The following is a 461373-nucleotide window of genomic DNA, read 5'->3' on the forward strand; positions in this document are numbered from 1 at the left end:
GCCTCCAGGGCGACGCGGTGGACAGGGCGGCGGCGCAGCTGGAGGAGGAGCGGATCGCGGCGGCCGAGCAGCGGATCGAACTGGAGCTGCGGCTGGGCCGGCACCGGGCGTTGGTGCACGAGCTGACCGGCCTGGTGGGCGAGCATCCGCTGAACGAGCGGCTGAGCGGCTACCTGATGACGGCGCTGTACCGGTCGGGCCGGCAGGCGGAGGCGCTGGCGTCCTACCAACGGGCCCGCCACCACCTCGCGGCGGAACTGGGCCTGGAGCCGGGGCGGGAGTTACGTGCTCTGGAGCGGGCGATCCTGCGCCAGGACGACACGCCTGTCCTGTAAAGGCCTTTATTTGTACGGCGGTTGAGGGGCGGCCCGGTCGGTGCCGGGCCGCCCTCTCGCTGCCTAGGCCGCGGCCACCGCCAGTACCGCGTTCTGGCCGCCGAAGCCGATGGAGTTGCTGAGCGCCAGGCCGAGGCGGCGGCGGGTGGGGGCGGTGGCGAGGTCGAGGTCGATGCGGGGGTCGGGCCGGTCCAGGTTGGCGGTCGGCGGCACCATGCCGTGTTCGACCGCGAGCACGGTGTAGGCGGCCTCCACCGCCCCGGCCGCGCCGATCAGGTGCCCGGTGACGCCCTTGGTCGAGGTCACCAGCGGGCCGCCCGGCAGGACTCGGCGCACCACCTCGGCCTCGGTGAGGTCGTTCATGGGTGTCGACGTGCCGTGGGCGTTGACGTGCGCGACCGCGTCCGGGGACGCGTCCGCGTCGGCGAGCGCGTCCCGCATCGCGGCCTCGATCCCCCGGCCTTCGGGGTGCGGCGCGGTGATGTGGTGGGCGTCGGCGGAGCCGCCGTACCCGACGATGCGGGCGCGCACGCGCGCTCCGCGGGCCCGTGCGTGTGCGGGGCGCTCCAGTACCAGCAGCCCGGCCCCCTCCCCCGCCACGAAGCCGTCGCGGTCCGCGTCGAACGGGCGGGAGGCACCCGCCGGGTCGTGATGGCGCCGCGAAAGGGCGCCCATCTGCGCGAATCCGGCGATGGTGAGCGGAGTGACGGGTGCCTCGGCGCCGCCGGTCAGCACGATGTCGCAGCGGCCGAGCGCGAGCAGGTCCCTGGCCACGCCGATCGCGGCGGTGCCCGAGGTGCAGGCGGTGCTCACCACGAGGTTGGGGCCGCGGGCGCCGCACTCGATCGCCACCTGGCCCGCGAGCATGCCGACCGGGTGCATCGCCATCAGGAGCGGCGAGACCCATTGCGCGCCCTCCTCGCGCAGCACTTGGTGTGCGCGCTCCGCGGTGGCGGGCCCGCCCAGCCCGCTCCCGAGGACGACGCCGACCCGGGTGCCGTCCCACTCGGCGGGGTCCAGGCCCGCGTCGGCGAGCGCCTCGCGCACGGCCACCAGCGCGAACTGTGCCGCGCGGTCCAGGCGGTGGGCGCGCCGCGCCCCCAGGAGCGCGGCCGCATCGAAGTCCGGTACGCGGCAGGAGAGCCGTACCGGTATGCCGTCCAGCTCCGCGTCCAGGGCCGCGGCGGGCTTCGGGGCGCACACCGTTTCCCAGTTCGCCCCGGTCCCGATGCCCGCCGGCGTCACCAGTCCGATGCCGGTGACGGCCGCTTCGGCGACCGGCATCAGAGGGCCACCCCCCGCTCCTCCATCAGCCGGACGATGTCGCCGACGGTGCGGGCCTCGGCCAGCGTGTCGTCGCTGATCTTGATGCCGAGTTCCTTGTCCAGGACGAGGGAGAGTTCGACGGTGGCCAAGGAGTCCAGCTCGATGGCCTCGGGGGTGGCCTCCATGGTGATCAGTTCGGCCGGCACCTGGAGCTTGCCGGCGAGGATTTCCTTGAGCTGCTCGAACATGGTGCTCCTCGGGGTCGTGTACGGATGGGGGGCGGCGGTGCCGTCAGCGTCCGGGCCGCACGTCCGGCCATACGAGCGTGGTCGCGCCCCAGGTGAGGCCGCCGCCGAACGCGGTCAGCAGGAGCCGGTCGCCGGGCCGGAGCCGGCCGTCCGCGCCGGCCTCGGCCAGTACCAGCGGGACGGAGGCGGCGCTGGTGTTGCCGGTGTGCGCGATGTTGGTCAGCTGCCGCTCGGCGGGGATGTCGAGTTCGGCGCCGAGCGCGGCCAGGATGCGGGCGTTGGCCTGGTGCGCCACGAGGTGGTCGACATCGCCGGACTTCCAGTCGGCGGCCTCCAGCGCGCTGCGCGAGGACTCCGTCATCCGCTCCACCGCCTGCCGGAAGATCTCCCGGCCCTGCATGCGCAGGTACTCCCCGCCCGGTGCGGGCGGCCGGCCGCTCTGCCGCTCCCGGGAGCCGCCGCCGGCGATCCGCAGCAGCTCGCCGCGGGTCCCGTCGCTGCCGAGGACGACCCGGCCGAGCGCGCCCGGTTCGTCGGGTGTGCCGGCCCGCAGGACCACCGCGCCGGCGCCGTCGGCCAAGAGCACCGCCAGGGCGCGGTCGCTCGGGTCGACGACGGTGGTGAGCACTTCGGCGCCGATGACCAGGACGTGCTCGGCGGCGCGTCCGGCGATCAGTCCGGCGGCGACGCCGAGCCCGTAGACGAAGCCCGCGCACATCGCGGTGATGTCGAAGGCCGCGACGTTCCCGAGGCCGAGGCGGGTGGCGACCTCCGGCGCGGTGGCCGGTGACGGGTGGTCGGGGGTCATGGTGGCGAGCAGTACGGCGTCGATGGCGGGTGAGCCGGCCGAGCGCAGGGCCTGCCGCCCGGCCGCGACGGCGAGGTCCGAGGTGGCCGTGCCGCGCGGCGCGACGTGTCGCTCGGCGATCCCGGTGCGGGAGCGGATCCAGGCGTCGGAGGTGTCCAGGCGGGCGCTGAGGTCGTCGTTGGTCACCACATCGGGCGGCAGGTATCCGCCCACTCCGGCCAGCACCGCGGCGGGGACCGCGGGACCGCCCGTCACCGCGCCCCCTCGCCCTGGTCCTGGCCCTCCTCGTCGCCGAGTATCGCGATGGCCTCCGGCAGGCCCATCTGGGCCAGGCGGACCCGGGCCATCTCGTCCGTCCAGCGTTCCGCCGTGGCGTACCGCTCCTCGGGGGTGGTGTCGAGCAGCCGGCGGCCCGGCCAGACCTCGTAGTCGCCGATCAGGTCCGCGTGCTGCCGCATGCCCTCCTGGAAGAGCTCTTCGCGGGCGAGCACGAACTCGCTGTCGGGCACCTCGTCCCACAGCTTCCGGCCGTCGCGCAGGATGTCCAGGAGGCGCGGCCGGTACTCGGGGTGGGCGGCCAGGTGGTCGCGGAGAATCGAACTGCCGACGGCCAGGTGGCGGATCTCGTCGATCGCCGCGCCGCGGGAGATCTCCCCGGCGGCCGGGTCGAGCCGGTCCCACTTGCGCTCGCTGAGCTCGGCGGCGGGCGCGAGGACGCCCTCGATGATGATCGTGAAGACGGCGACGCCGCCCGCGAAGTCGGCGCGGTCGCGGACGACTTCCAGGCAGAACCGCTCGATCGGGTCGAGCACGCGAGCGCGGTAGTCACCGGCCGCTTGCCGGATGTCGCGCACCAACGTGTCGGCGGGCAGGCCGAGTTCCACGAGGTGCCGGCGGAACACCCGGGCGTGCCGCGCCTCGTCCAGCAGCTGCGTGGCGTAGAACTCCAGCTCGGCGATGCCGGGGGCGTGGGCGACGTAGTACCCGAGCGCGCGGGTGGCCATCTCCTCGGCCACGGAGCGGAAGCCGAGTTCGAGGATGAGGGCCTCGCGGAGCGGGCCGGGCTCCTTCATGTACGGGGGTACCGGCGCCTGCTCGGCGTGTCCGGTGACGGCGCGGCCGCGCAGGGTGCCCTGGGCGACGTGGCGGAGCCAGTACGCGAGGTCACACTGCTCGGCGGTGAGGTCGAGGGTCTTGGCGCCGTCGAGGAGTCCGGGGGCCGTGTCCCAGTCCGCTGCGTTGATGGGGGCGTCAGTCATCGCTGAGTGTCCTCCTGTGGTGGGTGCGGAGCGCCCCGCCGGCCGGCGCCGGCACGGCTGCCGGGGCCGGCACCCGGGCTGCCGCGCTCCGGGTCCGCAGGGCGTCGGCCAGTCGCCGGTACAGCGGTTCGGGTACGGGCTCGAAGGGCAGGGCGAAGGGCTTGAGGAAGTTGCCGAACAGGCCGCGGTCGCCGAACAGATGGAGCGGCAGCGCCAGCAGAGCCCATTCGGGGCGCACCAGCCAGCACCACAGTGCCGCGACGGCACCGGCGGTGAGCAGGCTGTGCATGGTGTTGTAGAGGACGTAGTAGACCTTGGAGATGCGCTTGTCGGGGCTGCGGCGGTAGGCGAGGGCGCCGGGCAGATAGCCGATGACGTCGATGTACGCGAACAGCAGGAGCGCCGGGAGCCAGCGGATCTCGTCGAAGTGCAGGACGATCAGGACGATGGTGACGGCGAGTCCGGCCAAGTACTCGGCGCGGTGCAGCCGGAAGGTGGTGCGGGTCTCGAAGGGGTTGGCCTGGTCCACCGGTCACTCCCCCGCGCCGAGCCGCTGGGCCGCCTGCTCCTGCGGCTTCCCGTCCGGGGCCCCGGTGCCGAGCCGGACGCCCGGGAACATCCCGTTGACCGCCCAGGCGACGGTCTCCTCGATGACGCGGGCGGCGATCGGGTCGAGGATGCCCGCCATGCTGGGGATGCCGAAGTCGAAGTCGGCGTCGAAGCGCAGGGCGCAGTCCGCGCCGGTCTGCCGCAGGTCCCAGGTGCCGGACAGCTCGTCGAAGTCGCCGTCGGTCTGCCGGAAGGCGATGTACAGCCGCTCCCGGTCGTAGGTCTCGCGCTCCGTCCAGCGCAGCAGTCCGCTGCGGAAGTACAGCTCCCAGCTGGAGCTGCCACTTGGGTGCGGCGGTCCGGTGTGCACCACGGTGGAGCGCACGTGCGGGGTCAGTTCCGGATAGCGCTCGAACCGCAGGACGGCGTCGAAGACGTCCTCCGCGGAGACATCGGGAATCAGTGCTTCCACGATCACGTGCCGCATGTCGGCTACCGCCTTTCCGGCATCCGGGCAGCGTGCTCGACCAGGTCGCGGGTGGCCGCGTCGAAGGCGGCCAGGAGGTGTTCCACGTCCGCGTCGGTGAGCACGGCGGGCGGGGTGAACCGCACCACGCTGCTGCCGTTCATCGAGTGGTTGGCCACCACTCCGTGGTTGAAGAGTTCGATCAGCAGCTCGCCCGCGAGGCCGGCCTCGGCCAGCTCCACGCCGATGAGCAGGCCGCGGCCGCGCACCGCGGTGACGAGCCCGGGGACGTTGCGGGTGGCGATTTCGGCGATCCGCGGCAGCAGCCGGGCACCGAGCGCGGCGGCGCGCGGGACGAGGTCGTCCTCCCGTACGGCCCGGATCGCACCCTGTACGGCGGCCATGAGGAGCGGGGCGCCGGAGAACGTCCCGGTGTGCAGGTAGGGGTCCTTGTCGAACGGCCGGAACGCCTCGCGGGTGGCGAGCGTGGCGGAGACCGGGACGACGCCGCCGCCCAGCGCCTTGCCCGCGAGCAGCACGTCCGGCACCACCCCGGCGGCGTCGGCGCCCCACCAGGCGCCGAGCCGGCCGAGGCCGGTCTGCACCTCGTCCAGGACGAAGAACCCGCCGTACTGGCGGCACAGTTCGCCGACCCGGCGGAGGTAACCGTCCGGCGGGATGATCACGCCGCCCTCGCCCTGCACCGGTTCGACGATCACGCAGACCTCGCCGGGGCTGTCGGCCAGCTCCTTCTCCAGGAGGTCGGCGTCCCCGTACGGGATGTGGGTGACGCCGGACAGCAGGGGCCGGAACGGCCGCTGATAGACGTCCTTGCCGGAGACCGACAGGGCGCCGAGCGTCTTGCCGTGGTAGCCCAGGTGCGTGGCGACGACCTTGCGCCTGCCGTTCGCGCGGGCCAGCTTCAGCGCGGTCTCGACCGCCTCGGTGCCGGAGAGCGAGAAGTGCACCCGGTCCAGGCCCGGCGGGGCCACCGCGGTCAGTGCCTCGGCGGCGCGCGCCGCGGCCGGCTCCAGCAGGATGCGGGTGGCGACGGGGTGCACGTCGAGCTGGCGGCGCACCTCCTCCATGACGACGGGGTGCCGGGCGCCCATGAGGAACACGCCGTAGCCGCCGCAGTTGAGGTACCGCTCGCCGTCGCTGGTGGTCAGCCAGGCGCCGGAGGAGGCCACCTCCATCCGGCCGCCGAAGAGTTCGGCCACGGTCGCGCGGCCCTTGCTCAGGTGGGCCCGGTACAGGCGGAGGATCTCCGCATCCGTACCGGTACAGGGTTCCGCCGGGGCGTTCACGGGCGTTGTTCCTCCAGGTCGTCGGCCGGATCGGGATGCAGGGCCGCTTCGGTCCACGCGCGCAGTTCGGCCGCGCCCATCTTCGGCAGCCGGGGCAGTGCGTCGGCGACGTGCTGCGGCCCGCCGAGCGCGCGGAACTTGCCGCGTACGAGGTCGGCGTGGTGGGTGCGGGTGTGCGGGCCCGCCGCGCCGTACGGGATCAGCAGCTCGCGCACGGCGGTGCGGCCGTCGGTGAGGCGGACGGTCACCCGCGCGCCGGTGGCCTTGGCGGCGGGGGTGAAGTCCTGGGCGGGCGGGGCCGGTTCGCCCGCGAGCCGGACGAGGTCGTCGCCACCGAATTCCCGCAGCCATGCCGTGCCCGCGGGGCCCGCCTGCCGCAGCGCCTCACCGAACGGCGCCTCGGATGCGAGGAGTTGGCGCGTCAGCGCGGGGTCGTGCCGGAGCCGTACCTTTGCAGCCGCTCCCCGGCGCACGGGGTCGTCGGCGGCCGGCGGTTCCAGGTCGGCGACGGTCAGCCGCCCGGTGAGCAGCGCGGTGGCCACCGGGTGGCCGATGTCCAGTACCAGGGCGCCGAGCGGCCTACCGGGCCCGTCGAGGTAGCGGCGCGCCCGCTGCCCGGCGAGGACCGTGTAGAGGGACGCCTCCACGAGCACGTCGTCGAGTACCGCGGCGAGTTCTTCCTCGTCCGGGGCGCCCAGGTCGTGGTGGAGGTCCAGCGCGCAGTCCACGGCCGCGTCGATGCCGGGCCCGCCGGGGTGCAGCTTGTACGAGAACGTCTCGGTGTGCCAGCGCGTCCCGAGCCCCGCGGTGACCGCCTCGGGCAGCGGCACGGTCGCGAACCGGGCGAGGAAGCCGTCCGGGTGCTCCAGCAGGTCGGGGGCGCCGCTGAGCCCGGCGGCGGCCGCGTCGCAGGCGTCCATGCCGGTACGGACCGGGCCGAAGGCGTGCAGGAGGCGGGCATCGCTGGCGAGGAACGCCCGCATCAGGGGCCAGGGCGGCTGTGCGTACGCCAGGCCGAGCGCGTCGGTCCAGCGGTCGGGCGGTGCGCCTTCGCAGTGCAGCCGGCCGGCGACCGCGCCCGCGAGGTGGGAGTGGAGCGCGGTCTGGCCGCGGAGCGGGCCCAGGGTCGCCGCCGCGGTGATCCGGGCGGCGCATTCGTTGGCCGCGACCACGGCGGTGAGCAGCGCGGGGCCGTCGAGCCGCCGGGCACGGGCGTAGGCGAGCGGCACGGCGACGGTGGAGCTGGACAGGTGGCCCGCGTACGCCGTGTCGTCGAGGTTGAGGAAGGAGCCGAGGGCGGCCAGCACGCTCGCCGCCTGCCGCGGATCGCTCTGCAGCGGCGGCCCGAAGGCGGCGGTCAGGCGCCGGCCGAGCGGATGTGCGGCGCCCGCGCGGACGGCGCCGAGCTGGGACAGCACCTGGCTCGCCGCGCGGCGCAGCACGCGCTCCGGTATCGCGTCGGGGGTGAGCCGCGCCGCCCAGGCGCCGAGTTCGGACAGGAGAGTCATCGTCACCCCTTCCGCTGTGCGCGGGGCGCGGCCCAGACCGGCAGCGCGCCCGGCAGCACGTCGAAGGTGGCGGTGGTCCCGATGCGGTCGCGCAGCTCGCCGTCGTGCTCCAGGACGAGCCGTTCGCCGTCCAGCCGTTCCAGGACGATGCGCCGCCCGCGGCCGTAGGCCGTGCCGGGCAGGTCCAGGTGGCTGCCGTCCCGGGTGAGTTCGGGGATGCGGGCCGGGTCGGTCCGGCCGCCGACGACGCAGACGTCCAGCAGGCCGTCGTCCGGCTCGGAGCGGGGCAGCAGGAGGTACTGGCCTGCGCGGTAGCGCCCGCCGCCGACGCCGGCCAGGACGGTGGGGCCCTCGGCCAGTACGGTGCCGTCGACGGTGACCCGGCCCGGGTAGGGGCGGTAGCGGGCGGCGGCCTCGGCCAGCAGGCGTGCGTAGCGGGCCCGGCCGCTGCCGGGCGCCGCGCCGGCCGCCGAGAGGATCTCGGCGCCCAGTCCCGTGCAGGAGCCGAGGAACACATGGGTGCCGGTCTCGGCGAGCCGGGCGAGGTCGATCCGGCGCACCTCGCCGTTGCCTTCCAGCACCATGTCCAGCGCGTCCTGCCACGGGCGGTCCTGCCAGTACATCCGGTACCCGGAGTTGGCGCTGCCCGCGGGGATCATGAGCAGCGCGACCCGGGGGCCGTCGCCGCTCTGCCGGAGCATTCCCTCGGCCGTCTCGTGCGCCGTGCCGTCCCCGCCGACCGCCACCACCAGGTCGGGGCGGCGTCCGGCGGGTTCCTTGGTCAGCGCGCGGTGCACGGCGTCCGTGGCGTCGCCGGGGCCGGTCGTGCGGTGCACGGCCACCGGCCCCAGCCGTTCCCGGCAGCGGGACGCGAGGAGTTCGACCAGCTCGGCGGAGCAGCTGCCGGCTGCCGGGTTGGCGACGATGAGGGCGCGCAGCGGTGAGGGATCCACGGAAAACAGCCTGTCCTATTGCGCTGACCCTTTCCTGACCTCCGCCGGACGCCTTCCTGATAGTCCCCTGACACCGCACTGACAGCCGCGCAATTTCCCTTTCCCGGCTCGGGAATTACTTGTCGCGCCCGTTCCGCGCTGCTCTACTCGGACGTCGGCCCGTCCACTGCGCACGCCCGGAGGAATGGACGCATGACCACCGAATCAGCCCCGGCGTCTCCGGCCCACCACGCCATCCGTGCATATACGCAATCCGGCAATCCGAGCGCCTTTCTCGCCCTCAACGAAGGGAACCGCTACTTCACTTCTCCGACCGCGCAAGGCGTGATCGTCCATCGGCGTACCGGGCGCTGTCTGGTCCAGTTCGGCGGGCCTTTCGCGCCGGCCGAGGACTATTCCCGGCTGCTCGGCGAATTCACCGGGTACGCGCGGCGGCAGCGGCTGCGGCTGGTCGGCATCCAGCTGCAGCGGGCCGATGCCGTGCGGTATGCGGAGCAGGGGTTCACCGTCAACCAGATCGGCGCGTCCTACGCGGTGGACCTGGCGGACTTCAGCCTGCGCGGCTCCCGCTTCGTCCGGCTCCGGAACAAGATCTCGCGGGCGCTGCGCAGCGGCCTGACCGTGCGGGAGGCCGGGGCCGACGAGTACGCCGGGGCGCTGCGGGAGCTGGACACGCGCTGGCTCGCGGGCAAGGGGAAGCACGCCCGGCCGCTGGAGTTCCTGGTGGGCCAGCACGGGGGCGCGGCGCAGCGGCACCGCCGGCTGTTCGTCGGCCTGATCGACGGCGAACTGGCCGGGTACATCTCGTACTCGCCGGTCTACGGCAGCCGTTCCGGCTGGCTGCACGATCTGAGCCGCCGCCGGCCCGACGGTCCGCCGGGGGTGGCGGAGGCCGTCAACAGCCATGCGATCGAGGTGTTCCGCGGCGAGGGCGCGCGCTGGCTGCACTTCGGCTTCACCCCGTTCACCGGGCTCGATCCCGCGTGGGAGGTCCCCGGTCACAGCCCGGCGTTCCGGTGGCTGGTGGGCAAGCTGTGGGAGCGCGGCGGGGCCGTCTATCCCGCGCGCAGCCAGCTCGCCTACAAGGAGAAGTGGGCGCCGGACGCGGTGACTCCGGAGTACATCGCTTTTTGCGGGCGGGCCTCGGTCAGGTCCCTGATCCACGTCTTCCGGGCGGCCAACGCGCTCTAGCCCTGTGCCGTCACCGACATCCCTGGAGGCCATCGGCATGACCTACGTATCCCCGTACCCTTCCGGCGCGCATCCCGCGGCCGCGCCCTTCACCGAGCTCTTCCAGCAGGTCAGGGAGGCGGGCCTGCTCAAGCTGCGGCCGCGTTACTACCTCTGGCGGCTGGCGCTGAACGCAGAATTGTTCGCCGCGGGACTGGTGGCGTTCCTCCTCCTCGGCGACTCCTGGTACCAGCCGCTCGTCGCCGCGTATCTGGCGGTGTGCTCCGTGCAGTGCGCGTTCATGGGCCACGACGCCGGTCACAAGGCGATGTTCCGCGACAAGCGCGCGGCCACGGCCGTCGGGCTGATCCATATGAACCTGGTCAACGGGATCAGCTACGGCTGGTGGGTGGGCCACCACAACCGCCACCACAGTCACCCCAACCACCTCGACCGCGACCCGGACATCGCCCGCCGTACGGCCGTCTTCCACGCCAAGCAGTACGCGCGCAGGAACGCCCGGCAGCGGTTCATCGTGCGCCACCAGGCCGTGCTCTTCTTCGTGCTGCTCGTCCTGGAGGCGTACAAGATCCAGAAGACATCCGTGCTGGCGGTGGCGCGCCGGGGCGTGCGGCGTCCCGTCCTGGAGGGCGGCCTGATGCTGGTCCGCCTCGCCGTCTTCCTCGGCGCCCTGCTGCTGGTGCTGCCGCCGTTGCAGGCCCTGGTGTTCCTGCTCGTCCACCAGGCCGTGACCGGCGTGTACCTCGGGCTGGTCTTCGCGCCCAACCACAAGGGAATGGAGATCCGCGACGGTGCGGAGGAGTCGCTGGACTGGCTGGAGCGGCAGGTGCTGACCTCCCGCAACATCCGGCCCTCGGTCCTGATCGACTTCCTCTACGGGGGCCTGAACTACCAGGTCGAGCACCACCTGTTCCCGGCGATGCCGCAGCGGAGCCTCGGCCGGTGCCGGCGGATCGTACGCGCGTACTGCGCGGCGCGCGGCCTGCCGTACCGGGAGGTGGGCCTCGTCGCGTCCTACCGGGAGGTCGCGTCGTTCCTGGACGAGGTCAGCGCCCCGATACGGGCGGAGCACGCCCGGGCGGGGCGGCACCGCCGGGGCGCGTAAAGGCCGGCCGCCCTCCCCGTGCGGGGGGGGGCGGCCGACGGCCGTGCGGAAGGCGTCAGTTGCGGGACGGCACTCGGGCCGCGTGCACGGCCGCCATCGGGCCGCGGTCCAGCGCCGGGTCCTGGACCAGGATGGCGTGCTCCACCCGGCGCAGGGACGGGGAGGGATCGACGCCGAGCTGCTCGACCAGGCACTGCCAGGTCTGCCGGCAGGTGTCCAGCGCCTCCGCCTGCCGGCCGGAGCGGTACAGCGCGACCATGAGCTGTTCGCAGAAGCGCTCGCGCAGCGGGTTGGCCAGGTGGGCCTCGCGCAGTTCCGCCAGGACGGCGGTGTGCCGGCCCAGCAGCAGCTCACTGTCGAACAGCGTCTCCAGGGCCTGCAGCCGGTGCTCCTCGTACCGTGCGGCGGCGCCCTTGGCCAGCGGCCCGCCGGGGCTGCCGCCGCAGACGCTGCCGCGCCACAGTCGCAGCGCGCGGCGCAGCAGGGCGACGGCCTTCTCCGGCGCTTCCCGCCGCAGCCGTTCCGCGCACGCGGCGCGCTCCGTGAACGTCGTGGCGTCCAGCTCGGCGCCGTCCATGAGGAGCTGATAGCCGTACGGGAGGCAGACCAGCCGTGGCGGGACGCGGTCCGGTTCGATCACCTTGAGCTTCTTGCGGAGCCGGCTGGCGTGCGCCTGCAGGGCGTTGGCCGCGCCGGCCGGTGCCGCCTCCGCCCACAGTTCGGCTATCAGCGTCTCATGGGACACCGCTTTGCCCTCGCTCACCAGAAGGGCCTGCAGCAGCATCCGCTGGAAGCCTCCGGACACCGTGACGCTGCCTTCCGGGGAGCGCATTTCCAAGCCACCGAGAATCCTGAACTCGATCAAGGGCTCGTCCGACATGTACCGCCACCGATCATTTTTCTCCTCAGCCCGGAGCGCGATACGGCCCGGATGCGCGATACGGAAATGAATCTTCCCCGGAAGTTACCGCGCCCCGCTATCGCCCCGCTGTCCGGACGGTATCGACTTTCGTCTGCGCTGAAACCCGCTGGAAGTGGCGGGCGACGTCGGTCGCGACGGACAGCGTGTGCTCGGTGAGGTAGAAATGCCCTCCCGGGAATTCACTGATCCCCAGGAACGACGGTGTACGGGTGGCCCATTCGGCGAGTCCACCGGGCTCCAGCGTGGGATCGGACCGGCCGCCGTACGCCGCGACCGGGCAGCCGACGCGGGCCCCGTCGTCGCGGTAGTCGGCGACGAGGGCCAGGTCGGCGCGGACCGCGGGCAGCACCAGCGCGAGCAGTTCGGGGTCCGCGTCGGCCTCCGCCGGCAGCACGCCGAAGCGCCGGACCGCCGCGACGAACTCGCCGTCCGGCAACGGCAGCAGGGCGTCGACCGGCCGGAACTGCTCGGGCGCCCACCCGGACGCACCCAGCAGCGCCGGTCCGGTGTCCCCGTCCGCCTCGATCGCCACGGCCAGCCGGTAGGCGAGCAGCGCTCCCAGGCTGTGCCCGAAGAACGCGTACGGGCGGCCGTCCAGCTCCGCGTCGATCGCCTCCCGCACCGCCGCGATGAGGGGCCCGGTCCGCCGGTACAGCGTTTCGGCCCGGCGCTCCTGGCGCCCCGGCAGCTGCACGGCGTGCACCTCGACACCGGGGAGCAGCTCCGCCCAGGAGTGGTAGAACGCGGCGCCGCCCCCGGCGTGCGCGAAGCAGAACAGCTGCCGTGCGGCGTCGGGCCGGGGCTCCGCCGTGCGGAACCAGCGGCCCGTCTCCCCCGTCACCCGGAACCCCCCTCCGCCGCCGCCCGCATCCGCTCCGCGAAGTCCGTGTCCGGCACGATGCTCGCGCGTGCCTGAGCGACGGCGCGCCCTTCCGCGTCGGTGATCCGGGCGTTGGCGACCATCCGGCGCCGGCCGGGGTGGACCAGTTCGGCGTGCACGAAGTAGGCGTCGCCGGGGAGCACCGGCCGCAGGAAGTCGATGTCCAGGTTGAGGGTGATCATGGGGTACGCGTGGTCGCCGTGGCTGGTCCCGGCGGCGCAGCAGGCGTCGTCGAGGACCATGGCGAGGTATCCGGCGTGCACCCCGCTGCCGGCGAAGTTGGCCAGCTCCCGAGGCGGCCGCCAGCTCTCCTCGACCCCGCCGGGCCGGGCGCCGGTCACCCGCAGGCCCAGCAGGTCGTGGTGGGCGCCGTGCGGCACCCGCCCGTCGGCCAGCGCCTGCAGCATCTCGGCGCCGGTCAGTTGGTCCCAGTACGCGAGCAGTGCACTTTCCATTGTCTCCGGCATGTCCGGGATCCTCCCATCGTGACGGCCCATCAGGACAGGACGAGGGGGGCGCCGCGGAAGTAGGCGAGCAGCGGCTCGGCGGTGCTGGTGCGGGACGGCGGGTGGAAGGCCAGCGGCCGGACGGCGGCGGCGAGCAGCGCGCCTTCCGGGGAGCGGATGAAGTCCATGCCGCCGAGCAGTTCCAGGGCGAGGTCGGCGGCGCCGGTGAGCGCCTCCTGGGCGGCGTACCGGGCGACGAGCACGGCGGCGACCGCTTCCTCGCCCGCCAGGTCGCCGTCCCGGACCGCGCGGGCCGTGCCTTCCAGGAGGAGGTACGCGGACTCGGTGCGTACCGCGAGCGCGGCCCGGTCCGTGGCGCTGCCCCGGCCGTGTTCCAGTACGCGTTCCACGAGGGCTGCGGCGGCGCCCGCGTATCCGGCGGAGATCAGCAGCTCGAACCAGAGGAAGCCGGCGCTCTGGATCTCGGAGAGCCGGTCGGGGCCGTCGTCCTCGCCGGTCGTGCGCAGGACCAGTTCCTCGGGTACGAACACGTCCTTCAGGCGCACTTCGTCGCTCTCGGCGGCGGCGAGCGCGCCGTTGGCCCAGAAGGGGTGCACGCTGACGCCCGGCGTGTCGGCCCGCACCAGCGCGACGGCCAGCTCGGGCCGTCCCCCGGCGCCGGGGACGGTGACGCTCGCGGTCAGCAGGTCCATCGAGCGGGACAGGCTGCACGGCTTCTTGGCGCCGTTGAGCACATAGCCGCCGTCGGCGGGTTGCGCGGTGACGGCCGGGGCGAGGACGTTCTGCTGGGTGCGGCCCTCGGCCCAGCCGGAGGCCATGAGTTTCCGCCCGGGCACGACGCCGGACAGCAGGTCGCGCTGGGCCGCGGTGAGGCCGTCCTCGCGGTCGGCCAGCGAGTAGAGCATCGCGGCCGTGAAGTGGTGCATGGTCGCGGCGGCGGCGAGGGAGGGCGAGTACGAGCCGAGGGCCCGCATGACCCGTACGGCGTCCACGGGGTCGGCGCCGCGGCCGCCGAACGCGGCGGGCACCAGCAGTCCGACGCCGCCGTGTTCGCGGAAGAGCGGGATCACCGGGCTGCCGGGCTGTTCCCGGTCCACCAGGTCGGTCTCCTCCAGGGCCTTCCCCAGGCCGGGGTGGTACTGCTCGCAGGTGGTACGGGCGGTTTCCAGGGAGCGCATCGGGGATCACCTTTCGCCGAAGACCGCGTGGCGCGGGCTGACGCCGGAGCTGATGCCGACACCCTGGAGGTGCGAGGTGGTCAGCATGGGGTAGTTGGCCTCGCCGTGCACCCCGCCGGTCAGTCCGGTGCCGCCGTGGCTGGGGAGGCAGGGCAGGAAGCCGATGTGCGAGTCGTTGACCTTCAGCAGTCCGCCGTTGCCGACCCGCCGCACGAAGGCGTCCACGATCGAACTTTCCCGTGTCCAGAGGGAGTTGCGCAGGCCGTAGGCGTTGGCGTTGAGGAAGTCCCAGCAGCGGTCCAGGAGCACCGCGTCGGCGGCCGGTTCGGCGACGATCACCGGGAGCAGCGGGAAGAACGTCTCCCGGCGCACCATCTCCAGCTCCCGGGCGCCCGCGAGGCCGTCGACCCGGACCACGGTCGGCTCCAGGAACACTCCGGTGTCCGACCGTGTCCCGTCCGCCTCGATGCGGTGCCCGCCGCACACCAGCTCGGCTCCGGAGTCCAGCGCCTCGTCCAGCAGCGCGAAGAACCGCTCGCTGCGCCGTACGGGAGAGAGCAGCACGTTCTCGTCGCCCGGATGGCCCGGGCGGATGTCGCGCGCCTTGGCCGTCACCTCGGCGAGCAGCGCGTCGGCGATGTCCGGGTGGGCGAGGACGTAGTTGGGGACCATGCAGATTTGGCCGGAGCCGTAGAAGGCCTCGGTGACGGCCTCGGCGGCCAGCGGCAGGTCGGCGTCCTTCCAGACCATGATGCCGTCGTTGCCGGCGAGTTCGAGCACGGGCTTCTTCCCGGCGGCGGTGCAGCGCAGCTGGAAGCGGAGGCCCTCCTCGCTGCCGCCGATGTAGAAGATGTCGTCCACCAGGGGGCTGTCGAGCCACCGGGTGAGGGTCCGGCCGGGGTTGCCGCAGACGGCGCCCAGTGTGCCGGACGGGGCACCGGCCTCCTCCAGTACGGGGGCGACGAGTTCCCGCAGCAGGTACATGGTGCTGAGCGCGATGCTGCGCGGGGCGCGGACCACGACGGCGTTGCCCGCCATGAGCATCAGGACGGCGAGCGCGGCGCTGGGCGCGGGGGCGTTCTGCGGCGGGTTCAGGCACACCACGCCGTCGGGCTGCCGGTGGACGACGAGACGGCGCCCCCCTTGCCGGAACTCGGTGTGCATGCACTGCCGGTACCAGGCGCAGCTCTCCGCGCCGTACAGCTCCAGCAGGCCGCTGAGCTGCCAGCGGGCGAGCCGCAGCGGGGTGCCCTCGGCCACCATCAGCTCGAGGAATTCGGTGCGGTGTTTCAGCAGCCGGTCCCTGAACAGCGGGGCGAGGGTCATGCGCTGGTCCAGTGGCACGGCGGCCCATTCGGGTGCCGCTTCGGCCGCGGCCTTGAGGGCGGCGTCGATGCCGTCGTCGTCCGCGACGGCGACCCGGCCGACGACGTACGGGTGCTGGGCGGCGGTGGAGTCGGGGTCCGGGTCGCGTTCCAGGGCGCGCTTCAGGCTGACGCTGGTGAAGACGTCCTCCAGCAGGGAGCCGGCGCTGACGGTGTAGACCCAGCCCTCGCCGTCGGCGTCGCGCCCTCCGATGTACGAGGAGTAACTGCGTAACGGCCGTGCGCGCGGCGGCGATACGGCTGCCGCACCGGCCGGTTCGGTAGTGCTGCGGGGAGAGATCCCCACGGTGCCTCCAACGGTCGTGATGATTACGGACCCACCGGCAGCGGGCGCCACTGCGGCGCCGAGGAGCCGCGGGGTACGAGCACCGGGTCGTCGTATCCGGCGGGGGTCTCGCTGAGGCGGACGGGCGGGACGGTGTGCCGCAGCGCGCCCAGCGGGGTGGTGCGGGTCTGCCATTCGGGGGCCGGCGGGAGGGCGTCCTCGGCGAGTGCGGCCACCTCTTCCGGCTTCCAGCTGCCCAGCTCCCAGCACCAGTTGGCGACGCCGGCGAGCGAGACGCGGACGGCGTAGCTGCCGCCTTCGTGGGCGCGGCGGACGGCCGCGGCCATGATCCCGGCGGCCGCCAGGTAGGAGGCGATGTAGTCGCACAGGATGCGGCCGGGCGGCAGCTTCGGGAGCTCGCCGCCGCCTTCGCGCAGGCTGATGCCGGTGAGCGCCTGGGCCTGCTGGTCGAAGCCGCCGCGGTCGCGCCAGGGCCCGGTGTGCCCGTAGGCGCTGAGGGAGCAGTGGATCAGGCCGGGGGCCGCGGCGGCGCACTCCTCGGCGGTGAGCCCGAGCCGTTCGGCCTTGCCCGGGCGGTAGTTGTGGACGAACACGTCGGCGTCGCGCAGCAGACGGTCGAAGGTGTTGCGGCCGGCGGCGCCCCGGGTGTGCAGGTCCAGGCGGGCCGAGCGCATGCCACCGGCCGACTCGTGCCAGATGATCTCGTGGTCGAAGGAGTCCGGTTCGCACACGTGCAGGACGTCCGCGCCGTACTCGGCGAGCGTGCGGCCGGTCGCGGTGCCCGCGAGGATGTGGGTGAACTGCAAGCAGCGCAGCGAGGACAGCGGCCGCGGGCCGGTCGGCAGCGGGACGACGGGGCCGTCGGCGATCCGCTCCACCGCCACCAGCGGCTCGGCCAGCACGGCGCGGCCCTGGGGGTGGGCGAGGAATTCCTCGCGAGTGCGGGCGACGGCGAGCGGGACGGCCCGTTCGGCGGCCGCCTCCTCCAGGGCCGCGGCGTCCCAGCGGGCGACGGCGGCCGCGATGTGCTCCCTGGTGTGTGCGCACTCCAGGAGGTCCAGCAGGGCATCGCGGGTGCGCGGGTAGCAGGCGATGGGGATGGCCCAGCGGCCGTCGGCGGTGCGGTAGAAGTCCCAGATCGCGGGGGCCGGGCCGGAGAGCCCGGCCAGCGATCCCATGCTGGAGGGGTAGCCGTTGAGCGTGGCCAGGCCGCCCAGGAACGGGGACATGCGGTGCATGCCCTGGCCCAGGTGCAGGGAGAGGCGCTGGGCCCGTCCCGTGCGCAGCTGCCAGATCTGTGCGGCGCCGACGGCCGAGGCGAGCAGCGGCACCCCGATCGCGGCGGACATGCGGAGGGTGGATTTCACGTACGGATGGCAGCCGGTCACCGTCAGGCCGCTCACCGCCGATTCCCGGCTCAGCCCGATCGCTTTCAGTGTGGCATCCAGTTCGCGGGTGAAGTCGAACTCGTCCCCCATCAATCCCTCGATTCCTTTCCGACCGGATACGGGCCGCCGAGTCTGCCACTGCCGCGGCCCCGCCGGAACACATGGTCAGCGGGGTGTCAGCACCCTGTCAGGGGGCTTTGCTTGACTGCCGACCATGGCGGACTCCGACGATCTGCACCGGCTTTCCCGCTCCGAGCGCCGGGAGGCGGTGGAGGAAATCCTTTCCCGGGAGTTCAGGGCCGGTCTGCTGATGGACGAGGCGGAAGAACTCCCCTGGGAAGAGAACTTCTTCGACCTCGGCCTCACCTCGCTGCGCCTCATGGAGCTCAAGCAGCGCATGGAGACCTTGCTGAACTGCGAGATCAGCTCGAACGTGCTGTTCAACAGCCCTAATTTGGCGCGACTTTCGGAGCACCTGGCCGATGTCGTCCTGCCCGGCCTTTCCGATGAACCGGCCCACTGAGGAAGGAAACCAGCCATGCCAGAAGCGCCCGAGGCCGTCGCGGAGGACATCCGGCACACCGCAAACGAGCCGATCGCCGTCGTCGGAGTGGGCCTGCGCTTTCCCGGTGGAAACGAAACGCCCGCGGAATTCGCGGATTTCCTGCGTGCGGGACGGTCCGCCGAGGGACCCGTTCCGGAGGACCGCTGGGTTTCCGCCGACCGTGCGGAGCAGCCGGAAGGCAATTTCCTCGACGGGCTCGACCGGTTCGACGCGAAATTCTTCAAGATATCGCCCAAGGAAGCGCCGTACATCGATCCCCAGCAGCGGCTGGTACTGGAGACCGCCTGGCACGCCCTGGAGGACGCCAACATCGACCCCACGGGCCTGCGGGACACCGGCGCCGGGGTCTACCTGGGCGTCATGTCCATGGACTACATGACGGAGACGGCCGCGGTGCCGCAGGAGCAGCTGACCGGCGCGCTGGTCCCCGGCAACGCGCACAGTGCCGTCTCCGGGCGCCTGTCGTACTTCCTCGGGCTGCGCGGCCCGTGCATGAGCGTCGACACCGCCTGCGCGTCCTCGCTCACCGCCGCCCACCTCGCCGCGCAGGGCCTGCGCCGCGGGGAGTGCGACCTCGCGCTGTGCGGCGGCGTCAACGCCATCCACCACCCGCTGATCCAGGCCAGTCTGCACACGGCCGGGATGCTCGGCTCCGACGGCCGCTGCAAGACCTTCGACGAGAGCGCGGACGGCTACAGCCGCGGCGAGGGCTGCGGCGTCCTGGTGCTCAAGCGGCTCTCCGACGCGCTGCGCGACGAGGACCGGATCCTCGGCCTGCTGCGCGGCTCGGCCGTGGGCGCGGACGGCGAGAGCGCGGGCCTGACCGCGCCCAACGGCATCGCCCAGCAGGCCGTGATGCGGGCCGCGATCGCCGACGCCGGGCTGCGGCCCGAGCACATCCAGTACGTCGAGGCACACGGCACGGGCACCCCGCTGGGCGACCCCGTGGAGCTGGGCTCGATCAGCGATGTCTTCGCCGCCTCGCACAGTACGGCCGCGCCGGTGGTGGTCGCCTCGGCCAAGACCAACGTCGGGCACCTGGAGTCCGCGGCCGGTGTCGCCGGCATCGTCAAGACGCTGCTGCAGATGCGGGAGGGCGTCTTCTACCCGCATCTGCACCTCACCAGCCCGTCGCCCCGCATCCCCTGGGACAGCTGCCCGGTGACCGTGCCGACGAAGGTCACGCCGTGGCCCGCCCACGGTCCGCGGCGCGCCCTGGTGAACGGCTTCGGCATCGCCGGCACCCTCGGCTGCGTGGTGGTCGAGGAGCCGCCGCCCGCGGCCGGTACGGAGCTCCCGCAGGACGACGGCGCGCCGCAGATCCTCGCCCTGTCCGCCAAGAGCGCCCCGTCGCTGCACGGTCAGATCGAGCGCTGCCGGCAGTACGCCGCGGACCACCCCGATGTCCCGGTCGCCGCCCTGTGCCGCACCGCCGCACTCGGCCGCGCGCACCTCCCCGTCCGCCGCGCCGGAGTCGTCCGCGACCGCGCCGGGCTGACGAAGCTGCTCGGCGACTGGGCGGCACGCGACGGCGGGCCGGGGGACGGCACGGCCGGCGGCGGGCGCGGCGTGCGCAAGGTCGCGTTCCTGTTCACCGGCCAGGGCAGCCAGTACCCGGGGATGGGCCGGGCACTGTACGCACATCACCCGCTCTTCCGGGAGCAGCTGGACGTCTGCGACCGGCTGTTCGCGCCGTACCTGGGCCGGTCGGTGCGGGACCTGGTGACCGGCGCCGCCGAGGACGGCGACGCGATCGACCAGACCGTGCACACCCAGCCCGCGCTGTTCGCGCTGGAGTACGCGCTGGCGCAGCTGTGGCTGTCCTGGGGCGTCCGCCCGAATGTCCTGATCGGCCACAGCATCGGCGAGATCGCGGCGGCGGCCGTCGCCGGGGTGTTCTCCCTGGAGGACGCGGTGGCACTGGTGGCGGCGCGGGCCCGGCTGATGCAGTCGGTCACCGCACCCGGCGGCATGGCCCAGGTGCCGCTGCCCGCGGAGGAGCTCGCGCCCCTGCTGGACGGCCACCCCGATCTCGCCGTCGCCTGCCACAACGCGCCCCGGCAGAGCGTGCTCTCCGGCGGCCGGCGGGCCCTGGACGAGGTCACCGCGTACCTGCGCCGGCAGGGCCACGACGTGCGGGACCTGCCGGTCTCGCACGCGTTCCACTCGCCGCTCATGGCCGAGGTGGCGGACGCCTTCCGGCACGAGCTGAAGGACATCCGCTTCCATGAGCCGCGGCTGCCCCTCGTCTCGAACATCACCGGGCGCGTCGCCAAGGCCGGGGAGCTGACCACGCCGGAGTACTGGGTCCGGCACATCGGCGCGCCCGTGGACTTCGCGGGCGGCGTGCGCGCGGTCGCCAAGCGCGGCGGGCACGCGTGCGTCGAGATCGGCCCCGCCTCGACGCTCACCTCGCTGGCCCGGCAGTGCGTACCGGCCGGTGACCACCTGTGGCTGGGCGGCTTGCACCGGGCCGACGAGGACGGCAGCGTACTGCTGACCGCCCTCGCCCGGCTCTACACGGCCGGCTTCCCGGTGGACTGGGCGGGCCTCCACCGCGGCACCGCCGACCGGCCCGCCACCCTGCCCCCGTACGCCTTCGACCGGAAGCCGTACTGGCTCCCGGTCCCGCGCGGGCGCGACCGGGGCGCGGTGGCCGCCGCGGCCGGGCAGCAGCACCATCCGCTGCTGGGCGAGGAGAGCTCCACCGAGGACCAACTGAGCGACGGCGTAAGGGAGTTCACTGCCCGGGTGGACGCCGCGCATCCTGCGTACCTGGCGGACCACGTCATCATGGGGCAGGTCGTGCTCCCCGGCGCGGCCTATCTGGAGGTGCTGCTCGCGCTCCAGGACGCGGTGTACGGGGAGACCTGCCGGCCGGTGACGGACGTGGCGATCCTGGAGCCCGTCTTCCTCGCCACCGACCGGGTCACCGAGCTGCGCACGCGGCTGCGGTCCCGGGCGGACGGCACGGCGACGGTCGAGATCGTGACCCGGGTCGAGGGGCGGGACGGGGCCTTCGAGCGCCGCCACGCCACCGCGGTCCTGGGCCTGCCCGCGGCGCCCGGTACGGCGCTCACCGGGGCCGGTACGGAGCTGTGTGCCGAGGCGAGCGAGGCAGGAGAGGCCACGGCGGAGACCGGCGGCGAGGAGCTGTACGCCGGGATGTCGGCGGCCGGGGTGGACTACGGCCCGGAGTTCCGCCGCCTGGTGCGGGCCCGCCGGTACGACGGCGGGCTCACCGTGGGCGAGCTGCGCGGCACCCGGACGGGCGCGGCCGAACAGCTGCCGCCCGCGCTGCTGGACAGCTCGCTGCACGCCATGGCCCTCCTCAACGACGCCGGGGAGACCTATTTGCCCGTACGGTTCGGACGGCTGCGGCTGTTCAAGAAGCCCAAGTCGGCGGAGCTGCGGACGGTGGCCAGGCTCGTCCCGGTACCGCCGGAGGCCGCGCGAGACGTGGACCTGGCGGCGGACGTGGTACTGCTGGAGGGCGACCGGCCGGTCTTCGAGCTGACCGGGCTGGGCATGAAGCGGGTGGCCAACACCGCGGCCGGGAACGGGCGTCCGGCCCACCTCTACCACGAGCCGCGCTGGATCAAGCGCTCGCTGACCGGTCAGGGCGCCGCGCCCGGGGAGCCGCGCCGCGTCCTGGTGCTGAACCGTACCGAGGCGGAGTTGGCACCGCTGGCCGCCCGGGCCGCGGAGACCGGCACGGAGCTGATGTACGCCACGGGCGCCGATGTCCTCGCCGAGTTGCTGGCCGACCGGCGGCCCACCGATGTGTGCTGGTTCTGGCGGCCCGGTGGCGGCGACGGAGCCGCGGCGCTGCGTGCCGAGTGCCGGCGCAACTATCAGGACCTGCTTGCGGTACTGGGCGTGCTGGAGCGCGCGGGCTTCGGCCACGGCGGGCGGCTGTGGCTGGTCACCGAGGGCGCCCAACTGCTCCCGGAGGAGACACCGCGCGGCAGCGGGCCGTCGGCGGCGGCCACACTGTGGGGCTTCGGGCAGACGCTGTGGCACGAGTACCCGGGCTACCGCGTCACACTGGCCGACCTGCCCGGAGGCAGCGGCGCGGAGGGCACGGACGACGCTTCGGGGGCGCTGCTGGACGAGTTGCTGGCGCGGGACACCGGGGAGTTCCAATTGGCGTACCGGGACGGGCATCGCCACGTCCGGCGGCTGCACCCGTTGGATCCGGCGGGCCGGCGGGACGCTCCCGTACAGCTGGCGATCAAGGAGTACGGCTCGTTCGCCGGGCTTCGGCTCGAACCGGCCGAGGCCGTGCCGCCCGTGGGCGACCAGGTGCAGATCGCGGTGCACGCCGCGGGGCTGAACTTCAAGGACGTGCTCAACGCGCTGGGCCTGCTCAAGCAGCACGCCGAGGACACGGGCGTGGCGTATCAGGAGCAGCCGTTGGGGTTTGAATGCGCGGGGGTGGTGGTCGCGGCCGGGCCTGATGCGACGTTCGCGCCCGGGGACGAGGTGGTGGTGAACGCGTTGGGCTGCATGGCGAGCACCTTGACCGTCTCCTCGGAGCTGGCGGTGCGCAAGCCGGACCGCCTCACCATGGCCGAGGCGGCCGGGGTGCCGACGGTCTTCGTCACCGCGCACTACGCCCTGCACCATCTGGCCGGGATCAAGCCGGGCGACCGGGTGCTGATCCACGCCGCGGCGGGCGGCGTCGGGCAGGCCGCGGTCCAGCTCGCGCGGGCGGCCGGCGCCGAGGTGTACGCCACCGCCAGTCCCGCCAAATGGCCTCTGCTGCGCGCCCAGGGCATCCGGCACCCCATGAACTCCCGGACGCCGGCCTTCGCCGACGAAGTGCTCGCGGCCACCGGCGGTGCGGGCGTGGACATCGTGCTGAACAGCCTGAACGGGGAATTCATCCCGGCGGGCCTGCGCTGCCTGGCCGCGGACGGGCGCTTCGTGGAGCTGGGCAAGGTCGGCTCCTGGACCCCCGAGCAGGTGCGCGAGGTACGCCCCGACGTGACGTACCACCACTTCGACCTGGGTGAGCGCCCCGAGGCCGAGGCGCGGGCGCACACCCGGCAGATCCTGCGGACCGTCGTCGAGCAGCTCGCCGACGGGCGGCTGGCGCCCGTCCCCGCCACGGTCTACTCGCCCGACGAGGCCGAGGAGGCGTTCTCGGTGCTCAGCCGGGGCGCGAGCACCGGCAAGCTGGTGCTGCGCTTCGCGGACGGACACGCCCGTCCCGCGCGGCCGCTCGCGGTCGGTCCCGACCGTACGTATCTGATCACCGGCGGCCTGGGCGGGCTGGGGCTGGTGACCGCCCGCAAGCTCGTCGAGCTGGGCGCGCGCCACCTGGCTCTGGTCGGCCGCACCGGGCTGCCCGCCGCCGAGGCGGCGCGGCTCGCGGCCGGACTCGGCAAGGACGTACAGGTCACGGTCCTGCAGGCGGACATCGCCGAGCCCGCCGACGTCGAGCGGATCACCGCGGAGCTGAAGCAGTCCCCGGTGGGCGGCATCGTGCACGCGGCCGGTGTCCTGAACGACCTGCCGGCGTCCGCGCTGACCTGGGAGGACATCGATGCGGTACTGCGGCCCAAGGTCTACGGCTCGTGGCTGCTGCACGAGGCGGCCGCGTCCTTCCCGGAGCTGGACTTCTTCGTCGGCTACTCCTCCCTCGCCGGGGTGCTCGGCGGCCCCGCGCAGGCCAACTACGCGGCGGCCAATGCCTACTTGGACGGTCTGCTGCGCTGGCGCGCGGGCCATGGACTGCCCGGGCTGTCCGTCAACTGGGGTCCGTGGTCCGAGGCCGGCATGTCGGCGCGGCTGTCCGCGCCGCTCGCCCGGCGGCTGACGGACCAGGGCGTCGCCTTCATGAGCCCGGCGGACGGCATGCACGCGCTCGTCAGCTTGCTCGGGCAGCCCGCTCCCCAGGTCGTCGCCGCGGCGTGCGACTGGGACCGGTTCGCGGCGGGCCAGGCGGTCCCGCACAGCCTGTACCGGCACCTGGTACGCGAGTCGGGGACCACCGTCCGGCCGGGGCTCGACGCCGACGCTCTCCTGGCCCTGCCCGCCGACGAACGCAGGGCGGCGCTGAACACGTACCTGCGTGCCCGCATCGCCGACATGCTGCACTTCGAGAGCACCGACGACGTGGAACCGGACGCGGTGTTCCTGGAGCTGGGCCTGGACTCGCTCGCCGCGGTGGAGCTCAAGAACGCGCTGGAGACCGCGCTGCGCGTGCCGCTGCCCGCCTCGGTCACCTTCGACCACCCCTCCGTCGGGCGACTCACCGACTTTCTCGACCGGCAGCTGTCCTGAAGGGGCTTCGATGAATGACGACACGCTCGCCCACCCGCGGACCGCGGTCCGGCCGCGCACGCTCGACGCGGTCACGGCCCGCCGGGCCGCCGAGCACCCCGGCAGGCCGGCCATCCTGTGCGAGGGCCGCGGCGTCACCTACGGGGAGCTGCACCGCGAGAGCAACCGCACCGCGCACGCCCTGCGCGCCGCCGGCCTCGGCCCCGGCTCCCGGGTGGCCTACCTCGGCAAGGAGTCGGAGCACTTCTACGAGACCGCGCTGGCCTGCGCCAAGACCGGCGCCGTGCTGGTACCGGTCAACTGGCGGCTGACCCGCGACGAGATCGCGCACATCCTGCGCGACTCCGACACCGAGCTGCTCTTCGTGGAGCGGGAGCGGCTGGTGGTCGCGGAGCAGCTGGCGGCGGAGCTGCCGCGGCTGCGCGGGGTGGTGCCGCTGGACACCGCCGAGGACCGCCGCGCGGGCTTCCTGGCCTGGAAGGCGGGCCACCCGGCCGATCACGTCGCCACCGAAGCCGGGCCCGACGACGCCGTGGCGCAGATCTACACCAGCGGCACCACCGGGCTCCCCAAAGGCGTGGTGCTGGCGCACCGCAGCTTCTTCAATGTCGACGAGGCCGTCCGGCAGCACGGCTGCGACTGGGTGGAGTGGCAGCCCGGCGACCGGTGCCTGGTCGGCATGCCGGGCTTCCACATCGGCGGCCTGTCCTACGCGATGCAGGGCTTCGTCGCCGGCGCGACGATGGTCAGCATGCCGATGTTCGTCCCCGGTGACGTGCTGCGGCAGATCGGCGAACTGGGCATCACCCACGGCCTGGTGACCCCCGCCATGCTCCAGATGCTGCTGGACGAGCCGGGCGCGACCTTCGCCGCCTTCCGCTCCCTGCGGAAGCTGGTGTACGGCGGCGCGCCCATCTCCGACGCGCTGCTGCGGCGCTGTCTGGCGACGATGGGCTGTGAGTTCGTCCAGATCTACGGCAGCACCGAGACCGGGAACTTCGCCGCCTGTCTGCCGCCCGCCGATCACGTACCGGACAGTCCGCGGCTGCGGGCCGCCGGGCGCGCGTACCCGGGGATCGAGCTGAAGGTCACCGACGAGGGCGGCACGGCCCTGCCGCCCGGCGCGGTCGGCGAGGTCTGGGTCCGCTCCCCCGCCCGCATGCTGGGGTACCACGGGCAGCCGGCGGCCACCCGGGAGACGGTGCGGGACGGCTGGGTGCGGATGGGCGACGCGGGCCGGCTGGATGCCGACGGCTATCTGTTCCTCTGCGACCGCATCAACGACACGATCATCGTCGGCGGCGAGAACGTCTACCCCACCGAGATCGAGAACGCGCTCGCCGACCATCCGGCGGTGGCCGAGGCAGCGGTGGTCGGCGGCCCGCACGAGCGCTGGGGCGAGGCGGCACACGCGTACGTGGTGCTGCGCGCGGGACAGCAGGCAACCCCTCGCGAGCTGCTGCGTTTCCTCCGCGGCCGGCTCGCCGACTTCAAGATCCCCACGGCGTACGCGTTCCTGGACGAGCTGCCGCGCAATCCCAACGGCAAGGTCCTGCGCCGCGCCCTGCGGGACCCGCTGTGGCAGGGCCGGGAACGCCAGGTCAATTGACGGTGCATCAGCAAGTCACTTTGGAAAGAATGGGAGGCCACGGCATGAGCACCGAGGAACACACCGCGGAACGCCGGCTGCGGGTCGGCGTCCTGCTGCCGACCCGGGAGGCGGCGATCAACGGCGACCACGCCGTCGCCCCGCTGCTGGACTTCGCGCGCGAGGCGGAGCGGCTGGGCTACGACTCGCTGTGGACGGGGGACTCGCTGCTCGCCCGGCCCCGGCTCGACCCGGTGGTGGTGCTCGCCGCGGCCGCCGCCGTGACCACCCGGATCACCCTGGGCACGGCGGCCTACACGGCGGCCCTGCGGCACCCGCTGCTCGGCGCGCATCAGCTCGCGAGCCTGGACCGGGCGGCGGCCGGGCGGCTGGTGGCCGCACTCGGCGCGGGCTTCCCCGTGCCGGAGACGGAGGCGGAGTTCGCGGCGGTGGGCGTGCCGTACGCCGGGCGGTTCAGGCGGCTGGACGAGACGGTCCGGCGGTGGCGGGAGACCTGGCGCGGCGAGAACGGGGCGGACGAGGCGGCGCGGCCGCCGTCCCCGGCCACGCCCGGCGGGCCGCCGCTCTGGCTGGCCGGCAGCGACACCCCGCGGGTGCTGGCGCGCACGGCCGAACTGTACGACGGCTGGCTGCCGTTCCTGCCCGAGGCCGCGGCGTACGCGCGGGCCTGGGAGCGGATCGGGCAACTGGCGGCGGAGCGGGGGCGGTCGCCGGGCGACATCGCGCCGGGGCTGTACGCGACGCTGGCGATCGGCCCGGACCGGGCGGCGGCCCGCAAGGAGCTGGACGCGTACACGCAGGCGTATTACGGGCGCTCCCTGGAGGAGATGGCGCGGTTCCAGGCGTACGGATACGGCAGCGCGGCGGAGTGCGCGGACTGGCTCGGCGAGTACGTCCGGGCCGGGGCCCGGCACATCATCGTGCGGATCGGTTCGCTGGACCCGGCCGCCCAGCGGGAGCAACTGGCCGAGGTGGCCGAGGAGTTGGTGCCCGCGCTGCACGCGGGCACCTGACCCTTGCGTGTCCGGCTAGGGTGCCGGGGCGGGCTTCGGCGCGGCCGCGGCCGCCGTCTTCTTGGCCTTCGCCGGCGCGAGGGCGCGCAGCACCTCCCGCATGGCGTACGGCGAGTAGACGATCGCGTTGTGCTCGCTGAGGTCGGCGACGCACAGGTCCTGCAGGAGGACGTTGCGGACGTTCGGGCCCTCCAGCCAGCAGGAGGTGTAGGGCGTGACCACCTCGTCGTACTTGGTCGCGATGACGGTGTAGCGCACGCCCTCGACGGTGTCGCCGCCGTCGTTGAGCTTGTTCATGAAGGGACTGCCCTTGTGCTGTTCGGTGCACGCGGGCACGGCCAGGTTGGTCAGCTCGATGGTGGCCGGGTACTGCTTCATGAGCGCGGCGATGCCGTTGCCGGTGGTGCCGTGGTTGTTCGGCGCCAAGCCGATCAGGTGGTGCACCTTGGCGGCGCCGCCGAGGTACTTCAGGTAGTAGCGCGGCAGCATGCCGCCCTGCGAGTGCCCGATGATGTCGACCTTTTCGGCGCCGGTGGACTCCAGCACCCGGTCGACGTAGGCGGCCAGCTCCTCCGCCGACTCCTCCATCGACGCGATGCCGTGGACCAGCGGTATCCGCGGATCGGCCCCGTAGTCGAGCCGGAAGACGCTGTATCCGGCGGCGGCGAGGACGGGCGCGACGGTCAGCCAGTAGGTCTCGGCGTTGCCGAAGGTGCCGTGGACGAGGACGACCGGGCGCGGGTGGTCCTCGTCGGGGCGGGCGGACCAGTCGTCGATACCCGGGGAGCGGGAGAGGGCGGTGGCCACCTGCGTCGTGATGGCCGCGGCCTGGGCGAGGGCCAGCCCGTCGGTCATGGCGCCGGTGACGCTCTTGGAGACCGCTTCGAGCGGGTTGGTGAACGGTAACTTGGGACCTTTTCCGGTGGGGAACATGGAGAATCCTCCCAACATGACGGAATCACCCATCCCGCCCCGAATAGGCGGGTGGGCCCCGTTATGCGGCTTTACGCTACCGCCCCGACGGCCGTCTGCTCCCGTTCGGTTTTTCCGGGGGGCCGGTATCCCGCCACGCCGGAGGCACGCCGTCCGTGCAGCCCGCGGCTGCGAGGACCGCGTCCGCGACATCGGCCCGGAACAGCGCCCGTCCCGCGGCGATCCGGGCCTCCCGGGCCGGGCCGTCGCGGGTCAGGCCGTCGAGTACGCGCAGCAGGTCCGCCGGGTCGCGGGCGTGGCCCGACAGACCGGCGGCGGCCATCCGGCGGGCCCCCGCCGCACCGTGCCCGGGGATCGGCCGGTAGCTCACCACGGGCAGCCCGGCCGCCAGCGCCTGGGCCGCCGTCTGCCCCGCCGCGTTCTCCACCAGTGCGCCGGCCGCGGCCATCAGGGCCGGTACGTCCGCCACCCAGCCGAGCGCCTCGGTCCCGGGCACCCGGCCGATCCGCCGTCGCAGCGACCGGCTGCGGCCGCACATCACCACCGGCAGGTACCCGCCGTCGCGGAGCAGCGCCGCCGTGCGCGCCAGGTGCGAGGCCACACCCCAGGCCCCGGCGGAGAGCAGGACCGGGGTGCGGCCGGGGGCCCGTGCGGCGAAGCGGCGGGCGAAGACGGCGGTACGGGAGGGGGGCGGCGCGGTGCGGAACGCGGCGGGCACGACGGGCCCGACCGCCTCCGCACCCCGCCCGCCGAGCCGGGCGATCTCCTCCGCGGTCTCCTCGGTCGGGCAGAGGTGCAGGTCGTTGCCGGGGTGCAGCCACTGGCGGTGCACGGCGAAGTCGGTGAGCACGACGATGCTCGGGCAGCGCAGCGCCCCGGCCTCCCGCAGTCGGCCGCTGACCTGCGCGGCGAGGTGGAAGGTGGCGATCACCGCGTCGGGCGGCGCGCCGGCCAGGCGGCGCCGCAGCTCCCTGGCGGCGGGCGCGACGACCGGCGAGGTGTCGGCGGGGCCGGGCTGCGCGCTGCCGGGTCCCGTGGGCGGCCGGGGGACGAAGTAGGCGCGGTAGATCGCGTCGTAGAGCGCGGGCGCGTGCCGGACGGTGGCGGCGTAGAAGCCGCGCAGGGCGGCGCCGGTGCCGGCCGGCAGCAGGTCGAGGACGTCGAGGGTGGCGGCCTGGTGGCCGCGGCCGGTCAGCCGGTGCGCGAGCTCCCCGGCCACCGCGTGGTGCCCGGCCCCCATACCGGCGCTGAGGATGACGAATCGGCCGCCCATGTGTCCACCGCCCCGGTCCGGGTGCCTTTTCCAAGCATTTCGTGGCGTACGCGACCATACTGGACGGCATGCGCATCGACCGTCCTCCGCCCGGTCCCGCCGCGTGGCAGGTGGCGGGTGCGGCCGCGACAGCGGCGGCCGCGCTGCACATCGGACCGGCCGGGACCTGGCTGCCGCCCGTACGGCGCGCCCTCTTCCCCGGGCTCGACGGCCAGGGCCACCCGGGGCACATCGCCCTGACCTTCGACGACGGCCCGGACCGCGCGAGCACGCCGCGCTTCCTCGACGCACTGGACGGCCTGGGCGTCCGGGCGACCTTCTTCCTGCTGGGCGCGGCGCTGGCCGAAGCGCCGGAGGTGGCGCGGGACATCGTGGCCCGCGGGCACGAGGTGGGGCTGCACGGCTGGGACCACCGCAGGCCCTGGCGGCCCGCGCCGGTACGCGAACTGCGCGATCTGCGCCGGGCCGTCCGCGCCGCCGCCGACATCTGCGGCGTCCGGCCCCGGTGGTACCGGCCGCCCTACGGCATCCTCACCGGCGACCGCTGGGCCGCCGCGCACCGCCTCGGACTGCGCACCGTGCTGTGGTCCGCGTGGGGGCGGGACTGGGTGGCGGGAGCCGAGGCCGCCACGGTCGTACGCACCGTGGAGCGCCGACTGGAGGGCGGCGCGACCGTCCTGCTGCACGACAGCGACCGCACGTCGGCGCCCGGTTCCTGGCGCGCCACGCTCCGGGCACTGCCCGTACTGGTACAGCGCTGCCGCCACCAGGGCCTCACCGTGGGCCCGCTGCGTGACCACGGTACGGACGACACGGGGTGGTGACGCCCGGGGTGGCAATTGCCCGGATCATCACGAAAGTCGTGTCATGCTGGTCCGGATCTGGTACCAGGACATAAAGGGTGAGCCCCAGCCCGGAGGAGGTCTCCTGTGGAAGCCGCGGGACCACTGCCGCACAGTCCTGTACTCCCCGAGGGCCGGCCCGGGCACCACGACCCGGCGCCGCGTGCACACCGGACCGGCGCGCCGGTGGCGCTGATCACCGGCGCCTCGTCGGGCATCGGCGCGGCCGTCGCCTCCCGGTTCGCCGCCGAGGGCGGCTGGCAGCTGCTGCTGAACGGCCGTGACGAGGAGCGCCTGGACCGGATCGCCGACCGCTGCGGTGCCACGGCCCTCCCCTGCGACCTGGCCGACCCGGCGGGCTGCGGAGAGCTCGTCGACCGCGCCCTCGACGTGGCGAGCGGCGTGGACGTACTGGTCGCCGGGGCCGGCATCGGCTGGGCGGGCCCCTTCACGGCCATGCCGCCGGCCGCCATCGACGAGGTACTGGCGGTGGACCTGGCCGCCGTGCTGCATCTGACCCGCCGGGTGCTCCCCGACATAGTGCGCCGCGACCGCGGACACCTGCTCTTCGTGGGGTCGATCGCGGGCGCCGTGGGAGTGCGCGAGGAGGCCGCGTACTCGGCGGCCAAGGCGGCCGTCGCGGCCTTCGCGGAGAGCCTGCGGTACGAACTGGCGGGCAGCCGGGTGCGGGTGTCGCTGGTGGTGCCCGGCGCGGTCAACACCCCTTTCTTCACCCGCAGGGGCGCGCCCTACCAGCGCTCCCGGCCCCGGCCGATCGCCGCGGCACGGGTCGCCGACGCCGTCTGGGACGCGGTGGAGCACGAGCGGAGCGAGGTCTTCGTCCCCGGCTGGCTGCAGCTGCCCGCCCGCTTCAAGGGCCTCGCCCCGGCCCTGTTCCGGCGGCTGGCCACACGCTTCGCCTGAGGGGCCGCCCGATCCGTCCTCCCGGGGAGGACGACCGAGGAAGGACGACCGAGGAAGGACGTCGTGCTGAGCTACTTCCTGGCCGTGCTCGCCGCCTGCGCCAACGCGGCCGCCTCGGTGCTGCAGCGGCGCGCCAGCCGCGACCTGCCGGGCGAGGACAGCCTGCGGCCCCAGCTGATCCTGCATCTGCTGCGCCGCCCGGTGTGGTTCGCCGGCTTCCTCTGCGTGATCCTGGGCTTCGTCCTGCAGGCGGCCGCGCTGGCGACCGGCAGCCTGTCGGTCGTCCAGCCCATCCTCGTCATCGAGCTGCCGGCAACGCTGCTGCTGGCGTCGTGGGTGTTCCACACCCGGCTGCACCGCCGCGAGTGGCTGTCCGCCGTGGGCATGACCGGCGGGCTGGCCGCCCTGCTGTACTTCCTCTCGCCCGCCCCCGGGGACGGCGAGGAGGCGGGCTGGGAGGCGTGGACGGTGGGCGTCGGCGTGAACCTCCTCGTCGTCGTCGCCGCCGTGGAGTGGGGCCGCCGCCAGCCTCCGTCGCTCCCAGGCGGCCCCAGCCGCAGGGCGGCCGCCTTCGGCGTGGCGGCCGGCTGCGAGTTCGGCCTGACGGCCGCGTTCATGAAGGGCGCGATGAGCCGTCAGGAGGAAGGGCTCACCGCGGTGTTCGCGACCTGGCAGCTGTACGCGATGGTCGCGGCCGGCATCCTCGCGATGTTCCTCCTCCAGTCGGCGCTGCACGCCGGCAACCTGCTCGCCGCCCAGCCCGGACTGACCCTCTCCGACCCGCTGGTGGCCATCCTGTGGGGCTCCTTCGCCTTCGCGGAGCATGTGCGCGGCGGCTGGTACATCGTGCCGGCCGTGGCAGGCGGCGCCCTGATTGCCGCCTCCGCACTCGTACTGGCCCGCTCCCCGCTGCTCAAGGGCGAAGCACCGCCGCGTGAAGCGGACCGGGTGCCCTCGGCCGAGCAGCCGCCCGCCGGCCGTCCCCCGGTGCGGTGACCATGCTGTACCTCTACGGTGTCCTCGCCGCCTGCCTGTTGGGGCTGGGCTTCGTCCTGCAGCAGCACGCGGCACGGGAAGCGCCGCTGAAGGACATGCTCAGCTTCCGGCTGCTGCTGGACCTGATGAAGGTACCGCTGTGGCTCGCCGGGATCGGCTGCATGGTCGTCGGGCAGATCTTCAGCGTGCTCGCGCTGAGCCAGGGCGATCTGTCCCGGGTCGAACCGCTGCTGGCCACGAACCTGCTGTTCGCCATGGTCCTGGCCCGGTGGCTGAGCGGCGAGCGGCTGGGCTGGTCGGGCTGGGCCGGCGTGCTCCTGCTCAGCGGTGGCGTGGCGGCCTTCATCGTCGCCGGGAGCCCGCACAGCGGCCCCGCCCACACCGGCACGCTGCGGCACTGGATCGTCTTCGGCAGCGTCCTCGCGGTCGCACTGATCCTGGTACTGACGGCCCGTCACGTACGTCTGGTGGAGGAGCCGCCGCTGCTGGCCGCCGCCGCGGGTGTGCTGTACGGCCTCCAGGACGCGCTGACCCGGGTCTCCAGCGAGATCGCGGCGGACCACGGCCTCGGAAAGCTGCTGGTGAGCTGGGAGCCGTACGTGATCGTGGCGCTGGCCGTGACAGGCCTGATGCTGGTCCAGAGCGCCTTCGAGGCCGGACCACTGCGGATGTCCCTGCCGGCCCTGACCGCCGCCGAGCCCCTGGCCGGCATCGCCTGCGGCATCGGCTTCCTCGGCGACCGCATCAGCGTCACCCCCGCCGCCCTCACCGGCGAACTCCTGGGCCTCGCCGCAGTAGTGACCGGCGTCTTCCTCCTCGGCCGCCACCCGGCCATGCCCACGGGCAGCCACCGGGACCCGGAGGAGTCGACGACGGGCAGCGACTAGCCCACCGCCGCCGCCATCCTGCGTACCGCCTCCGTGAGCACCTCCGGGGATGTGGCGAGGTTCAGTCGGGCGTGGCCCGTGCCGCCGGTGCCGAAGTCCGGGCCGGGGCTGAGGGCCACTCGGCCGCGTTCCAGGAAGGCGGCGGCCGGGTTGTCGCCCAGGGGGAGGTCACGGCAGTCGAGCCAGGCGAGGTAGGTGCCCTGGGCCGGTGTGTAGCGGACCGCCGGCAGCCGTTCGGCCAGTACGTCCGCCAGCAGTCGGCGGTTGTCATCCAGACCGGCGAGCAGTGCGTCCAGCCAGTCGCCGCCGTCCCGCAGGGCCGCGGTGTGGGCCAGTACGCCCACGTGGCTGGGGCCGTGGCTCACCTCTTCGGGGAGGCGCGCGAGGTCGTCGGCGGCCGCCGGGCCCGCGAGCGCGAGGGCGGCCTTGAGCCCGGCGAGATTCCACCCCTTGGACGCGGACATCAGGGACAGCCCGTTCTCCCCGCCCGGCACGCTCAGGTACGGCACGAAGGTGACCCCAGCGGCCACCACCGGGGCGTGGATCTCGTCCGCCACGACCCGGACGCCGTACCGGGCGGCCAGGGCGGCGACCGCGGCGAGTTCCTCGGCGGTGTGCACCGTGCCGGTCGGGTTGTGCGGGCTGCACAGCAGGTACGCGGCGCGCCGCCCGCCCGCGACGGCGGTGCGGAAGGCGCTCTCCAGCGTGCCGAAGTCGATCCGGTGGCCGGGCCCGAGCGGCGCCTCCACGATCTTCCGGTCCGCGTTGCCGAGGAATTGGTAGAACGGCGGGTAGACGGGGCAGTTGACGACCACCGCGTCGCCGGGACCGGTGGTCAGCTTCAGCATCTCGACGACGCCGAGCATCACATCCGGCACGATCGCCGTGCGCTCCACGGCGAGCCCGTCCCACCCCCACCGCTCGCGCGCGAACTCCGCGAGCGCCTCGGCGTATGCGCTCCCCACCGGGTAACCGGTGTCGCCGCGCGTGAGTGCGTCCGTGACCGCCCGTACGACCGGTTCGGCCAGCGGTACGTCCATCTCCGCCACCCACAGGGGCAGCACGTCGTCCGGGTACGTGCGCCACTTCATGCTCGTCCGCTGCCGCAACTGGTCGAGGGTGAGACGGCGCAGCGGGTTCGCTTCGACGGATGCTTCGCGCGGGATGCTGTCCATGCGCCTCAAGATATGACCGCTGCCCCGATTTCCCCAGGGGGCGTCAGGCCGGGCATCCCCCCTCGCGCAGCCCCGCAGTGAACCGGGAACTTTCCGCCCTGCCGCGCCCCTCTGCAGCTTCCGCATGACGCTTCAAGGGGGCCGGGGCTGTCCGAGCCATCTTTGAACACGTCTTCACACGTCGGTACGACGGGCGTGGCGGACCGCGTGGCATGTCCCACCGGCATTCCCACTGGCCGGGTGCGGGGCCCGGCACCGCGGGCGGGCCCCGCCGGAATGGCCGACCGCGGGCGCCGGATGGCTCGGACCGCACGGTACGTGTCCGAGTCATAGTCATGGCGCGCGCCCGGTGCGCGACCCTGTGAGAGTGCGGTAACGGGCGGATGCGCACGGTGCGCGGCATTGCCCGAGGAGGCGTCGGGGCCGACCGCGCGTTCATCACCCGTGGCAGCCGCACGACCGTCCTCTTCCTTCTTCACGGCCGTAAGGATGATCATGGGTCGCGAGCAGTTCCTGGCCGACGTCTTCGTGGACTTGGCCGACGCCTCCTACGGGAAGGCGTTCGACACGACCGGATACTTGCAGCGGTTCACCACCCGGTGTGTGCAGCTGCTGGAGGTGTCCGCCGCCGCGGTGCTGTTCGCGCCGCCGGGCGAGGGGCTGCAGCCGGTCGCCGCGAGCGAGCCGGACCCGGCCTTCGCCGACCTGCTGACCATCGCGGCGCTGGAGGGGCCCGCGCGGGAGGGGTACCGCACCACCTCCCCGGTCGTCTCGGTGGACCTGCTGTCCACCGCGCCGCGCTGGCCCGCCTTCACCGAGCAGGCCCTCGCCGCCGGGTACCGCTTCGCCAGCGCGGTGCCGCTGACCCACCGTCAACATGCCGACGGTTGCCTGCTGTTGCTGCGTACGGGCTCCGCTCCGGTGCCCGAGCCGGACGTGCGGCTGGGGCAGGCGCTGGCGCACGTCGTGGCCGTCAGCCTGTACCACCAGGAGGCCCTGATCACCTACCGCAGGGTCAACGACCAGCTGCGCTCCGCACTGCAGAGCCGTATCGCCATCGAACAGGCCAAGGGCTTCCTGGCCCACCGCATGGGCGTCAGCGTCGATGAGGCCTTCGAGGCGATGCGCGGCCACGCCCGCCGCCGCGGCCGGCGCCTGCGCGAGGTGGCCCGGGAGGTCGTCGAGCAGCAGCTGATCCCCGACACCTGACCGAATTGCCGGGGCGTACTCCGCCCGGACCGCATTCCCCCTCCCACGTACGGCCCAATGGCGCGGCTGCTTTCCGCCGGTGCCGTATACCAGCCGTGTACCCATGGGAGCGGAAAGGGAGTGGCGTCGTGACGACGCAGACGGAGCACCCGGATCAGCCAATGGTCCGAGAAACCCCCCGTCGCACAAGAGGTGCCGTGGTGGTGACGTGGCTGACCACCACGGACCACAAGAAGATCGGCTCCCTCTACATGGTGACGGCCTTCATCTTCTTTCTGTTCGGGGGCCTGCTGGCGCTTTCCATGCGTGCCGAACTGGCGCGCCCGGGCCTGCAGATCCTCTCCAATGAACAGTTCAACCAGGCGTTCACCATGCACGGCACCATCATGATGCTGATGTTCGCCACGCCCCTTTTCGCCGGTTTCTCCAATGCCATCATGCCCTTGCAGATCGGCTCGCCGGACGTGGCGTTCCCGCGGCTGAACATGCTCTCGTACTGGCTTTTTCTCTTCGGTTCGCTGATCGCGGTGGGGTCGTTCGTGACGCCGAGCGGCGCAGCGGATTTCGGCTGGTTCGCCTATACGCCGCTGTCCGACGCCACCCGGACCCCGGGGGTCGGCGGGGACATGTGGGTGATGGGCCTGGCGCTCTCCGGATTCGGCACCATTCTCGGCGCCGTCAATTTCATCACCACGATCATCTGCATGCGGATGCCCGGCATGACGATGTTCCGGATGCCGATCTTCACCTGGAACGTGCTGCTGACCAGCGTGCTCGTCCTGATGGCCTTCCCCGTCCTGGCCGCCACCCTGCTGGCGCTCGCGGCGGACCGTAAATTCGGGGCGCACATCTACGACCCGTCCAACGGCGGCGCGCTGCTGTACCAGCACCTGTTCTGGTTCTTCGGGCATCCCGAGGTGTACATCATCGCGCTGCCCTTCTTCGGCGTGGTCACCGAAATCATCCCGGTGTTCGCCCGCAAGCCCATCTTCGGTTACATCGGACTGGTCGCGGCGACCATCTCGATCACCGGTCTTTCGGTCACCGTGTGGGCGCACCACATGTTCGTCACCGGCGGCGTGCTACTGCCGTTCTTCTCGTTCATGTCCTTCCTGATCGCGGTGCCCACCGGGGTGAAGTTCTTCAACTGGATCGGCACGATGTGGCGCGGCTCCCTGTCGTTCGAGACACCGATGCTCTGGGTCCTCGGCTTTCTTCTCACCTTCCTGTTCGGCGGCCTGACCGGCGTCATCCTCGCCTCGCCCCCGATGGATTTCCACGTGAGCGACAGCTATTTCGTGGTCGCGCACTTCCATTACGTCGTGTTCGGCACGGTGGTCTTCGCCATGTTCGGCGGATTCCATTACTGGTGGCCCAAGTTCACCGGCACCATGCTCGACGAGCGGCTGGGGAAGATTCACTTCTGGACGCTGTTCGTGGGCTTTCACACCACCTTCCTCGTCCAGCACTGGCTGGGCGCCGAAGGCATGCCCCGTCGCTACGCCGACTACCTCTCGGCCGACGGCTTCACCGCGCTGAACACGGTCTCCTCCATCGGCGCGTTCCTGCTGGGCGTCTCCACGCTGCCGTTCCTGTACAACGTGTGGCACACCGCCAGGTACGCGCCGAAGATCACGGTCGACGACCCCTGGGGCTACGGCCGCTCCCTGGAGTGGGCGACGTCCTGCCCGCCGCCGCGGCACAACTTCGAGACGCTGCCCCGCGTCCGCTCCGAGTCCCCCGCCTTCGACCTGCACCACCCCGGCGTCGCCATGCTGGACCAGGCCGAGGCCACCGGCCGCAGGGACATGCTGGACGAGGACCCGGACACCCCGCTGCGGCGCGGCGGTACGGAGGAGAAGTGAACCCGCAGCACGGCCCCGACGAGCGCGCGGCCGAGGCCGGGCTCGGCCGGCTGGAGGGCTATCTGCTGTGCTGGACGGAGGCCGAGCGAGCCCGGAACGAGGCCGCCGCGTTCGCCGACCGGATGCCCTGGCTCACCACGGCACAGCGCGAAGAGGTCATCCGCCAGTACACGGACGACCGGCTCGTCCTCACCCGCCGCTACCTGGAGCGGGTCCGCCACCGCTGCGCGCAGCTCCAGGAGGAGTACGCCACCCGCTACCGGGAGCTGCGCCACCGGATGCTGTGCGCGGCGGTGGCGGCTGCCCTGTCCGCCTGCGCGCTGGCCGGCTGTGCATTCGCCCTGCTGTCGGCGGCCGGGCGCTGAGAAGCGGAATTCCCTGGACCGGTCATACGATCTTTTCGTACCACCGGATCGGCATTGGTGTCGCTGATTCGGGTGCACCTTGACGGGTGAATATTACGCGAGAGGGCGCTGGGGCAGCATTGGGGCGGTGCTTGTTCCCGGCGAAAGGAAAGTCATATGCGCCGAGTCGCTTCTGTGTTCGCCCTGATCGCCGTCGCGCTCATCGCGAGCGTTTCCGCGACCGCGCCGGCCACCGCCGCCCCGAGCGACGGCGAAGTCACCGTTTTTGAAACCGAGTTCCAGCCGCTCACCACGTACGAGAATCCGGAGGGCTGTCACAAGCTGCCGGCCGGTGCGCATGTCCTCGTCAATCGCTCCGACAAGCCCGTTCAGATCTACGGCGACCCGTTCTGCGTCACCCCCTCACTGACCGTGCAGCCGGGACACGGCTCGCATGTCGCCCCTGGAACCGGGAGTTTCTCCGCCTGAGCCGAGAAAGAAGCCGTTGCGAACGAGGGGGGAATTTCCATGACTGCCGATCTCGTGGTGATCGGTCTGGGGCATGTGGGTCTGCCGCTCGCGCGGGCCGCCTGCGCCGCGGGCCTGACGACCATCGGGTACGACGTCTCCGCCACGGTGGTGACCGGGCTCAACGAGGGGCGCTCGCACGTCGGCGGGGTGCCGGACGCGGAGGTCGCCGACATGCTGGCGGCGGGGTTCCGCGCGACGGACGACGCGTCCGTGACCGGGCGAGCCGACACGGTCGTGATCTGCGTCCCCACGGGGCTGGGCGCGGGCGGCGCACCGGACCTCGGCGCGGTGCGCGCCGCGTCGCAGGCCGTGGCCCGCGGACTGCGCCCCGGGACACTCGTCGTCCTGGAGTCCACGAGCTATCCGGGCACCACGGAGGACGTCGTCCGCCCCCTCCTTGAGGAGGGCAGCGGGCTGCGGGCCGGTACGGACTTCCATCTCGCGTACTCGCCCGAGCGCATCGACCCCGGTAACGGGCAGTTCGGGATCGGCAACACCCCGAAGGTGGTGAGCGGCTGCACCCCGCTGTGTGCCAAGCACGCCGTCGCGTTCTACGGCCGGTTCGTGGAAACGCTGGTGGTGTCGCGCGGCACCCGCGAGGCCGAGATGGCCAAGCTGCTGGAGAACACCTACCGGTACGTCAATATCGCGCTCGTCGACGAAGTGGCGCTGTTCTGCGACCGCATGGGCATCGACGTGTGGGACGTGCTGTACTGCGCCGCGACCAAGCCCTTCGGGTTCGCGCCGTTCCAGCCCGGGGCCGGGGTGGGTGGCCACTGCATCCCGGTCGATCCCCGCTATCTCGCGGCGAAGGCCGACGCCGAGGGCTTCCATTTCCGGATGCTGTCGGCGGCCCATGACGTGGTGTCACGGATGCCGGAGCATGTCGTCGGACGGGCCGTCGGGCTCCTCGGCGACCTCGGAAAGGCGCCCGAGGAAGCGTCGGTGGTCCTGCTCGGCGTGGCGTACAAGCCCGATGTGGCCGACGCCAGGGAATCGCCGGCGGCGCCGGTGGCGAGCGGTCTGCGCGCCCGGGGCGTCACGGTCCGCTATCACGACCCGTACGTACCGGAATTCGCCGCGAACGGCGCATTCCTGGAGCGCGTGGAGAGTTTGCCGGATGCCCTGGCCGATGCCGATCTGGCAATTCTCCTGCAACACCACACGTGTTACGACACGACGACGCTGACCCGCGCGGACTGCGCCCTGCTGGACACCCGCGGAAGAGCCTCCGGGGCCCGGGTCACGCTTCTCTGAATTCCAGACTTGCGGGGCCTTTGGAGAAGAGAGGCCCCGCGAGGCGGCGCCGACGCTCTGTCCGGCGTCGCTGAAATCCCGCACATCCAAGGAAAGGGAACCATCATGACTACTGCCGTCGCCAACGACCGCCTGCTGAAGCGTTTCGACAAGTGGGACGCGGACGGTAACGGAGTCCTGGAATGGAAGGACTTCGAGCAGGAGGCCGGGAAGATCGCGCAGAACTTCGGCAAGCGGACCGACTCCCCGGAGGCGCAGGCGCTGCGGGAAGCCTTCCGCAGCCTCTTCGACCACCTCACGCTGACGTCCGGGGCACCGTCGAACGGCCCGCTCACTCGGGACCAGTTCATGAGCGTCACCGGGAGCCTGATCTTCGAAGGAGGCGAGGCCGACTTCAACCGCGCGCTCGGCCCGGTGGTGAAGGGCATCATCGGTCTCTGCGACAAGAACGCCGACGGGCAGATCAACGCCGGTGAGTTCGAGGCGTGGCTCGGCGGGATCGGTGTGGACCGCTCGAAGGCCCAGGAGGCGTTCCGCAAGGTGGACACCGACGACGACGGCGAGCTGTCGCTCGATGAGCTGCTCGCGGCGGTACGCAAGTACCACTTCGGCGAGCTGGACGTCGAGCTGCTCGGCTGATCCGGTCACCGACCCGAAAGGCGCGGCCGGTGGTCCCCGTGGGGGCCACCGGCCGCGCCGCGTCCGTAAGTTGTCAGTGGCCGGCGGCAGGTACCTGGGTGAAGGCGACCGGGAGTTCGGGGCACAGCTCCAGGTCGCTGCCGGTGACGAGCCGGCCGGTGCCGATGAGGATGCTGTAGTGGTTGGGGAAGTGGCAGGCGTCGAAGCCGACGACGGTGCCGATGCAGAGGCCGTCGATCCAGACGTCGTCCCCACGGTCGATCACCCCGGCACAGGCCAGCTCCACGAAGCCGACGACGCCGACCCGGTCGACGCGGGAGCCCGGGCGGGTCGCCCGCTGGTCGGTGGTGACCAGTTCGTGGACCTCGCCGCGCCGTACACAGCGGCTCGCGTGCGGTTCGAGCGTCAGGCCGCGGTCCGTCCGGCGGTGCGGCAGGACCTTCACGAGGTCGCCGCGCACGGAGCGCTTCGCGCCGTCCTCGCGCGCGGCACGGCCCTCGTGGCACATGCGTCCGGTCACTGATTCCTCCAAAAAAGCGGTACACGTACACGCCGTTCATCGGACAAGCGAATGCTGCGTGCCACCAGAAGGGGAGTCAAGAAATATGAATAGGACTTACCGCAAAGTGTGAATATGCCAGGGGGCACGTGTCAATTGCTGCGAACGGGGGATCACTCACCCTGCGGGAAACCGCCGAATGTGTATCAGGGGGTGGTGAAGGTAGCGACGGCAGCGACCTTTCAAGTGCATTGTCATACAGTCCCATTCTTCTCCCAGGCGGAGACCTTCGCGGGACTGTGGCCATTGATCGAAGACCGCGTGAACGAGGTGTTCGACAACGGGAAATTCTCGCACGGCCGCCAAGTGGCGGAACTGGAAAGCGCCTTGGCCTCCTGCACGGGAGCGCGCCATGTGATCGGGGTGAACAGCGGCACGGACGCACTGGTACTGCTGCTGCGCGCCTGCGGTATCCGGCCCGGCGACGGCGTCCTGGTGCCCGCGTACTCCTTCGCGGCCACCGCCACCTCGGTGGCGCTCGCCGGGGGCCGGCCGCAGTTCGTCGACATCGACCCCGTGACGTACGCCATGGACCCCGCGGCGCTGGCCGCCGCCGTCTCGCCGACGAGCCGCTTCGTCATGCCCGCGCACCTCTTCCATCAGATGGCCGACATGGCGGCCCTGGCCGAAGTGGCGGCCCGGCACGGCCTGGTGCTGCTGGAGGACAGCGCGGAGGCGATCGGCATGCGGCAGCGCGGCGTGCATGCCGGGCTGCACGGCGCGGGCGGGGTGCTGTCGTTCTTCCCCAGCAAGACGCTCGGCGCGCTCGGCGACGCCGGCGCGGTGCTCACCGACGATCCCGGGACGGCGGAGCTGGTCTCCGGCCTGCGCCACCACGGCCGGCTCGGCCGCACCGTCGACGACTTCCCCACGATCTCGACGCGGAGCGCGCTGCCCGGCGTGAACAGCAAGATGGACGACATCCAGGCGGCAGTGCTGCTGGCCAAACTGACCCGGCTGGACGCCGACATCGCGCGCCGCGGCGAACTGGCCGCGGCCTATGAGGAACGGCTCAGGGAAATTCCCGGCGTCCTGCGGCTGCCCGAAGTGGTCGACCGCGGACCGGGCTCCTCGCCCGTCTTCTACGTCTATCTGGTCGAAGTCGAGCGCCGGGACGAATTGGTCGCCCATCTCGCCCGGCACGGCATCGGGACCGAGGTCTATTACCCGATCCCGCTCCATCTGCAGCCCTGCTTCGCGGAAATCGGCCATTCCCGGGGCGAGTTCCCGAATGCCGAGGCGGCGAGTGAGCGCGCGGTGGCGCTGCCTTTCTACCCGGACCTTTCCGAGCGGCAGCTCGACCAGGTCTGCGACGCGATCCGCGCGTTCTACCGCGGGAGGCCGGAATGACCGTACCGCCACGTATTCCGTTCTTCCCGCCGGACCTCTTCGAGGGCGACCGCGCGGCACTTCTCGGCCTCCTCCGCGAGATCGGTCTCGCGCCGGAACAGCGCTTCATTCTCGGGGAACACACCCACAGGTTCGAGCAGTTGCTCAAGGAATCGCTCGGCGCGGCCGATGTGGTCGCCTGCGGCAGCGGGACCTCGGCGCTGGACCTGGTGCTCGCCGCGCTGGACGTGGGCCCGGGCGACGAGGTGGTGGTACCGGCCTTCGGCTGCGCCCCGCTCGCCTCGTCCGTCGTGCACCTGGGCGCCACGCCGGTGTTCGCCGACATCCGGCCGCACACGATGGTCGCCGACCCCGCCGAGGCGGAGAAGCGGATCACCGAGCGCACCAAGGCGGTCATGCCGGCCCACATCTTCTCCGTCATGGCCGACATGCCGCAGTTCGCCGACCTCGCGCGGCGCCGCGGCGTCCGGCTCGTCGAGGACTCGGCGGTCGCGCAGGGCGCGGTGCTGGGCGGTACGCCCGCCGGACTGTGGGGCGAGGCGGGGGTGTTCTCGTTCGTGCAGGTGAAGTCCTTCGGGATGCCCGGCGAGGGCGGCGTGGTGGTGACACGGGACGCCGCGCTCGGGGAGCGGGTGCGGATGCTGCGCAACCACGGGCAGGACGGCCGTCACCGGTTCCTGCACCACGTCATCGGGCGGAACAGCAGGTTCGACGAGATCCAGGCGGCGTTCCAGATCCACCGCTTCGGTGGGCTGGCGGAGCGGCTGGAGCGGCGCGCCGCGATCGCCGAGTACTACACCGAGCGGTTCGCGCCGCTGGCCGAGCGGGGCGTGGTCCCGCCGCCTGCGGGCCGGGACGGCCGCTGCTACTACGTCTACGCGGTGCTCGCCGAGCGGCGGCAGGAGCTGGCGCGGCAGCTGCGCGAGCGGGGCATCGAGTCCCATGCGTACTACCCGCTGCCGCTGCCGCTGCAGCCCGCGTTCGCGGTGTACGCGGCGCCCGGTGACCGCTGGCCGCACGCCGAAGAGGCGAGCAGGCAGGCCCTGGCGCTGCCCGTGTATCCGCATCTGACCGATGCGCAGGTCGAGTACATCGCCGACGCCGTGTGCGCATTCGCGGCCCACTGACCAGCGGCCGACTGACCAGCGGGCGACCGAGCAACCAGCAACCAACTCAGAAGGAGCGCAAGGCACATGACGCACCACGACCTTCCGGCCGGACTGCCGAGGGCCGCCGCGGGGCGGGCGGAACACCGGCTCCGCAGCTACGCCCGGCTGGGCAAGCTCGATGTCTTCGACTACTACCTCAGCATCCTGGTGGTGCTGGCCGCCGTGCTGCTGCCCGCCGCCCGGTTCGACCGGCCCACCGCGACGATGCTCGTGGTGTTCCTGCTCGGCCAGGTGTTCGTGATCATGGCGATGGTCGCGCTGGACGACGTGACCGGTTTCCGCGACGGCAGCGACACCCAGAACTACGGCCCGGACAACCCACTGCGCAACAAGCTGCGCAAGCCATTGGTGGCCGGGACACTGACGGAGCGTCAGGCACTGCAATTCGCCTGGGTCACCGCGCTGGTCGGTGCGGTCCTGTGGGCCGTCGCCGCGTACGCCGCGCCGCACCGTCCGACGTGGGCGCTCGTGCTGATCGCGGCCCTGTTCGTGGTGTCACTCCAGTACTCCTACGGCTTGAAGATCAGCTATCACGGCTTCCAGGAGGCGTTCCTCGTCGCGCTGGGCGTGGTGCTGGTCGTCGCGCCGTACGGCCTCGCCGCGGGCCATTTCTCCGGCTTCCTCCTCGTGCAGGGCGTGCTGTTCGGGTTCGGGCCGCTGATGTTCGGGGTGTACTCCAACACCAACGACGTGGAGGGCGACCGGGCCGTCGGGCGGCCGACCGTGGCGGCGCTGGTGTCGGAGCGCGGCAACGCGGTCTTCATCGGCTGCCTGTCGGCCGCGGAGTTCCTGCTCGGCGCGGTCGCCTCGGCCACCGGGATCGCCCCGTGGTGGTTCGTGCTGCTGATGCTGCCCGCGACGGCGCTGCGGACGAAGCAGTTCATCACCGGCTTTGTGCGCGGCGACATCATGCGGGCCCGCAAGACCGGCTTCGCGGTGCACCGCCTGAGCGTGGCGCTGCTGGTGGTGGCGAATCTTCTGGTCGGCTCCGGCCTCCTCGTGGGAGCGGGGGCCGCCGTATGAGTCCGGATCTGGACGTGGCCGTGATCGGCGCGGGCATCGCCGGACTGACCACCGCGCACGAACTGCAGCGCGCCGGGCTGACGGTGCGGGTGTACGAGAAGGAGCGGCACGTCGGCGGCCGGATGCACAGCTTCCGGCACGACGGCTACACCGTCGACGAGGGCGCCGAGCAGCTCCCCCGGCACGGCTACCGCGCCACCTGGGAGCTGATCGAGCGGCTGGGAGTACCGGAGGGTGACGTGCCGCGGATCGGCGGCCGGCTGGGCATGTGGCGCGGCGCGCGGGCCCGGCCGGGCGTGGCGGATCCGTCGGCGCTGCTCACCGGCGCCGGGCTCGGCCCGCGCGCCCGCCTGGATTTGGCCCGCTTCATGGCCCGACTGGGGCGGCAGCGCGCGGAGTTCGACGCCGACCACCCGGAGCGGACCCCACTGGGCACGACGACCGTCAAGGAGCTGGCCGGGCGCTACCACCCCGATCTCCACGACTATCTCCTGCAGCCGGTCGCCGGCGGCTTCTTCGGCTGGGACACCGCGCGCTCCGCCGCGGCCCCGATGCTGAGCCTGCTGCTGGACGCGGGCGGGCCGGCGAGCTGGCACACGTACGCGAGCGGCATGGACCTGCTCGCCCGCCGGCTCGCCGCCGGGCTCGACGTGGTCACCGGCAGCGAGGTGCACGAAGTGGTCGCCGACCGGGATTCGGCGGGGCTGCGGATCGGCGGCGGCATCGTCACGGCGCGCGCGGCGGTGCTCTGCGTACCGGCACCGGTCGCGGCCCGGCTGCACGCCAACCCCTCCGCGAACGAGGCCGCCTTCCTGTCCGCGTGCACGTTCACGCCGACGCTGAAGGTGAGCTGTCTGCTGGACCGACCGCTCGGGCCGCGAGCCGGCAGCGAGTCGCTGTACCTCGTCCTCACGCCGGACGCGGAGGACAGCACCCTGTCCGGCGTCATCGCGGACCACGTCAAGCACCCGGCGCGGGCCCCCGCCGGCAAGGGCCTGCTGACCCTCATGGCGGACGCCCGGACCATCCCGGAGCTGCTCGCCGCGCCGGAACGAGAGGTCGTCGAGCGCCTCACCAAGGCGGCCCGGCGCTATGTACCGGGCCTGGAGCAGGCCGGTATGCGCAACTTCGTGCACGCCTTCCCGCACGGCCTGCCGGAGGCCACCCCCGCCGCGCTGCGTCGCCGCCCCTCCTTCATGGCCCGCGCCACGAGTCCCGTGGAGTACGCCGGCGACTGGGTGATGCTGCGGCCGTCCTCCGAGGGCGCCGTCCGCGCGGGCGCGCTCGCCGCCTCCCGCGTCCTCAGCCGACTGCGCGGCCCCCGCCCCCACGACACCACCGACCGGGAGACAACGCGTGAAACCGCATGACATGGGGACCCTGTTCGAGGAGTGCGCCGAGCGCGGACACGGTACGGAGTTCCGGTTGGACCGGCCGTTCGACATCGCGCCGGAGGCCGGTACGGCACACTCCGTCGCCGGGCTGGCCGCGCTCGTCCAGGACCTGGCGGGCCGGCTGGCCGCCGCCGGGGCCCGGCCCGGGGACCGGGTGGCGATCGTCAAGGACAACCACTGGGACTACGACCTGCTGGCCTGCGCCGCCGTGCGGATCGGCGCCGTCCCCGCCCAGCTCTCCGGGCAGCTCTCCGCAGAGACGCTGCGGCTGCTGCTCGAACGCCTCTCCCCCGCCCTGCTCGTGACCACGTCGGGCCTGCTGGAGCGGGCCCGCGCCGAAGGGGCCGACCTGGCGCGGGCCGCGGACGCCTGTGCCGTACTGGACGGCGCCTTACCGGGGACGCTCGCCTTCGAAGCCCTGCAGGGTAACCCCGCGCCCGGCCCCCGCCGTCGGCACGACGACGAGCCCCTGGTGATCAACCACACCTCGGGCACCACGGGCGTCCCCAAGCTGGTGGTGCACTCGACCCGCACGATCATCGGCAAGCTGGCCCGGTTCGAGACCGTGCGGTATCCGAAGATCGGCGTGCGGCGCGACGACACGCTGCTCAACGCCAGTTCGTACGCGCACGGCCGGACGTTCTGCTGGACCGCGAGCGTGCTGTGCCTGGCGCCCCGGCGGATCACGATCGTCACCGGCCAGGACCCGGACGCCGCCGACCCGTTGCTCCGCGCCCACCCGCCGACGATCGTCGAGGCGCTCCCCTCGTCGTACGTCCGCTTCCGGCCGCTGACCGCCCGCCTGGACAATCCGTTCCGGCGCGTACGGCTGTACATCAGCACGTACGACGCGGTGCACCCGCCCGTCCTCCGCGCCTATCTGAAGGCCAGCGCGCATCGCGGCCCAGTGTGGATGCAGGGCTGGGGCCAGACCGAGACCGGCCCGCTGACCTTCCGCTTCCACACCCGACGCTCCGTCTCGGCGGACGACGCCCGCGATCTCGGCCGACCCATTCCGCTCAAGACCCGGCTGAAGGTGGTCGATCCCGAGACGCTCGCACCACTGCCGCGCGGCCGCGAGGGGCTCGTGCTGGCCAGGACGGCGGCGCGCGGCCTCGCGTACGTCGGCGAGGAAGCGCGCTGGGCGGCGAAGCAGCACGGCGACTGGTGGCACACCGGCGACCTCGGCATCCGGAGCCGCGGCGGCAGCGTCCGGCTGATCGACCGCGAGATCGACCGCACCCCGCAACTGAGCTGTCTGCAGACGGAGGACGTACTGGAGGAGCGGCTGCCGCAGGCCCTGGAGTGCGTTGTGCTCGGCAGCCCCGGTGAGGCGCCGCTGCCGGTCGTGGTCACCGCGGACGGCACGCTGGACCGGGACCGCTGGCGGGAAGCGGTGCGCGACCTCCCGACGCTGCGCGAGCCGGCCGTCCTCACCTGGGACGACATCCCCCGTACGGGCACGGGCAAGGTGCGCCGCACGGCACTGCGCCGCCGGCTCACCGGCCGTACGGAAACCTCCGGTACCGGCCGGTGGACTTGAGAGCCGGCGCCCGGAACGAGCAGCTCATGTATCGCAGAGAGGCGGGGAGCACACTGAGCCGGACCCTGAAAGACGACACCTTTGGCTACGTCTTCGACAACGACAGCGCGCACAGCGAGGAGCAGCACCGCTGCCTGGCCGCCGCGTACGACCCGGTGACCCTTCCGCGGCTGGCCGCGACGGGGGTCGGGGACGGCTGGCGGTGCCTGGAGGTCGGTTCGGGCGGCGGGAGCGTGGCGCGCTGGCTCGCCGCACGCGTCGCGCCCACCGGTGGGGTGATCGCCACCGACGTCAAGCCGCACCACATCCCCGAGACGCCGGGTCTCTCCGTGGTCCGGCACGACGTGGTGACCGATCCGCTGCCCGAGGCGGCCTTCGACCTGATCGTGGCGCGCCTCGTGTTGCAACACCTCCCGGAGCGGGTCGCCGTACTCGACAAGCTGGTGCGCGCCCTGAAGCCGGGCGGCGTGCTGCAGATCGACGAGTTCGACACGTCGTACGAGCCGCCGCTGCTCGCCCCGGACGGGCGCGCGGCCGAGCTGTACACGGCCTTCCTGCGGGCGAAGGCCGACGCGATGCGGGCGGGCGGCGGCGACCCGCACTGGGGGCGGCGGGTGCCGGCCGCGATGCGGGCCGCCGGGCTCGTCGGCATCGACCCGCAGCCGTTCATCGAGACCCGGCACGCGGCCTCCGCAGGCCTGCGGCTCCAGCTGCACCACACCTACCACCTGCGGGAGAAGCTGATCGCCGCGGGCCTGACCGAGCGGGGCCTGGAAGAGGTACGCGCGCTGATGCGGGACCCGTCCTTCCGGGCGGCGTCCAGCATCCTGTACTCGACACAGGGCCGCCGGCCTGCGGTCGGAGGCGGCTCATGACCGCCCCGCCGCAGCCGGTCGAGGCCGCGGTCGCGGGGCGCGTCGCGGCGCGCGCCCTGGACCTCGCGGACGCCCCCAAGTCCGGCCGGCCCCAGTACGCGATCGACTGGGCGGGGCCGGTCGGCCTGCCGCTGCCCGACGAACGGGCCGTGCAGGCGGCCTGCGGGATCATGCATGTGCACGGCCGCGCGGCCGGCCGCCCCGCACCGCTCGCCGTCGACTACGCGTCGGCGGTGGCCGGAGTACTGGCCGCACAGGGCGCGCTGGCCGTCCTCATCGGCCGGTCCCGGGGCCTGACGGTGCATCAAGTCCGTACCTCGGTCGCCCAGGCCGCGCTGCTCTCCGTCACGCAGTACCTCGCCGCCGCGACCGCCGCCGACGACCCGCCGGAGCCGCTCGCCCCCGGCGAGTGCGTCTGGCTCACGGCCGACGGGGTGCACATCGAGTTCGAGACCCTCGATCCCCTTCAGTGGCGGGACTTCTGGCGGCGGCTCGGCGCGCCGGCCGCCGATGTCGGGCGCGGCTGGCGCCCCTTCCAGCAGCGGTTCGGTACCGCCGGCTGCCCGCTGCCGGCGTCGCTGCACGAGGCGGTGGCCCGCGCCCCGTTCCGGGTCGTGCGGCAGGCGGCAGGCGAGGCGGGCGTCAGCGTACTGGCCGTCCGCGAGGACCCGTTCCCGCCGATCGGCATCCGGCCGTGGACCCTGACCCCGTTCGCCGAGCGGACCGCCGAGCGGCCCGCCCCCGCGACGGGAGCGCCGCTCGGCGGCCTGCGGGTCATCGAGTCGACCCGGCGGGTGCAGGGTCCGCTCGCCGGGCACGTCCTGCGGATGCTGGGCGCCGACGTCATGCGCATCGAGCCGCCGGGCGGCGACCCGATGCGCGGCATCCCGCCGATCGCGGGCACCTGCTCGGCCCGCTTCGGCGCGCTCAACGCGGACAAGACCGTCGCGGAGATCGACCTCACCACCGAGGCCGGCCGGCGCGAGGTGCACGAACTGGTCTCCGGGGCCGATGTCTTCCTGCACAACTGGGCGCCGGGCAAGGCCGCGCAGCTGCGGCTGGACGCCGACGACCTGCGCAGGACCCGCCCGGGCCTGGTGTACGCCGGGGCCTCGGGCTGGGGCGACGCGCTCGGGCCGACGCCGCCGGTGGGCACCGACTTCCTGGTGCAGGCCCGCAGCGGACTGGCCGCCGCGCTCCGCCCCGCGGACGAGGCCCCCGTCCCCTCGCTGATGACGCTCACCGACATCCTCGGCGGCCTGGTGTCGGCGCAGGGCGTACTGGCGGCGCTGCTCCATCGCATTCGCACCGGTCACGGCGGGCGCGTCGACTCCTCCCTGCTCTCGGCGGCCGCGGTGATCCCGCGCCGCCGCCGGCGGGTCGAGTGGACCCCGCTGGACCGTCCCGTGCGGACCGCGGACGGCTATCTCGCGCTGGGCCCGGAAGCCCGCGCCCGACCGGACCGCGTCGCGCGGATCACGGGGCCCGGCGCCGCGACGGACCTCGCCGCCTCCCTCCTCCGCTTCCGGCTCCGCCCGACGGGCTTCTGGTCGCCCCGGCTGCAGGAGGCGGGCCTGACCGCGACGCCGGTCTGCACCGACCTGCGTGACCTGCCCCGCGCCCCGGCCTTCCGCGGGGCGCTCGCGACGGCGGAGCACACGTATCCGCTCGCCCCCTGGGAGTTCTCGTGAAACCCGCTCATTGGGAGCTCATGAAGCCCGGCCGTTGGGAGTTCGCATGACGACCGAGTCGGCAGTTGCTTCGCCGAGGACCGTGTGGACCTCGCGCGACGGGGTCGCGATCCGCGATCTCGTACCGTCGCAGGACCGCCGCGCCTGGGCGGACCAGGGCCACTGCCCGGACCGCGACCTGTACTCCCTCTTCGCCGAGCACGCCCGCCGGCACCCGGCCCGGGAGGCGGTGATCGACGCGGCGGGCGCGGTGGACTACGCCACGCTCGCCGCCCGGGTGCGGCACCTCGCCGCCGTCTTCGCCGCCGCGGGCCTGGGCGCGCGGGACATCATCGCGCTCCGGCTGCCCAATGGCCGCGAGGCGGTGGCGGCGGAGCTGGCGGTGGCCGCGCTCGGTGCGGTGTCGCTCCCGTACCCGCCCGGCCGCGGCACCCGTGACACCCTCAGCCTGCTCACCCGCTCCCGCGCCCGCGGCGCCGTCTTCTCCTCCCCCGAGGACATCGCCCTGCGCCCTCAACTGCCGTACCTGCGCGCGGTGTTCAGTACCAGAGAGCTGTCCGATGCCCCCGCGCCCGCCTTCCCGGACCCGCCGCCGCCCCCCGATCCAGACTCCCCCGCCCGTATCCTCGTCTCCTCCGGATCCGAGGCCGAGCCGAAGATGGTCGCCTACTCGCACAACGCGATGGCCGGCGGCCGGGCCGCGTACATCCGGGCCCTGCACGCCGACGACACCCCGCCACGCCACCTCGTCCTCGTACCGCTCGCCTCCTCCTTCGGCTCCTGCGGCACGCCCGTCACGGTCGCGGCGCTCGGCGGCACCCTCCTCGTCCAGGACTCCTTCGACCCGGCGGCGGCCCTGCGCATGATCAGCGAGTACCGCCCCACGCATGTCTTCGGCGTGCCGACCATGCTGCGCCGCCTCGCCGACCATCCACCGCTCCCGGGCGAGGACCTCACCGGCCTGCGGGCCGTTGTGTCCAGCGGCGCCGCACTGCCCGCCGCCACCGCCGACGCCTGCCGGCGGCGGTTCGGGCGCCCGGTCATCGCCGTGTACGGCTCCTCCGACGGCGTGAACTGTCACACCGCGGCGACCGGCCTCACTCCGGAGACCGGCACCGGCCGCCCCGACCCCGGCGTGGCCGCCATCCGCATCACCGACGACAACGGCGCTCCGCTCCCCGCGGGGCAGCCGGGCGAGATCCGCGCCCGGGGCCCGATGACCCCGCTCTGCTATGTCGGGAGTCCGGAGCTGGACGCCCGCTACCGCACCGCCGGCGGCTGGGTGCGCACGGGCGACCGCGGGCTGCTGGACGCGCACGGCCGGCTGCACGTCCTCGGCCGGCTCCGGCAGATCGTCGTACGCGGTGGTTACAACATCAGCCCCGCCGAGGTGGAGCAGGAGCTGGGCGCCCATCCCGCCGTCGCCGAGGCCGTCTGCGTCGGCGTACCGGACCCCGACCTGGGTGAGCGGCTGTGCGCATGCGTCCGCGAGGTCCCCGGTACGGCCCCGGCGCTGACCCTGCCGGACCTCACCGCCTTCCTGGAACGGGAGCGCGGCCTCGAACGCCGCAAGCTGCCCGAACTCCTCCTGCGGCTGCCGGACATGCCGCTGGGCCCGACGGGCAAGATCTGCCGCCGGACCCTGACGGCGATGGCCTCGGCGGCGCCGCGCGCCTGAGAGACTTCACCGGTGGCCGCGGAGACATCGTTCGGCGGCCTTCGGCTTGCCGTGAGCTGCCTGCGGCCTTGCGGGCGGGCAAGATGGCCTGATGAGGGAGTTGGCAGTGTGGTCGCGGACGCGTCGTTGGATCCCGGCGGCGGTGATCGTTCTCGCGGTGCTGGTCGACCTGCTGACGCCCGCGCCGGTGTCGTCGGCGCCGCTGCTGGCCGTCGCGCCGGTGGCCGCGGTCTCCCTGCTCCGGCCGGCGGGCATCGTCGCCGTCGGCCTCACCGCGATGCTGGCGCACGCGGGACTGGCGTACGCCGCCGGCTCCTTCGGCTGGCAGGCCGGCGTCGCCAACCAGGTCACCCTGCTGGCCGTCACCGCACTGGCCGTGGGCCTGGACCGGTCCCTGCGCTCGCAGCACGCCAGCGCCAGCCGGGCGCGGTACGCCGCCGAGGTGGCCCAGCGGGCCGTGCTGCCCCGGCCGCCCAGCAGGCTGGGTGAGCTGCGGATCGCCGCCCGGTACGTCCCGGCCGAGGACATGGCGCTGATCGGCGGCGACCTCTTCGTGGTGCAGGACACCCCGTTCGGCGTCCGCGCGATGGTCGGTGACGTGCGCGGCAAAGGGCTGTCCGCCGTCGCGGCCGTCAGCGTCGACATCGGTGCCTTCCGCTTCGCCGCCGACCACTCGCCCGACCTGCCCGATCTCGTACAGGTCATGGAGGAGGCGCTGCTGCGCGAGGGCCGGCGCCGGGAGGGCCCGGACGATACGGAGGGGTTCACCACCGCCCTGATCGTCCAGTTCAGCGACGACCTGGAGCAGGTGCAGCTCGTCAACCGCGGGCACCCGGCGCCGCTCCTGCTGTACGCGGACGGCCGGGCGCGCGTGCTGGAGCCGACGGAGGAGGCGCCGCCGCTGGGCATCACCAGCCTGGGGAGCTGGGCGTCACCGGTGGAGACGTACGCCTTCCCGCCCGGGGCGATGCTGCTGTGCTTCACGGACGGGGTGACCGAGGCCCGCGACCGCGTCGGTGCCTTCTACGACCCGGCCGACCGGGTCCCCGGCATGCTCCGCGACTATCTGCGGCAGACCGGCCATCCCGCGGAGCCGTCGGCCGTCCTGGACTTCCTGGCCCGTGACGTCAGCCGGCACAGCGCCAGCGCGCCCCAGGACGACCAGGCCCTCCTCGCCCTGCACCGCCCCCTCCCCCACCAGGACCTGCTCACCCATCGGTGACCGGGCCCGGCGGGGAAGGGGGCGTGCCGGGCGTCAGCGCACGTCGACGCAGTCGCCGCTGGAGGTCACGGCGGGGGTGGTGGAGGTACCGGCGAAACTGTAACGCCAGCAGGTGTCCGTGCTCGCGGTACGGGTGGTCTTCACCTGGCCCGCGGTCGAGCCGCTGCCCGAGGTGTACGTCTTGAGCGTGGCGTAGCTGCCGCCGCTCGCGGCGCGCGACTGGAGCTTCACCGACTGCTGGGTGTAGCCGGCGTACTTGTAGGTGTCCCAGTTGGCGCGGGTCAGCAGGCCGGAGATGGTGATGGTCCGGCCCTTGAGGACCGGCTCGGGCGAGGCGTTGGCGGTGAGCTTGGAGTAGCGCTTCATCGAGAACGTCTTGACGTTGTCCTGCTCGACCCAGTCCGCGTCATTGCCCTGCGCGATCGCCCACACCTTCCAGGTGCCCGCGGCGGCGTTGAACAGGTGGTACTGCGGGTCGATCGTGAACGTCTGCGTGCACTTGGCGGTGGTGGACGAGGTCGCCGTGCAGTCGGCGTTCTCCTGGTCCGGGTTGACGCCGGTGTCCAGCTCGTCGAAGGTGGCGCCGCCGTGCCACAGGATGGCGTCGGCCCACTCGATGCCCGAGTCGTCGGTCGCGGTGAAGGTGACCGTCACCGTCTTGGTGTTGGTGGTGCCCAGGACCACGTCCTTGCCACCGTTGACGACGACGTCGGAGATCGTCGTGTCGCCGTACTGCTCGTCGGTGGCGGACCGCAGCCCGAACGACGTGGCCTTCGGCTTCGCCGAGGCGGCCTGCTGCACGGAGCTCTGCTGCGCGGTGCGGGCGGCCGCGGCGGCGTCGTCCGTCCGCCCGGCGTCGGCCTGCGCGACCGGAATCGCGAGAGCGGTCAGGGCCAGAGCGCCGCTCACGGCGGCGGCAGTGGCGCGTCTACGCATGATGTTCCCCAAGTGGAGAAGGGGCCCGGAACCGGCTGCTCACAGGCCCAAGGTTCGAAGGAGTCGGTTGACTCGACGGTGAAGATCACCGGGGGCCGCGAAAGGTTGTACGGATGGCGGAGAAATTTCGAACAAGAAGTGAACACGCGGCGGCGACGGGCAGGCGAATGGGCCCCATTCCCCTGCCGTATGAGCGCTGACGCGGCTTTCCCCGCTGTGTTGAATCGGGTGCGGCACATCCGTGGTGATCAAAACGAGGGGACAACTGTGGATGCAGACCAGCCGCCGGGACCCGGCGGACGGACCGTGGTCGTGACCGGGGGCACCAGCGGCATCGGCGCCGCGATCGCCGCGCGGTTCGCGGCCGCCGGGGACAAAGTGACCGTGGCGGGGATCGATGCGGACGGCGCGGCCGGCCGACTGCCCGGAGGCGTACACGCGGTACAGCTCGATGTGACGGACGATGCCGCGCTGCGGGACTTTCTCGCGGGCTTCGACACCCTGGACGTACTGGTCAACGCCGCGGGTGTCATCGCGCGGCAACGCGAGTACGACCTCGACGTCTTCGCCCACGTGGTCGGCGTCAACCTCACCGGCACCATGCGCTGTTGCGTGGCCGCGCGCGAGGCGCTCGCCGGTTCGGGCGGCTGCATCGTCAACGTCGCCTCCATGCTGAGCTACTTCGGCGGCCCCAAGGTGCCGGCCTACAGCTCCAGCAAGGGCGGGGTCGTGCAGCTCACCAAGTCGCTCGCGGTGGCCTGGGCGGAGCACGGCATCCGTGTCAACGCGGTCGCCCCCGGCTGGATCCGCACCGGGCTGACCAGCGAACTGCACGAAAGTACCGAGGCCAGCCGGCGCATTGTCGAGCGCACGCCCATGGGGCGTTGGGGCGCCCCCGAGGACGTAGCGGGTGCCGTTGCCTTCCTGGCAGGCCCCGACGCGGGCTTCATCACGGGCGCGGTACTGGCCGTCGACGGCGGCTACCTCGCCGCCTGACCCACTCAACGGACTCAACAGAAAGGATCGTCCCGTATGGATGCTATGGATGCCTCCACTTCACCCACCGTGCCGCCGGAAGGCCCGGTCATCCCCCTGTCCCCCGTCGTCCCTCCGGAGATCGCCATTGCGGCGGTGCCCGAGGACGACCGGGTGTGGGTGCCGCAGGCGCCGCACGTGTGGTTCCGGCCGCTGATGTTCAACACCGTGACCGGCCAGTGGTGCAATCTGCTGAAGGTGACGGCGGCCGGCATCGTCTCCCGGCACCGCCACCCGGGAGTCGTCTTCGGCTATGTCATCAAGGGCAAGTGGCACTACTACGAGCACGACTGGGTCGCCGAGGCCGGGCACTTCGTGTACGAGCCGCCGGGCGAGATCCACACCCTCGCGGTCCCCGAGGACTGCGCGGAGATGATCACTTTCTTCAACATCACCGGTGCCATGGCCTATGTGGACGACAAGGGCGTGCAGACCGGGTACGAGGACACCTTCACGAAGATCGACATGTGCCGGGCCCACTACGCGAAGGTGGGACTGGGCGCCGACTACGTGGACCGGTTCATCCGCTGACACAACAAGACACAACACCGGAGCCGGTGTCCGACCCGTCGGGTCCGGACACCGGCTCCGGTGCGTTCACACGGCCGCCGCGCGCGCCTTCTCCACGGCCGCGCGGTTCGGGATCGGTCCCACCGCGCCGTGCCCGGTGGTGGTCAGGGCCGCGGCCACGACGGCGTACCGGGCCGCGTCCTCCACCGTGTCACCGGCCAGCAACCGGGCGGCGAACGCACCGTCGAAGGTGTCCCCGGCGCCGGTCGCGTCCACGGCCCGTACCGGGTGCGCGGGGATGCGGGTGAGGCGGCCGCGCTCGGACAGCAGGACGCCCTCGGCGCCCATCTTCAGCGCCACCACGGCAGGCCCGCGCCGGGCGAAACACTCCGCCACCGCCTCCGGGCTCTCCTCCCCCGTCAGCAGCCGTCCCTCCTCCAGGTTCGGGAGCACGATGTCGGCGAGGGAGGCGCTGTGCAGGACCGTGGCCCGCGCGCGTTCCAGCGGCCACAACGCGGGCCGGTGGTTGGGGTCGTACGACACGAGGGTGCCCGCGGCGCGCGCCGTCCGCATGGCATGCAGCGCGGCGTCGCACGCCGAGGCGGAGACCGCCTGGGTGATGCCGCTGACGTGCAGCAGCCGGGCCCGCGCGAGGGCTTCCTCCGGGATGTCGGCGGGGGTGAGCCGGGCAGCGGCCGAGCCGGCCCGGCGGTAGGTGAACCGATGTCCCTCCCCGGCGTGCCGGGTGATGAAGTACAGGCCGGTGTCGCCGTCCGGTACCTGGATCACACCGGAGATGTCGACGCCGTTGCGCGTCCACAGGTCCAGCAGCAGCGCGCCGAACGCGTCGCCGCCGATCCTGGTGAGGTAGCCGGTGCGCGCTCCCGAACGGCTCGCCGCGATGGCCGCGTTGGACGTGTCGCCGCCGTATCCCAGAGTGAAGCGGACGGCGTCCTCCAGCGCGCCGTCGGAGTCCGCGCTGAACTCGACCAGGGGCTCACCGAGGGCGAGGATGTCGGGCCCGGCGCCGGTGGCGCGCGCCGGGACGGTCAGGGGGGTGCGAAAGGGTGCGGGCATCGGTCAGATCCTGTTGTAGCGGGCGAGGCCGGCGCGCAGCGATCCGGAGCCGAGGATGTGCCGGGTCTGCTCCTTTTCCCGCTCCTCGATCTCCTGCGCGGTCCGCAGGACGGCGTCCACCAGCTCGGCCGGTACGCGGACCACGCCGTCCCGGTCGGCGACGATGAGGTCCTCGGGGTGGATGTCGACGCCGCCGACGACGACGGGCTCGTTGAGTGCGACGGTGCGAATTCTGCCGAGTGTGGTGGCGGGGACGGTGGAGCGGGCGTAGACGGCGAAGTCCGGGAAGTCCCGGGTGATTTCGGTGACATCGCGGACACCGCCCTCCAGTACGCACCCGGCGAGGCCGCGGGCCACCGCGCCGGCGGTCATCAGCCCGCCCCACACGGCGATGTCGGCGCCGCCCGCGTCGATGCACACCACGCTGCCGGCGGGCGCTTCGTCGATGGCCTGGAGCGCGTGGGTGGGCGGCCCGGCCTCGGCCGCCGGTATCTCGCGGACGGTGACGGCGGGCCCTGCCAGGGTGCCGGCGCCGGGCGCCACCTGGTGGAGGGCGCCGGCCAGGTAGCCGCGTCGGCCGTGCTGTTCCACGGCGTCGGCGAGGGAGGCCGTGGTGACGGCGCGGAAGGCGTTGAGGGTGTCCTCCGAGTAGCGGCCGGCCTGCGGCTGCGGCGGTGCGGAGGGCGTGTGCTCGGACATGTGGAGGGTTCCTTTCAGTGGATCTCGGTGGTCTCGGTGGTGGTGCCGTGCGCGGCGGGTGCCTTCGTGCCCAGCGGCTCCAGCGAGCGGATGACGAGCCCGTAGACGAGGGCGCCGACCAGCGCGACGCCGCCGGCCACCGCGAGCGGCACGAAGTACGAGCCGTCGAAGGTGTCCAGCAGCGCGCCGATGACCAACGGGCTGACGAAACCGGCCACGTTGGAGGCGAAGCCCTGGATGCCCGCCAGCGAACCGACGTTGGCGGGGCTCGGTGCCACATCGGCGGGCAGCGCCCAGAGGCTGGACGCGGCGAAACACAGCGCGCTCTGCGACACCGCGAGCAGCGCCAGCGCCAGGTAGGCGTTCTCCACGACCCCCGCGAAGACGATGACCGAGGAGAGGACGAGACCGGTGACGATGGGCACCTTGCGGGCGTACGTCACCGACCGGCCCTGGTTCACCAGCCGCTTCTGCAGCCAGCCGCCGAAGAGCTGGGCGGGGATCGAGAGCAGCGCAGGGATCATGCCGAGGAAGCCGAGTTTCAGCAGATCGAAGCCCCGGGCGTCGACCAGGTACGAGGGGAACCAGGTGACGAAGAAGTACAGCACGAAGGAGAGGCAGAAGAAGCCCGTCACCATGCCCCACACCGTGCGGTAGCGGAAGAGCTGCCGCCACGGCATGGCGGGCCGGCCGTCGTCGGCGCGCTGGGCGCCGCCCTCGTTGATGTAGGCGCGTTCGCCGTCGGTGAGCTTGGGGTGCGCCTCGGGGTCCCGGTAGTACTTCAGCCAGAACACGCTGTAGAGGAGGCCGACGGCGCCCGCGGCGACGAAGGAGCCCCGCCAGCCGAGCAGCGCGATGACGGCGGTGGTGATGGGCAGTGCGAAGGCGGTACCGGCCCGCCCTCCGCTGTCGAAGATGGAGGCGGCCAGCGCGCGCTCCCGCACGGGGAACCAGCGCCCCACGATCTGCGAACTGGACGGGTAGGCGGGCGACTCGACGGCGCCGAGCAGCAGCCGCATCAGCAGCAGTACGAGGAATCCGGACGCCGCGCCGACCAGCATCGTCGCCGCGGACCACGCCAGCAGCGCGAACGCCATCATGCGGCGGGGCCCGAACCGGTCGACGAGCCAGCCGGCACCGGGCAGGAACGCGGCGTACGTCCAGAAGAAGGCGCCCAGCAGCAGACCGGTGGCGGTCTTCGAGAGGTTCAGCTCGTCCGTCATGTACGGCAGCGCGACACCGAGGTTGGCGCGGTCCACGTAATTGATCGTGACGGCGCCGAACGACAGCCAGATCATGCCCCAGCGGACGCGGCCGCCCGGTGGTGCATGCTGCGGGACTTCGGTCATCAGAGCTCCTGGGGGCCGTGAAGAAAGAATGGGAAATCCGGGCGCGGGCCGGTGCCCCGCCATCGGCAAGCGGTAATGAAGGGGGAGCGTAGGCGCCCCATCACACCCGGATAAGGGCCGATTCCGTATGCCGCTATTCGCAATACGGATCGGTCGGCATGCGCATCGGGAAAGGGATGCTGCGGACCGCGCGCGGCAGGGATAGAACCGGGGACCATGCTCCGTACCGACGTACGTCTCGAATGGTTCGTCTCTTTCCTCAGCGTCATCGACACCGGCAGCTTCAGCGCCGCGGCGGAGGTGGTCCACCGGTCCCAGCCACGCGTGAGCATGCACGTCGCCGCACTGGAACGGGAGGCGGGGGTCCCGCTGTTCGACCGGGACCGGCGGCCCGTGGCCCTCACCGACGCCGGTGCCGTCCTCGCCGAGCACGCGCGGACCATCCTGCGCCAGCTCTCCCGGGCGGAGGCCGCGATGGCGGCGCACCGGGGCGCCGCCCGGGGCGTGGTGACGCTGGGCAGTTACCCCAGCGCCAGCGTGGCCTTCGTGCCCCAGCTGCTGGAACGCATGGCACGGACCCGCCCCGCCATCAAAGTGGTCCTGGTGGAACGCCCGACGCTGGAACTCGACGGGGCGCTCGCCGCGGGCGAAGTGGACCTGTGTCTGCGCCCCATGACACCGCCGCCCGGTCCGTCGGTCGAGTACCGGCCGCTGTGGCGCGAGGGCCTGATCGTCGTGCACCGCCCCGACCATCCACTGGCCGCGCTGCCGGAGCCGCTCCCCGTGCCCGAAGTGGCCGAGTACCCGCTCATCACCATCGGCAGGCTGGGATCGCCGGACGCCATGGGCTTCGAGACGTACCGCGCGTTCCGGGAGCGCGGCTTCGAGCCCAACGCCGTACAGGCCACGAACCAGCCGCAGACGCTCATCTCCCTCGTGCGCAGCGGGCTGGGCATCGGGGTCACCAATCTGCTGGCGGTGGCCACGGCGGACGCGCAGGGCGTGGTGGCACGGAAGCTGGACGTACCGTGCGGCCGGCGGGTCGCCGTGCACTGGAGCGGTACCAACCCGCTGACGCCCGCCGCGCGCACGCTGCTGCGGGAGATCGAGGGCTCCGACGTGCCGCCGGGCACCCGGCGGCTGGCACCGGAGCGCCCCTGATGTCATTCGACATCCGAATCCCGCTATCCCGCCGCGATTCTTCCCGGCACCCGGGCCGGTCCCTACCGTTTCGGTCGTTCCGGCGCCCGCCGTCGTTTCCACATTTTCGTCAGGAACGGCCGAGAGGAAATCTCATCCCATGCAGAACAGGCAGAAAACCAGATCGCTCATTTCGGTGTCGGCGTGCGCTGCCGTGCTGCTGGCCGGCGGAGTGGCGATCGCCGTCCCGGCCGCCGCGTCCCGCCAGGCGCCCGCAAAGGAACCCGCACAGGCGCAGGGACAGCAGAGCCGGGTGAACCCGGTGGCGACAAAGGCGGACGTGGTGGCGCTGACCGCCGACTGGAAAGGGGACCGCTTCCCCGATGGCCGCCCGAAGGTCTCCGACGACCTGCTGAAGCGCATGAAGGTCGTCTCGACCGAGCAGGCGTGGGGCTATCTCGAAGGGAAGGGCTACCACAACCAGTTCGCCGGCGACTGGAAGACCATTCACGAGGGGAAACCCGTCATCGGCCGGGCGCTCACCGCGCAGTACATGCCGAACAGCCCGGCCCTGGAAAAGCGGATGACGGACGCCGGGCACGCCGCGGGAAATGACGGCCAGATGAACACCTGGCCGATCGAAAAGCTCCAAAAGGGCGATGTCTACGTCGCCGACGGTTTCGGCAAGGTCGCCGACGGCACCCTCATCGGGGGAAACCTCGGCAGCCAGATCTACGCGAAGACCCGCAACGGCGTCGTCTTCGACGGCACGGTGCGCGACCTGGAGGAGCTCCAGGACATCAAGGGATTCAACGCGTACGTCCGCGGCTGGCACCCCTCCTACATCCGGAACGAAATGCTGACCGGCCTCAACCGCACCATTCGCATCGGCGAGGCGGTGGTCCTGCCCGGCGACATCGTGCTCGCCAGGCGCGAGGGCGTCGTCTTCGTTCCCGCACAGCTGGCGGAGGGCCTGGTGAAGGACGCCGAACTGACGCTGCTCCGCGACACGTTCACCAAGCTGCGGCTCAAGGACGGCACGTACACCGCCGGGCAGCTCGACAAGGGCTGGGACGAGATCGACCAGAAGATCAAGGACGACTTCAAGAACTGGCTGAAGGAGAACAAGAACGATCTGCCGGTCTCCCCGGAACGCATTCAGGAAATCATCGACGACGCCGACTGAGGCGCCGCGCAAAAGCCCACTCCCCCGAAGACCGATTCCCCCAACCACTTCACCCCCGAACTGAGGAGAATTCCCATGCGCGACGCCGCGCAGCCTTCGCAGAACCCCGCAACCAGACGTCACATGCTCAAGCTCTCCGCGCTCGGCCTCGGCGGACTCAGCCTCGGCGCCCTGGCGTTCCGCCCGGTCGAGGAGCAGGTCGAGTTTCTCTCGCAGAAGGTCAGCCGGGCCTCGAAGCCGTCCCAGTTGAAGATCACCGACATGCGGGTGGCGGTCCTCGACGGCGTGCCCTTCACCAGCCCCATCGTCCGCATCTCCACGAACCAGGGGATCTCCGGGTACGGCGAGGTCCGGGACGACGCGGACAAGCGGTACGCGCTGGAGCTCAAGAGCCGGCTGCTGGGCGAGAACCCGTGCAACGTCGAGATGCTCTTCAAGCGCATCAAGCAGTTCGGCGGCGACGGCCGCCGGGGCGGCGGCGTCTCCGGTGTCGAAATGGCGCTGTGGGACCTGGCCGGAAAGGCGTACGGCGTCCCCGTCTTCCAGATGCTCGGCGGCGCGTACCGGCGCAAGATCCGGCTCTACACCGACACCACGGAGTCCGAGGACCCGCAGGAGTACGGGCGCCGCATGAAGGAGCGCGTCGACAAGGGCTTCACCTTCCTGAAGATGGACCTCGGCCTGGAGCTGGTGGCGAAGAAGCCGGGCACCATCATCGGCAAGAGCTACTGGGACGGGAACCTGGAGCAGTACGGCGACAAGCCCGGGAGCTACGGCCAGACCCAGCACAACTTCACCATGGTGCAGATCACGGACAAGGGCATCGAGCTGATGGCCGAGTACGTGGAGGCGGTGCGCGACGCCATCGGGTACGACATCCCGATGGGCATGGACCACACGGGCCACTTCGACGTGAACACCGCGATCAGGCTGGCCCACCGCTTCGAGCGGTACAACCTGGCCTGGCTGGAGGACCTCGTCCCGTGGTTCCACACGGACGACTGGAAGGAGATCACCAAGGCCATCAACGTGCCCACGATGACCGGCGAGGACATCTACTCGCTCGACGGCTTCCGCAAGCTGATCGACGAGGACGCCATCGACCTCGTCCAGCCCGACCCGGCCACCGCCGGCGGCATCCTGGAGACCAAGCGGATCGGTGACTACGCCGCCGAGAAGGGCAAGGCGATGCCGCTGCACTACGCCGGCTCCCCCGTGGGCGCCATGGCGTCCGCACACATCGCGGCGGCGACCGAGACCTTCGTCGCGCTGGAGTACCACGCGACGGACGTTCCGTTCTGGAACGACCTCGTCAAGCAGGAGGAGCCGCTGATGAACAAGGGCTGGTACTACCTCACCGACAAGCCCGGGCTCGGCATCGAGATGGACGAGAAGGAGATGGAGAAGCACCTGGCCAAGGGCGAGAAGCTGTTCGCGCCGACGCCGGAGTGGGACAAGAAGGTCGCCTGGGACCGCACCTGGAGCTGAGGCCTTCCCCGCAGCCCGACGAAACCGGGTTTCTCTCCCCTTCCTATGGCGCCTGTGATCATGGTCGGTCTATTTTCGAAACCGGTTAATTACAGGCTTCGGGAGCGACCGTCGCCGCCGGCGGGAGATGGGGGCAGGGCATTGGAGTACCGAGTGGAGTGGCTCGGCAGTTTCGTGGGCGTCGCCGAGCACGGTGGTTTCTCCGCCGCCGCGGTCGCGCTGAGCCGGTCGCAGTCCCGGGTCAGCACGCATGTGGCCGCCCTGGAAAAGGCGCTGCACATGCGGCTGTTCGACCGGTCGGTGCAGCCCGCGGCGCTCACTCCGGAGGGGCGGGCGCTGCTGCCCCACGCCCGTACGGTGCTCCGGCAGCTGCGCGCGCTCCCCGGAACGGCCGCCGAGGTGCGCCGCGGGCTGCGGGGCGAGGTCCGGCTCGGCGTCCACTCCGGTGTCGCGCCGTTCCTCGTACCGCGCACCGTGATGCGCGTACGGCAGACGCAGCCCGGCCTGCGGCTGACCGTACGGGAGGAGCGCACGGCCCAGTTGGAGAAGCAGCTGCTGGAGGGGCGGCTCGACCTGGTCGTCGGCCCAGGGGGCCCGGCCGCCGCGCGCGCCGACGCGCGGCTGGCGCGGGTCCTGCTCTGGCGGGAGCAACTGATGGCCGTGGTCCGGGAGGAGTCGGCCGGTGCGCTGCCGGCCCGCCCGGGCCCCGCTGACCTGCGGGGCCGGCCACTGGCGGTGGTCGACGAGGTGGCGGGCCCGGACGCACCGGCCGCCCTCCGGGCCGCGCTCACCGGCACCGACCGCACCGCGCCGGTCTTCAGCACCCCGCAGGCGCAGACCGTGGTCGGCCTGGTCCGGCAGGGCTGGGGCGTCGGCGTGGCCGAGGCACTCGGCCTGAGCACCGCCGACCTCCGGGGCCTGACCCTCCTCCCCCTCACCGGCACCCCACCCGGCCGCGGAATCGCGCTGTGGTGGTGCGCGGACCTCACCGGCTGGCCGGCCCGCAAGGCGGTGGAACGCTGCGTACGCCTCGCGGCCGTGCCCGCGCTCGCCCGCGTGGCGGGTCTTTCCGTACGGGCCCGACCATCCGGAACGCGAATACCGGGAATCGGCGAACGACATGGCCGAATTCCCTTCGCCTGAGCATGATTTCCCCCGGACAGTAGCCCGAAGAGAATCCGCAGAAATCCGAGGGGTCCGAGAGGACCCGAGGGGAATTCGCGAATGAGTGGGATATCACGCAGGGGAATACTCAGGGGAGGCGGCGCCGCGTTCGTCGGCGCCGCGGGCGCGGGCATCGGCGGCATGGCGCGGCCGCACCCGGCGCTCGCCGCTTCCCGGGGGAAGACAGCCGGACCGGTCGTCGTGACACCGCACGACGCCCGCTACCCCGACCTGATACGCGGCAACAACCGGCGGTGGACCGGCTCGCCCGGCTCCGTGCACCTGGTGCGCAGCACGGACCAGGTGGTCGACGCGGTGCGCGACGGCGTCCGGGAGGGCAGGCGACTGGCCGTCCGCAGCGGCGGCCATTGCTACGAGGACTTCGTGTACAACCCGGACGTCGAGACCGTCATCGACATGTCCGAGATGCGGGCCGTGTACTACGACGAGGGCCGTTCCGCGTTCGTCGTGGAAGCAGGCGCGAGCCTCTTCGAGGTGTATCTGACCCTGTACCGGCTGTGGGGCGTCACACTGCCCGGCGGGCTGTGCCACTACGTCGGCGCGGGCGGCCACTTGTCCGGCGGCGGGTACGGGATGCTGTCCCGTATGCATGGCCTGACGGTGGATCACGTATACGGCGTGGAGGTCGTGGTCACCGACGGGAAGGGCCGCACCCGCTCCGTGGTGGCCACCCGGGACGCCGACGACCCCAACCGGGACCTGTGGTGGGCGCACACCGGGGGCGGCGGGGGCAACTTCGGCATCGTGACCCGGTACTTCCTGCGCACCCCGGGAACGGCGGGCAGGGCACCCGCCGCGCAACTGCCGAAGCCGCCGGCCGAGGTACTGCTGCACGACGTGTCGTGGCGCTGGTCGGACCTGTCCGAGCGCTCCTTCCACCGCCTCCTGCAGAATTACGGGACCTGGCTGGAACGCCACAGCGACCCGGACTCCCCGTACGCAGGGCTGTACAGCAGCCTCAACCTGAGCACGGTGGCGAGCGGCGAGATCTCCCTGTCCACGCAGTTCGACGCCACCGTGCCCGATGCCGAGCGGCTGCTGGAGCGGTACGTGAACGCGCTCACCGACGGGGTGGGGGCCGCCGCCCGGCCGGCGAGCGTGGCGGCCGGTGAACTCCGGCCGAGCACGGCCCGGTTCGCGCCGCGCCGCTCCCCCTGGCTGCTGGCGACCAGGAACACGGGCGCCTACGCCTGGAACCGGAGCGCGGACTACAAGTCGGCCCACATGCGCACGGGGTTCCCGGACGACCAGATCGCATCTATTTACCGACACCTCAGGAGCGACGCGGGCGGCCCGGGCGACCTGCTGCAGGCCATCACCTATGGCGGCCGTATCAACGCGGTCCGGCCGGGTGACACGGCCGTCGCCCAGCGCGACTCCGTCCTGAAGCTCCAGTACCAGTGTTACTGGGAGGACCCCGCCGAGGAGGCGCGCAAGGTGGGCTGGCTGCGCGAGTTCTACGGCGAGGTGTACGCCGACACGGGCGGGGTGCCCGTACCCGGCGAGGTGACCGACGGCTGCTATGTGAACTACGCGGACATCGATCTCAGCGACCCGCGGTGGAACACCTCGGACACGGCGTGGCACGAGCTGTACTACAAGGCGGGCTACGCCAAACTCCAGCAGGTGAAGCAGCGGTGGGACCCGTCCGACACCTTCTGGCACGGCCAGTCCGTCCGGCTGCCGGCGGGCTGACGGCATAACGCAGCGCGGTGCGGTCAGTGTCGCGGCGGGGCCGTGGAAGCGCGTTCCGTCAGTACCGGTGCGGGCAGCGGGGTGGGGGCCGGGGCCTCGACGTTCAGTTCCTGCATCAGACGGAGCGCCGCCCGTTCCCCCAGCCCCTGGACGTCCTGGCGCACGGTGGTGAGGCGGGGCGTGATCCACTGGCTGAGCGGCAGGTCGTCGTGGCCGACCACGGACAGCTCGTCCGGTACGGACAGGCCGCACTCCTGCGCCACTTGGACGCCGGCGATCGCCATGACGTCGCTGTCGTAGACGACGGCCGTGGGGCGCTCGGGGCGGCGCAGCAGGGCCCGGGTGGCGCGCGCCCCGCCGGCCGCGGTGAAGTCGGCCTCTTCGACGGCGACGGCCGTCATGCCGCACTCCCGGACGGCATCGCGGAAGAGGCGCAGCCGGTAGGAGATGTGCGCGAGGGAGTCCGGCCCGCGTACGTACGCGATCCGCCGGTGTCCCAGTCGGGCCAGGTGCCGTACCGCCAGGTCGATGCCGGCTCCGGGCTGCTCGGGACCGACCCAGGGCAGCCCGGACTCCCGCCACGGCCGGCTGATGAGGACCGCGGGGAGCCGCAGCTCCTGCAGGAGCTCGATGCGCTCGTCGGTCATCCGGGGGTCGGCGACCAGTACCCCTTCGACGCGTTGTTCCAGCGCGAGGCCGGTGTACAGGGCGCGCTCCTCGGCCGCGGTGCCCACCGTGCAGATGCGCAGCAGCAGTGCGTACCCGAGTGGCGCGAGCGCGCGCTCCACCCCGGAGAGCAGTTCGGGGAAGAACGGGTCGGAGCTGAGCACGTCGGTGGGGCGGTCGAGGATCAGGCCGATGGCGCCGGGACCGCCCGCCGCGAGCGCCACGGCGGCGGCGTTGGGGCGCCAGCCCAGCCGGGCCGCGGCGGTGAGGATGCGCTGCCTGGTTTCTTCGGAGACGCCGGGCCGGTTGTTGAACGCCTTGGAGACGGCCGCCTTGGACACCCCGGTCACCGCGGCGACATCGCTGATGGTCACTCGCTCCGGCATACGGCTCATCCGGCCCTCCCCTCTCCCCCGGGAACCCTAGCTCCTAAATGTCATGCTGATTTGCCTAAAGGTATTAGGGAACTGCATAATCGGTTCTGGCTGACTGGGAGGACGGCATGGTGCGGCGCGCGGGACTGACCACGGAACGCCTGACCCGAGCGGGCGCGGAACTGGCCGATGAGGTCGGGTTCGACCAGGTGACCGTCTCGGCGCTCGCCCGGCGGTTCGACGTCAAGGTCGCGAGCCTGTACTCGCACGTGAAGAATTCGCAGGACCTCAAGACCAGGATCGCCCTGCTCGCCCTGGAGGAGCTCGCCGACCGGGCGGCCGCCGCGCTTGCCGGGCGGGCCGGCAAGGACGCGCTGGCCGCGTTCGCGAACGTCTACCGGGACTACGCCCGGGAGCATCCCGGCCGCTACGCCGCGGCCCAGCTGCGTCTCGACCCGGAAACGGCGGCCGCGAGCGCGGGCGTGCGGCACGCACAGATGACGCGGGCGATCCTGCGCGGCTACGACCTGACGGAGCCCGACCAGACGCACGCGGTCCGGATGCTGGGCAGCGTCTTCCACGGCTACGTCAGCCTGGAGATGGGCGGCGGCTTCAGCCACAGCGCGCCCGACACCCAGGAAACCTGGTCGCGGATGCTGGACGCCCTCGACGCCCTGCTGCGCAACTGGCCCGCGCCACCGAACTCCCCCACCACGCACACAGGTTGATTGCATGTCCACCAAGCACGCCTCGGTAACCACACCCCTCACCGCTGACCTCCTGCGCGGCGCCCTCGACCTGGAGCACACCGGGACCGGCGTGCTGCCGCACCGGCTGCCCGCATGGGCCCGTCGGCAGATCCCCGACGGGCAGCTGGCCATGGCGGAGTCCCAGCCCTCCGGCGTACGGCTGGTCTTCCGCACCCGTGCCACCGCCGTCGAACTGGACACCCGGCCCACCAAGCGGGTCTACGTGGGCGCCCCGCCCCGCCCGGACGGCGTGTACGAGCTGCTCGTCGACGGCCGCCCGACCGGCCGGGGCAGCGTCACGGGCGGCAACACCCTGACCATCGACATGACCACCGGATCCGCCGAGACCCGGCCCGGCCCGGCGGGCACCCTCCGCTTCACCGGCCTGCCCGACCGCGCCAAGGACATCGAGATCTGGCTGCCGCACAACGAGACCACCGAACTGGTCGCCCTGCGCACCGACGCCCCCGTCGAGCCCGTACCGGACCGGGGCCGCAAGGTGTGGCTGCACCACGGCAGTTCGATCAGCCACGGCTCCGACGCCGCCGGCCCCACCACCACGTGGCCCGCCCTCGCCGCCTCCCTCGGCGGCGTGGAACTGATCAACCTGGGCTTCGGCGGCAGCGCCCTGCTCGACCCGTTCACCGCCCGTACGATGCGGGACACCCCCGCCGACCTGATCAGCGTCAAGATCGGCATCAACCTGGTCAACGCCGACCTGATGCGGCTGCGTGCCTTCGCCCCCGCCGTCCATGGCTTCCTCGACACGATCCGCGAAGGCCACCCGAACACACCGCTGCTGGTCGTCTCACCGATCTACTGCCCGATACACGAGGACACCCCCGGCCCGGCCGCTCCCGACTTCAGCAACATCGACGCCGGAAAGCTGACGTTCCGGGCCACGGGCGATCCCGCGGATCCCACCCGCCTGACGCTCCACATCATCCGCGCGGAGCTCTCCCGCATCACCGCCGCCCGCGCCCCCGAGGACCCGAACCTCCACTACCTGGACGGCCGCACTCTCTACGGCGAATCCGACCACACCGAACTCCCCCTCCCCGACCGACTCCACCCGGACGCCACCACCCACCACCGCATCGGCAAACACTTCGCCGAAGCGGCCTTCACCGCAGGCGGCGCCTTCGGGGACGCGCCCTAGTTTCCCGGCCGTCCGCCGTCACACATCGATCCCGTCCTCCGCCGCCCGGAGCCACCTTCTGGTGGCCGGGAGGTCGGCGTGTGCCCGGTTCAGTACCACGTAGACGAAGATGCCGTCGTTGCCGTGGCGGGAGAGGGGGCGGATGAGGTGGTACTCGTCATCCAGCGTGATCAGTATGTCTTCCATCCGGTCGGGGCTGTAGCCGAGCGTTTCGAGGGCGGAGAGTTTGGCCCGTACGACATCGGTGTCCACCAGCGCCGCCTTCTCCAGGTCGGGTCCGGCGGGGTGGCCGATGGCCCCCAGCAGGAGCCGACTGTAGTAGTCGACCACGGAAGCCCCGAGGACACCGTCGACCTTCAACAGCTCACGCAACGTCTCATTGATGCCGGCCACGACCCACCTGCCCCCGATGCTCAACAGCGATACTCGGCGACATTCGGCGACGAGGCCCGCACTGCCCACGCTTCATCTTTGCAGGCGGCAAGGCACGTACACACCGCTTGACCAGAACCGTCGTCACTTGTCCGACCAGGAACGCCCCGGAACGTCCCGGAGCGCACATGACCCTAATGAGCCGACAGTTCATATGCCCGCGCCACTGCCGCTATGCGGCCGCCGGCCCGGTGATCCGGCCCTCCCGCATTTCGATCGAACGGTCCGCGAAGTGGCGGACCACCGCACGATCGTGGCAGATGAAGAGATAGGCGAGGCCCAGCTGGTCCTGGAGGTCCGCGAGCAGGTTCAGGATGCCTGCGCGGACGGACGGGTCGAGGGAGGAGACCGGCTCGTCGAGGACCAGCAGCCGCGGCTCGGACGCCAACGCACGGGCGATTCCCGCGCGTTGGCACTGGCCGCCGGAGAGCTCGTGGGGCAGCCGGTCACCGCAGGCCGGGGCGAGACCGACCCGGTCCAGCAGCTCGGCGACCCGGGCCGGGCCCGTCGCGTCCCAGCGCCCCTGGATCCTCAGCGGCTCCGCCACCGCGTCACGGATGCGATGCCGGGGGCTGAGGGAGCCGTACGGGTCCTGGAGGACCGGCTGCATCCGGGGGCGGAGCGGGCGCAGCTCGCGGTCGGTGAGCGCGGTCAGCTCCGTCCCTTCGAAGCGGACCTCGCCCGACGCCGGGCGGCGCAGTTGCAGCACCGCCATGGCGGTGGAGGACTTGCCGCAGCCCGACGGGCCGTTGAGGGCGAGCGTCTCGCCGGCGTCCAGGGTGAACGAGACGTGGTCGACTGCGGTGACCGCGCCGTACCGCACGACGAGGTCGCGGACGTCGAGCAGCGGGGGGTGGCCGTTGCTCGGGAGTGCGGACGGGCTCATGCGGGCTGCTCCTGGAAGAGGTCGGACGCCGCGTGCGGGACCTCGTCCCAGCGGTGGCAGGTGACGTCGTGGCCGTCGCCGGCCGGCCGCGGCCGCGGTTCCTCCCGGTGGCAGCGGTCCTCGGCGAGCGGGCAGCGCGGCGCGAAGGCGCAGCCATGCGGCAGACCGGCCGGCGTGGGCGGGGTGCCGGGGATGACGGGCAGCCGCCGACGGTCAACACGCCGCTCGCCCACCTCGTCCGGCGGCAGCGACGCCAGCAGCCCCGCGGTGTAGGGCGCCCGGGAGCGGCCCAGTACGGCATCCGCCGGTCCCTGTTCGACCGGGCGGCCGGCGTACATCACCAGCACGCGGTCGGCGTGCTCCCTGACCACCGCCATGTCGTGCGTGACCAGCAGGAGGGCGGCGCCGACCGCCTCCCGCTGCTCGGCGAGTACGCGCAGTACCTGTTCCTGCAGCTCGGCGTCGAGGGCGGTGGTGGGCTCGTCGGCGACCACCAGGCTCGGCTCGTTGACGGTCGCCATGGCGATCACGGCACGCTGCCGCATCCCACCGGAGTACTCGTGCGGGTAGGCCCGCGCCTTGCGTGCGGCATCGGCGATGCCCACCCGGTCGAGCGCCGCGACCGCCCGGGCCCGGGCCTCCGTGCGCGACACGCGGGCCACCGACCGTACGGCGGCGGCGAGTTGGTCGCCCACCGGATGCACGGGGGACAGCGCGGACAGGGCGTCCTGCGGTACGAGGCCCAGCCGCCGGCCGCGAAGGGCCGCGAGGTCCTTGGGCGCGGCGCCCACGAGTTCGGCGAAGTCCCCCGAGTCCTCCCGGAGCCGTGCGCTCCCCGTCGCCGTCGCCTCCCTCGGGAGCATGCCCAGCAGCGCCCGCGCCGTCAGCGACTTGCCCGCGCCCGACTCCCCCACGACGGCCAGCACCTGCCGTGCGTGGACGTCGAAGGACACGCCTCGGACCACGTCGACGCCGCCGAAGGAGACCCGGAGGTCGCGTACGGAGAGGAGCGCGTCAGGGTGCGGTGTACTCAGCGGTGTACTCAAGGGAGGGCTCCTTCCGGGGAGACGGGACCGAGTGGCCGGTGCCACGGCGGGACGAGCGAGGGCGGCTCTCCACGTACGCCGCCGTCGACACCGCAAGACCCGCCAGCAGGGCCAGGGCGACCGCCGGGGCAAGGGCCGCCCACGGGGCCCGCTCCACGTACGCGCGGGACTCGTCGAGCAGCAACCCCCATTCGGGAGCGGGCGGTTGGGCACCCAACCCGATGAAACCCAGCGAGGCGAGGGCGAGGGCGATGCCGGGCAGGCGGAGGAGCGCGTGCCGGGTGACGGGCCCGGCGACGGACGGCAGCACATGCCGGCTCAGTATCCAGAGGGGCGGCGCACCCATGGCCCGTTGGGCGGTCAGGAACGCCGACGCGCGGACCTCCTGCACCAAAACCGCCGCGTGCGCGGCGAGCGGCGGCCAGGAGATCAGGGCCACCGCGAGGGCCGCGCCGCCCGTACCGGGGCCGGCCGCCGCCGCGACGAGGATGCCGACGATCACCGGGGGCAGCGCGTTCGCGATGTCCGCCGCGCCCGTCGCCACGCCCGGCAGAAAGCCGAGGGCCAGCGACAGCAGCAGGCTCACCGCACTCACCGCCGCGGCCGTACCGACGGTCGACGCAGCGCCGTGCCCGAGGCGGGCCAGGACGTCGCGGCCCAGCCCGTCGGTGCCGAGCGGATGTGCCCACGACGGGGCCAGCAGCCGGGCCGTGGTGTCCACCGCGTACGGGTCGCGCAGCAGTCCCCAGCCGATGGTGACCAGCAGGACCGCGCCCAGCACCACCGGAATCGCCGGGTGTGTGCGTACCGGGCGCGGCGCGGGCAGTGTCAGTCCCGCATCACGCAGGGCGGGGCCGAGCAGCCTGCGCCGCACGAGTGCCGCCAGCGCGCCCGCCGCCAGGCCGAGGGCCAGCAGGGCGAGTACGGAGCCCTGGAGCAGCGGCAGGTCCTGGGACTTGGCCGCGCCCAGTGCCGTACGACCGATGCCGGGCACCGCGAAGACCGTCTCCACGGCGACCGCGCCGCCGGTCAGGCCCACCGCCGCCATGCCGAACTGCGGGACGAGGGGCGGCAGTACGCGCCGGAGCGCCGCCGCGGAGACCCGCGCCCGGCCGACGCCCGCGCCGCGCCACAGCTCCACCCACCGCTCGTCCAGCACGGCGGGCAGCGCGTCCGCGACCAGCCGGCCCAGCAGGCCGCCCGCGGGGACGCCGAGGGCGATCGCGGGCAGTACCAGATACTGCGGGCCCTGCCAGCCGGACGTGGGCAGGACGCCGAGCCACACCCCGCACACCAGCAGTGCGACCGTGGCGAGCAGGAACTCCGGTACGGCGGCAAGCATGGCGGCGAACGCCCCGGCCGAGCCGCGCCCCCGGATCAGCACCGGCGCGACCAGCGCACAGGCCAGCAGCACGGCCACGCCGAAGGCGGCGGCCATGAGGCCCAGCGACACCTGGAGTCCGGCGACCACGGACGGCAGGACGTCGGTGCCGGAGACCCACGACGTACCGAGGTCCCCACGCAGCGCGCCGGCCGCCCAGTTCCCCAGCATGGTCAGGGGGCCCGCGTCCAGGCCGAGGTCGGCGCGGATCGCGGCCAGCGCCTCCGGGGTGGCCTCCTGCTCGGCCGACCGGGCCCGCAGCACGGTCAGCGCCGGGTCCCGGCCGGAGAGCCAGGGCAGCAGGCCGACCGCCGCCACCACACCGGCCAGACAGCCCAGGCGGGTGAGCCCGGCCGTACTCACCGGCTCCTTCACTCGCAGCGTCATGTGACGGGGGCTCACTTCACGTGGGTCTCGGCGGTGACCAGCTCGCGCTCGCGCGGGTCGTGGGCCGCGCCCGTGATCCGGGCGGCGTCTCCCTGGATCACGCGCTCGTGCAGCAGCGGCACCGCGGCGTCGGTGGCGAGCACCGCGGCCTCGGCCTCGATGATCGCCTTGCGGCGCGCGTCGCCGGTCTTCAGCTCGCCGGCCTTCGCCAGCGCCTTGTCGACCGATCCGTCGGCGAGCTGGGGGATGTTGAAGGACCCCTTGGACGCGAAGTCGCTGTAGAGGTACGCGGCCGGGTCGCCGGAGTCGAGGACGGTCGCGCGGGAGAGGAGGAACGCGTCGAACTTGCCCGCCAGCGCGTCCGACTCGATGTTGGCGTACTCGCGGATCTCCAGCTTCACCTTGAAGCCGGCCTTCCGGAGCTGCTGTTGCAGCGCCGCGGCGGCCTCGGGCAGCTCGGCCCGGTCGGTGAACGTGCCGATGGTGATCGTCTTGGCGGGCGGGTCACCGGCCTTCGCCCGCTTCACCGGCGACCGCAGGCCCTCGGCCCACGGCAGCGCGGGGCCGAGCAGCCCCTCGGCGACATCGGCCCGGCCCTCGTACACGCCCTTGACGAGCGACTTCGCGTCAGTCGCCGCGCGGGCCGCCGCCCGCACCGAGGCGTCCTTGAAGATGCCCTTCTCGGTGTTGAGGTACAGGGTGTTGGTGCGCGGCATCGGCACCTCGGTGATCAGATCCTGGTCGAGCACCGCGGCCTGCGAGACCGGGACCGCTTCCACGATGTCGGCCTCGCCGCTGCGCAGTGCCGCCGCGCGTGCGGTGCCGTCGGGCACGAACTTCACATCGATTCCCGGGGCCTTGGCCTTGCCGCCCCAGTACTTGTCGTAGCGGTCGAGGGTGGCCGCGGACGTGCCGTTGACCTTGGTGAGCTCGAAGGGTCCGGTACCGGCGCCGACCGGGTCCACGGTCTTCTTCTCGTACGCCTTGGCCGCGAGGATCGACAGCTGCGGCGAGCTGAGGCGCTGCGGTACGAGCGGGTCCTCCTCGGCCGTGGTGACGACGACCGAGTCGCCCTCGGCCTTCGCGGTGAGTTCCACGCCGTCGAGGATGCGGGGCTTGGGGGAAGCGGTCGCGGCTTCGGTCAGGGAGCGGACGACGGCCTCGGGCGTGAGCTTCGTACCGTCGTGGAAGGTGACCCCGTCCCGGATGGTGAACGTCCACTCGCGGCCGGACTGCCGCCACTCGGTCGCCAGCGCGGGCTCGGCGTCCCCGTCCTTGTCGAGCTTCACCAGCGTCTCGGCCGTGGACCAGCGGGAGAGCTTGAAGGCGTCGTCGGACAGCGGCGAGAGGCCCGAGCGCGGCGGCTGCATCATCGCCACGCGTATGCGCCCGTCGTCGGACGAGGCGTCGCCGGAACCGGACGACGCCGAGAAGCAGCCGGTGAGCAGCGCGGAGGCCGCGGCGAGGGGCAGGAGGCGGGCGGGCAGACGCACGGAACTCTCCGGTAAAGGGAAGGTCAAGAAGGGGTGCGACTGAAGGTAGCATGATGACAATCGTTTTCAACATTTGGCCGAGAGTGACCGCCGTCACCTCACGCCCGCCCTAAGACTTGCCGTTCAGCGCTCCGGCCGCGATCCGCAGGTCCGACACCAGCCCGGCGTAGGACGCCTCGCGATCGTCGGACCGCAGGATCGCCGACGGGTGGAGTGTGGCCACGACGAAGCCCCCGCCGTCGGCGGCCGCGCCTTCCTCCGGGAAGGGAATGAGCGTGCCCCGGTCCTTCGTCACCCGGAACGACGGCCCGAGCAGCGCCTTGCCGGCGGTCGCCCCGAGCGCCACGACCACCTCCGGGGCGACCAGCCGCAGCTCGGCCTTGAGCCAGGGACGACAGGCCGTCATGTCCCGGAGGCTCGGTGGCTTGTGGATCCGGCGCTTGCCCCGCGGCGCGAGGGTGAATTTGAAGTGCTTCACCGCGTTGGTGACATACGTCTGATCGACGTCGATGGCAGCCTCCTGCAACGCCTTCCGCAAGAGACCGCCGGCCGGCCCGACGAACGGCTCCCCCTGGCGGTCCTCCTGGTCCCCCGGCTGCTCACCGACGAGCATGACGCGCGCCGACGCACTGCCCGCCCCGAAGACGGTCTGGGTGGCGTCCTGGAAGAGCGGGCAGCCCTGGCAGTCCGCCGCGGCACGCCGGTGAGCCGGCAGCCCACCGCGCTCGGGCAGGAACGGTGTGGCGTCGTACTGCTCCCCGGCGGAGTCACTACCGCTTCCGGTCATCGGCGTCGTCTCCCGAGTCGCTCTGCCCCTGGCGCTGCGGTGCTGCGTCACTGCTCGGGACCATCTTCGCCGCGCTTCGACGCTGTCGCAGCCGGACACGCCCGCGGCCGGTGCACGAGGAATCCGCGGCGCACGGGCCTCAGGCCCGCAGTGCCGTCCGCAGCCGCCCGGCGGCGATGCCACGGCGTACGTCGCCCACGCCCAGCACGTCGAGCGCGTGCTCGTGGATCTCGGCGTCGTACGGTGCGTACCCGCCGTAGCGCAGCGCGTGTTCGGCGCTGGCGCTGGCCAGTACGGCTTCCCGTACGGCGACTTCCAGATGCTCGCGCCAGGCCACGATGCCCGGCGCTTCGGAGTCGGGCAGCAGCGGGCCGCGGTAAAGGCGTACGGCGGTCTCGGTGTCCCCGCGCTCCAGTGCCCGCAGGACCTCGACGGCATCGCAGGTGACGGCGGTGATCAGGGCGTACTTGCGGGTGGTGACGGCGCCGCCGAGGGCGCGCCGCAGATGGGAGACCTCCGCCTTGAACGTGGAGGCGGTGACCGGCCGGTCGCCGTAGAGCGCTTCGCGCAGCCGGTCCGGCGAGTAGCCGTCGGGCTCCAGCGCGAGCAGGGTCAGGATCTCCAGCTGGCGGGGGCGCAGGCGGAGGGGCGCGCCGTCCCGTACGGCCGCTTCGTCGCCCAGGCAGGTCAGCCGCACCTCCGAGGCGTGGCTTTCCTGTCCGGGCAGCGCCCCGGGGACGGTCCGCAGGCCGGCCTCGATGCTGGTCGCCAGGGTCCGTACGGTGGACATGGCCAGCGGGTGCGAGCGGTCCCAGGTGGTGGAGAGGTCCAGTACGCCCAGGATCCGCCCGTCCGGGGCGTGGATCGGCGCGCAGTAGCAGACCCAGCCGTGCAACGCGGCGACCAGGTGCTCGGCGGAGAAGACGGTGGCCGGGCGGCCGGTGCGCAGCGCGAGGGAGAGGGCGTTGGTGCCCATGGCGGGCTCGTCCCAGCGGCCGCCCGGTGCGAAGTTGACCCGCTCTGCACGGCGTCGCATGACGCGGCCGCCGCAGCTCCACAGGATCGTCCCGGACTGGTCGGTGACCGCCGCGACGAACCCCGCGTCGTCGGCGATGCTGCGCATTTCGTCGGCGAGCGCCGTCACCGGACCGCGCAGCGGCGATCCGGACCAGCCGGAGTCCACCGCGCCGTCCTCGGACGTCGGCGCGCTGTCCCGCCGGGGATCGACGAAGTCCAGCGAGCGCGTCCATGATTCGGTGACTTCGCGGCGCAGCGCCGCGCTGCCGGGGAGGATCCGGCGGACCGTCTTCAGCTCCGGCACCCGGCGGGCCCACTCGTCCTCCAGCGCGGCCCTTCGCTGCCGAAGTCCCACATGCTCTGACATAGCAATTCCCGATTGTCCGGCGCGCTGTCCTGAAGTTCACCTGTCCGATCGGACAGGTCGAGGTGCCAGAATGGAGAGTGCAGGCCGCGAGTGAGCAGCTCTACCTTGTTTACCGCACGTCACGGCTCTGTTAAATCTATGGAGGTCGCGCAACCCCTGGCGATGCCCTTGTGACCTGCGTAATCCGACTCCGCAGTTCGGAGGTCCCGTGCTCCGTCCGCCGGGAGGCCCCATTATGACCGAGAGTGACCGGCCAGCCGGAGAGTGGTGCGACGAGGTGCGCGCCGAGGAGCTGGTCGGCCCGCAGCGGATCGAACCGGGCGCCGGACGTGAACCGTCACATCTGGCCAAGTTCCACGCCCCGGAGATCGTCTTCGGACCCGGCTCGCTGGCCGAGCTCGGTCACTGCGTGTTGCGGGTCGGCGGGCGACGGCCGTTCCTGGTCACCGACCCCGGGCTGATCGAGGCCGGCTGGGTGGACGAGGCGCTGGGCCATCTGCGGGCGGCCGGGCTGCGCCCCACTGTGTGGCACGGGGTGACACCCAACCCGAAGGACCACGAAATCGCGGACGCCTACGAGCAGTACGCGGCGAGCGGCTGCGATGTGGTCGTGGGGCTGGGCGGCGGCTCGTGCATCGACGCGGCCAAGGGTGTGGCGATCCTGTCCGGCAACGGTGGACGCATTCTGGCGTACGAGGGCGTGGACAAGGTCGTGCAACCGATCCCGCCCACGGTGATGGCGCCCTCCACGTCGGGCACCGGGGCGGACGTCTCGCAGTTCGCGGTGGTCACCGACACCGCGGCACACATCAAGATCACCATCATCAGCCGCACCCTCGTGCCGGAGATTTCGGTGATCGATCCCCGGCTGCTGACCACCATGCCGGAGTGGCTGAACGCGGCCACCGGACTGGACGCGCTGACCCACGCCATCGAGGCGTTCGTCTCCAAGGCGCACAATCCGCTGACCGACAACCACGCCCTGCACGCCGTGCAGTTGATCACCGGCCATCTCCTGGGCACCCAGCAGCGGCCCAGGGAGGTCAGTCCGCGGCTGGCCATGGCCCAGGGGTCGCTGGAGGCGGGCATGGCGTTCACCAACGCGATCCTGGGCGCCACGCACGCCATGAGCCACCAGGTCGGCGGCCTGCTGGACGCGCCGCACGGCGTGGTCAACGGCGTACTGCTGCCGCACGTCATCCGGTTCAACGCCGATGTGCTGCCGCAGCGGTACCAGTCGCTGGCCACCGCTGCCGGGCTGTCCTCCGAGGGCGCGCCGTCGGACGAACTGGCCTACGCGCTCGCCGAGAAGGTCCGCGAGCTGGCGGACGCCGTGGGCGTGCCGAAGAACCTCGCCAGCCTCGGTGTCACCGAGGCCGACGTGCCCCAACTGGCCCGCACCACCCTGAAGGACGCCTGCCTGGCCACCAACCCCAGGGACCTGGACGTGCGGGACATCGAGGCACTGTTCCGCGCGGCCCTGTGAGGTGACCCCGTGACCGCCGAACACGAACCGGACCAGGATCCGCCGGCCACCGCCGACCTCGGGATGCTCACCGGCCTGCGCTCGGGCAAGCGCTCGTACTACCCCGCGTACATCCGCTCCACCGAACGCCTGGAGCGGGCCGTGGAAGCGCTGGACGGCATCTCGCGCGCCCTGGTCCGCACGGCCGAGGGGCCGCGGGCGCTGGTCGAGGCGGTGGTGCGCGCCGCGGCCGAACATCTGCAGGCGCGCTGGCTGCTGCTGGCCGTGGCGGACGGCGCGCTGCGGGCCGCGCGGCCGCGGTTCCTGCTGTACGCCGACGATGTGCTGATCGATGACGAGTCGCAGCTGCCGGCCGAGGTGCGTCGGCATCTGGAGGTGCTGCGGACCCGGCCCTGGGAGGCCGAGTCCACGCCGGGCGGCGAGGGCTGGGTCCGGGCACCGATGACGCTGGACGACGAGCCGGTCGGCGGCATCGTGGCGCGGCCCGGCCCCGGTCTCGAGGTGGCCGCGACCGACCTGGCCATCCTGCGCGTACTCGCCAACCAGGCCGCCGTGGCCCTGCACAACTCCTTCCTCTTCCACGCGGCCACCCGGCTGCGCGGCCGCACCGAGCAGCTGTCCGAGGCGGCCCAGCAGCAGGCCCGGGACCTGGCGGCGCGCAGCGCCGAGCTGGCCGAGACGCAGGCGCGGCTGCTGCAGGCGATGCAGCGGCAGACGCTGGACGACGAACGGCACCGGATCGCCCGGGAGTTGCACGACAGCGTCACGCAGTACGTGCTCAGCGCGGGCATGACGATCGAGGTGTGCCGGGCGGAGCTGGCGGCGATGGGCGGCCCGGCCGAGGACATCGCACTGCGGCTGGCCACGGCCAAGGACCTGAGCGGGCAGGCCGTGGAACGGCTGCGCAACGCGATCTACGCCCTGCACCACGCCTCTGACGAACCATCAGGCCCGCTGCCGGTGATGCTGGAGCGGCTCTCCACGGTGCATCAGACCACCGACCTGGAAGTGCGGGTACGGGTGGCGGGCAGCCCCGTGCCACTGCCACCGCAGGCCGAGCAGTCGATCCTGCGGCTGGCCGGCGAGGCACTGTTCAACTCCGCCACGCACGGCAAGGCCGACCGTGCGTTGGTACGGCTGCGGTACCTGCCCGACTCGGTCACCTTGAGCGTCTCCGACGACGGGAGCGGCGATCCGGCCCAACTGCGCCGGGCGCTGCAGCTGTCCAGGGCGGGCGACACTTCGGGCCGGCACCGCGGGCTGGCGAACATGGTCGCCAGGGCCGAGGAGCTCGGCGGCATCCTGTCCATCCGCCGGTCCCGGATGGGCGGCATCCTGCTGCGGGTGGGCATCCCCCTGCCGGTGGGCGTCGAACTGGAGGAATCCGATGACTACTGAAGCGCAGGCGGCGGCCGCGCCGCTGACCTCCCCCGTACGGATCATCCTGGTCGACGACCATGCGATCGTCCGGCACGGGCTCCGCTCGATCCTGGAGCGCGAGGCGGATCTGGAGGTGGTGGGCGAGGCGAGTACGGCGGCCGAGGCGAAGGCCGTCATCGAACGGGCCCGCCCCACGATCGTGCTGCTGGACCTGAAGCTGTCGACGGGTGCCGACACCGAGGGCCTGAACCTGTGTGCCGAACTCACCGAGCGCCACCCGGGCCTGGCGGTCCTCGTGCTCACCACCTTCCTGGACGACTCCCTGGTCGCGGCGGCCATCCAGCACGGCGCGCGGGGGTACGTCGTCAAGGACGTGGACACCACCGAACTGCTGCGTGCCATCCGGGCGGTGGCCCGCAACGAGAGCGCCTTCGACTCCCGCTCGGCCGCCGCGATGGTCCGCTCGATGCGCGTACAGAGCGATCCGCAGCCGACGGGACCGGCGTTCACCGAACGCGAGCTGAAGGTGCTGCAACTGCTCGCGCGCGGCCTGAGCAACCGTGTCATCGGCACCGAGTTGTACATCTCCGAGACGACGGTGAAGTTCCACGTACGCAACATCATGCGGAAGCTGGATGCCGCCAGCCGGGCGGAGGCGGTCTACGAGGCGAGCAAGATGGGTGTGATCTGACCGCCTACGGGGCCGGGTTGACCGGCCCCGTAGGCGGTCAGCGGGGAGTGAGGACCAGCCAGCCGCCGTGGTACGACGAGGCCTCGAAGGGGCGGCCCGTACGCTGGCCCAGGTGCTTGAGCTGGTCCAGGTCGAAGGAGCGGACGTGGCCGTACGCGGCGGTCGGCTCGTCCTCGTACGGCACGGCCGCGATCACCCGGCGCCGCGCGAGCCGCAGCGCCTCCTCCAGTACCGCGTCGCCGTGCTGGGGGTCGAGGTGTTCGAGCAGGTGGATGAGGGTGACGGTGTCCACCGACGCGTCCGGCCGCGGTACCCGCGACGCGTCGCAGGCCAGGATGCCCAGCTGCAGGCCGAGTGACTCGGCGACCGCGCCCAGCAGCCGCATGGTGCCGCGCGAGAGGTCGGAGGCGATCACCGTCCGACCGGGGCGGCGGGCGAGCATCAGTGGCAGGAACCCGAAGCAGGAGCCCATGTCGAGGACCGTGCCCCCGTCGACCAGCTCCAGCGTCCGGCGGTACACGGGCGCGAACCCCGCGATCGAGGAGTGGTCGGAATCCGCGGGCTCCTCCCAGCACTCCCGGATCCGGGTCAGCGTGTTGTCGTAGAACGTGGTCCAGGCGGTCAGCGGACCGTCCACGCAGGAGCGCACCACGCCGGTGAAGACCCGCTCGAAGATGTCCGGTCCGGACAGCCAGCCGGGCGCGAACAGCTCCTCCCCCAGCAGCCCGGCCAGGTCGTTGTCCAGCTGGTCGGGCCGGAGCCAGTGGCCCACCTCCACCCGGCGGCCGCGCCGGCGCAGGCAGAAGTGCTCGGTCCGCACGATCGGCGCGGGGCCCGGGTCGCCGTCCCGGGGCGGGCGCTCCCGGACCACCGCGACCACGTGATCGGTGTACCGGCCGGACTGCTGCGGCCCCAGCGGATCGATGCGCTGCGCCGCGCGGCGGAGATCGGGAACGCTCATCGTCCGGTCGCCTCCGCCGCCATCCGGTGGGCCGTGCGCTGCAGCCCGGCGAGGTCCGCGACCACCTGGACGCGATCGCAGAATTCCGCGTAGCGCGGCAGGTCACAGGCGCCCAGGCCCCAGGAGTAGCGGGGTTCGGGGGTGAGCCAGACGGTCTGCCGGACCCTGCGGGTGATCTCCTCGAAGGTGCCGGTCCGCGGATCGTTGCCGTTGCCGCGGCCGTCGCCCAGTACGAGCAGGGTGGTGCGGCGGTTCAGGGCCGCGGCGTGGTCGGCCAGCAACAGGTCGAAGGTGTTGCCGTAATCGGAGTTGGCGTCGGTGTCGAGCAGGCCGCCGGCCGGCAGCCCGTCGAAGACCAGCCCGAGGGCCCGCTCCAGCGGATGTTCGGTGAACAGGTCGGTGATCTCGGTGGGTTCGTCGACGAAGGCGAAGGAGCGGACCTGGCCGAAGAGGGACTGCAGGCCGTGGACGAGGTGCAGGGTGAACCGTGCGGTGGCGCGTACCGACAGCGATACGTCGGCCAGCACCACCACCCGCGGCTTGTCCTCGGCCCGGACCGTGGTGACCGGGCGGAACGGGATGCCGTCGTAGCGCATGTTCCGGCGCATCGTGCGCCCTGCGTCCACCCGGCCGCGCAGGCTGGCCCGGCGGCGGCTGGTCAGCGCGCCGCGCACGGAGTGCCCCACCCGGCGCAGCGCCTCCTCCAGTTGGGCCCGCTCGTCCTCGTCGACCGCTTCGAGGCGGGCGTGCTCGGCGAGCTGTGCGGATTCCTGGACCACCGTCTCCAGTTCCGCCAGCCGCTCCAGGTGCCGTTTCAGCAGGTCGGGGAGGTTTTCGATGACCCCGGCGAGCCGTCGGCGCAGCGCGGCGAGGGCTTCCTCGTCGGCGTCGTCATCGGCTTCCCGGTCGAGCCAACCGAAGAGGGCCTCCTGCTGGGCGACGGTCAGCTCGGTGTCGATCGGCTGTCCGGTCGCCGTGGTGAGCTGACCGGGCAGGCCGGCGCCGTGCAGCCGTTCGGTCTCCAGCTGGACGGACGGTGTCGTGTCCGCGCCCCCGGTCGCCCGGTCCTTGGACAGTACGATCTCGTCGGTCATCGCGGCCAGGTCGATCTTGTTGGCCTCCTGGTGCAGGTTGTACTGCTGGGCCAGGTCCCGCTGGTCGAAGTAGTCGCGGATGTCGGCGGGCTTGTCGTGGCTGTGGCCCTGCTGCGGCAGCTCCGAGGGCTCCTCGGAGACGGTGAACGACTCCAGTGTGCCGGTGTCGGTGAGGTCGTCGTGCTCGTGGCTGTGGCCGTGCCCGCCGTCCCCGCCGCCCACCGGGAGCAGCGAGAAATACGCCGTGAACAGCTCGTCGAAGAGTGCGTCGTCGCGCCGGTCCTTGACCAGTGTGATCCGCAGCGCCTCGCGCAGCGTCTCCCGCTGGTCGAGCACCCCGGCCTGAGCCGCCGCGCGCATGGCGTCCAACGCCTCCGACACCGACACCCGCAGCCCGAACAGCCGCAACAGACGCACGAACCGGTGCACGCTGCTTTGCATGCCCTCACCCCGGCTCAGTCGGTCCGGCGCCGGGCGATGGCGGCGAAGGAACGGGCGCCCTGGCCGCCGCCCGTCTTGGGGCGGCTGGTCGGGCCCGCACCCGGCGCACCGTAGTAGCCCTCGTCGTGGCGGCCCTGCTGGTCCTTGGCGAGCCGTACGGCGCTTCCGTCGGGCTCGCCGTCATGGCCGTCATGACCGTCATGCGGGCCGTGATCGTGGCGGTGTCCCGGGCCGTGGTGATGCCCATGGTGGTGCCCGTGCCCGTCGTGCTGATGCCCCGCTTCGGGCAGTTCGCGGTTGGGGTCGACGAGCCGGGGCAGCGCGCCCAGCGCGCGGTGCAGGTCCCGTTCGTACTTGAGGACCACGTTGGCGGTCTCGGCGAGGATCTCCGGGTCCAGCTCGTCGACGCCGAGCACGGCCAGCGTGCGGGCCCAGTCGACCGTCTCGGAGATGCTGGGGCTCTTGCGCAGGTCCAGCTCGCGCAGGCCGCGTACGACCTCCACCAGGTGCCGGGCCGTGGCCTCGGACAGTCCGGTGTCCTTGGAGCGCAGGATGGCGAGCTCGCGCTCCGCGTCCGGATAGTCCAGGAACAGGTGCAGACAGCGCCGCTTGAGCGCGGCGGACAGGTCGCGGGTGTTGTTGGAGGTGAGCACGACGTACGGCGGGACCTTCGCGGTGTACGTGCCGATCTCGGGCACCGAGACCTGGTACTCGGCCAGGCACTCCAGCAGTACCGCCTCCAGGGCCTCGTCCGCGCGGTCGACCTCGTCGATCAGCAGGACGGCCGGCTGCTCGCCGCGGATCGCGTCCAGCAGCGGGCGCGGTGCGAGGAAGCGGTCGGAGAAGAACACACTGTCCTGTTCGCCGATCCGGTGCACGGCGGTGGCCAGGTCTGGCGCGTCGGCGGTGAGCTCGCCGATCTTGTCCCGCAGCATCTGGGTGTACAGCAGCTGCTTGCCGTAGTCCCACTCGTAGAGTGCCTTGCTCTCGTCCTGGCCCTCGTAACACTGCAGACGCAGCAGCCGGCGCCCCGAGGCCGCCGCCAGTGCCTTGGCCAGTTCGGTCTTGCCGACGCCGGCCGGGCCTTCCAGCAGTACCGGCTTGTCCAGCCTGGCGAGCAGGAACACCGTCGTGGCGAGCCGGCGGTCGGCGATGTAGCCGTGGGCCGCGAAGCGCTGGACGACGTCGTCGACCGAGTCGAAATCGTGGTCCTGCAAGGGCTCCTGAGAATGAGCTGTGTCGAGCACGGTTCCTCCGTCCGGGATCCGGGGCGGGGGTGGTGTGCCCCCGCCCCGTGCCGATGTCGCTCAGCTGAGCAGGTCGTCCAGGTCGCCGTTCATGCAGTGCTCGACGACCGGGCGGACGGTGTCGAACGTGCACTCCTTGGCGTTGCCCGGGGTGCAGGCGTCGCCGAGGACGTGGTGGGTGATCCGGTCGACGTCCGCGTCGTCGCCCTTGATGACCGGGGCCTGCTCGTAGTACTTCGTCGGGCCCTGGCCCAGCCGGTTCTTGGAGTAGGAGTCCTGGGTGACATCGGTGAACTTCTCCGGGATGCCGACGTCCCGCAGCAGCCGGATACCGGCCGCCAGCGCCGCCTCGGCGGCCTTCACCTTGGTCATGCCGTGCGTGTCGACGCCCATCACCTCGGCGATGTCGGCGAACCGCTCGTACTGCGCGGGCATGTTGAACGCCCACACGCGGGGCAGCGCGATGGCGTTGTTGAGCCCGTGGTGGGTGTCGTAGAAGGCGCTGACGGCGTGCGAGATGGAGTGGATGATGCCCAGGCCGCCGGAGTTGAACGCCTGTGCCGCGATGTACTGCGCGTACATCATCCCCTCGCGCCCGGCCAGGTCCTGGCCGTTCCACACGGCCTGCCGCAGATGCTGTGCGGTCAGCCGGATCGCGTGCAGCGAATTGCCCAGCGAGGGCTGGAAGTTGAGCCGCGAGACATACGGCTCCGAGGCGTGCGCGAGCACGTCGAAGCCGCACTGCGCGGTGTAGTCCAGCGGGCAGTCGTAGTACAGCGTCGGGTCGTCGATGGCGAGGGTGGCCACCGAAGCGTCATCGAACGCAACGTACTTGTGCGGGTTCTCGGGGTCGGTCGTGGTGTCGGTGATGACATACGCCCACGAGGTCTCCGAGCCGGTGCCGGCCGTGGTGGACACCGCGATGTGCGGCGGGTTCTTCGGGTTCTCCGACTTGTTGAAGCCCTCGAACTCGTTCACACTGCGGCCGTCGTGCGCGACCGAGATGCGGGCGCCCTTGCAGGCGTCGTGCGAGGAACCGCCGCCGATGGAGACGAACGAGTCGCACTTGTTCTGCTGGTACATCGCCACGGCTTCCATGACGTTGTAGTCCTTGGGATTCGACTCGACCTTGTCGTACACGACGACCTCGAGGCCGTGGTACTTCATCGACTCGACGATCTTGTGGACGATGTCGCTGCCCCGCAGGCCCGTGGTCATCACCAGCGTGCGACGGAAACCGAGCTTCTTGGCCTCGGGGCCGATCATTTCGTGCGCGCCCGGGCCCAGCATCGCCCGCGGGAAGGGGTGGAATTCCTTGATCGGAAACGGCTTGAGAAGTTCATCGACCTGCATGATCTCCGGTTCCTCTCTGCTCGACGAGTGGCGTGATTCACCTTCCGGGAGCGGGCCGCGGCGGGGGTACCGGTCGGCCGGGCGGCAGCCTGGCGCGAACGGAGGGGCGGGCGCCCGTCCGATCGGAGGGGGCGCGCGGGTGCCCCTCCGATCGGACAGGTCGACGGGGCCCGGTCGCATGGTGGGGCGCCCCCGAGGCCCGCGCCTAACGTCGAATCCGTTCCCACCCGCCCCTCTCTCCAGGAGGTTCGCCATGCAGGACGACGTCAACGCGGTCGAGCAGGACAACGACGCGACCGCCTTCACCGCCGAGGACCTGACCGAGGAGCTCCTCGTCGAAGAGGTCTCCATCGACGGCATGTGCGGCGTGTACTGATGCCCGCGCCCGCCGCCTCCTTCAGCCCGGACCGGCGCTACCGGCTCAACCCGTGCGTCGCGTTGCGCCCCGAGCCGTTCGGTGCGCTCGCGTACCACTTCGGCAACCGCCGGCTGTCCTTCCTGAAGGACCTGGCGCTGGTGGAGCTCGTACGGCACCTCGGCGAGCACCCCAGCGCCCGGGAGGCGCTGGGCACGCTGCCGGCGGCGCAGCGCGAGCCGACGCTGCGCGCGCTGGCCGCGCTCGCCGCCACCGACATGATCGTCCCCGTTTAGAGGCCCAGAGAGCCTCGGAGAGCTGGAGCCGCCATGCTCGTCGATCAGTTCAAGCACGGACTGAACGCCCCGATCTGTCTGACGTGGGAGTGGACGTACGCGTGCAACCTCTCCTGCGCGCACTGCCTGTCCTCCTCCGGGCGGCGCGACCCGATGGAGCTGTCCACCGACGAGATCAAGTCGGTGATCGACGAGCTGCAGCGGATGCAGGTGTTCTACATCAACGTCGGCGGCGGTGAGCCGACCGTACGCGCCGACTTCTGGGAGCTGCTGGATTACGCGATCGCCCACCAGGTGGGCGTGAAGTTCTCCACCAACGGGCTGCGGATCACGCCCGAGCGGGCGCGGCAGCTGGCCGCGACCGACTACGTCGACGTACAGATTTCGCTGGACGGCGCGACCCGCGAGGTCAACGACGCGGTCCGCGGCCCCGGTTCGTACGACATGGCGATCCGGGCCATGGAGAATCTCGCCGCGGCCGGCTTCGAGAACTTCAAGATCTCGGTGGTCATGACCCGGCAGAACGTGTCGCAGCTGGACGACTTCGCCGCCATCGCCGACCGGTACGGCGCACAGCTGCGCATCACCCGGCTGCGGCCGTCCGGGCGCGGCGCGGACGTCTGGGACGAGTTGCATCCCACCGCCGAGCAGCAGCTGGAGCTGTACGACTGGCTGGTCGGCCACGGCGAGCGGGTGCTCACCGGCGACTCGTTCTTCCACCTCAACGCACTGGGCTCGGAACCGATCCCGGGGCTGAACCTGTGCGGTGCGGGGCGCGTGGTGTGCCTGATCGACCCGGTCGGGGACGTGTACGCCTGCCCGTTCGCCATCCATGACGCGTTCAAGGCGGGCAACGTCCGCTCGCCCGGCGGCTTCGCCGCGGTATGGCAGTCCTCCTCGCTGTTCCAGGAGCTGCGCGGCGAGCAGACCGGCGGCGCCTGCACCAGTTGCTCGGCGTACGACGTGTGCCAGGGCGGCTGCATGGCGGCGAAGTTCTTCACCGGGCTGCCGCTGGACGGCCCGGACCCCGAGTGCGTCAAGGGCCACGGCGCCACCGCGCTGGCCGCCGTCGACCGCGCCGCGCTGCCCCCGCAGGGCACCGACCACTCGCACCGCAAGGTCTCCCTGGGGATGCCCACGCTGAGGGTCAGCCGCCCGGACCGCTTCTGCGACGAGAGCCCGCTGGCCGGCATGGAAGCGCGGTGAACCGGCACGCGCTCGCGCGACCGGACAGAGACGACGAAAGAGGAAGAGAGTCATGAGCGGTTGGTTCGAGACGGTGACGGAGGCCCAGCGCAGGGCCCAGCGGCGGCTGCCGAAATCCGTCTACAGCGCATTGCTCGCCGGTTCCGAGAAGGGTGTCTCCTACGACGACAACACCGCGGCCTTCGCGCAGCTCGGCTTCGCCCCGCACGTGGCCGGGCTGTCGGCCAAGCGCGAGATGGCGACGACGGTCATGGGGCAGGAGATATCGCTGCCGGTGATCATCTCCCCGACGGGCGTACAGGCCGTACACCCCGACGGGGAGGTGGCCGTGGCCCGCGCGGCGGCGGCCCGCGGCACGGCGATGGGCCTGAGCTCCTTCGCCAGCAAGCCGCTGGCGGATGTGGTCGCGGCCAACCCGCAGACGTTCTTCCAGGTGTACTGGATGGGCACCCGGGACGTCATGCGCCGACGGTTGGAGCGGGCACGCGCGGCCGGGGCCAAGGGGCTGATCGTCACCCTCGACTGGTCCTTCTCGCACGGCCGGGACTGGGGCAGCCCCAAGATCCCCGAGCGGCTGGACCTCAAGGCGATGCTCCGCTTCGCCCCCGAGACACTGGCCCGTCCGCGCTGGCTGCTCGACTTCCTCAAGAGCCGCAGCATTCCCGACCTGACAGCGCCGAACATCGCCGAGCCGGGCGGCCCCGCACCGACGTTCTTCGGGGCCTACGGCGAGTGGATGCAGACGCCGCCCCCGTCGTGGGAGGACGTGGCCTGGCTGCGCGCGCAGTGGGACGGCCCGTTCCTCCTCAAGGGGATCTGCCGCGTCGACGACGCCAAGCGGGCGGTGGACGCGGGCGTGACCGCGATCTCCGTGTCCAACCACGGCGGCAACAACCTGGACGCCACTCCGGCACCGATCCGCGTCCTGCCGTCCATCGCCGAGGCCGTGGGCGACCGGGTCGAGATTCTGCTCGACGGTGGAATCCGCCGCGGCAGCGACGTGGTCAAGGCGGTCGCGCTCGGCGCGCGGGCGGTGATGATCGGACGCGCGTACCTGTGGGGCCTCGCCGCGGGCGGCCAGAGCGGGGTGGAGAACGTACTCGATGTCCTGCGCGGTGGCATCGACTCGGCGCTGCTCGGGCTGGGGCACTCCAGCATCCATGACCTGACGGCCGACGACGTGGTGATCCCGCGGGGGTTCACCCGCGCGCTGGGCGTCTGAGGCCCGTCCGATGACCACCCGACTCGCGGACCTGACCTGGCCGGACCTGGAGCGCCGCCGTCCTCTCGTACTGCTGCCCTTCGGGTCCCTTGAACAGCACGGCCCGCATCTCCCCCTGGACACCGACGCCGAGGTAGCCACGGCGGTCGCCCACCGGGCCGCCGCCCGGCTGCCCGGCGAGCTGGACGTGGTGATCGCACCCGTACTGCCCTACGGGGCCAGCGGCGAGCACGAGGGTTTCGCCGGCACGGTGTCCATCGGACATGTCGCGCTGCGGATGCTGGTCACCGAGATCGGCCGTTCGATGCTGCGCTGGGCGGGCCGCCTGCTGGTGGTCAACGGACACGGCGGCAATCTGACGAGCCTGGCCGACGCGGTGACCGGGTTGCGCGGCGAGAGCCGGGACGTGGCCTGGTGGCCGTGCGTCCCGCGCGGCTCCGACGCGCACGCCGGCCGCACCGAGACGTCGATGATGCTGCGGCTGCGGCCCGAGGCCGTGCGCGGGGAGCGGGCCGTCGCCGGGCCGACCGAGCCGATCCACCTGCTGATGGAGCGGCTGGTGCGCGACTCGGTGCGCGGCGTCAGCCCGTCCGGCGTGCTCGGCGACCCCGGAGGGGCCAGTACGGGCGAAGGGGAGCGGCTGCTGGACGGGATGGCCGCCCGGCTCGCCGGGGACATCCGCCGCTGGCAGGTCATGGACCCCGGCCGGCTCGGCAACGCATCGCGGGGAGCCACCCGATGACCGGCCGCCGGGTCGCCGTTGTGACCGGCGCCGCCCGGGGCATCGGGGCCGCGACCGTGACACGCCTGGCCGAGGACGGCTGGGCGGTGGTCGCGGTGGACCGCTGCGCGGACGACCCCGAGGTCCCGTACCCACTGGCCCACCCCGACCAACTGACCGTACTGGCAAAGGACTTCCCCCTCGTGCGGGCCGTCCACGCGGACGTACGGGACGCCGCCGCGCTGCGGGCCGCCGTGCAGCTCGCCGAAACCGAGTTCGGCGGGCTGGACGCGGCCGTGGCCGGCGCGGCCGTGCTGCTCGGCGGCGGCCCGGTGTGGGAGCACTCCGACGCGCACTGGCGGACCCTGCTGGACGTGGATGTGCTGGGCGTCGCGCATCTCGCCCGTGCCGCCGTCCCCGCCCTGCTCCGCCGACCGCAGCCACGCACCGGCCGCTTCGTCGCGCTCGCCTCGGCCGCCGCACACCGAGGGTTGTGGGGCCTGGGCTCGTACTGCGCGGCCAAACACGCCGTACTCGGGCTGGTCCGGTCCCTCGCCTGCGATCTGCAGGGCACCGGCGTGAACGCACTCGCCGTGTCGCCGGGCTCCACCCGCACGGACATGCTGCGGGCCACCGCCGACCTGTACGGCCTCACCGATGCGCAGGAACTGGCCGAACACCAGCTGCTGCAACGGCTGTTGGAACCCGAGGAGGTCGCCTCGGTCGTCGCCTTCGCGTGCTCGGAAGCGGCCGCCGCGGTCACCGGAACCGTGCTGCACGCCGATGGGGGGTTCGCCGGATGACCATCGTTCCCGTCCTTACGCCGCCCCCTGGTACCGGACTGCCGTACGGCTTCGGCGTCGCCCTCGACGCGCAAGTGCACCGGTCCCGCGACGGCCGCCTGCTGCTCGGCGGCTCCCCGCCGCGCCTGCTGCGCCTGAGCGCCGCGGCGGCCCGGCTGCTGGCCGACGGCCATTTCACCGTCACCGACCGGGCGAGTGCGACGCTCGCCCGGCGGCTGCTGGACGCGGGCGCCGCGCAGCCACGCCCGCCCGAGCGGGCGCCCGGCCGGGCCACGGTCGTCGTCCCCGTACGGGACCGGGCCGATCAGCTGCACCGGCTGCTGGCCGGGCTGCGCGCGGACCCGCAGACCGCGGACCTGCCGGTACTGGTGGTGGACGACGGCTCCCGGGACCCGGCCGCGGTGGCCGATGCGGCCCGCACGCACGGCGCCCGGCTGCTCGTCCACCCGCACAACCGCGGCCCCGCGGCGGCCCGCAACACCGGGCTGCGGCACGCCCGTACTCCCTACGTGGCGTTCTGCGACTCCGATGTGCTGCCCGAGGCGGGGTGGCTCGCGCCGCTGCTGGCGCAGTTCGCCGACCCCGCGGTGGCGCTCGCCGCGCCCCGCGTCGTCGCACTGCCGGCGCCCCGCCCCGGCCGCCTGGACCGGTACGAGGAGGTCCGCTCCCCGCTGGACATGGGTGCGCGCGAGGGCCCGATCGTCCCACTGTCCGCACTCGCGTACGTGCCCAGCGCCGCCATCGTGGTCCGCAGAGCCGCCGTCGGAGCCGGCTTCGCGCCCACGATGCGGGTCGCCGAGGACGTGGACCTCTGCCACCGTCTGCACGCCGCCGGCTGGCGGCTGCGCTATGTACCGCAGTCCCGGGTGGGGCACCAGCACCGCACCGACCTGCGCAGCTGGCTCGCCCAGCGCGCCGGGTACGGCACCGGCGCCGCGGATCTGGCGTTGCGGCACCCCGGGCAGGTGCCGCCGCTGTACAGCCATCCCTGGTCGCTGGCCGCCTGCGCGCTGCTGCTGCGCGGCGGGCCGGTCCCGACCGCTGCGGCGGCGGCGCTGACCGCGGCATCGGCGGTACGCCTGGTGCGGCGGATGCCCGATGCGGACGCGCCGGTCCGCGCGGGGACGCTGCTCTCGCTCTCCGCGCTGCGCGGCACCGCGGAACAACTGCTGCGCTGCGCCACCCGGCATCACTGGCCGCTCGCCGCGGCCGCCGCGGCGTGCAGCAGCCGTGCCCGCTACGTACTGCTCGCCGCCGCCGTCGCCGAAGGGCTTGCCGACCACCGGCGGTCCGGCGCGGCGCTGGACCCGCTCACGTACACGGCGATCCGGCGGCTGGACGATCTCGCGTACGGGTGGGGGGTGTGGCAGGGCGCCTGGCGCCGCCGCACCACGGCACCGCTGGTACCACGCCGCGCCCGGTCGCGACGCGCCTCGCCCACTCCCGCTCCCCCTCTCACCCACTCCCACCCTCACCCACCGGAGGCCTCCGCATGACCCGGCGAACGGACCGACACACTGCTGCCGAGGACCTGGTCCCGGCGCCCGCCCAGGCAGCCGACGACCGGGACGGTTTCTGGGCGGAGCAGGCCGCCCGGCTGGACTGGGACACCCCGTGGACGCAGGTGCTGGACTGGTCGGACGCACCGTTCGCGCGGTGGTTCGCGGGCGGCCGGCTGAACGTGGCGTACAACTGCGTGGACCGCCATGTCGAGGACGGCCACGGCGAGCAGGTCGCCTTCCACTGGGAGGGCGAGCCGGGCGACACCCGGACCATCACCTACGCCGACCTGCAACGGGAGGTGTCCAGGACCGCCAACGCACTGCTCTCCCTCGGCCTGACCACCGGCGACCGGGTCGCCATCCAGCTGCCGATGATCCCCGAAGCGGTGTTCGCGATGCTGGCCTGCGCCCGGCTGGGGCTGCCGCACAGCGTCGTCTTCGGCGGCTTCTCCCCCGCCGCGCTGCAGTCCCGGATCGCGGACGCCGAGGCAAAGCTGCTGATCACCTCGGACGGCCAGTACCGCAGGGGCCAGGCGGTGGCCATGAAGGACGGCACCGACGAGGCCGTGCAGGACGCGCCGAGCATCGAGCACGTCCTGGTCGTCCGCCGTACGGGCTCGGCGGTGGCCTGGACCGAGGGCCGGGACCTGTGGTGGCACGACCTGGTCGACGCCCAGCCCGATACACACCACCCCGAGCCGTTCGACGCCGAGCACCCGCTCTTCATCCTCTACACCTCCGGCACCACCGGAAAGCCCAAGGGCATCCTGCACACCTCCGGCGGCTATCTCACCCAGGCCGCGTACACCCACCACGCGGCCTTCGACCACCGGGCCGGGCAGGACGTGTACTGGTGCACCGCCGACATCGGCTGGATCACCGGACACTCGTACATCGTCTACGGGCCGCTGGCCAACCGCGCCACCTCCGTCATGTACGAAGGCACGCCCAACACCCCGCACGAGGGACGCCACTTCGAGATCATCCAGAAGTACGGCGTCTCGCTCTACTACACCGCGCCCACCCTCATCCGCACCTTCATGAAGTGGGGCGAGGACATCCCCGCGCGCTACGACCTGTCCTCGTTGCGCGTGCTCGGCAGCGTCGGTGAGCCGATCAACCCGCAGGCATGGCTGTGGTACCGGGAGCACATCGGCGGCAACCGCACGCCGGTCGTCGACACCTGGTGGCAGACCGAGACCGGCGCCATCATGATCGCCCCACTGCCCGGCAACGGCACTACTCCCAAGCCCGGTTCTGCGCAGACCCCGCTCCCCGGCATCTCCGCCAAGGTCGTCGACGACCAGGGCATCGAGGTCGGCAAGGGCGAGTCCGGCTATCTGGTACTGGACCGCCCCTGGCCGTCCATGCTGCGCGGCGTCTGGGGGGACACGGAGCGCTTCCGCGAGACGTACTGGTCCCGCTTCGCCCAGCAGGGTTACTACTTCGCCGGTGACGGCGCGCGGTACGACGAGGACGGCGACATCTGGCTGCTGGGCCGGGTCGACGACGTCATGAACGTCTCCGGGCACCGGATCTCCACCGCCGAGGTGGAATCGGCACTGGTCTCCCACCCCGACGTGGCCGAGGCCGCGGTCGTCGGCGCGACGGACGCCACTACAGGACAGGCCATCGTCGCATTCGTCATCCTGCGCGGCAGCGCCCCCGGCACCGAGGACACGGCCGGGGAGACGATCGCCGCGCTGCGGAATCACGTGGCGCAGGAGATCGGCCCGATCGCCAAGCCCCGGCAGGTCATGGTTGTGCCGGAACTGCCCAAGACCCGCTCGGGCAAGATCATGCGCCGACTGCTGCGGGACGTGGCGGAGGGCCGCGAGATCGGGGACGCCACCACACTCGCCGACGCCTCCGTCATGCACCTGATCAACAACAACCTCGGCGACCGCACCCCGAAGAGCGGCTGACTCCCCTCCCCTCCCGCAGCAACCAGAAAGGCACTCCCCCAGATGCGACTCGTCCTCATCGGCCCGCCGGGCGCGGGCAAGGGCACCCAGGCAGCCATCCTCGGCACCGCCCTGGGCATCCCCCACGTCTCGACCGGCGACCTGTTCCGGGAACACGTCGGCGGCCGGACCCCGCTCGGCCGCCGGGCCGCGGAGTATCTGGACGCGGGCGCCCTGGTCCCCGACGACGTGACCAACGCGATGGTCCGGGAGCGGCTGGCGGCCCCCGACACCGGCCAGGGCTTCCTGCTCGACGGCTTCCCGCGGACGACGGCGCAGGCCGATGTCCTGGCGGAGCTCCTCGCCGCCGACGGGCACCGGCTCGACGCCGTGGTGGAATTCGACGTACCGGAGGACGTGGTGATCGAGCGGCTGCTGAACCGCGGCCGTACGGACGACACGGCACAGGTCATCCGACACCGTCAGCAGATCTACCGCAGCCAGACCGCACCACTGCTCAGCTACTACGAGGAGCTCCTCCTCACCATCCGCGCCACCGGACCGGTGGAGGACATCGCCGAGCAGGCCCTCGACGCCCTCTACGCCGTACGAGAACGCCGCGAGGCGTGGTCCACCGCACGGTCCACCGCACCACGGGCCACCTGACGGCCACCGACGGCCCGGCGTCGCCCCCTCCGAACGGAGGGGGCGGGTTCGCCCCCTCGCCCAGCTACGGATCGCCGAGCAGCTGCGTAGCGTCAGAGGTGACGTAACGACCAGGGGCGAAGCACCTCCCGACTCGACTCCGGAGCCCATCATGAGCACCACGACTCTCCGCGAGACGAAGCAACCGCCCGCCGCGCCCCGCACGGCACAGCGGCCGGCATCTCAGGCCATCCTGGCGCTCCCGGCAGAGATCCGCTGGGTCCCGGCAGCACGCCACTGCGTCGCGGCCGTCCTGGCCCAGTGGCGGTTCCCCGCCGCCGACCGCGAGGCCGCCGAACTCGTCGTCGACGAACTCACCGCGAACGCGGCTCAGCACGGCCGCCACGACATGACCGTCCACCTGTCCCTGCGCGCCGGAGTCCTGCGTATCTCCGTGACAGACTCCGGCGTCCCGACCGTGCCACGCCCCACCCGGGACAACGACCCCGACGAACACGGCAGAGGCCTCGCCATCGTCGAACTCCTGGCCCAAGAGGTACGAACGAGCCAGAGCCCTCTCGGCCGCCACGTCAGCGTCGTACTCCGCACGACCACGGAAATCTGAATGCCACCCAAGCACGCGCCGGTCAAAGCTGTGCCTCGATTTGCCGTCGGCATTCAGAGGAGCAAGATTACGACGTCTGGTACCCCAATCCGAGCCACCTATTCCGCCCAAACCCATAACCAGCCCACGAAAGCCAGGCCGCGGCGGAGAAGTGAAGAAGTGTGGCTCGTCAGGAATGGCGCGGCGCACTTTCGTGATTAGTCGCTCGGTTATGGGGCACGCTCCCCGGCCTGAAGGCATCGCAGACGACGTGAAACGAGGTGAGCTGATGAGCAGCACCATGGCTCCGCCGCCCCTCCCCGCACCGGCGGCGTTTCATGTGGCGCTGACCTGCCGAGCTGACGCAGTGGCGAAAGCGCGGGAACTCACCGTCACCTTCCTCAAAGGGCTGAGTCCGCCTTTGACGCAGGACACACTGGAAGAGGTGGTGCTGGTCGTTTCCGAACTCGTCACGAATGCGGTACGGCACGCCGGCAGTCCCACCTGCTCCCTCAGGCTCTCGGCCGACCCGGACGTCATCGCTGTCGCCGTCCGTGACGGGAGTCCCGTCCCGCCGCTGCCGCGCAATCCCGATGTGTGTGGAGAAGGCGGTGGATTCGGCTGGTCCATGGTGAGCCACCTGGCGACGTCCACATCAGTCACCGTGGAGCCGGGCGGCAAGACCGTGAATGCGGTACTGCCGCGACGAGCCGCTCCGGAGTGACCGTAGGTCCAGGCGGACGGCGGCGCACGGCAAGGGCAAGGGTGTCGTCGGAATGCAATATGACCGTGTGCATGTCGTCGGCGATGGCGCCGGGGATATCGCCGATGGGGCGGTGCATGTGCCGCAGGGCGCTCGTCACGAGGCGGGCCTCGCCCTCCCGGGGATCTCTGCGGCTCTCTGTCAGGCCGTCGGTGTAGAGAATGAGCAGGTCGCCCTCGTTGAGCTGCTCCTCCCGCACCGTCTCACTTCCGGGGAGCGGGTAGCCGACGCCCCGGCCGCGGGCTTCGAGGTACTGCGACGTACCGTCTTCGCGAAGCAGCAGAGCCGGCGGATGGCTGCCGTTGGCGAGTTGCAGTAAGCCGCTCGCGGGGTGGAGCCGGGCGAGCAGCACAGTGGCCATCAGCTCCGGGTCGAACGGGGCGAGGATTTCGTTGGTGCGCTCGACGATGGAATGCAGCGGGTGGCCTTCGAGGGCCAGGGTGCGTACGGCGTGGGTGACGTTCAGTGCGCTGCGGGTGCTGCGTACGCCGTGGCCGAGTGCGTCGACGACGGTGATGTGGACGGTGCCGTCGGGCAGCGAGAACCAGTCGTAGAGGTCGCCGCCGGTGGGGGCGGCCGTGCCGGCCGGCGCGTAGTGAACGGCGAATTCCAGTCCGTCGACAGTGATGGGTGAGGGGCGCAACGCGTCTTCGAGTTCGCGGAGCATCTGGCCGTGCGCGGTGCGCAGTTGCTCATCGCGCTCTTCGAGCTGGACGTACAGCGCGAGGACGCCACTGTTGGTTTCGGCGAGTTCGTGCTTGAGGCGGTGGTGTTCCGCGGTGAGCGCGTCCTCACGGGCGAGCGCGGCGCGGAGCTCGTCTTCCAGTGCGTCGATCTCGGTCGCTGACGTCTCCGCCGGGGTGATGGCGTTGTGGGGGACGTGCTTTGCGGGAAGAGGGACGCGCCAGACCGTGGCGCCGTCGGGCGCGGTCTGCGCGGGCAACGGCAGGCCGTTCGTGGGCAGTTGGTCGCAGACTCGTGACGTACGGAGGGCAACGGCCAGGAACTCGGCGGGCTGGTCCGCGCCGGGTTCCTGGGCGACCTCCAGAGTGACGGGACGGCCCGCCTCGATGTCGTGGTCCGCCAGCGTGAGCACGGACAGGACGAGGCGGGCTCGTGTCTCGATGGGCAGCTGGTGTGCCGCGCTGAGCCGTCGCACGGCGCGGCGGAGTGCCGGCAGTGTGTGAAAGGCGCGAGGTGTCACGGGAGTCTCTGTTGGGATGCGGCAACGAGCACGGTCGCGTCGTCGCGGGTGAGCCGGTGGGAGTGGGCAAGCGCTGCGGCAAGCAGCGGCGGCGGAAGCCGGAGGAGGTGCGGAGGCGGAGCGAGGGCCCATCGGTGGTCGATGCCGTCGGTGTGGAGTACGGCGGTCGATCCTTGCTCCCAGGGAATGCCTCGGACCTGCGGTGCCGGGATGTGCAGCCCGGCGATACCGGGCTGGCCGGTGAGCCGGTGGTGGACGCCGTGCGGGGTGAGGGCCAGCGCGCGGACATTGCCAATGCCGCAGTATTCGGCCCGGCCGGGATACAGCCGTAGCAGTCCGACGGCCCCGCCTCGGGTGCGGCGCAGGGCGCGGTGAATGGCGTTGAGGATCTCGGGGAGCGGGCGGTCCGGCGCGCGGTGGAAGGCCCGCAGTGCGCTCTGAGCGGCCTCGGCTGCGGCCGGTCCGTGGCCGAGGCCGTCGACGACGATCGCGGTCCGGGCGAGGTCGGTGTCGATGATGGCGCAGGCATCCCCGCTCGTCGGCTCTCCGTCGGCCGGCAGGCAGAGCGCACCGACGTCGTGGGCGTACGACGGTGGCTGCTCGGGTGCGGTGACACGGGCGCAGGCCAGCGTGCCGGTGGCTCCCTGGGTACGAATGAGGAAGTCGGTTGCTATGCGGCTGACCGCCCCGAGGCCCGCGCCGAGAGTGGCGGTGGTGCTGTAGCCGTCGGCGAGGCAGCGCTGAAGCTCGGGCATGCCCGGCCCGCGGTCCGCCGCGAGGATCTCCACCCCGCTGCCGAGCGGGAGGTGCTGGATGAACAGGGCGCCGTCGGTGGCGTGTTTGGCGATGTTGCTGCCCAGTTCCGATGCAACGACCGCGGCCTGGTCGGGCAGAGCTCCGGGCAGCGCGCATTGCTGGGCCAACGACCGGGCGATCTGGGCGGCCAGGTGGACGGCGCTGTAGTGGTCGATCCGAATGTGCTCGGTCGCCGACGTAAGAGCGCCGATCACCGGCTTGCCCACCGGGTGGCGATCACGGTCGTGCCGCCTCCTGGTGCGGTGAGCACCTCGAATTCGTCCATCAGCCGTCGTGCGCCACCGAGCCCGTGTCCGAGTCCCGCGCCCGTGGTGAAGCCATCGGTGAACGCGGCTGCGACATCGGCGATGCCCGGCCCGTCGTCCTTTATCGTCAGCCGCAGTCCTGCCACGCCCGGCCGGGTCGGGTACTCGATGGTGAAAGTACCGCCCCCGCCGTGGATATAGGCGTTGCGTGCCAGTTCACTGGCCGCGGTGACCACCCGCGTCTGGTCGACGATGCTGAAGCCGACGCGGAGTGTGGCCGCGCGTACGGCATGCCGGACGGTCAGCAGGTCCTCTTCCGTGCGCAGCGGGTGGACCGTGGCAGCCGTCGCGGAGCCGACACCGCGAGGTCCTTCGGCGGTGAAAACCGTAGTGGTATCGAGCTCACCGGTGCGTGTCACGCAACACCCCCTCGGGAGGCTGTGAGCTCTGGTGCCAGCCCAGTGCCGCCATGCCTTGTTCCGCGTTGAGCGCGGTTTCCACTCCGGACAGTTGGAGGCCCAGCTCGACCAGCGTGATGGCCACAGCGGGACGCATGCCTGCCACGATCACCCGGGCTCCCAGAAGCCGCGCCATGGTGGTGAGTTCCATCAGGGTGCGGGCAACGAACGAATCGATGATCTCCAACCGGGAGATGTCGATCAGGATGCCGCGCGCGCCGTCGGCGCTGATGCGCGCGGTGAGCTCGTCGGTGAAGGCCAGGACCGACTTGTCGTCGAGTTCGTTGAGCAGCCCGGTGACCAGGACATCGCCCAGACGCAGGATCGGCACGCCGGTGGAGGGCCCGCTGATCATCGCACCACCAGCGGGTCGGGCTGCGCCGAGGGGGCTTCGGTGAGCTTGACCGCGGCGGCCAGCGCATCGGCGAGGGTGGCCCGGGTGAGAATGGTCGACAGGTCGATGCCGAGCTGGGCGATGGTCTGCGCGATGGGGGGCCGGATGCCGCTGATGACACAGTCCGCGCCCATCAGCCGTACCGCATTGACGGTCTGCATCAGGTGCTGGGCGACCGCGGTGTCCACGGTGGGCACACCGGTGATGTCGACGATGGCGACCAGCGCCTCGTGCTCCTGTATGGCCTGCAGCAGGTTTTCCATCACCACCTGGGTACGCGCGGTGTCCAACGTGCCGATCAGAGGGACGGCCAGCACGTGACGCCACAGGCGCACCACGGGCGTGGACACCTCCAGCAGCTGCCGGCTCTGCCGCCGGATGATCTCCTCCCGCCCCTCCACGTACGTTTCGAAGGAGAGCGCACCCGCACCGTCCAGCAGCCGGTTGATGAGCAGCGCCGCGCTGAACAGCTCATCGCCGTCGCGGGTCTGTCGCTGTACCGCTTCGAGCAGCGCTTCCTTCAGGGCCAGTACGGCCAGGGACGTGGCGGTCGGCGTCGCGCCCACCCGGGCCCTGCGCAGGGAGAGCTCGGACACCTCCCGGTGCAGCTCACGGTGGGTTACCACCACGCGCTCCACCGGCACGCCACTGTCGAGCCCCACGACAAGTGCGCCGATCAGACCGTCGGCTTCCTCCCGCAGCTCCCGCTCGTTGACCCCCGTGCCCAAGGCTGCCTGCGCCAGCTGCAACTGCACCCAGCGGTCCGCGATGTCATCAGCTTCGGCACGCAGCGCACTGGTGACGCGCTCCCGTGCGGCGGCCTCGGTGGAACTCAACACACAGTCCTCTCAGGATCCGCGCCAGTGCACGGCGGTGCCTTGGCGAGCGACCGTCCGATGGGCAGCATTGATCGCCCCTCGCACTTCTGTTGTCGCCCGACAAATGTTAGCGAGCGCAGTCAACCACGGGAAGCTCCGAACTGCGTACCGGCGTACTGATCGGCGTACGGACCGGCGTACGGATCGACGTACCGCTCAGGCCGACCGCGCGGCACCGTTCCGCGGCACCTGATGACCCGTGGGCGAAACGGCGTCGACCGCCGCGCGAAAACTCGTCAGCCCTTCGGTCAGCGCCGCACACGCCTCCGGTGGCATCAGGCCGATGGCCGCCAGCAGCGCCTCCTCGCGGCGCGCGCGCAGGTCGTGGAGATAGGAGCTGCCCCGGTCGGTCAGCCACAGCTGCAGCTCCCGCCCACTGGACGGACTGGGGATCCGGTCGATGAAACCCAGCGCCTGGAGGCGGTCGCACAGCCGACTCACCGACGACGGTGCCGCGCCCAGAATCTCGCCGAGCGTGCGTAGATTGATGCCCTCGACGCGCTCCACGGCGTACAGAACACGCAACTGCGAAGCCGACACCGGGGCAGGGGACACGGCATCCCGACCCCGCTCCCACAGCACCTCCAGCAGCTCGATGACCTCGCGCGCCGCATACGCTGCGTCGTGAGATCGTCTGTCCGAGGCAGCGGGATTCTCATCCATCCGGTGACACTCCCCACCAGCACCCGTCAGGCCCCGGTGCCCGACAGATGACTTACTCCCTAATTGCAGTTCTTCGAGAAAGCGGTCGACAAATGGCGTACAGATTCGCGGCAGTGGAACGCGCCTTGCGTGGTGCAGCCCCCCACGAACTCCTTGACGCCGTCCGCACGGCATTGACGGAAAATTTCCAGGCGATCAACGTCGACCTGCTGATGGCTGACTACGCCATGACCATACTCCAACCCGTCGGAGTCCTTCCCTATACCGAGGAACCAGTATCCGTCCACACCAGCGCGCCCGGCAGAGCATTCGGTGCGCAGGAGCCGCACATCTGTGCCGGCGACTCCCCGTCGACCGTGACCGTACATTTGCCGGTCACGGTGCGCGGCGACCGGCTGGGGGTACTGTCCGTCACACTGCCGGGCGACCAGCCCCCGCAGGTCCTGAGCGTGCTGGAGGACATCGCGGAGGTCCTCGGCCACGAGATCATCGTTGCCGAACGCGATACCGATCTCTACCTCCAGGCACGCCGCGCCGCCCGCCTCACCCTGGCCGCCGAAATGCAATGGCAACTCCTTCCGGGACGTGCCTGCTCCAGACCCGAGTACGCACTGGGCGGACAGCTGGAACCCGCGTACGCCATCCACGGTGACAACTTCGACTGGTCCGCCTCGGCCGATCACCTCACGCTCACCGTCACCAACGGCATGGGCGAAGGCATCGAGGCAGCGCTGCTCACCAACCTCGCCGTCAACGCCCTGCGCAACGCCCGCCGGGCCGGCCTTGCACTGGCGGACCAGGCGTGCCTCGCCGACCAGGCCCTCTACGGCCAGTACCGCGGCGCGGCTCATCTGTCCACACTCCTGCTCCGCTTCCACCTGGTCAACGGGCAGGTGGAGATCATCGACGCGGGCTCGCCCAAGATCTGGCGGCTGCGCGAAGGCGTTGTCGAACCGATCGAGCTCGACGCACAACTGCCGCTCGGCATGTTCGAAGACACCGAATACACGGCCCAGCAGTTCCATGTCGTCCCCGGCGACCGGCTGCTGTTCGTCAGCGACGGCGTCTACGACGTCGTCTCACCCCTCGGTGAACGCTACCGGGAGCGGGCGCTGGCCCGCGCCATCAGGGACACCCGCCTGCTGCCGCCCTCGCAGGTCCCGCGCGCGGTGCTCCAGGAGCTGGCCGGCTACCGCGGGCAGACCCCCGTGGACGACGACGCCATGATCGTCTGCCTCGACTGGCACGGACGACAGCTCTGAGGCGAGCCGCGCCGATCGTTTACAACTGGGAGAGCATGCCCCGGCGCAGGCGTTCGATGATGCGCGTCAGCAGCCGGGAGACATGCATCTGCGAGACACCCAGCTCCGCGCCGATCTGGGACTGGGTCATCTCCCGCACGAAGCGCATTTCGACGATCCGGCGATCGCGCTCGTCCAGGTCGTTCAGAAGCGGCGCCAACGCGTGCAGGTCCTCCACCAGCTCCATGGCCGGGTCCGCCTCGCCCACGACATCCGCGATGGTGCGGCTGTCACTGGCGCCCTCGGCGTTGTCATTGGGGGCATCCAGGGAGCCCGCGGTGTAACCGTTGCTCGCGACGATTCCCTCGATGACCTCTTCCTCGCTGATCTTCAAGTGCCCGGCGAGCTCCCGCACCGTGGGCTCCCGGCCCAGCTCGACACCGAGGTGCTCCTTGGCCTGAGCCAGCTCGACACGCAATTCCTGCAGCCGCCGCGGAACATGGACGGCCCATGTGCTGTCGCGGAAGAACCGCTTGATCTCGCCGATGATGTAAGGGATGGCGAAAGTCGGGAATTCGACCTCGCGAGAAAGATCAAAACGATCAATGGCCTTGATCAGGCCGATGGTGCCCACCTGCACGATGTCTTCCATCTGCCCGGGATCACTGCTGCGGTTACGGAACCGGGCAGCAGCGAAACGCACCAATGCAAGGTTCATCTCGATGAGGGTGTTGCGTGCGTACTGGTATTCATGGGTGCCCTCCTCCAACGAGGACAGCCGCTCCAAGAACAGCTTCGACAGCGCCTTCGCATCCCGGGGAGCAACCTTGGCAGCGTCCTCGACCCATGGAAGCTCCGCGTCGCCCGCCCCCACCCGCGGCGACCCCGGGGTCAGCGTGTACTCCTCAGCAGCACGGACCGAAATCGTCGTCATGTCGTCACCCTCCAAGCGCGAACACTGGGTAGCGACACCTGCCCCCGTTCGAGAGTTCTAACCCACAGTCACCGTCATACGTGCGATCGGGCCGATGGTGCACGGAGTTGAGGGGGCCGTTTGAGTTGCAGGAAGCTCCTCAAGGGGCTCGTGACGCTGTCACAATGACCTCATGCATCTGCAAGGTCACGAAGCGCACGAAGCGTCGGAGACCGAAGTGACGTTGGCGGTGCAGAGTGCCGATCCCGAGCGGCATCTGCGCGCGCTGCGCGACTGGCTCGCGCGGGAGGACGCGTTCCGTGGGCGATTGCGCCTGCTCGACCGGCCGGTCCGCGACGGCGAGATGGGCGGGGTTCTGGACGTACTGGCCGTGTCGCTGGGGTCCGGAGGAGCCGGGGCCCTGCTCGTCCAGGCGCTGTCGGCCTGGCTGGGCCAGCGCGGCGCGGACGTCTCGGTCACCGTCACCGCGCCCGACGGCCGCGAAGTCACCATCGACGTACGCCGGACCCAGGACCCGCTCGCCGTCGTCCGAGAGGTCGAACGGCTCACGGCGCCTCCACGGGACTGACCACGACATGACCGCCACCTGGTTCCCCGACGGCGCCACCAGCCGCGTCGTCTGCATCGGCGCAGACACCTACCACTCCGCAGAGCTGCCGCCCATCCCCGCCGTCCGCAACAACCTGACGGACCTGCGCAACGCCCTCACCCACAGCGGACACGGCCTCTTCGCCGGCCAGGACGCGGACGCCGGACACTGCACGGTACTGGGCCTCGACGACGGGCCGCCCGTCGACCAGGCCGCCATCGGCCAGGCCCTCTCCCGGGCCGCCCACGAGGCCACCGACCTGCTGCTCGTCTACTACAGCGGCCACGGGCTGCTCGACGACGACGGCATGCTGTACCTGGCACTGCCGCACACCGACCGCAGCCGACTCACGTACACGGCCCTTTCGTTGGCCCACATCAAACGCGACCTCGCCGACGCGCGGGCACGGGCGCGCGTACTCATCCTCGACTGCTGCTTCTCCGGCCGTGCCATCGAGGCGATGGCCACCCCCACCGACCTGGTCCTCGGCCAACTCCCGGTCACCGGCACCTACACCCTCACCTCGACCACCGAGACGACGCCCTCCTACGCGCCATGCAACTCCCGGAACAGCGCCTTCACCGGTGCCCTGCTCACCGCGCTCACCGCGCCGGAGCCGCTCGCCCTGGACGAGATCTACCAGCACGTCGACACCACACTGAGCGAGGCCGGACTGCCCGGTCCCCGGCGTCGGGTCACGGGCCACGCCAACCGGCTCGCACTCGCCCGCGGCCCCGTCCCGATACCACCCGGCAGCGGTGTCGTCGCGCCGCCGCGGGTTGCGGCGGACCGTCGCGGAATGTGGGGTCGCCTCGGAATCGGCACCCGGGCCGGACGATCGATCGCGCTGGTCTTTGCTGCCGTCGTCACCGGTGTCGTCGTCGCCCTCACCCAGGCGGGCGACGGAGGCGGAGAAGCCGGCGGGTCCGGGAAAGCCGGCGGAGGCGGAGCGAGCGACGGCCCGGGCGGGCCGGCTCACGTCCTGCGCACCGTCGTCTCTCAATGGACGCATTACAGCCCCGACACCAAGGAGGCCAGTCACGCCGGGACCCTGAACGCGGGGGGCAACTACTTCTATTGCAAGGAGAAGGGAGAGTCGTACAAGGACCTCGGCCGCAGCACGAATTGGTGGCTGCGGACGGACGACGACGAAGGAAACCGGAACGTATACGTCAGCGCCGTCTCCCTGGATGAGCACTCGTACGCCACCTTCCAGGACGAGCTGCCGGACTGCGAATAACGCGCTGGGCCGCTCTGTTTGCCCGAAATCGGGCGGCAGCCCTCAGCCGTGGCAGCCGGGAGACGACGTTCCCGCGTACGTGTGGCTCTCCAACAAGGGCAGCGGGGCAAGGCCCGTTTGGTTGTGCGGGAGGTGCGCCGGCCCATAAGGGGCGGCGATTTCATGACGTTCACCATGCGGTTCGAGAACGCGGGATCGGTCAGCTTCGAGATTCAGTCGCAGATCCCTGCCTACGACGAAAGCCCGTCCCCAACTCAGTCGGCCGACAGCTGGGCCTGCTTCGGGCGATCCCCCGCGTCGCCCGAAGCAGGCGTCTTGGCCGGATAGCGCCCGGGGTGGGGCGGGTGTCCGGCGACCCGCTGAGTATATTGGCTGAGAGCCAGTCAACGCAGGAGTTACAGGATGTCCCCCCGGAGCGCATCGGTCAACGAAGAATTGCGGCGGCGTTCCCGGGAACGGCTGCTGCAGGCGACGGTCGAGTTGGTGGACGAGCGGGGGTACGAGGCGACGACGCTGGGGAACATCGCGGAGCGGGCCGGGTCGGCGCGTGGCCTGATTTCGTACTACTTCCCCGGTAAGCGGCAGTTGCTGCAGTCGGCCGTGCATCGGCTGATGCATCTGTCGCTGGCGGCCGGGCTGGAGCGGGAGCCGTATCCGGACGGGCCGGACGCCGGGCGGGAGTTGCTGGCCCGGGCGATCGACGCGATCCTGGGGCTGGCCCGGGACCGGCCGACGCTGATGCGGACGCACATGGCGGGCATTCTGACCGCCGAGGGGTTCATTCAGTGCCCCGAGCAGCAGCGGCTTGCGCAGCTGTTGCGGGACACGGTCGTGGCGTACGGCTCGGAAGATCCCGACACCGACTATCCACTGCTGCGCGCGCTGCTCATGGGGGCCGTGGTCGCCGTGCTGCTGCCGGGGGCACCGATGCCGGTCACCCGGCTGCGGGGCGAACTGTTCCAGCGGTACGGGCTGGACTGGGAGATGGGCGCCCCGCCGGACGGTGAGCCAAAACCGTCCGGCGGGACAACAACAGGCAGGCCGTTGTCTGCCCTGGCGACGCCAGGGCAGCAGTAGGCGGAAGCCGTCAGCGGTAGCCGAACCTGTTAGCGGTAGTCCGGCTGAGTCTGGACGTTCAGTTCCGACAGGTGGACCGAGCGGGCGCTGTCCGTGCGGGGGTCGTTGATCTTCAGGACGTCGAAGCCCTTGGCCATGTCGTTGGAGTAGATGTGGCCGTTGTAGTAGTACGCGGACCAGGAGCCGCCGCCGACGAGGGTGTCGGCGGAGAGCGGGCCGCGCTCGAAGTAGCCGATCTCCTTGGGCGCGGTGGAGTCGGTGAAGTCCCAGATGGACACGCCGCCCTGGTACCACGCCTGCACCATGATGTCGCGGCCCTTGACCGGGATGAGCGAGCCGTTGTGCGCGACGCAGTTCTCGGTGTCGGCCTGGTGGCGCGGGATCTTGTAGTAGCTCCGGAAGACCAGCTTGCGGTCGTCGCCCGTGCCCACGATGTCGTAGATGCCGTCGGCGCCGCGGGTCGGGCCGGTCTTCTCGTTGCAGGTCGCGGCACCGCCGCCGCCCAGTTCATCGGTGAAGACGACCTTCTTGCCGCTCTCGTTGAACGTGGCGGAGTGCCAGAAGGCGAAGTTCACATTGTCCTGGACGCGGTCGATGACCTTGGGCTCGGCGGGGTTCTTGATGTCGAGCAGGATGCCGTCACCCATGCACGCGCCGGCCGCCAGCTTCAGCTTCGGGAAGGTGGTGAGGTCGTGGCAGCCCGTGGTCTTGGAGACGCCGGGGTTGGTGGGGCCGCCCGGGTTGCCGCCGTCGGGGAAGAGCACGGGGAAGTCGACGACCGCGGCCTTCTCGGGGGCCGAGCGCGGCACCTTGATGACGGAGATGCCGTCGTGCGGCGGCCGGCAGTCGGGGAAGGTCTCGCTGGGCGAGTAGGACGAGACGTAGATGTAGACGTTCTTGCGGTCCGGGGCGAGGGTGTGGGTGTGCGAACCGCAGGCGGTCTCGACGGCGGCGACGTACTCCGGGTTTTCCTTGTCGCTGATGTCGAAGACCTTCATGCCCTCCCAGGAGGACTTCTCGGTCGCGGGCTGCGTGGTGCTGCTGCAGGAGTCGTCGTTGCGCGAGGAGTCGGTGGAGAGGAAGAGCAGGTCCCCGGAGACCGAAACGTCGTTCTGGGCGCCGGGGCAGAGGACCTGGCTCACGGTGCGGGGTGCGCTGGGCCGGGATATGTCGTAGATCGCGAAGCCGTCGTAGTTGCCCGCGAAGGCGTACTTCCCTTGGAAGGCGAGGTCCGAATTGGTGCTCTTCAGCGCCGTCTTGGGGAGGTTGGCGAGGTGCTGGACGTTGTCACTGTGGACGATCTCGTCCACGCCGGGGATCTCACCCTTGGCGATGGCCTCACGGGTGTCGGCCCGCTGACTGCTGCTCACCTCCTTGCGTACGGACGGGGTGTCGCCCGGGTCGGGGGTGGCGGCGGCCGGTCCGGCCGCGAACAGCGAGGCGATCAGGCCGCATACCGCGACCGCTGCGCCGGCGTATCTGCGTCGTGCGGTGGGTCTGTGCGTCGGCGACGTCACAGGGTCCTCCCTTGTGTCCGTTCGGGGATGGGAACGGTTGTGCTGGCCTGGGTGCGGCCGTGGGTAGTATCGCGCTGCTCATGTACATCTCAATAGGGGGCAATGAAGATGTCATGCGTGGGTGACGAACGGGCCCTTCGAGGACAGGAGTTCGTGTTGAAGCGTGCCAGCCTTGCCAGGCGTTCCAAGAGACCCGCCGCCCGGGTCGTCGCGGCCGTCGCCGTCGCGGTCCTCGGGCTGAGCGGTTGCGAGGCGGGCGGCGGGCGGGCCGACGCGGCCGCCGGTGACGCCGGGGAGCAGGTCATCGCGCCCGGGAAGCCCGGCGAACCGGCCCGTACGCTCTCCGCCGACGAGGCGCGCAAGGAAGTCGGCGACGACTCGCCGAACTCCGCGGACTTCACGTACATCCAGATGATGATCGAGCACCACCGGCAGGCCCTGGTGATGACCGAACTCGCCGACAAGCACGCCGAGTCGGCGACCGTGCGGCGGATCGCCGACCGGATCGACGCCGCCCAGCGGCCCGAGATCGACGCGATGAAGGGCTGGCTGACGAGGCACGGCGGGCCGCGCGAAAAGTCCGGTCACGAACAGTCCGGTCATGAACAGTCCGGTCACGAACAGTCCGGTCACGAGGGCCACGGTGCGGACCACGCCGACATGCCCGGTATGGCGACCGACGCCCAGCTCGGCCGGCTGCGCGCGGCCCGTGGCGAACGCTTCGACGCGCTCTTCCTGAAGCTGATGATCACCCACCACCAGGGCGCGGTGACCATGGCGACGGATGCGCTCTCCGACGGCAACAACGTCCTCGTGGAGGAGATGGCCACCGACGTGATCGCCCAGCAGACGGCGGAGATCGACCGGATGCGGAAGGCGGCGCCGTAGGGCGGCCGCAGGACGTGCGGCGGGCGGGGCGGCGCCGGGCGCGTGTTTCGGATCTTTCCCGTGGCGTTTTGCGCCACCCCAGGCGGCACATCCGCGCGGCACACTCCCCTCTGACGCACAGTGGTGCGATCCTGGAGACATCCCGCGGAAGGGGCCTCCCAGTGCTTCGTGTCGCAGTGATCGGATCGGGACCGAGCGGGGTCTACACCGCTCAGGCCCTCGTCCAGCAACAGGCCGTCCCGGACGTCGAGGTGTACGTCCTGGACCGGCTGCCATGCCCGTACGGACTCGTGCGGTACGGCGTGGCGCCCGACCACGAGAAGATCAAGAGCCTGCAGCAGACGCTACGGACCGTACTCGAACATCCACAGGTCCATTTCCTGGGCCACGTGGACGTCGGTACGGGCGGGCTCGACCCCGCTGAGCTGCACCGCATCTTCCACGCGGTGGTGTACTGCGTGGGCGCCGCCACCGACCGGCGGCTCGGCATCCCGGGCGAGGAGCTGCCGGGCAGCCGCTCCGCCACGGAGTTCGTGTCCTGGTACAGCGCGCATCCGGACGCGGCGGCGGCCGGCGGCTTCGCGCTCGGCAGGTCGTCCGCCGTGGTCATCGGCGTGGGCAACGTCGCGGTCGACGTGGCGCGCATCCTCGCCCGCGCGGCCGGTGATCTCGTACCGACGGACGTACCGCAGCCCGCCCTGGAGGCGCTCGCCGGCAGCGGCGTGCGCGACGTCTGGATGGTGGGGCGGCGCGGCCCCACGCAGGCGAAGTTCACCACGAAGGAGCTGCGGGAGCTGGGCGCGCTGCCCGGCGCCGATGTCGTCGTACGCCCCGATGAGCTGGCGATGGACCCGGCGTGCGGCGCGGACCCGGGCGCGCTGCCGGCCGTGGTGCGCCGCAACGTCGATGTGCTGCGCGAGTGGTCGCAGCGGCCCGTGTCGCCGCCCGACGGCCCGCGGCGCCGCATCCACCTGCGGTTCTACCTGCGCCCCGTCGAGCTGATCGGCGACGCGCGGGACGGCGTGCGGGCCGTGCGGTTCGAGCGGACGGCGCCGGACGGGCAGGGCGGGGTGCGCGGCACCGGGCAGTACGAGGACATCGAGGCGGGGCTGGTGCTGCGCTCGGTGGGGTACCGGGGCGTGGCGCAGCCGGGGCTGCCGTTCGACGCGGAGACGGGGACGGTGCCGAACGCGGAGGGGCGGGTGCTGCGGGACGGCACGCCGTGCCCGGGCGAGTACGTCGCCGGGTGGATCAAGCGCGGGCCGACCGGAGTGATCGGCACGAACCGGCCGTGCGCGAAGCAGACCGTGGGCGCGCTGCTCGAAGACGCGCCGGGGCTGGCCGGGCGTGAGCTGCCGGAGGATCCGGTGGCGGCGCTGCGGCGGGCCGGGCAGCGGCCGGTGCCGTGGCCGGGCTGGCTGGGCATCGAGGCGGCGGAGGCCGCGCTGGGCCAGGAGCTGGGGCGTACGACCGTCAAGATCCCGGACTGGGAAGGGCTGCTGGAGGCGGCGCGGACGGGGCGGTGAGCGACGGTCGCGCCTGTCTTCGTACTGCGGCTCAGCGCCGCTCGGCACCGCGCGGGGTCGACGCGACCAGTCCCGCCCGTCTCCGTCTCCGTACCGCCGCTCAGCGCCGCTGAGTACCGTACGCAGAGGTCGGCGTGACCAGTCCCGCCCGGTCCGCGATCACCGCGGCCTGTACGCGGTTGAGCCCGCCCAGCTTCCCGAGCAGCGCGCTGACATGGTCCTTGACCGTGCCGTGCGCCAGATGCAGGCGCAGCGCGATCTCGCCGTTCGACAGGCCCTCGCCGACCAGCGCGAGCACCTGGCGTTCGCGGTCGGTGAGGCCGCCGACGCGGCGGACGGCGACCGCGTCCGGCTTGCCGCCGAGGTAGCCGCCGATCACGGCCGGGGTGACGCCGGGCGCGAGCACCCGGCCGCCGTCGGCCAGTACCCGTACGGCGTGCACCAGTTGCTCGGGGGCGGTGTCCTTCAGGAGGAAGCCCGCCGCCCCCTCGTGCAGCGCCGCGCCGAGGTACTCCTCGCCGTCGAAGGTGGTCAGCATGGCGGTCTTCGGGGGCCGCGGCAGCTCGCGCAGCCCGCGCAGGATGGTCAGGCCGTCCACGTCCGGCATCCGGATGTCCAGCAGCAGCACGTCCGGGCGATGGGCCAGCAGCACGGCCCGCGCCTCGGCTCCCCCGCAGTCCGCGACCACCTCGATGTCGGGCGCCGAGCCGAGGATCAGCCGCAGCCCGGAACGGACCAGTTCCTCGTCGTCGACGACCACGACCCGAATCACCCGAGCTCCTCGTTCCCGCTGCCGGCCGCCGGTCCCCGCGGCGCTTCCCGCGGTCGAGGTTACGGCAGGTAAGGGGCGCCCGAACGGGACCTGAAGACGAGATCGCGGCCCGCCCGCCCCCGCCGGTCGGCGGGGGCCCGGGAGGAGCACCAGGGCGCTCAGGCCCGGCTGATCAGGCCCCGCCGGTCGCAGCCGTTGCCGCCGCGCCCGCCCCCGCGCCGCGGCCGGCCGCCGCCTGTCGCCGGGCCGCGGTGAGGACGGTGTCCAGCAGGCCCGGGAAGAGGTCCTCCAGGTCGTCCCTGCGCAGCGCGTTCATCTTGGCCGTGCCGCGGTACGCCTGGGTGATCACGCCGTGTTCGCGCAGCACCCGGAAGTGGTGGGTGAGCGTCGACTTGCTGACGGGTGCGTCGAAGACCGAGCAGGAGCACTCCCCTTCGGCCTCGTCCAGCACCAGCACGATGCCGAGGCGGACGGGGTCGGCGAGCGCGTGCAGTACGTCCTCCAGTCGGATGGCGTCGTGGCTCGGGTGATCCAGCGCGCGGGGGCCGCCCCCGGAGGGCGTGGACGTGGCGGCGGGCGGCATGACGGCTCCTGTCGGTCGGCACACGAGGGCCGGGCGGAACGAATGTACGAGACTCATCGTACTTCGCGGCCACCCGCCCCGCCAAGGGAAGCCGCCCGCCTCGCCGAGGGAAGCCACCCAGTCCACCAAGGGACGCCGCCCGCCCCGCCGTGTTTCCACCGCGTTCCCGCGCGAAAGATCCGGGTGAACTCGCGCCGCACCCCTTGCCAAGGCGAGATCGTACGTGTTCGGATTATCTCCATCGGGACGCGTCGAGCGGCGCGTCACCGCAGATCAGAGCATGATCAGAGCATGTTCGGCGGGCTCATCACGCATGTCTGCGCACGGTTGCGCAGACACGTGCCCGCCCCCGCACGACGCGCACTCCACGGGCTCCCGAGCGAGCCCAATGTCCCGTACGTTCCCCCGTACGTCCTTGGAGGACCCGTGTTCGATCTTTCCTCCGTCGACCTGCTCGACGCCTTCACCCGCGAACTGCGCCTGTGCAAGCTCCGCAGCGACGAGCACGTCGTCGTCCTCGCCGAGCCGGGCAGCCGCGGCGACTACGTGGCGGCCGCCTTCGGCGCCGCCAAGGCGTGCGGCGCCCATGTCATCGCCGCCACCGTGCCCGGCGGCACCCCGGCCCCCATGCCCAGCACGCACACCGGCGCGGGTCCGGGGCTCACCTCCGTACTGAACGACACCACCGCCCAGGACCTGCTGAAATCCGCCGACCTGGTCGTCGACCTGACCCGCGAGGGGTTCATCCACGCGCCCGTGCAGCAGGAGATCCTCAAGGCCGGCACGCGCATCATCTTCGTCTGCGACGCCCCCGACGTCCTCATTCGAAACCTTCCCCAGGAGGCGGACAAGGTGGCCGTACTGGAAGGCGTCGAGCTGCTCAGGCGGTCGTCGGTCATGCGGGTCACCTCCGACGCGGGGACCGACCTGACCGTGCAGCTGAGCGGGTCGAAGCCGGAGTTCCAGTGCGGCTTCGCGGACGATCCGGGGCGCTGGGACCACTGGCCCAGCACGATGGTGCTGTGCTGGCCGGAGATCTCCGACGGGCGGATCATGCTCGGCGAGGGCGACATCCTGCTGCCGTTCAAGGAGTACGTACGGGAGCCGGTCACCCTGGAGATCGCCGCGGGACACATCGAGAAGGTGAGCGGCGGCGCCGAGGCGAAGCTGCTGAACACCTTCTTCGAGGACGCGGACGACAAGTGGGGCCGCAGCCTCTCCCACATGGGCTGGGGTCTGATGCGTACGGCGGACTGGTTCGCGACCGCCATGTACGGCAAGGACGAGCTGATGGGCATGGACGCCCGCGCCTTCGCCGGCAACTTCCTGTGGTCCACCGGACCGCATCCGGTACTGGGCCGCGAGTCCTACGCCCACCTCGACATCGCCATGCGCGGCTGCACCGTGTCGGTCGACGGTACGGATGTCGTGGTCGACGGCAGGCTCACCGGCGACGACTGACGGACCCGAGTCCGCGTACCCCCGACATCGCCCTGGAGGAGAAGTGGTGCCCAGTCAGTCCTACGAAGTCACCGTCGTCGGCGGCGGTCTCGGCGGCATGACCGCCGCTCTGGCCCTGCGCCATCAGGGCCTGCGGGTCACCGTCCTGGAGGCAGCGCCGCAGCTGGGCGAGGTCGGGGCGGGCATCCAGACCGCGCCCAACGCCAGCCGGATCCTCCTCGGGCTCGGCCTGCGCCGGCAGCTGGAGGCCATCCACACCGAGCCGCTGGACCAGGTCAGGCGGCGCTGGCAGGACGGCAGCATCATCGGCCTCACCTCGCTGGGGCAGCACTGCAAGGACCGGTACAACGCCCCGTACTGGCACTACCACCGGGCCGATCTGCACCGCGTCATCATGGAAGCCTGCCTCGACCCGGCGGGCCCGGGGCCGGTCGTACAGGTGCACACCTTCAGCCGGGTCGCGGAGCTGGACCGGTCCGACCCGGCGCGCCCGGTGGCCGTCACCGACGACGGCCGCCGGTACGCCGGGGACGTACTGATCGGCGCCGACGGCATCCGCAGCCGGGTCCGCGACCTGATGGGCGCGGCGGACACGCTGGAGTTCTCCGGCGAGATGGCGTTCCGGGCGCTGATCCCCGGCGACCTGATCGCGGCCGACCCCGCCACCCGCTGGCTGGTCGACCGGTACCAGAGCACGATCTGGTACGGCCCGGACCGGCATCTGGTCCACTACATGATCCGGCGCGGGGAGTTCCTCAACATCGTGGCGTGCGTGCCCTGCACGGACGAGGTCGCCGAGAAGTGGACCGTCGCCGCGACCACGCAGGAGCTCGTGGACGCGTTCCCCGGGTGGGACGACCGGGTGCCCGCGATGCTCTCCAAGGCCAAGGAGGACGTCAGCTGCTTCGCGCTGTACCACCGGCGCCGGGACCCGGTCTGGATGGACGGCCGCGTCGCGCTGCTGGGCGACTCCTGCCACGCCATGCTGCCGTACCAGGCACAGGGCGCCTCGCAGGCGATGGAGGACGCGGCGGTGCTGGCGGAGGAGCTGGGCGGGGTGAACACCGGCGACATCGAGGCGGCGCTGCGCCGCTACGTCGCCCGGCGCGCCAAGCACGCGGGGATGGTGCAGGATGCCTCGCTGCAGAACAAGACCTTCTACCACTTCCCCGACGGGCCGGAGCAGCGCGCCCGGGACGAGAAGCTCCGGCGCTTCGAGGGCGAGTCCGACCTGTCCTACGAGTGGCTGTGGGGCGGCACCCCGCTCCACGACCCCGACGCCGTCGCCTTCTCCTACCCGTTCGCCCGCTGACCCCTCCCGGCTGTCCCTTGGAGCGACCATGAAGACAGGCGATCAGATCGTCCAGGACCTCCCCTGGAGATGGGGCGTCCAAGGCCGGATCTTCCTCATCGGCGGCCTCGGCTATCTCTTCGACGCGTACGACATCGCGCTCAACGGCTTTCTGATGCCGCTGGTCGGCGTGCACTTCGACCTCTCGCTCGGCGCCCGCGGCCTGGTGGCCACCGCCAACCTGGTCGGCATGGCCGTCGGCGCGGTGGCCTGGGGCGCGGTCGCCGACCGCATCGGCCGCAAGAAGGCGTTCAGCGTCACCCTGCTGATCTTCGCGGTGTTCTCGGTGCTGGGTGCGTTCGCCCCTGCCTACCCGGTCTTTCTGGCCCTGCGCTTCCTGGCCGGCGTCGGGCTCGGCGGCTGCATCCCCGTGGACTATGCGCTGGTGGGTGAGTTCTCCCCGCGGAAGTACCGCGGTCGTGTGCTCACCGCGCTGGACGCGTGGTGGCCGATCGGCGTGACGCTGTGCGGCCTGGTGTCGACGGCGATGCTGCCGCTGGACGGCAACTGGCGGTGGATGCTCGCCACGATGAGCCTGCCGGCGCTGCTGCTCTTCTGGGTGCGCCGCGGGGTGCCCGAGTCTCCGGTCTACCTCTCGCGGAAGGGCCGTGAGGCGGAGGCGCGTGCCGTCATCGACGATCTGGTGGCCCGCACGGGCGCGCCCGTCGAGCCGTATGTGATCCCGGTGCCGGTGGCCGAGGAGCGGACGCGGGGCCCGCGGGCCGCGGTCGAACAGCTCGTCGGGCTCTGGAAGTTCAGCCCGCGCATCACCTCCGCCGCCTGGCTGCTCTTCGCGACCGTCATGCTCGTCTACTACGCGGCGCTGAGCTGGCTGCCGTCGATCCTCAAGGAGCAGGGGCTCGGCGACACGGCGGCGTTCATGAACACCACGCTGATGAGCGGCGTCGGCATCGTGGGCGTGCTGGTCTCCACCGCGCTGGTGGACCTGGTCGGCCGCAAGTGGCTGATCGGTGTCTCCGCGCCGGTCGCGTCCCTGGCGCTGGTGGCCTTCGCGCTGGTGCTGAAGATGCCCACCGGCTCGGTCGTGGCCATCGCCGTCTTCGGCTTCCTGATGCAGCTGACCATCCCCGCGATGTACGCGTACGTCGCCGAGCTGTACCCGACGCGGCTGCGGGCCAGCGGCTTCGGCTGGGCCTCGTCCGTCAGCCGGGTGCTCACGGGATTCGCGCCGATGCTGTTCGGCTCGGTGCTGTGGCCGGTGCTCGGGCTGCCGCTGACGTTCACGGTACTCGCCCTGGCGGTACTGCTCGCGGTCGGCTGGATGGCGGTCGCGGCGCCCGAGACGAAGGGCACGGTGCTGGACGCGCCGGTCGATTCGCCTCCGATAGAGCAGACCGCGAGCTAGCCCGCCGCTCACCGAGAGGAGGACCATGAAACCCGCCCCCTTCCGCTACCACCGGGCGCGCAGCGCCGCGGACGCCACCCGGCTGCTGGCCGAGCTCGGTGCCGAAGCGAAGGTCATCGCAGGTGGCCAGAGCCTCGTCGCGATGATGAACTACCGGCTGGCCCGGCCGGCCCACCTGGTCGACATCGGCGGTCTGCGCGCCCTCGACCACCTGCACAGGGACGAGGACGGCGGTCTGCACATCGGGGCGCTGACCACGCACCACACCGTGGAAACAGCGCCGTCGGACGTCCTGGAGCCGGGGTTCGGCGTGCTGCGCCGGGCCATGCGCTGGATCGGCCATCTGCCGATCCGCACCCGCGGCACGGTCGGCGGCAGCCTCGCGCACGCCGACGCCACCGCCGAGTGGTGCCTGCTGGCCGTCGCGCTCGGCGCCGAGCTGGTGGCCGAGGGGCCGCACGGCCGCCGCCGGATCCGCGCCGAGGACTTCTTCTTCGGGTACTACACGACCGCGCTGGACCCCGGCGAACTCCTCGTCGAGATCGTCTTCCCGCGACCCGCGCCGCACGCCGCGCTCACCGAATTCGCCGAGCGCCAGGGGGACTTCGCGACCGTGGCGGCCGCCGTGGACCTCGATGCCGAGGACGGCACGGTACGCGGCGGGCGGATCGCGCTGGGCGGCGTGGCACCGGCGCCGGTACGGGTTCCCGAGGCGGAAGCCGTGCTGGCCGGCGGGGGCACCTTCGCCGAGAGCGCGGCCGCCGCGGCCGATGCGAGCGATCCGCCGGGCGATGCCAACGGCAGCCCGGAGTACCGCCGGCACCTCATCCGCACCCTTGTCCAGCGCGCCTGCGAGGAGGCGATGACACCGTGACACCCCGTAGTACGGAGGACCGGCTGGTCGGCCGGTCGGTCACCCGCCGCGAAGACCCGCGGCTGCTCACCGGCCGCGGCCGGTTCGTCGACGACATCGCACTGCCGGGCATGCTGCACGCGCAGTTCGTCCGCAGCACCGTCGCACACGCCGAGGTGACGGGCGTCGACCTGAGCGCGGTACGTCAAGTCCCGGGCGTGGTCGCGGCGTTCACCGCCGAGGACCTGAGCCTCGGTGACATCACGGCCCTGCTGGACCGCCCGCTCACCGAGTTCGTGCCCACGGCCATGCCGGTACTGGCGCGGGACCGGGTCCGGTACGTCGGCGAGCCGCTGGCGATCGTGGTGGCCCGGGACGCGTACGCCGCCGAGGACGGCCTGGAGGCGGCCCGCGTCAGCTACGCGCCCCTCCCCCCGGTGACCTGCGAGAACGAGGCGCTCGCTGACGGTGCGCCACTCCTCCACGACGAAGCGCCGCACAACACCCTCGTCGATGTCTCCCTCTTCGCCTCGGAGGGCATCGACGCGGTCTTCGCGGATGCACCGTGCGTGGTCCACGTGGACAGCAGGACCGGGCGGCAGAACGCACTGCCGCTGGAGACCCGCGGCACGGTGGCGCACTGGGACGACCGCGAGGAACAACTCGTACTGGAGACCTGTACGCAGGTCCCGCACCAGGTGCGCACGGTCGCCGCGCGCTGCCTGGGGCTGGACGAGCGAGCCGTACGGGTGCGGGTGCCGGACATGGGCGGCGGCTTCGGCCTGAAGTGCGTCGTCGGCCGGGAGGAAATCGCGGCCGCCGCGGCAGCACTGCGGCTGCGCCGCCCGGTCAAGTGGATCGAGGACCGCAAGGACGCACTGACCGCGTCGTTCCTCGCCCGCGAGCAGCACTACGACGTACGGGCCGCGTTCGACGCCGAGGGCCGCATCCTCGGGCTGGACGCGGAGGTGGTGTGCGACATGGGCGCGTACTCCTGCTACCCCTTCACCGCGGGCATCGAGCCGCTGATGGCGTCCGCCGAGATGCCCGGGGTGTACAAGGTGCCCGCCTACCGGGTACGCGGCCGGGCGATCACCACCAACAAGGCGCCCACGGCCCCGTACCGGGGCGTGAGCCGTCCGCAGTACGTAATGGTCGTCGAACGGCTCTTCGAGCGGGCCGCGCGCGAACTGGGCCTGGACCCGGTCGAGATCCGCCGCCGCAACGTCATCACCGACTTCCCCTACACGGGCGTCAACGGCATCACCTACGACCCGGGCTCCTACCGGGAGGCGCTGGACCTCTGCGAGCGGACCGTGCGGGCGGAGGGCTGGTACGAGAAGCAGGCGGCGGCCGCGGCGGAGGGGCGCCACCTCGGCATCGGCTACTCCTGCTTCAGCGAGCGCACCGGCTACGGCTCGACCGCCTTCGCGCAGCGCAAGATGGAGGTGGTCCCCGGCTTCGATCTCTCCGAGGTCCGGATGGACACCAGCGGTGCGGTCACGGTCACCACCGGCACGATGAGCCACGGCCAGAGCCATGAGACGACGATGGCGCAGATCGTCGCCGACGAGCTGGGACTGCCGCTCGCCAAGGTGAAGCTGCACCAGGGCGACACCGACCGGATCACCTACGGCTGGGGCACCTTCGCCAGCCGGTCCATCACGGTGGGCGGCAGCGCGGTCCGGCTGGCCGCCGCCGAGCTGGGCAAGAAGCTCCGCCGGATCGCCGCGGCCCGCTGGGGTGTCGCGCCGGAGGAGACGGAGTGCGACGAGGGGCTGGTACGCCGCCGCGACGACCATCAAGTCGTCCTCTCCTACGAGCAGTTGGCCGAGATCGCGTACCTCAAGGCACATCTGCTGCCGAAGGACATCGCGCCGGGGCTGACCGGCACCGCCGCGTTCGACGTGTTCAACGACGGCACGTTCTCCAACGCCACCCACGCCTGCGTGGTGGAGCTCCACGAAGGCACCGGGCAGGTGGAGATCCTGCGGTACGTCTGCGTCGAGGACTGCGGCGTGGCCATCAATCCGCAAGTGGTGGAGGGGCAGTGCCGGGGCGGCATCGCGCAGGGCATCGCGGGCGCGCTCTTCGAGCAGGTGACGTACGACGCGCAGGGCGAGCCGTCCGCGACCGGCTTCATGGACTACAAGGTGCCCACCGCGCACGAGATCCCCGATGTGGCCATCCACCATCTGGAGACGCCGTGCGCGTTCACCGAGACCGGCGCGAAGGGCGCCGGCGAGGGCGGCACGATCGGCGCGCCGGCCGCCGTACTGAACGCCGTCAACGACGCCCTGCGCACCACCGGCGTCGAGCTGAACCACACCCCGATCACGCCGGAGGCAGTACACAACGCACTGCGGCGACAGCGGACCCTGGAGCGCGCCCGATGACCGATGCGACGACCGACCTGCAATTGATGGTGCTGGATGTCAACGGCGAGGAGCACGAAGTACTCGCCGAGTCCCGCCGTACCCTCGTCGATGTGCTCCGCCACGACCTGCGGCTGACCGGCACGCACGTCGGCTGCGAGCACGGCATCTGCGGTGCCTGCACGGTACTGGTCGACGACCGGCCGGTGCGCGCGTGCCTGATGTTCGCGGCGCAGGCGGAGGGGGCCCGTATCCGTACCGTCGAGTCGCTTTCACAGGGCACCGGCGAGTGCGAACTCAGCGATTTGCAACGGGCGTTCAGCGACCACCACGGGCTGCAGTGCGGCTTCTGCACACCCGGCTTCCTGATGCTCGCGGAGGGGTTCCTCGCCGAGCGGCCGGACGCGTCCAAGGAGGAGATCCGCGAGGTGGTCGCGGCCAACCTGTGCCGGTGCACCGGCTACCAGACCATCGTCGAGGCCATCGACAGCTGTGCGGCGGCCCGCCGGCGCGCCGGGAAGGAGAACTGATGCTGCTCACCAACACGGTGCCGGTGAAGGCCCCGCCGGACCAGGTGTTCGCGCTGCTCAACGATGTCGAGCGGGTCGCGTCCTGCATGCCGGGGGCGGCGCTCGGCGGGCAGGACGGGGACGCCTGGCAGGGCAGGGTGACGGTCAAGGTCGGCCCGATCACGGCGGCGTACGCGGGGACCGTACGGTTCCTGGAGGCCGATGCCGGGGAGCGGCGGCTGCGGGTGCAGGCGCGCGGCGCCGACACGCACGGCAGCGGTGACGCCGAGGCCGAGGTCACGCTGGTGGTGGCGGAGGCACCGGAGGGCGCGCTGCTGCGGTTGGACACGGACCTGGTGATCCGCGGCAAGATCGCGCAGTTCGGGAAGGGTGCGATCGGCGCGGTCTCGGACCGGATCCTGCAGCAGTTCGCGCAGAATCTGGGGAGTCTGCTGGATCAGGAGCGGGTGCCTGCGGGTCCGTCGCCGGTGCCGACTGCCGCGGGTGCCCAGGCGCCCCAGGCCGCACCGGCGCGGGCCGTTCAGGTGGCTCCGGCAGCCCCCGAGCTGGACGGCCTCTCGATGCTCGCGGGCCCGGCAGTGGCCAAGTACGGCCCGGTGGCCGCCGCCTTCGCCTTCGGGCTGTTCGAGGGCTGGCTGCTCGGCCGGATGGCCGGGCTGCGCCGCGAGCTGAAGGCGGTGCGGCGGGGATGAGCGCGAGCCAGTACGGAACGGCCACCGACGCAACGTACGACCGGGCCGGCTTCGGCGCCCCCGTACGCCGTGGCAGCCGCCCCGCGATCGTGGTCGTCGACCTCACCCGCGGCTTCACGGAGGACGCCTTCCCGTCCGGTGCCGATCTGACCGAAGTAGTCGGCGCTACACGGGAGTTGATCGAGGCAGGGCGGGCCGCCGGGGTTCCGGTCGTGTTCACCGCCATCGCGTACTCCCCCGCCGAAGCGACCGGGGACAGTGTCACCTGGCTGCAGAAGGCACAGGGCATGCGCGCCCTGCTCGAAGGCAGCGAGGCGGTCGCGATCGATCCCCGGCTGCCGCGCCGCCCCGAGGACCACCTCATCGTGAAGAAGGGTGCATCGGCGTTTTTCGGCACCGCGCTCGCCGCGACGCTGACCGGCCTGGGCTGCGACACGGTACTGATCTGCGGCGCGACGACGAGTGGCTGCGTACGTGCCACCGCCGTGGACGCGGTGCAGTCCGGCTTCCCGGTCCTCGTGCCGCGCGAGTGCGTGGGCGACCGCGCGCCCGGGCCGCACGAGGCCAACCTCTTCGACATCCAGGCGAAGTACGGCGATGTCATCGGGCTCGCCGAAGCGGTCGACTACCTCAAGGAACTCCCCATGGCGCAGCAGGACCAGGATCGGCGGTCGGTCGGCCAGGCCGCGTCGGTCGACCTCGCCGACATCCCCGCCACCAGCCGTTGGGTACGCTCCGGCGCCGCCCGGCTGCACGTACTCGACTACGGCGGTCCCGGCGTGCCCGTGGTGATCCTGCCCGGGATCACCAGCCCGGCCGTCACCATGGACTTCGTCGCACGCGAACTCACCGATCTGGTACGGCCGTTGGTGGTCGATGTCCGCGGGCGCGGACTGTCGGACGGCGGCGGGCGGTACACCCTGGAGGAGTACGCGGAGGACACCGAGGCCGTGGTCACCGGGCTCGGGCTGGAGCGGCCGGTGCTCTTCGGGCATTCGATGGGCGCGCGGATCGCGGCGGTCACCGCGGTACGCGGCAAGGTGCCGCTCGGTGGCACGGTGCTCGCCGATCCGCCGATGAGCGGGCCCGGCCGGGGGCCGTATCCCACACCCCTGGACGCGTTCCTCGGGCAGCTCGCACAGGCCGTGCGCGGCACCGACGCCGACGAGGTGGCCGCCTCCTGGCCGCGCTGGCCGCGCCGGGAGCAGGAGTTGCGGGCCCGCTGGCTGAGCAGCTGCGAGCGGGAGGCGATCGTGGCCACGCACCGCGGCTTCGAGACGGAGGACTTCTTCGACTGGTGGCCGTCCGTGCCGGGGCCGACGGCGCTGCTGTACGGGGCCGACAGTCCGGTGGTCACGGCCGAGGGGGCCGCCGAGGCCGCCGCCGCGCTGCCCTCCGCCGCCTTCGCCGAGATCCCGGACGCCGGCCACATGATCTTCTGGGACAACCCGCCGGCGGCGCTCGCGGCCCTGCGCTCGGCACTCACCACCATGCTGCGGTGACGGCGTCGAGCCCGGGAATTGCGGCGTGATTGAGTTGGCCCATGGCTGACGACACCGCTTCCGTAGCACCTTCGTCCGAGATCCCCCAGGTCCCCACGGCCCTCACCGCCGCGCCCGGCTACCAGGTACGCCGTCTCTATCAGGCGTATCTCGCGGTCTGGGTGCGGGCCGTGGACCCCACGCTCACCGGGCCGCAGTTCGCGGTGCTGACCGCCGTGGACGCGGCGCCGGGCCGCGACCAGAGATCGATGGCCTCGGCCGTGGCCCTGGACACCTCGACGATGGCGGACGTGGCCCGGCGGCTGGAGAACCGCGGCCTGATCGTCCGCCGCACCGCCGCCGAGGACGGCCGCCGCAAGCTGCTCTATCTGACCGAGGAGGGCGAGCGGACCCTCCGCGACGCCAATGACCGGGCGCGCGCCCTGGACGAACGGCTTCTTGAGCCGTACGACGCCGAGCAGCGCGCGGACCTCATGCACCTGCTCACCTCCATGGCCGACCACTGGGAGGGCCTGGCCAGGGAGTCCTGACCGCACCCGTCCGGCACGGGTGACCGATACGCACCACCGCGAGGAGAGACCCGTGACGGACCACCACATCGGCATGATCGTGCCGAGCTCCAACCTGACGATGGAGACCGAGCTGCCGCGCATGCTGCGGGACCGGGAGCGGGCGCGGCCGGGCGACCGCTTCGTCTTCCACAGCAGCCGGATGCGGATGCAACACGTCACGCCCGAGCAGCTGCGCGGCATGAACGCGCAGACCGAGCGGGCCGCGCTGGAACTCGCCGACGCCCGCCCCGATGTCGTCGTCACCGCCTGCCTGGTGGCGATCATGGCGCAGGGCCCGGGCCACCACTGCACGGCCGAGGCGGAGATCACGAAGGCGCTGCGCGGCCAGGGCGCGCAGGCGCCGGTGGTCTCCAGCGCCGGTGCGCTGCTCGACGGCATCGCGGCGCTGGGCGCCCGCCGGGTCGCGATCCTCACGCCGTACATGAAGGACCTGACCCGGCTGGTCGTCGACTACATCGAGGACGCGGGCGTGGAGGTGGTGGACGCGCTGAGCCTGGAGGTCCCCGACAATCTCGCGGTCGCCCGGCTCGACCCGGCGGACCTGCGCGACCACTGGCGGAAGCTGGACCTCGGCCGGGCCGATGCGCTGGTCCTCTCCGCGTGTGTGCAGATGCCGTCGCTGCCGGCGATCCAGCCGGTCGAGGACGAGGCGGGGCTGCCGGTGCTCTCCGCGGCCACCGCCACCACGTACCGCATCCTCACCGAACTGGGCCTGGATCCCGTCGTACCGGGTGCGGGGCGGCTGCTCGCCGGGGGCTGAGTCTTACGTGGTACGGGCGAGCCGCTGCCACCAGTGGCGGCGCCTGGGGTGGACGGCGCGGCCGAGGCGGCGGCCCAGCAGGACGTAACCGAGCAGCGCGCCCGTGGTGTTGAGGATGACGTCGTCGATGTCGAAGGCGCGGCCCGTGACCAGGGCGCCCTGCACCAGCTCGACCAGCAGCATGACCAGTGCGGTCACCACGACCACCCGCAGCAGCCCGCGTGCCCGGGGCGCCACGACCGGCAGCAGCAGCCCGAAGGGCACACCGAGCACGATGTTCCCGCCGAGCTGCTTGACGGTGTCGACGAACGCGGGCTGGGCGAGGTAGTTGCGCAAGGTGTCGCCGGGCCGCAGGTTGGTGTGTGTGAGTGCTTCGGAGGCCACCGACGGCTGGAGGGTCAGCTGTGCCAGTACGGCGCCGAACGCCACCATGACGGCGAACGCCAGCAGCATCACCAACGCCCGGACGGGCGGCGGGAGCGGTGCCCCGCCGCCACGCTTTCCGGCTTTACCGCGTCGCACTGACCGCGCCATGAAGACCCCTCGCTTCAGGTGGACCTGCTGGAGTTGGTCTGTACGACGCTTCGGTTACCCGTGTGGCGGCAGGGCATGCGCGTCCTCGCGGGGCGCGGGGGGCTCGGGAGCTTCTTCAGCGGCTTCTTCGGCGGCGGGCGTTTCTTCGGCAGCGGCGGGCGTTTCGGACGGGGCGGGCTCCGCGGGCTTTCTGGAGGTGATGCCGAAGAGCGGCAGCAGGCCGGTCCGCGCGCGGTTGACCACCGGTGCCGTCCAGCGTGCGGTCAGCGGCCCGAGGATGACCATGATCAGTACGTACGCGGTGGCGATCGGGCCGATCCGCGGCTCGACGGCCGTGGTGAGCCCGGCGATGACGATGGAGAACTCGCCGCGTGCCACGAGCGTGCCGCCCGCGCGCAGCCGCCCGTTGGGCCCGATGCCGGCGCGCCGGGCCGCGTACCAGCCCGTCAGGACCTTGGTCACGGTGGTGACGACGGCGAGCAGCAGCGCCGGGAGCAGTACCGGCGGGATGGCGGTCGGGTCGGTGGACAGGCCGAAGAAGACGAAGAAGATCGCGGCGAAGAGGTCGCGCAGCGGCATGAGGAGCTTGCGCGCGCCCTCCGCGACCTCGCCGGACAGCGAGATGCCGACGAGGAACGCGCCGACCGCCGCGGAGACCTGGAGCTCCTGCGCGATGCCCGCGACGAGCACGGTCAGCCCGAGGACGACGAGGAGCAGCATCTCCGGGTTGTCGGACGACACCCAGCGGCTGATCAGGCGGCCGTGCCGGAGCGCGAGGTAGAGGACGATGCCCACGGCGCCGAGCGCGATGAGCAGGGTGACGCTGCCGCCCGCGAGTCCGACGCCGGCCAGCAGCGCGGTCAGCAGCGGCAGGTAGACCGCCATGGAGAGGTCTTCGAGGACGAGGACGCCGAGGATGACGGGGGTCTCGCGGTTGCCGAGCCGGCCGAGGTCGGTGAGGACCTTGGCGATGACGCCGGAGGAGGAGATCCAGGTGACGCCGGCCAGCGCGACGGCGGCGACCGGGCCCCAGCCCAGCAGCAGCGCGGCGACCGCGCCCGGTATCGCGTTCAGCAGGAAGTCGACGGCGCCGGACGGGTATTGCGTCTTGAGGCTCGTGACCAGCTCGGAGGCGCTGTATTCGAGGCCGAGCAGGAGCAGCAGCAGGATGACGCCGATCTCGGCGCCGACGCCGACGAACTCCTCGCTGGCGTTGAGCGGCAGCAGCCCGCCGTGCCCGAAGGCGAGCCCGGCGAGGAGGTACAGGGGTATGGGCGAGAGGCCGACCCGGCCGGCCAGCCGCCCGAGGAGGCCGAGGGCGAGGATGACGGCGCCGAACTCCACGAGCAGTGCGGTGGTCTCGTGCATGGTCAGCCTCCGGCGATGATCGCGGCGAGGGCGTCGACGCCCTCACGGGTGCCGACCGCGACGAGAGTGTCGCCGATGGCGAAACGGAAATCGGGGCCCGGTGACGGGTGCGCGCTCGTACGGCGCAGCACCGCGACGATGGACGCGCCGGTACGGGTACGGGCCCCGGTGTCGCCCAGCAGCCGGCCGCCGTACGGGGAGCGGCTGCCTATCTGGATGTGCTCGGTGACCAGGTCGATGCCGTCGGTGCGGACGGCGTCCAGCGGCGCCGGATCGATGAGGTGCGCGAGGGCCGTCGCCTCCTCCCGTTCCAAGGGGACCGAGGACTGGCAGGTATCGGGGTCATCGGCGGCGTAGAAGCCGATGAAGCGGCGTCCGTCGTGGTGCACCACCACGGAGAGGTGCTGTCCGGCGTGCGTCGTGAAGTCGTACCGCGTGCCGACGCCCGGCAGCGAAGTGCGTCGCGTCCCCATCGTGTCCTCCCTGGATACCGCGCCGGGAGCGCTGTGCCGCGGACCCGGCGCGATCTCCTTTACCTGGTCTTTGCCTTTACCCAATCATTACAGACGACCGGTAAGAGGAGGACCGGGGGTCAGGAGGTGGGCATGTGCCAGGGCTCTTCGGACAGCGGACTGCCGGTCTCCAGGAGGGTCTTGAGGTTGGACAGGACCGCCGCCCAGCCGCCGGCCGCGGCCGCGCGCTCGGTTTCGTCGGCCAGGTTCTCGTGGGTCACGGTGAGCCGGACGATGCCGCCGTACGCCTCGATCTCGAAGGTCACCTTGGACGGGCCACCGGGCGGCTCCTCGCCCGGCTCGGCCCACGTGGTCACCAGCCGCCGCGGCGGAACGCTCTCGACGACCAGCCCGACGACATCGGCGATACCGGAGCCGTCCGTCCGCTGATGCTCCCAGGGAGACCCGGTCTCCCAGTCGGAGACGTTGCTGTGCCCCCAGTACGTCGCGGTCAGCCCCGGGTCGGTCAGCGCGTACCAGACCTTCTCCGGCGTGCTCTCGATGTAGGTGACGTAGGCAAAGGTCGGTCTGTCGGTCATGGCGTCCTCGGCTCGTCGTTGCACGGCGCCGCCGAGCGTATCCGCCGGCCCTGCCGTAGCCGTGGACCGAGCGGCCGCCGGAGAGCTGCGCGGGTCCCGCCCCACCCGGCCGGGCTACCCCGCGACCGACGGCCGCTCGTGAGACGCGGCACTCGCGGCTCAGACCTCGGCCGCGATCCAGGCGATGTGCCAGCCGTTCTTGGCGGCGTACTCGGGGTCGATCGGCTGCCGGTCCACGCGCCGCACATAAATGCGGAAACCGGTCGGAGTGGCGGCATAGACGGTGTTGCCGCCGGTGGTCATCCACATCCGGTCGTCACCGGTGAGGGCCGCGATATACGCGGGGGTGCGGGAGAATTTCCCCTCCGAGGTGTCGATGTCGAGGTACACCCCGTCACCGTTGCGGTCGGGGTAGGCGACCCAGCCCTCGCCGGGTGCCGTCCTGCCGGAAACGAGCTTGCCGTTGGTCATATCGGCTCCCGTCACGTCATGGCCATCAGGTCATGTCCATATCAGCCGATGCGTATCGACTGCTGCGCCCGTATCGGCTGTTGGGCAGAGTCTGCGGGAATTCCCGGGGCGGTCGCGGCGGTTCCGGCGAGAATGGCCGGTACGAAACGCGCGGTTCCGGGCCTTCGCGGGATGGCCGGAAAGGGCGTTGACCGGCGACGACGGGCGGGCGGCCCGCCGAACCCCGGGCGGCTGCGGGGGTTGACAGTTCGGGGCCGTCTCAAGAGTGTGGAGGACAGCCTCTGGCGGCCCCGACTCGATTCATCGGCGCATGAGGAGATCGCGATCCGGGCCTCGCGACGGTCATTTCTGCCGCTGTATGCGTCGGCTGAATCCATGTACTGAATGCGCTGCCTGATGTGCTGCCCATTTGGGCATCAGCCGGAATCGGTCGGAGGTGTCCCATGCATTCCTCCTCATCGTTCTCACTGGATTACGAGTTCCGTGCTCCCGACGACTGGTCCGATTTCACCGAGGTGGTCGGACTCGCCTACGGCGGCTACGACCATTCACCGGAACACCGCGCGACCGTCGCCGAGTTGCTGGAGCCCAAGCGCTCGCTCCTCGCGTGCGCAGCGGGCCGGCCCTGTGCCACGCTGGCCGGCTACTCCCTGGACATGACGCTGCCCGGCACCGGCCCGCGCCCCGTCTTCGGCATCGGCTATGTGGCCGTCTCCCCCGCGCACCGCCGGCGCGGCCTGATGCGCGACATGATCGTGCGGGTCCTCGCCGACCTGCACACCACGCGCGCCGAGCCGGTCGCGGTCCTGAACTCCACCGAGCCGGCCCTCTACGGCCGCTTCGGCTTCGGCGCCGCCAGCCAGGCCGTCTCCCTCGCCATCCCGGTGGAGGCCCGTGCGCTCACCGAGGGCCCGGCGGAGGACGGCCCGCCGCTCACGCTGGAGGTCACCTCGCCCGCCGAGGCGGAGGCGGCCATCGCCGCGGTCTGCCGCGCCTGCGTGGCCGAGCGCCCCGGGATGCTGCGCCGTGAGGGCGCCTGGCTGCGCCGCGCCCTCGCCGACCCGCCCGCCGACCGGCACGGCGCCGGACGCCTGCTGTGCATGCTCGCGACGGACGGCGCGGGCGTACGCGGCTACGCCCTCTACCGGCTCACCGCCGGCTGGACCCACTCCTATCCCCGATTCACCGTCTCCGTACAGGAGTTGAGCGCCTGCGACCCGGCGGCTTACGCCTTCCTGTGGCGGGCGCTGCTGGACGTCGATCTCAGCGGCACGGTCACCGCCAACGCCCGCCCGGTCGACGACCCGGTACTGGCCCTGCTCGCCGACCCGCGCAGCGCGGCGCCGACCGTGCGCGACCAGCTCTACGCACGGGCCGTCGACGTCGACCGCGCGCTCTCCGGACGTGGCTACGCCACCGAGACGGAGGTCGTCCTGGAGGTGGCGGATCCGCTGTGCCCGTGGAACGAGGGCCGGTGGCGGCTCATCACGGGCACCACGGGAGCCGACTGCGCACGGACCCGCGCGCAGGCCGATCTGGCCCTCACGGCAAGGGAGTTGGGGGCCGTACTGCTCGGCGGCAGCTCTCTGGTGCAGCTCGCGCGGGCCGGCCGGGTGGCGGAGCTGCGCCCCGGCGCGGTGCGTGCCGCCGCTGCCGCCTTCCGGCACGACCCGGCACCGTACTGCCCCGTCGTCTTCTGAACTCCACCCAACCGAGAACCACCTGAGAACCAACTGAGGACCATCTGAGGAGCCCGCCATGCCCGGTCCCGGCTATGCCTTCTTCGGGGACGAGGAACGCGACAACGTCCAGCAGGTACTGAACACCTGGTCCCGCACCACCGCGGCGCACTCCTACCCCCTCGGAGACCTCACGCAGACCCGGCTGTTCGAGGAGGAAGCCGCGCGCCGCCTGGCGAGCCCGTACTGCCTGTCCGTCAACAGCGGCACGTCGGCGCTGCTCACGGCGCTGGCGGCGGTGGGCATCGGCCCGGGCGACGAGGTCATCGTCCCCGGGTATCTGTACGTCGCCTCGGTCGCCGCCATCGTGCACTGCGGGGCGACGCCCGTGGTGGCGGAGGTCGACGAGACGCTGACGCTGGATCCGGCCGACGTACGGGCCCGGATCACACCGCGTACGAAGGCGCTGATGCCGATCCATATGCTCGGCGCGCCCTGCGACATGGCGGCGCTGCTGGAGATCGCGGAGGAGCACGGGCTGCTGGTGCTGGAGGACGCGGCGCAGGCGTGCGGCGGGACGTACCGCGGCCGGCCGCTGGGCGGTTTCGGCCGGGCCGGTGCGTTCTCGCTCAATATGTTCAAGGTGGTCACGGCCTGCGACGGCGGGTTCCTGCTGGCCGCCGACGAGCGCACCTTCCAGCGCGCTTACGGCTTCCACGACCACGGCTGGTTCCCGTACCGCGCGGAGGAGGGGCCCGGCGACCGGATGCTGGGCCTGAATCTGCGGATGACCGAGCTGACGGCGGCGGTGGCCCGCGCCCAGCTGGCCCGGCTGGACACCGTCCTCGCCCGCACCCGGGCGCAGCGGGACGCGCTGGCCGCCCTCATTCCCGCCCGGGACGGCGTCGTCCGCCGTCCGTCGCACGATCCCGCGGGGGACTGCGCGACCGTCCTGGTGCATCTCTTCGAGGAGCGCGCCGCGGCCGAGGCCGTGGCGAAGCGGCTGGGCACGAAGACGCTGCTGCACTCGCCCAAGCACTACTACGGCGGGCTGCCGGAGGTGCGTGCCCTGGCCGCCGGTGACACCGTTTCCTGCCCGTCCCGGCGCCCGGAACCGGCCTGGCGGCGCCAGGACTTCCGCCCCGGCGCCCTGCCCCGTACCGACGACGTCCTGGGCCGCGCCGTGGCCCTCACCGTGGGCCTGTCGGACAGCTACCTGGGCGCCGGCGTGGGCGTCACCGTGTTCAGCGGCCCGGACGAGATCGCCGCGACGGCCGAGCGCTTCCGGGCCACGGCCGACGAGGTACTGGGCTGACGAGGTACCGGGCTGACGCGGGTCCCGGCCGTCCTCGAACCGGCCGGGGCCCCGCCCGACGTGAGGAGACGACATGCCCTCGACCCCGCTGATCAGCGTGGTGGTGCCGTGCTACGACGAGGAGGCGGTGCTGGAGCGGACGCACCGGCGGCTCACCGCCGTGCTGCGCCGCCTCCCGGACTGCGCGCACGAGGTGGTCTACGTCGACGACGGCAGCCGGGACGGCACCTGGCGCACGCTGGCCTCCGTCACCGGCGGCGATCCGGCGGTCCGGCTCCTCCGGCTGACCCGGAACTTCGGCCACCAGCAGGCGATACTGGCCGGGCTGCGGGCCGCGGCCGGGGACGCGGTGATCACCATGGACGCCGATCTCCAGGACCCGCCCGAGCTGATCCCGGAGCTGGTCGAGCGGTGGCGGGCCGGCTGGTCGGTGGTGTCGGCACGGCGCACCTCGCGCGCCGGGGAGAGCCGCTTCAAGGTGGTCACCGCGCATGTCTACTACCGGCTGCTGGCCGCGCTCGCCGATCAGCCGGTGGCCCTGGACACCGGCGACTTCCGGCTGCTGGACCGGGCCGTCGTCCACGTACTCACCCAACTCCCCGAAGGGGAACCGTACTTGCGCGGGTCGGTGTGCTGGGCGGGGTTCCCGGAGACGAGCGTGGCGTACGAGCGGCTGCCGCGCCCGGCAGGGCGGTCGAAGTACTCGCTGCGGAAGATGGCCGACCTCTCGCGGCGCGGCCTGGTGTCCTGCTCGCCCGCGCCCGCCCGCGTACCGGCCGTCATCGGCCTCACCTGGCTGGGCGGCGCGGCGATGACCGCCGCCGTCCGCCGCCACCGACTGCCGTTGGCCGCCTGGACGTTCGGCTGCGAGGCGGTGCTGCTGGGGTTGCTCGGCGAGTATCTGCGGCTGGTCCACCGCGAGCTGCGCGGCCGGCCGCCGTACGTCCTGCTGGAACGGCACCCGCCGCAATCCGACAGTGAACAGGGCGCCACGGTGCGGGAGTTGGCGGTAGCGCGCTCCGGGACGGCGCGATGACCACGGCACCCGGCGGCGACTGGGACGCCATCGTCGTGGGCGCCGGTTTCACCGGGCTCGCGGCGGCGCACGAGCTGGGCCGGGCGGGGCTGCGCTGCCTGGTCCTGGAGGCGGACGACCGGGTGGGCGGCCTCGCGGGCACCTTCCCGGTCGGCGGACGGCAGCTGGAACGCTTCTACCACCACTGGTTCGCCTCCGACACGGACATCTTCCGGCTCTGTGCGGAGCTGGGCTGCGGTGATCTCGTGGAGCAGCACCGCGGCCGCACCGGCTTCTACTACGCGGGCGGCATCCACCGGCTGTCCACGCCGCTGGACGTACTGCGTTTCGCGCCGCTGCCGCCCGCCGACCGGATCCGGCTCGGCCGGTCGGTGCTGCGGGCCGGGCGGGTGCGGCACTGGCGTGAGCTGGAGGCGCTGACGGCCGAGGAGTGGCTGGTGGGGCTGGCGGGCCGCCGGGTGTACGACCGGGTCTGGCGGCCGCTGCTGGAGGGCAAGTTCGGGGAGTACGCGCCGGAGGTCGGCGCGACCTGGATGTGGACCAAGCTGCATCTGCGCGGCGGCAGCCGCAGCCGCGCGGGCCGCGAGGTGCTGTACTACCTGCGCGGCGGCTGCGGCGCGCTGCTGGCCGCCTGGCTCCCGGAGCTGGCCCGGCTGGGGGTCCGCATCCGTACATCCTGTCCGGTCACGGACGTACTGGCCGGGCCGCGCGGGGTGCTGGGCGTACGGGCGGGCGGCGCGCAGTACTCCGCTCGACGGGTACTGGTGACCACCGCGCCCGGTCCGGCCGCCGCCCTGCTCGCCGGACAGGAACCGGCCCATCCCGCCGTCCCCGGCCTGCGGCGGCAGCTCGCCGCGATCCCGTACCTGGCCAACATCTGCCTGGTACTGGAGAACGACCGCCCGCTCTCGGACACCTACTGGCTCAACGTCACCGACCCCGGCTTCCCCTACGTCGGCGTCATCGAGCACACCAACCTCGACCCGGCCTGGCACTACGGGGGACGGCACGTGGTCTACCTGTCGAAGTACCTGCCGGCGGGCACCGGGCTGTACCGGATGCCGGACGACCAGGTCTACCGCTACAGCCTGCTGCATCTGCGCCGGATGTTCCCCGCATTCCGGGAGGAGTGGGTGCGCGGGTGGCACGTGTGGCGCGCGGCGCACGCCCAGCCGGTGATCACCCGGTACTACTCGCGGACCGTCCCCGCCACCGAGAGCCCCCTGCCGGGCCTCTATCTGGCCGGCATGGCCCAGGTCTTCCCCGAGGACCGGGGCACCAACTACGCCCTCCGGGGCGGGCAGCGGGCCGGCCGGCTGATCGCCGACCGCATCCGGGCCGCGGCGGCCCGGCCCGCGCACCCCGCCCCGCTCACCACGGGAGCGGCCTCATGACCGACCTCTTCACCGCCGAGGACTGCCAGTACATGACGCCACGTCAGGTGCACGGCCTGTACCGCCGTTATGTCAGCCGCAGCCAGGCGTCGCTGATCGGCTCCTTCGGCTTCGGGCACGACCTGGCAGAACGCGCCGAGGGCTGCTGGATCACCCTGCGCGACGGACGCCGGATCCTGGACTTCACCGGCGGCATCGGCGTGCTGAACCACGGGCACAACCACCCGCGCATCCTCGCCGCGCGCCGCCGCTTCGCCGAACGCCAGGCGATGGAGGTGCACAAGAACTTCCTCTCCCCCTACGTCGCCGCGCTCGGCCACAATCTCGCCCGACTCCTCCCCGGCGACCTGAACATCAGCTACTTCCCGAACTCCGGCGCCGAGGCGGTCGAGGGCGCGGTGAAGCTGGCGTACAAGTACCACCGCGGCCGCCGCGGCACCGTGCTCCACTCCGACATCGCCTTCCACGGCAAGCTGCTCGGCGCGGGCAGCCTGACCGCGTCACCGGAGGTGGACTTCCCGTTCCCCGGCCTGCCCGGCACCGACTCCTTCGCCTACGACGACCTGCCCTCCTTCGTCCTCGCCCTGGAGCGGCACACCACCGGGGACGGCGGCAGCGATGTGTATGCGGTGGTGCTGGAGCCGTTCAGCGCCTCGGGACTGCGCGAGTGCTCCGAGGAGTTCCTGCGCGAGGTGCGGCGGCTGTGCACGGAGCGGGACATCGTGCTCGTCTTCGACGAGGTGTACACCGGGTGGGGCCGGACGGGCACGCTCTTCCACTTCATGCGCTACCCGGACCTGGTCCCGGACGTGCTCACCACCTCCAAGTCCTTCGGCGGCGGCAAGGCGTCGATCTCCGGCTACATCGCGCGCGAGGCGCTGTTCCGCGCCGCGTACGACAACCTCGCCGACGCGACGCTGCACAGCACCACGTACTACGGCTTCGGTGAGGAGACCGTCACGGCGCTGGAGGCGGTGGCCATCGCGGTCGAGGACGACTATCCGGGCCGGGCCGTGCGGATCGGCGAGCAGCTCGCCGCCGGCCTGGCCCGGATCGCCGCCCGGCATCCGGGGCTGGTCGCGGGCACGGCCGGGCGGGGTGCGCTGCACGGTGTGTTCCTGCGGGCCGGCCATCCGGCGCTGGACCGCGTACTGCGGCTGCTGCCCGGCTCCTTCGCGCGGGACCCCCGGCTGCGGCTCAAGCTGATCACCGCCGCCGTGATCGCCGGCCTGTACCGGGAGCACGACGTGCTGGCGTTCTACGGCTCGAACCACGGCCTGCCACTGATCGTCGCGCCGCCACTGGTGGCCGGGGACAAGGAGGTCGAGGTGTTCCTGGCGGCGCTGGACGCCGTACTGGACCAGGGCGCGCCGCGGTTGCTGGCGGCGTTCGCCAAGGACAAGGCGGCACGGCGATGAGGGCCGCGGCGCCTCTGGAGCGGGCACTGTCGGCGAGCGGGCTGCCCGCGGTGTGGGCCGCGCGCCATCCGGTGCTGCGGGAGGCGGCGGCACTGGAGCGCGCCGCCGCGCATGTGACCGGCAGCCTGCGGGCCCAGCCACGCCCGTACCGGATCGCGGCCGGGCTCGCCCTCCGTCTCCTGCCGTTGGCGTTTGTGCTGGTCACCGGCCGGTGGGTGCCCCTCGCCGGACCGGAAGCGCTGGTGCGCGGGAGCGAGCGGCTGGCGCGGCTGCCGGGGTGCGGGCTGCTGTTGCGGTCGGCGGAGGCGCTGGCGCTGTACGGCGGGCTGGATGGTGGGCCGGACCGCCTGGTGGCGGGCGCGGCGCCGCCGCACGTGCCGCCGTCCGGACCGCCCGTGCCGCCTTCCGTCCGGACGGGAGCGCCGTCATGAGCGGCCGCCGCGCACGGGACATCGACTGCGAAGCGCTGGTGATCGGTTCGGGTGCGGGCGGGGCCGTCGCCGCGCTGGAGCTGGCCAGGGCGGGCCGCCACCCCCGCGTACTGGAGGAAGGGCCGCGGGTCTCCCCCGCCGAACTCGCCGCCACCGCACCGGCCGACAGCCTGCGCCGCCTGTACCGCAACGCGGGGCTCACCCCGGTCTTCGGCAGCCCCGTCATCCCGTACGGCGAGGGCCGCTGCGTGGGCGGCACCACCGTGGTCAACGGCGGACTGCTGTGGGAGCCGCCGGCCGGGCTGCTGGACCGCTGGGCGGACGGCCTCGGCACCGACGGCTACCGGCTCCGCCACCTGGCCGGGCATCTGAGCGAGATCACCCGGCGGCTGGCGGTGGACGCGCAGCGGCACGGTGCCGGGAACGAGGACTCCCGGCTGCTGGCCGCCGCGGCCGACGGGCTGGGCTGGGGCTGGACGCTCGCGCGCCGTGCCGCACCGGGCTGCGCGCACCGCAACCGCTGCCCCACCGGCTGCCCGTCCGGCGCCAAGCGGACGATGGCGACGACGTATCTGCCGGAGGCCGAGCGGTACGGCGCGCGGATCGAACCGGGCGTGCGGGCCGTACGGCTGGAACACGACGGCAGTACGGTGCGCGCCGTACGGGCCGTGGGGCCGGACGGTGCACCGCTGCGGTACCGACCTCGTACGGTCTTCCTCGCCGCCGGGGCCGTGGGCAGCGCCGCGCTCCTCCAGCGCAGTGGCATCCACCGCAGGACGGCGGGGCGCGCCATGGCCTTCCACGTCAATCTGCGGCTGCCGGTCCGCTTCGGCACCGCGCTGCACGCCGAACGGGGCACCATCTTCACCGCCCAGCTCAGCGAGTTCGGCGGGCTGGGCATTCACGTCATGGCCGCCAACCTCACGCCCGGATCGCTGGCGGCGGCGCTCGCGCGCCAGGGCCCCGCCGTGGTCGACGCGGCGTTGGCAGATCTGCCGCGGATGGCCGTCTTCACCGTGCAGGTCCGGATGACCGGCCGGATACGCGTCGGCCGGTTCCCCGGCGCGGGCACCGTGCTGCGCCACCGCCTCACCCCGTACGACGTGGACCTGCTGCGGTTCGCGCTGGTACGCGCCGCGCGGCTGCTGTTCCGGGCCGGCGCCGTGGAGCTGTATCCGCCGGCGCTCGGGGTGCTGAACTCGCCGCGCACCGTCGAGGAGTTCGCCCGCCGGTCCGACCCGCGTGGCTGGGACCTGGTCTCCGTGCACGCCATGGCGTCCTGCCCGATGGGGCCGCCGGAGCGGGGCGGGGTGTGCGACACGGACGGCCGCCCGTACGGCTTCCGCAATCTGTACGTCAGTGACGCCGCGGTACTGCCGGGCCCGACCGGCATCAGCCCCCAGGGCACGATCATGGCGTTCGCCCACGAGATCGCCGCCCGGCACCTCACGGCCTCGGCAGCGGGCCCGGTAAGGAGGCATCCATGAAGAGTGGCCAACGCCCGGACGTGCCGGGCCTGTTGCGGCCGTCCGGCCCCGAGGTGGACTGTGACATCGCGGTCATCGGGGCCGGCATGGGCGGCGCCACCCTGGCGTACGCGTTGCGCGACTCCGGTGCCCGCGTCCTCGTCGTGGAGCGCGGCGACTTCCTGCCCCGGGAAGCGGAGAACTGGTCGCCGCACGCGGTCTTCACGCAGCGGCGCTACCGCAACGCGGAGCAGTGGTACAACGCCGACACCGGACGGCGCTTCCAGCCGAACCAGCACTACTACGTCGGCGGCAACACCAAGGTCTTCGGGGCGACCCTGCCGCGCTTTCGAGAGGCGGACTTCGGCTCGGTGCGGCACGCCGAGGGCCTCTCGCGGGCCTGGCCCTTCTCGTACGCGGAGCTGGAGCCGTACTACGCCGAGGCCGAGCGGATCTACCGGGTGCACGGCACGGTCGGCCAGGACCCCACCGAGCCCTGGCGGTCCGCCGGCTTCCCGTATCCCGCCGTGCCGCACGAACCGGCGGTCGCCGCGCTGGCCGACGCGCTGCGGGCGCAGGGCCTGGCCCCCTTCGACCTGCCCACCGGGATCGACCTGCGCCCGGACGGGACGTGCGTGCGCTGCGCCACCTGCGACGGCTTCCCGTGTCTGCTGGGCGCCAAGAGCGACGCCGAGGTGTGCGCGCTGCGGCCCGCGCTGGCCTCGGGGAAGGTGTCGCTGCTGACCCGCACCACCGTGACCGGGCTGCGGACCGATCCAACGGGGCGGCGGGTGATCCTCGCCGCCGCCCGGCACGACGGCAGTGAGCTGCGCATCCGCGCCGACCGGTACGTACTGGCCTGTGGCGCGGTCAACACCGCGGCGCTGCTGCTGCGTTCGCGTACCGACCGGCCCGCGGGTCTGGCGAACTCCTCCGGGCAGGTCGGCCGCAACTACATGGTGCACAACAGCACCTTCCTCGTCGCCGTCGATCCCCGCCGCCCGAGCCGGACGGTCTTCCAGAAGACGCTCGGCCTGAACGACTGGTACCTGGCGAACGGCGCGCACGGCCCGCTGGGCAACGTCCAGGCCCTCGGCAAGCTCCAGGCCACCACCGCCCGCGGGCTTCTCCCCCATCTCCCCACTCCCGTAAGGGACTTCCTCACCCGGCACAGCGTCGACCTCTACCTCACGAGCGAGGACCTGCCGGCCCCGGACAACCGCGTCACGGTCGGCCCGAGCGGCGCGATCCGGGTCGGATGGCGGCCGGTGAACCTCGCGCCGCACCGCGAACTCGTACGCCGTACCGCCCGGATGATGCGCCGGGCCGGCTACCCGCTGATCTCCGCGCGGCGCATGGGCATCGACGTCACCTCGCACCAGTGCGGTACGGCGGTCGCCGGCACCGACCCGGCCACCAGCGTCGTGGACCCGATGTGCAAGGCACACGACCTGGCCAACCTCTGGATCGCCGACAGCTCGTGGTTCCCGTCGTCGGCAGCCGTCAACCCCGGCCTGACCATCGCCGCGAACGCACTGCGCATCGCGGAGAAGGGAGGATTCCGATGACGGCACCGCCCCTGCAGGACCTGTACTGGCCGCCCGTACGGCCCTTCCGGGGGCTGGCCCCCGAACTGGCCCGGTTCCTGAGCGCACCGGCCGACGCCCAGACGGAGCTGCTGGCCCGGCTCCGTACCGACCCCGAGGCGCACGGCCGATTCCTGCACGAACACCTGGCCACCCTCACCTCCCGGTCCCTCGGCTACCGCGACGGACCGGCCACCCTCACCCGCGACGACGACCTCGAAATCGCGCTGTTCGCCGCCCGCACCCGGCTGGAACGCGAACTCTTCGACGCCTGGGCCACGCCCGCGCCGGTCCCCGAACTCCACGCGCAGGAGGCGGCGGCCGACCACCTGGACGCGCTGGCCGCCGACAACCCGGGCGTCTCCCACCCGCTCTTCCGCTACCTGGCGCGGGACGCGACCCGCGCCCAGATCGAGTACTTCATACGCTGCGAGCTGATCCGCAACGAGGTCGTGGACGACGAGGTCGCGCTTCTCGTGGTCGGGCTGCAGGGCAAGCAGAAGGCGGTCGCCGCCGCCAATCTCTGGGACGAGTGCGGCCGCGGCCGGCTGGAGAACTTCCACACGTACTGGCTGCGCCGCCAGCTCGGCTCGGTCGCCGGCTGGGAGGAGCTGGCCCGCTACCGCAACAGCCATCCCTGGTACGCCAAGATCACCTCCAACCTGTTCACGGCGCTGCTCACCCGCCCGTCCCGCACCCAGGCCGCGTACGGCTGCTTCTTCGTCTTCGAGAGCTGGGTCGAGCCGCACTTCCGGCTGCTCCTGGAGGGCATGGACCGGGTGGGCCTGCACGACGAGGACACCCGCCTCTACTTCACCGCGCACACCCGGATCGACCCGCGGCACAGCCAGGAACTCTCCGACGGGCTCCGCGCCCAGCGTCCGCGCCTCTCCCCCGCCGAGCTGTGCCAGGTACTGCGCGGCGCCCACCTGGCCGTCGACGCGGGGACCCGGCAGTACGACCGGCTGCTGCGGCACCTCGAAGACTGGCGGGACGCCGGCTGATCGCGGGGCCCGCGTCAGGCGGCCGGTCGCGGTGGCCCGTCTCAGCCGCCCGGTCGCGGGGACGCGGGGAGCGTGGCCAGTACTCGGAAGCCGCCGTCGGGCAGCGCGCCCGTCTCGATGTCACCGCCGGCCAGCCGCACCCGCTCGCCCAGCCCGATCAGCCCATGACCGCCGCTGGGCAGCAGGGGGCCGCTGCCGTCGGTGGCGCCCTCCGCCGGGCGGCCCGCCGGGCCGTTGGTCACACTCACGCGCAGCGTCCGCGGCTCGTACGCGACACGGAGGTCCGTCGTCGCACCGGGCGCGTGCTTGTGCACGTTCGTCAGCGCTTCCTGTACGACCCGGTACGCGGCCCGCTCGACCGGCTCGGCGAGCGGCCGGGGCTCGCCTTCGGTATGCAGGGTGACGGGCAGCCCGGCGGCCCGGGAGCTGTCGGCGAGCGCGGCGATCCGCTCGACGGCGTCCCCGGCACCGGGGCGCGCTTCGGGCTCCGGTGCCGGGGACGCCTCCGCCCGGGGCCCGGCGTCCCCGGGACCCGCCCCCTCCCCGTCCTCCGGTCCGCCCCTGAGCAGGCCCAGCATCTCGCGCAGCTCCGTGAGCGCCTGCCGCCCGGCCGCCTGGATGATCTCCGCGGCCTCGGCCGTGACCTTCGGGTCGTGTGCTACAGCGGCCAGCGCGTTCGCGTGCACCACGATCAGACTCACCTGGTGCGAGACGACATCGTGCATCTCCCCGGCGATCCGCTGCCGCTCCTCGGCGCGCGCGGCCTCGGCCAGCAGCCGCTGCTCCCGCTCCGCCCGCTCGGCCCGTTCCACCAGCCCTGCGAGAACGGCCCGCCGTTCGCCCACGTACAGGCCGAGGAGCAGTGGCACGAGCATGGCGAGGACGAAGTTCACCAGGAACCCGCCGAGCAGGGTACGCGGATGCGACCAGGCGTCGGCGTTGCTCCAGGGGATGACGTACAGCAGGCCGGCGCCCGCCGCCGCCCACACCGTCCGGCGGCTGCGCGGCCCCCGGTACGCGCCCTCGGCGTAGTACGCGCACGGCAGGGCGAAGATCGAGAGGTGCAGCGTCTCCGCGACGAACGCCAACACGAGCACCACCTCGGGCACCCGGCGCCGCAGCAGCAGCGGCAGCGCGCTCACACCGGCGAGCAGCAGATTCGCCCAGGGCGCCGCGGGCCCGAGGTACGGATTCTTGACGCTGTTCCACACCGACAGCGCCAGCACGGCCGCCGTCACCACCACATCCGCGACGACCGGAGAACGGAACGGCTGCCCGGAGGACTGAACGTCACGGACGTGCTGGCTGCGGCTGCTGGTACTCACCCGGCGAGGATAGGCGTCACCCGCTCAACGCCGCCTCACCGGGGAATGCGTCCCCTGCTGTGCATGGCGGTGCGGACGCGTTCCTCGGCCATGCCGCGGCCGGCCGTGTGCGGATCCGTGCCGCGGCGCTTGGCCTCTTCGAGGACGGCGACGGCGTTGGCACGCAGCCGACCGGAAATCGTCTCGAAGATGGTGGCGGCCTCGGGCCGGAACCCGGAGTAGCGGGCATCCATGGCGAACGCGGCGGCGACGACACCGCCGGCGTTGGCAATGAAGTCCGGCAGCACCGTGATGCCGCGTTGGGCGAGGATCTCCTGGGCCTGCGGCGACGTGGGCAAGTTGGCGCCCTCGACGACCAGTTCGGCCTTGATCCGGTGGGCCACTTCGTCATCGATGACGTCCTGCAGGGCGGCGGGCACGAGGATCTCGCAGTCGACGGTCAGTTCCCGGCCGGGAGCGAGGGCGGCGCCTTGTGAGTGCCGGTTCACGAAGGCGTCGCCGTGCTCCTCGCGGGCGGCCAGTACGGCGGCCACGTCCAGGCCGCTGGGGTCGTGCAGCGCACCGTGGGCCGTGGAGACGGCGACGACCGTGGCGCCGAGCTCGGCGAACCGCGCGGCCGCCGCGGCACCGACGGCACCGAAGCCCTGGATGGCCACCCTGGCTCCGGACAGTGGCAGCCCGAGGCGCTGCGCGGCGGCATCAGTGGCTTCGGCAACGCCGTAACCAGTGACCCCGAGCTTGTCGTAGGCGACGCCACCCAGGTGTTCGGGGGTGCCGACAGCGGCCCCACGGTCGCCCAGCTCGTCCTGGATGATCGCGGCGTCGCTCTCGGTCAGCCCCATGTCCAGGCCCATCACGTACTCGCGGGGCACCTCGTTGGACAGCGCTCGGGCGAACGCGCGCAGGATTGCTTCCTTGTCGCGGGAGGCGGGATCGGCGACGATACCGGCCTTGGCGCCGCCGTAGAACAGGTCGACGCTCGCCCACTTCCAGGTCATGACGCGGGCCAGGCGGGCGACTTCGTCCACCGTCACGGTCGGGCTCATGCGGGTGCCGCCCTTGCCGATGCCCCGGGCCGTGTTGTCGATGACCAGCACGCCTTTCATGCCGGTACGCCGGTGGGAGACAACAACGATCTTCTCGGGGCCCCAGTCGTCAACGAGGGAAAGTGCGTCAGTCACGTGCGTTGTCCTTGTCGGTAGGCAGGTCGGTAGGCAGTGCGCGGGCGATGAGTTGTGCGAGGTGGGTGCCGCGGCGGTCGGTCTGCTGGGCGATCTGCGTACGGCAGCTGAAGCCGTCGGCGAGGATGTGAGTGTCGGGGGCGGCGGCCCGTACGGCCGGCAGCAGGACCTGCTCACCGGCCGCGACGGATACGTCGTAGTGACCGCGTTCGAAGCCGAAGTTGCCCGCGAGGCCGCAACAGCCCGAATCGAGTGTGGTGTTGTCGACGCCCATGCGGTGCAGCAGTGCGGTGTCGGCGCCGAAGCCGGAGGTGGCGTGCTGGTGACAGTGCGTCTGGCTGATGGAGTGCGCTTCCAGGCGCGGGGGTTGCCAGTCGGGCGCCTGGTGGACGAGGAGTTCGGCGAGAGTGACGGTGGTCCGGGCGAGGGCGCGCGCGTCTTCGTCACCGTCGAGGAGTTCGGGGAGGTCGCTCTTGAGGGCGGCGGTGCAGCTGGGTTCCAGGCCGACCACGGGGATGCCCGCGCGGGAGGCTGGGCCCAGCGCGGCGGCGGTACGCCGGGCAATGCAGCGGGCGACGCCGAGCTGCCCGGTGGTGATCCAGGTGAGTCCGCAGCACTGGGTACCGTCGGGGACCTGGACGCGGAAGCCCGCGTTCTCCAGTACGGCCACCCCGGCCTTGAGCACGTCCGGTGTGAAGTGGTTGTTGAACGAGTCGACCCACAGCATGACCGGGCCGCGCTGCCCGCCGCCTTGGGGCGTACGGCTGCGGAACCACTTCAGGAAGGTCTCGTCGGCGAATTGCGGAATGCTCCGCTGCGCGGCGATACCACCGAGCCGCTTGACGATCGGGGCCAGTCGGGACGAGGTCAGCGCGTTGACCAGGCGCGGCATACGGGCGGCGGCCCGCGACAGCAGCGGCAGCCACCCCATCGTGTAGTGCGTGACGGGCCGGATGCGCCCCTTGTAGTGCTGGTGCAGGAACTCCGACTTGTACGTGGCCATGTCCACCCCGACCGGGCAGTCGGCGCTGCATCCCTTGCAGGACAGGCACAGGTCCAGGGCGTCGCGGACTTCGGTGGACCGCCAGCCGTCGGTGATCACTTCGCCCTGGGTCATCTCGTACAGCAGGCGGGCGCGGCCGCGGGTGGAGTCCTTCTCGTCGCGGGTGACGCGGTAGCTGGGGCACATCACATCGCCGCGGGGAGTGGCGGTGCGGCACTTGCCGACGCCGACGCACCGGCGGGTGGCCTTGGCGAAGTCGCCGCCGTCGGCGTGGAAGGGGAAGACCGTTGTGAGTGGGAGCGGGGTGCGGTGCGGGCTGACCCGCAGGTTGCCGTCGAGGGGCAGTGGGTGCACCACCATGCCGGGGTTGAGGCCGTTGTCCGGGTCCCAGGCGCGCTTGAACTCCGCGAACAGGGCAATGATGTCCGGCCCGTACATCAGCGGCAGCAGTTCGGAGCGGGCCTGGCCGTCGCCGTGCTCGCCGGAGAGCGAGCCGCCGTGCGCGGCGATCAGCTTCGCGGCATCGGTGAGGAAGGCGCGGAAGACGGCGTTGCCGTGCTCGGTGGTGAAGTCGAAGTTGATGCGTACGTGCAGGCAGCCCTCGCCGAAGTGGCCGTAGACGGCGCCCTGGAGTCGGTACTGCTCCAGGAGGCGGGTGAACTGCCGTAGGTACGAGCCGAGTTGGTCGGGCGGGACGGCGGCGTCCTCCCAGCCGGGCCAGGCTTCGGACCCGTCGGGCAGGCGGGTGGCCAGTCCGGCTCCGTCCTCCCGGATGCGCCACAGTCGGCGGGCCCGTGCGGGATCGGTGATGACGGCGCTGCCGGTGGAGCCAGCACTCTGCTCCGCCGTAGCGGCCAACGCCCGACCAAGGTCCGGTAGTTCGTCCTCCGTGCCGCCGAGCTCGGCGAACAGCCAGGCCCGGGCGGCAGGCAGCGTATCGATGGCCGCGCGGGTCTCGGGCCGGGTGACGATGTCGGTCAGCGCCTGGTCGAGCCCTTCGAGCGCCAGCAGCCGGTGCTCCTGCAGTGCGGGCACCGCGTCGGCGGCGGCGCAGGCGTCCTGGAAGCCGAGGACGACCAGGGCCCGGGCGGGCGGGGGCGGGATGAGGCGGACGGTCGCGGAGAGCACGACTGCGAGGGTGCCCTCGCTGCCGACCAGGGCTCGGGCGAGATTGAAGCGGTTCTCCGGCAGCAGGTGTTCCAGCGCGTAGCCTGACACCTGGCGCGGGAACCGGCCCAGCTTCGTCCGCAACGCCGCCAGGTTGCGTTGGGCGAGCCGGTGCAGCGAGGCGATGAGCCGGCCGCGGTCGTCGTCCGCGGCGATGGCCTCGTCGATCTCGTCAGGGGTCATCTCGCCGAGCCGGATCACGGTGCCGCGGTAGGTGACCACTTCGAGTTCCACCACATTGTCCGCGGTGCGGCCCCAGGCCACGGAGTGGGTTCCGCACGCATTGTTGCCGATCATGCCGCCGAGCGTGCAGCGGCTGTGGGTCGAGGGATCGGGGCCGAAGAGCAGGCCGTGTTCGGCGGCGGCTTTCTGCAGGTCGTCGAGGACGATGCCCGGCTGCACCGTTGCGGTGCGCGCCTGCGGGTCGAGGGCGAGGAGCCGGTTGAAGTAGCGGGAGAAATCCATGACCACGCCCGGCCCGACGGCCTGCCCGGAGGTGCTGGTGCCGGCGCCCCGGGAGGTGACCGGCACGCCGAGGCGGCGGCATACGGCGAGGGTGTTGAGGACGTGCCGGCGCTCGCGGGGGAAGACCACCGCGAGCGGGATCTGCCGGTAGTTGGAGGCGTCGGCGGAGTACTGCGCCCGGCTCCCCGCGTCCCCGGCGACCTCGCCGCAGCTCCCCCGGCGAAGGGCGTCGGTGACTGCTGCCACATCCACGTTGCCGAGGCTCCGCACTGTCGTTGTCACTGTGCTCGCTCCTTGGTCCACCGGTCACGTCCGACCTGGTCACCCCACGATGTGGGCCAGCCGGACCACGCGACAAGCCCCAGCAGCCCGAAAGAATTGACGCGCGAGGCCAACAGATGCTTATGCTCGCGAGGCCAACAAGTGCTTATGCTCGGAGCCTCTACGCCCCTCGGGAGCCCGCCTTGCTGAAGCCCCTCCATCTGCTCACCCTCAAGGCCGTCGTCCGCAGCGGATCTTTCGCCCTCGCGGCCCGGGACCTCGGCTACACGGCCTCCGCGATCTCGCAGCAGATCTCGGCCCTGGAGAAGGACACCGGGCTGGTCCTGTTCGAGCGGGAGGCGCACGGTATCCGTCCGACCACCGCGGCCCACCGCCTGGTCGACCTCAGCACACGGGCGCTGGCCGCCATGGACGACCTGGACTACCAGGTCCAGGAGCTCGCCACCGGCGCCACGGGCCGGCTGCGGCTGGGCAGCTTCCCGACGGCAAGCGTCCGGCTGGTGCCTTCCGCGCTGTCGGCGCTCGTCGAAACGCATCCGCGCGCGCAGGTCCAACTGGAGGAGGGCGAACCCGAAGAGCTCATCGCCGCGCTCGGCAGCGGCGACCTGGACATTGCCCTGGTGTACGAGTACGGGCTCAGCCCGCGGCAGTGGCCCGACGGACTGACCCGACACCATCTGCTGCGGGAGGACCTGATCCTGTTGCGGGCACGCGGCAGCGGCCTGAGCGCGCAGCTCACCCACCTGTCCGGGGCACGGTGGGTCACCAGCAGAGAAGGCACGGCCGGGGCCGTGACACTCACCCGGCTGTGCGCGGCAGCCGGATTCGATGCCTCGGTCGCCTTCCGCAGCAACAACTACGACGTGGTACGGGAGTTGGTCTCCGCCGGGCTCGGAGTGGCCGTCGTACCGGCCCTCGGCCACGTACCCAGTGACGGCATCGAGGCCACCCGCCTGACGCAGCGACCCGCGCACCGCCAAGTGATGGCCGTGCACCGCAGCGAGAACAGCAACCCCCTGCTGGCCACGATGCTCGATGCCCTGCGCCATGCGGTTCCGGCCGACGTACCGTGTCTGCACCCGGCCGGGACCGACTAGCGCGCGACCGGATCGGGCTCCGGTTCGTCGGAGTCGGACATGTCGTCGAGGGCGTCCAGATCCACCGATCCCCCGGGCATGATCCGGCGCGTGCGGCGGTATCCGTAGCAGGCGTAAATGGCCAGGCCCAGGGCCAGCCAGCCGCTCAGCCGCAGCCAGGTCTCCCACTGCAGGAACGACATCAGCCAGATGGAGAAGACCATGCCCAGGATCGGTACGAAGGGCATGCCCGGGCATCGGAAACCGCGCTTGAGGTGCGGCTTCTTGTACCGCAGTATCAGCACGGCAGCGGAGACGACAACGAAGGCCAACAGCACGCCGATGTTGGTGAGTTCGGCGACGGCATTGATGGGGAGCACGCCCGCGAGTAGGGCGGAGACCACGCCGATGACCCAGGTGGCGCGGTGCGGAACCTTGCGCTTGGGGTGGATGGCGCCGAACCATGCGGGCATCAGGCCGTCCCGGCTCAGCGCGTACCACAGGCGCGAGGCGCCCATCATGAAGGAGAACGTCACGGTGACGATGCCGATGACCGCGCCGACGGCGATGACACTGGCCAGCCCGTTCAGCCCAACGCTCGCGAAGGCGCTGGAGATGCCACTGTTCGGGTCGAGCTCGGTGTAGTGCTGAATGCCGGTGAGTACGAGGCACACCAGGACGTACAGCCCCATCGAGACCGCCAGCGAGAGCATCATCGCCTTGGGCAGCTTCTTCCGCGACTCCACCGACTCCTCGGCAGCCGTGCTCAGGGCGTCGTAGCCGAAGACGGCGAAGAAGACGGTGGCGGCACCGGTGAAGGCCCCGCCGAGCCCGAAGGGGGCGAAGGGCGAGAGGTTGTCGGCGTTGACCTTGGTGAAGCCGACCACGATCACCAGCAGCACGATGGCGATTTTGATAATGGTCAGCACCGTCTCCACCCGGGCCGAGGTACGAGTGCCACGGTTCAGCAGCCATGCCACGGCGAGGCAGATCGCCACAGCAAGCACGTCGACCTTGTGCCCCGCTCCGGTGCCCGGCGCGCCCAGCGCCCAGGCCGGCAGGTGGATGCCGACGGCGTCCAGCAGGAAGCCCAGATAGCCCGACATCCCGATCGCCACGACGGCGACGATCGCGGTGTACTCCAGCAGCAGGTCCCAGCCGACGATCCAGCCGACGACCTCGCCGAGGACCGCGGCGGTGTACGTATAGGACGAGCCGGCTTTCGGGACCATGCCGGCGAACTCGGCGTAGGCGAAGGCCGCGCACAGTGACGCGGCCCCGGCCACCAGAAACGAGATCAGGACGGCCGGCCCCGCGACATCCCTGGCCACGGCCGCGGCCAGGGAGAAAATGCCCGCCCCGATGATGGCTCCGATGCCGATCATCGTGAGCTGGGTGAGGCCGAGCGTGCGCACCATGCGCTCGCCGGAGGGCTGTTCGGAGGGGAGTGTTCGCCTGAAGATTCCCTGCGGTCCTCTTCCCAGCAGCGGTGGGAGTGGAGATTTGGGGGTGTGCTCGTGGGACATCGGTCGCTCCCTGTCAGGCAACGGCGGCACGACGGGCCACCGTCGTGGCGTGGGTCACCACTGGCCTGAAACCATCGCCCAATGCGGTCGTTGGCAAAAGAGAGTTCAGCCCGACACCTTGCATCGCTGAGCACAAGAAGAACTGATGTTTACGCCACCGTGCCGCGCCGGGCCTCGGCCACCGCTTGGAGGACGCCGACCAGAGCGGCCACCGTGGGCCGATGCTCCGCCGACGAACGAAAGACAACGACGATGTGCCGCTCGATCGTCTCGCTCAGCTCCACCACATCGAAGCGTGACGCGCGCAGCCCGAGCATCAGCTCCGTCACCGTACTCACGCCCACCCCCGCCTCGACCAGGGCCAACGTGGCCGCGGTGTCCGTCACCTCGTGCTGCACCTCGGGTTCGATGCCCGCCCGGCGGCAGGCGGTGCGTACGGCCCGGCCGTAGTAGCTGTCGGCCGACGGCAGGATCCAGCCCAGGTCCTGGGTGTCCGCCAAGGAGACGGTGTCGCGGCCGGCCATCGTTCCGGTGGGCACCGCGAGGGAAAAGCGCTCCCGGTGCAGCTGCATCACTCGCAGGGCGGGATCGCGCGGGATGGGCACATCCGGGTAGTCCAGCCCGAGAGCGAGGTCCACGGCTCCTGACGTGACGGCGGCGTAGATCTCGTCCACATCCATGTCACGGCTGCGCACCGTCACCCCGGGATGCGTCTCGCGTGCCCTGCGCAGGGCCGGCGGCAGGATCTCGGCGGCGGCCGTCGCGAAGACCCCGACCAGCAGCGTTCCGGCAGGTTCATTGCGGGTGCGCTCCAGCGCCTCGACGGCCTCGGCCTCCGTGGAGAGGATCCGCTCGGCGTGCCGGGCCAGCGTCATCCCGGCGTCCGTCAGCTCCACCCGCCGCCCGACCCGCTGCAGCAGTTCCATCCCGGTGGCCTTCTCCAGCGCGGAGATCTGCTGGGACACCCCGCCGGGGGTGTATCCCAGGGCCTCGGCCACGGCGGTGACCGTTCCGCGCCGGGTCAGCTCCACGAGTGAACGCAGCTGAGCACTCGTCCAATCCATATAGCAAGAGTAAAAGGTGGGGTGCACTAACTGTTCATGGACGTCAACGGTGGGTTGCTGCACGATGGCGCACAGCTAGCTGATCAGCACCGACACGCACTGACATGCACTGAGACATGCACTGACAGCCCAAGCCAACGCCCGCCGAACGGATACCTCTTCGGATCGGGCGTCGGCCCCTGGAAGGGATAGGCATCGTGTCCTCTTCATCCGCCTTCCGCACCGTCCCGTCGACCGCCGATGTCGTGATCGTCGGCGGTGGTGTGATGGGTACCAGTACCGCGTTCCACCTGGCCGAGGCCGGGGTGCGGAACATCGTTGTTGTCGAGCGTGGGGAGCTGGGCTGCGGCAGCTCGGGCAAGCCCATCGGCGGCGTCCGTGCGCACTTCTCCGACCCGCTCAACATCGAGCTGGGCAGCCGGAGTCTCCGTGCCTACCAGGACTTCCCGTACCGTCCCGGCGCCGACATCCGTCTCGACACCGTCGGCTACCTGTTCCTGCTCACCACCGCCCAGCAGGCCGCGGACTTCGAGATCAGTGTGGGGATCCAGAACGGCCTCGGCGTCCCCAGCCGGATGGTCGGCCCGAGCGAGGCGCGCCGGTTGTGTCCGTACGTCAGCACCGACGGGCTGGTGGCCGCCGTGTACTCACCCACGGACGGTCATGCCCGCCCCGGGCTGGTCGTCCAGGGATACGCACACGCGGCGGCTCGGGCGGGTGTCACCTTCGCCACGCACACCGCCGTCACCGGCATCGACACCACCGGCGACCGGGTGACGACCGTCCACACCGACCACGGGCCGATCGCCTGCTCCACCGTCATCTGCACCGCCGGCGCCTGGTCGGCGCGGATCGGCGAGCTGACCGGGGTGGGCCTCCCGGTACGGCCCGTACGACGCCAACTGGCCTTCACCGCACCGCTCACGCCGCCCGCCCCGCGCATCCCCTTCACCATCGACTTCGCGTCGTCGGCGTACTTCCACAACAGCGACGACGGGCTGCTGTTCGGCCTGGCCGACCCCGACCAGCCGGACGGCTTCGACACCACCTGGACCCCGGAATGGCTCGAGCTGTTCCGCGATGTCGCCCGGCACCGGGCACCCGCCCTCGCGGACATGGAAACGGTCGGCGGCTGGGCCGGACTCTACGAGGTCACCCCGGACCACAACGCACTGATCGGCCGCTCCGCCGAGGTGACCAACTTCCTTTACGCCACCGGCTTTTCCGGCCACGGTTTCCTGCAGGCCCCGGCGGTCGGCGAAATCGTCCGCGACCTGTACCTGGACCGCAAACCCTTCGTGGACATCACCCCACTCAGCGCCGACCGCTTCACCACCGGGGCCGAGATCCGCCCCGAAGCCCACGTGGTGTGAATCCGCGGACCGCGTTGTTAAAGGACACTCCGACCGAAAGGCAACACTCGCGATGATCAGCCAGTGGCAGCTGCGCGCCGCATTCGCCGCGCGGCTCTCCGACATGTACGGGCGAGAAGTCCCCGCGTACACCACGCTCGTGGACGTCTCCCGTGAGGTCAACGAGGATGTCCTGCGCGCGCGGGGCGCCGACGCCGAACGCCTGGGATCCATCGGCCGGGTGACCGCGGAACGCCATGGCGCTATCCGTGTCGGCACCCCACAGGAAATGCAACAGGTCGCGCGCGTCTTCGGCGCCCTGGGCATGCATCCGGTCGGGTTCTACGATCTGCGCGAGGCGGCCGCCAGCGCCGTACCCGTCGTCTCCACGGCGTTCCGCCCGATCGACGGCGAGGAGCTCGCCCGTAACCCCTTCCGCGTGTTCACCTCCATGCTCACCCCCGCCGACCCACGCTTCTTCGACGACGAACTCCGCGCCCGTCTGGAGACCTTCCTCTCCGAACGCGAACTCTTCTCCCCGGAACTGCTCACTCTCGCCGACCGGGCCGAAGCCGAAGGCGGACTGCCCGAAGCGGAGGCCGAGCGCTTCCTCCAACTGGCCGTCCCGACCTTCGAGTTGTCAACGGAACCGGTGGACAAGGCCTGGTACGAAACCCTGGAACGCGTCTCCGCCGTCGCCGCGGACATCGGTGGCGTACGCAGCACCCACATCAACCACCTCACACCGCGCGTCCTGGACATCGACGAGCTCTACCGGCGCATGACCGAGCGGGGCATCGAAATGATCGACACGATTCAGGGGCCGCCCGCCTGGAAGGGCCCCGACGTCCTGCTCCGGCAGACGTCCTTCCGAGCGCTGGCCGAACCCCGCGCCCTGCGGCTGCCGGACGGCACGGTGACCAGTGGCACCCTGCGCGTGCGCTTCGGCGAGGTCGAGGCGCGCGGCATTGCCCTCACGCGTGAGGGCCGTGCGCTCTACGACCGGCTGCTGACGACCGTGGACCGCGCGGCAGCAGCCCAGCCCCACACACCGCGCAGTGAACTGGCCCGCGCCGCGTGGACCGAGCACCTGCCGCACACCGAGAACGAACTGGCCGCGCAGGGTCTGGCGTACTTCACCTACCACCTGGCCCACCTGGCACGCGAGCGGCTGCGCGCCGGAAACCGACCGCCGACCAGCATCACCGAGTTGGTCGAACAGGGCTGGGTGCACGCACAACCCATCGTCTACGAGGACTTCCTGCCGCGCTCGGCGGCCGGCATCTTCCAGTCCAACCTGACCGGCGAGGGCGCCAAGAACAGCGACCGGACGGGCACCGCGTACGACGCCGAGTGGCTCTCCGGCGCCATCGGCCGCGACGTGCTGGACCCCTTCGCCCTGTACGAGCAGCAGCAGAACCACTCCCTTGCCCTGGTCGCACGGGAGCTGGGCCTCGACGGCGCCTTCAAGTAATCAACTGATGGACCCTCAGCTTCCATAAGGAGCAAGCAACATGACCAACACCACCACCGCTCCCCTCCTGCCCTCAACCGAGAATCTTCGCGCCCTCGCCCGTGCCGGCCTGGACCGCGTCGGCGTGACCATCCCGGAAGGTGACGACTTCCAGGCCCGCACTCCCCTCACCGGCGAAAACCTCTTCGGGCTGAAGGCTGCCACCGCCGCCGACACCGAAGAAGCCATCGCCGCCACCCGCGAGGCGTTCCTCACCTGGCGCACCACGCCCGCTCCCCGCCGCGGTGAACTCGTACGCCGACTGGGTGAGTTGCTGCGCGAGCACAAGGGCGATCTGGCCGACCTCATCACCATCGAGGCGGGCAAGATCCGCTCCGAGGCGCTCGGCGAGGTCCAGGAGATGATCGACATCTGCGACTTCGCCGTGGGCCTGTCCCGCCAGCTCTACGGTCGTACGATCGCCTCCGAGCGCCCGGGCCACCGCCTCGCCGAGACCTGGCATCCGCTCGGCGTGGTCGGTGTCATCTCCGCGTTCAACTTCCCCGCCGCCGTCTGGTCCTGGAACACCGCCGTCGCGCTGGCCTGCGGTGACACCGTCATCTGGAAGCCCTCCGAGCTGACCCCGCTGATCTCCCTGGCCTGCGACCGGCTGCTGGCGCAGGCCGCCGAGGACGTCGGCGCGCCCCGCGACGTACACCGCCTTCTCCTCGGCGACCGCACCACCGGCGAAAAGCTCGTCGACGACCCCCGCGTCGCACTCATCAGCGCCACCGGCTCCACCCGCATGGGCCGCGAGGTCGGCCCCCGCGTCGCCGCCCGCTTCGGCCGCAGCCTCCTCGAACTCGGCGGCAACAACGCCGCGATCGTCACCCCCTCCGCCGACCTCGACCTCACCGTCCAGGGCATCGTCTTCGCCGCGGCCGGCACCGCCGGACAGCGCTGTACCACGCTGCGCCGCCTCATCGTCCACCGCGACGTGGCCGACACCCTCATCGCACGACTGACCGCCGCCTACCAGAAGCTGCCCATCGGCAACCCCTTCGACGAGACCACCCTCGTCGGGCCCCTCATCTCCACCAAGGCCCTCGAACACATGCAGGACGCCCTCACCCGCGCACAGTCCCAGGGCGGCAAGGTCCTGGTGGGCGGCAATCGACGCCTGGCCGAGGTGGCACCGCAGGCCGCCTACGCCGAACCCACCATCGTGCACATCGACGAACAGATCGACATCGCCCGGGAAGAAACCTTCGCCCCCATCCTCTACATACAGACCTACAACACCCTCGAAGAAGCCATCGCCCTCCACAACGACGTCCCCCAGGGCCTGTCCTCCAGCATCTTCACCCGCGACCAGCAGGAAGCCGAGCTCTTCCTGTCCGTCGAAGGCTCCGACTGCGGCATCGCCAACGTCAACATCGGCACCTCCGGCGCGGAGATCGGCGGAGCCTTCGGCGGCGAGAAGGAGACCGGCGGCGGCCGCGAGTCCGGCTCCGACTCCTGGCGCGCCTACATGCGCCCGGCCACCAACACCATCAACTACTCCAGCCAACTCGCCCTCGCCCAGAACGTCAGCTTCCTGTAAACGCGCCACTCCCCGGCATTCAATCTCAGGCCCTGATTGAAACCGCAAAGCAGAAACAACGATGCGGGGCCGACGCCATCTCGGCGCCGGCCCCGCATGCAGGGTTTTCGGATCACTCAGACCGCTTACGCACGGTGGTACTGCTGCGCCACATGCGGCGTGGCACCCAGCTCACGAGCCGCCTGCTGCGCGAAGTACGGATTACGCAGCAACTCCCGGCCGATCAGCACCGCATCGGCCTCGCCATCCACCACAATCTTCTCGGCCTGCTGCGCCTCCGTGATCAGCCCAACAGCGCCCACCGCCAGCCCGGTCTCCTTCTTCACCTGCGCCGCGAACGGCACCTGATAGTTCGGCACGGCCGTGATCTTCGCGTCCGGCGCATTACCACCCGTGGACGTGTCCAACAGATCCACCCCATGCGCCTTGAGCTCGGCCGCGAACCGCACAGTCTCCTCCGCGGTCCACCCCACCCGCTCGTCCTCGGCGTTCTCGCTGAGCCAGTCGGTAGCCGAAATCCGGAAGAACAGCGGCAGCTCCTCCGGCCACACCGCACGCACCGCGTCCACGACCTCCAGCGCAAACCGGACCCGGTTCTCGTACGACCCGCCGTACTCATCCGTCCGCCGGTTCGTGAACGGCGACAGGAACTCATTGATCAGGTACCCATGCGCACCATGAATCTCAGCGACCTGGAACCCGGCCTCCACCGCACGCCGCGCGGTCTCGGCAAACTGCTCCACAATCTCCTTGATCTGCGCCACGGACAGCTCCTCAGGAGCCGTCGACTTCTCATCGAAGGCAAGTGCACTCGGCCCGACCGGCCGCCACCCATGCCCCTCACCAGGAGCAATCGGCGCACCACGATCCACCCACGTCCGCTCGGTCGATGCCTTCCGCCCAGCATGAGCTATCTGAATACCCACAGTCGCACCCTGTGACTTGATGAAGTCAGTGATGCGGCGGAAGGCAGCGGTCTGGGTGTCGTTCCACAGCCCCAGGTCGTACGGGCTGATGCGACCCTCGGGGCTGACGGCGGTGGCCTCGGTGATGATCAGGCCGGTGCCGCCGACGGCACGGGCCGCCAGGTGCTGGAAGTGCCAGTCGTTGGGCACACCCTGCTCGGGCCCGTCCGGAGCCGCCGAGTACTGGCACATCGCGGCCATCCACAGGCGGTTCGGAATGGTCAGCGACCGAAGGGTGATCGGCTCGAACAGTGCGCTCACAGCAGACTCCTGTACGTGAACGGGGCAGGGCTCCGGTTGAAGCCGGGCTTATACGATACCCATCGTAGTACGGCAGCTGTCAAACTACGATGGTTCTCGTACGAGGAGAGCCCGACGCTTACTCACCGGCCCCACGGCCCGCACTGACTGCCGCTCGATCTATCGGCAGCGGCCGGGCCGCCAGCGTTCAGTTTCGCCACCCCCGCCTTGACCATCCCGAGGGCGGGTCATCTCAATGGCTGGCCTGCGGTAACCATGCCCGCAAGGGCATGTACACCTCAAGAGTCGGCGAAACGCCGCGTGCGGGGCACGAGAGCCCCCTCTTTCCCCGCTCGACGAAACCGCGAAGAGCCGACACATCGCAGCGGCGTCCTGCTCAGGCCGTCGCGGAAGGAGCGTTGCTTGCCGGAGCGCAGCACGCGGGTGGGGAGAGCCCCGAGACCGGGTCGACGGCGAGGTCCTCCTCCGTCGTGAGGTGCACTATGCGACTCGTCTCCGTACCCCGGCGCAGTCGCACCACCCCGGCACGCCCGGTCAGCCGATCCCCGACAGCCACCACCGGTCATCGGTCAACAACCGACCCCCTGGTCCTGCTGCAGTTCCACCAGCATGAGCGCGGCCGAAACGCTCGTCGGATCGTGGTCGAGGGGCCGCGGCAGCATGGTGCGGGCCTTGGCGAGGCGCCGGTCGATGGTGTTGCGGTGGGCGAACAACCGGTCGGCGGTTCTGGAGATGCTGTACCCCTCCGCGACGTAGGTGCGCACCGTGCCCTGCAGGACCGGGTCCGCTGCCGCCAGATCGCCGAGAGTGTCGGCCACGAACTCCTGGGCCTGGCTCAGGTCGGCGGTGAGCAGGTCGACGAGGTGCACATCTTCGTAGCGGACGACCTGGCGCGGCGATCCGACCCGGGCAAGAAGGCGCTGCGCCGCGGCAGCGTCCAGATGGCTCTGCCGGAAACCCGGGAGACCGGATCCGGGGCGGCCGAGCGTCACGCGTACGCTGGGGGTCTTCTCCAGGACGTGCAGAACATCGGCCGTCGGCGGAACCTCGTACACGGGCAGCCACAGCCAGAGCGCGGATGTGCTCGGCGGCAGGGTCAGGCGGCGGTTCGCGCCGCACGTCCACATGACGCACTCAGCGGCTCGCTCGAGCTCATGTGCATCGCCCGGTGAATCGACCCACAGGATCGCCGCGACGTGATGCCCGGCCAGCGGATAGCCGAGCTGCGCCTCCGCACGGCTGCGGCTGATGCGCGCACCCTGCAGCAGCAACTGGACCGTCGTGTGCCGCTGCGCCTGGGCGCCGAATCCCATCTCCGCGCGGATTTCGTCGACGTAGGTTCCGACCGCGGCGATGGAGTCGTCGATGTAGGTCGTCAGCGAGTTGGCGGACACCTCCATCAGCTCGCGCAGCTCCTCGCGGTCGTCGGTCGCGGCGAAGCACTGCTCGACCCACAACGCCCACCCGACCCGCTGCGCGGCACGCCAGGACCCGAGTTCGTTCAAGTCCATCCCGCGCAGCACAAGGTCCCTGGCGATGATCAGCATCTCGCGGTCCTTGGCCGGCGACACCCGGCGACCCGGTTCCTGCATGTTGGACACGAGCCAGTGCGTCATATTGGCCTTGCAGAGGCGCCGGTCCGCCTCCGACAGCACAGGATCGTCGACGTACTCGCGCTGCCGCGCCTCGCGTTGCGATGCCTGCCACACCTGGTCGACGACCTCATCCGACACCGGCAGCCGGCGCTCGGCGATTTGCCGGATCAGCTCGCACGTCCGTTCGGATGGATTAGGCCACAGCATCTTCATGCACCGCGATCATAGGCGTGGAAGGGAGCGGGGCACAGCGCCTCGCACCGTTCGGATGCCGCAAGGTGCGAAGTACACCAAGTCCCTCTCGAAGCTGCACTGACGTGCCCTGGCAGGACGAGGGTCCCAGCGGCCAGGGTCGACGCCTAAGAGACGTACCGCCCGGTCGGTCCGCGTGCGCCAGGAGCGCCACCACTCCGTCGTCGGTATGTACGCCGCATTGCACGGGGTGGTGGTGCCGGCGTGCAGGCCGCCGACGACGTCGGCCGGAGGTGCGCGCGCCGCCGGTTGGAAGTGACGAGCGGCTTGGCAGTCATCGAAAGGAATGGCTTCATGGGCAGCACGAAGAAGTACGACGTCCTGGTCATCGGCTGTGGGCTGATGGGCTCCGCACTCGCGCGAACCCTCGCCGGGCGGGGCTATTCGGTGGCCGCGTGGAACCGCTCGCCGGAACGGGCCCTCGCGCTCGCCGAGTCAGGTGTCTCGCCTGTGGATTCACCCGATGAAGCAGTGCCGGCATCGAGGATCTGCATCGCCTGCACCAACAATTACGAGAGCACGCGCTCGGCTCTCCAGCCCGTCACCGACTGGGACACCACCACGTTGGTCAATCTGGGCAGCGGATCGGCCGACGACGCCGAGGAAATGGCGCGATGGGCGGGCGAACGAGGCGCTTCCTACCTCGACGGATTCATCGGCTGCTACCCCCAGGACATCGGCTCACCCCGCGGAATGGTCGGCGTATCAGGGCCGGCCGCTCTCTGGGAGAAGCACCAGGACGTCTTCATGAGCCTCGGCGCCGCCTCACAGCACATTTCCGACGATGTGCGCGGCGCCGGAGTGCTGGAGGCGAGCATGGTCGGCACGTTCTTCATCGCGGCGCTGAGCGCCTACGTCGAGGCGGCGACCTATGTGATCGATCAAGGGCTGTCCCCACAGGCGTTGGCATCGACAGCAGCGCAGGTGATCTCTCTGCTGGAGGCAGTGGCGCCGGAGACGGCGACGGCAATCGCACACGACTCCCATGAGACCGACCAAGCGACGGTGAAGACCTTCGCCGAGGGCGCGCGGGCCACGCTGACCACCATGCGTGCCGCGGGTTACAGCGCCCGGGTGATCGGGGCGGTGGTGGAGAATCTCGACCTCGCCGAGCGGGCCGGGTTCGCCGAACTCGCGTTCTCCGCGCAGAGCAAGGTCCTCACCAACACCAAGCCGGAGATAGAGTAATGACTCGTCACATTCTCCCCATTGCAGGGCCGTTGGCGATGCTCTTACGCGCCTCAGCGGCGATGTGGTGCACGGTGCACCGCTACCACCCGCACATTGGTCGGCCCTGTCGTATCCGCGACGAGGCCCTGCGACGCACCTTGAGACCCACCCTCGCACGTCGTGGCCTCCGGCTCAGCCAGAGGCGACGGCGCCCCATCTCGTACGGGAGTGAATCACGATGCCAAGAGCGAACGAGGCCGTGCTCAGCGCAGGAGTAGACGTTGCGTCCCAACCTTCGAGCAAGCGATCCCCGCTGATCAGCGTCTCCGCGCTGCTGTGCACGGTGACCATCGCCGTCAACTTCATGCTGGGGCCTCTGCTGCCCCTGATGCAGAGCCAGTTCTCCATCGGTGTCTCGGCAGCGACCTGGGTCCTCACCGCGATGTCCCTGGGCAGCGGCGCCGGCTTCGTACTTATTCCGCGCCTGCAGGACATCGTCGACGACCGCACGATGCTGCTGTGGTCCGGCGTCCTCCTCACGGCGGGCGCACTGATCCCCGCCATCGCCGACACGTACCCGGCACTGCTCGTCGGGTCGGCCATGCTCGGCTTCGGCAGCGCAGCGCAGATGCTCCCGCTCGGCTTCCTGCGCCGCCACCTCTCCGGCGCCTCGGTGGCCACCGCGGTCAGCGTCCTGATCATGGCCACCGGAACCGGGGTCGTGGTCGGCATGGTGGGCGGCGGTCTGACGGTGAAGTACCTGTCGTTGTCCACGTTCTTCTCCATCCTGGCGGCGGCGTTCGCGGCGACCACGGCGGCGCTTCTGGCGGTTGTTCCGCGCTCGCGCCCCGCCTCCTCCGCGCGTATAGGCGTGTGGGGAACGGCGTGGATGATCGCCTGGGTGACGCTGGTACTGCTCGCGATGGCTCAGATCAGCGTCTGGGGCAACGTGTGCTACCTGATCCTCGCCATCGGAGTCGTCGCCGGTGTCGCCTGGGTGCTGGCACAGCGCCGGTCGACCGCGCCGGTCTTCGACCTCGCGATGCTGAAGCGGCCGTACGCCACGACGGCCTGCGTGGCGTCCTTCCTGTTCGGCGCCGTCGACGCCGCCTTCGTCCTGCTGGTCACCTACTACACGCAAAGCCCGTCCGAGGTCGGATACGGCTACGGCACCGACGCGCTCGGGACGAGCCTCCTCATGCTGCCGTTCGCGCTGACCATGTTCATCAGCGGCAAGGCGGCGGAACGCATGGTGCAGCAGGGACGTCCCGGCGTCGTCCTGGCCGCGGGCGCGGCACTGTGCGGCCTCGGACTCGTGTGGCTCGCGTTCGCCCACGACCACACGTGGCAGTACCTCGTCGGCTCGGCCCTCGTCGGTCTCGGCAGCCGTGCCGGCTACAGCGGCTCGTTCGCGGTTCCGCAGCTGGTGGTGGACGAGAACCAAGCCGGGATGGCTTCCGGCATCCCGGCCACAGCAATGATGATCGGCGCCGCTTTCGGCGCCGCCGTCACCACGACCGTCCTGTCCCTCGCGTACATCCCAGAGGTCCCCGGAGTGCCGCAGCCCCACCTTTACACCGTGGGATACCTGATCGCGGCCGCCTTCCCGGTCGGCATTCTCGCCGCGACGACCGTGTCGTCCGCCCGCCACCCCGGCGCGTTCAAAGCCCTGATGGCGCAGGCCGCGTAAGCCGCCGGACGGTGGTGTCCGGCGGCAGGCGCCACCTGAGCACGTGACATCGCGAGAGGAACTCGCCTCAAGAAGAGCCGAGTTCGCCCCGAGAATCGGAGAACACATGATGAATCGACGAGCCAGGATCGCGGGCCTCGCTCTCGGTCTGGCCGCACTCGGCGTGGCCGGGCCCTCCGCCGCCGCGACGGACGGAGAGAGCACTGCCGCCGCAACCGAGGCGCGCCCGAGCTGCACGGGTCCCCTCGACGTGCTCCTGACCAACGACGACGGCTGGTCGGCACCAGGCATCCAGGCGGTCTACAGAGCGCTCAGAGCCGCCGGCCACCGGGTGACGATGGTCGCCCCGCTGAAGAACCAGTCCGGCGTGGGCGCCCGGATCGCGTACGGCGGGGTGCTGGAGGTGAGCCGACCGGTGGCACAGGATGACCACATCCTCGCCGTCGACGGCTCCCCCGCCGACGCGGTGGCGTTCGCGCTCCACACGCTCCCCGCCGACCGGTACCCGGATGTCGTGGTGTCGGGTGCCAACTACGGGCAGAACACCTCGCGCGTGACCAACCACTCGGGGACCGTCGGCGCGGCCACCACCGCAATGGACCGCGGGGTCTCGTCGATCGCCGTCAGCTCGGAGTCTCCTTGGGACTACGACTGGGACGCCACGGATCCGCCGGACTTCGAGGGCACATCAGCCTTCGTGGTCAAGCTCCTGCACACCCTGCAGGAGTCGTCCGAGGACTGCCGGCGGCTCCTGCCCAAGGGTCTCGGCCTCAACGTCAACTATCCCTTCGACGGCCTCAAGGAGACCAAGGCAGCGAAGCTCGACACCATCGACCCCTTCCCGACCACGTACACCCTTCGGGAGGACGGCGACTACGACATCTCCGCCGTCAACGCCGACTCGGACCGGAGCGACGTCGACCACCAACTCCTGAAGGACGGCTACGCGACGATCACCCCGCTCGACGGCGACCTCTCGGCCTCGCGTACCGGCCAGGACCTCTCCTTCATCACGGAGTTGGTGAAGGACATGAATTGAACTGACAGGCGAGGCTTCCCACCCGACTGCGGCGCGAGCGCCCGTCCCCGAGAGTGTTCGGGGACGAGCGCCCTCGGTCGCCCTGCTCCACCCCGCCCTCAGGCCCGAGCAACGCTCCGTTCGTCCGAAGCCGGCTCGGCACCCGTCGCCACGTTGTGGTTGTGCAGAGCACGGTACGAGATGAAGTTCACGAAGAGCTGGAATCCCCAGGTGGCGAGCGCGAGGATGTAGAAGATGGTGCCGTACTCGTCGTCGCCCGGAATCGGGAAGAAGTCGTACGTGACTGCGATTGCGGCTGCCGCAGCGGTGGTGAGCGCGGCACCGACGGCCAGACCCCTGGCACGGATCTTCCAGAGTCGCCACGAGAAATATGCGAGGAACAGGGTCGTGAGCGCGTTGACGATGACGTAGAACGTTGCCGGGACGACGTGCAGCCCATTGCCGTGGAACTGCCGGAGATACAGCCCGGCAACGATGCCCAGCGCAAACACGCCGATGTCGACCGCCAACGTCGGCTTGTACCGGTGCGTTACTCGCATCAGGCCCAGGACGATGATCAGGGTGGCGCCCACCGACCGCGAGAAGGCGTCGAAGAAGTACGCGATGAAGTACAGGGGACTGTCCTTGTCGCCTCCGAGGAGGGACCAGAGGAGAAAGTTCGAACCGGATGTGGCGACGATGAACCATTCCAGGCCGAGCAGGTAGTTGCCGTACTGCCGAATGAGTTTCCATCCGTAGAAGAAGCCGGCGAAGATCATCCAGCTGTCGGCCAGCAGGAGGAGCAGTTCTTTCATGGTTTGCGGTTCCTTTGGGCTGGGCCTCCATTGCGGAGCAGAAGGCCAATCCGTACAGGGGTCGTTGAATTGCCCCGGACATGGATGCCGTCGGAGCGAGGGGGCTGGTTCAGGACGCGGCACCTTCGGCCCGCCGATCGAGCCGAGCCCGTGAGATCAGCACGGTCACCACGACGAGCAGGGCGAGAACTCCTGAAAGCCAATAGCCGATGGCGTAGAGGCCCTTTGCGGCGACCTCGAGACCGGTTCCGGGCACCGGAACCAGGGAGGCGCTGAGGTCGCCGCTGACCAGTGCCGTACCGAAGGTGAAACCCACGGCCATGAACGTGCCGGCGACACCGGCCGCCATTCCGGCCTTCTCCTCGGGCACTGCCATCTGCACCAGAGTGAAGCCGGCCGTGTAGCCGATTCGGCACCCGAGACCCATGACGGCAGCGCCCATGAGGTAGTGCCACTGCTGATCGTGCGCCACGGCGAGCCAGGCCAGTCCTGCTGCACTGATGAGCGCTGCGATGACAAAGACGGGCACACCACGGCCGTTGAACAACGCGCGGTCGAGCACCGAACCGCGGACCAGGAACGCCGCCGCGAAGGGCGCCATGAGCCACGCGGTGTCCAGCGCGCTGAGCCCGAGGCCGTAGGCGTCTGCCGGGCGAAGAGCCTCGGGAGTGATCTGGGCGTACGTGCTGAGCAGGAGCAGGAAGGCTGAGTTCACCGCTGCGAACAACGCGATGCACAGGCACGAAGCAGTGACCAATGGCGCCTTCATCAGTGCGACGTCGAACACCGCCGAGGACGACCTGCGCTCGACACGCACCCAGGCGATGCCACCGATGACGCCGACCGCCAACGGAATGAGTGCAGCGTTGCCCCACACGAGGCCCTGCGTGAGAGTGAGCAGGATGGCAGCGACCCAAGCGATCATCCAGACCGTTCCGAGTACTCCGATGCGGCGGGCGCGCTCGGCAGGCGGGGCGTGCGGGATCGTGGCGTAGGACGCAACGGTCGTGGCCGCGCATGCAGCGGTGAGGATGATGAAGAAGCTTCGCAGCGACAGGTTCTCAACGATGAGGCCGCCGCCGACCATGCCGACGACAATGCCGACACCGGTGGCGATGACCAGGACCGCGACTCCCACCGAGATGCCGCTCTCGCCAAGATTGCGACGCAGGAAGCCGAGCGGGAGCAGCTGCGCCGCGCCACCGAAGCCCATCAGAGTGCAGCCGACCAGAACGGTCGGATACGAGTCACCGACGGCCGGAATGAGCGCGCCGACTGTGAGGAAGGCGGAGGCCGCCACGGAGGCGTTCCGGTCGCCGTACACGTCGGCGACGCGCGGCAACAGGATGAAGCCGGCTCCCCCGCCGAGGGTCAGCGCCGAGTAGAGCCACGTCGTCTCGGCCACTGTGGCGAGGTGGTACTGCGCCTGGATGATCGGCAGGAGCGGTGGCAGGACGAAGACGACTGCGTTGGTCAGGACGACCAGCAGCGCGCCTACGCCGATGAGCACCCCTTTGTTCGGCGCATGGCGAGAAGGCGCCTGGTGAGCGGGTCCGGCAGGTTCCTGGATCTCTGTCACGGCTTTCTCCGGTTCCTGATTCAGACGCGGCCGGGAGTCCGGCACCGATGGTGGCGCGGTCGTCACAACCGAGGCCTATGGGTCTCCATAGCGACCATGTGTCGCTGACATGACAGATCAACTGCTTCGCAGGGCTCGGCCGCGCGGGAGGGGCGCAAGGTCGCCCTTGCGATGACCTGCACGCTAAGACGGAGTGGGTCAACTGTTCAAGACACATGACCGTGAAAGTTCGGAGGGTGCTCGCACTAACCACCACGAAAGGTCCGGCCGGCCGTAAAACCCGCGAGCAAGCCTCCGAGGTAGACGCTCTCCCAAATGTTGCTCACATGACCTAGTCTTATGACCACGTCTTACGGGTCAAGCCAAGCCACGGTCCTGCACAAGGAGCGCCCCTGTGACTACTCCCCCCGCCAAGCTCTCGATATCGCCTCCCGGCGCGGATGGCAGCCCGGCCCGGCGAGGGCCCGCGGAGACCGAGGCGGAACCGCCGCCCGGTTGGCGCAGACTCCTCGATCCCGAGTCGCTCCAGGCCGCCGACTTTCTGGCCGAGGTGCTCCCCCGGCCTCTGCACACCCTCGGGCTCGAGGGAGTACGGAGGTTCACGGCCCCCCAGCCACCGCCCCGGCTCACCCAAGTGGCATCCGTCACCGACGAGGACGCGACCTGGACCGATCCAGTCGGGGTGAATCGCTCTGTGCCGGTTCGGATCTACCGGCCGCTCACGCCCCGCACGGCGGCTGCCGGCCTGCCCTGCCTGCTCTATCTCCACGGCGGAGGCTTTACGGTCGGCAGCCTGGACGGCGTCGACGAAGTGTGCCGTCTGTTCAGCCTTCACGCCGAGTGCGTGGTGGTCTCGGTCGACTACCGACTGGCCCCCGAGCATCCGTTCCCCGCCGCCGTCGACGACACCAGGGCAGCCCACGCCTGGCTCGTCGAAAACGCGGCGACTCTTGGCATCGACAGACACCGCATCGCGGTCGGCGGCGATTCGGCCGGCGGCAGTCTGGCGGCAGCGCTCTGCCTGGACCTGCGCAGCCGCGGACTGCCCCAGCCCGCACTCCAGATCCTCGTCTACCCAGCGGTGGACGACTCTTTCGACCGCCCCTCCTGGACCGAGTTCGCGAACGCCCCGTTGATGGGGACCGCCGACGCGCAATGGTTTCGGCAGCAGTACCTAGGCGACAACGGCGTGGCCCCCAACCCACTCCTGACGCCCCTCCAGGCAACGACCCTGGCCGGTCTCGCCCCGGCCCACGTCATCACCGCGGAAGTGGACCCGTTGCGCGACGACGCGGAGGCGTACGCTCACCGGCTCGCGGAAGAAGGCGTTCCCGTACTGCACCGCCGCTACCCAGGGGTGTTCCACGGGTTCTTCACCGAGGTCGGCACCTTCACCAAGGCCGCCGAAGCAGTCGCGGACGCGTCTGCCGGCCTCCGCAACGTCTTCACCGGAGGAGTTCTCCCGAAGTGATCGAGCCCTTCTTGGGCTCGCAACAGACCTCTGCCGCTGCCAACGCTTCCGCTCACCTCTTTCCGATCGCCCAACTCGGCTTCAAATGCACCGAGTTGGGCGATCGCGCTGCCCTGGCTGGAGATGTCAGGCCTCGGCAGCGACGAAGTCGACGCTGCGAACTCAGTGGCCGGACATGCCGCCGTCGACAGCGAGCGTGCTGCCGGTGATGTACGACGAGGCCGGCGATGCCAGGAAGAGGACCGCCGCGTCCAGTTCGTGCTGTCGGCCCAGCCTGCCGAGCGGGCTGCGCTCTGCGATGAAGCCCGTCAGCAGGTCCTCGGGCACGGCCGCGGTCATCTCGCTGGCGAAGTAGCCGGGCGCCACGGCGTTGACCCGGATTCCCAAGCGGCCCGACCACTGTGCGGACAAGTCTCGGGTCAGCCCCATCAAGCCGGCTTTGCTGGCCGAGTACGCGGCTTGCGGGGCATAGGACGGGATGAAGCCCAGGGTGCTGGCGACGTTGACGATGCTGGAACCGTGCTTCATGACCCTTGCACAGGCCTGCGCCGACCAGTAGGCGCCGTTGAGATTGAGGTCGATGACCTTGCGGAACTCCTCCGGACGCTCACGCAACGCGGGGACGGCCGTGCCGATGCCCGCGTTGTTGATCAGGACATCTATCCCGCCGAACTCCTCAAGGCCGGCCCCGACCATCACCTCGCACTGCTCGGGGTCGGTGACGTCGGTGGCGACGGTGACCGCGCGCCTTCCGGTTGCCCGCACCTGATCGGCGACGTCCGCCAGCTTGTCGGTGCGGCGCGCGGCGAGCACGACGTCGGCGCCGGCCTGGGCCAGTGCGACGGCGAAGCCGGCGCCGAGTCCGGAGCTGGCGCCGGTGATGACGGCCACTTTGCCGTCCAGGCGGAACAGGTCGAGGACGGGGGTGGTCACGGGTTCCTCCCAAGTGCGCGCAGTCCTGCCGCGGCCAGAGGCGCGGGCGCGTCGCCCACGGTCTCGAACCCGGAACCGAGGGTCAGGCCTTGGCGATGGCGGGCGTGGATGCCTTCGGCGATCACCGCGATCTTGAAGTAGCCGAGGGCGATGTAGTAGCCGAGGTTCTCCAGGCTGCGGCCGCTCGCGGTGGCGTAGCGCTCGGCCAGGTCGGCGGGGGCGGGCAGACGTGGGCTGGTCGAGGCGGCCCGGCCCGCCAGGACCGGCGCGAAGGCCGGGTCGGCGTAGACCAGGTGCAGGCCGAGGTCGGCGAGCGGGTCGCCGAACGTGGCCATCTCCCAGTCCACCAAGGCACGAACCTGTGACGGGTCGTCATGGGCAAGGATGGCGTTGTCGATCCGGAAGTCTCCGTGCACGATCGAGGCACCACTCTCGTGCGGGCAGGCCTGCGCGAGGAGCGCGTGCAGGGCCTCGACGTCGGGCAGATCGCGGGTGCGGACCCGTTGCCATTGGTCGTGCCAGCGCGCGACCTGACGGGCGAGGTAGCCCTCGGGCCGCCCGAAGCCGTCCAGTCCGACCGAGGCGGGCTCGATGGCGTGCAGCCGGGCGAGCACGTCCACCAGGGCATGAGCGCAGTCGGCGACCAACTTGTCGGGAAACTCCTCCAGTTGTGCTTCGGTGCGGATGACGACACCGTCCACGTACTCGACCAGAGCGAACGGCACGCCGATCACCTGGGCGTCGCCGAAGGCGACGGCGCGCGCCACTGGAACGCCGCTGCCGGCGAGTGCGGAGACCACCCGGTACTCACGTGCCATGTCGTGCGCCGAGGGCGTCAGCCCACCCAAGGGCGGGCGGCGCAGCACCCAGCTGCCCTGACCGTCCGTCAGCCGGTACGTCAGATTGGAACGGCCGCCCTGCACGAGCTCGGCGTGGAGTTCACCGCGGAAGCCGGGGACGCTCTCGGCGAAGAAGCGGGTGAGTGCCCCCAGGTCCAGTCCCTCAAGGGTGGTCATCGGCCGGCCGCCTGCTCGTGGCGCCGCACCGTGCGGCGGGCAATGGCCCAGCGGTGCGTCTCCGACGGGCCGTCATAGATCCGGAACGGGCGGACCTCGCGCAGAAACCGCCCGAGCAGCGCATCTCCGGAGACACCGAGTGAGCCGCAGATCTGCAGCGAGCGGTCCACCACGCGGTGGATGGCCTCGGCACAGAAGGTCTTGGCGATCGCCGTGGACTGCGCCGCCGAGCGGCCCTCGTCCAGCTCCCAGCACGCCTGCGTGATCAGTCCTCGCGATGCGGCGATGTCGATCTCGTTGTCCGCGATCATCTGCTGGATCATGCCGAGATCGGCCAGGCGCGACCCGAACAGCCGCCGGTCCGCTGCTCGCGCCACAGCGATGTCCTGCGCGCGGCGGGCGATGCCGAGCCAGCGCATGCAATGCGTCATGCGGGCCGGACCGAGCCGGACCTGGGCATAGGCGAAGCCCTCGTCCACGGCACCGAGAACGGCGTCGTCGGACACGAAGCAGTCGTCGAAGAGCAGCTCGATGTGGCCACCGAACAGGCTCTCGTCGAGGGTCTCGATGTGCCGGACCGTTTTCATGCCCGGGTTGTCGGCGTCGACCAGGAACATCGTGGCCCCGCCTCGGTCCCCCACCTCGCCGCTGGTGCGCGCCATCACGATGGCGAACTCGGCGCCGTCGGCCCCGGTGATGAACCACTTACGACCATGAATCCGCCAGCCGCCCGGGGCTCGCTCGGCCCGGGTCGACAGCGCGCTGGGGTCCGACCCTGCCCCGGGCGCCGGCTCGGTCATGGCGAAGCACGAGCGAACCGCTCCGGTGGCGAGCGGGCGCAGGTAGCGTTCCTTCTGCTCCGACGTCGCGATGGCTTCCAGCATGTGCATGTTGCCTTCGTCCGGCGCCGCGATGTTCAACGCCAACGGTCCCAGCAGCGAGTAGCCGGCCTCCTCGAAGACCAGCGCGCGCCCACGCATGTCCAGCCCGTGGCCGCCGAATTCCGGCGCCACATGAGGGGCGAAGACGCCTGCCTCCTTGGCCGCGGTCTGAAGCTGCGTCCGCATCTCGTCCGAGCGGACAACACCGCGGTGCTCCTCCTCGACAGGAATCACCACCTCACCGACGAATCGCGCCGTGCGTTGCGCCAGGTCCGCGACGCCGGTCTCGGGGGCAAGTTCGATAGCCACGCGTCCTCCAGTTGGCTAATGATGGTTAGCCGACTCTAGGTGCAATATAAGCCACCTGCAAGAGACATCTGCTACTGTTCGTTAGCCGTCTTTGGCGATAGTCGAAACAACGGAAGGTGTCCCGTGTCCCGGACCGACGACATTCGTGCCGCCGCACTGGAGCTGTTCACCGGCCGCGGATACGAATCGACGACCATGGCCGACATCGGCGCGGCCGTCGGCATCCGCGGCCCCAGCCTCTACAAGCACGTCGCGTCGAAGCAGAACCTGCTCGCGCAGATCATGACCGGCACCATGCAGGCCCTGATGGACCTGCACCGCACGGCCATCGCCACCACCACCGATCCCGCCGAGCGCCTGCGCCGAGCCACCGAAGCGCATGTGCGCTACCACGCCCGCCACCGTCTCGAAGCCTTCGTCGGCAACCGCGAGATCCGCAGCCTCGAAGAGCCACATCTCAGCGAAGTCCTGGCCATGCGCGCCCAGTACGAGGCAGGCTTCCGCGACCTGATCAACGCCGGTGTCGCCGCGGGCCGCTTCCAAGTGAACTCGTCCCGCCTGGCCTCCTACGCGGTCCTCGACCTCGGCATGGGCGTCGCCGTCTGGTTCCGCGAAGACGGCGAGATCACCGAGGATGCCGTGGCGTGGGAGTACGGCGAATTCGCCCTGCGCCTGGTCGGCGCCAACGACTGAACCAGCCGCCCACCAGTCCCCTCCTCCGCCCCCCTAGTGCCCTGAGTCAGGGCGTAGATGACGACCTGCAGGTTGGTCGAGCAGCTGCAGTTCTTGCCGGAGGCGACGATGCTGCGGTCGCGGGTAGGCACCAGGGTGCCGTCGACGATGTAGAACTGCGCCTCGGTCAGGCCGGAGAACGGCCCAATCCACTTCGGATCACGCTGAGAGCCCCCTTGTCCCAGCCAACGCACCAATCCCACTGGCTTCAGGCCACCCAGGTCAAACGCCCGCGTAGGAGTGCAGGCCGGTGACGAAGATGTTCACGCCGTAGTAGTTGAAGAGGTAGCAGGCGAAGGCGATCAGGGCCAGGTAGGCGGCCTTGCGGCCCTTCCAGCCGGCGGTGGCGCGGGCGTGCAGGTAGCAGGCGTAGGCGACCCACGTGATGAAGGACCAGACCTCCTTGGGATCCCAGCCCCAGTACCGGCCCCAGGCCGACTCGGCCCAGATGGCGCCCGCGATGATCGTGAACGTCCACAGCGGGAAGACGGCCGCGTTGATGCGGTAAGCGAACTTGTCCAGGCTCGCCGAGGCAGGCAGCCGCTCCAGGACCGAGGTCGCGAAGGAGCCCGGCTTGCCGCCGCCGGCGAGCTTGCTCTCGTAGCTGTCCTTGAACAGGTAGGCGAGGGTGCCAACCGCGCCGACGTAGAGCGCGGCGCCGCAGAAGATCGCGGTGGAGACGTGGATGTAGAGCCAGTACGAGTGCAGCGCCGGGACCAGCTGGTCGCTCGCCGTGTACAGGACGGTGACCGCGAGGCCGAGGCCAAGCAGGACCGTGGCTGTGAGCAAGAGGCCGATCCAGCGCACGTTCTTTCTCAGGGCGAGCAGCGCGAGGTACACGCCGACAACGACCGTGGAGAAGGTGATGTTGAACTCGTACATGTTGCCCCACGGCGCCCGCTCCACTGAGGCTGCGCGGGCGACGACGCCGCTCAGCTCCACCAGGAAGGCGAGCACCGTGAGGGAGACACCGATCCGGCCGTACAGGTCGCCCTGCACGTCACCGCCGTGCGCGCCGGGGCCGTCGGGCACGTCGCGAGAGCCGTTGGCCGAACGCACGACGACCTGGGGCCGCTCCAGCACCGCGGCGCCGCCGGCGGACTTCACCACCACCGGGGCACTCTGCGCGTTAGCCGCACCGTCCTGCTTCGCGGTCAGCGCGGCGGCAGTGCGCGCCACCCTGCTACGGCTGCCGAACAGCCATTCGGCGATGTACGCGAAGAAGGCCAAGGTGTAGACGGCCATCGATGAGTAGATCAGCGTGTTGCTGATCTGCGCGAGATGCTCGTTGTTCGCCGTGGCGAGCGCGGTCGCTGCGGGAATCACTATTTCTCAGTTCCTTCGAAGGGTGCGGGGGTGCCCGCATCAGGCTCCCTGCGTAGGGGCCGGCCTCCTGGCGGGCGAGGAGTCATTACGGCTGACAGCACTCATGTGCGAGGTTGTGCATGTCGTTCTGGAGGAGCTTTCACCCACTCCCCATCTCGGGCAGATAGCCGCTTCAGCCTCGGCAGGCCCGCTGCAGACCGAGTCCTGCGTGTTGAGGCGGGTCAGTCGCTTGGCATCTGCCCCAGCGTGCGCCCGGTCTGCTGCGGGAGGCCGATCCCGAGCACGTGCTGCTTGACGGAACGCTCGCCGAGTGCGCTGAGACACCACCGCCGATATGGACCGCGAAGACTGCTGCGCACCCTGCTCGAGGACGTCCTCCCTGCTTGCTCCGCGACCAGAACGCCAAGTGACCCTCGGATGGGCGAGATCCTCGCTCCACACCGGCATCCCCACCATTCTCACCGGCGCCAGGGCGCCCCGCACGAACTCGATCACGAAGTAGGCCCCAGGGACGCATGCGACTGTTCAGTCTCGTGCGGCCCCCGCAACTGCCGCAGGACCTTTTCGAGAGCGTCGGCGGTGGCATCGATGTCTGCCTGGCGATGCGCAGTGCTGAGGAAGATCTTGCCCGAAGGCATGAACATCACGCCGTTGGCGAGCATCCCGCCCAGAATCTGCGGCCACAGGCCACCGGTCCCATGCAAGCCGGTGACCTCGAGGTCCGGGACGAACTGAAGCAGGGAACCGACTCGCTTGAGACGGGCAGCTTGGGGCGCGGAGGCCAGCAGGCCCCCGATCACGAGCTCGAACTGAGCGGAAACGCTCTCCAGCGCTTGATAGACGGAGGGATCCGCGAGTACTCCCATGGTCGCCTGTACCGCGGCCAACGCGACAGGATTTCCGTTGAACGTGCCGGCGTGCACCACACCGTCCGTGACCTGGTCGATCAGGTCCGCTCGACCGACGACGGCGCTCTGGGTGAAGCCGCCGGCCATGGCCTTGCCGAAGACGGAGAGGTCGGGTCTCACCCCGAAGAACTCGGCCGCGCCGCCACGAGCGATCCGGAAACCGGCGATCACCTCGTCGTAGATGAGCACCACGCCCTGCTGCTCACAACGGGAGCGCAACGTCTGCAGGAAGTCCTGCGCGGGCGACTCGACACCGGCGTTGCTCATGATCGGGTCGAGGAGCACCGCGGCGATGTCCCGTTCGACGGCCTCGGCGAGAATCCGGTCGATCATCTCCACGTCGTTGAACCGCGCCACCACCAGGTCGTCGAGCACACTCGGGCTCTGGCCCCTGCTCGCCGGCGCCGCCGCGAGCCCGCTCCCGTCGGTGTCGCTCAAGCCCGCGTACACCGTGTCGTGCCAACCGTGGTAGCTCTTGGCGAACTTCACGACCCGTCGGCGCCCCGTGGCCGCCCGCGCCAGGCGCAGCGCGATCTGAACCGCCTCGGTACCGGTGTTGCTCCAGAGCAGGCGCTCGCCGTGCGGCACCGCCTCAAGGACGGCCTCGGCCGCCGCGTACTCAAGGACATGGCTGGTGCCGACGATCTGCATGCGCGTGGCCACATCGCGTACGGCGTCCACCACGCGGTGGTCGCCATGTCCGAGGACGAGGGGCCCCCACGCCATCACGTAGTCGATGTACCGATCGCCGTCCAGGTCCCAGACGTGGGCTCCCCGCGCTTCACTCACGAAGAGAGGGTGCGGCCGCATCGCCGCGCGAAGGCCGGAACCCACCCCTCCTCCTATGCTGCGCCGGGCTCGCTCGAAAGCGATGCGCGATGACTCCAGGCCCATCCGACGTTCTCCCTTCTCGGTCACCGCAACCGGTCGCCGAGGAAGGCAGCCGGTGTTCCGGTGGTGGTCCGGCGCCCGGTGCCACCACCGGACGCCGCATGACGGGCCCTCAGGCCGTGGCGCGCGCGCCCTTGCTGGCCAGGGCGCCCACCGGCAGGTCCTCGATGGTGCGGAAACCCGGCATCGCACCGGCGACCGCGGTCACGGCGTTCGACGCCATGGCCACCGTGGACAGGAAGCTTTCGAACCCGCCGGGCACTGCGACCTCGATCGTCTGCTCACGGCCGACGAGGAGGAGTCCGTCGCCGCGTTCGACGGGGTCGTCCGGGCCGAAGATGCCGAACCGGGTGGCGAGCTCGATGACGGGCTTGCCCTGCAGCAGTCCCCGCGCCCGGTGCAGGACGCTCGCCACGGTTCCCGCGGCGATGACGGTGTGCTCCCCCTTGCGTTCCGTTTCCGCGATCAGGTTTCGCTCGACGGGGTCGACCTCGATCGCATCGAGCTCCCACTCCAGTCCTCGGGCCAGGGCGCCGATGCTCTGCGCGAAGCCGACGTGTCCCATGACGCGATCCGCATCGCGCTCGGTGTCGAACTCGGCCGGCGTGAGGCCGAGGCCGAACTTCTTCAGGATCGCGCCGTAGCGGCTCATGTCCGCCGTACGCCGCACGGACACCCGCTCCACTCCGAGCGTGAGGCCGCTCAGGACCAGCGGCAGCGTGTCCATCAGCATCCCCGGGTTGCAGCCGGTGCCGAGCACGGAGACTCCGTGTTCGCGTGCGAGCCGGTCCAGGCGAGCCACCGCCTGAGCGTGGCTCCGGGTCGGGTCCCGCAACTCCTCGCAGATCGATACGACGTTCGTCCCACGCGCGATCAGGGCGGCGAGGGTCGGTTCGATCGCGTCGATCCAGGACGATGTGGCCACGACAGCCACGTCCGCGGGCGGCAGCTGCGCGACGGACGAGACCACGGGGACGCGCGGCGCACCGGCGACGAAGTCGGCGAGGTGCACCCCGGCCTTGTCCGCCCCGATGTCCAGCGCGCCCAACAGTTCGCAGTCACGTCGGCTCACCAGTGACTCGGCGATGGCGATGCCTGTGGTGCCGAGTCCGACGACAACAACACCGGTTGTCTCGGTCACGTTCGAGTGCCTCCTTCGGCACACACGGGACAACGGCACCGTCTCCGGTGCCCCGTCGATCAACGTGCAGGGACTAGGACAAGACCTCGCCGGCGTCCCGCAGAGGGCCGATGCAGGGCCTTCTGCGGGACGTCTCGCCCACAAGGCGTCGGCGACGAGGCCGCGTGAACCGATCGGCCGGCTCTCAGAGCTTCAGGTAGTCGGCCACATCCGCGTAGTCGACCTGCCACAGGCCAGGAGAGCCCGTCGGGTACTGGGAGCGGAAGCCGAGCACGCGCTGGACGCGCGGCGAGAGCGTCTTGGCGACGTCCATGTCGACCAGGAACGGGTAGGCCTCCTCGCCAGTGAGGTAGCCGGCGTTGAACGTGAAGGCCACGCCCCGGCGGTAGAAGTCGCTGGTCTGGTTCGCCCCGCCGCCATGGGCGGTCTTCCCGCTGATGAACAGGGCGTCTCCGGCGTTCATGACCGCGGGAATCGTCTGCTCGGGAGTGCCCCGGTCCTCGAAGTCGCTCCAGTGGTTGCTCCCGGGGATGACGCGGGTGGCGCCGTTCTCCTCCGTGAAGTCGGTCAGAGCGACGAGGAAGTTGATGGTGACTTCCGGGCCCTTGGGCCCCATTCCGATGAACGGGAACCAGTTCTCCAGGTCCCGGTGCAGCATCTGTCCCGCGCTGTTCGGGCCGATCTCGATGACCTGTGCGGTGGTCATCCAGTACGTGCCCGACTCCTCGAGGAAGACCTGGTCGCTGATCTCGTGGACCAGGGGGTGGTCGATGACCTCGCTGCGGAACGTGGCACTATGCGTGACCAGGTTCGTGAGTCGCTTGGTGTTGCGGCCGTGGAACTCGGCCACCACTTCGTTCTCGTGGGTCGAGCCTGGACGAAGCGCCTGCATCGGCTGCTCGATCTCGGCGTTGAAGCGATCGATCTGGTCCTGCGTCAGGAAGTTCTTGATGATGACGCCGCCGTCGCGGGCCACGATCTTCAGGATCTCCTCGGCGGACGTGCCGACCGCCACAGACGTCAGGGCCTGGGCCTTCTTCTGTGCTGTCATGTGAATCTTCTCCCTCAATGTGAAACCCTTGCGGCGGATCAGGCGAGTTCGATCCAGGTCGTCTTCAAGGTCGTGAACTTCTCCAGGCCGTGGAGGCTCCGGTCCGACCCGTGGCCGGAGAGCTTCTGGCCACCGAACGGCACCGATGTGTCGCCCTCCTCGTAGCAGTTGACCCAGACCAGGCCGGCCTGGATGTCCCGCGACAGCCGGTGGGCCCGGGCGAGGTCGCCGGTCCAGATCGCGGACCCGAGTCCGTAGTCGGAGTTGTTGGCGATCGCGACTGCCTCGGCGTCGTCGCGGAACGTCGTGACCGACAGGACGGGGCCGAAGATCTCGTGCTGAGCGAGGCGGCTGTCCGGGTCGACGTCCGCGAAGACCACCGGCTCCACGTACAGGCCGTCGGTCCTCTTCCGGTCCGATCCGTGGACGAGCTGGGCACCGTCCGCGATCCCCTTGCGCACCTCGTCCAGCACGTCGTCGCGATGCCGCTCGTACGCCAGCGGCCCCATCGTCGTCTCGGGGTCCAGCGGATCACCGATCTTGTGCCGGCCGAGGTGATCGACGACCTTGGCGATCAGGTCGTCGCGGATGTCCTCGTGGACGAGCAGCCGCGAACCAGCCGTGCACATCTGCCCGCTGTTGAAGGAGATCGCCCAGGCCGCCATCCGTGCGGCCTCGTCGAGGTCCGGTGCGTCGGGGAAGACGATGTTGGGGGACTTGCCGCCCAGCTCAAGCCAGACCGGCTTCGCGTTGGACTGCCCGGCGTAGGTCAACAGCTGCTTTCCGACCTCGGTCGAGCCGGTGAAGGTCACCGTGGCGACGTCGTTGTGCAGCGCCAGCGCCGAGCCGACCGTCGCGCCACTGCCGGTGAGCACCTGGAGCACTCCGGCCGGCAGGCCCGCCTCGGCGGAGAGTTCCGCCGCGCGCAGAAGGGAGAGAGGCGTTTGCGTCGCAGGCTTGACGACGACGCTGTTCCCCGACACAAGGGCTGCGGGAATCTTGAACATCGACAGCGTCATCGGGAAGTTCCACGGCGTGATGGCGCCGACGACCCCCAGCGGCTCCCGCGTCACCAGGGCGACGGAACCGTTGCGGCCACGGGGAGACTCGTCCATCAGCTTGTCCGCGAGTTCGCCGTACCAGCGAATCGTGTTGATGGCGGTGCGCAGTTCGACGGACCATGCCACCGTGACCGGCTTGCCCATTTCGAGCGCGATCAACAGGGCCAGTTCATCGCGGTGCTGGTCGAGCAGGTCCGCCCAGCGGATCAGTACGGCTCCGCGTTCGCGTGGCTCAAGACCCGCCCACGCTCGGGAGGAGAACGACTCCTTGGCGCCTTGGACGGCGCGGTCCACGTCGTCGCGGTCCGCACTGGGGAGCTCCGCGAGGGGCTGTTGGTCACGCGGACTCGTGAGGGTGGTCGTCCGTCCGGTCCGCGCTGCCGCCCATCCGCCGTTGATCCACATGCCGCGCGGCAGGCTCAGCCGGCTCTTGAGGTCCAGCCAGTCGTCAAGTGAGCGTGCGGTGCCTGTGCGTTCGGTGTTCACCACGTCGAGCCTCCTTTCATGGCGGGGACGGGAACGGTCGTCGCCGACACGGCGACGAGCCAGTCGAAGAGGGGGTCCGGCGTGGCCATCCACTCGGGATGCCACTGCACCCCCACCACCGGGCTGTCGTCGAGCCTGATCGCTTCGACGACGCCGTCGGCCGTGGTGCCCATGACGGTGAGTCCCCGGCCGAGGCGGTCGACCGCCTGGTGGTGCCAGGAGTTGACGACGCGTTGGGGCCCGTAGAGCGTGTGGGCGAGGCTTCCCGGCGTGAAGTTCACGGCGTGTTCGTCATCGCCGTCGTCCGGTGCGAAGTTCGGGGATGCGTGGACGATCCTGCCCTCTTCTATGTGTTCGACGAGAGTGCCACCGAGTACGACGTTGAGCAGCTGGTGACCGCGGCAGACGCCCAGAATCGGAACGTTTGCCTGCAGCGCGGCCACGATCAGGGCCGCCTCGTACTCGTCGCGTTCGAGGTCCGGCGCATCGTGGTCCCACCTCGGGTCGACCGCGGGGTCGACCTGGGCGCTGCCGCCCCATCGGGAAGGGTGGACGTCCTGCCCGCCGGTGACGACGAGTCCGTCGAGGCGCTCGACGACGCCTTCCGCGTCGGCCCTGAACGGCAGGTTGACCGGGATGCCGCCCGCGGCGGCCACGTTGTCGCCGAAGGCGCTGAAGTACGAGTCGGTGAACTGGAATTGGAACCGGCGGGACGTTCCATTCACCATGCCCAGGCTCAGCCGGCGTCCCGTGATTCCGATCAGCGGCTTCATGCTCACACCTCCCCGACCCGGGCGACGACGCGAATCTCCTGTCCGGACGCCAAGGCCTTGAATCCGTCATTGATGGTGGCCAGGTCGCACCGGGCGGTGACGAGATCGTCGAGGCGGAGCAGGCCCATGCGGTTGAAGTGCGCGTACAGCGGGACATCGATCTTGAAGTGGTTGGAGCCCATGAACGAGCCCTGGATGCGCTTCTCCTCCAGGAACAGCTCCGCCCCGCGGACCTGAATCGGCTGCGAGTCCGGGATCATGCCCATCACGGTGGCGGTCCCGCCCGGCCGGAGCATGGCGAACGCCTGTCCGGCCGTGGTGCCCGAGCCGACCGCCTCGAACGCGTGGTGCGCGCCGGTGCCGGTGATCGCCCGTACCGCCGCGACCGGGTCGGTTTCCCTCGCGTTCACGACGTGTGTCGCGCCGAAATGGACGGCCCGATCCAGCTTGCCCGGCACCACGTCGATCCCGATGATCTGCGCTGCGCCCGCCAGTTGTGCGGCTTGAACGGCGGCGAAACCGACCCCGCCAAGGCCGATCACGGCGACGGTCTGCCCGGTGTGCACCGAGGCGCTGTGCAGGACCGCGCCCATGCCTGTTGTGACGGCGCAGCCGAGCACACTCGCTGTTTCAAGACGGATGTCGTCCGTGATGGTGACGAGGCCGTTCTTGTGGACGAGGATCATCTCCGCGAAGGCGCCGATGCCGGCGGTCGGGCGCACCGGCCGGCCGTCGCGCTTGGTCAGCCGCGGCCGGGATCGCTGCTGTTGCAGTCGGGAGCGGTTCACGCACAGGGTCTGTCGCCCGGTCACGCAGTACTCGCAGGTGCCGCAGTGCACGGACAGGCACGTCACGACCGTGTCTCCCGACGCGAACTCCGAGACGCCCGATCCGACGGCCACGACCCTGCCGACCGCCTCGTGGCCGAGGACGATCGGCGGTTGCGACTCGAAGGTCCCGTCGATCTCGTGCAGGTCCGAGTGGCACAGACCGGCGTACGCCACCTTCACCAGGACCTCGTCCGGTCCGGGGTCGTCGATCACGAGCTCCTCGAGTTCGAGGAGGCCCGGCGCCGTGTTCAGGACGGCGGCTGCGATCCGGGTGCTCATGCCAGCTCGAAGTATCGGCTGCGCTCCCACGGCGTGATCCCGCAGTCGGGATCGCCCCCACCCATGGTGTGGAACGACATCCACTCCCAACGGCGCGTGCCGGTCCAGTAGTTGACGAATTCACGGCCGAGCGCCTCGGGGAGGATCTTGTCGGCTTCCAGGGCCGCGGTGGCTTGGCTGATGCTCGTCGGAATCAGCTCCCCGTCGGGGAGGAACCAGGCCATGCCGGTGAAGGGGGCGGGCGGCTCGAGTTCGTTGCGGACCCCGAAGAGTCCGGCGCCGAGGACGGCCGCACTGACCAGGTACATGTTGGCGTCCGAACCGGGCACGCGGTATTCGACCCGGGACTGCTTCGGGTGGCCGACAACGGCGCGCACCGCCGTCGTCTTGTTGCCGACTCCCCACGTGACGGTCGTGGGCGGCCCCTCGGCGGGGACGAGCCGGCGATAGGAGGTGATGAAGGGAAGGGCGATCGACGTCGTGCCCGCCATCGCCGGCATCAGGCCGCCGATGAACCGGCTCATGACCGCAGAGGCACCGTCGGGGCTGTAGAAGGCGTTCCCGTCCTGCGTCTCCAGCGAGATGTTCAGGTGCGACGCCTGACCCCAGGCGTCCGACCACTTCGCCATGAACGTCACGGTCCGCCCGAGCTCGTGGCCCACCTCGCGCATCACCTGGCGGCACCGAGCCCACCGGTCTGCGACCGCGACAACATCGCCCATCGCGACATTGATTTCGACCTGGCCCGCGGCGGCTTCGTCGTTCCAGGCCTCCCAGGCGATGCCGATGGCCCGCAGCCGCTCCTCCACCCGCTCCAGGTACTCGCGCCATTCCGCGTCCCTGGCGAGCACGTAGGCGCTGCCGCTGGTGCCGCCGAGCGGAGTGAGGTTCTCGTAGCCCTTGGCGCGGGCTTCGCGGATCGGCTCCTCGAAAACGGTCGCTTCGATCTCAACGGCGGTGTTGACCGTGAAACCGAGTTGCCGGGCGTCGGCCTCGACGCGGCGCAGCAGGTTGCGCGGACAGACGGAGACCGGGGTGCCGTCCTTGGTCCAGAAGTCGCCGATGACAGCCGCCTTGCCCGGCTTCCACACGCATATGGTGCCGAGATCGGGGCGAAGGAAAATGTCCTCCATTTCGCCGCGCCAAGAAGGGAAGGCCATACCGAGCATCGGGAAACTTCCCAGGTCGTTGCCGAACACGACATCCGCAAAAGCGAATCCCTGATCGACGCCGCTCAGGAATTTGTCCCGTGACAGTGTCTTTCCGACAAACGTGCCGTCGAGGTTGGTCGCCTGAATCTCGACTGAAGTGATGCCGTACTCATCCAGCCAACGGTCAAGCTCATCCATGGTCATTTCAGCCACCGAATCTCACCTTCCAGTGCGCGCCACACATCGCCGACAGTTGCCCCACGCTGCCGACGACCGTGACGCCGGTCGCGATAGCGAAAAGAAAGGAATCACCGCGACCGCTGAACGCCGCAGCCAGCGCGTCTCCGGGACCGTGCACCTCGTACGCCGCTCCCGGGCCCTCCCCGAAGTGAGCCTCCTGCTCCTCGGTCGAGCAGACGACGCGGAGCCCCTCGGGGAACCCCTCCGAGCCCTGGTTCGCCGCCCAGAAGGACGACGCGGCATCACGCCACGCGGGGAGTGGCGGGCTCAGAAGTTGCGCGACCGCCGAGGCGAGCGGGTCAGGCGTCGCAGCGAGCTCGTACTCGGAAAAGGGCACGAGGGGGATCGCTTCGAGGCCCTCGTCCACGCCGTGGTGGACGTGCACGCCGCCGTCGGCGAAGGCCAGGGTCGCGGCCTGGGAGTCCAGCCCTGATTGCAGGGCCACGGTGCCGGCCAATCCTGCGAACACATCACGGAGCTCGGGAACCGCTGCGCTCTCGCGCAAAACCCTCGCCAGCGAGAGTACGAGCGGAGTCGGATCCGCTTCGACCTCGATTCTCACAGCGCCACTCATGGGCACTCACCTCAATCATTCGCGGCCGGACACGGTGGCCGGCGCCATTCACAGGATTGTTTTCAAATGACTGGCTCAACTGACTGAGTCATTTGACCTGAAGGTAGTCCCGGTAAAGCGTGGGTGTCAACCACATGGCCACACAGAAGGTGGGCCTTTCTGCGGCACTATGCGAAGCGCAGAACGCCGTCCTCGAAAGGTCCGCTCAAAAGGCGCTTCAACTGCTCATGAACCTGGGGATTGACCCACGGCTCGCGGTCGCCCTGGGCCGGCATCTCATCCATGTGGCGCACGAGGTAGCCCGAGGAAACGTCCTTGATCCAGGGCTCCCTCGACATGCCCTGGTCTTCATCGCGCAGAACAGGCGTCACGACCGCCGCACCGAGCTCGTCCATCCTGGTGAGCAACGAGCTCCAGAACTGGTTGATCAGTTCGAGGCGAAGCGTCCAGGAGGAGTTGAGGTACCCGAAGGCCATCAGGAGGTTCGGGACCCCGCTGAACGCGACCCCCTTGTAGGTGAAGGTCTTCGAGAAGTCGATCGGCTCACCGCCCATGCTGAACCGGATCTTTCCCAGCGTGACGAGTTGCAGGCCGGTCGCGGTCACGATCACGTCGGCCGGCACCTCCTCGCCGTATGTCATGCGAATGCCACTCTCAGTGAACGTTTCGATGTGCCCCGTCACCACTTCGGCCTTGCCGTCCCGGATGGCGTGGAAGAGGTCCCCGTTGGGCACCAGACACAGGCGCTGATCCCAGGGCTCGTAGGCCGGGGTGAAGTGCTTCTCCCGGCAGTCACGGCCGACGATCTTCTCAATGTCGTCGAAGAGGGGCTTCTTGAATGCCTGGGGGTCCGTGCGCGCGAACTGGTACTTCGCTTGCTGGTCCTGGAGGTTGCGCAGCCGGACCCGCTTGAACGCCTCCTGGCTTCCCACGTCCGCGCGCAGCCGGTTGGCCTGCTCGTCGACATCGGAGTCGATGGCCACATACGAAGGCGACCGCTGCACCATCGTGACCTTCGATGCGGTCCGGGCGAGGGCCGGAACCAGCGTGATCGCGGTGGCACCGGATCCGATAACGCTGACGCGCTTTCCGGTGCAGTCGAGGTCGGCCGGCCATCGCTGGGGGTGCACAATCAGCCCCCGGAATGCCTCCTGACCTGGAAACTCCGGCATGTGGCCGCTGTCGTGATCGTAGTAGCCCGCAGCCATGTAGAGGTAGGAGCAGGCGACGAGCGTACGACCGGTGGGGCCTGCGACCTCCAGAGTCCAGGAGCAGTCGCCCTGCGACCAGTCGGCACCGAGAACCCGGTGCTCGAGGCGGATGTGCGACCTCAGGTCGTAGTCGTCGGCGGCCTCCTTCAGGTAGTCGAGGATGGCCTCACCGGAGGCGATGGACTTCTCGGCGGTCCACGGCTTGAAGCTGTACCCCAACGTGAACATGTCACTGTCGGACCGGATCCCGGGGTACCGGAACAGGTCCCATGTGCCCCCGATGTCGGCGCGCGCCTCGAGCATCACGAAAGACCGCTCGGGATGCTTCGCCTTCAGCTCGACCGCCGCCGCGATACCCGAGAGCCCGGCGCCGACGATCACCACATCGACACGCTCGATGGTTCGATCCATAAGTCACTTCCAACCTTGATCACACGATGCGTTTCAGCACGTCGGACCAGCCCGCACCACATGGCCGGGCGTCCCGACCACCCTTCGACAGGGCGTTGCCACGGCCTCGCAAAGTTGAGTAGAGTCACATGACTAGGTCAGTCGTCTGAATCATCCGCTCACATTTGGGCCAGCGTCAACCCCGGCCGCGTCGATTGCTTCCTCCGCGACCGGGGAGGCCCAGCTGCTGCGCACCTCTCATGCCGACACGGCGATCTCCCAGTCAAGGAGCAACGAATGCTGAGCACGATGCAGGACGGGCCTCTGTCACTCGCCAAACTGCTGCGCTACGCGGCCTCCGTACACGCCGACGCCACTGTCACGACCTGGACGGGCTCAGCGGCGCGCAGGCGTACGTTCGGCGAGCTCGGCGCACGAGCAGCGCAGTTGGCGAACGCCCTGCGCGGCTTGGGGGTCGGCACTTCCGACCGGGTGGCCACGTTCATGTGGAACAACACCGAGCACATGGAGGCCTACGCCACGGTCCCTGCCATGGGCGCGGTCCTTCACGCCCTGAACATCCGCCTGTCCCCCGAGCAGCTCGTGTTCGTCGCCAACCACGCCGAGGACCGGGTGGTGTTCGTGGACGGGTCGCTCGCGTCCGCTTTCGAAGAAGTGCTCCCCCGCCTCCGCACCGTGCGCCACGTGATAGTCGTGAACGGTGACGCGGCCGGCTTCCGTGCGCCCCGCGGGGTCGAGGTGCACAGCTATGAGGCGCTCCTCGAGGTTCAGCCCGACGTGTACGACTTCCCGGTGCTGGACGAACGCTCAGCTGCGGCGATGTGCTACACCTCGGGCACCACGGGTGATCCCAAAGGTGTCGTGTACTCCCACCGTTCGCTCTTCTTGCACGCGATGCACGTGACCACTCCGGCCGCGATGGGGCTGTCGACGAGCGACAGGTGCCTGGCGATCGTGCCGATGTTCCACGTCAACGCCTGGAGCCTGCCGTTCGCGTCCATGCTCTCCGGCGCGTCGCTCCTCATGCCCGACCGCTTCCTGCAACCCGAGCCGCTGCTGGCCATGATGGCAGCGGAGCGGCCGACCCACGCCGCCGCCGTACCGACCATCTGGACGGGGCTTGCAGCCAGGCTCGCAACCCACCCCCAGGACATCACCCACCTTCGCGAAGTCGTCGTGGGCGGCTCGGCCATGCCGCCCACGCTGATGAAGGCTTTCGAAGAGGATCACCGGGTCAAGGTCGTCCACGGCTGGGGGATGACCGAGACCTCGTCCGTGGGCACGGTCGCCCACCCTCCCGCCGATGCGGCCGGTGAAGACCTGTGGCGTTACAGGATGAGCCAAGGCAGGTTCGCGCCGCTTGTGGAGTTCAGACTCAAGGGCGACGACGACACCCCCGTACCCCACGATGGGGAGTCGCTCGGGGAACTGGAGGTGAAGGGCCCCTGGATCACGGGCTCTTACTACAGCCCGAGCGATGAGCCGGTCGAAGCCGACGCGTTCGACGACGGATGGCTGCGAACCGGTGACGTCGGCCGGATCAGCCCCGACGGGTTCCTCACCCTCGTCGACCGCGCGAAGGACGTGATCAAGTCCGGCGGCGAATGGATCTCCTCCATCGACATGGAGAACGACATCATGGCGCATCCCGCGGTCGCCGAGGCGGCCGTCTTCGGCGTCCCCGACGAGCGCTGGGACGAACGGCCCTGTGTGGCCGTCGTGTTGAGGAACGGTGAGCCGGCCGACGCCGCGGCACTGAGGGAACACCTGGCTGGGAACTGGGCCAAGTGGCAGCTCCCGGAACGCTGGGCTGTCGTCGCCGAGATCCCCAAGACCAGCGTGGGGAAATTCGACAAGAAGGTCCTCCGTCGCCAGTACGCCGACGGCCAACTCGCGTTCGCCCACCTGGATTAGAGGCTGCTACCTGGATTGGAGGCCACTGCCTGGCTGGGGAGCACCATGCCCGACCCACAGGTGCACTCTTGACGGCGGCGTTTCCGGCACCGCTCCGGCGTCCGGAAACGCCGCCGTCAGAGGGCCGTTCGCTCGCTCTCGTTCAGGAAGGCCTTCAGCATCGCGCAAGCGGTCGCCGTGTCGCGCAGCGCGCGTTCCTTGTCCCCGTTCGTGAGCATCTGCAGCGACAGGCCGTCGACGATGGACATCGCAACCCTCATCATCGAGCACAGCTCTTCGTCCGAGAGCGTCGCGTCGGCCTTGCGCAGGACTGCCTCCGACGACTTGAAGAAGCCGTCGTAGAAGCTGACGGAAAGCTCAGGGTTGTAGCGCTCGGCCCACAGGGTGACCTCGATCATGGCCCGCACTCGGACAGGGTTCTCCACCGTCCACTGCATCGCGCGGGTCAAGCGCCGCTCCATGGCCTGCCCCAGACTCACGTTCTCGCCCTCGGGCGGATCGACCTCGACGGGCATCTCTTGAGAGAGCTGCGTGAAGACGGCGAGCAGGAGGTTTTCCTTGTTCTGGAAGCAGTAATGGAGGGAAGCAAGGGGCGCCTTTGCTTCCTCAGCGATCTTCCGGGTAGTGGCCCTGTCGGCACCCTCGCGAGCGATCACCTGCACAGCCGCCTCGATCAGCTGTTCTCGCCGCGTGTCCGCTGACACGTACGCCATTCCACCCTCCAGAATTGACTCAGTCATTTGAACTACTTCAACGCTATCACGGTCCGACCATCGGCTTTGCCGAAACGACGAGGTCAGCGCTGCTTACTGATCCGACGCGCCGACCTTGTTCATGATGCCGTGCGTCCGGCTCTGCGGCGGGGCCCGCTTCTTGCAGGCCCTGCCGTGTGTGATGGGGCTGATCGTGCATGGCGAAACCAACGGTGTTCTCGCAGGAGGAGAAGGTCCGGATCGTGCTGTGGATTCCGGCGGGGAGTTGACCGTTGCCGAGGCCGCACGGCGGGCGGAGGTGTGCCCACAGCCTTTGAGGAAGCCCACACCGAATCCGCTGACGGCGAAGACGGCCAGTACCGCGCCCAGCGGGGCGTCGAAGGCGAGGATCATAAATCTCGGCGCCCCGGCCAACAGGAACCCGGTGAAGAACACGATCCTGCGCCGCAGCCGGTGTGCGGCCACTGCGGCGATCAGGCTCCCGGCAACCGCTGCGGCCCCCATCGCGCTGCCTGTGAGGCCGATAGCGGTCGGCCCGTTGCCGGACTCCTTGGCCCGGACGGGCATGAGAACCGCCATGAACGCTGCATCGAGCAGGTTGGTGATACCCACCATGACGATGACGGTGAGCATCAGCGGCTCGATGCGCAGGAAGGTGAAGCCTTCGCCGAAGCGTTGCCAGTAGCCCGCTTTCGTCTCGCCGGCCTGCGACGAGGCGCCCTCGACCGGCTCACCCATGCGGCGAGGCAGCCCCAGTGCCGATGATCACCGATCCGAGAGCAAAGCAGCCTGCGTTGACGACAAGCCCCGTCAACGGGCCGAGCAGCGCCACCAAGGAGCCGCCGGCTGCCGGGCCGACGGCAGAGGCGAGACGCTCGGTCACGCCGGACAGGCCGGTGGCCCGCTTCAGCGGCACCCCACGCCGTGAGTTGCCCCGCGATGGTGCCGGGGTCGTCATTGGCCTGCTCGACAGGTCTGATCAGCCACATTCGCAGCACACCATCGACCAGCGCGATGCCGGCGGCGAACAGGAACGGGGCGTGTCGACCGAAGGCGTCGGCCAGGATCCCGCCGAGGGCGGGTCCGACCAGCACACCCATTCTCACGGCCGACAGCACGAGGGGCTGCTTGACGAGCAGGTGTTATGCCAACGCCACGCCGTCACAGACCAGGCGCCACCCAAACCTTCAGGAGTCCCCGCGCCTGCGACGACGGAGCGCCCGTCGCGCCAGCGTCTTGCTGCCGTTGAAGAAGTCGTTGAACCGGTCCAGCCCCCAGACGGCTCGGAGGACGAACGGCTGCATCAGCAGTGACATCGACGGCGAATACTTCGAAGCGTCCGACCAGATGCCGGCGAGGTCCTCCGGCATCTCACCGTCGACGATGTAGTCGGCGAGCTGATGGGTCACGTACGGCACCTGGCAGAGGCCGTGGCCGTTGCAGGCCATCGCGTAGAAGACGTTGTCGCCCACCTGCCCGGCGACTGACAGCCAGTCCGGGCTGATTCCGATCCAACCGCCCCAGGCTCGCTCGATGGCCACGTCGGACAGCGACGGGAACCGGTTGGCCAGATCCTTCCCCATGTCCCGCACGACACCGGGGTCCGGGACCCGGTCCGGGAGCGGGTACGTCTGGCCTCGCTGCGCTTTGCGGACCCCGCAGACGATGGTGTTGCGCTCGGTGAGCCGGTAGTGGGTCATCAACTGGTGCTGGGTGATGATGCCGGACCGACTGGTCCAGTCCAGCGCGGCGAGCCGCTCCGGCGCGATGGGTTCCGACTCGATCTCGATGACGTACAGCGGCGTCGCGAGGTTCTTGGGCGTGATGTCCCACTCGCCGCCGTAGACGCTGGTTGCGAGCAGCACCTTGTTGGCCCGCACGGTGCCGTGCGGTGTCGTGATCTCGACGGTGCTGCCGGTCCGCCGGACATCGCTCACCCGCGACTGCTCGAAGACCTTGGCCGAGGAGGCGAGCAGTGCGCGACGCACACCGCGAGCGAGCTTGCCCGGGTTCAGCATCCCGCCGATGGATTCCCGCATCCCGCCCACGAAGCCGGCGGGGAGGCCGAGTTCCTCCCTGCTGCCGACGGTCCCGCCCCCACCGAAGGCGCGCAGGATCGCCGCCTGGGTACGCACCCTGAGCATCATGAGGGGTGAGACCGCACCCCACACCAGGCCATTCGCCACGTAGTCGCAATCGATGTCGTGCGTCTTGATGAGGTCTTCCACATAGTGGCCCGCGTGCTCCGCCAGTTTGGCCATGACCGGCATCTTCTTCGGGGACTGGAGGCTGAGCATCCGCAGGTCGCCACCCGGCGCCCCGGCGATCTGACCGCCGTTGCGCGAGGCCGAGCCGTAGCCGCAGAACTCGGCCTCCAGCAGGACGACGTCCTGGTCGCGCTCCGCGAGGCGCAGCGCAGCCGCCATGCCGCCCATGCCGCCGCCGATGACGGCGATGTCACAGGTGAGGTCGCCGTCCAGTGCAGGCTGCACATCGTCCGGCCGGTCGATCCAGCCGGTGAAGTTGCTGTACTTCGTGCCGTCGGTCCTCATGCTGTCCTGATCTCCTTTAGGTGTGGTGTCTGTCCCACTGCATGCTCCGCGTCAAGGCCTGCTCGGCAGCGCGCCCCAAGCCCTCGTTTCCGTCCAGCAGGTCAACCGTGACAGGCATCTTTTCGGCGAGACGTGTGAAGACGGCGAGCAGGAGGTTTTCCTTGTTCTGGAAGCAGTAGTGGAGCGAGGCGAGAGGCGCCTGCGCCTCGTCAGCGATCTTCCGGGTGGTGGCTCCGTCGGCACCTTCGCGGGCGATCACCTGCACAGCTGCCTCGACCAACTGCTCTCGCCGCGAGCCCGCTGACACGTACGCCATCCAACCCTCCGTGAGCCCGACGCAGTCATTCGGTCGACTCAGTCACCTGACCTACTTGAACGGTACCACGGCCCCACCAGGAGCTTTGGCGTCGTTGTCAGGGCTGCTTGCGGGCCGGTGGGCGCTTGCCCCCTCGCACGGTGCCACCCACGACCGTGACCTCACAGGTGAGGTCACGGTCGTGGGCGGCGGGGTGTCTGCGGGCATTGCCCAGGCACACAGGGGCGTACTACACGCTGTCGGGTTTCATCCGGTTGCTTTCGCTCCCCGAGGACCGCACCGTACTGCACCTACCGCGGGACGGGGGCTGTTACCCGAGGCGCCGCCCCTACTGACACCTCGAAGCCAAGATCAGCCGTTAACTCGACACACCTCTCTGGGTGGCTCGGTCACGCTGAGAGAGCCCCGCCGGTGAAGACGTTACGGAGGCTGGCGCACGCGTCCGCGACGGCCTCGGTGGCCTTGGTGAAGGTGCCGATCTCGGTGAAGAACCCGTGATACACACCGGAATAGCGGCGGTGCAGCACCGGGACGCCTTCTCCGTCGAGCCGGTGCGCGTACGCCTCAGTCGGCGTGAAGGCCGAAGAGACGGCACACTTCGTCGACGCCGTCCAGGCTGCCGACTGTAAATCCCCCACCGTGGAGATAGAGCAGGCAGGGCAGGGCGGCAGCCCCCGCTGCGGGGCGCGTGCGGCCGGTAGAGCCGCACCGGCACGGAGCGGAGCTCCCCGCCCGGCCCGGTCCAGGTCGCGCCCTCTTCCGTGACGGATGCGGCTGGGCGACGATGTCGATCGCTCGACCGGCGGAGTAGCCACAGGGGCGCTCCTTGTACAGGGACCATGACGCGATCTGGTCGATTAGAGATGGTCACATGACTAGATCATGCGGCCATTTTGAGAATGCCTGCCGCCCAGACGCTGAGACAAATCCTGCGGGGGCAGATGTGAGCCGTACGACCTGGGGCATGTCTGCCTCCGAAAAGGCCCCACCAGCATGACGGTGACGTCACCGGCCGTGGTCGGACTTCCTGCCGGCCGGGAGGGCTTGTTCGGCCCAGATGACTTTTCCCTCGCGGCTGTGTCGTGTGCCCCAGTGCTCGGTGAGCTGGGCTACCAGGAGAAGTCCGCGGCCGCCCTCGTCGAAGACCCGGGCGCGGCGCAGATGCGGGGCAGTGCTGCTGGCGTCGAAGACCTCACAGGTCAGCGTGGACTGGAGAATCATCCGCAGCTGGACGGGGCTCTTGCCGTAGCGGATCGCGTTCGTCACCAGTTCACTGACGATGAGTTCCGTGGTGAAGGACAGCTCTTCCAGCCCCCAGGCGGCCAGTACATCGGATGCGAAGCCACGGGCCCCGGATACGGCCGCTGGATCTGACGGGAGGTCCATTGCTGCAACATGGTCGGGGTCGAGGGCTCGGGTCCGGGCTACCAGAAGAGCGACGTCATCGGCAGGACGACTGGGCAACAGCGCGGCCAGCAGCCGGTCGCAGGTCTCCTCCAGCGACTTCGGCGCCGTGGTGAGGGCATCGCGCAGCAGCGTGAGGGCGACGTCCACGTCACGAGTGCGGTCGGCGATCAGGCCGTCGGTGTGCAGGGCCAGCAGACTGCCCTCCGGCAACACGAACTGCGTGGTTTCAAAGGGGAGTCCGCCCAGGCCGAGGGGTGGGCCGATCGACACCTCGGGCAATTCGACCACACCGGCGGCCTCGCTGCCGTGAGTGGTCGAAGGGGTCACCACGGTCGGCGGTACATGCCCGGCACTGGCGAGGGAGCACAGGCGAGAGACGGGGTCGTAGATCGCGTACAGACAAGTGGCACTGGTCTCTCCCTCGCCGGGCGACTCCTCGCGCTGCAGCCGGATGACCACGTCGTCCAGGTGCGTGAGGAGTTCGTCGGGCATGAGGTCGATGTCGGCGAAGGCGCGGACGGCTGTGCGCAGGCGCCCCATGGTGGCGGCGGCGTTCAGTCCGCGACCGACGACGTCGCCCACGACGAGGGCGACACGGGCCCCGGACAGCGGGATCACGTCATACCAGTCTCCGCCCACCCCCGCGCGCGAACCGGCCGGCAGGTAGCGGGCGGCTGTCTCGACGGCCACGTGCTCCACCTCGTGCTGGGGAAGCAACGTTCGCTGGAGGGCGAGGGCGGTGGAGCGTTCATGGGAGTACCGGCGGGCGTGGTCGATGGACACCGCTGCCCTGGACACGAGGTCCTGCGCCAACAAGAGATCGTCGTCGTCGAAGGGAGCCGGGGTGCGATGACGGAAGAACTGCACGACGCCCAGGGCGTCTCCGCGAGCATGCAGGGGAACCAGCAGAACCGAGTGGAGACCGAGATCGTGCAGGGCTCCTTCGTGGGCGGCGGACGGTGCCACCCAGGAGGGCACCCGTCCTTCGACGATGCGGTGGAGCAGGGACCGACCGGTGGCCAGTGCGCGGAGCGGTTCCGACTCCTCTGGGTAGGTGTGCGTCCGGCCTGCCGCGATCAGGGACTCGGGGCAGCCGTCGAGGACCGACGTCTGGGCGACACGGCGCAGAGTCCGGTCTTCCGGCGTACGACCACCCGCTTCGTCCAGAACGGAGTCGAGGAGGTCGACGGTGACGAGGTCGGCAAAGTCCTCGGTGCACGCCTCTGCCAGTTCCCCGGCGGTACGGGTGGCATCGAGGGTGGTCCCGATCCGTCTGCTCGCCTCGTTCGTGAGGACGAGCCGACGCTGCAGCAGGCGGTCCCGCTCCTCCTGGTAGGCGGCGACGACCGCTTCCGAGGAGTGGTCCACGTAGTCGAAACCGGTCGCGATCATTCTGACCATCGCGTTGTTGATCAGCTCCCAGTCGCCGGTGAGGCGGGGAGCCTCGGCCTGCATCAGCTGGAGCAGGGTGAGATGGCCGAGCCGGTAGCCACGCAGCAGTCTGCTCACCGGGATCCCTCGCCGGGCGTAGCGGCGACCCAACTCCAAGGCGGCCGGAGGAGCCTTCGACGCGCTCACCTCGGGGGTCGTCTCCAGCAGGTCCAGAAATGCGGTGACATGCTGAGTCGTCTCATCCAAGGTCAGAGCCGCTATGTCCGCGTCCTCCCACAGCTCGGGAAGCTCACCGTTCAGGCGCTGGAGCAGAATCCCGGCCAGCTCCTTCACCTGTGGCCTGAGCTCGCGGGCCAGCCGGCCAAGGAACGCATCTACATCGGTTCCCATAGTGAGAATATACGGAAAAACCCCGGCATGCGCCCCCGGACAGCTCAGCTGCGGGCGACGCCTGTGGGCTGGCTCGCCCCAGCCCGGTGATCTCCGCGCAGGTCGAAGGATGTTCGGGGGCGTTCGGGGGCGTCATACTCGGTCCCGAGTGGAGACGATGCCGGCCACGGTGACGGTGTTGAAGGCGAACGCGATGGCCGAGTTGACCGTTCCGGGCGACGGCGACCAACGGGGTGCCACGCCGCGCGGGGCGGGTGCGCCCCCGGAGCCGTTGTGCCCGGGAAGCCACACCACCGCCACCACCGGCGCGGCAGCCGCGATGAGGACGAGCCCCTGGTCCAGGTGCCGTCCCGTACACGTACCGCTGGAGCGTTGTGTCCCGGCTCTCTCTGACGGCCCCGGTTACGCAACCGCTCGGCGGACGAAGGAGCATCGTGGTGCCCACGGCGATGAAGGCACTCGTCGCCGATCGGCGGGGGCCCAGGCCCTTGATGTTCGGGGCGCGCTTGCGGAAGATCACGGGCATAATGCGTCGGCGTCGCCGCTCGCCGCGTGTCCCCCTTTTTCGCGCGGACGTGGGAGCCGTCCACGCACACGCGGGTCCAGTCGAGTTCGCCGGCCGCGTTCAGCTCGGCGAGCAGAATGCTGTGCAACTGTTCGAAGGATCCGGCCTTCTGCCGGCGCTCCAAGCGTCGCCAGCAGGTCCGTCCGGACCCGAACCCGAGCTCTGGCGGCAGGAGTTGCCAGGCAATGTCCTGGTGCAGGACGTAGAGAATGCCTTGAAGGCACAGCCTGTCGTCCACCGGTTTCGGACCGGCGAACGTTCCGGCCACGGGGGCAGCAACGGCTCCACCAACGCCCACAAGTCGTCGCCCACGGGCCACGGGCCACGGCTGAGTCGTCACACACCACGAACGACCGAAACATCACATCAGTCACGCCCGACCAGAGCACCTCAGCAAGATCCCGTTACGAGCTCTTAAGCATCACGTCGCACTTGCCCGCGCCACTGAGCGTGCTCAGCCATGGCCTGCACTCGTACCTGCCGACGCGTTGACCAACCAGTGATGGCCGACGCAATGACCGCACCTGTCACACCAACCGATACTCCGAGCAACGCCGCCAACCCCTGAACCACGACCGCCAGTTGTACCTCACTCTTGATCAGCCGGCCGTACGGGGCACCCCGGGTGCCCTCAGCGGTAGTCGCGCGTGAGGCTGCGAGAGGGGCGACATGGACCCATCGAGTGACGAAGCGATGGAGAGCTCAAGCGCAGAGCGCGACAGAACTGCGAGAAGTGACCTGAGAGTTGATGCACCTTGCGTGAGCTATCTGAATCCCGACCGTGGCGCCCTGCGCCTTGACGAAGTCGGTGATCCGACGGAAGGCCGCGACCTGGGTGTCGTTCCACAGCCCCAGGTCGTACGGGCTGATGCGCCCCTCGGGGCTGACGGCGGTGGCCTCGGTGATGATCAATCCCGTGCCACCGACGGCGCGGGCCGCCAGGTGCTGGAAGTGCCAGTCGTTGGGCACACCCTGCTCGGCCCCCTCCGGAGCCGCCGAGTACTGGCACATCGCGGCCATCCACAGGCGGTTCGGAATGGTCAGCGACCGAAGGTGATCGGCTCGAACAGTGCGCTCACAGCAGACTCCTGTACGTGAACGGGGCAGGGCTCCGGTTGAAGCCGGGCTTATACGGTACCCATCGTAGTACGGCAGCTGTCAAACTACGATGGTTCTCGTACGAGGGCGGGATCCTCTCGCTGCCCGGGGCCTCTCGGTGGTGCGGCGAGTGCCGGCCCTCACGCCATCGCAATGACGACCTTGCCGGCCTTGGCGCGGCCCTTCTCGGCGTACTCCATGGCTTCGCGGGTCTGCTCGAAAGGGAAGACACGGTCGACGACGGGGCGGACCTCTCCGGCGTCGATGAGCCGGGTGAGTTCGCGCAGTTGGTCGCCGTCGGCCTTCATGAACAGGAAGGAGTAGGTCACGCCCTGGCGCTTGGCGTGGCGTCGGGTCTTGAAGCTCAGGGCGTTCATCGCCTGCCGCAGGACCGGGTTCGCGCCGAGCTCGCGGGCGAAGTCCGCGTCGGGCGGCCCGGCGATGCTGATGACCTTCCCGCCTGGCTTGAGGACCCGCAGCGACTTCTCCAGGGTCTTGCCGCCGAGGGTGTCCAGGACGACGTCGTAGCCGTCCAGGAGCTCCTCGAAGTCCTGGGCGCGGTAGTCGATGACGACGTCTGCGCCGAGTTCCTTGACCAGGGCGGCGTTGGCCGCGCTCGCGGTGGTGGCCACGTGTGCGCCCAAGTGCCTGGCCAGTTGGAGGGCGATGGTGCCCACTCCGCCGGAGCCCGCGTGGATCAGGACTTTCTGGCCCGGCTGGACCTGTGCCCGCTCGACCAGCGCCTGCCATGAGGTGAGGGCTACCAGGGGTAGGGAGGCGGCCTCCGCCATGGTGAGGGCGGCCGGCTTGTGGGCCACGTCGTTCTGGTGGACGGCGATGAGTTCGGCGAAGGTGCCGATGCGGTCCTTGTCGGGCCGCGCGTAGACCTCGTCACCCACCGCGAACCGGGTGACGGCCGAGCCGACCTGAACCACCACTCCGGCGAGGTCGTTGCCCAGCACGATAGGGAGGCGGTACGGAAGGATCATTTTCAAGGCACCGTCGCGGATCTTGAAGTCCAGCGGGTTGACGCTCGCCGCATGGATCTTGACGAGCACGTCGTCGGCGCCCGGCTCCGGATCGGGCATCTCGGCGGCGCGCACCGCGGACCGGTCACCGTACTTCTCGATCAAGTAGGTCTTCATCGCCGTCTCCCTGTCTCGTCCGCACAGGGACGGGATCTCGGCTCGATTCGGGCTGCCCCGGTGCGAGCTACTTCCTGGTATTCGCTGCTGGTTCATGACGCCCCACGCCGATGCGGCGGGCGCGCCTCACGCTGCGTTCGGCGATGCGGCCAGGCTCCGCTTCACGTGCCGGGTGGTCTCGTCGGCGAGGATCTCGGGCAGTCCCCGCTCGATGCCGGACAGGGCCTGGGCGGCGACCTCGGCGGGATTGGTCTTCTGGTCGGCGGGAACGCCTGCGGCCATGTCGGTGTCCATGTATCCGACGTACAGCCCTGACACGGTGATGCCGCGGGGCGCCAGTTCCTCTCGGGTCGCGCCGGTCAGCGCCCATGCCGCGGCCTTCGCCGCGGCGTAGGAGCCGAGTCCTGCCGGGTGCAGCCAGGACAGCACCGACAGCACGTTGAGCACGGCGCCGCCGCCGTTGGACTCGATGACCGGGGCGAAAGCCCGCGTCACGGCGAGCGGACCGAAGAAGTTCACCTCCATCTCCCGGCGTACTGCGTCCGGGCTGCCCGCGATCAGCGGCGTGGCGGTGGAGATGCCCGCGTTGTTCACCAGCAGCGTCGCGTCGGAGGCGGTGCGGGCCACGCGCCGGATCGACTCCTCGTCCGTCACGTCGAGCCGCAGGGGATGACGCCCGGAAGGTCCACCGTCTCGGGGCGGCGGGCCGCCGCGTACACCGTTGCTCCGCGCTCCACGAGCTGGGCGGCCAGATGCCGCCCGAGCCCCCGGTTGGCGCCGGTCACCACCGCGACCGCGTCCTTCAGCTCCATGATCACTCCCAGCGTTACGGCCGCCGGCGAGCGGCCCACGTAAATTAGATTACGGCTGCAATCTAAACACTGACCTAGAATAGATGCCAGTCGACATCCAATCGGGAGGTGGCCGATGGGCCGCGTATCGCAGGCGCAGGCGGAGGAGAACCGCCGACGGGTCGTGGAAACCGCGTCCCGCCTGTTCCGGGAACAGGGGACCCACGTCAGCGTCGCCGACCTCATGAAGGCGGCCGGTATGACCCACGGCGGCTTCTACAAGCAGTTCGCCTCCAAGGAGGCACTCATCGACGAAGCCACCGCCCACGCGTTCGGCGAACTCGCCCAGCACCACAAGGACGGGCTCGATCAGTACGCCGGGCAGCGCGACGCCGCCCAGCGGGCGCTGATCGACACCTACCTCTCCGCCGAGCACCGCGACAGCGCGGCAGACGGGTGCCCCGTCGCCGCACTCGCCGCCGACATCGCCCGCGACGCTGGAGAAAGCGAGGCCCGCCGCGTCTACAGCCAGGGAGTACGCGACTTCGCCGACTGGCTCGACACCGAGGACCAGGACGGCATCACCCGGCTGTGCACCATGCTCGGCGCCCTCGTCCTGGCCCGGGCCACCAACGGCACTCCACTCTCCGACGAGATCCTCACCACCGCACGCGAGGCACTGACGGCTACCAACTGACCGGAACCACCGTGCAGGGCGGCACGCCGCAGGAAGGGTGCGCTTCTTCACACCCTGTCGTCCTCCACTTCTCGTGAACGGCTCTCCCGCGTTGCCTCTCGCTTCCGCACGCCCGATCTTCCTGACCGCCTCCGAGCGCGAGCGGCTGAAGAAGATGGCCTACGGCCACAAGACCGAGCACCGACTGCGCAGGCGCGCCCAGGTTGTCCTGCACGCGGCGCGCGGCCGCTCCAACGCACGCATCGCCCGCGAGACCGGGCTGCACCTGGACACTGTCCGCACCTGGCGCGACCGCTTCGCCGGGAACCGGTTGCCCGCCCTCTCCGACCGCAAGCGTTCCGGGCGTCCCGCTTCCTTCCTCCCGTTGCAGAGTGCCCAAGTCAAGGCGCTGGCCTGTCAACTGCCCCCGGAGAGCGGCACGCCGCTGAGGCGCTGGTCGGCCCCGGCTTCCGGCTCAAGGCGGCCCGTGTCCTGGACCTGTACGCCCGCGCCTGGTACGGCGAGCCGTTCGGCGCGGACGAGTATGTGATCAGCGCGGACGAGAAGACTTCCCTTCAGGCCCGCTGCCGCAGCCACCCCACACTCGCCCCCGGGCAGGCCAGGGCGATGCGGGTCAACCACACCTACGGACGCGGCGGAGCACTGGCCTACCTGGCCGCCTACGACGTCCACCAGGCGAAGGTGCTCGGCCGCTGCGAGCCGGCCACCGGCATCGGCCCGTTCATGAACCTGGTCACCCAGGTCATGAGCCAGGAACCCTACGCCGGCGCGAAACGCGTGTTCTGGATCGTCGACAACGGCTCCTCCCACCGCGGCAAGCGCAGCAGCCCGGCTGACCACGGCGTTCCCGAACACGGTGCTGGTCCACACCGCCATGCACTCCTCTTGGCTGAACCAAGTCGAGGCCTGTTTCTCCGTCGTGCAGCCCGGCTCGACCGGCACACCGCCGATCACCCGGAAGATTCCGCGTCCCGACTCGCCGCATGATCAACCTCGAAGGACTCACGACGCAGACCACTAAGGGACGGGGCCGCGTCTCAGCGCTCCTTGGCGTCTCGCCAGTAGTTCTCGAGCATTTCGCTCGGCCAAGAAGGCTGTGTGACGGGTCCGCGCGGCAGCATTTCCTGGAAGACGGCCACGAGATCGATGATCGGGGTGCCGTCGTCGGCATCGAGGTCGGTGACGCGCAGGTCGCGCCCCTCCACCCCGAGGAGTCTCGGGAAAGAGGTGGCGATGCGGGCCGGACGCCGGTGGTTGTGGTGGACGTACGTCCCTGTGGCGGGCCAATTCGGATTGTCCCTGGGAGACCGGGCATGGAGGGCGACATCGTCGGGCGAGCCCTCGCTGAAGAACCAGGTGACCTGGAGGTGGCTGAACTCCTCGATGCCCTGGAGCGTTTCCACCGGGTACTCGGGAGCGAGCCGGATGATCGACTCGACTCCGCCCTTGAAGTCGTCGAGACGGCCCGTGTGGCCACCGACCACCGTGGCGACGACGGGTACCTCGATGTGCTCGGACACGCGCATCTCCTCGATCCGATCGCAGGGGGCAGGAACGGCCCCGTCCTGCCGGGTGCCCCAGTGGGCATGGCCCGGTCAGATTACTCGTCCAAGCAACTCCCGGGCCCGCTCGTCGATCTCGGCTGCGGCGCCGATTCCGCGGTTCCGGCAGGGGGACGATGGACCCTCACCGTGCTTGGCTGCGGCCAAGTCGTCCTCAGCGCGAAGAAGGGCCCTTCGTGCCTCGCGCCTCTGCCCGTCCGTTGCGAGGCTGCGCGCAGGCCCACCTCCAGACCGCCCAGCGCTGGAAAAACACGGCGCCCCTCCCCCGCGGAGCCGCAACGCCCCAGCGCCGGGTAGCACTTCCACCGGCGCTTGTCCCCGTACTGCTCGCGGTGGTGAGCCTTGTCGACCGAGCAGTACGCCCCGACGGCCGGCACCTGCCATACAGCGCCTGGTGACCGCCGCGGAGCTGCGGATTGCCGCGCTTCTGTTGCCTCATGCACGCGACAAGGAGACCCGACGTGACCGCGACGATCGCGAAGCCCGACTTGTCCGACGGGGAACGGGAGGTCGTACAGGGAATCGCTGACGGCTTGCCCTTCACCTGGGGCGCGGGCATCGAGCTTCACCGGCCGGCCCGCGAGCCGCAACTGATCGACGAACGAACGGTGGCATTCGTGTGCGGCGTCCGGCGGGGAAAGCGGCGGTCCGGGTTCGTACTTGCCCGCGGACGCAACGTGTTCAGGCGCCCATTAGGGCATCCACAACCGCTCTGGCGACACGGCCGGCTCGGTCCGGCGTCCAGTGGGCCGGCTCCTCCATGGTGGAGACGTAGTAGCCGCGGGTCAGCAGGGACAGGACGTCGGCGGCGAGGCCGGCGTCGGGCAACCCCGCAGCGACGGAAGCGTCGAGGAACTCCTGCCGTGATTCACGCGGTTGCTCGCGGTCGACGGCCCCCGGGTCGGTGTGCGCCGACGAGAGCATCTCGACCCAGAGCGTGCGGAGCAGCAGGTCCTCGGGTTCCGTGCTGAGGTGCCATTCCACCGTGGCGCGCAGCCGGTCCGCACCGGTCAGGTCACCCAGGTGGGCTTCCAGCTCGGTCCGCCACCGGGACTCGGCGGCGCGGACGGCGTTGATGATCAGGGCTGTCCGCGTGGGCACGTAGTTCGTGACCATCGCCGTGGACCCGCCGAGTTCCTTGGCCACGGCGCGAATGGTGACGGCGCGGGCACCGTCCCGGGCGGCGACAGCGAGGGTCGCCTGGGCGATTGCCTCGCGGCGCTGGACTTCGTCGACGTCGATCGGCATGGCAGCAACCTAGCTCAGAGGGGGGTTGACGTTGAACACACTTGAATGCAACGTTGTTATATCACGATGTTTTCTAAAGGTTTGCCTCCGTGGAGGGCCTCATGAGCCTTGCCGTCCATCGCGTCACCCCGGAACCTGTCCCTCCACACGCGCGACAGCACATGGTGCGCATGCGCGACGGAGTGCGGCTGGCCACCGACGTGTACGGCGCCGACCAAGGAGAGCCGGCACCGACCGTCCTGGTTCGCCTGCCCTACGACAAGAACAGCCGGTACGTGTTTTTCGACAGGATCGCGGAAAGGTTCACCGCACGCGGCTACGTCGTGGTGGTCCAGGACGTCCGCGGCAAGTTCCGCTCGGAGGGGCGGACGCTGGGCTGGACCGGAGAGGTCGACGACGGCTACGACACCCTGGAGTGGATCACCCGCCAGTCCTGGTCCGACGGGATCGTCGGCATGTTCGGCGACTCGTACTACGGGTTCACCCAATGGTCCGCAGTCTCCAGTCAGCATCCCGCCCTGCGAGCCATCGTCCCCCGGGTGACGTGCACCACGAACGCGCCCGGCATCGCCACCTACGACCCCGGCTCCGGGCGGCAGCCCGTGTGGCTGGAGGGAACCACGTATCAGGCGCAGGTGTGGACGGACAACGACAGCTATGAGTTCGACGTCGATCTCAGCAGGCGCCCGATCATCGCCGCCTACGAAGAGGCGTTCGACACGATGGGCAAGCGCTCACCGGGCTTCGACCTCATCGTCGGCGACATCCCCCTCGACCCTTACAACGGGCCGCACCCCTATGACGCACGCCCTGTGCCGGTGCTGCACTGCGTGGGCTGGTTCGACAACCTCAACATCGCCCACATGCGCGACTACACGGAGCTGGCCAAGCGCCCCGGGTGGGCGGCCGTGCAGTACCTGATCGCCGACGCGATCGACCACGAGAACTACTTCCTGAAGGACGCCCCGGCGACCCCCGCAACCGATCACCTGGCCGACGACACTGCCCTCGAGCGCATGCTGGACTCCTACACCGGTCCCGCGATCGAGTTCTTCGACGTCTTCCTCAAGGGCACCGCCCGGCCCGACTCGCTGCCGCGGGTGCGCTGGAAGCTCGGCCACGAGGGCTGGTGCACCTCCGCCACCTGGCCGCTGCCCGAAGCCACGGTGACCGAGCTGTACCTGGCGGAGCCGGCCGCCGCGGCGGGGACGGTTCCCGGCGGAACCCTCGCACCGCGCCCCGCCGACGTATCGGAAACGGCGGAGTGGCGGTACGACCCGGACGACCTGGTGCCGTCCGCCGCGCCCGACACCTTCCTGCAGCTGCGTGACCACGTCGACGAGCGCCCCACCCTCGACAGGGACGACGTCCTCGTGTTCACGCATCCCGCCTCCGACCATTCGCTCGACCTCGCCGGGCCCGTGCACGCGGTGCTCCACGCGGAGAGCACAGCGCCCACGTTCGACATCTTCGTCCGTCTCCTCGACCTGGCGCCGGACGGCACGGCGCGCCTGATCGTACGGGGCTGCGCCCAGGCCGACGCGCCCGGAGAGGTGGTGATCGCCCTGGGGCACACCGGCTACCGGGTACGTCCGGGACATCGTCTCGCGCTGATGATCGCCGGCAGCGACTTCCCCAACCACCTGCCCAACTCCGGCTCCCTGGAGAGCCCATGGCGGACGACCTCTCCCAAGGCGAGCCTGCAGAAGCTCCGGACCGGCTCCACCCACCCTTCCCGACTGTGTCTGACCGTCCTGCCCGATGCACACCGCGGCGAGGGAAGTGATCCAAGATGAGCGCGCGCTTCGTCACCACTCGACTCGGCATGCTCGTCGTCACCGTGCTGTTCTCCAGCCTGGCCATCTACGGGGCGATGTTCCTCACCCCGGGGGACCCCGCCACGCTGCTCGTCGGGGGCAGCCGCAACTCCGACCCGGCCGTGCTGGCGCAGATCCACCGCGAGTACCACCTGGACGATCCGTTCCTCCAGGGCTACTGGCACTGGCTCAGCAACTGCCTGCAGGGCGACTTCGGAAAGTCCCTCGTCTACCGCGACTCCGTCGCCGGGCTCATCGGTGCCCGTGCCGGAGACACGCTCGCACTCGTCGCCTACGCCGCCGTCCTCGTCCTCACCGTCGGCACCGTCATCGGCACCGTCGCCGCACTGCGCGGCGGCCGCACGGAGACGCTCGCCACGACCCTGACGGCGGGCGCGATGGCGGTACCGACCTTCGTCATGGCGGTCCTGCTCATCTGGCTCTTCGCCGTCCAGCTCCCGTGGTTCCCCGTCTACGGTTCCGGGGAGGGCTTCACCGGCACCCTGACCCATCTGACGCTGCCCGCCGTCGCGCTGGCGATGACCTGGATCGGATACGTCGCTCAGGTGACGCGGACCGCCGTCCGCGCGGAGCTGCGCTCGGAGCACGTGGAGACCGCCCGCAGCCGCGGCGTCCCCGAGCGCACGGTGATCCGCCGCCACGTGCTGCACAACGCCTCCGGACCCGTCTTCGCCGTCTCCGGCGTCGGCGTCGCCGGCATCATCGCCACCGCGGCCGTCGCCGAGCAGGCTTTCGGCACCGGAGGGCTCGGAGCACTCATGATCGAGGCCGCGTCCAAGCAGGACATGGCCGTCGTACAGGCCGTGTCGCTGATCTTCGTGGTGGTGTTCGTCGTCATCAACACCACCGCAGACCTGGTCAGCGCCGCCCTCGATCCCCGAGCCGCGCAGAGGGGGCCCCGATGACCACCTCTCTGCTCACCCGCACCGCGCCCAAGCGGCGGGTCGGACGCTCACGCGACCACCTGACGCTCGGCGCGGGATGTGTGGTCGCCCTTTTCGTCCTGCTGGCCGCGTTCGGGCCGCTGCTCGCCCCGCACGACCCGAACGCCGTCGACCCCATGAACGTCTACGTCGGACCGTCCACCACCCACCTCCTGGGAACGGACGACACCGGACGCGATCTTCTCTCCCGGCTGATCGCCGGAACCCGCACCAGCCTCACCGCCCCCGCCGTGGTCATCGCCGTGTCCACCACGCTCGGCACCCTCCTCGCGCTGACGGCAGCCTGGTTCGGAGGATGGCTGGACCGGTTCGTCTCGGGCGCCTTGGACATCGTCTTCGGCTTCCCGGGGCTCATCGTGGCCGTCCTCGTCGCCGCGGTCTTCGGCGCCGGACTCACCGCACCGATCGTCGCCCTGTCGATCGCCTACCTCCCCCTGATCACCCGCGTCGTACGATCCGCCGCGATCAAGGAGCGCAACCTGCCCTATGTTTCGGCGCTCCAGCTCCTCGGCGCACCCACCGCCCGTATCTGGCTGCGGCACCTGCTGCCGAACCTGCTGCCTCTCGTCCTCGTCCAGGCCACCATCGGCTTCGGCTACGCCCTCCTCGACGTCGCCGCGATCTCCTTCCTCGGCCTCGGCAGCCAGCCTCCGGACCCGGAATGGGGACTGATGGTGGCCAATGGAGCTCCGTCCATCCTCGCCGGCCGGCCACAGCAGTCGCTGTACGCGGGCATCGCCATCCTGATCGTCGTCGTCGCGTTCAACCTGCTGGGGACGGGACTGTCCCGACGTCTGCTCGGAGAGCACGCATGAGCCCATCGCCCCTGCTCCAGATCGACGCGCTGGGCATCGACCTGCCCCTCGACGGAGAGCTTCGTACCGTCGTCCACCGCGCCGACGTCAGCATCCCCGAGGGAGCGGCCGTAGCTTTGGTGGGCGAGTCCGGATCCGGCAAGTCTCTGACGGCCCGCTCCGTTCTCGGCCTGCTGCCCCGAGGGGTCCGTATCCACGGAGACATACTGTTCGCGGGTGAGTCCGTCCCGCGGATGAAGCCCGAGCGCCTGCGCGCATTCCGGGCGAGCGAGGCCGCCATGGTGTTCCAGGACCCCCGGGCCCACATCAACCCCGCCCGCAGTGTCGGCGACTTCCTCATCGAAGGACTGACCACCACACGCGGTGTCCGAGCCGCCGAGGCCGTCAAGAAGGTCACCGGCATCCTGCGGGAGGTCGGCATCGCCGATGCCGAGCGACGTATGCGCCAACGGCCCCACGAGCTGTCGGGCGGCCTGCTCCAACGCGTCATGATCGCTGCCGCGTTGGCGGCCGAGCCACGCCTGCTCCTTGCCGACGAGCCGTCCACCGCTCTCGACGTGACCACACAGGAGGAGGTGATGGCCATCATCGGAGAGGCCCGCGAAGCCCGCGGGCTCGCCATGCTGTTCATCACCCACGACCTGGAACTCGCGGCCGCCGTGTGCGACCGGGTCGCGGTGATGTACGCGGGCACGACCGTGGAAGAACTCCCCGCAGACCATTTGCGGGGGCGGGCCGCCCACCCGTACACGCGCGCCCTGCTCGCCTCGCGTCCTTCGGTCTCCGACACCGGCGCGGAACTCCGTTCGATCCCCGGCAGACCACTGTCCGGATTCGAAGTACCTGACGGATGCGCCTTCAGCGACCGATGTCCGCACGTTCAGGACCTGTGCCGCAGCGACCGGCCGGGCCCGAGTTCCGCCGGTGACGGCATGGCGGCCTGCCACTTCCCCCGCCCTTTCACTCCCGAGGAGGCCGGCAGTCATGCTTGAGGTACGCAGCCTCCGCAAGGAGTTCGGTGACTTCGTCGCCGTGGACGAGGTGACCTTCTCGCTCCCGGAGCGAGGGTCCCTGGCGATCGTCGGTGAGTCGGGGTCGGGCAAGACGACCACCGCCCGCATGATCGCCGGGCTCGAGACACCGAGCGGGGGACACATCGTCGTCGCAGGCGACGAGCGCGGGCCGGGCCGACCGCGGTCGCGCGAACGCCGCGCCCGCAGTCGGCAGATCCAGCTGGTCTTCCAGGACCCCTACTCGTCCCTCGACCGGCGCCAGCGCGTCGGCGACGCCGTCGCCGAGGCAGCCGCGCTGCACCAGCACCTGCCCGCGGACAGGCTTCGCGCCCGCGTGGCCGAACTGCTCGACATGGTCGGCTTGGACGACCGGCAGGCACGCTCGCTGCCGAAGGCGCTCTCCGGCGGACAGCGCCAGCGCGTCGCCATCGCCCGCGCCCTGGCCGCCGAACCGCGCGTACTGATCCTGGACGAAGCCATCGCCGCCCTGGACGTGTCCATCCAGGCACAGATTCTGGCCCTGCTGGCCCGCATCCGTACGGAGACCGGAACCGCCCTGCTGTTCATCACGCACGACCTCGGCGCCATCCGGCACATCTGCGATGACGTCCTGGTGATGCAGGCGGGAAAAGTCGTCGAGCACGGCCCTGTCGCTGCAGTCCTCGACGGCCCGCAGGACCCCTACACCCAGCGTCTCATCGCTTCTCTCCCGAAACCGGGGTGGAAACCGCGGAGAAGGGCGAAGAAGGCCGCCACTTGACGTCCGGCACGGCGCACGGTCGGGTGGGAGGGAAGAGGAAATGGCGTGCCCCGGTGGTCAGTAGAGACCGCCGGGGTACGCCGTCAGTGGGTTGTACGGCGGGTGGTCAGGCGGTCTGCGCCCAGGAGAGGGTCGGCCGGGTGCGTGGCGCCCTTGCCTCGATGGCCGTGGCGACGTGAAGGAGCAGGTCTTCCTGGAAGCGTCCGCCTATCAGCTGGACGCCGGAGGGCAGGCCGTCGCGGAGGCCGGTGGGCACGGAAATGGCGGGGAAACCGAGTACCGGGACCGCCTGCATCGGCCACTGCGCGGCCAGCAGTTCGCCCATCCGGGCGTCGCCGGCGAGGTCGGCGTCCTGCTCGAACGGCGGCTCGGCGGCGACCGGTGTCAGCACGATCCGCTCCTGGCCCAGGAACTGCTGGAGGCGGCGGATCAGGGTGCCGCGGCGGGCGTAGCCCCGGATGTAGTCGGTGAGGGTGGGCTGTTCGCCCCAGATCTCCGCGGCAGCCCGGAAGGAGGACGCCAGTGAGTTACGGACCGCGTCGTCACCGAACGTCTCGATCTCGGACATCATCGTCTGCAGCTCCTGATAGAGCAGGAGTGACCACAGCCGGGCGGCCTCGCCGAGCTGGGGAAGCTCGACCTCCTCCACCTCGTGGCCGGCCTCGGCGAGCCAGCGGGCGGCGTCGTCCACGGCGGCGCTGACGGCGAGGTGGGGCTCAACCACTCCGGCGTCGTGGACGACGGCGACCTTGACCCGTCCGGACTCACCCAGGGGCGGGCGCACCGGCAGACCGACGGGGTCGTTGAGATCCGGCGTCACCATGGAGTGCAGCCCGCGCCGGACGTCGTCGACGGTCCAGCCGAGCGGCCCGTGGACCGCCATGGTCTGGAACGACAGAGGGCTGTCGAACTCCTCGGCGCCGCGCGGTTCCACGCTGGAGACCAGGCCCACGGTGGGACGCAGGCCGACGGCGCCGCAGCAGTAGGCAGGGAAGCGGACGGAACCGCCGATGTCGTTGCCCTGCGCGATCGGGGTCATGCCGGCGGCGACCGCCGCGGCGGCGCCTCCCGAGGAGCCGCCGGGGGTGTGGCCGGGGTGCCACGGGTTGAGCGTCTTGCCGTGCAGGTCGTTGGCGGTGAACCACCGTACGGCGAAGGCCGGGCTGTTGCTGCGGCCCAGCAGGGTCGCGCCGGCCTTGCGCAAACCCGCTACACAGGCGGCGTCGTCCGGAGCGACGGCGTCGGCCCAGGCGGCCACGCCGTGCGAGCTGGCGTATCCACGCTGCGAGGTGTTGATCTTGGTAGACACCGGTACGCCGAGCAGTGGGGGAAGGTCGCCGCCCGCGGCGACCGCCGCATCGGCGTCGGCGGCCTGGGCGAGCACCTCCTCGGCCCGGATGTCCACGAGCGCGTTGAGCGCCGGATTGGTCTCCTCGACGCGGGCGAGGAACGCCCGGGCGACCTCGGTCGCCGAAAAGCTCTTCTCCCGTATACCGGCGGCCAGTTCGGCTGCCGAGTGTTCCCACAGCGGCTTGTCGCCCGTGGTGTCGGTCATCGTCGTCTCCAGTTGTGAGGAAATGGCGGTCACTTGCCGGTGCCACCGAGGTGGGCGGCCCACGGCATGCCCATGTAGGCGAAGGAGGTCGGCGCGCCGCTGATGCGCTTGTTCATGAACATCCGCTCGTGCGTGGTGGCCAGGAACACCGCCGGGGTGGTGGGGGTGAAGAGAGCTTGGGCCTCGGCGTACGCCTTGGCCGACGCCGCCGGATCGGAGGCGGTGCGTGCCTGGTCGAGCAGCCGGGTGACCTCGGGGTTGTTGTAGTTCGTCCAGTTGAAGAGGCCACGGGGGGTGACACTCTCGGCGACGTAGGACGCCGGGTCGGGCATGCCGACGTAGCCGAAGGTGAGGACGAGGTCGAGGCTCTTGCGAACCGACGGGTCGTAGAAGAGGGAGGACATTTCGGTGGGCTGAAGCTGCCTGATCCTGATGTCGACGCCGATCTTCTCGGCGGCGGCCTGGATGAAGGTCATGGCCTGGAGCGAACGCTGGTCACCGGCAGGGATGGCGGCCACCAGCGGACGCGGGACCGGGCCGGCCCGGGCGACCAGTTTCTTCGCCTTCTCCGCGTCCGGCTCGGGTACGTCGGGCAGCGCGGCATAGGCGGCGTCGAACTGGCCGGCGGCCTTGTCCCCGCGCCAGGTGAGCGGCGGAACGAGGGACTTCAGAGTGGTGGCGTTACCGCCGAAGACGTTCTTGATCAGCGCCTCGCGGTCGATGACCAAGGACAGCGCGTCCAGCACCCTGCGGTCGGCCGCGGGCGACTCGGCGCTTCCGGGGATCAGCAGTACGTTCTGGGTCGACGGGCCGAGGTGCACGGTGCCGTTGCCGGCCTTGGCGAGCGCGGTGGCACTGCTGGGCGGCAGCTCGTAGGCGCCGTCCACCTCGCCGGACAGCAGTGCGCTGGTCAGTGTGTTGTTGTTGGTGATGAACTTGAACTCGACCTGCCGCACCTTCGGCTCGAGTTCGGCGTCCCAGTAGGAGTCGTTGCGCTCCAGGGTGATATCGCTGCCGGGTTTCCAGGAGTCCAGTCTGAACGGTCCCGTACACATCAGGCCGCCCTTTGCTGTTCCGTAGGCGGGGCCGGCCTTCTCGGTATACGCCTTCTTGTTGACCGCGCCGAACGACGTGGACAGCGCCTTGGGAAGCGTCTGGTCGAACTCCTTGGTCCGCAGCGTCACCTGGTGGGGGCCGGTGACCTTGATGGACGTCACGGCGGCCAGGTAGTTCCCGTACAGGGCCTGTGCCTTGGGGTCGCGCTGGCGCTCCAGGCTGTAGACGACGTCTTCGGGCGTCATGGACGAGCCGTCCCAGAACTTCACACCGGGGCGGAGGTCGAGCACCAGGGTCCGGTCATTGCTCCAGGTGACCTTCTCGGCAAGTCCGGGACTCAGGGAGAAGTCGGCGTTCATCCGCGTCAGCGTGTCGCAGAGGTTCGCCTCGACCGTCTGCGGCGAGTAGTCGCCCACCTTCGCCGGGTCCAGGGTCGTCGGCTCGCCGTAGGGCAGCGCCCAGGTCACGCGGTCGACCTCGGAGGTGCCGGGCGCCGTGGTGGTGGTCAGGCGCTCGGGCTTGACGGTCTCGCCGTTTCCGTTCGACGAGCTGCTGCAGGCCGTGGCGGCCAGCAGCCCCACGCTTGTGAGTACCGTCAGCACCGTTTTCTTCGCAGCCATGGCTGATGCTCCTTGCCGAGAGGAGTGAGAGAAGAGAAGGACGCTCCGACACGGAGGATGTGAGAAACGTCGACGAGCCGTCGTAAATGAATGTCATATAACACTGTTGCATGTCACGCTTGCATCTGGTGAACTCCTGCGTCAAGGGCAAGACATGACCAACTCGCGGATCAGGTGTCCCTCCTGCCAGGCCTCGGCCCGGCGCAGGACCGCGCCTGGTCGGCGGCGACGCCTCGCGACTCCACAGGCGGCCACCGCACGCGCCGTGCGGCTGGGCCGAGCAGGCCGTACGGGCGTCGCCCCCCTCTTCACAGAAGCGGAGAACCGCAATGTCCTTCACTCCCGCCCTCGACTTCGCGTTCGAGATCCGCGCCGAGGTGGCCGACACGCTGCACATCGGCAACGGTGACGGCGAGGTCACCGAGTTCACCCCCATCACCGGGGGCAGCGTGGAAGGCCCCCGACTGCGCGGGCGAGTCCTGCCCGGCGGTGGCGACTGGAGCAGTACCCGCGGGGCGGTGTGCGAGCTGGACGCGCGCTATCTGCTCCAGGCGGAGGACGGCGCCGTGATCGACATCATCAACCGCGGCTACTACCGGCCGAAGGCCGGCACCCCGGACCAGTTCGACGGGGATCTGCAGGTCTCCAAGGCCGGCCACTACTACCGCACCTCGCCGGTCTTCCGTACGGACGCCACCGCGCACCGCTGGCTCGCGGAGACGGTCTTCGTCGGGCTCGCTCGCCCGGACGGCGACAACGCCGTGGTCATCCGCATGTACGCGCTCAGGTAGCGGCCCCGCCGTGGCCCGCGCGGTCGACCGCGCGGGCGGTGCGCGCCCGCGGCGGAACGGGAGGACAGCTGAGACGGCCGCCTTCTGCACCTGCTTCCCGGCAGGGCCAAGCCGCACTTCCTGTGGATCCTCGACGCCCCAACCGCATGACCAGGAAAGGGGCATTGACGTCGGAGTCAGCCGACAGCAGCGACCCAGTGCGGGTACCGGACCACGATCTGGACGACCTAGTCACCACGGTCAGCGCGCTGACGGCCAAGAGCCAGCAGCAGGCCGAGAATGACGGCGGAACTGACGGACTTCGCGCTGCTCGACCCCGAATTCCTCGCCGCCACCGAGCGGTTCACTCAGGACTACCTGCCGGAGTCTGCCGCGGTACCGTCGCTGGTGCAGCCGGCCGACCCCAGCCTGTGCCTCGACGCGCCGGGTACGGCCCTGCTGAAGGAGCGCGGTTTCGAGGTTCGCGTGGTGCCGCAGGCGGGGCACTGCATCCACCGCGACGATCTGCCGGCGTTTCTGAAGTCCTTGGACGGTTGGGTGTGAGCAGATTGCTGACGTTGTGACAGAGCCCCGGCGCAGCTGCTCCCTCAGCGCCGGGGCCCTCGTGGGGCTCAGCGCCCGCTGCACATTGCCGACGACGGGGCTTCCCGCGTAGTTGGCGCGATGGCCCCGGAGCGGAGTGTCGGCGGGGAGGAGACGGCCGGAGCACGCCGCCCGGCCCGTGGGTCGCGAAATCTGTCGCATATCGGGGGGAAGCAGCCGCTCCGGGCAAAAGGGAAAGTACGCTCGCCGCATCCGAAGAGCGCACCCGCGCCGAATCACGTGGTGCCTCATTTCCCGGATGCGACGAGAGGCGGCCAATGAAAGCTCTCAAGGGACCCACGGACCACGTCGTGGTGGTCGGGGCCGGGCTCGCCGGCCTGTCCGCGGCGCTGCACCTGCTCGGCGCGGGCCGGCGGGTGACCGTCGTCGAACGCCACGCGCTGCCCGGCGGCCGGGCCGGACGGCTGGACCGCGGCGGCTACCGCATCGACACCGGACCGACCGTCCTGACCATGCCCGACCTCGCCGACGAGGCATTCGCCGCGGTCGGCGACGCGCTGCGCGACCGCGTCGACCTCGTCCCGCTGCACCCCGCCTACCACGCGCGGTTCGCCGACGGCAGCCGGCTCGACGTGCACACACGGGCCGATGCCATGGAGGCCGAGGTCGAGCGGTTCGCCGGGGCCGGCGAAGCTGCCGGCTACCGGCGGCTGCGCCACTGGCTGGAACGCGTCCACGCAGCCCAGATGCACCGCTTCATCGACGCCAACTTCGACTCGCCCCTGGAGCTCCTCACCCCCGACCTGGCCCGGCTCGCCGCGCTGGGCGGCTTCGGCCGCCTCGACGCCCGCATCGGGCGGTTCCTCACCGACGAGCGGCTGCGCCGGATCTTCTCCTTCCAGGCCCTGTACGCCGGCCTGCCGCCCGCCCGTGCCCTCGCCGCGTACGCCGTCATCGCGTACATGGACACCGTGGCCGGCGTGTACTTCCCGCGCGGCGGGATGCACGCGCTGCCGCAGGCCATGGCCGACGCGGCCGCCGACGCCGGTGCAGAGTTCCGCTACGGATGCGCGGTCACCCGCCTGGAGCGGTCGGGCGACCGCGTACGGGCCGTCGTCACCGCGGAGGACCGCATCCCCTGCGACGCCGTCGTGCTCACCCCCGACCTGCCCGTCGCCTACCGCCTGCTCGGCCACCGGCCGCGCCGCCTCCTGCCACTGCGCCACTCGCCCTCCGCCGTCGTCCTGCACGCCGGCACCGACCGCACCTGGCCGGACCTCGGTCACCACACCCTCTCCTTCGGCGCCGCGTGGCGGACCACCTTCGAGGAACTGACGCGGACCGGGAGCCTGATGAGCGACCCCTCCCTGCTCATCACCCGGCCCACCGCCACCGATCCCTCACTCGCACCCCCAGGACGCCACCTGCACTACATCCTCGCGCCCTGCCCGAACACCGCACTCGGCCCCGACGCGCACGCCTGGCGCGACCTCGCGCCCCGGTACCGCGACACCCTCCTCCGCGAACTGGAGCGGCGCGGGCTCCCGGGGCTGGGCGCCGCCGTCGAGGAGGAGTGCCTGGTCACCCCCGCGGACTGGAGCGCCGATGGACACGCGGCGGGCACCCCCTTCTCCGCCGCCCACACCTTCGCCCAGACCGGCCCGTTCCGGCCGCGCAACCTCGTCCGCGGCACCGAGAACGCCGTACTGGCCGGCTGCGGCACCACTCCCGGCGTCGGCGTGCCGACCGTCCTGATCTCCGGGAAGCTCGCCGCCGCCCGCGTCACCGGGATGCGCCCCCGGCGCCCCGCCACCGGCCGGGACCGAATCCCCGCCCCGGCCCCGGCCGAGCACCCCGCCACGAAAGAGAGCACGGCATGACCGACCGCGAACTGGACGCGGCGGGCATCACCGACCCCGCCCTGCGCGCCGCCTACACCCGCTGCCGCGCGCTCAACGCCCGGCACGGCAAGACCTACTTCCTCGCCACCCGGCTGCTGCCGCCGGAGCACCGGCCCGCCGTGCACGCCCTGTACGGCTTCGCCCGCTGGGCCGACGACATCGTCGACAACCTGGACGACCGGGCCACCACCGCGGACCGCCGGCACGCTCTGGACCTGCTGCAGCGGCGGCTGGAGAGCGGGCTGCGGAACGGCGAGAGCCCCGAGCCGGTGGTGCGGGCGCTCGCCCACACCGCCGCCCGGTACGGCATCGACCACCGCCACTTCACCGACTTCATGGCCTCCATGCGGTCCGACCTGGTGGTCACCGACTACCCGACCCTGGCGGACCTGCGCCGCTACATGCACGGCTCGGCCGCGGTGATCGGCCTGCAGATGCTGCCCGTACTCGGCACGGTCGTCCCGCGCGAGACGGCCGAACCGCACGCCGCGGCCCTGGGCATCGCCTTCCAGCTCACCAACTTCCTGCGGGACGTCGGCGAGGACCTCGACCGCGGCCGGGTCTACCTCCCGGCCGACCTGCTTGCCGCGCACGGCGTCGACCGTGAACTGCTGCTCTGGAGCCGGACCACCGGCCGCCGCGACCCGCGCATCACCGAGGCCCTGCACGCCGCAACAGCACTGACCCGCGGCGTCTACCGGCAGGCCGCACCCGGCCTGCCCATGCTCGCCCCGGTCTCCCGGCCGTGCATCCGTACGGCGTTCGTCCTCTACGGTGGCATCCTCGACGCCGTGCGGGACGACGGATACACCGTCCTGCACCGCCGCGCGGTGGTGCCGCGCCGGCGCCGCGCGGCCGTCGCGCTGCAGGGCCTGGCCCAGGTGACCGCCGCCCGTGCGCGTGCCGCCCACGACCGGCACCCGCCGCCCGACCCGCTCGGCGTGACCCGCTACTCGCAGCAGCAGGTGGCCCGATGACCGTCGACGCCGGCGACCCGTTCGGCAAGCGTGGCCGCTACCCCCTGCGACTGCGCCGGAACCCCGTCCCGTGGGAGCGGCAGCGCCCCACCTGGCGGGAGGCCAAACCGGGCCTGATCGCCGACGCCTTGAAGCGGGCGCTCGCCCGGCCGTCGGGCAACTGGTACGTCGTCGGCGCGGCGCGCGACATCCGCCCCGGCCGCCCCTTCGGCCGGACCGTCGCCGGCACCGAGATCGTGCTCTGGCGGGACGCGGAGGGCCGGCTCCGGGCGGGCCCCGGCGCCTGCCCGCACCTCGGGGCGCCCCTGAAGGACAGCCCGGTGCGCTGCGGCACCCTGATCTGCCACTGGCACGGACTCGCCCTGGACGGCGAGCCGTTCGCCGGCTGGGAGCCCTTCCCGGCGTACGACGACGGAGTGCTGGCCTGGGTACGGCTGGACCGCGCCGGAGGAGAGGAGCCGAGCGAACGGCCGGTCCTCCCCGCCCGGCCCGACCCCACGACGGCCATCGCGGCGGTCTACACGGGCGTCGGCACCTGCGAGCCGGACGACGTGGTCGCCAACCGGCTCGACCCCTGGCACGGCGCGTGGTTCCACCCGTACTCCTTCGTCGACCTCACCGTCGTCGGCACCCCCGAGGGCGAAGGTGCGGACGCGGCCGAGCGGGACGGCTTCGCCGTGGACGTGTCCTTCAAGGTCGCCGGGCGCGCCGTGGTCCCGGTCCGCGCGGTCTTCACCGCTCCGGAACCCCGCACGGTCGTCATGCACATCATGGAAGGCGAGGGCCAGGGCTCGGTGGTCGAGACGCACGCCACGCCGCTCGGCACGGATGCCCGCGGCCGGCCGCGCACCGCCGTCGTCGAAGCCGTCCTCGCCGCCTCCGACCGCCCCGGCTTCGCCGTCGCCCGCGCCGCCGCCCCGATGCTCCGCCCCCTGATGCGCGCCGCCGCCGCCCGCCTCTGGCGCGACGATCTGGCCTACGCCGAACGCCGCTGGACCCTCCGCAGCACGGGCCGCTTCCCGGGCTGAGGCCGCTCCCCCGGGGCTGCTCGCCCGCCCCCTCGGCGCGCAGCCCGCCCCGCGGGCCGTACGGTCCCGGGGCGCGGCCCGCGCGAACGGTTTCGTGCCGGTCGCGGTCCCGTCGCTGTCGCAGTCCCGTCGCTGTCGCGTCTACCGGTCCGCCAGGCGCGACAGCGCACGAAGGGGGGCCGAGCGGCCCTGTTCCGGGACGGTCCACAGAGTCTGGCCCGCCACGCCCCAGCGGGCCAGCAGGGCATTGGCGGCGAGGAAGCCTGTCGTCGCGGCGCGCTCCATGAGGGCCACGGGGTGGTCCGTACGGACGAGGTCGCCCGCCACGACGACGGCCGGATCGGGGGTGTGGACGGTCGGGCGGTCGGCGAAGCCGCCCACCGGGAAGAGGGGGCAGTCCGCGCGCCACTCGTGGCGTTCGTCGACGGTCTTCGCGTCCCGTGTCTCCGGGTAGACGCGGGGCAACTGGGCCAGCAGCCGGTCCTGTTCGGCCATGCGGTCCACGCCGGGGTCGACGGCGTACGCGTGCAGCTCGACCACCGAACCGCCGGTGCGCCCGGCCCAGCGCGCCGCCTCGCCCTCCCAGCGCTCCAGCACGCTGACGTTGTCCAGCGGGCCGTACCCGCTGGTGCCGAGGAAGCCGGGCCGGTCGGCGGCCACCGGCCGGTCCAGCCACAGTCGGGACACCAGAAACGGCGGCGCACTGCGCAATCGGGCGATGCGGCCCCGCCATCGCTCGTCACCGAGGCCGGGTGACGCCGCCACGACCTGCCGCAGTCCGCCCCCGTCCAGCGCCAGCACCAGCGCGTCGTGGTGCCGCTCGGAGCCGCCGGCGGTGACGCGCAGCCCGCCGCCGGGCGCGGGGACGGCGCTCTCCACCGGCGTACCGGTGCGGATCTCGGCGCCGCGCTCCCGCACGTACCGGGCCAGCGGGTCCCACAGCGCCTGCGGGTACGGCTCGTCGGGGACGTCGAAGAGGAGGCCCTCGCTGGAGCCGAGGAAGTAGATGTGGAACATCAGGGCCAGCTCGGCGGCGGACAGTTCGCGCGGGTCGGCGAAGAAGCTCCGCGAGAACACCTCGAACGCCAGGTGGTGGGCCGCCTCGGGGAAGCGGATCCGGGAGAGGAAGTCGTAGGCGCTGATGCGGTCCAGGCGCTCGTACACCTGCGGTACGCGCACGTCCAGCAGCGGCAGCGCGGCGCCGGCGTTCATCCGCAGCAGGTCCCGCCAGCCGAAGGTGGGACTGAGGGCGACGAAGCCCAGGGCGCTCCACGGGGGCGTGCGCGGCACCTGGGCGAAGCTGTCGCGGGTGCCGCTGCTGTGCTGCAGCGGGTAGTCCGGCAGCCCGGTGAGCATCCCGAGGAGCGGGTCCGCGCGGCGCAGCAGCCCGCGCAGGTTGTAGTACTGCCGGAAGAAGGCGTGGAAGCCGCGGCTCATGGTCACCGCCGAGCCGTCGGCGAGCCGGGTGCGCCACCCGGCCAACCGCCCGCCGAGCACCGGCTCGCGCTCGTACAGCGTGACCCGCACGCCGCGCTCCACCAGCGCCGTGGTGGCCGCGAGTCCGGCGATGCCGCCACCCGCCACCGCCACGTGCGGCGCCGCCTCCGTGACCCGCTGCCGGCCGCGCGGTGCCGGGACCACCCGCGCCCGCCGGTCCCGCCCGCGCCGCGGGGCCGTACCGTCCGTCCTCATGCGGCCGCCTCCGTCGTTCCCGGGGCCGTCGCGACCACGGTGTGCGTGATGCCGGTCTGCCAGCCGGGCAGCGGCAGGACCCGCACCCGCTCGAACCCGGCCCGCGCCATCCGGCGGCCGAAGTCGGGGGCGGTGTCGAACTCCACGACGCTGCGCCACAGATGACGGTACAGCTCCCCGTCGCCCGCGAGGCGCCCCACGGGCAGGACCACGCCACGGCAGACCGCGGTCCACACCGCGCGGTCCACGGCCCGGCCGCCGAGGGCGTATTCGTGCACCGCGATCCGCCCGCCCGGTGCGAGCAGGCCGCGGACGGCGGTGAGGAGCGCGTCGGGGTCGGCCACGTTGCGGAACAGGTACGCGGCGAAGACGGCGTCGAACGGCCCGGTGACACCGGCCGCTCCGAGCCGTTCCGCCGGCGCGTGCACGAACGAGACGTTGTGCGGCCATGCCTTGGCGCGGGCCCGGTCGAGCATCCCGGCGGAGGCGTCCACCGCCACGATCTCGGCGTGCGGGGCCGCCGCGAGGAGCGCGGCCGTCGAAGCGCCGGTGCCGCAGCCCAGGTCCAGCAGGCGCAGCCGGCGTTCCGCGGCGGGCAGCCCGAGCCGCCGCGCCGAGCGCCGCAGATGCGCGTGGTAGCCGGGGTTGGCCGCGACCAGCCGGTCGTAGGTGGCGGCGGCATGGTCGAACGCGGCGGACAGGGCGTCATCGCGCAGCAGGGGCATGGAGCGGACTCTTCCGGTCGGGTGGCTGGGGTGCGGTGTGCGTCGTACGGCGGGAGGTGGGTCGGTTCACGGCGGTGCCGGGCGGCCGGCCGTGGGCGGGCCCGGCTGCGGGTCGCGGCGTGGCAGGCGCGGGAGTTCGGCGACGGTGCGGAGCATCGGGCCGACGGGGGTGTGCAGGCCGATGCGGAGGTCCTCGCCCAGGCGGGAGCGGCCGTCGAGGAAGCGCAGCAGCCGTTCCATGGGCACCTCGCGGAACAGGCCGGTGAAGAAGTCCGCGCCGTCGACCCGCCCGCTGTCCAGGGCGCGCAGCAGCACCGCGTCCATCGCCCGGGACCGGGTACGGTGCGGGCGCGGCGGCAGCGGTACCCGCCCCGCCAGCAGGCGGGCGGCCACGGCCCGGGTCTGGCGCTGCACCGCGGAGAAGGTGTAGCCGGTGGCGGGCCGGGTGGCGCCGCCGGCCATGCCGATGCGGAACACCGAGCGGCCGGCGCGGCGCGGGAAGCGCGCGTCGGTCATCGGGATCACGCCCTGCTCGGTGGCGGTGACGTCCAGCGCGCCGAGGCCCAGCACGTCCGCGGTGTAGTGGCGCAGCGCCCGCTCGTACCCGGCGTCGTCGAGCACCTCTCGGGTGAACTCCGTGTACTCCACGAGCGCTTCGTGCGCGCTCAGCGGCAGGACGTACCCGAAGGACAGGCCGTGTGGGGGCTGCGGGGTGCGGAAGTCCATCAGGTCGGCGGTTCCCGGGACGAACGCCGGGCGCTCGGTGCGGACGAACCAGCCGCGGAAGTGCTGCAGCAGGCAGGTGCGGGACGGGGGCAGCCGGCGCGGCGGCCGGGAGTCGAACACCCACCGGGCCCGTAGGCCGACCGGGTGGCCTGCGGCGTCGTGACCGTGCACCTCGGCGCCACCGGGTGCGTCCCGTACGGTCGTCACCTCGGCCCGGATCGTCCGGAAGCCCTCCGTACCGGCCAGCCGGTCGCCGACCAGCCGCTCGAAGTCGCCGGAGCGGAGCATGTTGTAGCGCAGCGGCACGGGCCGTCCGACCGTCTCGGTGCCGTCCGGGGACCGAACGCGCAACTGCTCCCAGGAGGCGGTCAGGGCCGTGTCGTACGGGCCGCCGGGGGCCTGCCAGAAGCACCAGGTGCGCTCCGGCGGCCGGAGCGGACCGTGCGGGGCCTCGACGAGGAGCACGGTGGGGCGGCGGTGCGCCGGGCCCGCGGACAGCCAGTGGGCGAGCGACAGACCGGCCGCGCCCGCGCCCACGATCACGACGTCCGCGTCCCGCACCGCTGTTGCCCCCTCGCCATGGCCGCCGGCCCCTCAGCGCGCCCGCGGGACCGCCGCTCTTCCCGACCGCCGCGTGCGTCCGGATGCGCGTGGAGGAGGCATCTTCCCGCAGTCCGGGGCCGGCGGCGGGCCGACACGCGGCCGGCTAGGGCGGGCGGCCTCCGTACCCCGAAGGACCCGGGTTCGAAAAACTTTCGACTGTTCATCGGGATTGTTTCGACGGCATATTGTGCCCCAGGATTCTGTGCAGGCTCCTGGCCCCCTGCTTGACGCTCCGCACCGGCCGCCACTGGGCATGCCCCACCATGCTCACTTTCGGTTTCTGGATTGGCAGGTGCATGCCATCCGGCAGGAAGTGGGTCCCCGTTCACCACCGAAAGTTCTCGACCCCTCACCACAGAAAGAGGTCAGTCATGAACAGCAGAGCCTCCGGCATCGCCCGCCGAGTCCTGACGCTCAGTACGACGGGGATGCTCGCCGCAACGGGCGTCGTCGCACTCTCCGGCTCGGCGCAGGCCGCGAGCACCCTCGGAACGGCGGCTGCCGCCCAGGGCCGCTACTTCGGCACGGCGGTGGCCGCGAACCACCTCGGGGAATCACCGTACGTCAGCACGCTGGACGCCGAGTTCACCTCCGTGACACCGGAGAACGAGATGAAGTGGGACGCCGTCGAGAGCTCCCGCGGCTCCTTCACCTTCGACGCCGCCGACAGGATCGTCGCGCACGCCCGGGACAAGGGCATGAAGGTCCGCGGCCACACCCTGGTCTGGCACTCCCAGCTGCCCGGCTGGGTGGGCGGCCTGTCCGCCGCCGACCTGCGCACCGCCATGAACAACCACATCACCAAGGTCATGCAGCACTACCAGGGCACGATCCACTCCTGGGACGTCGTCAACGAGGCGTTCCAGGACGGCAGCAGCGGGGCGCGGCGCAGCTCCCCCTTCCAGGACAAGCTGGGCAACGGCTACATCGAGGAGGCGTTCCGCACCGCCCGGGCCGCCGACCCCAACGCCAAGCTCTGCTACAACGACTACAACACCGACGGCGTGAACGCGAAGTCCAATGCCGTCTACGCCATGGTCAAGGACTTCAAGCAGCGCGGCGTCCCCCTCGACTGCGTCGGGTTCCAGAGCCACTTCAACAGCAGTTCCCCCGTGCCGGCGGACTACCGGCAGAACCTGCAGCGCTTCGCCGACCTCGGGGTCGACGTGCAGATCACCGAGCTGGACATCGAGGGCTCCGGCTCCGCGCAGGCCACCAACTACGGCAATGCGGTGAAGGCGTGCCTGGCGGTGTCCCGCTGCACCGGCATCACCACGTGGGGCATCACGGACAAGTACTCCTGGCGCAGCAGTGGCACACCGCTGCTCTTCGACGACAACTACGGCAAGAAGCCGGCGTACTACGCCGTGCTGTCCGCGCTCGGCGGCACGAGCGGCGGCGGTGGCACGCGTACCTGCACCGTCTCCTACGCGAAGCAGGAGGAGTGGGGTGACCGCTACAACGGCAAGGTGACCGTGACGGCCGGTCCGTCCGGGATCAGCGGCTGGAGCGTACCGGTGACGGTCGCCTCCGGACAGAAGGTCTCCGCCACCTGGAACGGCACGCCGAGCTGGGACAGCACCGGGAACGTCATGACGATGGCGCCGAAGGGCAACGGCAGTCTCGCGGCCGGTGCGTCGACCAGCTTCGGGTTCACCGTCATGACCAACGGCAACACCGCACCGCCCACCGTCGGCGCGTGCACCGCCTCGTGATGCGCACCGCGCCGGCCGCTGCGTAGGCCGGAGTACCGGCTCGGGAAAGTCGTGGTGCACACGGTCGTCTCCTCGGTGGCAACGTCAGGTGCCCGGCCGCCGGTCGGTCCGGCAGCCGGGCACCTGACGTTGCGTTGGGTGAATCCTCACCGTGCCTGACGTTGCGTCATGCTCAAGTCCGGGTGCAGCCGCCGCCGGTGGTCCACCGTTCGCACCGGGCCGGTGAGCCGGACCCGGGCCGTCAGGCGGGCGTCCGTACTGGAGGCGCCGAACCGCAGTTCCAGGTCGCCCGGTTCGACGATGCGGTGTCCGTCGCGGCCGGTGAAGGACGCCAGGTCGGCGGGGACGGTCGCGCGTATCTCCGCCGCCTCGCCCGGCGCGAGGTCGAGGCGTACGTACCCGATGAGGCGCTGGACGGGCTGGACGACGGAGGCGACGGGGTCGTGCAGGTACAGCTGGACGACCTCGGTGCCCGGCCGCTTCCCGGTGTTGCGCACGGTGCAGGCCACCTCGAACTCGCCGTCGGTACCGGCCTCTTCGTTCGTGATGACGAGTCCGGACCAGTCGAAGGTGGTGTACGTCAGTCCGTGGCCGAAGCCGAAGGCGGGGGTGGGGTCGATGCTGGAGACCTCGGTGGAATGGCCGAGGCGGGGTGCGAGGTAGGTGGCGGGCTGCGCGTCCGGGAGCCGGGGCACGCTGACGGGGAGCCGGCCCGCCGGGGCAACGCGTCCGCTGAGGACGGAGGCGAGGGCCGTCGTTCCCTCCTCACCGGGGAAGAACGTCTGGACGACGGCGGCGGCCTCGGTTGCCGCACGGCCCAGGGCGTAGGGCCGGCCGGCGAGCAGGGTGACGACGAGCGGGGTGCCGGTGTCCAGCAGCGTGTCGAGCAGCTGCTGCTGTACTCCGGGCAGGGCCAGGGAGCCGGCGTCGCAGCCCTCGCCGCTGCTGCCGCGGCCGAAGAGCCCGGCCCGGTCGCCGAGTGCGGCGACTACCAAGTCGGCGCCGCGGGCCAGCTCGGCGGCCGCGGCGAAGCCGTCGGTTCCGGCGCCGTCGATGTCGCACCCGGCGGCGGTGACGACCTCACTGTCCGGGAATTCGGCGGCCAGCGCCTCGTGCAGGGTGGGGAGATCGATGCCCACGGGCATGTGCGGGTGCTGGCTGCCCACGTGGACGGGGAAGGCGTAGCAGCCGAGTACCGCGGTCGGTGCGGCGGCGTTGGGACCGATGAGTGCGATGCGCGCCGGGGTGCGGTCATCCGCCAGGGGCAGCGTGCCGTCGTTGTGGAGCAGGACGACGGCCTGCTCCGCGATGCGGCGGGCCAGGGCGCGGTTGTCCGCCGTGTCGAGGTCGACCGTGCCGCGCGGGTCCGCCGCTTCCGGGTCGGTTCCGGCGAGCGCCGGCGGTGTCGGCTCCCAGTCGGCGTCGAGGAGTCCCAGCTGGGCCTTCTGTCTCAGGACCCGGCGTACGGCGCGGTCCACGGCGGCCTCGGGGACCAGGCCGTCGGCGAGCGCCGCGCGCAGTGGCGCGCCGAACGCCTTCACGGTGGGCAGTTCGACGTCGACGCCCGCGGTGAGTGCCGCGGCGGCGGCTTCGCCGAGGCTGCCGGCGACCCCGTGCAGGGTCTGGAGGAAGGCGATGCCGAAGTAGTCGGCGACGACCGTTCCCTCGAAACCCCACGTGTCCCGGAGCAGGCCGGTGAGCAGCCGTTCATCGGCCGCGGAGGGAATGCCGTCGGTGTCGGTGTAGGCGTGCATCACCGAGCGGACACCGCTCTCCCGTACGGCCATCTCGAACGGCGGCAGGATGACATCGGCGCGTTCTCTGGAACCCATGCCGACGGGCGCCAGGTTGCGTCCCGCGCGGGAGGCGGAGTATCCGGCGAAGTGCTTGAGGGTGGCGACGACGCCGGCGGACTCCAGGCCGCGTACGTAGGCGGTGCCGATGGTGCCGACGAGGTAGGGATCCTCTCCGATGGTTTCCTCGACCCGCCCCCAGCGGGCGTCGCGCACGACGTCCAGGACGGGGGCGAGGCCCTGGTGGACGCCGACCGCGCGCAGGTCACGGCCGATCGCCGCGGCCATCTCGTGGATGAGCCCGGGGTTGAAGGTGGCGCCCCAGGAGAGGGGTACGGGGTAGGCGGTCGCGCCCCAGGCGGCAAAGCCCGCGAGGCACTCCTCGTGTGCCAGCGCCGGGATGCCGAAGCGGTTCGCGGCGGCAATTCTGCGCTGGGTGCGCAACAGTGACAGCGCGCCGAGCGCGGGGTCGACGGGGGTGGTGCCGAACGGTCGGGTCAGCTGCCCGAGGCCGTGCGGCAGCAGGTCGTCGAGGGGGACCGGCTCCTCCATGTCGTGCTGGTGCGGGGCGACTTCGGTGCCCTCGGCGGAGGCGCCGACCCAGACCCCGAAGAGCTGGGCCGTCTTCTCCTCCAGTGTCATCTCGGCGAGCAGGGCGTCGGCTCGCTCCTCCGGATCGCGGGCCGCGTCCTGCCACAACGGGACCCGGGTCGCTTCGGTTCGTTCGGTCTGTGCGGGCATGTGGCCGGTCACTTTCCTCCGACGCCCATCAGGCCCTGGACCAGGGCGCGGCGAGCGAACAGATAAACGAGCAGAATGGGGAGCATGGACAGGACGACCGCGGCGAGCAGACCCGGGATGTCGACCCCGTGCTCGGTCTGGAAGTCGTAGAGGCCCATGGTGATGACCTTGGTGTCGGCGGACTGTGTGAGCACCAGGGGAAAGAGGAATCCGTTCCATGCCTGCAGGGCGGAGAAGACGATGATCGTGGAGAGGCCGCTGCGGGAGAGCGGCAGGACCAGTTGGAAGAAGACGCGCCGGGAGGACGCGCCGTCCATCGTCATCGCCTCGTACAGCTCCGGTGTGATGTCACGCATCACGCCGCTGAGGATCAGGGCGCACACCGGCATGGCAAAGGCGGCGGTCGGCAGGATGACGCCGATGAGGTTGTCGTAGAGCCCGGCCTCGCTCATGACGTAGAACATGGGCACGATGACGGCCTGGGAGGGGATGGCGAGGCCGAGCAGGAACAGCCGGAAGACCGTGTGCGTCAGCCTGCTGCGGCTGCGCACGATGGCGTACGACAGCGGTGGCACGAGGAGCACGACGATGCCCACGACGCACACGGTGACGAGGGCGGTGTTGAGGAAGTACTGCCCGAATCCGCTCTGGAAGTCCTTGACGTAGTTGTCGAGCGTGAAGGTCTTCGGCAGGGCGAGCGGTCCGTTGTCCGCGTAGTCGGCGCGCGACTGGAACGTGGCGACGAGCATCGCGTACAGCGGCAGTCCGACCAGGAAGAGCCAGATCAGCGAGCCGAAGCCGGCGAGGTGATTGGGGCGGCGCTTGCTCACAGGCCCTCCATCGTGCTGCGCATCCTGTCGTAGCCCGAGAGGCGCACCACGATCAGCGAGATGACCGTGGCGACCAGGACGAGCAGCACGCCGATCGCCGAGGCCGTCCCGTAGTCGAAGTTCTTGAACGCCTTTTGGTACATGTAGTAGGCGCTGATGGTGGTGTCGGTCCCGGGGCCGCCCTGCGTGAGGATGAGCACGGTGTCGAAGGTCGTCAGGCCGCCCACCACCATCAGGATCGTGGAGGTGATGATGCTGTTGCGCAGCTGCGGCAGGGTGATGTGGAAGAACTGCCGGACCCTGCCCGCGCCGTCGATCTGGGCCGCCTGGTAGAGGACTCGGGGTACCGCGCGGGCCGCTCCCTGGTAGATGAGCGTGTGCAGCGGTGTGAACTGCCAGGCGCTCACGAAGACGAGGACGCCGATGGCGCTGCTCTGCGCGCCGAAGAGGTTGCCGTCGCCGAACAGCCACTCGGCGTGTGCGGGTACACCGAAGTTGGGGTCCAGGACGGCGCGCCACAGCACGGACACGGCCGCCGCCGACAGCAACAGCGGGACGAAGTAGATGGCGGAGAGGACGGCCCGGTTGCGCTGTGGACCCGCCGCCCAGACGCCGAGCAGGATGCTCAGCGGCGTTTGGACGGCGACGCCGAGGCCGGTGAGCAGGACGCTCAGCCCGAGGCTCTTGAGCATGACGGGGTCGTCGAACAGCTTGTTCCAGTTGTCGAGCCCGGTGAACCGCGGGGCGCTCAGCCCGTCCCAGTGGGCGAAGGAGAGCACGGCGACCAGGACGAGCGGGAGGAGCGCGAAGAAGCCGAAGAAGACGGCGGCGGGTGCCGCCCAGGCGAAGCCCGGCCGGCTGACGCCGGTGACGGTGGGGGTCATGAGAGGGGTCCAAGTCGGGTGGTCGGCGCGGTCAGGACGTGGGCAGGGCCTGCATGGCCTTGATGAACCCGTCCTCGTCGAGCCCACCGTTGAGAAACTGCTGAACGGCCTGGTGCATGCCGACCGTTGCCGTCTGCGGGTACGCCTGGTCCCAGGAGAGCTGGAAGGCGGGCGCCTTCTCGACCTTGTCGTACTGGTAGCGGGCGAAGTCCGGGTCGGCGGCGGTGTCGAGGAACTTTTCGGTGGTCGTGGTGGTGGGCAGGTTGCCGATGCCGAGCTGGGCCTTGACGAACTCGTCCGAGTACTGGAGCTCCAGGAACTCCGCGACCGCCTCCGGGTGCTTGGTCTTCTTCAGCACCGAGTAGAAGTTGTTGGTGTTGCCGACGAGGTTTTCCGGATCGCCCTTGCCGCCGCCGACCGACGGGAAGGTGCCGTAACCGAGGTCGTGTGCGGCGAAGTCCGGGTGGCTGTCCTGCTGGGTGGAGTACTCCCACGAGCCCATCAGCTCGAATCCGGCCTTCCCCGTGGCCAGGAGGGTGGGCGAGCCCTGGTCGGTGAATTTCACCGAGTCGTAGTTCGTGCCGAAGGCTCCGGCGTCCACCAGGTCCTTGAGCATGCCGAGGGCCTTCCTGCTGTCGGCGCTCGCCCAGGCGTCCTTGTCCCCGCCCAGCGCCTTCTGGAACAGCCCGGGCCCGGCCACCCGGTCGTAGAGGTACTCGAACCACATGAGCGTGGGCCACTTGTCGCCACCGCCCAGGGCTATCGGCGTGATGCCCTCCGCCTTGAGCGTCCGTACCGCCGCCAGCAGGTCGTCCCAGGTTCTGGGCGGTTCGACGCCGGCGTCCCGGAGCACCTTCTTGTTGTGGAACAGCAGCACGGGCTGGGTGCCGCGCATGGGGACGCCGTACGGCTTCCCGTTCACCTCCGCGCTCTGGAACACCGAGGGCAGGAACTTGTCCTTGAGGTCCGGGTTCTTGGCGATGAAGTCGTCCAGCGGCATGAGGAGTCCGGCGTCGACGAACGGTCTGATGCTGCCGCCGCCCCAGTTGAAGAAGACGTCGGGGGCCTGCTTGCTGTTGATGACGGTCTGCAGCTTGGCCTGGTAGTCGGCGCCCGGGATGGTGTCCAGGACGGCCTTCACCTTCGATGTCCTGTTGAAGGTGGCGATGATCCGCTTCTCCACCTTGTTCGCGCTGTCGCCGTAGACCAGGACGTGGATCTTGCCGTCGTCCCTGCCCGCCGATGCGGCGCCCCCGCCGCACGCCGACAGGGTGAGCGTCAGGCTCAGCGCGGCACCGCCGACAGCAGCGTTCCGCAGGAACCGTGCACGTCGTTTCATCGCCTCCACCTTTCGAAACTTTTTCGATGTAATTTTCGAAACTTCACGCGTCGGGACGCTAGGACTCCTCGCTTCAGCGGGTCAACCCTCAGTCGGCGAGTTATCAACTTGTGACGCTGCGCCCGCAGTTGTCGGTGCTCTATGCTCCTCACCATGCGCGATGACGAGGAGTCGAGCCGTGTCACCCTGGCCCAAGTGGCCAAGCAGGCCGGGGTTTCCCTCTCGACAGTTTCGAAAGTCCTCAACGGGCGGCAGGACGTCGCCGCACCGACCAGGCTCAAAGTGGAACGCCTGCTGGAGGAGCACGCCTACCGGCGCACGACCCGCTCGGCTCAGGAGGCACCACTCATCGAGCTGGTCTTCCACGAGCTGGACAGCATCTGGGCAATGGAGCTGATCCGCGGAGTGGAGAACGTGGCCAAGGCCCACCGGGCCAGCGTCGTCCTCACCGAAAGCGGAACCCGGCAGGCCCCCGGTCCCGACTGGATCGAAGGGGTGCTGCAACGCCGGCCGCTCGGCGTGGTCCTGGTCTTCTCCGCCCTGCCTGCGGAGGTCAAGCAGCAGCTGCGCTCACGCGCCATCCCCTTCGTCATCATCGACCCCGCAGGCGATCCCGACCCCGACGTCCCGTCGGTGGGCTCGGCCAACTGGAGCGGCGGGCTCGCAGCCACGCGCCATCTCATCGACTCCGGGCACCGCCGCATCGGCATCATCACCGGCCCCGAGGACATGCTCTGCTCGCTGGCACGCCTGGACGGCTACCGCTCGGCGATGAGCATGGCGGGCCTGGAGATCGACCCCGATCTCGTCCTGTACGGCGACTTCCACGTCGAAGGCGGCTACGAGGGAACCATGAAACTGCTCTCGCTCCCCCGGCCACCGACCGCCATCTTCTCGGGCAGCGATCTACAGGCCCTGGGCGCTCTGGAGGCCGCACGCGTCAGTGGCCTGCGCGTCCCGCACGACCTGTCCGTGGTCGGCTACGACGACGTACCAGTCGCCCGCTGGTCCAGCCCTGCGCTGACCACGGTGCACCAGCCGCTGCGGCGGATGGCCGAGGAGGCGACCCAGATGCTGTTGCGCATACGGGCGGAGGCGCCGGTCACGACCAGACTCGAACTGGCCACCAGCCTCGTCGTCAGAAAAAGCACGGCACCGCCCCGCGACTGACTACGGCGCGCCCGTGGACAGTGCCCGCCGGAGCAGCAGTACGGGACCGGCCAGTGCCTGTACGGCAGCCAGGACACACCAGAGGACATCGGACGGCAGGTCCGTGTCACCGCAGCCCACGGCATCCAACTCGTCCACACCACCAGCGCCAATGGCCTTCCCGCGCTGGCCCGGTTCCCGCTCATCATCCGGCTATGCAACGGCATGGACCTGCGCACCAAGCGCCGTTACGCGCAGATCCTCGAGCGCTACGGCGATGCTGTTGCCGACGGCGTCACCCGGCCCCAGGCCGAGCCCCGTCCCCAGGTGCCCACCGTCGTGTGACCGAACCGCTGGCCGATCTTGTCGCGGAACGGGCCTGGCCGGCTCGAGCACCGGTTGGTTCCGCCGTGGGCTCGGGCCGGCTTCATGGGCGAGACAGCGCTCGGCGTACCGCAGCCAGGTGTCGCTCGTAACTCTGTCGCGGGCCCCGAGGCCATGTCCCCGCTCTACTGGCCGCGGATGGCCCGTGTCGTTCCCCTCGACTTTCGCCTCGCTGATCCCGAGGACATTGTCGCGTTGCGGGAGAAACTGGATTTTATGGTGAACGTCGACCCCGGCGAGGCTGCTGCGTCGGTCGCGCGGGAGCTGCTGAAAGTGGTCACCGACAGCGGCGAGGAACTGCAACGTCGCTACCGGATCGGGTACGAGGACTACCTGCATCACCGGGTCGTGCGCGCTCGCAGGGTGAACACGGAACCACTGGCCACCGTGTCGACGCGCAACTTTGTTGTCCGTGCGTCGGGGCGCGAGTGGCTGGCCATGGACCCCACCCTGGCGTGGGTTTACAAGTGCGCCCTCACCTCTGAACTGGCCGAGCGGACGGCGTACACACCCACGACGGACCAGGTCGCGGCCCGCCCACTCAGCCACCCATCGCTGGGACAGTGACTCCATGGCCTCGGCTCTTCTGGGCAGTGCACGGCTGCGGGAAGACTTCGAAGACATCGTCAGCCGGTTCGGGCTGATGGCCATCGACTGCGTACTCCCGGCCCGGCTTGGCACCATGCCCATCGACACGATCATCAAGCTGCGGCAGAACTACGAGTCCGAGTTTTTCGCCTTCACCCGGGCAGTCGAAGACGTCACAGCAGACCTGCGTGAAAAGCTGACCGGCGTCGTTGACCGGCAGGCTTTGGACGTGCACCTGGAGGCGGCCGCCCGTGAGCACTTCGCCGTTCCGCTGGAGGATTTGCGCAAGGCCATGAAGGGCGTTGGGCTTGACACCATCACCACCGCCTTCAGCACCAAGTTCGAGCTTCCGACATCAGCGGCGCTCGCCACCGCACTGGCTGCCACCGTCGTACGCGGGACACAGCGGCAGCGGAAGGAAGTGCTGGAGAACTCGCCCGTCAGCTATCTGCTCAGAGTGGAGCGCGGGCTCAAGCCGAAGACGGCGGTACGGAGAGTGATACAGAATTCCCGTCGTGGTAGAGAGGGCAGTGCCTGACCAGAGCGCATCCATAGAGAATCTCACTATAACTGTGGGTTTCTCCGCAAAGATTCAGCAGCCAGGTCATGGCGTCACAGAAGCGCTATTGACGACAGGAAGCTCGTCTCACTCATTCCCCGGTACAGCAGGTCCAGAGCCATACTCTTGCCTCACATCGGAGTAACAGCCCATGCCTCTCACACACGACCTAGTCCAAGGCTGGGCCGAGGCGATCCTTGCGCAACTCGGGGCGCCGGCCGGGCACACCCTCACCGTCACCGGCCCGGGGTTCGCTGCCGATGCCGGCGCACGGACGTCCTCGGGCTCAGCAGACGGCGGCGCGGAGGAGGAGGCGTTCGGCTCCTCGCTGTCCATCGCCCTGGACGGTGGCAAGGACGACAGCGGCTTCGGCGACGATGTCGCCGGATTGCTGGTCACGCTCGCCTTCGCCGACGGCTCCGCGGTCGCCGTCCACTTCGAGGAGCCCATGGGGCAGGCCGAGGCTGTGACCCTGCTGGCCGACCAACTCCAGGACGCAGTACTGGAAGAGACCGGCGGCGCACCCCACCCGCCCTGCCCCGGCCACGGCCACCCGGCAGCGGCCCGAGAGGTGGACGGCGTGGCCAGCTGGGCCTGCCCGTCCGGCGGCACAGCCTGGCCCATCCTCCCCACCTCCTGATCACCCCGCGCCCGTGTCCCTGCTGGCAAATGCGCGGGGCAGCAGCACTGGCGACTGAGCGACACCTTCCATACGGTCGCTCAGCGATCACCAAGCCTCGCCCCGTGCAGGCCAGCCGTCGGCGCGCTCGTACTCGCGATCTCGCGCAGGATCATCACACCGGACTCATGCAGCGGGCGGAACCGCCGCATCGTAGGTCGTTGGGTACCGTGCCAGCGAAAGGCCGACCACGGACATGACGCCAACGTGTCGTGTCATAAACAGCCCACTGCTCCCAGCAACAACATATTGCACATACCCTGCGTTGCAGCACAGGCCAGGGTCGAGCCGGTCAGCGACCGGCATATACCCAGCGCCAGCCCCATCAGGAATACTGACGACAACGCCCCATACATCACCCTGACGTTGAAGGGGTTGAGACCGTAGTCGCCGAGGTGAACCAGGGCCCAGGCTGCGGCGGTCAGGAGGATGGCTGCGTTCGTGCCCATGCGACGCTCCAGGGCTGTGTAGAGCACGCCCCGATAGCAGATCTCTTCCGCCAGGGGCACGATAGCCCCCATCGCCAACAACATGGCCACCAGGCCGAGACAGCGGGGGCCTGGCAAGAGGCCCTTGAACAGCTCTGGTATCCACACCACCCAGTTGTCCTTGCCCCTGCCGAACGCCGCACTGGTGCCAAGCAAAGCCACCGCGTAGGCCATGGCCACCAGGGCTGCGCCCACCGCCGCCGGCCGTGCCGCGAAGCGACGCAGCCCTGCCCCGACCGCCCAGTCGCTACGAGGAACAACCAGCAGGACGACCGCGCTGAGCACCACCGACAACGCCATTAACGCCGCCGTGAACGCCCCGGCCAGGCGGATCACGGCGACCACCGCGAACAGTGCGGCTGCCGAGGCCACCGGGGCCGTCGCATGACGGGCTCTCACCCACTGCAGGCTCCAACAGCACCCGGCGCCCGCCTGAGGCTCCCGCTCCTGCGCCGACACGTGCGCGCCCTGCCCCATGGCCGGTCAACCCGCCTTCGCCGACCGGCGCAGGCGCAGCCGGTGCATGTTGGGCAGCCACCAGTTGTAGCGGTCGAAGAGCAGCAACGTGGCGGGGACGAAAACCATACGGATCAGCGTGGCGTCCAGCAGCACCGCCAACCCCAGCCCCGTGCCGTACTGCTGGAGCATCAGGGTGGAGGACAGCACCATCGTGCCCAGACTGCCCGCCATGACCATCCCAGCGGCGTTGATGACCCGGCCGGTATCGACCACGGCCCGGATGACGGCCCTTTCTTGGGAGACACCGGAGCGGACCAGGTCCCGGACGCGGGTGACCAGGAAAATTTCGTAGTCCATGCCGAGCCCCATCATCAGGACGGTGAGAAAGACCGGCAGGTCATTGATGATGGCCTCCCCCTGCCAGTCACGGAAGAGCAGTACGGTCAGGCCGATGGCCCATACGTTGCTCATCATCAAGGTGGCAATCAGTCGCACAGGGATGAGCAGCGACCGTAGTGCCACCACGAGCATGGTGAAGACGCCTGCCGAGACCAAGGCCACCATCTGCCAGAAGCTCGTGCGTATCGCCGCGGCGTACTGGCGGTCCACCTGGGTGGCACCGCTGATCTCCAGGGTTGCGACGTCGCTGCTGTGGTTGTCGACGGCCGTCTGGATGCGCTGGACGGTCTCGCCCGCCGCGGCAGAGTAGGGGTCGTCCTCCAATGCCACGACAAATCGCAGGGCACCATTCTTCGAGACATAGTCCTTACGCAGCGCAGGGGGCAGCTGTGTGCTCTGCTGCGCAGTCCACGCGTTACCAAAGGGGCTGGTGGCCGAGTCCACGGAAGCGACCCCCCGTATGCCGGCCAAGCGCTCAGTGAAGGCAGCCACTGCCCGCTGCCCGTCTTCGGTGAGTCGGCCGTCAGCGACGTTGCCTCGGGCCGCGTTGCCCACCACAACCGTGGGCAGCACGGCGGAGTCGCCCCAGGTCCGAGCGACGGCTTGGAATCCATCGCGTGAGTCGGTAGCAGGGCTGAGCGCAACCGGGTCAGCGGTCGAGCGGTGGCTCACCGCGACCAGTGCGAGCGGCACCGTCAGTGCCGCGAACACGAGGATGACCGCAACCTTGCGCCGACGTGCGAACTCCACAGTCCGTTGCAGGTGCCGGCCCAGTCCGCTGCGTTGTTCCAGGTCTGATAGGGGCGCTCGCCCCAGGGCGAAAAACCGGTCCCCTAGCAGGATCAGCAGACAGGGAGTGAGGGTGAGCGCAGCAGCGAGGACGATGGGGATGCCGACGAGGCCGCCGTAGCCCAGCGGCGGGATCCAATCGACGGGCGAGACGAGGGTGGCGCCGAAGGCCAGCGCCACGGCGATGGCCGCTAGCAGCATACTCTCCCCCGCATGTACGACGGCCAGCACGGCTGCCTCGCGCGGAGAACGCCCGGCCAACCGCTCCTGCCGGTAGCGGGAGGACAGCAACATGCTGTAGTCGACGCCTGCCCCCAGCATCACGAACGTCATGATCGTGACCGTGAACTGGGTGAGAGTGATGTGCTGCTGCAGCAGATACAGTGCCGCCTGCGAGACGTTCATCGCCAGTCCGATACTGACCAGTGTGAGTACCGCCGGCACCAGAGCGCGGAAGAACAACAGTAGGACGACGACAATGATGGCGTAGGCCACGGACTCCATCAGTGCGTTGTCTGTCTCGGCTTGAGCGTAGGTGTCGTGGATGAGGGGAAGTTCACCAGTGACGTGCACGGTGACCGTGTCTTTTAAACCGTCGCGTTCGACGAGACCAGCGACGTTCTTGCGTAACGACTCCACGTCGGGATCTTTGCCGGCCCTCGATGCGTAACTGACCGACACCAGCGTCGTCCGGCCGTCTTTGGACAGGAGCCGGTTGGCCATCTCTGGCGGGACTTCTACGGGGAAGTCCCGCCAGTCCGCTTGTACGGCCACCGCTTCCGCGATGGCCGTCACCCGCGACGCGTCCCGCGCAGTAGCGGCCTCACGCGCCTCAGCAGCCAGCGCTGCAGGCACGTCCCCCGCCGCGATCGCATCATCTGCCGCTTGGCGGCGGGCTACGTCCGGGCCGCCGCGGCGCACTGCCTGCTCGCGGACCGGGGCCAGGACACCGGCAACGGCGTCCCGGTACAAGGTGAACGCCGAGGAAGACGTGCGCTCGATCTCGCCGCGCCTGACCTGCTCGCTCAACTGGTCTTCCAGCCGCGCCAGAAAGGCCCGCACGGGAGGGTGGTGCACGGAGTGTGCCTCGACGACAAGGATCACCTCGCGCTGGGAGCGGTGCGGGAAGGCGGTCTCGGCGAGCTTCTCGGCACGGGCGCTGCTCGTGCCGGGCACCACCTTGGACGCACCCTGGTCCGTAAGTGTGGAGGTGAGTTGGGTGGCGAAGGGGAAACACACGGCGATGAGCAGCGCCCACACCACAATGACCGTCTTCGGGAAGGCGGTAATCCATTTGGCGAAGCGCAGCATGACGACCTGAACTCGGCTGGATGCGCGGTAACTTGGCGCCGTCGGCTCTCCCCTGGGGACGGAAGGGGATGGGCCTGAGGGGACCGCGCCGGTGGAGTGGGTCATGCGCTGGTCTCCTCAGTACGCATGCCGACTGCGGCAGTCCGCTGGGAGGCAGGCTTGCTACCAGTGACCACGACGAAGGTGTGGTGCAAATTCAAAGTGCGCTCCCGGGCCAGAGTTCCGGCGAGCCCTGCCCTGATCTGGTCCAGTACCTGCTGCTCACGGCCCGGGGCAACAGTGTTCTTGAAGCCTGCCGCAGCACCGGAGCGCTGGACCCACTCCATGACTTCCTCCGGGTTGTGCGCGGGGATGGTCTGGGTACCGTCCCTCTGCACTGCGACTGCCAGCCCGGCTTGGGCGAACCAGCGGGCCAAGGCGGCCGCGTTCTTGGGGAGGGACACCCGCATCAGATTGGCCAGCAATGACGGGTCGTCACCAAAGACCTGCTGCAGGTGCTCGGTCAGAGTCTGGTGGGCATCCGCCCTCGTCTCGATGACGACAACCCAGCCGCCAGGCCGCAGCACCCGCTCGACGTCCGCCAGCAGCCTCGGCGGCTTGCTGTAGCAGATCGCCCAGCCGACGACGACCAGATCGACGCTGGACGGGGGCATGCCTCGTAAGAAGATCTCCATATCGCCCTCGGACAGCTCCACACGCAGGCCGTCCGTCGCAGAAACCAGGGGTTGTATTTTCGCGCGCGCCACCGCGAGCATGCCCGGCGACTTGTCGACCGCCAGTACCGTGCCCCGCCCCTCCATGCGGCGTACGATCTCGGCCGTCAGGTGCCCTGTACCGCAGGCGAGTTCGACTGCAGTATCTCCTGGCCTGACGGGCACCTCGGCGAGCGCCTCAAGGGAGTGCCGGCCCATCACGGGGCTGAAATACGTGTCGTAGTCGCCACTGACAGCGTCATAGTCCGCAGTGGGGTCAGCGTGTGACTTGCTCCATGCCAGGCACATGGCCCGGGCGGCCAGTCGGATGCGGGTCATGGGGAACTCCTCTGTTGGAGGGCACGATGTCTTTGTATGGGCGAGGAGAATGAGGGGTGGCGCCGGGCGCAGTCCCACTGCTGTGCACTGCTGCGCTCCTGGCGGCTCCCGTCATAGCGTCCTCAGGCGAGGCGCCGGCCGCGGCCACGGCCGCTCCGCCCGACCGCAAGGGCCGGGCACGCAGTCGGCACCCCGCCCGAGGACCCTGTCGCCAGGTACCGCACGACCGTCCCCGGCCGGCGGCATCGAAGCTGCTCAGGTGACGCGGGCGGGAGTACCCGACAACTGCTCACGGACCGCTGCGAAACCCGCGAGTGCGCGCCGCAGGTGGTCATCGGTCTGCATCGCTGTGTAGCTGGTGCGCAGCCGCGGGGTGGCAGCGGGAGGCAGCGCGGCATTGACGTACACCCCTTGCGCAAGGAGAAGTTTCCAGGCGAGCAAGGTGCTGAGTTCGTCCCGGATTTTGATCGGCACAATCGGGGTGCAGCTGGCACCGACGTCGTAGCCCAAGGCCATCAGCTCCTGACGCATATGGTCAGCATTTGCCACCACTGCATCGCAGCGCCATGTTTCGGAGCGCACGATGCTGAGCGCCTCCAGGACGGACGCGGTGTTCGATGGGCTGGCGCCGGCCGAGAACATGAGACTGCGGGCGTGGTGCCGCAGGTAGTCGATGACCTGCTCATCGCCGAGTACGGCTCCACCGATTGAGCCAAAGGCCTTGGAAAAGGTGAGAGTGATCAATGGAACTTCATCGGTGAGACCGTAGTGCGCACAAGTGCCACGCCCCTCAGCAAGTACACCGGCTCCGTGCGCGTCGTCCACTAGCAGGGTGGCGTCGTACGCACGGCAGACGCGGGCGAGTTCAGGCAGCGAGCACAGGTCGCCCTCCATGCTGTATACGCCGTCGCCCACGACGAGCGTACGGCTGGGCTGGGACAACCGGTCCAGCTTGGATGTGAGGTCAATGGTGTCGTTGTGCGCAAACCACTGGACGTCGGCGCGGCTGAGCCGTGCGGCATCGATCAGCGAGGCGTGCGCCTCCTTGTCGAGGAGCACAGTGTCTCCGGGACCGCACAGTCCGGATATCGCACCGAGGTTGGCCTGGTAGCCCGTGGTCAGGACGAGGGCGGCTGGCTTCCCGAAGAACTTCGCGAGTTCCTGCTCCAAGTGGTCGTGAAGATCAAGGTTGCCGTTGAGGAAGCGGGAACCAGTACAGCCTGCGCCGTAGCGGCGGGCGGCGGTAGCGGCTGCCTCGGTCACACGGGGGTCGGTGCTCAGTCCGAGGTAGTCATTGGATCCGCACATGACGACGTCTCGCCCGCCAGTCAATCGGGCTGTGCCGGCGCCGTGACTGTCGAAGTTGAGAAAGTAGGGATAGAGGCCGTTTTCCCTCGCTTCCCGGGCGCGGGTATAGGACTCGCACTTACTTAGGATGCTCATTACTCACCCTTCATGGAAAGTCACCTGAGGAACGGAGTTTCTTTGGTCGCGGCGAGAACTGTGCACGAGCCGAGTCTCCTACCGTCGGTCGGCGAGGTCGTCCCACCGCTACCGTCATCTCCTCGTCGTCGCCCAGATGTAAGCCGGGCGCGCCTGTACGGCGATGGGAGAAGTCGCCTTCACGTTCGCGACGCGCGGTCACCGGCCGCGGGTCGCTTTCACGTAGCCCCGACGGCCCCCGACGGCACCACTCAACCAGTTCCAACCCAGGGGCAGGTGAACGATGGCCGGCCTTCCATACGGCCGGGAAACCGCCAGGGAGCGGTAAGCGGTAAGAACGCCGGAAATCAGGGAGGGTATGCGCACCCACACAGCCCCGCCGCAGAGACGAAACCGCTGGACCGGTCCGTGGAGCCGGATGCCTAGATGGCGTACGCCAGGTCATCCAGGCGTGGCAACTGTTCCTTCGTGGCCGCATCCGCCGGTTCGCTCGTGTTCCCGACCGTTCCGCCCAGCGCGATGACACCGGTGGTGCCAGGCCGGAATTGCCTTGACGTACCGCTCAACGTGCTCCTACGCAATGGTGATCTTCATTTCAGAATCCTCGATCATGTGCAGATGCCGTCGGCACGGGGCCCGGTCGGTGATAGGCAGCGCGGACCTGCCGCAACGCCCAGCGCATCCGAGGAACTGCGATCTCCGGACGTTCGCCATAGGCACCGGCGAGCGCGACGGCGCAGCCGCGAGTGCCTCCGTGAATTCGGACTGCCTGCCGGACAGCAGCCGTGATTTCGGCCCTGGTCGGCTCGGAGCCTGTTGGCAGGTCACTGCTGAACAGCGCCTCGGCCCTAGCGACCGTCAGGAGATCTGTCGAGCAGTTCATAGCCTCCACTCCCCTAGGCTGATGAGAACACTTAGCGGACCGGATGGGCAGCCCAGAGCCGCTGGTGGACTCATCGTTCGGTCGAGAGTTACAGCACTCGTTACACAGTTGGTCAGCCTCTTGGCTGTAACCACGGATGAGGGAAGTACCACTACGTCCTGCCGAAGAAGCAGGAGCGGAAGGCAGCTGAAGAAGCCCCGGCAGGCGACTTCCCGAAACAGTGATTACCAGGCGCTGATCATTATTCGGACCTGGAGTCTTGGCACTCCACCCGCGACCGAGGAACGATCACGTATTTGTCGCCGCGGGCGCTGTACACCACTTGCACGTCCTCCCCTGCCGCGTTACGGCCTGCCGCTTCCGCGTCCAGCAGGGGTAAGGACCGCGGATCTCCCGCAGGAAGCCATCGGCGCTCGGTCTCCCTCGCCGTACCGCCATCGCCCGCCGACTCCGGCCGTCCTCCGCCTCCTACTTGGCTGCCCTCCGGTGACGAAACAGCCGACGTAACAAGCGGCATCTCGGTGCCATGCATGGAGCTACCTCCATCACTGTCGATTCGTCCTCGCCGGACAAAGTCCCCACCTCACATGTGGCTCTCCCACGAGGAAGCGGCGGTCATCGCCCGCTGCGTCGAAGACTCGTCAGCTACGTCTTCCCCTGAGCTTTGGTCGCGGCGAGAACTGTTCATGCCCCGAGTCTCCTACCGCCGGCCGGCGAGGTCGTCCCACCACTACCGTCATCTCCTCGTCCTCGCCCAGATGTAAGCCGGGTCCGCCTGTACGGCCATGGGAGGAGTCGCCTTCAGCTCGCGTCGCACGGTCACCGGCCGCGGGTCGCCCACTCGAATCGCGGGCCACGGGGTCAGGCAGGACTGATGTCGTTTCTCCGGAGTGCGTCTTATCGGCCGTATATACGCGCCTGCGTGTCCTCAAGAAGCTGCAGCATAAGCCTGCCGTCCTTGCGCCAAGGGGACTGCCTCGGCGTGGGTGTCCCCCCGTGAGGTGCTCTTCAGGTGTCCGACAACTATGTCGGCCATGTGAGGGGACTTGATGATACGGAGATGGCCGCAGCCTGAGACGCAGCAAGAACTGACGTGCCGTCCCGCCGTTGCGCTGAAGAGCGAAACCACCGCGTCGAACTGCGAACCGATGAGGGACCACCGGACTTCTTGCTCGGCGTTGATGTCCGGCAAGGCGGCCAGCAACGGGGAATTGCTTCGCAGTTGCCTAACGGCGGGGCCGATTCCCAAGTGTGCCAGCAGCGCTCCCCGGTGGGGTGTCGCAATGGTGACGGCACCGAGGACCTTGTCGTCCAGTCCCAGCTGCTGCACCGCGTAGCGCACCGCCAACCCGCCCAAGCTGTATCCGACAAGATGGACCCCACTGGCGCCGCTGTGCTGCAGGGCCTGCCGTACCTCGGCGGCGAGCATCGAGGCGATGGCCGGGATGTCCATCTTGAAGGGGCTGTAGTGCAAGCAGAAAACGTTACGGAATCCGCTCAAGTGAAGCCTGTGGAGCAGAGTGTCCCAGGAGGCATGGTGAGACAGATACCCCGGGACAAGAAGCACCGGGGTATCGTCGGGGTCTGCATCATGGTGCTCGGACGTCTGCGCCCTGAGCATGTTCGGAGGCCGGTGCACACGAGCTCGTGTCACAGCTGCTTCGCCCACCGCGGCCAGGGTGCCCGCCGCAAACTGGAAAGGAGCGGTTGCGACGGTGTATGCGGAGGAACTGATCGATGCCAGCAGCTCAATATTCATGGCTGACTCCTGAGGTGTCGTTCGCGGATCATTCGCTGTGCACAGTACGAGTGTGATCGGGCGATACCTCAGGGTCGTCCCACAGCAGCCGTCAATATTCCGTCGGTGCCTGGGCGTATGGCAGCCGTACCCCTAAGCCAGCACGAGGACCAAAGCGTTCAACGGCCGTCCTCACATCTTCAACGCTGTTGCCATTTAAGCGGAGGTGCTCAATGAGGGTTTCGGGCGGGGCGCGCGTCGGTGGTGCGGACATTCCCCACCTATGCCGGGAGGTCCACAGGTACAACCTGGTGGGGCCGCACGACCACGACGGCCCGTACACCGAGGAAATTCCCAGCCGCGGCCGCGTTTGGTCCGATGCGGGCGTCATTCCGGTCCGGCTGCTCCTGACCAAAGAGACCTGGTCACGCAGCGAGTCGGGATTCGGGAGATCCGGCCTCTCGCTCACCGCAACGACCACCGTCTTGCCGGCAGGCCCTCTCGACCACCGCTTCGGGCCGACCGGGCAGCGCCGCAAGCACGCAGTGAAGGCAGAACTGCGTCCGAGCCGGTAGCGGCGTTTCCCACGGTCAGTTCGGCAGTGGGCTGCCAGGGCGGACCAATCCGCATTGGTATGCAGCGGCGACCGCCTGCGCGCGGTCATGAAGACCTAGCTTCACCAGGATGCGTCCCAGGTGTGTCCTGACAGTGGCTTTGCTGACGACAAGACGCTCTGCGATCACCTCGTTGGTGAGGCCGTACGCGACGAGAACCAAGACCTCACGTTCCCGCGGGGTCAATCGCTGTACTTCATCTGCGGCCGGCAATCCGAGATTGGGGCGGTCAGCGAAGTCGGCCAATAGCTTCCGGGTCACGGACGGGTCGAGCCAGGCGTCGCCTCTTGCTATGGCTCGTATGGCCGTGATCAGGTCTCTGGGAGCGGCGTTCTTCAGCATGAATCCGGAGGCTCCGGCGCGGAGCGCAGCATAGACGGCTTCGTCATCGTTGAAGGTGGTCAGGATCAACACGGCGGCCGTCCAGCCGACTTTGTCGATGAACGCGTCCTCGGCCAGACTGCGCGTGGTCTCCACACCATCCATACCCGGCATACGCACGTCCATCACGATGACATGAGGACGGAGTCGAGCCGCCTGCTCAACGGTCTGCGCGCCATCGCCGGTCTCGCCGACGACGATGAGGTCGTCCTCACTCTGGACGAGCATCGCCAGCCCTGCGCGTACCAATGGCTCGTCGTCGACAAGCAGCACCCGCGTGGTTTCAGCGTACTGGTCTGTCATTCCTGGGACCCTCCGCTCGTTGACGAGGGACTGGCGAGGGGAAAGGAGGCAGCAACGACGAAGTTGCCATCCGGCCCGGTGCCAGTATGCAACCTTCCCCCTACTGCCGTGGCTCGCTCTTCCATTCCGATGAGCCCTCGCCCGGTGGCTAGCCGGTGGGCCGAGTTCCGCCTCCCACCAGCAATCCTGTTCCGAATTCGGATATCCAGCTCTGTCGGGTGCCAGCAGATCTCCAAGACAACTGGAAACCGCCTGTCAGCATATCGACTGGCATTAGTGAGAGCCTCCTGCACGATGCGGTAGGAAGAAAGGTCCACTCCTGGCTCCAGAGGCACCGGGTTCCCGGCCACCTTGAGCACAACTCGAAAGGTGTCGCTCTCTGTGTGTTTCAGCAAGTCTTCGAGGTTCCGCAGCCCAGGCAGTTGCTGTGCCCCAGCCTGGTCGGCATCGCCTGCAAGGAGATTGAGCATCCGACGCAACTCGACGATTGCTTGCTGCCCCAATTGCTCGACGTGTCCAAGCGCCACTACGGCACGGCCGGGATCCTTGTGCATGACTCTCGATGCCCCGGCCGCCTGAAGAAGCATGAGACTCACTGCATGTGCGACGATGTCGTGCAAGTCACGTGCGATGCGATTGCGTTCCGTCGACACAGCATCCGCGGCGGCCCGCTGCCGCTGCCGAACCGTCCAGGCAGCCCATCTTCCTACACCGAAAACCGCCACGTTGAACATAGTGAGAAGTAAGGCCGAGATGACGAGTGTTTCGGCACGGTCCCCTGGCACAGCACGTCTGGTCTCATCCAGGACCGTCAGCGCAATGGGCAGGAACACGGCCAGCAGTCCGCAGGTGGCAGCCCGCCGGCCGCAATGGAAGGCAGCAGCGTAGAGAGCGAGCCACACATTGAGTGTCGGTACATACCCATAGACCAAGACCCAGGCCAGCAGGTTGTGCAGTACGACGACCAGCAGCACCGGGAGCGGAAATCGCTTCCGCAACAGGAGCGGCAGATAGCCCAACATTGCGTAGCCAGGTGTGATCCATTCCGGAAGACCACCCGGGCGGCGATCCCAGAAGATGGGCAGTTCGAGCATGTACAGGAGCGCTACAAGCGCTACGTCCCACCGTGTAGTCCACCGCCGTTGACCGGCGGTTACCACCAGCGGCCGGGGCAGAAGCATGCAGGTATCCAACGGCAGCAAAACCCACTGACCTCTTCGGGAGTTTTCCCGAGGCTGTCGCGGACCATGTTCTGACGGAGAGCGGTTTCCCACTGCTGGACAGGACCGAGAACCTGCATCAACGGCAGGTCTCGAATTCCTGCCGGAACGGCCCCTGCCCGCTCAAGTGCACGCCACACATCAGGGTCCTCGGAAAGTGCTGCCTCGAAGTCCTGCCTGCGGAACTCCTGCGGAAAGGGCCGGTGAAGGGATGTGTGCGTCAGACGGAGGAATGCGACCGCGTCTGCCGGGTGTGAGGCAAGGCCGATAATCCTGGCACCCTCAACCTTGATCCTTTCCACGAAACCAGGCATATCGTCTTGCCTGGGGCCCGAGGCAAGTAATGCCTCAGCCGCAATCTTTTCGTCGCGCAGCCAACCCAGAGGGCCCGGCACCACAACACCATTTGGCTCAGTGAGAACACCCCAAACCAGGTGACCGTCCATTACATCAGACGCGTTGACTCGCTGAATGGAAACCGCGGGCTCACACCACTCACGCATTGCGGCACCTCCGCAGTGTCTCTCATATCGGAGAAGAAGCCGGACAAGGAAAGTATGCAGGGTGGGACGAGACTTGACTATCCGCACGGGGCCGTATTCACATGCCGTCCCCTACGTCCTGGCGTTGATGCTGTGTTGCGGCAACGGATAAGAAATGGGAGGAACGTCGAGCGTGTGGGAGGACACGCGACCGACGAACGTTCCTGGCTGGTAGCGTGGCGAGTGAGGTGGACCAATGGTGAGGGACCTTCACCACGCCGCCTGACCCGATGAGCCCACGCACCCCCGCGGACCAGAGGGAAGGCCACCGTCCATGCTGCCGACGGCGCGCCGGCGGTCCGTATCAGCAAACTGGCCGTGTTGCGTGCCCAGTTCATCGGGCGTGCCGGGGAGGGCGGCGCGGGCAGGACGACGGCCGGGCTGACGGTGCGAGCGGTTCGGACAGACAACGGTGGCCCGGTGCTTGTCGGTACTGGTGACGCCGACGCATGGTGCGGTCCGATCGTGTGGAGGGCCGGCGCAGAAGGCACTCCAGAGGCCCTTGCCCAGTGGCAGAACCCACCACTGGCAGGGGCGCGGGTAGTGACTTCCGCAAGGCCTCGGTCAGCCATGGCAGGCGTGTTCTCTGTGTGGAGCGCCTACCGGGCCGGGATGGAAGCGGAGAATGAACGTCTCACCGAGGTGTCTCCACAAGCGATGACATCCCCATCGCCGACTGCCAACGCACCTACGTTGCCAGTGGCTGGGAAACTCGCGATGCACCGCGCTGCCTGGACAGATCCCAGATCCGTAGATAGTTGTCTGCGCCCCCGACGACCAGCAAACCGTTCCGGGTGAATGCCAGCTTGCGCACCGTCATGCCAGGGCCCACGGTCGGCAGCAGACCCATCAGCTCCTTTCTCCGTGTGTCCCAGATCCAGATGTCACCGGTCTTTCCGAAGCCATGACCCGGCCGCTCGGGCTGAGTGCGAGAGTGAAGGTCAAGTTCCCGTAGTCAGCAGGCAGCGAGGTGCTGTTCGCCCCAGTCCTGATGAGTGACGCCCCGGCTGCGTCGCGCCATGGCCCTGCTTCGCATCACCTGTCCATTGTGTCGGTGTTCGCAGCAGCGGCAGCCGTAGTCGTCGCCAAAGGCACGCGCCCAGTGACGGTGAAGGAGACCGAGTAGGTCAGCGAATCTTCGTTTTCCAAAAAGCGCATGAAGGTTTCGATGGCGCGGCCTGCCTGTTCGGCGGAACCGACGGCATGGGTGATGGCGGGGCGGGCGACATCCAGTTTCAGTGCCCAGCGGGCCCTTTCTCTCTCGTTCACCCGTCCGACGATGAGGTGGTTCGGCTCGACCCGGACAGTGAGTTCAGTGAGACCGGCGCTCCGCGCCAGCCGGTACAGGCTCCGGCCCGTATGCGGATTGAAGCCGGTAACGCCGAGCGCCTCGACCACTTGTGCCAGCATTGCCTCCATTGCCGGTTCTGCTGGGTCGTGCCAGATCAGCTGACCGTCAAGGTCGAATAGCACCACCGTGCCGCCAGGCTCGGTGACACGGCCCAGCTCGGCAACCGCTGTATCGCGTCAAGCAATGTACTGCAGCGCCAGGCGGCAGTAGACAACGTCAAACGTCGCTGTTTTGATCGGGAGTTGACACAAGTCGCCGCAGCAGCGTGCTATTGATGCGCCTCCCAGGCCGACGGCGAGCCGCTGTGGACTACCGTCGAAGGCAACCGCCTCTGTTCCGGGCCACCTACGTCTCTCCTTTAAATGTGACCGGGAGCGCTGACCTGCCCCGCGCCAATCGCCCAGAATGGAAGTTCGAACCGGAAGGCGACCTGACTTCCGACCACCGTGAGGGCGTATCAGTGGCCGCACAGCACGGGGGCGGCTGGGAAGTGGTGCCATATGTCAGGGCTGGCGGAAGAAACGGTGTTTCTCGGCCGGGAGGACGAACTGTCCTCGATGCACATGCGATTACGGCGTGCCATGAGCAGCGAGCCACAGCTCGTCGTTGTCGAAGGGCCCGCCGGCATCGGTAAGACCCGTCTCGTACGGCGCTTTCTCGCGGACGTACCGCCAGACGGCTGTGTCCTGCAAGCCAGCGGTGAGGAGAACGAAACTCATCTCCCCTACGCCATCGTGGTGCAACTGCTTGCGCATGTCGCCGAGGGGCTGGACCCGCCGCTGCACGCACTCGATCACTGTATCCGGCCCGGTGCTGCCGTGCCTGACCCGATCACCGTGGGGTCCGCTCTGCTCGACGCCGTCGGCAAGTTCCAGGACCGCGCGCCCGTCGTCGTAGTGATCGACGATGCCCACTGGGCCGATACGCCCTCCCTGCACTCACTCACGTTCGTGCTGCGGCGACTTCGCGTGGACCGAGTGATGACCGTTCTGGTGGCGAGGGACACGAGCGACCCGAGACTTCCTCCAGGACTGCGCCGGATGCTCGGTGACGACTGCACCCTCAAGCTTCACCTCGCAGGCCTCGGAATCAAGGAACTCCGCCAACTCAACACCTCGCTGGGCGGCTCACCGCTCCCGCGCTGGGCCGTCACCCGGATACGGGAGCACACCCAGGGAAACCCCCTGCACACCAAGGCCCTGCTGCAGCAGTTTCCCTCCCCAGTCTTCGTTGGGGGCGGCGCCGTCCTGCCCGCGCCGCACGCATACGAACGTTTCGTCAAAGCACGGCTCGACGGCTGCAGCCCGCATACGCGCCGGCTTGTGGAGGCCGCCTCGGTGCTCGGAATCGCCAGCCCATTGCATCTGGCCGCACGGATCGCTGCCGTGCCCGATCCGCTGGAGGCGCTGGCGGAGGCCATGGCGTCGGATCTGCTGCAGGAGGAAGCCGCCGCTGACGTGCCCAAGGTCGTCTTCACCCACCCCTTGTCGCGGGCCGCCGTGTATCAGGGGCTGCCGCCGCCTCTGCGTACGCAACTTCACAAGCTGGCCGCGAGGCTGTCGGGAGAACCGGCCGTGGCCCTGCACCACCGGGCGCACGCTGCTGTGGGCCCCGAGGCGCAGCTTGCGGACGAGCTCAGCCATTTCGCCGCGCAGCAGGCAGAAGAGGGAGCGTGGTCCGCCGCGGCCTCCGCCATGATGGCGGCCGCCCGGCTGACCGCGGATCGGTCCCATCACACGCAGCGGTTCCTCCAAGGTGTGGATTACCTGCTTCTGGCCGGTGACGTCAGCCAGGCCGCCGAACTGGAGCAGTCCGTGCGCGAGTCACCGCCCAGCACTGAACAGCACTATGTCCTGGGTCACTTGGCCCTCACCTGCGGCCGCCTGGACGAGGCCCGTCATGAGCTCACCATCTGCTGGGACAGCTGCGACGCGAGGACTCCTATCGAGACGATTCGCTGTACCACGGAACAACTGGCGTGGTTGTACCTCATTCAGGGCGACTGGCGGAACAGCATCTCCTGGTCGCGACGCGGACTGGAGTTACCACCGGGAAGGCGGTCGTCGTTCCTTCGCGACTCGCTGGCCATTGGGTTGGCCTTCGGGGGGTGCTACGACGAAGCTCTCAAGTCCCTCGCGCACCTGCCCGTCTCAGGGCCTCGGACCTGCCCGGCAGAGCTGGACGGTCTACTGGCCCGCGGCATGATCCACCTCTGGAACGGGGATCTGAGTGCCGCCTGTCGAGATCTCAAGGATGCCTTCGTCACGCACCGACGCGGTGGGTTGGCCTACTCGGCCCTCGTGGCTCTCGGCTTCCTCACCGATGCCGAGTATCGTGCGGGACACTGGAATGACGCCGTCTCGCACGGCACCCAGGCCGTCTCCCTGGCCGAGGATACCGATCAAGTGTCGTTCCTCGCCGTGGTCCACTCATTCGTGGCCTGTCCGCTGGCCGGGCGGGGCGACTTCAAGGCGGCCGAGGCGCACGTCAAAACCGCCGTCGAGCATGCCCGGGTACTCTCCGACATCAACGACACCGCGATCGCGGCGACCGCGACCGCCCGCGTCCGGATCGCCCAGGGCGACTATGCAGGAGTGGTCACCGCGCTAAGCCCACTGCTCGCCCCAGGGATCATCCACCGCGCCGCCTTCGACGAGGAGGCGGGCCTCGTAGCCTGGCGCCCCCTGCTCGCCGAGGCCCTCGTACGCGACGAGCAGCTCGACGACGCCGAAACGGTGCTCATCCCGTACGAGGATCGCGCGGCCGACCGTGACCGCTGGCTCGACCAGGCGGCGGCTGCCCGCTGCCGCGGCATCCTGGAGGCGGCCCGCAGCCGCGCCGACGCCGCAGAACGGGCATTCCAGGCGGGCTTGCGCCACTGCGAGCGAGGCGAACCGTGTTGGGAGCAGGCGCTGCTGCACCTGGCCTATGGGACCTTCCTGCGCCGCACCGGTAAGCGCGGTGCAGCGATCCCGCAGCTCGAGGCCGCCTGGGAGACCTTCCACCGGCTTCAGGCCACGCCCTATCTGGATCGGTGCGGCACGGAGCTGACGGCCTGCGGCCGAGCGGTGGCGGGCACGACGGAAGCGCACCATCCCCTCCTGACCGCCATGGAACTCACCGTGGCGAGGCTCGCAGCACGCGGGCTCACCAACCGCCAGATCGCCCGGGAGCTCGTCCTCAGCGCCAAGACCATCGAATACCACCTCAGCAACGCCTATCCCAAGCTCGGCATCAACTCCCGTATTGGATTGGCCTCCAGGCTGCCACCGGAGACATGAGCCGGGTTGCTCAGTCGCCGCACGGCTCCCCATTGAAGCCGATCAATCGGGCAAACAAGCGGCCACTCCCCCGCGTCCACCGGTGGCGAATGCGGTGATGCGCTGGCCGGCGTCGCCGTGGTCCTCGGAGGCGGTCCACGGAGTGTCATCGGCGAGAGCCGTGAGCGCTTGGGCAAGTTCGTCGGTGTCCCCCGGCTCGAACTCCAGGTCCTCAGTACCGAAGAGGGTCGCCCCCGCAAGGCAGTCCGCCTGGAGTTCCTGCGCCACTGTCGAAAGCCCTGCCACACGCTGCTGCACCGCATGGCCCCACTCGTGGGCGATCACCAGGTACACCCAAGCATCGCCCAGGGCATACCCATCCCTCATCAGCTGTGCGTCCCAGGCAATGAAGTCTTCGGCCGGACAGTAGAACGCGTTGGAGGGAACGGCCGGTTCGCCTGCGCAGTCGGGAGCCGAGGGAGTTCCGGGGACGTACGCCCCGAAAACGGCCGGCGACCGGTAGACGCCGGTGAAGTGGTCGCTCCAGTGCGCGTTCCAGAAACCGTCCACCACGCTCACCGCGTCTTCAGCTTCCACTCGCCAGGCATTGTCCGAGCCCTGCCCGCCGTGGGAGTCGCCCCGACCGTCCGAGGCACCGCTGGGGTACGCCCGGTCATCCGGTGCACCATCGGTGTCCTGGTCCTGGTCCCGGTCCGGCGCACCGGTCCGGCTGGACGTCGGCGTGCTGCCGCGGCTCCCCGGGCCGGCGTCCCGCTCCGGTCCGCCGCTCGCGCATCCGCCCACGACGAGGGCCGCACATACGATCACGGCAACGAGCCAGCTGCGCTGCTGGACCATTGTGGTCTCCGATCCCCGGGACAGAGACGCTGGTTCGCTGCCCGGCAGATTGTCTCGACGTTCACAGGAAGGCGACAGCCGTAAGACCGACCGACACCACCGCACCACCCATCGGCCACCACCGCCAGGCACGGCGACCGATGCTCAATGCCGCTACGGCTAAAATCTCGGCCACCACGCCGATGGCCGTGGCCGCGGACAGGAGGAGTGAACGCCGTCCCGCGCGCTGCGCGAGATCCGCCTGACGCTGTTGTTCGGCCTGTGCGGCCGACAGGTTCTTGGGCTCCTTTCCCAGGGCCGTGGCCGCCTCGGTGTCGACGCGGTCCGCGGCCGTCGGCGGTCGTCCCATGTACTCGGCGATCTTCCGAACGTCGTCGACGAGCACGCCTTCAACGGCGGCCATCACTCGCTCGTGCCGTGCTTCCCCAGGGGTGATCCCGGTATCGAGTGACGCCAGTTCGCGTGCCACGGCTCGAATTTCGGCGACTTTGGCCGTTCGAAGGCTCTCGGTGAGGAAGGCCGTGCGCTGGCCGTAGACACCGATCGAGGCGCTCAATCGGACCGCCCCACGCGCGGCCTCGGCGTGGGCCCGCTGTTCGCTGCCCGCGACCAGTATCTGCCCCAGCGGCAGCAGCAACGGCAGGACGAAGACGAAGAGGTGGAACAGGACGACACGACGGCGGCCGCGCGGCGCGATGGCCGGCTGGGGGATGATCTCCACGCCCCTGACCACAGGCCGGTCGGACGGTGCCAGGGCACGCCGCCAGCGCCGCGGCCTGAGGACGTTCGCCGCACACACGGCGGCGAGTACGGCCGCGATTCCCACAGCGACTGAAGCCAACCCCCAGGTGGCCCACCGGTCCCCGGCGCGCAGCGTCGCATCGGGATCGAGGGCATACAAATCCGGAGAATCCCACTGCAGGTCCGCCAGCCGCCGCGGCAGATCGTAGCCGAGGTCTTTGTAGCGATAACCGTCATTGCCGAGCAGGCTGTCCGGTGAGGCGGAACGGCGCAGGTGGTAGGCGGTCTGTGCGGCGAGGGTGTACTCGGACGCCGCTAGTCTTCCCTCGTCCTTCAAGGGCCGCAGGTGTTCAGCCCGGGCCTGGGCAACGGCCACCTGGAAGGCGAACGGCGCCTCGTCGGCGTAGACGGCGCGGACGTTCTCCGTCACTGCGGCCTGCCGTTTGATGTCCTGCCGGACCGCATCCTGGTAGGCGCCGGACGACTCACCGAACTGCCAGGTGGCCAGCAAGGTCGCTCCGACCGCGACCGCGATCAGGGCGATCTGGAGGCGGATACGGACACTGAACTGCGGCGGACGGCTGTTCACAGCGATTGCCGCTCGAACGTGATGGGCTCGCCTTGCTCGCCGATAAGCGTGAGCGCATCGTCCGCCACCTCCCACTGGTGGCGGACGGGAGTGAGGTCGGAGGGCTGGTCGGTGTAGTCGCCCGCCGGATCGCTGGGATCCTTGAGCGACCTGGTGGCCGTCGTCGGGCTCAGCACGAGTTCGTTGCCCTCAACGCGCGCCGTTCCCTCCTGGACGAAAGTGATCTCGACGACGTCTCCCTCTGCGTTGGGATAGAAGAGCAGACCCACATACTCGTACCGGCCGTCCTCAAGGAATCGGTAGGAGATGTTCGCGGTGCCGTCCTCCGGATTGCTCTTCCAGGCGCCCACGAGGGGCTCGGGGAGCGCCAATTCGCCACCTCCGTTACCTCCGTCTCCTTCACCACCTTCGTTTCCTCCCTTTCCTCCGTCGTGTTCCTCGTCCGCGGAGCCGGAGCCCGGTGCCGGTGCAGTCGAGGTCGGCGCCTCGCGCGCGGGCTCGGAGTCGGGCGGGTCGGAGGAGGAGCACGACGCCACGGTCCCGAGCAGCAGCAGACCGATGAGCGTCCCGCAGATACCGCCCTCCGTACGGCGCGAGGCGGCGCTCAGCCTGCGTGGCTTCTCAGGTAGATCGGTGTGTCGCGGCCGGCGAACTCGCATGGGAATCCCCGTTTCGGTGGTCCGAAGCATCGCGACGCACATTACGGACGCGGCACCAGGAAGCGCCCCAGGGATGAGCTCAGGGTTGTCCCGGTGTTCCGCTGTCCCAGTGTTTCGCTTTCTCTGGGCGTCGATGTCTCTGGGCGTCGCAAGCGGGCACACACGGCTGCGTCGACCATCCCTCGCCAAGGGAAAACCCCGGGACGTTCCCCGAGGTCCGTCCCTCCTCGTATCTCTACGTTGGAAGTGCCCATATGCCCGAGCAGAACAGAGAGGGTTCCCGTGGTACTTCAACAGCTTCCAGTCGACGTCTGGATAGGCGCGCGCGATCAACGCCTCTTCGTCGGTGCGTACGCGCCGCTCAGGATCAGGATCGATGGTGAGTCGGGGCTGAGGCTCGACGACCTCGACATCACCGTGCCCGACGGACTCGCCGGCGGGCACGTCTCCCTGGCCAGGGGGCCTCGGTTCGATCCCGCACACCCTGAGGCCATGTTGCTGGCCGGGCACGCACCCGGCCGGTATCGCGTGGCGGTTCAGGACAAGAACACCCGGGACCTGGTGGGAGAGGCGGAGTACGAGGTCACCGACCAATGGGACGGGGAGCAGGACGGGCCACCGCTGTGGTTCTCCGGCAGCCAGCCTGTCTTGTCGACCGGATCGGCGTGGGGCGGTGGTGATACGGACGCCCCGCAGAACCTCGATGTCTTCCCCGCGCGTGGCACCCGCCAGGTGGCGATCGTTTTCGTGGACACGCTCTCCGAGCGGTACCCCTCCTCCCCCGGCGAGATGCAGGCGCACCGAGACCGCTGGCTCGACGAAGTGGTCCGCGGGGTGGCGGGAGCCGACGGCATCCCGCGCAGCAGCTCGGCCTGGTTCCGTGAGGTCTCGTACGGCAATTTCGATCTGAGCGCCCGAGGCGTCCGGACCCGTCCAGCTCTCCGGGTCCTTCACTGATTACTTCGAGGACGACGGGAGGTTCAAGGGCAGTTACCCGCAGGAGTGCATTACCGCCGCCGACGCCCTGGTCGACTACACCCGCTTCGACACCGTGCTACTGGTCCCGGTCGGTACCCGCGACGGACACCCCCCGCCGCAGCGCATGGCCCTACGCCAGCATCCACGACTGGGGGCCGTACACCACCTCCGACGGGCACCGTTTCATGGGCATCGTCTCGATGCCCAACGAGTGGGCACCACCGACGACCATGAGCTCCATAAGACGTTCAGCCACGAGATGGGACACAACCTCGGCCTGCTCGATCAGTACACGCCCGTGGTGCCCGGTCGCAACATCGGCGCCTGGGACATCATGGACTGGGACGATCCGCTGCCGCACGCCCTACTCGTGCACCGCATGATGCTCGGCTGGGTCCCGCCCGGCTGGTTGCGTCGCTTCGACTTCTCTCGGCACGCGCCGATCGATCAGTCCGTGCGGCTGAGCCCGGTCGAGGGCGGGGAACCCGCACCGGGCACCTACGCCGGAATCGAGATCCGTATCGCCGACGGGTTCAACTATTACCTGGAGTATCGAAACGGGGAGGCTCCTGACATCGGCGACCGCCACCTGCCCGTCGACGACCGGATCCTGGGCACCGATGTCGCGTCACCGCACGCCGCGCCCCTTGCTCGCCCGTCGGCGCTGCTCCTGCGCTCGGACGGGGACGACTCCGGTCCGGTGCTCGGCAACGGCGATTTCTACACCGAGACGGACCGCTCCGACCCGCTGTTCCCCACCGATTTCCGGATCGACGTCAGCGGCATCGACGGCACGAAGGCAAATGTCCGGATCCGATACGGCGTCAACGCACGCCCCGATCCTTCCATCCGCCCCGGGCTGGCCGGCCCGACACGGCCGTGGCAGAGCCCTGACATCGAGATCCGAAACGCCAAAAGCCTTGCGAACCCGGCCTGGCACAATATCCCTTGGGCAGGACACCCGAACACGATCGCCGCCCAGGTCAAGAACCGCGGCGACCTCAACGCCCCAGCCGTCCGCGTCGACTTCTCCGTGAAGGACTACAACATCGGGGGCGCACCCGAGTTCTATCTCGGGTCGGCTATTCACGATGTGGCGGCGGGCGCCACGGTCGAGTTCACCACCTCCTGGGTGCCGGCCAGGACCGGGCACTACTGCGTGGTGGCCCGCATTCCGCTGTACGTCGTGCCGACCGCGCCCACGGTGGTCGAACAGACGGAGCTGAACAACCTGGCCCAGTCCAACTACGACCGGTTCAACGCCGCGACAGCATCGCCGTCGACACGTGAGGTCACCTCGTGCACCGTGACCAACCCGTACCAGCAGCGCACTCGGGTGTTCATCGTGGCCGGGAAGACGAACCCGCTCTACCGCACGTTCGGGTAGCACACCTGGCTCTGGCTCGGGCCCGGCGAGACCCAGAAGGTCGGCATCATGTTCGAGTACGCGCTCGACCCGCACTCCGGAGATGCCTCCGGACGTCCGATGGCGCCCGTACAGTCCAACGTCCACAGCTACGTCTTCCTGGGCACCGCGATACCAGCAACTCGTGTCCTCTGCTCCGAATGTAACCGCACGGTCCCCCACTAGCTGGACGGGCTTCCCGTGCCTGGCTGTGCCCCGGTGCCGTCAACGGGACCGTCGGCTCCATCGCGGTGTTCGTAACGGCATGCAAGATCGACTCCCTGCCTCCACACCAGGCACACCTGGTCGCTCAGTACGCGTTCCTCCTGCAGAGTGCGCGGAAACGGCAGGTGCAGGTGCCGCAGCAGATCGAAGCGGTGCAGGTCGAAGGCGACCTCCACTGCTTTTCCGTACGCCACCGCCGTGTGCACAGTGCCGATGTATGCCGTCCTGGCGATGGCAGCGGGGAGTGCAGCGAGCAGGATCCACCAGCCCGATGCATACAGCAGCGCCGACGCCAGAACCGTGGTGACGGTCGAGCACACCGACAGTCGGGCCAGCGTGTCGAGCCGTTCCCTCTGACCGTCCACCACGGAACGGACACCTGGCGACAGCAACGGGTAGAGGCGCGGCCAGGCCACCACGGCATCCCAGCCGTACTGCAAGCCCGCGCGGTCCTCCATAGCGGCCAGCGCATTGCCGAGTGCCGTCGGGCGAGGGGGTTTGTCATCTCTGGCGAATCGCCGTCGCAGGGCGGCGGCGGCCGTCCCGACCCTCTGCACATCCCGAGGGCCGGGACTGTCCCCGAGCAGCGTGCTGAGTACGAGACGGTCGCGATGTGTGCGCTGACGCTTGATGGACCGCCGGGAAACGCCCGCAAGGCTGCTTGGCCAGTCTCCTTCCAACAGCCGAACGAGCCGCAATTGCAGAGGGTCGAGCAACAGCGCCACCACTATCAGCCCCAGGATGAGCAGAGCGATCGGCCCGATTCCGATATCCTGCAGGGTGCGCCAGGCTCGTTCGGCATCGGGCGGGGCACTTGGTGCACCGGACGCAAGGATGAGCAGAAGGAAGGCGACGCAGGCGACGACAGGGAGCAGTGACACCAGACGACTGGGTGGCCGCAGGACATCGAGGAGGGCGGTGGCCATCATGGGGCGTACTCGAGGAGGCCGTGCCCGTTCGGGCAGAGTGGGGAGCGGTCGGGAACGACGACATGCCACTCGGCGGCGGGGCACCCGGCCGTGCGGCAGGTGTACGCGAGGAGCCGGTACTGTGCGGACGGCCCCGGCAGTTCCGCCCCGTCACCTTCAACCGCGCTCCGCAGGCGGTGGTCGGTGAGGTGCAGCAGGCGGTCCCGTCCCGCCGCGCCGATTTTGGTGTCGCCGACCCTGAGCGACACGGCGGTCAGGCGCTCGTCGGCGACGAACAGCGCGCGCAGCAGGGACGCCACGGTGTCCACGTCGAAGTCGGAGGCCGGGTCGATGCCGGTGGGAAGCACCAGGGATGCACCGACGGCCTCTTCCTTGTCCAGGAGGAACCGGTACGCCTCCCAGCGCGGCTGCGGGCTCATCGGCCTGCTCCAATGTGGACGAAGGGCGCCCATGAGCTGTACAGGTCGGGTGCCTGCGCGCGGAGCCCGTGCACGGCCAGGTGCAGGGCTGTCGCCACCTGTTCGGCATCCGGCTCGCCGTTGCGCAGCAGGTGGGCATATAGCCTCTCGGTCACCTGTGCTGCCGAGCTGTCCGCGATGGTCCAGAGAGTCGCCACCACATCGGGACACCCTGCGACATGCATCGCTCCCCCGAGATACAGCCCCTCATCCATCAGAGTGATGCCACTGGTGGCGGTCTCGCATGCGGACATCACGGCCAAGCGGCTGTTGCGGAGGTCGTGCCGACGGACCTTACTCACCGTCAGCGGCCCGTCGTGCAGGTACAACTGGGAAGAGGACGGGTTACGCGGATTCTGTCGAGCGTGGCAGGCAAAGTGCAACCAGTGGTGGCGCGGGAGTGCCTCTTCCACCGCGGAGACCGTTGCTTCCGCGTCGGTCAGCACGGTGCGTCGGCCCTCGGGGAACATACGGCTGACTGCGGCCACCTCTTTGGGCACATGCGGCAGGGAGGAATTCGCCAGCTGAGGTGTGTCGCACAGTCCCACGGCGAGCAGCCGCGGGGCACGCGCCTGGAGCTCCTCATGGACGAGGCCGGTGTTGAGGTGGGCCAGGAGTCGTAGCGAGGGGGCGTACGAAGACATCACGTAGTCCATCGCGCCGTCCTCGGGGGACTCTCCCGCAGCGTGCAGCGGGAAGTGGGAGAAGAGTCCACAGGGGCTCCACCACAGGTGCGGCCACTCGTAGGGGCTGTCGGGGTCAGCGTGAGTGAGTAACCCGAGTCTGTCAAGCGTGGGTCGCACGGTTCCCCGCCAGAGCCACCTGAGGATCTGAGCGAGGTCGTCCTCCACCATGGCATGCTGCTGCAGGCTCGGGGGAACCGGGCCCAAAGCGTTGAGGACGCCCCGGTAGCGATCGACGTAGTCGGCGACGGCATCCATCGTCACCCGCAGTGGCAACACGTCGGCACCGTCCCGCGTCAGCAGCAGGACGTCGCACCGGTCGGGGCTCGCGAGAGGTACAGCCACCGGGCCACGGTCGGCCGCCCGGCAGAGCTCATCGAACCCGGCTGGGGCCAAGAAACCTTCAAAACCCGGCACTTCACGGATTTGCGCTAGGGTCCGACGCCACGTCCGTGCCCCCTCGTCCCGGCGCAGGCACCTCTCCTCCGTGTTCTTCGTGACCACAGAGATTCCTGCTGGCAGAAAACTGGCATCGTGCTCTTGGAAACTGTCGGCCGCAGCCTCATGCGCCGCGTCAACCTGTGCGGCGAGGTCCGGGCGTCGCCGTCGAAGCTCCTCTGCAGAGGCAGCAGCCGTTCCCACTCCCGGTGCCGTCAGCATGCGAACGCCTTCCACCAACTCAATGGCCTTCTCCAGTCGACCGGCAGCGATACCACAGGTGGCGGCAATGGTCGGCGTGATGCCCCATTCCTCCGCCAGCCGTAGACGATCGGCCTCAGCGAGTTCGAGGGGCACGACCTCTGGCATCAGAGCAAGCATTGCGTCATACCCTTTCAGCGCCTCGTCGTACCGCCCCGCCTGATGCATGATCCGTCCCCAGCTCCGCGCCGCACTCATCCGAGCCCGGAATCCGACTTCCTCATCACCCGAAATGTCTCGGTATACCTCCATGACCCACCGTCGGTCGTCCTCGCGTTCCGGGTGGCGAAGCACCTTAAAGGCCAATTTCTCGGCGAGGCCAAGGCGCGCCAGCCGACCCTCGTAGGAGCCCGGGGAAGCCATGGCCACGGCTCGGCGGCACAGCTCGATCGCCTCGTCAAGGTCAGCCTCTACTTCGCTCGCCCGGTAACGATTCTGTAGAGCGAGGGCACATTTGCGCAGCGACTCCACACGCTGGGCGGGAACCGTGGCCGCCTTCAGTGCCATACGGTGGGCGTCGATCGCCTCGGTCAGCAGCTCGGGCCGGTTCTCAGTGTCCGCGCCGCGGCGGAGGGCATCGCCAAGGTCGTCGAACACGTTGTACCGCCTGGGGTGCCCCGGAGGGGTCAGCTCGATGCATCGCCTGAGGTGGTGGAGTGCCCAATCCAGATCACTGATGGAGGCGATCCCGTAACCGGCGGCGAGCGAGGTGCGGACTACCTGCTCGTGGCGACACACCAGAGCGCGGGCGAACACACCCCGCGCGAGTGCCTGTCCCTCGTCGTCCTCCGAGAGAGCCTCGACCGCCTCGTGCGCGAGAGTGAGAGCGTCCGCCAGATCACCGGAGCGCCCATGTTTCTCGTACCGGCCCAGTAAGAAGGGGGCAGCATTGCACTTCAGCCCAGGTACCCGGCTGTCGTCCGCCGGGAGCCGGTCGAGCGCCGCCCGGCCGGCCTCGATCAGGGCCGACTCGTCGACAAGTGCATTGTCGTGGGAATAACAGGACTGCAGGAGAACGAAACGGAGGACGAGGGCCTGCGGTTCCGCTTCAACCGCGCCTAGACGCAGATGCCTCGCCGCTTCACGGAGATCGTCCGAGTCAGCTCTCTCGTCGAATCGCCGTACCAGCGACTCGGCCAGCCGCAGCCGTACGTCATCGGAACCATCCGGCGATGCGGCGACTCGGGCTCGCCGTACCTCCACCAGATAGTCCAGATGCATGGGATCGCTCGTGCGCTCGAAGCGCAGTGCGACCAGCGAGTCGAGCAGGGGCCAGTACTCTGCCTCCGTCGTCGCGGCCGGTGCGGCCGTCATCACGGCCATGTGAGCAGCGTGGATCGCTGCGTCGAGGTTGTCCGAATCGTCGGCCCACTCGTACCGGTCCCGAAGCCGGTGGCTCAGCGCCGCAAAGAAGTGCGGCGCATCCTCGCCCAGCGGGTCGAGGTCCACCAGTCTCGTGGTCAGTACGATGGATTCATCCAGCAGCGTGAGGTCCCGGTCGGCCCGCGCCTTGTTGTAGGTCTCTTCGGCGCGGGCCATGAGCGACAGTTGCTCCAACACGTCGAGGCCCCGGCGTTCGGAGGGGTCGCGGAGAATCTCCTCGCGGACCTCGTCCGGCACGTATTCCGGTGCCGTGGCCATCAGCCCACGGAAGTACAGCATGTACTCTTCGCGGTCCCGCGCGGCGGCGGCCGGAGGCTGGACCTTGGAGCGGAACCAGTAAAACAAGCCGAGGGTGAGGCCATCCTGCACGTCCATGCTGGGGATGCCTTCGAACGTTGCCTGGGCCGACTCGCGCAGAGCTGTCGCGGCACGCTCCGCCGCCGGTTCCAGGAGGACGCTCTTGTCCTCAGCAGTCAGGAAGACCCCCACACGGCGGAGAACCTCGTCCCGTAATCGTTCGTGCTCGCTCACCTCGCCACCCCCAGCACCGGCGGCCACGAATCCCGCCCACCGAGATGGTGGGGCCGTACCAGCAATGTAGTACCCGATGCGGCAAACGGCTCCAGACTGTCGGCTCCAGCCTCCGTCCTCTGCCCACCGTGATCACAACAGCAGCAACACAGCGGCCAGGCATCGCCACTGCACTGGTCCGAGGCAAGTCCGACCACTTCCTCCCCAGTCGATCAGGCACCGAAGACCTGTCCCTGAGCAAGCCTGTAGTAGAGGTCGCTGGAGCGGAGAAGCTCCTGGTGGGTGCCTATGGCACGGATGCGTCCGGCGTCGAGGACGGCGATACGGTCCGCAGAGCTGACCGTGGAGATGCGGTGGGCGATGATGAGCAGGGCCGAATCGGTGGCTACCTGCTCGATGGTTTCGGCCAGCGCTGCTTCGTTCTCGGAGTCCATGTGTGAGGTGGGTTCGTCCAAAAGCAGCAGGGAGGGCCGGGGCAGTAGGGCGCGGGCAATGGCCACGCGCTGGCGTTCGCCTCCGGACAGGAGCGATCCTCGGTCGCCGACCGGGGTATCGAGACCGGCCGGTAGTCTGCGGACCAGCTCGCCCAGGTTGGTCATTTCGATGACGCGAAGCAGTTCGGCGTCGGTGGCCTGTGGGGCGCCGTAACTGAGGTTGTCGCGCAGAGTGCCGTGGAGGACAGGGGCGTCCTGTTCGACCAGGCCGATGCGCGCGCGGCAGTCGGCTCGAGTGAGCGTGCCGTGGGTGTCCTGCCCGTCCAGGAAGATCGTGCCCCGGTCGGGGTCGTAGAAGCGGGCGATGAGGGCGAAGATGGTCGACTTCCCGGCTCCGGACGGTCCGACGAGGGCCGTGCGGGAGTTGTGCGCCACGGTGAGAGAGACGCCCTGCAGGACCGGGCGGTCGCGGTAGGCGAAGTGGACGTCGCGCAGCTCCAGTACGTGCCGCCTCGGCCCATTCAACACCTGCGCCCTCGCAGCACCATTGGGGCGGGGCAGGGGATGGCGAACCCCTGGTTCCGGTCCGTCCTCGACAGGCAGGCGGGCCGTGTCCTCAATGCGCTTGAGGGCGCCACGGCCTTTTTGCACCAGGCTCGCGGCCCCGAAGAGGTCGGTCAACGGTAAGGCGAGGTAGGTGAGATACAGGAGGAACGCCACGAGCTGCGAGAGCGAGAGCGTGCCGTGGGAGACCCGCACACCGCCCACGACCAGGACCAGGATGTAGGAGCCGTTGGCAGCGAGTCCGATCGCGGGGCTCACCACGGAATCGAGTTTGGCGGCGCGCACACCGGCGCGCCAGGCTGCGCGCGCCTGTTCAGTGATGCGCCGGGTTTCACGTACCTCGGCATGGTTGATCTTGACGGTGCGGATGGCGGACAGTGCCCGGTCGAGGTCGGCCGCCATGCTGCCGATGCTGTCCTGCGCCCGCTCGGTGGCGGTCCGGATTCCTCTGAGCACCAGCGCGGTGACACCGACTGCGACGGCAACCACGGCGCAGACGCAAGCAAAGAGGATGGGGTCGAGCCAGAGCATCATGACCGTCGCCCCGGTCACGATGAGCAGCCCGGACAGTACGTCCACCGAACCGTAGGCGACCACGTCGCGCAACAGGGTGGTGTCGGCGTTGACGCGGGAGATCAGGTCGGCGACCCGGTGGCTGTCGTACGTCCGCATCCGCAACCGCAACAGACGAGAGACCAGTCCGGTCCGCAACCCCAGGACGATGCCTTCGCCGACGCGCTGCAGCAGGTAGTGCGCGACGGCCTCAGTGAGTGCCTGCGCCAGGAATACGAGGGCAAGCAGCGCTATGAGCGGGCCGAGGCCGTCGCCGCTGCGTGTGGCATCGACGGTTCGCATCGCCAGCACCGGCTGAGCCAAGGTGAACGCGGAGGCAGCCAGCGCGAGCACCAGGGCGAGAAGGATCACCCTGCCGTGGCCGCGAGCGGTGGCGAGCAGCGTCCGAAGGGGCACACGATCAGCAGCGCTGCGCTGCGTTACAAGCTCGCTGTCGGCGTTCGGTTCGCGTGTGCCCACCTCCTCGTGCGGGTGCCCATTGTCACGACCGGACATTGCTCGCCTCTGCGTTCGTCGGCGACGCAACTCGGCCCGGTCGGTGTGGTGCGACACGCATGATGACGCGGTAGCGATCAGTGCCGGGCGGCTCATCCACGGGCCGGCCCTGGGCTTCGACCCAAGCGTGTGCGCTGAAGGGGTAAATCCGTGCCCCGGCGCACCACGTGGGCCATACGCCCCTGGCCCGGCACAGCAGAACGGTGGCGAGTGAACGGGGCACGCACCCCTCCCCCGCGCACACTCGGCTCACTGCCACCACGTCACGCCTGGCGCGGCCGGCCTGTTCGTACGTGGCAGGCACGGCGCCATGGCGCAGCAGGCCGAGGACTGTACGGATGCGTGCGGGCGACTGCCGTGCGAGTAAGCGTGCCGCGCCCACCGCCGCGCGTGCCGCCACCTTGTGACGAAGCGGCATGGCACTCCGGTCGTGCTGCGGGGTGGCGGGGCGCAGCGTCGTGGCGGGGGCAGTGGTCACGAGCCGGTCCGGTTCCCTCATGGCTCCTCCACCTCCACGAGGCGTGCGGCGCGCAGCGAGGCGATCAGCTGCTTCACATCGGCAGCCGCTTGATCAGCCGTGATGGGGTGGTGAGCGGCGTGCAGGCGTGCCGCGTCTCCCGCGGTGCCGCCGTCCAGCAGCGTATTGAGGACGTCGGCACCTGAGGCGTTGAGTTGCCAGTACTCGCCGCGGTGTTCGTCGAGCAGCACGGCTCCGTCCTCGTTCTGCGCGATCGATATGTTGGGGGACAGCCGAGTGATCATGTCGGCCTCTCTGAGTGTGTTGAAGGTCGGTCGGCGGCCTCTACATCGCGCAGCCATGCCTCGCAGGCGATGGTGCGTGCCAGGGCTGCAGGCGGAAGGCCGGGCAGGAAACCACTGGTGCACATACGGCGCAGCAGCGTGGGGTTGATGAGTCCCCGGGCGGCCAGGTGGGAGTCGTGGGTGAGCGTGAGCAGCTCCGCGCGGTGTGTGCGCAGGCCCTTGTACTCCAACTCGTCCGCGCCGCTGCCACCCTTGGTCGTGCGCCGCAGGATCTCCTGGGGAACGATGCCCCGCATCGCCTCGGTAATGAGCGGTTTGAAACGCCAGGGTGTGGTGCGCTCATACGGTCGTACGGCCAGGCATGCCTCGACCACACGGTCGTCCAGCAGGGGCGCGGCCATCGGCAGACCGTTGTCCGCCATCAGCCAGGCCAGCAGCCGGGCGTCCCGGCCGCTGCGGCGGATGCCTTCCAGCATTTCGTGCTCGCCGCGGCGGTCCGCGAGCGGTTCACCGTCGGACTCGGTGGCAAGTGAAAGGACCGCATCCGCGGCCCGTTGGGTGGCCCACGGGGGCAGGCAGGACGACAGGCCCCAGGCCAGGTCCTGGGCCGCGCTGGGCTGTGGTTGCGGTTGGGTGACGTGGGACATCGTGTCGGCGAACCACTGAGCGTAGTTCTTCCGGTCCGCCAGCGCGATCAGCGCGTCGCGCAGCGGCCAGCGGTAGGCGTATCGGTGGCCTCGCAGGTGGTTCCAGGCCAGACGGGGACGGGTGCGGACGAGATCGTGCAGATAGTTCGGTGGACACTCGAACACCTCGTCGCCGCCGTGGCCGGTCAGGTGCATCCGCGAGCGCCCCGAGAGGCGCCGCGCGACCTCGAGATTGGCGCTGCGGTCCTCCAGCCCAAGGAACGGCTCGTCCATTGCCGTACCGGGTGCGCTGACACCGTCGAACGGCATCGGGGCTTCGTCGTCGCTGATGGAGATCCACTCCAGCTCGGGCAGGGCCGCCAGTGCCGTTTTCACCGAGTACGGGTCATCATCGGTGGGATCGATCGTGGAGAAGGTGAAGGCGCTGAGGTGGTCCGCCCGGCGTGCCGCCAGGAAGCAGAGGGGGGTGGAGTCCATCCCCCCGGACAGATCGCAACTCAGCCTCCCGCCACCGCGCGTTGCGGCGGTGACCGCCGCCTCGAGGGCATCGCGTAGCCGCAGGGCCCCCTTCGTGAGGGAGAGACCGGGGACGGGCGGCTGCCACCATGGCACTACCGTGCCGCGCCGGGCGCCGCTGATGTGCACGTAGGCGTCCTCCGGCACGGCATCGACGCCGGCCCACAGGGACTGGCCTTGCAGCGGGTACGGGCCATCGGGGACCAGCAGTCGGGTCGCCAGCCGGCGCTCGTCGATCCCCGTTCCCGCCAGGCGGGCGAGGACGTCGGCGCGACTGGCGGCAAGATCGACCTCCCCGGCCCGCGCATGGAAGACACGCCGGATACCGGTGATCGTTCCTTGGACTCGTAACCCGCTCGCATCAGCCGCCACGAGATGGCAGGACCCCGATAGTCGGGGCAGCAGCCGATCGAGGGCGCGCACGCTGTGCAGGGGCCGGGTGGCCTCCGTCAGCTCCGCGCTGGTCATGGAACAGTGGCCGATCAGCGCGACCCGCACGGAACCGGTGTCAGCGAGGGCGACGGCTGCGTCGTTCCACTGGCCCAGCAGCCAGGGGCGGCCGGAAGCGTAGTCGATTCGCCGTGTGTTGGACATGGCCGGTGATTGGGACACGGCGAGGGTGGCCGCGTGGTCGGGTAGGGCCACGAACCACACCTCGCCGTGCACCGACCCAGAGAGATGGGTCATTGCGTTCCTATCGCGCTCAGTGGCAGGGCTTGCGGCGACCGCCGTGGCAGTGGTCCTTATTACCGCAGGGGTAATGGCCTCGTGTCAGCTGGGCGAAGGAACCAACCTTCACCAGCGTCGGGATCTCGTATGAGTTCCGCATCGTGCACCTCCCTTCATCGGTCTCGGTCGGTCGGGGGCCGCCGCACCAGGGCCGCAGGGCATGCGCTTCTCCCCCGCGCACCGCAGTGTGTGCGGTCCTGGTGGGCGGCTGTTGTGCGAAACCACTGTCCATCGCCCAGCTGCCCGTTCGCATGAGGCGGAGGTCCCCAATGACGAGGGACATCGCCCGGAAGAACCGGGCCCTGAGCTGAGCTCAAAGTGCGGGCTCCTGCCCGCTCGTTCACCTTCTGCCGGCAAGGGCTGACGTAGCTCCGGGAGAAGTGCCTACGACGGTCAGGACCCTTGCCTCATGTGTCCATCGACCAGGCGCCCCACTCTGAGGTCACGGCGGGGCGCCGGGTTGCCCGATGAGATGGCCTCGGCGCCCGGCCGCCAATGGCAGCAGCCGGCACCGCTTCACAACCGGCGCCGTGCCTCAGCAGCGAGCGCCTGGCGCGTCCTGTGACACGCCGGGGTCTGACGGCTTCTTTCGGAATCCATGTGCTCCGAGTACGACAGTGAGCACGCCCCAAGCCCTATTCCCTGGGCAGGTTGGGTAGTTGAAGACCGGCACTCATGGATGGCGCTCTTGTCCGTGCGACAAATCCTGTATCCGTCGGGTGCTTTTCCCGGAGCGCCCGGGACATTGCGTATGGCTTCCGGGAACGGAAGAGCCGCAAACTGAAGAGATGATGGCCCGTGCTGTGGCATGGACGGCGGCGCTGTTGAGCGCTGCTGCGGTGGGCTTCGCGCTTTGGGTGAGTACCCTGCCCGGGGCCGGCGCGGTCGGGCCCGCCACGAGCACACGGTATGTGGCAGTGGTGGGTACCGCGGCCCTGCTGTGGGCGGTGACGGGTGCCGTCCTCGCCACCCTCCGCCCGCGCAATATCGTGGGGTGGATCGTACTCGGCAGCAACGCTGCCCTGGTCCTCGGACCCGCGGCATACGGCGGCTACGGAGCGATCGTGGCCGATCCGCCCTGGCCCGCCTCCTCTGTGTCCGCCTTTCTCACCTGTGGACTGTTCGTCCCTGGCTGGCTGATACCTCAGTCGGTGCTGCTGGCCGTGTATCCCGACGGCCGTCTGCCGGCGCGCTGGTGGCGATGGCCGGTCGCCGGGGCGCTGACGGGGACGGCCCTGCTGACGTTCACCGCTGCCTTCGATCCAAGCACCTACCGGTATTTCTTTCCGGGGCTCGACCCGCCGGTCCGCCTGCCCGGGCTGACCCTCACCGTCCTGTTGATGGCCGTGTGCCTGCCTCTGGTGGCCGTCTCCATGGTCACTATCTGGGCGGCAACGCTGCTCCGCCTGATGCACGCACAGCCGCCGCACCGTCAGCGGCTGGCCCTCATGGTGAGTGCGGCCGCGCCGGCCTCCCTCGCCAGTACCATCACGGTGGGGCGGCTGAACGAGGAAGTGGCACTCGTACTCGCCGCGTTATCTTGTTTCTTGCCGGTCGCGGTGGCCATCGGGATGCTGCGCTACCGGATGTCCGCCGTCGAGATCCTGCTGCGCCGTGGGCTGGTCTACGGGTTGCTGACTGCCGCCATCATCCTTGTGTACATGGCCGCGAGCGCCCTCGTGGGTGCCGCTTTCGACCGGCGGCCACTGCCCGGTGTCGTGTGCGCCGCGCTGGTCACCATGCTCTTCGCGCCGGCTCGGGACCGGCTGCAACGGGCTGTCGAGCGCTTCGTGTACGGCGCACACAGAGATCCTCTGCTTGCCATGACACATTTGGGCAGACGTGTCGCAGCAGCAGAAGAGACCGACCTCTTGCCGGCCGCGCTCGCCGCCGTCATGCAGTCGGTACGCTCGTCGGGAGTCGCCGTCCTGGCGCCCGACGGGAGATTGCTGAGCGCCGTGGGGAGCTCCGCGACCGGGCAGGATCTCCCCCTGCGCGTCGGCGGGCGCAACGTCGGCACCTTGCGCCTGGCTCCGCCGTACACGCGAAGGTACTACACCCGCTCGGCAAGACAGCTACTGCAGGCTCTCTCCTCCCAAATAGCCGTCCTGGTCCTGGCCTTGAGCCTTACGGAGGCTCTCAAACATGAGCGAGACCGGGTGTACGTAGCCGTTCGCAGCGAACGTGTCCGGCTCCGCCACGACTTGCATGACGGGCTCGGCCCCTCGCTGTCCGGCGTCGGCCTCGGGCTGCAGGCGGTCACCGACCTCCTCAACAGCAAGGACTACTCCGGGTGCCAGGTGTTGCTGCTCCGTATCCGCGCCGAAGTGGACGCCGCAGTGCAGGAGATCCGCCGCATCATCGACGGTCTCCGGCCGGCAGTGCTGGACGCGGTGGGGCTCGTCGCCGCCATCCGCCGCCAGGCCGGAACGATAGAACCGGCCCTGCCCGTCAAAGTTCTCGCGGGGGAACTTCCCGATCTGCCAAGGGATGTCGAGGCCGCTGCGTACCACATCGTGACAGAAGCCCTGACCAACTGCGTCCGCCACGCGCACGCCCACAGTGCTGTTGTCACGCTCGCGGTATCCGCCGATCCCGAGGCCGGAGACCGCTCTTCGTTGCACATCACCGTCGCGGACGACGGCACCGGAGTAGGTGACGCGCTCCCGGGCGTCGGTCTGACGTCCATGCGGCGACGAGCCGTGGCGCTCGGCGGCACGTTCGCCATCGACGCCGACTGGCCTGGAACCGTGGTCACCGCCGTTCTGCCGCTGGAGGAGAAATGACCGAACGCCTTGCCGTGCGCGTGGTCATCGCCGATGACCACCCCATGTTCCGATACGGGCTGGCGGCGGCTCTGGCTGCGGCTCCTGAAGTCGAGGTCGTCGGCGAAGCGGCCACCGGCGACGATCTGCTTGTCATTGTTGACCGTACTGCTCCGGACGTCGTAATCACCGACCTGGCCATGCCGGGCCTGGACGGGGCTGCGGCGACGGCGCGAATACTCACCCGCCATGCCGGTACCGGTGTGCTCATCCTTACCATGCATGAGGAGGACAACGCCCTGTTCGGCGCTCTGCGCGCGGGAGCCGGTGGGTATCTCCTCAAAGGCGCTGACCGCGAAGAGATCATCCGTGCCGTGTTGGCCATCGCGGCGGGCAACGCGGTCTACGGGCGGCCCGTGGCCCGCCGCATCGCCGCCTTCTTCACGAGAACGGAACAGGAGTACGCCGCCCAGGTCTTCCCCGAGCTCACTGACCGCGAGCGGGAGGTGCTGCGTCTGATAGCCACCGGCTGCGGCAACCACGAAATCGCCCGCCAGCTGTACCTGTCCGAGAAGACCGTACGCAATCACGTCTCCGTGATCCTCACCAAGCTCGGCCTGAACAACCGAGCCGCCGTCGTGGCGCGAGCCCGGGACGCCGGCCTCACATGATCGCGCACCTCCCGATCCGATCGGGACGGTCACCGCGTGCGCTCCTCGGTGGGTACCGCAGCTGTCACCACGCGTTGGCGTGCCCCTCCGCCGGCCGAACCGTCCGGCTCATGATTCTGGTGGGAGCTGGGACACCAATCCCATACGGGAGCTGATGCCGAGCTTGGCGTAGGCATTGCCGAGGTGGTACTCGATGGTCTTGGTGCTGAGAACGAGTTCCCGGGCGATCTGCCGGTTGGTCAGTCCGCGGACCGCGAGCCTCGCCACTGTGAGTTCCATGGCCGTCAGGGCGGGATGCTGTGCGTCGTCGACGGGGCCTCGTGGGGCTCGCCCGCATGCCGTCAGCTCCGTCGTACACCGATCCAAGTACGGCGTGGCCTGAAGACGGTGGAATACCTCCCGAGCGGCTTCGAGCTGCGGGACCGCTGCGCCGCGCTTGCCGATGCGGCGCAGGAAGGTGCCGTAGGCCAAACGCAGCAGTGCCTGTTCCCAGCAGGGTTCGCCCCGCTCGCAGTGGCTCAAGCCTGATTGGAAGGCTCGGTCCGCGAGGTCGGTGTGGCCGCGGGCCGCCTCCAGGATGCCGCGACAGCGAGCAGCTGCCGCCTGATCGAGCCAGCGGTCACGGCCGGCCGCGCGCTCCTCGTAGTCCTTCAGCACCGCTTCGGCGTCGTCGAGCCGTCCTGTGCGCACCAATGCCTCGGAGAGCAGAGTCTGCCAGGGCAAGGGGCCGGGTTCGTCGAGGACGTCGCGGTGGACGATCGTTGGAGCGAGCAGTGGGCGCAGCGCGGTCACCACTCCCTCATGGTCGCCCTGGGCGATCCGGACGTGGGCAACTGCGATGGCTGCGAAGGTGATGTCGCTGATGGCCGAGCGCACCCGAGCCTGCTCAGTGGCGACCTTGGCGTGCCCTTCAGCAGCCTCGCAGTCGCCCCGCCCCGCCAGCAAACAGGCTGTGAATGCGTGAACCGGTGCGAGGATGGAAACCTCGTCCGCGTCCTCCGCCAGGGACACGGCCTGGGTGCCGTGCGCGATGGCGTCGTCCCAGCGGCCCGCGCGATACTCGGCATCGGCGAGGAACCCGAGGGACACAAGGGCCGTGTAGGGCAACCCACGACGCCGGTGTGAGACAAAGGCCTCCTCCAGGTCCCGGCAGGCTGCGCTCAGATCCCCGTTCCAAAGCTGGATCAGGCCGCGGGCCGGCAGGCCCTCCAGCTCTGCCGGGCAAGTCCGGGGCCCCGAGGCAGAAAGATGTGTCAAAGACTGCAGGGCTTCGCTGAAGCGGCCCGCAAGAGCCAGCCCGATGGCCAGGGAATCGCGAAGGAACGACGACCGCTTTCCCGGCGGTATGTCCAGCCCGCGTCGCGACCATGCGATGGCGCTCTGCGTGTCACCTTCAATGAGGTGTAGCCAGGCCAGCTGCTCCGTTGCATAGCGGATCGTGTCGGTGGGCACATCCGCACCACAGCTCTCCCAGCAGGCGATGAGTTCGCGTCGGGCCTCGTCCACACGGCCGCATTTGAGGGCCAGATGTCCCAGAACGTAATGCTGTTCGGCGCTGCGCGGCAGGTTGCGCACGAACTGCTCCAGTTCGGCGGCCTGGCTGATGTCGCCAGCCAGCAGCAGGTGTTCCACCGCCTGGAGAAACCGCTGCGCACGATGGGCCTGATCCGTGGACAGCCGGGCGGCTGCCATCATCGTGGCGGCCGCTGGGGACCAAGCCCCCTCTTCTGCTTGCTGCACAGCAAACCGACCGAGCTCGTCAGCAAGATCCGTGTCAGGCGCCACAGCGGCGCGAGCCCGGTGGTGCAGCGCCACAGCCGGATCGTCGACCAACAGGCTTGCGGCCCGCTCGTGAAACTGCGAGCGCAGGGCCGGTGGCAAACCTTGATACACGGCAGCCCGCGCGAAGGGGTGCGGGAAGACGGCCTTGGGCAGTTCCGTAGCCGCCTCCTCCCGGAGCAGCTCGCGCTCCAAGGCCTCCGTCAGCGCCTCCAGGGGATCAGGCACAGCACCGATCCGCGCGGCCAGATGCAACGGACTTGCCATTCCGAGCACTGAGGCGGCTTCCACCAGTCGGCGCGTTCGCGGGCTGCAACCATTGAGCCTGGCAATGATGAGGCGATCGTACGCGCGAGGCGCGGGCAGAACGACGTCGCTTCCCACGAAAGCTGAGGCAGGAAACTGCCGCAGCAGGGCTTTGATGTGCAGGGGGTTTCCTTGCGTGTGCTCGCGTATCCGGGTGGCGGCCCACCGCGGCAGCGGCTCGCCGCCCAGTGCGGCGTTGATCTGACAGAGTTCCTTGACGCCGAAGCCCTCCAGCCGAAGCTTGAGGGTGCTGTCGTCAGCGAGCAGCCGGCGCAGTCCCGGCGGCAGCCTGGGGTCGCCCGCGTCCCTCGCCACAAGCACGGTCATCACCCGGTCCACGCGAAGTCGCCGCAGTACGAAGGTGAGTGCGTGCAAGGAGGACGTGTCGGCCCAGTGGGCATCGTCGATGACCACGACGAGGGGGGCGCGCTCCTGGAACCTGTCGATGGCATCGAGCAGGCCGGCCCCCACGGCGATCGGCTCCGGCACGGCCGCACCGGGCCGTGCACAGTGTTCCAGGCCCTCCAGTAACGGGTCGAGCCGCTCGGTAATGTGCGCAATCAGTTGCGTCACGACGGCGTAGGGGAGATGAGTCTCGTTCTCCTCGCCACTGGCCTGGAGGAGACAGCCATCCGGGGGGATGTCCGCGAGAAAGCGGCGTACCAGACAGGTCTTACCGATGCCGGCAGGACCTTCGACAACGACGAGTTGCGGCTCGCTGTTCGTAGCCCGCCGCAAGCTCATGTTCATCGCGGAGACTTCGCCCTCTCGCCCAAGAAAGAGCATCGGCCCCGCTTGGCCCGGCATGTGGCACCACTCCCCAGGAGCCGCGCGTAGTGCGCGGCCAGTGATACTCCCCTCACGGTAGTCAGTAGTCAGACGTCGTTCCAGCCACACTTCCATTCTGGGCAAGCGACCGCGGAAGTCAGCGCCAGCGGCCAATCTTCAGGGGAAGCCTCATTCATGCCCCGTGGCCACGGTCTCCTCATAGCCCTCACGCGCAGCAGACTTCAGTCAGGCCCGAGCGATGTGTCGATAACCCCGGGGAACCCCGGAGCTGGCCCCCGGGGCAACCCAGGAGCTCCGCTGCGTACGGTGTCGAACAAACAGGAGAGGAAGGGTCAAGATGGATGTCTTCACGTGTATCCTCCCGCTGACATTACCGCTGGCGGTACTGTGCTTCATCGTGAAAGCCTTGCTGAACGAGGAAGAAAAATAGCGGCATGGCAAAGGGTGGCATCTTGGAGCAGCTGCGTTAGTAGTTGTAGCGGTCGGACTGCTTACCGCCCTGATGCATAGGTGCGCGCAGAACTACACCGGACAGGTTCGCCTGTATCCACGATGACGGCCACGCACGTGATACCGACCCCATCGCGCGACGAAGAGGGCGAGCGAGCCCACACCAGAAACCATGTTCCTAACGGCGTCGCTTGCTGCCGTGAGGCGGGACAGTGGCAGGTACCACAGACTCAGCCCGCGCTACGAGCGAAATCCCCGCAACTACCTGGCGTTTCTCGGTCTCGCTGCAGCCACCTGCTGCAGCAAGCGGCCCATTCGCCTCACCAGCTAGGACACGGTCTTATTGATTTACCGCCTGCCAGTCCGATCGGATAGGAAGCTTGCATGTTAAAGGGCAGCAAGGTCGGGCTCAGGGCCCGGCGCGAGGACGACATTCCGGCCCTGCAAGCCGAGCTGCACGACGACGTGGTCAACTACTCGCGGTCCGAAAGCCGGCCGTGGCGGCCGATCACGCCCGGCTCGAAGGACTCGCAGTTCGTAGTGGACGACAAGGAACAACGGCACGTCCCATTCTCCGTGGTGGAGCTGGACGGCGGCACGCTGGTCGGCACCGCGACGCTGTGGGACATCGACAACCACAACCGGTCCGCGCACATCGGGCTGGAGCTGCTGCCGTCCTCCCGCGGAAAGGGCTACGGCACCGACGTGGTCGCGGTGCTGTGTCACTACGGTTTCGTCGTCCGCGGCCTGCAGCGGCTGCAGATCGAGACGCTGTCGGACAACGCCGTGATGCTCCGCTCCGCCGAGCGCAACGGCTTCGTCCGCGAGGGCGTGCTGCGCTCCTCGGCCTGGGTGATGGGCGAGTTCCTGGACGAGGTGCTACTCGGGCTCCTCGTCCACGACTGGAAGCCGGTCTCGAAGGGCTAGGCTGCCGCCCGGCGGTCAAGGACGAGCCCTGCAGCCGACGTGGACGGCCGAGGGCCAGGACGGCGACCTTGTCCGGCGTGGGCCGTGGGCCCCGCTCGCCGACCAACAAGCGATACGCCCAGACCAAGGCCGCGTATCAAAAAGTTCGAACCCACCCGGGCTGATGTGTCATCAGGTGCCGGCTGATGATGGCGAGAGTGAGCTGATGTGCTCCAGGAGAGCTCAGGCGCAGAGCGTGAAGGTGTCGCCAGTGGTGACCTGAGAGTTCGTGCAGCTTGCGTGAGCTATCTCAATACCCATAGCCGCACCCTGTGACTTGATGAAGTCCGTAATGTGGCGGAAGGCCGCGATCTGGGTGTCGTTCCACAGGCCTGGAAGTGCCAGTCGTTGGGCACGCCCTGCTCGGCCCCGTCCGGAGCCGCCGAGTACTGGCACATCGCGGCCATCCCCAGGCGGTTCGGAATGGTCAGCAACCGAAGGGTGATCGGCTCGAACAGTGCGCTCACAGCAGGCTCCTGTACGTGAACGGGGCGGGGCTCCGTCAGCTTCGCCGCTGCCCGCCTTGACCATCCCGTCCGGTCCGCGACACGCAGGGAACGAGACCCGAGGCCAAAGAACAGATTGATCTTCGCCTCTCGACGCGTCTCGAACGCGCGTTTCCCTTCACCCTCTGGCTTCCCAATATGTCGCCAGGGCGGGCCATCTCCATGGCTGCCCTGCGGTAACCGTGCTCACGAGGGCATGCACACCTCAAGAGTCGGCGAAACGCGGCTTGCCGGGGCACAAGAATCCCCTCTTTCCCCGCTCAACGAAACCGCGAAGAGCCGATACATCGCAGCGACGGCCTGCTCAGGCCGTCGCGGAAGGAGCGTTGCAGCATGGCTGCAATCACCAAGATCCGTGCCCACGTGATGACCACGAACGTCGCCCAGGCCGCTTCCGGCGCCTGGGTCTACCTCGGCATCGGCGGCCGGGAATTCCTGCTCGACATCCAGGGCGCCGACCTCACCCAGGGCGGCGACGACGAGTACTTCTTCGGCGAGGACGCCAACGTCGAGAACGCCGAGTACAACGACCCCCGCACACCTCCGCTCAGCACCGAGGACGTGGCCGCATTCCCCGTCTACCTCCGCTTCGAATCCGCCGGCAGCGCAGCAGGCTGGTGCCTGGAATGGGTGTCGGTGACCGCCAACCCCGGCACCCACGACGCCCAGCGGTTCGTCCACCCCAGCCTCCGTGAGATCACCGAGAAGAACCGGATCTGGCTGGACAACTCCTACGGCAAGGCCGTCTACCTGCGGCCCGAGGACGAACGGACCGAGACCCCGACACCGCGAGCGCTGTAGAGCCCCAGCAACCCAAGAACCCATCGCGGCGCAGACACGCCGCACGGACGGGACAGCAAAACGCACACATATGTTGCTCCGCACCGGAGATCCGGTGCGGAGCAACATACGCGTTCGACACCCTCCGCCAACACCTCGCCCCCTGCTGCGCGAAGACGCGGAACAAGGGGCGAATCGACGGCGGTCGGCCGGCAGAGGCGCGTCGGCGGACGGGCGGGCGTTACATCTTCGGCATCAGGACGCTGTCGATGATGTAGACCGTGGCGTTGGCCGTGGGCACGTTGCCGCAGACCACCTTGGCGCTGTCGTTGACCTGGTAGTTCGTGCCGGACCCGGACGTGGTGAGCTTGCTCTTCTCAAGGGTGGGGTACGAGCCGTTCTCCAGCTGCTTGGGCGTGAGCTTCTGGCCGACGACGTGGTAGGTCAGGATCTTGGTGAGCTGCTCCTTGTCATTGAGGACCTTGTTGAGCTGGTCCTTGGGGATCTTGTCGAATGCGTCGTTGGTGGGCGCGAAGACCGTGATGTTCTTGGCGTTGTTGAGGGTGTCGACCAGGCCGGCCTTCTTCACCGCGGTGACCAGCGTGGAGAGGGCCGGGTTGTTCGACGCGGCGGTGGCGACCGGGTCCTCGGCCATGCCGTCGAAGCTGCCCTTGCCGTCCTTGGGAACGGAGGAGCAGGCGGGTCCGAACGGGCCCGACATGGCGCTCGCGCCGCTGCTTTCCTTGGACTTCTCCCGCGAGGAGCTGCTGTTGGACGGCTTGGACTTACCGCCGTCGTCGCTGGAGCAGGCGGCCAGCGAGAGCGGCAGCGCGACGGCGGCGGTGAGTGCCAGAGCGGCGCGGCGGATGGCGGTGGTGTTCATGAGGTTCTCCTGTGGTCCTGTGGTGGTGCGCAACTGAGGGTGAATTGCGGTTAGTTGTCGGCGAGGGACGGCGTGAGGTCAGGTCACGGTGACCACCACCGAGTGCCAGCCGGAGGCGCCGTTGGGGATGGGGCGGGCCCGTTTACTGGTCTGGGTGTAGCCGGTGCGGTCCGTGGCGCGGACTTCGAGGGTGTGGGTGCCGGGACGGGCCGGCCATTCCCACAGCCACTGGCGCCAGGTGTCGACGGGCCCCTCGGTGGCCAGCCGGGCTTCCTGCCAGCGGCCGCCGTCGACGCGTACGTCCACGCGGTCGATGCCCTTGTGCTGGGTCCAGGCAACGCCGGCCACGGTGACGGTGCCGGCCTTGACCGAGGCGAACGGCTTCGGGGTGTCGATGCGGGACTGGGTCTTGATCGGGGCCTTGCGTGCCCAACTCCGCTTGACCCAATAGGTGTCGTACGCGTCGAACGTGGTCAGTTCGATGTCCTGGATCCACTTGCAGGCCGAGACGTAGCCGTACAGGCCGGGGACGAGCATGCGGACCGGGAAACCGTGGATGAACGGCAGCGGCTCGCCGTTCATGCCGACCGCGAGCATCGCGTCGCGGCCGTCCATGACCGTTTCCACCGGCGTCCCGATGGTCATGCCGTCCACGGAGCGGGCGACGAGCTGGTCGGCCGGGCCGCCTTGGGACGGCGGCCGTACGCCTGCTTCGCGCAACAGCCCGGCCAGGGGCGCGCCCAGCCAACGGGCGGAGCCGATGTACGGACCGCCGACCTCGTTGGACACGCACGTCATGGTGATGTCGCGTTCGATCAGGTCCCGGCGGAGCAGGTCCTGGTAGTCCAGCGTCAGCGGTGTGGTGACGCCCTTGCCGTGGATACGCAGCCGCCATCGGTCGGCGTTCAGGCGCGGGACGGTCAGTGCGGTGTCGACGCGGTAGAAGTCGCGGTTGGTGGTGGTGAAGGGGGTCAGTCCGGGCAGCCGCTGGTCCACTCCGCGGGGCAACTTCGGGGCGGGTGAGGCAGGTTGGGGCAGCCGGACGGCGGCGCGGGAGGCTTCGGCCTGGGCGGCTGTGCCCGTGTTCAGCTGACATCCCAGGGCACCGGCCCCTGTGGAGGCGGCCGCTACTGCGCCCGCGCCAAGGAGGAACCCTCTGCGTCCTGGTCCCCTGAAGGTTCCCGGGCGCCTCAGGCCGTCAGCAGTCGGCGGCCCCGATTCCGGGCCCGGGCCGGTCGCCGCGTCCGGCCCCGTACCCGTACCCGTATGCGTAGCCGTCGTCTCCCCCGGCTCCCCCGTACCAACAGCGAGACGGCCGATGAGCCAGTACAACACCCCCGCTCCGACCACCGCGCCGGCCAGTGACGGGACCGCGTCCCACGCCTCCGTCGAGTCGGGCCTGCCGGTCGCGGCGAGCGCTCCCACGACGCCGAAGACGAGCACGCCGAGGGAGGCGGTACGCCGTATGCGGAGGGCGAGGATGCCCAGGGCCAGGGCGAACAGCGCGAGCGCGGCCAGGATGCCGAGCTGGAGGACGAGCTTGTCATTGCTGCCGAACTGGCGGATCGCCCAGTCCTTCAACGGCGCGGGCGTACGGTCGATGACCGCACCGCCCACCGCGGTGACCGGGCTCGCCTCGGGCCGTACGGCGACGGAGACCAGTTCGGCCGCGGCCAGGGCAGAGTAGCCGGCCAGCAGGCCGCTCACCGCCGCGGCGGCGGTCCGGGTCACTGCGCTTCCTCGTGTACTCACACCATGCATTCGGAGCCGGTGGGCGGGCGGATTGGTCGATCCGGGAGACGGAGCGGCCGATCGCTCGAGGGAGCGGCATGACCGACGGACGGCGGCGAACGGCGGTGGTGGGCAGCGGGATCGCGGGGCTGCTGCGTCTGGTGGGATCTTCCTGATCGCCTGTGACACCTGGGCGACGGCCACCGGGGTGACCGCCGCCGGGCCGTTGGTGATGCAGTGACGGATACCTGGATGGGCGCGGGAACGTATGCGGTCGTGCTGGTGAAGGCGTCATGCGCCCACCGCGACCTCGCCCGCAGAGCTGCGACTGCGGTCACCACTCCCAGCTGGTCGGAGCCGCCGCATCACCGGACAACTGGTTCGCCACCCTCCGCTTCCCCCCTCTTGTCGGACACGGCGACGCGGCGACCGCGCGTGACGGTCGCCGCGTCCCTGCCAGTTCTGCCGTCCCGCGGCAGGCCGGACAGCCTCTCAGACGGAAAACTTGAGCAAGCCGATCGGGGCGGAGGTCGGCTGCTCGGAGCCGCCCGCGGGTTCCACCGTGATACCCATCCCCGACGCCTTGCCCACGCGCCCTTCCAGCAGCGCGGACTGGGCTCCGGTGCCGCCGGCCCCGCCCATCACCCCGGCGGACCGCATCGTGCCGCCGTCGTCGAACCACAGCTGGTACACCTTGTCCTCGGGCAGTCCGGGCAGGCCCGACGCAAGGAACGCCGCCCGGTCCCGGTCCCGGGAGACCACCACAGTGCCGGTCGCCCCGTCCTGGAGCGAGCCCTTGGTGACCTTGGCGTCCGGCGCCGTGAACACGGCATTGAGCTCGGCCGCCTGCGCCTCGGCCTGCCGCGCCCGGCTCCGTGCGTCCTCCGCCGCCTGGTGCTGCCACACGGCGACCCCGCCGAATACCGCGGCAGCCGCCACACACGCCGCCAGTGCGAAGTGCCGCAGCGAGCGGTTCCACCTCCGGGTACCACCGCGCGCCGCGACCTGCGGAGGCTCCTGCCGAACCGAGTCGATCAGATGCAGCACCCGGTCCTTCATCTCCGGGGGCGGGGACTCGGCGACGGCCAGCCCCAGCCGTTCGGCGGTCGCCGAGAACTCCCGCACCTCCTGCGCGCACGCCTCGCACGCGGCCAGATGCCGCTCGAATCCCGCCCGCTCCGTCTGCGGAAGGGCGTGCAGTACGTACGCTCCGGTCGCGGTGTGCAGATCGGCGCTGGTCATACGCTCACCCCCAGGCAGTCACGGAGCCGGATCAGCCCGTCACGCATCCGTGTCTTCACGGTTCCCAACGGCAGCGACAAGAGCTGGGCGATCTCCCGGTACGTCAGCCCCCGGTAATACGCGAGAGTCACCGACTCCCGCTGCAACTTGGTGAGGGCACCCATGCACCGGCGCACCCGTTGCCGCTCCCAGCGGCTTTCGACCTGCTCGGTCACCTCGTCGTAGGCGGAGGTGTGATCGAGCAGCGCCGCCTTGTGCTCGCGTTCGGCCTCGGCCTGCACCGCCCGGACCCGGTCCACCGCACGCCGGTGGGCCAGCATCATCACCCACGTCATCGCCCGGCCCTTGTCGGCACGGAAGCGGGCCGCGCAGCGCCAGACCTCGATGAGCACCTCCTGGGCGACCTCCTCGGACTGAGCCCGATCACGCAGAATGCCGCGGACCATGCCCAGTACCGGCCCGCTCACCCGGTCGTACACCTCGCCGAAAGCCTCCTGGTCCCCGCCGGCGACCCGGGTCAGCAGAGCCTCCAGGTCGGGCCCCCGGGGCTCGGCCGGCGAGGCGGCAGCAGCGTCAGCGGACCTCATGCGACTCCCTCATCGACCATCGGCCTTTCCTGAATCCTCGCGTACACACAGCTCCGGACCTTCTCGTACGGACAGAGGTGATTCGGAGCCGACGCGCAAAAGGATTGGTCCGGCCGAAAAGGAAATGCCGTTGCGGTCCCTGCCAGGTCAGGCCGGGGCAGCTGCCCGCAGGCACCCCACCGACCAGGGCAAACCTCTTAACGATCAAGAACCGCAGCCGTCGTGTCAGTGCCGCCCGGCGTCCAGGGAGGTAGCTTGGTGGAGAGGGCCCCTCAAGGAGGGCGATTCGATGCCGTGGTTCGTATGGCTGCTCGCCGCCGCGGCGCTGGGTGCCGCGGAGTTCTTCACCCTGACACTGGTCTTCGGGCTGCTGGCGGGTGCTGCGTTGGTTGCCGCCGTGGTCGCCGGTGTGGGCATCGGCATTCTCGGCCAGCTCGTGGCCCTCGGGGCAGCAGCGGCAGCGGGCCTCCTCATCGTCCGTCCTGTCGCGCTGCGGCACATGGCACAGCAGCCCCTCGCACGCGAGGGCAGTGATGCGCTGATCGGCAAGCGGGCCGAGGTGGTACAGGAGGTCACCGCGACCCACGGTCTGATCAAACTCTCCGGCGAAGCGTGGTCCGCCCGCGCTCTCGACGAGAGCCTGGTGATCCCGGTGGGAGCGCTGGTGGATGTCATGGAGATCGAAGGCGCCACGGCCGTCGTCTACCCCCGCGAACTCCTTCCATGAACGGCTGAACACAGAGCAATGGAGGCACTGTGGATCCAGTTGTCATCCCCGTTCTGGTGGCGGCCATTGTTGTCGTCTTCCTTGTGGCCTCCACTGTGCGGATCGTCCCGCAGGCGCGCCGCTACAACATCGAGCGGTTCGGCCGGTATCGCCGGACGCTGCAACCCGGACTGAACCTTGTCGTGCCAGTGGCGGACCGCATCAACACCAAACTCGACGTGCGCGAGCAGGTCTATTCGTCCGACCCCAAGCCGGTGATCACTGAGGACAACCTCGTGGTGAATATCGACACGGTCCTCTACTACCAGATCACTGACCCGCGGGCGGCGGCCTACGAGGTTGCTGACTATCTGCAGGCGATCGATCAGCTCACCGTGACCACGCTGCGGAACGTCATCGGCAGCATGGACCTGGAGGAGACGCTCACCTCGCGTGAGGAGATCAACGCCCGGCTCCGCGCCGTCCTCGACGATGCCACCGGCAAGTGGGGTATCCGGGTCAACCGCGTCGAGATCAAGGCCATCGATCCGCCGAACACCATCAAGGAAGCGATGGAAAAGCAGATGCGGGCCGAGCGTGACAAGCGCGCCGCCATCCTGCATGCCGAAGGGGACCGGCAAGCCAAGATCCTCACTGCAGAAGGCACGAAGCAGCAGGACATCCTGGAGGCACAGGGCACGCAACAAGCCATGATCTTGCGGGCGGACGGCGAAGCGAAGGCGGTGGAGCGCGTCTTCCAGGCCGTCCATCGCAACAATGCCGACCCGAAGATCCTGGCCTACAAGTACCTCGAGACGCTCCCGCACCTGGCGAAGAGCGACAACAACACGTTCTGGGTGATCCCGGGAGAGCTGACCGAGGCAGTTCGGACCGTCACCAGTGCGTTCGGTGATCAGTCGACGGCAGGTCCTCCCCCACCCGCGCAACCCGAGGAAGCAGCCACCGCCGACGCTGACGAGGCGTCAGGCGAAGGCCGGACTCCGGAGCTGGAGGCAGGCTCGACGAATTCGCTCGACGCTGCCACGGCTGCTGACGAGGCCGTGAAGCAGGCCGCCGCTGCGGTGAGCGACGCCAAGGCGGAGGCCGAGGCCGCGAAATCGCCCCAGGTGCCGCGCCGAGGGCAGGCGTCCGGCGATTGAGCCCCCCGGCTGTCGCCCGGGGCCGCAGTGAGGCGTCCAGAGCGCGCGGTCAGCCCGTGCACGTCGATCTGGGCCAGGCTCGACGTCCGCCCCGACACCCCCGACGGCCAGCAGCCCGGCCGCGAACCCCTTCGGACCGAACCACGCCGCGACCAGCTTCTCCCTGCGCTCGAATCGGGTCCCGATCAGCGAGATCAGGAGCGAGGCGGGCCTGATCAGTACGATGGCCAGCACCACGGCGATGTAGCCGCCCACCGGCAGGTCACCGAACAGCGTCGGCGTCAGCAACGCTCCGAAGACCAGCAGCGCCGCGAACTGCGCCAGCTCAGCGAGTGATTCCCCCAGCGGCTCGAATGCGCGCTTGGCTTCCGGCGAGACCTCGGTGAGCACGGCGCCCGCGGAAAACGCCGCGAGGTACGGGTTGGCGTGCGTCAGGTGGCAGGTCGCGTACAGGATCACGCCGATCGCCAGTGGCAGCAGCGGCTGCAGTTTCGGCTCCGCGCCCAGCAGGCGGAAGCGCACCAGCCAGTTGACGATGACGGGGAACAGCACGCCGAAGACCAGGCCGAGCAGCAGCTCCAGGCCGATCGTGGACAGTGACGCCTCGGCGTGACCACCGGTCGCGGCCGCGGCCGCGATCAGGATCAGGACTATGGGGAGCGCCAGCCCGTCGTTGACTCCGCTCTCCAGCGCTGCCGGAACCCGGCAGCCACCGCCCCTCCTTGAAGGCGCCCCACGCCTCGTCCAACTGCGCCGTTCGCGCGGTCTCCGCCGGTCGAAGGCCGGGCCGGACCCGGACCGTCTCCGCTCACACGGATAGGGTGACGACTCGCGAAGATCTTGACGGAGTACTGATACTCGGCGGAGGCGAAGGGAGGGCGCGCAGATGTCAGGACGCATGGCGGGGGTGTGGCATTCGGTGTTCACGGCCCATCCGGCGCGTACCGTCGTCATGGCGTTCGCCGGAGTGGTACTTGCCGGAGCCGTGCTGCTGGCTCTGCCGCTCTCCGCCCAGGGCAGCCAGGGCACGGATGTCATCACGTCACTGTTCACCGCGACCTCGGCGGTGTGCGTGACGGGTCTGGCCGTGGTCGACACCGGCACGTACTGGAGCGGCTTCGGCCAGGGCGTCATCCTGGCGCTGATCCAGGTCGGCGGCTTCGGCATCATGACGATGGCCTCGGTGCTGGCTCTGCTGATCTCCGGAAAGCTGCGGCTGCGGATGCAGCTCACCGCGCAGGCGGAGACCAAGAGCCTGGGCATTGGGGACGTACGGCGGGTGCTGCTCGGGGTGGCCGGTTCCACGCTGATCGTGGAGCTGGCTGTCGGGATGATTCTCGCGCTGCGCCTGCGGTTCGCCTATGGCAACTCGGTCGGGGACGCCCTCTACCTGGGGCTCTTTCACGCCGTGTCGGCCTTCAACAATGCCGGCTTCGGACTCCACGCCGACAGCCTCACCCGCTACGCGCAGGACCCGTGGGTGACACTGCCCGTCGCCGCGGCGGTCATCCTGGGCGGCATCGGCTTTCCCGTCCTGCTCGAGTTGCTGCGCCACCGTAACCGCCGTCGTACGACCGGGCGGCGGTACTGGTCTTTGCACACCAAGCTCACCCTGGTCACCACCGCGGTTCTGCTCCTGGTCGGCACCGTCCTGACCTGCCTGCTGGAATGGTCCAACCCCGGCACGCTGGGCCCCTTCGACTGGCCGCAGAAGATCCTCAATGGCTTCTTCCACTCGGCGATGACGCGCACCGCGGGCTTCAACGCCCTGGACATCGGCGCGCTGCACGCCTCCACGCTGCTGCTCACCTGCATGCTGATGTTCATCGGCGGTGGCAGCGCGGGCACTGCCGGCGGCATCAAGGTCACCACCTTCGCGGTACTGGCGGCCGCGATACTCGCCGAGGTGCGCGGTGAGCCGCACTCTGCCGTCATGGGCCGCACACTCGGCCCGCACGTCCTGCGCCAGGCACTGACCGTGGCGCTGCTCGGCGTGGGCCTGGTCATGAGCGCCACACTCGCGCTGCTGACCCTCTCCAGGGAGCCGTTCGAGGCAGTGCTCTTCGAAGTTGTCTCTGCCTTCGGCACCGTGGGGCTGTCCACGGGCATCACCGCCGACCTCCCTGACGCCGGCCGGCTGATTCTCACGTTGCTGATGTTCGTCGGCCGGCTCGGTCCGATCACCCTGGTGTCGGCACTCGCCCTCCGCGAAAGGACCCGCCGCTACCAGCTACCCGAGGAGCGACCTGTCATTGGATAAGCATCTGCGATTCCTGCCCCGGCGTCGGAACCGGTCCGGAGAGCGGCATGCCGCGCCGGGCGACCAGCGCGTCGTCGTCATCGGCCTGGGCCGCTTCGGCAGCTCCCTCGGGCACGAGCTGATGCGACGCGGCTGGGACGTCCTGGGCGTCGACTCCGATCCGCGCCTCGTCCAGAGGTACAGCGACGCGCTCACCCACGCCGCGGTCGCCGACTGCACCGACCCGGAGGCGCTCCGCCAGCTCGGTATCAAGGAATTCACCAGCGCGGTCGTCGGCATCGGAACGGACATAGAGGCGAGCATCCTGGTCACCTCCAACCTCCTTGAGGCGGAGGTGCCGAACATCTGGGCCAAGGCCGTCAGCCGCCAGCACGGTCAGATCCTGGAGCGGCTCGGCGCCCACCACGTCGTCCTTCCCGAGCACGAAATGGGTGAGCGCGTCGCCCACCTGGTGACCGGCCGCATGCTCGACTTCATCGAGTTCGACGACGACTACGCCCTGGTCAAGACCGTTGCTCCGGCGATCGTTACCGGCCTCCCCCTCGGCCGGAGCCTGGTGCGCAGCAAGTACGGCGTGACGGTTGTCGGCATCAAGCGCCCGTCGCAGGACTTCACGCACGCCACCGCGGAAACGGTCGTCGAGAAGGGCGACGTCATCATCGTCACCGGCAAGACCCGCGCCGTGGAAGCGTTCACCGACCTGAGCTGATCACCGGCCGGCCGGGGGTGGTTCCCCTCACCGGGTCGCGCAGAAATCGCGTATCAGCTCGGCCGCCGTGTGCGGTGCCTCATCGAGAAGCAGGTGTCCCGCTTCCTCGACGACTCGCAGTTCAACTCCCAGCCGCTGGGCGGCGGCCGGCCCGAGGGCCGACGGCGGAAGGAAGACGTCGTGGCGCCCCGTCATCACCATGCACGGCGTCGCCCGTCGCTCTTTCAGCAGAGCAGCGGGCAGCGGCGGCGGGGCCAAGCTGCTGCGGCACGACGTCCCGACCAGGGCCATCCATGCGGCCAAGTCCTCACCCACCGGTCTGTCGGGCGCCATCATGCAGCGGAGCAGCCCGGTGGCACGTGGCACCGACGGCCGCACGAGCCAGGGAACCGTCGCGGCCAGTACGGAACGGCTGACCCTCACGCGCGTGACGCCGGCGCTGGAGACCAGGACACGTCCGACGATCCGCGGAGAATCACTGGCCAAGGCGATTGCTCCGCCGAGCGAATGCCCAATGACCACTGCGGGCCCCGGCACAGCAGCTTCCAGGACCTCGCTCAGCCAGTTTCCGTACCAGGCCATGCGATCACGTCGTGGCCTGCGTTCCTCGCTCAGGCCGGGCTGGCCGGGAACGTCGAGTACGACCGTGTGCCTGTCGGCGGACAGCGCCGCGGCCATGCTCAAACACACCGCCGCGTTCATGTTCGTCCCCGGGATGAGGACAACGCTCGGCGTGCCGCGCGCAGGAGCCGGTCCCGCGGTCAGAACGCTGGTCCGGCCGGCCGACGTCATGATGTCCGAACGGACATGGCCGACGCCCCAGGCGTCGATTCGCTGGGTGCACCACTTCCGTATCCGTTCCCGGCCCTCGGCACTCTTGTAGATCGACGCCACGGGCGCATCCTAGAGGCCCTGCTTGTCACAACAGCGGCACTTCCAGGACCTCGGTTGCCTCGGTCACCGAAGTCTCCAGCTCGCCGCCGGCGGGGCTTCAGGCGCCCTGCCAATGCGTGTCAGGCGAATCATTTGCTGCGGCTGCACGAGTCCACGATGACCGCCACGAGCGCTCCCACGAGCAGGGCCCATGCTGCAGCGCCGGGCCCGACAGATGGCCGGCCGAGGGCAGCAGCCACGAGAGCCGCGGTCGCGCCGGCAGCCAGAGCCCGGCCGTTGCGGGCGAAAGCCCAGTGCTGCCGGGCGCTTCCCGGCCGCTTGAGCTCCGCCACCGCGGACCTGACGGCGAATGCAGCAGCGATGATCAGCACGGTCAGCGCCGCAGGGAGTGCTGTTCCGGCTATGTCAGCCACGAGCGCCCTTCCCCTGACCACTCTGCTCGTCCTGGTAGATGTCAGGGATGCCGTCGGCGTCCGCGTCGAGGTTCTCCGCCTCCCACAGCCTGCGGTAGATCCGGTCCCGGCGTTTGAGCAGCACGGCCGCGATCGCCGCCGCCAGTAGCGAGCCGATCAGTACCGCGGCCTTGATGTGCACGACGTCGCCGGGATCGGGGAAAGCGAGCTCGCCGATCAGCAGGGACACGGTGAATCCGATCCCCGCCAGTACGGCGAGGGCGAAGACATCCGCCCAGGCCAGGTCCGGGTTCAGGCGCGCCCTGGTGAATCTGGCGGCCAGATACGTCCCGGCGAAGATGCCCACCGTCTTGCCGACCACCAGCCCCAGCACCACCCCCAGCGGCTCGGGCCGAGTGAAGAGCTCCAGCCCGGCGGACGTGATGCTCACCCCGGCAGCGAACAGGGCGAAGGCCGGCACCGCGAATCCGGCCGAGACCGGTCGCAGCAGATGCTCGGTCCGTTCCCCCGGTGAGGCCGCCTCGTCCTTGTCGCGCCGGATGCGCAGGATGAGCCCCATGGCGACGCCTGCGACGGTGGCGTGCACTCCCCCGTTGTACATCAAGGCCCAGATGGCCACGCCGAGCGGTACGTACCACCACCAACCCCGTACGCGCAGCCGCTGCAGCACGTAGAAGACGATGAGGCCGCCCAGCGCGCCGGCGAGTGCCGCCGGGTTCAGGTCCGCGGTGAAGAACACCGCGATGACCAGGATCGCGCCGAGGTCGTCCACCACGGCCAGCGTCAGCAGGAAGGCGCGCAGGGCTGCTGGCAGATGAGTACTGAGCACCGCCAGCACCGCCAGCGCGAAGGCGATGTCGGTGGCCATCGGTACAGCCCAGCCCTTAAGGCTGCCACCACCTCCCGCAGCGGTGGCGACGTAAATTGCTGCGGGCACCACCATGCCGCAGAGCGCGGCGATTACCGGCAGCGCGGCCCGGGAGGGGGTACGCAACTCCCCGACCACCAGCTCGCGTTTGAGCTCTATGCCGGCAACCAGGAAGAAGATGGTCAGCAGTCCGTCGGCCGTCCAGTGTTCCAGCGAGAGGTTCAGCCCGAGCGCGGAGATCCCGAAATGGGTCTCCCCGAGCGTCTCGTAACTGTGCCGCCACGGGGTGTTCGCCCAGATCAGCGCGAGCGCCGCGGCCGCGAGCAGCACCAGTCCGCCGACCGTCTCGGTCCGCAGCGCCTGCGCCACCCGCGTACGCTCCGGCCAGGGCAGCCGGCCGAGGAGAACAGAACGCTCACGCGGGGCGGCGCACATCGCTTGGACCTCCGGGACATCAGCATCTGGGCATAGAACCCCTTCGACGCCGACCAGACTTCCCGGCACACCGCGCGTCCTTGACGCGTTCTTTACACCCTACCCGCCGCCTCCGCGGCACACAGCACGGCTACTGAGACGTTGGCGTGTTCACCTGTCGAGTCGCTGCAGATGCGCCGGGAACCTCACCGAAGGGCCGAGGCGGGGCCGATGTCGTTGGCCGGCCAGCCCAGTAGCCGGGCGCCGATCACGGCGGTCTGGAGGCTGTAGCGGTGTACGGGATCGGCGGGGTCGGCGCCCGTGAGCTGGTGAATGCGGTCCAGCCGGTACGTCAGGGCGCGCACGCTCAGGCTCAGCCGGCGGGCCGCTTCGGCCGCGACGCACCCGGCGTCGAAGTAGGCGCTCAGCGTATCGAGCAGCGGTTCGATTCCGCCACGGGCCGCCTTCAATGGCCCCAGGGCGCTGAGTACCAGGTCGGCCATCGCCTGCCGGTCACGAGCCAGCACCGGATAGACAAGGAGGTCTGCGGCGTACAGGACCGGCGCATCGAACCCCAGGCGATCGGCGAGGTCGAGGGCGTTGAGTGCCTCTTCGTAGGACCGCACCACGCCGCCGGGCCCAGGATGGGCGCGGCCGATTCCGACGCGACCGCCGTCGGTGGCCGCGTGTGCCTGCTTGGAAAAGTACGTCAGGACGTCGTCCTGGTCGCCGGGCGCGATGCAGACCAGGCGGCCGTCCTTCGTGGTGAGGAGGATGTTGCGGGCCCCGAAGCGGCCGATGAGCGCGCGCTCGACGTGCCGGGGCATGGGGTCGGCCTCGTCGTAGGCTTCCGGGCCTTGCGCGACCGCCACGGCGTGCGCGTGCGTGAGCCGCAGCCCGAAGCGTTCGGCGCGCTCGGCTATCCGGCCCAGATCACTGCGCCCGTAGAGCAGGTCGTCGATGAATTCCCGGCGCGCGGCCTCCTCCTGCCGCACGGCGAGCCGCTGTCCTCGCTCGTATCCCTCGGCGAAGGCGTCGATGGCCTGCTCGACCGCCGCCAGCACCCGGTCGGCGTCGGCCGCCGTGGTGGCGGTGGCGGGCCATGCCGCGCGAGTGGCGGCGAGGTGCTCGATGATCAGCGTGCGCAGGGCGAGTCCGGCGTCGGCCGCCCGCTCACCGAGTACGCGACGGTCCTCCATCTCCCGGCGGGTGGGCCGTCGTCCGGTGTCGGAGACCTCGGACAGGAGCCGGGCGTACCCCGCCAGGTAGTCCGTGGAGGTCTCTTCGGTCGTCATGCGCTGCTGCCCCGATGTTCGATGTGCTGTTGACGTGTTCTTAGCGCGTGGGTGGCAGCTTCTCCAAATGTCCGGTGGGCTTTCTGCTTCACCATCTCCTGGCTGCCGGTCAGCCAGATGCGCGCAGTGACTGCCGCAGCACGACACGGCACCTACGCTGGGCTCAGGTGCGCCGGGAAGTCTGGTCGGCAGTCGAATCCGCCTGCTGGCGCTGACCACGGCCCGCTCCTGCGGCATCGAATCCTGAGCCTCCCGGAAATGAAGCCCCGTAGGCAGAACGATGGCTCGGGCGCCCAGCCCGGCATCAGAGATGCGTAAAGATTGCCGGATTACGGCAATGACCCTCCCCCTGACCGCATGGAAACATCGGGCCGGCCAGCAAACATCGGGCACGGGGGAGGTGAAGCCGATGGCCTGGTTTCTCGGTCTCGGCATCGCGGGTGTTGTTCTGCTCGCGCTGTCGCTGGTTCTCGACGGCGTACTGGAGGGCATTTTCGACGGCGTCGGGGCAGTCGACGGGCTCTTCGACGGGCTGCTGTCGCTGCCCGTGATCGCTGGATTCGTCTCGATGCTCGGCTTCGGCGGTGCGATCGTGCTGGGCACCACCGACCTCGGGGCCGGCCCGGCCGCCGCGGCCGGCACCCTCGTCGGCCTCGCCGCCGGCCGGCTGACCTGGCGGGCCTCCCGCGCACTGATGCGTGATCAGTCCGTGGCGACTCCGCGCGGGGACGACCTCGTCGGGACCGCGGGCTCGGTCGTCACCGCCATTCCGGCCGACGGCTACGGCGAGGTACTGCTGCGCCTCGCGGGCCAGCCGGTGAAGCTCGCGGCCCGCTGCGACGTGCCCATCGAACGCGGCGCCGAGATCTGGGTCACGGCCGCGCTGTCGGCGACGTCGGTGGAAGTCCGCGCCGTCGAGCGCTGACCCGTACGGCCACCCGCGCCTTCTCTCCCGTACTCACCAACCGAACACTTACCAACCGAACCGATCTGCCGTCCGTCCTCGGGGGCAGGGGGGAATTTCACCATGAGTCCAGTCCTCACGGCGGTGGCAGGCATCGTCGTCCTCGTCGTACTCCTCGCGCTGGTCGTCATCACGCGCTACAAGGTCGCCGGGCCCAGCGAGGCGTTCATCGTCACCGGGCGGCGCGGCAAGAAGGCCACCGACCCGGAGACCGGCCGGGTGTTCACCGACAACAGCGGCCAGAAGGTCGTGGTCGGCGGCGGCGTCTTCGTCGTGCCGTTCGTCCAGCAGAAGTTCACCCTCGCTCTCTCCAGCCGGCAGATCCCGGTCGCCGTGCGCGGCGCGGTGACCCTGCGCGGCGTGAAGGCCAACCTCGAAGGCGTCGCGATCGTCAAGGTCGGCGGCACCGAGGACTGCATCCGGGCCGCGGCCCAGCGGTTCCTGCAGCAGCAGGACGAGATCGTCGGCTTCACGCAGGAGGTGCTCTCCGGGGCGCTGCGGGCCATCGTGGGCCGGATGTCGGTGGAGGACGTCATCCGGGACCGGGCCGCGTTCGCCGGGCAGGTCGCCGAGGAGGCCGAGGCCAGCCTGTCGGGGCAGGGCCTGGTGCTGGACGCCTTCCAGATCCACGACATCACCACCGAGGGCTCGTACTTGGAGGACCTCGGCCGCCCCGAGGCCGCCCGCGCCAAGCAGGAGGCCGACATCGCCGAGGCGGTGGCCCGGCGCGCGGCCGAGCAGGCCCGGCTGAAGGCCGAGGAGGAAATCGCCGTCGCCCAGCGGACGTTCGCGCTGCGCCAGGCGGAGATCAAGGCCGAGACGGACGAGGCCGCGGCGCGCGCCGACGCGGCCGGGCCGCTCGCCGAGGCCGCGCGCCGCCAGGAGGTCCTCACCGAACAGGAGAAGGTGGCGCAGCGGCAGGCCGCGCTGACCGACCGCGAGCTGGACACCAAGGTGCGCAAGCCCGCCGACGCCGCCCGTTACCAGGCCGAGCAGGAGGCCGAGGCGCGCCGGATCGCCTCGGTCAAGGAGGCGGAGGCGGCCGCCGAGCGTGCCCGGCTGACCGGTGAGGGCGAGAAGGCGCAACGTGCCGCGCTCGCCGACGCGGTACGTCTGGAGGGCGAGGCGGAGGCCGCGGCGATCGCCGCGAAGGGCACGGCGGAGGCCGAGGCGATGCAGAAGAAGGCGGACGCGTTCGCGCAGTACGGGGACGCGGCGGTGCTGCAGATGCTCGTCGAGGTGCTGCCGGACGTGGTCGGCAAGGCGTCCGAGCCGCTGGCCGCCGTGGACAAGATGACCGTGATCTCCACGGACGGCGCCGGCCGGCTCCCGCGGGCGGTCGCCGACAACGTGGCTCAGGGCGTGGAACTGCTCGGCTCCACCACGGGGATCGACCTGCCGGGGCTCCTCCAGGGGATCGCCGGAAAGGCCGGCGGTAAGGGGTCCGCGACAGCGGCCCCGGCGCAGACAGGCGGTAACACGGCCAACGGAACGATCAAGATCACCGAGTAAGCGGATCGCCGCTTCATGCGGCCGGGCTGATCGATCCGCCCGGCCGCGGGGGCGATTCGGCGCCCGCCACCGGGCGTCGAATCGCCCCAGTGCGCCGTTGCGCCTTCAGGGAGTGGTGAGAGGTGAGAGGAGTACGCGGACCCATGTCAGCAGAGCAACTGCGGCCGACTGCCTCGACGGCATCCGGAGCCGTGCCGCCGCGCTCCCGTCCCGCTCCGCTCGGCGGCCACATGATCGTATGCGGGGAGGACGCGCTCGCCCACCGGCTTGCAGCCGAACTCCGGGACGTCTACCGGGAACGCGTCGTTCTCCTCGTACCGTCCGCCGGTGATGCGCGCGGCCCGCGCCCGGCCGAGCCCGTCCGGCGTCTGGGCCTGGCGTCGGCGCTGCTGGGCCGGGTGTCCTCCGCCGTACCGCGTATGCCCGGCCAGCAAGGCGAGCGGCCCAACGCCGATGCCGATGCCGATGCCAACGTCCTGCATGTCCTGCATGCCTCGGAGCCCGACGACGACGCGCTGTCCGAAGCCGGTATCGACAGCGCCAGCGCCCTCGCTCTGGTCTACGACGACGATGAGACCAACGTCCACGCCGCGCTGCGGGCCCGGCGCCTCAACCCCCGGCTGCGGTTGGTCATCCGGCTCTACAACCGCCGCCTCGGCCAGCACCTGGAAGCCTTGCTCGATCAGGCCGCCACCGTCGCCGGTTTCGCCCCCGAAGAGCTGGATGCCTCGACCACCGTGCTCTCCGACGCCGACACCGCCGCCCCCGCGCTGGCAGCCACCGCCGTGGCCGGCACCAGCAAAATCGTTCAGGCCGACGGGCTGCTCCTGCGGGCCGTGGAACGGACCCCGCCCGGCCGCGGCGAGATCGCCCACCCCGGGCTGTGCACCCTGGCCCTGCTCTCCTCCACCACCCACGACCCCTCAGGCATCGAAGGTTCGGACGCCAGCGACGACGGCCCCGTTCTGCTGCCCGACGACGCCACGGTCAACGCCGCCGTCGGCCGCGGCACCATCGCCCTCGAACAGATCGCCCACGCCGGACCGCCTCTGCCGCCCCGGAAACTGAGCGGCATCAGCGCCCCACTGGGTTCCCTCTTCTCCCGGCGCCTGCGCTGGTCGATCACCGGCCTCATCGGCGCCGTCCTCACCCTCGCCCTCGTCTCCTCGCTGACGACCGGTGCGGAACCACTGCACGCCGCCTACCTCTCCCTCCTCGACCTGTTCGCCATCAACGAACCGGCCATCGGTGCCCCTCTCCCGCGCCAGGTGCTCCAGCTCCTCTCCGGGCTCACGGGCCTGCTGCTGCTCCCCGTCCTGGTTGCCGCCGCTCTCGAAGGGCTCGGTACCTTCCGCAACGCCTCCGCCCTCCGCCGCCCGCCCCGCGGCCTCTCCGGCCACGTCGTCCTGCTCGGCCTCGGCAAGGTCGGTACTCGTGTACTGGCCCGGCTCCGCGAGATGGACATCCCGGTCGTGTGCGTGGAAGAGGACCCCGACGCCCGCGGCATCCCGCTCGCCCGCCGGCTCCGCGTACCGACCGTCCTCGGCGACGCCACCGAGGAAGGCGTCCTCGAAGCCGCCAACATCCACCGCGCCCACGCCCTGCTCGCGCTCACCAGCACCGACAGCACCAACTTGGAAGCCGCGCTGTACGCCCGCTCCATCGATCCCCAACTCCGCGTGGCATTACGGCTGTTCGACGACCGTTTCGCCACCGCCGTCTACCGCACCCTGCGCGCCGCGCACCCTCACGCACTGACCCGCAGCCGCAGCGTCTCCTCGCTGGCCGCTCCGGCCTTCGCCGGCGCCATGATGGGCCGTCAAGTACTCGGAGCCATCCCCGTCGAGCGCCGGGTCCTGGTCTTCGCGGCCATCGACGTACGCGGCCACCCCGCGCTGGAAGGCCGCACCGTTGCCGAGACCTTCCGCCCCGGCGCCTGGCGGATCATCGCCCTGGACACCGCCCGCCCCGACGACCGGCTCCCGGACCTCGCCCGCACTCCCCGCGGCGACCACGACCCGCGGCCTCCGGGCCTGGTGTGGGACCTCCACCCCGGCTACGTCCTTCGTCCCCAGGACCGCGTCGTACTCGCCGTCACCCGCCAGGGCCTCGGCGAACTGCTCGGCAGACAGCCACCTCACCGTCATGTCGAAAGCCGTGCGTCCGCCATGGACCTTCCTCGCTCGACCGACCCACCCTGAGCCGCCGAGTACCTCAGCACGTATACGTCTCCGGCCCTGGGATCGCGGGCCTCCAGCCGCTCGGTGTGCCGCTCCCGGCATCGGTGGCGCAGTGGACGCGGCACGGGGCAGGGAGCACCGGATCGTCAAGCTCCCTGACCGCCCTCCGTACACGGTCAGCAGCCGTCGCTCAAGAGAAGGTCCACGCCAAAAAACCGAGGTTTCCAGGCTCCTTTCAGCGCGAAACATTCAGTTAACCCGGCAAGCGACTTTGCCGGGTTAACATCTCTCTTGACTGTTGCTTGACCAGTCGTTGGTGTGCACTAGACGTTGTGAACTATGGGAGGGGCGCATGCACCGAGGCATGACGGCCCGGACCGTGGTTTCGGCCCTCGTCGTCGTCCTGGCTGCTTTCCAGCTCCTCACCCCCACGACGTCCTTCGCCTCTGCACACACGGCCAGTCATGCGATGGCAGCGGCCTACCCCGGGATCAAGCCCTCCGGGAAGGCGTTGCGCGACGGGATCGCCCCTTGTCACGACAGTGGCCGGCCCCGAACTGCAGACACCTCAGAGGTGTGCGAACTCCCGTCGCCGGCGGACCGCACCTCAATCCCACCCGAACCGGTCACCTCCGGTTCTGCGCACCACCGGACACCGAGAGCGTCGAGAGCGCACTCCCCGGCTGCGTTTCAGGTGTCCCACTGCTGATCAGCAGCACAGTCCACTCGCCGTACACATCGGCACACATCTGTCCTGTACACCCGACGCGTCCCAGTACGCGCCAGGAGGAATCACCACACCATGCAACCCCTCATCGACAACGCCCGCGCGTTCGGACAGCGCCCTGAGGAGTTCGCCAAGCTGGCCGAAGGGCAATCCCCCGAGGTCTTGTTCATCACCTGCGCCGACTCGCGGGTCGTACCGGCTCTGATCACTGGCGCGCGGCCCGGCCAGCTCTTCGAGCTGCGCACCGCGGGCAACATCGTCCCGCTGTACGGCTCCGGCACTCCCACCGGCGAGACGGCCACCATCGAGTACGCCGTGGAGGTCCTCGGCGTCCAGCACATCGTGGTCTGCGGTCATTCCCACTGCGGCGCCGTGGGCGCGGTGGTGCGGGGCGACGACCTGAGTCCCGTCCCCGCCGTGCGCGACTGGCTCGCGCACGCCGCGGAGCAGCCCAAGTGCGAGGATCCGGCCGACCCGACGGTCGCCGAGGCCGTGCAGCACCACGTCCTGACGCAGCTGCAGCGACTGCGGTCCTACCCGTGCATCGAGCGTCGACTGGCGGCAGGTCAGCTCGAGCTGCACGGCTGGTACTACGAGGTCCACACCGGTGCCGTGCTCGAACACCGCGCGGACGCCGACGCGTTCAGCGCTCTGTGAGGGCGGCTGGTATGACCAGATTCCCTTATCTGCGGCAGGACTTCGCCGCTTCGCTCGTCGTGTTCCTGGTCGCCCTCCCGCTGTGCGTGGGGGTCGCCGTAGCGTCCGGAGTCCCGGCCGAGCTCGGACTCGTCACCGGCATCGTGGGCGGCCTCATCACCGGTCTGCTGCCGGGCAGCAGCCTGCAGGTGTCCGGTCCGGCCGCCGGTCTGACCGTGCTGGTCTTCGAAGCGGTCAACGAGTTCGGGCTTCCCGCGCTCGGTGTGATCGTGCTGGCCGCCGGGTTGCTGCAGCTCCTCATGGGTGCCTTGAAGCTGGGGCGCTGGTTCCGGGCGATATCGGTCTCGGTCGTCGAGGGCATGCTGGCCGGTATCGGTCTGGTGATCATCGCCGGTCAGCTCTACGCGGCGGCCGGGCTGAAGGCTCCCGCCTCCGGCATCGACAAGATCCTCGGGCTGCCCGGGGCCGCGGTCGACGCGTTCGGCAGCACCGAGGCGCTGGCCTCGCTGGCGGTCGGCGCGGGCACCATCGCGGTGATGGTGGGCTGGAAGAAGCTGCCGAAGAAGGCCCAGACCGTACCGGGCGCGCTCGCCGCGGTGGTCCTGGCGACGGTGGCCACGCTCGCGTTCAGCCTGCCGGTGGCCTCCGTCGAGGTGAACGGCCTGATCGACTCCATCCAGCCGCCCGGCGCCGACGCCTTCGGCGAGCTGGCCGGCCCGGCCCTCATCGGAACGATCCTGGCCTTCACCCTGATCGCCTCCGCCGAGAGCCTGTTCAGCGCGGCCGCGGTGGACCGGCTGCACGACGGTCCGCGCACCCAGTACGACAAGGAGCTCATGGCGCAGGGCGCGGGCAACGCCATCTGCGGTGTGCTCGGCGCACTGCCGATGACCGCGGTCATCGTACGCAGCTCCGCCAACGTGGCAGCGGGCGCCAAGACCAAGGCGTCCCGGGTCCTGCACGGCGTGTGGCTGCTGCTGTTCGCCGCGCTGCTGCCCTCGGTGCTGGCGCTGATACCGCTGCCCGCCCTCGCCGGCATCCTGGTCCACGCGGGCTGGAAGCTGATCCCCCTCCGCAGCATCGCCCCGCTGTGGCGGACGCACCGGGGCGAGGCGCTGATTCTGGCGGTCACGGCCGTGTCGATCGTCGCGGTGAACATGTTCGAGGGCGTACTGATCGGTCTGGCTCTGTCCGTGATCAAGACCGCCTGGGAGACGTCGCACGTCAAGCTGGAGGTCATCGACAAGGGCAGCGGCCCGGTCCAGGCGTACCTGTCGGGCAACGCGACCTTCCTGCGGCTGCCGAAGATCCTCGACAGCCTGGAGCGGCTGCCCCAGGACCGGCCGGTCGAGCTGGACACGTCCGGCCTGCACCACCTCGACCACGCCTGCCGCACGGCCCTGGACGTCTGGGCCGAACGGCACAGCACGGCCGGAACGGAACCCGTCAAGGTCACCGCGCCGGCTTGAAGGCCACCACGCCGCAAGAACCCCAGAAAGGACCCGTAGCCCCGTAGACCCAGACCCGTAGGGTCCGTACGAATCCGCCGCTGTCCGGCCGGATGCCCACCCAGATCCGGGCCTCCGGCCGGACATGCCGTTTATTGTCAGCGCCGCGCCGACAGAGGCCCTCTTACCCGGCACCGATGGTCGGCAACCTGCGCCAAAGGTCATCGCACCCTGCGGGCGACAAGACGCAACCGCTGGGTCAGACTTTTTACTGAGACAGGTCTCGCCCCGCTCGTGTGAGGGGTCTTCCGTGCTCGATGTGCCGTTCTGGCTGTGGGCGGCATTCGCCGTCGTCGTGATCGTGTCGCTGGCCGTGGACCTGCTGGCGCACCGGAAAGCGCATGTCATCGGGTTCAAGGAAGCTGCCGCCTGGAGCGGGGTGTGGGTCGGCCTCGCCATCGTCTTCGGCGGGGTCGTCTTCCTGGTTCTGGGGGCGACGCCCGGCGTGGAGTACACCACCGCGTGGCTGCTGGAGAAGAGCCTGTCGGTCGACAACCTCTTCGTCTTCGCGTTGATCTTCGCCTACTTCAAGGTGCCACGCGCCTACCAGCACCGCGTGCTGTTCTTCGGCGTCATGGGCGCGCTGGTGTTCCGAGGCGTCTTCCTGGCCGCCGGAGTGGCCGTGGTCAGCCGGTTCACCGCGGTGCTGTTCGCCTTCGCGGCCATCCTCTTCTACAGCACCTACAAGATCCTCAAGGAGGAAGAGGACAGCTTCGACCCGGGCCGGAGCATCGCCGTGCGGCTGCTGCGCAAGATCATGCCGGTCCGGGACGAGTACGCCGGGATGAAGTTCTTCGTGCGGGAGGCCGGCAAACGGGTCGCCACCCCGCTGCTCGCGGTCGTCGCCGCGATCGAGGCGGCCGACCTGGTCTTCGCTGTGGACAGCGTGCCCGCCGTCCTCGCGGTCAGCGACGACGCCTTCATCGTCTACACCAGTAACGCCTTCGCCATCCTCGGCCTGCGGGCACTGTACTTCCTGCTCGCCGGGCTGCTGGACCGGTTCCACTACCTCAGCAAGGGCCTGGCGCTGATCCTCTCCTTCATCGGCGTGAAGCTGATCCTCCAGGCATCCCACAAGCTGTTCAGCAGCAACATCCCGGAGATCCCCTCTCCGATCAGCCTGGCGGTCATCGTCGTTGTCCTGGCAGTGTCCGTCGTACTGAGCATCCGGCGACCCCGCGCCACCGCCCCGGAAGGCACTGCCCCGGCCGCACAGGACGAGAACCGCACTGCCCCCGGTGCGGCCGACGAACACCCCCCGGCGCAGCGAGCGCGAGACACGGGTGGCCCCCCGCAGGACAGCTGAGCACGAACGTGGCGACCCCGGTCCGAGCTTTCGACACTTCCCATCCGCGCAAACTTTCTCCCATGTTTTCGCAAAGTGTCTTATTCTGGATGCATGCGCAGAGACGAGCGTGCGACGACTTCGCAGGCCGGACATATCTGCCCCGCCTGCAACCACCCTGTGCCCATGGAGATCACGCGGCACAAGTCGATGGGGATCTTCGTTCCCGTGTGGAGGCCGGGCACCTGCCACAATCCGAGCTGCCCGAAGCACATGCAAGGGGAACAGAACCCAGAGGGCAGCGGGGCGAAGCGGTAACGCCGCCCAAGACCGGTCCGGCAGCACTGCCTCACTCACGGAGGGGAGGCGCGCTGTTCCGGTGTCAGTACGCCGGGGTGAGGTCGGCTTCCAGGGGGATCTCGGGGCATCGGGAGTTGGCCACCACGGCGAGTTCGTGCCGGTGGTGACGGCTCGGTTTCCATTGCCCGCCGACCAGTGGCACCAGCGCGACGTTGGGCGTGGGGCCGGTGGTCCAGTCCAGCAGTCCGGCCATGGTGGGCAGGCGGGTGCGGCCCACCGAGTCGGCGACCGCCTGGCGGTCGGTGGGGTCCTCGGCGGTCGCCAGGGCGTGGACGGCCACTTCCAGCAGGGCGTGGGCGGGGCCCAGCGGCTGGAGCCACGGGTTGCCGGTGCGCTGTTCGTAGTCGTCGGCCAGCTGGGCGGCGGTGGTGTTGTCCAGGGAAGACCGGTACGGGTGGCGGGGTGACCAGTACACGAGGGTGGCCACGCCCGCTCGGTCCAGTTCGGTGACCGTGGCGCCGCGTGGGTAGGCCAGCCAGCGGGAGCAGGTGATCAGTCGCGGACGCAGGGTGCGCTCGCGTGCCTGGCGGTGGAAGAGCGCCAGGTCCTCGGCAGTGGCCGCACTGGTGACGATGTCGGCTCCGTACTCACGGAAGAAGTCGAGGGACGTTGTGAAGTCCCCCGCCGGCTCCTGGTAGCCGCCCGGGTCGACCAAGTGGTGGCCGCGGGCGGCTGCCACCGGTACGAAGCCGTGCTCCTGGTGGCGCAGCAGCCCGCCCTGCAGGTCGTCGTTCCACAGGCAGCCGACCGTGTGCCGCGTACCCAGTTGCTCCCACATCTCGGCGAAGACGGCAGCGATGTCGTCCAGCCCCCAGGCGAAGTGATAGGTCCAGGCGAACGGCCGCCGCGGGTCGCCGCCGCGGCCGTGGACGAACGCCTGCCAGGGGAAGGTGGTGGTCACACATGCCACCCCGGCTTCCTCACAGGCATCGGCCACCGCCGGCAGCACTTTTGTGCCCGCCATGGTCACGACCAGCTGGACCCGCTCCTGATCGACCAGTTCCGCCACCGCCCGCCGCGCCGCCGCGGGCTGGGAAAGGCTGTCCCGCACGGCGAGACGGACCGGCCGCCGACCCGCGCCTCGCGCCGGTACCGACAGGCGCGGGGCCAGCCGTTCGAGTACGAAGGACAGCGGATCACCCAGCTTGGCCAGCCGCCCCGTCCGCGGCACCACCGCACCGATGCACAGGCCGTCCGTACCACCTCGCGCCCGTCTCACCACCGTCAGACCTTTCGCTTTCGCCGGAAAAGGAAGACGCCCGCGAGCCTTCCGGACCGCCTGCCTCCCCAACCGCCGACACTCCGCACCGGACAGCCGAACCGGACCTCCGGGCACACGCTTTCCCCCAGGTGGCCCCAACCGCGTACCTGACGACGTCCGGTCGATGCCCGGGACGGCGGCCGCGATCCGCTCGCGTAACCGGAGACGACGGCACGGATCTGATTCATGGCGGACCTCCTTCCACTACTGGCTCTCCGTCTGCGACATCTGCCGCATCCTCACGAAGGGGTGAACCGTGAGCGCCGTTATGGAACCGCCGTACCGGCCGCGCATAGCGTCATCGGAGCCGGGGAACCGTCCCGGCCCGTGTGGAGGAGCGAGACCATGCTGCGGGCTGTACGGAATGGCACGGTGATCGCGGAGACCCCGCGCACCGTGGTCGTGGAGGGCAATCACTACTTCCCGCCCGAGGCGTTGCATCGCCAGTACAACGTCACGGGGATCACGGTCGAGGGCGAGCCGGAGCCCGCCCCGTGACGGGCCACCGTTTCGCGCGTCTCGCGGCCTGGGCGGCCGGGGCGGCGGCGGTCGGCGTCGGTGGCTGGGCCGGGCTGGTCTCAGGTGCGCTGCCCGCCGATCTGGGAGTGGGGCGGCGCACGCGGAGACTCGGGCCCCGGACGGTGGACATCGCCGCGCCCCGGGGCGTGGTCTTCGACCTGATCGCCCAGCCCTATCTGGGGCGCACCACGAGGGCGATGCGGGAGAAGGTGAAGGTCTTGGAGCGGGGCAGCGACATGGTGCTCGCCGCCCACTACACGCCGCTGGGCGACCGGTGGACGGCCGTCACGGTGGAAACGGTGCGGTTCACCCGGCCCGAGCGAGTCGACTTCCGCCTGGTGCGCGGCCCCGTGCCGTACGTTGTCGAGTCCTTCACCCTCACCGCGCAGGACGCGGGGACACGGCTGGTGTACGAGGGGGTGCTGGGCACCGACCTGTGGCGCGCCGGGCAGTGGTGGGGACAGAAGGTGGCCGGGCGGTGGGAGGAGACGGTCGCGGCCTCGCTCGCCTCGGTGCAGCAGGAAGCCGAACGGCGCGCGGCCCGCCGGTGAGCGCGCTTACGGTTCCCGCCTCGCGCCACGGCCTACGTTCGGATCATGGTGCTGAGGATCGTGCTGGGCACGGTGTACACAGCGATGGCGATCGGCCAGCTCGCCTCCTTCGGACGCATGCCCGCCATCTTGTCCACGTACGAGCTGGTGGCGGGCGGTGCGGCGACAGTACTGGCCGTGGCGCTGATCGTCGGCGAGCTGGTGTGCGGCCTGTGGTTCTTGGCGCGCCCGCGGTCGAAGGCGCCGGCGCCGGTATGGGTGTACACAGGCGTGTCGGTGGTGTGGTCTCTGCTGGCCGCGCAGGCGTACGCACGCGGGCTGACGGTGGCCAACTGCGGCTGCTTCGGCACCTACCTCACGCAGCGGCTCGGCTGGTTCGTGCTGGTCCAGGACGCGTTGGTGCTGCTCTACGCCGGAGTGCTGATCCGCAGCGCCCGCACGGGGCCAACGGGGCCAACGGGGCCAACGGGGCCAAACCGTAAAGGAGTTCAGCAATGACCCAGGCACCAGCACCCAGGCGCAAGGCAGACCGCGAAGAGGTGTTCGTGGAGTTCACCAAATCCATCTGTCCGCTGTGCAAGACCCCGGTCGACGCCCAGGTCAACATCCGGGACGGCAAGGTCTATCTGCGGAAACGCTGCCGCGAGCACGGTGCGTTCGAGGCATTGGTGTACGGGGACGCCGAGGAGTACCTGTCCTCGGCCCGCTTCAACAAGCCCGGCACGATCCCGCTCACCTTCCAGACGGAGGTGCGGGACGGCTGCCCGAGCGACTGCGGGCTGTGCCCGGAGCACAAACAGCACGCCTGCCTGGGCATCATCGAGGTCAACACCGGCTGCAATCTGGACTGCCCGATCTGCTTCGCCGACTCCGGCCACCAGCCGGACGGCTACTCGATCACGCACGAGCAGTGCACGCGGATGCTCGACACCTTCGTGGAGTCCGAGGGCGAGGCGGAGGTGGTGATGTTCTCCGGCGGCGAGCCCACCCTCCACAAGCACATCCTCGACTTCATCGACCTGGCCCAGGCCCGACCGATCAAGAACGTCAACCTGAACACCAACGGCATCCGGCTGGCCACCGACAACAACTTCGTCGCCGAGCTCGGCAAGCGCAACCAGGCACCCGGCCGCTCGGTCAACATCTACCTTCAGTTCGACGGCTTCGACCAGCGCACCCACCTGGAGATCCGCGGCCGTGACCTGCGCGCCCTCAAGCAGCGGGCGCTGGACAACTGCGCGGCGGCCAGGCTGACCGTCACCCTGGTCGCCGCCGTCGAGCGCGGCCTGAACGAGCACGAGCTCGGTGAGATCATCGAGTTCGGTGTCGACCACCCCGCCGTCCGCTCGGTGGCGTTCCAGCCGGTCACCCACTCCGGCCGGCACGTGGAGTTCGACCCGCTGCAGCGGCTCACCAACCCTGACGTCATTCGGCTGATCAACGAGCAGCTGCCGGGCTGGTTCCAAAAGGGCGACTTCTTCCCCGTACCGTGCTGCTTTCCCACCTGCCGGTCCATCACATACTTGCTGGTGGACGGCGAACCGGGGAACCGCACCGTGGTTCCCCTCCCCCGGCTGCTGAACGTCGAGGACTACCTCGACTACGTCACCAACCGCGTCATGCCCGCCGCAGGCATCCGCGAGGCGCTGGAGAAACTCTGGTCCGCCTCCGCATTCATGGGCACCACCACGACCGAGGAACAGCTCCGAGCAACTGCTACCGCGCTGGACTGCGCTGGGGGTACCTCCCACGCTTTCGGCAGTGGGGGAACCTGCGGCATCGACCTGCCCGAGGCCGTCAAGCAGCTCAACGACAAGGCATTCATGGTCGTCGTACAGGACTTCCAGGACCCCTACACCCTCAACGTCAAGCAGCTGATGAAGTGCTGCGTCGAGGAGATCACCCCGGACGGACGGCTCATCCCGTTCTGCGCCTACAACTCCGTCGGCTACCGCGAACAGGTCCGCGCGCAGATGTCCGGGGTGCCCATCGCCCCGGTCGTCCCGAACGCGCTGCCCCTCACCGACCGGCTGACGACCACCCCGTACGGCTCGAAGACCACCCGCACGGGAGCAGAGGAGCGCCGGCCATGAACCACGAGGAGCTCAAAGCCTGCTGCGCCGACGCCTATTCCAACGACATCGTCGCGATGCTGCTCGGGGACTCCTACCACCCCGGTGGCACCGCCCTCACGCGCCGTCTCGCCGACCGTCTCGCTCTCGCCCCCGGTATGCGGGTACTGGACGTGGCCTCGGGCCGCGGCACCACCGCACTCCTCCTCGCCGACGCCTACCGGGTGAGGGTGGACGGTATCGACTACGCACCTGCCCACACCGCCCTCGCTCAGGGAGCCGCCGAGGCCGCCGGGCTGGCCGACCAGGCCGTCTTCGTCACCGGCGACGCGGAACAACTGCCCTACGAGGACGGCACGTTCGACGCCGTGGTGTGCGAGTGCGCGCTGTGCACCTTCCCCGACAAGGAACGCGCCGTCGTCGAGTTCGCCCGTGTCCTGAAACCCGGCGGCCGGGTCGGCATCACCGACGTGACCGCCGACACCGAGCGTCTACCGCCCGCGTTGCACGGACTGACCGCCCGCATCGCCTGCGTGGCCGACGCCCGCCCACTGGAGGCGTACGTCGACATCCTGTCCACGGCCGGCCTGCGCCCCCTCACCACCGAGCGCCACGACGAAGCGATGACCCGCATGATCGACCAGATCCACGCCCGGCTGAACCTGCTGCGCATCACCGCCCCGACCCGCCTCGCCGACGCCGGCGTGGACCTGGACGCGGCCCCGGCCGTACTGGACGCGGCCCGCACCGCCGTCACGGAAGGTGTACTGGGCTACGCCCTGCTGACCGCGGTGAAGGCACCCTGACAGCCGGCCCGGCGATCCACCCCACTGCCTACCGCCGGGTACGTAAGCGCCCTCACATACCCGCGCACGCCCTCCTCCTAGCGTCAAGGACAAGAGCGGAAGGTCACGCACAAGGAGGACGATCACCATGACCACCACCGTGCAGACACCCCCAAGAACCGCCGTGATCCCGGTCCATGCGAGTTGGGGCGCCGCGGCCGGCCTCGTCGGAGGCATCGGGATGGGCATCTGGATGTCGGTCTCCCGGCCGATGATGGACACCGCCATGATCACCATGGTCGCCGGGCTCCTCGGCTCCACCAACGCCGTCGCGGGCTGGCTGATTCACCTCGCGATCGCGCTCTTCGCCGGCATCACCTTCGGCGCGCTGCTCGGCCAGTACGCCCGGCGCATCGCTCCCGCCGTCGTCCTCGGACTTGTCTACGGCGCGGTGTGGTGGGTCCTCGGCGCGCTGTGGATCATGCCCGCCAACATGGGCATGCCCGTCTTCGAGTGGAACGACGTCACCGCCTCCAGCCTCGGCGCCCACCTCGTGTTCGGGCTGCTCGCCGGAGCGACGTTCGCCTGCATCGCCCAGGCGACGGGCAAACACACCGGCCCGGCCCGCGGATGAGCCCCGTACCGCCCGCGTCAACGCCCGACCCCGATACCCCGCCACCGGGGACAGCACCGCGTCGAACAGGCACCGACCGCGGTGCGGTGCCCTACTGTCTGGACTGTCTGGCGAACAGCGCCGAGGCCCTGGCCGACCCGGCGTGGGGCGCCGCGCCCCCGCCGTGGGCACCGGGACGACGCGAGGAGACACACACCATGACCGAAGCGCCAGCGGGCGAGGACGCCGCCGAGCGGGCCTGGTGCCTGGCCGAGGTCGACATCTTCTGCGATCTTTCCGCGCAGGAGATGGCCGCCATCGCGGAAGCCGCGCCGATGAAGTCGTACAACGCGGGAGAGATCCTCTACTCGCCCACCCAGCCGTCCGAGGTGTTGTTCATCCTCAAGAAGGGCCGGGTGCGCATCTTCCGGGTCTCCGCCGACGGCCGGGCGCTGACCACCGCGATCATCTCCCCGGGCACCATCTTCGGCGAGATGGTGCTCCTGGGACAGCATATGTACGACAACTACGCCGAAGCTCTCGATGACACCGTCGTGTGCGTGATGAGCCGCGCGGACGTGGGCAGGCTGCTGCTGACCGACGCCCGCATCGCCGCCCGTATCACCGCCATCCTCGGCCGTCGCCTGTCCGACCTCGAACAGCGCCTGTCCGACAGCGTCTTCAAGACCGTCGCCCAGCGCGTCGCGACCACCCTCACCACCCTGACCACAGCCCAACCCCCGGCAAGCCCGCTCCGGCCGGTCGGACGCCACCCGCAGATCGCGCTCACCCACGAACAGCTCGCCGCCCTCGCCGGCACCTCCCGAGAGACCTGCACCAAGGTGCTGCACGACTACGCCGACCACGGCCTGCTGCGCCTCGCCCGAGGCCGCATCACCGTCCTCGACCCCGAGCGGCTCAAGGAAGCCGCGGGCTGACATCACTACGCGGCAAGACCACCCGAGTGCGCGCTGGTGCGCATAAAGTTCGGGCAGAAGGCCGCCGCGCTGCCGCGCATGATGGGCTTGTTGCTGCGGGCCCGATGGACCGCGAACCGCCGGGCGCAGATCGGCAGGGAGCCGCGGCCCACACGCTTCGACAGCATCATCCCGCCCTCGCCGAGAGCGGTGAGAGGCCGGTGCTTGAGCACACTCGGGAGGGAAGCACCGATATGGCAGACGCCGCAGACCCCGCAGACGTCGTGACGGCACTGACCGAACAGCACCAAGAGCTTGAGCGGGCGCTCGCCGAGGTGCTGGAGCTGCCGGCCGGCGATCCCCGCCGCAGGAGCCGCCTCAAGGAGACTGCCGTCACCTTGGCGTGCCATGCAGCAGCGGCGGAGCGGCACGTGCACCGCGCCGTTCACCGCTATGTGCCCGACGATGCCGACCGGTTCGTGCGGCAGGAGATCACGGACCTTCTGCGCGCCGAGGAGACGATGAAGGACCTGGAGTTCACCGACACCGACAGCGGCGAGTTCGATCCTCTCGTCCGGCGGCTGCTCACCAGGATCCGCCGCCACGGCGACGCCGAGGAGGCAGACCTTTTCCCCCGACTGCGCAGGGCTGCTTCCCCCGAGGTGCTGGCTGGCCTCGCGGACGCGGTTCACCAGGTCGAGGCCCAGGCCGCGGTTCTGCGGGACGAGGTCAGGGCCTCTCGGCGCCGGGATGTGCTCGACAGGGTCCTGACCGCCCTGGCCGAGCAGGACGCCCCTATGGGGGCGTACCGGCAAGCCGAGCAGTTCGACCGGTTCCTCACGGGAGACGCGGAGTGGTCGGGGATGTGAGCGTCAAGGCAGGTGGCATCGGTCGCGGCTGCCACAAGGAGGGGCCGACTCGGCCTGCCCCGCGCCTGCGTACCGGCCTACGGTGGAAACATGGGCACCAGAGGAACCGGCCTGGTGACGCTGTTTCTGAGCGGCGACGTCATGCTCGGCCGTGGGGTCGACCAGGTCCTCGCGCACCCGGGCGATCCGGAGCTGCGGGAGGACTGGGTGCGGGACGCGCGGGCCTACGTGGAGCTGGCCGAGGCGGCGAGTGGCCCGATTCCCGCGCCGGTTCCTCCGGCGTGGCCGTGGGGGGCTGCCCTACGGGTGCTGGAGGAGGCCGCCCCGGACGTCCGGATCGTGAATCTGGAGACGGCGATCACCGGCGACGGGGAGTTCGCGCACGGCAAGGCGGTCCACTACCGGATGCACCCCGCCAACCTGCCCGCCCTCACGGTGGCCCGGCCCGACGTCTGCGTGCTGGCCAACAATCACGTGCTGGATTTCGGTCGCCCCGGTCTGGTGGAGACGCTCGACGTGTTGGCCGGGGCGGGACTGCGGGCGGCCGGTGCCGGGCGGGACGCCGGGGCGGCGTACGCGCCCGCCGTACTCCCGGTGGGGCAGGCCGCTCGTGTGCTGGTGTTCGGCATCGGAATGTCATCCAGCGGCATTCCGCCGAGCTGGGCGGCGACCGCGGAGCAGGCCGGAGTCGCCTACGTTCCCGAGCCGACGAGCATGGCGGCCGATGCCCTGGTCAGACGCGTACAGCAGGCGAAAGGACCGGGCGATATCGCAGTCGTGTCCGTGCACTGGGGCTCCAACTGGGGTTACCGCGTACCCCGGGACCAGGTTGCTTTCGCGCACGCCCTGATTGATGGCGGTGTCGATGTCGTCCACGGCCACTCCTCGCACCACCCCCGCCCCCTGGAGGTGTACCGCGACCGGCTGATCCTTTACGGCTGCGGGGACTTCATCGACGACTACGAGGGCATCCGCGGCTACGCGGAGTACCGTGACGACCTCCGCCTCGCCTACCTCGTCTCGGTGGCGGCCGACACGGGCCTGCTGGCCTCGCTGCGCATGGTTCCGTTGCAGGTCCGGCAGATGCGGCTGGAACCCGCGCCGGAGAGCGACCGCGCCTGGCTGCGGACGACACTCGCGCGCATCAGCAAAGGCCTGGGCGTGGCGTTGGAACCCGACGGCACACTGGCCCTGGCCCACCGTACGGAGACACCGGGCAGCACCGGCCGCGGCTGACGCCCCTCTGGACGGGCGGTGCAGCGGTTGGCACCCACCGACCTGCTGCGGTGGCCCCACGCGAGGCACACCAGGCGGAAACCATCTCGCCTCCCCTGTCGCGGAGCGGCACGCCGGACGACGCCGCCGAGCCGGTACCGCTGCGCGAAGGGCCCGACCTGCGCGAAGGGACCGACGCTTCGTCCGGCGCCTTCGTGCTGGGGCGTGTATCGAAAGTGCCTGGTGAGGATGGTGGAGAGCCCGCTTGTGATCCAGAATGCTTGGATGGTCACGCTTGAGACTCCCCGTTTGATCCTGCGTCGCTGGCGCGAGGAAGACGTTGCGCCCATGGCTGCCATCAACGCCGACCCCGAGGTCATGCGGTGGATCCGTGACGGCAGCGTCCGTGACGAACAGCAGACTCGCGGCGGGATCCAGGCGTGGGAGAGCGAGTGGGAGTCACAGGGCTTCGGCCTGTTCGCCGCGGAGATCCGTTCCACTGGTGAGCTGGCCGGGTTCACCGGCCTTTCGGTGCCCCGCTTCTTGCCGGAGATACTGCCGGCGGTTGAGGTCGGCTGGCGGCTGGGACTTTCCCACTGGGGACAGGGCTTGGCCACCGAGGCCGCTGCGGCCGTTGTGCGGTTCGGGTTCGAAAAGCGAGGGCTGGAGCGGATCGTCAGCATCACTCAGGTGGGCAACGCCGCCTCTGAACGGATCATGACCAAACTGGGGATGCATCCGGTCCGTGAGACCGTGAATCCCATCGGCGGTCGGCGAGTCCGGGTGTTCGAGTTGTCGTCGGACCAGTACGTCACAACCACTCGTGCTTTCGTGCACCTGGGCTCACTCGGTGCCGTCGGCCTAGGCCCATGCGCCCACGAGACCGCGGAATGTGGAGAGCGGGATCAGTGAGAGGATTGCGAGGGTGACGGCAAGAACCAGTGACATCGAAAAGGCAGCCGGTGTGCTGCGCGCCGGGGGCCTGGTGGCCCTCCCCACCGAGACCGTCTACGGTCTGGGCGCCAACGCCGAGGATCCCGCCGCGGTCGCGCGCATTTTCCAGGTCAAGGGGCGCCCGCCCTCCCATCCGCTGATCGTTCACATCGGCGGTGCGGAGCAGCTGGCCGACTGGGTCGAGGACGTGCCCGCGACGGCGCGCGTGTTGGCCGAACGCTTCTGGCCGGGGCCCCTGACGCTGGTCCTGCGGCGCGGCCGCCGGGTGCCCCTCGAAGCGACGGGTGGCCTGGAGACGGTGGCCGTGCGCGTGCCCGACCACCCCGTCGCCCTCGCGCTGCTGTCAGCCTTCGGCGGCGGTGTCACGGCCCCGTCCGCCAACCGCTTCGGTTCGGTCAGCCCCACCACGGCGGACCACGTCCGTGCCGAGCTCGGCGATGCCGTCGACTTCGTGCTGGACGGCGGGCCCTGCGAGGTCGGCGTCGAGTCGACCATCGTCGATGTCACGGGCGAGACCCCGAGCGTCCTTCGGCCCGGCGGGGTGTCGCGCGAGGACCTCGAAGCGGTGCTGGGCTACCCGCTTGCGGTCCCTGCGACGAGCCCCGTCCGGGTGCCGGGCCAGCATCCGTCCCACTACGCGCCGCGGGCGCGGGTCGTCCTCGTCGAGCCCGAGAAGGTCGTCGCCGAAGCGGAGCTCGCACAGGAGCGGGGGTACCAGGTCGGCGTCTTTCTCCCTGCCTCCTTCGCCGACGCTCCGGTGAAGGCGCACGCCGTGGTGACGGTCCCCGGGTCGATGGCCGCCTACGCGCGCGGACTGTACGGGTTCCTGCGCGAACTCGACCAGCAAGGGTGCGACCTCATCATCGCGTCCCTGCCGGTGGAGGAGGGGCTGGGATTGGCGATCGCCAACCGGCTCCGCCGCGCCGCCGGCCCCCGGCCCTCCGCCACCGGCAACACCCCTCAACACTGATCACGGTTCCCACCCACCCGCGGCACCCCTCGCAGGCCGCGGTAAAGGCCGGGCTGCCGGGCGGATCGACCGCCGATCACTCCAATGGATCACCTGAGGTCGCCGGAAACCGGCCGTGGACACAGGCTCGGAGGTCCATGACGAAGCCCAGGAGAGGGGCGGCCATGAGCAACATGCCCGGCCACGCAGACACTGCGGGTGGCACCCATCACGAAAAGGAGCGGCAAGGAAGCGCATGGGCTTCAGGCGGGCGCCTGTTCGCCGGTGTCCTCATGGTGCTGAATGGTCTGCTCGGTGTCGTGCAGGGCATTGCGGGGATTGCCGAGGACGACGTGTACGGACGGCTGGGTGACTACTTCTTCAAGTTCAACATCAGCGCGTGGGGCTGGATCCTCTTGATTCTGGGGATCCTCGTGGCGGTCACCGGCTGGGGAGTTCTCCAGAACGCGCTGTGGGCGCGGGCCACCGCCGTGGCCATGGCGGCGGTCTCCGTGCTCGCGAACTTCATCTGGCTGCCGTACCAGCCGATCTGGGGCATCGTGTCGATCGCGATCGGGGTCTTCGTCATCTGGTCCCTGTGCACCGACCGCTCGGCACAGGCGCTCTAGCGGCGCGAGGCCGCCGCCGTGCGAGGGGGCCTGGCCGGCACGGTACGCGGTGGCGTCCAGCGGTTCGGCCGCCCTCGCCCCGCCGATGTCACCTCCGGAATGGTCACCGGCCTGTTCTCCATCCCGGAGGGCATGGCGTACGCGGCCATCGCCGGGTTCCACCCCGTGGCCGGTCTGTACGCGGGCGTGGTGCCCGCGGCGGTGGGCTCGCTGACCGCCCGCACGGTCCTGATGGTCACCACGCTGACCAGCGCCATCGCCCTGACCTCGCAGAGCGTGCTGTCGGACGCAGGCCTGGATCCCAAGGACGCCGGCAATGTCGCCATGCTGACCCTGATGGTCGGTGTGGTCATGCTGGTGATGGGGCTGCTGCGGCTGGGCGCGGTGCTGAGCTTCGTCTCGAACGCCGTGATGACGGGTTGACGGCCGGTGGCGGACGCGGGAGGCGCCCGGTGGCCGTGCTCGGCACGGACGTACGCCTGGTACGCGACATCGCCCGCATCCCCGCGTCCCTGCCCGCCTTCTCCGCACCGGATCTGTCCGCGGCGCCGCACCTCCTCGGCGGTGCGGTCCCGGTCGCGCTGGTGGCGCTCGCGCAGGCCGCGGGCATCGGACGGAACCTTGTTCCTCATCGGCAGGCCGGCCGCACTCCCCTCGCCTGTACCGTCATATGGAAGGCATCCTGACAATGACGCACGTTTGTCATAGCCAGTGGCCACAGCCCGGTGGTTCTTGAGGCGGTTGATCGTGCGCCCATGTTCTGGTAGCCGGTCGGGGCGCCGTCGAGGTCGGTGGGGGCGTCCTCGTACTGGGGCACGCCGACGCGGCTGATCACGCCGGCGGGGCGGACGACGCCGAGGGCCTGTTCGTAGGCGGGCATGTGGCCGACCGCTTCCAGGACCACGTGCGTGCCGTGCCCGCCGGTCAGGTCGCGGACGGCCTCGATGCCTTCCTCGCCGCGGGCGGAGACAACGTCGGTGGCGCCGAATTCGCGGCCCAGGTCGGTGCGCGCGGTGTGCCGGCCCATCAGGATGATCTGCTCCGCGCCGAGCCGCTTGGCCGAGAGGACCGCCAGCAGGCCGACGGCACCGTCGTCGATCACGGTGACGCGGGTGCGCTCGTTGACACCGCCCGCGACGGCGGCGTGGTAGCCGGTGCGGCGCGAGCTGATCAGCGAACTGTCCACGCTCAGCGCCGACTTCCGCACCATGTGGGCCGCGCACGAAGTCCGTATCCGCCACGAGGGCACCAAGCGGCTGCAGCATCCCGAGGTCGGTCTCCTGGAGCTGACGTACCAGTCTGTGGACCTTCCCGTGTCGCAGCGGACCGTGCACGACCTGAGCCTCTACACCGCCGAACCGGGCAGCACCTCCGAAGAACGCCTGAGGCTCCTCGCCAGTCTGGCAGCCACTCCGGTCCAGGCTACGGAGCCCACCGACCGGCTGCGCTGAGTAGCCGGTCGGTGGACGTGACTGTTCTGCGCTGTCGCGTTCACCGATTGGCGGCCAGCACTGCCGCGAGGCCCTCTTGCAGGTCCTTGACGAAATACTCGGGAACCTCCAGCGACGGGAAATGTCCCCCGGATTCGGGCTCCCTCCATCGGACGATCTGTCGGAACCGCTCCTGTGCCCAGACGCGTGGACACTTCTCGATGTCGCGGGGATATACACTGATTGCTGACGGGACGTCGACCCGAAGTTCGGGGTCGAGCGAGTTGTGGCTTTCGTAGTAAATGCGGGCCGCTGATGCGCCGGTCCGCGTCAGCCAATACAGGGTGACGTCGTCGAGAATGCGGTCTCTGGAAATCGTCTCGAACGGGCTGTCTTCCGTGTCCGACCATTCGGCGAACTTGTCAAGGATCCAGGCAAGAAGCCCGACCGGTGAGTCGACGAGCGAGTATCCGATGGTCTGCGGTCGGGTCGCCTGCTGCTTCGCGTACGCCGCGCGGTGGCGCCAGAAACCGCGGGTTTCCTCGGCCCATTTGCGCTCGGCCGCCGTCAGCCCGTCCGTCGTCAACCCGGGCGGTGCCTGCGCGGTCGTTGTGTGGATGCCGAGAACGTGCTCCGGGAACCTGCCGCCGAGGACCGTAGTAATCACACCTCCCCAGTCGCCGCCGTGGGCTACGAACTTGCGGTAGCCGAGCCTTTCCATCAGTTCCACCCAGGCGGCCGCGATCTTTTCGATTCCCCACCCGGTGGTGGCCGGCTTGTCGCTGTAACCAAAGCCGGGCAGCGACGGGACCACGACGTGGAACGCCGGCGCGTCTACATCGCTCGGATCTGCCAGCTCGTCCACTACATCGATGAACTCGGCAATGCTGCCTGGCCAGCCGTGCGTCAAAATCAGCGGAGTGGCGTCTGCGCGCGCGGATCGGCGGTGCAGGAAGTGGATTCCCAGATCGTCGATGGTCGTGCGGAACTGGCCGATCCGGTCGAGGCGTGCTTCGAACGACCGCCAGTCGTACGCGGTGCGCCAGTAGTTCACGACATCGACGAGGTCGGCGAGCGGAACGCCCTGTTCCCATCGGCGAGGGCCGGGGGCGGCGCGATGGACCGTCTCGGCCTCCGGTAGCCGTGCCGCGGCCAGTCGCGCGCGCAGATCGTCGAGGTCGGCGTCGGTCGCGTGGGCTTCAAATGCTTGCACGTCGCTGGTTGGACGGGGCATGAGACCTCCTGGCCATCGCAGATCCGGCTACGACCCATCGTGAACCGGCTAAGGCGGTTCTAGCAGTCCCCCACGCCTGCGCGCAACCGGCTAAGGTGGTTCCATGCGTACTGGGTTCCCTGACTTTCGCCTCGGCAATGTGCTCGCGACCAGCTTCACGGGGACTCTGTCGGAGCGTCATGGCGACGCCGTGGAGCGCATTCCCACGCCGCAGCGACTCGTCGACTGGCTGGCAGTGAACGGCCTCGCCGTGGACTCCTGCACCACTGCCCAGCTCGACCGCGCTCGGGAGCTGAGGGAGTCGATTCACGCCGCCGCGACAGCGGCCGCGCTCCAGGAAGCTCTCCCTGCGTCTGCTGTCCAAGTCATCAATGACTGCAGCGCTCAGGGCCGGGCCGCGGCGGTCCTGACGCCTGAAGGGAAGCGGCGATGGCGGCTCGGCTCGGCTTCCTGCGTGGAAGACGCCCTCGGCGTGATCGCCGCCGACGCGATCAGCATCATCGCGGGCGAACGGGACGGAATATTGGCCCTGTGCGCCTCACCAACTTGCCAAGCCGCCTTCTTCGACACCAGCCAAAGCCGCACCCGTAAATGGTGCGACATGAACACGTGCGGGAATCGTCAGAAGAAGGCGCGCTTCAATGCCAACCAGCGCAAAAACCCCAGATCAGCGGAGTGACCGTTGCCTCAGTAATCCAAGTGGGCCCTACGCCTGCGACACAGGCGGCTGGGTATCGGCGGGTTGGCCGATGTATCGAATCGCTCAGCTCGGCCTGGCCCCTGCGGCCTCAGGCGCGGTGTACCACTCGGCCGTCCACGATGGTGAGGCGTATTGGTACGTCGGGGAGTTCCTGGGGCGGGACGCGTAGTGGGTCGGTGGCGAAGCCGGTCAGGTCGGCGGTGTGGCCTTCGCGGAGGCGGCCGGTGCGGTGGGCCTCGCCGGCTGTGATGGCTGGGGTCACTGTCATTGCCGTAAGTGCTTCGGTCGCGGTGAGGGCCTGGTCGGGGATCACCGGCCGGCGTTCCGGGTGGTGGGGTGAGCGGCGCAGCTGCGCGGCGGCCAGTACCTCGCGGGGGTCGTAGTGGGCGATGGGCCAGTCCGAGCCCAGGGCGAGCACGGCGCCGGCGTGCAGGAGATCCGCGCAGCGGAAAGCGCGGCGGGCGCGTTCGGGGCCGAGTCGGGCGGACCAGTTGTCGCTGTGGTCGGCGAGGGAGTACTGCAGGTGGCTGGGTTGCATCGAGGCCACGACGCCGGTGCGGGCGAAGCGGGTGACGAGGGTGTCGGGGAGGGTCTCCGCGTGCTCGATGCGGTGTCGCGCGGTGCGGTCGTGCGGGCGGCTGTGCGGGGCGAGGCAGTCGAGGGCGTAGGCGACGGCCGCGTCGCCGATCGCGTGCGTAGCTGTGGGAACGCCGGCCCGGGCGAGGGTGTCGACGGCCTTGGCGTAGGCGTCCGGCGACAGCCAGAAGGGGCGGGTGGACTCCCCGTGGCAGTCGGGGTGGTCCAGCCAGGCCGTGCCGTTGTCGATGGTGCCGTCCATGAACAGTTTGACTCCGGCGACTTGCCACAGCCGGCCGCCGGTGCCGCACAGTGCGATCAGGTCCTGAAGGCCGTCATCGTCGGTGCCGGGCCGGCAGCGGGCGTGGATGCGCAGGCGCAGTGTGAGGTCGCCGCGTTCTTCGAGGGTGCGCAGTGCGGGGAGGGTTTGCTCCGTGCAGTCCATGACGTGGCCGCCGGTGAGTCCGGCTGCGTTCATGCGAGAGAACAAGTCGGCCAGTCGGTCGGCGAGTTCGTTGGTTTCCATGGTGGGGGCTGCGCGTTCGACGAGCCGCTTGGCGGGTTCTTCCAGGAGTTCGCCGGTGGGGTTACCGTCCGCGTCGCACACCACCTCGGCAGCCGAGTCGAAGCGTACGGGACCGGTGACGCCGGCCAGTTCCAGAGCGCGGGTGGAGGCGAGAGCGGCGTGTGCGTCGAAGAGGGTGAGCAGTGCGGGGGCGCCGTCGAGGACGTCGTCGATGAGACGGTGGTGGGGGCGATGCCCGTCGAGGATGTTGGGGTCGAGGCCGAAGCCGCGGATCCAGGTGTTGGGGCCTTGGCGGCGGCGCTCGGTGGCGAGCAGCGTGCGGAGGTTGGCGGTGCTGGTACAGGCGGAGAGGTCGAGGCCGCTGGTCATGAGAGTGCCGGTGACCGGGTGGGTGTGGCTGTCGGTCAGGCCGGGGGTGAGGGTGATGCCACTGCCGTCGATGAGTTGCGTACGGGCGTCGCAGACTTCGCGGATCGCGTCGTCCGGGCCTACGGCGGTGATGACGCCGTTGCGGACGGCCAGGGCGGTGGCGGTGGGACGGTCGGGGTCGAGGGTGTGGATCGTGGCGCCGGTGATGGCCAGGTCGGCGAAGTGGCGGGGCACGGTGGGTGGTTCTCCTTGCGGCGTGCTAGCTGTGTAAGGCTGCCCGGGAGCGTCGGCGGCACGTTGCATTCAGCTGCCCGGCAGCATCAGGGACGCGTTGCATTCGCCTGCCCCGGCAGCATCAGTGGCGCGTTGCGTTCGGCGGTCCGGGGGTGTCAGTGGCGCGTTGCATTCAGCCGCCCCGGAGCCTCAATGAGGCGTGCGCGACTGTCGGGTGTTGTCCGGCGAGATGCCGAGCGCATCGAGGCGGGAGTGGGGGTTGCGGGCGAAGCGGGTGGCGCCGAGTGCGGCGAGGGCGAGGATGACGGCGGTGCAGATCCAGTACGTATTGCCGGGGGCGGGCTGGTCGGGCTGAACGTTGCCGTAGACGCCCCAGCCGATGACGGCGATGCCGATGAGCGGGACGGGCAGGTGGCGCAGGGGTCGCAGGCCGCCCGGCTCGGTGCGGTGCAGGAACAGGGGCAGGCCGATGAGGGCGAGGAGCAGGTTCAGCAGGAGGGGGACGGTGCCCATGCCGGCCTCCCATGCCGAGGTGGTGGTGGGCGCGGCGCCCAGTACCAACGCGGGCAGTGCGGTGCAGGCGGCGATCAGCGCGAGCCACAGCAGGACGGCGCCGACCGGTGCGCCGTGGCGGGCGGAGGCGCGGCCCAGGCGGCGGGGCAGCATGCCGGCGCGTGCGGCGGTGAAGGTGACGCGGGGCAGCGCGGTCATGGCGGCGACCAGGCAGGCGACGGAGCTGATGGCACCGACGGCGGCAAGGAGCGGTTCGGCCAACGGCAGGTAGTGGTGCGCGAGTTCGAGGAAGGGCGCGGCGTTGCCGGGGGCGCCGAAGCGGTCGGCGCCCTGAGCGGCTCCTTGCCAGTGGGCGTAGCCGGCCACCGCGGCCCACGTGGCGAAGAAGTACAGCAGGCCGACGATGAGCACGGTACTGATGACGGTGACGGGGATGACGCGGCGGGGGCGGCGCAGTTCGGCGGCCATGCCCGCGGAGTTGTCCCAGCCGACCATGCCGGCCACGGCGAGCGGGAAGGTCAGCCCGCTCAGGCCCGCCAGTCCGCCCGGGGCGCCGCCCGCCGCGTGCAGCGGCGCGTCGATCGCTGCGCCGGAGCGGACGAGGAGCAGTACGGAAAAGCCCACGAGCAGCACGACCTGGGCGACGGCCAACAGGGTGGCAACGCGGCTGGAGGCGACGATGCCGCGCAGTGCGATCGCCCCGGCGAAGGCCAGTACACCCAACGACAACAGCAGTGGCCAGGGGTCGGCGAGGCCGAGTGAGGTGGCGATCCACTGGCCGGAGAAGACGGTGACCGCGCCCAGGGTGAGCGGTCCGGCCAGGAGCATCACATACAACAGTCCGCTGGCCAGCCGGGCCGCCAGGCCGGGGGAAAGGGTGCGGTAGGCGTGGAAGGTGTAGGCGACCAGCGATCCGGAGGAGACGATGCGGCGTGCGAACTGCCCCACGGCCACCGCGCACGCCAGCAGGCCGAAGGTGGCCAGCAGGAACGCCCAGGGTGCCTGGGTGCCCATCGCGGCGACGATTGCCGGGGCGGTGAGAAAGAGGCCGTTGGCCGGCGCCATGTTCGAGACCGTCACCCCGAGTGCACCGGTGAGACCGACCGCGCCTTCACGCAGTTCCCCTCCCGGCTCGCCCGAGCCGGCCGGCCCGTGGGGACGGTGTGACGCCGAGGGGCCTGCTGGGTGCTGTGGTCGTGAGCGGGCGGCGGGGGTGATGTCGGCAGAGCTGGAGTCCACGGTTCCTCCCGGTGGCGGGGTGGCGAGCGGAGCTTTTCGCGTGACGGAGACGGGGTGTGAACAGGGCTTTTCGCGCGGTGGAGACGGGTGGCGAGCGGGGCCTCTGGCGCGGTGGAGACACGCGCGGGCCTGCGTTAACCGCATTAACTAATCCCATTTACTTTCAGGGAAGCTAGCCCATACGCCGGGGAGAAGGGAAGACCTCGATCCGTTGGATCCGGAATAGACTCGTCTGCCGCGGCCATCGCGAACGGACTCGTCTGCCGCGACCGCCGCGCACCGACCTCACTCAGGAAGAGAGCCCTCCGATGCCCCGTCCGCCGCAGATCTCGCGGGACGCTGCTGTGAGTGAGGCAGTGCGAATACTGGATGCCGAGGGCGCCGACGGCCTCTCGATGCGCCGGCTGGCCCAACAGCTCGGTGTCACCAGTCCCTCGCTGTACAAGCACTTCACGAACCTGGAAGAGGTGCTGGAGGCGGTCACCGAGGTGATCGTGAGCGAGATCGGTACCCGCCCGCCGCGCCACGAACACTGGCGAGCGGAGCTGGCCGACCTGGCCCGCCGCTATTTCCGGGTCTTCCAGCGCCATCCCAACGCCATTCGCCTGGTGATGCGTCGCCCCGTCCGCTCGGCGACGTCGCTGACCGGGCTGGACGCCGTACTGCAGGTACTGCTGGAGTCCGGCTGGGAGACCCGGCGCGCGACCCGGGCCGTGCTGCTGGTGGAGTCCTACGCACTGGGCGCGGCGATGACCGCCTCCAGCAGTGGCATCCCGCAGGGCCCGGAACTACTGGAGGGACGGCCCGCACTCGCGGCAGCACTGCGCGGACCGCACGCCGAGTTCCGCCTCGCTGAAGAGGACTTCGAGCACGGGCTGACATTGCTGCTCGACGGAATGGAGCGCGACGACGAGCCCGGCCCGGAGCGCGCCACGTAGCGCCGGCTGCGCGGTGCGGGTCGGCGGGCGTCGTCACCCCCACGGTCCGGCCCACCATCTTCAGCCCTCCCCTGACGAGATCCTCGGCCTGCATCGCGCGCCCTCATGAGCCACTGACCAGGCGCTATGTCTACAAGACATACCGGGAAGCCGAATAGGCATTATCCAGGCATGGCTCGACTCGGCAAGATGCCGATCACCGGAAGGCGCTGCCCGACGGCGCAAGCTTGGAGGTCATCGGTATGAGTCAGGTACGGCCCGCACAGCCGGGTCCGCGGCACTGGGCGCACTACGTCGGCGGACGGTTCGACGAGACCGGGGAACGCTTCCCCCTCGTCGCCCCGGCCGACGGCTCCGTGATCGGGTCGATTCCGGAGGCGGACGCCGCAACCGTCGACCGCGCGGTCGCCGCGGCGCGCTCCGCCCTCGAAGGCCCCTGGGGCAAGAGCACCACGGAGGAGCGTTGCGCGGTACTGCGGCGGATCGCCGACGGCATGGAGGCGCGGTTCGAGGAGTTCGTCGCCGCGGAGGTGGCCGACACCGGCAAGCCGGCATCGCTGGCGCGCAGCGTCGACATCCCCCGGGGCATCGCGAACTTCCGTGCCTACGCCGACCTGGCCTGGGGCCGCCCGGAGCAGTCCTTCTCCACGGCGACGCCGGACGGGGCCGGCGCGCTGAACTACACGGTGCGCCGCCCCCTCGGCGTCGTCGCCGTCGTCTCCCCGTGGAACCTGCCACTGCTGCTGCTCACCTGGAAGGTCGCCCCGGCGCTGGCCGCGGGCAACGCGGTGGTCGCCAAGCCCTCCGAGCTGACCCCGTCCACGGCCACACTGCTCGCGGAGGTCATGGACGCGGCCGGGGTGCCCGCGGGCGTCTTCAACCTGGTGCACGGCTTCGGCGAGAACAGCGCGGGCGCCTTCCTCACCGGCCACCCCGGCGTCGACGCGGTCGCCTTCACCGGCGAGTCGAGCACCGGCACCGCCATCATGCGCGCGGCATCCGAACGGCTCGCCCCGGTCTCCTTCGAACTCGGCGGCAAGAACCCCGCGTTGGTATTCGCCGACGCCGACTTCGAGGCCGCCGTGGAGGGCACGGTGCGCTCGGCCTTCACCAACGCCGGTCAGGTGTGCCTGTGCACCGAGCGGGTGTACGTCGAGCGCGCCATCTTCGGTGACTTCGTCGAGGCCCTCGCCGAACGCGCCCGGGCGCTGCGCGTGGGCGCCCCGTACGACGAACACACGCAGATGGGGCCGCTGGTCTCGGCCGAGCACCGGGACAAGGTACTGGGCTACTACCGGCTCGCCGAGCAGGAGGGCGCGAAAATCCACACCGGTGGCGGCGTCCCCTCCTTCGGGGACGAGCGGGACGGTGGGTTCTTCGTCGAACCCACGGTGATGAGCGGCCTCGGCCCGGACGCGCGCACGGTGCGCGAGGAGATCTTCGGCCCCGTCTGCCACGTCGCGCCCTTCGACGACGAGGCCGAAGCAGTCCGGCTGGCCAACGACAGTCCGTACGGCCTCGCCGCCACCGTGTGGACCTCCTCCCTCTCGCGCGCCCACCGCGTGGCACCGCGCCTTCAGACCGGCATCGCCTGGGTGAACTGCTGGAACCTGCGGGACCTGCGCACCCCCTTCGGCGGGGTCAAGGCCTCGGGCATCGGCCGCGAGGGCGGCGAACACTCCCTGGACTTCTTCTCCGAACCCGTGAATGTGTGCGTGAAGCTGTGAACACCACCGAAGCCAACGACACCAACGCCACTGCCACCGACACCGCCGCTGCCACTGCCACCGCCACCGCCGAGGCGACGGCGCGGGCCGCCGAGCGGCTGGCCAGGGCGTACGAGGAGGGCGTACCGGTCGAGCCCGTACGCGACCTCGTACCCGATGCGGAGACCGCATACCGCGTCCAGGAACGCCTCACCGAGCAGTGGCTCGCCCGGGGCCGCCGTCTGGTGGGTCGTAAGATCGGCCTCACCTCGACAGCCGTACAGCGCCAGCTCGGCGTCGACTCCCCCGACTACGGGATGCTCTTCGCCGACATGGCCGTCCCCGACTCCGCCGAAATCCCGCCGGGCGCGGTCCTGCAGCCCAAGGCCGAGGCGGAGATCGCCCTGGTACTCGAAGACGACCTCACCCACGAACGGCACACCCTCGCCGACCTCTTCCGCGCCGTCGCCTACGTCGTGCCGGCCATCGAGGTGGTGGGCAGCCGCATCCGCGACTGGGACATCACCCTGCCCGACACGATCGCCGACAACGCCTCGTGCGGCATGTACGTACTGGGCGGCACGCCGACGCCACTGGAGCGCGCGGGCGACCTGCGGCTGGCCGGCATGGTCATGGAGCGGCGCGGCGACCAGGTCTCCACGGGCACCGGGGCCGCCTGCCTCGGCCATCCGTTGGCCGCCGCCCTGTGGCTGGCCGACACCATGGTCCACCTCGGCCGCCCGCTGCGCGCCGGGGACACCGTACTCACCGGTGCCCTCGGGCCCATGGTCGAGGTGGCGCCCGGGGACGTGCTGGAAGCCCGTATCGAAGGGCTCGGCAGCGTACGCGCCGCCTTCGCCCGAGAGGAGAGCCGATGACACGCAACGCCGCAGACAACGCAGATGTGGACGCGCTCGCCCGTACCCTCGACGATGCCGCTCTCCAGGCTCGTGCGGTGCCACGTCTCACCGAGACTGCACCGCTGCTCGACGTCGAGACCGGCTACGCCGTCCAACGTGCCCTCGTCCAGCGCAGACTGGACCGCGGAGAGCGCATGGCAGGGGTCAAGCTCGGTTTCACCAGTAAGGCCAAGATGCGTCAGATGGGCGTGGCGGATCTGATCTGGGGACGGCTCACCGACGCCATGCGCTGCGCCGACGGTGCCACTCTCGATCTGGACCGCTTCGTCCACCCGCGGATCGAACCAGAGATCGCCTTCCTGCTGGACCGGCCGCTGGCGGGGGAGGTCAGCGGTGAGGAGGCCGCCCGTGCCGTCGGTGCGGTGGCCCCCGCGTACGAGATCATCGACTCCCGCTACGAGGGCTTCCGCTTCTCGCTGCCCGACGTCGTCGCCGACAACTCCTCCTCCGCCGGCTTCGGCATCGGCCTGTGGCGGGACGCCAGCTCCTTCGATCCCGTCGCCGGTCTGGCCGACCTCGGCATGGCGCTGGAGGTGGACGGCCGCCCCGCCGAAACCGGCAGCTCCGCCGCCATCCTCGGCCACCCGTTGCGTTCGCTGGTGGCGGCGGCACGCCTGGCCGCCGAGGCCGGGCTCGTGCTGGAGGCGGGCTGGGTCGTGCTCGCCGGGGCCCCGACCGCCGCTGTCCCCCTGGAGCCGGGCCGGCATGTGCGGGTGAACGCCGGCGGCCTCGGCCGCGTCGAGGTCACCACCGCGCAGTCCACCACCCAGTCCACCACCCAGTCCGCCACGCAATCCATGGCGAAGGAGACCGATCGATGACGGTGCATCAGCAGACCGGTCACCAGGCCGATCACCAGGCCGCCATGACCGTTTCCGGCAAGGCACGCCCGCGGGGCCGCTTCCCTCACGTGCGGCGGGCCGGCGACTTCCTCTACGTCTCGGGCACCAGCTCGCGCCGCCCCGACAACACCTTCGTCGGCGTCGAGGTCGACGAACTGGGCACCACCAGCCTGGACATCAGGGCACAGACCCGCGCGGTGATCGAGAACATCGCCGACCTCCTCGCCACCGCGGGCGGCAGCCTGTCCGACGTCGTCAACGTGACGACGTACCTGGTCAGCATGAACGACTTCGGCGGCTACAACGAGGTCTACGCCGACTTCTTCGACGAGAACGGCCCCGCGCGCACCACCGTCGCCGTCCACCAACTCCCGCACCCGCACCTGCTGATCGAGATCGCCTGCGTGGCGTACCTCCCCCGACCCCGCACGGAGGGCTGAGCAATGGTTACCAAGGACACCCTCAAGCCGTTCAACTTCGAGCGGTGGATCCGCGACCACCAGGACCTGCTCCAGCCACCCGTCGGCAACGTGCAGATCTGGGAGGACGCCGACCTGATGGTGACCGTCGTCGGCGGCCCCAACCAACGCACCGACTTCCACGACGACCCGGTCGAGGAGTTCTTCTACCAGCTCAAGGGCAACATGGTCCTGCGCATCATGGAGGTGGAGGGCAAGCCGCCCGTCGACGTCCAGATCCGCGAGGGTGACATCTTCCTGCTGCCCGCCCACGTACGCCACTCGCCGCAGCGGCCCGAGCCCGGCAGCATCGGCCTCGTCGTCGAACACGCCCGGCCGCAGGGCGAACGGGACGCCTTCGAGTGGTACTGCGTCCACTGCCACCGCCTGGTGCACCGCGCCGAAGTGCAGCTCGCCTCCATCGTCGAGGACCTGCCCCCGGTCTTCGCCGCCTTCTACGGCGACCAGGCCGCCCGCACCTGCCCCCACTGCGACGCCGTGCACCCCGGCAAGGAATGGCCCGAAGAAATGCGGCCGGTGCCGCGCCCGGCGGACCGCTGAGACACCGGCTCCGAGCACCACCGCCGCATACGAAGAACGAACGGAGTACCCGTGACCGTCGTCGACGTCCACGCGCACGTCTTCCCGAGCATCTCCCGAGCCGAGTCCCGCATCCTGCACGCCGAGGACGGACCCTGGCTGCGGGAGGACGACGCCGGAGCCGGAATGATGATGAGCGGCTCGGCCGAATACCGGCCCGTGGCAGCAGCCCTGTGGGACCCGCAGGTGCGCCTGAACGAGATGGACCGCCAAGGCGTGGACATCCAGGTGGTCTCCTCCACACCGCTGATGTTCGGCTACGCCGCCGACCCCGGCCGCGCCGCCGAGTGGTGCGAGCTGGTCAACGACCGCATCCTCAAGATGTGCGCGACCGCACCCGACCGCCTGGTGCCGCTGTGCCAAGTGCCGCTGCAGGACACCGAGTTGGCCTGCGAGGAGGTCAGCCGGGCCATGGCCAACGGCCACGCCGGCGTCCACATCGGCAACCACGTGGGCGACCGCGGGCTCGACGACGGCCGCATCCGCGAGTTCCTCACGCACTGCGCCCACGAGAACGCGGCAGTGTTCGTGCACCCGTGGGACATGCTCGCCCGGGAGCGCATGCCCCGCTACATGCTCCCCTGGCTGGTCGGCATGGCCGCCGAGACACAACTGACCATCCTCGGCCTCATCCTCTCGGGCGCCTTCGAGCAGTTGCCGACGAGCCTGCGGCTGTGCTTCGCCCACGGCGGCGGCAGCTTCCCGTACTTGCTGGGCCGGGCCGACAACGCCTGGCACCGCCGTGACCTCGTACGCGAGGACTCCCCCAAGCCGCCGTCCGCCTACCTCGACCGCTTCCACCTCGACTCCGCCGTCTTCGACCCCGGAGCGTTCCGGCTGCTGACCGACGTCATGGGGCCCGAGCGGATCATGCTCGGCACCGACTACCCCTTCCCGCTGGGCGAGCAGGAGCACGGCGCCCTCGTACGCCAGAGCCACCTCACCCCGGCGGAACGTGACCTCGTACTCGGCAAGAACGCCCTGCGGTTCTTCGGCATCGAGGGCCTCGCCACGGCATGACGGAGACGACTCCGGGTTCCTGAGCCACGCCGGGACCGCAGCCGCCTGACGCCGCCCGCGCGTTCGGCCCACACCCTGATCAGCCCCCCACATCGCGTTCAACCCACATCGTGCTCGGCCCACATCGTGAGGGGAAAACCGCAATGGCGCAGCAGCTCACCGACAGCGCGCGAACACAACAGGCGCAACAGGCACGACGGGTCGCCTGGGCGGCCTTCATCGGCAGCACCATCGAGTGGTACGACTTCTTCCTCTACGCGACCGCCGCGGCGCTGGTGTTCAACCGGCAGTTCTTCCCCGACGCCGACCCGGCCGTCGGTTCCATCGCCGCCTTCGGCACCCTGGCCGCCGGCTTCCTCTCCCGCCCGCTCGGCGGCCTGGTGATGGGCCACTTCGGCGACCGTTACGGACGCAAGAACACCCTGATCGTCTCGCTCCTGATCACGGGTCTGTGCACCACGGCGATCGGCCTCATACCCGGCTACGCCGCCATTGGGGTGGCAGCGCCCCTGCTGCTCACGCTCCTGCGCGTAGTGCAGGGCATCGGCCTGGGCGGTGAGTGGGGCGGCGCGGTGGTCATGACCCTCGAACACGCGCCCGCGCACCGCCGCGGCCTCTACGGCGCCGCCCCGCAGATGGGCGTACCGGCTGGCCTGATCACGGCCAACCTCGCCGTCCTGGGATTCAACTGGTCCCTCGACGACGAGGCGTTCCTGGCCTGGGGATGGCGCATCCCCTTCCTGCTGAGCGTCCTCCTGCTCGCCGTGGGCCTCTACCTCCGGCTGCGTATCGAAGAAAGCCGCGCCTACACCACACTCGCCCGGGCCCCGCAACGCCGGCGCATGCCCGTGGCCGTCGTACTCCACGACCACTGGCGGGACGTGATCAGAGCGAGCCTCGTCATCGTCGGCAACTCCAGCGTCGCCTACGTCTTCATGGTGTACGTACTCTCCTACGGCAAGCAGGTCCGCCACCTGGACTCGGGATTCCTCCTGCTGACCGTGGTGTCCGGAGCCGCGCTGTGGCTCGTCTCCGCGCCTTGGTGGGGCTCGTTGGGCGACCGTTGGGGGCTGCGCAGGCTCTTCCTGGTCGGCGGCATCGTCCGCGTGTCCTGGGCGCTGTTGTTCCTGCCCGTCGTCGATACCGGCAACAGGGCGCTCATCCTCGCCTACATGCTGTCCATGGGACTCGTGCTGTCCATGACGAATGCGTCGGTCGGCGTGATGACCTCCAGTATGTTTCCCCTCCACATCCGCTACACCGGATCCTCCATCGCCTACCAGACCGGCTCGCTCCTCGGCGGCGGGATCACACCGCTGGTCGCGGCCTCCCTGCTGGAGCTCACCCACACCTCCGCCAGCGTCACCCTGTACCTCTTCGCCGTCGGCTTGCTGAGCCTGGCAGCGACCGCCGGACTCTCCCAACACAACGTCGGCGACGGCGTCGCCCGGGCAGAACAACACCTGGCCACGGAAAACAACAACTGAGTTCCCGATTCATTCATCAGCATCCACATCCCCCGACGAAAGGCATGGAACAACCATGGAGCTGGTCATTCTCGGCAGTGCGGGAGGACCGCAGCCCCACCCGGGGAAGGCGGCCCCGGCCACCGCGGTGGTCGTGGACGGCGACATCCACGTCATCGACTGCGGCAACGGCGTCGGGCGGCAGCTCGTCTCCGCCGGCCTCGAGCTCTCCGCGCTGCGGTCGGTCTTCGTCACCCACCACCACGTCGACCACAACGCCGACCTCGGCGCCCTGGTCCACCTGGCATGGACCGCCGCCCGCAGCGAGCCCGTCGACCTGTACGGACCCGCGCCACTGGAGTCGATGGTCAAGCAGTACCTCGAACTCAACCAGCCCGACATCCACCACCGCGAGGCCCTGGGCAGGCCCGCCCTCTCGGGAATCTTCCGCCCGCACGAGGTCGCGGGCCCGGGCGTGGTGCACGAGGCCGACGGCGTACGGGTCTCGGCCGCGGTGGCCACACATCCGCCCATGCCGTCGTACGCCTACCGCGTCGACGCGCACGGACGCTCCGTCGTCGTCTCCGGTGACACCGCGAAGTGCGACGAGGTCACCGAACTGGCCCGCGGCGCGGACGTTCTCGTCCACGAGGCGTACTCCCCCGGGCACCTCCCGGAATTCATGACCGGCTCCAACACGAAGATCGAGCGGCTCCAACAACACTTCGCCCAAGCCCACACCAGCGCCGAAGACGCCGCCCGCGTTGCCGCGGCCGCCGGCGTCCACACCCTCGTCCTGTGGCACCTCATCCCCTGGCAGCTGGACGACGCCACCTTCATCGAACAGGCCACCCGCCACTTCGACGGCGAAATCATCGTGGCGCACGACTTGCAGCGCATTCCCGTCTGACGGCCCGGCCGGCTCCAGGGCTCGTACCAGGGCCACGGAGGCTTCGAGGCGATCGGGCGGTCGATGGCTTTCACACTGACCCATGCGAGCCCGGCAACCCACTCGACCGACTGCCGCCGTGCCGAACGGCGAGGCGTGAAGCAGCAGTTCATCCCGATCCACCCGGTCACCATATCTGCGCCGCAACAAGCGCTGAGCGGAGTGATCATCGAGCCTTGGTCAATTGCCAGTGAAGCTTGGTGATCATTAGGGTTATGCCACCGAAGTTGGAGTGGCATCACCTTGCGGCGTTTGACCTGGGGTTTTTCGCTGCGTGCGGCCCAACCTGACGCTTGAGGGCTCACCGAGGCCACGGCCATGTACCGGCCGCACGCACAAGACCACCGAGAGGATCCGCTGATGAACCGTTCTAAGGCGAGCCGGAAGACGAACGCCAAGCAGGCCGCCGCGGTCGTAGCTTTCCTCGGATTCTTTCCACTATCGCTGTGGCTTGGTGACGAGCTGTGGGAACTGTCCGTGTACTGGCCGGGTAGCGGCATCGGATTCGGCGTCACCGTCGGCGTGCTGCTCCCGATCACGTTCACGGCCGCCAAGCGGTCCTTCCGCCGGTTCAACTCGACCAAGGGCGAGCGCTCGCCCCGATGGGCCGTGGCCGGCATCGTGTGGGCGGCTGCGGCCGTGGTGAGCGGGATGGCTGCCTCCCGCGCGATCCCCGGAAGGAGCTCCTCGCGGCGCCCCTGCACCAGCGAGTGGCATCCATGCTGGGTGAACCACGTCTATCCGGGCGCCTTCTTCGTGGTACTCGGCAGCTTGGCCGCGACGGCGGCCATCATGACCTGGGGGCCGAACTGGATGCCCAAGCTGCGCGGCCAGTTCCGCCGGTTCCGCCGGTAGCCGCCGATGAGCGGGCCCGGCCGCGCGATGTCCGCGACCGCCGGAGCCTGTCACTTGATCCGCGCAGAAGCCTGCGCGACGAAGGTGTTCAGGTCCGCTCGCGCATCTACTGACATCGCCCGTAGTTCCTCGCGGTCCGTCGCCCGGTGAAGGGCGCTGATCGTGTCGAGGGTTCGCTCTGCTTGTGAGTGCAGGCTGTCATCGGGCACAAGGAGTTGAATCTGGTGAATGGCCTGGCAAACCAGACCTCGGAGCCTGAATGCCTCCGTTCTGGCCGCGATGTGTGCCGGGCCGCCTGGTTCCTCGTGCTGACGGTGCCACCAGTCGTATTGGCTCCGTATGAACTCGTTGGCGGCACCGGTGAAGGCAAGGACGGCGTTACGACGTTCGCTGCGGTCCGCCAGACGCTTCTGGAACCGGTACCCCAGAAGAGAACCGATGAGTGTTCCGGCCACTGCGATGAACGTCGTAAGTACCTGGCCCACCTCAGTAGTTGACCACGCTCGCTACTGCACCAACAGGGGGCGTCGACTCCCGAGTTTTCCCGAGCCGTTGGCGCTTGCTCGCGGGAATATCCCGTGCCGATGTCTTGGCTGTGACTCAGACTGCGGGCATGGATGGAGAGGCCGTCGCCCCCGTGGCCGTCACACCTTCGGTGCAGTCGAGCGAGGAGCTGGCCCGTGCCGCGGACGGTGAACGGGGCAGGGCTCCGCGTACTACAGCGCCGTCGTAGTACGACGGCCATCAAAATACGATGATTCTCGCACTAGGAGGACCCGGGGGCGGCTGCGCGGCACCGCCGAGTCGGCTGTGATCCCCGGCGCGATGCCCGGTGCCAGTGGTGCAACCGCTCTGAGCAGCGCTTCGTCGCAGCCCGGATGGGGGAACTGCGGACGCGGTGATCGGGGCTCGGCGCCAGAGTGGGGACTATGACAGAACCTGGCGAGCGGCGGCGCGGTACGGCTTCCTCCTCCACGCGTACGCGTGGGGTGCACGGTGCCGGGGACGCCGCCCGGCGTGCTGCGGACGGGCTGGCCGAGCTCATTCGCCACCGTCTGGAAGGCGTCTCCGCGGTGTGCCGGAGTGAGAACGACGGCTGGATCGTCAACGTGGACGTGCTGGAGGTGGCACGCATCCCCGACACCACCAGCCTGCTCGCCACCTATGAGGTCGAGCTGGACTCGGCGGGCGATCTGCTGCAGTACCGCCGGGTCGCCCGCTACCGGCGCGGTGCCCAGGACCAGTGACCGGCCCCGATGAGGGCCACTCCCGGAAGGACCGCCGCATGATCACCTACGACGACGAAGTCGTCTGCGCGCCCCGCGCCGGCACCCTCTACGACGTTCTCGAGCTCATTCTCGACCGCGGCATGGTGATCGACGTCTTCGTACGCGTCTCCCTGGTCGGCATCGAGATCCTCAAGGTGGACGCCCGGATCGTGGTCGCGAGCGTCGACACGTACCTGCGGTTCGCCGAGGCGTGCAACCGTCTGGACCTGGAGCACGACTCGCGCGCCAAGACCGTTCCCGAGCTGTTCGGCGGACCGGTCTCCAAGGCCATAGGCGAGGCGGGCGCGAAGCGGACGGGACGTTCCCTGACCGAAAAGGTGCGGGACATGCTCACTCCCGAGGAGAGGGAGGAAGAGGACCGGTCCCGCGGCGGCGAGCGCGAGGAATCGAGCCGGAGTACGCAGCGGTCCCGGAACCGGCCGGCCGGGCGCCGCCCCCGCGATGACGATGACGACCGCCCGCACAGCCGCGCTCGCGATGACGATGACGACCGCCCGCGCAGCCGTGCTCGCGATGACGACGATCGCCGGTACAGCCGCGCTCGCCGGCGCACGGAGACGGAGGAATGACGTTGCCCGCCACCACCACTGTCACCGCCACCACCCCGAGCACTCTGTACGTCTACGGCATCGCTCCCGCCGGTGTCCGCGCCCCGCGCGCCCCGGGGGTGGACGGCGCCCCGGTACAACTGCTGACCGAGTCCGGACTGTGCGCGGCGGTCTCGGCCGCACCCGCTCGGCTCCGGGCCCGGCGCCGGGACCTGATGGCCCATCAGGCCGTACTGGAGGAACTGGCCGCGCAGGGGGCTGTGCTGCCCATGCGGTTCGCGGTCCTCACTCCTGAAGAGGACGTGTTGGTCTCCCAACTACGGTCTGAGAAGCAGCACTTGATGAGGCAGTTGGAGGGCGTTCGCGGCTGCGTCGAGATGAATGTCAAAGGGGTCGTTGTACCGGGGTACTTCGCCGATCTGGTGCGCCGGGACGAGAAGCTGCGGGCGCTGGCCCGCCGTACCCGGCGTCGGCCGGATTACGAGGCCAACGTCCGGCTCGGCGAGGCGCTCGCCCGGGGCGTACGCCGCGAGGCCCGGCGTGCGGCACAGGAGGTCCTGGCCCACCTGACCCCGCTCGCGGTCCGTACGGCGCAGGGACCGCTCGACGACGAGCAGGTGCTGAGCACCTCGTTTCTGGTGCGAGCCACCGATGAACGGCGGTTCCGCCAGGCGGTGGCCGCGCGAGCAAGCGCGTTGGGGGACCGGCTGGAACTCAGTGTGACCGGACCCCTGCCCTGTTACAGCTTCGTCGACCCGCGCCCCGCGTCGGCCGGGCGGTGACGCGGTGGGTCTCGTGAGCGGTCTTCTGCTGCTGCCTCTCGCCCCGGTGCGCGGCACGATCTGGGTCGCCGATCACCTGCTCCAGGAAGCGCTGCGCCAGGCCCACGACCCGCGTGCCGTCCAGGCGCGCCTGGCCGCGCTCAACCGGGCGCTGGACGAGGGCGCCATCGATGAGGCGACCTTCGAGCGGGAGGAGGAACGTCTGCTCGCCATCCTCGAACGGCAGGCCGCCCGCCCTACGGAACGCACGCCGACGACGACGGACCACTCGGACCGCTCACAGAGAAGGCACGTATGAGCAACAACAAGGTGGCCATGGCAGCGGCCATGGCCGGTGGTTACCTTCTGGGCCGCACGAAGAAGGCGAAACTGGCGCTGGCCGTCGGCTCGTACCTCGCGGGACGGCGCTTCGGCCTCTCCCCCGGCCAGATGCTGTCCGAGGGGTTGGAGAAGCTCCAACAGACTCCGCAGTTCCAGGAGCTCTCGGACCAGGTACGCGGCGAGCTGCTGACCGCCGGACGCACGGCCGTCACCAACGCCGCGAACCGCCGCCTCACCGACTTCGCCGACGCCCTCCGCGACCGTACCGACGAGCTCACGGGCGCGGGCCGGCGGGACGAGGACGACAAGGAGTACGGCGACCGCGATGGCGAGTACAAACGCGACGACGACTACGACAAGCGCGGCGACCGCGGCCGCCGCGGTTACGACGACGAGTACGGCGGTCGCGGCTACGACGACGACTCGGACGGCTTCGAGGCGGAGGGCGAGGACGACGAGTCCGCGTCCGCGCTGCCCCGCAAGGCGGCGAGGAAGTCAGCCGCCAGGAGAACGCCGGCGAAGAAAAAGGCGCCACCCGCGAGAAGGGGCGCGGCGAAGAGTACCGGTCGGGGAGGTCGACGCGGATGACACCCACTCAGCGCGAGCGAGGCGGCGGCGGGCCGTCCCCCTTGGACGGCCTGAAGGACGCTCTCGGCGCCTATCTGGCCGCGCAGGGGCGCAACCTCCTCGAGCAAGCGGGGGAACGGATCGGGGGCCTGGTCGGCCAGCTGACCGAGCACGCGACGGGCACCACAGGTGGCGGGGCGGGTGGCGGCTCCAGCGACGGTGCAAGTGGCGGCAGTGTCAAAGCGACGCACATCATGGAGTTCGTCGACGTCGGCGTTCCGCTGCGTACCGCGTACGACCACTGGACGCGGTTCGAGGACTTCAGCGACTTCACGAAGGGCGTCCGCGGCGTCAGCATCAAGGACGAGGTCAACTCCGACTGGAACGTCAAGGTCGGTCCCTCGGCGCGGAGTTGGAAGGCAACCGTTCAGGAGCAGGTGCCCGATGAGCGGATCGCCTGGACCTCCGAGGGGGCCAAGGGCAGTACGCGCGGGGTGGTCACCTTCCACGACCTGGCGCCTTCGCTGACCCGGATCGTCGTGGTCGTCGAGTACTACCCCGCCGGCTTCTTCGAGAAGACCGGCAACCTCTGGCGCGCCCAGGGGCGCCGGCTGCGGCTGGATGTGAAGCACTTCGCACGCTACGTCACCCTGCGGGGCGACGAGGAGGTGGAGGGCTGGCGCGGTGAGATCCGCGACGGCGAGGTCGTGCGGAGCCACGAGGAGGCGTTGGAGTCCGAGCGGGAGGAGCGGGAGGAGGAGAGCACCGACGGTGCCGAGGACGAGTACGAGTACGACGACGAGGACGGCGACGAGTACGAGGAGGAGGACCAGGACGAGGACGAGGACGATGGTGACTACGAGGAGGGCCACGAGGGTGATGACGAGCGGGGCCGCCCGCGTGACTGATGTCTTCCCGGGGAGCGCATTGTGACAGACGTCGACCACCGGTACGTGGACCTGGGTACGCAGCCGCAGCCCTCCGAACCCCTCCCCGGCAGCCTCGCGGATCTGCTGGAACGGGTTCTCGACAAGGGCATTGTCATCGCCGGCGACATCAAGATTGATCTGCTCGACATCGAGCTGCTCACCATCCGGCTGCGCCTGTTCATCGCCTCGGTGGACACCGCGAAGAAGGCGGGCATCGACTGGTGGGAGACCGACCCGGCGCTGTCCTCGCGGGCTGCCCATAATGCGCTCGCCGAGGAGAACGCGCGGCTGCGGGCCCGGCTCGACTCCCTGGAGGGGGACGCCGACGCGACAGTGGAGGACACCCGATGAGCCGGCACCCACGTACCGTGGTCTGCGCCTTTGCTGTCACGGGCGCCCCGCCGCCCGACGAGGTACTGGCCGCGACGAGCGGTCACGAGGAGGGCGGTCCGTTGCGCGTCGTGCGGGCCGGGAATCTGTGGTTGGTCGTCCAGGACGTTCCCGCGGCCTCGTTCGACGAGCAGGCGCTGGCGGAACGCCTCAACCGGCCCGACGACCTCGAGCGCTGCGCCCGGGCCCACCATCGGGGCGTCGAGGCCGCAGCCCGGCGGGGTCCCGTCGTACCGCTGCCCATGGCGACCCTGTATCTGACCGACCGGACCGCGGTGCGGGCCGTCACTGCCCGGGAGGCGGAACTCGGCGCGCTGCTCGACCGGCTCCGCGGCCGTACGGAATGGGCGGTGAAGGTGCACGTCGCCGACCCTGCCACTGGGCGCACCACAGGTCCCGCCACTCCCCCGGCCACTGGTCTCGCCCCTGGTCGCGCCGGGGACGGCACCCATGCCACTGGCCGCACCGGGGACGATACCCATGCCACCTGCCGCACCGGCGGACGGGCCTACCTCAGCCGCGCCAGTACGCGACGGCGGGCCCAGCAGGACGCGCACGGGAGGGCCCTGGCCGACGCGGAGGCCATCGACGCGGAGCTGCGGCGGTACGCCGTCGCGGCGACGCGGCACCGCCCGCAGTCCGAGCAGCTGACCGGCCGGCGTGCCCCGCAACTGCTCAACGTCGCCTATCTGGTGGACGACGCCGAGCGCGCCGCCTTCACCCGCGCCCTGGACCGGCTCGGCACCGACGGCCGGCACCCGGCCGTGGAGATCAGGACGTCGGGGCCCTGGATCCCCTACTCCTTCGCCCGGTGGACCGAGGAGAGCGACCGCACGGAGCAGGAGGTCACTGCATGACCGCCCCGGACACCCGCGCGCCCGGCCTGTCGCACGTTCCCTGGGGCGGCCCCGAGCAGTGCGCGCCGATCGGGGTTCCCCTCGTCGACCTCCTGGACCGGGTGCTGGCCACCGGCGTCGTGGTCAGCGGGGACCTGGTCCTGGCCATCGCCGACGTGCCATTGGTACGGGTCTCGCTGCACGCTCTGCTGTCGTCGGTCAATGAGCGGGTGCCCGCCCCCTGGTCGGACAGTGGGCCGTTGTGACCGAGCCCCGCACCCGCGCCCTGGACCTGGACCCCGAGCGGGTCACCAACGATCTGGCCGCCCTGGTACTGACCGTCGTGGAACTGCTGCGCCAGCTCATGGAACGCCAGGCCGTGCGCCGCTTCGACGAGGGAACGCTGAGCACCGAGCAGGAGGACCGGCTCGGTACGGCGCTCATGCTGCTCGACCAGCGCATGGACGAACTGTGCGAACAACACGGCCTGCGCCGCAGCGACCTCAACCTCGACCTGGGCCCACTGGGCCCACTCCTCGCCGACCCCGAACTTTGAGCACCGCCCAGCAGCGAGTCGGGTTCGGGGCTGTGAGAGGGTGAGTGCTTCTTCGCGACTGTCGATCGAGGCGTCAGCGCATGGGCCGGAGGTGGTCGTGAGCAGGGTGCAGGAGACACCGATGGATGAGGAAACGGTGGTCTTCCTCAAAGCGCTGGCGAGCGAGACCCGTCGGCGGATGCTGACGCACTTCTCGGGCGTCGGCGAACTCAGCGCCGGGGAGATAGCCGAGCGGAACGGCCTGAGTCCCTCCACCGCCTCCGAGCATCTACGTCTCCTCCATCGCGGCGGTCTGATCGACGCCCGCAAGGAGGGGAAGCAGATCTACTACCGGGTCGCGGGCGTCACACTGGACCAGCGTCTCTCCGCTCTGCAGGACTACCTCGAGCACTGCCGCCTGCCACCCGCCCTTCCGGTCGGTGCCGACGCCGGTACTGACGTTGAGGGCGGTGCCGGCGCCAAGGGGCGCATGGCTGTCTGGGGCCGTCTCAAGGCGTCCGCCTCGGCGATGCAGACACAACTCGTCTCGCGCAAGCACGAATTGCGCAGCGGCGCGTTCCGCGACGCGAGCATGGCAATGTGCGCGCTGGTCGCTGCCGCCGACGGCATCATCGACCCCGCCGAGCAGGTCCGGGTCGCGCAACTCATCGCCACGAACGAGGTGTTGCAGAACTTCACCGCGGACGACCTGCAGCGCCGCTTCGAAGAAAACCTCGACCGGCTGGCTCTCAATTTCGACAACGGGAAGAGTGCTGTCCTGCACGAGGTCGGCAAGGCGAGGAAGAAGCCCACCGAAGCCCGCGCCGTCATCCAGATCGGCATCATCATCGGCGGCGCCGACGGCGCCTTCATCGAAAGCGAACAGGCCGTCGTCCGCGAAGCCTGCCGTGCATTGGGGCTGCCCCCGCGGGAATTCGGTCTGTAAGCAGAATTCACTCGGCGCCGCCGTCCCCCGTCAGGCCGGAAATGCCAGGTCGCGGGCGATGCCGTTGCGTTGGATTTCGGAGGTGCCGGTCAGGATCCGGAACATGCGGATCTTGCGGAAGAGGTACTCGATCTCGTTGCCCTGGGTGAGTCCTTCCTTGCCGTGGATCTGGACGGCCTCGTCCAGGAGGCGGAAGGCGGACTCGGCGACGAAGAGTTTGCACATGAACGCCTCGGTGCGTGCGTCCTCGCCGCGGTCGAGCGCGGCCAGGGCCGCGTAGGTCATGGAGCGGGCGGCGTAGAACTCGGTGGCCATGTCGGCGACCTTGTGCTGGATGGCCTGGAGCGCCAGGAGCGGCCGGCCGCCGGTCACTGTGCGGTGGCGGGCGCGTTCCAGGGTGAGGTCCAGGGCGCGGCGCATGGCGCCGAGTGCGGTGGGGCAGTGCAGGAGACGGTTGACGGTGACCCGGCCGAGCGCGATCCGCAGTCCCTTGCCCTCCTCCCCCAGCAGGTTCTCGGCGGGCACGCGGCAGTTCTCCAGGACGATGTCGCTCTCGATGTGTTCGCCGGACATCGGGGTGGCCCCGTCCAGCACCCGGCAGCCGGGAGTGTCCAGGTCGAGGAGGAAGGCGGAGAAGCGCGGCTGGTCGCCCTCGCGCTCGCCGCCTTCTCCCTCGCTCTCGCCGGTGCCGGCCATGCGGGCGACGACGATGGCGAAGTCCGCGAACGGGCCCGCGGAGGAGAAGACCTTATGGCCGTTGAGAATGTAGTCGTCGCCGTCCCGTTGGGCGGTGGTACGCATGGACCGTACGTCGGAACCGGCGTCGGTCTCGGTGAGCGAGAAGCAGCAGGCGCGCTCCGCGCGGACCACCGGCAGGAAGTAGGTCTTCAACTGGTACTCGGTGGCGTACCGCAGAAGGTCACCGGCGCGCAACGGCCCGCCCATGTCACCGAGGACGCTGTGGCCCAGTACCCGGCCGCTCGCGCCGATTTCCTCTTTCAGCGCGGCCAGTTGGGTATGGGTGAGGCCATGACCGCCGTGCTCCTTCGGCAAGTGAATGCCGTAGAAGCCCAGTTCGCGGCTGCGCTCCCATACGGGCTGTAGGTCGGCACGGGTCAGGCGGCCGGTCCGGGTGATGCCCCGGTCGTGTTCGTAGGCGGCCAGCTCGCCGTCCAGGTAGTCACGCAGCTTGTCGACGAGGGCGGCGAGGTGCGGATCGTCGGCGTAGGAGGGGCGGAGGGAAAAAGTCATCGGTCGTACTCTCCGAGTTCGGGGGCGACGGGTCAGTTCACGCGGCGGGCGGCGTCGGCCCAGTACGGTTCCCGTACGGCCTTGCGGTCGAGCTTGCCGTTGCGGTTGTGGGGCAGTTCGGGGACGAACTCCACGGAGCGGGGCTTCTTGTACCGGTCGAGGCGCTCGGCGCAGAACTCGATCAGTTCGTCCGGCGTGACGGCGCGCCCCTCGTGGGCCACGACCACGGCCTTGACGGCCTCGCCCCACCGCTCGTCCGGCACGCCGACGACGCATGCCTCCCGTACGGCCGGGTGTTCGTAGAGGGCCGCCTCGACCTCGGTGCAGTAGATGTTGAAGCCACCGGAGATGATCATGTCTTTCTTGCGGTCGACGAGGAAGAGGTAGCCGTCCTCGCGCATCCATGCCAGGTCGCCGGTGTGCACCCAGCCGCCCTTGAACGTCTCGGCGGACAGTTCCGGCTCCTGCCAGTACTCGCGTACGCAGTCGGGGCCGCGCACGATCACCTCACCGACCTCGCGCGGCCCCAGCTCACGGCCGGCCTCGTCCACCACGCGTATCTCCGTGTCGTAGGCGGCACGGCCGCACGACTGCAGCAGTTCGGGGTCCTCGGTGACGGCGCGGGCGATGTCCTGCCCCGTCAGACCGGCGACGACGCTGGTGGTCTCGCCCAGGCCATACCCCTGCGCGACGATCGGCCCGAACAGGGCGACGGCCTCGCGCAGCCGCTGCGGCGCGATCGGCGCGCCGCCGATACGGAGGCTGGTGAGGCTGGAGAGGTCCCGGTCGGCCGCCGCGGGGTGCGCGAGCACCATGGTGAGCATGGCCGGCACGAGGAAGGTGGCGGTGATGCGCTCCTTCTCCACCGTCTCCAGGAACGCCTCGGGGCTCCAGGCCGGCAGGACATGGGTGGTGGAGCCGCCGAAGACGCCGGCGAGCAGCCCCATTCCGGTGGCATGGGTGATGGGACCGCAGGCCAGGTAGCGGGTGCCGGGACGAGGCCGGGATTCGTCGCTCATCAGCTGCTTGCGCATGTTGGCCAGCCGATTGCCGAAGGTCTGCACGGCGGCCTTCAACGTGCCGGTCGAGCCGGAGGTGAAGTTCAGGACGCACGGCTCGTCCTCGTCGACCTCGACGGCGACCGGATCGCCGATGCCTTCGGCGAGGAGGTCGGCGTACGAGACGCCGGTCGGGTGGTCGGCGCCCGGTACGCCGTCGAGCTGTACGGGCAGGCAGTCCGTGTCCGCCGCGGCGATCGCGGCCAGCGCGTCCTCGCGGTGCGCGGCGTCGAAGATCAGTACGCGCACCGGGGCGTAACGCAGGATGTGGGTGATCTCGCCGCGTCCCAGCCGGGCGTTGACCGGCGCGCGCATCAATCCCGCCTTGTACAGGGCGAACTCGATCTCCACGAGCTCTCCCCTGTTCCAGGCCAGGGACGCGACCGCGTCGCCGGGGCGCAGCCCCCGGCCGATCAGCGCGGCAGCCAATTGGTTGGCCCCGCGCTCGAGTTGCCGGTAACTCCACGCGCGTTCGCCGCATACCAGCGCGGTCTCGTCGGGCCAGTACCGAGCGCTGCGGGTGAGGTAGGTGCCGAGGTTCAAGGGGTTCTCCAGAGTCGAGCTGCAGAGTCGACAGGCTGAACGTTTCAAGACAGCTTGTTCAGTAACTTATTCACTGTCAAGGCTCACGTAGACTCCCCGGGAGGGGCGACAGCCGTACGAGAAGGGGATTCGATGGCCGAGGACAGGCGCACCCGGCGCACCCGGCGGGCCTTGAGCACCGCGTTGGTGGAGCTGGTCCTGGAGCGCGGCTTCAGTGCGCTCACCGTGGAGGACATCACCGAGCGCGCCGACGTCGGCCGGGCCACCTTCTACAGCCACTTCCGGGACCGGGAAGACCTCTTTGCGAGGGTGACGGCCGGCCTCCTGGACGGCCTCTCCGAACGGCTCCGTCCCGTCATGGCCGAGAGTCCGGTCGGCTTCACCGGCAAGCCCGTGCTGGAGATGTTGCGGCACGCCCGCGAGGAACGCGATGCCTACCGGATCGTGCTGCGGGGCGAGGGGGACGGCCGGCCGCTCCAGATGTTCACGGACGCGATCGCCCGGGCCACCGCCGAGGAATTCCGGGACCGTGCCGAGCGCAACGGTGTCGAGCCGAGAATCGACCCGACTCTCCTCGCCCGCGTCTGGGTGGGAGAGCAGATCGCCGTGTTGCGCTGGTGGGTGGAGCACGAGACGCCGCCGATGCCGGTCGAGGACGTCGTACGTATGCTGCTCGACCTCGGCCTGCACGGCCGATACTGGGCCAGCGGCTTCAACGACGACGAGACGACGGACAAGACGGGCAAGGGCAGGACGACGGACGGGACGACGAAGGGGCAGCGCCGGTGAGAATCCGTGAGTTCGCGGTCGAGCAGTGGATGAACGAGTACGAGGAGACCTGCCGGTACAACCTGGCCGAGACCTGTGTCCGCTCGCTCACCACGGGCGAGCTGCTGGAGCTGTCCGGCCGGCGCGAGGAAATACTGGCCGAGCTGGCAGCCACCCCGCTCACGTACGGGCCGATCCCGGGCAGCCCGCGCCTGCGCGCCCTGGTCGCGGGCCTGTACACGACCCAGGGCCCGGAGAATGTCCTGGTCACCCATGGCGCGATCGGTGCCAACGCACTCGTCCACACCACCCTCGTCGAGCCGGGCGACCACGTCGTGGCCGTCGTCCCCACCTACCAGCAGCACTACTCCATCCCCGACAGCTACGGCGCCCGCGTCGAGCATCTGACGTTGCGTGCGGAGAACGGCTGGCTGCCCGATCTCGACGAGCTCGACCGCCTGGTCACTCCGGCCACCAAGCTCATCGCGCTCAGCAATCCCAACAACCCCACCGGCGCTCTCATCGACGAGGCCGGACTGGCGCGCATCGCGAAGATCGCCGACCGTGTCGGGGCATGGGTGCTGTGCGACGAGGTGTACCGGGGCGTGGACCAGCACGGTGACGGCTTCACCGCCTCGATCGCCGACCTGTACGAGCGCGGCATCTCCACCGGCAGCATGTCCAAGCCGTACTCCCTGGCCGGGCTGCGGCTGGGCTGGATCACCGGCCCGGCCGACCTGCTGCGGGACGTCGCCACCCACCGCGACTACAACACGATCAGCGTCGGACGCATCGACGACCTGCTGGCCTGCGTTGCGCTGGAGCACAAGGACGCGATCCTGGCCCGCTCCCACCGGATCACCCGCACCAACCTGGCCATCCTGGACGAGTGGATCAGCACCCGCGACGACATCGGTTACATCAAGCCGGCCTCGGGCACCACCGCCCTTCTCCGGTACCACTACCCCCTCGGCTCCTACGAGTTCTGCACCCGCCTGCTGAAGGAGACCGGCGTCATGTTCACCCCCGGCGCCGCCTTCGACATCGAGCACACCGTACGCATCGGCTTCGCCGACGACACCGAGACGCTGCGCACCGGCCTGCAATTGCTCGGCCGGTTCCTCGACCAACTCCCCCAGGAGTCGGCGTGAGGAAGAGCATCGGAATTGCGGTACCTGTAGCAACTCTGGCGGCTCTCGCGCTGCTCACCGCGTGCGGGAGCTCCGACGGAACCCATCCCTGCACCCTGAAGGACGCGCCCGCCGGCATCCACGTCAAGGTCCCCCCGGAGCTGGCGAACCGGACGGCCGACGCGACGCTCACGGCCTGCTGGGACGACACATGCCGCAAGCGCACACTGCGGCTGCGGGACAGCGGACCGGAGGAACCGGCGACCATCTGGCCCGGCTTCGCACAAGTACCCGGCCTGCCGGGAAAGCCGGTACGCGTCACGCTGGAATTCAAGAACCAACGCGGCACCACCGTGCTGGACAAGCAGACCACTGTCACCCCGAAGCCCACCTACCCCAACGGCCGCAACTGCTCCCCGGCCGGCCACCAGGCACGCCTGACGGTCACGGAGCAGGGCACACTGATCCCCCGCTGACGGCTGACCGCCGGACGGCGTGCGTATCACGTCGTCCGGCGGTAGCGGTCGGTCCCCGTTCAGCTCGCCAGTAGCGTCGTGATGGCCTTGTCCAGGGCGCCGCCGACGTCTTCGATGTGGCGGTGGTGGCCGTTCTCGACGATGAGTTCGCCGCCGGTGACGACGTGGCTGACGTCGGCGGCGGTGCCGGCGAAGACGGTGTGGGCCAGTGGGTCGCCGGCCCGGGCGCCGGCCGTGCGCGGGGAGTCCAGCCGTACGGTGGTGAGGTCGGCGAGCCGGCCTGCCTCGATCGCGCCGGCGTTCCAGCCGAGTGCCGTCATGCCGGCCGAGGTCGCGGCGGTGAGCAGCTCGGCGGCGGTCCAGTGGCCGCGGCGGCCGCTGATCAGCCGCTCGTCCAGTTCGATGGCGCGGGCCTCCTCCCAGAGGTCGATCATCATGTGTGCGTCGCTGCCGAGGCTCAGCGGTGTGCCGGCCGCCGCCAGCCGGCCGGCGGGGCCGATGCCGTCGGCGAGGTCGCGTTCGGTGGTGGGGCAGAGGCAGACGCCGGTGCGGGAGCCGCCGAGGAGTGCGATGTCGGCGGAGTCCAGATGGGTCGCGTGCACGGCGGTCGCGCCCTCGCCCAGTACTCCCTTCTCGTGCAGCAGGCGGGTGGGGGTGCGGCCGTACCGCTGGCGGCAGGCGGCGTTCTCGGCGGGCTGTTCGGAGAGGTGGACATGGAGCGGGACGCCGCGGCGCCGGGCGTCGGCGGCGACGAAGGTCATCGCCTCGCGCGGCACGGCGCGCACGCTGTGCACGGCGGCGCCGATGCGGAGCCGGTCGCCGTCCCGGAGGAAGGCGGTGCGCCGGGCCCAGTCCTCGGCGCTGCCGTCGCTGAAGCGCCGCTGCACGCCCTCCAGCCGTCTGCCGTCGATGTCGGCCATGAGGTAGCAGGTGTCGAGGAGGGTGAGGCGGAGGCCCGCGTCGGCGGCGGCGCGGGCGAGCGCGCTGCCCATGGCGTTGGGATCCTCGTACGGTGTGCCGTCGGGGTTGTGGTGGACGTAGTGGAACTCGCCGACGGCGGTGATGCCGGACAGCGCCATCTCTGCGTATGTGGCGCGGGCGAGGGCGTACATACGGTCGGGGTCGAGGTGTCCCGCGGCGTCGTACATGACGTCGCGCCAGCGCCAGAAGTCGGTGACACCGCTCTGGCTGCGGCCGCGGATGGCGCGGTGGAAGACGTGGGAGTGGGTGTTGGCCAGGCCCGGTACGGTCAGTCCTGGCAGTCGGTGGGCACCGGGCGGTGCCGGGGTGTTGTCGGTGACACGGGTGATCCGGCCGTCGGCCACTTCGATGAGGACCTGCTCGGCGACGCCGGTCCCGCCGAGCCAGGCGTACTCGCAATGAAACGTCATCCGGCCTCCCTGACGACGGTGCGCCGCGGCCGGTTACGCACCGCGGCGACCACACAGCTCTCCGTCAACGGTAGTTGACCTGCGAACGACTGGGAACGGCTTGTGCGGACGTGGCGTCAAGGTGTCTGTGCCAGGGGCGAGTTCAGGATGACTGTGGTGGGCCGGAAGGGCCCTCTTTCGGCTCCGGAACCGGCCCGGCACCGGCTCGGGCACCGAGGCCGGTACCGGGCGCCGGCGCCGGCCCCGTGCTGCCCCGCGGCTGGATCCCCGGCAGCGGCTCCTGGGTGTGGCCGGCGGGGGCGCCGTCCAGGAGGGCGGTGAGGGCCTGCGCGGCGTGCCGGCCGAAGGCGGCGGTGTCGCGTACCGGTGCGGTGAGCGCCGGGTGCACGCTGCGGCACAGGACCGAGTCGTCCCAGGCCACCAGCGAGAGCTGGTCGGGGACGCGGATGCCGCGCTCGGCGGCGACGGCGAGCCCGGCGACGGCCAGTACGTCGTTGTCGTAGATCAGGGCGGTGGGCGGCTGGGGCTGGTCCAGCACCCGGCGGGTGGCGGCCGCGCCCTCGCTGTCGGAGTAGTCGGTGGTCACCGAGGCGGCCTCGGTGAGGCCGAGGCGGGCGGCCTCGGTGCGCAGGGAGGCGATCCGACGCTGGGTGTGGGCGAATTCGGGCAGTCCGGCGATGTGCGTGATACGGCGGTGGCCGAGCGCGTGGAGATGGCCGACGATCGCCGCCATGATGCCCGCGTCGTCGGCGCCGAGGGTGGAGACGGCCGGGCTCTCGCCATCGGCCGGCTCCGGCGCGGCGGCGCCGATCATCACGGCGGGCAGCCCGAGGCCGCCCAGCAGGTCGGGGCGCGGGTCGTCCTGGCGCGGGTCGACGACGAGGACGCCGTCCACGCGGTGCTCGGCCCACCAGCGGCGGTAGGTCGCGCACTCCGCGTCCAGCCCCTCGACCACCTGGAAGAGCAGCCCCAGCTTCCGTTCGGCCAGCTCCTCCTGGATGCCGGAGACCAGTTGAAGGAAGAAGGACTCGATGCCGAGGGTGCGGGCCGGGCGGGCCAGTACCAGGCCGACCGTGGCCGAGCCCTCGCCGGACAGCGCGCGGGCGGCCGCCCTGGGCTGCCAGCCGAGCTGCTCGGCGACCCGGCGGATGCGGTCGCGGGTCACCGGCGAGACCCCGGGGCGGTCGTTGAGCGCGAAGGAGACCGCGCTCTCGGACACCCCGGCGCGCAGGGCGATGTCCTTCATGGTCGGCCGCCGGGCCGGCGTACGCGGCATGGTCTCCCTTTTCGGCAAGTACTAATGCGCTTAAGTGCAGCAAGGCTAAAGCGCATTAGTGATCGTCCGCAATCGTTCGCAAGAAATGTCTGCGGAAAGTGTTGACGTAACTCGCTTGCGACGGGCACCTTTTGGGGCGCCCACCCAGGACCGACCGAAGGAGCCCTGCGGCCATGCGCACTTTCCGGGGTACCCGTGTGCCCAGATCCGCCCGTACCGCCGTACCGCTGCTGGCGGGTGCGCTGCTGCTCAGCGCCTGCGGGGGCGGCGACGGCAGCGACGGCAGCGCCGCCGACGGCAAGGTGAGCGGTCACATCACCTTCCAGACCTGGAACCTGCGGGCCCAGTACAAGGATTACTTCAACGGCCTCATCGACGAGTTCGAGAAGAAGCACCCCGGCACGAAGGTGAAGTGGATCGACCAGCCGGCCGAGAACTACGCCGAGAAGCTCAGCGCGGACGCCGGCGGGGGCACCCTGCCCGACGTGGTGAACGTCTCCCCCGACCTGTCCTACCCGCTGGCCAAGGCCGGGCTGCTGATGAACCTGGACAAGGAACCGGTCACCGCCGAGGCGAAGAAGGTCTACACGCCGGAGGCCTGGGCGGGGAACCAACTGCCGGGCCTGGACGGCGCGTACGCCTTCCCCTGGTACCTCAACACCGGCCCGCTCTTCTACAACAAGGCGCTGTTCAAGAAGGCCGGGCTGGACCCGGAGAAGCCGCCGACGACGTACGACGAACTGTTCGCGGACGCCGAGAAGATGGCGAAGTCCTCCGGCGGCAAGGTCGCCACGCTGGCCGGGGTGCCCGGGATCGAGGACTTCGGGCGGTACGGCGTGAAGCTGATGAACGCCGACGCCACCAAGTTCACCTACAACGAGCCGCGCGGCGTGGAGCTGCTCACCGCGTACAAGAAGCTGTTCAAGAGCGGTGGGCTGGACTCGCAGGCGCTGAGCGCCACGCCGGAGAGCGCGGGGCGGAAGTTCCTCCAGGGCCGCGTCGCCATGAACCCGGGCAGCGCGCCCGACCTCGTGGACTTCAAGGAGAACGCGCCCGACCTGTACAAGAACCTCGGCATCACCGACGCGCCGACCAACACGGGCAAGCCCAACATGTACGTGATGGGGCTCGGCGTGAACGACCGCAGCGAGCACAAGGCCGCCGCCATCGCCTTCGCGCGCTTCGTCACCAACCAGCGCAACCAGGAGTCCTTCGCGCACGAGGTCGCGGTGTTCCCCAGCACCAAGGGGTCCCTCGACAAGCCGTACTGGACGAAGGACGACGGCACCGACGAGGGACGGGTGCGGGTGGCCGCGGCCAAGATGCTGGACGGCGCGGTCAACTACACGCCCGTGGTGATGACGGACGAGATGAAGACCGTGCTGCAGAACGAGGTCGCCAAGGCGCTGCAGGGCGACAAGTCGCCGAAGCGGGCGCTGGACGACGCGGTCGCGCAGAGCAACCGGCTGCTGCAGCAGGGCTGAGCCGTGAGCGTACGGACCCAAGGCGTACGGACCCATCGCGCGGCCAGCCCGTGGCTGTTCCTGCTGCCGGGGCTGGCGGTGGTCGCGGCGTTCATCCTGTACCCCTTCCTCAGCACCGTGCAGCACGCCTTCACCGACGCGCGCACGCTCACGCCGGGCGTGTGGGTGGGACTGCGCAACTTCCAGGAGATGCTGCAGGACCCGCAGTTCTGGACGGCGCTGCGCAACAGCCTGCTGTACGTGGTGATCGTGGTGCCGTGCACGGTGCTGCTGCCACTGCTGCTCGCGCTGCTGGTGGAAAAGCCGCTGAAGGGTGTGGTGTTCTTCCGGGCCGCGTTCTACACGCCGGTGGTCGCGTCCGTGGTCGTGGTGGCGCTGATCTGGGTGTGGATGCTGGACGACCGTGGGCTGCTCAACAGCATGCTGGAGGTGCTGGGCGCGGGCCCGGTGTCCTTCCTCGGTGACGCCTGGCTGGTGCTGCTGTGCGCGATGGCCCTGACGGTGTGGAAGGGCCTCGGCTACTACATGATCATTTACCTGGCGGCGCTGGCACAGGTACCGAGGGAGCTGCACGAGGCCGCGGCGGTGGACGGCGCGGGGCCCTTCCGCCGCTTCGTCACCGTCACCGTGCCCGCCGTGCGCTCCACGATGGTGCTGGTCGGCGCGCTCTCCTCGGTCGCCGCGTTCAAGGTGTTCTCCGAGGTGTACCTGCTGGCCGGGCCGACCGGCGGCCCCGCCGGGGAGGACAGCACACTCGTCATGCTCGTCCAGCGCTCCGGCACGGGACTGTCGGGGCGGGTCGGTTACGCCTCCGCGCTCTCCCTCGTCATCTTCTGCATCGCGCTGGTGCTGATGCTGCTCGTCCTGCGCGCCGACCGTTCCGAACGGGGCGAAGGCGGCCGCGCCAACCGTAAGGAGAAGTCCGCATGACGCGCGTCGGCCGCACGGAGCGGGTCGTGCGCTACGTCCTGATGCTCGCCGTGCTGGCGATCACCGTCGGGCCCTTCCTGTGGCAGCTGTCCACCTCGCTCAAGGGCCCAAACGAGACCATCTACCCCTCGCCGCCGTCCTTCGTCCCGCACGACCCGACCCTCGCCAACTACGCCGAGGTCGCCCGGATCATTCCGGTCTGGGACTACGCACTGAATTCACTGAAAGTCGCGGCGGCCAACGTCCTCACCAACTGCGTCGGCGCCGCGCTAGCCGGATACGCACTGGCGAGGCTGCGCTTCCGCGGCCGCACGGCGGCCGGCCTGGTCTTCGTCGCCGCGCTGCTGGTGCCGCTGGAATCCATCATCATCGCGCAGTTCACCACCATGCGTGATCTGGGTCTGAACAACACACTGGTCGCCGTCGTCCTGCCGGGCAGTGTCGGCGCGCTCAATGTGCTGCTGATGCGCAACGCCTTCCGTGCGATCCCGTACGAGATCGAGGAGGCGGCCGTCGTGGACGGCGCGAATGTGTGGCAGCGCTTCCTGCGCATCGCGCTGCCGTCCGTCAAGGGCACCCTCGCGGTCGTTGCGATCTTCGCGTTCATGGGCGCCTGGGACGACTTCCTCTGGCCGTTGATCGTGCTCTCCGACCCGGACCACTTCACCCTCACCGTCGGCCTGAACTTCCTGCACGGCACCTTCGCGGACAAGCCGCGGGTGGTCGCCGCCGGAACCATCATCGCGGTGGCCCCGCTGATCGTGATGTTCGCCTGTCTGCAGCGTTACTTCTTCCGCGGCGTGGGCGAGGGCGCGGTCAAGGGCTGAGTGCCCATAACCGCCGCCCCCGCCCGCCCCCGTCGAACAGGACCCGTATGCCCCCGATGCGCTTCGGCGTGAACTACACGCCCACCCGCGGCTGGTTCCACCACTGGCTCGACTTCGACCTGGACGAGGTGCGGGCCGACCTGGACTCCGTCGCGGCCCTCGGCCTGGACCACGTCCGCGTCTTCCCGCTCTGGCCGCTCTTCCAGCCCAACCGCACGCTGATCCGTTCGCGCGCGCTGGACCAGCTGGTCTCCCTCGCCGACGCGGCCGCCGACCGCGGCCTGGACGTCGCCGTGGACGGACTCCAGGGCCACCTGTCCAGCTTCGACTTCGTGCCGTCCTGGACCACCACCTGGCACCGCCGCAACCTTTTCACCGACCCGGACGTACTGGACGGCCAGGCGGCGTACCTGGAGACGCTGGCCGCGGCCCTCGCCGACCGGCCGAACTTCCTCGGCATGACCCTCGGCAACGAGACCAACCAGTTCTCCGGCGACCCGCATCCGGACCCCGACCGGATCACGCCCGACCAGGCCGCGGCCTGGCTGGAGCGGATGCTGGCGGCGTGCGAGCGGGGTGCGCCGGGCCGTATGCATCTGCACGCTTCATACGACGCGGCGTGGTACCTGGACGGCCACCCCTTCACGCCGGAACACAGCGCGACGCTGGGCGCGCTGACCGCCGTACACGCGTGGGTGTTCAACGGGACGGCGCAGCGGTACGGCCGCGACTCCACCGCGACCCGCCAACACGCCGCGTACCTGGTGGAGTTGTCCAAGGCGTGGGCGGCGGATCCGCGGCGCCCGGTCTGGCTGCAGGAGGTCGGCGCGCCGGCGCCGCACATCCCCGCCGAGCACGCTCCCGCGTTCGTGCGGGACACCGTGCGCGCCGCGCTGGACTGCACGGATCTGTGGGGCATCACGTGGTGGTGCTCGCACGACGTGGACCGGGGGCTGGCCGACTTCCCCGAGCTGGAGTACAGCCTCGGGTTGCTGACCAACGACCGGCGGACCAAGCCGGTCGGCGAGGCGTTCGCCGAGGCCGTACGCGAGGAGCGGGCCGCGCCGCATGTGCCGGCGACGCGCACCCTCGCGCTGGCCGTCGAGAGCGGGTCTCCGTGCGCGCCCGGCGGCCCGGTCTTCGAGGCGTGGATGCGGCTCGCGGAACGCGGCCTGCGACCGGCCTGCGTACGGAGCGAACTAGCACCGGACAGCGCGTACTTGAAGGACCGCGGCATCGCGGAAGTGATCCAGCCCAACGAGGTCTGAACCACGAGGCGTGAAGGAGTCGTACCGACATGCACGACCACCGCACCACCACCGAAGCCCGTCTGAAGCGGGTGCTGGCAGAGCGGCTGTGGCCCGCCGTGTATCCGGAGTCGGTGCCGCTGACCGTCGGCGTGTGGCATGCGCCCGGTGAGCCGGTGCCGGTCGCCGAAGGCATCGCCGCGCCGCGTACGCCCATCGAAGCAGGCGCGCCGTGGGGCCCGCCGTGGGGCACCAGCTGGTTCACCGTCAGCGGCACCGTTCCCGAGGCGTGGGCGGGCCGTACCGTCGAGGCGCTGCTGGACCTGGGCTTCGACGAGAACATGCCGGGCTTCCAGTGCGAGGGCCTGGTGTACCGGCCCGACGGTTCCCCGGTGAAGGGCCTCAACCCGCGCAACCAGTGGGTACGGATCGGCGCGCCCGTGCGCGGTGGCGAGGAGGTGTATCTGCACATCGAGGCATCCGCCAACCCCGTCATCCTCGACTACCACCCCTTCCTGCCCACCGAGCTGGGCGACAAGGACACGGCCGGTGACGTGCCGCAGTACAAGCTGGCCCGGATGGATCTGGCGGTCTTCGACGAGACCGTGTGGGAGCTGGCGCACGACCTGGAGGTGCTGGGCCAGCTGATGGCCGAGCTGGGCGAGGACACCGCGCGCCGTTGGGAGATCCTGCGCGCGGTGGAACGCGCCTTGGACGCCGTCGATCTCCAGGACATCGGCGGTACGGCGGCCCGCGCCCGTGAGCTGCTGACCGACGTACTGGCCGCGCCCGCGCACGCCTCCGCGCACCGCATCAGCGCCGTCGGCCACGCGCACATCGACTCGGCGTGGCTGTGGCCGCTGCGGGAGACCGTACGCAAGGTCGCCCGCACCGCATCCAACATGACCGCGCTCCTCGATGACGACCCGGACTTCGTGTACGCGATGTCGCAGGCGCAGCAGTACGCGTGGCTGAAGGAGCACCGGCCCGAGGTGTACGCGCGGGTGAAGAAGGCGGTGGCGGACGGCCGGTTCGTGCCGGTGGGCGGGATGTGGGTGGAGTCGGACACCAACATGCCGGGGTCGGAGGCGCTGGCGCGGCAGTTCGTGCACGGCAAGCGGTTCTTCCTGGAGGAGTTCGGGGTCGAGACGGAGGAGGTGTGGCTGCCGGACACCTTCGGGTACTCGGCGGCACTCCCCCAGCTCGTCCGGCAGGCGGGCGCCAAGTGGTTTCTGACGCAGAAGATCTCCTGGAGCCGGGACAACAAGTTCCCGCACCACACGTTCTGGTGGGAGGGGCTGGACGGCACCCGGGTCTTCACGCACTTCCCGCCGATGGACACCTACAACGCGCAGTTGTCGGGTCAGGAGGTCGCGCACGCGGCACGCAACTTCCGCGAGAAGGGCGCGGCGACGCGGTCGCTGGCGCCGACGGGCTGGGGCGACGGGGGCGGTGGTACGACCCGCGACATGCTGGCGCGGGCGCGGCGGCTGGCCGATCTGGAGGGCTCTTCGCGCGTCACATTCGAGAAGCCGGCGGACTTCTTCGAGAAGGCGCACGCGGAGTACCCGGACGCGCCGGTGTGGACCGGTGAGCTGTATCTGGAGTTGCACCGCGCGACGCTGACCAGCCAGGTCCGTACGAAGCAGGGCAACCGGCGCAGCGAGCATCTGCTGTACGAGGCGGAGCTGTGGTCGGCGACGGCGGCGGTGCGGGCCGGGTTCAGCTATCCCTACGAGGAGCTGGACCGGCTGTGGAAGGAGGTGCTGCTGCACCAGTTCCACGACATCCTGCCGGGGACGTCCATCGCGTGGGTGCACCGGGAGGCGGCCGAGCGGTATGCGCGGATCGCGGCGGAGCTGGAGGCGCTGATCGGGGCGGCCCAGCGGGCGCTGGCGGGCGATCCGGCGGGCGGCATGTTGGTCTTCAACGCGGCGCCGCACGGACGTGAGGGCGTACCTGCGCGGGGTGCACTGCCCGAGCGCGGGGCGCCGAACAGTACCGGTTGCGTGCCGCGTGCGGGCGGCGGATTCGTGTTGAACAACGGGCTGCTCCGGGCCGAGATCGACAACCGCGGGCTGCTGGTCTCGCTGTACGACCTGCGGGCGGGCCGCGAGACGCTGGCCCCCGGCAAGCCCGCCAATCTCCTCCAGTTGCACCAGGACTTCCCCACCATGTGGGATGCCTGGGACGTGGACGAGTACTACCGCAACACGGTCACGGATCTGACCGAGGCCGATGCGGTGGAGGCGGCGGACGACGGGTCCGTACGCATACGCCGCTCCTTCGGGAAGTCGGCCGTCGAGCAGGTCCTCACGCTGCCGCCCGGCACCGGGCGGCTGGAGATCACCACCGAAGTGGACTGGCACGAGACGGAGAAGTTCCTCAAGGCGGCCTTCCCACTGGACGTGCACGCCGACCGGGTCGCGGCCGAGACCCAGTTCGGGCACCTCTACCGGCCAACCCACACCAACACCAGTTGGGACGCGGCGAAGTTCGAGGCGTGCGCGCACCGTTTTGTGCACGTCGAGGAGCCGGGCTGGGGCGTGGCGCTGGTGACCGACTCCACGTACGGGTACGACGCCTCGCGCGCCGCCCGGGAGACGGGCCGCGGCACCACCACGACCGTACGGCTCTCCCTGCTGCGCGCGCCGCGCTTCCCCGATCCGCGCACGGACCAGGGCATCCACCGCTTCCGCTGCGCGCTGGTGCCGGGTGCCTCGCTGGGCGACGCCGTCCGCGAGGGCTGGGCGCTGAACCTCCCGGAGCGGCGGGTCCCCGGCTCGGCGGCCGTCGAGCCGCTGGTGACCGTCGCGGACGAAGCGGTGACCGTGACCGCCGTGAAGCTCGCGGACGACGGCAGCGGGGATGTGGTGGTACGCCTCCACGAGGCCCGCGGCGGGCGCGTCCGCACGGAGCTGGCCTGCGGTTTCCCGGTGGCCTCCGCGGTCCGGTGCGACCTGCTGGAGCGGCCGGCCGGTGCCGGTGCGGAACGGTGCGAGGGCGGCGTACTGCCCCTGGAGCTCCACCCGTTCGAGATCGTCACGCTGCGGCTGAGCCGCGGTGCCACAGAGGAGGCGTGACCGTGAGCAGTGGACCACTGGATCGCAGAACCTTCGTACGGATGCTGGGCGCGGCCGGGGTGGCCGTGGGGCTGGCCGGGCCGCTGAGTCCCTGGGGCGCGCCGCCCGCCGCCGCTGCCTCGGCGCGGGGCACGCACCAACCCTTCATGCACGGCTACGACGCGGCCGCGCTGAAGTCCTGGAGCCCGGAGACGGACCGCTGGGCGCGGTACTTCCGCTCCCGTGTGCCGCTCGCCGCGCGCATCCCGGCCTTCGCCGCCACGCAGGCGGACCCGGGCCTCGCCACCGGACCGCAGCTGATGAACCTCAGCTTCGACTACGACAACTCCTTCTTCACCGCCTATAAGTACGGCGATGTCTTCGCGCGCAGGCTGCTGCGCTTCTGGCAGTACACCGATCTGTACGGCTCCTGGCACGGGCTGCCCGTCGACGGTTCGCCGGAGGACGAGCCGGTGCACGGCGTGGTCAATCCGCCGAACCCGGCCTGGACGGATGCCGCGCACCGCAACGGCGCGCGCAGCCTGGGGTGTTGGTTCTGGCCCAGGACCGGCGAATTCGCGGACTACCTGGAGCGGCGCGCCGACGGCTCGTACCCGGTGGCCGACGGGATGCTCGCGATGGCGGAGTACTTCGGCTTCGACGGGTACTTTCTCAATCAGGAGGCCGAGATTTCGTCGGCCGACGCGCGCGAGCTGATGCGGATGCTGGAGTATCTGCGGGCGAAGGCGCCGGAGGGCTTCCACCTCCAGTGGTACGACACGATCATGACGAACGGGAAGCTGGACTATCAGAACGCGTTCAACGACAAGAACGCCGACTGGGTGCAGCACGGTGACACGCCCGTCAACCACAGCTTCTTCGCCAACTACTGGCTCACCGAGGAGGGCGTCGAGACCTCGCGGCGCACGGCCCTGGAGCGGGGCCTGGACCCGTACGAGGCGGTCTTCCACGGCACCGAGACCGAGAAGTACGGCTTCAATCCGCCCTTCGACGCCCGGATCGTCTGCCCCGACGGGAAGCCGGCCCGCACCAGTTGGGCGCTGTTCGGCTCGCACTTCCCCTGGGACCGCTACCCGGACCGCGAGGACCCGGACGCGCAGGGCGAGGTCTTCGTGCGCGAGCGCCACTACTGGTCGGGGCCGAACGAGGATCCGACCCGGACCGGTCGCACGGAGTATGTGCCCTGGCCGGAGGAGGACGACGGGAAGCCGCGCGACGAGCACAACTTCCGCAAGTGGGACGGCGTTGCCCGGTACATCAGCGAGCGGTCGGTGATCGGCGGCTTCCCCTTCGCCACCCGCTTCAACACCGGGCACGGCCGCGCCTTCTTCCTGGCGGGCCGTCAGGTGTCCGACCGGGAGTGGAACAACATCAGCATCCAGGACGTGCTGCCCACCTGGCAGTTCTGGACGCGGGGCGCGGGCGGCGCCGCGCCGTTGCGTGCGGAGTACGACTACGGGATGGCCTACGACGGCGGCAGTTCGCTGCGCTTCTCCGGCCGCCTCACCCCGGAAGGGCCCACCACCGCCCGACTGTTCAAGACCCGGCTGCGGGTCACAGGCGGAGAGCGGGCGCGGCTGGTGTACGCGACGGAGGAGCGGGCGGGCCGGGTCGAGCTGGGCCTGATCACCGAGGAGGACCCCGGTAACACGGTCTGGCTGCCCGCGGGGCGGCCGCGCGCGGGCGGCTGGACCACCGTGGAACTGCCGCTGGCCGCGCTCGCGGGGCGTACCGTCGCCGCGGTGGCCGTACGGTTCGCCACCACGGGCGGCCCGGCCGACCACACCTTCCGGCTGGGCGAACTCGCCTTTCTGGCCGGTCTCCCGGCGCCCCGCCCGGCGGCGCCCGCGGGCTTCACGGTCGACGCCGTGCATCCCGCCGGGGACACCGCCGAGGTCTTCCTGTCCTGGCGGCTGGCGCGGCAGGGCGTCTGGTACTACGACCTCACCCGGGAGCTGCCGGACGGCCGTACCGAGTCGCTGGGGCGGATCTTCGACGACGTGTACTACGTCAAGGCGCTGGCGAGGGCCGGGGCGGAGCGCGGGACGGAGCTGCGGCTGACGACGGTGGCGCCGGACGGCACGCGGGGCGGGACGGCCGTGGCCACGGTGACCTGGCCTCAGTGACCGTCAGCCGGCGGTCGCGGCCCCGGGCGTGAACACGTACGGGGTCGTGGTCGTCAGCGGCGCGAAGCCGAGCCGCTGGAGGATGGGGCGGCTCTGGTCGGAGGCGTCGACCTGGAGGTACGGGTAGCCGCGTGCGGCGGCGATGCGGGCGCGGTGGGCGATCAGGGCGCGGTAGATGCCGCGGCCGCGCCAGGCCGGGTCGGTGCCGCCGCCCCAGAGGGTGGCGAAGGGCGCGTCCGGCGGCAGTTCCATGCGGGCCGCGCTCACCGGCTCCTCCCCGGCCATGGCGACCACCGCCACCACCGTGTCCGGGGCTTCGGCGAGCCGGTCGAGGAGCTGGCTGCGGAAGCGGGCGCGGCCGGGGCCGAAGGCACGCTCGTGGGCGATGAGCATGAGGTCGACACCGGCGGCGTCGGTCACCGGTTCCAGGCGGACACCGGCCGGGAGGTCCACCTCGGTGGGGAGGGAGCGGGTCTCGGCGACCATCAGGGTCTCCTCGTCCTCGGGGACGAAGCCGGCGGTCAGCAGGCGGTCGGCGAGGCCGGCCGGGCGGTCGTGGGCGTGCAGCTTCCATTCGAAGGCCCGGCCGAGCGCGGTGAAGTACCGGATCTGTGCGGCGATGGCGGCGTCCGCGGTGGCGGGGGTGAGGTCGGCCCAGAGGACGCCGTGCCAGCCGTCGGCCGCTTCGGCGGTCTGGCGGACCACACCGTCCGCGCGCTCGACGCGGGCGCCTGGGCCGTCGGGCCGCGCTTCCTGTCGCATGCGCCGGTCGTACGTCGCGAGCACCGCTGCGTGATTCATCCGGTCACCTCAGCAGGCGGGATGCTCCCGGGCAACCGGATTTGCGCCCCTTCGGAAGTGAGTGGCGGGGCGCGTGCGGGTAGGGAGACGGGGTCCCTGCTGGTTTGTCAGGTGCACGAAACTGGACAGTTCGCCGATTCCCGTCACCGCGCTTGCAGCGAAGGTTTGCCTAACCTAACGTTACGACGCGTGTTGACGACCAAACCACCAGCTACCGCGGCCCCAGTGGCCGGCGCGCGACCCCCTTCGGCGTTGCTGCGGGGCGTTCCCCTGCTGCTCGCCGGGGTCTGCGCACTTGCCGTGTGCGCCGCCCTGAGCCTCGCCGTGGGCACGCGCTCGGTGCCGCTGTCCACCGTGCTCGACGCCCTGACCGGGCAGGCACATGGGCGCGACGCCATCGTGGTCACCGGCCTGCGGCTGCCGCGCACCCTCGTCGGGCTCGCGGTCGGCGCCGCACTGGGCGTGGCCGGCGCGGTCGTCCAGGGCATCACCCGCAATCCGCTCGCCTCGCCCACGACGCTGGGCATCAACAACGGCGCGGGCTTCGCGGTCGTGGTCGCCATCTTCGCCCTGCACCTGACGCGCCCCATCGAGTACCTCTGGTTCGCGTTCGCCGGTGCGGCCGCCGCCGCGCTGTTCGCGCAGGCGCTGGCCCGGCGGGCCGGTGACCTCGATCCCGTACGGCTCGCGCTCGGCGGCACCGTGCTCCAACTCGTGCTGCTCTCCTGGACCTCGACGGTGATGCTGGCGAGCAAGCGGTCGCTGGACGAGGCCCGCTTCTGGCTGGCCGGGTCGCTGGCGGAACGTTCCCTCTCCGTGCTGTACCCGATGCTCCCCACCCTCGTGATCGGCCTCGTGCTCGCCCTGGCGATCACCCCGGCGCTCAACACCCTCGCGCTCGGCGACGATTCCGCGCAGGCGCTCGGCGTGCCGGTCGCCCGTATCCGCATGGCCGGCGGCCTGGCCGTCGTACTGCTCGCGGGCTCGGCGGTCGCCGTGGCCGGTCCCATCGCCTTCATCGGCCTGGCCGCGCCGCACCTCGTACGGCAGCTGCTCGGCTCCGACCACCGGATGCTGGTGCCCGGCTGCATCATCGCGGGCCCGCTGCTGCTGCTCACCGCCGACATCCTCGGCCGGGTCGTCATCCGGCCCTCCGAGCTCCAGGTCGGCATCATCAGCGCCTTCCTGGGCGCGCCGCTGCTGGCCGTACTGGCACGGAAGGTGGCCCGGTGAGCAACGTCCTGCATACCGAGAAGCCGCGCGTCTCCGCGCCGCACGCGGCCGGGCCCGCGCACGCCGGCCGCCGCACCCTCCTGCTGACCTGTGCGGCGCTGGTCGTCCTCCTGGTGCTCGTCACCTGCTCGGTGGCGATCGGCGAGATGCCGCTGGCGCCCGATGCGGCGCTCAAGGGGCTGCTCGGCCTCGGCGACGGCGCCGACGTGCTGATCGTCCAGCAGTTCCGGGCGCCCCGCATGGTCGCGGCGATCATCGCGGGCGCGGGCCTGGCCGTGGCCGGCGCGCTGCTCCAGCGGATGTTCCGCAATCCGCTCGCCTCGCCGGACGTGATGGGCGTGACCGGCGGCGCCTCGTTCGGCGCGGTGGCGATGCTCGCCGCCGGTGCCTCCCAGGCGCTGATCCCGCTCGCCGCGCTGGGCGGCGGGCTGCTGGCCGCCGTACTGCTCGGGGTGTTCGGCTGGCGTTCCGGCGTCAGCGCCACCCGGCTGGTGCTGGTCGGCCTCGCCGTCCAGGCCGGGCTGACCGCCGCGGTGAACTTCATGGTCGTACGGTTCCCCACCGAGCTGGCCGGCTCGGCGCTGCAGTGGACCACCGGCTCGGTGTACGGGCGGACCTGGACGGAGGTGTGGGCAGCGGGCGCCGCCGTGGTGGTCGCGCTGGTCGGCGCCTTCCTCCTGCACCGCAAGCTCGCCGTGCTGGACCTCGGTGACGACTCGGCCGGCGCGCTGGGCGTGAACACCTCCACCGCCCGGCTCCAAGTACTGGTCACCGCCGTCGCGCTGGCCTCGCTGGCCGCCGCGCTCACCGGCCCGGTCGCGTTCGTCGCGCTGGCCGTCCCGCACATGGTGCGGTTCCTCGCCGGGCCGCCGACCGTGGCGACCCTGGCCCTCACCGGCCTCGCCGGTGCCGTCCTGCTGCTCGCCTCCGATCTGGTGGCGCAGCATCTGCTGCCGGTCAGCGGGCTGCCGGTCGGGGTGGTCACCGCCACCCTCGGCGCGCCCTGGCTGCTGGTGCTGATGATCCGTCAGAGCAGTTCCGTCAACAGGAGTGCCCGATGACCGCCAACCAGCCGAAGGCCACCGAACAGCAGGCCAACCAGCTCGCTACGCACGGCCTCGACCTGCGCTACGGCGACCGGCTGATCGTCGGCGGCCTCGACCTGGAGCTGCCCGGCGGCGCCGTGACCGCCGTCGTGGGCCCCAACGCCTGCGGCAAGTCGACCCTGCTGCGCGGCCTGACCCGGCTGCTCGCCCCGGCCGCCGGCACCGTCACCCTCGACGGCTCCGACATCCACCGGATGTCCGCCAAGGCGCTCGCGCTGCGGATGGGCCTGCTGCCGCAGCAGCCGGTCACGCCCGACGCGATCACCGTGGAGGCGCTGGTGCGGCTCGGCCGCTACCCGCACCAGAAGCTGCTCAGCCCCTGGTCCGAGAAGGACCAGGCGGCGGTGGAGGAGGCGCTGGAGCGCACCGGTACCACGGCGCTGCGCCACCAGCCCGTCGACCAGCTCTCCGGCGGCCAGCGGCAGCGCGCCTGGATCGCCCTGGCGCTCGCGCAGGACACCGATCTGCTGCTCCTCGACGAGCCCACCACCTTCCTGGACCTGCGGCACCAGCTCGATGTCCTCGACCTGGTCGCCGAATTGCACTCCGAGGCGGGCCGCACCGTGGTGATGGTGCTGCACGACCTCGGGCAGGCCGCCCGTTACGCGGACCACCTCGTGGTCCTCAAGGACGGGCAGCTGGCCGCGGCCGGCGCCCCGGCGGACGTCCTCGACGCGGAGCTGGTCAAGTCCGTGTTCGACGTCGACTGCCGGGTGATCCCCGACCCGGAGACCGGCACCCCGCTGGTCGTCCCCAAGGGCCGCGCGGTACGCCGTACCGCCGTGTCCGTCTGACGGCCGCACCCAAGCCCCACCCCCCACTTCCGTCCCCGTCCCCGCTCACAGCAAGGAAGTACACCCTCATGTCCAACAGACCCACCCTGCGTGGCCTCGGCCGGCTCCTCGCCGCGCTGCTCGCCGTCGTCCTGGGCACCGCGGCGCTGGCCGCCTGCGGCGGCGCGAAGTCCGAAGGCGGCGACGCGAAGAGCGACGCCTCCGGTGCCTTCCCGCGCACCGTGAACACCGCCATGGGCAAGGTCGAGATCCCGTCCGAGCCCAAGCGCGTCGTGGTCCTGGACACCGGCGAGCTGGACGACGTCACCATGCTCGGCGTCAAGCCGGTCGGCGCGGTCTCGCCGCACATGAAGACCGAAGGCGGCTTCCCGCAGTACCTCAAGGGCAAGGTCAAGGGCCTGACCGACGTCGGCCCGCTGCTGGAGCCCAACCTGGAGAAGATCGCGAGCCTCAAGCCCGACCTGATCCTCTCCTCCAAGGTCCGCCACGAGAAGGTCTACGACAAGCTCAAGGCCATTGCCCCGACCGTCTTCACCGAGACCACCGGCGGCCCCTGGAAGGAGAACCTGAAGGTCCACGCCAAGGCGCTGGGCAAGGAGAAGCAGGCCGCCGCGGCCATGAAGAGCTACGAGGAGCGCGCGAAGCACCTCGGCGAGGCCATCAAGAAGAAGAACGACGGCAAGGCGCCCTCCGCTTCGGTGGTCCGCTTCATCGCCGGTCCGACCCGTCTGTACGCGAAGTCCTCCTTCAGCGGCGTCGTCCTGGAGGACATCGGCCTGGAGCGCCCGAAGTCGCAGAGCTCCACCGACCCCGAGAAGCCGATGCTCGACGTCAGCCCCGAGGAGATCGACAAGGCCGACGCCGACCTGGTCTTCGTGACCGTCGCCGACACCCCGTCCAAGACCGAGAAGAAGGACGTCACGTCCAACCCGGTCTGGAAGGACCTGCCGGCCGTCAAGGACAAGAAGGTCTTCGAGGTCCCGGACGAGACCTGGATGTCCGGCATCGGCATCCAGGCCGCCGAGAAGATGCTCGCCGACGTGGCCGACGCCACCGGCGTCGAGCTGCCCAAGAAGTGACACCGGCGGGGGCGGGCCGTGTCCCCCGGCCCGCCCCCGCATCCCGCCCACCCCGCACCGCCCCCGAACCAGAAGGGGTCCCCGCTCATGCGGATGCACCTGCTCGCACTCAATCCCACCGACTCGGTCACCGACGGCTTCCTCCCCGCAGCCGCCCGCCTCGGCATCGACGTCACCGTGCTGACGGACCAGCCCGCGGCCCACCGGGCGAAATACCCGCAGATCGAGATCCTCGAGTGCGACGTCCACGACGTCCGCGCCGTCATCAGCCGGATCGCCGCGCACGGCCCCGCCGACGCGGTCTTCACCAACAGCGACCACCTGCAGACCCAGGCCGCGCTGGCCGCCGAGTACTTCGGACTGCCCGGCAAGGACTGGCGGGCCACGCTGCGCGCCAAGAACAAGGCCGAGATGCGCCGCCACCTCGCCGCCGCGGGCGCCGACACCGTCCGGTCGGTGCAGCTCGCGCCCGACGAGGAGCCGGCCGTACTGGCCACAGCCGACCTGCCGTTCCCCTGCGTCATCAAGCCCCGCGAGGGCGTGGCCAGCGAGGACGTCGTCCTGGCCGACGGCCCCGCCGAACTGGTCGAGCGCGCCGAGGAGATACGTTCCCGGCGCCCGGGAGCGGCGCTGGTGGCCGAGGAGTACCTCGCCGGCCGGCTGTACACCCTGGAGACGCTGGGCGACGGCCGGACACGGCACGTCCTCGGCGGTTTCCACAGCGTGCTCTCCGCGCCCCCGGCCTTCATCGAGGAGCGGCACGAGTTCGTCGCCGTCCACCCGGAGCCGGTCGTGGCGCAGGTACTGGCCCAACTGGACGCGCTGGGCGTCGGGTTCGGCGCCTGCCACACCGAGTTCGTGGTCCACGAGGGCCGCGCCCGGCTCATCGAGGTCAACTACCGCGCCATCGGCGACCAGTGCGATCTGATGCTGGCCGAGACGCTGGACATCCCGCTCTTCGAGCACATCCTCCGTACGCACCTGGGCGAGCCGCTGCCGGCCGACCTCGGCGCGCGGACCGACGCCGCCGCGCGGGTGGAGTACGCCCTCGCCGACCGGGCGGGCACGCTCACCGCGGCGCCCGGCCCGCTGGACCACACGGTCGACGGTGTGCATCTGACGTACCGTCCGCTGCGCGCGATCGGCGCCGAGCACCCGCACTACCGCACCAACCGCGACTACCTCGGCGTGCTGCGCGCCACCGGCAGCGACCAGCAGGCCGTGGACCGAGCCGCCGAGGCGTTCTTCGCCGCCGAGCGCTGGGAGATCACCCAGTGACCGCCGCGACGGAGACCCTGACCGTGCCCGCGACGGACAGCGGGCCCGAAGAGCACGAGCTGCTGGTGCGCGTGCTGAGCGCGCTGCTGCGCGAGGACGTGGTCGGGCTGCGGTCCCGCAGTACCGTACTGGAGCGCCCGGACGGGCCCTGGCTGCGGCTGCCCGCCGACAGCGCCGGGACCGACGAGGCCGGCGAGGCCGATGACGCACTGCTGCTGCCGCTGGCCCCCGACGGCTACCAGGCCGAGTACGCCGCCCGGCTGCCGCTGCTCGTCCGCGAGTCCGACGGCGCCCGGCTGAGCACCCTCGACGACATCCTCGGCGCGGTGCGGGCGCTCGCCGACCCGCTCGACCACGAGGGGTTCGACGCCTTCATCGAGGAGTGCCGGCAGACGCTCGCGACGCTGCGGCTGCACACCGCCACGCAGGACGAGCTGACCACCGAACTGACGCAGCGTCACGGCCCCGACCCGGCCCGCTGGGAGGGCCTGACCGCCGGCCTCGCGCACGACGCGCTCGCGGCCCGCGTCGACCACCCGGTGTACCCGGTCTCGCGCGGCCGCTCCGGCCTGGATGAGGCTCAACTGCGCGCTTACGCACCGGAGTTCGCCCCGCGCTTCGCGCTGCGCTGGCTGCTGCTGCCGCGTGCCGCCGTCACCGTGACCGGCGGCCGGGACGCGCTGCCCGCCTGCTGGCCCCACCCCGTCGACCTGGGCCACCCCGACCTGGACGACAGCCATATCGCGCTGCCCGTCCACCCGCTGTCGCTCGGCGAGCCGCTGGACGCCGCGCTGCGCGAGACCGGGCTGACCGAGGACGCGGTGCTCTCCGAGCACTCCTGGCTGGGCGCCGTGCCGACGCTGTCGATGCGTACCGTCGCGCTGGACGCCGATCCGCAGGTGCATGTGAAGCTGCCGCTGGCCACCGCGACGCTGGGGCTGCGCAACCGGCGCACCATCAAGCCGCGCACGCTCATCGACGGCGCGGAGGGGCAGCGGCTGCTGGAGAAGGTGATCGCCCGCGAACCGCGGTTCAGTGAAACGATCCTGCAGGCCGACGAGACCGTGTACGCACACGCGGACCACGAGCTGCTGGCCGTACTGTGCCGCCGCTACCCGGCCGGGCTCGACGGCAGCTCCGTCGTCCCGCTGGCCGCGCTGCTCGCCCCGGCGCCCGGGTCCGGCGACCGGCTGGTCATCGACCACCTCGCGGACCGGTTCTACGGCGGCGACCCGCTCGCCCTGCTCGACGCCGCTCTCGCGCTGCTCTTCGACTGGCAGACCACGCTCTTCGGCTACGGCATCGGCCTGGAGTCCCACCAGCAGAACATCTCGCTGGTGCTGGACCGCACGGACGACGGCGGCACCCGAGTGCGGCTGCTGTTCAAGGACAACGACGCGCCGCGGATCAACACCGTACGGCTGCGGGAGCGGCTGGGCGCGGACGCGCCGGACCCGGCGGACTTCGCCGACCCGCGGATCTTCGGCGAGAGCGACGGCCCGGTGGCCGACATGCTCGCCACGATCACCGTCCACCTGTGCGCCGGTTCGTACGCCTTCGGGCTGGCCCGGCACGGCCGCGCGCCGCTGGACCGGCTGCTGGAACTGGTCCGGGACCGCCTCACCGAGGCCGTCGAACGGCTGGGCACCGGCCCCGGCGAGCCCGGCGCGGTCCTCCGCGAGAAGCTGCTGGACGCCCCGCACCTGCCGGTCAAGGCCATGGTCAGCGCCGGGTCCCTGCTGTCGAAGGAGCGCTCGGGCGCTGCCGACATCAACAAGCACTACACCACGGGCCCCAACTACCTGCTGCCGACGGGGAACATCCGATGAGCACCACCGCACCCGAGGCGGTCCAGGCACCCGCCGCACCGGAAGCACCCGAAGCGCCTGAAACACCCGCGACCCCGGCCCTCGGCCGCCGCCAGGTGCACGCCGTGGCCGGCTGCTACTTCGTGGCCTCCTTCGCGGCCCTCGGCCTGCCGCCGTACCTGACCGAGATCCTGCCCGACCTGGGCGACCACGCCGCCCGCTGGGCCGGCCTGCTCTACATCGTGCCCACCATCTTCGGCGGGCTCGGCGCCCCGCTGTGGGGGCGGCTGGCCGACCGGTTCGGCCGCAAACGGCTGCTGCTGCGCGCGCAGTTGGGGCTGGCGGCGGCGTTCCTGCTCGCGGGCTGGGCCGACTCGCTCGCCACCTTCACCGCGGCGCTGGTACTGCAGGGCATCCTCGGCGGCACGTTCGCCGCGTCCAACGGCTACCTCGGTGCCGCGCTGGAGGGGCCCGCGCTGTCCAAGGCGCTGACGCTGATGCAGGGCAGCGCGCGGGCCGCGCTGGTCTTCGCGCCGATCGTGGTCGGCTCGCTGTCGCCGTGGCTGTCGCCGCACCGGCAGTACGCACTGCTCGCTGTGCTGCCGCTGGCTGCCGCCGGGATGCTCGCGCTGCTGCCGGAGCCGCCCCGGGCCCGTACCGCGCCGAAGAAGGCGGAGCCCGAGGTTGCCGCCACTTCGCAGCCGGAGCGGGGCAGCGCCGGCGCCCTGCGTGCCCTGCTCGCCCTGGAGTTCGCGTTCGTCTTCTCGACCGTGATCTCCTTCCCGTACCTGATCGAGCTCATCAAGGAGCGCATCCCCGGGACCGGATCCATGGTCTCCGGCGTGCTCTTCGCACTCCCGCACATGTGCTACCTGGCCGGCGCGATGGCGGTGCACGCCGCCTTCCGCACCCGGCCCCGGCTCGGTATCGCGCTCGGCTTCGCCTGCATCGCACTGGGCTCGGCCGGGCACGGCGTCGCCGGGTCGCTGCCCACGTTCATCGCGGTGCGCCTGCTGCTGGGTGCCGGTCTCACCCTGGGCCTGGTCTGCATGTCCGTGCTGGCCGCCGACTGCGCCAAGGGCCGTGCGCCCGGTGGGCTGTTCGGCTCCATCGAATTCTTCTCCAAGGCCGGCGCGGTCGCCGCCGGCCTGGCAGCCGCGCTCGGCAACGGCCTCTTCGGGCCGTCCGCGCCGCTGCTCATCGGCACCGCCATCGCCGTGGCCACCGTGCTCGCGACCACCCTCCCCGCTCTTTTCCGTCGTCTTTCTCATACTCGCAGGAGCCTCTGATGCCTCCGCTGACGCATTCCACCAGCCCCGCACAGGCCGATCCCGCGGCCTCCGCGTCCCCCGCCGGGCTGCCCACCGCCGACGACGCCGTGGCGCACACCCTCCTGAACTGCCTGCTCCGCGAGGTCTCGGGCCCGGAGCACCAGACCGCCGTGGACCACGGCCATCTGCTCCTCCGGCTGCCGCGCCGCGGCGTGCTGCTGCGCGTCGCGCTGCGCCGCACGTCGCTGATCGGCGCACACCGCTTCACCGGCCCGGTGTCCGAGCAGGACGGTGACGGCTGGGCCGAGGTCGACTGGCGCCGGCTCGCCGAGTACGTGCACGCCGAGCTGACGCTGCGTACCGGCGTGGACAACGACGAGTTCCTCGCCCAGATCGCCGCCAGCCACCAGGCCACCGCCGCGGCGCTGGCCGGCCGCGCCGCCGCGGATGGCGACGGACCGGCCGACTCCGCCGGGAACTGGCACGACGCCTATGTGACGTCCGAGCAGTCCCTCCTCCTCGGCCACCGCTTCCACCCCACCCCCAAGGCCCGCACCGGCGACCCCGTCGCCTGGCAGGAGTACGCGCCGGAGACCGGCGGGTCCTTCTCGCTGCTGCTGCTCGCCGTGCGCGAGGAGCTGCTCGCCGAGGAGAGCGTGGCCGCCGACGCCACCGCTCCGCTGGACGCTTTCGAGGCCGAGGTTCCGGAGGGGTACCGGCTGCTGCCCGCCCACCCCTGGCAGTACGAGCTGCTGCGCGACCAGCCGGCGCTCCAGGAGGCCCTGGACCGCGGGGACATCCGGGTGCTGGGCACCGCCGAGTTCCCGCACGCCGCGACCGCTTCGGTCCGCACGCTCTACTCGGCCGACTCCTTCCTGAAGTTCAGCCTGAACGTCCGGATCACCAACTGCCTTCGCAAGAACTCCAGTTACGAGCTGACCGGTGCCGTCGCGCTCACCCGGCTGCTGGCCCCCGTACTCGACGACCTCGCGGCCCGCTTCCCCGGCTGCGCGGTGCTCCGCGAGCCCGCGTACCGCAGCGTCGCTCTGCCGGGCCCCGACGGGCAGCCGGACACCGCGCTCCTCGAAGGCTTCGGTGTGATCGTCCGCGAGGGGCTGTCCCGTCGCCTGCTGCCCGGCACCACCCCGCTGCTGGCCGGCGCCGTCGCCGACGAGTACCCCTCCAGCAACGCGCACATCTCCCGGCTGCTGGCCGGCGCCGACGCCGAGACCGCGCTGAAGTGGTGGGCCGCCTACCTCGACCTGCTGGTCCCGCCGGTACTGTCCGCCTACTTCGACCACGGCCTGGTCTTCGAGCCGCACCTGCAGAACGTGCTGATCTGCGTCGACGGCGACGGGATGCCCGCGCAGGTGCTGCTGCGCGACCTGGAGGGCACCAAGCTCGTCCCCGAGCAGAACGCCGACCTGCTCGCCGCGCTGCCGCCCGAGGTCGCCGCGCCCATGACGTACGACGCGCAGCGCGGCTGGGACCGCGTGGTGTACTGCCTGCTGGTCAACCACATCTCCGAACTGCTCGCCGCCCTCGCCGACCTGCACCCGGACAGCGAGGCCGAGCTGTGGGCCGAGGTGCGCCGCACGATCCAGCGCCACGCCGACCGGCACGGCTGCCCGCCGCGGCTGTCCGCGCTGCTCGCCGGCGTGCCGCTGCCCGCCAAGTCCAATCTGCTCACCCGCTGGGAGCGCAAGGCCGACCGCGAGGCCGGCTACGTCCGGCTGCCCTCGCCGCTCGCCGAGGACGTGCTCTCCGCCACCGCCTGGAGCGCCCGATGACCCACCCCACTTCCGCGGTCCGCGACCGCATCCACTCCCTCGCTCCCGAGGAACTCCCCGCGTACGTCTATGACCTGACGGCTCTTCAGGAGCACGTCGCCGAGGTCCGGGCGGCACTGCCCGAGCGGGTCGAGCTGTACTACGCGGCCAAGGCCAACCCGGAGCCGGAGATCCTCGCCGCGCTGCTGCCGTACGTCGACGGTTACGAGGTCTCCTCGGGCGGCGAGCTGGCGCACGTCGGCAAGGCCGTGCCCGGCCGCCCGCTGGCCTTCGGCGGCCCCGGCAAGACGCCCGCCGAGATCGCGCGGGCGCTGGAGCTGGGCGTGGAGCGGTTCCACGTGGAGAGCGTGTACGAGCTCCACATGCTCGCCGACCTGGCGGCCCGGCACGCCGGTGACCGTCGGATCGCCGTACTGCCGCGCTTCAACCTCCCCGTCGGCGACGGCTCGCTGGACAGTGTGTCGCTCGCCATGGGCGGCCGGCCCACCCCCTTCGGACTGGACCCGGACCAGGCCGACGAGGTCGTCCGGCTGCTGACCGACGGCACTTACCCGCAGCTCGAACTGCGCGGCGTGCACGCCCACTTGGCGAGCGGCCTGGAGGCCGCCGAACAGCTCGCGGTGGCGTCCTCGATCATCACCTGGTCGGTGGAGCTGGCAGCCCGCCACAGCGTGACACTGCACGAGGTCGTCGTCGGCGGCGGCATGGCCGTCGACTACGCCGAGCCGGAGCGCCGCTTCGACTGGGCGGCATACGGCGCGGGGCTCGGCCGGCTCGCCGACGCGCACCCCGGCCTGACGCTGCGCATCGAGCCCGGCCGCGCGCTCACCGCGTACTGCGGCTGGTACGCCACCGAGGTACTGGATGTGAAGCACAGCCACGGCGAGGAGTTCGCCGTGGTCCGCGGCGGCACCCACCACCTCCGTACCCCGGCGACCAAGGGCCACGACCAGCCCTGCACGGTCCTGCCCACCGACGTGCCGTGGCCGCACCCGTGGCCGCGCTCGGCCGCCCAGGGCGACAAGGTCACCCTCACCGGCCAGCTCTGCACGCCGAAGGACCTGCTCGCCCGCGACGTCCCGGCCCCGGGCCTGCGCGCCGGCGACCGGGTGGCGTTCAGCCTGTGCGGCGCGTACGCGTGGAACATCTCGCACCACGATTTCCTGATGCACCCGCGGCCGGGATTCCACTTCCTGGGCGGGGCCGGGGAGGGCTCCTGACGTGCTGCGTCCCAACGAGGTGAAGCGGAAGCTCGCGGCGGGCGAGGAGGTGCACGGCCTGTTCAACGTGCTCCCCGACCCCGCCGTGGTCGAGATGATCGGCTGCGCGGGCTACGACTTCGTCATCCTCGACACCGAGCACACGCTCGTCGACCCGCGGCAGCTGGAGCACCTGATCAGGGCGGCCGAGACCAGCGGCGTCACGCCGTTCGTGCGGGTGCCCGAGGCGGACCCGGGCGCGGTGCTGCGCGCGCTGGACGCCGGTGCCATGGGCATCGTGGTACCGCATGTGCGCGGCCGGGCCGATGTGGACGCCGCGGTGCGGGCAGCGCGCTACGCACCCGAGGGGATGCGCTCGCTCAACGGCGGGCGCATGCCCGGGTACGGCGGCGGCGACCTGCGCGCGTACATCGAGCGGGCCAACGCCGAGATCATGGTCGTGCCGCTCGTCGAGGACGCCGAGGGCGTCGACGCGATCGACGACATCCTCGCGGGCGGCGGCGTCGACCTGGTCCTGCCGGGCCCCGGCGACCTCTCCCAGTCGTACGGCGTGCCGTGGCAGGTGCGGCACCCGCGCGTCCAGGAGGCGGTGCGCACGCTGCGTGCCGCCTGCGGCCGGCACGGCGTTCCCTTCTGTGCCATGGCCACCACTCCGGAGCGGCGCGCCGAGTGGCGTGCGGACGGCGTCACGGCCTTCGTCCTCGGCGAGGACCGGGATCTGGCCGCCCGGGCGCTGCGCGCCCATCGCGAACGGACGTGAGGTCTCCCGGTCCCGGTGTCCAGCGGGCCATGCCCGTCCGGGACCGGGTTCGTCCGGTCGGCAACGTAGATGGTGGACACCGGGGCGCGGCGGGACCACGCTGAACCGACGGCATTCGCACACGTATGTCACGAGGGGAGCCACCATGTCGCAGGCAGCACCCCACGCAGCGGGCCCCAAGCCGCCCCGGGCGCACGGCCCGGAGAACGTCTGGGCGGCCAGCGGCACGCTCTTCGCCGGGGTCCTGATGCTGGTCTCGGGGGTCCTCGGCGTCCTGGAGGGCATCGCCGGCATCGCCAACAACCAGGTGTATCTGCTGAGCAACGAGCTGACGGGCACCTACGTCTACGAGTTCGACACGACCGCCTGGGGCTGGATCCACCTGGTGCTCGGCGTCATCGTGGCCGCCACCGGTCTCGGCCTGCTCAAGGGGGTCGGCTGGGCCCGCAAGGCGGGCATCGTCCTGGCGGGCCTGTATGTGATCGCGCACTTCATGTGGCTGCCGTACCAGCCCGTGTGGGCCATCGTCGGCATCGCGCTCGGCGTCTTCGTCATCTGGTCGCTGTGCACGGACCGCACCCGCTACATCCCTTGACGGCGCGGCGCCGGCGGCCGGTCTCCGGCCCGCCGGCGCCCCCGGCGTTCCTCAGCGCTGCAACACCGCTGCCAGGGCCTTGCCCAGCTCCGTCCGCGCCTCGTCCTCCGTGCGGGGCGCGGACGCCTGCCGCCAGGCGATGTATCCGTCCGGGCGGACCAGCAGGCACCCCGACTCGTCGGTCTCACAGCGGCGTTGCCAGTCCCCGTACGCGTCCCGGGCACCGTCCGAGCCGATGCGTACGGTGGCCAGCGGCACGCCGAGATCCGCGGCGCAGGCTTCGGCCGCCGCCTCCCACACCACCCCCGACAACCCGGTGACCAGGGTGAACCTGCCCTTGCCGACGAGGTCGAGGGTGGAGACGCGGCGGCCGCGCGCATCCGTCAGCCAGGCGTGCGGCAGCTTCGCACCGGGCCGGGTGCTCGGCTGGTAGTACAGCTCCCGGTCGCGCGGCCACTCCTCGGCCGGACTGCCGTCGTCGAGCACGGCGGCGGAGACGTACCGCTGGTTCAGCTCCACACCGTGCGCGTTGAACTCGTAGTTCTTCAGCTCGATCGCCGCGTCCAACTCACGCCGCCGCCGCGCGCCCTCCGCATCCGGCGCCCGGCAGGCGGCCAGCGCACTCGCGATGCCCTCGTCATCGGCGCCGCCGCCGACGCCCAACGCCTGGAAGACCGGGCCGAATTGGTCGCGGCTGAGGTTGGCGCGGTCGACGATCCCCTTGCCGACCGGGGCGCGTTCGGCGGTGTAGGTGTCGAGCAGGCCCTCGCCCGCCTCGCCGCGCACCACCATCGCCAGCTTCCAGGCGAGGTTGTGAGCGTCCTGGACCGAGGTGTTGGAACCGAGGCCGTTGGACGGCGGGTGGCGGTGCACGGCGTCGCCTGCGCAGAAGACGCGCCCGGTGGAGTAGCGGGTGGCGTAGGTGTGGTTGACGGTCCAGAGGGAGGTGGACGTGATCTCGACGTCGATCGTGTCGTCGCCGACGAGATCGTGGACGATCCGGCGGGCCTCGTCCTCGTCGATCTCCGGCGGCGACTGCTCTATGTCGTAACCCCAGGTCAGCAGCCACTCGTTCCAGGGCCGGACCATCCGGACCAGGCCCATGCCGATGCCGCCGGTCTCGGCCCCGGGCCGCATGACCCAGTACAGGACGCTGGGCCGATGGGCGACATGGGCACTCAGATCGGCCCGGAAGACGATGTTCATGCTGCCGGCCTTGCCCTCCTGCCCGGCAATGGGCAGCCCGGCCTGCTCGGCGACGCGACTGCGGGCACCGTCCGCGCCGATGAGGTACCGAGCACGGACCGTGAAGTCATCGCCGCGCAACCGGTCGCGCAGGTGGGCCGTGACCCCATCCTCATCCTGCTCCAGCCGGACGAACTCGGTGTCGAAGCGCACCTTGGCACCGCGCGCGGCGGCATTGCTCACCAGGATCGGTTCGAGGTACGTCTGCGGCAGATCGGTCATCGGGCAGGGGCTGGCGGCGGTGTATTCCGTGAGCCGGTCGTCCCCCGTGCCCCAGGTACGGATACGGCCGATCTCCTCGCCGGTGAGGGCGGTGCACAGCACGGTGTCGCCCATCAGGTGCTGCGGGGTGCCGGCGGCCAGCGCCTGGTCCTCGATGCCGAGGTCGCGCAGGACTTCCAGGGTGCGCTGGTTGGTGATGTGGGCGCGCGGGGTGTTGGCGGTCCAGCCGTACTTGCTGACGAGCGTGGTGCGTATGCCGTACGTGGCGAGCAGCAGCGCGGCACTGCCGCCCGCGGGTCCGCTGCCGACGACCAGGACGTCGGTGTCGTACGTGGTGGGGTCGGTCATCTGTTACTTGTCTCCGGAGGCGGGGGCGAGGCGGAAGGTGTACTCCAGGGAGCGCCAGGGGCGGTCCGCCGGGCGGCCGTCAGGGGTCGGGCCGTGGTGTTCGGGGAAGTCGATGACCAGCGCGTCCTTCACGCCGAAGACGGTGTCGGCGTCGATGTAGGCGCCGCCTGCGACGAAGAGCTGGGTGACGAGCTGCCGCCGCCCGGGCGCGCTGATCATGAAGTGGATGTGCGGGGCGCGGTAGGGGTGGCGGCCCACCGCGGCGAGCATCCGCCCCACCGGGCCGTCGTCGGGAACCGGGTACTCCGTGGGCAGGATCGAGCGGAAGCGGATCCGCCCCTCGTCGTCGGCCCGGAAGCGGGCGCGCAGCTGCGGCCCGTCGACATCCGGCAGTTGGACGTCGTAGTAGCCTTCCTCGTTCGCCTGCCAGACGTCGGCCACCGCGCCTGCCAGCGGATTCCCCTCCAGGTCGGTGATCTGCACGGACGCGTACATCGGGGTGCCGGGCAGCCCCTCGGCGAGGTCGGCGCCGTCCGGCAGCGGCGGCGGGCCCTCGACGTAGAACGGGCCGAGGACGGCGGACGGGGTGCTCTCTGCCGTACGGGAGTTGGTGAGCAGGTCGACCGCGCTGGAGATGCCGAGGGTGTCGGAGAGCAGGATGAACTCCTGGCGGGTCGCGGAACACTGCTGCCCGGTGCGGGTCAGGAAGTCGATCGCGTACCGCCATTCGGCGTCGGTGAGGTCGTTGTCGGCGACGAAGCCGTGCAGGCGGCGGGTGAGGTCGGTCAGCAGCTGCCGTACGCGGGCGTCGGGCGCGCCCGCGAAGCTGTCGCTGACCTGGGCGAGGAGGGTGTGCAGGGAGTCGGCGAGGGGATCGGCGGGGGCCGGGCGGCGGCCTGCGAGGGCGTCGGCGAGGAGCGCCGCGATGCCGGTCTCGGTGACCTCGCGGGGATTGGGGTAGGGCGTGGCGGTGGCGAGCATGACAGCGCGGGGCAAGTCGGCGTCCGCCAGGCCGAGTTCGGCCAGGCTCGTCGGCGCGCCGAGGCGCCGGATCAGGTCGTGTACGGCGGTGGGCGCGTCGGCGGCGCCCAGGGCACGGGCGATGCGGCGCATGGCGTCGGGCGCGGCGGGCGCGTTGTAGGCCATGGCGTACGGGAGCACGACGGTGTGCGTGGGGGCGTGCGGCAGGCCGAAGGAGCCGCCGAGGGTGTGGCACAGCTTGTGATGCAGGCCCATGCCGACACTGCCGAGACAGGTACCGGCCAGCCAGGCCGCCTCCAGCGCATCGGCGCGGGCCTCCCGGTCGGCGGGGTCGGCGGCGATCCGGGGCAGCGCACCGGCCAGCAACTCGATTGAGCGGAGCGCGAGTTGATCGGTCACCGGGTCGGTCTCCGGCGCGTACAACGCCTCGACCGCATGGGCCATCGCATTGATCCCACTGGTGACGGAGACCGCCACCGGCAGGCCGAGCGTCAGGTCGACGTCGTACAGCACCGTGCCCGGCCGGATCTCCGGCGCCGACCGGGTGGTCTTCACACCGTTCTCGGTCTCCCCCAGCACGGGCGTGGCCTCGGACCCCGCGTACGTCGTGGGGACGACGACCTGCGGCAGTCCGGTCCGTACGGACACCGCCTTGGCCAGGCCGGTCGTCGAGCCGCCGCCGACGGCGACCAGGCAGTCGGCGGCCAGCTCGCGGGCGACGGCGACGGCCTGCTCGGTGACGTCGACGGGGGTGTGCATCGCCGCGCCGGTGAACTCCCCCGCCGCCGCGACGCCCAGGATGTCCCGGGCCCGGCGGGCCAGATCCGTCCGGCCCGGCGTGGTGAGGATCAGGGCGCGGGTAGCGCCCAGACGGGCCACTTCCGCGGGCAGGTGGCTCAGCGTCCCGGCCCCGAAGACCACCCGGGCGGTGTGACTGGAGTAGGTGAATGCACGCATGGCAGCTGAGTATCACGCCGACGTGGGCGCTCGCGCCTGCACGATCCCGCTGTCACGACTGCACGATTCACGCATTCATACGAGCCATTCATACGGGCAGCGGCGGGGATTGCCTCACTCTCCGCGACGCAGCGCCCCCGGCGTGGTGCCCAGCTGGGCCCGCAGCACTCGCGTCAGATGCTCCTGGTGCGAGAAGCCGCAGCGGGCCGCGACCTCGCTGATCGGCACCGTGGTCGTGCGCAGCAGCCGGGCCGCCCGTTCCACTCGCAGCCGCATGAGGTACCGGTGCGGCGGGAGCCCGGTGCGTGCCTTGAAGCTGCGTGCGAACTGACTGACGCTCAGGTTGGCGGCCGCCGCGAGGTCGGCGAGCGGCAGCGGTTCCGCCAGCCGGGCGTCCAGCAGCTCGCGTACGGCGGCGAACCGACGCTCCGTCAGGCCGCCGCGGGTACGGGCCGCGGGCGGGGCCGGGCGGCGGGTGCTGTGGTGCCGGGCCAGCTGTCCGGCGATCATCATGCCGAGCTGGTCGGCGTACGTGCGGGCGCTCGGCTCCCGGTCCCGTACGACGCCCTCCAGCGCGCGGACGAGCTGTTCCAGCAGCTGATCGGTGACCCCGAACTCCTCGGCGAGCCGCACCGGGCGGCCCTCGCCGGCCGCCGCCTGCAGCGCCTCGTCCGCCAGGTAGACGTGCACGGTGTCCAGCCGGCCGCCCAGCTCGACGTCCAGTTCGGTGTCGGCCGGGTGCAGGAAGAGCCCGCCGGGCAGGATGCGCCGCGCCGCGGTGAGACCGCGCCGGCCGCGGCTGACCGTGACCGGACCGTCCAGATGCAGAATCAGCAGATGGCTGGGCGCCCCGTCGAAGGCTTCCCGGTAGGGCAGTTCCCGCTGGCTGGAGAGGTAGAGGTGCTCCCAGCCCAGCCCCGCACTGGTCCGCTCCGGCCGCACCCACGGCCGGTCCAGAATCCCGTGCGTGTCCTGCAGCCCGAGCTCGACCATCGGGTGATGTCCTCCTGCCTGCGGGCGCGCCGGAGGCGTACCGTTTCCGCCCCCTCCTTCCCCCATGGGGGGCGCACGAGGTCCCCTTCTCAACACAGTACCCGGGGGTACTGACAACGCCGGTGTCCCACCGGCCCGGCCTCGACGGGCGTACTCTCCACATTTATGGAAGGCGGCGTCCGTAATCGGGAGGAACGCATGGCGGTGCCCCGAATGCCCTCGCGGCGGGTACGGTTACGGGTTCCTCCCATACCGCGCGGTGGGCCCGTGCCGGATGCTGCCGTTGTCGCCTTTCGGCCGGGTGGGCCTGTGGTGCCGGGCGGGCGGCGGGAGATCGTGATGTGTGAGGGGGCGGGGCGGGTCGTGGGGCGGTTGGATTATCAGGTGTGCCATGCGTGCCGGCGCGGATACGTCCGTAACATCGCCGTGGCCGAGCGGTGGCGGGGGCGCGGGCTGGCCCGTGAGGCGCTGCACCGGGCGCTCGCGCCGGCCCTGGACTACCGCTGGTACACCTCCCGGCAGACCGCCGACGGCCGCCGGTTCTTCGCGGCGATGGCCGAGGAGACCGCCCTTGCCTTTCCCGCCCCGTTCCTCAGGCGCGGCGCCCGCTGTCCGCACATGACGACTCGTCGAGCACGCGCCACACCCGGTCGCGGGTGAGCGGGAGTTCGGTGAAGCGCACGCCGGTCGCGTCCCGTACCGCGTTGGCCAGGGCCGGTGCGACCGGGTTGAACGGGCCCTCGCTCATCGACTTCGCGCCGAGCGGCCCGATGGCGTCGGCCACCGCCGCGAAGTACACCTCGGTACGAGGTACGTCTGCGAAGGCGGGCACCCGGTAGCGGCGGAAGGTGTCGGTGGTGACGGCGCCGCGCCCGTCGATCCGTACGTGTTCCAGGAGCGTGGCTCCCAGGGCCTGCGCCACGCCGCCCTCGACCTGGCCGCGGCACTGCATGGGGTTCACCACCGTGCCGGCGTCGGCGGCGTGCACGCTGCGCAGTACGCGGATCTCGCCGGTGCCGGGGTCGACGGCGACCCGGAACCACTGGACGTTGAAGGCGACCGAGCGCGGGGTGCCGCCGGCCCGCCCCTCGGCGGCGAGTTCCTGCCCGGCGGCGCGGGCCGCCGCGTACAGCGCGGCGAGGGACACCCGGCGGTCACCGGCCACCACCGCGTCGTCCGTGAGGCGGCAGTCGTCGCCCGTGAGACGGCAGTCGGCCGGCGCGGCGCCCAGGTGCCGGGCGGCGCGGGCGCGGAGCGCGGCGGCCAGCGACCGGGCGGCGCGCAGCACGGCCCGGCCGCCGACGACCGTGCCGGTGGAGCCGAAGGTGCCGGTGTCGTGCGGTACGAGGCCGGTGTCGGCCTGGCGTACGGTGACGCGCGCGGCGGTGGTGGCCAGTTCGGCGGCGGCGAGTTGGCGCAGGACGGTGGTGGTGCCGTTCCCGCATTCGGCGGTGCCGACGGAGAGTACATACGTGCCTTCGGCGGTCAGGGCTGCCCGTGCGGTGGCGAGGTGGCCGCCGGGCGGGGCGGTGGCCAGCATCGACAGGGCGAAACCCTCGCCGACCGGCCAGCCGTCCGGGGCCGGTACGGCGGGTTCGGCCCGGGCCCGGCGCACGATGTCCAGGCACTGGTCCAGGCCGTAGCCCGCGAGGTGCAGGTCCGCTTCCTCGCCGAGCGGGCCGATGAGGGGATCGTCGGGGCCGATGACGTTCTTCTCGCGGAGGAGGAGTGGGTCGAGGCCGAGTCGGCGGGCCAGTTCATCGAGGGCCGATTCGACGGCGAAGACGACCTGGCCGAGGCCGTAGCCGCGGTAGGCGCCCGAGGGGGGCGTGTGGGTGTAGACCGCGTAGCCGTCGGCCCGTTTGTGCGGGCAGCGGTAGAGCGCGAGCGGCTCGCCACAGGCGCGGCGGAGCACGCTGGGGCCGTGGTTGCCGTACGCGCCGGTGTCGGCGACGACGCGTACCTGGAGGGCAGTGAGGGTGCCGTCGCGGCGGGCGCCGGCCCGCACGCGAACGGTGAACGGGTGCCGGGTCGTCGTGCCGTGGAACTGTTCGGCCCGGGTGAACTCCAGCTTCACCGGGCGGCGCAACCGCAGCGCGGCGAGCGCGACGATGTCCTCGGCCAGCATCTCCTGCTTGCCGCCGAAGCCGCCGCCGACCCGGCCCGCGACGACCCGTACGGCGTCGGGCGCCAGGCCGAAGAGGGTGCAGAGGGCGCGGCGGGTGAGGAAGGGGGTCTGGGTACTGGAGCGGACTACCAGCCGCTGCCCGTCGGCTGCGAGCCGCTGCCCATCGGCCGTCCCATCGGCCCTTCCGTCTCCCGTCCCCTCGGCGTCGTCCGCGTCTTCGGGGTCGTCCGCGTCTTCGGCCTCGTCCGCGTCTTCGGCCTCGTCCGCGTCTTCGGCCTCGTCCGCGTCTTCGAACCAAGCGATCGCGCCGTGGGTCTCCAGGCTCGCGTGCTGGACGCGCTGGGTGCGGAAGGTCTCCTCGTACACCGCGTCGGCGGCGGCGAAACCCGCCGCGAGGTCGCCGGTTCCGCCGTGCACCTCCCCCGCGATGTTGTGCGCGGGCCGGGAGATTCGGGCCGCCCGCGCGTCCTTGTCGTGCACGACGGGCGCGCCGGGCCGCATGGCCTCCTCCGGGTCGAGGACGGCGGGCAGTACCTCGTACGTCACCTCGATGCGGCGGCAGCCCTCCTCGGCGGCCGCCTCGGTGTCGGCGACGACGGCGGCGACGCGCTGGCCGACGTGGCGGACGGTGTCGTCCAGGAGGCGGGTGTCGGCCGGGTCCTCCTCGGGGTGTTCGTGGCGGGCGCTGGAGTAGTGGCGGGCGGGCGCGTCGTGGTGGGTGAGGACGGCGTGCACACCCGGGACGCGCAGGGCGGCGGCGGTGTCGAGGGCGGTGATCCGGGCGTGTGCGTGCGGCGAGCGCAGCAGCTTCATGTGCAGCAGGCCCGGTACGTCGAGGTCGAAGGTGTAGCGGGCGGTGCCGGTGACGATCGCGGAGCCGGCCGGGTCCGGGAGGTTGTGGCCCACCGCCTGCCCGGCGCCCGGCTCCTCGGTGTGCCGTACGCCGCGTACGGCGTCCTCGATGGCGCGGTAGCCGGTGCAGCGGCAGAGGTTGCCCTTCAGGGCGCGCGGCAGGTCGGCGCGCTGCTCGTCGTCCAGCGCCGCGGCGGTCATCAGGAAGCCGGCGGTGCAGAAGCCGCACTGGAAGCCCTGCGCGTCGAGGAATCCGCGCTGTACGGGGTGGAGTCCGCCGTCCGGCGCGGTGAGTCCTTCGACGGTGGTGACGGTGCGTCCGGCGGCGCGGAAGGCGGGGTAGAGGCAGCTGTGCACGGGCTCGCCGTCGACGTGGACGGTGCAGGCGCCGCAGTCCCCCGCGTCGCAGCCCTTCTTCACGCCGTACCAGCCGCGTTCGCGCAGGTAGGTGCGGAGGCACTGGCCGGGGCGCGGCGTGCTGTCGTACGGCCGGCCGTTGACGCGGATGGCGAAGGTCACGGGTGGCCGGTCCTCTCGTCCAGTTCCTGCCGCGCCTCCTCGGCCAGCCGGAACGTCATGTGCCGCCGCCAGGCGGGCAGTCCGTGCGGGTCGTCGCACCAGTCGCCGTCGCGCACCGCGCCGCCGATCGCCTCCTGCAGCGCGGTCGCGTCCGGCAGCGCGGGGAACCGCAGGCGTACCGGTCGTACGGTCGACGCGGTGATCGTCAGCGTGCAGGATGCGTCGGCCGGGTCGAGGGTGGCGATGACCAGGGCGCCGGAGCGGCCCAGTCCGGAGAGGGAAACTTGCCGGAAGGCGGTACGGCGGTGGAGCGCGCGGGCGGGCAGCGTCACCGAGCGCAGCAGTTCGCCCGCTTCGAGGACCTGTTTCCCCGCCCCGGTGACGAACTCGGTGACCGGTACCCGGCGGAGGATTCCGGCCTGCGACCGGAGCAGGCAGCTGCCGTCGAGCGCGGCGGTGAGGGCGGTCATCGGCCCGGCGGGCAGGGCGGTGCAGAGGTTGCCGCCGACGGTGGCCAGGTGCCAGATCTTGAACGAGGCGAGGAAGGCGCGGCAGCACTGCTCGACGAGCGGGGCCGTCGGGGCGTCCAGGGTCCGGCCGTATCGGGAGAGCTCGGCGATGGTGCAGGTCGCGGCGATCTCCAGGGCGCCGTCCGGCAGCCGGCCGACCGGTCGCCAGCCCATCCGGCCGAGATCCACCAGCCGCCGCAGGTGCGGCTGGGGTTCGGAGAACAGGTACGTGCCGCCGGCCAGCCAGGCGTCGCCCGGCCGCCAGGGGACGCGCTCGCGGGCGTCCCGCACCTCGGTCACCGTGTTCAGATCCATGTCACCGCCGGACTGGAGCGTCAGCACGCCGTTTCCAGGATCAGTCGTTTCCAGGATCACGCCGTTTCCAGGATAGCGACGGGGCGTACGGTGGGCCGTGCCCGCCGGGCCGACACCAGCCCACTGTTTATTCCGGCAGCGGTCCGGTGATCCGTTTCTCGAACCAGTGGTGTGCGTACGGCTCGTCGTTGAAGGCGGGGACCTCCTGGAAGCCGGCGGAGCGGTACAGGCCGAGCGCCGCGTCGAGCGCCTTGTTGGTGTCCAGGCGCAGTACGTCGCGGCCGTGCCGGGCGGCCCGCTCCTCCAGTTCGGCCAAGAATCGGCGGCCGAGGCCGAGGCGCCGGGCGTGCGGCGCGACCCACATGCGTTTGATCTCGGCCGGGGCGCCGGGCGGCAGCTTCAGGCCGGCGCAGCCGACCGGTTCGCCGTGCAGCCTGGCGACCAGGAACAGGCCGCTCGGCAGCCGGAGTTCGCCCGGGTCGGGCAGCAGGCTGTGCGCGGGGTCGAAGCCGGTCTCGAAGCGTTGCTGCAGCTCGGCGGCGTAGGACCGCAGGCAGTGCCGGGCATCGGGGTGGTCCGGGTCGACGGCGTCCAGGGTGACCGTCGCGGCGGTCAGCAGCCGGTCGACCTCGGCCATGGCGGCGACCAGCCGGGCGCGCTGCGCGGTGTTGAGCGGCGCGAGCAGGGAGCCGGCCAGCTCGTCGCTGCGGCCGTCGAGTACGGCGCGCTCAGCGCGGCCCGCGGCGGTCAGCCGGGCGGTGCGCACGCGTCTGTCCCGGGGCTGCGGCGCCACCTCCACCAGGCCCTCCGCCTCCAGGGAGCGCAGCAGCCGGCTGACGTATCCGGAGTCGAGCCCGAGGCGCTCGCGCAGCCGGCGGACGTCCTGGCCCCGCTCGCCGATCTCCCAGAGCAGCCGGGCCTCGCCGATGGGCCGGTCGCGGCCCAGGTAGTGGTCGTGGAGCACGCCCACGCGTTCGGTGACGGTGCGGTTGAAGCTCCGCACCTGGTCGATCTGTGCTGCCTCCTCAGCCATTCTCTGACTTTAGTCAGAGAATGCTGCCCGGGCCAAGGGCGAACAGCTCAGATGTGATGCCTCCCCCACCGCGGCCCTATCTGGGCCCACTCGCGTTCCCAGCCCGCGAGGCGGACATGGTCCAGGTAGCGGCGGCCGGTCCAGCGGACGGCGAGGATGAGCAGGCCGAGGGCCATACCGGTACCGAGGCCGGCGGCGACGCCGTCGTCGGCCGCCTGCGCGGTGGTCATGGGCGCCGTGGTGGGCCGCCCTTCGGCGTCGGTCCAGACCGTGACCGCGGCGCCCTTGCGCGTACCGGGTTCGACCCGCACCGTCGTGGTGTGCCGCCGGCCGTCGGGCCCGGTCCAGCGGGCCTGGGCGGGCACCTGGGCGATCTCGGCGGCGAAGCCGGTGTCGGACGGGTCGGAGGGTACGGACTCCAGCAGGCGGCCGGTCAATGCCCGGCGTTCCGCGAGCTGTTCGGCACGTTCGGCGCGCTGTGAGCCGTAGGCGGCGAGGCCGGCGGAGAAGCCGACGACCGGTACGCCCAGGAGCAGGGCCAGGGCCGTCAGCAGGCCGAGCCAGGCGTCCACCACGTCCGAGCGGCGGCGCAGCGGGCCCCGCCGCCACCGCCAACGTCCGCCGATGTGCTGCATGCCGGCCGCCTCCCTCGGCTCGCTCCGCTCCGCCGCTCCCCCGTCCCCCTGGCTCGTTCCGGCCTTCGCGCGGCTCTTCTTTGCAGGCTAGTCCGTCCGGGGCCGGACCGCGCCTTCGCGGCATTGGCCGGGTTTGCCGGGCTGGGGCCCCGGTACCCGTACAGCAGCAAATCGAACGCAAGAGCGCACAAACTCAGGCCGGAAAAGGATCGGGAAAAACCGGAGAAGGAGAGCACAGTGGCGGTGACCAGGCGTCCGATGGCAGGTCCCCCGGACGACTCCCCACAGGGCCCCCTGTATGTCTATGGCATCGTCCGCAGAGGTTTCCGGCCGCGTCCGGGACTCACCGGCGTCGGCGACGCCCCCGTGATCATGGTGCCGGAGGGGTCGCTGGCCGCGCTGGTCTCCGCCCCGGGCAGAGTTCCGGGCAGCGCCTCCGAGCCGCCCGGCGCCTGCGGCCCGCCCGGGGAGCCGGCCGCCGACGACGCGTCCCTGCAGGCCACCGCCGAGGCCCACCGCAGAGTCGTCGACGAGGCCGCCGACGCTGTCTGCATACTCCCGACGCGACTCGGCACGGTGCACCGCGATGTACAGGAGGTGCGCCGCACGCTCGCCGCCCGCTCCCACCTGTACCGACGGCTGCTCGCGCGGCTGGACGGGCGGCTGGAGTGGGGCGTGAAGGCGTACGCCCAGGGCGACCAGGCCGACGCCGCGCCCGCCGACGCCGGACCCGTGGCGGACGACGCCGGTGAGCCCACGGACGAGCTGGCCCGCGCGGCCCACCACGCGCTGGCGGACGTCGCCGAGTACTCCTGTGTGCACTCCCCGCAGGACGCCTGCCCGGCCGGCGTCGCCGCCGACTGCGCCACGTCCGCGTACTGGACCTCGCCCATCGCCCGGGCCCCGTATCCGCACGGCCGGAACCTCCTCGACAGCGCCTATCTCGTGCCGCGGGAGGCGGCCGGCGTCTTCGCCGAGACGGTCGGCGGACTGGCCGCCCGCTCCCCTGCCCTGCGCATCGAACTGACCGGCCCCTGGGCCCCGTACTCCTTCGCCGAGCCGGGCCGACTGCCGGGCTTCCCCTGCTGAAGTCGGGGCGCGGGTGGGACCGACGCCGGGGCCGTACCCACGACGTCATGAACACCTTTCCCGGCCCTCACTCTGCGCGACACCATCCGCACGCGTGGGCGATTCCGCACCTGAGAAGCGGTCAGCGGGCGCCGGTCCACCCGGCGAGCAGCGTCTCCGCCTGGCGGCGGGCATGCTCCAGCGTGTCGGGGAAGACCCCCATCCCGTGCGTGACGAGCGCACCCTCGTGCAGCAGCATCAGCGTGCGCCCCCGCTCCTCACCCCGGCCCGGGTCGATCTCCCGCGCGAGCCGCGTGAACAGCCCCAGCATCCAGGCTTTCTGACCGACCATCACCGGATACGCGGGGTGCGCCGGATCGGTGATCTCGGCATGTGCGTTGATCATGCTGCAGCCGCGGCCGCCGTGCTCGCCCGCCCAGTCCCGCGAGGCATCGAAGACCGCCAGGATCCGCGCCGCGGGCTCCGCCGGCGCCGCCTCGAGACGGTCGTCGAGGAACGCCCGCCAGCGCTCGTCCCGGTCCGCGAGGTACTCCACGACGATCCGGTCCTTGGCGCCGAAGCGGTCGTAGAGCGTCTTCTTCGTGACCCCGGCCTCGGCCGCGATGAGGTCCACCCCCACCGCGTGAATGCCGCGCTCGTAGAACAGCCGTGCCGCGGCATCCCGCACCCGCCGCGCACCGGGCGTCATGGGAATCCGCTCGACCGCCGCCGCCCCGTCAGCCGTGCTCTCGTGCGTACTCACCCCTCCACTATACCGATCCGTATAGTACGGTCGAGACAGTGAGGTAAACAGATCTGTCTACCCGGGAGCCCCCATGAATCTGCTTCTCTCGGCCGCCTTCGTGCTCACCTGGAGTTCCGGGTTCATCGGCGCCAAGCTCGGTGCGGGCAGCGCGGGCGCGGTCACGATCCTGATGTGGCGCTTCCTGCCGCTCGCCGTGGCGCTGCTGCTCGTCGCCGCCGCCCGGCGGGCCGCGTGGCGCGGCCTGACCGTGCGTGACCTGGCCCGGCAGGCGGTGATCGGCACGCTCTCCCAGAGCGGCTATCTGCTGAGCGTCTACGCGGCCATACAGCTGGGCGTCTCCAGCGGCACCACGGCCCTGATCGACGGTGTGCAGCCGCTGGTCGCCGGGGCGCTGGCCGGACCGCTGCTGCACCAGTACGTCTCGCGGCGGCAGTGGCTCGGGCTGGGGCTGGGCCTGGCGGGCGTCGCCGTGGTCACCCTGGCCGACGCCGCGTCCGGCGGCACATCCCGTGGCGTGCCCTGGTGGGCGTACGCCGTGCCGTTCCTCGGCATGCTCGCCCTGGTCGCCGCGACCTTCCTGGAGAGCCGCTCGCGCACCCGCGTCGCCCCGTCCGTCTCACTCACCGTCCACTGCAGCGCCAGCGCCATCGTCTTCACCGTTCTGGCCCTGGCCACCGGCGCCGCGGCGCCGCCTCCCGAGGCGTCTTTCTGGCTCGCGGTCGGCTGGCTCGTGGTGTTCGCGACCTTCGGCGGGTACGGGCTGTACTGGCTGGTCCTGCGCCGCCGGGGCGTCACCGCCGTCAACACCCTGATGTTCCTGATGGCCCCGGTCACCGCGGTCTGGGGCGCCCTGATGTTCGGCGAGCCCTTCTCCTTCCGGACCGGCGTCGGCCTCGCCCTCGGGCTCGTCGCGGTCGTCGTCGTGCAGCGGGACGCCGCGCGCCGGGCGGCTCCCCCGAGGTCACGTCCTCGACCGCTCACACTTCGCTCGAAGCCTGTCAGCGGGCGTTCCCAACTCGCCGCTGGGGGCACAGCCGAGCGATAGCAGCGGACATCCCCGATCACTTCGCACGGTGACCATCTGTGCGTTGATAGATAACCGACCGTGAGATGTGCCCCCCGACCGGCCGTTCCGACGCACGGCTTTCGAGCTGTGGGGACGCAGTGTGCAGGGACTACGGGGTGTCATGGGGCGTGCCGAGACGGGTGCTCCTGGTTGCCGGACGGGGTGGGTACGCGGTGCGGGTTGCGCGGGTCGAGGAGCTCCTGGCCAAACGCCTGGGGTGCGACGAAGGGCAGGCGCATGCCTACGCCCGCGGGCTCCTCGGCCCCTCCGATGATGTACGGGGGCAGGGCCCGCAGCCGGGTCGGCCGGGCAGCGGTGACTCCCATGGGAAAGAGGGAACGGTCCGCCCCGGCGGCGTACCGGCCCGGGACGCGGCCGGGTTGGCCGCGGCGCGCGGGCCGACCGAGCTGGCGCGCCGGCTCCATGACCACGCCCGGCCGCTGGGTGCCGCGGCGGTGCTGCTGGCGGTGCTGGACATGGACGGCGTGCTCCGGATGAGCGGGGTCGCCGGTGCTTCGGCCGCGACGGTCACCGACTGGTCGCAGGTCCCGTTGCGCTGCGTACTGCCGCTGGCCCGGATGGCCGTGGCGGACCAGCTCCTGTGGCTCGACGACGAGACCGGAGAACAGGCCGGGGAACAGACCGGAGAACAGGCCGGGGAACAGACCGGGGAGGAGGCCGGGGAGCACACGCTCACCTGGGTGTCCGCCCGGAGCGACGCGCCGGACGCGCCGTCCCCGGTGGGCGCCCGGTGCGGGGCGGCCACCGAGCACGCCGTGGTGTGCGTGGTCAGCGTCATCTGGCCGCGGCCCGTGGCGGTTCCGGCGACCGGCCGGGCACGGCTGGAGGCGTTGACCGCGGCCGCCGGGCAGCGGCTGCGCGGGCTGGCGGCGCTCGGGCTGCCGGACGACGACGTGCGCGCCGCCTGGCTGGGCGCGGTCATCGACGCCATTCCCGCGCCCGCCGCGCTGCTCTTCCCGGTACGCGGCCCCCTCGGCCGGGTCGTGGAGTTCACCATCGACCGCTGCAACACGCACGCCACCGAGCTGTTGGGCCGCACGCCCGAACAGGTCACCGGCAGCCGGCTGCTCGACGCCTTCCCCGGAATGGTCCTCTCCGGCATCTTCGACGCCTATGTGCGGGTCCTGGAGACCGGCGTCCCGCTGCACCGCGGGCCCTTCGCGTACGAGGAACCGTTCCACGGGGCGCTGCGGCCCGCCGTAATGAGCGTGCGCGCCCAACGCGTCGGCGGCGGCCTGCTGGTGAGCTGGTGTTTCCACGACGAGCAGGCCCGGATGCGGGCGCAGATCGACGACGCGGAGCGGCTGGTCCACCTGGGCTGGGCGGAGTGGAACCTCGTCACCGGCGATGTCACCTGGTCCCGCAGGATGTACGACGTACTGGGGCTGAACCCGGCGCACGGCCCGGTCCCCCTGGACACGCTGTCGGAGTACGTCGCCGAGGACGATCTCCCGGCCGTCGTCGCGGCCGTGCGGTCGCTGTCCGAGGACGGCGGGCCAGTGCGGTTCGAGGTACGCACGCGCGGGTCCGAGCCGCCGCGGCACGTGAGCGTCAACGCCGAACTGGTACGGGACAGCCGCGGCCGGCTCGTCGCGGTCCAGGGCGTCGTGCAGGACGTCTCCGCCGTGCGCCGGATGCAGGCCGAGCTGGCGGCGTCCCGGCGCGAGGCGGCGGAGCAGCAGCTGCGAAGGGCCGAGGAGCTGCAGCTGGCACTGCTGCCCACGGTGCATCCCACACTGCCCGGGCTGCGGGTGGCCGTCCGGTACCAGCCCGCCGAGAACTGCACACGGGTGGGCGGGGACTGGTTCGAGGCGGCCCCGCTCCCGGACGGCCGGGTGCTGATCGCCATCGGGGACGTGAGCGGGCACGGCCTGCGCGCCGCCGCGAAGATGGCGCAGCTGCGCAACGCACTGCTCGGCATCGCGCACACCGGCGCCGACGCGGCCGAAATCCTGGACTGCCTGAACCTCCTGGCCTTCCACGGCCACGAGGACTCCATGACCGCCACCGCGGTCGTCGGCCACTTCGATCCCGACAGCCGCACGCTCACCTGGGCCCGCGCCGGACACCCGCGGCCCGTCCTGGTCCGCGGCAGTGAGGCGGCGGAGCTGGACAACGACGACGGGACCACGCTGGGTGCCAGCCTGGCCCCCGGTTACGGCGTGACCACCACCGTGCTGCGCGCCGGCGACCGGGTGGTCCTGTACACCGACGGGCTCGTCGAGCGCCGCGCCGACCGCGCGGGGGACCGCGAGGACCTGCTGCTGGCCGCCGCCCGGCAGGGCGCCGACGGCACTCCCGAGCAGCACCTCCAGAGCTTGTTGTCCGCCCTGCACACCGATCCGGAGGACGACACCTGCGTGATCGTCCTCCATGTGGGAGTTGAGGGACAGTCGTGACTGTCACAGAAATCGAGGTACGGCGGGCCTTCGCGCGCCGCGCGCCCGCCGCGCACGGCCTGACCCGGGCAGCGCCTCAAGTAGTCGCCGTCTGCCGGGAGATGGCCGCGCGGTTCGCCCACGGCGGCAAGCTGATCGTGTTCGGCAACGGCGAGTCGGGGACCGACGCGAGCCACGTCGCGGTCGAGTTCATGCACCCGGTCGTGGTGGGCAAGCGGGCACTGCCGGCGCTGGCGCTCGGCAACGACTCGGCGACGCTCAGCGGCGTCGGCGCGTGCGAGGGCTTCGCCGAGGTCTTCGCGCACCCGTTGCGGGCCTTCGCGGACGCCGGTGACATCGCGCTGGCACTCACCCCGGACGGCCGCTGCGCGAACGTACGCCGAGGGCTGGCGGCCGCCCGGGAACGGGGCCTGCTCACCGTCGTCCTCAGCGGCGGCGACCCGGCGGACGCGCCCCCGGCGGACCACACGCTGACCGTCGGCAGCGCCGACCCGCTGATCGTCAAAGAGGTGCAGGTGACCATCTACCACGTGCTGTGGGAGATGACGCACGTCTTCCTCGAAGCGCCGGAGGACGGCGGCACATGCGACACATGCGCGGACCGGGCCCGGCCGATGCGGGTGCGGCAACTGCTGCCGGACGGACTGGCGTTGGCCGCCCCCGAGGTCGATGACGACGGTGCGCCGCAGGAGATCAGTGTGGCCCTCGTCGACGCGACGGTCGGCCGCACCGTACTGGTGCACGGCGGCGAGGCCATCGCCATGGTGACGAACGACCGGAGCGATCGATGAGTGAAGTACCGGGCGAGGTGCGTGAGTTGTACCCGTTTCTGTACGAGCGGAGTGACGATGGCGCGCTGACGGACGAGGAGGTGGTCCGGTCCACCCGGGAAAAGGCCGCCGGGATCGCCGCGCTCCGGCGGGAGATCGCCGCGGCGGATGCCGGGCGGATCGCCGCATGTGCCGCGGCGATGGCGGAGCGGTTCGCGGCCGGGGGCCGGCTGTTCGCCTTCGGCAACGGTGGTTCCAGTACGGACGCACAGAGCCTGGCCACCACGTTCCTGCACCCTCCCGGGGGCCCGGGGGCGGGCGCGGTGGTACTGCCCGCACTGTCCCTGACCAGCGACGCGGCGGTGGTCACGGCGCTCTCCAACGACGTGGGATTCGAGGTGGTGTTCGCGCGCCAGCTCGCGGCGTTCGGGCGGGCAGGGGACATCGCCGTCGGGCTGTCGACCAGCGGCGGCTCCGGCAATGTCGTACGGGCGTTGGAGGAGGCGGCCCGGCGCGGCCTGCTCACCGTGGCACTGGCGGGCCACCACGGCGGTCGACTCGCTCAACTCGCCTCGCTGGACCACCTGTTCATCATCCCCAGCGACTCGGTCCATCGGATCCAGGAAGCGCAGACGACCGTGTATCACGTGCTGTGGGAGCTGATCCAGCAGGTGTTGCGGGACGGGCGCGTTGGTGGTGGTGCGCAGTGACCGCCGCCGCACGTGCCGAGGAGCCGCTGGTTCATCTGTTGTGGCTGAGTGCCGGGCTCGGCTGCGACGGGGAGTCGGTCGCGCTGACGGCCGCGACGCAGCCGAGCGTCGAAGAGATCGTCATGGGCGCGCTGCCGGGTCTGCCGCGGCTGGCGATGCACTGGCCGATGCTCGACTTCGAGTGCGGCCCGGAGCGCGGTGCGGATGACTTCATCGAGTGGTTCCACCGGGCGGCACGGGGCGAGCTGGACCCGTTCCTGCTGGTGGTGGAGGGGTCGGTACCGAACGAGGCGATCAAGGAGGAGGGGTACTGGAGCGGGTTCGGCAACGACCCGGCCACCGGGCAGCCGATCACCACGACCGAGTGGCTGGACCGGCTCACGCCCCGCGCCACGGCCGTGGTCGCGGCGGGCACCTGCGCCGCGTACGGCGGCATCCACGCGATGGCGGGCAATCCGACCGGCGCCATGGGCCTGCCCGACTACCTGGGCCGGGAGTGGGTGTCGAAGGACGGGGTGCCGATCGTGTGCGTGCCCGGCTGCCCGACCCAGCCCGACAACCTCTCCGAGACCTTTGTCTACCTCCTGTACCAGATCACCGGCCAGGCGCCGATGATCCCGCTCGACGAGAATCTGCGCCCGCGCTGGCTGTTCGGCCAGACCGTGCACGAGAGCTGCGACCGGGCGGGCTACTACGAACAGGCCGATTTCTCCGCCGGGTTCGGCTCCGACCGGTGCCTGGTCAAGATCGGCTGCTGGGGTCCGGTGGTGAAGTGCAATGTGCCCAAGCGCGGCTGGATCAATGGCATCGGCGGCTGCCCGAACGTCGGCGGCATCTGCATCGCCTGCACGATGCCGGGCTTCCCCGACAAGTTCATGCCCTTCATGGACGAGCCGGCCGGGGTGCAGGTGACGCAGCCGGCGGGTGGCCTGTACGCGAGCCTGGTCCGCACGCTGCGCGGGATCACCCTGCACAACGTCGAGAAGGAACCGCCGTGGCGCCGCAAGGGCGGCGAACTGACCACCGGATACGAACCGTCCTGGGCCACGCCCCCGGATACGGACCACCGAGAGGGGCCACCGCATGGCCGATGAACTGGTCGAGATGGCGTGGGACCCCATCACCCGCATCGTGGGCAGCCTGGGCATCCATACGAAGATCGACTTCGGCCGGGGCCGGGTCTCCGAGTGCTACAGCACCTCCTCGATCTTCCGCGGCTACAGCATTTTTCTGAAAGGCAAGGACCCCCGGGACGCCCACTTCATCACCAGCCGGATCTGCGGCATCTGCGGTGACAACCACGCCACGTGCTCGGTGTACGCACAGAACATGGCGTACGGGGCCCGGCCGCCTGCACTCGGCGAGTGGATCCTGAATCTCGGCGAGGCCGCTGAGTACATGTTCGACCACAATCTCTTCCAGGAGAACCTGGTCGGGGTCGACTACTGCGAGCGCATGGTCCGCGCGACCAACCCGGGCGTCTGGGAGCTGGCCGAGCGGACCGAGGCGCCCCACGCGGACCTGCACGGCTACCGCACCATCGGTGGGATCATGCGGTCGCTCAACCCACTGGAGGGCGACTTCTACCGCGAAGCACTGCAGGTCAGCCGCTCGACACGGGAGATGTTCTGCCTGATGGAGGGGCGGCATGTGCACCCCTCCACGCTCTACCCGGGCGGCGTCGGCACGGTCGCCACGGTCCAGCTCTTCACCGACTACCTGACCCGGCTCATGCGGTACGTGGAGTTCATGAAGAAGGTCGTGCCGCTCCACGACGACCTCTTCGACTTCATCTACCAGGCGCTGCCGGGGTACGAGGAGGTCGGCCGGCGACGGGTGCTGCTCGGCTGCTGGGGCGGGCTGCAGGATCCCGCGCACTGCGACTTCGACTACCGCACGATGGCCGACTGGGGACGCAAGGCGTTCATCACGCCGGGCGTGGTGGTCGACGGCGAGCTGGTCACCAACGACCTGGTTGACATCAACCTCGGCATCCGCATCCTGCTGGGCAGTTCCTTCTACGACGACTGGGCGGACCGCGAGCCGTTCGTCACCGAGGACCCGGCGGGCAACCCCGTCGACCAGCGGCATCCATGGAACCAACACACCCTCCCCCGCCCCCAGAAGCGCGACTTCGACGACAAGTACAGCTGGGTGATGTCCCCGCGGTGGTTCGACGGAAAGGACCACCTGGCGCTGGACACCGGCGGCGGGCCGCTGGCCCGGCTGTGGTCCACGGCGCTGTCCGGGCTGGTGGACACCGCACACCTCAAGGCCACCGGGCACAGCGTGCTCATCAACCTGCCGCGTACCGCAACAAAACCGGAGACGACCTTCGAGTGGCGCATCCCCCGTCACAACGGCGAGCCGCTCAGCAACGCCATCGAACGCAACCGCGCCCGTACGTACTTCCAGGCGTACGCGGCCGCCGCGGCCCTGCACTTCGCGGACCGGGCGCTCGCCGAGGTCCGGGCCGGTCACACCGACACCTGGTCGCCGTTCACCGTGCCCGACGAGGCCGTGAGCTGCGGGTTCAGCGAGGCGGTGCGCGGCGGGCTCTCGCACCACATGGTGATCAGGGGCGGCAAGATCGCCAACTATCACCCGTACCCGCCGACGCCGTGGAACAGCAGCGTCCGCGATGTGCACGGCACGCCGGGCCCCTTCGAGGACGCCGTGCAGCACACTCCGATCTTCGAGGAGAACCCCCCGGAGACGTTCAAGGGCATCGACATCATGCGCGCGGTGCGCAGCTTCGACCCGTGCATGCCCTGCGGGGTGCACATGTTCCTCGGCAACGGCCGGGTGCTGAAGAAGTCCCTCTCCCCCACCGCCTACGACCACGGGAGCTGAGTGCCCGTGTCCGACGAGGAAGCCGCCATGGACGAGCTACGACAGGCCGAGGCCCGCGTGGAGCAGCTGATCGCCCAGCTCTCCACCGCACCGCGGGTGGGCGAACAGGCCGAGGAACTGGTGCGGTTGCTGATGCGACTGTACGGCGAGGGCCTGGCCCGCGCCGTTGCGCTGCTGCCCGCGGAAGCGGTGCGGACGCTGGCCGCCGACGACCTCCTCGGCAGCCTGCTGATCCTGCACGATCTGCATCCGCGCAGCACGGCGGAGCGGGTGGCCGAGGCGCTGGAGCAGCTGCGGCCCTTCCTCGGCAGTCACACCGACGGCATCGAACTGGCCGGCATCGACGCTTCCGGGCGGGCCACGGTCCGGCTGCACGGCGGGTGCGGTGGGTGCGCGTCCGGGACCGTCGAGCAGGCCGTCGAGCGCGCCGTCCGGGCCGTCGCGCCCGAGGTCACCGGCGTACGAATCGAGCAACTCCCGCCGGAGCGGCCCCTGTTGCAGATCGGCTCGCGCCCGCCGGTCGAGGTTCCCGCCGCGCCGGCCGACGTGCCCGCCGCGCCGATCCCCGGAGCGCGCCTGTGACGGCCGGCGCCGGCCTGCGCCGGTTCCGTGAGCCCGCGCCCGCCGCGCACGGGCAGCGCGCCGGGCCGCGCTGCGAACTGTGTGCCACCGACCTGGAGCGCGGCCACGGGCACGTCGTGGACCTCGACGGCCGCGGCCTGCTGTGCGCGTGCCGGGCCTGCCGTACGGTGCTGACCCGCCCAGGCGCGGCCGGTGGCCGCTACCGCGGGGTGCCCGACCGTCATCTGTACCTGCGCGACGCCGCGCTCACCGCGGCCGACTGGGAAGCGCTGCGGCTGCCGGTCAGCGTGGTCTTCTGCTTCCGCAACTCCCGGCTGGGCCGCCCTGTGGTCTGTTATCCGAGTCCCGGCGGCGCCACGGAGTCCCTGCTGCCGGACGGTGCCTGGCGGCAACTCATGGCCGCCCACCCGGACCTCGCCGACCTGGCCGACGACGTGGAAGCGCTCCTGCTGCGCCGTACCGGCGACGGCGTCGCCTGCCACCTCGTCCCCATCGACACGTGTTACGACCTGGTCGGGCGGGTGCGGCTGCACTGGCGGGGCTTCGACGGTGGCGCCGACGTGCACCGTGAGCTGGATGCCTTGTTCGCGCGGCTGCGCGCCCGTTCGGTCCCCGACGAGGAGGACGACACCGATGGCTGACCTTGCCTTCGACTGCCTCGGGGTCCGCCCGGAACCGTACGCCGCAGCGCCGTCCCTCGTCTTCCGGCTGCGGATCACCACACGCACCGGCGAGGACGTACGGGCCGTCGCGCTCCGCTGCCAGTTGCGTATCCAGCCGTCCCTGCGGTCGTACAGCGACCGGGAAGCACGCCGGCTGACCGGCCTTTTCGGCGACCGGCACCGCTGGGCCACAACGCAGCAGCCGCTGCAATTGGCCACGGTGACCGCGATGGTGCCGGCGTTCGCCGGGACCACGGAGATCGACGTGCCGGTACCCGTCTCGTACGACCTGGAGGTGGCGTGCGGGCAGTACTTTCACGCGCTGGAGGACGGCGAGGTACCGCTGTTGCTGCTGTTCAGCGGCACGGTCTTCACGGCGGGCGGGATCGGGATGGTGCCGTGGGAGCGGGAGTGCGCGGCAGTGCTGCCGTCGGCCGTGTGGCGCGCGCTGATGGATCTGTACTTTCCGGGCTGCGGGTGGCTGCGGCTGCGCCGGGAGACCCTGGACGCGCTGCTGGCCTTCAAGCACGACCGGCAGCTGACGACGTGGGAGGAGACGGTCGGGGCGCTGCTCGGCCGGGCCGGGGAGGGGCCGTGCTGAGCGGCGGCACTGCCTGTCCCGAGCCGCCCGGCTTCGCGCGGGCTCGCGCGGTGGCCGACGCCGTGCTCTTCGAGGGGTACGTCCTCTACCCGTACCGGGCGTCCGCGCCCAAGAACCGGCTGCGTTGGCAGTTCGGCGTGCTGGCTCCGCAGGGCTCGGACCCGTCGGAGACCTCGTACGCGGAGAGCGATTCGCTGGTCGAGGTGCGGCCGGGCGCCGCGGCGTCGCTCACCGTACGGCTGCGCTTCCTCCAGGTACGGCGGCGGTACGCCCGCGCACCCGGCGAGCTGCCGTGGGACGAGGGCGTGGTGCAGGAGGTCGAGGTGCACGCGGAGCTCGCTCCCGGTACGCGCGTCACGCATCCCTTCGAGGTGCCCGGCGGGGAGGGCGAGGGGCGGCGCCGGTGGCCGCTCCGCGGGGAGTTGCGGATCACGGCGGAGCCGGAGCCCGGGCCGTACGGCCTGCTCCGGGTGCGGGTGCGGACCGAGAACCGCACGACGGGCGGCTCCCCGGACCGTACGGAGATGCTGTGCGGCGCGCTCATCGGCACGCACACACTGCTCGCCGTCGGCGGCGGCCGGTTCCTGTCGCCGGTCGAGCCGCCCGAGTGGGCCGCCGGGGCCGTCGCCCGGTGCGAGAACGCATACACCTGGCCGTCCCTCATCGACGACAGCACTCTGCTCTGTGCCCCGGTCATCCTTGGCGACCGGCCGCGGATCGCGCCGGAGAGCCCCGCCGACTTCCACGACGGCACGGAGATCGACGAGTTGCTGACGCTGCGCACGATGACGCTCACCGAGGACGAGAAGCGCGAGGCGCGCGCCACCGACCCGCGCGCGGCGGCGATCGTCGACCATGCCGAGCGTGTCACCCCTGACGTGCTGGAGCGGCTGCACGGCACGGTGCGGCGCACTCCCCCGGCCGAGGCCGCTGACCTGGTGCCGGTGACCGGCGGCCGGGCAGGGCGAGGTTCGCGGGTACGGCTGCGTCCGGGCGGCCGTCGCGCCGACGCGCAGGACATGTTCCTGGCGGGGCGCACCGCGCGGGTGGCGGTCGTCCTGCGGGACGTGGACGGCAGTACGCACCTGGCCGTGACGCTCGACGACGACCCCGGTGCCGACCTGCGCGCAGAGGTCGGCCGCTACCACTACTTCGCGCCGGACGAGGTGGAACTGCTGTGCCAGTGATGGTCGCGGGCGTGGGCAATGTCTTCCTCGGCGACGACGGATTCGGCGTCGCAGTGGCCGGGCGGCTGGCCGGGGCCGCACTGCCCGGCGGCGCGCGGGCCCGCGATTACGGCATCCGCGGGGTGCATCTCGCGCACGAGCTGATGAACGGCTACGACGGGCTGGTCCTGATCGACGCAGTACAACGCGGCGGGCCGCCGGGGACGGTGTACGTCCTGGAGCCCGCGGAGCCGGACGACGACGCGGCGGGGCCCGCGCTGGACGCGCACGACATGACGCCCGGGACCGTGCTCGCGCTGCTCCGCCGGTTCGGCGTGCGGCTCCCGTGGGTGACCGTGGTCGGCTGCGAACCGGCCGACGTGCGCGAGGGGATGGGGCTGAGCCCGCCGGTACTGGGCGCGGTCGACGAGGCCGTGCGCCTGGTGCGCGAGCTGCTGGCGGAACGCCTGGGCGGCGACGGCCGCCACGGCGGTAACGGAGAAGGAACGGAGGACGGGCGCCATGCATGAGATCGGACTGTGCGAAGGAATCCTGGAGGCGGTGGAGGCCCGGGCGCGGGGGCGTCGGGTCACGGGCGTGACCGTACGGATCGGTGAGCAGCACGCCGTGGTCGGACCCGCGCTGGCGCAGTCCTTCGCGCTGGTCGCGGCGGGCACGGTCGCCGACGGCGCGACCGTCGAGCTGATCACCGTGCCCGGGGACGAATTCACCCTGCTCTCCCTCCGGGTCGCCGACGAGGAGGGTGCCGGAGGTGAGGGGGACGATGTGCCTCGGGATTCCCGGTGAGGTCGTGGAAATGGTCGCGGACCAGCCGGATCTGGCGCGGGTGAGCGTCGGCGGCGTGCGACGGGCCGTCAATATCGCGCTGATGGAAGGGGAAGCGGTGGCGCCCGGCGACTGGATTCTGATCCACGTCGGGTTCGCGCTGTCCCGGATCGACGAGGCCGAGGCGCGGGCCGCCATGGAATTCCTCGAAGGCATCGGCCAGGCGTACGAGGACGAGATCGACGCACTACGGGAATCGGCGGACGACGGACCGGGAGGCGGCTGATGCGATACGTCGACGAGTACCGCGACGCGGACAAGGCGCGGGCGCTCGCCGCCCGGATCGCCGGGCTCTGCGCGCCGGGCCGCTCGTACACCTTCATGGAGGTGTGCGGCGGTCATACGCACACCATCTACAAGCACGGCATCGAGGACCATCTGCCGGAGAACGTCACGCTGGTGCACGGCCCCGGCTGTCCGGTCTGCGTGATCCCGATGGGCCGGGTGGACGATGCGCTGCACCTCGCCCGGCAGCCGGACACGATCATGACGTCGTTCGGGGACATGATGCGGGTGCCCGGCGGCAGCCGGTCGTTCCTGGATGCCAAGGCCGAGGGCGCCGACATCCGCATGGTGTACTCGCCGCTCGACGCGCTGCGGATCGCCCGGCAGCACCGGGACAAGCGGGTGGTCTTCATGGCCATCGGCTTCGAGACGACAGCCCCGTCGACCGCCGTGACGGTGCAACGCGCGGCGGCCGAGAAGCTCGACAACTTCTCGGTGTTCTGCAACCACGTCACGATCATCCCCGCGGTGAAGGCCATCCTGGACTCCCCCGACCTGCGGCTCGACGGCTTCCTCGGCCCGGGTCATGTCTCGACGGTGATCGGTTGCCGTCCGTACGAGTTCATCGCGCGGGACTACGGCAAGCCCCTGGTCGTCGCCGGTTTCGAGCCGCTGGACATTCTCCAGTCGATTCACCTGCTGCTGCGTCAGCTGGAGGAGGGGCGGTGCGCGGTGGAGAACCAGTACGCGCGGGTCGTCCCCTGGGACGGCAATTTCAAGGCGCTGCGGGCGCTGAGCGAGGTCATGGAGCTGCGGCCGTCCTTCGAGTGGCGCGGCCTCGGCGCCATCCCGTACTCGGCGCTGCGCATCCGGGAGGCGTACGCGGCGTACGACGCGGAGCGGGTCTTCGACGTGCCGGGGGTGCGGGTCGCCGATCCCACGTCATGCCAGTGCGGCGAGGTGCTCAAGGGTGTGCTCAAGCCCTGGCAGTGCAAGGTCTTCGGCACCGCCTGCACGCCCGAGACGCCGATCGGGACCTGCATGGTCTCCTCGGAGGGGGCGTGCGCCGCGTACTACCACTTCGGCCGGTTCACCCGGTCCGCCGTACGGGAGGCGACCCGGTCATGACCACCGAGCGGGAGGAGGAGGTGCTGCGGCGAATCGACCGGGCGCGCCGCCGCAAGGCCCGGGTCCGGGACGAGCGCATCACACTCGCGCACGGCGCGGGCGGCAAGGCCACGCACACGCTCATCGAGGCGGTGTTCCTGGAAGCGTTCGACAATCCGCTGCTGGCGCCGCTGGAGGACCAGGCGGTGTGCCCGGCGGGCGGCGCGCGGCTGGCCTTCACCACGGACTCCTACGTCGTCTCGCCGCTCTTCTTCCCTGGGGGCGACATCGGGGACCTCGCGGTGAACGGGACCGTCAACGACCTGGCGATGTGCGGGGCGCGGCCGCTGTACCTCTCGGCCGGCTTCATCCTGGAGGAGGGCTTCCCGGTCGCCGACCTGACCCGCGTCGCCGGGTCCATGGCGCGGGCAGCCGAAGTGGCGGGCGTGCGGATCGTCACGGGCGACACCAAGGTCGTGGAGCGCGGCAAGGCGGACGGGGTGTATGTGAACACCGCGGGGGTGGGCGTCGTGGAACACGGCTTCACCCTGGGGGCCGGAAGGGCGCGGCCCGGCGACGCGGTTCTGGTTTCCGGGCCGATCGGCGACCACGGCACGACCATCATGCTGGCCCGTGGCGAGCTGGGCATCGAGAGCGACCTCGCCTCGGACACCGCCCCGCTCGCCGCGCCGGTGGCGGCGCTGCTGGCGGCGTGCGGGGACGGCGTACGGTGCCTGCGCGATGCCACGCGGGGCGGCGTGGCGACCGTACTGAACGAGATCGCGCGGGCCTCGGACGTGGCGGTGGTGCTGGACGAGTCCGCCGTACCGGTGCGGGACGAAGTACGGGGCGCGGCAGAGCTGTTGGGGATTGATCCGCTCTACATCGCCTGCGAGGGGCGGATGGTCGTGGTGGTGGACGGGGCGTACGCCGAGTCGGCGCTGGGGGCGCTGCGGGGCCATCCGTCGGGCGAGCGGGCGGCGGTCGTCGGCCGGGTGGTGGCCGAGCCCGCGTCCCTGGTCCTGGTGAAGACCGAGTTCGGTGGTACCCGGATCCTGGATGTACTGATCGGGGACCCACTGCCGCGGATCTGCTGAGGGCTGAGGGCTGCGGGCTGCGGATCTGCTGGAGGCTGCCGGTCAGTCCAGCTCTCCGGCGGCGTCCCTGGCCGCCGCGATGGCCGCCTGGCCGAGGCTGATGCCGCCGTCGTTGCACGGCACGCGGCGGTGGGTGAGGACGCGGAAACCGGCGCGCTCCAGGGCCGGCACGGTGCGGTCCAGCAGGAAGCCGTTCTGGAAGACGCCGCCGGAGAGGGCGACGGTGGTGAGTGCGGTGGCGTCGCGCAGCCGCCCGCAGACGTCCACGATCAGGCGCGCCACGCCGTTGTGAAACCGGGCCGCAACGGTCGCGGGAGAGGTGCCCGCGCGCACGTCGTCGGCCACCGCGCGCACCAGGTCCGCGCCGTGCACCCGGCAGGCGTCGTCGATGCGTACGGAATAGCCGTCGGTGACCGCCGGGTCGGCGCACCGCTCCAGCTCGATCGCCGCCTGCCCTTCGTAGCGCACGGTGTCGCGGACCGAGAGGACGGCGGCGACGGCATCGAAGAGCCGGCCGGCGCTGGAGGTGAGCGGGGAGTTGACGCCGGAGGTGGCCAATGCCCGTACGTGGTCCCAGCGTTCACCGTGTCTGTGGCGCACGGCGAGACCGTCGTTTCCGGTCGCGTCCAGGTACACCGCCGCCATTCGCCACGGCTCCCGGACCGCCGCCGTGCCACCGGGGAGTGGTACCGGCACGAGGTGCCCGGCCCGGCGGAAGCCGCACAGATCGGCGACGAGGAACTCACCGCCCCACAGCGTGCCGTCGGAGCCCCACCCCAGCCCGTCGAAGGCCACTCCGATGACCGGTCCGCATTCCTGATGTTCCGTCATACATGAGGCCAGGTGCGCATGGTGGTGCTGGATGCCGACAAGGCGCGCTTCCGTGGCGTCGGCGCGATCGTGCACGTACTTGGTGGAGAGGTATTCGGGGTGCAAGTCGTACGCGATCAGCGCGGGTTCCAGGGCGTACAGCCGCGTGAAGTGGGCGATCCCGTCGGTGTACGCGGCCAGCGTCTCGTAGTTCTCCAGGTCGCCGAGGTGCGGGGAGAGGACCGCGGTCCGGCCCCGGGCCAGGCAGAAGGTGCTCTTCAGCTCCGCGCCACAGGCCAGTACCGGACGGGCGGCGGGCACGGGCAGTGGCAGCGGTGCCGGGGCGTAGCCGCGTGCCCGCCGCACCGGGACGGTACGGCCGGAGTGGACGCGGATGACGGAATCGTCGGCGCGCCGGTGGATGGGCCGGTCGTGGGTGAGGAAGGCGTCGGCGAGGGTGCCGAGCCGCGCGAAGGCCTCGTCGTCGCGGTAGGCGAGTGGTTCGTCGGCGAGGTTTCCGCTGGTGAGGACGGCGGGGGCGGCGAGTTCCGCGGCGAGGAGGTGGTGCAGTGGGGTGTAGGGCAGCAGCAGGCCGAGTTCACGGCAGCCCGGGGCGACGGCTGCCGCGATGGTCGGTGCAGCGGGGCCCGGCGGGGGCATCCGGCGAGCGGCCAGGACGATGGGGCAGTGCGGTCCGGTGAGCAACTCCCTTGCGGTATCGTCCAGTTGACACAGCCGCTCGGCCGTCACCAGGTCGGGGACGAGCACCGCGAACGGCTTGTCCGCGCGGTGCTTGCGGGCCCGCAGCGCTGCGGCGGCCGGCTCGCACCCGGCGTGCACGGCGAGGTGGTAGCCGCCCAGCCCCTTGATCGCGAGGATCCGCCCGGCGCGCAGCAGCCCGGCCGCCGCGGCGACCGGCTCGCCCGGCACCGGCGTACCGGCCGCGTCGACCAGCCGGAGCGCCGGGCCGCAGTCGGGGCAGCACAACGGCTGGGCGTGGAAGCGCCGGTCGGCCGGATCGGTGTACTCGGCGGCGCACGCGGCACACATCGGGAAGCCGGCCATCGTCGTGCGGGCCCGGTCGTAGGGCAGGTCGCGGGTGATGGTGTACCGCGGGCCGCAGTTGGTGCAGTTGATGAAGGGGTAGCGGTGCCGCCGGTCGGCCGGGTCGTGGAGTTCGCGCAGGCAGTCTGCGCAGGTGGCGATGTCCGGGGCGACGGGGGTGCGTTGCGCGCGCCCGGGTGTGTCCGTCGCGCGGTGGCTGGCCGCGATGACGAAGCGGGGGTCCGCCTCGCCGGCGGGCGGCAGCGGCCGCGCGGTGATCCGCTCGATGACGGCCAGCGGTGGCGGCCGGCTCTCCAGTAGCTCCCGGAAGCGCGCCACGGCGTCCGCCGGGCCCTCGACCTCGATGAGTACTCCGGCGGGGTCGTTGGCGACCAGCCCGCTCAGCGCGAGCCGGGAGGCCGTCGCGTGCACGAAGGGCCGGAAGCCGACGCCCTGCACGGTCCCTTCGACGCGGAGCCCTACGCGTACGGTGTTCACCCCGGTCATGGTGGCGGGCGGTGCCCGCGTGCCGGACGCGATTGCGGGAAGTACGCCACCGTCGCCGCCCCGCGTGTTAGGCGCCGACCGTGATCACCTGCACCCCGAGATCCCGGAGGCGGCGCAGTTCGGCGACGGGCAGCGCGTCGTCGACGAGGACGGTGTCGAAGTCGGTGAGCGGGGCGAGCGCGTACACGCCCCTGCGGGCGAACTTGGTGTGGTCCACCAGCAGCACCCGGCGCGCGGCCCGGTCCATCAGCGCCCGTTTGACCTGCACCGTCTCCTGCGACTGGTGGTAGCAGGTGTCGCCGGTGACGGCCGTGGTGGACATGAAGAGGATGTCCGCGCGGAAGGAGCGGACCGCCTCGGCGGTGTGCGGGCCGAGGAACGCGTCGTAGGCCGGGTAGTACGAGCCGCCGAGGGCCAGCAGGCTGATGCCGGGCTCGCCCGCCAGCAGCTTGATGACCGGCAGGAAGTTGCTGATGACGGTGAGCGGGCCGCGTTCGGTGAGGTGCTGGGCCAGCGCGAGGCAGGTGGTGGATTCGTCGATCATGACGGTCTGGCCGGGGGTGAGCAGCCGGAGCGCGGCGCGGGCGAGCCGCCGCTTCGTGGCGTTCATGGCGGCCATGCGCTCGCTGAGGTCGCCGTGGAAGAGCAGTGAGGGGAGGGAGGAGGCACCGCCACGGACCTTGCGCAGCCAGCCCTGCGCCTGGAGGACGTCCATGTCGCGGTGGATGGTCATGATGCTGACCGCGTACTGCTCGGCGAGCGCGGCGGTACGGACGAATCCCTCGGCGGCGACCTGCTCGCGGATGCGCTGCCGCCGTGCGTTCTGGATGTCCTCGCGTCTCGCGCTGTCGCCGCCCGGCGCGCCGCCGTCCTCGGTCACTGCGGGAACCTCTCGTTAACTTCACGCGGATTTCACACGGCGGGACTGCTTCGGCGTCCCAGGTCAGCGGGGAAATGCCGAGCTCACGCCGCGTTGCCGCCATGTTAAGCCCGGGGTAGCGGGGTCCGCCGCCAGCGGTTTTCACGCGGCGGCCCGACCGGCCCGCGAGAGGTCGGCCGACGGGCGTTGACCGCCCGTTCGCGGCCCGCGTTGCATCGGTGCCACAGGGGTCGTGCGCCGCGCCGGTCAGGGGCGCGGACGGGCCCGTACCAGTGGAAGAGGTGCCTTGGGGTGGCAAGTAACGCACTGAGACCGACCGGGCCGGCGCGCTCGGAGCGGCGCGGCTGGACCGATCGGCTCGGCATTCCCCGCGAGCTCGCCTGGGGATTCGTCGGGGTCCTCGTGTTCATGATCGGTGACGGTGTCGAGTCCGGGTATCTCTCGCCGTACCTCGTGCAGGAGGGCCTGTCCGCGCAGCGGGTGGCGATGCTGTTCACCGTCTACGGCGTCACCGCGTCCGTCGCCGCGTGGCTCTCCGGCGCGCTGTCGGACCTGTGGGGTCCGCGCCGGGTGATGATGGCGGGGTTCGGTGCCTGGGTCGGCTTCCAGGTGCTCATGCTGGCGATCGCGGTGCCCTCGATGAACTATCCGCTGCTGCTCCTCAGCTACGGCCTGCGCGGCATCGGCTACCCGCTCTTCGCGTTCGGCTTCCTGGTGTGGATCGCGGCGACGGCGCCGGAGAAGCGGCTCGGCACGGCCGTCGGGTGGTTCTGGTTCGCCTTCACCGGCGGGCTGCCGACGCTGGGCTCGCTCACGGCGAGCTTCCTCATCCCGCAGATCGGCGCGTACGCCACGCTGTGGTTCTCGCTCGGCCTGGTCGTCCTCGGCGGCCTGATCGCGCTGCTGCTGGTCCGCGAGCGGACCGGCTTCCGGCGGCTGGCCCCGGCCGGTGAACGCCCGCTGGCCACGCTCTTCGGGAGCCTGGCGCTGCTCGGCCGCAATCCACGGATCGGTGCCGGTGCCGTCGTCCGCCTGATCAATACGGCGCCGGAGTTCGGCTTCCTGGTCTGCCTGCCCGCGTTCTTCACACAGACGGTCGGGCTGAGCCTGTCGCAGTGGCTGCGCCTGCTGTCCGTGATGTTCGCGGTCAACATCGTCTTCAATCTCGTCTTCGGTGTGCTCGGCGACCGAATCGGCTGGCGGCGCACGGTCGCCTGGTGCGGCGGCGTCGGCTGTACGGTCACCTCGCTGCTGCTGTACTACGTGCCGACGCTGCTCGGCGGGGAGTACGCGCTGTGCCTGCTGGTGGCGGGGCTGTTCGGCGCCACGCTGGCCGGGTACGTGCCGCTCTCCGCGCTGATGCCCTCGCTCGCCCCGGCGCACAAGGGCCAGGCGATGGCGGCGCTGAACCTCGGCGCCGGGGCCAGCACGTTCGTCGGTCCCGCGCTCGTCGCGGTCTTCCTCGGGCCGCTCGGCGTACAGGGCGTCATCTGGATCTTCGCCGGGCTGTACGCGCTGAGCGGGGTACTGGCCCTGTACCTGCGTACCCCCGCCGAACGTGCCGCACGGGCCACCGCCCCCGCCGCCCCGGCCGCCGTCGGCGCCTCCGAAGGAGCGTGACCCGTGTCCGTACTCTCCATCGACGTCGGCACCTCGCTGATCAAGTCCGTGGTCTACGACGACCAGGGCCATGAGGTCGCCGTCGCCCGGCGCGCCACCATCGTCGACCGGCCCCACCCGGGCTGGGCCGAGCAGGACATGGACGCGGTGTGGGACGCGGTGGTGCACACCGTGCGGGCCGTGCTGGCGGAGGTACGCGAGCAGGGCGCCGACCCGGTGTGGCTGGTCACCTTCACCGCGCAGGGCGACGGCTGCTGGCTGGTGGACGAGCGCGGGCGGCCCACCGGCCCGGCCGTCCTGTGGTCCGACGGACGGGCCGCCGACACGGTCACCGAATGGGGCCGTACCGGCGTGCTGGAGGAGGCGTTCCGGCGCAATGGCTCGCTGACCTTCGCTGGCTTGCCGAACGCGCTCCTCACCTGGTTCGCGCAGCACGACCCCGAGCGGCTGGCCCGCTCCGACGCCGCGCTCACCGCCGCCGGTTGGCTCTTCCTCCGGCTCACCGGCGAGCGGGCGATCGACGAGTCGGACGCCTCGGCGCCCTTCCTCGACCACGCCACCGGCGCGTACGACCAACAGGTCATCGACCTCTTCGGGCTGCGCGGGGCCGAGCGGCTGCTGCCCGAGGTCGTCGGCGACGACCGGCGCATCGCGGAGATCACCGGCGCGGCCGCCGCCGAACTCGGCGTCCCTGCCGGGCTGCCCGTGGTCATGGCCCCGTACGACATCGCCGCCACCGCGCGCGGCATCGGCGTGGTCAACCCCGGCCAGGCGTGCGCGATCCTCGGCACCACGCTGTGCGCCGAGGTCGTCCGCACCGCCGTCGACACCACCGGCGAACCGAGCGGCATCCACATCGCCTACCGCGGCCGGGAGCGCGTGCTGCGCGCCTTCCCCACGCTCTCCGGTACCGAGGTACTGAACTGGACCGCCGGCGTCCTCGGCCTCTCCGGCGCGGCGGAGCTGGCCACCGAGGCGTTCCGCTCCGAGCCCGGCGCGCACGGCCTCGCCTTCCTCCCGTACCTCTCCCCCGCCGGCGAACGCGCCCCGTTCCTCGACCCGCGCGCCCGCGGCACCTTCTGGGGCCTGAGCCTGGAGCACACCCGGGCGGACATCGCGCGCGCCGTCCTCGACGGGCTCTCGCTGACCCTGCGGGACGCGCTCACCGCCTCCCGTACGGAGGTCAGCGAGCTGCGGCTGTGCGGCGGCGGGGCGCGGAGCGACGCGTGGTGCGGGCTGATCGCGGATGTCACGGGCGTGCCCACCACCCGCTCCACCGACACCGAACTCGGCGCGAAGGGCGCATTCCTCACCGGTCTCGTCCTCACCGGCGCCGAGTCGAGCATGCACCGCGCCGCCGACAAGTACGTCCACATGGGCCCCGCCTGGGAGCCCGACCCGGAACGCGCGGCGCTCTACACCGACCGGTATGCCGCCTTCCTCTCCTGGCGCGCGCTGGCCCGCGAGGCCGGCTGGCAGCCGACCGCTCCTAAGGAGGAGACCTGATGTCCCGCCACCCCGACCCCGTACGGCTCGGCCTCGACCTGGGCACCCAGAGCGCCCGCGCCGTCGCCGTGGACGCCGGCGGCCGGGTGCTCGCCGCCGCCTCCCGGCCGCTGCACAGCAGCCGTACCGGCGCGCGCCACGAGCAGGACCCCGAGGAGTGGTGGCACGCGCTCGCCGCGGCCTGCCGCGAAGCCCTCGCGGGGATCGATCCGGGGCGGGTGACCGCGCTCGCCATCGATGGCACGTCCGGCACGATCCTGCTCGCGGGCCCGGACGGCACCCCGCTCACGCCCGGCCTGATGTACGACGACGGGCGGGCCGCTGAGCAGGCCGTACGGGTCAACGAAGTCGGCGCCGCGGTCTGGGAGGAGCTGGGCTACCGCACCATGCAGCCCTCGTGGGCGCTGCCGAAGCTGGTGTGGCTGCTGGAGCACTCGGCGGCCGCCACGGCGCCCGGCACCCGGCTGCTGCACCAGGTCGACCTGGTCACCTGGCGGCTGGCGGGCCGTCAGGTCGCGAGCGACGCCAGCCACGCCCTCAAGACGGGCTACCACCTGCTCGCGGAGGGCTGGCCGGAGAAGGAGCTCGCCGCGCTCGGCGTGCCCGGTGTGCTGCTGCCGGAGGTGGTACGCCCCGGCACCGTGCTCGGTACGGTGTGCGCCGACGCGGCGCGCGCCACCGGCATCCCCGAGGGCGTGGAGATCGTCGCGGGCATGACGGACGGCTGCGCCGCGCAGATCGGGGCGGGTGCGCTCGCCCCCGGCGCGTGGAACTCCGTACTCGGCACCACGCTCGTCCTCAAGGGCACCAGCTCGCGCCTGGTCCGCGACCCCGGCGGCCTCGTCTACTGCCACCGCGGCCCCGGCGACACCTGGCTGCCCGGCGCCGCGTCCAGCAGCGGCGCGGGCGCCCTCACCCGCGAGTTCCCGGGCGCCGACCTGGCGCAGCTCACCGAACGGGCCGTCAAAAGCAGTCGGTCGGCGGGACGGGGGCACGACCCCGTCGCGTACCCCCTCGCCGGTACCGGCGGCGAGCGGTTCCCCTTCCGGGCCCCGGACGCCCGCCCCTTCCTGCTGGGCGATCCGGCGGACGAGGCGGAGCGCTTCCACGCCCATCTGCTCGGCGTCGCCTGCCTCGAACGGCTCTGTTTCGACTACCTCGACCACCTCGGCGCCCCCGTCGACGGCCCGCTCACCCTCACCGGCGGCGGCACCCGCAACGCGTACTGGAACCAGCTGCGCGCCGATGTCCTCGGCCGGACCGTCACCCTGCCCGAACAGGCCGAGGGCGCCCTCGGCATGGCCGTGCTCGCGGCCACCGCCGACGGGACCCCGCTCACCGAGGCCGCCACCGCGATGGTCCGCGTCCGTACCGAACACCACCCCGACCCCGAGCGCACCGCCCGCTTCCTCCCCGCCTACGTGGCATTCGTGGACGCGCTGAACGACCACGGTTGGCCGGCCCCCGATGTGGCCGAGCACGCCGTCAGAAAGGCCCAGCAGTGACCGACTTCCTTCTGGTACGCCATGGCGAGACCGTCTGGCACGCGGAGAACCGCTACGCCGGGCGCACCGATGTCGCCCTCACGGAGCGGGGCCACGCGCAGGCCGCGGAGCTCGCGGCGTGGGCCGCCGGGGCCGGCATCGACGCGGTGGTCTGCTCCCCGCTCTCCCGGGCCCGGCTCACCGCCGAGCCGGCCGCACGCGCCCTCGGCGTCGCTCCGCGCGTCGACGAACGTCTCCTGGAGGTCGACTTCGGGCGCGGTGACGGGCTCACCCGTACCGAGATGCGCGAGGTGTTCCCCGAACGGCTCGACGCGTTCCTCCGCGACCCCGTCACCCACCACCTCCCCGGCGGCGAGGACCCCGAGCAGGCCGCGGCGCGGGCCACCGCCTGCCTCACCGACCTGGCCCGGGAGCTGCCCGACGGCCGCGTCCTGGTGGTCGCCCACTCCACGCTCGTCCGCCTGCTGCTCTGCCGCGCGCTCGGCATCCCCCTCGGTACGTACCGCACGGTCTTCCCCGCGCTGGAGAACGGCGCCCTCACCGAGCTGCGCCTCAAGGGCGGCCGGGCGTCCCTGCTCCGGCTGAACGCGCCCTGTGTCGTGTCCCCCTCCGCCGCCCACTGATCCGCACCCCGCACACACGGAGAACCGCATGTCCACCACCGTCCTGGCCGCAGGCGACCACTTCGTCCTGCCCCGCCTGCTCACCGAACAGGTCGACGCCGCGACCGGCGGCGCCGCCGAGGTCCGCGAACTGCTGCTGCCCTGGCCGCACACCCCGTTCGGCCCGGTCGCCGAGGTGCGGGAGGCGTCCGGCTCCGAGGACGAGATGATCGAGGCGCTGCAGGGCGCTCGCGTCTGCGTCACCCAACTGGCCCCGCTCACCGAGCGCATCCTCGCCAACTGCCCGGATCTGGAGCTCTTCTGCGCCAGCCGCGGCGGCCCGGTCAACGCCAACCTGGACGCGGCCACCCGGCACGGCGTCGCCGTCTGCTACGCGCCCGGCCGCAACGCCGTCGCCACCGCCGAGCACACCCTGGCACTGATCCTCGCCGCGGCGCGCGGCCTCGGCGATGTCCACACCGACCTGCGGCGCGGTGTGTGGCGCGGCGACTACTTCGACTACGACAACTGCGGCATCGAGATCGAGGGCGCCACCGTCGGCCTGGTCGGCTTCGGCGCCGTCGGCAGCCGGGTCGCCAAGGTACTGCTCGCGCTGGGCGCGACGGTGCTGGTCCACGACCCGTACGCCGATCCCGAGCGGCTCGCGGGCATCGCCGAGCAGGTGTCCCTGGAGGAGCTGCTCACCCGCTCCCGCATCGTCTCGCTGCACGCGCGGGTCACCGAGGAGACCACCGGCATGATCGGCCGGAAGCAGCTCGACCTGCTGCCCGAGGGGTCCGTACTGGTCAACTGCGCCCGCGGCGCCCTGATGGACTACGACGCGGCGTGCGATGCGCTCGCCACCGGCCGGCTCGCCGCCGCCGGCTTCGATGTCTTCCCCGAGGAGCCGGTCCCGGACGGCTCGCCCCTGCTGACCGCCCCCGGCGTCGTCCTCACCCCGCACATCGCGGGCGGCAGCCAGGGCGTCGCCCACAAGGCGGCCCGCATCGTGGCGGGCGAGGTGGGCCGCTTCCTGCGCGGCGAGCCGCTGGCCCACTGCGCCAACCCGGAGGTCCTGCGGCAGCGCTGATGATGAAGGGGGTCACGGCAGGGCGGCGGACCGGACCCGTTGGAGTACGGTGTAGCCGCTCTGCACGCCTGGAATGTCGTTGAGCACCTCGCCGTGCAGTTCGGTCCAGGAATGGAAGGCGAATCGCGCGCCGATCGACGACCGCTGCCGGGCGATGACCGTCTCGGCCGGGAGGCCGAGCGCCGTCAGGTAGACGGCCAGCGCGAACGACCGGGCCAGGCACAGCGCGTCCGGTTCGGCCAGCCGTACGACGAGCTGGCAGCGCGGCAGTTCACGGCGGGCGACGCGGACCGCCGCGTCGTCCGGGAGGCCGCGGTGCGCGCGCGGGGCCGCCCGCGCGTCCCGCAGGCAGGACTGGGCGGCGCCCCAGCCCGCCCGCCGCAGGGTCCGCAGCGCCCGTACGGTGTGCACGGCGGCGGTCAGCCTCGCCCGCCGGGACGTACGGGGTACGGTCCCGGCCGCATCGGCGCCCCACAGCAGAAAGGCCCAGTCCCCGGTCGTGGCGGCCCGGTTCGTCACGAGGCCGTGGTCGGTCACGAGGCCGTCCCCGTGGGCTCGATGAGGCGGCTCTCCGCCAGTTGGGCGGAGAGCGACCTGATGCCCTCGTGCAGTTCGCTCTCCTCGGCGTCGATGCCCTCCGCGAGATGGCGGACGGCTTCGTCGGCCGTTTCGAAGCGGAGGGCGGCCTGGAGCATGAGGGTGGCGGTGGGGTTGAGTTCGAAGTAGACGCCCTCGGTGGTGTCCATGAGGACGCCCGTACCGTCGGCGGGGTCGAAGACGGTCTGTTCGGCAAGGCGGATCAGCGGCATCGGAGGTCCCCTGTCGGCTCGGTCCGGTGTGCCAGGTCGCGCAGGAACAGCTCGACCATGGCGGTGCACAGCAGGCTTTCGGCGTTGAGGCGCAGCGCGCGGGGGTCGGCGAGGACGGCCGCGAGGCGCCCCGGGTCGACGACGCCCATGGCGGTCAGCCGTGCGTCGTGGCCGTCCAGCACCCGGGCGAGGGCGTCCGGGTGGCGCAGGCACCAGTTCTCGTCCGGCGAGCCGAGCCAGTCCCGCCCGTAGTGGCGCCAGACGCAGTCCGGGACGCGGCGGGCGGCTGCCAGCCGCAGTACGGGTTTGTCGATGGTGCGCCCGGCATACGGGATGACCCGGTAGGCGTTCGGCAGCCGGGCCCCCAGCCGGCGTGGCTGCCTGCCGCCCCAGGGCTTGGCGCAGTGCAGGCCGTGCGGCCGCCAGATCGTGAGGTTGAGGGTGTGCTCCTGCGCTGCCGAGTCCGGGTCGTACGTCTCGTAAGAGGCGCCGGGGACGGGGACGAGGAAGTCGCCGGCGCGCTCGGTCTCGGCGGTCCCTTCGGGGTCCTCGTAGAGGGAGCGGCCGGGGCGGAGGCTGCGGAGGATCCGGCTCAGCTCCCAGCGGGAGCTGAGCAGCCCGTTGGCCATGGCGGCGCGTTCGCGCCAGGGCGCGTCCGCGACGGCGACGTCGTACAGCCCGTACCGCAGCGGGCCGAAGACGATGTCCCCGTCCACGCCGGAGAGCACCGTGCGCACCCCGTCCGCCGCGATCCGGCGGGCCGTCAGCTCCACGCGGCGGAACCAGACGTGGTTGAACGGCAGCGGGAAGTCCCGCCCTTCGGGGAAGTAGGACTCGTCGTCGCCCGGTGGATCCACCATCACCAGCGGGACCGACAGGTGCCGGCAGACCTCACGGGCCCGGGGCGATTCGTCGGCGAGGGGGTCGTTGCTGCGCATGTGGTATGCGACGACGTCGGCCCCCTGGTCGGTGAGCGCGGCGAGCACGGTGGCGGAGTCGACGCCCCCGGAGAGCAGGACGCCGATGCGGCCGGCGGACGCATAGCGCCGGGTCTCGGCGAGCAGCGATTCGTAGGCGAGGTCGGCGTACTGACGCAGCGTGGTACGGCGCGGCACTGGCAGCGGGGCGATCCGCTCGAAGGTCTCGGTACGCGCCGACCAGCCGTCCAGGACGGCGAGCCGGCCGGGGAGCAGCCGCTCGATGCCCGGGTAGACGAAGACGTCCTCGCCCCGGCAGGCGCGCCACAGTGTCTCCCGGTCGAACTCCGGAGGTCCGTCGAGCAGGTCGCGCGGGTCGCTCGACCACTGCGTCCGCCCGCCCGCCGCGCGGAAGAACAACTGCTCGGCGCTGCACGCCCCGCGGAAGAGGACGACCCGCTGTGCCGTCGCGACGGCACCGGAGACTTCCGCGGGCAGCTCCCGCAGTACGGCATGGTGGCCGCGCGCCACCTCCCGGACCAGCCGCTCCGCGCGGCCCGCGGCGAGCGGCTCGCCCAACGGGCCCGCCATCAGGAGGAAGACGCCGGGAAGAGGTTCCTGTACGCGGGGCTGCGCGGGGCGCGTCCCGGTGGGAATCCATTGGCGGACATGGCTGCCCCGTGGGCGGTCCGCGGAACGGGCGTCGAAGGGCACACAGTCGTGCTCAATCGTGCGAGCGCCCGTGGCGATCCGTCCGGAGCAGCCGGGGAATTCGAGGAAATCCTGTGCGACGACGGGTCCGGCCACCAGCACACCACCTCATGGGCCGGAGGCGGAGCAGGTACGCTCCGCCTCCGTTCAGCGGATGGTCAGGCGATGTTGCCGTGACCGACGAGGTCGGGAGTTCCCCGGCGCAGCTGTCCAGTCAGCTTTTCGACCCGTCCCATACGGACGACCGTCGGTGGGGTGTACGGCTGGCGCATCGTCGTCACCTTCCTTCTGCTGTCGTGTTGACACCCGTAGGGCAGAATGCCCCATATAGGGTGATTTTCCCCTGTGTCCATGCTGAGGGGTGGAACGTGCCGCGTCAAAAGGAAGCGACCGGCGGTGCCGGGGGTCGGGCCGGCATCGCCGAGCGCTACGCAATCTATGCCCATGGCTTGACTAAGCGTTACCCCGGCGCCGAGGCGGTACGCGGGGTCGACCTGGACGTGCGCCCCGGGGAGACCTTCGCCTTCCTCGGCCCCAACGGTGCCGGAAAGACCACCACCATCGCGATGCTGTGCGCCCTGGCCCGACCCACCTCCGGACACGCCGTGGTGGCCGGGGCCGACGTCCGCACCCAGCCGCAGCAGGTACGGAGCGGAGTCGGCCTGCTGTTCCAGCAGAGCGCGGTCGACCCGGACCTGACCCTGGAACGCAACCTCTACCTGCACGCCCGCCTCTACGGCCTTCCCCGCGCGCGCTCCCGGGCACGCAGCGCCACGCTCCTGGAGCTGACGGGGCTGACCGAGCGCCGCCGGCACCGCGTGCGCACGCTCTCCGGCGGGCTGCGCCGCCGCCTGGAGATCGCCCGCGCCCTGCTCCACGAACCGGGCGTGCTCTTCCTCGACGAGCCCACCGTGGGCCTCGATCCGCACTCCCGGGCCCAGGTCTGGGACCACCTGGCACGGCTCCGCGCCGACCGGCGCACCACCGTCTTCGTCACCACCCACTACCTGGACGAGGCCGAACACTGCGACCGCATCGCCATCCTCGACCGCGGCCGCGTCGTCGCCGAGGGCACGCCGGCGGCCCTGAAGGCCGCGATCGGCGACGACCGGCTGCGCGTACGGACCGCCGACGACGCCGCGGCGGCAGCCGCCCTGCGCCAGGACCTCGGCCTGCGGCCGGTCACCGGGCCCGAGGGACTGACCGTCGCCGTGGCGGCGGGCCCGCGGCAGATCCCCCGGCTGTGCGCCGCGCTCGCCGCCCGCGGCGTCCCCGTACACGCCGTCTCCCTCACGGAACCCACCTTGGACGACGTCTTCTTCCACCACACCGGGCGGCGCATCGCCCCTCCCGACGCCCCCCTGACGCAGAGTGACGGGAGCCGGCCGTGACGGCCGGTGCCCTGGATCCGCCGGGCACCCTGCTGCGTGAACTGCGCGCCGTGCACGCCCTGGTCCTCCGCGACCTGCTGCGCATGCTCGGCCAGCCCGTGCAGACGGTCGTGATGCTGGTGCAGCCGCTGCTGTTCCTGGTGCTCCTCGGCGGCGGCCTGGCCGCGCTGGTCCCCTCGACGGCCGTCGGCGGCGACTACCGCACGTACCTCTTTCCCGGCGTCCTGGTGATGACGGTGCAAACGCCCGCGGTGACCGTGGGAATTCGGCTCATCACCGATCGGGAGAGCGGCTACCTCCGCGAGACCCTGATGGCGCCCGTACGCCGCTCCAGCCTGCTGTACGGGAGTTGTCTGGGGGGCACCGCGGTGGCCACCGCGCAGGGCGCGGTCCTGCTCGCCGCGTCGGGCGCCGTCGGACTGCCGTACCGCCCCCTGCTGCTGCTCTCACTGCTGGCCACCATGGCGCTGGCCGCTTTCGTCATCACCGCGTTGACGGCGGCGCTCGCGATCGGCATCCGTACCGTCGAGGCCTTCCACACCCTGCTCGGGCTGGCCCTGATGCCGCTGCTGTTCCTCTCCGGGGCCTTCTTCCCGCTGACCGCCCTGCCCGGCTGGCTCAGTCAGCTGACCGCCGTCAACCCGCTGGCCTACGCCGTCGACGTACTGCGCCGCAGCATCGAGCGGTACGTGCCCGGCGGCGTCGCCTCCTCCGGCGTCCGCTGGGCGGACTGGCAGCCCCCGGCCGTCCTCGAACTCCTCGTGCTGGCCCTGCTGGGCGTGGGCGGGCTGGCGTGGGCCGCCCGCCGCTTCGGCCGGCTGGAGTGAGCGGCCGGCCCGTCCCGTCCGGTGCCGGGCTGGGAACACCGGACGGGAGCGGGCGCGGGCGGGCCGGTCTCAGCGCCCGTTGTTGTTGTGGTGGTGGTTGTTGTTGTGGTGGTGGTTGCCGTTCTGCTGGCCGGTGTTGCCGTTGACGCAGGTGTTACCGAAGGCCGGGTTCAGCAAGCCGACGATGTTGACGGTGTTGCCGCAGGCGTTGATCGGGATGCTGATCGGCACCTGGATCACGTTGCCCGACACCACGCCGGGGGAATTCGACGCCGCCCCGGCGGCACCCGCGCCGCCGCCGTTTCCGCCGTTGTGGGCGGAAGCGGTCGTCGCCCCACCGAGGACGGCGGTGGCCGCGAGGGCCGTGAGAGCGGTGAGCTTCGCCATTCGTGACATGCAACTGGCCTTTCGTAAAGCGCGTGGGAGGCGGCCGTACTGCCGTCCCCCTTCCCCCTCTTGATCGGGCTGAACGGGCCCAAAGTTGCGGAGATCGAAGTTTTTCACCTGATCGGGCGCATAGAAATTCAGAATCTCGGCCCGCGCGACCGACAGTCCTGCCGCCATTCGGGCGCCCTATGGGAACGGCCAACTCTCCGGCATACAGAAGGTTTGTTAGCTTAGCGTTTTAGTGGCCCGTTCGACCTATTAGCTCCATATGTGACGAGGGGTAGCGTGGCGTTCTCGCGGAAAACTGCCATGGATCAGCACGGTGGCCACCCGTCGGTAGCGGTCACCAGTCGCTCAGCGGAAGGGGAGGATGCAAAAAGCGAGACTTTCTCCCCCGTTGACGACGCGCCGCCCGTCCCTCGTTACGACTACGAGAAATTCAGCCGACTGGCCGGTCCGCTCACCGAGCCGCACCCCACGGATTACCGGGTGCAGTACCGAAGCCTGCTGGGCGGCGGTGCGCACCGGGTGTGGACGGCCCTGCTGCTGATCTTGGCGCCGCTCGCCTCGCTGGCACTGCTCATTTGGCTCCTGCAGCCCCCGCACTGGGTGGACCGCGAGGGCGTGGCGGGCTGGGAGACGGCCGCCGACCTGGTCATGCTCGTCTCCATCGGCCTGCTGGAGACCTTCCGCGTCCTCAACGTCATCTCCATCGCGCACGCCACGCTCGTCGCCCGGGACCCCGTGCCGGTCACTCCCGCGCCCGGCACCCGGGTGGCGTTCCTGACCACCTTCGTCCCCGGCAAGGAGCCCGAGGAGATGGTCCGGGCCACGCTGGAGGGCGCCACCGCGCTCCGGCACGACGGCCCGCTCGACGTATGGCTGCTGGACGAGGGAAACACCCCCGAGATGCGGCGGCTGTGCGAGGAACTGGGCGTGCGGCACTTCTCCCGTAAAGGCGAGGAGAAATGGAACCAGCCGTCCGGGCCGTTCCGCGCCAAAACCAAGCACGGCAACTACAACTCCTGGCTGGACGCGCACGGTGACGCGTACGAATTCATGGCGGGCGTCGACACCGACCATGTGCCGCTGCCCGCGTACCTCGAACGCATGATGGGCTTCTTCCGGGACCCCGATGTGGCCTTCGTCGTCGGGCCCCAGGTCTACGGGAATGACGACAGCGCGGTCGCCCGGGCGTCGGAGAGCCAGCAATTCCTCTTCCACGCGCTGATCCAGCGGGCGGGGAACGCCTATGGCTCGCCCATGTTCGTCGGCACCAACAACTGCGTCCGGATCAGCGCGCTGCGGCAGGCCGGCGGTTTCTACGACTCCATCACCGAGGACATGGCCACCGGGCTGGAGATCCACCGCCGGCGCAATCCCGACACCGGCCGGCCCTGGCGTTCGGTCTACACCCCCGACGTCCTGGCCGTCGGCGAGGGGCCGGCCACCTGGAGCGACTTCTTCAACCAGCAGCTGCGCTGGAGCCGCGGCACCTATGAAACGCTCTTCCGCCAGTTCGGGCGGGCGGTCTTCCGCGTCACTCCCGGCCAGGCGCTGAATTACGGGCTGATGGTGACCTACTACCCGATCTCCGCGGTCAACTGGGTGATCGGCGCCCTCTCCTGCGCGCTGTTCCTCTGTCTCGGCTCCTCCGGCGTGCAGGTCGAGTCGCAGATGTGGATGATGCTGTACAGCGACGCCGCGGCCCTGCAGATCGGGCTGTACATGTGGAACCGGCGGCACAACGTCAGTCCGCACGAGCCGGAGGGCTCCTCGGGCGTCGCCGGCATGGCGATGTCCGCGATGTCCGCGCCGCTGTACGCCCGCTCCCTGACGGGCGCGGTGCTGCGCCGGAAGGCCGGCTTCATCGTCACGTCGAAGGGCGACGCGGCAGACCCGGACCGGCTGCGCACCTTCACCACCCATCTGCTGTGGGCCGGGCTGTTCGCCACGACGCTGATCGCCTCGGTGTTCCTGAACAACACCCACGCGGCCATGCGGACCTGGGCCTCGATCGCGCTGATCGTCTCCCTCGCCCCGCTGGCCATCTGGCGCTGGTCCGCGACCCACGAGCGACGCCGCGCGAAATGCCCGGCCCAGCGCGAGCAACCGGAACAGCCGGACAAGCCGGACCAGCCGGTGCAACGGGAACAGCCGGAAGTGCCGGAGCAGCCCACCGACCCCACGGCGCGCTCCTCCGAGGAATTCCGGCGGCTGCTGCAGCACGCCCTCGACACGAAGGCCCCGTTCTCCTGGGTCACCGCCGACGCCGGGTACGGGCGGGACAGGCCGCTCCGTGACTGGATGGAGGAGTCCCGCATCCCGTACGTGCTGCCCGTCCGGGCCCACGACACGGTGCACACGGCCGACGGGGCCGACGCACGCGTGGACGCGCTGGTCACCACCCTGCCCGTGCAGGCGTGGAAGAACGTGGCGGGCGGGGCCGACGCGCAGCACGACCGGGACTGCGCCTGGGCGCGCGTCACCGTCCGCCCGCCCCGGCAGGACGGGTTCGGGCGCTGGGTGCTGGCCCGGCGGACCGGCGGCGACCCGCACGGGATCGCGTACTACATCTGCTGCGGGCCCTCGGCCGCACGGCTGAAGGACCTGGTCAAGGTGGCTTCGAGCCGGTGGGCGGTGGAGGAGTACCTGCAGAGCCCCGATACCGGCAGCGGGCTGCTGTGCGCCGCGGAAGCCGACCAGCAGCACCCACCGGCCTGACCGGTCCCCGGCCCGCCCTCGTCCCACCGTCAGGAGGCTCGCACCGTGCGATACCGACTCAGTCCCCGTACCCGCAAGGTGGCGGTCGGGGCCGTCGCCCTGAGTGCGGTCGGCGCGATGAACGCACCGGCCGTCATCGGCTATGCCGAGCTCAAGTACCACGACTACAAGATCAACCAGCCGTCGTACAAGGCACGGTACGGGCACTGGGACCTGGTGGACGTGCCGGAGCGCTTCCGGATCAACACCATCCACGCCGCGCTGCTGCACACCGGCAAGGTGCTGATGATCGCCGGATCCGGCAACGACGAGAAGAACTTCGACGCCGGAACGTTCCAGAGCGTGCTGTGGGACCCGGTCAAGAACACGTTCAAGGAGATCGACACGCCGAAGGACATGTTCTGCGCCGGTCACGCCCAGCTGCCGGACGGCAAGCTGCTGGTCGCGGGCGGCACCCGACGGTACGAGAAGCTCGAGGGCGATGTCACCCGGGCGGGCGGCCTGATGGTCGTGAAGAACGAGGACCCCGACAAGCCGCGGACTCTCCCCAAGGGCACCGTCTTCCGCAGCCCGGACGGCCTGGAGTACCGCTCGCAGTTCCCGGTGGTGGTGCCGCGCGCCAAGAAGAAGGCAGCGCGCGACGGGAGTGGCAGGATGCGGGTCACCGCGCGCGAGGCGCGGGTGTTCGTCGAGGCCGTGCGGCGCGGCAAGGCCGGGGTGACGAACACGGCCGCGCAGTACAGCATCAAGGGGCTCAAGGGCGCGGATGCCCGTAACCACTACGGTCTGGCGACCAAGCTCGGCCTGGACAAGAAGGATTTCCAGGGCCTGAAGGACACGTACGAGTTCGATCCGGTCGCCGAGCGGTATCTGCGCGTCGACCCGATGAACGAGGCGCGTTGGTATCCGACGCTGGTGACCCTGAAGAGCGGCAAGGTCCTGTCGGTGTCCGGGCTGGACGACATGGGCGAGATCATCCCGGGCAAGAACGAGATCTACGACCCGAAGACCCGCAAGTGGTCCAAGGGACCGCACCGCTACTTCCCGACCTACCCGGCGCTCTTCCTCACCGGCGACGGCAAGCTCTTCTACTCCGGATCCAACGCCGGTTACGGCCCGGCCGGCAAGGGCCGCACGCCCGGCATCTGGAACGTCAAGAAGAACACCTTCAAGCCGGTGCCGGGCCTCACGGACCCCGAACTGACCGAGACCTCCGCCTCCGTGCTGCTGCCACCCGCCCAGAAGCAGCAGGTGATGATGCTCGGCGGGGGCGGTGTCGGCGAGTCGCCGAAGTCCACCGGCCGTACCGCGCTGGTGGACCTCACGAAGAAGAACCCCAGGTACCGCCCGGGGCCCGACCTCAGCGAGGGCACCCGCTATCTGAACGCGGTGCTCACCCCGGACGACAAGGTGTTCACCAGCGGCGGGTCCGGCGACTACCGCGGCAAGGGCGCCAGCGACAACCACAAGGCCCAGATCTTCGACCCGCGTACGCGCGCGTTCACCAAGGCGGCGGACCCGGCCGTGGGCCGCAACTACCACTCCGAGGCGCTGCTGCTGCCGGACGGGCGGATCGCGGTCTTCGGCTCCGACCCGCTGTTCTCGGACCGCGCGAACACCACGGGCGGGGAGTTCGAGAAGCGCATCGAGGTCTACACGCCGCCGTACCGCTACGACCGCGCGCGGCCCGCGGCGGCGCACGGCCCGACCGAGGTGAAGCGGGGCAAGGCCAACCGCTTCACCGTGGCCGGTGCCGGGAAGGTGAGGACCGCCCGGCTGATGCGGCCCAGCGCCGTCACCCATGTCACCGATGTGGAGCAGCGGTCGATTGCGCTGGACTTCGAGCGCCGCGGCAGCACGCTGTCGGTGCGCGTGCCCAAAAGCCATTCGCTGGTGCCGCGGGGCTGGTACATGCTCTTCCTCACGGACTCGCGGGGGACTCCGTCGCAGGCGAAGTGGGTGCATGTGAAGTGACCGGCGAGGCGGTCGGCGCCGGGGACGGCGCCGCGGCGGCCGGGGACGGCGACTGAGTGGACGGGGACGCCGTGCCGTCCGGCGTTGCGGACTCCTGTTGGCCCGGCAGGTTTTGCGTGGCGGCACTGGCGAGCCGGAGCGCGTAGTCGGTCCACCACTGGCCTGCCGGGGGGCCGCCGCGGCAGGTGCCGTCCGACTCGCCGGGCCGCTTGATCCACAGGTAGGCGTCCACGAGCGGGTGGCCGGTGCGGGTGGTGGGGGGCGTGCCGAGCGCGCGGTCGGGCGGGTTGCACCAGTGCTCCGCGCCGGTCTCCTCGTCCTGGGTGTCCGGGGGCGGGCCGTTGCCGTTGCGGCTGGTGTCGATGATGTAGTGCACGCCGCCGAGCGCCTTGGAGAGCTTGTCGCCGTACTCCTCGGTCGCCTTGGTGGTCTGGAAGTTGGAGACGTTGAGCGCGAAGCCGTCCGCACGGGTGACGCCCGCCGACGTCAGGGTCTTGGCGAGCGCGTCGGTGTCCTTGATCCAGGAGGCGTTGCCCGCGTCCACGTAGACCGAGGCGCCGGGGCGCGCCTTCAGCGTGCGGACCGCCTCGTTCAGCAGCGCCAGGCGGTCGTCGCGGGAACGGTCGCGGCAGCCGGCGACGGTGTGCGGCACCGCGTCCGGCTCCAGTACGACGACCGCCTTGCGGTTGCCCAGCCCCTGGGCCAGCCGGGCGACCCACTCGCGGTAGGCGCGGTCGCTGCCGGCACCGCCCGCCGAGTAGTGGCCGCAGTCCCGCTGCGGGATGTTGTAGGCGACGAAGACCGGGACCTGGCTGTCGGCGGCCGCCTGCCGGGTGATGCGCGCCACGCGGGGTGCGGGGTTCTCCTCGGTGAGCCAGACGGCCACCGGCTGGTCGGCGATCCGGCGCAGCAGGGTCGCCTCCGGCTCCCGTCCCCGTTCGGTCAGTACGCGTGCCTTCCGGGCGCCCGGGGTGTCCGGGTCGACCCAGAAGCCGGTCGGCTTTCCTTCGGGCGCCGCGGCCCAGCACGCGGCGGTCAGCAACCCGAGCAGTGGCAGTACGCCCAGGGCCACGCCCGCCCGGTTATTGAGCCGGCTCATAAGCCGTCTGCCCAGTCATGAGTTCCCTTTCCTTCGCGGTACTGCCTTCCACCATGGCATGACATGACCGTCTTTCATGGTATTTACTGCCCGGCTGGGCAGTACCGCGAAGGAAGTGGTGTGCCGTCAGGTCACCTCCGGCCGGGCGTACTCGCCCATCGCGTCGATCAGCCAGCGCGCCAGGTAGTCGGCGAAGGAGGAGCGCGGGAGGAGGCGGTAGGTGTCCTCGGCGGCCCGCCAGAGGAGCACCGGGACCGGGCCGAGCTGGGTGGCGACGGCCTCTCCGGGAGTGAAGACCCGCGGGTGCAGGTCGAGCGGGCAGCCCTTTTCCAGGACCTCGCGGGCCGCGGGGCCGCGCAGCTCCAGGACCGTACGGTTGGCCGACACATCGACGACCGAGCCGGGCTCGCCGGCCAGCGCCTCGTGGAGTTCGGCGGTGAGCGGGGCCGTGCCGGGCGGCGCGACCACCAGCCACTCGTCCGGGCCGAGCCAGAGCGTGGTGCGGGACCCGGCCGGTGCGGTCTCCCCGCAGCGCGCGGGCAGCGCAGCGCCGAGGCACTTCTCGATCCGCGCGGCGGCGAACGAGTCCGGTTCGACGCGCAGGCTCAGCATCGTGGTGTACGGCCATTCGCTCACCGAGACGCCGCGCGGGCCGGTGACGGTGGCGTCGCGGAGCCGGTCGGCGAGGTGGGCGAGCGGGCTGCGGCGGAGCGCCGCGGGGCCGGTGGCGGTGTCGGTGACGGTCGGCTCAGCCATCGCGCTTGGTCCCTTCGGGGTCGTAGAGAACGGGTCCGGAGACCTCGACGGGTACGAGGTCGTCGCCGACGACGGCGAGCAGGGTCTCGCCGATCCGGTCGCGCCCCGACTTGACCATCGCCAGGCCGAACGGGCGGCCGAGCGCCGGGCTGTAGTAGGCGGAGGTGACGTGACCGAGCATCGGCACGGGCCCGGCCTCGGGGGTGACGGGAACGCCCTGGTCGATGAGTTGGGTGCCTTCGGGGAGCCGCGTGCTGCGGTCGGTGGGGAGCACGCCCACCAGGTGCTTGCGGTCGGCCCGCGTGGTGTCGGCCCGGGCGAAGGAGCGCTTGCCGACGAAGTCCTTCAGCTTGGAGACCACCCAGGCCATCCCGGCGTCCTGCGGGGTGACCGTGCCGTCGGTGTCCTGGCCGACGATGATGAAGCCCTTCTCGGCCCGCAGCACGTGCATGGTCTCGGTGCCGTACGGCGTGATGCCGTACGGACGGCCCGCCTCGTACACCTCGTCCCAGACCGCGCGGCCGTACCAGGACGAGACGTTGATCTCGAAGGCCAGCTCGCCGGAGAAGGAGATCCGGCAGACCCGCGCGGGGACGCCGGAGGCGAGCGTGGTCTCGCGGAAGGTCATGAAGGGGAACGCGTCGTTGGAGACGTCCAGATCGGGGGCGACCTGGGCGATCACCTCGCGCGACTTCGGGCCGACGACGGCGACCGTGGTCCACTGCTCGGTGACCGAGGTGCACTTCACGTCCAGCTCGGGCCACTCGGTCTGCAGCCACTCCTCCAGCCAGTCCAGCACGGTCGCGGCGTTGCCGGTCGTGGTGGTCATGAAGTAGCGGTCGTCGGCGACGCGCAGGGTCACACCGTCGTCGAAGATCATGCCGTCGGGCTTGCACATCACGCCGTAGCGCGCGAAGCCGGGCTTCAGCTTCTTGAAGCCGTTGGTGTAGATGCGGTTGAGGAACTCGCCGGCGTCCGCACCCCAGATCTCGATCTTGCCGAGGGTGGAGGCGTCCATGAAGGCAACGCCTTCGCGGGCCGCCCGGCACTCGCGGGCCACCGCGGTCTCCATGTCCTCGCCCGGGAGCGGGTAGTACCACGGCCGCTTCCACTGCCCGACGTCCTCGAACTCGGCGCCGTGCTCGACATGCCAGTCGTGGACGGCGGTGCGGCGCTCGGGGTCGAAGAGGTCGCCGCGCTCGCGCCCGGCGAGCGCCGCGAAGGCGACGGGGGTGTACGGGGCGCGGTAGGTCGTCGTCCCGATGTCACCGGGCGAGGCGCCTTCCTTGAGCAGCTCGCCGATGACGCCGATGGCGTTGACGCCGGAGGTCTTGCCCTGGTCGTTGGCGGTGCCGAGCGAGGTGTACCGCTTGACGTGCTCGGCGCCGCGCATGCCCGCTCCGGTGGAGCGCTGGACATCGGCGACGGTCACATCGCGCTGCAGGTCGACGAAGTGGGTGTCCCAGGCGCCGGGGTCGTCGCCCTCGCCGGGGACGAGCCAGAGCGGGCGTACGGGCGCCGGGGGTTCCGGCGTGCTCGCGGCCGGGACATCGGTCGCGCAGCCGGCGTCCGTGGCGGCCTGCGCCCCGGCCCCGGCCCCGTCCGCGACGCAGCCGGCCAGGTCGTACGTGCCGCACACCGCACCGGCGAGCCACTGGCCGGGCACCGGCGCCACCGGTACGAAGCCCGCCAGGCCGTCGTCCCAGCGCAGCTTCCCCTGCCGCTGGCTGTGCAGGTGCACGACCGGGCTCCAGCCGCCGGACACCGCGAGCAGATCGCAGTCGAAGGACCGGGCGGGGCCCGTCAGTCGGCCGTCCTCGTCCAGGGCGCGCACGGTGACGCCGGTCAGCCGCGGGTCCCCCGCGGTGCCGGTGACCGTGCTGCCGGTCAGCACCTCGACCCCGGTGGCAGTGGCGAACTCCCCTGCCCTGTCCGAGAGTTCGGTACGGGAGTCGACAACGGCCGCGACCTCGACGCCGGCCGCGCAGAGATCGGCTGCCGTTTCGTACGCGCTGTCGTGGGTGGTGCCGATCACCACACGGCTACCGGGCGCCACGGCGTACCGGTTGAGGTACGTCCGGACGGCGGAGGCGAGCATCACGCCGGGGCGGTCGTTGTCCGCGAAGACCAGCGGGCGCTCGTGGGCGCCGGTGGCCAGTACGACCTGGGCCGTCCTGATGTGCCACAGCCGCTGCCGCGAGACGCCCTCGGGCGCGTCGGCGCCGAGGTGGTCGGTGCGGCGCTGCACGGCGAGGACGTAGTTGTCGTCGTACGAGCCGAAGGCGGTGGTGCGGGTGAGCACGGTCGTCCCGGGCGCGGCGTCGAGCGCGGCCCGGGTCTCCTGCACCCAGGTGAGCGCGTCCCGGCCGCCGACCGTCTCGCCGCGCCCGGAGAGCAACGAGCCGCCGCATTCGGGCTGTTCGTCGAGGAGGATCACCCGGGCGCCGGCGGCCGAGGCGGTGGCGGCGGCCGCGAGCCCGGCCGGGCCCGCGCCGATGACCAGTACGTCGGTGTGCACGTACTTCTTGTCGTACACGGCGGGGTCGGGGGTCGGGTCCAGTCGGCCCTGGCCGGAGATCGTGGTGGCGGACAGCCCGTCGTACAGCTCCACGGTGGTGGCCGGGAGCATGCCTTCCGAGCACGGGCCGTCGATCTGCAGCAGCGCGTTGGGTTCCTCGACCCCGGCGGCGGTGATGCCGCGCGGGCGGCCTCGGTAGATCGACGGTGCGACCTCGATGGCACCCGCGGCGAGCAGCGCGGAGGCGACGGTGTCGCCGGGGTGGCCGGTCAGTTCGCGGCCGTCCACGGTGAAGCGGAGCGGGGTGGTGCGGTCGATGCGGCCTCCGAACGGGAGGCGGCGGTGCTGGTCGGTCATCGGTTCCCTCCCTCGGACAGGACGTCGGGGCGCGGCTCGTCGAGCCGGTAAGTGGCCAGCACCTGATAGGTGGCGGTGTCACGGACGGCGTTGAACCAACGCCGGCAGCCGGTGGCATGCATCCACCGCTCGGCGAACGGTCCCTTGGGGTTGTCGCGGTAGAAGACGTACTCGGCCCACTGCCGGTCGTCGAGCTCGGAGGGTTCGGCGGGATAAGGCACATGGGCCTGGCCGCCGTAGTGGAATTCGGTCTCGTCGCGGGGACCGCACCATGGGCAATTGAGTCGGAGCACCGTGCCGTCCTCTCAGTGGGCCACGGCTGCGGCGCCGTGTTCGTCGATCAGGGCGCCCGTGACGAAGCGGTCGAGGGCGAAGGGGGCGTTGAGGGGGTGCGGGGCGCCGGTGGCGATCGTGTGGGCGAAGGTCCAGCCGGCCGCCGGGGTGGCCTTGAAACCGCCGGTCCCCCAGCCGCAGTTGACGTACATGTTCTCCACCGGCGTGGTGCCGATGATCGGCGAGGCGTCCGGGGTGACATCCACGATGCCGCCCCAGGTGCGCAGTACATGGGCGCGCGCGAAGACCGGGAACAGTTCCACCGCCGCGGCCATCTGCTGCTCGATGACATGGAACGCACCGCGCTGCCCGTAGCCGTTGTACGAGTCGACGCCCGCGCCCATCACCAGCTCGCCCTTGTGCGCCTGCGAGACGTAGACGTGCACGTGGTTGGACATCACGACGGTCGGATGCACCGGCTCGTGCAGCTCGGAGACGAGTGCCTGCAGCGGATGCGACTGCACGGGCAGCCGGAAGCCCGCCTTCTCCGCGAGGACACTGCTGTGGCCCGAGCTCGCGAGCCCGACCCGCCCCGCGTTGATGCGCCCGCGCGTCGTCTCCACGCCGACGACCCGGTCGCCGTCCTTCACGAAGCCGGTGACCTCGCAGTGCTGGATGATGTCGACGCCCATCTCGTCGGCGCGACGGGCCAGCGCCCAGGCCACGTGGTCGTGCTTGGCGATGCCGGCCCGCGGCTGGTAGGTGCCGCCGAGTACGGGATAGCGGGTGTCGGACGAGACGTTGAGGATCGGGCAGACCTCGGCGACCTGCTGCGGGTCCAGCCACTCCGCGTCCACGCCGTTGAGCTTGTTGGCGCCGACGCGGCGAACGCCTTCCCGTACGTCCTGGAGGGTGTGCGCGAGGTTGAGCACACCGCGCTGGCTGAACAGGAAGTCGTACTCCAGCTCGTCCGGCAGCCCCTCCCACAGCTTCAGGGCGTGCTCGTAGATCCCCGCGCTCTCGTCCCAGAGGTAGTTGGAGCGGATGATCGTGGTGTTGCGGGCCATGTTGCCGCCCGCGAGCCAGCCCTTCTCCAGGACGGCGACGTTGGTGATGCCGTGGACCTTGGCGAGGTAGTACGCGGTGGCCAGGCCGTGTCCGCCGCCGCCGACGATCACTACGTCGTAGGAGGAGCGGGGTTCGGGGTTGCGCCAGAGGAAGTCGGGGTGCTCGGGCAACGGCGTCGTGCTCATACGGTGGCTCCGTTCAGGCCCGGGTACAGCGGGAAGTTGTCGGTGAGCGCGGTGACGCGGGCGCGCAGCGCGGCCGCGCGCTCGTCATCGGGCTCGTCCTTCAGCGTCTGCGCGATGATGTCGGCGACCTCGCGGAACTCCTCGGTTCCGAAGCCGCGGGTGGCGAGCGCCGGGGTGCCGATGCGCAGTCCGGAGGAGACCATCGGGGGGCGGGGGTCGAAGGGGACGGCGTTGCGGTTGACGGTGATGCCGATGCGGTGCAGCCGGTCCTCGCCCTGCTGCCCGTCCAGGGTGGAGGCGCGCAGGTCGACGAGGACGAGGTGGACCTCGGTACCGCCGGTGAGGACGGAGATGCCGGTCTCGGCGACATCGTCGGCGAGCAGCCGCCCGGCGAGGATGCGCGCGCCCTCCAGCGTGCGCCGCTGCCGCTCCTTGAACTCCTCGGAGGCGGCGACCTTGAAGGCCACGGCCTTGGCGGCGATCACATGCTCCAGCGGACCGCCCTGCTGACCGGGGAAAACGGCCGAGTTGATCTTCTTGGCGAGCTCCGCCTTGGAGAGGATCACACCACCGCGCGGCCCGCCGAGCGTCTTGTGGGTGGTCGTGGTGACGACATCGGCGTACGGGACGGGGCTGGGGTGCAGCCCGGTGGCGACCAGCCCGGCGAAGTGCGCCATGTCGACCATGAGGTACGCGCCGACCTCGTCCGCGATCCGGCGGAAGGCGGCGAAGTCGAGCTGACGCGGGTACGCCGACCAGCCCGCCACGATCATCTTCGGCCGGTGCTCACGGGCGAGGCGGGCGACCTCGTCCATGTCGATCCGCATGTCGTCCTTGCTGACGTGGTACGGGACGACGTTGTAGAGCTTGCCGGAGAAATTGATGCGCATGCCGTGGGTGAGGTGCCCGCCGTGCGCGAGGTCCAGGCCGAGGATGGTGTCGCCCGGCTTGAGCAGCGCGAACATCGCGGCGGCGTTGGCCTGCGCGCCGGAGTGCGGCTGCACGTTGGCGGCCTCGGCGCCGAACAGCTCCTTGATCCGGTCGATCGCGATCATCTCGATCACGTCGACGTGCTCGCAGCCTCCGTAGTAACGGCGGCCGGGGTACCCCTCGGCGTACTTGTTGGTCAGGACCGAGCCCTGTGCCTCCATGACGGCGGTCGGCGCGAAGTTCTCCGACGCGATCATTTCCAGGGTGGACTGCTGACGGTGGAGCTCGGCACCGACGGCGGCCGCGACCTCGGGGTCGAGCGCGCCGAGCGGTGACGTGAGGGCGTTCGAAGCATTCGCTGCCATCTGCGCACTCCTAGAATCCAGCTGAAGAGCAACTGATATATCAGGCTGTGCGGTAAGGTATGTGAGCCCGAAGAACAGGTCAAGGGGTGTCTTGATGAGCGGTCCGAAGTCCAGGTCAGAAGAGCAGCCGGAGGAGCTGTCGCTCGCCGAGCAGGCGTACCGCGCCATCCGCGACCGCCTGATCATGCTGGACATCCGCCCCGGCGCGCCGATCAACGAGGACCAGCTCTCCCAGTCCCTCGGCTTCGGCCGCACGCCGGTACGCGAGGCACTCAAGCGCCTCCAGTACGAGCGGCTGATCGCCACCTTCCCCCGCCGCGGCACCTTCGCCACCGAGGTCAACATCACCGACCTCGCGCACATCTCCGAGGTCCGCCGGCAGCTGGAGCCGATGGCCGCGGCGCAGGCGGCCCGCCGCGCCACCGCCGCGGACCGTACCCGGCTGACCGAGCTGCTGCGGGAGCTGGAGGCCGCGGGCGAGCAGGGCCGCAGCCCGGACGACCTGATGCGGCTCGACCTCGCGGTGCACCGCGCGATCTACGCCGCCACGCACAATCCGTACCTGGAGGACACCCTCGTCGCGTACGACAACCTCGCCACCCGCGTGTGGTGCCTCTTCGTCGACCGGCTGCCCGGCATGGCGGGCCACATCGGCGAACACGGCCCGCTGCTGCGGACGATCGCAGGGGGCGACCCGGAGAAGGCCGCCGAACTGGCCCGCAGCCACGTCGAGGGCTTCGAGCAGGCGATCCGCGAGGCGATCTGACCGTACGGTTCGGCTTTTACCGGTAGTAGGGATCACGATGGCTGACAGCCGGACAGACAAGAACGCCGACGCCTCCGGCGAGAGCCGCGGCATCTCCGTCCTGCACAACGGCATTTCCGTGCTGCGCACGTTCAGCGCCGCGGAACCACTGCTGGGCGTCACGGACATCGCCGCCCGCATCGGCCTCCACAAGAGCACGGTCTCCCGGCTGCTGGCCACGCTGGAGCACGAGGGGCTGGTCGAACGGGACCCGGAGACCCGGCGGTTCCGGCTGGGCCTGGGCGTCATCGCCATGGCGGGCCCGCTGCTGGCCGACCTCGACGTGCGCCGGGTCGCCCACCCCGTACTGCAGGAGCTGGCCCGGCGCACCGGCGAGACCTCGGCGCTGATGCTCTGGAACGGTTCCGAATCGCTCTCCGTCGAGCAGGTGCCCAGCCGGCACGAGGTCAAGCACACCACCCCGCTGGGCACTCGGTACCGCACCGCCCACAGCGCCTCGGTACAGGTCTTCCTCAGCCGCCTGGCAGAGGAGCGGGCCCGCACGCTGCTCACCAACGGCACGATCGTCCCGCCGGGCCGGGACGACGACACGGCCCTGGACATGTATCTCCGGCGCCTGCGGGAAGCCCGGGAGCGCGGTTACGCCGTCAACTACGGCGAGACCAGCCTGCAGGAAGTGGGCGTCGCCGCGCCCGTCTTCGACCACCGGGGCGACATCGCGGCCGCCGTACTGGCCTCGGCGCCGCGCTTCCGCGTCTCGCCCGACGAGCTGCCGGTGCTCGGTGACGCCGTACGCGCCGCCGCCGACCAGGTCACCGAGCGGCTCGGCGGCCACCGCCCGGCGGGCGACGGGGACTGACCGGCCGGCCGGTCGACCCGCCGACCGGCGCGGCAATCCGGTCCGTGAGGCTCTGCCCCTGGTTTCCCTGACACGGGGCGGATTTGGGACCGTGTACGGGAGGGGACCGGGGGAACTCGACAGCACCGCGCGGCAGTGGCCTGCGGCGCGGGGGCCCGGCGGCGACGGTCCACCGTCGAGCCACAGCGCGGCGGCCTGCCCCGCGCCGGACCGGTCGAGGTGACCCTGATGACGACAACAGCACAGCCCAGAGCGGTAGTTGATACCAGAGCGGCAGTACCGCCGGGAGCCGCGGCGCCGGCCCCCGCGCCTTCGCCGGAGGAAATGCGGCGGGCCATGGGCGCGTTCGCGACCGGGCTGACGGTGGTGACCGCGGTGGACGGCGGCGAGCCCGTCGGGTTCACCTGCCAGTCCTTCGCCTCGGTGTCCCTGACGCCCCCTCTGGTGCTGTTCTGCGCCGACCACCGGGGGCGCAGCTGGCCGCGGATCCGCGCGGCCGGCCGCTTCACGGCCAATGTGCTCGCCGAGGACCAGACGGAGCTGAGCGCGCGCTTCGGCTCGCGCGCCGGACGGAAGTACGAAGGGCTCGGCTGGGACCTGTCCCGATGGGGCACGCCGTCGCTGCGCGGGGTCCTCGCACGGGTGCACGCCGAGATCACCGCCGTGCACGGCGCCGGGGACCACGATGTGGTGATCGGGCGGGTGCTCGGGGTGGAGACCGCGCGCGAGGCCCGCCCGCTGCTCTTCTTCCGCGGCCGGTTCGTCAGAACCACGGCCGCTGCGCTGCGCCCTCGTTGAGAACGCCAGGGCCTGATCACATCACGGGTTCACATCACCGTCGCCGAGCCCTCCGGCTCCTGGCCCTCCGGCCCCGGCAGCCGGGCGGCGATCACCGCGATGTCGTCGTTGCTGGTGGCGGACGGGCCCTCGACCAGGGCGCGGCAGAATTCGTCCAGCGGCTCATTGACGAGCCGCGCCGCTTCCCGGCGCAGCCGTTCCAGGCCCTGGTCGATGTCCTCGTCGGCGCGTTCGATCAAGCCGTCGGTGTAGAGCAGGACGATGCTGCGCGGCGGCAGTGGTTCGGTGGTGCTGGCCCGTTCCTTGTCCGTGGCCAGCCCGCCGAGCATGATGTCCTGCGCGGCGTCCAGGAACCGCGCCTCGCCGTCGGCGGTGACCAGCAGCGGCGGCGGATGCCCGGCGACGCTGAAGTGCAACTGCCGCGGCCCGCCGGACTCGCCCTCGATGCGCGCGTACACACAGGTCGCGGTGCCCTCCTCGGTGTCGAGGATCTGGGTGCTCACGTCCAGCCTGCGCAGGATGTCGCCGGGCGGCTCCTGCCGGTCGACGACCAGGCTGCGCAGCATGTTGCGCATCTTGCTCATGGTGACGGCGGCGGTCAGGTCGTGGCCCGCGACATCGCCGATGATCAGCGTGGTGGCGCCGTCGGGCAGCACGAAGGAGTCGTACCAGTCGCCGCCGACCTCGTCGGCCATGCTGCTGGGCGCGTACCGGGCGACGATCTCCAGGCCGTCGACCGTGGGCGGATCGGTGAGCAGGCTCCGCTGCAGCGCGAGGGCGATGCGCTGGGTGTGCCGGAGCTCCAGGGCGTGGCTGAAGACGGGCAGGGACTGGTCCAGTACGGCCCGGATGAGGCCGAGTTCGTCGCGGCTGAACGGTTCCCGGCCGCGGCAGGCGTAGACGGTGAACACCGCGTGGACGCTCCCCGCGACGGTGACGGGGAACATCACGACGTCGTGCACGCCCGCCTGCTCCGCCCAGCGGTCCACGCCGGGCGGCACCTTCGCGGGCGGTACGGGGCCGGGGCCGAGGGTGCGGTGGACCGGGCGGTGTTCGCGGATCGCCTGGTCGAAGGCCGAGCCGGGGATCACCCGTTCGGGGCGCAGCGGAGCCATCGCCGACGGCAGCCCGTCCCGGATGGTGGCGGAGATCCGGTGGATGATCCGCCCCTCCAGCTCGGTGCCCGGCTCTCCCTCGGGGAAGAGGTACACCCCGCAGGCGTCGGCCAGCTCCGGCACGATCACCCGCCCCACCGCCGCGAAGGCGTGGTCGGCGCGGGCCGACTCGGTCACCGCTGCGGACGCCCGTACCAGCAGTTCCTTGCGGCGCTCCGCCAGCCACTGGTCCTCGATGTCGGTGCAGGCGCCGATCCACTCCACGACCTGGCCGCCCTCCCGGATGGGAACCGCGCGCAGCTCGCAGTGGCGGTGGCAGCCGTCCCTGTGGCGCAGCCGGAAGCGGTGCTGGAACAGCTCCGGCACATCCTGGACCGCGCGCCGCCAGGCCTCGGTGAGCGCGGCGCGGTCCTCGGGGTGCGCGGAGTCCAGCCAGCCGTCGCCGCGCAGCTGGTCCCAGGACATGCCCGTGACCTCCTCCCAGCCGGGGCTGCGCTCGATGAGCCGGCCGTCCGGGTCGGTGACCCACACCTTCTGGGCCCCGGCCGTGACCAGGCTCTGGTACCGGTGGAGGACGCGCAGCCGCTTCTCCGAGAGCAGCCGGGCGCGTTCCTTGGCGGTGACCTCGCCGGTGACCTCCATGGCGACCAGCAGCACGCCCACCTTCTCCGGCTCCCCCGCCCGGCCCTCGGGCACGGCCCGGGAGAAGCTGAGGCTGAACCAGCGGTCCCGTACCTCGCCGCGCGCGTCCTCGATGCGTACCGGCCGGTCGGGGCCGATCTGCACCGGCTCGCCCGTCCGGTACACCTGGTCCAGCAGCGCGAAGTGCTCCCGCTGCTCCAGTTCGGAGAGCGCCTCCCGGGCCGGCACGCCGAGCGGCCGGTTCCCGAAGAGCCGCCGGTAGACGGCGTTGGTGTACGCCAGGACGTGGTCGGGCCCGTGGAAGACGGCCACGGCCACCGGCGCCGGGTCGAACACGTCCAGCGCCGGGATGCCGGGTCCCTCACGGTCTGGCTGCTCGGTCACCATCACGCCCACTTCCACGTCGCGTATGCATCATTTCTACTCAATAACGACGGTTTCCGTCGGTCGGAACGCGTGATCGGGTGGGCCTGGCATGCAGGCCGGCTGGAAATCGCCGGCCGCGCCCGCGGCGGCCCCGGCCCTCCCGGGACCGCTGGCAGGATGCTGGGCATGACCGACCATCCGCTGCTCGGAACGTATGAGGTGGCCGCCGTCGAGCCGTATCTCGCCCGGGTGGGCGAGGTGTTCGCGGCCGGGCCCGTGCACGACTCGGGGTGCCGTACGTACGGCGTACGACTCCCGGACGGGGAACGCTGGTGCGTGAAGGAGGCACTCACGGACGCGGCGCAGCGGTCGCTGGACCGCGGCTGGGTGTTCCACCGCGCCGTACGGCATCCGGTGATCGTCCCGCACGTGCACCGGTGGCAGGTGGGCGAGCGGACCGCCGCCGTACTGCCCTGGCGGGACGGCGAGCCGCTGTACCACCGTGCCCCGGCCCGCGTCCCCGGCGAGCCCCGGGGCGGCGCGCTGGCCCGTTTCCGGGCGCTGCCCGTGGAGCGGGTGCTGGCGGCGCTGGACCTGATCCTGGACGCGCATCTGGCGGTCGAGCAGGCCGGGCACGTCGCGGTGGACTTCTACGACGGGGCGGTGCTGTACGACTTCGCGACGCACACTCCGCACCTGATCGATCTCGACGAGTACCGCCGCGGCCCCTTCGTCCTGCAGGCGGACCGGCTGCCGGGGTCGCGGCGGTTCATGGCGCCGGAGGAGTGGGTGCGCGGGGCGGTCATCGATGTCCGTACGACGGTGTACACGCTCGGGCGGACGGCGCGGCTGCTGATGGACGCGGGCGACGAGGAGCGGGCGTGGCGCGGCACGCCGCGGCAGCGCGCGGTGATAGCCCGGGCCACCTGCGCCGATCCGCCGCACCGCTTTCCGAGCGTGCGGCAGTTCGTCGGGGAGTGGCGCGCTGCGAGCCGCGAGGTGCCCGCCGATCCGCACGAGCCCCTTGGCCGCGGCGAGTTGATGCATTAATCTACCGGGCAGAAATGGTGCATTAATGCATCGAGGAGGGTGCGCGCACCACAGGGCAGACAGCCAGGCAGAGAGCCACGAAAGGCAGCGAGCCGTGGAGAGCGACCGGTCAGGCGATGGCGTCGTCGGACGTCGTGCCCAGCGGGTCGAGCGCGGAGCGCAGATCCGGGTGGACCTCGAAGGAGTCGAGGAGACCGGTCAGCCGCAGCAGCCGGACGACACTGGGACTGCCGTCGTCCGAGATGAGCCGCAGCCGCCCCTCGCGCGACAGGATCCGCAGCCGCGCCCGGCACAGCAGCGACAGTCCGCCGCAGTCCATGAAGGTCACCCGGCGCAGGTCCACGACCAGATCGGGGCGACCGGTACTGGTGAGCACATCTATGCGGTCGGCCAGATTGATCCTGGCAAGGATGTCCAGCTCCCCACTCAGCTCCATGACCGTGGTGGCACCCACGGCCCTTTCCCGGCCCCCGAAGGACCGCCTCTCTTCGGCCATCCCCGTCCCCACTTCACTGTTCGGCCGAGACGCGCGGAAGCGCCGTGCACCGGCGATGGAGTCTTGCGGAGGTGGGGGACACCCGCGGAGTAAGGTCGCGCAACGACCACCGTCGGCGTTCGGGAATCCGCGCCGTTCCGGCCGTCGGCAGGGTCCGGGTCATCGGCCGGTCCGTTACGTGTGAATACGGTGTACCCGGCTCTGGTGGCCCGAGTCAACAACTTGGTTGTATCAGAAAGTTGTTGCCCCTCGTCCGCCACTCTTCGCCACCCCCCGCGCTCCACTCCCTCGGCCGCGTGCAGAGGAGGAAGACCCGCTGTTCCGCGCGTTGTCCGGGTATGCGGGGAGCGTCCGCGCACACGGATGTGCGCCGACGCCCCCGCCATCCCCCGTACGGCGCTCCCCGGCGCCGCGGGCACCATCCTTCCGCGGCGGCGGGTCCCGGGGGAAGGCGATCCCGATAGGTCTTCCGTGCGCGTTGATGCGCAGGCGCTTATCAATGCGTCGGGCGGCGTAAAAGAGCGGTGCATGGGACCGCCGTGGCGGGGCACCCGGCGCACCTGGAAACGCCGGTACTCACCCGGTCGCACGACCCCGGCCGCGGCCCGATGGCGGGCCGGAGGGGTGCGTGCCAGCGTGTCCAGGGGTGGCGCCGCCACCGGGCCCTGCTGCCGATCTTGCGAGGACCGTGATGGAACGACCCAGAGTGCTGATCGTGGGCGGCGGCTTCGCCGGCGTCGAGTGCGCCCGCGTCCTGGAGCACGGCCTGGAGGCCCGCGAGGCCGAGCTGACGCTAGTCTCCCCCACCAACTACCAGCTCTATCTGCCACTTCTGCCGCACCTGGCGGCCGGCGTGGTGACCCCCCAGTCCATCGCCCCCTCCCTGCGCCGCATCCTGCACCGGACCCGGCTCGTACCGGGCGGCGTGATCGGCGTGGACACCGCCGCCAAGGTCTGTGTGGTCCGCCAGATCACCGGCGACACCGTCAACCTGTCGTACGACCACTTGGTCCTCACCCCCGGCTCCGTCACCCGGACCTTCGACATCCCGGGCCTGACCGAGCACGCGCGGGGCATGAAGACGCTCTCCGAGGCCGCGTACATCCGTGACCACGTCATCGCCCAGCTCGACATCGCCGCGTGCTGCGCCGACCCGGCCGAGAAGGCCGCGCGGCTGCAGTTCGTCGTGGTCGGCGGCGGTTACGCGGGCACGGAGACGGCGGCGTACCTGCAGCGGCTGACCAGCGCGGCGGCGGCCCGCTACGCCGGCCGCATCGAGCCCGACGAGATCAAGTGGCACCTGATCGACATCGCGCCGAAGCTGATGCCGGAGCTGGGCGAGCGGCTCGGCACCAAGGCGATGGAACTGGTCCGGCACCGCGGCATCGAGGTGTCGCTCGGGGTGTCGGTGGAGTCGGTCACCGAGGACACCGTGACCTTCACCGACGGCCGGGTACTGCCCTGCCACACGCTCATCTGGACGGCGGGCGTCGCCGCGAGCCCGCTGATCGGCACGCTCGGCGCGGAGACCGTGAAGGGCCGGCTGGTGGTGCACGCGGACCTGTCGGTGCCGCGGATGCCGGGCGTGTGGGCCTGCGGCGACGCCGCCGCCGTGCCGGACATCACCAAGGAGGGCGGCGCGGTCTGCCCGCCCACCGCGCAGCACGCGCAGCGGCAGGGCAAGCACGCCGCGAAGAACATCATGGCCGCGCTGCACGGCAAGCTGCCCACGCCGTACAAGCACAAGGACCTGGGGCTGGTGGTCGACCTCGGGGGCATCGACGCGGTGTCCCGGCCGCTGGGCAAGGAGTTGGTCGGCCTGCCCGCGCAGGTGGTGGCCCGCGGCTATCACCTCATGGCGCTGCGGACCGGCACCGCCCGCTTCCGCACCATCGCGAACTGGCTGCTCAACGCCACCGCGGGCGATGATTTCGTACGGACCGGGTTCCAGTCGGGCCGGGAGGCGACGCTGCGCGACTTCGAGCGTACGGACGCCTACCTGTCGGCGGAGGACCTGCAGGCGCAGACCGGCGGCGGCCGCCGGAGCAGCTGACGGCGGCGGAGCGGCGTGGCCGGGCGGGTCCTCAGACCTGCTCGGCCTCGGCGTCGTCCACCGGCAGGTCGCGGGCGCCCAGCCGCAGATGCTCGATGTGGTAGACGGCCTCGTCCAGGAGCTGCGCGACGTGGTTGTCGTAGAGGCTGTAGACGATGCGGCGGCCCCGGCGGGCGCCGGTGACCAGGCCCAGCGCGCGGAGCAGCCGCAGCTGATGGGAGACGGCCGACTGCTCCATGCCCACCGCTTCGGCCAGCTCCCCCACCGGGCAGGCCCCTTGGCGGAGCCGGGTGAGGATCATCAGGCGTGACGGCGTGGCCAGCGCCTGCAGTGTGGCGGCGATGGTCGCGGCGGACTCCGCGTCCAGATGCTCGGCCGGCGTGACCCGGGCGTCGACTCCATGTCCCATGCGCCCATCGTAACGACCGGCATACTTGAAGACCTCTTCATGTATTCGGCTATGGTGGCAGTGACGCACACGCATGAAGAGGTCTTCATGCGTGCGTGGAATACGTCCCCGTCCGCACCGTCGTCCGCCGGCCCCGCCGCGCGGACGTCTCCGCTCTCCGAGGTGTCCTTTCCCCATGGCTTCCACGCTGGCCGACGAGCCCACGGCCGCCGCCACCGCGCCGGCGCCACCGGCCCCCGCGGCGCTCCCCCGCCGCACCAGGCTCTTCGCGCTGCCCGAGGTCCGCTGGGCCGCGCTCGCGCTGCTCGCCTTCCTGCTCGCCTTCCCGCTCGACCTCATGGGCGCGCCCGCCTGGGCCTGGGGCCCGCTGTACGCGGTCTGTTACGCGGCGGGCGGCTGGGAGCCCGGCTGGGCGGGCCTGACGGCGCTGCGCGAACGCACCCTTGATGTCGACTTGTTGATGGTGGTGGCAGCGATCGGCGCCGCCGCCATCGGCCAGTACCTCGACGGCGGCCTGCTCATCGTGATCTTCGCCGTCTCCGGCGCGCTGGAGGCCCTGGCCACCCGGCGCACCGAGGACTCCGTACGCGGCCTGCTGGACCTCGCGCCGTCCACCGCCGTACGGCTCACCGCCGACGGCGAGGAGACGGTCGCCGCCACCGCACTGGCCGTCGGCGACACCGTCCTGGTACGCCCCGGCGAGCGGCTGCCCGCCGACGGCACCGTGCTCGACGGCGCGAGCGAGGTGGACCAGGCGTCCATCACCGGCGAGCCGCTGCCCGCGGAGAAGCGCACCGGCGACACGGTGTTCGCGGGCACCCTCAACGGCACCGGAGCCCTGCGCGTACGCGTCGACAAGGACGCCTCCGAGTCGGTCATCGCCCGCATCGTGACGATGGTCGAGGAGGCCAGCGGTACGAAGGCACCGACCCAGCTGTTCATCGAGAAGATCGAGCAGCGGTACTCGGTCGGCGTGGTCGTCGCCACCCTCGCGCTCTTCGCCATTCCGCTGGCCTTCGGCGCCGACCTCACATCAACGCTGCTGCGCGCCATGACCTTCATGATCGTGGCCTCGCCGTGCGCCGTCGTCCTCGCCACCATGCCGCCGCTGCTCTCCGCCATCGCCAACGCCGGGCGACACGGCGTCCTGGTGAAGTCGGCGGTGGCGATGGAGCGGCTGGGCTCGGTCACCCGGGTCGCGATGGACAAGACCGGCACCCTCACCGAGGGCACCCCGCGGGTCGCCGCCGTCCGGGCGCTGCCCGGCTTCGGCGAGGACGAGGCGCTGGCGGCGGCCGCGGCGGCCGAGCTGCCCAGCGAGCACCCGCTCGCCCGCGCCGTGGTCACCGCAGCCCGCGAGCGCGGCCTGCAGCTGACGCACGCCGAGGACTTCTCCTCCGTACCGGGCCGGGGCGTGCGCGCCGAGGTCGGCGGGCGCACGGTCCGGGTGGGCAGCCCGGCGGCCCTGCTGGACGGCGCGGCGGACGCGGCGGCCGCCCGTAAGGCGGTTTCCGGGTACGAGGAGGACGGCCACACCGCCGTCGTCGTACTGATCGACGACGCGCCCGCCGCCGTGCTCGCGCTCGCCGACCGGCTGCGGGCCGGCGCGCCCGGGGCCGTCGCCCGGCTGCGCGCGCTGACCGGCGCCGAGCCCGCCCTGCTGACCGGCGACAACGCGCGTACGGCCGCCCGTACCGCCGACGAGTCGGGGATGACGGACGTACGGGCCGGGCTGCTGCCCGAGGACAAGGTGGCGGCCGTGCACGCCTGGCAGCAGGAGGGCGAGCGGGTGCTGGTCGTGGGCGACGGCGTCAACGACGCGCCCGCGCTGGCCGCCGCCGACAGCGGCGTGGCGATGGGCCGGGCCGGTTCGGACCTGGCGCTGGAGACGGCCGACGCGGTGGTCGTGCGGGACGAGATCGGCGCCGTGCCCACCGTCGTGGCGCTCTCCCGGCGCGCCCGGAAGCTGGTGACCCAGAACCTCGTCATCGCGTCGGTGTGCATCGGCGGCCTGGTGATCTGGGACCTGGCGGGCCATCTGCCGCTGCCGCTGGGCGTACTGGGGCACGAGGGCTCGACCGTACTGGTGGGGCTGAACGGGCTGCGGCTGCTGCGGGCCTCGGCATGGCGGCGGGCGGCGGTCTGAGGCCGGGCACTTGCCCTCCGGAGAAGGAAGCAATTGACCTCAACTTTGGTTGAGGTCATAGCTTCCTGATGTGTCGCCGGTCGGTCCCGGCCCGCGACGAACACCTCGTTGCTTCCCGGAGGACCGCGATGGACATGGAAGTCACCGCCTGGCATTCGCTGCACAGCACCGTCACCGCGCAACAGGACAAGCGTCCCTTCTCGCGCGGGACCGTGCGCCGGATCGCGGCCTTCGCCCGCCCGCACCGCCGCCTCATCGCGGCGTTCCTCCTGCTCAGCACGGTCACGGCGATGCTCGCCGTGGCCACTCCGCTGCTCGCGGGCCGGGTCGTGGACGCGATCGTGCACCGCTCCTCCACGGAGCTGGTACTCGGCCTGTCCGGGCTGATCGCCGCCATCGCGGTCGCCGAGGCGGGCCTCGGGCTGCTCACCCGCTGGCTGTCCGCGACCATCGGCGAGGGCCTGATCCTGGACCTGCGCACGACCGTGTACGACCACGTCCAGCGGATGCCCGTCGCGTTCTTCACCCGTACCCGCACGGGCGCCCTGGTCAGCCGGCTCAACAACGACGTCATCGGCGCGCAGCGGGCGTTCAGCGACACGCTCTCCCAGGTCGTCGGCAACCTCGTCACACTGATCCTGACGCTGGTCGTGATGCTGGGCCTGTCCTGGCAGATCACCTTGATCGCCCTCGTACTGCTGCCGGTGTTCGTGCTGCCCGCGCGGCGCGTCGGGCGGCGCCTCGCGCAGCTGCGCCGGGAGGCCGCCGAGCACAACGCCACGATGGGCACGCAGATGACCGAGCGGTTCTCCGCGCCCGGCGCGACGCTGGTCAAGCTCTTCGGGCGGCCCGAGCAGGAGTCCGCCGAATTCGCCGCGCGGGCCCGCCGGGTGCGTGACATCGGCGTCCGCACCGCCATGGTGCAGACGTTCTTCGTCACCGCGCTCACGCTCGTCTCCGCGCTCGCGCTGGCCGTCGTCTACGGGCTCGGCGGCTTCTTCGCGCTGCGCGGCAGCCTGGAGCCCGGCGCGATCGTCTCCCTCGCCCTGCTGCTGACCCGGCTGTACGCGCCGCTGACCGCGCTCTCCGGCGCCCATGTCGAGGTCATGAGCGCCCTGGTCAGCTTCGAGCGGGTCTTCGAGGTGCTGGATCTGAAGCCGCTCATCAGCGAGAAGCCGGACGCCCGCAAGGTGCCCGAGGGCCCGCTGGCCGTGGAGTTCGACGGCGTACACTTCGGCTACCCGGCCGCCGACAAGGTCTCCCTGGCCTCCCTCGAAGAGGTCGCGACGCTGGACACGAGGGGCGGCGACGAGGTCCTGCACGGGGTCTCCTTCCGCGCCGAGCCCGGCCAGATGGTCGCGCTGGTCGGCTCCTCGGGAGCGGGCAAGTCCACCATCGCGCAGCTGCTGCCGCGGCTGTACGACGCGGACGAGGGCGCCGTACGCATCGGCGGCGTGGACGTGCGCGACCTGTCCGCCGCGTCCCTGCGCGACACCCTGGGCATGGTCACCCAGGACGGCCACCTCTTCCACGACTCGCTCCGCGCGAACCTGCTGCTCGCCCGGCCCGAGGCCACCGAGGAGGAGCTGTGGGACGTACTGCGCCGGGCCCGCCTGGACGGCCTGATCGCCTCGCTGCCGGACGGCCTGGACACGGTCGTCGGCGAGCGCGGGTACCGGCTCTCCGGCGGTGAGCGGCAGCGGCTCACCATCGCCCGGCTGCTGCTGGCCCGCCCCCGGGTGGTCATCCTCGACGAGGCCACCGCGCACCTGGACAACACCTCCGAGGCGGCGGTGCAGGAAGCGCTGACCGAGGCGCTGGCGGGCCGTACCTCCCTGGTGATCGCCCACCGGCTGTCCACCGTGCGGGCCGCCGACGTCATCCTCGTGGTCGAGGACGGCCGGATCGTGGAGCGCGGCAGCCATGAGGCGCTGCTGGCCGCGGGCGGGCGTTACGAGGAGCTGTACCGCACCCAGTTCGACCAGTCCCCGGCCTCGCAACAGGCGGCGGTCGTCAACTGATCGCTCAACCGGCCGGTCCCGCCTCTTGGCGGCGACCGGCCGATGCCGAACACTCGGAGGGTGACCCAGCGCGCTGAACACTCGACCGTCATGGACCGCCTCGCGATCGACGACCTCATCACCGGTTACGCCCACGCCGTCGACGACGGCGACTGGTCCGCGTACCGGGAGCTCTTCACCAAGGACGGCCGGGCGGACTACCGCTCGGCCGGCGGCATCGAGGGCGGCTGCGAGGAGATCGCCGGCTGGCTCGCGGAGATGATGCGGCACTTCCCCGTCCGCCAGCACCTGATCGTCAACCGCCGGATCGTTCTGGACACCCGGGACGGCGCCCCCGGCGACACCGCCACCGTACGCGCCGACTACCTCAACCCGATGCGGCTCGCGGACCCGGCCGGCGCCGTCCCCGCCGACCACGGCGCGGTGGCCCCGAACTACACCTGCGGCGGCCGCTACGCCTTCACCGTCCACCGCACCCCGGAGGGCTGGCGGCTGGCGGAGGTCGTCGTCCATGAGAAGTGGCGCCAGGTGGTGCCCCAGGGCAAGGAGCGCTGAGGGCCTCCCCCGCAGGGCTTGCTCCGGAGGCCGCCTCGCCGCGCCCCCTGTGCGTGATCGCCCTCGTGGCGCACACTGGGCGTCCGACACTGGGCGTCCGGCCCGAGAGGGGGACACGGTATGCGCCGCCCGGCAGGCGAGAAGGACGGGAGCCGCCGCTCCCCCTGGTGGCGCGCCGTCGCCGCCGTGGTGGCCGGCGCGCTGCCGGCCCTGTGCTTCCCCGCGCCCGCGCTCTGGTGGCTGGCGTACCTCGCCCTGGTCCCCTGGCTGGCCCTGCTGGCCTCCGCCGCCACGCCCCGGCGCGCCGCGCTGGAGGGCTGGCTGGGCGGCACCGGCTTCATGATGGCGATGCACCACTGGCTGCTGCCGAGCCTGCACGTCTTCCTGCTCGTACTGGGCGCACTGCTCGGCGCGCTGTGGGCGCCGTGGGGGATGCTCGTCCGCGATCTGCTGCGGGGCCGACCAGGCCCCGGGCGGTGCGCGGCGGCGCTGGTGCTCGTACCGTGCGGCTGGCTGCTCATCGAACTGATCCGGTCCTGGGAGTACCTGGGCGGGCCCTGGGGCGTGTTCGGCGCGAGCCAGTGGCAGGTGGCGCCCGCACTGCGGCTCGCCTCGCTGGGCGGCGTCTGGCTGCTGACGCTGCTGCTCGTCGCGGTGAACACGGCGCTGACCGCGCTGCTGCTGTCCCCCGCGGCGCGCCGGACCGCGCTCGGCGGGCTGCTCGCGGTCGCCGTCGCGGCGGGCGCCGCCTGGGCCTGGGCGCCGCGCCCCGAGCCCGCAGGCACGGCCCGGATCGCGGTGGTGCAGGCGGGCGTGGTGCCCGGTCCGGACGCCCGGTTCGCGCGGGGCGAGCAGCTGACCCGTGCCCTCCGGGGTCGCGGCGTGGACCTGGTGGTCTGGGGCGAGAGCAGCGTCGGCGCCGACCTGACCCGCCGCCCCGACCTGCGCGCCCGGCTGGCCGCGCTCTCCCGCGAGGTGGGCGCCGACCTGCTGGTGAACGTCGACGCCCGGCGCGCCGACCGCCCCGGTATCTACAAGTCGTCCGTACTGATCGGCCCGGACGGCCCGACCGGCGACCGCTACGACAAGATGCGGCTGGTGCCGTTCGGCGAGTACGTACCGGCCCGCTCGATACTCGGCTGGGCCACCAGCGTCGGCAAGGCCGCCACCGAGGACCGCCATCGCGGCACCCGCCAGGTCGTCATGGCGACGGGCCCGGCCTCGTCACCGGACCTGCGGTTCGGCCCGCTGGTCTGCTTCGAGACGGCGTTCCCCGACATGAGCCGGCGGCTGGTCCGCGACGGCGCGGGGCTGCTGGTCGCGCAGTCCGCGACCTCCTCCTTCCAGGAGAGCTGGGCGCCCGATCAGCACGCCTCACTGGCCGCGCTGCGTGCGGCCGAGACCTGGCGCCCGATGGTGCACGCCACGCTGACCGGGGTCAGCGCGGTGTACGGGCCGGACGGCACACCGGTCGGCGAGCAGCTGGGCACCGACCGGGCCACCGCCGCGGTCTACGCGCTGCCGCTCGCGCACGGCACCAGCCCGTACGTCCGCTTCGGCGACTGGCCGCTGTACGTGGCGCTGCTCGCGGTCGCGGCGTACTGCCTGCGGACGGGCGTGCGGGTGCTGCGACCGCCGTCGGCCCGGGCCCCGGGCGACCGGAGCCCCGACCTGCCCGCCCAGTCCGTCACCCGCACGCTCCGCTTCCTCAGGCGCCCCGGCCCGACACCTCGGTGAGTACTCGCTCGCACAGTTCGTGCGTGCGCAGCGCGTCCTCGGCGGTCAGCAGCGTCCCGGCCCGTACCGCGTCCAGGAAGGCCAGCGCCGCCTGCTCGATGCCGCGCTGCCGGGCGACCGGCACCCAGTCGCCGCGCCGCCGTACGCTCGGCTGTCCCTTGTGGTCGATCACCTCGGAGAGGTTGACCACCTGGCGCTTGGTGTCCTGCCCCGAGACGTCGAGGATCTCCTCGGCCGAGCCGCTGAGCCGGTTCATGGTGCCGATCGCGGAGAATCCGTCGCCGGACAAGTGCAGGACGACGTGCTCCATCAGCCCGTCCCGCATCCGTGCCCGTACGTGCACGTCCTCGACGGTCCCCGGCGCCAGGAAGCGCAGCGTGTCGACGACGTGGATGAAGTCGTCCAGCACGAGGGTGCGCGGGTCCTCGGGCAGCCCGACGCGGTTCTTCTGCATCAGGATCAGCTCGCGCGGGTGCTCCAGGCACTGCGCGTACGCAGGAGCAAAGCGCCGGTTGAAGCCGACGGCGAGGCCGACACCGAGGTCCGCGGCCCGCCGCACGAGCCGCTCGCTCTCGCCGTAGTGGTAAGAAATCGGCTTGTCGACATAGGTCGGCACGCCGGCTTCTATGAGGCGGCCGACGATCTCGGGGTGCGCAGCGGTCGGCGCGTGCACGAACGCCGCGTCCAGCCCCGCCGCGAGCAGCGCATCCAGGTCGGCGTGGCGCTGCCGCGCGGGCAGATGGAGGCTGTCGGCGACCCGGTCGAGGGTGGCCGGAGTCCGGGTCTGCACATGCAACTCGACTCCGGGCTGCACCCCGAGCACGGGCAGATACGCCTTCCGCGCAATGTCGCCGAGGCCGATGCAGCCTACCTTCACGGGGTTCACCTCTGGTGTGTCGGTGTGGTGTGTGGACGGGAGCGTACGAGTGCGTACGGGGCCGAGTGTGTACGGGGAGCGTACGCGGCCGCGCGGAGTCACTGCCTGCCGGACGGCTCACCGGCGGCCGCGCCCTATGGCGCAAAATTGCGGGCCATGCACACCGAACCGGGAAAAACCGGGTCGGCGCGCGCCACAGCGGCCATGCTGGGCGGCATGACCACATCCGATCCAGCACGCACCATCCCCATCGGCACCGGCGACGAACTCACGCAAATGGTGCGCTGGCTGGACTACCACCGCGCCACGCTGGCCACCAAGTGCGCGGGACTCACCGAAGAAGAGCTGCGCACCGCCTCCGTACCGCCCTCCGAGCTGACCCTGCTCGGTCTGCTGCGCCACATGGCGGAGGTGGAGCGGCACTGGTTCCGGCGGATCATGACCGGCGAGGACCTCCCGTGGCTCTACTGCGACGAGGAGGACTGGGACCGCGACTGGCACTTCGGCGAACAGGACACCGCGGCCGAGGCGCTGGCCACCTGGCAGGCCGAGACGGAGCTGGCCGTCAAGGCCGCCGAGGGCCGCACGCTGGACGAGCCGGCGCCGGGACGGCCGCCGGGCAAGGAACTGACGCTGCGCTGGATCTACCTGCACATGATCGAGGAGTACGCCCGCCACAACGGCCACGCGGACTTCCTGCGCGAACGCCTGGACGGCGACACGGGCGTCTGACACGCGCCGCGATCGGCTGCCCCGCTGACCGGCGTGTGACGCGCCACGCCTGGGGCGCGCCGTGCCTGCTAGGAGCGGTGGCCGCCCGCGCGGTCCAGTCGTCGCTGGAGGCATTCGATGTCGGCCCGGATGCCCTGGCGGTGCGGGTCGTCCTCCAGGGCGTCCAGCGCCGTACGGGCGCGGCCCAGCTCCCAGCGGGCCTCGGAGTGCCGGGCGAGCCGCGCGTAGTCGGCGGCGAGGTCGAGATGGAGCGCGGGCAGCAGCGCCCGCAGCTCGGTGCGGCCGGCGTCCGCATGGCCCCGGCTGCCCTGAGCCGCACTCAGCGCCCGCAGGTCCCAGCGCAGTTCCTCCAGAGGGCTGTCCTGGGTGTCGGCCAGATAGTGCGCGAGAGTGCAGCGGTGGTAGGCGTCGGCGCGCGGCCCGAGCTCCTGCCACAGTGCGGTCATCCGCTTCCGGGCCTCCTCCCGGTCGCCGCCGCGGTGCAGCATGACGGCCTGCCCGATCCTGGTCAGGACGCCGTGCCCGGCCCTCGCCCCGTGCCGCCTCTGTCCCACTGCGCTCTCCCGCGTCCGTACGCCGCCTCACCGCCTGCTCCCCCGACGCTAACCGCGCCCGGGACGCCCAGCACGGCGAGCCGCCCGTACGGCCCCGCCCCCGTACGGGGCCCCGCTCAGCCCAGGTCCGGAATGCGCCAGTCGATCGGTGTGTGGCCCTGGGCCGCGACCGCGTCGTTTATCTGGGTGAAGGGACGCGAGCCGAAGAACTTCTTCGCGGAGAGCGGCGAGGGGTGCGCACCCTGCACGACCACATGCCGCTGCCCGTCGATCAGCGGCAGCTTCTTCTTCGCGTAATTCCCCCACAGCACGAACACCGCCGGGTCGGGCCGGCTCGCCACCGCCCTGATCACCGCGTCGGTGAACTTCTCCCAGCCCTTGCCCTTGTGGGAGTTGGCCTCGCCGGCCCGCACGGTCAGTACCGCGTTCAGCAGGAGCACTCCCTGCTGGGCCCAGGGCATCAGATAGCCGTTGTCCGGAATCGGCGTGCCGAGCTCGTCGTGCATCTCCTTGAAGATGTTGCGCAGGGACGGCGGGGTCCGGACGCCGGGGCGCACCGAGAAGCACAGGCCGTGCCCCTGGCCCGCGCCGTGGTACGGATCCTGGCCGAGGACGAGCACCTTCACCCGGTCGTACGGCGTGGCGTCCAGCGCGGCGAAGACCTCCTCGCGCGGCGGGTAGACCGGCCCCCGGGCGCGCTCCTCCTCGACGAAGGCCGTCAGCTCCTGGAAATAGGGCTTGGTCAGCTCCTCGCCGAGTACGCCGCGCCAGGACTCGGGCAGCATGTCGGGCATCACGTCAACGACCTCCGGGTGGGTTCCGCATCTCTCACTGGAGAACCTACCGGCGACCACTGACAACGCCGGCCGCCGGGACCCCCTGCGCTCGGGTCCCGGCGGCCGGTCCGGGTCTCAGACCCCGGCGTTCAGGAAGCGCCCGCCGTCGATGACCAGGTTCTGGCCGGTGATCCAGCCCGCGTCGTCGGACAGCAGGAACGCCGCGGCGCCGCCGATGTCCTGCGGTACGCCGAGCCGCGCCATCGGGTACTGCGCCGCCGCCTCCGCCTCGCGGTCCTCGTACAGCGCCGCCGCGAACTTCGTCTTGATCACGGCGGGCGAGATCGAGTTCACCCGCACGACGGGCGCGAACTCGTGCGCGAGCTGCTGCGTGAGGTTGATCATCGCGGCCTTGCTCATGCCGTACGCGCCGATGAACGGCGAGGCCGAGACGCCCGCGATGGAAGCGATGTTGACGATCGCCCCGCCGTTGTCCTTCTGCCACGCCTTCCACGTCTGCTGGGCGAAGCCGAGCGCGGAGATCACGTTGGTCTCGTACACCTTGCGGGCGACCGCGAGGTCCAGCTCGGCGATCGGCCCGAACACCGGGTTCGTACCGGCGTTGTTGACGAGGTAGTCGACCCGGCCGAAGGCCTCCATGGCCTGCTCGACGGCGGCCGCCTGGTGGGCCTCGTCGTGCGCCTTGCCGGCCACGCCGATCACCCGGTCCGCGCCGAGCTTCTCGACGGCCTCCTTGAGGGCGTCCTCGTTGCGGCCGGTGATCACGGCCCGGTGGCCGCGCGCGAGCACGGCCTCGGCGACGCCGTACCCGATGCCGCGGCTGGCGCCCGTGATGAGAGCGACCTTGGCGTTGTCCTGCTCAGTCATGTCCGATTCCGATCCCTTACGGCTACGTCGGCGGCTGCGTGTCGGGTCAGTTGAGCGGGCCACCGGCCACGTACATGACCTGGCCGGAGACGAAGCCGGCCTGCTCGCCGGTGAAGAAGGCGATGGCGTTGGCGATGTCCTCGGGCTTGCCGACGCGCTGGACGGGGATCTGGGTGGCGGCCGCGGCCTGGAACTCCTCGAAGCCCATGCCGACCCGCTCGGCGGTGGCCGCGGTCATGTCGGTGACGATGAAGCCGGGCGCGACGGAGTTGGCGGTGATGCCGAACTTGCCGAGCTCCTTGGCGAGCGTCTTGGTGAAGCCCTGCAGACCGGCCTTGGCTGCCGAGTAGTTGACCTGGCCCCGGTTGCCGAGCGCGGAGCTGGAGGAGAGGTTGACGATCCGGCCGAACTTGGCGTCCACCATGTGCTTCTGGCAGGCGCGGGACATCAGGAACGCGCCGCGCAGGTGCACGTTCATGACCGTGTCCCAGTCGCTGTCGCTCATCTTGAACAGCAGGTTGTCACGGAGCACACCGGCGTTGTTGACCAGCACGGTCGGCGCGCCCAGCTCGTCGGCGACGCGCGCGACGGCGGCCTCCACCTGCGCCGAGTCCGACACGTCGCAGCCCACCGCGATGGCCTTGCCGCCGGCCGCGGTGATCTTCTCGACGGTGTCCTTGCAGGCCGCCTCGTCCAGGTCGAGTACGGCGACGGCGCGGCCCTCGGCGGCCAGGCGCACGGCGGTGGCGGCGCCGATGCCGCGGGCGGCGCCGGTCACGATGGCTACGCGCTGCTCGGTGGTGGACATGCGGGGTTCTCCTCACCTCGAAAGCGGCTCACCGCTCCCGGAAGGCGGGTGAGCAACCGCTTAGTCGCTTCAGCAGAGCTGACGCTAGAAGCCGGGGCACTCCGTGTCAACGCCCCACGGGACCCCGTTACACACCTCACCTGCGACGTCGAGCCGACGTAGAGCCTCACCTGCGGCATCGAACGACCGCGGGCGGACACGGAAAACCCCGTACCCGCCCGCGTACCCCATATACGCCCAGCCCCCGTCACCGCACCAACGGGTGCCAACAGGTGCCAATAGGTAGCGTCACCGCACCAACAGGTCCAGCAGCCGCTCCGCCTCCTTGGTGGGGTCGGCCGTCAGCCCCGTATGCACGGGCCCCGGCTGCACGATCGTGCTGCGCGGCGCGATCAGCCAGCGGAACCGCCGGCCCACGTCGTCCCCCGCCGCCTGTCCCGCCCGCTCGCCGCCGTGGCAGATCCCCTCGACGGCGCCGAGCGCCGCCCGTACGCCCTCGACGTCCACCGAAGGGTCCAGGGCCCGCAGCCGCGCCTCGTCCAGATGCGTACGCGCCTCTACGAAGCGCCGCGCGTGGCAGTAGACGACCACGCCCGCGTTGATCATCTCGCCGCGCTCGACCCGGGGTACGACCCGCAGCAGCGCGTACTCGAAGACGTCCCGTCCGTTGTGCAGTCCGCTCACTTCACTGCCCTCCGCGGCAGCTCGGTGGCCAGCCAGCCCGGCACCTTCGAAGGCCCGTCCTTCGTACGCTCGCCGATCTTGATGTTGCCACTGATCGCGCCGGCCCTGGCCAGCAGCGTCTTCACGTACGCCCGGCGCAGCTCGTCCGTGGAGTCGAACCCCGGCTCGTCCACCAGCCACTCGTCCGGCACGTCCGCGACGACCTCGGTCAGCAGCTCCTCGGTCACCTTGGGCGCGAACTCCTCCGCCGCCCCCGCCACATCCGGCCCGAACGTCGCCAGTACATGATCGGAGGCGTCGTACGGCTTCAGCGCCGCCTTCTCCGCGCCCGCCCAGTTGTGGTGCCAGATCATCGTCGCGCCGTGGTCGATCAGCCACAGCTCTCCGTGCCACACCAGCAGATTCGGATTCCGCCAGGACCGGTCGACGTTGTTGATCAGCGCGTCGAACCACACCACGCGCCCCGCCTCGCGGGCACTCACCTCAAAGGCCAGCGGATCAAACCCCAACGACCCCGGCAGGTAATCCATGCCGAGATTGAGTCCCCCACTCGCCTTCAACAGCTCCTGCACCTCCTGATCGGGCTCGCTCAGCCCGATCACCGGATCCAGCTGCATCCGCACCAGATCCGGCACCCGCAACCCGAGCCGCCGCCCCAACTGCCCACACACGACCTCAGCAACCAGCGTCTTCCGCCCCTGCCCGGCCCCGGTGAACTTCATGACGTACGTACCGAGGTCGTCCCCCTCGACGATCCCCGGCAGCGACCCACCCTCCCTCAAGGGAGTCACATAACGAGTCGCAATGACTTCTGTAAGCATTTGCTCAGGCTATACGGCCCTCTCGCCTGCGAAATCGCAACGGGCCGCCCAGCCCGCATCCTGGTCACCTGCCATCCCGTACTCGCCGACCTGAGGCAGCGGTACGAGAAGATTCCGGGAGACCGCGTCCGACACCGGAGGGGCCGAGCCGGACGCGGACGCGGTGCTCAGTAGCCAGGGCCGGGGCGCCTCCGGTGGGGCGTGCGCGGGCCGTACGGGGCGCGCTCCAGCCACTCGCCCAGACGTGGGACCCAGGGCGCCAGGCGGCCGGCGGTTTCGAGTTTCGCCAGGGCGAGTTTCCCGGCAGGCCGCAGGTGTGAGAGGGCCGCACCTACCGCCGCGCTGTTGTCGACAGCGGCGGCACGACGGTCACGCGCGTACGCTTCCACAGCGGCGCGCCCCCGTTCCGCGGAAACCGCCGACAGCGCGAGCGCGATCGCCGTGGCCGCGGCGTCGGCGTCGGCGATGCCGCTGTTCATCCCCCGCGCTCCGAACGGAGGGAAGAGGTGCGCCGCTTCGCCGGCCAGCAGGATCCGGCCGGTGCCGTCGGTGAACCGGTCGGCCAGTACCTGCAGGAAGCGGTACTGGGAGACCCACATCAGGTCGCCGATCGCCTCCGGGCAGCCGGTCATCCTGGGCAGCCACCGCCGGAGCACATCCGGGTCGGTGAACTTCTCGACCGGGTCGTCCTCCTTGCACTGCAGGTCGACCTGGAATCCGCCCGTGAAAGGCACCGTCAGCACATGGCGGCCGCCCGCTCGCGGGTGCGCATAGTGCAACTCGCGGATCGCCGGCCGCTTCCGTGAGCCGTCGGCCACATCGATGACGACGTGGAAACCTTCGGCCCGGCTGCCGCCCAACTCGATGCCCGCACAACGCCGGACCGCGGACCGCGCACCGTCGGCGGCGACGACGTACTGTGCCGTCCACTGTCGTCCGTCGGCGGCGGTGACCTGCACGGCTTTCAAGGAGGCGGCGACAGCACGGACTTCGGCGTGCCACTCGATGCGGGCGCCCGCGGATTCCGCGGCATCGCGGAGGAAGCGCTCGGTGTCGATCTGCCGCAGACTGGTGAACGGCGGCAGGCCGGGACCCGAAGCCGGTGGGTAGGTACGTGCGTAGACCTCGCGCCCCCGGTAGAGGGTACGGCGGGCGTGCCAGACCGTTCCGTAGTCCGCCATTTCGCGCCCGAGGCCCGGGCGGGCCTGCTCCAGCAACCGCAGTGACGTGCGGTGCACGTACAGAGCACGGCTGCCCGGGCGCTGGGCGTCGCGCGGCCGGGCCTCCAGCACCGTCACCGGAATGTCCAGCGCGCGGAGCGCCAGTGCGGCGGCGAGGCCTACCGGGCCGGCCCCGACCACAAGGACGGGGGTGTCATGGGTGGCAGCGGGCGACTGTTCGTCCGGGCTCATCGGGTGCCTCCTCGGCCGCCGCGGGAAATCCGGGTGGGCCGGCGGGCCGCCGCACGCGCGGCGCGAGCGCGCAGTTGTGCCTTGTCGGCCTTGCCCACGCCGGTCCTCGGCAGTTCCTCCAGTGCTTCCCAGCGATCGGGGATCTTGTAGTCGGCGACGCCGCGCTCGTGCAGGAAGCCGGCCAGTTCTCCGAAGGCGCCCTCCCGTTGTCGCCCGCGGAACACCACGAAGGCGCAGGTGCGTTCGCCGAGGAGCGCATCCGGGGCGGCGACCACGCCGACATCGCGCACCTCGGGATGTGCCAGCAGGTGGCCCTCCACCTCATCGGCCGACACCTTCTCGCCGCCGCGGTTGATGACGTCCTTCACCCTGCCCCGGACGACGAGGTGACCGGTCGGCGTGCGGCCGGCGAGGTCTCCGGTGATGAAGAAGCCGTCCTGGGTGAAGTCGCGTGCGTTGTGTTCGTCGGCACGGTAGTACCCCCGGAGGGTGTAAGGGCCGCGTACCAAGAGCAGCCCGGTCTCGCCCTCCGCTACGTCCCGTCCCGCGCTGTCGACCAGCCGCACCTCGTCATCGGGGGACAGTGGGCGGCCCTGGGCACGGGTGACGATGTCCTCGGAGTCGCCGGGGGCCGTCTGGGCGAGTAGCCCCTCCGCCATGCCGAAGGACTGCTGCAGAACACAGTCGAACCGGTCCAGCATGCGGCGTGCCGCGACTGCTTCGAAGCGGGCTCCGCCGACCTGGAGCAGTTCCAGGCTGGACAGGTCGTACCGGGTGGTCGCCGCGGCATCCGTCCACACCAGCGCCAGTGGTGGCACCAGAGCGGACACGGTGATCCGCTCCCGCTCGATGAGGGGGAAGGCGAGGTCGGGGTTGCCGCTGTCGGCGAGCACCACCTTGCCGCCGGCGCGCAGTGCGCCGAGGACGCCGGGGCAGCCGAAGGCGTAGTTGTGTGCCGCCGGCAGCACGGCCAGGTACGACGTGTCCTGGGTGAAGCGGGCGTTGTCGGCGCTCAGCCGGACGTTGTAGGCGTAGTCGCGGTGGGTGCGCGGGATCAGCTTCGGCAGGCCGGTGGTGCCACCGGAGAGGAGGAAGAAGGCGACGTCGCCAGGGTCCGGTTCGGGCAGTCGGCACGGTTCGACGTACAGCTCGTCGAGCCCCGTGAAGCGGCCCGGCTCGCCTGCCACCACCACCTCACGCAGGGAAGGCACCTCGGCCAGAACCCGCTCGGCGATCTTCCGGAAATCCGTCCCCTGGTGCTCATCGGGGATGACGTACGCGGTGGCCTCGGCGTAGGCGCACAGATAACTGATCTCGGAGTGACGGTGTGCGGGGAGCGCGAAGACCGGCAGGGCGCCGAGCCGGAAGAGCGCGAAGACCACCGCGACGAACTCGGCCGTGTTGGGAAGGTGGACGACGACGCGGTCGCCCGGCCCCAGACCGAGGTTGCGGAAGCCCGCGGCCAAGCGGTCGGCCCGCTCGTCCAACTCCCGGTACGTCCACCGCTGCTCGCCGTCCACCAGGGCGGTCCGCCCGTCGTGCTCCCGCGCCCAGTCGCGCAGCAGTCCACCCAGACTCCGGGCTTCCCAATACCCCTTGGCAACGTATCGAGAGACAAATTCGTCCGGCCATTCCACACAACCCGCAAGCACTGACTCTCCTCTTCTCAGGGACACCCCGATGCGCTTTCGCCGGCACCGGTGAGAGATTTTTCCGGTGCCGTCATGGCGTGCTGCGCACGACGCTCCACGCTCCCTCTCCGGGAGATTTCCCGTATCGGAAGCAGTCGGTCACGCCGTCGTCACTGCCCTGCTGGAACAGCATTTCATCGACAGTGATCCGATAGCCTCCCCAGTAACCCGGGCGCGGTATCAACTGGCCGCTGAACCGGTCGGCAATATCCGCTGCGGCCGCGACGGCCGCGGCCCGGGAATTCCCTTCCTCCTGCATTCCCGCCGCCCAGACGGCCAACTGCTCCCGCTCCGTGAGCCGCCCGAAGAACGCATCCGAGTCGACTGCGGGCAGGCGGGCACAGCGGCCTGCGGCCAGCACGCCGCGTCCGCGCTCCGACCAGTCGAAGGCCAACGTCACCTCGGGGTGCGAGGCGAGCGCGGCTCCGACCCTGCCACGGTGGTGCAGGAAGCAGGCGAACCCGCCGGGCAGCGGCACCACGCGGGTGCACCACATCGCCGGACGGCCGCCGGCCCCCGTGGCGGCCAACACGGCACGCACGCCCAGCACTCCTCGGTCACGAGGAATTTCCGCGCACCAGGAAGAATAGAGCTCGAAGGGGTCCCCGGGCAGCTCTTCATCGATTATCGGCACACCTCTGGACCGTTTTCCCGCAAGACCACTCGGCGCGCTCATCACATCACCTCGTCAACCCGTGAAACAGCGGAAAGCGGTATGACACACACTACGACTCCTGAAATCTCCTCGGTTCGGGGTGTTGTCCCACGGCGACCGTACGGTACATTCTCTGGCCAACGCCCCAGCAGTTCTCCATGACTTCCAGCAGGGGGAAGGGAATTCTTGTCCATGGATTCGACAGCGTCCCAGGTGGCCCGGCAATTGCTGAACCAGCACGAAGGGATATCCGGTAGAACCACGTTCCGGCTGCTCGGCCGGGACTGGGACCTGCTGCCCGGCGTTTACGCACCCCATCTGACCCGCTCCGCCGCGCTGTACGCCGAGTGGATCCCCTACCCCGTCGGCGGCTCCTTCTGCGAGATCGGGTCCGGCACCGGCTACCTGGCGGTGACCGCCGCGCTGCGTGGCTGCCGCCCGGTGCACGCCACCGACATCACCTCTGCCGCGGCCGAGAACATCGCCCTCAACGCGCGGCGCCACGGTGTCGCCGACCAGCTCTCGGTCCACCGGGGCGACCTGTTCGCAGCGCTGCCGGCGGGCGAGCGCTACGACGTCGTCTTCTGGAACTCCAACTTCGTGGAGGACCCGGGCGAGGGGCCGGGCGCCCCCGCCGGCGGCGATCTGCGACTCGCCTTCTACGATCCCGACTACCGTGCGCACGCCGCCTATCTGCGCGACGCCCCCGGGCGGCTCGCACCCGGTGGCCGACTGCTGCTGGGGTTCACCAGTCTCGGCAACACGGCCAAGCTGACGGAGTTGGCCCAGCAGTACGGCCGGCGCCCGCGACTGCTGCGTGCCGTCGGTTACGACTCGCCGTTCGGCGAGCGGATCCACTACCAGCTCGTCGAGTTCCTTCCGGCCCAGGGCCGTTGACCCGCTGCGCTCCCCCACGTGCTGGAAGGAACCGCCATGAACATCGCCACCGAGCTCGCAGTCCGCGCCGCACGTCATGGCTGGCGTGACAGGCCGGCGTACCTCACCGCATCCGACCGCGTCAGCCATGGCCAGGTGCACGACCTCGCCGCCCGTGCCGCCCAGGTCCTCGCCGGGCTCGGAGTGGCACCGGGCCGGCGCGTGCTGCTGGCCCTGCCCGACGGGCCCGAATGGATCATCACTTTCCTCGCGGCCGCCCGCCTGGGGGCGGTTCCGGTCCTCACCAACCCCGCTCTGCCCGCCGCGGACCACGCCCACCTGGTCCAGGAGTGCGAGGTGGCGCTGATCGTGGCGGAGGAACCTGTGCTGTCGCGATTCGCCGGCCGGACGACGATCGAGGCCGGACATCTCATGGCGCGGGCGGCGACGGCCTCCGTGGCACGCGCGCACCCCGTGCCGCCGGACGCACCGTTGTACATCCAGTACACCTCCGGCACGACCGGCAGGCCCGCCGGCGTGGTGCACCGCCATGGCGATCTCGCACACCACCACCGTGCCGTGGCCGCGCACATGCTCCGCATCCGGGCGACCGACGTCAGCCTGTCCGTCTCGAAACTCTTCTTCGCCTACGGCCTGGGCAACTCCCTCGTGTACCCGCTGTACACCGGCTCGGCAGCGGTGCTGCTCGCCGACCGTCCCTCGCCCACCCGCATCGAGGAGCTGGCCGACCGGTTCGCGGTCACCGTGCTGCATGCCGTGCCCTCCGCGCTGGCGCATCTGACGGCCGAGGCCTCCCCCGGGGCGTTCGACCGGGTCCGGGTCGCCGTCTCGGCCGGGGAGCCGCTGCGCCCCTCTCTGGCCGACAAGGCCCGTCGGCTGCTCGGTGCGCCGGTACTGGACGAGCTGGGGTCCACGGAGGTCGGCGGCGCGTTCTGCGCCCAGACGCTCGCACACGCCGTGCCCGGCACCGTCGGAAAAGCGCTCCCCGGCTTCCGGGTTGAGGTGCGGGACGCCCAGAACCGGCACGTCACCACCCCCGGCGTCGAGGGTGACCTGTGGGCATCCGGGCCGACGCTCATGGCGGGCTATCTCCAGCAGCCCGCACGCACGGCCGAGGTGCTGCGGGACGGCTGGCTGCGCACGGGGGACCGGGCGGCGCTGGACGAGCACGGGAACGTCCTGCACGCCGGGCGGGCCGACGACCTGGAGATGGTCGGCGGCATCACCGTGTCCCCGTTGGAGATCGAGCGGGTGCTGGACGACCACGCCGCCGTACGCGAGTCCGCCGTTGCCGCAGTGCCGGACGAACGCGGTGCGACCAAGCTGCGGGCGTTCGTCGTCGCACTGGACCGGAGCGACCATGACGTGGTGGCCCGGGAGTTGCTCGCCGAGGCGCGGCAGCGGCTGGCGCCCTTCAAAGTACCTCGGTCGGTGGAGTTCGTTCCGGCCCTGCCCCGTACCGCCACCGGTAAGCTGCAGCGGTTCGTGCTGCGCACCGGCCGGCCGTAGGACCACCGTGGCCACACACCGGCCGAGGGATGCGAAACTTCTGCCATGAGCCCGCAGGATGTGCAACGCAATCGCGGGGGCCGGCCACCGCGTCTGGCCTTGAACGACATCGTCACTGTCAGCGAGAACATCGTGACGCACGAGGGTGTCCAGGCACTGACCATGCGACGCCTGGCCAAGGAGCTCGACACCTCTCCGATGGCCATGTACCGGCATGTGGCCGACAAGGACCAGCTGCTGGTGCTCGTCCTCGACCGGATCGTGGCCCGGATCGAACGGCCGGAGCTGCCCGAGGACCCCCGGGAGCGGCTCATCGTGCTGTGGTGCCTGCTGCACGGCGAGCTCAGCCGCCACCCCTGGGCCGTGGACGTCCTGGCCGCCGGGGACCTGATGGCGCCCTCGGTCCTGTGGCTGGTCGAGAGCATCCTCGGCGCGTTCGTCGACGCGGGGTTCGACCACCGGAAAGCCGCCACCGCCTACCGCGCCGTCTGGCACTACACCGTCGGTGAAATCATCGTGCAGACCTCGACGGACCGCCGTACCGCGGAGCTCGACCGTTCGCCGCTCTCCATCGTCATGGTGTCCGAGGTGGAGCAGGAGACCATGCCGCACCTCGCCCAGCTGGCGAACGAGTGGACGGCCGCCCGCAAGACCGACGCCTACGCGGTCGGCCTGGGCGCGCTGGTCGACGGGTTCATCGGCACCTCCGACTGAGTGCGCGCGGCAGCGCCGCTGCCGGTCCCGCGCGACCTGCCGGCTCGGGTACGCGTTCATCGGCTCACGGTGTCGCCGCCGGGGAACGGCTGCCCGAACAGCCGCAGGAACGCCGCTGCCTTGACCTCCGTCTCCGTCAGCTCCTCCTGGGCGTCGGAGAGTGCGGTGATGGCTCCGCCCACTCCGATCTGCACCCTGCCGTGCTGTGCGACCAGCGTGCGGATCACAATGCTGTGGTCAGCGGCGCCGTTCAGCGAGAAGTAACCGATCGCACCGGAGTAGATGCCGCGTGGCCCGCTCTCCAGTTCGTCGATGATGCGCATCGTCCGGATCTTGGGGGCGCCGGTCATGGAGCCGCCGGGGAAGGCCGCGCGGAAGCAGGACATGGCCGTGGCCCCTTCGTCCAGCCTGGCCCGGACGGTGCTCACCAGCTGATGGACGGTGGCAAAACTCTCCACATCGAACAGCTTGTGCACCCAGACCGCCCCGGGAGCCGCGCACGACCCGAGGTCGTTGCGTACCAGGTCCACGATCATCAGGTTCTCGGCGCGCTCCTTCTCGCTGGTCAGCAGTTCATCGTGGAGCTGTTGGTCCTCGCGGGGATCGGCGGATCTCGGCCGCGTTCCCTTGATCGGCTTGGACTCCGCCACACCGTCGGCACCCACTTTCAGGAAGCGCTCGGGTGAGGTGCTGAGCACCGACAGGTCGCCGAAGCGCAAGAAAGCGGAGAACGGAGCGGGGCTGGTCTCCCTCAGGAAGCGATAGCTCTCCCACGGATCGAGGTCCGCGGTACCGGCGAGCATGTTGGTCAGGCAGACTTCATAGGTCTCGCCCGCCCTGATCTGACGCTGTGCGGCATCGATGAGGTCGAGGTAGCGCTTGGGGTGGTGACGTAGCGTCAGCCCGCTCGCGGCACCGGCGCCGTGCGGGATTCCGACGGGCCGGAGCGGAGTGGCCGGCAGCGTGCGCAGCTGCCGCTCCGTCTCGTCCATCCAGCTCCGAGCGGCTTCCGTACCGGCCGCGGCGCCGGCGGCCGCGCCGACTTCCGCCAGTGCGAGCAGATGCACCTCGCCGGAATGGTGATCGAAAGCCAGGGCCCGGTCGGCGAAGAGCAGGGCGGCGTCGGGGTGTTCCGAGCGGTGGCTGCGCGCACCTCCGCACTCGGCTTTGAGCTCGTAGCCGAGGTACCCCACCCAGCCCAGGGCGAAGTCGAAGGGCAGTTCCGGTGTCTCGACGGCCGGCCCGCGCAGGTCCGAGTCCAGCCACTGGAGGAAGGGCCCTGAGACCGTTGAGGTGGACGGGCCGCTCCGTACCGTGGTGACGCCCCGCCACACATCATGTTCGGCCACGCGCGCGAGCGGCCCGGAGGCGTCGCCCATGAAGGAGAAACGGCCGAGGGAGGAGTCGGCGCGACTGCTGTCCAGCCAGAAGGCGGTCCGGCTCGCGCCGTAGAGGTGCGCAAACACCTGTTCAGCCGTTGCCGCGGTGCGGATACGCCGTGCCAGTACCCGGTGGCTGAAGCCCTCGGATGTCGCCACGGGTGAGGACGGGGACGCACCGGTTCTGCGAGGTGCGCTCCGAGGGAGGCGGGATCTGCGACGCTGCTCCTGCTGCGTGAGCGTGGTGAAGTTCGCCAGCAGCCGACGGCCGTACTCGGTGCATATCGACTCAGGGTGGAACTGCACGCCCCACTGCGGACGGTGACGGTGTCGGACACCCATCAGGGTGCCGTCGCCGGCCCATGCCGTCGCTTCGAGTTCGTCGGGCAGGGACGTCACGGCCAGGGAGTGGTACCGCACCACGTCGAACGGCGTGGGGATCCCGGCGAACAGGTCCCGGCCGTCGTGCGTGACGGCCGAGAGCCGGCCGTGCCGCACCTCGGGAGCCGGGCCCACCGTTCCGCCGTACGCCTGGCACAGCCCCTGGTGCCCCAGGCACACCCCCAGGAGGGGGAGGTCGCTGTCCCTGATCACCTCGGCGCAGACACCGAAATCCGTCGGCCGCTCGGGGCGGCCCGGGCCCGGGGAGATCACCACGTTGTCGAACTCCGACAGGTCCGCCATGCGGAAGCCGGGGTCGTCGTTGCGTACGACCTCACACGGTTCGCCGTTCACCTCGCCGATGTACTGCGCGAGATTGTGAGTGAAGGAGTCGTAGTTGTCGATGATCAACGTACGCATGCCGAGCCTTTCACCGATCCTGGTGCCGGGAGACGACCCGTCACAGGTGCTTGCTGAAGGTGTGGACGATCTGCCGGGCCTGCTCGGGGTTCAGGCGCGGATCGCACGCCGACCGGTAATTGCGGGGCCACCGGTCACCGGCCGGCTCGCGCTCGTCGTCAACGCATTCGTCGACGTCCTCGGGCGTCATCTCCAGATGCAGGCCCCCGGGGTACTGCCCCGACCGCCGCAGGATGCGGACGAATGCGGTGACCTCGTGAGCGATGTCGCGGAGGAGCCGCGTCTTGCGGCCACCGGGCCCGGGCACGGTATTCCCGTGCATGGGGTCGCACAGCCACAGCACAGGGGCGCCCCGGCGGGCCACCTCGGAGACCAGCCCCGGCAGCAGGTCGTCCACGTGGGCCGCGCCGAGCCGGACGATGAACGTCAGCCGACCCGCCTCCCCATGAGGGTTCAGGCGCCGGGAGAGTTCCGCGGCCTCTGACGGCGCAACGCCCGGACCGAGCTTCACACCGATGGGGTTCGTCAGAGTGGCCGCGAGGCGAATGTGAGCGCCGTACGGCGAGCGGGTGCGGTCCCCGATCCACAGGAAGTGGCCGCTCGACCCGTATGGCCCGCGTCGCCCCGCCCTGATCAGCGGTTCCTCGTAGTCGAGCAGCAGGGCCTCGTGCGAGCACCACACACGGGGCTGCGACGGGTCGTCGGGCCAGGAGCGCCGGACGGTGTCGAGCACCGTTGCGGCGGCGTCATGAGCCAGCAGCAACCGTGCCGGATCCGCCGTCCGGGCGGATTCGCGGTACGCCGCGGAGTTGACCGCGTCACCGCGGTACACGGGAATGCTGCGGCCGTCGGCGAGACGCTCCCGTTCGCTGGAACGGGGTTTGGCGTACTGGCCCGCCAGGCGTCCGACGGGGTGGGTGGGCAGGCCGCTGGTGTGCCGGATGGTTGCCGCCAGGGCCAGCAGTTGATCGGTCTTGGCCGATACGACGGACGGAGCGGCGTCGGCGAACCGTTCCGCGCAGTCACCTCCCTGGAGGACCACTGCCTCTCCCCTGCCGGCCTGTCCGAGCGAAGCCGTCAGGTGCCGGCATTCCTCCTCCGTGACCAGCCCCGCTCTGGCGGCGAGCGCACTCCGGACGACGGCCGCCGCCTCGGGCAACGGCCAGTCGGGCTGTTGCGGTGCGCGCCGCACCCCGAATGCTGTCGGAATCGTCGGCATGGCTGCTCAACCGGCCAGTCGGTAGAAGCGGTGGTACATGTCTTCCACGGGCAGCACCTCGGTACCGGAGAAGCCTGCTTCCCTCGCATAGGCGGCCACCGTCGCGGGGCGCATGGCCGTTCCGGTGGCTGCCGACGGTTCTTGGGACCGGCCCACGGGCAGACAGTGCAGCACACTGGCGGCGTACAGGAACCGTTCCACCTCTCCGGCGGGAGCGGTGAAGCGCTCGGCGACTTTCGCGTCCATGACGAGCAGTGGCGCGCCCGGAGCGAGCAGGGAGCGGCAGGAGCGCAGGACGTCGACCGGCCGGGCCATGTCGTGCAGTGCGTCGAAGACGCAGACCAGTTGGTAACGGCCGGACCGCGGGGAGTCCGCGCAGTCGCGTACCTGGAAGTCGACCCGGTCGGCCACACCGTGTTCCTTGGCGTTGCGGCGGGCGTCGGTCACCGACTGCTCGTCCAGGTCGTAGCCGTCGACCTGGATGTCGGGGTACGCGGTGGCCAGAGCGATGCTCGACCAGCCCGCACCGCAGCCGACGTCCGCCACCCGGCCGCCGACCAGGAGGCGGTTGTGCACGTCCGGCAGCGCGGTGCGCACCCAGTCGGCCAGGTGTCGGGTGAACAGCGCGCGGTTGGAGCCCGCGTGCCCGTCCCGGGAGTCCTCACCGTACGTGGTGTAGGGGATGCCGGCTCCGGTGCGGAAGGCGGTGAGCAGGTCGGGCAGGACGGGGCCGGTGGCCCCCATGGGGAGGACCGCGATGGGCGCCACCATGTAGGGGCTGTCCGGTGCGAGCAGCACCTCGGCGTGGCCAGGGGGAAGGGAGTAGCGGCGGTCCGCCGCGGGGCGGCCGGCGTCGTCGACGGTGAGGATTCCGGCGGCCGTCTGCTGCTCCAGCCACTCACGGGTGTAACGCTCGTCGGTGTCGGCGCGTTCGGCGAGTTCCGCCGAGGTCGCGGGCGCGTCCGTCAGGGCGCCGTACAGGCCGAGCTTCAGGCCGAGGTAGCAGGTGAACAGCTCCTGGGCGGCGACCGCCGAGGTGAAGAGGCGGATGGCGAACCCACGCGCCGCGTTCTCCCGTTCCTGTTCCGGGTTCATCGCGCGAGCCCCCTTCCCCCGTGCAGTGGGGCAGTATCCCGGCCGGTCACGTCGTCGAGCGTCCCGGTCACCGCGTCCACCACCCGTGCCTCTTGGTCGGCGAGGTAGAAATGGCCGCCGGGAAAGGTCCGCACGGCGAAGGCGCCACTGGTGGTACGGGACCAGGCGAGCGCTTCGGCGTGGGTCATCTCCGGGTCGTCCGCGCCGCACAGGACGGTGACCGGGGTACGCAGCGGCGTACGAGGGCTCGGTGCGTACCGTTCGATCAGGCGGTAGTCGGCGCGCAGTGTGGGCAGGAACAGTTCACGCAGCGTGGGGTTGTCCAGGGCCTCGGGTGCGATGCCACCGAGGCGGCGTACGTCCTCGATGAGGCCGGTGTCGCTGCTCTCGTGAAGAGTGCCGGGACGCTGCATGTCCGGTGCGGGATGGCCGGAGACGAACAGGTGGGCGCACGTGGCGACCGGCTCGGCGGCCAGCCGCTGTGCCACCTCGTACGCGATGGCCGCCCCCATGCTGTGCCCGAGCAGGGCCAGCGGCCGGTCCAGGAGGGGACGCAGCGCAGCCGCCACGGCATCCGCCATGACCTCCATGTCGTCGATGTGCGGTTCTCCCGAGCGGTCCTGGCGCCCCGGGTACTGGACCGCGTACAGCTCGATGCCGTCGCCCAGCCGGCGGGGCCAGGTGCGGAACGCGCTGGCCGCGCCGCCCGCGTGGGGGAAGCACACCAGGCTGACCCTGCTGCCCGGAGCGGGCCGGAAACATCGCAGCCAGTCGGCACCGGGGGTGCGGTTCACCGTGTCAGTCACGCCAACCGTCCTTCGGGCCCACGGCCAGAGCGGCCTTCTCCAGGTCGTCCGCCGGGAGTACGTCGGGTGCGTCCGACCGCGTGAGCTGCGTCGGGTACCCGAGCCGGGTCGTGAGGTCCTGCCACAGCCGGCAGAGCGTGAGGTAGTACTGCCCTTCCTTGAGCGGGTCGTCCCCGGCCACCGCCGCCCGGCGCAGGGCTCCCAGGGCCGTGCGTACGCCCCCTGGCCAGACCGAGCCGACGATCTCCCGGTAGTCGGGGCCCGTGACCGGGCCGAGCACCGAAGCACTGGGGTAGGTGAGGTGCACGGCGTCCGTGTCGAAGAGGCGGACCGTGTGCCAGGCCTCTTCCGGCCCGTGCGGCCGGGGGCTCCACAGCACGGGGCCTTGGGTGTTGACGAGTGTGAGGTGTCCCCCGTCGGTGCCCACCGTGATGCGGTGGAAGAGGTGGGTGTAGTTGTCCGGATCGCTCGACTTCATCTGGTTCTGCATGCGCAGTGTCATCGGCACACCGGCGAAGACGCCGTTCGCGGAGCGGTAGGGGAATTCCAGCTCCGTGAGCGAGCGCAGCTCGTCCGGGATCGCCGGGATGTCGGCGAATCCCCACGGGCGCGCCCCGCCCAGGGCCCGGCCGAGGATGTCGAAGAGGGTGTAGGCGACCTGGATGGCGCAGGTGGCGTCGATGAACTGGGGACGCTGCTTGGTGAACAGCTCACGGGCCGCTGCGATGAATCTGCGCACCGGCTCGATGTGCGGATAGTGGGTATTGAGCCGGTACTGCACACCGTTCCTGCGGGCGGCCCGCAGGCAGGCGGCGAGCTCGTCGTGGTGGAGCGCGTGTTCCTGGAGCACGTGCATGCCACGGTCCATGAACGCCTGGGCGATCTCGGCTCCCCTGCCGCCCTGCACTCCCGCGCTGATGACCACGCAGGCGATGTCCACGTCGTCGGGGACCTGCTGCACGTCGGTGTACAGCGGTACGTCGTAATACCGTGCGCACGCCGTGCTGCGGTCGCTGCCCTGTCCCACGATGCCGACGAGCTCGAAGGGGAAGTCCGGCTCCAGGAACGCCTGGAGGTAGACCCGTCCCCACCGTGTACCGCACACCACGACCTTCGGCCGGCGTCCGGTGTCCAGCGGCCTCACCATGAAAAATCCCTTCCCCGTTCTCTGTCCGCGGCTGTCAGCGGTACGTACGCGGTCACCTGGCCGCTCCGCCGCGCTGTGCGGCGGCGAGGATCTCCTTCGCCGTGGTCCCGACGTGCGGGGCCGCCAAGCAGCTGAAGTGGTCGCCGGGCACCTCGGTCACCGTGAGGTCACCGAGGCACGTCTCGCGCCAGTAGGCGGTCATGTCCGACTGCAGCCCGGGCAGGAACTGGAGCGTGCCCCGCGGGTTCAGGAAGGTCATGTCGCCGGCGTACAGGTCGGACCGGTGCGAGGTCGCGGCCGCGAAGCTCTGCCGGAAAACGCCGTAGAGCTCGGTCACCTGCTGGGCCGAACCGACGGGAGATCCCTGGTCGAGAAGGTGTGCGCTCAGGGTGTCCAGCCGTTCCTGAGGGTCGCGTGCGCGGAGCGCCTGGAAGCGCTCGGCGACCTCGGCCAGATCCGGATCGCCGTCGAGGGTGTCGAAGGCCCCTTCGCCGACCGTGCCGGGGGTCGCGGCGAGCACGGTGCGCAGTGCCCGGCCCATCAGCTCCTCGTCCTTGTGGTAGCCCATCGCCCCCAGGTCGGCCGAGAGGACGCGGCCGAAGGCGTACTCGTAGAGCAGCTCGTCCTCGATCCGGTACGGGACGCGGTAGCTGCTCACCACGGTGAGGGAGGCGACGTCCGCGCCGGCTTCGGTGAGCCGGCCGGCCATCTCGGTCGCCAGCAGGCCGCCGAGGCAGTACCCGACGACGTGGAACCGCCGGTGGCCCTGGGCGAGCAGTTCTTCGGCGTAGTCGCCGGCGAGCCGTGAGATGAGGTGCTCGGCGTCCAGGGCCAGGTAGCCGCGCATGTCGTTGACGGCGAGACCGGCGAGCGGGCCGTGCTCGGCCAGTTCCCTGGCCAGTTTCCGGTACGGCGCCATCGTCCCGATGCCTTCGTGCACCAGCACCCGCAAGGGTCCCTCGGACTCGTCGTTGAGCGGAACGAGGGGCGAGAGCGCGGGAGCGCTGCCGGCGGCCTGTTCGGCGGGCCGGTACTGCCGGATGTAGTCGGCGAGTTCGGCGACGGTCGGCTGGTTGAGCAGCCGCCGCAGCAGGCCGTCGAAGTAGAGCTCGGCGCATTCGGGAACCTGTTCGCGAATGCGGCCGACGAACTGGGCGACCAGCAGCGAGTCACCGCCGAGGTCGAAGAAGTTCTGCCGCCGGCCCACGGACGGCACACCGAGGACGTCGGCGGCGAGGGCCGCCAGTGTCTCTTCGAGGGCGTCGGTGACTTCTTCGTGCACCACGCTGTCCTCGGACCGTGTGGTGCACCGCAGCCGCTCCCGGAGCGCCTTGCGGTCGACCTTTCCGTTGTCGGTGAGCGGCAGCGCGTCGAGGACCTCGATCTCCGCGGGGATCATGTGCTCGGGCAGGCGCCGCCGGAGGTGCTCGGTCAGCGCCGGGACGTGGACGCGCGCGTGCTCGGGCCGCAGCCGTACCGCGAAGACGTGCTGTCCCATCCCGGAGAGCGCGTCGTCCTCCTCCGGCAGGCAGACGACCGCGTCGGCGCCCAGCCCGGCTGTCAGGTCCAGCCACTGCCGCCGGGTGACGAACGTGGTGTCCTGCTCCGCGCGGAAGTCCTCGAACTCCTCCATCATGAACGCCTGCGAGACGCTGATCTCCAGGTGCTCGCGGGTCGCCTCGATGAAAATCAGCCAGCCGCCCGGTACGAGGAGTTCCTTGAGTTGGCGCAGCGTGCGTTCGGTGTGCCGGGCGTTGTTCAGCACGCCGCCGCACAGCACCACGTCGTAGGAGTTCGCGGCGAGACCCTGGGGCCGGTAGTCCGCGTTGAGGTCGTAGAGCCGGTACTCCATGTCCGTGCGGTCGGCGAAGCGGGCGCGGGCTCCCTGCAGGAAGTACTGCGAGACGTCGGTGAAGGTGTAGTGGACGTCGTAGGGCGCCAGGGCGTCCACGGCATGCCGGGTGGTGCCGGCGATGCCGCCGCCGACCTCCAGCACGCGCAACGGCCCGTCGGCGGCCGTACGGGTCTCGGCGATGCAGCGCAGGGCCTGTGCCGCGACGCGGTTGTTGTGTTCGGCCGCCACGTTGTGGCTGTACGTCGCCTCGGCGACGTCCTGGCGCCCTTCGGGGAAGAACATCCGGGAGGGGTTGGCCTCGCCGCGCAGCAGTGCCCGGAGGCTCTCCGCGCTGCCCCGGAAGTACGCCATGAGGGCGGTGGGGCAGATCCGTTCGGTCCGGGCCGCCTCGGCGCGTTCCCAGGCCCGGGTGCGGTCCGCGACATCGGCCGGCCGCAGGCCGTGGTGGCGGCCGTCGTCGTCGCGGCGCACCATTCCGGCGGCCGCCAGTTCGCGGAGCCAGCGCCGTACGAGGGAATGGTGTTCGGGCAGCGCGCCGAGCGCGGTGGCGAGGTCCGCTGCCGTCGCCGCACCACCGTCCGCGAAGAGTCCGGTCTCGCCGAGGGCCTGGGCCATGGAGGTCAGCAGGGCGGTGTCCAGCTCATGGACGAAGCCGGCGATGGCCTCGCCGTCGATGTCGCCTTCGAGGTCGGCGCGGACCGCGGCTGCGGCGGTGGTCAGGGCGCGTACTACGTCGTCGGCGGGCTCGGGGTCCGTGTCGAGTGTCCTGCCTGTGACGAACGCGCACAGCTTGCGGTCGGCGGCGCTCTCTCCCGTGACGACGGCGGCGGCCGCTCCGACCGATGGGGCGGAGCACAGTCCTTCCTCGACCTCGGCGAGCTCGATCCGGTGCCCTCTGATCTTGACCTGGGCGTCCTCGCGGCCCAGGAATTCGATCGTGCCGTCCGGCAGGTAGCGCCCGAGGTCACCGGTGCGGTACAGCCGCTCGCCGGTGGCGGGGTGCCGGATGAACTTGGCGGCGGTGAGCGCGTCGTCGCCGAGGTACCCCTGGGCCACGCCCGCGCCGCCGATGTACAGCTCGCCCGCGACCAGTTCGGGGCGGTCGCGCAGGTCCTGGTCGAGGACTGCGAAGGTCTGGTTGGCCAGCGGCGTACCGTACGGAATGCTGCGCAGCTCCTCCGCCACCTCGTCCAGAGGGTGGTGGATCGACCAGATCGCGGCTTCGGTCGCTCCGCCGAGGCTCACGGCCCTGAGCCCGGGGAGCAGTCGGGCCAGCTCTCCCGGGAGCGTCACGGGTATCCAGTCCCCGGACAGCAGTGCCAGCCGCAGTGCGGAGAGCTCCCCGGCGGGTATGCGGTCGCGTTCCGCGTTGAGGTAGTGCGCAAGCATCTGCATCTGGGCCGGTACGGAGTTCCAGAGGGTCACGCCGTGGTCGGCGGCGGTGCGAGCCCAGTGGGAGGGGTGGGACCGGCCTTCGTGTCCGGGCAGCACAAGGGCGCCGCCGACGGACAGCGGACCGAAGACGTCGTAGACGGACAGGTCGAACCCGAGGTTGGCGAGTCCCAGGACGCGGTCGTCCGCGGTGACGGCGAACCGCCGGTTGATGTCCTCGATGGTGTTCAGGGCACTGCGGTGACTGATCATCACCCCCTTGGGCCGTCCTGTGGAGCCCGAGGTGTAGATGACGTACGCGAGGTCGTCGGGGGCGGCCGGCGGTTCGTCGGGGGTGCGGGCCGTGGTGACGGGGGCCAGGGTGTCGACGGGGACGCGGGGGATGCCGGTGCCGTGAGCGGCGTCGGCCAGCCAGGACTGGGTGAGGACGCAGCGGACGGCTGCGTCCTGGAGTATCCGGTCGCGCCGCAGCTCCGGCTGGAGGGAGTCGACCGGCAGGTACGCGCGGCCGGCGAGGAGGGTGCCGAGGACGGCCGCGGGCTGTTCCCAGCCCTTGTCCATCACCACGGCGACGAGTTCGCCGGGGTCGGTGCGGTCCCGCACCGCCTCGGCCACGGCCCGGGCGTGGTCCAGCAGCTCCCGGTAGGTCAGGGTGCGGCGGTCGCTGATGACGGCGGGCCGCTCGGGGGTGCGCCCGGCCTGGCGGACGAACTCCTCGTGCAACAGCCCCTCGGGGAGTGGGGCGGCCGTGTCGTTCACCGCTCGGCGGCGGTCACGCTGGTCGGCCGGCAGGGGGACGGGGGCGAGTTCGCGCCACGCTTCGTCGCCTTCGGCGAGGCGCAGCAGCAGGGTGCGATAGGCGTCGAACATGGCGTCCAGGACGCGCTCCGGTACCACGCCTTCCCGTACGTCCCAGTTCGTGGCGAGGCCGCCGCGCCGCTCGATGTTCTGGCAGTCGATCCAGACCTGTGGTGTCTGGCTGATGCCGTGGCCGAGCTGTCCCCAGGCCTCCTCGCCGAGGCCGTCATCGGTACCGCCGACACCGATGGCGCTGGTGAAGACGACGGGCATCAGGGCGGCCTCCTGGCCGCGCCGCCGGGACAGCTCACGCATGACCTCGACGCCTGAGCACAGGCGGTGGTCCAGGTCCTCCCAGAGCCGGCCCTGGAGCGTGCTCGCCCGCTCGGCGAGCGGGACCCCGTGGTCCTGGGTGACCTCCAGCAGGTCGACGGAGGTGAAGTCGCCGATGAGGCGGGGGACGTCGGGGTGCAGGGGCAGGCGGTTCAGCAGGGTGAGGTTCAGGGTGAACCGCGGGTGTCTGCTCCACGCGCCGATCACCTCGGTGTACGCGGCGAGCACGGCGGTCGACGCGGTGACGCCGTGCCGGCCCGCGCGTTCCCGCAGTGCGGACCATTGCGGCGGGGTGAGGCCGAAGGCGTACCGGCGGAAGTGGGGTTGCCCCGCTGCCCCGGCGTCCCGCTCCATCGGGAGCTCGGGGGCGGGCGGCAGTTCGTCGATCCGCCGCCACCAGTAGGCCCGGTCCTCCTCGTAGCGGGGACCTGTCCGCAGTTCGCGCTCGGCGCGGAGGTAGTCGCGGAACTGGATGGTCAGCTCCGGCAGTTCGGCGTCGGGACACTCGTACAGCCGGCGGAGTTCGTCCAGCAGGAGCTGGATGCTGAGGAAGTCGGCGATCAGGAAGTCGACGGAGAAGTGCAGGATGTCCCTGCCGGGGCCGCGGGTCACCCGGAGGTCGAAGAGGGGCCACACCGTGCTGTCGTAGACCCGGTGGCCCATTTCCTCCCGTATCTCCTCCCTCCGGGCCGCGCGTTCTTCCGGGCTGTGCGGAGCAAGGTCCTCGACGGCGACGCGGTAGGGGGGCCGGGTCGGCGCCACCTGCTGGGTGCCGTCGTCGGCGACGGTGGCACGCAGCATGTCGTGCCGTTCGATCATCTTCTGCCAGGCGGTTTCCAGACGCGCCGGGTCGAGCGCGTCGAACTCCAGCTCGCCGTAGCCGTGGCAGGAGACCCCCCCGTAGGCGAAGACGTCCCGGCGGCCGAGCAGGTAAGCGGACTGCATGTCCGTGAGGGGGAAGGGATCGTGACGGCTCTCCGGGTCCGGCTCGGCCGTCGGCCCGCCTGCGGCCCGGCGCAGCCGTTCAAGGACCTCGGGTTTGCGACGCCGGAGCTCCTCGCGCAGCTCTTGGGTCAGGGCTCCGGCCGGTGACCGGTAATGCAGTGCGCCGCCCTCTTCCCAAAGCTGAATGCCCCGTCGTTCGAGTTCAGCGATGAGCAGTTCAGCAGCATTCATCCGAAGTCCTCCTGAAAGAGGGGCCGGCACGCAAAAGAACGCGCTCCCCCGTCGACAACCGACTGCGGCCACCGATCGCCCTGGTCAAAGGCGTTGGCACGCAGCAGAAACGTCGTACGCCACCTGCTGATCGTTCCGGACGGCTAGAAGCTAACACCCGGTCAACTTCGGCCACAACCCTCTTCCATGGTAGAGCGGCACCTGGTTTGATTACGCGTATACATGATCCGCTACGAGAAGACGAGGAAGGCGCCGATGACGGAAAGCCCGACGACTGACCAGCGCGCTGCGGCAGCACAACCAGAACGCTGGACACAGGCTCAGAAACGGTTGCTGATCGTCGTCGCCGCCGCAGCGGGAATCTCCGGAATTGACACCACCATCGTCAATGTGGCGCTGCCGCACATCGGGACCGACCTCACGATCTCGCTGGCCGGACTCCAGTGGGTCGTGGACGCCTACAGCCTGCTGTACGGGGCCTTCCTGCTGACCGCCGGCGTACTGGCCGACCGCTGGGGGCACCGCAGGATGTTCGTCCTCGGCGTGCTCGCCTTCGCCCTGACCTCCACCGTGATCGCCGTCTCCCAGGGGCCGGAGTTGCTGATCGTTGCGCGCGCCGCGCAGGGGATCTCGGCGGCCGTCCTGACCTCCGCGGGGTTGGCCCAGCTCACCGCCGGCTTCCCCGGCCAGGGCCGGGCCCGCGCGCTGGGCCTCTACACCACCGTGGCGTCCTTGTCGTTCGTCGTCGGCCCGCTCCTGGGCGGAGTGCTCGTCGACTCGGCCGGATGGCGCTGGGCGTTCCTGATCAACCTGCCGCTGTGTCTGGCGGTCGTGGCCGGCTCCCGCGGCCTGCCCGGCGGCCACCGGTCCGCCGACCGACCGCTGGACCCCGCCGGCCTGCTCCTCTCCGCCGCCGGTCTGATCGCGGTGACGTACGCGGTGATCGCGGCACCGGAACACGGCTGGGCCGGCACGACGACCCTCGGCTGCCTCGTCGCCGGCCTCCTCCTGCTCGCGCTGTTCGTCGTGGCCGAGCGGCGTGGCCGTCACCCCCTGCTCGACCTGAGCCTCCTGCGCGCCCCCGCCTACAGCGGCGCGCTGCTCACCCTCTTCACCATCGTGGCGTCGTTCTTCGGCCTCATGATGTTCCTGGCCATCTGGTTCCAGCAGGTGCGCGGCTACTCCGCATTGCAGGCGGGGGCCGCCCTCCTGCCCATCATCCTGCCGTTCATGGTGACGGCCCCCATGGGCGCCAAGCTGCTGAAGAAGTTCGGTACGGCGACCGTGACGGCGGTCGGCAGCGCCGTCACGGCCGTCGGCCTGCTCCCCCTGACCATGCTGGACACGGACAGCAGCTGGCTGCTCCTCGCGCCGGCCCTGGTGGTCCTGGGCGCGGGTGGCGGAGTCGTCCAGGCCCCCGTCATGGCGGCGGCCCTCGGCGCGGTCCCCGTCGAGCGCGCGGGGCTGGCCAGCGGCCTCGCCAACAGCGTGCGCCCGCTGGGCATCGTGGTGGGCGTCGCGGCGCTCGGCACCGTCCTGGCCACGCAGGTCCGCAGCGCCCTGGAGGGGCCGCTCTCGGCGGCGCACGTCGGTACCGGCCGCGCCGAGGGAATCATCCACGCCGTCTCGGCGGGGCGCCTGGAGGCCGTGCCCGGCGTCCCGTTCCGCGCTCTGCAGGACGCCTTCACCCATGGCCTGACCGCAGTGGCCTGGGGAAGCGTGGTACTCGCCGGGTGCTCTGCCGTGATCGCCGCATGCACCCTCCGCGCCGGGTCCGCCGCCCGCCCCGCGGGTGCCCCGGCACCCCAGGAGGGCTGACTCGCCCCCATGACGAGAGGGGCCTCGGGTTCGCGAACCCGAGGCCCCTCTCGTGCGTGCCGCCGCACCGTCAGGGTTTCGGCGTGAATCCCAGCTGCTCCATGAACTGGAGACCGTCGGAACTCACCCAATACTCGGTGAACTTTCCGTCACGGCAGCGGAAGATATCCATACCCGCGAAGGAAACTTCGGTTCCCACGGCGGCCGGCGAATCGGGAAGTTCACCGTTGTACTTTCCCCGGAAAATCCACCTGCCGGACACCAGGTCATTTTCCGCGAGCGGGCCGACGACGACGTCGACGCGGACCTCGGAAAAGAGCGAGACCCCACGGCGGACCATTTCGGCCAGCTGAGCGGGGCCGGACACGTCCTCGCCCGGCCAGTGGGCAACGAAATCCGGCGCCGCGAGCTGCTCCGCGAGATCGTCCATCTTCTCCGGATCGGCGTGCCAGAGCTCGTCGACCCATTTCCTGTAGAGCGACCTGTTCTGCTCCGCACTCATGCGCGTCTCCTCATACACCCGATGTTCGTGTACACGTACACATACTGTACCCCGCCCCGTCAGATGCTGCCCTCGTCCATCGGCTCCGAAGCCGACGGGCGTCGGGACACGATCAGCTCGGCGAGCTGCCGCACGGTCGGTGCCCCGAGGAACTCGCGCAACGTCACCACCACGCCGGAGGACTTGCGGACGGACTCGACGAGTCGGGTCGCGAGCAGGCTGTCCCCGCCGAGGACGAAGAAGCTCTGATCCCGGCCCAGCCGGTCGACGCCCAGCAGCTCCCGCCACTCCGCCGCGAGCGCGAGCTCCGTCTCTCCCCTCGGGGCTTCGAGGGTCTGCTCCTGCGGGCGCGCGCCGCGCAGCCGCCGGACGACCTCGGCACGGTCGACCTTGCCGTTCGCGGTCAGGGGGAGCGCCGCCACCTCGACCAGCAGCTCGGGGATCATGTAACCCGGCAGCCGGTCCGCGAGCCAGGTACGCCATGCATCCTGGGCCGGCCCGCCGGCAGGCCCCGGCCGGCCCGACTCGGGCACCACCATCGCGGCGAGCCCGGTCGCCGGTTCCCCGACGGTCGCGACCACGCACTGGGCGATGTCCGGGTGAGCGGTGAGTGCGGTCTCCACCTCACCCAGTTCGATGCGGTGCCCGCGCACCTTCACCTGATGATCAGCGCGCCCCAAGAACTCCAGCGTGCCATCCGGCCAGTACCGCCCCAGATCCCCCGTCCGGTACCACCGCACCCCCTCATGCTCCACGAACTGCCGCACCGTCCGCTCGGCATCACCGCAATACCCCAGCGCAACCCCCGCCCCACCGATCCACAACTCACCCGGCACCCAGTCAGGACAGTCCCGCCCCAGCTCATCCACCACACGGAAGCGCTGGTTGGTGAGGGGCCTGCCGTACGGAACGGCGGACCAGCCGGGGTCGACCCGGTCGACCTCGAAGAAGTTCGACCACACCGCGGCTTCCGTGGCCCCACCGAGCGCGACGAGGCGGCAGCCGGGAGCCTCCCGCGCGAGCCGGCCGCGCAGGTCGAGGCCGACCCAGTCACCGGAGACCAGCGCCACGTCCAGGGAGGTCAGCGGCGGGCCGTCGTCCGCAGCGACGAGCAGCATGTCCAGCAGCGCGGGCACGGTGTTCCAGACCGTGACGCCCCGGCGTCGTACCAGTTCCGCCCAGCGCCGGGCCTCCCTGCGTTCGCCCTCCTCGATGAGCACGAGGGCGCCGCCGGCCGACAGCAGCCCGAAGATGTCGTACACCGACAGGTCGAAGTCCAGCGCCGACACCGCCAGCACCCGGTCCTCCGGACCCACCGCGAACCGCGCGTTCACATCCTCCAGCGTGTTCACCGCCGCCGCATGACTGACCATCACCCCCTTCGGCTCCCCCGTCGAACCCGACGTGAAGATGATGTACGCCAACTGCTCCGCGTCCACCGCCACCGGCTCCGCCAACGGCTCCGCACCCCACGCCTCGTCCAGCACCGCCTCGGTGAGCACGACCGAGACGTCCGCCCGGGCGAGGATGCGCTCCGCGCGGCGCTCCGGCTGGTCCACCCCGATCGGGACGTACGCGCCACCGGCCGCGAGGACCCCCAAGACAGCCGCGATCTGGCCGGGCCCCTTCGGCAGGCGGATCGCCACCGCGTCGCCCGGCCGGACACCGGACGCGGTCAGCCTGCCTGCCACCCGCAGTGCCCGCTCCGCGAGCCGGCCGTAGGACCAGGTCGTGCCGTCACCGCAGATCAGTGCGGGTGCCTCGGGAGCGGTCCCGGCGCGTGCGAAGAACGCCTGGTGCAGCGGTGCCCGCCATACCTCGGCGGTGGTCGCGTTGGCCTCGGCCCGGACGCTGCGCTGGGCTGCGGGCAGCGCGTCCGGCAGCGGCCGGGTCCAGTCCGCGTCGGCGAGGGAGAGCACCAGCTCACGGTGGGCGTCGAACATCGCGTCCAGCACGCCCTCCGCGAACAGTTCCTCCACGGCGTCCCAGTTGAAGCGGATGCCGCCCGCGAAGTCCATGACCTGGTAGTCCAACCACACCTGCGGCGTCTGCGAGAGGCCCCAGACCTGCTCGGCGAACGGCGGCGCCGCCAGGTCGGCCCCCACACCGAGCGCACTGGTGAACACCACCGGCATCGCCCCCGTGGCCCGGTCGTCCGACCGTGCCATGTCCCGCAGCACCTCGATCGCCGAGACCGTACCGTGGTCGAGGTCCTCCCAAAGGCCGTCCTGGAACCTGCGGGCGCGCTCCAGGAGCGACTCGCCGCGTCGCGGCCGGTACCCGGCCAGCAGGAGTGAGGTGAAGTCACCGACGACGGACCGGATCTCCGGGTGCACCTCCTGCCGGTCGAAGAGGGTGAGGTTCAAGGTCACGTCCGCCCGGCTGGACCACCGGCCCAGCACTTCGGCGTAGCAGGTGGCCAGCAGGGCCGCAGGCGTCAGGCCGTGGGCGCGCGCCTTGTCGCGGATCTTCTCCCACTGCTCCGGGGGGACGACGGCCTCGCGCCGTCTGAAGCGCGGCGCTGTGACCAGCTCGGGGTCGGTGCGCAGCGGAAGCTCGGGCGCGGGCGGCAGCTGGGCGGCGCGCTCGCGCCAGTACTGCCGGTCGGCGTCGCGGCGCTCCGGGTCCGGCCGGACGTTCAGCAGGTAGTCCCGGAACGACAGGGTCAGCGGCGTCGGTTCGGCGCCCGGGTCCCGGTAGAGGGTGCCCAGCTCCGAGAAGACGATCACGATGCTCAGCGCGTCCAGCACGAGCAGGTCCAGGCTGAACGCGATGCGGGTCGGCCCGCCTGCCACCCGGACCGCCCGGATGTCGAAGAGCGGCCAGCGCGTCGAGTCGAGCACCTGGTGGGAGAGGGTGTCGCGCATCCTCGTGAGGGCGGCCTCCCGCTCCCCCGCGGACACGTCGGTGACATCGATGCGGTACTCGGGGACGGCGGGCAGGATGCGCTGCGTTCCGTCCTCGCCGAACACCGCCCGCAGCATCTCGTGTCGTGCCACCACGCGGTTCCAGGCGTCCTCCAGCCGGCGCACGTCGAGGTCGTCGTCCTCGAACTCCCAGTACCAGTGGGACGCCACTCCACCGAGGGCGAAGTCCTCCGTCCTGCCGAACCAGTACGCCCGCTGCACGTCGGTCAGCGGGAACGGCTCGTAACGGCCCTCAAGGTCCTCGACGATCGTGGCGGCCGGTGCTTCCGCTGTCGTGTTCGTGCTCAGGGAGGCCGCGAAGTCCTTCAGCACCGGACGGGAGAGCAGGGTCCGGAGCTCCACCCCGGACAGGCCCGCGGCGCGCAGCCGCCCCGCTGCCCTGGTGGCGAGCAGGCTGTCACCGCCCAGGGCGAAGAAGCCGTCGTCACGCGTGACCCGGTCGACGCCCAGCAGCTCCTTCCATACCTCGGCCACCTGCTGCTCGGCTCCGGCCCGCGGCGGTTCGCCCGGCGTGCCGTCGGTGCGCGAGGCGTCCAACAGGGCCGATATCCGCCTGCGGTCGATCTTCCCGTTGGCGTTCAGCGGCAGCTGTTCGAGTACCAGGATCCGCTCGGGGATCATGTACGAGGGGAGGTGCCCGGCGAGCCGGTCGCGCAACTCGTCCGGGTCCGGTGCGCACCGTGCGGGTTGCACGGCCGCGGCCAGTTGCGGGGAGGTGCCGCCCGTCACCAGGACCACCGCGCGGGCAACATCAGGCTGGTCGTTGAGTGCGGTCTCCACTTCACCCAGTTCGATGCGGTGCCCGCGCACCTTCACCTGATGATCAGCGCGCCCCAAGAACTCCAGCGTGCCATCCGGCCAGTACCGCCCCAGATCCCCCGTCCGGTACCACCGCACCCCCTCGTACTCCACGAACTGCCGCGCCGTCCGCCCGGCATCACCGCAATACCCCAGCGCGACCCCCGCCCCACCGATCCACAACTCACCCGGCACCCAGTCAGGACAGTCCCGCCCCAGCTCATCCACCACACGGCAGGTGACATTGGCGAGCGGCGTCCCGTACGGCACGGAGCGCCAGTGCCCAGGGATGCCGGACACCTCGCACACCGTGGAGTGGATGGCGGCCTCGGTGGTGCCGCCGAGCCCGGCGAGCCGACTGCCGGGCGCCCACCTTTGCAAGCGGCCCCAGAGGTCCACCGTGACCCAGTCACCGCCGAGCAGGGCGACACGTAGCGGCACGTGCTGTCCGCTCTCCTCCGCTGCGATGAGGAGCATGTCCAGCAGGGCCGGTACGGACTGCCAGACCGTCACCTGCTTGTGCCGCACGAGACCGACCCAGCTCAGGGCATCGCGTCGCTCTTCCTCCGAGACGAGGACGAGGGCGCCGCCGGCCGACAGCAGCCCGAAGATGTCGTACACCGACAGGTCGAAGTCCAGCGCCGACACCGCCAGCACCCGGTCCTCCGGACCCACCGCGAACCGCGCGTTCACATCCTCCAGCGTGTTCACCGCCGCCGCATGACTGACCATCACCCCCTTCGGCTCCCCCGTCGAACCCGACGTGAAGATGATGTACGCCACCGCGTCCGCGTCCACCATCACAGGCTCCGCGAGTGGACCTGACCGCAGTGCCTCGTCGAGCAGGAGTGGCTCAAGGCCCTCGGGCCAACTCGGGTCCTCGCGCTCGTCCTTGCCGGTCAGGACGGTCCGGACGCCGGCCCGTCGGTAGATCTTCGCTCTGCGGGACGGCGGCTGGTCGGTCCCGATCGGTACGTACGCGGCACCGGCGGCCAGTACGCCCAGGACGGCGGCGACCTGTCCCGGCCCCTTGGGCAGGGTGACGGCCACGGTGTCTCCTAGTACGACACCGCGCGCCCGCAGCGCGCCCGCGATCCGCAGCGCCCGCTCGGCCAGTTCGTCGTAGGTCTGCTGCTCGTCGTCTCCCCACAGCAGCGCCGGACGGCCGGGCGCCACGGCGGCCTGGTGGAAGAACTCCTCGTGCAGGAGTGAGCCACTGACCGGGGCGCGCGTGTCGTTGCGGAGGGCGCGTACGGCACGCTGGTCGTCCGGCAGCAGGTCGGGCAGGTGTCGGCCCCACTCGTCGTCGGGGCCGCCGAGCCACTCGATGATCCGGCGGTAGGCGCCGAACATGGCGTCCAGAACGCCTTCGCCGAACAGCTCCTGTTCCGCGTCCCAGTTGAGCAGCAGACCACCGTCATGCTCGGTGACCTGGTGGTCCAGCCATACCTGCGGTCCTTGCGAGATCATCCAGGAAGGTGCGCCGAAACATCGGCGCACCTCCTCGCTGAACAGCTCCCCCAAGCTGAGCCCACTGGTGAACACCACCGGCGCATACACCGGATCGCCGTTGTTGGCCCGGGTCAGGTCGCGCAGTACGTCGACGCCGGAATATTCGGTGTGCGCCATGTCGGCCTGCAGCCGGCCCTGCAGCTGCCGCGCCCGGTCCAGAAAGGTGCCCGCCTCGCTGAGGTCGACTTCGAGCAGCAGAAGATTGGTGAAGTCCCCACTGAGCCGGAAGACGTCCGGGTGCACCGCTTCCCTGTCGAAGAGCGGCAGGTTGAGTACGAAGTGCTTGCGGGAGCTCCACGCCGCCAGCACTTCGGCGAAGGCGGTGGCGAACACCGTGGAGAGCGTCACGCCGTGCGACCTGGCGCGCGCCGCGAGCCGGTCCCGCTCGGGGCCGCTGAGCCAGTGGTGACGACGGCTCGGCGAACGCCGTGCGAGGCGCTCCGGGTCCACCGCCAGCGGGAGTTCCGGGCCGCCGGGCAGCTCCGGCAGGCGCTCCTGCCAGTACGCCCTGTCGGCCTGGCGGCCGCGCTCGCGGCGACGCGTACGGTGGGCCAGGTATTGCGGGTAGCTGTAGTCGATGGGCGGCAGCGATGCGTGCGGTGCGTCGTAGAGCGACGCGAGATCGGCCAGGACGATGCGGAAGCTCAGTGCGTCCGCCACGAGCATGTCGACATTGACGTGCACCCGGGTGGCGCCGTCCGGGAGCAGGGAGAGCTGGACGTCGAAGACCTCGCCGCGTTCCACCGCCAGGCGTCGGCCCGAAAGCTCCCGGCGCAACCGCGCCAATCGCTCCTCGGCCTCGTCCATGCCGTGTTCCCGCAGGTCATGGATTGACAGGCCGGGCCAAGCGCTCTGCTCGGCGATCCATTGCCGGCCATCGTCGGTGAAGTGCGCGCGCAGCATCGCATGGCGCTGCGTGAGAGCACGGACAGCCTGTTCCAGCCGGTCGGGCTGCACGTCGCGTCCGGTGAACTCATTGTAGAAGTGTGCGGCGACGCCACCCAGTACCTGCTCGTCGCCGCGGCCGATCCAGTACGCGTGCTGCATCAGGGCCAGATCGAACGGCTCCGTCCCGCTCGGGGCGGCTGTCTCCTCCGCCGTCAGGCCCTCCTCCGCGCCGGCCTGCCCAGCTTCTCGCGCTGCGGCCACCGCGTCCCACCAGTTCTTCAGAACCGGGCGCGCGAACAGTTCGCCGAACGTGATATCCGCACCGTCCGCCTGCCACCGGTTGACCAATGTCATGATCATGATGGAGTCGAGCCCGAGCGCAGTGAGGTCGGCGTCGTCAGGGACCCTGTCGAGTGGCTCGTCCAGGATCTCCGCGATGTCCTGACGCATCAGCTCCATGGAAAGCGGCTCGCCGCCCCCTCCGTCGCCGAGTTCGACAGCCCGCTCCCCCTGCCCTCCCTCTTCGAAGAGAACGGCGGACTCGAACAACGTCGAGGAGCCGAAGAGGCCCCCCGCCGACTCGCCCTCCGGGGCCACCACATCTTCCGTGCGGCGTTCCACGTGCAGGACGTCCAACGCTCCGCGTCGGTACAGCTGGAGAGCGTCGTGAGCCACCGGCTCCCCCGCCGGCGAACGCGGCAGGCTCGACACCCCCACACAGACGATCTCTTCAGGAGGTGACCGGAACTCTTCGACAAGTGCGGTACGCAGCATGTCGGCCACAGAGACAGGGGGGACATCCGCCGCCCCCTGGGCACACTCGACGAACACCGTCGGTCCATCGTCGAGAGACTGCTGAATCAAGCAGATCCCGCCGCATCGCGCCTCGGCCAACCGCCGCCCCAGAGCCTCCGCGAGCTCCCGTTCCGCTAGGCGTCCTGTCCCTGACGTAATGCCCCGCTGCGCTTCCACCAGCCTGACCTCATTCAAGTCGGGAGTTTGTTTACTTGTACCCCAACCCTCCAACCCCTGTACAGAAAACGCGAGTTTCACTGCACTCCCAGCACCACACCGCGCGCAGCACCCATCCCCGGGAACACCACCCACCCCCGACCGCCGATCCGCTCGGAGTCCTAGCCGAGAAGTGGTGACCGCACGCTCCGCCCTCGACAGATGAGGCCGTGGTAGCCATCGCCAATGCACCCGATCCCCCGGTGCACTCCCCGATCAACAGAAGCGGGCTTCAGCTCAGCTGTCGGCGAGGGCCGTGGGACCGCCGTAGACTCAAAAGACCGGTTCGGGAGCGCGGAAAATGGGAGCTCATGATCCGGACCGGGGACCGGAGGAATGTCCACCCCAGGAGGACGCGATGTTGCGGCACACCCGACTGACCGGCGAATCTGCGGACTACCTCGACGCCCGCGAAGAGCTGCGCCTGGCCGAGATCGAGCTCATGCGCCATCGCGAGGAAGTCGCGGCCCGGCGACGCTCACTCCCCCAGGGTCCCCCCGTCGACGACTACGTCTTCGTCGAGGGCCCCGCCGACCTGGACGCCGGCGACACACCGGTGCGCGAGGTCACCTTGGGCGGGTTGTTCACCGCCACGGACCGCCCGCTGATCGTCTACCACCTCATGTACGGCAAGTCACAGACCACCCCCTGCCCGATGTGCACCCTCTGGATCGACGGGTTCAACGGCATCGCCCAGCACGTCGCCCGCAACGCCGACTTCGCCATCGCCGCGGCCGCCGACCTGCCGGCCCTCCGACAGCACGCCCGCAACCGCGGTTGGCACCGGCTACGCCTCCTGAGCTGCGGTGACAGCACGTTCAAGTACGACCTGGGCAGCGAGGACAAGGACGGCGAACAGGACTCCACCATCTCCGTCTTCACCCGTGACAGCGACGGCACGATCCGCCACTTCTACTCCACCCACCCCCGCATGGCCGAAGACATCGATCAACGCGGCATCGACCTCCTGGCCCCCGTCTGGCACCTCCTCGACCTCACCCCACAGGGCCGCGGCGACTGGTACCCGAGCCTCGACTACTGATCCCCGGCGGTCACCGACCAGCACGTCGCGGTCACGGGCAGACACATCGCCGAGCCTCCTTTGGATCGACTCCTCGCACATAGTGCGTTCCATTGCCGTCGGGGCGGAGCGCTTCACCGTTGGCGTGGTCCGCGATCTTCTCCGACTCGGGTTCGAGGTCGGTCGCATGCCCCTCCGGTGCGCGAGCTGTTCACGCGTGCACAGGAACCCGGTCGGAACAGTGCTGTGACACAGACCTCGGCCCTGCCTGGAGAGCCGTGTTTTGGCGGGATGCAGCGCAGAAGGCGGGCTGCGCCTGGTGTTCAATGCGTCCTTAGGCCGAGTAGGCGGCCGGCCTTACGAGGTGGCCGCGTGGCCTTCGCTCGGGACACCCATTCCGGTGCCCGTGCCTCCTGTGTGAGGAGGAACCTCATGCACTTCACGCCCTTCATGCACCCCGCCCGCCACGGGACGCTGCGACGGAATGCCACTGCCGTTGCCGTCAGCACCCTCCTGCTGTGTACCAGCGCCGGCCAGGCGGACGCCGCCGGGTCGGCGTCCTCGGGCAGCCGCAGCGTTGCCGCCGATGCGGTGAACGCGTACGTATACGGCTATCCCCTGGTCCTGACGCAGGCCACCCGGCGGCTCTCCACCAATGTCATTCGCCCGGACGCTGCCACCAACCGGGCGCCGGTGAATCAGTTCGTCACGGCGAAGAACGTCCCCGGCCCCGAGTTCAAGACAGTGGTTTCGCCCAACGTGGACACCTTGTACTCCTCGGCCTGGCTGGACCTGAAGGCCGAGCCGGTGGTTCTGCACGTACCCAACACGCATGGGCGCTACTACCTGATGCCGATCCTCAGCGCCTGGACGGACGTCATCGCCTCGCCGGGCAAGCGAACTACGGGCACCACGGCGGGGGACTTCGCCATCACCGGCCCCGGCTGGCGCGGCTCCCTACCCGCCGGTGTGAAGGAGATCAAGTCTTCGACCAATACCGCCTGGATCATCGGTCGCACACAGCTCAACGGCCCTGCGGACCTGCCCGCGGTGCGCGCGCTGGCGGACCGGTACACCCTGAAGCCGCTCAGTGCGTACGGCCGTGCCTACACCCCGCCCCCGGGCCGGATCGACCGGAGCGTGCCCACCACTCCGCCGGCGGACCGTGTTGCCCGGATGGACGCCCCGACGTTCTTCTCCCACCTCGCCTCGGCCATGGCGGCCAACCCGCCGAGCCCGGCGGACGCCCGCATGGTCGCCACGTTGAAACGGCTCGGCATCAGCCCGGGTAAACCGTTCGACATCAACGCCAAGGGAGCGGCCACCGCCCAGGCACTGCATCAAGCCGTCAGCGCGGGTCAGCAGAAAATCCAGAAAGCGGTGTCCGGCCTCGGCAAGGATGTCAACGGCTGGCGGTTCGCACTCGACCTCGGCCGCTACGGCACCGACTACCCGCGCCGGGCCGCCACGGCCTGGCAGGGCCTGGGCGCCAACCTGCCCCAGGACGCGGTCTACCCCGTCACCTTCACCGACAGTCGGGGCCGACAGCTGACCGGCGCGCACCGGTACACCATTCACTTCCCGCCCGGTCACACTCCGCCGGCCAACGCCTTCTGGTCCCTCACCATGTACGACCAGCAGGGCTTCCTGGTGCCCAATGCACTCGGCCGCTACGCGCTCGGCCACACGGCCAAACCCGAGCTCAACAGTGACGGTTCCCTGGACATCCACGTCCAGCACGAACCGCCGGCAGCCGGTGAACGCGCCAACTGGCTGCCCGCACCCGCGGGTTCGTTCAACCTGATGCTCCGCATGTACTGGCCCCAGCAGTCCGTACTCAACGGCACCTGGTCGCCGCCCCCGGTCATCACCACGAGCGGGTCCGCCGGATCGGGCGAACTGGCCCGTACCGGCAGTGCCGACAACGACGGCCTGGAATACCTCGCCGCCGGTGCCGCACTGTGCCTGATCGCCGGAAGCGCCTTGGTCCTCGCGACCCGCCGCCCCACCTTGTGACGCAGGCCACATTCGCGAGCTCGTAAACCTCTGTCCGCAGTCCCGCAACCAAGAGTCATCGCGCCGCGAGGGCGGACGCGATGACTCTTGGGAGGACAGCGATGCAGAGCTCGTTCCAGCCCCATCCACGCGGCGTCCGCCGCATCCCCTGGCGGGCGACCGCTGCGGTTGCCGCAGCGGCGGCCCTTGCCCTGGCAGTGGGAGGTTCGTCGGCGGAGGCCGACCCCGGTTCCCGGGCCCGGGTGATCTCCTCCCCCGACGCGCCCGCGGCGATCGGGCCGTACTCGCAGGGCATCTCCGCCGGACATCTCACGTTCGTATCGGGCCAGCTCCCCATCGACCCGAAGACGGGTTCCCTTTCTCCCGACGCCTCCATCGAGGAGCAGACGCGCCAGGTGCTGCGCAATGTCGATGCCGTACTGAAGGCGGACGACATGTCGCTGGCGAATGTCGTCAGTACCACGGTCTACGTGGCCGACCTAGACGACTTCGCCCGCTTCAACACTGCCTACGCCGAGTTCTTCGGCTCCCACGCGCCGCCCGCCCGGGCGACGGTCGAGGTCGCGCGTCTGCCGCGCGACGCGAAGGTCGAAATCTCCGCTGTCGCCGTCCGGTAAAGGGCTGTTGAAGGGATGAGGAACGCAGACATGGCAATGACGAGAGTGCACAGAGGCACGGCCAACGGCGCGGCAACCGGGGTCTCCCGACGCGGCTTCGCAGGACTGCTCGGGGCGGGCGCCGCAACGCTCGGCATCGGCGGAGTGGTTGCCGCTCCGCCCGCCCGCGCCGCGGCGGCCGCGGGTTCCACCGGCCTTCCGTCGCCGTCGTCCCCGGGTTACTGGGAAGCGGTGGAGCGGCTGTTCGTCCTGGACAAGGACGTGCTCTTCATGAACGTGGGCACCGTGGGCTCGCCCCCGCGCGAGGTCCTCGACACCCTCGACCGCGTCAACCGCGAGGTGGCCGTCGGCGCGCTCGCGTCGTACAGCGACTTCGCGGACGTACGGGCCGTGGCTGCCGGTGGATTCGGCTGCGACACCGACGAGTTGGTGATCTCGCACAACACCAGTGACGGCATGTCGAAGATCCTGGCCGGCCTCACCTTCAAGGAGGGCGACGAGATCCTCACGACCAACCACGAGCACCCCGGCGGGGACGTGCCGATGGCGTTGGCACGGGATCGCTACGGTGCGGTGATCAAGCGGGTGGCCCTGCCGGTCGGCAATGACCAGCGGGCCGAGGACTATGTGGAGCTGTTCCGCAAGGCCATCACCTCGCGCACCAAGGTGCTGCTCTTCTCCGCGCCCACCTACAAGACCGGCACCATGCTGCCCATCCGCGCGCTGGCGAAGCTCGCGCAGGACCACGGTCTGATCAGTGTGGTGGACGGCGCCCACATACCCGGCATGATGGCGTACGGATTCCACGAGCTCGGGGTGGACTTCCTCGCCGGATCGGCCGCGAAGTGGCAGTGCGGGCCCGGCGGAACGGGCATCCTCTACATACGCAACAAAGTACTGCCGCGGCACAACGCCAACCCGCTCCCGGAATTCTGGCCGGTGGTCTCCAGCGGTTACCCGACCACGGGCGGCCTGCCTCCTCGTACGGGCGGGTCCACGGAGAGCTACGACATCGCCTCGTATCTGCAGGAGGTCGGCAACAGCGGCATTGCCGTCATGGCCGGTGTACGCAGCGCCTGCGAGGTGTGGGACCGCATCGGCCGCAACAGAATCCAGGACCACATCCTGGGCCTGTCGGCCTACCTCAAGGCGCTCATCGTCGAACGTTGGGGAGTGAAGTCCCTGTACTCGCCCAAGGACGATCCGCGGCTGGTGTGCGCCCTCACCTCCTTCGCACCGTTCCGCGACCCCGGCGACGTGTACGACGCGAAGAAGACGGCGGCCCTGGTGGCCCGGCTCAAGGACGAGTACGGGATCGTGATCCGCACGACCGATGTCCCGATGGCCGGGGAGGCCAAGCCGCGCCAGGCGGTGCGGATTTCCACGCACTTGTTCCACCAGAAGGAGGACGTGGAACGCGTCGTCGACGCGTTGTGGAAGGTGTCGGGCGATATGGCCTGAGAGTGACCTGAGGCGTACCGACGAAGCTGCTCATGCCGACGCGGGCCCACGGAGTTTTCTCCGTGGGCCCGCGTCTCAACTTCCGTACTGGCGCCGGGGGTTCATGGTTGGACTATGACGTCGATCCGCTCCTTGCGCGGCGGGCGGTCGGGCTCCGCGAGGGAGTGCAGTGCCCAGAGACCGACGACATCGGCGGCAGCCACGATCAGTACCGCGATCACCAGCATGACCAGACGCCGTCGCCGGTCCCGCCGCTGCCATTCCGAGCGGGCCTTGGTGTAAGTGGTCTCGGGAGACGGCACCACCGTCGAAGCCAGCGATTCGAGGGTGTCGCGCAGCCGGGCCTCGGGATCGTCGAGCGTCATCGATGGGTCTCCATGGCCCGCGACAACGCGTGCATCCCACGGGAGATGTGCGATTTCACCGCGCCCGTACTGATCCCCATCGCCTCGGCGATCTCCCTCTCCTTCAGGTCCATCCAGTAGCGCAGCACCAATGCCTCGCGCTGCCGGTCGGGCAGGTTCTTCAGCGCGGCGACGACCTGCCGCTGGTCCTCGTTCATCAACGCCGTCGACTCGGCGGAGGCGATGTCGCACACCTCTACGCCGGCATGTCGCCGGGAGACCTGCAGGCGCCGTATGCGCATCCGCACGAGGTTGCAGACCACAGAACGAATATACGCCGGTGCGGCTTCCGGCGCGCGGAGTCGGTACCAGCGGCGGTGCAGCACACAGAACGCCTCGGCGACGATGTCCTCGGCGTCCTGCTCCGCTCCCAACAGGACGGCGAGGCGCACCAGTTGGGCATGGTGACCGTCGAACAGCCGGATCATCGCGGATTCCCGCTCGATGTCCCGCAGATCGACGCCGGGTTCGATCTCGCCGGCATCGCCCTGCGGCGCCTTCTCGGAGCCGATGGTGTGCGTACTGCTCGCCGGGCCGGCGGCGCTTGCGGTGTTTTCCCCGGCCTCGCTGCCCGCGCCGTCCGTGAGGAGAGCTCTACGGCGCCAGGGCATGTCAGTGCTTCTCACGACAGAGCTCCGCTCTTCTCGCCGGAACGGGACGACTTGAGCAACCCGGCCAGGCCGCGTGGTACCCCGAGCCGGTCCAGCAGCGGACTGCTCAGTGCGACGGCGGCGAGGTTGACGGCCAGCCCGGCCACACCGGCGTAGATCTGGACGTCGACCGGGCCGAGGTCGAGGCGTACCAGCGATGTGAAGCCGCCGGCGTTCACCAGGACGGTGCCGGTCGCCATGCCCAGCAGCCATCCGGTGAGCAGCGAGAGCCGGTGCGGTGTGCGGTGCAGCAGTCCCAACACGATCGTCGGCAAGATCTGCAGTACCCACACCGCACCGAGGAGGTGGAGGTTGATGGCGGCCTGGTCCCGCAGTCCCAACGCGAAGACGAGCGCACCCGCCTTGACGATCAGCGAGGTCAGCCGTGCCATCCGGGTCACCTGCGGTGGCATGGCCGTGGGGTTGACGAACTCCAGGTAGATGTTGCGTGCGAAGAGGGTTGCAGCGCCGATGGACATTACGGAGGCGGGCACGAGCGCTGCCACGATGATCGCGCCCAGCAGCAGACCTGCTGCCCACGGTGGCGCGAGGTCGACCACCAGCAGCGGGATCGCCAGTTCGGAGCGTCCGGGCGGTGGCTCGACGCCTGAGGCGAGTGCGGCGATACCGAAGAGAGCGAACAGGGCGAGCATGGTCGTCCAGCCGAGCAGGCCGATCGCCGATCGCCGGAGAACACCGGACGTGCGGGCCGAGAACGCTGCCTGGAGGACGTGCGGGAAGGCGAACAGTGCGAGCGCCGACCCGAGGGCCAGGGACGCGTAGGCCGGCGCCAGGTCAGGCCCGGGTACGAGCGCGGACACGCCGTCGCGCTCCGCGAGTGCTGCGTCGGCGCGGGAGAACAGGGCGGCCGGCGAGCCCAGTTCGGACAGGACGAGCAGGGCGATGGAGAGGGTGGCGCCCACGACGAGTACGGCCTTCATGACCGCGACGAGGGTGGGTGCCCGCAGCCCGTACCGGTAGGTGGAGACGGCCAGCACGGCGAATACTGCTGTCAGTGCGGCGTCGCCGAGCAGTCCGTCGGAGCGCACCCCCAGGACGCTGAGCACGGCCCGAATGCCGAGCAACTGCAGTGCGATGTAAGGCATGGTGGCGCAGATGCCGGTGAGCGATACGGCGAGTCCGAGCAGCGGGGATCCGTAGCGGTGTCGTACGAAGTCGGCGACCGTGACGTGACCGTGCGCCCGTGCCACCGACGCGAGCCTGGGGAGCAGGACGAAGGCGATCGTGCAGATCATCACGGTGTAGGGCAGGGCGTAGAACGCGATGCCACCGGAGGTGACGACGGCGCCCGGCACGGCGGTGAACGTGTAAGCGGTGTAGATGGTCCCGCCGAGCAGGCACCAGATGAGGCCCCCGCCCTGTCGGCGGTCGGCCAGTGCCCAGTCCTCGAGGTCCGCTCTGATGCCGATGGCGCCCGGTCTGCTGCCGGTGGCGCCCGAGGCGAAGTGGCCGCCTCTCAGCGCGAGCGCCGAGACCACGAGTACGACGAGCGCACAGGCGATCACGGCGGCGAGGTTGTTCATGAGTCCTCCACGGTTGCCTCGGAGATCAGAGCACGTCGCGGTAAACCCATCGGGGCCCACACGCAACTACACGGATGCCGAACCCATGCCGGGAGGCCGTCACGAGGCCGAAGTCACCAACACGGAGGAGGAGCTGATGGGCAAGGAGTAAACCAGCCATTTCCGCTCATCGATAGTCCTGCGACGCCGAAAGCAAAAGGTGCCATCGGATGCGTGTGACCACCTGGGTCTTGCTGCTGACCTGCGCGTACTTCCTTGAGCAGCGCAGCAGGCGGCCACCCTCCCCGCCGGGCCGGCGGGGAGGGTGCTGAAACCACCGTGCCGCCATCAGCAACAGCGGCTCTGCGGATTCTCCTCTCGGTGCCGGATGCGCTGCCGTTCGTACTCCCCCCGGGTGGGCACCGGCTCCCCCGGGTGATGGCTTCGGTGGCGTTGGCAGAAGCGGTCGTAGTCCGCTGCCCCGGACACTTCCCGCAGATACCAACGGATGCCGCGGAGCAGGCGCATGACGGGTTCGGTCACCGGCTTCATTGCTGCTGCCGTGCCCCGGCCAGCGCCTCGGACCGGGCCTGCGGCACGGCGATCTCGGACTCCACATAGGGCGCTTCCGTGGTCGGCAGCGGCCGCGGCGACCGTACGGCACGGACGCAGATCACCGCGGCGTGGCCGATGACCAGGGTCACCAGGACGAGGAAGACGGCCATGATGACGCCGTCGACCGTGGAGTTGAGTACGACCGTGTGCATGTCGTCGAGCGACTTGGCCGGGGGCAGCACCTTGCCGGCGTCGAGCGCGTCCGCGTACTGCTCACGCTGGGCGAAGAACCCGATCTTCGGGTGGCTGTGGAAGATCTTCTGCCAGCCGGCGGCGAAGGTGACGGCCACGTCCCAGGCCAGCGGGATGGCGGTGACCCATGCCCAACGCAGTTTTCCGGCCTTGATGAGCAGGGTCGTGGCGACCGTCAGGGCGATCGCGGCGAGGAGTTGGTTGGCGATGCCGAACAGCGGGAAGAGCTGGTTGATTCCGCCGAGCGGGTCGGTGGCGCCGACGTACAGGAAGTATCCCCACAGGCCCACGATGATGGCGCTGGTGAGCCAGATGCCCGGCTTCCAGGTGACGCGGCCGATCGGCTTCCAGACGTTGCCGAGCATGTCCTGGAGCATGAAGCGGCCGACCCGTGTGCCGGCGTCCACGGTGGTGAGGATGAACAGCGCCTCAAACATGATGGCGAAGTGGTACCAGAACGCCTTCATCGCGTGCCCGCCGAACACCCCGGAGAAGATCTCCGCCATGCCGAAGGCGAGGGTGGGCGCTCCCCCGGTGCGGGCGATCAGGGTCTCTTCCTCAACGGATTTCGCGGCAGCGGCAAGGTCCGCCGGGCTGATGGTGAAGCCGAGGTTGGCCACCGCCTGCGAGGCGCTGTCCACCGTGGTGCCCAGCAGGCCGGCGGGGGCGTTCATCGCGTAGTACAGGCCCGGGTCCAGTACGGACGCCGCGATGAGGGCCATGACGGCGACGAAGGATTCCATCAGCATCGCGCCGTAGCCGATCAGCCGGACCTGCGACTCCTTCTGGATCAGCTTGGGCGTGGTGCCGGAGGCCACGAGGGCGTGGAAGCCGGACAGGGCGCCGCACGCGATGGTGATGAACAGGAACGGGAACAGTGCCCCGGAGAAGACGGGTCCGGTGCCGGAGGCCGCGAAGGGGCTCACCGCGTCGCTCTTGAGGAGCGGGGCGGTGAACACAACGCCGATGGCCAGCAGCACGATGGTGCCGACCTTCATGAAGGTGGACAGGTAGTCCCGTGGCGCCAGCAGCATCCACACCGGCAGGACGGAGGCGACGAAGCCGTAGCCGACCAGGCAGAGCACCAGGGTCGTGGGCGACCAGGTGAAGGTCTCGGCCAGCGAGGAGTTCTCCACCCATCCACCGCCGGCGATCGCGAGCAGCAGCAGG

393 protein-coding genes and 12 pseudogenes (2 of these 405 only partly in view) are annotated in these 461373 nt (G+C 70.7%); 223 read left to right on the forward strand and 182 right to left on the reverse strand.

The genetic code is table 11. The features are described 5' to 3' along the window. Positions 1 to 335, forward strand: the final stretch of a protein-coding gene (locus AB0I82_RS12780) for an AfsR/SARP family transcriptional regulator (RefSeq protein WP_363257226.1). 460 nt of this gene lie to the left of the window's left edge; only the last 335 of its 795 coding nucleotides appear in the window; its start codon lies off the left edge, out of view; it ends in the stop codon at positions 333 to 335. Between the two features lie 63 nt (positions 336 to 398). Here the strand turns inward: AB0I82_RS12780 and AB0I82_RS12785 are convergent, their stop codons facing one another. Genes AB0I82_RS12785 through AB0I82_RS12825 form a run of 9 tightly spaced genes read right to left on the reverse strand, consistent with a single transcriptional unit; the run spans position 399 to position 8699 of the window. Next, positions 399 to 1619: a beta-ketoacyl-[acyl-carrier-protein] synthase family protein gene (locus tag AB0I82_RS12785; RefSeq protein WP_363257227.1), complete on the reverse strand. Its 1221-nt coding sequence runs from the start codon at positions 1617 to 1619 to the stop codon at positions 399 to 401. After that, on the reverse strand, positions 1619 to 1849 hold the full coding sequence (locus tag AB0I82_RS12790; protein WP_363257228.1) for a phosphopantetheine-binding protein: 231 nt from the start codon (positions 1847 to 1849) through the stop codon (positions 1619 to 1621). Before AB0I82_RS12790 ends, AB0I82_RS12785 begins: the two co-directional genes overlap by 1 nt. A 43-nt stretch (positions 1850 to 1892) precedes the next feature. Continuing rightward, positions 1893 to 2912, reverse strand: a complete 1020-nt coding sequence (locus tag AB0I82_RS12795; protein ID WP_363257229.1) for a beta-ketoacyl-ACP synthase III — start codon at positions 2910 to 2912, stop codon at positions 1893 to 1895. After that, complete coding sequence (locus AB0I82_RS12800; protein WP_363257230.1) at positions 2909 to 3916, reverse strand: VlmB-like protein; 1008 nt, start codon at positions 3914 to 3916, stop codon at positions 2909 to 2911. The genes AB0I82_RS12795 and AB0I82_RS12800 overlap by 4 nt, the downstream gene beginning before the upstream one ends. Next, entirely contained in the window at positions 3909 to 4445 is a 537-nt protein-coding gene (locus AB0I82_RS12805) for a hypothetical protein (protein ID WP_363257231.1), read from the reverse strand. The genes AB0I82_RS12800 and AB0I82_RS12805 overlap by 8 nt, the downstream gene beginning before the upstream one ends. 3 nt (positions 4446 to 4448) lie before the next feature. Further along, positions 4449 to 4952 carry an SRPBCC family protein gene (locus tag AB0I82_RS12810; protein WP_363257232.1) on the reverse strand — a complete coding sequence of 168 codons (504 nt, stop codon included), beginning with the start codon at positions 4950 to 4952 and terminating at the stop codon, positions 4449 to 4451. Between the two features lie 5 nt (positions 4953 to 4957). Beyond that, positions 4958 to 6238, reverse strand: a complete 1281-nt coding sequence (locus AB0I82_RS12815) for an aminotransferase class III-fold pyridoxal phosphate-dependent enzyme (RefSeq protein ID WP_363257233.1) — start codon at positions 6236 to 6238, stop codon at positions 4958 to 4960. Further along, on the reverse strand, positions 6235 to 7746 hold the full coding sequence (locus AB0I82_RS12820) for an MmgE/PrpD family protein (protein ID WP_363257234.1): 1512 nt from the start codon (positions 7744 to 7746) through the stop codon (positions 6235 to 6237). The genes AB0I82_RS12815 and AB0I82_RS12820 overlap by 4 nt, the downstream gene beginning before the upstream one ends. A 2-nt stretch (positions 7747 to 7748) precedes the next feature. Next, positions 7749 to 8699, reverse strand: a complete 951-nt coding sequence (locus AB0I82_RS12825; RefSeq protein WP_363257235.1) for a diacylglycerol kinase family protein — start codon at positions 8697 to 8699, stop codon at positions 7749 to 7751. Between the two features lie 192 nt (positions 8700 to 8891). Here AB0I82_RS12825 and AB0I82_RS12830 point away from each other — a divergent pair, with 192 nt between their 5' ends. Both AB0I82_RS12830 and AB0I82_RS12835 read left to right on the forward strand, forming a co-directional pair. Next, positions 8892 to 9890 carry a DUF2156 domain-containing protein gene (locus AB0I82_RS12830; RefSeq protein ID WP_363257236.1) on the forward strand — a complete coding sequence of 333 codons (999 nt, stop codon included), beginning with the start codon at positions 8892 to 8894 and terminating at the stop codon, positions 9888 to 9890. Between the two features lie 37 nt (positions 9891 to 9927). Continuing rightward, a complete protein-coding gene (locus tag AB0I82_RS12835; RefSeq protein WP_363257237.1) occupies positions 9928 to 10995 on the forward strand; it encodes an acyl-CoA desaturase in 1068 nt (355 codons plus the stop codon). A gap of 55 nt (positions 10996 to 11050) precedes the next feature. Here the strand turns inward: AB0I82_RS12835 and AB0I82_RS12840 are convergent, their stop codons facing one another. From AB0I82_RS12840 to AB0I82_RS12865, 6 genes are all read right to left on the reverse strand, one after another. Then, positions 11051 to 11827 (reverse strand): AfsR/SARP family transcriptional regulator, encoded by a 777-nt coding sequence (locus AB0I82_RS12840; protein WP_363257724.1) that lies wholly within the window; start codon positions 11825 to 11827, stop codon positions 11051 to 11053. Positions 11828 to 11972: 145 nt separating this feature from the next. After that, the gene (locus AB0I82_RS12845; protein ID WP_363257238.1) at positions 11973 to 12758 is read right to left on the reverse strand and encodes an alpha/beta fold hydrolase; all 786 of its coding nucleotides are present in this window, start codon (positions 12756 to 12758) and stop codon (positions 11973 to 11975) included. Then, positions 12755 to 13264, reverse strand: a complete 510-nt coding sequence (locus tag AB0I82_RS12850; protein ID WP_363257239.1) for a PaaI family thioesterase — start codon at positions 13262 to 13264, stop codon at positions 12755 to 12757. Before AB0I82_RS12850 ends, AB0I82_RS12845 begins: the two co-directional genes overlap by 4 nt. Before the next feature lie 29 nt (positions 13265 to 13293). Next, positions 13294 to 14442 carry an acyl-CoA dehydrogenase family protein gene (locus AB0I82_RS12855; protein ID WP_363257240.1) on the reverse strand — a complete coding sequence of 383 codons (1149 nt, stop codon included), beginning with the start codon at positions 14440 to 14442 and terminating at the stop codon, positions 13294 to 13296. A 6-nt stretch (positions 14443 to 14448) separates the two neighbouring features. Next, positions 14449 to 16020 (reverse strand): aldehyde dehydrogenase, encoded by a 1572-nt coding sequence (locus AB0I82_RS12860; RefSeq protein ID WP_363257725.1) that lies wholly within the window; start codon positions 16018 to 16020, stop codon positions 14449 to 14451. A gap of 116 nt (positions 16021 to 16136) precedes the next feature. After that, positions 16137 to 17591 carry a CoA transferase gene (locus tag AB0I82_RS12865; protein WP_363257241.1) on the reverse strand — a complete coding sequence of 485 codons (1455 nt, stop codon included), beginning with the start codon at positions 17589 to 17591 and terminating at the stop codon, positions 16137 to 16139. A gap of 124 nt (positions 17592 to 17715) precedes the next feature. On the opposite strand from AB0I82_RS12865, the gene AB0I82_RS12870 reads away from it, so the two are divergent. The 4 genes from AB0I82_RS12870 to AB0I82_RS12885 are packed head-to-tail and all read left to right on the forward strand — an operon-like array spanning position 17716 to position 26979. Beyond that, positions 17716 to 18024, forward strand: coding sequence for an acyl carrier protein (locus AB0I82_RS12870; RefSeq protein ID WP_363257242.1), 309 nt, complete (start codon positions 17716 to 17718; stop codon positions 18022 to 18024). 15 nt (positions 18025 to 18039) lie between these two features. Then, on the forward strand, positions 18040 to 24357 hold the full coding sequence (locus AB0I82_RS12875; protein ID WP_363257243.1) for a type I polyketide synthase: 6318 nt from the start codon (positions 18040 to 18042) through the stop codon (positions 24355 to 24357). Between the two features lie 10 nt (positions 24358 to 24367). Next, the gene (locus AB0I82_RS12880; protein ID WP_363257244.1) at positions 24368 to 25966 is read left to right on the forward strand and encodes a long-chain-fatty-acid--CoA ligase; all 1599 of its coding nucleotides are present in this window, start codon (positions 24368 to 24370) and stop codon (positions 25964 to 25966) included. 44 nt (positions 25967 to 26010) lie between these two features. After that, the gene (locus tag AB0I82_RS12885) at positions 26011 to 26979 is read left to right on the forward strand and encodes an LLM class flavin-dependent oxidoreductase (RefSeq protein WP_363257245.1); all 969 of its coding nucleotides are present in this window, start codon (positions 26011 to 26013) and stop codon (positions 26977 to 26979) included. Between the two features lie 15 nt (positions 26980 to 26994). Here AB0I82_RS12885 and AB0I82_RS12890 read toward each other — a convergent pair whose 3' ends face one another. Continuing rightward, complete coding sequence (locus AB0I82_RS12890; RefSeq protein WP_363257246.1) at positions 26995 to 27912, reverse strand: triacylglycerol lipase; 918 nt, start codon at positions 27910 to 27912, stop codon at positions 26995 to 26997. 76 nt (positions 27913 to 27988) lie between these two features. Next, positions 27989 to 29185 (reverse strand): galactosyldiacylglycerol synthase, encoded by a 1197-nt coding sequence (locus tag AB0I82_RS12895; RefSeq protein ID WP_363257247.1) that lies wholly within the window; start codon positions 29183 to 29185, stop codon positions 27989 to 27991. Between the two features lie 41 nt (positions 29186 to 29226). Here AB0I82_RS12895 and AB0I82_RS12900 point away from each other — a divergent pair, with 41 nt between their 5' ends. From AB0I82_RS12900 to AB0I82_RS12915, 4 genes are all read left to right on the forward strand, one after another. After that, positions 29227 to 30009, forward strand: a complete 783-nt coding sequence (locus tag AB0I82_RS12900) for a polysaccharide deacetylase family protein (protein WP_363257248.1) — start codon at positions 29227 to 29229, stop codon at positions 30007 to 30009. Between the two features lie 105 nt (positions 30010 to 30114). Next, the gene (locus tag AB0I82_RS12905; protein ID WP_363257249.1) at positions 30115 to 30951 is read left to right on the forward strand and encodes an SDR family NAD(P)-dependent oxidoreductase; all 837 of its coding nucleotides are present in this window, start codon (positions 30115 to 30117) and stop codon (positions 30949 to 30951) included. Between the two features lie 63 nt (positions 30952 to 31014). Next, positions 31015 to 31947, forward strand: a complete 933-nt coding sequence (locus AB0I82_RS12910) for a DMT family transporter (RefSeq protein WP_363257250.1) — start codon at positions 31015 to 31017, stop codon at positions 31945 to 31947. 2 nt (positions 31948 to 31949) lie between these two features. Beyond that, a complete protein-coding gene (locus AB0I82_RS12915; protein ID WP_363257726.1) occupies positions 31950 to 32834 on the forward strand; it encodes a DMT family transporter in 885 nt (294 codons plus the stop codon). Here the strand turns inward: AB0I82_RS12915 and AB0I82_RS12920 are convergent. Continuing rightward, complete coding sequence (locus AB0I82_RS12920; protein WP_363257251.1) at positions 32831 to 34009, reverse strand: aminotransferase class I/II-fold pyridoxal phosphate-dependent enzyme; 1179 nt, start codon at positions 34007 to 34009, stop codon at positions 32831 to 32833. The two genes, AB0I82_RS12915 and AB0I82_RS12920, sit on opposite strands and share 4 nt — an antisense overlap. A 495-nt stretch (positions 34010 to 34504) precedes the next feature. Here AB0I82_RS12920 and AB0I82_RS12925 point away from each other — a divergent pair, with 495 nt between their 5' ends. The 6 genes from AB0I82_RS12925 (at position 34505) to AB0I82_RS12950 (ending at position 39854) form a co-directional block, all read left to right on the forward strand. Then, positions 34505 to 35218 carry a GAF and ANTAR domain-containing protein gene (locus AB0I82_RS12925; RefSeq protein ID WP_363257252.1) on the forward strand — a complete coding sequence of 238 codons (714 nt, stop codon included), beginning with the start codon at positions 34505 to 34507 and terminating at the stop codon, positions 35216 to 35218. Between the two features lie 161 nt (positions 35219 to 35379). After that, positions 35380 to 37083, forward strand: coding sequence for a cytochrome c oxidase subunit I (gene ctaD, locus AB0I82_RS12930; protein ID WP_363257727.1), 1704 nt, complete (start codon positions 35380 to 35382; stop codon positions 37081 to 37083). Continuing rightward, positions 37080 to 37448, forward strand: a complete 369-nt coding sequence (locus tag AB0I82_RS12935) for a hypothetical protein (RefSeq protein ID WP_363257253.1) — start codon at positions 37080 to 37082, stop codon at positions 37446 to 37448. Before ctaD ends, AB0I82_RS12935 begins: the two co-directional genes overlap by 4 nt. Positions 37449 to 37604: 156 nt before the next feature. Continuing rightward, positions 37605 to 37916, forward strand: a complete 312-nt coding sequence (locus AB0I82_RS12940) for a hypothetical protein (protein WP_363257254.1) — start codon at positions 37605 to 37607, stop codon at positions 37914 to 37916. A 39-nt stretch (positions 37917 to 37955) separates the two neighbouring features. Next, a complete protein-coding gene (locus AB0I82_RS12945) occupies positions 37956 to 39215 on the forward strand; it encodes a nucleotide sugar dehydrogenase (RefSeq protein WP_363257255.1) in 1260 nt (419 codons plus the stop codon). Between the two features lie 105 nt (positions 39216 to 39320). Further along, positions 39321 to 39854 (forward strand): EF-hand domain-containing protein, encoded by a 534-nt coding sequence (locus AB0I82_RS12950; RefSeq protein ID WP_363257256.1) that lies wholly within the window; start codon positions 39321 to 39323, stop codon positions 39852 to 39854. A 73-nt stretch (positions 39855 to 39927) separates the two neighbouring features. On the opposite strand, the gene AB0I82_RS12955 is transcribed toward AB0I82_RS12950, so the two are convergent. After that, positions 39928 to 40374, reverse strand: coding sequence for a hypothetical protein (locus tag AB0I82_RS12955; protein WP_363257257.1), 447 nt, complete (start codon positions 40372 to 40374; stop codon positions 39928 to 39930). Positions 40375 to 40674: 300 nt separating this feature from the next. Between AB0I82_RS12955 and AB0I82_RS12960 the strand changes: the two genes are divergently transcribed. From AB0I82_RS12960 to AB0I82_RS13000, 9 genes are all read left to right on the forward strand, one after another. Beyond that, on the forward strand, positions 40675 to 41763 hold the full coding sequence (locus AB0I82_RS12960; RefSeq protein WP_363257258.1) for a DegT/DnrJ/EryC1/StrS family aminotransferase: 1089 nt from the start codon (positions 40675 to 40677) through the stop codon (positions 41761 to 41763). Next, the gene (locus AB0I82_RS12965) at positions 41760 to 42890 is read left to right on the forward strand and encodes a DegT/DnrJ/EryC1/StrS family aminotransferase (protein WP_363257259.1); all 1131 of its coding nucleotides are present in this window, start codon (positions 41760 to 41762) and stop codon (positions 42888 to 42890) included. The genes AB0I82_RS12960 and AB0I82_RS12965 overlap by 4 nt, the downstream gene beginning before the upstream one ends. Before the next feature lie 66 nt (positions 42891 to 42956). Next, entirely contained in the window at positions 42957 to 43955 is a 999-nt protein-coding gene (locus AB0I82_RS12970; protein WP_363257260.1) for a UbiA family prenyltransferase, read from the forward strand. Then, complete coding sequence (locus AB0I82_RS12975; protein WP_363257261.1) at positions 43952 to 45325, forward strand: NAD(P)/FAD-dependent oxidoreductase; 1374 nt, start codon at positions 43952 to 43954, stop codon at positions 45323 to 45325. The genes AB0I82_RS12970 and AB0I82_RS12975 overlap by 4 nt, the downstream gene beginning before the upstream one ends. Before the next feature lies 1 nt (position 45326). Next, positions 45327 to 46892 (forward strand): class I adenylate-forming enzyme family protein, encoded by a 1566-nt coding sequence (locus AB0I82_RS12980; protein WP_363257262.1) that lies wholly within the window; start codon positions 45327 to 45329, stop codon positions 46890 to 46892. Between the two features lie 26 nt (positions 46893 to 46918). Beyond that, positions 46919 to 47767, forward strand: a complete 849-nt coding sequence (locus AB0I82_RS12985; protein WP_363257263.1) for a methyltransferase — start codon at positions 46919 to 46921, stop codon at positions 47765 to 47767. Further along, complete coding sequence (locus tag AB0I82_RS12990; protein WP_363257264.1) at positions 47764 to 49458, forward strand: CoA transferase; 1695 nt, start codon at positions 47764 to 47766, stop codon at positions 49456 to 49458. The genes AB0I82_RS12985 and AB0I82_RS12990 overlap by 4 nt, the downstream gene beginning before the upstream one ends. A 46-nt stretch (positions 49459 to 49504) precedes the next feature. Continuing rightward, on the forward strand, positions 49505 to 51136 hold the full coding sequence (locus tag AB0I82_RS12995; protein ID WP_363257265.1) for a class I adenylate-forming enzyme family protein: 1632 nt from the start codon (positions 49505 to 49507) through the stop codon (positions 51134 to 51136). A gap of 91 nt (positions 51137 to 51227) precedes the next feature. Beyond that, positions 51228 to 52358, forward strand: coding sequence for a PP2C family protein-serine/threonine phosphatase (locus tag AB0I82_RS13000; RefSeq protein WP_363257266.1), 1131 nt, complete (start codon positions 51228 to 51230; stop codon positions 52356 to 52358). Between the two features lie 33 nt (positions 52359 to 52391). On the opposite strand, the gene AB0I82_RS13005 is transcribed toward AB0I82_RS13000, so the two are convergent. After that, complete coding sequence (locus AB0I82_RS13005; RefSeq protein WP_363257267.1) at positions 52392 to 53294, reverse strand: DUF5707 domain-containing protein; 903 nt, start codon at positions 53292 to 53294, stop codon at positions 52392 to 52394. Positions 53295 to 53606: 312 nt separating this feature from the next. Between AB0I82_RS13005 and AB0I82_RS13010 the strand changes: the two genes are divergently transcribed. Together AB0I82_RS13010 and AB0I82_RS13015 are read left to right on the forward strand one after the other, a co-directional pair. Further along, a complete protein-coding gene (locus AB0I82_RS13010) occupies positions 53607 to 54290 on the forward strand; it encodes an SDR family oxidoreductase (protein ID WP_363257268.1) in 684 nt (227 codons plus the stop codon). A 36-nt stretch (positions 54291 to 54326) separates the two neighbouring features. Then, positions 54327 to 54860, forward strand: coding sequence for a 2,4'-dihydroxyacetophenone dioxygenase family protein (locus AB0I82_RS13015; protein WP_363257269.1), 534 nt, complete (start codon positions 54327 to 54329; stop codon positions 54858 to 54860). A gap of 66 nt (positions 54861 to 54926) precedes the next feature. Here AB0I82_RS13015 and AB0I82_RS13020 read toward each other — a convergent pair whose 3' ends face one another. The 3 genes from AB0I82_RS13020 to AB0I82_RS13030 are packed head-to-tail and all read right to left on the reverse strand — an operon-like array spanning position 54927 to position 57964. Beyond that, the gene (locus AB0I82_RS13020) at positions 54927 to 55916 is read right to left on the reverse strand and encodes a sugar kinase (protein WP_363257270.1); all 990 of its coding nucleotides are present in this window, start codon (positions 55914 to 55916) and stop codon (positions 54927 to 54929) included. Positions 55917 to 55919: 3 nt separating this feature from the next. Further along, positions 55920 to 56615: an RraA family protein gene (locus AB0I82_RS13025; RefSeq protein ID WP_363257271.1), complete on the reverse strand. Its 696-nt coding sequence runs from the start codon at positions 56613 to 56615 to the stop codon at positions 55920 to 55922. 14 nt (positions 56616 to 56629) lie between these two features. Further along, on the reverse strand, positions 56630 to 57964 hold the full coding sequence (locus AB0I82_RS13030) for an MFS transporter (RefSeq protein WP_363257272.1): 1335 nt from the start codon (positions 57962 to 57964) through the stop codon (positions 56630 to 56632). A 216-nt stretch (positions 57965 to 58180) separates the two neighbouring features. On the opposite strand from AB0I82_RS13030, the gene AB0I82_RS13035 reads away from it, so the two are divergent. From AB0I82_RS13035 to AB0I82_RS13055, 5 genes are all read left to right on the forward strand, one after another. Further along, complete coding sequence (locus tag AB0I82_RS13035; protein WP_363257273.1) at positions 58181 to 59125, forward strand: LysR family transcriptional regulator; 945 nt, start codon at positions 58181 to 58183, stop codon at positions 59123 to 59125. A 139-nt stretch (positions 59126 to 59264) separates the two neighbouring features. Further along, entirely contained in the window at positions 59265 to 60290 is a 1026-nt protein-coding gene (locus AB0I82_RS13040) for an RraA family protein (RefSeq protein WP_363257274.1), read from the forward strand. Between the two features lie 75 nt (positions 60291 to 60365). Beyond that, positions 60366 to 61778 (forward strand): mandelate racemase/muconate lactonizing enzyme family protein, encoded by a 1413-nt coding sequence (locus AB0I82_RS13045; protein ID WP_363257275.1) that lies wholly within the window; start codon positions 60366 to 60368, stop codon positions 61776 to 61778. A gap of 141 nt (positions 61779 to 61919) precedes the next feature. Beyond that, complete coding sequence (locus tag AB0I82_RS13050) at positions 61920 to 62921, forward strand: LysR family transcriptional regulator (protein ID WP_363257276.1); 1002 nt, start codon at positions 61920 to 61922, stop codon at positions 62919 to 62921. A gap of 81 nt (positions 62922 to 63002) precedes the next feature. Next, a complete protein-coding gene (locus tag AB0I82_RS13055) occupies positions 63003 to 64658 on the forward strand; it encodes an FAD-binding protein (RefSeq protein ID WP_363257277.1) in 1656 nt (551 codons plus the stop codon). 23 nt (positions 64659 to 64681) lie between these two features. Here AB0I82_RS13055 and AB0I82_RS13060 read toward each other — a convergent pair whose 3' ends face one another. Next, complete coding sequence (locus AB0I82_RS13060; protein WP_363257278.1) at positions 64682 to 65719, reverse strand: LacI family DNA-binding transcriptional regulator; 1038 nt, start codon at positions 65717 to 65719, stop codon at positions 64682 to 64684. A gap of 110 nt (positions 65720 to 65829) precedes the next feature. On the opposite strand from AB0I82_RS13060, the gene AB0I82_RS13065 reads away from it, so the two are divergent. Further along, positions 65830 to 66426, forward strand: a complete 597-nt coding sequence (locus tag AB0I82_RS13065) for a WHG domain-containing protein (protein WP_363257728.1) — start codon at positions 65830 to 65832, stop codon at positions 66424 to 66426. 4 nt (positions 66427 to 66430) lie between these two features. Then, positions 66431 to 67606: a GDSL-type esterase/lipase family protein gene (locus AB0I82_RS13070; protein WP_363257279.1), complete on the forward strand. Its 1176-nt coding sequence runs from the start codon at positions 66431 to 66433 to the stop codon at positions 67604 to 67606. Between the two features lie 18 nt (positions 67607 to 67624). On the opposite strand, the gene AB0I82_RS13075 is transcribed toward AB0I82_RS13070, so the two are convergent. The 7 genes from AB0I82_RS13075 to AB0I82_RS13105 form a co-directional block, all read right to left on the reverse strand. Beyond that, positions 67625 to 67999 (reverse strand): hypothetical protein, encoded by a 375-nt coding sequence (locus tag AB0I82_RS13075; protein ID WP_363257280.1) that lies wholly within the window; start codon positions 67997 to 67999, stop codon positions 67625 to 67627. A gap of 211 nt (positions 68000 to 68210) precedes the next feature. Further along, positions 68211 to 68924, reverse strand: coding sequence for a dipeptide/oligopeptide/nickel ABC transporter ATP-binding protein (locus tag AB0I82_RS13080; protein ID WP_363257281.1), 714 nt, complete (start codon positions 68922 to 68924; stop codon positions 68211 to 68213). Further along, on the reverse strand, positions 68921 to 69970 hold the full coding sequence (locus AB0I82_RS13085; RefSeq protein ID WP_363257282.1) for an ABC transporter ATP-binding protein: 1050 nt from the start codon (positions 69968 to 69970) through the stop codon (positions 68921 to 68923). The genes AB0I82_RS13080 and AB0I82_RS13085 overlap by 4 nt, the downstream gene beginning before the upstream one ends. Continuing rightward, a complete protein-coding gene (locus AB0I82_RS13090) occupies positions 69939 to 71738 on the reverse strand; it encodes an ABC transporter permease subunit (protein ID WP_363257283.1) in 1800 nt (599 codons plus the stop codon). The genes AB0I82_RS13085 and AB0I82_RS13090 overlap by 32 nt, the downstream gene beginning before the upstream one ends. An 11-nt stretch (positions 71739 to 71749) precedes the next feature. Continuing rightward, positions 71750 to 73231 (reverse strand): ABC transporter substrate-binding protein, encoded by a 1482-nt coding sequence (locus AB0I82_RS13095; protein WP_363257284.1) that lies wholly within the window; start codon positions 73229 to 73231, stop codon positions 71750 to 71752. 109 nt (positions 73232 to 73340) lie between these two features. Beyond that, on the reverse strand, positions 73341 to 74018 hold the full coding sequence (locus tag AB0I82_RS13100) for a UdgX family uracil-DNA binding protein (RefSeq protein WP_363257285.1): 678 nt from the start codon (positions 74016 to 74018) through the stop codon (positions 73341 to 73343). Between the two features lie 139 nt (positions 74019 to 74157). After that, entirely contained in the window at positions 74158 to 75402 is a 1245-nt protein-coding gene (locus AB0I82_RS13105) for a GAF domain-containing protein (RefSeq protein WP_363257286.1), read from the reverse strand. Between the two features lie 235 nt (positions 75403 to 75637). Here AB0I82_RS13105 and AB0I82_RS13110 point away from each other — a divergent pair, with 235 nt between their 5' ends. Genes AB0I82_RS13110 through AB0I82_RS13120 form a run of 3 tightly spaced genes read left to right on the forward strand, consistent with a single transcriptional unit; the run spans position 75638 to position 78959 of the window. Next, positions 75638 to 76888 carry an iron-containing alcohol dehydrogenase gene (locus AB0I82_RS13110; protein WP_363257287.1) on the forward strand — a complete coding sequence of 417 codons (1251 nt, stop codon included), beginning with the start codon at positions 75638 to 75640 and terminating at the stop codon, positions 76886 to 76888. 9 nt (positions 76889 to 76897) lie between these two features. Beyond that, positions 76898 to 78286, forward strand: a complete 1389-nt coding sequence (locus tag AB0I82_RS13115) for a histidine kinase (protein WP_363257288.1) — start codon at positions 76898 to 76900, stop codon at positions 78284 to 78286. Beyond that, positions 78276 to 78959 carry a response regulator transcription factor gene (locus tag AB0I82_RS13120; protein ID WP_363257290.1) on the forward strand — a complete coding sequence of 228 codons (684 nt, stop codon included), beginning with the start codon at positions 78276 to 78278 and terminating at the stop codon, positions 78957 to 78959. The genes AB0I82_RS13115 and AB0I82_RS13120 overlap by 11 nt, the downstream gene beginning before the upstream one ends. A gap of 37 nt (positions 78960 to 78996) precedes the next feature. Here AB0I82_RS13120 and mftM read toward each other — a convergent pair whose 3' ends face one another. The 4 genes from mftM to mdo all read right to left on the reverse strand — a co-directional run bounded on the left by mftM (position 78997) and on the right by mdo (position 84055). Continuing rightward, positions 78997 to 79920: a mycofactocin oligosaccharide methyltransferase MftM gene (gene mftM / locus AB0I82_RS13125; protein ID WP_363257291.1), complete on the reverse strand. Its 924-nt coding sequence runs from the start codon at positions 79918 to 79920 to the stop codon at positions 78997 to 78999. Next, positions 79917 to 81455, reverse strand: coding sequence for a VWA domain-containing protein (locus AB0I82_RS13130; RefSeq protein ID WP_363257292.1), 1539 nt, complete (start codon positions 81453 to 81455; stop codon positions 79917 to 79919). The genes mftM and AB0I82_RS13130 overlap by 4 nt, the downstream gene beginning before the upstream one ends. Positions 81456 to 81469: 14 nt before the next feature. Next, positions 81470 to 82672: a MoxR family ATPase gene (locus AB0I82_RS13135; RefSeq protein ID WP_363257293.1), complete on the reverse strand. Its 1203-nt coding sequence runs from the start codon at positions 82670 to 82672 to the stop codon at positions 81470 to 81472. 90 nt (positions 82673 to 82762) lie between these two features. Then, entirely contained in the window at positions 82763 to 84055 is a 1293-nt protein-coding gene (gene mdo / locus AB0I82_RS13140; RefSeq protein ID WP_363257294.1) for an NDMA-dependent methanol dehydrogenase, read from the reverse strand. A 253-nt stretch (positions 84056 to 84308) separates the two neighbouring features. On the opposite strand from mdo, the gene mftA reads away from it, so the two are divergent. From mftA to AB0I82_RS13195, 11 genes are all read left to right on the forward strand, one after another. After that, positions 84309 to 84431: a mycofactocin precursor MftA gene (gene mftA, locus AB0I82_RS13145; RefSeq protein WP_363257295.1), complete on the forward strand. Its 123-nt coding sequence runs from the start codon at positions 84309 to 84311 to the stop codon at positions 84429 to 84431. Further along, positions 84431 to 84706: a mycofactocin biosynthesis chaperone MftB gene (gene mftB, locus AB0I82_RS13150; RefSeq protein WP_363257296.1), complete on the forward strand. Its 276-nt coding sequence runs from the start codon at positions 84431 to 84433 to the stop codon at positions 84704 to 84706. The genes mftA and mftB overlap by 1 nt, the downstream gene beginning before the upstream one ends. A 33-nt stretch (positions 84707 to 84739) precedes the next feature. Beyond that, positions 84740 to 85912, forward strand: a complete 1173-nt coding sequence (mftC, locus tag AB0I82_RS13155; protein ID WP_363257297.1) for a mycofactocin radical SAM maturase — start codon at positions 84740 to 84742, stop codon at positions 85910 to 85912. Between the two features lie 52 nt (positions 85913 to 85964). Continuing rightward, positions 85965 to 87134, forward strand: a complete 1170-nt coding sequence (gene mftD / locus AB0I82_RS13160; protein WP_363257298.1) for a pre-mycofactocin synthase MftD — start codon at positions 85965 to 85967, stop codon at positions 87132 to 87134. Between the two features lie 10 nt (positions 87135 to 87144). Then, positions 87145 to 87876 (forward strand): mycofactocin biosynthesis peptidyl-dipeptidase MftE, encoded by a 732-nt coding sequence (gene mftE, locus AB0I82_RS13165; protein WP_363257299.1) that lies wholly within the window; start codon positions 87145 to 87147, stop codon positions 87874 to 87876. Continuing rightward, positions 87873 to 88658, forward strand: coding sequence for a mycofactocin-coupled SDR family oxidoreductase (locus AB0I82_RS13170; RefSeq protein WP_363257300.1), 786 nt, complete (start codon positions 87873 to 87875; stop codon positions 88656 to 88658). The genes mftE and AB0I82_RS13170 overlap by 4 nt, the downstream gene beginning before the upstream one ends. Further along, positions 88655 to 90154, forward strand: coding sequence for a mycofactocin biosynthesis glycosyltransferase MftF (mftF, locus tag AB0I82_RS13175; RefSeq protein ID WP_363257301.1), 1500 nt, complete (start codon positions 88655 to 88657; stop codon positions 90152 to 90154). The genes AB0I82_RS13170 and mftF overlap by 4 nt, the downstream gene beginning before the upstream one ends. Continuing rightward, positions 90151 to 92085: an acetate--CoA ligase gene (gene acs, locus AB0I82_RS13180; protein WP_363257302.1), complete on the forward strand. Its 1935-nt coding sequence runs from the start codon at positions 90151 to 90153 to the stop codon at positions 92083 to 92085. The genes mftF and acs overlap by 4 nt, the downstream gene beginning before the upstream one ends. 42 nt (positions 92086 to 92127) lie before the next feature. Further along, a complete protein-coding gene (locus AB0I82_RS13185; protein WP_363257303.1) occupies positions 92128 to 92730 on the forward strand; it encodes an adenylate kinase in 603 nt (200 codons plus the stop codon). A gap of 151 nt (positions 92731 to 92881) precedes the next feature. Next, on the forward strand, positions 92882 to 93334 hold the full coding sequence (locus tag AB0I82_RS13190) for an ATP-binding protein (protein ID WP_363257304.1): 453 nt from the start codon (positions 92882 to 92884) through the stop codon (positions 93332 to 93334). A gap of 268 nt (positions 93335 to 93602) precedes the next feature. Then, complete coding sequence (locus AB0I82_RS13195) at positions 93603 to 94037, forward strand: ATP-binding protein (protein ID WP_363257305.1); 435 nt, start codon at positions 93603 to 93605, stop codon at positions 94035 to 94037. Here the strand turns inward: AB0I82_RS13195 and AB0I82_RS13200 are convergent. The 6 genes from AB0I82_RS13200 to AB0I82_RS13225 all read right to left on the reverse strand — a co-directional run bounded on the left by AB0I82_RS13200 (position 93973) and on the right by AB0I82_RS13225 (position 98734). Further along, complete coding sequence (locus AB0I82_RS13200) at positions 93973 to 95280, reverse strand: PP2C family protein-serine/threonine phosphatase (RefSeq protein WP_363257306.1); 1308 nt, start codon at positions 95278 to 95280, stop codon at positions 93973 to 93975. The genes AB0I82_RS13195 and AB0I82_RS13200 overlap by 65 nt on opposite strands. Then, positions 95277 to 96302 (reverse strand): SpoIIE family protein phosphatase, encoded by a 1026-nt coding sequence (locus AB0I82_RS13205; protein ID WP_363257307.1) that lies wholly within the window; start codon positions 96300 to 96302, stop codon positions 95277 to 95279. The genes AB0I82_RS13200 and AB0I82_RS13205 overlap by 4 nt, the downstream gene beginning before the upstream one ends. Beyond that, entirely contained in the window at positions 96287 to 96667 is a 381-nt protein-coding gene (locus AB0I82_RS13210) for an ATP-binding protein (protein ID WP_363257729.1), read from the reverse strand. The genes AB0I82_RS13205 and AB0I82_RS13210 overlap by 16 nt, the downstream gene beginning before the upstream one ends. A gap of 76 nt (positions 96668 to 96743) precedes the next feature. After that, positions 96744 to 97154, reverse strand: a complete 411-nt coding sequence (locus AB0I82_RS13215) for an STAS domain-containing protein (protein ID WP_363257308.1) — start codon at positions 97152 to 97154, stop codon at positions 96744 to 96746. Then, complete coding sequence (locus tag AB0I82_RS13220) at positions 97151 to 98029, reverse strand: STAS domain-containing protein (protein WP_363257309.1); 879 nt, start codon at positions 98027 to 98029, stop codon at positions 97151 to 97153. The genes AB0I82_RS13215 and AB0I82_RS13220 overlap by 4 nt, the downstream gene beginning before the upstream one ends. Before the next feature lie 198 nt (positions 98030 to 98227). Further along, on the reverse strand, positions 98228 to 98734 hold the full coding sequence (locus AB0I82_RS13225) for a MarR family transcriptional regulator (protein ID WP_363257310.1): 507 nt from the start codon (positions 98732 to 98734) through the stop codon (positions 98228 to 98230). Between the two features lie 92 nt (positions 98735 to 98826). Between AB0I82_RS13225 and AB0I82_RS13230 the strand changes: the two genes are divergently transcribed. Then, the gene (locus AB0I82_RS13230) at positions 98827 to 99996 is read left to right on the forward strand and encodes a PP2C family protein-serine/threonine phosphatase (protein ID WP_363257311.1); all 1170 of its coding nucleotides are present in this window, start codon (positions 98827 to 98829) and stop codon (positions 99994 to 99996) included. A 19-nt stretch (positions 99997 to 100015) separates the two neighbouring features. Here the strand turns inward: AB0I82_RS13230 and AB0I82_RS13235 are convergent, their stop codons facing one another. Continuing rightward, complete coding sequence (locus AB0I82_RS13235; protein WP_363257312.1) at positions 100016 to 100909, reverse strand: RNA polymerase sigma factor SigF; 894 nt, start codon at positions 100907 to 100909, stop codon at positions 100016 to 100018. A 172-nt stretch (positions 100910 to 101081) separates the two neighbouring features. Here AB0I82_RS13235 and AB0I82_RS13240 point away from each other — a divergent pair, with 172 nt between their 5' ends. From AB0I82_RS13240 to AB0I82_RS13250, 3 genes are all read left to right on the forward strand, one after another. Then, complete coding sequence (locus AB0I82_RS13240; RefSeq protein WP_363257313.1) at positions 101082 to 101477, forward strand: hypothetical protein; 396 nt, start codon at positions 101082 to 101084, stop codon at positions 101475 to 101477. Positions 101478 to 101484: 7 nt separating this feature from the next. After that, on the forward strand, positions 101485 to 102738 hold the full coding sequence (locus AB0I82_RS13245) for a caspase family protein (protein WP_363257314.1): 1254 nt from the start codon (positions 101485 to 101487) through the stop codon (positions 102736 to 102738). 402 nt (positions 102739 to 103140) lie between these two features. Beyond that, complete coding sequence (locus AB0I82_RS13250; protein WP_363257315.1) at positions 103141 to 103815, forward strand: helix-turn-helix domain-containing protein; 675 nt, start codon at positions 103141 to 103143, stop codon at positions 103813 to 103815. 29 nt (positions 103816 to 103844) lie between these two features. On the opposite strand, the gene AB0I82_RS13255 is transcribed toward AB0I82_RS13250, so the two are convergent. Next, a complete protein-coding gene (locus tag AB0I82_RS13255) occupies positions 103845 to 105263 on the reverse strand; it encodes a hypothetical protein (protein WP_363257730.1) in 1419 nt (472 codons plus the stop codon). 222 nt (positions 105264 to 105485) lie between these two features. Here AB0I82_RS13255 and AB0I82_RS13260 point away from each other — a divergent pair, with 222 nt between their 5' ends. Further along, entirely contained in the window at positions 105486 to 106220 is a 735-nt protein-coding gene (locus tag AB0I82_RS13260) for a DUF305 domain-containing protein (RefSeq protein WP_363257316.1), read from the forward strand. Between the two features lie 161 nt (positions 106221 to 106381). After that, entirely contained in the window at positions 106382 to 107746 is a 1365-nt protein-coding gene (locus AB0I82_RS13265) for an FAD-dependent oxidoreductase (protein WP_363257317.1), read from the forward strand. 100 nt (positions 107747 to 107846) lie between these two features. Here the strand turns inward: AB0I82_RS13265 and AB0I82_RS13270 are convergent, their stop codons facing one another. Together AB0I82_RS13270 and AB0I82_RS13275 are read right to left on the reverse strand one after the other, a co-directional pair. Further along, positions 107847 to 108518 carry a response regulator transcription factor gene (locus AB0I82_RS13270; RefSeq protein ID WP_363257319.1) on the reverse strand — a complete coding sequence of 224 codons (672 nt, stop codon included), beginning with the start codon at positions 108516 to 108518 and terminating at the stop codon, positions 107847 to 107849. Between the two features lie 172 nt (positions 108519 to 108690). Continuing rightward, positions 108691 to 109101 (reverse strand): helix-turn-helix transcriptional regulator, encoded by a 411-nt coding sequence (locus AB0I82_RS13275; protein ID WP_363257320.1) that lies wholly within the window; start codon positions 109099 to 109101, stop codon positions 108691 to 108693. Positions 109102 to 109527: 426 nt separating this feature from the next. Here AB0I82_RS13275 and AB0I82_RS13280 point away from each other — a divergent pair, with 426 nt between their 5' ends. The 11 genes and pseudogenes from AB0I82_RS13280 to AB0I82_RS13330 all read left to right on the forward strand — a co-directional run bounded on the left by AB0I82_RS13280 (position 109528) and on the right by AB0I82_RS13330 (position 120563). Then, on the forward strand, positions 109528 to 110562 hold the full coding sequence (locus AB0I82_RS13280) for a hypothetical protein (RefSeq protein WP_363257321.1): 1035 nt from the start codon (positions 109528 to 109530) through the stop codon (positions 110560 to 110562). Between the two features lie 43 nt (positions 110563 to 110605). Next, positions 110606 to 111874: an FAD-dependent monooxygenase gene (locus AB0I82_RS13285; RefSeq protein WP_363257322.1), complete on the forward strand. Its 1269-nt coding sequence runs from the start codon at positions 110606 to 110608 to the stop codon at positions 111872 to 111874. Between the two features lie 28 nt (positions 111875 to 111902). Further along, on the forward strand, positions 111903 to 113279 hold the full coding sequence (locus AB0I82_RS13290; RefSeq protein WP_363257323.1) for an MFS transporter: 1377 nt from the start codon (positions 111903 to 111905) through the stop codon (positions 113277 to 113279). Between the two features lie 25 nt (positions 113280 to 113304). Next, positions 113305 to 114153, forward strand: coding sequence for a xanthine dehydrogenase family protein subunit M (locus tag AB0I82_RS13295; RefSeq protein ID WP_363257324.1), 849 nt, complete (start codon positions 113305 to 113307; stop codon positions 114151 to 114153). Continuing rightward, positions 114150 to 116528, forward strand: coding sequence for a xanthine dehydrogenase family protein molybdopterin-binding subunit (locus AB0I82_RS13300; RefSeq protein WP_363257325.1), 2379 nt, complete (start codon positions 114150 to 114152; stop codon positions 116526 to 116528). The genes AB0I82_RS13295 and AB0I82_RS13300 overlap by 4 nt, the downstream gene beginning before the upstream one ends. Further along, positions 116525 to 117037 (forward strand): (2Fe-2S)-binding protein, encoded by a 513-nt coding sequence (locus tag AB0I82_RS13305; RefSeq protein WP_363257326.1) that lies wholly within the window; start codon positions 116525 to 116527, stop codon positions 117035 to 117037. The genes AB0I82_RS13300 and AB0I82_RS13305 overlap by 4 nt, the downstream gene beginning before the upstream one ends. Next, on the forward strand, positions 117037 to 117729 hold the full coding sequence (locus AB0I82_RS13310; RefSeq protein WP_363257327.1) for an SRPBCC family protein: 693 nt from the start codon (positions 117037 to 117039) through the stop codon (positions 117727 to 117729). The genes AB0I82_RS13305 and AB0I82_RS13310 overlap by 1 nt, the downstream gene beginning before the upstream one ends. After that, positions 117726 to 118367: pseudogene (locus AB0I82_RS13315) on the forward strand (isochorismatase family protein); the annotation flags it as partial. The gene AB0I82_RS13310 and the pseudogene AB0I82_RS13315, both read left to right, overlap by 4 nt. A gap of 6 nt (positions 118368 to 118373) precedes the next feature. Further along, positions 118374 to 119231, forward strand: coding sequence for an alpha/beta hydrolase (locus AB0I82_RS13320; RefSeq protein ID WP_363257731.1), 858 nt, complete (start codon positions 118374 to 118376; stop codon positions 119229 to 119231). Positions 119232 to 119272: 41 nt separating this feature from the next. Continuing rightward, positions 119273 to 119761 (forward strand): MarR family transcriptional regulator, encoded by a 489-nt coding sequence (locus AB0I82_RS13325; protein WP_363257328.1) that lies wholly within the window; start codon positions 119273 to 119275, stop codon positions 119759 to 119761. A 52-nt stretch (positions 119762 to 119813) separates the two neighbouring features. Beyond that, a complete protein-coding gene (locus tag AB0I82_RS13330; RefSeq protein ID WP_363257329.1) occupies positions 119814 to 120563 on the forward strand; it encodes an aspartate/glutamate racemase family protein in 750 nt (249 codons plus the stop codon). A 3-nt stretch (positions 120564 to 120566) separates the two neighbouring features. On the opposite strand, the gene AB0I82_RS13335 is transcribed toward AB0I82_RS13330, so the two are convergent. From AB0I82_RS13335 to AB0I82_RS13355, 5 genes are all read right to left on the reverse strand, one after another. Beyond that, positions 120567 to 121097: a VanZ family protein gene (locus AB0I82_RS13335; protein WP_363257330.1), complete on the reverse strand. Its 531-nt coding sequence runs from the start codon at positions 121095 to 121097 to the stop codon at positions 120567 to 120569. 54 nt (positions 121098 to 121151) lie between these two features. After that, positions 121152 to 122465, reverse strand: coding sequence for a cation:proton antiporter (locus tag AB0I82_RS13340; RefSeq protein ID WP_363257331.1), 1314 nt, complete (start codon positions 122463 to 122465; stop codon positions 121152 to 121154). 2 nt (positions 122466 to 122467) lie between these two features. Then, the gene (locus AB0I82_RS13345; protein ID WP_030261727.1) at positions 122468 to 122938 is read right to left on the reverse strand and encodes a TrkA C-terminal domain-containing protein; all 471 of its coding nucleotides are present in this window, start codon (positions 122936 to 122938) and stop codon (positions 122468 to 122470) included. A gap of 119 nt (positions 122939 to 123057) precedes the next feature. Further along, positions 123058 to 123516, reverse strand: coding sequence for an SRPBCC family protein (locus AB0I82_RS13350; protein ID WP_363257332.1), 459 nt, complete (start codon positions 123514 to 123516; stop codon positions 123058 to 123060). 159 nt (positions 123517 to 123675) lie between these two features. Next, positions 123676 to 123987 (reverse strand): hypothetical protein, encoded by a 312-nt coding sequence (locus AB0I82_RS13355; protein ID WP_363257333.1) that lies wholly within the window; start codon positions 123985 to 123987, stop codon positions 123676 to 123678. A gap of 443 nt (positions 123988 to 124430) precedes the next feature. Here AB0I82_RS13355 and AB0I82_RS13360 point away from each other — a divergent pair, with 443 nt between their 5' ends. The 9 genes from AB0I82_RS13360 (at position 124431) to AB0I82_RS13400 (ending at position 135316) form a co-directional block, all read left to right on the forward strand. Next, positions 124431 to 125687 (forward strand): GNAT family N-acetyltransferase, encoded by a 1257-nt coding sequence (locus AB0I82_RS13360; RefSeq protein WP_363257334.1) that lies wholly within the window; start codon positions 124431 to 124433, stop codon positions 125685 to 125687. A gap of 58 nt (positions 125688 to 125745) precedes the next feature. Further along, a complete protein-coding gene (locus tag AB0I82_RS13365; RefSeq protein ID WP_363257335.1) occupies positions 125746 to 126981 on the forward strand; it encodes a DegT/DnrJ/EryC1/StrS family aminotransferase in 1236 nt (411 codons plus the stop codon). Positions 126982 to 127054: 73 nt separating this feature from the next. Continuing rightward, positions 127055 to 128017, forward strand: a complete 963-nt coding sequence (locus tag AB0I82_RS13370; RefSeq protein WP_363257336.1) for a glycosyltransferase family 2 protein — start codon at positions 127055 to 127057, stop codon at positions 128015 to 128017. Beyond that, positions 128014 to 129411 (forward strand): NAD(P)/FAD-dependent oxidoreductase, encoded by a 1398-nt coding sequence (locus AB0I82_RS13375; protein ID WP_363257337.1) that lies wholly within the window; start codon positions 128014 to 128016, stop codon positions 129409 to 129411. The genes AB0I82_RS13370 and AB0I82_RS13375 overlap by 4 nt, the downstream gene beginning before the upstream one ends. Beyond that, the gene (locus tag AB0I82_RS13380) at positions 129408 to 130829 is read left to right on the forward strand and encodes an aminotransferase class III-fold pyridoxal phosphate-dependent enzyme (protein WP_363257338.1); all 1422 of its coding nucleotides are present in this window, start codon (positions 129408 to 129410) and stop codon (positions 130827 to 130829) included. Before AB0I82_RS13375 ends, AB0I82_RS13380 begins: the two co-directional genes overlap by 4 nt. Then, a complete protein-coding gene (locus AB0I82_RS13385) occupies positions 130826 to 131260 on the forward strand; it encodes a hypothetical protein (RefSeq protein ID WP_363257339.1) in 435 nt (144 codons plus the stop codon). Before AB0I82_RS13380 ends, AB0I82_RS13385 begins: the two co-directional genes overlap by 4 nt. Continuing rightward, entirely contained in the window at positions 131257 to 132747 is a 1491-nt protein-coding gene (locus AB0I82_RS13390) for a GMC family oxidoreductase (protein WP_363257340.1), read from the forward strand. The genes AB0I82_RS13385 and AB0I82_RS13390 overlap by 4 nt, the downstream gene beginning before the upstream one ends. Next, positions 132744 to 134294 (forward strand): GMC family oxidoreductase, encoded by a 1551-nt coding sequence (locus AB0I82_RS13395; protein ID WP_363257341.1) that lies wholly within the window; start codon positions 132744 to 132746, stop codon positions 134292 to 134294. The genes AB0I82_RS13390 and AB0I82_RS13395 overlap by 4 nt, the downstream gene beginning before the upstream one ends. Then, a complete protein-coding gene (locus tag AB0I82_RS13400) occupies positions 134291 to 135316 on the forward strand; it encodes an iron-containing redox enzyme family protein (RefSeq protein WP_363257342.1) in 1026 nt (341 codons plus the stop codon). Before AB0I82_RS13395 ends, AB0I82_RS13400 begins: the two co-directional genes overlap by 4 nt. A gap of 41 nt (positions 135317 to 135357) precedes the next feature. Here AB0I82_RS13400 and AB0I82_RS13405 read toward each other — a convergent pair whose 3' ends face one another. Genes AB0I82_RS13405 through AB0I82_RS13415 form a run of 3 tightly spaced genes read right to left on the reverse strand, consistent with a single transcriptional unit; the run spans position 135358 to position 140739 of the window. Then, positions 135358 to 136641 carry a histidine kinase gene (locus AB0I82_RS13405; protein ID WP_363257343.1) on the reverse strand — a complete coding sequence of 428 codons (1284 nt, stop codon included), beginning with the start codon at positions 136639 to 136641 and terminating at the stop codon, positions 135358 to 135360. Between the two features lie 35 nt (positions 136642 to 136676). Then, positions 136677 to 137822, reverse strand: coding sequence for a Glu/Leu/Phe/Val dehydrogenase dimerization domain-containing protein (locus AB0I82_RS13410; protein WP_363257344.1), 1146 nt, complete (start codon positions 137820 to 137822; stop codon positions 136677 to 136679). After that, positions 137815 to 140739, reverse strand: a complete 2925-nt coding sequence (locus AB0I82_RS13415; protein WP_363257345.1) for an FAD-linked oxidase C-terminal domain-containing protein — start codon at positions 140737 to 140739, stop codon at positions 137815 to 137817. The genes AB0I82_RS13410 and AB0I82_RS13415 overlap by 8 nt, the downstream gene beginning before the upstream one ends. A gap of 182 nt (positions 140740 to 140921) precedes the next feature. On the opposite strand from AB0I82_RS13415, the gene AB0I82_RS13420 reads away from it, so the two are divergent. Next, a complete protein-coding gene (locus AB0I82_RS13420) occupies positions 140922 to 141836 on the forward strand; it encodes a LysR substrate-binding domain-containing protein (RefSeq protein ID WP_363257346.1) in 915 nt (304 codons plus the stop codon). Here the strand turns inward: AB0I82_RS13420 and AB0I82_RS13425 are convergent. Together AB0I82_RS13425 and AB0I82_RS13430 are read right to left on the reverse strand one after the other, a co-directional pair. After that, positions 141833 to 143233 carry an amino acid permease gene (locus tag AB0I82_RS13425; protein ID WP_363257347.1) on the reverse strand — a complete coding sequence of 467 codons (1401 nt, stop codon included), beginning with the start codon at positions 143231 to 143233 and terminating at the stop codon, positions 141833 to 141835. The genes AB0I82_RS13420 and AB0I82_RS13425 overlap by 4 nt on opposite strands. A gap of 257 nt (positions 143234 to 143490) precedes the next feature. Continuing rightward, a complete protein-coding gene (locus tag AB0I82_RS13430; RefSeq protein WP_363257348.1) occupies positions 143491 to 144405 on the reverse strand; it encodes a LysR substrate-binding domain-containing protein in 915 nt (304 codons plus the stop codon). A 197-nt stretch (positions 144406 to 144602) separates the two neighbouring features. Between AB0I82_RS13430 and AB0I82_RS13435 the strand changes: the two genes are divergently transcribed. Genes AB0I82_RS13435 through AB0I82_RS13445 form a run of 3 tightly spaced genes read left to right on the forward strand, consistent with a single transcriptional unit; the run spans position 144603 to position 148813 of the window. Next, positions 144603 to 145778, forward strand: coding sequence for an FAD-binding oxidoreductase (locus tag AB0I82_RS13435; RefSeq protein ID WP_363257349.1), 1176 nt, complete (start codon positions 144603 to 144605; stop codon positions 145776 to 145778). Between the two features lie 52 nt (positions 145779 to 145830). After that, positions 145831 to 147231: a VOC family protein gene (locus AB0I82_RS13440; protein ID WP_363257350.1), complete on the forward strand. Its 1401-nt coding sequence runs from the start codon at positions 145831 to 145833 to the stop codon at positions 147229 to 147231. Between the two features lie 40 nt (positions 147232 to 147271). After that, on the forward strand, positions 147272 to 148813 hold the full coding sequence (locus tag AB0I82_RS13445; RefSeq protein WP_363257351.1) for an aldehyde dehydrogenase family protein: 1542 nt from the start codon (positions 147272 to 147274) through the stop codon (positions 148811 to 148813). Positions 148814 to 148938: 125 nt separating this feature from the next. On the opposite strand, the gene AB0I82_RS13450 is transcribed toward AB0I82_RS13445, so the two are convergent. Together AB0I82_RS13450 and AB0I82_RS13455 are read right to left on the reverse strand one after the other, a co-directional pair. Then, entirely contained in the window at positions 148939 to 150039 is a 1101-nt protein-coding gene (locus AB0I82_RS13450) for an NADH:flavin oxidoreductase/NADH oxidase (protein ID WP_363257352.1), read from the reverse strand. 569 nt (positions 150040 to 150608) lie between these two features. Continuing rightward, on the reverse strand, positions 150609 to 151847 hold the full coding sequence (locus AB0I82_RS13455; protein WP_363257353.1) for a helix-turn-helix domain-containing protein: 1239 nt from the start codon (positions 151845 to 151847) through the stop codon (positions 150609 to 150611). A 243-nt stretch (positions 151848 to 152090) separates the two neighbouring features. On the opposite strand from AB0I82_RS13455, the gene AB0I82_RS13460 reads away from it, so the two are divergent. The 3 genes from AB0I82_RS13460 to surE all read left to right on the forward strand — a co-directional run bounded on the left by AB0I82_RS13460 (position 152091) and on the right by surE (position 155785). Further along, positions 152091 to 153074 carry an NAD(P)-binding domain-containing protein gene (locus AB0I82_RS13460; RefSeq protein WP_363257354.1) on the forward strand — a complete coding sequence of 328 codons (984 nt, stop codon included), beginning with the start codon at positions 152091 to 152093 and terminating at the stop codon, positions 153072 to 153074. A 220-nt stretch (positions 153075 to 153294) separates the two neighbouring features. Next, on the forward strand, positions 153295 to 154746 hold the full coding sequence (locus AB0I82_RS13465; protein ID WP_363257355.1) for an MFS transporter: 1452 nt from the start codon (positions 153295 to 153297) through the stop codon (positions 154744 to 154746). 106 nt (positions 154747 to 154852) lie between these two features. Next, positions 154853 to 155785 (forward strand): 5'/3'-nucleotidase SurE, encoded by a 933-nt coding sequence (surE, locus tag AB0I82_RS13470; RefSeq protein WP_363257356.1) that lies wholly within the window; start codon positions 154853 to 154855, stop codon positions 155783 to 155785. Positions 155786 to 155883: 98 nt separating this feature from the next. Here surE and AB0I82_RS13475 read toward each other — a convergent pair whose 3' ends face one another. After that, complete coding sequence (locus AB0I82_RS13475; RefSeq protein ID WP_363257357.1) at positions 155884 to 156579, reverse strand: transporter; 696 nt, start codon at positions 156577 to 156579, stop codon at positions 155884 to 155886. A gap of 109 nt (positions 156580 to 156688) precedes the next feature. Continuing rightward, a complete protein-coding gene (locus tag AB0I82_RS13480; protein ID WP_363257358.1) occupies positions 156689 to 158158 on the reverse strand; it encodes an MFS transporter in 1470 nt (489 codons plus the stop codon). Between the two features lie 394 nt (positions 158159 to 158552). Between AB0I82_RS13480 and AB0I82_RS13485 the strand changes: the two genes are divergently transcribed. After that, positions 158553 to 159629 (forward strand): alpha/beta hydrolase, encoded by a 1077-nt coding sequence (locus tag AB0I82_RS13485; RefSeq protein WP_363257359.1) that lies wholly within the window; start codon positions 158553 to 158555, stop codon positions 159627 to 159629. Between the two features lie 162 nt (positions 159630 to 159791). On the opposite strand, the gene AB0I82_RS13490 is transcribed toward AB0I82_RS13485, so the two are convergent. The 3 genes from AB0I82_RS13490 to AB0I82_RS13500 are packed head-to-tail and all read right to left on the reverse strand — an operon-like array spanning position 159792 to position 162768. After that, entirely contained in the window at positions 159792 to 160562 is a 771-nt protein-coding gene (locus AB0I82_RS13490) for a glucose 1-dehydrogenase (protein WP_363257360.1), read from the reverse strand. Continuing rightward, positions 160559 to 161578 (reverse strand): phosphotransferase family protein, encoded by a 1020-nt coding sequence (locus AB0I82_RS13495; protein WP_363257361.1) that lies wholly within the window; start codon positions 161576 to 161578, stop codon positions 160559 to 160561. The genes AB0I82_RS13490 and AB0I82_RS13495 overlap by 4 nt, the downstream gene beginning before the upstream one ends. Next, positions 161575 to 162768, reverse strand: coding sequence for an acyl-CoA dehydrogenase family protein (locus AB0I82_RS13500; RefSeq protein WP_363257362.1), 1194 nt, complete (start codon positions 162766 to 162768; stop codon positions 161575 to 161577). The genes AB0I82_RS13495 and AB0I82_RS13500 overlap by 4 nt, the downstream gene beginning before the upstream one ends. A 123-nt stretch (positions 162769 to 162891) precedes the next feature. Between AB0I82_RS13500 and AB0I82_RS13505 the strand changes: the two genes are divergently transcribed. Beyond that, the gene (locus tag AB0I82_RS13505) at positions 162892 to 163461 is read left to right on the forward strand and encodes a TetR/AcrR family transcriptional regulator (RefSeq protein WP_363257363.1); all 570 of its coding nucleotides are present in this window, start codon (positions 162892 to 162894) and stop codon (positions 163459 to 163461) included. Between the two features lie 44 nt (positions 163462 to 163505). Here the strand turns inward: AB0I82_RS13505 and AB0I82_RS13510 are convergent. The 11 genes and pseudogenes from AB0I82_RS13510 to AB0I82_RS13560 form a co-directional block, all read right to left on the reverse strand. Beyond that, positions 163506 to 163610 (reverse strand): annotated as a pseudogene (locus AB0I82_RS13510) (IS5/IS1182 family transposase); the annotation flags it as partial. A gap of 112 nt (positions 163611 to 163722) precedes the next feature. Next, positions 163723 to 164829 (reverse strand): c-type cytochrome biogenesis protein CcsB, encoded by a 1107-nt coding sequence (ccsB, locus tag AB0I82_RS13515; RefSeq protein WP_363257732.1) that lies wholly within the window; start codon positions 164827 to 164829, stop codon positions 163723 to 163725. Between the two features lie 488 nt (positions 164830 to 165317). After that, positions 165318 to 166628 (reverse strand): aminotransferase class III-fold pyridoxal phosphate-dependent enzyme, encoded by a 1311-nt coding sequence (locus AB0I82_RS13520; RefSeq protein WP_363257364.1) that lies wholly within the window; start codon positions 166626 to 166628, stop codon positions 165318 to 165320. Positions 166629 to 166737: 109 nt separating this feature from the next. After that, positions 166738 to 167766 (reverse strand): dihydrodipicolinate reductase, encoded by a 1029-nt coding sequence (locus AB0I82_RS13525; RefSeq protein ID WP_363257365.1) that lies wholly within the window; start codon positions 167764 to 167766, stop codon positions 166738 to 166740. A 184-nt stretch (positions 167767 to 167950) separates the two neighbouring features. Further along, on the reverse strand, positions 167951 to 168817 hold the full coding sequence (locus tag AB0I82_RS13530; protein WP_363257366.1) for a phytanoyl-CoA dioxygenase family protein: 867 nt from the start codon (positions 168815 to 168817) through the stop codon (positions 167951 to 167953). A 38-nt stretch (positions 168818 to 168855) separates the two neighbouring features. Continuing rightward, positions 168856 to 170367: an aldehyde dehydrogenase family protein gene (locus tag AB0I82_RS13535; RefSeq protein ID WP_363257367.1), complete on the reverse strand. Its 1512-nt coding sequence runs from the start codon at positions 170365 to 170367 to the stop codon at positions 168856 to 168858. Beyond that, positions 170361 to 171137, reverse strand: coding sequence for a gamma-glutamyl-gamma-aminobutyrate hydrolase family protein (locus AB0I82_RS13540; protein WP_363257368.1), 777 nt, complete (start codon positions 171135 to 171137; stop codon positions 170361 to 170363). Before AB0I82_RS13540 ends, AB0I82_RS13535 begins: the two co-directional genes overlap by 7 nt. 2 nt (positions 171138 to 171139) lie before the next feature. Beyond that, the gene (locus tag AB0I82_RS13545) at positions 171140 to 172246 is read right to left on the reverse strand and encodes a Zn-dependent alcohol dehydrogenase (protein ID WP_363257369.1); all 1107 of its coding nucleotides are present in this window, start codon (positions 172244 to 172246) and stop codon (positions 171140 to 171142) included. After that, positions 172243 to 173601, reverse strand: a complete 1359-nt coding sequence (locus tag AB0I82_RS13550; RefSeq protein ID WP_363257733.1) for a glutamine synthetase family protein — start codon at positions 173599 to 173601, stop codon at positions 172243 to 172245. The genes AB0I82_RS13545 and AB0I82_RS13550 overlap by 4 nt, the downstream gene beginning before the upstream one ends. A gap of 1 nt (position 173602) precedes the next feature. Then, a complete protein-coding gene (locus AB0I82_RS13555; protein WP_363257370.1) occupies positions 173603 to 174211 on the reverse strand; it encodes a hypothetical protein in 609 nt (202 codons plus the stop codon). Positions 174212 to 174378: 167 nt separating this feature from the next. Beyond that, positions 174379 to 175833 carry an NAD(P)/FAD-dependent oxidoreductase gene (locus tag AB0I82_RS13560; RefSeq protein WP_363257371.1) on the reverse strand — a complete coding sequence of 485 codons (1455 nt, stop codon included), beginning with the start codon at positions 175831 to 175833 and terminating at the stop codon, positions 174379 to 174381. A gap of 276 nt (positions 175834 to 176109) precedes the next feature. Here AB0I82_RS13560 and AB0I82_RS13565 point away from each other — a divergent pair, with 276 nt between their 5' ends. Continuing rightward, complete coding sequence (locus tag AB0I82_RS13565; RefSeq protein WP_363257372.1) at positions 176110 to 177747, forward strand: long-chain fatty acid--CoA ligase; 1638 nt, start codon at positions 176110 to 176112, stop codon at positions 177745 to 177747. A gap of 116 nt (positions 177748 to 177863) precedes the next feature. Here AB0I82_RS13565 and AB0I82_RS13570 read toward each other — a convergent pair whose 3' ends face one another. From AB0I82_RS13570 to AB0I82_RS13615, 10 genes and pseudogenes are all read right to left on the reverse strand, one after another. After that, the gene (locus AB0I82_RS13570) at positions 177864 to 178460 is read right to left on the reverse strand and encodes a TetR/AcrR family transcriptional regulator (protein ID WP_363257373.1); all 597 of its coding nucleotides are present in this window, start codon (positions 178458 to 178460) and stop codon (positions 177864 to 177866) included. A gap of 315 nt (positions 178461 to 178775) precedes the next feature. Further along, a pseudogene (locus tag AB0I82_RS13575) lies at positions 178776 to 179373 on the reverse strand (MFS transporter); the annotation flags it as partial. A 274-nt stretch (positions 179374 to 179647) separates the two neighbouring features. Next, positions 179648 to 181012 (reverse strand): FAD-binding oxidoreductase, encoded by a 1365-nt coding sequence (locus tag AB0I82_RS13580; protein ID WP_363257374.1) that lies wholly within the window; start codon positions 181010 to 181012, stop codon positions 179648 to 179650. A 16-nt stretch (positions 181013 to 181028) separates the two neighbouring features. Then, a complete protein-coding gene (locus AB0I82_RS13585) occupies positions 181029 to 181328 on the reverse strand; it encodes a TetR family transcriptional regulator (RefSeq protein WP_363257375.1) in 300 nt (99 codons plus the stop codon). Positions 181329 to 181717: 389 nt separating this feature from the next. Beyond that, positions 181718 to 181855 (reverse strand): hypothetical protein, encoded by a 138-nt coding sequence (locus AB0I82_RS13590; RefSeq protein ID WP_363257376.1) that lies wholly within the window; start codon positions 181853 to 181855, stop codon positions 181718 to 181720. Positions 181856 to 182333: 478 nt separating this feature from the next. After that, entirely contained in the window at positions 182334 to 184517 is a 2184-nt protein-coding gene (locus tag AB0I82_RS13595; RefSeq protein ID WP_363257378.1) for an ATP-binding SpoIIE family protein phosphatase, read from the reverse strand. Positions 184518 to 184561: 44 nt separating this feature from the next. Then, complete coding sequence (locus tag AB0I82_RS13600; RefSeq protein ID WP_363257379.1) at positions 184562 to 185422, reverse strand: transposase; 861 nt, start codon at positions 185420 to 185422, stop codon at positions 184562 to 184564. 416 nt (positions 185423 to 185838) lie between these two features. Further along, positions 185839 to 186161, reverse strand: a pseudogene (locus AB0I82_RS13605) (NADH:flavin oxidoreductase/NADH oxidase); the annotation flags it as partial. 159 nt (positions 186162 to 186320) lie between these two features. Then, positions 186321 to 187325, reverse strand: coding sequence for an NADP-dependent oxidoreductase (locus AB0I82_RS13610; RefSeq protein WP_363257380.1), 1005 nt, complete (start codon positions 187323 to 187325; stop codon positions 186321 to 186323). Between the two features lie 126 nt (positions 187326 to 187451). Beyond that, positions 187452 to 188137, reverse strand: a pseudogene (locus AB0I82_RS13615) (SDR family oxidoreductase). A gap of 115 nt (positions 188138 to 188252) precedes the next feature. Between AB0I82_RS13615 and AB0I82_RS13620 the strand changes: the two are divergent. The 3 genes from AB0I82_RS13620 to AB0I82_RS13630 all read left to right on the forward strand — a co-directional run bounded on the left by AB0I82_RS13620 (position 188253) and on the right by AB0I82_RS13630 (position 189800). Then, a complete protein-coding gene (locus AB0I82_RS13620) occupies positions 188253 to 188813 on the forward strand; it encodes a TetR/AcrR family transcriptional regulator (RefSeq protein WP_363257381.1) in 561 nt (186 codons plus the stop codon). Positions 188814 to 188904: 91 nt separating this feature from the next. Further along, entirely contained in the window at positions 188905 to 189342 is a 438-nt protein-coding gene (locus AB0I82_RS13625) for a helix-turn-helix domain-containing protein (protein ID WP_363257382.1), read from the forward strand. Further along, complete coding sequence (locus tag AB0I82_RS13630) at positions 189339 to 189800, forward strand: hypothetical protein (protein WP_363257383.1); 462 nt, start codon at positions 189339 to 189341, stop codon at positions 189798 to 189800. Before AB0I82_RS13625 ends, AB0I82_RS13630 begins: the two co-directional genes overlap by 4 nt. Before the next feature lie 50 nt (positions 189801 to 189850). Here AB0I82_RS13630 and AB0I82_RS13635 read toward each other — a convergent pair whose 3' ends face one another. Together AB0I82_RS13635 and AB0I82_RS13640 are read right to left on the reverse strand one after the other, a co-directional pair. Then, a complete protein-coding gene (locus AB0I82_RS13635) occupies positions 189851 to 190339 on the reverse strand; it encodes a TrmO family methyltransferase (protein ID WP_363257385.1) in 489 nt (162 codons plus the stop codon). 717 nt (positions 190340 to 191056) lie between these two features. Then, positions 191057 to 191623 (reverse strand): TetR family transcriptional regulator C-terminal domain-containing protein, encoded by a 567-nt coding sequence (locus tag AB0I82_RS13640; RefSeq protein WP_363257386.1) that lies wholly within the window; start codon positions 191621 to 191623, stop codon positions 191057 to 191059. A 170-nt stretch (positions 191624 to 191793) separates the two neighbouring features. On the opposite strand from AB0I82_RS13640, the gene AB0I82_RS13645 reads away from it, so the two are divergent. The 5 genes from AB0I82_RS13645 to AB0I82_RS13665 are packed head-to-tail and all read left to right on the forward strand — an operon-like array spanning position 191794 to position 196993. Next, on the forward strand, positions 191794 to 193419 hold the full coding sequence (locus tag AB0I82_RS13645) for a CocE/NonD family hydrolase (RefSeq protein ID WP_363257387.1): 1626 nt from the start codon (positions 191794 to 191796) through the stop codon (positions 193417 to 193419). Next, positions 193416 to 194366 carry an ABC transporter permease gene (locus tag AB0I82_RS13650; protein ID WP_363257388.1) on the forward strand — a complete coding sequence of 317 codons (951 nt, stop codon included), beginning with the start codon at positions 193416 to 193418 and terminating at the stop codon, positions 194364 to 194366. Before AB0I82_RS13645 ends, AB0I82_RS13650 begins: the two co-directional genes overlap by 4 nt. After that, positions 194363 to 195220 carry an ABC transporter permease gene (locus AB0I82_RS13655; RefSeq protein ID WP_363257389.1) on the forward strand — a complete coding sequence of 286 codons (858 nt, stop codon included), beginning with the start codon at positions 194363 to 194365 and terminating at the stop codon, positions 195218 to 195220. The genes AB0I82_RS13650 and AB0I82_RS13655 overlap by 4 nt, the downstream gene beginning before the upstream one ends. Continuing rightward, positions 195217 to 196212, forward strand: coding sequence for an ABC transporter ATP-binding protein (locus tag AB0I82_RS13660; RefSeq protein WP_363257390.1), 996 nt, complete (start codon positions 195217 to 195219; stop codon positions 196210 to 196212). The genes AB0I82_RS13655 and AB0I82_RS13660 overlap by 4 nt, the downstream gene beginning before the upstream one ends. Then, the gene (locus tag AB0I82_RS13665) at positions 196205 to 196993 is read left to right on the forward strand and encodes an ATP-binding cassette domain-containing protein (protein ID WP_363257391.1); all 789 of its coding nucleotides are present in this window, start codon (positions 196205 to 196207) and stop codon (positions 196991 to 196993) included. Before AB0I82_RS13660 ends, AB0I82_RS13665 begins: the two co-directional genes overlap by 8 nt. 106 nt (positions 196994 to 197099) lie before the next feature. Here AB0I82_RS13665 and AB0I82_RS13670 read toward each other — a convergent pair whose 3' ends face one another. Next, positions 197100 to 198548 carry an amidase gene (locus AB0I82_RS13670; RefSeq protein ID WP_363257393.1) on the reverse strand — a complete coding sequence of 483 codons (1449 nt, stop codon included), beginning with the start codon at positions 198546 to 198548 and terminating at the stop codon, positions 197100 to 197102. A 29-nt stretch (positions 198549 to 198577) separates the two neighbouring features. Next, complete coding sequence (locus tag AB0I82_RS13675; protein WP_363257394.1) at positions 198578 to 200224, reverse strand: ABC transporter substrate-binding protein; 1647 nt, start codon at positions 200222 to 200224, stop codon at positions 198578 to 198580. Positions 200225 to 200553: 329 nt separating this feature from the next. On the opposite strand from AB0I82_RS13675, the gene AB0I82_RS13680 reads away from it, so the two are divergent. The 5 genes from AB0I82_RS13680 to AB0I82_RS13700 all read left to right on the forward strand — a co-directional run bounded on the left by AB0I82_RS13680 (position 200554) and on the right by AB0I82_RS13700 (position 205464). After that, positions 200554 to 201015 (forward strand): DUF3237 domain-containing protein, encoded by a 462-nt coding sequence (locus tag AB0I82_RS13680; RefSeq protein ID WP_363257395.1) that lies wholly within the window; start codon positions 200554 to 200556, stop codon positions 201013 to 201015. Positions 201016 to 201294: 279 nt separating this feature from the next. Then, on the forward strand, positions 201295 to 201558 hold the full coding sequence (locus AB0I82_RS13685; protein ID WP_363257396.1) for a hypothetical protein: 264 nt from the start codon (positions 201295 to 201297) through the stop codon (positions 201556 to 201558). 317 nt (positions 201559 to 201875) lie between these two features. After that, entirely contained in the window at positions 201876 to 203438 is a 1563-nt protein-coding gene (locus tag AB0I82_RS13690; protein WP_363257397.1) for a phytoene desaturase, read from the forward strand. Then, positions 203435 to 204436: a phytoene/squalene synthase family protein gene (locus tag AB0I82_RS13695; RefSeq protein WP_363257398.1), complete on the forward strand. Its 1002-nt coding sequence runs from the start codon at positions 203435 to 203437 to the stop codon at positions 204434 to 204436. Before AB0I82_RS13690 ends, AB0I82_RS13695 begins: the two co-directional genes overlap by 4 nt. After that, positions 204433 to 205464, forward strand: coding sequence for a DUF5914 domain-containing protein (locus AB0I82_RS13700; protein ID WP_363257399.1), 1032 nt, complete (start codon positions 204433 to 204435; stop codon positions 205462 to 205464). The genes AB0I82_RS13695 and AB0I82_RS13700 overlap by 4 nt, the downstream gene beginning before the upstream one ends. Before the next feature lie 141 nt (positions 205465 to 205605). Here the strand turns inward: AB0I82_RS13700 and AB0I82_RS13705 are convergent, their stop codons facing one another. The 3 genes from AB0I82_RS13705 to AB0I82_RS13715 form a co-directional block, all read right to left on the reverse strand. After that, positions 205606 to 207156: an NAD(P)/FAD-dependent oxidoreductase gene (locus tag AB0I82_RS13705; protein WP_363257401.1), complete on the reverse strand. Its 1551-nt coding sequence runs from the start codon at positions 207154 to 207156 to the stop codon at positions 205606 to 205608. Continuing rightward, positions 207153 to 207881: a methyltransferase domain-containing protein gene (locus AB0I82_RS13710; RefSeq protein ID WP_363257403.1), complete on the reverse strand. Its 729-nt coding sequence runs from the start codon at positions 207879 to 207881 to the stop codon at positions 207153 to 207155. The genes AB0I82_RS13705 and AB0I82_RS13710 overlap by 4 nt, the downstream gene beginning before the upstream one ends. 66 nt (positions 207882 to 207947) lie before the next feature. Then, entirely contained in the window at positions 207948 to 209168 is a 1221-nt protein-coding gene (locus AB0I82_RS13715) for a lycopene cyclase family protein (protein WP_363257404.1), read from the reverse strand. A 413-nt stretch (positions 209169 to 209581) separates the two neighbouring features. Between AB0I82_RS13715 and AB0I82_RS13720 the strand changes: the two genes are divergently transcribed. Next, complete coding sequence (locus tag AB0I82_RS13720; protein ID WP_363257405.1) at positions 209582 to 210925, forward strand: endo-1,4-beta-xylanase; 1344 nt, start codon at positions 209582 to 209584, stop codon at positions 210923 to 210925. Positions 210926 to 211071: 146 nt separating this feature from the next. On the opposite strand, the gene AB0I82_RS13725 is transcribed toward AB0I82_RS13720, so the two are convergent. From AB0I82_RS13725 to AB0I82_RS13740, 4 genes are all read right to left on the reverse strand, one after another. Further along, positions 211072 to 213360, reverse strand: a complete 2289-nt coding sequence (locus tag AB0I82_RS13725; protein ID WP_363257734.1) for a glycoside hydrolase family 3 N-terminal domain-containing protein — start codon at positions 213358 to 213360, stop codon at positions 211072 to 211074. A gap of 107 nt (positions 213361 to 213467) precedes the next feature. Further along, on the reverse strand, positions 213468 to 214289 hold the full coding sequence (locus AB0I82_RS13730; protein ID WP_363257406.1) for a carbohydrate ABC transporter permease: 822 nt from the start codon (positions 214287 to 214289) through the stop codon (positions 213468 to 213470). Next, complete coding sequence (locus AB0I82_RS13735; RefSeq protein WP_363257407.1) at positions 214286 to 215173, reverse strand: sugar ABC transporter permease; 888 nt, start codon at positions 215171 to 215173, stop codon at positions 214286 to 214288. Before AB0I82_RS13735 ends, AB0I82_RS13730 begins: the two co-directional genes overlap by 4 nt. A gap of 31 nt (positions 215174 to 215204) precedes the next feature. Continuing rightward, positions 215205 to 216512, reverse strand: coding sequence for an extracellular solute-binding protein (locus AB0I82_RS13740; protein ID WP_363257408.1), 1308 nt, complete (start codon positions 216510 to 216512; stop codon positions 215205 to 215207). A 141-nt stretch (positions 216513 to 216653) separates the two neighbouring features. On the opposite strand from AB0I82_RS13740, the gene AB0I82_RS13745 reads away from it, so the two are divergent. Beyond that, positions 216654 to 217682 carry a LacI family DNA-binding transcriptional regulator gene (locus AB0I82_RS13745; protein ID WP_363257409.1) on the forward strand — a complete coding sequence of 343 codons (1029 nt, stop codon included), beginning with the start codon at positions 216654 to 216656 and terminating at the stop codon, positions 217680 to 217682. Here AB0I82_RS13745 and AB0I82_RS13750 read toward each other — a convergent pair whose 3' ends face one another. Next, complete coding sequence (locus AB0I82_RS13750) at positions 217683 to 217820, reverse strand: hypothetical protein (protein WP_363257410.1); 138 nt, start codon at positions 217818 to 217820, stop codon at positions 217683 to 217685. Positions 217821 to 218183: 363 nt separating this feature from the next. Here AB0I82_RS13750 and AB0I82_RS13755 point away from each other — a divergent pair, with 363 nt between their 5' ends. The 3 genes from AB0I82_RS13755 (at position 218184) to AB0I82_RS13765 (ending at position 219832) form a co-directional block, all read left to right on the forward strand. After that, positions 218184 to 218612 (forward strand): DUF6236 family protein, encoded by a 429-nt coding sequence (locus AB0I82_RS13755; RefSeq protein WP_363257411.1) that lies wholly within the window; start codon positions 218184 to 218186, stop codon positions 218610 to 218612. A gap of 4 nt (positions 218613 to 218616) precedes the next feature. Next, positions 218617 to 219171 carry a DUF6236 family protein gene (locus AB0I82_RS13760; protein ID WP_363257412.1) on the forward strand — a complete coding sequence of 185 codons (555 nt, stop codon included), beginning with the start codon at positions 218617 to 218619 and terminating at the stop codon, positions 219169 to 219171. Between the two features lie 172 nt (positions 219172 to 219343). Further along, a complete protein-coding gene (locus AB0I82_RS13765; RefSeq protein ID WP_363257413.1) occupies positions 219344 to 219832 on the forward strand; it encodes a hypothetical protein in 489 nt (162 codons plus the stop codon). A gap of 254 nt (positions 219833 to 220086) precedes the next feature. Here AB0I82_RS13765 and AB0I82_RS13770 read toward each other — a convergent pair whose 3' ends face one another. From AB0I82_RS13770 to AB0I82_RS13810, 9 genes are all read right to left on the reverse strand, one after another. Then, positions 220087 to 220731, reverse strand: coding sequence for a CPBP family intramembrane glutamic endopeptidase (locus tag AB0I82_RS13770; protein WP_363257414.1), 645 nt, complete (start codon positions 220729 to 220731; stop codon positions 220087 to 220089). Between the two features lie 111 nt (positions 220732 to 220842). Then, a complete protein-coding gene (locus AB0I82_RS13775) occupies positions 220843 to 223422 on the reverse strand; it encodes an MMPL family transporter (RefSeq protein ID WP_363257415.1) in 2580 nt (859 codons plus the stop codon). Continuing rightward, the gene (locus AB0I82_RS13780) at positions 223419 to 224348 is read right to left on the reverse strand and encodes a methyltransferase domain-containing protein (RefSeq protein WP_363257416.1); all 930 of its coding nucleotides are present in this window, start codon (positions 224346 to 224348) and stop codon (positions 223419 to 223421) included. Before AB0I82_RS13780 ends, AB0I82_RS13775 begins: the two co-directional genes overlap by 4 nt. A gap of 255 nt (positions 224349 to 224603) precedes the next feature. Continuing rightward, on the reverse strand, positions 224604 to 225791 hold the full coding sequence (locus tag AB0I82_RS13785) for a pyridoxal phosphate-dependent aminotransferase family protein (protein WP_363257417.1): 1188 nt from the start codon (positions 225789 to 225791) through the stop codon (positions 224604 to 224606). A gap of 1811 nt (positions 225792 to 227602) precedes the next feature. After that, positions 227603 to 228433, reverse strand: coding sequence for an alpha/beta fold hydrolase (locus tag AB0I82_RS13790; protein ID WP_363257418.1), 831 nt, complete (start codon positions 228431 to 228433; stop codon positions 227603 to 227605). 569 nt (positions 228434 to 229002) lie between these two features. Further along, positions 229003 to 229710 carry a response regulator transcription factor gene (locus AB0I82_RS13795; RefSeq protein WP_363257419.1) on the reverse strand — a complete coding sequence of 236 codons (708 nt, stop codon included), beginning with the start codon at positions 229708 to 229710 and terminating at the stop codon, positions 229003 to 229005. After that, the gene (locus AB0I82_RS13800) at positions 229707 to 230804 is read right to left on the reverse strand and encodes a histidine kinase (RefSeq protein ID WP_363257420.1); all 1098 of its coding nucleotides are present in this window, start codon (positions 230802 to 230804) and stop codon (positions 229707 to 229709) included. The genes AB0I82_RS13795 and AB0I82_RS13800 overlap by 4 nt, the downstream gene beginning before the upstream one ends. Positions 230805 to 232507: 1703 nt before the next feature. Then, complete coding sequence (locus AB0I82_RS13805; protein ID WP_363257421.1) at positions 232508 to 232948, reverse strand: hypothetical protein; 441 nt, start codon at positions 232946 to 232948, stop codon at positions 232508 to 232510. Positions 232949 to 232999: 51 nt separating this feature from the next. Further along, on the reverse strand, positions 233000 to 233323 hold the full coding sequence (locus AB0I82_RS13810) for a class I SAM-dependent methyltransferase (RefSeq protein WP_363257422.1): 324 nt from the start codon (positions 233321 to 233323) through the stop codon (positions 233000 to 233002). On the opposite strand from AB0I82_RS13810, the gene AB0I82_RS13815 reads away from it, so the two are divergent. Then, the gene (locus tag AB0I82_RS13815; protein WP_363257423.1) at positions 233324 to 236104 is read left to right on the forward strand and encodes an AAA family ATPase; all 2781 of its coding nucleotides are present in this window, start codon (positions 233324 to 233326) and stop codon (positions 236102 to 236104) included. A 42-nt stretch (positions 236105 to 236146) separates the two neighbouring features. Here AB0I82_RS13815 and AB0I82_RS13820 read toward each other — a convergent pair whose 3' ends face one another. The 3 genes from AB0I82_RS13820 to AB0I82_RS13830 all read right to left on the reverse strand — a co-directional run bounded on the left by AB0I82_RS13820 (position 236147) and on the right by AB0I82_RS13830 (position 239374). After that, positions 236147 to 236941, reverse strand: a complete 795-nt coding sequence (locus AB0I82_RS13820) for a hypothetical protein (RefSeq protein WP_363257424.1) — start codon at positions 236939 to 236941, stop codon at positions 236147 to 236149. A gap of 61 nt (positions 236942 to 237002) precedes the next feature. Then, positions 237003 to 238271, reverse strand: a complete 1269-nt coding sequence (locus AB0I82_RS13825) for a hypothetical protein (protein WP_363257425.1) — start codon at positions 238269 to 238271, stop codon at positions 237003 to 237005. Then, positions 238268 to 239374 (reverse strand): hypothetical protein, encoded by a 1107-nt coding sequence (locus tag AB0I82_RS13830; RefSeq protein ID WP_363257426.1) that lies wholly within the window; start codon positions 239372 to 239374, stop codon positions 238268 to 238270. The genes AB0I82_RS13825 and AB0I82_RS13830 overlap by 4 nt, the downstream gene beginning before the upstream one ends. A 48-nt stretch (positions 239375 to 239422) precedes the next feature. Between AB0I82_RS13830 and AB0I82_RS13835 the strand changes: the two genes are divergently transcribed. Then, complete coding sequence (locus tag AB0I82_RS13835; RefSeq protein WP_363257427.1) at positions 239423 to 239887, forward strand: hypothetical protein; 465 nt, start codon at positions 239423 to 239425, stop codon at positions 239885 to 239887. 232 nt (positions 239888 to 240119) lie between these two features. Further along, positions 240120 to 241295 (forward strand): CARDB domain-containing protein, encoded by a 1176-nt coding sequence (locus AB0I82_RS13840; protein WP_363257428.1) that lies wholly within the window; start codon positions 240120 to 240122, stop codon positions 241293 to 241295. A 200-nt stretch (positions 241296 to 241495) separates the two neighbouring features. Here the strand turns inward: AB0I82_RS13840 and AB0I82_RS13845 are convergent, their stop codons facing one another. The 8 genes from AB0I82_RS13845 to AB0I82_RS13880 all read right to left on the reverse strand — a co-directional run bounded on the left by AB0I82_RS13845 (position 241496) and on the right by AB0I82_RS13880 (position 251224). Beyond that, a complete protein-coding gene (locus AB0I82_RS13845; protein ID WP_363257429.1) occupies positions 241496 to 242467 on the reverse strand; it encodes a hypothetical protein in 972 nt (323 codons plus the stop codon). Beyond that, complete coding sequence (locus tag AB0I82_RS13850) at positions 242464 to 242886, reverse strand: hypothetical protein (RefSeq protein WP_363257430.1); 423 nt, start codon at positions 242884 to 242886, stop codon at positions 242464 to 242466. The genes AB0I82_RS13845 and AB0I82_RS13850 overlap by 4 nt, the downstream gene beginning before the upstream one ends. Then, positions 242883 to 246221, reverse strand: coding sequence for a CHAT domain-containing protein (locus AB0I82_RS13855; RefSeq protein WP_363257431.1), 3339 nt, complete (start codon positions 246219 to 246221; stop codon positions 242883 to 242885). The genes AB0I82_RS13850 and AB0I82_RS13855 overlap by 4 nt, the downstream gene beginning before the upstream one ends. A gap of 212 nt (positions 246222 to 246433) precedes the next feature. Further along, on the reverse strand, positions 246434 to 248287 hold the full coding sequence (locus tag AB0I82_RS13860) for an ABC transporter ATP-binding protein (protein ID WP_363257432.1): 1854 nt from the start codon (positions 248285 to 248287) through the stop codon (positions 246434 to 246436). After that, positions 248274 to 248786: a lasso peptide biosynthesis B2 protein gene (locus AB0I82_RS13865; protein WP_363257433.1), complete on the reverse strand. Its 513-nt coding sequence runs from the start codon at positions 248784 to 248786 to the stop codon at positions 248274 to 248276. The genes AB0I82_RS13860 and AB0I82_RS13865 overlap by 14 nt, the downstream gene beginning before the upstream one ends. Further along, positions 248783 to 249049 (reverse strand): lasso peptide biosynthesis PqqD family chaperone, encoded by a 267-nt coding sequence (locus AB0I82_RS13870; RefSeq protein ID WP_363257434.1) that lies wholly within the window; start codon positions 249047 to 249049, stop codon positions 248783 to 248785. Before AB0I82_RS13870 ends, AB0I82_RS13865 begins: the two co-directional genes overlap by 4 nt. Next, entirely contained in the window at positions 249046 to 250899 is a 1854-nt protein-coding gene (locus AB0I82_RS13875; protein ID WP_363257435.1) for an asparagine synthase-related protein, read from the reverse strand. The genes AB0I82_RS13870 and AB0I82_RS13875 overlap by 4 nt, the downstream gene beginning before the upstream one ends. Before the next feature lie 16 nt (positions 250900 to 250915). Then, positions 250916 to 251224 (reverse strand): lasso RiPP family leader peptide-containing protein, encoded by a 309-nt coding sequence (locus AB0I82_RS13880; RefSeq protein ID WP_363257436.1) that lies wholly within the window; start codon positions 251222 to 251224, stop codon positions 250916 to 250918. Between the two features lie 505 nt (positions 251225 to 251729). On the opposite strand from AB0I82_RS13880, the gene AB0I82_RS13885 reads away from it, so the two are divergent. Both AB0I82_RS13885 and AB0I82_RS13890 read left to right on the forward strand, forming a co-directional pair. After that, positions 251730 to 253727 (forward strand): histidine kinase, encoded by a 1998-nt coding sequence (locus AB0I82_RS13885; protein ID WP_363257437.1) that lies wholly within the window; start codon positions 251730 to 251732, stop codon positions 253725 to 253727. A gap of 14 nt (positions 253728 to 253741) precedes the next feature. Then, entirely contained in the window at positions 253742 to 254377 is a 636-nt protein-coding gene (locus AB0I82_RS13890; protein ID WP_363257438.1) for a response regulator transcription factor, read from the forward strand. A gap of 108 nt (positions 254378 to 254485) precedes the next feature. Here the strand turns inward: AB0I82_RS13890 and AB0I82_RS13895 are convergent, their stop codons facing one another. After that, the gene (locus AB0I82_RS13895) at positions 254486 to 257269 is read right to left on the reverse strand and encodes an AAA family ATPase (RefSeq protein ID WP_363257440.1); all 2784 of its coding nucleotides are present in this window, start codon (positions 257267 to 257269) and stop codon (positions 254486 to 254488) included. A 643-nt stretch (positions 257270 to 257912) separates the two neighbouring features. Between AB0I82_RS13895 and AB0I82_RS13900 the strand changes: the two are divergent. Beyond that, positions 257913 to 258032: pseudogene (locus AB0I82_RS13900) on the forward strand (IS5/IS1182 family transposase); the annotation flags it as partial. A 53-nt stretch (positions 258033 to 258085) separates the two neighbouring features. Continuing rightward, a complete protein-coding gene (locus AB0I82_RS13905) occupies positions 258086 to 258628 on the forward strand; it encodes a GNAT family protein (RefSeq protein WP_363257441.1) in 543 nt (180 codons plus the stop codon). Between the two features lie 276 nt (positions 258629 to 258904). Here the strand turns inward: AB0I82_RS13905 and AB0I82_RS13910 are convergent. Further along, positions 258905 to 259134 (reverse strand): annotated as a pseudogene (locus AB0I82_RS13910) (NADH:flavin oxidoreductase/NADH oxidase); the annotation flags it as partial. A 372-nt stretch (positions 259135 to 259506) separates the two neighbouring features. Between AB0I82_RS13910 and AB0I82_RS13915 the strand changes: the two are divergent. After that, the gene (locus AB0I82_RS13915; protein ID WP_363257442.1) at positions 259507 to 259974 is read left to right on the forward strand and encodes a hypothetical protein; all 468 of its coding nucleotides are present in this window, start codon (positions 259507 to 259509) and stop codon (positions 259972 to 259974) included. A gap of 220 nt (positions 259975 to 260194) precedes the next feature. Here the strand turns inward: AB0I82_RS13915 and AB0I82_RS13920 are convergent, their stop codons facing one another. The 4 genes from AB0I82_RS13920 to AB0I82_RS13935 all read right to left on the reverse strand — a co-directional run bounded on the left by AB0I82_RS13920 (position 260195) and on the right by AB0I82_RS13935 (position 264396). Continuing rightward, positions 260195 to 260836, reverse strand: coding sequence for a fasciclin domain-containing protein (locus tag AB0I82_RS13920; RefSeq protein ID WP_363257443.1), 642 nt, complete (start codon positions 260834 to 260836; stop codon positions 260195 to 260197). A 78-nt stretch (positions 260837 to 260914) separates the two neighbouring features. Continuing rightward, complete coding sequence (locus tag AB0I82_RS13925; RefSeq protein ID WP_363257444.1) at positions 260915 to 262597, reverse strand: molybdopterin-dependent oxidoreductase; 1683 nt, start codon at positions 262595 to 262597, stop codon at positions 260915 to 260917. A 462-nt stretch (positions 262598 to 263059) separates the two neighbouring features. After that, positions 263060 to 263809 (reverse strand): anti-sigma factor, encoded by a 750-nt coding sequence (locus AB0I82_RS13930; RefSeq protein ID WP_363257445.1) that lies wholly within the window; start codon positions 263807 to 263809, stop codon positions 263060 to 263062. Continuing rightward, positions 263806 to 264396: a sigma-70 family RNA polymerase sigma factor gene (locus AB0I82_RS13935; protein WP_363257446.1), complete on the reverse strand. Its 591-nt coding sequence runs from the start codon at positions 264394 to 264396 to the stop codon at positions 263806 to 263808. Before AB0I82_RS13935 ends, AB0I82_RS13930 begins: the two co-directional genes overlap by 4 nt. Before the next feature lie 289 nt (positions 264397 to 264685). On the opposite strand from AB0I82_RS13935, the gene AB0I82_RS13940 reads away from it, so the two are divergent. After that, a complete protein-coding gene (locus tag AB0I82_RS13940; RefSeq protein WP_363257447.1) occupies positions 264686 to 265123 on the forward strand; it encodes an NfeD family protein in 438 nt (145 codons plus the stop codon). 29 nt (positions 265124 to 265152) lie between these two features. Beyond that, positions 265153 to 266262, forward strand: coding sequence for an SPFH domain-containing protein (locus tag AB0I82_RS13945; protein WP_363257448.1), 1110 nt, complete (start codon positions 265153 to 265155; stop codon positions 266260 to 266262). A 108-nt stretch (positions 266263 to 266370) separates the two neighbouring features. Here AB0I82_RS13945 and AB0I82_RS13950 read toward each other — a convergent pair. Continuing rightward, a pseudogene (locus AB0I82_RS13950) lies at positions 266371 to 267162 on the reverse strand (cation:proton antiporter); the annotation flags it as partial. Here AB0I82_RS13950 and AB0I82_RS13955 point away from each other — a divergent pair. Then, positions 267149 to 268522: a potassium transporter TrkG gene (locus AB0I82_RS13955; protein WP_363257449.1), complete on the forward strand. Its 1374-nt coding sequence runs from the start codon at positions 267149 to 267151 to the stop codon at positions 268520 to 268522. The pseudogene AB0I82_RS13950 and the gene AB0I82_RS13955 sit on opposite strands and share 14 nt — an antisense overlap. Beyond that, complete coding sequence (locus tag AB0I82_RS13960) at positions 268515 to 269231, forward strand: TrkA family potassium uptake protein (protein WP_363257450.1); 717 nt, start codon at positions 268515 to 268517, stop codon at positions 269229 to 269231. Before AB0I82_RS13955 ends, AB0I82_RS13960 begins: the two co-directional genes overlap by 8 nt. Before the next feature lie 27 nt (positions 269232 to 269258). Here the strand turns inward: AB0I82_RS13960 and AB0I82_RS13965 are convergent, their stop codons facing one another. The 3 genes from AB0I82_RS13965 to AB0I82_RS13975 form a co-directional block, all read right to left on the reverse strand. Beyond that, positions 269259 to 270125, reverse strand: a complete 867-nt coding sequence (locus tag AB0I82_RS13965; protein WP_363257451.1) for an alpha/beta hydrolase — start codon at positions 270123 to 270125, stop codon at positions 269259 to 269261. Positions 270126 to 270530: 405 nt separating this feature from the next. Further along, entirely contained in the window at positions 270531 to 271841 is a 1311-nt protein-coding gene (gene nhaA / locus AB0I82_RS13970; protein ID WP_363257452.1) for a Na+/H+ antiporter NhaA, read from the reverse strand. 185 nt (positions 271842 to 272026) lie between these two features. Beyond that, positions 272027 to 273115, reverse strand: coding sequence for a helix-turn-helix domain-containing protein (locus tag AB0I82_RS13975; RefSeq protein ID WP_363257453.1), 1089 nt, complete (start codon positions 273113 to 273115; stop codon positions 272027 to 272029). Positions 273116 to 273524: 409 nt separating this feature from the next. On the opposite strand from AB0I82_RS13975, the gene AB0I82_RS13980 reads away from it, so the two are divergent. The 6 genes from AB0I82_RS13980 (at position 273525) to AB0I82_RS14005 (ending at position 281969) form a co-directional block, all read left to right on the forward strand. Beyond that, complete coding sequence (locus tag AB0I82_RS13980; RefSeq protein ID WP_363257454.1) at positions 273525 to 274040, forward strand: hypothetical protein; 516 nt, start codon at positions 273525 to 273527, stop codon at positions 274038 to 274040. A 102-nt stretch (positions 274041 to 274142) separates the two neighbouring features. After that, complete coding sequence (locus AB0I82_RS13985) at positions 274143 to 275591, forward strand: SPFH domain-containing protein (RefSeq protein ID WP_363257455.1); 1449 nt, start codon at positions 274143 to 274145, stop codon at positions 275589 to 275591. A gap of 230 nt (positions 275592 to 275821) precedes the next feature. Continuing rightward, positions 275822 to 277792 carry an NAD-binding protein gene (locus tag AB0I82_RS13990; protein WP_363257735.1) on the forward strand — a complete coding sequence of 657 codons (1971 nt, stop codon included), beginning with the start codon at positions 275822 to 275824 and terminating at the stop codon, positions 277790 to 277792. A 781-nt stretch (positions 277793 to 278573) separates the two neighbouring features. Continuing rightward, positions 278574 to 279155 carry a carbonic anhydrase gene (locus AB0I82_RS13995; protein ID WP_363257456.1) on the forward strand — a complete coding sequence of 194 codons (582 nt, stop codon included), beginning with the start codon at positions 278574 to 278576 and terminating at the stop codon, positions 279153 to 279155. Between the two features lie 11 nt (positions 279156 to 279166). Beyond that, on the forward strand, positions 279167 to 280624 hold the full coding sequence (locus AB0I82_RS14000; RefSeq protein WP_363257457.1) for a SulP family inorganic anion transporter: 1458 nt from the start codon (positions 279167 to 279169) through the stop codon (positions 280622 to 280624). 289 nt (positions 280625 to 280913) lie between these two features. Then, positions 280914 to 281969 carry a TerC family protein gene (locus tag AB0I82_RS14005; RefSeq protein WP_363257458.1) on the forward strand — a complete coding sequence of 352 codons (1056 nt, stop codon included), beginning with the start codon at positions 280914 to 280916 and terminating at the stop codon, positions 281967 to 281969. A 361-nt stretch (positions 281970 to 282330) separates the two neighbouring features. Here AB0I82_RS14005 and AB0I82_RS14010 read toward each other — a convergent pair whose 3' ends face one another. Continuing rightward, positions 282331 to 283527, reverse strand: a complete 1197-nt coding sequence (locus AB0I82_RS14010) for an ABC transporter substrate-binding protein (protein ID WP_363257459.1) — start codon at positions 283525 to 283527, stop codon at positions 282331 to 282333. Positions 283528 to 283914: 387 nt separating this feature from the next. On the opposite strand from AB0I82_RS14010, the gene AB0I82_RS14015 reads away from it, so the two are divergent. The 14 genes and pseudogenes from AB0I82_RS14015 to AB0I82_RS14080 all read left to right on the forward strand — a co-directional run bounded on the left by AB0I82_RS14015 (position 283915) and on the right by AB0I82_RS14080 (position 294328). Further along, positions 283915 to 284067, forward strand: a complete 153-nt coding sequence (locus AB0I82_RS14015) for a DUF427 domain-containing protein (protein WP_363257460.1) — start codon at positions 283915 to 283917, stop codon at positions 284065 to 284067. After that, positions 284064 to 284639 carry an SRPBCC family protein gene (locus AB0I82_RS14020; protein ID WP_363257461.1) on the forward strand — a complete coding sequence of 192 codons (576 nt, stop codon included), beginning with the start codon at positions 284064 to 284066 and terminating at the stop codon, positions 284637 to 284639. Before AB0I82_RS14015 ends, AB0I82_RS14020 begins: the two co-directional genes overlap by 4 nt. Positions 284640 to 284684: 45 nt before the next feature. Next, the gene (locus AB0I82_RS14025; protein WP_363257462.1) at positions 284685 to 285137 is read left to right on the forward strand and encodes a MauE/DoxX family redox-associated membrane protein; all 453 of its coding nucleotides are present in this window, start codon (positions 284685 to 284687) and stop codon (positions 285135 to 285137) included. Further along, on the forward strand, positions 285134 to 286732 hold the full coding sequence (locus AB0I82_RS14030; RefSeq protein WP_363257463.1) for a radical SAM protein: 1599 nt from the start codon (positions 285134 to 285136) through the stop codon (positions 286730 to 286732). Before AB0I82_RS14025 ends, AB0I82_RS14030 begins: the two co-directional genes overlap by 4 nt. After that, entirely contained in the window at positions 286729 to 287517 is a 789-nt protein-coding gene (locus AB0I82_RS14035) for a methyltransferase domain-containing protein (RefSeq protein WP_363257464.1), read from the forward strand. Before AB0I82_RS14030 ends, AB0I82_RS14035 begins: the two co-directional genes overlap by 4 nt. Positions 287518 to 287644: 127 nt before the next feature. Next, positions 287645 to 288130 carry a hypothetical protein gene (locus AB0I82_RS14040; RefSeq protein WP_363257465.1) on the forward strand — a complete coding sequence of 162 codons (486 nt, stop codon included), beginning with the start codon at positions 287645 to 287647 and terminating at the stop codon, positions 288128 to 288130. A gap of 197 nt (positions 288131 to 288327) precedes the next feature. Further along, complete coding sequence (locus AB0I82_RS14045; protein ID WP_363257466.1) at positions 288328 to 289047, forward strand: Crp/Fnr family transcriptional regulator; 720 nt, start codon at positions 288328 to 288330, stop codon at positions 289045 to 289047. Positions 289048 to 289280: 233 nt separating this feature from the next. Beyond that, positions 289281 to 289895, forward strand: coding sequence for a hemerythrin domain-containing protein (locus AB0I82_RS14050; RefSeq protein WP_363257467.1), 615 nt, complete (start codon positions 289281 to 289283; stop codon positions 289893 to 289895). Between the two features lie 90 nt (positions 289896 to 289985). Beyond that, positions 289986 to 291131, forward strand: coding sequence for a CapA family protein (locus tag AB0I82_RS14055; RefSeq protein ID WP_363257468.1), 1146 nt, complete (start codon positions 289986 to 289988; stop codon positions 291129 to 291131). A 264-nt stretch (positions 291132 to 291395) separates the two neighbouring features. Further along, positions 291396 to 291935: pseudogene (locus AB0I82_RS14060) on the forward strand (GNAT family N-acetyltransferase); the annotation flags it as partial. A 100-nt stretch (positions 291936 to 292035) separates the two neighbouring features. Beyond that, the gene (locus AB0I82_RS14065; protein WP_363257469.1) at positions 292036 to 293034 is read left to right on the forward strand and encodes an L-threonylcarbamoyladenylate synthase; all 999 of its coding nucleotides are present in this window, start codon (positions 292036 to 292038) and stop codon (positions 293032 to 293034) included. A 164-nt stretch (positions 293035 to 293198) separates the two neighbouring features. Then, positions 293199 to 293642 carry a hypothetical protein gene (locus AB0I82_RS14070; protein WP_363257470.1) on the forward strand — a complete coding sequence of 148 codons (444 nt, stop codon included), beginning with the start codon at positions 293199 to 293201 and terminating at the stop codon, positions 293640 to 293642. Between the two features lie 18 nt (positions 293643 to 293660). After that, positions 293661 to 294065, forward strand: a complete 405-nt coding sequence (locus AB0I82_RS14075; RefSeq protein WP_363257471.1) for a SulP family inorganic anion transporter — start codon at positions 293661 to 293663, stop codon at positions 294063 to 294065. Positions 294066 to 294094: 29 nt separating this feature from the next. Beyond that, on the forward strand, positions 294095 to 294328 hold the full coding sequence (locus AB0I82_RS14080; protein ID WP_363257472.1) for a hypothetical protein: 234 nt from the start codon (positions 294095 to 294097) through the stop codon (positions 294326 to 294328). Positions 294329 to 294435: 107 nt separating this feature from the next. Here AB0I82_RS14080 and AB0I82_RS14085 read toward each other — a convergent pair. After that, positions 294436 to 294750: pseudogene (locus AB0I82_RS14085) on the reverse strand (zinc-binding dehydrogenase); the annotation flags it as partial. Between the two features lie 46 nt (positions 294751 to 294796). On the opposite strand from AB0I82_RS14085, the gene AB0I82_RS14090 reads away from it, so the two are divergent. Continuing rightward, positions 294797 to 295093 (forward strand): hypothetical protein, encoded by a 297-nt coding sequence (locus AB0I82_RS14090; protein ID WP_363257473.1) that lies wholly within the window; start codon positions 294797 to 294799, stop codon positions 295091 to 295093. 40 nt (positions 295094 to 295133) lie between these two features. Here AB0I82_RS14090 and AB0I82_RS14095 read toward each other — a convergent pair whose 3' ends face one another. Next, positions 295134 to 296306: an epoxide hydrolase family protein gene (locus tag AB0I82_RS14095; protein ID WP_363257474.1), complete on the reverse strand. Its 1173-nt coding sequence runs from the start codon at positions 296304 to 296306 to the stop codon at positions 295134 to 295136. A gap of 103 nt (positions 296307 to 296409) precedes the next feature. Between AB0I82_RS14095 and AB0I82_RS14100 the strand changes: the two genes are divergently transcribed. Beyond that, a complete protein-coding gene (locus AB0I82_RS14100) occupies positions 296410 to 296985 on the forward strand; it encodes a CGNR zinc finger domain-containing protein (RefSeq protein WP_363257475.1) in 576 nt (191 codons plus the stop codon). A gap of 109 nt (positions 296986 to 297094) precedes the next feature. On the opposite strand, the gene AB0I82_RS14105 is transcribed toward AB0I82_RS14100, so the two are convergent. Both AB0I82_RS14105 and AB0I82_RS14110 read right to left on the reverse strand, forming a co-directional pair. Continuing rightward, the gene (locus tag AB0I82_RS14105; RefSeq protein ID WP_363257476.1) at positions 297095 to 298711 is read right to left on the reverse strand and encodes an amidohydrolase; all 1617 of its coding nucleotides are present in this window, start codon (positions 298709 to 298711) and stop codon (positions 297095 to 297097) included. A gap of 189 nt (positions 298712 to 298900) precedes the next feature. Beyond that, entirely contained in the window at positions 298901 to 300289 is a 1389-nt protein-coding gene (locus tag AB0I82_RS14110) for an APC family permease (protein ID WP_363257477.1), read from the reverse strand. A 518-nt stretch (positions 300290 to 300807) separates the two neighbouring features. Between AB0I82_RS14110 and AB0I82_RS14115 the strand changes: the two genes are divergently transcribed. From AB0I82_RS14115 to AB0I82_RS14160, 10 genes are all read left to right on the forward strand, one after another. Next, complete coding sequence (locus AB0I82_RS14115) at positions 300808 to 301401, forward strand: TetR/AcrR family transcriptional regulator (protein WP_363257478.1); 594 nt, start codon at positions 300808 to 300810, stop codon at positions 301399 to 301401. 242 nt (positions 301402 to 301643) lie between these two features. After that, complete coding sequence (locus tag AB0I82_RS14120; RefSeq protein WP_363257479.1) at positions 301644 to 303128, forward strand: 2-hydroxymuconic semialdehyde dehydrogenase; 1485 nt, start codon at positions 301644 to 301646, stop codon at positions 303126 to 303128. Between the two features lie 98 nt (positions 303129 to 303226). Beyond that, positions 303227 to 303985, forward strand: coding sequence for a fumarylacetoacetate hydrolase family protein (locus AB0I82_RS14125; RefSeq protein WP_363257736.1), 759 nt, complete (start codon positions 303227 to 303229; stop codon positions 303983 to 303985). Next, entirely contained in the window at positions 303982 to 304848 is an 867-nt protein-coding gene (locus tag AB0I82_RS14130) for a fumarylacetoacetate hydrolase family protein (protein ID WP_363257480.1), read from the forward strand. Before AB0I82_RS14125 ends, AB0I82_RS14130 begins: the two co-directional genes overlap by 4 nt. A gap of 44 nt (positions 304849 to 304892) precedes the next feature. After that, complete coding sequence (locus AB0I82_RS14135; protein WP_363257737.1) at positions 304893 to 305309, forward strand: RidA family protein; 417 nt, start codon at positions 304893 to 304895, stop codon at positions 305307 to 305309. A gap of 3 nt (positions 305310 to 305312) precedes the next feature. After that, complete coding sequence (locus AB0I82_RS14140) at positions 305313 to 305888, forward strand: 3-hydroxyanthranilate 3,4-dioxygenase (RefSeq protein ID WP_363257481.1); 576 nt, start codon at positions 305313 to 305315, stop codon at positions 305886 to 305888. 51 nt (positions 305889 to 305939) lie between these two features. After that, positions 305940 to 306947 (forward strand): amidohydrolase family protein, encoded by a 1008-nt coding sequence (locus AB0I82_RS14145; protein ID WP_363257482.1) that lies wholly within the window; start codon positions 305940 to 305942, stop codon positions 306945 to 306947. A gap of 143 nt (positions 306948 to 307090) precedes the next feature. After that, entirely contained in the window at positions 307091 to 308434 is a 1344-nt protein-coding gene (locus AB0I82_RS14150) for an MFS transporter (protein WP_363257483.1), read from the forward strand. Positions 308435 to 308489: 55 nt separating this feature from the next. Continuing rightward, positions 308490 to 309323: an MBL fold metallo-hydrolase gene (locus AB0I82_RS14155; protein WP_363257484.1), complete on the forward strand. Its 834-nt coding sequence runs from the start codon at positions 308490 to 308492 to the stop codon at positions 309321 to 309323. 399 nt (positions 309324 to 309722) lie between these two features. After that, a complete protein-coding gene (locus AB0I82_RS14160; RefSeq protein WP_363257485.1) occupies positions 309723 to 310217 on the forward strand; it encodes a hypothetical protein in 495 nt (164 codons plus the stop codon). A gap of 50 nt (positions 310218 to 310267) precedes the next feature. Here AB0I82_RS14160 and AB0I82_RS14165 read toward each other — a convergent pair whose 3' ends face one another. Beyond that, positions 310268 to 310672: a hypothetical protein gene (locus AB0I82_RS14165; protein ID WP_363257486.1), complete on the reverse strand. Its 405-nt coding sequence runs from the start codon at positions 310670 to 310672 to the stop codon at positions 310268 to 310270. A gap of 474 nt (positions 310673 to 311146) precedes the next feature. On the opposite strand from AB0I82_RS14165, the gene AB0I82_RS14170 reads away from it, so the two are divergent. The 12 genes and pseudogenes from AB0I82_RS14170 (at position 311147) to AB0I82_RS14225 (ending at position 317360) form a co-directional block, all read left to right on the forward strand. Further along, positions 311147 to 311464 carry a gas vesicle protein gene (locus AB0I82_RS14170; protein WP_363257487.1) on the forward strand — a complete coding sequence of 106 codons (318 nt, stop codon included), beginning with the start codon at positions 311147 to 311149 and terminating at the stop codon, positions 311462 to 311464. A gap of 38 nt (positions 311465 to 311502) precedes the next feature. Next, positions 311503 to 312000 (forward strand): annotated as a pseudogene (locus AB0I82_RS14175) (gas vesicle structural protein GvpA); the annotation flags it as partial. Between the two features lie 71 nt (positions 312001 to 312071). Further along, complete coding sequence (locus tag AB0I82_RS14180; RefSeq protein WP_363257488.1) at positions 312072 to 312836, forward strand: GvpL/GvpF family gas vesicle protein; 765 nt, start codon at positions 312072 to 312074, stop codon at positions 312834 to 312836. 4 nt (positions 312837 to 312840) lie between these two features. Further along, positions 312841 to 313134 (forward strand): gas vesicle protein GvpG, encoded by a 294-nt coding sequence (locus AB0I82_RS14185; RefSeq protein ID WP_363257489.1) that lies wholly within the window; start codon positions 312841 to 312843, stop codon positions 313132 to 313134. Next, positions 313131 to 313745 (forward strand): hypothetical protein, encoded by a 615-nt coding sequence (locus tag AB0I82_RS14190; RefSeq protein WP_363257490.1) that lies wholly within the window; start codon positions 313131 to 313133, stop codon positions 313743 to 313745. The genes AB0I82_RS14185 and AB0I82_RS14190 overlap by 4 nt, the downstream gene beginning before the upstream one ends. Then, positions 313742 to 314632, forward strand: coding sequence for an SRPBCC family protein (locus AB0I82_RS14195; RefSeq protein WP_363257491.1), 891 nt, complete (start codon positions 313742 to 313744; stop codon positions 314630 to 314632). The genes AB0I82_RS14190 and AB0I82_RS14195 overlap by 4 nt, the downstream gene beginning before the upstream one ends. A gap of 21 nt (positions 314633 to 314653) precedes the next feature. Next, the gene (locus AB0I82_RS14200; protein ID WP_363257492.1) at positions 314654 to 315004 is read left to right on the forward strand and encodes a gas vesicle protein; all 351 of its coding nucleotides are present in this window, start codon (positions 314654 to 314656) and stop codon (positions 315002 to 315004) included. Continuing rightward, positions 315001 to 315900, forward strand: a complete 900-nt coding sequence (locus AB0I82_RS14205; RefSeq protein WP_363257493.1) for a GvpL/GvpF family gas vesicle protein — start codon at positions 315001 to 315003, stop codon at positions 315898 to 315900. Before AB0I82_RS14200 ends, AB0I82_RS14205 begins: the two co-directional genes overlap by 4 nt. Further along, positions 315897 to 316145 carry a gas vesicle protein gene (locus tag AB0I82_RS14210; protein WP_363257494.1) on the forward strand — a complete coding sequence of 83 codons (249 nt, stop codon included), beginning with the start codon at positions 315897 to 315899 and terminating at the stop codon, positions 316143 to 316145. The genes AB0I82_RS14205 and AB0I82_RS14210 overlap by 4 nt, the downstream gene beginning before the upstream one ends. Beyond that, the gene (locus tag AB0I82_RS14215; RefSeq protein ID WP_363257495.1) at positions 316142 to 316435 is read left to right on the forward strand and encodes a gas vesicle protein K; all 294 of its coding nucleotides are present in this window, start codon (positions 316142 to 316144) and stop codon (positions 316433 to 316435) included. The genes AB0I82_RS14210 and AB0I82_RS14215 overlap by 4 nt, the downstream gene beginning before the upstream one ends. 121 nt (positions 316436 to 316556) lie before the next feature. Next, positions 316557 to 316775: pseudogene (locus tag AB0I82_RS14220) on the forward strand (metalloregulator ArsR/SmtB family transcription factor); the annotation flags it as partial. Between the two features lie 129 nt (positions 316776 to 316904). Further along, entirely contained in the window at positions 316905 to 317360 is a 456-nt protein-coding gene (locus AB0I82_RS14225; protein ID WP_363257738.1) for a TerB family tellurite resistance protein, read from the forward strand. A 30-nt stretch (positions 317361 to 317390) separates the two neighbouring features. Here the strand turns inward: AB0I82_RS14225 and AB0I82_RS14230 are convergent, their stop codons facing one another. Both AB0I82_RS14230 and AB0I82_RS14235 read right to left on the reverse strand, forming a co-directional pair. Next, positions 317391 to 318611 carry an acyl-CoA dehydrogenase family protein gene (locus AB0I82_RS14230; protein WP_363257496.1) on the reverse strand — a complete coding sequence of 407 codons (1221 nt, stop codon included), beginning with the start codon at positions 318609 to 318611 and terminating at the stop codon, positions 317391 to 317393. 32 nt (positions 318612 to 318643) lie between these two features. Then, positions 318644 to 320212, reverse strand: a complete 1569-nt coding sequence (locus AB0I82_RS14235) for an AMP-binding protein (RefSeq protein WP_363257497.1) — start codon at positions 320210 to 320212, stop codon at positions 318644 to 318646. A 132-nt stretch (positions 320213 to 320344) separates the two neighbouring features. Here AB0I82_RS14235 and AB0I82_RS14240 point away from each other — a divergent pair, with 132 nt between their 5' ends. The 3 genes from AB0I82_RS14240 to AB0I82_RS14250 are packed head-to-tail and all read left to right on the forward strand — an operon-like array spanning position 320345 to position 322586. After that, positions 320345 to 321001 carry a TetR/AcrR family transcriptional regulator gene (locus tag AB0I82_RS14240; RefSeq protein WP_363257498.1) on the forward strand — a complete coding sequence of 219 codons (657 nt, stop codon included), beginning with the start codon at positions 320345 to 320347 and terminating at the stop codon, positions 320999 to 321001. Beyond that, positions 320998 to 322131, forward strand: coding sequence for an aminotransferase (locus tag AB0I82_RS14245; protein WP_363257499.1), 1134 nt, complete (start codon positions 320998 to 321000; stop codon positions 322129 to 322131). The genes AB0I82_RS14240 and AB0I82_RS14245 overlap by 4 nt, the downstream gene beginning before the upstream one ends. Beyond that, the gene (locus tag AB0I82_RS14250) at positions 322128 to 322586 is read left to right on the forward strand and encodes a hypothetical protein (RefSeq protein ID WP_363257500.1); all 459 of its coding nucleotides are present in this window, start codon (positions 322128 to 322130) and stop codon (positions 322584 to 322586) included. The genes AB0I82_RS14245 and AB0I82_RS14250 overlap by 4 nt, the downstream gene beginning before the upstream one ends. A gap of 59 nt (positions 322587 to 322645) precedes the next feature. On the opposite strand, the gene AB0I82_RS14255 is transcribed toward AB0I82_RS14250, so the two are convergent. Beyond that, on the reverse strand, positions 322646 to 323977 hold the full coding sequence (locus tag AB0I82_RS14255; protein WP_363257501.1) for a formimidoylglutamate deiminase: 1332 nt from the start codon (positions 323975 to 323977) through the stop codon (positions 322646 to 322648). A 142-nt stretch (positions 323978 to 324119) separates the two neighbouring features. Beyond that, complete coding sequence (locus tag AB0I82_RS14260) at positions 324120 to 325253, reverse strand: LacI family DNA-binding transcriptional regulator (protein WP_363257502.1); 1134 nt, start codon at positions 325251 to 325253, stop codon at positions 324120 to 324122. Positions 325254 to 325426: 173 nt separating this feature from the next. Here AB0I82_RS14260 and AB0I82_RS14265 point away from each other — a divergent pair, with 173 nt between their 5' ends. From AB0I82_RS14265 to AB0I82_RS14290, 6 genes are read left to right on the forward strand one after another with little or no spacing between them, the layout of a single operon-like run. Beyond that, entirely contained in the window at positions 325427 to 326737 is a 1311-nt protein-coding gene (locus AB0I82_RS14265; protein WP_363257503.1) for a sugar ABC transporter substrate-binding protein, read from the forward strand. A gap of 3 nt (positions 326738 to 326740) precedes the next feature. After that, complete coding sequence (locus AB0I82_RS14270; protein ID WP_363257504.1) at positions 326741 to 327667, forward strand: sugar ABC transporter permease; 927 nt, start codon at positions 326741 to 326743, stop codon at positions 327665 to 327667. Further along, a complete protein-coding gene (locus tag AB0I82_RS14275) occupies positions 327664 to 328494 on the forward strand; it encodes a carbohydrate ABC transporter permease (protein WP_363257505.1) in 831 nt (276 codons plus the stop codon). The genes AB0I82_RS14270 and AB0I82_RS14275 overlap by 4 nt, the downstream gene beginning before the upstream one ends. Positions 328495 to 328541: 47 nt before the next feature. Continuing rightward, positions 328542 to 329762 (forward strand): glycosyl hydrolase, encoded by a 1221-nt coding sequence (locus tag AB0I82_RS14280; RefSeq protein ID WP_363257506.1) that lies wholly within the window; start codon positions 328542 to 328544, stop codon positions 329760 to 329762. Between the two features lie 29 nt (positions 329763 to 329791). Further along, positions 329792 to 332824 carry a glycoside hydrolase family 38 C-terminal domain-containing protein gene (locus AB0I82_RS14285; RefSeq protein WP_363257507.1) on the forward strand — a complete coding sequence of 1011 codons (3033 nt, stop codon included), beginning with the start codon at positions 329792 to 329794 and terminating at the stop codon, positions 332822 to 332824. A 2-nt stretch (positions 332825 to 332826) separates the two neighbouring features. After that, complete coding sequence (locus AB0I82_RS14290; RefSeq protein ID WP_363257508.1) at positions 332827 to 334950, forward strand: hypothetical protein; 2124 nt, start codon at positions 332827 to 332829, stop codon at positions 334948 to 334950. 3 nt (positions 334951 to 334953) lie between these two features. On the opposite strand, the gene AB0I82_RS14295 is transcribed toward AB0I82_RS14290, so the two are convergent. Then, positions 334954 to 335751 carry a GNAT family N-acetyltransferase gene (locus tag AB0I82_RS14295; RefSeq protein ID WP_363257509.1) on the reverse strand — a complete coding sequence of 266 codons (798 nt, stop codon included), beginning with the start codon at positions 335749 to 335751 and terminating at the stop codon, positions 334954 to 334956. Between the two features lie 225 nt (positions 335752 to 335976). On the opposite strand from AB0I82_RS14295, the gene AB0I82_RS14300 reads away from it, so the two are divergent. The 11 genes from AB0I82_RS14300 (at position 335977) to AB0I82_RS14350 (ending at position 348685) form a co-directional block, all read left to right on the forward strand. Next, positions 335977 to 336984 carry an iron ABC transporter permease gene (locus AB0I82_RS14300; RefSeq protein WP_363257510.1) on the forward strand — a complete coding sequence of 336 codons (1008 nt, stop codon included), beginning with the start codon at positions 335977 to 335979 and terminating at the stop codon, positions 336982 to 336984. An 80-nt stretch (positions 336985 to 337064) separates the two neighbouring features. After that, a complete protein-coding gene (locus AB0I82_RS14305) occupies positions 337065 to 338045 on the forward strand; it encodes an iron ABC transporter permease (protein ID WP_363257739.1) in 981 nt (326 codons plus the stop codon). Beyond that, a complete protein-coding gene (locus AB0I82_RS14310) occupies positions 338042 to 338884 on the forward strand; it encodes an ABC transporter ATP-binding protein (RefSeq protein ID WP_363257511.1) in 843 nt (280 codons plus the stop codon). Before AB0I82_RS14305 ends, AB0I82_RS14310 begins: the two co-directional genes overlap by 4 nt. A 68-nt stretch (positions 338885 to 338952) precedes the next feature. After that, entirely contained in the window at positions 338953 to 339963 is a 1011-nt protein-coding gene (locus tag AB0I82_RS14315; RefSeq protein WP_363257512.1) for an iron-siderophore ABC transporter substrate-binding protein, read from the forward strand. A gap of 87 nt (positions 339964 to 340050) precedes the next feature. Further along, a complete protein-coding gene (locus tag AB0I82_RS14320) occupies positions 340051 to 341241 on the forward strand; it encodes an ATP-grasp domain-containing protein (RefSeq protein WP_363257513.1) in 1191 nt (396 codons plus the stop codon). Further along, the gene (locus AB0I82_RS14325) at positions 341238 to 343070 is read left to right on the forward strand and encodes an IucA/IucC family protein (protein WP_363257514.1); all 1833 of its coding nucleotides are present in this window, start codon (positions 341238 to 341240) and stop codon (positions 343068 to 343070) included. Before AB0I82_RS14320 ends, AB0I82_RS14325 begins: the two co-directional genes overlap by 4 nt. Further along, positions 343067 to 344338 (forward strand): MFS transporter, encoded by a 1272-nt coding sequence (locus tag AB0I82_RS14330; protein WP_363257515.1) that lies wholly within the window; start codon positions 343067 to 343069, stop codon positions 344336 to 344338. Before AB0I82_RS14325 ends, AB0I82_RS14330 begins: the two co-directional genes overlap by 4 nt. Continuing rightward, positions 344338 to 346110, forward strand: coding sequence for an IucA/IucC family protein (locus AB0I82_RS14335; RefSeq protein ID WP_363257516.1), 1773 nt, complete (start codon positions 344338 to 344340; stop codon positions 346108 to 346110). Before AB0I82_RS14330 ends, AB0I82_RS14335 begins: the two co-directional genes overlap by 1 nt. Beyond that, positions 346107 to 347330 carry a type III PLP-dependent enzyme gene (locus AB0I82_RS14340; RefSeq protein ID WP_363257517.1) on the forward strand — a complete coding sequence of 408 codons (1224 nt, stop codon included), beginning with the start codon at positions 346107 to 346109 and terminating at the stop codon, positions 347328 to 347330. The genes AB0I82_RS14335 and AB0I82_RS14340 overlap by 4 nt, the downstream gene beginning before the upstream one ends. 1 nt (position 347331) lies before the next feature. Next, positions 347332 to 348090, forward strand: coding sequence for an aldolase/citrate lyase family protein (locus AB0I82_RS14345; RefSeq protein WP_363257518.1), 759 nt, complete (start codon positions 347332 to 347334; stop codon positions 348088 to 348090). A gap of 145 nt (positions 348091 to 348235) precedes the next feature. Further along, positions 348236 to 348685: a hypothetical protein gene (locus AB0I82_RS14350; protein ID WP_363257519.1), complete on the forward strand. Its 450-nt coding sequence runs from the start codon at positions 348236 to 348238 to the stop codon at positions 348683 to 348685. Positions 348686 to 348736: 51 nt separating this feature from the next. Here AB0I82_RS14350 and AB0I82_RS14355 read toward each other — a convergent pair whose 3' ends face one another. From AB0I82_RS14355 to AB0I82_RS14365, 3 genes are all read right to left on the reverse strand, one after another. After that, positions 348737 to 350500, reverse strand: a complete 1764-nt coding sequence (locus AB0I82_RS14355; RefSeq protein WP_363257520.1) for an FAD-dependent monooxygenase — start codon at positions 350498 to 350500, stop codon at positions 348737 to 348739. 3 nt (positions 350501 to 350503) lie between these two features. After that, positions 350504 to 352438, reverse strand: a complete 1935-nt coding sequence (locus AB0I82_RS14360; protein ID WP_363257521.1) for a maleylacetate reductase and hydroxyquinol 1,2-dioxygenase domain-containing protein — start codon at positions 352436 to 352438, stop codon at positions 350504 to 350506. A 114-nt stretch (positions 352439 to 352552) separates the two neighbouring features. Next, positions 352553 to 353431: a helix-turn-helix transcriptional regulator gene (locus tag AB0I82_RS14365; protein ID WP_363257522.1), complete on the reverse strand. Its 879-nt coding sequence runs from the start codon at positions 353429 to 353431 to the stop codon at positions 352553 to 352555. 339 nt (positions 353432 to 353770) lie between these two features. Between AB0I82_RS14365 and AB0I82_RS14370 the strand changes: the two genes are divergently transcribed. Further along, a complete protein-coding gene (locus tag AB0I82_RS14370; protein ID WP_363257523.1) occupies positions 353771 to 354091 on the forward strand; it encodes a GNAT family N-acetyltransferase in 321 nt (106 codons plus the stop codon). Here AB0I82_RS14370 and AB0I82_RS14375 read toward each other — a convergent pair. The 4 genes from AB0I82_RS14375 to AB0I82_RS14390 all read right to left on the reverse strand — a co-directional run bounded on the left by AB0I82_RS14375 (position 354024) and on the right by AB0I82_RS14390 (position 359422). Continuing rightward, positions 354024 to 356930, reverse strand: coding sequence for a molybdopterin-dependent oxidoreductase (locus tag AB0I82_RS14375; protein WP_363257524.1), 2907 nt, complete (start codon positions 356928 to 356930; stop codon positions 354024 to 354026). The two genes, AB0I82_RS14370 and AB0I82_RS14375, sit on opposite strands and share 68 nt — an antisense overlap. Beyond that, positions 356927 to 357754, reverse strand: a complete 828-nt coding sequence (locus AB0I82_RS14380; RefSeq protein WP_363257740.1) for an FAD binding domain-containing protein — start codon at positions 357752 to 357754, stop codon at positions 356927 to 356929. The genes AB0I82_RS14375 and AB0I82_RS14380 overlap by 4 nt, the downstream gene beginning before the upstream one ends. 127 nt (positions 357755 to 357881) lie before the next feature. After that, complete coding sequence (locus tag AB0I82_RS14385; RefSeq protein ID WP_363257525.1) at positions 357882 to 358787, reverse strand: helix-turn-helix domain-containing GNAT family N-acetyltransferase; 906 nt, start codon at positions 358785 to 358787, stop codon at positions 357882 to 357884. 47 nt (positions 358788 to 358834) lie between these two features. Then, the gene (locus AB0I82_RS14390) at positions 358835 to 359422 is read right to left on the reverse strand and encodes a hypothetical protein (RefSeq protein ID WP_363257526.1); all 588 of its coding nucleotides are present in this window, start codon (positions 359420 to 359422) and stop codon (positions 358835 to 358837) included. Between the two features lie 258 nt (positions 359423 to 359680). On the opposite strand from AB0I82_RS14390, the gene AB0I82_RS14395 reads away from it, so the two are divergent. Further along, positions 359681 to 360511 (forward strand): GvpL/GvpF family gas vesicle protein, encoded by an 831-nt coding sequence (locus tag AB0I82_RS14395; protein WP_363257527.1) that lies wholly within the window; start codon positions 359681 to 359683, stop codon positions 360509 to 360511. 121 nt (positions 360512 to 360632) lie between these two features. On the opposite strand, the gene AB0I82_RS14400 is transcribed toward AB0I82_RS14395, so the two are convergent. Then, on the reverse strand, positions 360633 to 361199 hold the full coding sequence (locus AB0I82_RS14400; protein ID WP_363257741.1) for a TetR/AcrR family transcriptional regulator: 567 nt from the start codon (positions 361197 to 361199) through the stop codon (positions 360633 to 360635). A 127-nt stretch (positions 361200 to 361326) separates the two neighbouring features. Between AB0I82_RS14400 and AB0I82_RS14405 the strand changes: the two genes are divergently transcribed. From AB0I82_RS14405 to hypE, 15 genes are all read left to right on the forward strand, one after another. Continuing rightward, positions 361327 to 362301: a DMT family transporter gene (locus AB0I82_RS14405; protein WP_363257528.1), complete on the forward strand. Its 975-nt coding sequence runs from the start codon at positions 361327 to 361329 to the stop codon at positions 362299 to 362301. A 194-nt stretch (positions 362302 to 362495) separates the two neighbouring features. Beyond that, positions 362496 to 364742 (forward strand): SpoIIE family protein phosphatase, encoded by a 2247-nt coding sequence (locus AB0I82_RS14410; RefSeq protein WP_363257530.1) that lies wholly within the window; start codon positions 362496 to 362498, stop codon positions 364740 to 364742. Further along, on the forward strand, positions 364739 to 365533 hold the full coding sequence (locus tag AB0I82_RS14415) for an SIS domain-containing protein (protein ID WP_363257531.1): 795 nt from the start codon (positions 364739 to 364741) through the stop codon (positions 365531 to 365533). Before AB0I82_RS14410 ends, AB0I82_RS14415 begins: the two co-directional genes overlap by 4 nt. After that, the gene (locus AB0I82_RS14420; protein ID WP_363257532.1) at positions 365530 to 366222 is read left to right on the forward strand and encodes an SIS domain-containing protein; all 693 of its coding nucleotides are present in this window, start codon (positions 365530 to 365532) and stop codon (positions 366220 to 366222) included. Before AB0I82_RS14415 ends, AB0I82_RS14420 begins: the two co-directional genes overlap by 4 nt. Further along, the gene (locus AB0I82_RS14425; protein ID WP_363257533.1) at positions 366219 to 367316 is read left to right on the forward strand and encodes a hydrogenase expression protein HypE; all 1098 of its coding nucleotides are present in this window, start codon (positions 366219 to 366221) and stop codon (positions 367314 to 367316) included. The genes AB0I82_RS14420 and AB0I82_RS14425 overlap by 4 nt, the downstream gene beginning before the upstream one ends. Beyond that, the gene (locus tag AB0I82_RS14430; protein ID WP_363257534.1) at positions 367306 to 369075 is read left to right on the forward strand and encodes a nickel-dependent hydrogenase large subunit; all 1770 of its coding nucleotides are present in this window, start codon (positions 367306 to 367308) and stop codon (positions 369073 to 369075) included. Before AB0I82_RS14425 ends, AB0I82_RS14430 begins: the two co-directional genes overlap by 11 nt. A 6-nt stretch (positions 369076 to 369081) precedes the next feature. Next, on the forward strand, positions 369082 to 369657 hold the full coding sequence (locus AB0I82_RS14435; RefSeq protein WP_363257535.1) for a NifU family protein: 576 nt from the start codon (positions 369082 to 369084) through the stop codon (positions 369655 to 369657). Continuing rightward, the gene (locus AB0I82_RS14440; protein ID WP_363257536.1) at positions 369654 to 370298 is read left to right on the forward strand and encodes a DUF5947 family protein; all 645 of its coding nucleotides are present in this window, start codon (positions 369654 to 369656) and stop codon (positions 370296 to 370298) included. Before AB0I82_RS14435 ends, AB0I82_RS14440 begins: the two co-directional genes overlap by 4 nt. Continuing rightward, complete coding sequence (locus AB0I82_RS14445; RefSeq protein ID WP_363257537.1) at positions 370291 to 370920, forward strand: DUF6084 family protein; 630 nt, start codon at positions 370291 to 370293, stop codon at positions 370918 to 370920. Before AB0I82_RS14440 ends, AB0I82_RS14445 begins: the two co-directional genes overlap by 8 nt. Beyond that, positions 370914 to 372107 (forward strand): hypothetical protein, encoded by a 1194-nt coding sequence (locus AB0I82_RS14450; protein WP_363257538.1) that lies wholly within the window; start codon positions 370914 to 370916, stop codon positions 372105 to 372107. The genes AB0I82_RS14445 and AB0I82_RS14450 overlap by 7 nt, the downstream gene beginning before the upstream one ends. Next, positions 372107 to 372616: a hydrogenase maturation protease gene (locus AB0I82_RS14455; protein WP_363257742.1), complete on the forward strand. Its 510-nt coding sequence runs from the start codon at positions 372107 to 372109 to the stop codon at positions 372614 to 372616. Before AB0I82_RS14450 ends, AB0I82_RS14455 begins: the two co-directional genes overlap by 1 nt. Beyond that, positions 372609 to 372893, forward strand: coding sequence for a hydrogenase maturation nickel metallochaperone HypA (locus AB0I82_RS14460; protein ID WP_363257539.1), 285 nt, complete (start codon positions 372609 to 372611; stop codon positions 372891 to 372893). The genes AB0I82_RS14455 and AB0I82_RS14460 overlap by 8 nt, the downstream gene beginning before the upstream one ends. Next, positions 372859 to 373158, forward strand: a complete 300-nt coding sequence (locus AB0I82_RS14465; protein ID WP_363257540.1) for a HypC/HybG/HupF family hydrogenase formation chaperone — start codon at positions 372859 to 372861, stop codon at positions 373156 to 373158. The genes AB0I82_RS14460 and AB0I82_RS14465 overlap by 35 nt, the downstream gene beginning before the upstream one ends. Beyond that, positions 373158 to 374285, forward strand: coding sequence for a hydrogenase formation protein HypD (gene hypD / locus AB0I82_RS14470; protein WP_363257541.1), 1128 nt, complete (start codon positions 373158 to 373160; stop codon positions 374283 to 374285). The genes AB0I82_RS14465 and hypD overlap by 1 nt, the downstream gene beginning before the upstream one ends. Next, positions 374282 to 375361, forward strand: coding sequence for a hydrogenase expression/formation protein HypE (gene hypE, locus AB0I82_RS14475; protein WP_363257542.1), 1080 nt, complete (start codon positions 374282 to 374284; stop codon positions 375359 to 375361). Before hypD ends, hypE begins: the two co-directional genes overlap by 4 nt. 42 nt (positions 375362 to 375403) lie before the next feature. On the opposite strand, the gene hypF is transcribed toward hypE, so the two are convergent. Both hypF and AB0I82_RS14485 read right to left on the reverse strand, forming a co-directional pair. Beyond that, positions 375404 to 377713 (reverse strand): carbamoyltransferase HypF, encoded by a 2310-nt coding sequence (gene hypF / locus AB0I82_RS14480; protein WP_363257543.1) that lies wholly within the window; start codon positions 377711 to 377713, stop codon positions 375404 to 375406. A gap of 76 nt (positions 377714 to 377789) precedes the next feature. Further along, positions 377790 to 378602, reverse strand: coding sequence for a DeoR/GlpR family DNA-binding transcription regulator (locus AB0I82_RS14485; protein WP_363257544.1), 813 nt, complete (start codon positions 378600 to 378602; stop codon positions 377790 to 377792). A gap of 291 nt (positions 378603 to 378893) precedes the next feature. Here AB0I82_RS14485 and AB0I82_RS14490 point away from each other — a divergent pair, with 291 nt between their 5' ends. The 5 genes from AB0I82_RS14490 to AB0I82_RS14510 are packed head-to-tail and all read left to right on the forward strand — an operon-like array spanning position 378894 to position 384925. Then, the gene (locus AB0I82_RS14490; RefSeq protein WP_363257545.1) at positions 378894 to 380222 is read left to right on the forward strand and encodes an MFS transporter; all 1329 of its coding nucleotides are present in this window, start codon (positions 378894 to 378896) and stop codon (positions 380220 to 380222) included. Between the two features lie 3 nt (positions 380223 to 380225). Beyond that, entirely contained in the window at positions 380226 to 381728 is a 1503-nt protein-coding gene (locus tag AB0I82_RS14495) for an FGGY-family carbohydrate kinase (protein ID WP_363257546.1), read from the forward strand. Continuing rightward, on the forward strand, positions 381728 to 383233 hold the full coding sequence (locus tag AB0I82_RS14500) for an FGGY family carbohydrate kinase (protein ID WP_363257547.1): 1506 nt from the start codon (positions 381728 to 381730) through the stop codon (positions 383231 to 383233). The genes AB0I82_RS14495 and AB0I82_RS14500 overlap by 1 nt, the downstream gene beginning before the upstream one ends. Beyond that, on the forward strand, positions 383230 to 383856 hold the full coding sequence (locus tag AB0I82_RS14505) for a histidine phosphatase family protein (RefSeq protein WP_363257548.1): 627 nt from the start codon (positions 383230 to 383232) through the stop codon (positions 383854 to 383856). Before AB0I82_RS14500 ends, AB0I82_RS14505 begins: the two co-directional genes overlap by 4 nt. A 28-nt stretch (positions 383857 to 383884) precedes the next feature. Then, positions 383885 to 384925: a 2-hydroxyacid dehydrogenase gene (locus AB0I82_RS14510; RefSeq protein WP_363257549.1), complete on the forward strand. Its 1041-nt coding sequence runs from the start codon at positions 383885 to 383887 to the stop codon at positions 384923 to 384925. A 12-nt stretch (positions 384926 to 384937) separates the two neighbouring features. On the opposite strand, the gene AB0I82_RS14515 is transcribed toward AB0I82_RS14510, so the two are convergent. Genes AB0I82_RS14515 through AB0I82_RS14525 form a run of 3 tightly spaced genes read right to left on the reverse strand, consistent with a single transcriptional unit; the run spans position 384938 to position 387458 of the window. Next, positions 384938 to 385462 carry a lasso peptide biosynthesis B2 protein gene (locus tag AB0I82_RS14515; protein WP_363257550.1) on the reverse strand — a complete coding sequence of 175 codons (525 nt, stop codon included), beginning with the start codon at positions 385460 to 385462 and terminating at the stop codon, positions 384938 to 384940. Beyond that, on the reverse strand, positions 385459 to 385734 hold the full coding sequence (locus tag AB0I82_RS14520) for a PqqD family protein (protein WP_363257551.1): 276 nt from the start codon (positions 385732 to 385734) through the stop codon (positions 385459 to 385461). Before AB0I82_RS14520 ends, AB0I82_RS14515 begins: the two co-directional genes overlap by 4 nt. Then, positions 385725 to 387458, reverse strand: coding sequence for an asparagine synthase-related protein (locus AB0I82_RS14525; protein WP_363257552.1), 1734 nt, complete (start codon positions 387456 to 387458; stop codon positions 385725 to 385727). The genes AB0I82_RS14520 and AB0I82_RS14525 overlap by 10 nt, the downstream gene beginning before the upstream one ends. Positions 387459 to 387778: 320 nt before the next feature. Between AB0I82_RS14525 and AB0I82_RS14530 the strand changes: the two genes are divergently transcribed. Both AB0I82_RS14530 and AB0I82_RS14535 read left to right on the forward strand, forming a co-directional pair. Continuing rightward, positions 387779 to 388753 (forward strand): ATP-binding cassette domain-containing protein, encoded by a 975-nt coding sequence (locus AB0I82_RS14530; RefSeq protein ID WP_363257743.1) that lies wholly within the window; start codon positions 387779 to 387781, stop codon positions 388751 to 388753. After that, on the forward strand, positions 388750 to 389580 hold the full coding sequence (locus tag AB0I82_RS14535; protein ID WP_363257553.1) for an ABC transporter permease: 831 nt from the start codon (positions 388750 to 388752) through the stop codon (positions 389578 to 389580). The genes AB0I82_RS14530 and AB0I82_RS14535 overlap by 4 nt, the downstream gene beginning before the upstream one ends. Before the next feature lie 69 nt (positions 389581 to 389649). Here the strand turns inward: AB0I82_RS14535 and AB0I82_RS14540 are convergent, their stop codons facing one another. Beyond that, complete coding sequence (locus tag AB0I82_RS14540; protein WP_363257744.1) at positions 389650 to 389976, reverse strand: chaplin; 327 nt, start codon at positions 389974 to 389976, stop codon at positions 389650 to 389652. Positions 389977 to 390414: 438 nt separating this feature from the next. Here AB0I82_RS14540 and AB0I82_RS14545 point away from each other — a divergent pair, with 438 nt between their 5' ends. Together AB0I82_RS14545 and AB0I82_RS14550 are read left to right on the forward strand one after the other, a co-directional pair. Continuing rightward, the gene (locus AB0I82_RS14545) at positions 390415 to 392691 is read left to right on the forward strand and encodes a glycosyltransferase family 2 protein (protein WP_363257745.1); all 2277 of its coding nucleotides are present in this window, start codon (positions 390415 to 390417) and stop codon (positions 392689 to 392691) included. A 45-nt stretch (positions 392692 to 392736) separates the two neighbouring features. Further along, positions 392737 to 394665, forward strand: a complete 1929-nt coding sequence (locus AB0I82_RS14550) for a kelch motif-containing protein (protein WP_363257554.1) — start codon at positions 392737 to 392739, stop codon at positions 394663 to 394665. Here the strand turns inward: AB0I82_RS14550 and AB0I82_RS14555 are convergent. The 6 genes from AB0I82_RS14555 to glyA form a co-directional block, all read right to left on the reverse strand. After that, positions 394613 to 395764 carry a glycoside hydrolase family 6 protein gene (locus AB0I82_RS14555; RefSeq protein WP_363257555.1) on the reverse strand — a complete coding sequence of 384 codons (1152 nt, stop codon included), beginning with the start codon at positions 395762 to 395764 and terminating at the stop codon, positions 394613 to 394615. The genes AB0I82_RS14550 and AB0I82_RS14555 overlap by 53 nt on opposite strands. A 126-nt stretch (positions 395765 to 395890) precedes the next feature. Continuing rightward, entirely contained in the window at positions 395891 to 396520 is a 630-nt protein-coding gene (gene soxG, locus AB0I82_RS14560; protein ID WP_363257556.1) for a sarcosine oxidase subunit gamma family protein, read from the reverse strand. Beyond that, positions 396513 to 399395, reverse strand: a complete 2883-nt coding sequence (locus tag AB0I82_RS14565; protein WP_363257558.1) for a sarcosine oxidase subunit alpha family protein — start codon at positions 399393 to 399395, stop codon at positions 396513 to 396515. The genes soxG and AB0I82_RS14565 overlap by 8 nt, the downstream gene beginning before the upstream one ends. Then, on the reverse strand, positions 399392 to 399688 hold the full coding sequence (locus tag AB0I82_RS14570; protein WP_363257559.1) for a sarcosine oxidase subunit delta: 297 nt from the start codon (positions 399686 to 399688) through the stop codon (positions 399392 to 399394). The genes AB0I82_RS14565 and AB0I82_RS14570 overlap by 4 nt, the downstream gene beginning before the upstream one ends. A 12-nt stretch (positions 399689 to 399700) precedes the next feature. Next, positions 399701 to 400921 carry a sarcosine oxidase subunit beta family protein gene (locus tag AB0I82_RS14575; RefSeq protein WP_363257560.1) on the reverse strand — a complete coding sequence of 407 codons (1221 nt, stop codon included), beginning with the start codon at positions 400919 to 400921 and terminating at the stop codon, positions 399701 to 399703. Then, the gene (glyA, locus tag AB0I82_RS14580) at positions 400918 to 402216 is read right to left on the reverse strand and encodes a serine hydroxymethyltransferase (RefSeq protein WP_363257562.1); all 1299 of its coding nucleotides are present in this window, start codon (positions 402214 to 402216) and stop codon (positions 400918 to 400920) included. Before glyA ends, AB0I82_RS14575 begins: the two co-directional genes overlap by 4 nt. A 94-nt stretch (positions 402217 to 402310) precedes the next feature. On the opposite strand from glyA, the gene AB0I82_RS14585 reads away from it, so the two are divergent. The 3 genes from AB0I82_RS14585 to AB0I82_RS14595 all read left to right on the forward strand — a co-directional run bounded on the left by AB0I82_RS14585 (position 402311) and on the right by AB0I82_RS14595 (position 404639). Then, on the forward strand, positions 402311 to 402982 hold the full coding sequence (locus AB0I82_RS14585; RefSeq protein WP_363257563.1) for a GntR family transcriptional regulator: 672 nt from the start codon (positions 402311 to 402313) through the stop codon (positions 402980 to 402982). Between the two features lie 37 nt (positions 402983 to 403019). Continuing rightward, a complete protein-coding gene (locus AB0I82_RS14590; RefSeq protein WP_363257564.1) occupies positions 403020 to 403841 on the forward strand; it encodes an IclR family transcriptional regulator in 822 nt (273 codons plus the stop codon). A gap of 336 nt (positions 403842 to 404177) precedes the next feature. Next, positions 404178 to 404639, forward strand: coding sequence for a flavin reductase family protein (locus AB0I82_RS14595; RefSeq protein ID WP_363257565.1), 462 nt, complete (start codon positions 404178 to 404180; stop codon positions 404637 to 404639). A 29-nt stretch (positions 404640 to 404668) separates the two neighbouring features. Here the strand turns inward: AB0I82_RS14595 and AB0I82_RS14600 are convergent, their stop codons facing one another. Further along, positions 404669 to 406783, reverse strand: coding sequence for a SpoIIE family protein phosphatase (locus tag AB0I82_RS14600; RefSeq protein WP_363257566.1), 2115 nt, complete (start codon positions 406781 to 406783; stop codon positions 404669 to 404671). Positions 406784 to 406948: 165 nt separating this feature from the next. Between AB0I82_RS14600 and AB0I82_RS14605 the strand changes: the two genes are divergently transcribed. Further along, on the forward strand, positions 406949 to 407812 hold the full coding sequence (locus AB0I82_RS14605; protein ID WP_363257567.1) for a serine/threonine protein kinase: 864 nt from the start codon (positions 406949 to 406951) through the stop codon (positions 407810 to 407812). 109 nt (positions 407813 to 407921) lie between these two features. Here AB0I82_RS14605 and AB0I82_RS14610 read toward each other — a convergent pair whose 3' ends face one another. Beyond that, the gene (locus AB0I82_RS14610; RefSeq protein ID WP_363257568.1) at positions 407922 to 408266 is read right to left on the reverse strand and encodes an STAS domain-containing protein; all 345 of its coding nucleotides are present in this window, start codon (positions 408264 to 408266) and stop codon (positions 407922 to 407924) included. A 733-nt stretch (positions 408267 to 408999) separates the two neighbouring features. Here AB0I82_RS14610 and AB0I82_RS14615 point away from each other — a divergent pair. After that, positions 409000 to 410361: an NAD(P)/FAD-dependent oxidoreductase gene (locus AB0I82_RS14615; protein ID WP_363257569.1), complete on the forward strand. Its 1362-nt coding sequence runs from the start codon at positions 409000 to 409002 to the stop codon at positions 410359 to 410361. 31 nt (positions 410362 to 410392) lie between these two features. On the opposite strand, the gene AB0I82_RS14620 is transcribed toward AB0I82_RS14615, so the two are convergent. Further along, positions 410393 to 410770 (reverse strand): metalloregulator ArsR/SmtB family transcription factor, encoded by a 378-nt coding sequence (locus AB0I82_RS14620; protein WP_363257570.1) that lies wholly within the window; start codon positions 410768 to 410770, stop codon positions 410393 to 410395. Positions 410771 to 410945: 175 nt separating this feature from the next. Between AB0I82_RS14620 and AB0I82_RS14625 the strand changes: the two genes are divergently transcribed. From AB0I82_RS14625 to lnt, 4 genes are all read left to right on the forward strand, one after another. Next, a complete protein-coding gene (locus tag AB0I82_RS14625; protein WP_363257571.1) occupies positions 410946 to 412916 on the forward strand; it encodes a heavy metal translocating P-type ATPase in 1971 nt (656 codons plus the stop codon). Positions 412917 to 413044: 128 nt separating this feature from the next. Then, positions 413045 to 414937 (forward strand): ABC transporter ATP-binding protein, encoded by a 1893-nt coding sequence (locus AB0I82_RS14630; RefSeq protein ID WP_363257572.1) that lies wholly within the window; start codon positions 413045 to 413047, stop codon positions 414935 to 414937. Positions 414938 to 414997: 60 nt separating this feature from the next. Beyond that, positions 414998 to 415492 (forward strand): nuclear transport factor 2 family protein, encoded by a 495-nt coding sequence (locus tag AB0I82_RS14635; RefSeq protein WP_363257573.1) that lies wholly within the window; start codon positions 414998 to 415000, stop codon positions 415490 to 415492. Between the two features lie 120 nt (positions 415493 to 415612). After that, entirely contained in the window at positions 415613 to 417229 is a 1617-nt protein-coding gene (gene lnt, locus AB0I82_RS14640) for an apolipoprotein N-acyltransferase (RefSeq protein ID WP_363257575.1), read from the forward strand. Here lnt and AB0I82_RS14645 read toward each other — a convergent pair. Beyond that, on the reverse strand, positions 417201 to 418106 hold the full coding sequence (locus AB0I82_RS14645; protein WP_363257576.1) for a Gfo/Idh/MocA family oxidoreductase: 906 nt from the start codon (positions 418104 to 418106) through the stop codon (positions 417201 to 417203). The genes lnt and AB0I82_RS14645 overlap by 29 nt on opposite strands. 216 nt (positions 418107 to 418322) lie before the next feature. Between AB0I82_RS14645 and AB0I82_RS14650 the strand changes: the two genes are divergently transcribed. Further along, the gene (locus tag AB0I82_RS14650; protein ID WP_363257577.1) at positions 418323 to 418838 is read left to right on the forward strand and encodes a DinB family protein; all 516 of its coding nucleotides are present in this window, start codon (positions 418323 to 418325) and stop codon (positions 418836 to 418838) included. Positions 418839 to 418906: 68 nt separating this feature from the next. Here AB0I82_RS14650 and AB0I82_RS14655 read toward each other — a convergent pair whose 3' ends face one another. The 9 genes from AB0I82_RS14655 to AB0I82_RS14695 form a co-directional block, all read right to left on the reverse strand. Next, a complete protein-coding gene (locus tag AB0I82_RS14655) occupies positions 418907 to 419392 on the reverse strand; it encodes a hypothetical protein (protein ID WP_363257578.1) in 486 nt (161 codons plus the stop codon). Positions 419393 to 419508: 116 nt separating this feature from the next. Further along, positions 419509 to 420186, reverse strand: a complete 678-nt coding sequence (locus AB0I82_RS14660; RefSeq protein ID WP_363257579.1) for a uracil-DNA glycosylase — start codon at positions 420184 to 420186, stop codon at positions 419509 to 419511. Positions 420187 to 420303: 117 nt separating this feature from the next. Beyond that, complete coding sequence (locus AB0I82_RS14665) at positions 420304 to 421056, reverse strand: SDR family oxidoreductase (protein ID WP_363257580.1); 753 nt, start codon at positions 421054 to 421056, stop codon at positions 420304 to 420306. 46 nt (positions 421057 to 421102) lie between these two features. Then, positions 421103 to 421864 carry a 3-oxoacyl-ACP reductase FabG gene (fabG, locus tag AB0I82_RS14670; RefSeq protein ID WP_223736559.1) on the reverse strand — a complete coding sequence of 254 codons (762 nt, stop codon included), beginning with the start codon at positions 421862 to 421864 and terminating at the stop codon, positions 421103 to 421105. 288 nt (positions 421865 to 422152) lie between these two features. Continuing rightward, on the reverse strand, positions 422153 to 422548 hold the full coding sequence (locus tag AB0I82_RS14675; protein ID WP_030263462.1) for a DUF3037 domain-containing protein: 396 nt from the start codon (positions 422546 to 422548) through the stop codon (positions 422153 to 422155). Continuing rightward, positions 422545 to 423369 (reverse strand): HipA family kinase, encoded by an 825-nt coding sequence (locus AB0I82_RS14680; RefSeq protein WP_363257581.1) that lies wholly within the window; start codon positions 423367 to 423369, stop codon positions 422545 to 422547. The genes AB0I82_RS14675 and AB0I82_RS14680 overlap by 4 nt, the downstream gene beginning before the upstream one ends. Positions 423370 to 423536: 167 nt before the next feature. Continuing rightward, positions 423537 to 424781 carry an FAD-dependent monooxygenase gene (locus tag AB0I82_RS14685; protein WP_363257583.1) on the reverse strand — a complete coding sequence of 415 codons (1245 nt, stop codon included), beginning with the start codon at positions 424779 to 424781 and terminating at the stop codon, positions 423537 to 423539. After that, a complete protein-coding gene (locus tag AB0I82_RS14690; protein ID WP_363257584.1) occupies positions 424778 to 426433 on the reverse strand; it encodes an AMP-binding protein in 1656 nt (551 codons plus the stop codon). Before AB0I82_RS14690 ends, AB0I82_RS14685 begins: the two co-directional genes overlap by 4 nt. 70 nt (positions 426434 to 426503) lie before the next feature. Beyond that, a complete protein-coding gene (locus AB0I82_RS14695; RefSeq protein ID WP_363257585.1) occupies positions 426504 to 427148 on the reverse strand; it encodes a hypothetical protein in 645 nt (214 codons plus the stop codon). Positions 427149 to 427319: 171 nt separating this feature from the next. Here AB0I82_RS14695 and AB0I82_RS14700 point away from each other — a divergent pair, with 171 nt between their 5' ends. The 3 genes from AB0I82_RS14700 to AB0I82_RS14710 all read left to right on the forward strand — a co-directional run bounded on the left by AB0I82_RS14700 (position 427320) and on the right by AB0I82_RS14710 (position 430247). Then, positions 427320 to 428024 carry a methyltransferase domain-containing protein gene (locus AB0I82_RS14700; RefSeq protein ID WP_363257586.1) on the forward strand — a complete coding sequence of 235 codons (705 nt, stop codon included), beginning with the start codon at positions 427320 to 427322 and terminating at the stop codon, positions 428022 to 428024. 36 nt (positions 428025 to 428060) lie between these two features. Continuing rightward, positions 428061 to 429533 carry an AMP-binding protein gene (locus AB0I82_RS14705; RefSeq protein WP_363257587.1) on the forward strand — a complete coding sequence of 491 codons (1473 nt, stop codon included), beginning with the start codon at positions 428061 to 428063 and terminating at the stop codon, positions 429531 to 429533. A gap of 99 nt (positions 429534 to 429632) precedes the next feature. Next, positions 429633 to 430247: a TetR/AcrR family transcriptional regulator C-terminal domain-containing protein gene (locus AB0I82_RS14710; RefSeq protein WP_363257588.1), complete on the forward strand. Its 615-nt coding sequence runs from the start codon at positions 429633 to 429635 to the stop codon at positions 430245 to 430247. 56 nt (positions 430248 to 430303) lie between these two features. On the opposite strand, the gene pabB is transcribed toward AB0I82_RS14710, so the two are convergent. The 6 genes from pabB to AB0I82_RS14740 are packed head-to-tail and all read right to left on the reverse strand — an operon-like array spanning position 430304 to position 442248. Beyond that, complete coding sequence (gene pabB / locus AB0I82_RS14715) at positions 430304 to 432427, reverse strand: aminodeoxychorismate synthase component I (protein ID WP_363257589.1); 2124 nt, start codon at positions 432425 to 432427, stop codon at positions 430304 to 430306. 40 nt (positions 432428 to 432467) lie between these two features. Then, positions 432468 to 433646, reverse strand: coding sequence for a 3-deoxy-7-phosphoheptulonate synthase (locus AB0I82_RS14720; RefSeq protein ID WP_363257590.1), 1179 nt, complete (start codon positions 433644 to 433646; stop codon positions 432468 to 432470). Between the two features lie 6 nt (positions 433647 to 433652). Next, positions 433653 to 434741: a methyltransferase domain-containing protein gene (locus AB0I82_RS14725; protein ID WP_363257591.1), complete on the reverse strand. Its 1089-nt coding sequence runs from the start codon at positions 434739 to 434741 to the stop codon at positions 433653 to 433655. After that, positions 434738 to 435547 carry an alpha/beta fold hydrolase gene (locus AB0I82_RS14730; RefSeq protein ID WP_363257592.1) on the reverse strand — a complete coding sequence of 270 codons (810 nt, stop codon included), beginning with the start codon at positions 435545 to 435547 and terminating at the stop codon, positions 434738 to 434740. Before AB0I82_RS14730 ends, AB0I82_RS14725 begins: the two co-directional genes overlap by 4 nt. Beyond that, entirely contained in the window at positions 435540 to 436694 is a 1155-nt protein-coding gene (locus tag AB0I82_RS14735) for a Gfo/Idh/MocA family oxidoreductase (protein WP_363257593.1), read from the reverse strand. Before AB0I82_RS14735 ends, AB0I82_RS14730 begins: the two co-directional genes overlap by 8 nt. A 52-nt stretch (positions 436695 to 436746) precedes the next feature. Beyond that, positions 436747 to 442248 carry an amino acid adenylation domain-containing protein gene (locus AB0I82_RS14740; RefSeq protein ID WP_363257595.1) on the reverse strand — a complete coding sequence of 1834 codons (5502 nt, stop codon included), beginning with the start codon at positions 442246 to 442248 and terminating at the stop codon, positions 436747 to 436749. Between the two features lie 255 nt (positions 442249 to 442503). On the opposite strand from AB0I82_RS14740, the gene AB0I82_RS14745 reads away from it, so the two are divergent. Beyond that, positions 442504 to 444066 carry an MFS transporter gene (locus tag AB0I82_RS14745; protein WP_363257596.1) on the forward strand — a complete coding sequence of 521 codons (1563 nt, stop codon included), beginning with the start codon at positions 442504 to 442506 and terminating at the stop codon, positions 444064 to 444066. 70 nt (positions 444067 to 444136) lie between these two features. On the opposite strand, the gene AB0I82_RS14750 is transcribed toward AB0I82_RS14745, so the two are convergent. Next, entirely contained in the window at positions 444137 to 444568 is a 432-nt protein-coding gene (locus AB0I82_RS14750; protein ID WP_363257597.1) for an ester cyclase, read from the reverse strand. Positions 444569 to 444627: 59 nt separating this feature from the next. Then, the gene (locus AB0I82_RS14755; RefSeq protein WP_363257598.1) at positions 444628 to 451368 is read right to left on the reverse strand and encodes an amino acid adenylation domain-containing protein; all 6741 of its coding nucleotides are present in this window, start codon (positions 451366 to 451368) and stop codon (positions 444628 to 444630) included. Positions 451369 to 452062: 694 nt separating this feature from the next. On the opposite strand from AB0I82_RS14755, the gene AB0I82_RS14760 reads away from it, so the two are divergent. The 4 genes from AB0I82_RS14760 to AB0I82_RS14775 all read left to right on the forward strand — a co-directional run bounded on the left by AB0I82_RS14760 (position 452063) and on the right by AB0I82_RS14775 (position 456819). After that, entirely contained in the window at positions 452063 to 452746 is a 684-nt protein-coding gene (locus AB0I82_RS14760; protein ID WP_363257599.1) for a DUF899 family protein, read from the forward strand. 411 nt (positions 452747 to 453157) lie between these two features. Then, positions 453158 to 454741 carry a DUF1254 domain-containing protein gene (locus AB0I82_RS14765; protein WP_363257600.1) on the forward strand — a complete coding sequence of 528 codons (1584 nt, stop codon included), beginning with the start codon at positions 453158 to 453160 and terminating at the stop codon, positions 454739 to 454741. 101 nt (positions 454742 to 454842) lie between these two features. Then, positions 454843 to 455358 carry a RidA family protein gene (locus AB0I82_RS14770; RefSeq protein ID WP_363257601.1) on the forward strand — a complete coding sequence of 172 codons (516 nt, stop codon included), beginning with the start codon at positions 454843 to 454845 and terminating at the stop codon, positions 455356 to 455358. A gap of 30 nt (positions 455359 to 455388) precedes the next feature. Continuing rightward, positions 455389 to 456819, forward strand: coding sequence for an aminotransferase class V-fold PLP-dependent enzyme (locus AB0I82_RS14775; protein WP_363257602.1), 1431 nt, complete (start codon positions 455389 to 455391; stop codon positions 456817 to 456819). A gap of 101 nt (positions 456820 to 456920) precedes the next feature. On the opposite strand, the gene AB0I82_RS14780 is transcribed toward AB0I82_RS14775, so the two are convergent. The 5 genes from AB0I82_RS14780 to AB0I82_RS14800 form a co-directional block, all read right to left on the reverse strand. Further along, positions 456921 to 457184: a hypothetical protein gene (locus tag AB0I82_RS14780; RefSeq protein WP_363257603.1), complete on the reverse strand. Its 264-nt coding sequence runs from the start codon at positions 457182 to 457184 to the stop codon at positions 456921 to 456923. After that, a complete protein-coding gene (locus AB0I82_RS14785) occupies positions 457181 to 457849 on the reverse strand; it encodes a sigma-70 family RNA polymerase sigma factor (RefSeq protein WP_363257604.1) in 669 nt (222 codons plus the stop codon). Before AB0I82_RS14785 ends, AB0I82_RS14780 begins: the two co-directional genes overlap by 4 nt. Next, entirely contained in the window at positions 457846 to 459417 is a 1572-nt protein-coding gene (locus AB0I82_RS14790; RefSeq protein ID WP_363257605.1) for a sodium:solute symporter family protein, read from the reverse strand. The genes AB0I82_RS14785 and AB0I82_RS14790 overlap by 4 nt, the downstream gene beginning before the upstream one ends. 327 nt (positions 459418 to 459744) lie before the next feature. After that, the gene (locus AB0I82_RS14795) at positions 459745 to 459948 is read right to left on the reverse strand and encodes a YbdD/YjiX family protein (RefSeq protein WP_363257606.1); all 204 of its coding nucleotides are present in this window, start codon (positions 459946 to 459948) and stop codon (positions 459745 to 459747) included. Beyond that, positions 459945 to 461373: the 3' portion of a carbon starvation CstA family protein gene (locus AB0I82_RS14800; protein ID WP_363257746.1), read on the reverse strand. The gene runs 614 nt beyond the window's last position; 1429 of the gene's 2043 nt are visible here — the last part of the coding sequence; its start codon lies off the right edge, out of view; it ends in the stop codon at positions 459945 to 459947. The genes AB0I82_RS14795 and AB0I82_RS14800 overlap by 4 nt, the downstream gene beginning before the upstream one ends.

The sequence above is a fragment of the Streptomyces sp. NPDC050315 genome (genome assembly GCF_040655775.1).
Classification (GTDB): Bacteria; Actinomycetota; Actinomycetes; order Streptomycetales; family Streptomycetaceae; genus Streptomyces.

Bases quoted from the DNA above. Each gene is read 5' to 3' on its own strand.
- AB0I82_RS13550 (WP_363257733.1), bottom strand. From the start codon at position 173,601: ATGACCATGGATGAGCTTGACCGTTGGCTGGATGAGTACGGCATCACT.
- AB0I82_RS14055 (WP_363257468.1), top strand. From the start codon at position 289,986: ATGGGCACCAGAGGAACCGGCCTGGTGACGCTGTTTCTGAGCGGCGAC.
- AB0I82_RS13440 (WP_363257350.1), top strand. From the start codon at position 145,831: ATGATCAGCCAGTGGCAGCTGCGCGCCGCATTCGCCGCGCGGCTCTCC.
- AB0I82_RS12850 (WP_363257239.1), bottom strand. From the start codon at position 13,264: ATGCCGGAGACAATGGAAAGTGCACTGCTCGCGTACTGGGACCAACTG.
- AB0I82_RS14195 (WP_363257491.1), top strand. From the start codon at position 313,742: ATGACACCCACTCAGCGCGAGCGAGGCGGCGGCGGGCCGTCCCCCTTG.
- AB0I82_RS13685 (WP_363257396.1), top strand. From the start codon at position 201,295: ATGACGGCGGAACTGACGGACTTCGCGCTGCTCGACCCCGAATTCCTC.
- AB0I82_RS13365 (WP_363257335.1), top strand. From the start codon at position 125,746: ATGCCCGGTCCCGGCTATGCCTTCTTCGGGGACGAGGAACGCGACAAC.
- AB0I82_RS13640 (WP_363257386.1), bottom strand. From the start codon at position 191,623: ATGCCGATCGACGTCGACGAAGTCCAGCGCCGCGAGGCAATCGCCCAG.
- AB0I82_RS14180 (WP_363257488.1), top strand. From the start codon at position 312,072: ATGACGTTGCCCGCCACCACCACTGTCACCGCCACCACCCCGAGCACT.
- AB0I82_RS13555 (WP_363257370.1), bottom strand. From the start codon at position 174,211: ATGAGTGGCGCTGTGAGAATCGAGGTCGAAGCGGATCCGACTCCGCTC.
- AB0I82_RS12895 (WP_363257247.1), bottom strand. From the start codon at position 29,185: ATGGGCGGCCGATTCGTCATCCTCAGCGCCGGTATGGGGGCCGGGCAC.
- AB0I82_RS13920 (WP_363257443.1), bottom strand. From the start codon at position 260,836: ATGAACACCACCGCCATCCGCCGCGCCGCTCTGGCACTCACCGCCGCC.
- AB0I82_RS13375 (WP_363257337.1), top strand. From the start codon at position 128,014: ATGACCACGGCACCCGGCGGCGACTGGGACGCCATCGTCGTGGGCGCC.
- AB0I82_RS13780 (WP_363257416.1), bottom strand. From the start codon at position 224,348: ATGACCCGCATCCGACTGGCCGCCCGGGCCATGTGCCTGGCATGGAGC.
- AB0I82_RS12865 (WP_363257241.1), bottom strand. From the start codon at position 17,591: ATGGGGGACGAGTTCGACTTCACCCGCGAACTGGATGCCACACTGAAA.
- AB0I82_RS13710 (WP_363257403.1), bottom strand. From the start codon at position 207,881: ATGCCCCTGCTGCGCGATGACGCCCTGTCCGCCGCGTTCGACCATGCC.
- AB0I82_RS12970 (WP_363257260.1), top strand. From the start codon at position 42,957: ATGACGCACCACGACCTTCCGGCCGGACTGCCGAGGGCCGCCGCGGGG.
- AB0I82_RS12925 (WP_363257252.1), top strand. From the start codon at position 34,505: ATGGGTCGCGAGCAGTTCCTGGCCGACGTCTTCGTGGACTTGGCCGAC.
- AB0I82_RS13170 (WP_363257300.1), top strand. From the start codon at position 87,873: ATGACCGGCCGCCGGGTCGCCGTTGTGACCGGCGCCGCCCGGGGCATC.
- AB0I82_RS13395 (WP_363257341.1), top strand. From the start codon at position 132,744: ATGAAGAGTGGCCAACGCCCGGACGTGCCGGGCCTGTTGCGGCCGTCC.
- mdo (WP_363257294.1), bottom strand. From the start codon at position 84,055: ATGCAGGTCGATGAACTTCTCAAGCCGTTTCCGATCAAGGAATTCCAC.
- AB0I82_RS13425 (WP_363257347.1), bottom strand. From the start codon at position 143,233: ATGGTGCGCACGCTCGGCCTCACCCAGCTCACGATGATCGGCATCGGA.
- AB0I82_RS14150 (WP_363257483.1), top strand. From the start codon at position 307,091: ATGGCGCAGCAGCTCACCGACAGCGCGCGAACACAACAGGCGCAACAG.
- AB0I82_RS14285 (WP_363257507.1), top strand. From the start codon at position 329,792: ATGCACGACCACCGCACCACCACCGAAGCCCGTCTGAAGCGGGTGCTG.
- AB0I82_RS14120 (WP_363257479.1), top strand. From the start codon at position 301,644: ATGAGTCAGGTACGGCCCGCACAGCCGGGTCCGCGGCACTGGGCGCAC.
- AB0I82_RS13925 (WP_363257444.1), bottom strand. From the start codon at position 262,597: ATGCATGGTGTGAGTACACGAGGAAGCGCAGTGACCCGGACCGCCGCC.
- AB0I82_RS14705 (WP_363257587.1), top strand. From the start codon at position 428,061: ATGAACATCGCCACCGAGCTCGCAGTCCGCGCCGCACGTCATGGCTGG.
- AB0I82_RS13700 (WP_363257399.1), top strand. From the start codon at position 204,433: ATGACCGTCGACGCCGGCGACCCGTTCGGCAAGCGTGGCCGCTACCCC.
- AB0I82_RS13760 (WP_363257412.1), top strand. From the start codon at position 218,617: ATGGCCTCGGCTCTTCTGGGCAGTGCACGGCTGCGGGAAGACTTCGAA.
- AB0I82_RS13835 (WP_363257427.1), top strand. From the start codon at position 239,423: ATGTTGCTGGCCGGGCACGCACCCGGCCGGTATCGCGTGGCGGTTCAG.
- AB0I82_RS14765 (WP_363257600.1), top strand. From the start codon at position 453,158: ATGCACTTCACGCCCTTCATGCACCCCGCCCGCCACGGGACGCTGCGA.
- AB0I82_RS13690 (WP_363257397.1), top strand. From the start codon at position 201,876: ATGAAAGCTCTCAAGGGACCCACGGACCACGTCGTGGTGGTCGGGGCC.
- AB0I82_RS12835 (WP_363257237.1), top strand. From the start codon at position 9,928: ATGACCTACGTATCCCCGTACCCTTCCGGCGCGCATCCCGCGGCCGCG.
- AB0I82_RS14790 (WP_363257605.1), bottom strand. From the start codon at position 459,417: ATGAACAACCTCGCCGCCGTGATCGCCTGTGCGCTCGTCGTACTCGTG.
- AB0I82_RS13745 (WP_363257409.1), top strand. From the start codon at position 216,654: ATGCTCCTCACCATGCGCGATGACGAGGAGTCGAGCCGTGTCACCCTG.
- AB0I82_RS14280 (WP_363257506.1), top strand. From the start codon at position 328,542: ATGCCCCCGATGCGCTTCGGCGTGAACTACACGCCCACCCGCGGCTGG.
- AB0I82_RS13385 (WP_363257339.1), top strand. From the start codon at position 130,826: ATGAGGGCCGCGGCGCCTCTGGAGCGGGCACTGTCGGCGAGCGGGCTG.
- AB0I82_RS12800 (WP_363257230.1), bottom strand. From the start codon at position 3,916: ATGACTGACGCCCCCATCAACGCAGCGGACTGGGACACGGCCCCCGGA.
- soxG (WP_363257556.1), bottom strand. From the start codon at position 396,520: ATGGCTGAGCCGACCGTCACCGACACCGCCACCGGCCCCGCGGCGCTC.
- AB0I82_RS14110 (WP_363257477.1), bottom strand. From the start codon at position 300,289: ATGGCGCCGGCCAACGGCCTCTTTCTCACCGCCCCGGCAATCGTCGCC.
- AB0I82_RS14000 (WP_363257457.1), top strand. From the start codon at position 279,167: ATGACCAGATTCCCTTATCTGCGGCAGGACTTCGCCGCTTCGCTCGTC.
- AB0I82_RS13650 (WP_363257388.1), top strand. From the start codon at position 193,416: ATGAGCGCGCGCTTCGTCACCACTCGACTCGGCATGCTCGTCGTCACC.
- AB0I82_RS12785 (WP_363257227.1), bottom strand. From the start codon at position 1,619: ATGCCGGTCGCCGAAGCGGCCGTCACCGGCATCGGACTGGTGACGCCG.
- AB0I82_RS14295 (WP_363257509.1), bottom strand. From the start codon at position 335,751: ATGAATCACGCAGCGGTGCTCGCGACGTACGACCGGCGCATGCGACAG.
- AB0I82_RS13350 (WP_363257332.1), bottom strand. From the start codon at position 123,516: ATGACCGACAGACCGACCTTTGCCTACGTCACCTACATCGAGAGCACG.
- AB0I82_RS13980 (WP_363257454.1), top strand. From the start codon at position 273,525: ATGGCCTGGTTTCTCGGTCTCGGCATCGCGGGTGTTGTTCTGCTCGCG.
- AB0I82_RS13035 (WP_363257273.1), top strand. From the start codon at position 58,181: ATGCTCCGTACCGACGTACGTCTCGAATGGTTCGTCTCTTTCCTCAGC.
- mftB (WP_363257296.1), top strand. From the start codon at position 84,431: ATGCCCGCGCCCGCCGCCTCCTTCAGCCCGGACCGGCGCTACCGGCTC.
- AB0I82_RS14050 (WP_363257467.1), top strand. From the start codon at position 289,281: ATGGCAGACGCCGCAGACCCCGCAGACGTCGTGACGGCACTGACCGAA.
- AB0I82_RS12840 (WP_363257724.1), bottom strand. From the start codon at position 11,827: ATGCGCTCCCCGGAAGGCAGCGTCACGGTGTCCGGAGGCTTCCAGCGG.
- AB0I82_RS13225 (WP_363257310.1), bottom strand. From the start codon at position 98,734: ATGGATGAGAATCCCGCTGCCTCGGACAGACGATCTCACGACGCAGCG.
- AB0I82_RS14605 (WP_363257567.1), top strand. From the start codon at position 406,949: ATGACCGACCATCCGCTGCTCGGAACGTATGAGGTGGCCGCCGTCGAG.
- AB0I82_RS12975 (WP_363257261.1), top strand. From the start codon at position 43,952: ATGAGTCCGGATCTGGACGTGGCCGTGATCGGCGCGGGCATCGCCGGA.
- AB0I82_RS14770 (WP_363257601.1), top strand. From the start codon at position 454,843: ATGCAGAGCTCGTTCCAGCCCCATCCACGCGGCGTCCGCCGCATCCCC.
- AB0I82_RS13370 (WP_363257336.1), top strand. From the start codon at position 127,055: ATGCCCTCGACCCCGCTGATCAGCGTGGTGGTGCCGTGCTACGACGAG.
- nhaA (WP_363257452.1), bottom strand. From the start codon at position 271,841: ATGTGCGCCGCCCCGCGTGAGCGTTCTGTTCTCCTCGGCCGGCTGCCC.
- AB0I82_RS13585 (WP_363257375.1), bottom strand. From the start codon at position 181,328: ATGGCGTACGTGTCAGCGGGCTCGCGGCGAGAGCAGTTGGTCGAGGCA.
- glyA (WP_363257562.1), bottom strand. From the start codon at position 402,216: ATGGCAGCGAATGCTTCGAACGCCCTCACGTCACCGCTCGGCGCGCTC.
- AB0I82_RS12880 (WP_363257244.1), top strand. From the start codon at position 24,368: ATGAATGACGACACGCTCGCCCACCCGCGGACCGCGGTCCGGCCGCGC.
- AB0I82_RS13360 (WP_363257334.1), top strand. From the start codon at position 124,431: ATGCATTCCTCCTCATCGTTCTCACTGGATTACGAGTTCCGTGCTCCC.
- AB0I82_RS14130 (WP_363257480.1), top strand. From the start codon at position 303,982: ATGACACGCAACGCCGCAGACAACGCAGATGTGGACGCGCTCGCCCGT.
- AB0I82_RS14510 (WP_363257549.1), top strand. From the start codon at position 383,885: ATGTCCACCACCGTCCTGGCCGCAGGCGACCACTTCGTCCTGCCCCGC.
- ctaD (WP_363257727.1), top strand. From the start codon at position 35,380: ATGGTCCGAGAAACCCCCCGTCGCACAAGAGGTGCCGTGGTGGTGACG.
- AB0I82_RS12965 (WP_363257259.1), top strand. From the start codon at position 41,760: ATGACCGTACCGCCACGTATTCCGTTCTTCCCGCCGGACCTCTTCGAG.
- AB0I82_RS13790 (WP_363257418.1), bottom strand. From the start codon at position 228,433: ATGAATATTGAGCTGCTGGCATCGATCAGTTCCTCCGCATACACCGTC.
- AB0I82_RS14025 (WP_363257462.1), top strand. From the start codon at position 284,685: ATGGTGCTGAGGATCGTGCTGGGCACGGTGTACACAGCGATGGCGATC.
- AB0I82_RS13355 (WP_363257333.1), bottom strand. From the start codon at position 123,987: ATGACCAACGGCAAGCTCGTTTCCGGCAGGACGGCACCCGGCGAGGGC.
- AB0I82_RS14320 (WP_363257513.1), top strand. From the start codon at position 340,051: ATGCGGATGCACCTGCTCGCACTCAATCCCACCGACTCGGTCACCGAC.
- AB0I82_RS13880 (WP_363257436.1), bottom strand. From the start codon at position 251,224: ATGTCCCTCGTCATTGGGGACCTCCGCCTCATGCGAACGGGCAGCTGG.
- AB0I82_RS13475 (WP_363257357.1), bottom strand. From the start codon at position 156,579: ATGAAAGAACTGCTCCTCCTGCTGGCCGACAGCTGGATGATCTTCGCC.
- AB0I82_RS13675 (WP_363257394.1), bottom strand. From the start codon at position 200,224: ATGGCTGCGAAGAAAACGGTGCTGACGGTACTCACAAGCGTGGGGCTG.
- surE (WP_363257356.1), top strand. From the start codon at position 154,853: ATGATGAATCGACGAGCCAGGATCGCGGGCCTCGCTCTCGGTCTGGCC.
- AB0I82_RS13570 (WP_363257373.1), bottom strand. From the start codon at position 178,460: ATGGCGTACGTGTCAGCGGACACGCGGCGAGAACAGCTGATCGAGGCG.
- AB0I82_RS14600 (WP_363257566.1), bottom strand. From the start codon at position 406,783: ATGGTGACCGAGCAGCCAGACCGTGAGGGACCCGGCATCCCGGCGCTG.
- AB0I82_RS14775 (WP_363257602.1), top strand. From the start codon at position 455,389: ATGGCAATGACGAGAGTGCACAGAGGCACGGCCAACGGCGCGGCAACC.
- AB0I82_RS13660 (WP_363257390.1), top strand. From the start codon at position 195,217: ATGAGCCCATCGCCCCTGCTCCAGATCGACGCGCTGGGCATCGACCTG.
- AB0I82_RS14385 (WP_363257525.1), bottom strand. From the start codon at position 358,787: ATGGCTGAGGAGGCAGCACAGATCGACCAGGTGCGGAGCTTCAACCGC.
- AB0I82_RS14355 (WP_363257520.1), bottom strand. From the start codon at position 350,500: ATGACCGACCCCACCACGTACGACACCGACGTCCTGGTCGTCGGCAGC.
- hypE (WP_363257542.1), top strand. From the start codon at position 374,282: ATGACCACCGAGCGGGAGGAGGAGGTGCTGCGGCGAATCGACCGGGCG.
- AB0I82_RS14070 (WP_363257470.1), top strand. From the start codon at position 293,199: ATGAGCAACATGCCCGGCCACGCAGACACTGCGGGTGGCACCCATCAC.
- AB0I82_RS13820 (WP_363257424.1), bottom strand. From the start codon at position 236,941: ATGGTCCAGCAGCGCAGCTGGCTCGTTGCCGTGATCGTATGTGCGGCC.
- AB0I82_RS13905 (WP_363257441.1), top strand. From the start codon at position 258,086: ATGTTAAAGGGCAGCAAGGTCGGGCTCAGGGCCCGGCGCGAGGACGAC.
- AB0I82_RS14395 (WP_363257527.1), top strand. From the start codon at position 359,681: ATGGCAGGTCCCCCGGACGACTCCCCACAGGGCCCCCTGTATGTCTAT.
- AB0I82_RS13290 (WP_363257323.1), top strand. From the start codon at position 111,903: ATGAAGACAGGCGATCAGATCGTCCAGGACCTCCCCTGGAGATGGGGC.
- AB0I82_RS13310 (WP_363257327.1), top strand. From the start codon at position 117,037: ATGCTGCTCACCAACACGGTGCCGGTGAAGGCCCCGCCGGACCAGGTG.
- AB0I82_RS14335 (WP_363257516.1), top strand. From the start codon at position 344,338: ATGCCTCCGCTGACGCATTCCACCAGCCCCGCACAGGCCGATCCCGCG.
- AB0I82_RS14315 (WP_363257512.1), top strand. From the start codon at position 338,953: ATGTCCAACAGACCCACCCTGCGTGGCCTCGGCCGGCTCCTCGCCGCG.
- AB0I82_RS13090 (WP_363257283.1), bottom strand. From the start codon at position 71,738: ATGACGCTGCGAGTGAAGGAGCCGGTGAGTACGGCCGGGCTCACCCGC.
- AB0I82_RS14745 (WP_363257596.1), top strand. From the start codon at position 442,504: ATGACGGAAAGCCCGACGACTGACCAGCGCGCTGCGGCAGCACAACCA.
- AB0I82_RS14575 (WP_363257560.1), bottom strand. From the start codon at position 400,921: ATGAGCACGACGCCGTTGCCCGAGCACCCCGACTTCCTCTGGCGCAAC.
- AB0I82_RS12820 (WP_363257234.1), bottom strand. From the start codon at position 7,746: ATGACTCTCCTGTCCGAACTCGGCGCCTGGGCGGCGCGGCTCACCCCC.
- AB0I82_RS13930 (WP_363257445.1), bottom strand. From the start codon at position 263,809: ATGACCAGCGCCGATCTGCACACCGCGACCGGAGCGTACGTACTGCAC.
- AB0I82_RS13665 (WP_363257391.1), top strand. From the start codon at position 196,205: ATGCTTGAGGTACGCAGCCTCCGCAAGGAGTTCGGTGACTTCGTCGCC.
- AB0I82_RS13670 (WP_363257393.1), bottom strand. From the start codon at position 198,548: ATGACCGACACCACGGGCGACAAGCCGCTGTGGGAACACTCGGCAGCC.
- AB0I82_RS13810 (WP_363257422.1), bottom strand. From the start codon at position 233,323: ATGGCACCACTTCCCAGCCGCCCCCGTGCTGTGCGGCCACTGATACGC.
- AB0I82_RS13465 (WP_363257355.1), top strand. From the start codon at position 153,295: ATGCCAAGAGCGAACGAGGCCGTGCTCAGCGCAGGAGTAGACGTTGCG.
- AB0I82_RS14225 (WP_363257738.1), top strand. From the start codon at position 316,905: ATGGCTGTCTGGGGCCGTCTCAAGGCGTCCGCCTCGGCGATGCAGACA.
- AB0I82_RS14015 (WP_363257460.1), top strand. From the start codon at position 283,915: ATGCTGCGGGCTGTACGGAATGGCACGGTGATCGCGGAGACCCCGCGC.
- AB0I82_RS12790 (WP_363257228.1), bottom strand. From the start codon at position 1,849: ATGTTCGAGCAGCTCAAGGAAATCCTCGCCGGCAAGCTCCAGGTGCCG.
- mftF (WP_363257301.1), top strand. From the start codon at position 88,655: ATGACCATCGTTCCCGTCCTTACGCCGCCCCCTGGTACCGGACTGCCG.
- AB0I82_RS13875 (WP_363257435.1), bottom strand. From the start codon at position 250,899: ATGACCCATCTCTCTGGGTCGGTGCACGGCGAGGTGTGGTTCGTGGCC.
- AB0I82_RS13390 (WP_363257340.1), top strand. From the start codon at position 131,257: ATGAGCGGCCGCCGCGCACGGGACATCGACTGCGAAGCGCTGGTGATC.
- AB0I82_RS13935 (WP_363257446.1), bottom strand. From the start codon at position 264,396: ATGAGGTCCGCTGACGCTGCTGCCGCCTCGCCGGCCGAGCCCCGGGGG.
- AB0I82_RS13080 (WP_363257281.1), bottom strand. From the start codon at position 68,924: ATGAGCCCGTCCGCACTCCCGAGCAACGGCCACCCCCCGCTGCTCGAC.
- AB0I82_RS14030 (WP_363257463.1), top strand. From the start codon at position 285,134: ATGACCCAGGCACCAGCACCCAGGCGCAAGGCAGACCGCGAAGAGGTG.
- AB0I82_RS14330 (WP_363257515.1), top strand. From the start codon at position 343,067: ATGAGCACCACCGCACCCGAGGCGGTCCAGGCACCCGCCGCACCGGAA.
- AB0I82_RS13895 (WP_363257440.1), bottom strand. From the start codon at position 257,269: ATGCCGGGCCAAGCGGGGCCGATGCTCTTTCTTGGGCGAGAGGGCGAA.
- AB0I82_RS13190 (WP_363257304.1), top strand. From the start codon at position 92,882: ATGAGCACCACGACTCTCCGCGAGACGAAGCAACCGCCCGCCGCGCCC.
- AB0I82_RS13635 (WP_363257385.1), bottom strand. From the start codon at position 190,339: ATGCGCGTGTCCGAGCACATCGAGGTACCCGTCGTCGCCACGGTGGTC.
- AB0I82_RS13720 (WP_363257405.1), top strand. From the start codon at position 209,582: ATGAACAGCAGAGCCTCCGGCATCGCCCGCCGAGTCCTGACGCTCAGT.
- AB0I82_RS14045 (WP_363257466.1), top strand. From the start codon at position 288,328: ATGACCGAAGCGCCAGCGGGCGAGGACGCCGCCGAGCGGGCCTGGTGC.
- mftM (WP_363257291.1), bottom strand. From the start codon at position 79,920: ATGAGCGTTCCCGATCTCCGCCGCGCGGCGCAGCGCATCGATCCGCTG.
- AB0I82_RS12995 (WP_363257265.1), top strand. From the start codon at position 49,505: ATGACGACCGAGTCGGCAGTTGCTTCGCCGAGGACCGTGTGGACCTCG.
- AB0I82_RS13345 (WP_030261727.1), bottom strand. From the start codon at position 122,938: ATGGGGACGCGACGCACTTCGCTGCCGGGCGTCGGCACGCGGTACGAC.
- AB0I82_RS14365 (WP_363257522.1), bottom strand. From the start codon at position 353,431: ATGGTCGAGCTCGGGCTGCAGGACACGCACGGGATTCTGGACCGGCCG.
- AB0I82_RS14260 (WP_363257502.1), bottom strand. From the start codon at position 325,253: ATGCCGCGTACGCCGGCCCGGCGGCCGACCATGAAGGACATCGCCCTG.
- AB0I82_RS14590 (WP_363257564.1), top strand. From the start codon at position 403,020: ATGGCTGACAGCCGGACAGACAAGAACGCCGACGCCTCCGGCGAGAGC.
- AB0I82_RS13445 (WP_363257351.1), top strand. From the start codon at position 147,272: ATGACCAACACCACCACCGCTCCCCTCCTGCCCTCAACCGAGAATCTT.
- AB0I82_RS14760 (WP_363257599.1), top strand. From the start codon at position 452,063: ATGTTGCGGCACACCCGACTGACCGGCGAATCTGCGGACTACCTCGAC.
- AB0I82_RS14795 (WP_363257606.1), bottom strand. From the start codon at position 459,948: ATGAAGCCGGTGACCGAACCCGTCATGCGCCTGCTCCGCGGCATCCGT.
- AB0I82_RS13185 (WP_363257303.1), top strand. From the start codon at position 92,128: ATGCGACTCGTCCTCATCGGCCCGCCGGGCGCGGGCAAGGGCACCCAG.
- AB0I82_RS14350 (WP_363257519.1), top strand. From the start codon at position 348,236: ATGTCGCAGGCAGCACCCCACGCAGCGGGCCCCAAGCCGCCCCGGGCG.
- AB0I82_RS13195 (WP_363257305.1), top strand. From the start codon at position 93,603: ATGAGCAGCACCATGGCTCCGCCGCCCCTCCCCGCACCGGCGGCGTTT.
- mftC (WP_363257297.1), top strand. From the start codon at position 84,740: ATGCTCGTCGATCAGTTCAAGCACGGACTGAACGCCCCGATCTGTCTG.
- lnt (WP_363257575.1), top strand. From the start codon at position 415,613: ATGCGCCGCCCGGCAGGCGAGAAGGACGGGAGCCGCCGCTCCCCCTGG.
- mftE (WP_363257299.1), top strand. From the start codon at position 87,145: ATGACCACCCGACTCGCGGACCTGACCTGGCCGGACCTGGAGCGCCGC.
- pabB (WP_363257589.1), bottom strand. From the start codon at position 432,427: ATGCGTACGTTGATCATCGACAACTACGACTCCTTCACTCACAATCTC.
- AB0I82_RS14565 (WP_363257558.1), bottom strand. From the start codon at position 399,395: ATGACCGACCAGCACCGCCGCCTCCCGTTCGGAGGCCGCATCGACCGC.
- AB0I82_RS13320 (WP_363257731.1), top strand. From the start codon at position 118,374: ATGGCGCAGCAGGACCAGGATCGGCGGTCGGTCGGCCAGGCCGCGTCG.
- AB0I82_RS14740 (WP_363257595.1), bottom strand. From the start codon at position 442,248: ATGAATGCTGCTGAACTGCTCATCGCTGAACTCGAACGACGGGGCATT.
- AB0I82_RS14265 (WP_363257503.1), top strand. From the start codon at position 325,427: ATGCGCACTTTCCGGGGTACCCGTGTGCCCAGATCCGCCCGTACCGCC.
- AB0I82_RS13040 (WP_363257274.1), top strand. From the start codon at position 59,265: ATGCAGAACAGGCAGAAAACCAGATCGCTCATTTCGGTGTCGGCGTGC.
- AB0I82_RS14170 (WP_363257487.1), top strand. From the start codon at position 311,147: ATGACAGAACCTGGCGAGCGGCGGCGCGGTACGGCTTCCTCCTCCACG.
- AB0I82_RS14390 (WP_363257526.1), bottom strand. From the start codon at position 359,422: ATGCAGCACATCGGCGGACGTTGGCGGTGGCGGCGGGGCCCGCTGCGC.
- AB0I82_RS13005 (WP_363257267.1), bottom strand. From the start codon at position 53,294: ATGCGTAGACGCGCCACTGCCGCCGCCGTGAGCGGCGCTCTGGCCCTG.
- AB0I82_RS14695 (WP_363257585.1), bottom strand. From the start codon at position 427,148: ATGAGCGCGCCGAGTGGTCTTGCGGGAAAACGGTCCAGAGGTGTGCCG.
- AB0I82_RS14095 (WP_363257474.1), bottom strand. From the start codon at position 296,306: ATGCCCCGTCCAACCAGCGACGTGCAAGCATTTGAAGCCCACGCGACC.
- AB0I82_RS13680 (WP_363257395.1), top strand. From the start codon at position 200,554: ATGTCCTTCACTCCCGCCCTCGACTTCGCGTTCGAGATCCGCGCCGAG.
- AB0I82_RS14725 (WP_363257591.1), bottom strand. From the start codon at position 434,741: ATGAACCCGGAACAGGAACGGGAGAACGCGGCGCGTGGGTTCGCCATC.
- AB0I82_RS13295 (WP_363257324.1), top strand. From the start codon at position 113,305: ATGAAACCCGCCCCCTTCCGCTACCACCGGGCGCGCAGCGCCGCGGAC.
- AB0I82_RS13705 (WP_363257401.1), bottom strand. From the start codon at position 207,156: ATGAGGACGGACGGTACGGCCCCGCGGCGCGGGCGGGACCGGCGGGCG.
- AB0I82_RS13025 (WP_363257271.1), bottom strand. From the start codon at position 56,615: ATGTCCGAGCACACGCCCTCCGCACCGCCGCAGCCGCAGGCCGGCCGC.
- AB0I82_RS13130 (WP_363257292.1), bottom strand. From the start codon at position 81,455: ATGCAAAGCAGCGTGCACCGGTTCGTGCGTCTGTTGCGGCTGTTCGGG.
- AB0I82_RS13530 (WP_363257366.1), bottom strand. From the start codon at position 168,817: ATGACAGCACAGAAGAAGGCCCAGGCCCTGACGTCTGTGGCGGTCGGC.
- AB0I82_RS13560 (WP_363257371.1), bottom strand. From the start codon at position 175,833: ATGGATCGAACCATCGAGCGTGTCGATGTGGTGATCGTCGGCGCCGGG.
- AB0I82_RS14190 (WP_363257490.1), top strand. From the start codon at position 313,131: ATGAGCAACAACAAGGTGGCCATGGCAGCGGCCATGGCCGGTGGTTAC.
- AB0I82_RS12810 (WP_363257232.1), bottom strand. From the start codon at position 4,952: ATGCGGCACGTGATCGTGGAAGCACTGATTCCCGATGTCTCCGCGGAG.
- AB0I82_RS13245 (WP_363257314.1), top strand. From the start codon at position 101,485: ATGACCGCCACCTGGTTCCCCGACGGCGCCACCAGCCGCGTCGTCTGC.
- AB0I82_RS13850 (WP_363257430.1), bottom strand. From the start codon at position 242,886: ATGAGCCCGCAGCCGCGCTGGGAGGCGTACCGGTTCCTCCTGGACAAG.
- AB0I82_RS14520 (WP_363257551.1), bottom strand. From the start codon at position 385,734: ATGCCGCTGATCCGCCTTGCCGAACAGACCGTCTTCGACCCCGCCGAC.
- AB0I82_RS14650 (WP_363257577.1), top strand. From the start codon at position 418,323: ATGACCACATCCGATCCAGCACGCACCATCCCCATCGGCACCGGCGAC.
- AB0I82_RS13915 (WP_363257442.1), top strand. From the start codon at position 259,507: ATGGCTGCAATCACCAAGATCCGTGCCCACGTGATGACCACGAACGTC.
- AB0I82_RS13655 (WP_363257389.1), top strand. From the start codon at position 194,363: ATGACCACCTCTCTGCTCACCCGCACCGCGCCCAAGCGGCGGGTCGGA.
- AB0I82_RS13975 (WP_363257453.1), bottom strand. From the start codon at position 273,115: ATGACGACCGAAGAGACCTCCACGGACTACCTGGCGGGGTACGCCCGG.
- AB0I82_RS13645 (WP_363257387.1), top strand. From the start codon at position 191,794: ATGCGCGACGGAGTGCGGCTGGCCACCGACGTGTACGGCGCCGACCAA.
- AB0I82_RS12950 (WP_363257256.1), top strand. From the start codon at position 39,321: ATGACTACTGCCGTCGCCAACGACCGCCTGCTGAAGCGTTTCGACAAG.
- mftD (WP_363257298.1), top strand. From the start codon at position 85,965: ATGAGCGGTTGGTTCGAGACGGTGACGGAGGCCCAGCGCAGGGCCCAG.
- AB0I82_RS13870 (WP_363257434.1), bottom strand. From the start codon at position 249,049: ATGATCACTCGGCTGTCCCCCAACATATCGATCGCGCAGAACGAGGAC.
- AB0I82_RS13885 (WP_363257437.1), top strand. From the start codon at position 251,730: ATGATGGCCCGTGCTGTGGCATGGACGGCGGCGCTGTTGAGCGCTGCT.
- AB0I82_RS13455 (WP_363257353.1), bottom strand. From the start codon at position 151,847: ATGAAGATGCTGTGGCCTAATCCATCCGAACGGACGTGCGAGCTGATC.
- AB0I82_RS13250 (WP_363257315.1), top strand. From the start codon at position 103,141: ATGTCCCCCCGGAGCGCATCGGTCAACGAAGAATTGCGGCGGCGTTCC.
- AB0I82_RS14255 (WP_363257501.1), bottom strand. From the start codon at position 323,977: ATGACGTTTCATTGCGAGTACGCCTGGCTCGGCGGGACCGGCGTCGCC.
- AB0I82_RS14400 (WP_363257741.1), bottom strand. From the start codon at position 361,199: ATGACGCCCGGTGCGCGGCGGGTGCGGGATGCCGCGGCACGGCTGTTC.
- AB0I82_RS13755 (WP_363257411.1), top strand. From the start codon at position 218,184: ATGGCCCGTGTCGTTCCCCTCGACTTTCGCCTCGCTGATCCCGAGGAC.
- AB0I82_RS13610 (WP_363257380.1), bottom strand. From the start codon at position 187,325: ATGAAGACCTACTTGATCGAGAAGTACGGTGACCGGTCCGCGGTGCGC.
- AB0I82_RS13860 (WP_363257432.1), bottom strand. From the start codon at position 248,287: ATGTCCGGTCGTGACAATGGGCACCCGCACGAGGAGGTGGGCACACGC.
- AB0I82_RS13045 (WP_363257275.1), top strand. From the start codon at position 60,366: ATGCGCGACGCCGCGCAGCCTTCGCAGAACCCCGCAACCAGACGTCAC.
- AB0I82_RS14625 (WP_363257571.1), top strand. From the start codon at position 410,946: ATGGCTTCCACGCTGGCCGACGAGCCCACGGCCGCCGCCACCGCGCCG.
- AB0I82_RS14430 (WP_363257534.1), top strand. From the start codon at position 367,306: ATGGCCGATGAACTGGTCGAGATGGCGTGGGACCCCATCACCCGCATC.
- AB0I82_RS12940 (WP_363257254.1), top strand. From the start codon at position 37,605: ATGCGCCGAGTCGCTTCTGTGTTCGCCCTGATCGCCGTCGCGCTCATC.
- AB0I82_RS14720 (WP_363257590.1), bottom strand. From the start codon at position 433,646: ATGCCGACGATTCCGACAGCATTCGGGGTGCGGCGCGCACCGCAACAG.
- AB0I82_RS12875 (WP_363257243.1), top strand. From the start codon at position 18,040: ATGCCAGAAGCGCCCGAGGCCGTCGCGGAGGACATCCGGCACACCGCA.
- AB0I82_RS13215 (WP_363257308.1), bottom strand. From the start codon at position 97,154: ATGATCAGCGGGCCCTCCACCGGCGTGCCGATCCTGCGTCTGGGCGAT.
- AB0I82_RS14160 (WP_363257485.1), top strand. From the start codon at position 309,723: ATGAACCGTTCTAAGGCGAGCCGGAAGACGAACGCCAAGCAGGCCGCC.
- AB0I82_RS13240 (WP_363257313.1), top strand. From the start codon at position 101,082: ATGCATCTGCAAGGTCACGAAGCGCACGAAGCGTCGGAGACCGAAGTG.
- AB0I82_RS13845 (WP_363257429.1), bottom strand. From the start codon at position 242,467: ATGATGGCCACCGCCCTCCTCGATGTCCTGCGGCCACCCAGTCGTCTG.
- AB0I82_RS13055 (WP_363257277.1), top strand. From the start codon at position 63,003: ATGAGTGGGATATCACGCAGGGGAATACTCAGGGGAGGCGGCGCCGCG.
- AB0I82_RS14155 (WP_363257484.1), top strand. From the start codon at position 308,490: ATGGAGCTGGTCATTCTCGGCAGTGCGGGAGGACCGCAGCCCCACCCG.
- AB0I82_RS13235 (WP_363257312.1), bottom strand. From the start codon at position 100,909: ATGACGACGATTTCGGTCCGTGCTGCTGAGGAGTACACGCTGACCCCG.
- AB0I82_RS12985 (WP_363257263.1), top strand. From the start codon at position 46,919: ATGTATCGCAGAGAGGCGGGGAGCACACTGAGCCGGACCCTGAAAGAC.
- AB0I82_RS13620 (WP_363257381.1), top strand. From the start codon at position 188,253: ATGGGCCGCGTATCGCAGGCGCAGGCGGAGGAGAACCGCCGACGGGTC.
- AB0I82_RS14685 (WP_363257583.1), bottom strand. From the start codon at position 424,781: ATGAGCCCGGACGAACAGTCGCCCGCTGCCACCCATGACACCCCCGTC.
- AB0I82_RS14100 (WP_363257475.1), top strand. From the start codon at position 296,410: ATGCGTACTGGGTTCCCTGACTTTCGCCTCGGCAATGTGCTCGCGACC.
- AB0I82_RS14540 (WP_363257744.1), bottom strand. From the start codon at position 389,976: ATGTCACGAATGGCGAAGCTCACCGCTCTCACGGCCCTCGCGGCCACC.
- AB0I82_RS14310 (WP_363257511.1), top strand. From the start codon at position 338,042: ATGACCGCCAACCAGCCGAAGGCCACCGAACAGCAGGCCAACCAGCTC.
- AB0I82_RS14370 (WP_363257523.1), top strand. From the start codon at position 353,771: ATGTGTGAGGGGGCGGGGCGGGTCGTGGGGCGGTTGGATTATCAGGTG.
- AB0I82_RS13520 (WP_363257364.1), bottom strand. From the start codon at position 166,628: ATGGGCCTGGAGTCATCGCGCATCGCTTTCGAGCGAGCCCGGCGCAGC.
- hypD (WP_363257541.1), top strand. From the start codon at position 373,158: ATGCGATACGTCGACGAGTACCGCGACGCGGACAAGGCGCGGGCGCTC.
- AB0I82_RS14140 (WP_363257481.1), top strand. From the start codon at position 305,313: ATGGTTACCAAGGACACCCTCAAGCCGTTCAACTTCGAGCGGTGGATC.
- AB0I82_RS14595 (WP_363257565.1), top strand. From the start codon at position 404,178: ATGGGCGCGTTCGCGACCGGGCTGACGGTGGTGACCGCGGTGGACGGC.
- AB0I82_RS13765 (WP_363257413.1), top strand. From the start codon at position 219,344: ATGCCTCTCACACACGACCTAGTCCAAGGCTGGGCCGAGGCGATCCTT.
- AB0I82_RS14585 (WP_363257563.1), top strand. From the start codon at position 402,311: ATGAGCGGTCCGAAGTCCAGGTCAGAAGAGCAGCCGGAGGAGCTGTCG.
- AB0I82_RS14630 (WP_363257572.1), top strand. From the start codon at position 413,045: ATGGACATGGAAGTCACCGCCTGGCATTCGCTGCACAGCACCGTCACC.
- fabG (WP_223736559.1), bottom strand. From the start codon at position 421,864: ATGTCCACCACCGAGCAGCGCGTAGCCATCGTGACCGGCGCCGCCCGC.
- AB0I82_RS12980 (WP_363257262.1), top strand. From the start codon at position 45,327: ATGGGGACCCTGTTCGAGGAGTGCGCCGAGCGCGGACACGGTACGGAG.
- AB0I82_RS14700 (WP_363257586.1), top strand. From the start codon at position 427,320: ATGGATTCGACAGCGTCCCAGGTGGCCCGGCAATTGCTGAACCAGCAC.
- AB0I82_RS12870 (WP_363257242.1), top strand. From the start codon at position 17,716: ATGGCGGACTCCGACGATCTGCACCGGCTTTCCCGCTCCGAGCGCCGG.
- AB0I82_RS13120 (WP_363257290.1), top strand. From the start codon at position 78,276: ATGACTACTGAAGCGCAGGCGGCGGCCGCGCCGCTGACCTCCCCCGTA.
- AB0I82_RS13580 (WP_363257374.1), bottom strand. From the start codon at position 181,012: ATGAGGACCGACGGCACGAAGTACAGCAACTTCACCGGCTGGATCGAC.
- AB0I82_RS12885 (WP_363257245.1), top strand. From the start codon at position 26,011: ATGAGCACCGAGGAACACACCGCGGAACGCCGGCTGCGGGTCGGCGTC.
- AB0I82_RS14040 (WP_363257465.1), top strand. From the start codon at position 287,645: ATGACCACCACCGTGCAGACACCCCCAAGAACCGCCGTGATCCCGGTC.
- AB0I82_RS13400 (WP_363257342.1), top strand. From the start codon at position 134,291: ATGACGGCACCGCCCCTGCAGGACCTGTACTGGCCGCCCGTACGGCCC.
- AB0I82_RS14240 (WP_363257498.1), top strand. From the start codon at position 320,345: ATGGCCGAGGACAGGCGCACCCGGCGCACCCGGCGGGCCTTGAGCACC.
- AB0I82_RS14460 (WP_363257539.1), top strand. From the start codon at position 372,609: ATGCATGAGATCGGACTGTGCGAAGGAATCCTGGAGGCGGTGGAGGCC.
- AB0I82_RS13740 (WP_363257408.1), bottom strand. From the start codon at position 216,512: ATGAAACGACGTGCACGGTTCCTGCGGAACGCTGCTGTCGGCGGTGCC.
- AB0I82_RS12890 (WP_363257246.1), bottom strand. From the start codon at position 27,912: ATGTTCCCCACCGGAAAAGGTCCCAAGTTACCGTTCACCAACCCGCTC.
- AB0I82_RS13335 (WP_363257330.1), bottom strand. From the start codon at position 121,097: ATGGCGCGGTCAGTGCGACGCGGTAAAGCCGGAAAGCGTGGCGGCGGG.
- AB0I82_RS13785 (WP_363257417.1), bottom strand. From the start codon at position 225,791: ATGAGCATCCTAAGTAAGTGCGAGTCCTATACCCGCGCCCGGGAAGCG.
- AB0I82_RS14380 (WP_363257740.1), bottom strand. From the start codon at position 357,754: ATGGATCTGAACACGGTGACCGAGGTGCGGGACGCCCGCGAGCGCGTC.
- AB0I82_RS14275 (WP_363257505.1), top strand. From the start codon at position 327,664: ATGACGCGCGTCGGCCGCACGGAGCGGGTCGTGCGCTACGTCCTGATG.
- AB0I82_RS13305 (WP_363257326.1), top strand. From the start codon at position 116,525: ATGACCGATGCGACGACCGACCTGCAATTGATGGTGCTGGATGTCAAC.
- AB0I82_RS13565 (WP_363257372.1), top strand. From the start codon at position 176,110: ATGCTGAGCACGATGCAGGACGGGCCTCTGTCACTCGCCAAACTGCTG.
- AB0I82_RS13340 (WP_363257331.1), bottom strand. From the start codon at position 122,465: ATGCACGAGACCACCGCACTGCTCGTGGAGTTCGGCGCCGTCATCCTC.
- AB0I82_RS13105 (WP_363257286.1), bottom strand. From the start codon at position 75,402: ATGTCAGAGCATGTGGGACTTCGGCAGCGAAGGGCCGCGCTGGAGGAC.
- AB0I82_RS14555 (WP_363257555.1), bottom strand. From the start codon at position 395,764: ATGAGCCGGCTCAATAACCGGGCGGGCGTGGCCCTGGGCGTACTGCCA.
- AB0I82_RS13800 (WP_363257420.1), bottom strand. From the start codon at position 230,804: ATGCTCGAACTGCCCATCTTCTGGGATCGCCGCCCGGGTGGTCTTCCG.
- AB0I82_RS14455 (WP_363257742.1), top strand. From the start codon at position 372,107: ATGGTCGCGGGCGTGGGCAATGTCTTCCTCGGCGACGACGGATTCGGC.
- AB0I82_RS14665 (WP_363257580.1), bottom strand. From the start codon at position 421,056: ATGACTGAGCAGGACAACGCCAAGGTCGCTCTCATCACGGGCGCCAGC.
- AB0I82_RS13865 (WP_363257433.1), bottom strand. From the start codon at position 248,786: ATGAGGGAACCGGACCGGCTCGTGACCACTGCCCCCGCCACGACGCTG.
- AB0I82_RS13380 (WP_363257338.1), top strand. From the start codon at position 129,408: ATGACCGACCTCTTCACCGCCGAGGACTGCCAGTACATGACGCCACGT.
- AB0I82_RS13430 (WP_363257348.1), bottom strand. From the start codon at position 144,405: ATGGATTGGACGAGTGCTCAGCTGCGTTCACTCGTGGAGCTGACCCGG.
- AB0I82_RS14405 (WP_363257528.1), top strand. From the start codon at position 361,327: ATGAATCTGCTTCTCTCGGCCGCCTTCGTGCTCACCTGGAGTTCCGGG.
- AB0I82_RS13990 (WP_363257735.1), top strand. From the start codon at position 275,822: ATGATCGTATGCGGGGAGGACGCGCTCGCCCACCGGCTTGCAGCCGAA.
- AB0I82_RS14660 (WP_363257579.1), bottom strand. From the start codon at position 420,186: ATGCCCGACATGCTGCCCGAGTCCTGGCGCGGCGTACTCGGCGAGGAG.
- AB0I82_RS13000 (WP_363257266.1), top strand. From the start codon at position 51,228: ATGAGGGAGTTGGCAGTGTGGTCGCGGACGCGTCGTTGGATCCCGGCG.
- AB0I82_RS14210 (WP_363257494.1), top strand. From the start codon at position 315,897: ATGACCGCCCCGGACACCCGCGCGCCCGGCCTGTCGCACGTTCCCTGG.
- AB0I82_RS13230 (WP_363257311.1), top strand. From the start codon at position 98,827: ATGGCGTACAGATTCGCGGCAGTGGAACGCGCCTTGCGTGGTGCAGCC.
- AB0I82_RS14360 (WP_363257521.1), bottom strand. From the start codon at position 352,438: ATGCGTGCATTCACCTACTCCAGTCACACCGCCCGGGTGGTCTTCGGG.
- AB0I82_RS14135 (WP_363257737.1), top strand. From the start codon at position 304,893: ATGACCGTTTCCGGCAAGGCACGCCCGCGGGGCCGCTTCCCTCACGTG.
- AB0I82_RS13695 (WP_363257398.1), top strand. From the start codon at position 203,435: ATGACCGACCGCGAACTGGACGCGGCGGGCATCACCGACCCCGCCCTG.
- AB0I82_RS13110 (WP_363257287.1), top strand. From the start codon at position 75,638: ATGACCGAGAGTGACCGGCCAGCCGGAGAGTGGTGCGACGAGGTGCGC.
- AB0I82_RS13815 (WP_363257423.1), top strand. From the start codon at position 233,324: ATGTCAGGGCTGGCGGAAGAAACGGTGTTTCTCGGCCGGGAGGACGAA.
- AB0I82_RS13015 (WP_363257269.1), top strand. From the start codon at position 54,327: ATGGATGCTATGGATGCCTCCACTTCACCCACCGTGCCGCCGGAAGGC.
- AB0I82_RS13020 (WP_363257270.1), bottom strand. From the start codon at position 55,916: ATGCCCGCACCCTTTCGCACCCCCCTGACCGTCCCGGCGCGCGCCACC.
- AB0I82_RS13735 (WP_363257407.1), bottom strand. From the start codon at position 215,173: ATGACCCCCACCGTCACCGGCGTCAGCCGGCCGGGCTTCGCCTGGGCG.
- AB0I82_RS14750 (WP_363257597.1), bottom strand. From the start codon at position 444,568: ATGAGTGCGGAGCAGAACAGGTCGCTCTACAGGAAATGGGTCGACGAG.
- AB0I82_RS12855 (WP_363257240.1), bottom strand. From the start codon at position 14,442: ATGCGCTCCCTGGAAACCGCCCGTACCACCTGCGAGCAGTACCACCCC.
- AB0I82_RS13325 (WP_363257328.1), top strand. From the start codon at position 119,273: ATGGCTGACGACACCGCTTCCGTAGCACCTTCGTCCGAGATCCCCCAG.
- AB0I82_RS14420 (WP_363257532.1), top strand. From the start codon at position 365,530: ATGAGTGAAGTACCGGGCGAGGTGCGTGAGTTGTACCCGTTTCTGTAC.
- AB0I82_RS13795 (WP_363257419.1), bottom strand. From the start codon at position 229,710: ATGACAGACCAGTACGCTGAAACCACGCGGGTGCTGCTTGTCGACGAC.
- AB0I82_RS14230 (WP_363257496.1), bottom strand. From the start codon at position 318,611: ATGACTTTTTCCCTCCGCCCCTCCTACGCCGACGATCCGCACCTCGCC.
- AB0I82_RS14445 (WP_363257537.1), top strand. From the start codon at position 370,291: ATGGCTGACCTTGCCTTCGACTGCCTCGGGGTCCGCCCGGAACCGTAC.
- AB0I82_RS14780 (WP_363257603.1), bottom strand. From the start codon at position 457,184: ATGACGCTCGACGATCCCGAGGCCCGGCTGCGCGACACCCTCGAATCG.
- AB0I82_RS13060 (WP_363257278.1), bottom strand. From the start codon at position 65,719: ATGAGCCGTATGCCGGAGCGAGTGACCATCAGCGATGTCGCCGCGGTG.
- AB0I82_RS12915 (WP_363257726.1), top strand. From the start codon at position 31,950: ATGCTGTACCTCTACGGTGTCCTCGCCGCCTGCCTGTTGGGGCTGGGC.
- AB0I82_RS13775 (WP_363257415.1), bottom strand. From the start codon at position 223,422: ATGACCCACTCCACCGGCGCGGTCCCCTCAGGCCCATCCCCTTCCGTC.
- AB0I82_RS14035 (WP_363257464.1), top strand. From the start codon at position 286,729: ATGAACCACGAGGAGCTCAAAGCCTGCTGCGCCGACGCCTATTCCAAC.
- AB0I82_RS13495 (WP_363257361.1), bottom strand. From the start codon at position 161,578: ATGACCACCCTTGAGGGACTGGACCTGGGGGCACTCACCCGCTTCTTC.
- AB0I82_RS12920 (WP_363257251.1), bottom strand. From the start codon at position 34,009: ATGGACAGCATCCCGCGCGAAGCATCCGTCGAAGCGAACCCGCTGCGC.
- AB0I82_RS13275 (WP_363257320.1), bottom strand. From the start codon at position 109,101: ATGCCGCCCGCCGCCACGTCCACGCCCTCCGGGGGCGGCCCCCGCGCG.
- AB0I82_RS13545 (WP_363257369.1), bottom strand. From the start codon at position 172,246: ATGAGCACCCGGATCGCAGCCGCCGTCCTGAACACGGCGCCGGGCCTC.
- AB0I82_RS13985 (WP_363257455.1), top strand. From the start codon at position 274,143: ATGAGTCCAGTCCTCACGGCGGTGGCAGGCATCGTCGTCCTCGTCGTA.
- AB0I82_RS14680 (WP_363257581.1), bottom strand. From the start codon at position 423,369: ATGCTTACAGAAGTCATTGCGACTCGTTATGTGACTCCCTTGAGGGAG.
- AB0I82_RS12830 (WP_363257236.1), top strand. From the start codon at position 8,892: ATGACCACCGAATCAGCCCCGGCGTCTCCGGCCCACCACGCCATCCGT.
- AB0I82_RS13540 (WP_363257368.1), bottom strand. From the start codon at position 171,137: ATGAAGCCGCTGATCGGAATCACGGGACGCCGGCTGAGCCTGGGCATG.
- AB0I82_RS13100 (WP_363257285.1), bottom strand. From the start codon at position 74,018: ATGACCGGAAGCGGTAGTGACTCCGCCGGGGAGCAGTACGACGCCACA.
- AB0I82_RS14340 (WP_363257517.1), top strand. From the start codon at position 346,107: ATGACCCACCCCACTTCCGCGGTCCGCGACCGCATCCACTCCCTCGCT.
- AB0I82_RS12990 (WP_363257264.1), top strand. From the start codon at position 47,764: ATGACCGCCCCGCCGCAGCCGGTCGAGGCCGCGGTCGCGGGGCGCGTC.
- AB0I82_RS12945 (WP_363257255.1), top strand. From the start codon at position 37,956: ATGACTGCCGATCTCGTGGTGATCGGTCTGGGGCATGTGGGTCTGCCG.
- AB0I82_RS14620 (WP_363257570.1), bottom strand. From the start codon at position 410,770: ATGGGACATGGAGTCGACGCCCGGGTCACGCCGGCCGAGCATCTGGAC.
- AB0I82_RS13030 (WP_363257272.1), bottom strand. From the start codon at position 57,964: ATGACCGAAGTCCCGCAGCATGCACCACCGGGCGGCCGCGTCCGCTGG.
- AB0I82_RS14205 (WP_363257493.1), top strand. From the start codon at position 315,001: ATGAGCCGGCACCCACGTACCGTGGTCTGCGCCTTTGCTGTCACGGGC.
- AB0I82_RS14500 (WP_363257547.1), top strand. From the start codon at position 381,728: ATGTCCCGCCACCCCGACCCCGTACGGCTCGGCCTCGACCTGGGCACC.
- mftA (WP_363257295.1), top strand. From the start codon at position 84,309: ATGCAGGACGACGTCAACGCGGTCGAGCAGGACAACGACGCGACCGCC.
- AB0I82_RS13725 (WP_363257734.1), bottom strand. From the start codon at position 213,360: ATGACACTGGAGGAGAAGACGGCCCAGCTCTTCGGGGTCTGGGTCGGC.
- AB0I82_RS13070 (WP_363257279.1), top strand. From the start codon at position 66,431: ATGTCCACCAAGCACGCCTCGGTAACCACACCCCTCACCGCTGACCTC.
- AB0I82_RS13940 (WP_363257447.1), top strand. From the start codon at position 264,686: ATGCCGTGGTTCGTATGGCTGCTCGCCGCCGCGGCGCTGGGTGCCGCG.
- AB0I82_RS14735 (WP_363257593.1), bottom strand. From the start codon at position 436,694: ATGGTGAGGCCGCTGGACACCGGACGCCGGCCGAAGGTCGTGGTGTGC.
- acs (WP_363257302.1), top strand. From the start codon at position 90,151: ATGACCCGGCGAACGGACCGACACACTGCTGCCGAGGACCTGGTCCCG.
- AB0I82_RS13595 (WP_363257378.1), bottom strand. From the start codon at position 184,517: ATGGGAACCGATGTAGATGCGTTCCTTGGCCGGCTGGCCCGCGAGCTC.
- AB0I82_RS13955 (WP_363257449.1), top strand. From the start codon at position 267,149: ATGTCAGGACGCATGGCGGGGGTGTGGCATTCGGTGTTCACGGCCCAT.
- AB0I82_RS13995 (WP_363257456.1), top strand. From the start codon at position 278,574: ATGCAACCCCTCATCGACAACGCCCGCGCGTTCGGACAGCGCCCTGAG.
- AB0I82_RS14615 (WP_363257569.1), top strand. From the start codon at position 409,000: ATGGAACGACCCAGAGTGCTGATCGTGGGCGGCGGCTTCGCCGGCGTC.